This is a genomic window from Nocardioides marinquilinus (genome assembly GCF_039543705.1).
In the GTDB taxonomy this organism is placed as follows: Bacteria; Actinomycetota; Actinomycetes; order Propionibacteriales; family Nocardioidaceae; genus Nocardioides; species Nocardioides marinquilinus.
Genome location: NZ_BAABKG010000003.1, coordinates 1 through 450,468 on the forward strand (window position 1 = coordinate 1; position 450,468 = coordinate 450,468).

Consider the following 450,468-nt stretch of genomic DNA (forward strand, 5'->3'; position numbering starts at 1 on the left):
ACTAGCGTGGGACATGAAGGCCTCCTGGCGGTGAAGCGGTTTCTAGACAGCTCCACTCCACCGCGGGAGGCCTTCACCCATCTACGGACGCGCCGTACCCGATCGCACAACGTGCCTGGGCATCACAGCTAGGCGCCGTAGGAGTAGCGCAGGTCGGCCCACAGCATCACGTTGAGCCGCTTGCGCAGGTGGCCCAGCACCGCGGGGTCCTGCACGTCGTCGGGGGAGCGCAGCGTGAACGTGAGGTCGGTGCCGGTGCTGCCCGCCGCCAGCGCGAAGTCGATCTCGTCGTCGGGACGCGCCGGCCAGATCGAGGACCACACCAGCGCGTGGGGCTCCTCGCCGCGCAGCACCCGCGGCGCGACCTCGTCGTCGCGCAGGTCGAGCCAGGGCCGGGCCGCCGGGTCGTGCGGCTCGGCCAGCGACCGCCACACCACGCGGGGCGGCGCCGGCAGGTTGCGCCTGCGGTGGGCGAGCTCGTGCACGGCACCGACGCTAGGCCACCCTGGGACGCATGACGATCGAGCCCTACCTCGTCGAGCACGCCGACGGCATCGCGGCCCTGTGCGACCGGCTCGGCTGGCCGACGTACGCCGACCCCGACGTCGCCCGGCGCGGGTGCGCGGCGCCCGGGGTCGTCGTCCGGGTGGCGGTCGAGGACGGCCGCGTGGTCGGCTTCGCCCAGGCGATGGGCGACGGCGTCATGCAGTCGTTCCTCTCGCAGCTCGCGGTCGCCCCGGGCCATCGGCGTCGGGGCGTGGCCCGCCGGCTCGTCGAGGCGGTGTTCGCCGCGACCGGCACCGAGCGCATGGACCTGGTGACCGACGACGCCGAGGCGTTCTACCGGTCGTTCCCGCACCGCGCCAAGCCTGGATTCCGGATCTACCCCGGGTGAGGGCGGCGCGCCGGCGGGTCAGGGCTCGACGGTGACCTTAATCGCCTCGCCGGCCTTGACCAGCGCGAAGGCGTCGAGGACGTCGGCGAGCGGCACGTGGGCGGTGATGAGGTCCTTGACCGGCACCTGGCCCGAGGCGATGTAGGCCAGCGCCTGCTTGTTGTGGTCGGGGGAGGAGCCGTTGGCGCCGTGCACGTGCAGCTGGCGGTAGTGCACGACGTTGGAGTCGAGGGTGATGGTGGGGTCGTTCTTCGGCAGCCCGCCGAAGAACGAGATGCGGCCCTGCCGGGCGGCCATCGACACGGCCTGCTCCTGGGTCACGTTGGCCGGGGTGGCGGTGATGACGACGTCGGCGCCGCGGCCGTCGGTGAGCTGCATGACCTTCGCGACGACGTCCTCCTCGGCGGCGTTGATCACGTGGTCGGGCTGCACGGCGTCGGCCGACATCTTCAGCCGGTCGGCGTTGACGTCGACCAGCACGACCGGGCCGACCCGGTGGACGCCGCGGGCGATGCGGATGTGCATGCAGCCGATCGGGCCGGCACCGAAGACGACGGTGAAGTCGCCCTCCTCGATGCCGAGCTGCTCCTGGGCGTTGATGGCACAGGCGAACGGCTCGGCGGCCGAGGCCTCGTCGTAGCCGACGCCGTCGGGGATGCGGTTGAGGCCGTCGACCTTGAGCACCTGGCGCGGCACGATCATGTAGTCGGCGAAGCCGCCGTCGTACTGGTAGCCGACCGAGGTCTGGTTCTGGCAGACCTCCATCCAGCCCTTGCGGCACTCGTGGCACTCCCCGCACGGGACGGCGGCGATCACCTGCACGCGGTCTCCGACGACCCAGTCGCTGCCGTAGGTGGCGTTGACGTCGTCACCGACCTCCACGACCTCACCGGCGACCTCGTGGCCGAGGGTGCGCGGCGGCGTCAGGTTCTGGTGGCCGTTGTGGAAGATCTTGACGTCGGTGCCGCAAGTCGAGGTGTTGCGCACCTTGATCTTGACCTCGTCGGGCTTGCACGTGGGCTCCTCGACGTCCTCGAGCCGTACGTCCTCGGGGGCGTAGAAGCGCAGCGCCTTCATGGGGGTCCTCCTGGTGTGGTCGTGACGGCGGGCCGGACCCGTCGCACCGGCCCGGCCCGCCGACCCTAGCACCTGAGTTCCTTCGTTTGGTCTTTGAACATGTGGGTTTGGGTCTTGACTACCCCCGAAACGCGGACATATAAAGATCGCAACCACTGACGAGATGCTCGTCACACGCACGCCCGCGCGGCCCACCGCGCGAGGGAGGACCCTCATGGCCACCGCCACCACCACCGCGCCGCCGGCACCCGGTCCGGGTTCGGGCGCCCCGGGCGCCTCGGGCACCTCGGTCCGACTGCGCGTCCAGAAGCTCGGCACCTTCCTGTCCAACATGGTGCTGCCCAACATCGGCGCGTTCATCGCCTGGGGCCTCATCACCGCGCTGTTCATCCAGACCGGCTGGATCGCGCTGATCGCCAAGGACGTCTTCGGCGCCGACACCGCCAACGACCCGCTCGGCTTCGTCTCGGTGCTCGGCGCCTGGAAGCTGCCCGACGGCACGCCGATGCACGACAGCCTCGGGATCGTCGGCCCGATGCTCACCTACCTGCTGCCGCTGCTCATCGGCTACACCGGCGGCCGGATGACCTACGACGGCAACATGCGCGGCGGCGTGGTCGGCGCGATCGCCACCATGGGCGCCATCACCGGCGCCGACGTGCCGATGTTCCTCGGCGCCATGATCATGGGACCGCTCGGCGGCTACACGATGAAGCGGCTCGACGCGCTGTGGGCGCACAAGATCCGCCCCGGCTTCGAGATGCTGGTCAACAACTTCTCCGCCGGCATCTGGGGCGGCATCCTCGCCGTCCTCGGCTTCCTGGTGGCGGGGCCGTTCGTCACCGGCTTCAGCAACGGCGCCGAGAGCATCGTCAACTGGCTGGTCGAGCGCAACCTGCTGCCGTTCGCCTCGGTGCTCATCGAGCCGGCGAAGGTGCTGTTCCTCAACAACGCCATCAACCAGGGCATCTTCACCCCGCTCGGCACCACCGAGGCCGGTGACACCGGCCGCTCCATCCTGTTCCTGCTCGAGGCCAACCCCGGCCCGGGCCTCGGCCTGCTGCTGGCGTTCATGGTCTTCGGCCGCGGCGTGGCGAAGGCCTCGGCGCCCGGGGCCGCGCTCATCCAGTTCGTGGGCGGCATCCACGAGATCTACTTCCCCTACGTGCTGGCCAAGCCCGTGCTCATCCTCGCGATGATCTGCGGCGGCGCCTCGGGCGTTCTCACCAACGTGATCTTCGACTCCGGCCTGCGCTCGCCGGCCTCGCCCGGCTCGATCATCGCCGTCATCGCGGCGGCCCCGCCCAGCAGCCTGGTCGGCGTCCTGCTCTCGGTGGTGGTGGCCGCCGGCGTGACGTTCCTGGTGGCCGGGTTCCTGCTCAAGATCGACCGCAGCACCGAGGACGTCGACCTCGTCGCCGCCACCGCCGACATGGAGACCCGCAAGGGCAGGAAGTCGTCGGTCGCCTCGGCGCTCACCGGCGGTGCCACCGCCTCCGGCCCGATCCGCTCGATCGTCTTCGCCTGCGACGCCGGCATGGGCAGCTCGGCCATGGGCGCCTCGGTGCTGCGCCGCAAGGTGCACACGGCCGGCCACGGCGACGTGACGGTCACCAACCTCGCGATCTCGAACCTCACCGACGAGCCCGACGTCGTCGTCACCCACCGCGACCTCACCGAGCGCGCCCGCGGGCGGGCGCCGTCCGCGCTGCACGTCTCGGTCGACGACTTCATGTCGAGCCCGCAGTACGACGAGATCGTGGCGATGATCGACCGCCAGGGCAGCGGCGACACCGGCGACACCGGCACCGGTGCGCCCTCGCTCGCCAAGGAGCCCGAGGCCGAGGCCGGGGCGGGTCGCGACGTGCTGCGCGAGGACGCCGTCGTGCTCGGGGGCCACGCGACCACCCGTGACGAGGCCATCTCGGAGGCCGGGCGCCTGCTGGTCTCGACCGGCGCGGCCGACCAGGCCTACGCCGACGCGATGCACGAGCGCGAGACGTCGGTCTCGACCGCGATGGGCAACGGCCTGGCCATCCCGCACGGCACCAACGAGGCCAAGACGCACGTGCACCGCACTGCGATCACCTTCGTGCGCTACGACAGCCCGCTCGACTGGGGCGGCAAGGAGGTGCGGTTCGTGGTCGGCATCGCCGCTGCGGGCCAGGAGCACCTCGCCCTGCTCGGCCGCATCGCGAAGGTCTTCAGCGACCGCGAGCAGGTCGACCGCCTCGAGCGTGCGAGCTCGAGCGCCGAGGTGATGGAGGTGCTCGGGCAGGTGCAGCCCGCCTGAGCACCCGCTGACGGGTCCCGCGAGCCCGGTCGGACGTCGTCCGGCCGGGCTCGCGTGCGTCCGGAGCCCGGCCGTGGGTCCGGCACGTGACGACGCCGCTGGGCGGGGAGTGGGTCCCCCGCCCGGCGGCGTCGGTGGGTCGGTGCGTCGAGCGCCGGTGCGGGTGGGCTCAGTCGTCGAGGACGGCGAGCGCGGCGGCGCGGGCGGCGGCCGGATCGGCCCCGGCGAGCGCGGCCTCGGCGGCGTCCTCGCACCGGTCGAGCGTCGCGGTGCCGAGCCGGGCGCCGACGGCGCGCACGGCGGCGGCCGCCATCGACAGCGAGCCGATGCCGAGGCCGGCGAGCACGCAGGCGAGCAGCGGGTCGGCGGCGGCCTCGCCGCACACGCCCACCGGCTTGCCGGCGCGGCGTCCGGCCTCCGCGGTGATCGCGACCAGCTGCAGCACGGCCGGCTGCCACGGGTCGGTGAGGTGTGCGAGGTCGCTGGCCATGCGGTCGGCGGCCATCGTGTACTGGGTGAGGTCGTTGGTGCCAATGGAGAGGAAGTCGACGACCTCGAGCATCCGGTGGGCCATCAGGGCCGCGGCCGGGATCTCGATCATCACCCCGGCCTTGAGCCCACGGCGCCGGACGGCGTCGGCGAAGTCGGCCGCCTCGGCCACGGTGGCCACCATCGGCGCCATCACCCAGGTCTCGGTGCCGGTGCGCTCGGCGGCGAGCGCGATCGCGTCGAGCTGGCGGTCGAGCAGGCCGGGGTTGTCGAAGGAGAGCCGCAGGCCGCGGACGCCGAGCGCCGGGTTCTCCTCGCCCTCGTGGGTCGCGAACGCCACCGGCTTGTCGGAGCCGGCGTCGAGGGTGCGGACGACGACGTAGCGGCCGTCGGCGAAGGGCCGCAGCGCGGCGGCGTACAGCTCGGCCTGCTCCTCGACCGACGGCTCCTCGGCCCGGTCGAGGAAGCACAGCTCGGTGCGGAACAGCCCGACCCCCTCGACCGGCGCCTGCGCGGCCGAGGCGGACGACGCCCCGTCGGCCACGTTGGCGCAGACCTTGACGGCGACGTCGTCGGCGGTGCGGCCGGGGCCGGTCCACGAGGCGACGGCCTCGCGCAGGTCGGCGGCGCGCGCGACGCGCTGCTCGGCGTCGGCCGCGTCGACCTCGGTCTCGACGACGCCGGCGGTGGCGTCGACCAGCACCTCGGTGCCCGCCGGCAGGCCCAGGACCCCGGTGACCCCGACGACGCAGGGGATGCCGAGCTGGCGGGCGATGATCGCGGTGTGGCTGGTGGGGCCGCCCCGCTCGGTGACCAGCGCGAGCACCCGCTCGGGGTCGAGGCCGGCGGTGTCGGCGGGCGCGAGGTCGTCGGCGACCAGCACCGAGGGACGCTCGGGCACCGGCACCCCGGGCTCGGGCTCGCCGACCAGGCGCGCCACGACCCGGCGCTCGACGTCACGCAGGTCGGTGACCCGCTCGGCGATGAGGCCGCCGGTGGCGGTGAAGACCGAGACGAACTGCTCGACCGCGGCGTGGACGGCGTCCAGCAGCGTGGCGTCGTTGCGCAGCCCCTTGCGGACGGCGGAGCGCAGCCCGCGGTCGCGGGCCAGGCCGGCGCTCGCGGTGAGCACCTCGGCCGCCGAGCCGGACGCCGTCGCGGCGCGCGCGGCGTAGGCCTCGGCGACCGCTGCGGCGGCCGCGTCGAAGGCGGCCAGGGCGTCGTCCACCCGGGTCTCGCCGGCGAAGCCGCCGTCGCCGAACCGCTCGAGGGCGGCGGGGTCGAGCTCGTGGCTGACCCGCACGACGGGTCCGTGGGCCACGCCGGGCACCACGGGCGTGCCGCTGAGCGCGGCGGGTGTGCCCGGGGGAGCGGGGGAGACGGTCGTGGTGTCGGTGACCATGGTCACGGAGTCAACCCGCCCGCCCTTGACAAGTCAACACAATCGGGCATAAAACAACATGCACACAGACCGCGACGGGTCTGCCGTGACGAGACCGGGGAGGTCCGCCGTGTACGCCGAGGAGCGCCAGCAGGCGATGGCCCAGCTCGTCGCCGCCAGCGGACGACTGTCGGTCGTCGAGCTTGCCGAGCGCTACGACGTGACCACCGAGACCGTGCGTCGCGACCTGTCGGCGCTGGAACGGATGGGCCTGGTCCGCCGGGTGCACGGCGGCGCCGTGCCGGCCAGCTCGCTCGCCGTCATCGAGTCGGCGCTCACCGAGCGCGACCAGGCCAGCACCGCCGAGAAGGAGCGCATCGCGCAGGCCGCCCTCGAGCTGCTGCCCGCCGGCGGCACCGTGCTGCTCGACGCCGGCTCCACGACGTCCCGCCTGGCCGGACTGCTGCCGCGCGAGCTGCGGTTGACCGTCTACACCCACGCCGTCCCGGTGGCCGCGCGGCTCGCGTCGTCCGGCAACGCCGAGCTGCACCTGCTGCCCGGGCGGGTGCGCGCCACCACGCAGGCCGCGGTGGGTGCGGACGCCGTCGAGTCGCTCGGGCGGCTGCGCGCCGACGTCGCCTTCCTCGGCACCAACGGCCTCTCGGTCGCGCACGGACTCTCGACGCCCGACAGCGACGAGGCCGCCACCAAGCGCGCGATGGTGCGCGCCGCGCGCCAGGTCGTGGTGCTGGCCGACGCCTCGAAGATCGGGGCCGACGCGCCCGTGCGCTTCGCCGACCTGGCCGACGTCGACGTCCTGGTCACCGACGCCACCATCGACGAGCTCGACCGCAAGGAGATCGAGGGCGCCGGGGTCACGGTGGTCGTCGCGTGATCGTGACGCTGACGCCCAACCCCAGCCACGACCGCACGGTCAGCCTGGCCGGGCCGTTCGAGCGTGGCGCCGTGCACCGCGCCACGTCGGTCACCTCGCAGGCCGGCGGCAAGGGCGTGAACATCTCCCGCGCGGCGGTGGTCGCCGGGGTCGAGACGCTCGCCGTGCTGCCCGCGCCCGCCGACGACCCGTTCGTGCTCGAGCTGCGGGCCGCGGGCATCGCCTGCCGGCCGGTGCCGGGCTGCCGCGGCGACCTGCGCGTCAACATCACCGTCACCGAGCCCGACGGCACCACCACCAAGCTGAACTCGCCCGGACCCACCGTCACCCCGCAGGTGCTCGACGACCTGACCGCCGCCCTGGTCGCGGCGGTCACGGGGGAGTCGACCACGCCCGACTGGGTCGTGCTGGCCGGCTCGCTGCCCCCGGGCGCGCCGCAGGAGTGGTACGCCGACCTGGTGCAGACCCTCGCCGGCACCGGCGCCCGCGTCGCGGTCGACACCAGCGAGGCCCCGCTGCGGGCGGTCGTCGACCGGCTGCCGGACGCCGCGCCCGCCCTGATGAAGCCCAACGGCGACGAGCTCGCCTCGCTCACCGGAGACGACGCCGCGACGATCGAGTCCGACCCCCGGGTGGCCGCCCGCGCGGCGTCCGTGCTGCTGGAGCGCGGGGTCGGCGCCGTCCTGGCCACGCTCGGCGCGCGCGGCGCCGTCCTGGCCACGGCCGACGGCGCCTGGCACGCCGAGCCGCCGCCCACCGAGGTCGTCAGCACCGTCGGCGCGGGGGACTCCAGCCTGTTCGGCTACCTGATGGCCGACCTGCGCGGCGACGCCCCGGCCGAGCGGCTCGCCCAGGCCGTCGCCTACGGCAGTGCCGCCGCCGGACTGCCCGGCACCACCATCCCCACGCCGCAGGTCGTGCGGCCCGACCTCGTGCGGGTCAGGCAGCTCGACCCCGCCGCCCGCTGATGCCCTCGATGAACCCTCGATGAACCAGGAGAACCCATGCCCACCAAGTCCGTCGTCGTCGGCTCGTCGTCCGGCCTGCACGCCCGTCCCGCCTCCCTGATCGCCGAGGCCGCCGACGAGCTCGACAGCGACGTCACGATCGCCGTCCCCGGCGGCGAGGGCGTCGACGCCGCCTCGGCCCTGATGATCATGACCCTGGGCGCGGGCGCCGGCGACACCGTCGAGGTCAGCGGCGACGACCAGGCCGACGTCGACCGCATCGCCGAGCTGGTGACGCAGGACCTCGACGCCTGAGGCGCGCTTTTGACCCCCCGCGACCCCGCCACCGAGGATCGCGGCATGACTTTCCCGCGCTCGCTCGCCCTGATGGTCATCGGTGCCCTGGCCGCGTCCCTCGCCGCGATCGTGCCGGCGCACGCCGTGCCCGGGTGGCGCACCAACCTGGTCTGGCAGGACGCGCAGGCCCAGGTCTGCGCCGTGGTGCGCGGCGACGGCAGCGCGGTCGTGCGGGTGCGGATGGACAACCGCCGGGGCACCCGGTGGGTGGCGGCCGGGATCGCCAGCGTGAGGCCCGACGGCCGGCCCGACCGCACCCTGGCCATCAGCCCGTACGTCCGCGGCGGGAGGCTCAGCGCGTCGGCGGAGTACACGAAGCTGCGGGCCGGCAGCCGGTTCTACGTCGACATCCACCGCAGGGTCGACGAGGGCGCGGGGATCGTGCGGACCTCGGCGAAGCCGTTCGTGGTCCGCAACCAGGCGCGCTGCTGAGCCCGCGCTGATCACGCGCCGATCCGCGCCGATCCCGAGCCGATCCCGGGTCAGGGGCGCACGTAGACGCCGATCCGCCGGGCCGGCCGGAACCCGTGACGCTCGTAGAAGGTCGCGGCCCGGCCGTCGCGCAGGGTGAGCAGGTACCAGTGCGTCACGTGGTCGAGCTCGTCGGCGAGCGCCCGCAGCAGTCGCGAGCCGTGGCCGTGGCCCTGCAGGTCGGGTCGCACGCACATCTCCTGCAGCAGGAAGTGGTCCTCGGCGCCCGAGCGCTCGAGGTGTCCGAGCGCGAAGCCGACCACCTCGCCGTCCACCCGGGCCACCACGCCGTGAGCACGCGGCGTCGTGAGGAAGTCGAGGAGGCGGACGGCAGCATCGTCGAGGGTCCACGACTCGTCCCACGGCGGTGCCGTGAACGTCTCGACGTAGAGCGCGACGCACGCCGGCAGGACATCGGGCGTCAAGGCGGTGATCACGCGCGCACTGTGGCACGCCGGCCGGACGTCGTCCCGTCGCGGGCGGCTCAGCCGTAGCTGTGGCAGTCGGCGGCGTTCATCGCCTCGTCGACGTAGCTGCGCAGCGGGCTCTCGGCACCCGACTCGCCCGGGAGGTCGTCGAGGACGGCCGCGAAGCCGTCGCAGTCCCCGCTGGTCTCGAGGTCGTCGATGCGCCGCTGCAGACCGGGCTCGTAGGCGTCCCAGTCGACCTCGGTGCGCGGGCCGGCCTCGGGGGCATCCGCCGCCCCGCCGGCCTCGTCGTCGGTGCCGCAGGCGGTCAGGGCGAGCGACAGCGCCACGCAGGCGAGCAGACGACGGGCCACGCGCGCACGGTAGCGGCGCCGGACGCGCCGCGGGCCGGAATCAGGCCTCCGGCTGGCAGACCGGGCACCAGTAGACGGTGCGGGCGGCCAGCTCGGCGCTCGCGACCGGCGTCCCGCAGCGGCGGCAGGGGAGTCCGGTGCGGTGGTAGACGTAGTGGGCGTCGGTGCGCCTGACTCGGCCGTGCGGCCGCTCGCGGTCGTCGGCGTCGGTGGTGACGATGCGGCCGGTGCGCACGCCGGCCTCCATGAGCACGACCAGGTCGTCCCACAGCACGGTCCAGGTCGCCGGGTCGACCTCGCGGCCGGGCGTCCACGGGTTCAGGGCGTGCCGGAACAGGATCTCGGCGCGGTAGACGTTGCCGATGCCGGCGACCACGGCCTGGTTCATCAGCAGCGTGCCGATCGGCGCGCGGGAGCGGGCGATGCGCTCGCCCGCCGCGGACGCCGGCGTCCCCGGCCGCAGCGGGTCGGGCCCGAGCCGCGCCAGCAGCGCGTCGCGCTCGGGGTCGGCCAGCAGCTCGCACGCCGTGGGTCCGCGCAGGTCGATCCAGTGCGCGTCGGTGACCATCCGCAGCCGCAGCGCACCCTTCGGCTCCGGCGGCTCGCCGCTGCCGTCGCGGTAGCGCCCGAACAGGCCCAGGTGCACGTGCAGCCACCCGTCGTCGAAGCGGTGGAACAGGTGCTTGCCCCAGGCGTCCGTGCCGAGCACGGTGCGGCCGTCGAGCATCGCGGCGCCCTCCGCGAACCGTCCCTGCGGGCTCGAGGTGTGCACCACCTCGCCCTTCAGCAGCCGCCGGTGACGCCGCGCGAGACGGTGGATGCTGTGTCCTTCGGGCACGCGACCCATCGTCGGGCAGCCGGACGGGGTCGCGGCTCACCTGCCGGAGACGGGGGCGCAAACGGCGTGCACGGACGGCGCCCGGCTCGAGAGGATGACGGCGTGCTGACGCTGGAGCAGATCTTCCCGCCGTTCGCCCTGCGGATCGCCTGCGGGCCGGTGGCGCTCACCGTGCTGCGCGACGACGACCTGCCCGAGCTCGTCGAGCTGGTGCAGGACGGCGTCCAGGACCCCGGTCTGCCGATGCCGTTCCTGCGGGACTGGCACGAGGAGCCCTTCGCGCCCGGGGCGCCCGACGGCTTCCCGACCGCGTCGCTGGGATGGTGGTGGAAGCAGCGGGCGACGTTCGCGCCGGACGAGTGGCGGCTCGCCCTCGTGGTCCGTCGGGACGGCGTGCTCGTCGGCATGCAGGACGTGCACGCCGCGGAATTCCCGCACCGGCGCACCGTGGAGACCGGGTCCTGGCTGGGGCGACGTCACCACGGCCAGGGCACGGGCACGCTGATGCGCCGGCTCGTGGTGGGGTTCGCCTTCGACGGGCTCGGCGCCGAGCGGTGCGAGTCGGGCTACATCGTCGGCAACCACGCGTCGGCGGCCGTGAGCCGCAAGGTCGGCTACGTCGAGAACGGACGGAAGCGCATCGTCCAGCACACCCGCGCCGGCACGTTCGCGGTCGACGAGCAGCGCGTCACCGTCACGCCCGCCGGCTTCGTGCGCCCACAGGGAGAGGTCACCGTCGACGGCGCGGACGTCGTCCGCCGGTTCCTGGGGCTCGACCTATCCGGCGAGGCGGAGGCCACTGCCAAGCCCACCAGGAACATCGCCGATAAGTGACATTATGTCAGGTCGCGGCGATCGGACTGAGTGACGGGGACGGAAGGTCGGTCCAACGCTGCACGAGCCGGTCCCCCGCTACGAGGTGGCGAGGCACGACGTCAGGCCGCCCGTGGCCGTCGGCTCGCCGGCGGTGTCCGGTCGGGGCCCGCCGTAGACCTCGTAGACGGCACCCTCGTGCTCGTACGTCACGTACGTCGGACTGTCGGTTGCCTGCGCGAGCGTGTCGGCCACGGCGACCGCCAGGTCACCTTCGAGGATGCAGGAGCCGCGCAGGTCCCCGAGCGGCACCTCGGGGTGCGGCCAGTCGGTGGTCGCGTCGGTCGGCGCGTCGCGTTCGTCGGCAGTGATCACGACCTGCGGCGGCGGGACCGGCAGCTGCTGCGCGGCGTCGATCACCGCGTCCAGGTCGGCGAGCAGTGCTGTCAGTCGTTCGCCGGGCACCAGGCGGTGCGTCCAGAGGCCGCTGTCGCTCTCGATCGCGATCGCGGTGACCGGCCCACCGTCGGCTGCCTCGACCTCCGCCGCGTCCTCGGGGGACGACTCCCCCCAGAGCCCGGCGTCGTCCAGGACGTCGCGGACCTGCTCGATCTCGGCACCGCTGAGGCGGGCTGTGGCGACGTAGGGCCACTCGGCGAGCTGCCCGGGCGACACGTCCCGCGGCTCGAGAACCAGACCACTCCCGTCGATGTCGAACGCGGGCCCGTCGTCGTCGCTCGACACGTGGACCCAGAACGCATCGGCCGGCAGGCCGTCGGGACCCGTGGCGTCGTCAGAGGTGCCGCCGCATCCAGCGACGAGCACCGAGACGATGCTGACGATCAGCGCGATGCAGGCTCGGGTCCACATGGTCGTCCGACGACGGCTGCGATGGCCTGGTTCCGCGTCCGCCTCAGTCGCGGGCTCCCCTGCGCGACGCCCAGCCCGACGCGAGCAGCGTGAGGCCGGCGCCGAGCAGCCAGACGTCCTTGGCGATCGCGATCCCCTGCTCGCTGGGCCGCACCTTCGAGCCCTCCGCGGTCATGCCCGGGGTGTTGAGGTACATGTTCAGCAGCCCGCCGCTGAACGCGACCAGGCCGGCGCCGGCGACCGTCGACGGCACGACGGGTGCGAGCAACGCGGCGCCCAGCGCGATCTCACCGGTGCTCAACGCCTTGCCGAACGCCGTCGGGCTGAGCTTGGTGACCTGCGGGACGCCGTTGGCCGCCATGCCCTGCAGGCCGGCCGCGGCCTCGGCGGGCAGGTTGCGCTTGCCCAGGCCGCTGTTGAGGATGAAGGCGCCGGTCGCGAGGCGCAGGGGCACGTGGCTGAGGTTCATGGGGAGTCTCCTGTCGAGGGCGCCGCGCCGCGGGTCGGACGCGGGCTCGGACGGCCAACGAAAGCACGGGCCGACGTATGCCCGCAGTTCGACGAGCGTGGCCGGACGACCCGCGTCGACTGACGTCGACCGACCTCGACGCCACTCCTCTCGACCTTCACGCCGACGGTGGCTCGGGTGGCTCCCACGGGTTGAGGCACGAGACCCCCAGCGGCTCGAAGTGCCGCTCGTTGCGAGTCACCACGGTCAGCCCGCCGGCCTCTGCGACGGAGGCGATGAGGGCGTCGTCCAGCGGCGCGTGCTCCGGGACCCGGTAGGCCGCGAGGATGCGGGCTGTCGCGAGGTCGAACCCGAGCACGCGACCTGCGAAGGCCGGCAGGACGTGCTCCTCGAACCAGCGGCGCAGCACGATGCCCTGCTCCGCGTCGACTCGCTCCTTCGCGATCACGCCGCGCTCGATCTCGGCGATGCTGAACGCGGAGACGAACTGGTCGGCGAGCGGGACCGAGGCCGACCATGCCTCGACCACGGGGTTGCGTCCCCGGACGCGGAGCGCCGAGACCACGTTGGTGTCGAGCAGGTACCTCACAGCTCGGCCGAGCGGGCCGACAGCCCGAGGCGGTCGGGCACGAAGTCGATGTCGGAGCCGTCCTCGGTGCTCAACAGGTCGACGAGGGTGGCGGGCTCTTCGCTCAGGGCCTGGGTGAGGACGTCGCGCGCCTCGGCCTCGAGGGACCGCCGACTGCGCTGAGCGCGCTTGCGCAGCGCGGCCTTCGTCCCGTCTGGGAGATTGCGGATCAGGATTTGCTCCACGACGTCACCTCCGATATCACCCAAACGATATCGCATCGGTGCGAGCGGTCAGGTCTCGGAGAGCACCGCCCTCAGCGCGGCGACGTCCTCGGGGCCGACCCGGCAGCACCCGCCGACGAGCCGGGCGCCGGCGGCGACCCAGGCGGCGACGTCGGCGGGGTCGAAGGCCGACTCCCCCGTCCACGCGCGGGCGCCGGCGTCCCACCGCTGGCCCGAGTTGGGGTAGACGACGGCGGTCGTGTGGCGGCCGGCGAGCGGGACGGCGGCGGTGGCGTCGGGCGGGGTCGTGCAGTTGACACCGACCGCGAGCACCTCGGCGACGCCGGCCGCCATCGCGAACGCCTCCTCCAGCGGCTCGCCGGCCCGCGTGCGCGAGCCCGCGGCCGACAGCGACAGCCACGCGGGGACGCCGGTGCCGTCGAGCTCGGCGAGCACGGCCTCCACCTCGGCCAGGCACGGCACGGTCTCGACGGCGAGCACGTCGGCGGCGCCGTCCGCGACCGTCGAGGCGAGCACGTCGAGGCGCGGGCGGTGGAACGCGCGCAGCTGCGCGACGTCGAGCCCGTAGTCGCCGCGGTACTCCGACCCGTCGGCCAGCACGGCGCCGTACGGACCCACCGAGGCGGCGACCCAGCCGTCGGGTGCCGCCGCGTCGCGGGCCGCCGCGGCCAGCTCGACGCTGCGGCGCAGCAGCCGCTCGACCTCGTCGCGGTCGGCGCCGGCGGCGCCGAAGCCCTCGAAGGAGACCTGGTAGGACGCCGTCGTCGCGACCTCGGCGCCCGCGGCGAAGAACTCCTCGTGCGCGGCCCGGATCGCGTCGGGGTCGTCGCGCAGCAGCCGGGCCGACCACAGGTCGCTCGACAGGTCGTGGCCGTGCCGCTCGAGCAGGGTCGCCAGTCCCCCGTCGAGGACGATGGGCCGGTCGCCGACCACGTCACGCAGCGCCGTCCGGGTCACGACGTCAGTCTCCCACCCGCGACCTCGTGCACCGGGTCACCGACCGTCACCAGGCCGGGCCGCACCACGTCGGCGTAGACCGCGAGGCACAGGTCGCGCTCGGCCGCGAGCGGGCGCAGCCAGCGACCGCGGGCGACGGCGCCGTCCTGGTCGAGGTCGATCGTGCGGCACCGGGGCGCTCGCTCGACGACGCGCAGCCGCGCGCCACCGCACTCGACCTCGCGCCCGACCCACCGCTCCTCGGCGAACGGCTCCGTCGTCTCGACGACCAGGTTCACCCGCAGCCGCCGCGGGTCGGCGTCGAGGTCCCACGCCGCGGCGCACCAGTCGAGGGTCGCGGTGCCGACCAGCGAGACCGCGCCCATGTCCTGGTGCGGGACGCCGGCCTCGGGCGTCACGCGCACGCTCGCGCCCGTCGTCCGGCTCAGCTCGGCGTCGAGCGCGGCGTCGCCGACCCGCCACGCGTCCGTCCCGTCGGTGACCGTCACCCCGCCGTCGGACGCCGTGGCTGCCCGGTAGCCGAGGACGGCGTCGCGCCGGCGGAAGCGGCGGGTGTCCTTGGCCGAGGCGAACCGACCGTCGTCGTCCTCGACGGCGAACCAGCGGTCACCGGCGAGGCCGCGCCCGTCGAGCGGCACCGAGGCGAGGCCCTCGCCGCCCAGGCCCTTGACCGGGTAGCGGCGCAACGCCACGACGCGCATCGGGCTGCCCACCACCGCATCATCCCGCTACCCTCACGGCCATGAGCACGGTCACCCAGCGACGGGACGCCTCGGCGCTCCTGTTCGGCGACCACTCGTACCGATCGGACCTCTACCAGTAGTCGAGCCCCGCTCCTGCCGGCAGAACCCACACCCACCGATCGGAACCCGCATGTCCACGACCCTGCACCACCCTGCCCTGCCCGCCCCCGGCGTCGACTGGGCCGCCGCCCACATGCCGCTGCTGCGCGACGCCTTCGCCGAGCTCGGCCACGTCTTCGACGGCCTGCGCCTCGCGATCTGCCTGCACATCGAGCCCAAGACGGCCGTGATGTGCCGCCTGCTCGTGCAGGCGGGCGCGACCGTCGCCCTCACCGGCTCCCCCGGCTCCACGCGGCCCGACACCGTCGAGGCGCTGCGGGCCGACGGTGTCGTCGTCCACGCCGACGCCGCCGACGAGGCGCCACGGGTGGACGACGTCCTCGACGTCGACCCGCACCTGCTGCTCGACAACGGAGGCGACCTCACCACCGCGCTGCTGGCCCGCGAGCGCAGCCCCCACTTCGTCGGCGGCACCGAGGAGACCACCACCGGCGGGCTGCGGCTGCGCGCCCGGCCCGACGGCGTCGACGTCCCGGTGGTCGTCATCAACGACAGCGAGCTGAAGCTGATGGTCGAGAACCGCTTCGGCGTCGGCCAGTCGGTGGTGCAGGGCTTCATGAACGCGACCAACCTGATGCTGCCAGGCGCCCGCGCCACCGTCGTCGGCTACGGACCGTGCGGCCGCGGCGTCGCCCAGACCCTGCGCCAGCTCGGCGCCCGGGTCACCGTGGTGGACCTCGACCCCTACCGCGCGCTCGAGGCGCTCATGGAGGGCTTCGACGTCGCTCCCCTGGCCACCGCGCTGCCCGCGACCCGGCTGCTGTTCCTCGCCACCGGCGGGCGCGACGTCGTCGGCGAGGCCGAGGTCGACCTGCTCCCCGACGGCGTCGTGGTCACCGGCGTCAGCCACTTCGCCCACGAGCTGGACCTCGCCCGGCTGGGCCGGCCGGTCGGCGAGGCGGCCTACCACCGCACCTACGAGCGGCCCGACGGCCGCCGCGTCGCCGTCCTCGCCGGCACGCGGATGATCAACCTGGCCGCCGCCCTCGGCAACCCGATCGAGGCCATGGACCTCGGCCTGACGTTGCAGGTGCGGTCGCTGGCCGCGGTGGCCCGGGGCGGGCTCGCGCCCGGCGTCCAGCCGGTTCCGGACGACGTCGACCGGGCCGTCGCCGAGGCGTTCGTGGTGGCGCGGGCGTGACGGCCGACGCGCCATACGACGGCACCGACTTCTACTGCGACATCGCCGTGCCGCACCCCGAGCGGCTCGACGTCGTGCACGAGGACGAGCGGGTGCTGGCCTTCCACCACACGCGCCCGTTCTGGGCGGTGCACGTCGTGGTCGTGCCCAAGCGCCACCTCGCCTCCCTCACGACCCTCACCGACGACGACGCGGACGACGTGCGAGCACTGCTCTCCGTCGTCCAGACCGTGGCCCGGCAGGTCGAGACCGAGCACGGCGCCGCGGCGGTGCTCACCAACCTCGGCGCCTACCAGGACTCGAAGCACCTCCACGTGCACGTGCACAGCGGAGACCGGCTGGTCAGGTGAACCGGTCCCGCTCAGCGCGTCAGCGGAAGCGCTGCTTGAAGATGTTCGTGCACCGCGGGTTCGTGACCGTGCCGCCGGGCATCCGGGCGCGGCAGAGCGCCAGGCGGAACGTGCCGGGCGAGAGGTGGAAGACCCGGTGCGTGAACTTGAAGGTGCTCACCTCCGACGTGCCCTTGCCACAGGCGTATCCGTCGAGGAAGTAGTCGTAGGGGTTGTAGCCCACCTTCTTGACCCGCAGCACCGCGCACTTGCCGTCGGCGGCGAAGTCGGCCACACGCAGGTTCAGCGTGAGCATCTCGGTGTCCTTGGTCCGCTGCGAGTAGTCGAGCCACGCGTTCGGCTGGGTCACGCTGACACCGCGCCACGACCTGCCCCACCCGTAGCAGTGCCGGGTGCTGGTGCCCGAGGTGGAGGTGCCGGCGAACCGGCACTTCTGTCGACCGCGCTGGGCGAGCGGTAGGGCGCTGTACGGCTCGACGGCGGTCGTCGTGGGTGCGGCGGTCGACCCCACCGTCGTGGCCACCGCGACGGAGGAGAGGCCGAGCGGCGCCACGACAGCAGCGACCAGGCACACGATCGTGAGACGGAGTGAGAACACGAGCATCGTCCGATCAGGAGAGGCTGTGAGCCACATTCGACCCCGGCCACCACCGGTTGGCAAGGGTCGACCGGCGCGCCGCGACACGGGCGGACACGTGCGAGCCTCAGCCCGCCTCCCCCGCGATGGTCGCCGCCACGGCGCCGGCGGCGGCGTCGCCGAGCAGCACCGTGTAGTGGTTGGTGTCGGGCAGGGCGGTCACGCGCAGCGCGGACGCCGTGCGCTCGGCCTCGGCGACGGCGTCCGGGGGCAGGAAGGGCGTCGGCTCGTCGAACATGCCGCGCTCGGCGGTGAGCAGGTGGGTCGGCGTGGCGAGCCCGGCGACGGCGTCGCGGACCTGGGTCGAGCGGGTGAGCAGCTCGCGGCCCGCCGCCCGCACCGCCTCCTCCGACGCCGCGGCCCGCACGCCGTCGGCGGTCTCGACCGCGTCGTAGCGGGCGTACAACGCGAGGTCGTCGCTCCAGTAGGGCCCCATCGCCGGGTGGGCGCGGAAGAAGTCGACGTAGGCGTCGACGTCGGCGTAGGTGGTGCGCAGCCGCTCGACCATCGGGCCGACGGTGGTGTCGAGGACGGCGTCCAGCTCGGCCTCGCTCAGCCCGGCCGGCACCGGCAGCGGCACTCCCCCGTCGACCAGCACCAGCCGGGCGACCGTGCCCGGGTGCAGGTGGTCGACGGCGAGCGCCACGTAGGCGCCGAGCGAGTGGCCGGCCAGCACCTCGGCACCGGTGGCGCGGACGACGTCGCGGGCGTCGCGGGCCAGGTCGTCGACGCCGTAGGGGCCGGGCAGGTCGCGTGAGCGGCCGCGGCCGCGCTGGTCGAGCGAGACCAGTGACCACTCGGCCGGCAGCCGCGCCGCCACCGCGCCCCACGACATCGCGTTGGCCGTGATGCCGTGCAGGGCGACCGCGACGCGGGGACCGTCGCCCCAGCGCAGCGCGTGCAGTGCGCCGTTCTGGGCGGCGAGCTCGACCGGGACGGGAGCGGTGGTCACACCACCCGTTCTACCGGAGGCGTCGACGGCGCCTCCCAGGCGCTGGCTAGCCTGCGAGCCATGGACGACGCCGCGGCCACCACCCACGAAGCGGTCTTCGACGTGCACGAGGGGGGTGTCTGGCGTCGCGCGCGGGACCTGGCCGTGGGCGTCGTCGGCGCGGTGGTCGGCGACCCGCAGCTCGTCGGCGGCGACCTCGTCGTCCGCCGCCGCGACGACCACGGCGAGCTGCTGCGCCGCAAGAACCTCGACGAGGACGAGGGTGCGGCGATGCTCGCCGCGATGCGTCGCGACCTCGACACGCTGACCGTGGCCGAGTTCGAGGCGCGGTGGGCCGAGGTGGACGACGCCTGACCCGGGCTCGCGGTCCCGTCGACGAGCCCAGCGGCCGTGGGGGTGGCTCAGGCGGGCTCGGCGGCGTCGGTGGCTGAGACCAGCTGGACCAGGTTGCCGCAGGTGTCGTCGAGCACGGCCGTCCGCACCGGACCCATCTGCGTCGGCGCCTGGGTGAAGACCACGCCGGCCGCCGCCAGCCGGGCGTGCTCGCCGTCGACGTCGTCGACCGTGAGCTGCGCCAGCGGGATGCCGTCGGCCACCAGCGCGTCGCGGTAGGGGCCGACCGCCGGGTGCCCGGCCGGCTCGAGCAGCAGCTCGACGCCGTCAGGGTCGTCGGGGTCGACGACCGTGAGCCACAGGTGCTCGCCCATCGGCACCTCGTGCTTGACGGCGAAGCCGAGCACCTCGGTGTAGAAGGTGCGCGCGGCGGCCTGGTCGTCGACGAACAGGCTGGTCAGGCGGATTCTCATGGGGTGTCCTCCCTCGGGACGGGCCATCGGCGGGTGATCTCGGCGAGCGGCGACGGGTCGAAGAAGTGCACCTTCGTGCGCCCTCGCCGTTCGCTGCGCACCAGGCCGGCGTCCTCGAGCACGGCGAGGTGCTGCGAGACGGCCTGGCGCGTCATCGAGGTGCCGTGCCGCACCGCCAGCGCGCCGCACAGCTCGAAGAGGGTCTGCGCGTCCTTCGCCGCGAGCTCGTCGAGCAGCACGCGCCGGGTCTCGTCGTCGAGGGCCCGGTAGACCGTCGTCACCGGACGAGAATAGGCAAGTGAGTGCTTGCCTGTCTAGGGCAAGCATTGGCTTTCCTGTCGGGTGGGCTTCGCGTGGGGTGCCCTCCGACAGGCTCAGGGACCGTGCGGGTCGGGTCGGCGTGATCGTTGCGTGGTCTCGACGACGGCCTCGCGCAGACGCTCGGCCTGCTCGACCACCGGAGGACTTCGGTGCGTGGGGGTGCCCTTCGACGAGCTCAGGGTCCGTGGGGCTGGCGTTGACCGCGCCGGGTCTCGACGACGGCCTCGCGCAGACGCTCGGCCTGCTCGACCACCGGAGGGCTTCGGGGCGTGGGGGGTGCCCTTCGACAGGCTCAGGGCCCGTGGGGGTTGGTCTGCGTGGACGGCGCGGGGTCTCGAGGCTCGGCCGTGGCCGGCCTCGCACCTCGACCACCGTGGGCGGGGGCGGCCCAGCGGCCGCGGGTCTGGGCGATGTGGGCGGACATGAGGCGCTCGACCTCGGCCGGGTCGCGGGCCTCGACGGCGTCGAGGATGGCGTGGTGCTCGCGGGCGGAGGCCTCGAGCCCGCCGGCGTCGAGCAGGGCGGCGAGGCCGTAGAGGCGGGTGTGGGCGCGCAGGTCGGAGACCAGCGCCGAGGCGCGGCGGTTGCCGGCGTAGTCGAGCAGCCGCAGGTGGAAGGCGCGGTCGGCCTCGGTGTAGGCGACCAGGTCGCCGGCCCGGGCGCCGTCGACGATCGCCTCGGCCAGCCGGCGCAGCTCGGGCAGGTCGTCGGCGGGCACGGACGGTGTCACCCGGGCCGCGAGCGGCGGCTCGACCAGCATCCGCAGCTCGGTGATCTCGTCGAGGTCGCGCTCCTCGACCGCCGTCACCCGGAACCCCTTGTTGGGCACCGTGGTCACCAGGTTCTCGCGCACCAGGTCGAGCATTGCCTCACGCACCGGCGTGGCCGAGACGTCGAACCGGGCGGCCAGCGCGGGCGCGGAGTAGACGACCCCCGGCTCCATCTCGCCCGAGACGATCGCGGCCCGCAGCGCGCGGGCGACCTGCTCGCGCAGGCTCACCTTCTCGAACCCCACCTCAGTCGTCCTCCCCGTCGACCCCGCGCGCCAGCTCGCCGAGCGAGACCGGTGCGGCCAGGCTGCGGCGGGCGACCGAGCGCAGGTCGTCGGCGGACGGCGTCGCCCCGGCCGGCGCGGCGAGCGCGGCCGTCGCGTAGCCGCACACCCGGCCCTGGCACCAGCCCATGCCGCAGCGCGTCAGCAGCTTGACGGTGCGCGCGTCGGCGGCGCCGAGGTCGTCGCACGCCGTGCGCACCTCACCGGCGGTGACCTCCTCGCAGCGGCAGACGACGGTGTCGGGCCGCAGCCACTCCCGCCAGCCCGCCGGCACCGGGTGTGCGCGGTGCATCGCGGCGGCGAAGGCCCGATGACGACGCACCGTGCGTCGCACCGACCGCACCCGGGCCTCGTCGACGGCGCACCCCGCGTCGCGAGCCGCGGTGAGCCCGGCGAGCTCGCCCTCGGCCACCGCCAGGTCCGCTCCCCCGACGCCGGTGGCCTCGCCGGCGGCGAGCACACCCGGGACGTCGGTGCGCTGGCCGTCGTCGACCACCACGACCAGCGACCCGTCGTCGTCGACCCGGGTCGCCGCGCCGACCGCGGTCAGCAGCTCGAGGGACGACGTGAAGCCCCACCCCAGCGCGACGAGGTCGGCCTCGACCTCGACGCCGTCGCCGGGACGCAGCCGGCCCTGGCGGTCGAGCCGTCCCAGCCGCACCGACGTCACGTGGTCGTCGCCGCGGACCTCGGTGACGACGGTGCGGGTGCGCAGCCGCACCCGGTGGCGGGCCAGCGTGGCCGCGTAGGCCGCCGCCTCGGCCGCCTTGCCCGGCACGGCGGCGACGCCGCGCGGCGTCCGCGCCCAGCCGGACGGCGACCCGGCCTCGCACAGCGCGACCACCTCGGCCCCGGCGCGCAGCAGGCCGGCGGCCACCGGCAGCAGGAACGGCCCGGTGCCGGCCACGACCGCACGCGAGCCGGCGAGGGTGCCCGACGCCTTCAGCAGCGCCTGGACGCCGCCCGCCGCCATCACGCCCGGCAGGGTCCACCCGGGCACGGGCAGCTGCCGGTCGTAGCCGCCCGGGCACAGCACGAGCGCCCGCGCCTCGACGCGCGCGGGGGCACGGTCGGCGTCGGGCGCGAGGTCGACGTCGATCGCGGCGTCGACGGTCGGGCTCAGGTGCAGCGCGTGCGGCTCGCCGGCCTCGACGAACCACACCTGCTGACCCGCCACGTGCCGGACGGCGTCGCCCAGCGCGGCCAGCCGCCGGTGCAGGTCGGCGAACCGCGCGTCGGGCTCGGCGTCGTCGGTCGGGCGTCGCCAGTACTGCCCGCCGGTGCGGCGCCCGGCGTCGACGAGGACGACGCGCAGCCCGCGCTCCCCCGCGGCCACCGCGGCCGCCATCCCGGCCGGGCCGGCGCCGACGACCGCGACGTCGAACGCCTCAGTCATCGGAGCCGCCCAGCTCGCGCGGCGTCGTCTCGAGCCGCATGCCGTCGCGGGCCGGCACCAGGCACGCCCGCTGGTTGGGCACGCCGTCGACGACGAGCAGGCAGTCGAAGCAGACGCCGATGCCGCAGAACAGCCCGCGCGGCCGACCGCCGCGTCGCGTCGTGCGCCACGACCGCACGCCCGCCTCGGTCAGCGCCGCGCCGACGCTCTGGCCCGGCCTAGCCGTGAGCGGCGCGCCGTCGAGGGTCAGGTCGAGACGATCGGTCACGCGACCCCCTGCAGCGAGAACCGCTCGGGCGCGAACGGGGCGAGGTCGAGGTCGGGACGTCGTCCGGTGAGCGCCTGCACGAGCACGTGCGCGCTGCCGACCGACAGCCCGATGCCCGCACCCTCGTGGCCGGCCACGTGGGCCAGCCCGGGCGCGCGCGGGTCGAGGCCGATCACGGGCAGGTGGTCGGGGCAGTAGGGCCGGAAGCCCAGGTAGGTGCGCATGAGCGCCACCGGCGCGAGGGTCGGGTAGAGCCGCAGCGCCTGGCGGGCCAGCTCGCGCAGCACCGGCAGCGAGACGGTGCGGTCGAAGCCGACCCGCTCGCGCGAGGAGCCGACGAGCACGGTGCCGGACGCCGTCCCCTCGACGACGGTGGAGACCTGCAGGCCCTCTCCCGCGCTCTGGGTGCTGGCGACGTACTCGCCGGCGTAGACCTTGTGGTGCACCGTCGGTGGCAGCGGCTCGGTGACCAGGATGAACCCGCGCCGCGGCAGCACCGGCACCTCGACGCCGGCCAGCGTCGCCACCTCACCGGCCCACGTGCCGGCCGCGTTGACCACGTGCCCGGCGGCGACGTCGCCGCGGTCGGTGCGGACGCCGACCACCCGGTCGCCGTCGCGCAGGAACCCGGTGACGGTGGTGCCGGTGCGCACCCGCGCCCCGAGCCCGCGGGCCAGCCGCAGCAGGTGGGCGGCCATCAGCATCGGCTGCACCTGGCTGTCCTGGGGGTAGAGCGCGGCGCCGGTGAGGTCACGGGTCAGGTGCGGCTCGAGCTCGTGCGCCCGGTCGGCGGTGAGCACGTCGACCTCGACCCCGGCGTCCCGCTGCCGCCCGGCCAGCTCGCCGAGCGCGGTGGCGCCGGCGTCGTCGGTGGTGACGACGAGGCCGCCCTTGGCCTCGAACTCCCAGAGGCCGGCGTGCTCGGCCAGCTCGCCGCGCCACAGCCGGTACGACAGCAGCGCCAGGTCGAGCTCGGGGCCGGCGACCTTGTCGGAGACCAGCAGGTTGCCCTCCCCCGCGCTCGTGGTGCCGCTGACGATGGCGCCCCGCTCGACGACCTCGACGGCGAGCCCGGCCCGCGCGGCGTAGTACGCGGTGGCGGCACCCAGCGCGCCGGCACCGATGACGACGAGGTCGGGCGCGCTCACAGCTCGAAGCCCGCCGGGAAGGGGTCGTCGGGGTCGAGCAGGTACTGCGCGGTGCCGGTGACCCACGCCCGCCCGGTGATGGTCGGCACCACCGCGGGGACGCCGCCGACCTCGGTGGTCGCGACGAGGCGGCCGGTGAACGTCGTCCCGATGAAGGACTCGTTGACGAAGTCGACGTCGAGCGGCAGCTCGCCGCGGGCGTGCAGCTGCGCCATGCGGGCGCTGGTGCCGGTGCCGCACGGCGAGCGGTCGAACCAGCCCGGGTGGATGGCCATGGCGTGCCGCGAGTGACGGGCGGTCGAGCCGGGCGCGGTGAGGTGCACGTGGTGGCAGCCGGTGATGTCGGGCCGCGTGGGGTGCACCGGCGGCCGCTGCTCGTCGATGGCCGCCATGATCGCCAGGCCGGCGTCGAGCAGCTGCTGCTTGGCGGCGCGGTCGAAGGGCAGGCCGAGCTCGGCCAGCTCGACGATGGCGTAGAAGTTGCCGCCGAAGGCGAGGTCGTAGCGCACCGGCCCGAACCCGGGCACGTCGACGCTCTGGTCGAGCCCGGCGGCGAACGAGGCCACGTTGCGCAGGGTCACCGACGTCGCCCGACCGCCCTCGACGGCGACCCGCGCCTCGACCAGCCCGGCGGGGGTGTCGAGCCGCAGCACCGTCACCGGCTCGACCACCTCGACCATGCCGGTCTCGACCAGCACGGTCGCGGCGCCGATGGTGCCGTGGCCGCACATCGGCAGCAGCCCGGAGACCTCGATGAAGAGCACGCCGTAGTCGGCGTCGGGCCGCGTCGGCGGCTGCAGGATGACGCCGCTCATGGCCGAGTGGCCGCGCGGCTCGCACATCAGGAAGGTGCGCAGATCGTCGCGGTTCTCGATGAACCAGGTGCGCCGCTCGGCCATCGTGGCGCCGGGCAGCACGCCGACGCCGCCGGTGACGACGCGGGTCGGCATCCCCTCGGTGTGGGAGTCGACGGCGTGGATGACGCGGGTCGACCTCACGACCCGGCCCCCTCACGCAGCTCGGCCGGCAGCAGCGCCTGCGGGAACCCCTGCCAGGCGACCGGTCGCACGAACCGGGCGAGCGCGGCCGTGCCGACCGAGGTGGTGCCGGGCGCGGTGGTGGCCGGGTAGGGACCGCCATGCTGCTGCGCGCCGGTGACCGAGACGCCGGTGGGCCACTGGTTCCACAGCAGCCGCCCGGCCCTGCGGGTGAGCACGGTGAGCAGCTCGGCGACGTCGTCGTCGGGCTCGCCCGCGACGGTGGCGGTCAGCTGCCCCTCGAGCACCCGCGCCACCGCCACCAGCTCGGACTCGTCGTCGTAGGTCGCCACCAGCGCGGTCGGGCCGAAGCACTCCCCCAGCAGCCCGGCCGGGTCGGCGAGGACGTCGGCCGCCCGGGTCAGCAGCAGCGCCGGCCGCGGCTGGTCGTCGGGTGCGTCGTCGCCGCCCGCGAGCGGCTCGACGTCGTCGCGCCCCGCCAGCTCGTCGCGACCCCGCGCATGCCCGCGGGCGACGCGGTCGTTGAGCAGCGGACCGGTCTCGGGCAGCGTGGCCGCGCGCAGCCGGTCGAGCAGGTCGGAGCCCGCCGGCACCAGGACGACGCCGGGCTTGGTGCAGAACTGGCCGCTGCCCATCGTGAACGAGCCGACGAAGCCGTCGGCCACTTCCGCGGCGCGCGCCTCGGCGGCGCGGCGGGTGACGAACACCGGGTTGAGGCTGCCCAGCTCGCCGTAGAACGGGATCGGCTCGGGCCTCGACCGCGCGAGGTCGAACAGCGCCCGCCCGGCCGGGATCGAGCCGGTGAAGGCGCCGGCCATCACGTCGGGGTGGGTGAGCGCGGCGCGGGCGTCGGCGGGGTCGTGCACGAGGCCGAGCAGGTCGTCGGGGGCGCCGGCGCCGCGCAGTGCGTCGAGCACGACGTGCGCCGTGGCGTCCGACAGCCCGGGATGCCCCTCGTGCGCCTTGAGCACCACCGGGCAGCCGACCGCCAGCGCCGCGGCGGTGTCGCCGCCGGCGACGCTGAACGCGAACGGGAAGTTCGAGGCCGCGAAGACGACGACCGGCCCGAGCGGGACGGCGGTGCGCCGCAGGTCGGGGCGCGGCGCGCCCATCGGCCAGTCGGGGTCGGGCAGGTCGACGCGGACGTCGAGGTGCTCGCCCGCGGCGGCCGCGTCGGCGAGCAGCCGCAGCTGGAACGTGGTGCGCGTCAGCTCGCCGCGCAGCCGCGCCTCGGGCAGGTGGGTCTCGCGCTGCGCGAGCGGCACGAGGTCGTCGGCCGCGGCGTCGAGCGCGGCCGCCACCGCGTGCAGGGCGGCCGCGCGGTCGGCCGCGGACGTCGCCGCCCACCGCTCCCCCGCCACGACGGCGCGGGCGACCAGGTCGTCGACGTCCACGCTCACGGACCCAGCCTGGCTCACCGGTGTCCGGCGGCCAGCGCCGCCTCGGTCGCCCGGGTGATCCCGGCCGCGACCTCGGGCGCGAGCGGAAGCCGCGGCGGGCGGCAGCGACCACCGCGCCGGCCGACGACGTCCATGGAGAGCTTGATGGCCTGCACGAACTCGACCTGGGAGTCCCAGCGCAGCAGCGGGTGCAGGTCGCGGTAGGTCGCGAGCGCCTCGACGGCGTCGGCCGGGTCGCCGGAGGTGGCCAGGTCGTAGACGCGGCGGCAGGCGACGGGCAGGGCGTTGGTGTAGCCCGAGACCCACCCGACCGCACCGGCCAGGCCGACCTCGAGCAGCACGTCGTCCGACCCGACGAGCACGTCGAGGCCCGGCGCGAGCTCGCGGATGCGGTAGGCGCGGCGCACGTCGCCGGTGAACTCCTTGACCGCCACGATGAGGCCCTCGGCGTGCAGCTCGGCGAGCAGGTCGGGCACCAGGTCGACCTTGGTGTCGATCGGGTTGTTGTAGGCCACGACCGGCAGGCCCACCGAGGCGGCGGCGCGGTAGTGGTCGACCACCGCGGCCCGGTCGGCCCGGTAGGAGTTGGGCGGCAGCAGCATCGCGCAGTGGGCGCCGGCCTTGGCGGCCTGCTCGATCCACCGGCAGCTCTCCAGCGCGCCGTACGCCGCCACCCCCGCCATCACCGCGAACCCCTCGGGCGCGGCCTCGACGGCGGTCTCGACCACGCGAGCCCGCTCCTGCTCGGTCAGCGTCTGGTACTCCCCCAGGGAGCCGTTCGGGACGACGCCGTCCATGCCGTTCTCGGCCAGCCAGCGCACGTGGGCGGCGTAGGCGTCGTGGTCGACGGCGAGCTCGTCGTCGAAGGGCAGGGCGGTGGCGACGGTGATGCCGTGCCACGGCTGGTGGGCCATCGGTTCTCCTCGGCTCTCGGGTGCGGCACGATGTTATGTGACATTGCACTGTCGGTCCAGGGGAAGGGCCGGCCGCGGGTGCGACCGGCCCTCCGACCCTGTCAGGAGCTCTCAGCCAGGCGGCGTCAGAGCACCAGGCCCGCGCGGGAGACGTGCGACGGGCGACCCGTCGCCGCCGCGCCGACGACGGCGAGGCCGTCGACGCGCACCTCGGTGGTGCCGAGCGTGCGCACCCGGACGACGCCCGAGCGCGGCGCGCCGAAGCTGGCGATCTTGACGACCACCGGCTGCTTGCGGGTGGCGCTCGACGTCCCGAACGCCTTCAGGCGCTGGTTGCCGAGCAGCACCTCGAGGCGGCCCTGCTTCGGCCCGGTGCCGACCACCAGCGAGAGCGAGGTGGCCCCGGTGACCCGGTAGGTCAGCCAGGCGCCCTTCCGCTTGGTGGTCAGGTAGCTGCCGCGGAACGCCGTGCCCAGCGTCTTGCGCTGCCAGACGCCCTGCTGCTTGGCGAACCCGGTGTCGTCGACCGGCACGGTGAAGCGACGGGTGGCCGGCGTCGCGTCGGCGTTGCCGGCGGCGTCGGTGGCCCGCACCGAGAACACCTGGGTGCCGGCGGCCGGGTTGCGGTAGGTCACGCTGCCGCCGTTGCAGGCCTTCGAGACGCCGCGCAGGGTGCAGGTGTAGGTCGCACCCGGCTCGGAGGCGAACCGGAGGACGACGTCGCGCGCCGTCACGATCGCGTCCTGGGCCGGCCCGGCGGTGATCCGGGCGTCGGGCGGCGTGGTGTCGACCGGGGTGGTCGTGACGACGACGGTCGCCGGCTCGGAGGCACCCTCGTAGCGGGCGCCGGTGAGCGTGGCGACGACCTCGTAGGTGCGGTCGGTCGGCGCGTCGATCGTGCACGCGGCGTCGCCCTGGGTCACCGGGGCCGAGCAGAGCGCGTCGCCCGTGGTCTGGTCGGTGAAGGCGACGGTGCCGGTGGGCACGCCGGGGGTGCCGTCGTCGTCCTCGACCGTGACGCCGAGCTTCAGCGGCTCGCCGGTGCCCGTCGTGGGACCGATGTAGGTGAGCGTCGCCGCGTCCTTCACGACGGTGATCGTGAGGCTCCGCTGCACGTCGGCCGCGTTGCCGGGGCCGTCGGAGAACGTCACCTGCAGCTGGTAGGTGCCCGGGTCGACGTCCGCCACGCCGAGCACCTGGAAGGTGCGGCTGCTGGGGCTGATGTCGACGGTCTGGATGTCCAGGCCGGTGGGCAGGCCGGTCCAGGAGGCGTCGATGTCGCCACCCTCGACGGTGTTCGAGGTGACCTGCCAGGTGGGCGAGGGGATGAGCACGTCGGACGACGCCACGGTGTAGGTCGCGCCGTCGGCGTCGCCCTCGACGGTGAGCGTCGGCTGCGCCGGGACGTCGACCACGAGGGTCGCCGGGGCCGACGCACCCTGGTAGCGGGTGCTCGTCAGGGTGCCGACGACCGCGTAGGTGCGGTCGGCGGGAGCCTGGAACGTGCACGCTGCCGTGCCCGAGGCCACGGTGGCGGTGCAGAGCTGGTCGCCGGTGGTCTGGTCGGTGAAAGCCACGGACCCGGTGACGGTGCCGGGCGTCGCGTCGCCGTCGACGACCGAGGCCGAGACGTTCACGGTGCCGCCCTGGCTGGTGGTGTCGCCGGTGTAGGTCAGCGCCGCGGCGTCCTTGGTGACGACCACGGTGAACGAGACGGTCTGGTCGTCGGCGTTGCCGGCGCCGTCGGAGACCGTGACCGTCACCGGGTAGGTGCCCGGGTCGACGTCCGCGGTGCCGGTGACGGTGAAGGTGCGGCTGTCGCCGGTGCTCGACGTCGGGGCCAGGGTCAGCCCGGTCGGGAGCCCGGTCGCCGAGGCGGTCAGGGCGTTGCCCGCGACGGTGTTCGACGTGGCCGTGATGGTCGGCGTCGTGCCCAGCGGGTCGGACGACGCCGCGGTGAAGGTCTGGCCCGCGGCGTTGCCGCCGGTGGTCAGCGTCGGCGTCGGCGCGGTCACCGGGGTGATGGTGATGTTGGCGTCGTTGAGGTCGTAGAAGTAGTTGTCGATCGCCTCGACCTTGATGCGGCCCTGGCTGGTGGCGACGTTGGGCCACGTGACGGCCTGCGAGCCGTCGTTGGGCGTGCTGGCCAGCAGCACCGTCGGGTAGGTGAGGCCGCCGTCGGTCGACAGCGAGATCTTCACGTTCGAGACCGAGTAGGGCGCCAGGTCGGTGCCGACGACGTCCCACGCCACGGTGCCGGTGGCGTTGCCGCTGACGCTCGACGCCGTGCCCTGCGAGGTGATCTGGAACGGCGCGGTGCCGGCCGCGGTGATGGTGACGTCGGCGAACGACGTCCCGCCGTCGAAGCCGCCGTCGGCGCCGCCGAGGTCACGGGCGGTGAGTCGGAAGCTCATCGAGCGCGCCACCCGGGGCAGGAACTCGGAGTAGCAGCGCAGCGCGGCGCTGTCGGAGGTGGCGGTGCCGGAGAGGGTGCCGCACGTGCCGGTCTTGGCGTTGGTGGCGCCCTCGGCGACCTGGGCGAGGTCGGGGAAGGACCGGGTGGGGCTGGTGCCGGGCACGTTCTGGCCGGGCGACGGGGTCTGCTGGCTGCCGGCCGCGCTGACCGCGGCGTAGGTGCCGAAGATGCGGAACAGCGGACCGACGGTCTTGGTGTTGTTGTTCAGCGCGGTGCCGGTGGCGCCGCCGACGTCGTTCTGCTCCCAGGAGTAGGTGAGCGTGTCGCCCTCGGGGTCGGTGGCCGAGCCGGTGAGCACGAACGGGGTGCGGATCGGGATGGTCTTCGCGGCGGGCGCGGTGACCGTGGGGTTGCGGTTGCCGGTGGGGGTCGGGTTGTTCGAGCCCTGGTTGTCCTCCGCGCCGCCGTTGTCGGTGGTGCCGACGATGGGGGTGAAGGTGCCGCTGGCGACGGTGACCGCGGGCTTGGCGATGTCGGCCGTGCCCGACCAGGTGATCTGGAAGCCGTTGGTCAGCGACGTGCTGAGGCCCCACAGACCGGTCACGGTGGCGGTGGCGCTGCTGGGCTCGGCGGCCTCGACGGCGGTCTTGATGCCGGCGGCGGTGTAGTTCGTGCCGGAGGTGACGGTCTGCGCCGCACCGCCGTAGGAGATGGTGAACGACTCACCCGAGCCGAACCCGCTGAGGGCGATGTTCTGCACCTCGTTGTCGTTGCCCGGCGCGCCGCGGGTGAAGGCGGCGATCTCGGCCTGCGAGCGCTGGCTGAAGATAGGGTCGCTGTGCGACTGCAGGTTGTCGATGCCGCAGATGCCGGCGTAGGCCATCACCGAGACGCCCGAGCCGGGCTCGACCGACGTGGTGGCCTCGCGGTTGTCGTCGGCGCAGCTGCCCGACGTCCCGTTGAAGGTGTGGTTGCCGGCGAACTGGTGGCCGACCTCGTGCGCGACGTAGTCGATGGCGAAGCCGTCGCCGGTGGGCGGGGCGAGCCCGGTGCAGCCGGCCGCCTTGTCGAAGGTGCCGACCACGCCGAGGCCGGCGACACCGCCGCCGTCGCCGTCGGCGCCGAAGACCACGTGGCCGATGTCGTAGCTGTCGGCCCCGATGAGCTGGCCGGCGACGTAGCGGGCCTGGTCGAGCACGTAGAGCGACTGCTGGTCGGCGGTGAGGCTGTAGCAGCCGTCGGTGGTCAGCGTCGGGTTGAAGCACGCCAGCTGGCCGCAGCGGCCGTTCGCACCGGTGAACTGCTGGGCGGTGTCGAAGTTCAGCTGGTCGGTGCCGCTCACCAGGAGCAGCCGGATCGACAGGTCGTCGCCGTAGACCTGGTTGACGCGGTTGATGAGCGTCGTCTTCTCGGCGGTGGTGTTGCCGCTGAACGCGGCGGCGTAGCTGGGGTCGGAGATGAGCGCGAGGCGGTAGGTGCGCTGGATGGCGACCTGTCCCCCACCTTCGCCGACCGAGGGGCTCGTGGGCTTGCCGGCGCCGTCGGCGTGGAGGTCGTCGCGATCGACGACGTCGGTGCCGGTGACCTCGCGCTGCCGCTCGGGCAGGTCGGAGCCCAGGTAGGACAGGTAGAGCGCGTCGTCGCCCTGGTTCGCGCCGTTGTAGGCGGGGTCGACGTACCAGGTGGCGCCGGGGCCGCGCACCGAGGCGTGGAAGCCCATCGGCGTGACGTCGAGGCGGATGGTGGCGGGCGCGTCGCCGGTCGCGGAGCCGGCCCAGGTGGTGATCTCGGGGTGCGCGGCGGCCAGGCCGGCCTCCAAGACGGGCGACTCCGCGACGGCGAACTCGATCAGCTCGCCGTCGGGCGAGGGCACCGAGATGGTCGCCAGGTCGGCGCCGCGGGCGGCGCGCCGCTCGTTCGGGGCGGCGTCGAGCCGCTGCTCGAGGGCGCCGAGGTCGAGGTGGTAGCCGGCGTAGTCGCTGGGGTCGACCCGGCGCTGCAGGCCGTCGCGGCTGGCGCGGGGCGCCTCGTCGACCGGCGTCCAGACGCCGTCGGTCGCGGGCGCGGGGCTCGCGGCGGGCGCCGCCTGTGAGGACGGCAGCGGGGCCAGGACGGCGGCCGCCACGACGGCGGTCACGGCGGTCGCCAGGGTGGCGGGTATCAAACGGGTGCGGGGCATCGGAGTCCTTCGTCGGTGAGCAGCGGCTCAACCTAGGGCGAGGCACCCACACCTGTACGCCGATTGCGACAACCCACAGGTCGCGGCGTCCCGACGGCCTACCGTGGGTGGATGCCTGCCGGCTTCCCCGTCGTGCTCCACACCGCCCTCGACGCCCGCGACTGCCGCGGGTTGGCGGAGTTCTACCGCGAGCTGCTCGGCCTGACCTACCGGCCCGGCGACGAGCCGCCGTCCCCGGACGAACGGGACGACGCCGACTGGCTGGTGCTGCTCGACGACACCGGACGCCGGGTGCTCGCGGTGCAGCGCAAGCCCGACACCACGCCGCCGACCTGGCCCTCGGAGCAGGTGCCGATGCAGCTGCACCTCGACCTGCGGGTCGACTCGGTCGACGAGCTCGAGCGCCACCGTGCGCGCGCCGAGCGGCTCGGTGCGCGGCTGCTGCACGACCGCTCGGACGACGGCGGCGAGCCGCTCCACGTCATGGCCGACCCGGCCGGCCACCCGTTCTGCCTCCTCGTGCAGCCGCCCCCCGACGGCGACTGAATGACGATGGTCGAGGTGCGAGGCCGGCCACGGCCGAGCCTCGAGACCTCGCAGCGATCACGCGAACGTCGGTGTGGAGGGCCCTTCGACAAGCTCAGGGTCCGTGGTACCGGCCTGGCCTCGACAGGCCGGTGGTCTCGAGGCTCGTCGCCAGGGCTCCTCGCACCTCGACCATCGTCGGCAGCCGATCTCCACCCCACGGACCCTGAGCCTGTCGACGGGCATCCGCCGGGGGGCTCAGAGCGTCAGGCCCGCCCGCGACACGTGGGCCGGGCGGCCGCTGGGGCGCGCGGTGACCACGGCGAGGCCGTCGACCTGCACCTCGGCCGCGCCGAGGGTGCGCACGCGCACCAGGCCCGAGCGCGGCGTCCCGAACCGCGCGACCGGCACGACGACCCGGCTGCGGCGGGTGGGGCTCGTCGTCCCGAAGGCCTTGAGCCGCTGGTCGCCGAGGAGCACCTCGACGCGGCCGCGGCGCGGGCCGGTGTCGACCACCAGCGACAGCGCCGTCGCCCGGCTGACGCGGTAGGTCAGCCAGGCGCCCGGACGGCCGGTGGTGAGGTAGGAGCCGCGGAAGGCGTCGGCGCGCTTCACGCGCCGCCACGAGCCGGCGCGCTTGGCGAACGCGGCGTCGTCGACCGGCACCGTGAACCGGCGGGTGGCCGCGCGCGGGTCGACGTTGCCGGCGCGGTCGGAGGCGTCGACGACCAGCTCGTGGGTGCCGGCGGGCAGGTCGCGGTAGGTCACGCGGCCGTCGTCGCAGCGCTGCGCGATGCCGCGCAGGATGCAGGTGAGGTACGCCCGCGGCTCGGAGGCGATCTCGAAGACGACGTCGCGGGTCGTGACGATCGCGTCGGGCGCGGGTCCGCGGGTGATGCGCGCGGTCGGCGGCGTGGTGTCGACCTCGACGACGACGGTGGCCGTGTCGACGGTGCCGGCGTAGCGGACGCTGTCGAGGACGACGAGGAGGTCGTAGGTGCGGTTCGCCGGCGCGGGGACGGTGCACGTCGCGACACCGGAGAGCAGCGGGGCGTTGCACAGGCTCTCGTTGCCGGCCCGGTCGGTGAAGTACACGGTGCCGTAGACCCGACCCGGGTGGGCGTCGTCGTCGACGACCGACGCCTTGAGCGTGAGCGGGCCGCCGGCGCCGGTGGTGTCGCCGGTGTAGGTCACCGTGGCGAGGTCGACGACGACGGCGACGACGAACGGCACGGTGCGGTCCTCGGCGTTGCCCGGGCCGTCGGAGACGGTCATGGTGACCCGGTACTCGCCCGGGTCGGCGTCCGCGACGCCGACGAGCGTGAAGGTGCGGCTGGAGCCGGAGGTCTCGGACGCCACGACGCTCAGGCCGTCGGGCAGACCCGTGGCGGTCGCGGTGATCGCGCTGCCGGGCACCCGGTTCGACGTGGCCACGACGGTCGGCGCCTCCTGGAGGGGGTCGGACGACGCCGCGGTGAAGCGCCGGTTCTCGGCCCGGCCGCCGATGGCCAGGATGGGCTCGTCGGGGGGCTCGACCACGACGGTCACCGGCTCCGAGGCGCCCACGTGGCTGTCGTCGTCCAGCGTCGCGACCACCTCGAGGGTGCGGGCGACCGGCACCTCGACGGTGCACGACGCGTCGCCGAAGTCGTTGCCGGCGACGCACAGCTCGTCGCCGGTCACCCGGTCGGTGAAGACGACGAGCCCGATGAGGAGGTTGGACGGCGTGTCGGCGTCGACGACGGTGGCGGCCAGGGTGAGCGGGTCGCCGGTGCTGGCGGTCTCGCCGGTGTAGGTGACCGTGGCGTCGTCCGTGGTCACCTCGATGGTGAACGAGACCGTGCGGTCGTCGGCGCCGCCCTCGCCGTCGGAGACGGTCACGGTCACGGGGTAGGTGTCGGGGACGCCGTTCGCGGCGCCGGTGACGGTGAAGGTGCGGCTGTCGCTCGTGGTGGTGGTCGGCGTGAGGTCGAGCCCGTAGGGCAGGCCGCGGACGGTCGCCGTCAGCGCGCCGCCGGCGACGCTGTTCGACGTCGCGGTGATCGTCGGCGTCTCGGGCAGCGGGTCGGACGACTGCACCGTGAAGGTGGCGCCGTCCGCGTTGCCGCTGGTGGTGAGGGTCGGGGTGGGCGGGGCCGGCGGCGCGATGGTGATCGGGGCGTCGTTGACGTCGTAGAAGTAGTTGCCGACCGCCTCGACCCTGATCCGGGCCTGTGGGGTGTCGACCTCGAGCGGCCAGGCGACCTCGGCCGACCCGTCGTTGGGCGTGCCGGCCAGCAGCACGAACGGGAAGGTGCGGCCGCCGTCGGCCGAGAGCGTGACCCTCACCTGCGTCGTCGAGACGGGCGCGGCGGTGGTGCCGGCGACGTCCCAGGTGACGGTGCCGGTGGCGCCCTGCGTGACGGTGGTCGGCGTGGCCTGCGAGGTGACCCGGAACGGCTGGGTGCCGGCGACGCCGACGAGGACGTCGTCGTAGGAGGTGCCCCCGTCGGGGCCGCCGTTCGCTCCCCCGAGGTCGCGCGCGGTCAGCCGGAACGTCATGGTGCGCGCGGTGCGGGGCAGGAACTCCGAGAAGCAGTCGAGCGCGGGGCCCGGGGACGCGCCGGTGCCGGTGTAGGGCGGACAGGTGCCCGTGTCGGCGTTGGTGGCGCCGGCGACCACCTGCGCGAGGTCGGGGAAGGAGCGCGAGGGGCTCGTGCCGGGCCGGTTGGCCCCGGGTGAGCCGTACTGCGCACTGCCGGCCGGGGTCACCGGGGCGTAGGTGCCGAAGACGCGGAACAGCGGCCCGAGGTCCTTGGTGTTGCTGTTGAGCGGCGTGCCGGGGTTGCGGTCGGCGTCCTCGTCGAAGCCGGGGTCGTTCTGCTCCCACGTGTAGACGAGCGCGTCGCCGTCGGGGTCGGTGCCCGAGCCGGTGAGCTCGAACGGCGTGCGCGGCGGGATGGTGCGGTCGGCCGGCGCCGTGACGACCGGGTTGCGGTTGCCGGTGGGCGCCGGGTTGGCGTAGCCGCGGTTGGTCCAGGGCCCGCCGTTGTCGATCGTGCCGACGATCGCGTCGAGGCTGCCGCCGGCGACGGCGACGGTCGGGCGCGCGATGTCGACCCGGGTGCTCCACCGGACGGTGAAGCCCTCGGGGCCGAGGGTCTCGGCGCCACGGAGGCCGGCGACGGTCGCGGTGGCGGTGCTCGGCTCGGCCTCCTCGAGGGCCGTCTTGAGCCCGGCGAGGGTGTAGCTCGACCCGAACGTCACCGCGCGCGACGGCGTCGCGCCGTAGGAGATGCGGAACGAGTCGCCGGCGCCGAAGCCGGTGAGCGCGACGCTCTGCAGCTCGCGCACGTTCAGCGGCTGCTCGACGGTGTAGTCGGCGATGTGCTGCTGCGAGCGCTGGCCGAAGACCGGGTCGCTGTGCGGCTGCAGGTCGTCGATGCCGCAGATGCCGGCGTAGCCCATGATCGTGCTGCCCGACCCGGGCTCGACCGACGTGGTCGCCTCGCGGTTGTCGTCGGCGCAGCTCTCCGCCGTCCCGTTGAAGGTGTGCTCGGCGGCGAACTGGTGGCCGAGCTCGTGGGCCACGTAGTCGATGGCGAACCCGTCGCCGATGGGCGGGTCGAGGCCGGTGCAGCCGCCGGCCTTGTCCTCGGTGCCGACCGAGGCGAGGTAGGCCAGGCCACCGCCGTCGCCGTCGGCCCCGAAGACGATGTGGCCGACGTCGTAGGCGTCGGCGCCGACGACCTGGCCGAGGACCTCGCGGTTGGTGTCGATGACGGTGTCGAAACAGCCGACGTCGCTGGCGGTGTAGCAGGGCAGCACGCCGCAGCGGCCGTTGGCGCCGAGGAAGCCGGCGGTGGTGTTGAAGTTGAGGCGGTCGTTGCCGTCGACCAGCAGCAGCCGGATCGACAGGTCGTCGCCGTAGACCTGGGTGAGCCGGTTGACCAGCGTGACCTTCTCGGCCGTCACGTTGGCGGCGCCGAAGGCGGCGGCGTAGCTGGGGTCGGAGGCGAGCGCCAGCCGGTAGGTGCGCTGGACGGCGACCTGCCCCGGCCCCTCGCCGGCCCGCGGGGCCGGCGTCGTGCCGTCGTCCCGGCCGCCGACGTCACGGGGGTCGAGGACGTCGGGGCCGGTCAGCCCGCGCTGGCGCGGCGGCAGGTCGGAGCCGCGGTAGGACAGGTAGAGCGCGTCGTCGCCCTGGTCGGCGCCGGTGTAGGCGGGGTCGACGTACCAGGTGGCGCCGGGGCCGCGCACCGAGGCGTGGAAGCCCATCGGGGTCACGTCGAGGCGGATGCTCGCGGGGGTGCCGCCGGTGGTGGTGCCGGCCCAGGTGGTGATCTCGGGGTGCGCCGCCGCCAGGCCGCGCTGCATGACCGGCGACTCGGCGATCGCGAAGTCGACCAGCTCGCCGTCGGGCGAGGGCACCGCGACCGTGGCCGGCGCGGCCCCGCGGGCGGCACGGCGCTCGCTCGGGGCGGCCGCCAGCCGCTGCTCGAGCGCGCCGAGGTCGAGGTGGTAGGCGGCGAAGTCGGTCGGGTCGACCCGCTGCCGCAGCCCGCCGCGGCCCGCCGTGGGCTCGTCGTCGACCGGCGTCCACACGCCGGCGGCTGCCGGCGACCCGGGCGACGGCGCGGCCGTCGAGGAGGGCAGCGGCGACAGGACGGCGGCGACGACCACGGCCGCGAGGGCGGGCGCGAGCGTCGAGGGGAGCAGGCGGGAGCGCATCGGTGCCCTTCGTCGGGAGCCGCTCAACCTAGAGCCGCCCGTGAACCCGCGTACGTCGAACCGCCGACAACCACCCGGCTGGTCTCGACCGCCTACCGTGGGCGCGTGCCCGCCGCGCGTCCCGTCCGCGCCCCGCGCCGGGCCGTGGCTGCGCTGGCCAGCCTGCTGGTCGTCGTGACCCTCGCCGGCTGCGGGACGCCGGAGCCGACGGCGTCCTCCGAGCCGCGCGTGACGCCCGAGGGCGGTTGGACGACGCGCGGCGTCGCCGGCCTCGACGTGCGGGTGCACCTGCCCGGCACGGCGCCCACCCTCGGCCGCGGGCGCGCGCTGATGATCGGCCTGCACGGCTGCGGGCAGACCGGCCGCGAGCTGGCGGCCACGGGCAGCTGGGTGGCGACCGCCGACGCCCACGGCATGGTCGTCGCCCTGCCCACGGTGCCGGACGGCGGCGTCCTGGCGGGCTGCTGGGACTACTACGGCCCCGACCACAGCCGCACCGCCCCCGCGCGCCACGACGACGACCTGCTCGCCCTGACCCGCGCCCTGGTGGCCGACCCGCGCTACGACGTCGACCCCGACCAGGTCTACGTCGCCGGGGTGTCGTCGGGCGCCGGCGAGGCCATGGTGCTCGGCTGCCTGGCCCCCGACCTCTTCGCCGGCGTGGGCCTCGCCGCCGGCCCCACGATCGGGACGACGGCCACCCAGACCCGTGAGGTGGCCACCGACGCGGCGACCGCCCGGCGGCTGTGCGCCTCGCTCGCGGGCCGGCACCGCGGCGCGTTCGCCACCCAGCTGACCTCGGTGGTGCACGGCGCCGACGACCGCCTCGCGGCCCCTGGCTACGCCACCGTGAGCGCCGAGACGATGGCCGGCCTGTACGGCGCGACGTCCACCGCGGCGATCGACCCGGCCGACCTGCCCGGCGGGCGCCCGGACGACGACGGCACCGTCTACTCCGACGCCCGTGGCCCGCGGGTCTCGCTCGTCACCGTCGACGGTCTCGGGCACGCCTGGCCCGCCGGCGCGCCGCCCGGCGGCCCGTTCGTCAGCGCCACCGGCCTCGACTACCCCGCGTACCTGACCGACTTCCTGTTCGCCCACAACCGACGCGTCCGGTAGGCGGCTGTGACAGGCTCGCGCCATGGGTGACATGGGTGACGTGGTCGGTGCGCGAGCCGCGCGCCTCGCGAGCGGGGTGCGCTGAGCGGGCCGCCATGGAGCGCCCTCCCCTCGACCTCGCGCGGCAGCGCGGCCGCGCCTCGCTGAGCGTCCGCGCGAGCCGGTTCCGCGACCGCCGCTGGCAGATCGCGCAGTGCGCCATCGCCGCGGCCGTCGCCTGGTTCATCGCGCACGACCTGCTCGGCCACCCGGCACCGGTCTTCGCCCCGATCGCCGCCGTCGTCAGCCTCGGGACGTCGTACGGCCAGCGGCTGCGCCGGGTCGCCGAGGTGACCTGCGGCGTGGCGATCGGCGTCCTGCTGAGCGACCTGCTGGTCGCCTGGCTGGGCCGCGGCGCCTGGCAGATCGGGCTCGTCGTGGGCCTGGCCATGACCACCGCCGTGCTGCTGGACGCCGGCACCCTGTTCATCAACCAGGCGGCCGTGCAGGCGATCTTCGTCGCCACGCTCGTGCCGGGGCCGGGCGAGTCGCTCGTGCGCTGGACCGACGCCGTCGTCGGCGGCGCCGTGGCCCTGCTCGCCGCCACCGTGGTGCCCGCCGCGCCGCTGCGGCGTCCGCGGGAGCAGGCGGGCGTCGTCCTGACGAAGGTGGCCGAGCTGCTGCGCGGGGCCGCGGCGGTGATGCGCGACGGCGACGCCGAGCGCGGTCTCGACCTGCTCGACGAGGCCCGCGCGACCGACCCGCTGGTGCGCACCCTGCAGGCCGCCGCCGACGAGGGGATGGCGGTGGTGGCGTCGTCGCCGTTCCGGGTGCGGCACAAGCCCGGCCTCCGCAAGATGGCCGACCTCGTCGACCCGCTCGACCGCTCGCTGCGCAGCACCCGGGTGCTGGTGCGGCAGACGGCGGTCGCCGCCTACCACCGCCGGCCGGTGCCCGACTCCTACGCCCGGCTCGCGCTCGAGCTGGCCGACGCCGTCGACCTCGTCGTCGACGAGCTGGTGCACGACCGGATGGCGGTCGCCGCCCGCGACGCGCTGCTCATGGTCGGCGGCCGCTCCGGGGCCGTGGAGCGCTCGAGCGAGATGACCGCCGAGGTGGTGCTGGCCCAGCTGCGCTCGATCGTGGCCGACCTGCTCATGCTGACCGGGCTCGGCCAGCTCGAGGCCACCGACGCGCTGCCCCCTCCCCCGCCCCCGCGCTGAGCCGCAGGCCCGTCGACGAGCTCAGGGTCCGTGCGGGCGGGGTGACGTGATCGCTCAGGGGTCTCGAGGCTCGGCCGTGGCCGGCCGCGCACCTCGACCATCGTGGAAGTCCGCCGTCGACGACGGTCGAGGTGTGAGGAGCCCTGGCGACGAGCCTCGAGACCACCGGCCCCGCACGCCCACCCGCCCGTCAGGCCCAGGTGACCTCGAAGCCGCAGCCGGCGTCGAGCGTCGGGGTGTCGAAGCGGACGACGTCGCCCGCCGGCAGCTCGAACCGGTCGGTGAGGTCGTTGAGGTTCGACCCGCCGGTCTCGCCCTCGGGCGCCATCGCGTCGTCGGTGCGCAGCACGGCCCCGTCGCCGTCCACCGACTCGACGCGCACCTCGACCGGCCCGCCGACGGGGCACGGCACCGAGACCGCCGCGCCCTCCTCGGCCGCCAGCGTGCGGCTGACCGGCGTCGGCTCGTGGTCGCGGTCCCACCCGTTCCAGTCGCTGGCCACGACGGTGATCCCGCCGGCCGGCGGGGCGCCGCCGGATCCGGAGCCGGTGCCGTCGTCGTCGCCGCAGGCGGCGAGCAGGCCGAGGGCCAGGGCGGGGAGCAGCAGGAGCGTGCGGTGCATGCGGATGGGACGTGCGGCCCCGTCGATTGGCTCCCTCCTACACCTGTCGCTAGATTGCCTACTATGCGTAGGAAAGCACCGTGCCGCGCGCGGGCCTGACCGCCGAGCGGCTCACCACGGCCGCCGCCGAGCTGGCCGACGCCGAGGGCCTGGAGGCCGTGAGCGTCGCCGCCCTCGCACGGCGGTTCGGGGTGCGGCCCGCCAGCCTGTACTCCCACGTGGCGGGCACGGAGGCGCTCCGCGTCCGGGTCGCGCTGCTGGCGCTCGAGGAGATGGCCGACCTCGCCGTGGACGCCGTCGCCGGCCGGTCGGGCCGCGACGCGTTGGCCGCGCTCGCCGACGTCTACCGCGACTACGCCCGCGCCCACCCCGGCCGCTACGACGCCGCCCAGCTGCGGCTCGACCCCGACACCGCGGCCGGGAGCGCCGGCCCGCGGCACGCCGCCCTCAACCGCGCGGTGCTGCGCGGCTACCGCCTCGGCGAGCCCGACGAGACCCACGCCGTCCGCATCATCGGCGCCGCCGTGCACGGCTTCGTCCGACTCGAGGCGAGCGGCGGGTTCGACCACAGCCGGCCGAGTCCCACCAGCACCTGGACCCGCGTCGTCGACGCCCTCGACACCCTCTTCACCACCTGGAGCCGGAGCACCTCATGACCACCCCGCCCCTGACCCGCACGCCGATCACGCCCGACCTGCTGCGCGGCGTCCTGGCCCCCGAGCCGGGCGAGGTCGGCCTGCTCCCCCACCGGCTGCCCGCCTGGGCCCGGGCGCAGGCGCGCGACCCGCAGCTCGACCTGGTGCAGTCGCAGCCCTCCGGCGGCCGTCTCGTCTTCCGCACGGCGGCGAGCGTCGTCGAGCTCGAGACGCTGCCCACCAAGCGGCTCTACCCGGGGCTGCCGCCGCGGCCCGACGGCGTCCACGAGCTCGTGGTGGACGGCGAGGTGGTCGCCTCGGGCACCGTGCCCGGCGGCCGCACGCTCGTCGTCGACCTCGCCGGCGGCGCGCCCGAGCTGCGGCCCGGCGAGCCGGGCCGGGTGCGGTTCGCGGGACTGCCGGGGCGGCCGGTCGACGTCGAGGTCTGGCTGCCGCACGACGAGGCCACCGAGCTGGTGGCCCTGCACACCGACGCGCCGGTGGAGCCGGCGTCCGCGGTCGAGCGGCCGGTGTGGCTGCACCACGGCAGCTCGATCAGCCACGGCTCGAACGCCGAGCGCCCCACCGGCACCTGGCCGGCGGTCGCCGCGCGGCAGGCGGGCGTCGAGCTGGTCAACCTCGGTCTCGGCGGCAGCGCCCTGCTCGACCCGTTCGTGGCGCGCGTGATGCGCGACGTGCCGGCCGACGTCCTCAGCGTCAAGCTCGGCATCAACCTGGTCAACGCCGACCTGATGCGCCGCCGGGCGCTGGGTCCCGCCGTCCACGGCTTCCTCGACACCATCCGCGACGGCCACCCCGACACCCCGCTGGTCGTCGTCTCGGCGCTGGCCTGCCCGATCCACGAGGACACCCCCGGCCCCGCCGCGATGGACCTCGACGCCTTCGCCACCGGCCGCGTCGCCTTCAGGGCGACCGGCGACCCCGCCGAGGTCGCGGCGGGGCGCCTCACGCTGCGCGTGGTGCGCGACGAGCTCGCCCGCGTGGTCGCCGAGCGGCAGACCGCCGACCCGGCGCTGGCCTACCTCGACGGGCTCGAGCTGTTCGGCCCGGACGACGTCGTCCGACTGCCCCTGCCCGACGAGCTGCACCTCGACGCCGAGGCCCACCAGCTGGTCGGACGGCGGTTCGCCGAGCGGGTGCTCAGCCGACCGTGGCGCGGGTGACGGCCAGCCCCTCGACGACCACCTGCGAGGCGCCGTGGGTGACCACGCGCAGGGTGCCGCTGGTGGGCGTGGAGAAGTCGGCGACCTTCACCAGCTGACGGAAGCGGGTGGTCGGGGCGGCGGTGCTGTTGACGGTCCTCAGCCTGCGGTTGCCGAGGAAGACGTCGACGCCGCCGTAGCCGGGCGACTTCGTCACCACCAGCGAGACCGACGTCGCGCGGTCGAGGCGGTAGGTCAGCGAGGCGCCGCGCTTGACCACGGCGGCGTAGGTGCCGCGGTAGGCCGAGGGCGTCGTCCGCTTCTGCCAGGGTCCGGACGACGTCATCGCCCGGTCGTCGACGGGGACGACCACGCGGCGGGCGAGCACCGGCGAGACGTTGCCGGCGGAGTCGATCGCGCGCACCCGGAAGTCGTGGGTGCCGGCGGCGGGCCGGTCGTAGGTGACGCCGCCCGCCGGGCAGGCGGCCCAGGCACCGGTGAGGCGGCACTGCACGCGGGCGCCGGCCTCGGCGGAGTAGCGGAAGGTCAGCTGGTCGGCCAGCACGATCGAGCCCGCCCGGGGTCCGGCCGTGATGGTGGGACGCGCCGGCGCGGCGACGTCGCCGACGACCAGACCGGTGGGCTGCGCGGTGGCGCCCGCGAAGCGCGGGCCGGCGAGCGTGGCGGTGACCGCGTAGGTGCGGCTGCGGCCGGTGAAGGTGGCGGCGAAGGAGCACGTGGCGGCGCCGTCGACGACCGGGGCGGTGCAGAGCGTGGTGGCGCCGTCGGCGAAGGCGACCGAGCCGGTGACGGGCGCCGAACCGTCCGCGTCGACCACGGTGGCGCTCACCGTGACGGCCTGGCCGCTGCGGTCGACGTCCTGCGTGGTGGGCCCGGTGTAGGCGAGGGTGGCGTCGTCGCGCTCGACGACGACGGTGAGGGTGACGACCTCGTCGGCGGCGTTGCCCGGGCCGTCGGAGACCGTGACGGTGGCGGCGTAGGTGCCCGCGTCGGCGTCCGGCGTGCCGGTGAGGGTGAGGACGGCGTTGCCGTCGCCGTCGACGGTCTTGGTGAGGGCGAGGCCGGCGGGCAGGCCCGCGACCGTGGCGGTGATCGCCTCGCCGCCGACCACGTTGGAGCCGGCGGTGATGGTGGGTCCGTCGACGACGGGGTCGGTGGCCACGACCGTGACCGGGTCGGTGGCCGTGGTGGCGACCTCGAGCACCGGGTCGGTGCTGACGACGACCTCGGTGGTGACCTCACCGGTGTACTGCGGGCTGTCGAGCGTCGCGACGAGGTCGTAGGTGCGGCTGGCGGTGACGAGGTCGGCGCCGAAGGTGCAGGTGACGCGGCCGTCGCTGATGGCGACGCCGTCCTCGTCACCGGCCCCGCCGCAGAGGGACTCGCCGCCGACGCCGTCGGTGACCAGCACGCGGCCGGTGACCGGGAGCGGGTGGGCGTCGAGGTCGGCCGCGACGACGGCGAAGGTGACCTCGACGACGTCGTCGCCGGTGCGGGCTGCCTTGAACGTGCGGCGGCCGTCGTAGACCAGGGTGGCGGCGTCCTTCGCGACGGTGATCGTGAAGGCGGCCACGGCGTCGGCCGCTCCCCCGGCGCCGTCGGAGACGGTGACGACGACCGGGTAGCTGCCGGCCGCGGCGGTGACCCGGCCGGTGACGGTCCAGGCGGCCTCGTCGGTGTCGGGCCGCACCAGGCTCAGCCCGTCGGGCAGGCCGGTGGCGGTGGCGGTGAGGTCGGCGTCGTCGCGCACGTTCGAGTCGGCGGTGACGGTGACGCCGTCCGCGATCGGCTCGGACGCCGTGGCCGCGACCGGGCCGGTGGGGCCCGTCACCGTGAGCGTGGGCGTGAGGTCGAGCGTGAGCGGGTCGGGACCGTCGGCGCCGGTGTAGCGCTCGCTCTCGAGCGTGGTGACGACCTGGTAGGTGCGCGTGCCCGTGCCCGCGGCGAACGACGCGGGGAAGGTGCAGGACGCCGCGCCGGCCACGACGCTCTCGTCGGTGCACAGCTCGGTGCCGCCGGAGGTGAAGACCACCGCGCCGGTCGGGGTGCCCGACCCGTCGGGGTCGGCGACCGTCGCGGTCAGCGTGACCGCCTCGCCCGGGGCGACGGTGGTCGGGCTGCCGCCGGTGAAGGTGACGGTGGCGTCGTCCTTCGTCACGACGACGGTGGTCGTGACCTCGACGTCGTCGGCCCCGCCGGGGCCGTCGCTCACGGTGAGGGTCGCCGGGAAGCTGCCCGGTGCGCCGGTGGCGGTGCCACGCACGACCCACGCGGCCGCGGCCGGGTCGGGACGGACGAGCGAGAGCCCGGCGGGCAGGCCGACGGCGCTCGCGGTCAGCTCGGCGTCGGGCACGGTGTTCGACGTGGCGGTGAGCGTGGGCTCGGGGTCGATCGGGTCGGTGGTGGCGACGGTGACCGTGGCACCGGGCGCGGTGCCGCCGACGGTGAGCGAGGCGGGCTCGGGCCGGGTCACGGTGAGGGCGTCGGGGCCGTCGCTGCCGGCGTACTGGTCGCTGTCGAGGGTCGCGACGACCTGGTAGGTGCGGCTGGTGGCCTGGGCCGGGAACGCGGCGTCGACCGTGCACGACGCCGTGCCGTCGTCGACGGTGCCCCGGCAGAGCTCGTCGGCGCCGTCGGTGAGGACGACCTGCCCGGACGGCGTGCCCGTGCCGTCCTCGTCGACGACCGTGGCGGTCAGGGTGATCGGCTCGCCGGGGGCGGCGGTCGCGGTGGGCGGCGTGGTGTTGGTGACGGTGGCGGAGTCCGCGACCACCTGGGCCTCGAACGTGACCTGCTGGGTCGCGGCGACCCCGTCCGAGACGTCGACGCGGGCCGTCGTCCCGCCGACCTGGGTCGGGGTGCCCGTGACGACCCACGCGGCCGGCCCGGTCTGCTCGAGCGCCAGGCCGGGCGGCAGGTCGACGACGTCCGCGTCGATGTCCTCGGGCGGGACGCTGTCGGACTCGGCGGTGATCGTCACCGCGGGGTCGAGCGGGTCGGTGGCCTCGGCCGGGAAGGCCCGGTCGACGTCCTGCACGGTCACCACGAGCGAGGCGTCGTCGGCGTGCGCGGCACCGGCGGGCACGAGTGCGAGGGACGCGGCGGCCCCGACCGTCAGGACGAGCAGTCGGCGCAGCGCGGTCACGGGGGCACGGCCTGGCACGGCGCCACGCTAGTGCGGCCGCGGGCCCGTGTCAGAGGAATGGACTAGACCGGTGGAGGTTGTCGGTGGGTCGGGGTCTAATGACGGCCATGCGCAGACTCTCGGGATCCTCGGCCGCCGTCCTGGCCCTCGTGCTCGCCGCCACCTCGTGCGGCACCGTGCGGGCCGACGACGACGCCGGAGCCGGGCCCACGGGGCGTCTCGAGCCGGTCGCGGCGTTGCTCGCCCGACCGGCGCCGGCCGCGTCCGAGCGCTCGCCCGGGCTGCGTCCGCTGCGGCCCGGCCGGCCACCGCGCAACGACGCCGGCCCCGACGACCTCGTCGTCACCGAGCTCTACGTGACCACGGCGGTCGACAGCGACCTCGACGGCACGCGCGACGTCGTCCGCGTCGTGGTCACGCGGCCCCGCAAGGCGCTGGTCGACGGCCGCCGGCTCGCCGTGGTCGCGCAGGCCTCGCCCTACTTCTCCTGCTGCAAGGACACCCCCAACCACGACGTCGACGTGCCGCTCGGCCAGGCGCGCGGGCCGCGGCCGGAGGTCTACGACGGGTTCCTGGCCGGCATCCGGACGGTGGGGGCACAGTGGGCGCGCCGCGGCTACGCCTTCATGCGCATCGCCTCGCTCGGCAGCAACCGCTCCACCGGCTGCCCCACCGTCGGCGACGGCCTCGAGACCGCGGGGGTCAAGGCGGCCGTCGACTGGCTCAACGGCCGCGCCACCGGCCGGCTGCCCGGCGGCACGCGGGTGGCGGCGGGCTGGTCGACCGGCAACGTCGGGCTCGCCGGCGTCTCCTACGAGGGCACGCTGCCCAACATGGTGGCCGCCACCGGCGTCGAGGGGCTGCGCGCCATCGTCCCGATCTCGGCCATCTCCAGCTGGTACGACTACTACCGCCAGGACGGCCTCGTCGTCGCGCCCGGCGGCTACCAGGGCGAGGACACCGACGTCCTCGCCGAGTTCGACTACACCCGCCCCGACCAGCGCATCTGCGACCGCGTCATCGACCGGCTCGAGCGGCAGCAGGACCGCCGCACCGGCGACTACTCCCGCTTCTGGGCGCAGCGCGACGTGCGGCGCGACGCCGACCGCGTGCGCGCCGGCGTCCTGATCGCGCACGGGTTCGGCGACGACAACGTCAAGCCCGACCAGGCCGCGCGCTGGTACGCCGCGCTCAAGCGGGCCGGCGTCCCGGTGAAGATCTGGTGGGACCAGGGCGGCCACGGCACGCCGCTGCCCGAGCGGCTGCAGGTGCGCTGGTTCGACCACTTCCTCTACGGCGAGGGCAACGGGGTCGCCTCGGGCCCTCGGGCCGCGGTCACGCACGACGGCCCGTCGGCCGGCGCGCGCTGGTACGCCGACTGGCCGCGGCCGGGCTCGGCCCTGCGACGCTGGTCGCTCGGGCAGGCGAAGGGCCCGGTCGAGGTGCTGCGGCCCGGCGCGCAGCCCGGTCGCGGCCGGCTGCGGTTCACCGACGACGCCTCGCTGAGCGCGAGCAAGGCCTGCCGCGAGCCGGTGCGGGCGCACGCGCTGACCTTCCGGTCGTCGCGGCTGGCGCAGGGGCTCGACCTCAGCGGGTCCCCGGTGGCGCGGCTGCGGCTGGCGTTCGGCCGCACCGCCGCCAACGTCACGGCGGCCCTGTGCGTCACCGCCCCCGACGGCGGCTCGCGGCTGCTCACCCAGGGCTTCGCCGACCCCCAGAACATCCGGTCGCTGTGGCGCGGCGAGCCCCTCGTGCCCGGTCGGTCCTACCCGGTGCGGGTGCGGCTGCAGCCGCTCGACCAGCGCCTGCCCGACGGCAGCCGGGTCTCGCTGGTGGTGATGTCGAGCGACCACGACTTCACCCTCCGCCCGCCCGCCGGCACCCCCCTCACCCTCGACCTCTCCCGCTCCAGCGTCAGCCTCCCCGTCGTCCGCTGACCCCGCTCGACCGCGCCGGGTCTCGAGGCTCGGCCGTGGCCGGCCTCGCACCTCGACCATCGTCGGATGACGACGGTCGAGGTGCGAGGAGCCCTGGCGACGGGCCTCGAGACCCCCGGCCCACCGGCGCCGACCCGACCACACGCACCCTGAGCCCGTCGAAGGGCCCTCGCCGATGGTCGAGGGGCGCGGCGTCAGCCCCGGACCGGCCGCGTGCGGACCAGGACACCGATCTTGTCGATGCGGTGCTCGGGGTTGTCGAACTCGTCGGACCAGTAGTTGCCCTCGGCGTGGTCCTCGCGGGTGCGGCAGGTCGAGAGCGTGATCATCGCGCGGGTCGGCTCGACACCGGGGCGGCCCGGCACGGCCGCCCGCTGCTCGCGCAGCGACCGCGGCTCGCGGAACGAGGTGATCCGCGTCGTGCGCACCTCGTAGACGTAGACGGTGTCCCCGACCCGCACCTTCACCAGGTCGCCGCGACGCAGGTCGGGCAGGAACTCGAACAGCCGGGTGGACGACGTCCGGTGGGCCGTCACCTGGTAGTTGCCGATGCCGCCCGGCCCGGTGCCACCGCGGGGCCCGTGGGGGCTGGCCGCGATGCCGGTGTTCTGGATGGCGTGGCCGGGAGCGTCGTCGGTGAACCCGCGGTAGGTCCGCACGTCGACGCCGCGCAGGCCCAGCCTGGGGATCGTCAGCAGGGCGTCGCGCGGCGTCCCGTCGCTGACCGTGAACGCGGGCTCGACCACCGGCTCCGGCTGGGGCGCGGTGGGCGGCGCGGTGGACGGCGCGGTCGACGGCACGTCGGGTGTGGACGCCGGGGCCCGCGGGGTCGGCTCGGCCGACGGCACCGCGGACGGCGAGGCCGCCGGCTCACCCTCGGCCACCCCGCACCCGACGAGCCCGCACCCGACGACGGCGGCCAGCGCGGCGGCCGCGAGCGCCGTCCTAGACCTGCTCAAGGCGAGGCACCACCGTCTCGACCAGGCGCGTCGTCCACCCGACCGGGTCGTCGCCGACCGGGCCGGTCACGAGGGTCTCGACCCCGAGGCCGGCGTAGGCCTGCGCGGTGGCGAGGAAGCCGTCGGGGTCGGCGACGGCGTCGTCGGTGACGATGACGGTCTTCTCGATCGCGTCGTAGTCGGTGCCGGCGTCGTCGCAGTGCCGTCGCAGCACGTCGAGCTTGTGGGCGACGACCTCGGGTCCTTCGCCGAACAGGTTGCACGCCTGGGCGTAGCGCGCCACGAGGCGCAGCGTCTTCCGCTCCCCCGACCCGCCGACGAGGATCGGCGGGTGCGGCCGCTGGTAGGGCGCCGGCACCGAGAGCGGCTCGGCGACGCGGTAGTGGCTGCCCTCGAACGGCTCGCTGCCGCCGGCGCCGTCGTCCCACATGCGCAGGCACACCTGCAGCGCCTCCTCGAGCCGCTCGAAGCGCTCGGACGTCGACGGGAACGGCACGCCGAGGCCGACGTGCTCGCGCTCGTGCCAGGCGGCGCCGATGCCGAGCAGCGCCCGGCCGCGCGAGAGCCGGTCGAGGGTGGTGACCTGCTTGGCGAGCAGCGCCGGGTGCCGGTAGGTGACGCCGGTGACCAGCGCGCCGAGCCGTACCCGCTCGGTCACCGCGGCCAGGTGCCCGAGGGTGGTGTAGGCCTCGAGCATCGGCTGCTCGGGCCCGCCGAGCTGCTCCATCTGGAACCAGTGGTCCATGACGGTCAGCAGCGAGACGCCGCCCTGGTCGGCCACCCGCGCGGTCTCGACCAGCCGCTCCTCGAGCCGGGTGGCCCAGTCGGGGTGGGAGAAGTCCGCGTAGTGCAGCCCGAGCCTCATGCGTAGGAGCGTAGAGAGCGCACGGTCGTCCGTGCCACGTTGTGACGGTGATGCCACCCGACGACGAGCACCGCCGACCCGACGGTGTCAGCGACGCCACCGTCGAGGCGCTGGGCAAGCTCTCCGCCGCCCTCGACCACGTGGAGGACGCCCGCGGCCACCTCTACGCCTTCCACCGGCTGTGCGGCAGCGCCGAGTCGACCCTCGAGGAGGCGACCGCGCTGATCCGCGACGCCGGCCACGACGGGCTCGCCGACCGGCTCGACCGCGAGCTGCTCGGCCGCAACGTTCTGCCCGGCCGGTGGTCGTTCCAGGTGGTCGAGGAGTACGACGACGGCTACTACGCCACCGCCCGCGCCCTCGAGCAGCAGGCGCGCGACGACCTCGTCGGCGGACGACGTCACCTGTTCGAGGCCGAGATGAAGGAGCTGCGACGCAGCGCCGGCCGGCCCGGCCACGCCTCCCGCCCCCACGACGGGGAGTGAGGACCTAGGCTCGCCGTCGTGAGGAAGCTGACGGCGGCCGCTGCGGCCCTGCTCCTGTCCCTGGTGCTCGCGGGCTGCGGCGACGACGACGGGGACGGCGGTGACGCCGGCACCGACCCGGGCACGAGCGCCGCGGCCCCGACCGACGCGACCTCCGAGGCGTCAGAGCCGTCCGAGCCGGCGACGCCGGGGTCGACCGAGCCGACCGAGCCCACCGAGCCGACGACGAGCGACTCGGCGCCGACCGGGCCCGCATCGTCCGCCGCGCCGGGCGGGAGCGTGCAGTGCGACTACCAGCCCGACGGCCAGCCCGCCTCGGTGCAGCTGCCGCCGGCGCAGGCCTCCGACCAGGGCACCGTCACCGCGGAGGTCACCACCAGCATCGGCGAGCTGGTCTTCGACCTCGACGCCGCGGGCGCGCCGTGCACGGTCAACTCCTTCGTCTCGCTCGCCGACCAGGGGTTCTTCGACGGCACCACCTGCCACCGCCTGACCACCGAGAGCATCTTCGTGCTGCAGTGCGGTGACCCGACGGCCACCGGCACCGGCGGCCCGGGCTACACCATCCCCGACGAGTTCCCGCCCGCGCCCGACTACGGCCCCGGCACGCTGGCCATGGCCAACACCGGGCTGCCCCAGAGCGGCGGCTCGCAGTTCTTCATCGTCTACGACGGCCCCGACACCCAGCTGCCGCCGGGCTACACGATCTTCGGCCAGGTCAGCCAGGGCATCGACCTGGTCGCGCAGGCCGCCGCCGAGGGCACCGTCGAGGGCGGGCCCGACGGGACGCCGGCCGTCCCGGTCGACATCGAGAGCGTCACCGTCGGCTGACCGCCGGCAGCCGCCCGGTCTCGACGCACCGGTGGTCGAGCAGGCCGAGCGTCCGCGCGAGGCCGTCGTCGAGACCCCGGAAGGTCGACGTCGACGTCCCCGCACGGACCCTGAGCCTGTCGAAGGGCAACCCCACGGAGACGTTCGCACGGACGACCGGTGGTTCCCGTCCGTCCCGGTCAGTCCTGGCCGGCGACGACGTAGTCGACCTCGGTGCCGAGCGAGACGGTGCGCGAGACGGTGCAGATGCGGTCGTGGGTCTGACGCACGGTGCGCGGCAGCACCGCGCGGGCGGCGTCCCCGGCCTCGCCGTCGGGGAAGGCGACCTCGAACAGCAGGCGCAGGTCGCTCATCCGCCCGCCGGACTCGTCGCGCACCTTGTGACCCTCGGCCGTCACCTCGAAGCCGGTCGGCTCGGCGCGTCGTCCGGTGATCTCCTCGACGTTGACGGCCGCGCACCCGGCGAGCGCCGCCAGCAGCAGCTCGACGGGGCTGAAGGTCGGCTCGTCGCCACCGATGTCGATCGTGGCGCCGGCGTCGTTGGTGACGCGGAAGGCGCCGGGTCCGGTGCGGTGGAGCCGCACGGAGCGGAAGCTGTCGGGACGGGGGTCCTCGGGGTTCGCGGTCACAGGTCGAGCGTGCCACGCAGACCGGCCGAGACGGTCCTCAGCGACCGACGATGCCCCGGCCGAGACGGTTCTAAACTCATCGAACCCGAAGTCTGACCGATCGGTCGATGTTGGTGGTGAGGGCTACAGCCGCACCCTGACTAGACCGATCTGATCAGCACACGCCGCACCCCCCATGCGGCACCCCCCCACCCCATCCCCCCACCTCCACCCCCCCCACCATGAACCACACCCCCCACCCCGTTGTCGGTGCACGCACCCGCACCGCGCCCGTGAACACGATCGCCGTCGTGGCTGCCGTCGCGGCCCTGGCGACCCTCCTGTCCCTCGTCCTCACCGCCGGCGCCGTCCGCGCCGACGCCGCTCCCGGCCGGTCCGGTGACGGCAGCTCGACGGTCGACGCCGTCCGCGGCGGCTCCGAGTACAAGCAGGGCAGCCGCACCACCCGCCGTCCCCGGCTCGATGCCGACCTGCGCAGCGTCCTGACGCTCGTCAACCGGGCCCGCAGCAAGGCGCGGGTCTGCGGCACCAAGCGCTACCCGGCCGTCGCCCCGGTGAAGCTGAACGCCCGGCTCAACGTCGCCGCCGACGGCTTCGCGCACCTCATGGCGCGCCGTGACTTCTTCGCCCACGAGTCGCCCAACGGTGCCAGCCCCGGCGACCGGATCGCCCGGTCCGGCTACGACTGGAGTCGCTACGGCGAGAACATCGCCGCCGGCTACAGCGACCCCGCCTCCGTCGTCGACGCGTGGCTCAAGAGCCCCGGCCACTGCGCCAACCTGATGGGCCGCTTCAAGGAGATCGGCCTGGGCTACGCCTACGACCCCGACTCGACCTACGGCCACTACTGGGTCCAGGACTTCGCCACCCGCGGCTGAGACCACCTCGGCCCGCACCCCACGCCTCGGGGGAGGCCGCGGAGCCCCGGCCCTTCTGGGCCGGGGCTCCATGGCGTGCGGCCCGCCGGGGCCGGTCTAGGGTCGGTGAGGTGAGCGTCGCCTCCTATCCCAGCCTCCGGCAGTCCGAGGCGCGCGAGCGCGCCGAGCTGCTCACGGTCCGCTCCTACGAGGTGCGGCTCGACCTGCGCGAGGCCGAGACCGCCGAGACCTTCGGCTCGGTCACCACCGTGCGCTTCGAGAGCGCCGGGGGCCGCACCTTCGTCGACGTCAAGGCCGTCGCGGTGCACGCCGTCCGCCTCGACGGGCAGCCGCTCGACCCGGCCGCCGTCGAGCACGGCCGGCTCGCCCTCGACGTCCCCGCCGGCGAGCACGAGCTGGTCGTCGACGCCGCGATGCCCTACCGCAACGACGGCGAGGGCATGCACCGCCACCGCGACCCCGCCGACGGCCGCACCTACCTCTACGTCATGTCGTTCATGGACGCCGCGCCGTCGGTCTGGGCCTGCTTCGACCAGCCCGACCTCAAGGCGCCGTACACGATGCACGTCACCGCGCCCGACGGCTGGACCGTCGTCGGCAACGCGCCCGCGACGGCCCCGTCGTCCGACGACGGCGCGTGGAGCCTCGGCCCGACCCAGCCGCTCTCGACCTACTTCGTCACCCTCGTCGCCGGGCCGTACCACGTGCTGCGCGACGAGCACGACGGCATCGGCCTGGGGCTCAGCTCGCGCCAGGCGCTCGCACCGCACCTCGACAAGGACGCCGACGAGCTGTTCACGCTGACCCGGCAGTGCTTCGACGAGTTCCACCGGCTCTTCGGCATCCGCTACCCGTTCGGCGAGTACCACCAGGCGTTCGTGCCGGAGTTCAACGCCGGCGCGATGGAGAACCCCGGCTGCGTCACCTTCCGCGACCAGCTCGTCTTCGACACCCGCGTCACCCGCGGCGTGCGCATCTCGCGCGCCTCGACCGTCGCCCACGAGATGGCGCACCAGTGGTTCGGCAACATCGTCACGCCCGTGTGGTGGGACGACCTGTGGCTCAACGAGTCGTTCGCCGAGTACATGGGCAACCGGCTCACCGCCGACGTCACGCAGTACGACGACGCGTGGGAGCAGGTGGCGTGGGCGCGCCGCCAGTGGGGCCTCACCGCCGACGCGCGCCCCAGCACCCACCCGGTCGCCGGCAACGGGGCCGCCGACGCGCAGGCCGCGCTGCAGAACTTCGACGGCATCTCCTACGCCAAGGGCTCCAGCGTGCTCAAGCAGCTGTGCACCCGGCTCGGCGACGACGTCTTCTTCGCGGGCGTGGTCGACCACCTGACCACCCACCGGTTCGGCAACGCCACCATGCACGACCTGTTCGCGAGCTGGGAGCGGGCCGGGGCCGGTGACCTCGCCGACGTGGTCGACCAGTGGCTGCGCACCGCCGGCGCCGACGTCGTCCGCCTCGACCGGGCCGCCGGCGTCCTGCACCGCACCGCGCCCGCCGACCACCCCGCCGAGCGCACCCACCGCTTCGACCTGGCCGTCCTGCGCGGTGGTGAGGTCGCGACGTCGACCGTGACCCTCGCCGACGCCGCGACCCCGCTCGACGGCGCCGCCCCGCCCGACGACGCGGCCGTCGTCCTCGACCCGTGGGAGCAGAGCTGGGGCGTCTACGTGCCGGACGCCGTCACCCTCGGCGCCCTGCGTGACGAGCTGCCGCGCGTCACGGACCCGTTGCTGCGGGCGGCGGCGTGGAACAACGTCAAGAGCGGCTACCGGCAGCTGGCCGTCGACCCCGACCTCGTCGTCGACCTCGCCGTGGCCGCGCTGCCGGCCCACGACACCGACGGCCACACGCGTCCGTGGCTGCTGGGCGAGGTCGTGCCCGCCGCCTCCCCCGGTGCGGCGGAGCGGCTGCTCGGCGCCGCGCTCGAGCTGACCGCGTCGGCCGAGCCGGCCGGCGAGCTGCAGCTCTCCGCGTTCCGCACCGCGGTGCTCCTGTGCCGCGACCCCGACCGGCTGCGCGGCTGGCTCGCGCAGGCGCCCGACGGGGTCGAGGTCGACCTCGACGTGCGGTGGCGGCTGCTGGTGCAGCTGGCGACGCTCGGCGCCGTCGACGTCCCCGAGCTCGACGCCGAGCTGGCCCGCGAGGTCAGCTCGGTCGCACACCTGGGTCACGTCACGGCCCTCGCCTCGCTGCCCACCGAGCAGGCCAAGGAGCGCGCCTGGCGGCTGTTCACCGGCGCCGACGACGCCGCCAACCACGACGTCGACGCGGCCGGGCAGGGGTTCTGGCGCGACGGACAGGCCGAGCTGGTCAGGCCCTACGTCGAGCGCTACGTCGCCGACCTGCCGGCCACCGCCGACGTGCGGGCCGGCTGGCTGCTCGCGCTGGCCGCCCGGGCGTTCTTCCCCCGCACGATGGCCGACGACGACGCGCTGGCCCGGCTGCGCGAGCTGCGCGACGGCGACGCGCTGGTGCCGGCCGTGCGCCGGGCCGTGGCCGACCAGGTCTCCGACCTCGAGCACCGCCTCGCCGTCCGCCGGGCGTTCCCGAAGCCGCCGAGCCGGCCGCTGCCGGGGCCGGGCGCGTCGTGACCGAGCAGCTCACGCGTCGTCCCGGGCCCACGGTGCGGGTGCGGGTCACCGAGGCCGACCGCACCCGCGAGGACCGCGTCGTCACCGAGGAGCCGCTCGAGATCCGGCTCGCCTGGCCCGGCGCGCCCGCGCGGCGGGTGTGGGTCACGATGCGCACGCCCGGCCACGACTTCGAGCTCGCGGCCGGCTGGGTGCGGCACGAGGGCGTGGCCGAGTCGGTGGGGCGGGTCGCCTACTGCACCGACGCCACGCTCGCGCCCGAGCAGGAGTTCAACGTCGTCACCGTCACCCTCGACGGCCCGCCCGCCGCGCTCCCCCAGCAGGACGCCGCCCTCTCGGCCGGCTCGTCGGCGTGCGGGGTGTGCGGCTCCGACTCGGTGACCGGCGCGCTGGCGACCCCGACGCGCCGGCCGTGGTCGGGCCGGCTGCCCGCGGACGACGTCGTCCAGGTGCTGCCCGACCGGCTGCGGGAGCGGCAGAAGGTCTTCGACCGCACCGGCGGCGTCCACGCGGCCGGTCTCGCCACCGCCGACGGCGAGCTGCTCGTCGTCCGCGAGGACGTCGGCCGCCACAACGCCGTCGACAAGGTGACCGGCGCCCGCCTGCTGGCCGGCGAGCCCGTCGCCGACGCCTGCCTGGTGGTCTCGGGCCGGGTCGGGTTCGAGCTGGTGCAGAAGGCCGTCGCCGCCGGCACCGGCAGCCTCGTCGCCGTCGGCGCCCCCACCTCCCTCGCCGTCGACCTCGCCCGCCGCGCCGGCCTCGCCCTCTACGGCTTCGTCCGCGACGACCGCGCCGTCCGCTACTGCTGAGCCCGTCGACGGGCGTGCCCCGGGGCGGCGGTGACCTAGTTTCCGTTCCGCACCGGCATTCGGTCACCTACTCACCGCCACCGCGGCTCGGCCCTGGCCGGCGGTGACCTGGTGACCGTTCCGCACCCGCATTCGGTCACTCACTCACCGCCACCGCGGCTCGGCCCCGGGCGGCGGTGACCTGATTACCGTTCCGCAGCCGGATTCGGTCACTGACTCACCGCCACCCCGACCCGACCAAGACGGCGGTGACCTGTTGACCGTTCCGCACCCACATTCGGTAACCACCACACCGCTACCCCGATCCGCCCCCGGACGGCGGTGACCTGGTGACCGTTCCGCACCCGCAATCGGTCACTTACTAACCGCAACCGCGACCCGCCCCCGGACGGCGGTGACCTGGTGACCGTTCCGCACCCACATCCGGTCACCCACGCACCGCCCACCCCGGTCCACGACACCCCCTCCCCAGCCCCCACGGCGCGGGTCCACCGCGTTGTCGGCGGGTCGCCCTACCGTGCGAGGCATGCGCATCCTCCACACCTCCGACTGGCACCTGGGCCGGTCGTTCCACCGTGAGGGGATGCTCGGCCACCAGGCCGCCTACGTCGACCACTTGCTCGAGGTGGTCGAGTCCGAGCGGGTCGACCTGGTGGTGGTCGCGGGCGACGTCTACGACCGCGCGCTGCCGCCGGTGGACGCCGTCCGCCTGGCCGACGAGACGCTGGTGCGGCTGGCGCGGTCGCGGGCGAGCGTGGTGCTCACCAGCGGCAACCACGACTCCGCGCAGCGCCTGGGGTTCAGCGCCCGGCTGATCGACGAGGCCGGCGTCCACCTGCGCACCGACCTCGCCGGCGTCGGCACGCCGGTCGTGCTGCACGACGAGCACGGGCCGGTCGCCGTCCACGGGCTGCCCTACCTCGACCCGCACGCCGTGGCCGCGCCGTGGGGGCTCGACGAGCGCTCGCACGCGGCCGCGCTCGGCGAGGCGATGCGCCGCGTGCGCACCGACCTCGCCGCCCGGCGCGGTACCCGCTCGGTCGTGCTGGCCCACGCCTTCGTCGCCGGCGCGCAGCCGAGCCGCTCCGAGCGCGACATCAGCGTCGGCGGCGTCGCCCGGGTGCCCACCGACCTGTTCGACGGCGTCGACTACGTCGCGCTCGGCCACCTGCACGGCCCGCACGTGCTGCACGACCGGCTGCGCTACAGCGGCTCCCCGCTCGCCTACTCCTTCTCCGAGGCCGGGCACCGCAAGGGGGCGTGGCTGGTCGACCTCGGCGCCGGCGGCGCCGTCACCGCCTCCTTCGTCGACGCCCCGGTGCCGCGCCCGCTCGCGCGTCTCGAGGGCACCCTCGACGACCTGCTCGTCGACCCGCGGCTCGACGTCCACGAGAGCGCCTGGGTCGAGGCCACGCTCACCGACGCCGTGCGCCCGCAGCAGGCCATGGAGCGGCTGCGGCGCCGGTTCCCGCACGCGCTCTCGCTCGCCTTCGCCGCCGCGACGCCCACGTTCGGCGCCGCCCCGGCCGCCGCGGCCGGCGGCCTGAGCGACCGCGAGATCGCCCTCGACTTCGTCGTCACGCTGCGCGGCGCGCCGGCCGCCGAGCCCGAGCGGGCGCTGCTCGACCGCGCCCTCGACGCCTGCTGCGGTGGTGGCGAGCAGCACGAGCGCGGGGGCACCGGGTGAGGCTGCACCGCCTCGAGGTCACCGCGTTCGGCCCGTTCGCCGACACCGTCGAGGTCGACTTCGACGAGCTCGGCGCGGCCGGGCTGTTCCTGCTCACCGGCGCCACCGGCGCCGGCAAGACCAGCGTGCTCGACGCCGTCTGCTTCGCCCTCTACGGCGACGTGCCCGGCGACCGCGGCACCGCCCGCCGGCTGCGCTGCGACCGCGCCGACGACGGCGTCGCGCCGCGCGTCGAGCTCGAGGCAACCCTGGCCGGACGCCGGTTCCGGCTCACCCGCGCCCCGTCGTGGCAGCGTCCCAAGCGTCGTGGCACCGGCACCACGACCGAGCCCGCGAGGGCCACGGTCAGCGAGCTGGTGGGGGGCACCTGGACGCCGCTCAGCAGCCGCATCGACGAGACCGGCGACCTCGTCGGCCGGCTGCTCGGCCTCACCCTGACCCAGTTCACCCAGGTCGCGATGCTGCCGCAGGGCCGCTTCCAGGCCTTCCTTCGTGCCACCTCCGACGAGCGGCACAGGCTGCTGCAGCAGCTGTTCCGCACCGGCCGGTTCGAGGCGGTCGAGCAGTGGCTGCGCGAGCACCGCGCCGACCTGCGTCGCTCCGACGCCGCCCTGCACCGCGAGGCGGCCGACCTCGTCAGCCGCGCCAGCGAGGCCGCCGGCACCGGCCTGCCCGACGGCTGGGACCTGCACGCCCTCGGCCCCCTGGCCGACGACGGCGCGCTCGCCGCCTGGCTCGACGCGCTGGTGCAGGCGGCCCGCGACGAGCAGGCCGCGAGCGCCGAGCGGCTCGCCTCGGACGCCGTCCACGAGGCCGAGACCCGGGCGGGGCTCGAGGCGGCGCGCGAGGCGGCGGCACGTCACGAGCGGGCCGAGCGGGTGCGCCTCGAGCTCGCCGAGCTCGAGGCGGCCGCCGGGACGCACGAGGCCGACGTCCGCCGGCTCGACGCCGCCCGCCGGGCGGCCGCCGTGGTGCCCCTGGCCCGACTGGCCGCAGCACGGGCCGAGGCGGTCGGCAGCAGCGAGCGGGCAGCCACGGCCGCCCGTCGCCGGGTCGACGAGCTCGCCCACCGGCCGGACGCCGCTCTCGACCCCGACCTCGACGCCGACCTCGACGCCGACCTCGACGCCGTCCTGACCAGCGCCCACGCCGCCGCGGCCGCGGCGCGCGCCGTGCGGCCGCGCGCAGAGCGGCTGGCGGCCGACCGGGCCCGGCTGCGCCAGTCCGAGGGCACACGCAAGCGGCTGGCCGCCGAGCTCGAGCGCGCCACCGAGCGGGCCGAGCGGCTGCCCGACCAGGTGGCGGCCCTCCGCGCCGACCTCGACGCCACCCGCGAGGCCGCCGCCCGCGTCGAGCCGCTCACGGTCGCCGCGCAGGCCGCACGCGTGCGCCTCGACGCCCACGGTGAGGTCGCGCGGCTCGAGCCCCGGTTGCGCGAGGCCGAGGCGGCCTGGCTCACCGCCCGCGAGCACACCGTGACCCTGCGCGAAGAGCTGGTCGCGCTGCGGCTGGCGCGCATCGACGGCATGGCCGCCGAGCTGGCCCAGGCGCTGGTCGTCGGCCAGTCGTGCCCGGTCTGCGGGTCGGCCGAGCACCCCCACCGCGCGCGCACCCGCTCCGACGCCCCCGACGCCGCCGCCGAGCGGGCCGCGCAGGCCGCCATCGACGACGCCGCCGCGGTCGAGCACCTGCACGACCAGGCCGTGCGCGACCTCCAGCAGAACCTGGTCGCCGCGCGGGCCCGCGCCGGCGACGACCCCGCGCCGGCGCTCGCCGAGCGGCTCGCCGACCTGCAGGAGCAGCTGGGCGCCGCGCTGCGCGCCGCCGGCCGCCTGCCCGACCTCGAGCAGCGCCACGCCGAGGCCGAGACCGAGCGCGCCCGGGTCGACGACGACCTGCGCACCCTCGCCGCCGACGCCGACCGCGCCGCCCACGAGCACGCCGGGCTCGCCCGAGCCGTCGCCGAGCTGGCGGCGGAGCTCGACGCCGTCCTGCAGGGTGCGGCGTCCCTCGACGCCCTGGTCGACCACCACGACGCCGTCGCGACGGCCGCCCGGCACGCGCTCGACCGCGACCGCGAGGCCACCACCGCCCGCGCCGCCGCCGTCGAGGCCGCCGCCGCCCTCGGGGCCGCGGCCCACGAGGCCGGCTTCGACGCCCCCGAGCCCGCACTGGCCGCCGCGCTCGAGCCCACCGCGCTCGCCCACCTCGAGCAGGCCGTGGTCCGCCACGAGCGCCGGCGCGAGGCGGCCGAGGCGGTGCTGGCCGAGACCCCCGCCGGGGCCGAGGGTGCGCCGCCCGGCGTCCTCGACCTCGCCCTGGCCGACGCCGCGCACGACACCGCGCTCGAGGCGCTCACCGGCAGCCGCGCCTGGTCCGCCCGCGCCACCGACCGCGCCGCCCGGCTCACCGACCACCGCGGCGACCTCGACCGCTGCCTGACCCGGTGGCTGCCGCTGCGGCGCGACCTCGCCGTCGCCGCCGGGCTGGCGTCGTTCGTCGACGGCACCTCGGCCGACAACGAGCTGCGCATGCGGCTGTCGGCCTACGTGCTCGCCTACCGGCTCGGCCAGGTGGTCGACGCCGCCAACGAGCGGCTCGCGGGCATGACCGACCGCCGCTACTGCCTCGAGCACACCGGACACCGCGGCGCCGGCGAGACCCGGGGCGGCCTGAGCCTGCTGGTGCGCGACGACTGGTCGGGGCGCACCCGCGACCCCGCCACGCTCTCCGGCGGCGAGACCTTCGTGGTCTCCCTCGCCCTGGCGCTCGGCCTGGCCGACGTCATCGCGCACGAGGCCGGCGGCGCCGCCCTCGACACCCTGTTCGTCGACGAGGGCTTCGGCTCACTCGACGCCGACACCCTCGACGACGTCCTCGACACCCTTGACGCCCTGCGCGACGGCGGCCGCGTCGTCGGCGTGGTCAGCCACGTCGCCGAGATGCGCGACCGCATCCCCACCCAGCTGGTGGTCGCCACCACCCGCCGCGGCGGCTCCACCCTCACCCTCCGCCGCTGACCTGCTGCCGCCGACCCGGGTCCGGACGACGGCGAGGGCCGACCCGTCAGACATGTCCGACGGGTCGACCCCAGATCGACGCTGACCCGTCAGACATGTCCGACGGGTCAGCGTGGGCTAGCGCAACGATCTCCAGGCGGAGACGTCGAGGCCCCAGTCGCGCTCGAGGCGCTCGGCCTGGGGGCGGTAGAGGGTGGCGAGCGACTCGCGCAGGCCGGGGGTCCAGTCCCAGTCGGCCTTGGACGACGACCCCGAGGCCTGGTCGACGTCGCTGAGCGGCACCGGGTCGAGACCGAGCAGGCCCCACAGCCGCGCCACGGTGGCGTCGACGTCGTCGCGCACCTGCTCGAAGACCATGACGTTGAGCCGGTCGCGGCCGACGGCGGCCGCCCACATGTCGAGCTGGTCGGCGTAGCAGCCGGTCCAGGTCTGCACCGTGATCGGCACCGGGTAGGGCCACGACTTCGAGCGGGTGGCCGCGAGCCGCATGGCCGAGCGGAACCGCTCGACCGGGTCGCGCAGCACCACCAGCAGCGGCACGTCGGGCAGCAGCCGGGCCACGGCCGCCGGCGTGGAGGCGTGCCGCAGGTACTGCGGCGTCCAGTCGCCACGCGCGACGCCGTCGTCGGGGAACAGTGCGAGGTAGTCGTCGGCGGCGAGCCGGCCGTCGCCGACCTTGTGGAGCAGGTGCTGCTCCTTCTTGCCGTTGGTGCCGAGCCCCACCTGCGGGTGCTGCACCAGCAGGTCGGTGAGCCAGGTGGTGCCGCTGCGTTGCGCACCGATGCCGAGCCATGCGGGTCCTGCCACGCGCGGCACGGTACTAGCCCGTTAGGTTCGCTCCATGAGCGGTCTCGACCCGACCTTCACCGACCTGCCCTACCGCTCGCTGGGCGACGCGGCGCTCGCGCGGGCCCGCGAGCTGGGCGCCGGGCAGGCCGACTTCCGCTTCGAGCGGGTGCGCTACCAGAGCCTGCGGGTGCGCGACGGCGCGTTGCAGGGCGCGAGCGACGCGGAGGACCTCGGCTTCGCCGTCCGGGTGGTGCACGAGGGCGCCTGGGGCTTCGCGTCCGGCGTCGTGCTGACCACCGACGAGGCGGTGAGGGTGGCCGAGACCGCCGTCGCCGTCGCGAAGGTCGCCGCCCAGATGACGAGCCGTCCGGTCGAGCTGGCCGACGAGCCTACCTACGACGACGTCACCTGGGTGAGCGCCTACGACGTCAACCCGCTCGAGGTGGCCACGGGCGAGAAGGTCGCGGTGCTCGTCGACTGGACCGAGCGGCTGCGCACCGGCGCCGCGGTCGACCACGCGAGCGCCGCTCTCGCCCAGGTGCAGGAGAACAAGTACTACGCCGACCTCACCGGCACCCGCACCACCCAGCAGCGGGTGCGGCTGATGCCCACCTTCACCGCCATGGGCGCCGGCGCCGACACGTTCGACTCCATGAGCAGCATCGCGCCGCCCGTGGGCCGTGGCTGGGAGTACGTCGTGGGCCGCGCCGACGGGGCGCCCGGCGCCTGGGACTGGGACGCCGAGATCGACGAGGTGCCCGAGCTGCTCGCCGAGAAGCTCAAGGCGCCCAGCGTCGAGCCGGGCGACCACGACCTCGTCATCCACCCCAGCAACCTGTGGCTGACCATCCACGAGTCCATCGGCCACGCCACCGAGCTCGACCGCGCGCTCGGCTACGAGGCCAACTACGCCGGGACGTCGTTCGCCACGCCCGACCTGCTCGGCACCCTGCGCTACGGCAGCGACGTCATGAACGTCACCGGCGACCGCACCGTCGAGCACGGCCTCGCCACGATCGGCTACGACGACGAGGGCGTGCAGACGCAGTCGTGGGACATCGTGCGTGACGGCGTCCTGGTCGGCTACCAGCTCGACCGGCCGATGGGGGTGATGCTGCCCGAGCTCAACCAGCTCGACGGCCGGCCGCGCTCCAACGGCTGCGCCTACGCCGACTCCCCCGGCCACATCCCGATCCAGCGCATGGCGAACGTCTCGCTGCAGCCCGACCCCTCCCCCGACGCCCCCGGCACCGACGAGCTGATCGGACGGGTCGAGCGTGGCCTGTACGTCGTCGGCGACAAGTCGTGGTCGATCGACATGCAGCGGTTCAACTTCCAGTTCACCGGGCAGCGCTTCTACGCCATCCGGGACGGCGAGCTGGCCGGTCAGGTGCGCGACGTCGCCTACCAGGCCACGACCACCGACTTCTGGGGCTCGCTCGAGGCCGTCGGCGGCGCGCAGACCTGGGAGCTCGGCGGCGCCTTCAACTGCGGCAAGGCCCAGCCCGGCCAGGTCGCGGCCGTCAGCCACGGCTGCCCGACGTCGCTGTTCCGCGGCGTCCGCATCCTCAACACGCGAGAGGAGGGCGGCGCATGAGCACCGCCACCGACCCGAGCGGCGCGGCGTCCCCCGTGCCCGCCGTGCACCCGCAGAGCCTGGTGGAGCAGGCGCTGGCCGCCTCGGTCGCCGACCACTGCGTCGTCATCGTGCGCGCGCAGTCGACCGCCAACCTGCGGTGGGCCAACAACACCCTGACCACGAACGGCGTGATGAGCTCGGTGGGCGTCACGGTGGTCTCGTTCGTCGGCTCGGGCGGCGGGACGTCGTCCGGCTCGGTCAGCGGCAGCGCGACCACGCAGGCGCAGGTCACCGACCTGGTGCGCCGGGCCGACGCCGCCGCCCGTGCGGCCGGACCGGCCGAGGACGCCAACCCGCTCCTCACCCCCGACGACAGCCCGGCCGGTGTCGACTGGGACGACGCGCCGGTGCCGACCGACATCCACGTCTACGACGTCTTCGCGCCCGCCCTGGGCGAGGCGTTCGGCCGCGCCGGCAGCGCCGGCCGGGTGCTCTACGGCTTCGTCAACCACGAGGTCACCACCACCTACCTCGGCTCCAGCACCGGTCTGCGCCTGCGGCACGTGCAGCCCACCGGCCACTACGGCTGCACCGGCAAGACCGGCGCCGCGGTCGGCGGCCCGGGCCACACCGAGAGCGCCTGGGTCGGTGGCGCCACCCGCGACTTCACCGACGTCGACGCGCTGGCCATGGAGGCCGAGCTCGAGCAGCGGCTCGCCTGGGGACGACGCCGCGTCGACCTGCCGGCGGGCCGCTACGACACGATCCTGCCGCCCAGCTCGGTGGCCGACCTCGTCATCGACGCCTACTGGTCGGCCGGCGCCCGCACCGCGTGGGAGGGCCAGTCGGTCTTCAGCCGCCGCCCCACGGGAACCCGCATCGGTGAGCCGATCGCCGCGCCCGGCGTCCGCCTGTTCAGCGACCCGGCCCACCCCGGGCTGGAGTGCGCGCCGTTCGTGACCGCGGCGTCGTCCGGCAACGACGCGTCGGTCTTCGACAACGGCCTGCCGCTCGGCGCCACCGACTGGATCCGCGACGGCGAGCTCACCTCGCTGCTGCAGACCCGCCACTCGGCCGCCATGACCTCCCAGCCGGTCACCCCGGCCGTCGACAACCTGGTGCTCGCCGTCGACGGCGCCACGGGCAGCGTCGCCGACCTCGTCGCCGGCACCGAGCGCGGCCTGCTTCTGACCTGTCTCTGGTACATCCGCGAGGTCGACCCGCAGACGCTGCTGCTCACCGGCCTGACCCGCGACGGCGTCTACCTCGTCGAGCACGGCGAGGTGACCGCGTCGGTCAACAACTTCCGGTTCAACGAGAGCCCGGTCGACCTGCTGCGCCGCTTCAGCCACGCCTCGGCGACCGTGCCCAGCTTCAGCCGCGAGTGGGGCGACGACTACTTCTCCCGCACCGCCACCCCGGCCCTCCGCGTGCCCGACTTAAACATGTCGAGCGTCTCGCAGGCCATCTGAGCCGGACTATCCCGTTGTCGCCCGCTCAGCCCTTCAGCCAGCGACGGCGCGCGGGCCGGGCGAGGCGGTGGCGGGCGGCGTCGAGGTCGGCGTCCAGCTCGGCGCCTCGCTGCTCCTCCCGCGCGAACAGGACGCCGTAGCCGAACGCGTTCTCACCGGACGCCGTGGCCTCGCGGGCCAGCCGGGGCAGCTCACGACGCGTGAGCACGGTGTCGTTGCGCTCGCCGAGCACCCGCGTCACCTGCTGGGCAGTCTTGCGCAGCCGCCGGGCGTCGCGGCCCCACACCGGCTCGAGCGCCTCGCAGGCGTAGCGCAGGCGCTTGGCCGCCTTGCGGACCTCGTGCAGGGCCTCGTCGTGCTCGCGGGTGCCGGGCTCCGCGTCGCCGACCGCGTCGAACCGGCCCGGCAGCCGGTGCCAGTCGCGGCGCACCCGGCGGCGCAGCGCCTTCGAGGCCGGCTTCGCGGCGCGGTCGGTGAGCGGCGGCTCGGCGGCGAGGGCGTCGAGCCGTCGCAGCAGCCGCCGGTGGCGCGGTGAGTCGAGCAGGTCCTGCGCCCGTGCGTCGGCCTCGCGCAGCCGCGCGGTGGTGCTGCGCCTGACCCGGCGGCGGGCGGCCGCGTCGACCGCGCCCTCCGCGGCGGCGAGCGACAGCAGCCGGTCGCCCACCACCTCGGCGTCACGCCCCGACCCGAGCGCACGCGCCAGCCACCGCAGCTCGTCGCGCAGCGGGTCGGTCCGCTCGCGCTCGAGCAGCGGACGGAACGTCGCGAGCGCCCCCCGCAGCCGCCGGCACGTCACCCGCAGCTGGTGCACCCCGTCGGGCACGCCGCGTCGCACCTCGCTGTCGTGGCGGCGCAGGTCGCCGACGAGCGCCACGAGACGACGGGTCAGGACGACGCCCGCCGGGCTGTCGGCGGCCGGCGGCCCGTCGTCGTCCGGTGTGGGCAGCCGGTGCGCGAGCACGGTGCCGATCTTGCGCTGCTCGGTCCGCGGGTGGACGCCGGCCGCCGCGAGCACGTCGTCGGCGGCGTCCAGCAGCGCCGGGCCGGCCCCCACCAGCTCGACCTCCAGCTCGCGCCAGGTGCTGACCGGCCCGCCGTCACCCGGGGTGCCGACGACCTCGTCGTCCGCGACCTCGGCGAGCACCTGCCCGTCGGCGCCGAGCAGGTGCCGCAGGGTGCGACGGGTCTCGATGACCGCCACCGGCGCGACCGGGCGCCCGAGGGTCCAGGGCGTGATCGCCCGGGTCAGCGGCCGCGGCGCCCGCGCGGTCGCACCGGCCGCCCGCTGCACCTCGTCGCGGGCGGCGGCCCGCACCGGGCCGACCGGCACCTTGAGGTGCCAGCCCTCGTCGTCGCCGCCGAGCCGGCGGCGCAGCGTGACGCCGGAGCGCACCAGCCGCAGGTCGTCGGTGTCGAGGTAGGTGGCGCTCAGCTCGACCACCCGCGGCGGAGTCACGGTGGCGACGCCCTCGACGGCGGTCAGGTCGGGCAGCGGGACGCCGGGCCCGATGTCGTAGGCGCGCTCGATCTCGCGGTGCATCTCCCAGTGATAGCCGACGCCTCCGAACGGCGGCTCAGACCGGCACGTTGAGGCGCAGCGTGTAGCCGTCGTCGACCGAGCCGGTCAGCGTCGCCAGCTGCAGCGAGTGGCCGTCGCCGAAGACGCCGTCGCTGTCGAGCGAGACACCGGCGAGGTTCGAGACGCTCGCCTCGTAGCCCTCCGCGGTGTCGTAGACGGTCTGGCAGACGTCCTCGGGGAAGGCGATCTGCGAGGTGCGCAGCTTGGTGCCGCCGCTGGTGGCGTCGTCGAGCGAGCCGTAGACCTCGAAGTGCAGGTGCGGCCAGCGTCCGTCGTAGCAGGCCGGGAAGATGCTGGTGAAGGTCAGCGAGCCGTCGGTGGCCACCGTCTGCACCCCGCGCAGGTAGTTCTCGCTCTCGACGCCCTCGGAGTACAGCGAGTAGCGGCCCTCGCGGTCGCAGTGCCACAGGTAAACCGCCGCGCCCTCGTAGGGCGTCATGCCGTCGGCGCCGTTGTCGTAGACCTTCAGCGCGATCGTCAGCGGCACGCCCTCGGCCACGCCGGTGGCGTCGCCGAAGCTCGCGGTGAGGTCGGAGCGCACGATGCCCGACTCGGTGAGCACGTCGACACCGTTGCTGCCGTCGCCCGGGTAGGGGCCGGCGGTCTCCTCGGGGATGTCGCCGTCGTCGAGGTCGGCCTGCGAGACCGCCATCCCCGCCCCGCCGCCGTCGGGCGGGCCGCCGGGGCCGCCGCCCGATCCCGAGGACGACGACGTGCCCGACGAGGTGGACGACGTCCCCTCGGCCGCGCAGCCGACCACGGCCACGGCCCCCAGCCCGCCGAGCAGGCCGAGGACGCCGCGCCGGGCCAGCGGCCGGTCGGGGTGCGCGGGACGGCGCACCATCCCCTTGGCCTGCATCACCGGCAGGTCGTGGTCGAACCCCTCGCGGTGCTCGTCGTGGTCGTGGTTCACAGGCGGCGTGGTCATGGCCCGAGCCTGACCACCCCGCCTGTGAGCCTGCTGTGCCGTCGGTGTGCCGTCGGTGTGGCGCGATCTCAGCCGGTGTAGAAGCTGTCGATGAGGTCCTGGTTGTTGGCCTGGACCACGCTGCGCTTGACCTTCATCGACGGTGTGAGCTCACCGGACTCGATGGTGAGGTCGGAGCCGAGGATCTCCCACTTCTTCACCGTCTCCCAGCGGTTCAGCTTCGCGTTGAGCTCCTCGACGTAGCCCGCCACGAGGTCGTGCACCTCACGGGAGGAGACGACCTGGCGGTAGTCCTGGCCCTCCTTGCCGTTCTCCTTGGCCCAGTCGGCCATGGCGTCGGGGTCGAGGGTGATCAGCGCGACGACGAAGTTGCGGTCGTTGCCGAAGACCATGAACTGGCTGGCGTAGGGGCAGATCGCCTTGAACTTGGCCTCGATGGCCGAGGGGGCGATGTACTTGCCGCCCGAGGTCTTGAACAGGTCCTTGATGCGGCCGGTGATGGTGAGGAAGCCCTCGGCGTCGAGCGAGCCCTTGTCGCCGGTGTGCAGCCAGCCGTCGGCGTCGAGCGCCTTGGCGGTCTCGTCGGGGTTGTTGTGGTAGCCGGCCATGATGTGCGGCCCGCGCAGCAGCACCTCGTCGCCCTCGCCGATCTTGACCTCGCTGCCCGGCATCGCAGGCCCGACGGTGCCGAGCTTGTAGTGGTCGGGGTGGTTGACCGTGGCGCCGGCGGCGTTCTCGGTCATGCCGTAGCCCTCGAGGATCTTCACGCCGGCGGCGTGGAACCAGCGGGCGATGTCGGGGTTGAGCGCGGCCGAGCCGGAGATGAAGAACCGCACCCGGCCGCCGAAGCGGTCGCGCACCTTGCTGAAGACGAGCTTGTCGAAGACGCGGTGCTGCAGCTTCAGGCCGAGCGGCACCTTCTGCCCGGCCAGCGTGCGCTCGTCGACGGCCAGGCCGACGGCGAAGGCCTTCTTGAAGATCTTCTCCTTGGCGCCGCCCTCGCTCGCGGTCATGGTGACGATGCGGGCGTGGGCCTTCTCGAAGATGCGCGGGGCCGCGCCCATGAAGGTGGGCTTCACGACGCCGAGGTTGTCGACGATCTTCTCGACGCGGCCGTCGATGGCGGTGGCGAAGCCGCACGCCAGCTGCGTCGAGAGCAGCACCTTGCCGAAGGAGTGCGCCATGGGCAGCCACAGGAACTGCAGGTCGGTCTCGTCGAGGATCTGCTGCGCCTTGATGGCCGAGCCCTCGTAGACCCAGGCGCGGTGCAGCGTGCGCACGCCCTTGGGGCGCCCGGTGGTGCCGGAGGTGTAGATGAGCGTGGCGAGCTGGTCGGCCGGGATCGCGTCGGCGGTGGTGCGGATGACGTCGGGGTGCTCGGCGAGGTAGGCGTCGCCGAGCTCGGCGAGCGCGTCCATCGTGATCACCTTCGCGTCGGCCTCACCGGCCGGCGCGGAGCCGAAGGTGATGATCTTCTCGACCTCGCCCAGCTCGGCCTCCTGCTCGGTCAGCTTGGCCAGCTGCTCGTCGTCCTCGACGAAGACGAACCGGCACGAGGAGTCGCTGAGGATGAAGGCGACGTCGTCGGCGTTGGTGCTCGGGTAGACGGTGGTGGTGGCGCCGCCGGCGCACATGATGGCGAGGTCGGCGAGGATCCACTCGTAGCGCGTGCCGGAGGCGATGCCGACCCGCTGCTCGGGCTCGAGGCCCAGCGAGAGCAGCCCGGCGGCCAGGCGCGAGACGTGCTCGCCGGCCTGCTTCCAGGTCACCGACTCCCACGACTCCCCGCGCGGGAACCGGAACGCCTCGGCGTCCGGCGATACCGCGACGCGGTCGAGGAACTGCACGGCCACGTTCTGCGGCAGGTTGTCGACGAACGTGGTGTCGTGGTTGACGGGCATGGCACTCCTGGGTTGGGCGGGGTGTCGGCGGGTCGGGCACGCAGAGCCGAGGTTGCTGGCCAGTAACCTAGATCACTCGTCAAACGCTCGGGACCACGCGATGAGTTCCCGCCGTCCCCGAGGTCTGCGCCCCCATGGATGCCACCGACGCCCGCCGCCTCCACGACCTCGTCGAGCCCATCGGCATGGTGGCCTACGCGGCCGAGGAGCCGAACGCGGCCATGGCGGGGATCGGGCTGACCCGCACCTACTGGGACGGCTACTTCGCGGCCCGGGCGGCGCCGCTCGGACCCGTGCCGGCCGAGGTGGTCGACGCTCTGTTCTACAGCTTCGCCCCGGGCGAGGTGGCCCGCCACGTGCCCTCGGTGTGGGACGTCGTCACGCCCGCCGCCGCACGGGCGGCCCACGAGCGCGGGTGCGTCGCGGGGCTGCGCGCGGGGCTCGGCGACCTCGCCGACGCGCCGTCGCTCGCCCGCGCCGCCGACCTGCTGACCACGGCCGCGGTGAGCGCGCCGCTGGAGGGCCGGCCGATGCACGCCGCCCTGCGCGCGCTGCCCGTGCCGCCGTCCGCCCCGGACGGCGACCCGCTGCACCGGCTGTGGCACGCCGCCGTCCTGCTGCGCGAGCACCGCGGCGACGGCCACGTGGCGGCGCTGATGGTGTGCGGCGTCGGCCGCACCGAGAGCCATGTGCTGCACGCGCTGTCGATGGGCCTGGCCGCCCACGAGTTCGGCCGCATCCACCACCTGCCCCGCGCGCAGCTGGACGCCGTCGTCGACGGCCTGCGCACCCGCGGCCTGGTCGACGACGCCGGCGGATTCACCGAGGCCGGCCGCACTGTGAAGCAGCGCGTCGAGACCCTCACCGACGAGCTGGCCGTGGCGCCCTACCTGGCACTCGACGACGCCGACCGGGCCGAGCTCGAGGCGCTGCTCGCGCCCGTGGCCGCACGGCTGCGGGAGGTCTGGGGGCTGTAGGTCCCGCCGAGGTCTACTCCTGCACGGCCTTGGCCAGCGTCACGCACATCGTCAGGTAGTCCCGGTCGAGCGGGCGCCGCTCGGCGTCCTCGAGCTCCCACAGCGCGTTGTGCATCATGCGGACGACGACCCAGTCGCGCGCACGGTCCTCGTCGAGCCCGGCGGCGTCCACGACGGTCTCGAACCGACGCCGCACTCCCCCGCGGACGTCGTGGGCCAACTCGTCCCAGCGGTTCCACAGCAACGGTGCCACCTCGTAGTGCGGGTCGCCGTTCACGGGCTTGGGGTCGATGGCCAGCCACGGCTCGCGGTCGGCGGCGAGCACGTTCTCGTAGTGCAGGTCGCCGTGGATCATGCGGCCGGTCGAGGCGTCGTCCGCGGCGAACGAGCGGCCCAGGCCGACCGCCTGCTCGACCAGCCGGTGCGGCACCGGGGCGTCACGTGGGAGGGCGGCCAGCCCCTCGGTCCACCGCTCGACGTAGCCGGTGAGCGGGCGCAGCTGCGGCGGCGCGGCGACGTGCAGCCGCCCGTAGAGGCCGGCGACGATCTCGCAGGCCTCGAGGTCCCAGTGGTCGCGCAGGTCGGTGGGGTGCAGCCGCTCGAGGAGCAGCAGGAAGCGCCGCGGGTCGGCCCGCAGCAGCCGCACCGCCCCGTCGCCGCCCCAGCGCTGCAGCGCCAGCGCCTCGTGCTCCGACTCCTCGTCGGGCAGGTGCAGCTTGAGCGCCGCCGGCACGCCGTCGTCGGTGAGCACCGGCAGCACCAGCGAGCAGAACCCGTGCCTCGGCGTCCCGTCGTCGGCGTCGATCGTCAGGCCCCACTCGTCGAGGACGTCGGCGGCCAGCCGGGGCAGCCCGTCGAGCCAGGTCGCCCAGCGCGGCCCGAGCGCGCGCTGCGCCTCGAGCCCCGGGGGCACCACGACCGCCATCAGGCGCGGGACTCGATCCAGTGGTCGGGGGGCAGGTGCGGCCTGCCCGGCACCACCCGCGGCTCCTCGTCCCAGGCCTCGCCCTCCGCCCCGAAGGCCGTCGTGGCGACCCGCCGCCAGAACGCGGCCGCGGCGGCGTTGTCGCGCTGGAAGGCGATCGACCAGGGACCCGGGTGCCGGGCCAGCACGTCGAGCGCCAGGCCGGTGCCGAGGCCCGCGCGACGGAGCACGGGCGAGGTCCAGAACGCCAGGACGCGGCGGCGCTCGCCGCGCAGGCCGTGGACGATCGCCAGTCCCACCGGTGCCTCGCCGCCGTTCGGGTGCGGGCACCAGGCGAGGTAGCCCGCGGCGTCGTCGTTCGGCAGCGGGTCCAGCCACGCGTGCCGGTAGCGGCCGTCGGCGTAGGGCAGCCCGCCGACGACGGTCGCCAGGTCGTGGCGGAACAGCTGCCACAGCCAGGCCACGACGTCCCACTGGTCGTCGCCGACCGGGCGGACCTCGAACGTCGGGGCGCGGCCGTCGCTCACTTCTTGGGCTTGTCGCCCGCCGGGCCGGTGGTCGAGAGCGCGGCGACGAACGCCTCCTGGGGCACCTCGACGCGGCCGACCATCTTCATCCGCTTCTTGCCCTCCTTCTGCTTCTCCAGCAGCTTGCGCTTGCGGCTGATGTCGCCGCCGTAGCACTTGGCCAGCACGTCCTTGCGCATCGCGCGGATGTTCTCGCGGGCGATCACACGGGTGCCGATGGCGGCCTGGATGGGCACCTCGAACTGCTGGCGCGGGATGAGCTCCTTGAGCTTGCCGGCCATCATCACGCCGTAGGAGTAGGCGGTGTCGCGGTGCACGATCGCGCTGAAGGCGTCGACCGGCTCGCCCTGCAGCAGGATGTCGACCTTCACCAGGTCGGCGGCCTGCTCGCCGGAGCGCTCGTAGTCGAGCGAGGCGTAGCCCTTGGTGCGCGACTTCAGCTGGTCGAAGAAGTCGAAGACGATCTCGCCCATCGGCAGCGTGTAGCGCATCTCCACGCGGTCCTCGGAGAGGTAGTCCATGCCCTGCAGCGTGCCGCGCTTGGTCTGGCACAGCTCCATGATCGTGCCGATGAAGTCAGACGGGCTGAGGATCGTGGCGCGGACGACGGGCTCGCGCACCTCGGAGACCTTGCCGTCGGGGTACTCGCTCGGGTTGGTCACCTCGTGGTGCGTGCCGTCCTCCATCGTCACCTCGTAGACGACGTTCGGCGCGGTCGAGATGAGGTCGAGGCCGAACTCCCGCTCGAGGCGGTCGCGGGTGATCTCCATGTGCAGCAGGCCGAGGAAGCCGCAGCGGAAGCCGAAGCCGAGCGCGCCCGAGGTCTCGGGCTCGTAGGCGAGCGCGGCGTCGTTGAGCTGCAGCTTCTCGAGCGCCTCGCGCAGGTCGGGGTACTGGTCGCCGTCGATCGGGTAGAGCCCGGCGTAGACCATCGGGTTCGGGTGCTTGTAGCCGCCGAGCGCCTCGGTGGCGCCGTGGTGCTGGCTGGTGACGGTGTCGCCCACGCGGCTCTGGCGCACGTCCTTCACGCCGGTGATCAGATAGCCCACCTCGCCGACGCCGAGCTCGCCGGCCTTGACCTGCTCGGGGCTGATGACGCCGATCTCGAGCATCTCGTGGGTGGCGTTGGTGCTCATCATCTTGATGCGGTCGCGGTGGCTGAGCTTGCCGTCGATGACGCGCACGTAGGTGATGACGCCGCGGTAGGTGTCGTAGACGGAGTCGAAGATCAGCGCGCGGGCGGGGGCGTCGGCCACGCCGACCGGCGCCGGGGTCTGCTTGACGATCTCGTTGAGCACCGTCTCGACGCCCTCGCCGGTCTTCGCGCTGACCCGCAGCACGTCGTCCACGTCGCAGCCGACGAGGCCGGCCAGTTCGGCGGCGTACTTGTCGGGGTTGGCGCTGGGCAGGTCGATCTTGTTGAGCACCGGGATGATGTGCAGGTCGGCACCCATGGCCAGGTAGAGGTTCGCCAGCGTCTGCGCCTCGATGCCCTGGGCGGCGTCGACCAGCAGGATGGCGGCCTCGCACGCCTCGAGCGAGCGGCTCACCTCGTAGGTGAAGTCGACGTGGCCCGGCGTGTCGATCATGTTGAGCACGTAGTCGCCCGGCTCGGCGCCCTCGGCGTTGCCGGTCGGCACGGTCCACGGCAGGCGCACGGCCTGGCTCTTGATGGTGATGCCGCGCTCGCGCTCGATGTCCATGCGGTCGAGGTACTGCGCGCGCCCGCTGCGCTCGTCGAGGACGCCGGTCAGGTGCAGCATGCGGTCGGCCAGCGTCGACTTGCCGTGGTCGATGTGGGCGATGATGCAGAAGTTGCGGATGACGGCGGGGTCGGTCTGACCGGGGCGGAGTGCGGCAGGCACGGGATGCTCTCTGGTGGCGGCGGTGGCGGCGTCGCTGGCGCGGTGGGCGTCAGGCGTCGCCGGCGTCACGGGGTGGGCACGGGTACCCCGCGATTCTTCCACGGTGGCGGGCGGCGTCCCGCTTCCGCGACGAGAACCCCGTCGCGGCGCCGCGACGTCGTCCGCGAGCATGTGCGGGGTGAGCGAAGCACCGTCCTACCCGGCCCCGGTCGGCCGCACCGCGCGGCGGCTGCAGTGGGCCCACCTGCCGCCGTTCCTGCGCGCGGAGATCGAGGAGCGCATCGGCACGCCCGTCGCGCACGCGTCCTCGCGCGACGCCGGCTTCACGCCCGGCTTCGCCTCCGTGCTCGAGGGCGCCGACGGCTCGCTTCACTTCGTCAAGGCGGCCTCGACGAGGGCGCAGCGCCAGTTCGCCGAGTCGTACCGGGAGGAGGCCCGCAAGCTCGCCGCGCTCCCGGACGGCGTCCCGGCGCCGCGGCTGCTGTGGGTGCACGACGCCGACGACTGGGTGGTGCTGGGCATCGAGCACGTCGCCGCCCGGGCGCCGCACCGCCCGTGGACGCAGGACGACCTCGACGCCGCCCTCGACGCCCTCGCCGAGGTGGCCCGGCTGCTCACCCCGCCGCCGCCCGGGCTCGAGCTGGCGACCCTCGCCGACGACCTCGCCGACCTGCCGGGCCTGTGGGACGTCGTCCGCACGACCCACGACCTGCCGCACCTCGACGACGCGGCCGCCCTGGCCGCCGGGTTCGCCGGCCTCACCGCCGGCTCGACGATGGTCCACACCGACGTGCGCGACGACAACCTGCTGGTGCGCGACGACGGCCGTGTCGTGCTCTGCGACTGGAACTGGCCCGTGGTCGGGGCCGCCTGGATCGACTCCGCGATGCTGCTGGTCGGTCCGCGCGGTGACGGGCTCGACGTCGAGCGGGTGCTGGCGACCCACCCCACGTTCGCCGGCGTGCCGGCCGAGGCGGTCGACGCGCTGCTCGCGCTGATGACCGGCTACTTCCTCAAGAGCGCCGGCGACCCGGTGCCGCCCACCTCGCCCCACATGCGCGACCACCAGCGCTGGCAGGGCCAGGTGTGCTGGACGTGGCTCGCCGAGCGCCGCGGCTGGGACGAGGCGGGTACGGCGTGAGCGGCCGATGACGGAGCCCCGTGCCGTCGGCGTCCACCTGGCCTACGACGCCGTGCCCGAGCCGGTGCGGGCCTGGGTCGAGGGCGTGCTCGGGTCGCCCGTGGTGCGGGCGGTCGACCAGGAGGGCGGCATGTCGCCCGGCTGCGTGAGCCGCCTGGTCTGCGCCGACGGCACCCGGGCCTTCCTCAAGGCCGTGGGCGCCGAGCTCAACCCCGACACCCCCGCGCTCTACCGGCGCGAGCGCGAGGTGCTGGGGATGCTGGGCTCCCACCCGCTGTGGGCCGGGCTGGTCGACGCCCACGAGGCCGACGGCTGGGTGGCGCTGCTGCTCGAGGACGTCGAGGGGACCCACCCCGACCTGCGCGACGACGCCGTCATGGCCCGCCTGCTCGAGGCCACCGACGAGCTCGGCGCGGTGATGCGTGAGCGGGTGCCCGACCCGCCCGTGCCGCAGGCCGGCACCGGCCCGGGGCTGTTCCGCCCCGGCCTGGTCGACCTCTCCGTCACCTTCACGACCTGGGCGGAGGCGCTCGACCACGTCGCCGACGTCCCGCGCGACCTCCTGCCGGCCTGGGTCGTCGAGGCGGCGGACGACGTCCGCGCGGGGCTGCTCGCGCTGGCCGCGCGGCCGGGGCGGCACCTGGTGCACAACGACCTGCGCAACGACAACCTGCTGGTGCGGCCCTCGGGCGAGGTCGTGTTCGTCGACTGGGGCGCCTGCGGCGTCGGACCCGCCTGGCTCGACCCGTTGCTCGCCCGCGCCGAGCGGGTCGACGAGCCGTGGTTCGACGCCTCGCTCGCCTCCTCGCCGCCGCTGGCCGCGCTCGGCGACGCCGGGGTGACCGCCTGGCTGGCCGGCCTCGGCGCCTACCTCGCCCACCGGGCGCACACCGCCACCGACGTCGGCCTGCCGACGCTGCGGGAGTTCCGGCGGCGCGAGTCGCGGCGGCTGCTCGACGCCGCCGCCCGGCGGCTCGACCTCGATTTGGGTGGCCGAATCACGCGCCGGTAGTCTTGCGAGTCGCGTTCCTGCACCCGTCAACGAAGGCATCCAGTGGCGAACATCAAGAGCCAGATCAAGCGCAACAAGCAGAACCTGAAGCGCCATGAGCGCAACAAGTCGGTGAAGTCCGGTCTGAAGACCGCCATCCGCAAGTTCCGTGTGGCCGCCGAGTCCGGCAACAAGGACGAGGCCGTCACGCTCGGCCGTCAGGCCAACCGCATGCTCGACAAGGCTGCGTCCAAGGGCGTGATCCACAAGAACCAGGCCGCCAACCGCAAGTCGGCCATCTCGAAGCGCGCCGCTTCGCTCTGATCCATCTCCGACTGACCCGTCGCCCGTGGGCGACGGGTCAGTCGGTGTTTTTCAGCCCTCGCGCAGCGACGCGACGGTGAGCACGAGGCTCTCGAGCGTGTGGTGGGCGTCGCCGGCCGCGCCCTTCACGTCGGCGTCGGCCTGCGCCACCGCCCGGACGGCGCGCGCCAGCGCCGGCTCGGACCACGACTGCGCCTGCGAGCGCAGCGTGCGCAGCTTCCACGGCGGGACGCCGACCTCACGGGCCAGGTCGGCCTCGCGCATGCCGCGCGGCGCGCCCTTGTAGCGGGCCAGGCCGCGGGCGCTGCCGGCGAAGGCCGAGGTGACCAGCACCGCCGCGGTGCCGCGCTCGAGCGCCCACCGCAGCTCTTCGAGCGCCTGCTCGCGGCGTCCGGCGAAGGCGTGGTCGGCGACCGCGAACGACTTGGCGTCGGCGCGCCCGCCGAAGTAGCGGGCGACCCCCTCGACCGTGAGCCGCTCGCCGGCGAAGTCGTCGGTGAGCTGGTGGGCGGCGGAGGCCAGCGCCCGCAGGTCGGTGCCGACAGCGTCGACGAGGGCCCGGGCGGCGTCGTCGTCGATGGTCGACCCACGGCGGCGCACCTCGGCCGAGACGAAGCCGGGCACCTCGTGGGCGCGCAGCTCCTCGGACTTGAACTCGGTCACCGAGGCCAGCTTGCGCAGTCGGGTGAGCGTGCCGGAGCCCTTCTGGCCGCCGTTGTGCACCAGCACCAGCGACACGTCGTCGGCCGGGGTGGCGGCGTAGTCGACCAGCCCGGCCACGGACTCGTCGGGCAGGTTCTCCAGCCCGCGGACGACGACGCAGCGGGTGCTCGAGAACAGCGACGGCGCCGACAGCTCGCCGAGGGTGGCGAGCGTCAGCTCGGCCGCGCCGGTCTCGGAGATCTCGGCCTCGGCGTCGGTGGCACGCACCGCGTCGCGGACGGCGGCGACGGTACGCTCGCCGAGGTACTCCTCCTTGCCGGTGATCAGCACGACCCGGCCCAGCACGTCGCCCGGACCTGCTCCCGGACCCGCCGCCGGCCCGCCTCGTCGTCCCGCCACGGCGTCACCCTGGCACAGCCCGCCGACAACCGGACGACGGGTCCGCCGGGTCTGGCGGCTACCGCTGGGCCACCACGCGCGGGGTGTCGTCGTCCTCGGCGACGACCAGCACGTCGCCGTCCTCGTCGGTGCGAGCGACCTCGGCGCCGGCGTCGTGCAGCACGGCCAGCGTGGACGGCGCGGGGTGCCCGTAGTCGTTGTCGGCGCCGACCGAGACGACCGCGACCTCGGGACGCAGCGAGGCCAGCCAGGCGGCGTCCTGGTAGCGCGAGCCGTGGTGAGGCACCTTCAGCACGTCGACGTCGAGGCCCGGCAGCGCCCGGGCCAGGGCGGCCTGGCCCGGCGGCTCGACGTCGCCGGTGAGCAGCACGCTGACGCCGCCGACCCGGGCCACCAGCACCACGCTGGCGTCGTTGGCCGTGCTGCCGTCGCCGGGCCCGCCGTGCGGCGCCTCCGGCGGCGGCCACACCTGCTGCAGGGTCACGCCGCCGACCTGGCGGGTGCCCGAGGGCGGCAGGGTCGGCACCACCCCGGCCGCGGCCAGCTCGCTCGTCACCTGCTCGACCGACCCGGGCGGGTCGAGCACCGACGTCGTCCAGACCTGGCCCACCGCCCGGTCGTCGAGCACGCCGGGCAGGCCGTCGACGTGGTCGGCGTGGAAGTGGGTGAGCACGACCAGCGGCACCCGGTCGACGTCGAGCCGGTCGAGGCAGCGGTCGACGGCCTGCGGGTCGGGCCCGGCGTCGACCACCACGGCCGCTCCCCCGCCGGCGTTGAGCACGAGCGCGTCTCCCTGGCCGACGTCGCAGACCGCCAGCACCCAGCCGTCGGCCGGCCAGCCGGGCGTCGGCAGCGGCACCACCGTGACGGCGACCGCCACGAGCGCCACGGGGACGGCCACCACCGCCGAGCGCAGCAGCAGCGGGGCGACCAGCGCCAGGCCGACGCACAGCGCGGTGAGCGTGACCAGCGCGGCCGGACCGGTGCCCCACCCGACGGCGGCCACCGGCAGGTCGGCGCCGTGGGTGGCGACCGAGACGATCCAGCCCACGCACCACCCGGCGCCGGTGCCCAGCACCCGACCGGGGGCGTCGGCCACCAGGGCCAGCAGGCCGCCCGCCAGGCCCAGCACCGTCGCCGGACCCACCACCGGCGCGACCAGCAGGTTGGCCAGCACCGCCACCAGGCTCACCTGGCCAGAGAGCGCCGCCACCACCGGCGTGCACGCCAGCTGCGCCGCCGCCGGGACGGCGATCGCCTCGGCCAGCCACCGGGGCAGCCACCGGGCGAGGCGGTCGCGCCAGCCCGGCGCCAGGACGACGATGCCCGCCGTCGCCAGCACCGACAGCGCGAAGCCGGCCGAGGCGGCCAGGCCGGGCTGCACCAGCAGCACCGCGACCACGGCCACGCCCAGCCCACGCAGGGCGCGCTGGCGACCGTTGCTGCCGAGCGCCAGCAGTCCCACCGTGCCCATCGCCGCCGCGCGGACGACGCTCGGCTCGGTGCGCGCGAGCAGCACGAACCCGACGATGCCCAGGCCGGCGACCAGCAGCAGCCAGCGACCGCGCACCCGGCACCAGCGCGCCACCACCAGCAGGAACCCGACGACGAGCGTCAGGTTCGTGCCCGACACGGCGGTCAGGTGCGTCAGGCCGGTGGCGGCGAAGTCGGCCTCCAGGTCGGGGTCGAGACCGGCGTCGTCGCCGTCGACCAGGGCCGGCACCAGCGCCCGCTGGTCGGCCGGGCGGTGCGCGACGGCGTCGCGGATCGAGGCCCGCACCGCCGCCGCGCCCCGCCACCAGACGTCGGGGCGGGCGACGACCTCGGGCGGGCTCGCTCCGGTGAGCAGGGCGGCGACGTCGGAGCCGCGGCCCTCGTCGGTGGCGACGAGCCGCCCGGTCGTGCGCACCGTGGCGCCGAGCGGCACGTCGGCCCAGGCGGGGTAACCGAGCACCACCACCGGCGTGCGCAACCGGTGGCGCCACCCGCGTCCGACGACCTCACGCACCTGCACGCGGACGCTGACCTGCTCGCCGAACGGGCTCTCGACCCGACGCGGGTCGGAGGTGAGCACCCCGGTCGCCTCGACGACCGCACCCTCCTCGGCGAGGTCGGCGACCGGGCTGCTGCCGACCGCCTCGGCCCGCAGCAGCGCGGTGACCAGCACGGCCGAGCCGACGAGCCCGGCCGCGAGCACCGTGGCCACCGCACCCCGGCCGAGACGCCGCACCGACACCAGGGCGACCACCACCCCGGCGGCCACGACCGCGAGCCCCCGCCCGCCGGTCCCGGCGAGCAGCGCCGCGCCCCAGGCCACCGCGCCGAGCAGCGGCATCCGCAGGTCGGCCGCGGCGGCGCGCGCCGGTGCGGTGTCGTCGTCGAGGCGAGGCACCGCGTCACCCCCGCCTCACACCGTCACCAGCGGGCTCACCGTCGCGAGGGTCGCGTCGCCGATGCCGGTGACCTCGAGCAGCTCGGTGACCGCCGTGAACCCGCCGTGCTCGTCGCGCCAGGCCACGATGGCGGCGGCCGTGACCGGGCCGATCTCGGGCAGCAGCTCGAGCTCGGCCTGGGTGGCGAGGTTGAGGTCGACCAGGGCGGCCGGCGCCGTCGGCGAGGTCGCGGACGGCGCGACCCCCGGCGGCGCGACGGGCACGGCCGCGGTGCCGGGTGGCGGGTCGACGCCCACCAGCAGCTGCTCGCCGTCGACGAGCAGGCGCGCGAGGTTGAGCGTGGTGAGGTCGACCCCGGGACGGGCGCCACCGGCCTGCTCGAGCGCGTCGACCACCCGCGCGCCGGCGTCGAGGACGACGATGCCCGGACGCCGGACCTTGCCCGCGACGTCGACCGTGACGGTGCCGGAAGGTGTGCCGGGAGGTGTGCCGGGGGTGCCGCCGGGCCCGGCCGCGGGGGACGACGCGGCCGGGCCCGGCGGGGCCGAGGGATCGGTGGGCGCACCCACCGGCGAGACGGCGACGAGGTCGCCGTCGACCGGGGCCGGGGCCGAGGGCACCGACGGCTCCGGTGGCGCGGGGTCACCGCGCACGACCCACCAGCAGGTGAGCGCCAGACCGGCTGCGACCAGCACGGCCAGCACCGCCAGGCCGCTCGACCCGACCCGCACCCGTCCGCGCAGCGTCTCGGGCACCAGGTCGCGCCACGACACCGGCCGGCGGGCGGCGTGCCGCCCCGGCACCGGCACGCGCACCGGCTCACGTGCCGCGACGGCGACCGGTCGGGCCGGCGGTGCGAGGACCTCGGGCACCACCGCCAACGGCGTGCGGGCGGGGACGACCCGGGTGTGGTCGTCCCACCACGCGCCACCGGCCGCGGGTCGCTGCCAGGCCTCCAGGCCGTCGTCCAGCCCGTCGACCTCGTCGACCTCGTTGACCTCGTCGACCGCACCGTCCTCGACCCCGGGCGCCTCCACCCGCCCGGCCGCCAGCTGCTCGGAGAGCAGCGCGAGACGGCGGGAGACGGCTTCGCGGTGCTCGAGGCTGGGTCGACGGCTGCGCATGGCGGTGAACCTAGGCAGCGCCCCCGACCGCCCGCGACCGTCGCACGAACGCCTGTGGAGAACCCCGTCGCGGACCTCGCCTGTGGACGGTTCCGGGACATTCCGGGACATTCCGGGACATTCCGTGGCCCCGGACGGGCTCGGGAGGTGCCTCAGCGAGGCGCCACGCACACCGCCAGCATCCCCGGACCGACGTGGGCGCCGAGCACGGCGCCGACCTCGGTGGTCCACACCTCGCGACCGCCCAGCGGCCCGGCCAGGCGTGCGGCCAGCTGCGCGGACAGGTCGGTCGCCCGCTCCTCGCCGGCGAGGTGGGCGACGCACACGTCGACCTGCCGGTCGCCCGCGGCGGCGACGGCGAGGTCGGCCAGCCGCGCCAGCGCACGGCCCGACGTCCGCACGCGCTCGAGCGAGGAGACCGAGCCGTCGTCGATGGTCAGGATCGGCTTGACCGCCAGCGCCCCGCCGAGCAGCGCCGCCGCGGTGCCGATGCGCCCGCCGCGGCGCAGGTGCTCGAGGGTGTCGACGTAGAAGAAGGACGACGACGCCTCGGCCCGTCGTCGGGCCGCCTCGGCCACGTCGCCGGCCGGGCGCCCGGCCGAGGCGGCCTCGGCGGCGGCCAGCGCGGCGTACCCCGTGGCCACCCCGACCTGACGGGTGTCGACGCAGGTGACGGGCAGCCGGGCGTCGCGGGAGGCGATCTGCGCCGACTCGAAGGTGCCGCTCATCTCGGCCGAGAGGTGCACCGAGACGATCCGCTCGGCGCCGCCCCGCTCGAGGTCGTCGTAGACCTGCCGGATCAGGGCGGGCGACGGCCGCGACGTGCTCACCGGTCGGAAGTCGCGCAGCGCGTCGGCGATGCGCTGCGGGGTCGCCTCCGGCGTCCCCTCGTCGTGCGCGTCGGCGCCGATGACCACCTGCAGCGGCACCACGGTGATGCGGTGCGCCGCGGCGACGTCGCGAGGCAGGCTCGCGGTGGAGTCGGTGACCACCGCGACCGAGGACATGCGCCGAGGGTAGTGGCGGCCCCCCTAGGGTGCCGGTCGTGACCGGCTACTCCCGTGCCGAGCTGGCCCGCGGCGGTCTCGGTGCCCTCGTCGGCATCCTGGTCTGCGGCGGCGTGGCGCGGCTGGTGCCGGGCGGCCCCGAGCTGCTGCCCTACCTCGTCGCGCCGATGGGGGCGAGCGCGGTGCTGCTGTTCGCCGTCCCCACGAGCCCGCTCGCGCAGCCGTGGCCGGTGGTGGGCGGCAACCTGGTCTCGACGGCGATCGGCCTGGCCGCGCACGAGCTGCTCGGCGACCCGCTGGTGGCGGCCGGCGTGGGGGTCGGCATGGCGATCGTCGCGATGATGCTGCTGCGCTGCCTGCACCCGCCCGGCGGCGCCTGCGCGCTCCTCGCCGCCACCGCTACGCCCGCCATCGACGAGCAGGGCTGGGCGTTCGTCGCGCTGCCGGTGGCGGTCAACACGCTCGCGCTGCTCGCCGTCGCCCTGGCGGTGCACCGCCTGACCGGACGCCGCTACCCCCACCGCCCGGCGCCGCCCGCCCCCGTCTCCCCCACCGACGCGCTCGGCGTGCAGGCACCCGATGTCGAGGCCGCGATGGCCCGGCTGGGTCGCTTCGACGTGCTGCCCGCGGACGTCGTCGCCCTGCTGCGCGACGCCGAGACGCACGCCCTCGACCGGCGGCTCGGCTCGCTGCCGGTCGCGGCGGTCATGCTCACCGACGTCGCGGTGCTGCACCCGTTCGAGTCGCTGTTCCGCGCCCGCACGGTGATGGTCGACCGGCACGTGAAGTCGCTGCCGGTGGTCGACACCGAGCGGCACGTCGTCGGCATCGTCGGCGTCGGCGACCTGTTCCAGCGCGACCTCGCCGAGCTCGACCCGGTCGAGACCGTGATGACCACCGAGGTCGTGACGGTGCCGGCGTCCACCCCGGTCGCCGATCTCGTGCCGCTCATGACGGGCTCCGGCCACAAGCACGTGCCGGTGCTGGACGACGCCGGCCGGCTCGCCGGGATCGTCACCCGCGGCGAGCTGGTCGCCGTCCTGCACCGGGCGCTGCTGGGCGACGACCTGCGGGCGTGAGGCCCTTCAGGCTCAGGGCCCGTGGGGTGGGCCCGTCGCCAGGCTCACGAACGGTGGAGCCTCAGACGACGACGCTGACCAGCTTCGGCTCGCGCACGATCACCTTGCGCACCTCGCGGCCGTCGACGGCGGCGACGACGGCGGGGTCGGCCAGGGCCAGCGCCTCCAGCTCGGCGGCGGTGACGGCGGGCGAGACCTCCAGGCGGGCCTTGACCTTGCCCTGCACCTGCACCACGGCGGTCACCGACTCCTCGACCAGCAGCGCGGGGTCGACGGTGGGCCAGGCGGCCTGGGCGACCGACGGCGCGTGGCCCAGCCGCTCCCACATCTCCTCGGCGACGTAGGGCGCCACCATCGACAGCAGCATGGCGACGGCCTCGACGGCCTCGCGCACGGACGGATCGGCGCCGCCGGCCCCGCTGTCGATCACCTTGCGGGTGGCGTTGACCAGCTCCATGGTGCGGGCGACCATCACGTTGAACCGGTGGCCCTCGACCAGGGTCTCGGCGTCGGCGACCGTGCGGTGCGTGACGCGGCGCAGCGCGACGTCGCCGCCGGCGGGGTCGGTGCCCGGCTCGGAGGTCACGTCGCCGCTCAGCCGCCAGGCGCGCTGAAGGAAGCGCAGCGACCCGGCGGGGCTCATGTCGGCCCAGTCGATGTTGTCCTCGGGCGGGCTGGCGAAGACCAGCGTCAGGCGCACGGCGTCCACGCCGAACTCCTCCAGCTGGGCGCCCAGGTTGACCCCGTTGCCCAGCGACTTGCTCATCTTGCGGCCGTTGTTGATGACCTTGCCCTGGGACAGGTAGGCCGAGAACGGCTCGTCCCAGTCGATCAGGCCCATGTCGCGCAGCGCCTTGGTGAAGAAGCGCGCGTACAGCAGGTGCAGGACGGCGTGCTCGTCGCCGCCGATGTACAGGTCGATCGGCCCCCACGCCGTGGCCAGCGCGGGGTCGAAGGCCTGCGTGTCGTCGTGCGGCGACAGGTAGCGGAAGAAGTACCACGACGAGTCGACGAAGGTGTCCATCGTGTCGGTGTCGCGACGCGCCGGACCACCACAGGTGGGGCAGTCGACCTCGACCCACTCCGTCGCCGCGCCCAGCGGCGAGGTGCCCTTGGGCTTCAGGTCGGCGCCGCGCAGCTCGGGCAGCTCGACCGGCAGCTGGTCGTCGGGGACGGCGACCTCGCCGTCGACCGGGCAGTGGATGATCGGGATCGGCGCGCCCCAGTAGCGCTGCCGCGACAGCAGCCAGTCGCGCAGCCGGAAGTTGACCGTGCCGGTGCCGGTGCCGCGGCCCTCGGCCTCCAGCAGCTCGATGGCGCGGCGCACGCCCTCGGTCTTGTCGCGCAGCCCGTCCAGCGGGCCGGAGTCGACGTAGACGCCGTCGCCGGTGGTGGCGACGCCGCTCTCGGCGGGGTCCTCGGCGCCGGTGTCGACGACGCGCCGCACCGGCAGCCCCATGGCGCGGGCGAAGTCCAGGTCGCGCTGGTCGTGCGCGGGCACGGCCATGATCGCGCCGGTGCCGTAGTCGGCCAGCACGTAGTCCGACGCCCACACCTCGATGGCCTCGCCGGTGACCGGGTTGGTCGCGGTGACGCCCAGCGGGACGCCGGTCTTGGGCCGGTCGGTGGCCAGGCGGTCGATGTCGGAGGCCTTCGCGACCTGCGCGCGGTAGTCCTCCAGCGCCTGGCGCTGCCCGTCGGAGACCAGCTCGCCCGCCAGCCCCGCGTCGGCCGCGACCACCATGAAGGTCGCGCCCCACAGCGTGTCGGGGCGGGTGGTGAAGACGGTCAGCGGCTCGGCACCCTCGACGTCGACGTCGAAGCGCACGTGGGCACCCTCCGACCGCCCGATCCAGTTGCGCTGGGCGTTGACGACCTTGCCGATCCAGGTGGCCTGCAGGTCGTCCAGGCGGTCGTGCAGCTCCTGCGCGTAGGCCGTGGTGCGGAAGTACCACTGCGTCAGCTCGCGCTTGGTCACCTCGGCGCCGCAGCGCTCACAGGTGCCGTCGGCCAGCACCTGCTCGTTGGCCAGCACCGTCTGGTCCTGCGGGCACCAGTTGACGGGGCTGTTCTTGCGGTAGGCCAGCCCCTGCTCGCGCAGCCGCAGGAACAGCCACTGCGTCCAGCGGTAGTACTCCGGGTCGGAGGTGTGCAGCCGCCGCGACCAGTCGAAGCTCAGGCCGTAGTTCTGCATCGAGGCGATCTGGGTCTCGATGTTGGCGTAGGTGTAGGTGGCCGGGTGCTCGTCGTTGCGGATCGCGGCGTTCTCGGCCGGCAGCCCGAAGGAGTCCCAGCCCATCGGGTTCAGCACCTCGTAGCCGCGGAAGCGCCAGTAGCGCGCGATCACGTCGTGCAGCGCGAAGACCTCGGCGTGGCCCATGTGCAGGTCGCCCGAGGGGTAGGGGAACATCGTCAGCGCGTAGCGCTTCTCCCGCTCGCCGCGGCGCACGACGTCGTCGTCGGCGCGGAAGGGGTCGAGCCCGGCCCACACCTGCTGCCACTTCGGCTCCACCGCCGCGGGGTCGTAGGACTCCGTGCGGTCGGCCTGGTCGGCCTGGTCGGCCTGGCTCTGCTCGATCTGCTGACTCATGGCGTCTGCTCCTGGGCTGCGCTCTGGTGCGGGGGGCGTTCGGGTCCGGACATGAAAAAACCCCTCGCAGGGAGGGGTGGCCGCGCGATCAGTGGTCGATCAGCGCGGCTGTCCAAGAAGCAGGACCCGGGTGCTCACGGTGCTGATGCTACCGCGCCGCGTAGGTTGCCCGCATGGAGGTATCCCCCTGGATCGTGGCCGCCGACGCCGAGGGTCTGCTGGCCTTCCTCGCCGAGGTCTTCGGTGCCGAGGAGGCCGGGCGGGTGCCCGGTCCCGACGGCGGGATCGGCCACGCCGAGACCCGGCTCGGGGCGAGCACGGTGGTGGTCATGGACGCCCACGACGGGTGGACGCCGCACCCCTCGCTGCTGCGCGTCGCGGTCGACGACGTCGCGGGCGTCGTGCGGCGGGCCGAGGCCGCCGGCGCACGGGTCGTCACGCCGCGCACCTCGCTGCCGTTCGGCGACGACGTGGCGCGGGTGGCCGACCCGTGGGGCAACCTGTGGTGGGTGCACCAGCACGTCGAGGACGTCGGCTTCGACGAGCTGCTGCGGCGCATGGACGACCCGGCCAGCTCCGAGACGATGGCCGGCTTCGAGCTCTCCCTCGACGCCGAGATGCGCCGCCGGACGGGCGGCACCGAGCAGCCGTAGGCCCCCTACGATCCGACGCATGAGCACCCGCGCCGTCCCCGACCTGTTCCGACTCGACGGGAAGGTGGCGATCGTGACCGGCGCGTCGAGCGGCCTCGGCGTGGCCTTCGCCCAGGGCCTGGCCGAGGCCGGGGCGGACGTCGTCCTCGGCGCCCGTCGGGCCGAGCGGCTCGCCGACACCGCGCGCCTGGTCGAGGCGGCCGGACGACGTGCGGTCACCGTGGCCACCGACGTCGCCGACCCCGACTCGTGCACCGCGCTGGTCGCGGCGGCCGTCGACCAGCTCGGCCGCGTCGACGTCCTGGTCAACAACGCCGGCGTCGGCACCGCCGTCCCCGCCACCCGCGAGACGCCCGAGCAGTTCCGCTCGGTCATCGACGTCAACCTCAACGGCTGCTACTGGATGGCGCAGGCGTGCGGCCGGGTGATGGAGCCCGGCTCGAGCATCGTCAACATCTCCTCGGTGCTCGGCCTGACCACCGCCGGGCTCCCCCAGGCCGCCTACTCGGCGTCGAAGGCGGCGCTCATCGGCCTGACCCGCGACCTCGCCCAGCAGTGGACCGGCCGCAAGGGCATCCGGGTCAACGCCGTGGCCCCCGGGTTCTTCGCCTCCGAGATGACCGACCAGTACCCCGAGGGCTACCTCGAGGCCCAGGGCGCGCGCATCCCGGCCGGTCGCAAGGGCGACCCCACCGAGCTCGCCGCCACCGTCGTCTTCCTCGCCTCCGACGCCGGCGGCTACATCACCGGCCAGACCCTCGCCGTCGACGGCGGCATGACCATCACCTGACCACGCTGACCCGTCAGACATGTCTGACGGGTCAGCGTCGGATCAGCGTCGGATCACCGGTCGAGGTAGGCGACGCAGACCGCGGGGCGCGGGAAGTCGTCGGTGTGGGGCCAGGTCGAGGCGGGCGCCTCGAAGGTGGCGCCGGTGATCTCACCGGGGTGCTGCACGGCGACGAACAGCGAGCGGTCCTCGTCGATCACGAGCGGGCCGCAGGCCTCGGCGCCGCGGGGCACCGAGAGGAACTGCTGCACCTTGCCCCGGTCGGGGCCCTCGGTCGGCACCCGGAAGATGCCGTCGTTGCCGCCGAGCGCGTTGCCGTCGGTGCTGACCCACAGGTTGCCCGTGCTGTCGAACGACAGGTTGTCGGGGCAGCTGATCGGGCTCACCTGCTCCTTGTCGAAGCCGCCGAAGTAGGTCTCGGACGCCGCCGGGTCGCCGCAGACGAGCAGCAGGTTCCAGGTGAAGGTGCGCGCGAGGTGGCCGCTGCGGTCGGGCGCGATCTCGAGCACGTAGCCGTTGCGGTTGCCCGTGGCCGGGGTCAGCGGCGCGCTCGGCGCCGAGCGCACCATCGAGCTGGTGACCGGGTTCGCCTCGTCGGCGGCCTGGGCGGTGCCGCGGCCGTCGTTGTTGGTGAGCGCGGCGTAGACCTTGCCGGTGACCGGGTTGGGCTCGACGTCCTCGGGGCGGTCCATCTTGGTGGGCTGCACCAGGTCGGCGGCGAGCCGCGTGAAGACCAGCACCTCGGCCAGCGACATGCCCGGCACGAACGAGCGGCGCTCGTTGGCCAGCGGGATCCACTCGCCGGTGCCGTCGTAGACGCCGTCCTCGTCACCGTCACCGGTCAGCTTGGCCACGAACAGGGTGCCCGCGGTGAGCAGCTTGAGGTTGTTGGTGCGCGCGGCGCGGGTGCCACGGCCGTCGAACTTGCCGCTCGAGACGAACTTGTAGAGGTAGTCGCCCTTCTCGTCGTCGCCCATGTAGGCCACGGCGCGCCCCGACTTGTCGAGGACGACGTTCGCGCCCTCGTGCTTGAAGCGGCCGAGCATCGTGTGCTTGCGCGGCGTGGACGTCGGGTCGCTCGGGTCGACCTCGACGACCCAGCCGAAGCGGTGCGGCTCGTGCGGCTCGGCGGTGAGGTCGAAGCGGGCGTCGGTGGCCTTCCAGTTGCGGCTGCCGGCGGCGCGGATGCCGTAGCGGGCGTACTGGGCGGTGTATCGGGAGTCGAGGGCACCCGAGGCCTCGAAGTACTGGTTGAAGTTCTCCTCGCCCGAGAGCACCGTGCCCCACGGCGTCATGCCGCCGGCGCAGTTGTTCAGCGTGCCGAGCACGCGGGTGCCGCTCGGGTCGGCGGTGGTCTTCAGCAGGTCGTCGCCGGCGGCCGGGCCGACCACGCGGAACGGGGTGCCGGTGTGGATGCGGCGGTTCTGGGCGGCGGCGTTGACCGGCGTCACCTGCTTCCACGAGCCCGGGGTCGCGCCGCGGCGGACCAGCACCACCGACATGCCGTGGCTGGCCATCTCGATGCGGCGCTTCTCGTCGTCGGTGTAGACATCGGCCGGGAACATGTAGGCGGCCGTCGTGTACTCGTGGTTCACCACGAGCAGCGCCTGGTTCGGCCTGCCCTCGACCGGCACCAGGCCGACGTAGTCGCAGTTGAAGCCGAACTGCTTCATCGCCGCCTCGGCGGTCTGGCGGTAGGCGTCGAACTCCGGCGCGCCGGGCAGCACCTTGTCGCCCCAGCGCATGACGACCGAGCTGGTGAACCCCGCGGCCACCGCGACGGCGTCGCGGCGGTTGGGCGGCACCGGGCGGAAGTCGGCGAGACCGAGGTCGCCGCCGGCGAGCGCGGCGCGCTGCGCCTCGGCGCTGCCCGCGACCGCCTTCTCGGCGGACGACGGGTCCGCGGCGGCGGACTCGGTGACGCCGAGCACGAGGGCGCCGGAGCCGAGCGCGGCGCCCTGCAGCAGGCGGCGGCGTCCGACCGCGCGGGTCACGGCGGCCTGCACGTGCGGGTTGTCGGTGGGGTTGGGCTCGGGGTGGTCGCACGCGTTGCCGCAGCGGAACAGGCAGGTCTGCGGGTCGCGGGAGGAGCGGCCGTGCGCGCCGGCGGGGGTGAGCGGGGTCAGCGACAGCAGCGGTCGGGTCCGAGAGGGGGTCTGGGGTGGGACGGTCATGGCGCGGAACGTAGGCAGCCCGGGCGTGGGGCAGGTGGCGTGCAGGTGAACACCGGCCGACGGGCGCCGCACACCGGCTAGGTTCACCCGCATGAGCGCCGGGGTCCGTCGTCCGAGGGTGATCGTCATCGGGGCCGGGTTCGGCGGCCTGGGCGCGGCCCGCGCACTGCGCGAGGCCGGCGTGGACGACGTCACCGTGCTCGAGCGGGGCGACGAGATCGGCGGCGTGTGGCGCGACAACACCTACCCGAACGCCGCGTGCGACGTCCCGTCACCGCTCTACTCGTGGTCGTGGGCGCCCAACCCCGGCTGGGACCGGCGCTACTCCCAGCAGCCGCAGATCCTGCGCTACGTGCGCGAGTGCGCGCAGCGTGAGGGCCTGCTCGACCTCGTGCAGACCGGCGTGGACGTCGTCTCCTGCCGTCTCGACGAGTCCGGCCCCGGCCGGCCCACCTGGGTCGTGACCGCCGCCGACGGCACCGAGCGCACCGCCGACCTCGTCGTCACCGCCGTCGGACAGCTCTCGACCCCCGTCGTGCCGCGGCTGCCCGGCGTCGAGACCTTCGCCGGGCCCGCCTTCCACTCCGCTCGCTGGCGCCACGACGTCGACCTGCGCGGCGCGCGGGTCGCGGTCGTCGGCACCGGCGCCAGCGCCGTGCAGTTCGTGCCCGGCATCGTCGACCAGGTCGGCACCATGACGGTCTTCCAGCGCTCGGCGCCCTACGTCATCCCCAAGCCCGACCAGGCCTACAGCCCCGGCCACCAGCGGGCGTTCGCGCGCTGGCCCGCGCTGCTCGGGGCCGAGCGTCGCGGCGTGTTCTTCCTCAGCGAGCGGCTCAACGCCGCCCTCGGTGGGCGGGCGCCCTACTCCCGCGCGTTCCTCGCGGCGGTGCGCGCCGCGTGGCGGCTGCACCTGCGTCGCCAGGTGCCCGACCCGGCCCTGCGCCGGGTGCTCGAGCCCGACTACGACATCGGCTGCAAGCGCATCCTGTTCAGCAACGACTGGTACCCCGCCCTCGCCCGCACCCACGTCGAGGTCGTGCCCGACGCCGTGACCGCCGTCGAGCCCGGCGGGGTGCGCTGCGGCGAGACGCTGCACGAGGCCGACGTCCTCATCTGGGGCACCGGCTTCGCGGCCACCGAGTTCCTGGCCGGCATCGAGGTCACCGGGGCCGGCGGCCTCGACCTGCGCGAGCACTGGGCCGACGGCGCCCGCGCCCACCTCGGCGTGACGATGCCCGGCTTCCCGAACCTGTGCCTGGTCTACGGCCCCAACACCAACCTCGGCGGCAGCTCGATGATCGCGATGATGGAGGCCCAGGCCGGCTACATCGCCCAGGTGGCGCGCCGCCTCGCCGACGGGGTCGACGCCGTCGAGCCCGACCCCGGGGCGGCCGAGGCCTACGACCGCGAGATGCAGCAGCGGCTGCGCACGACGGCGTGGGCGGGCTGCGACTCCTGGTACGTCGACGGCGAGCGCATCACCACCAACTGGCCGGGCCTGGTGGGCGAGTACCAGCGGCGCACCGCCGAGGTGCCCTGGGACGACCTGCGCGTCTCCTGACCTACTCCCCCAGGCTGCGACCGGGCAGCGGCCCCAGCACCGCGAAGGCGTCGAGGTAGGGCTCGACGTCACCCTGCGTCGTCCAGGCGCGCAGCTGGTCGGCGGTGCGGCGGCTCGTGACCGCGCGGAACAGGTCGAACCCCGGGGCCTCGAGCACGACGCCGGGCTCGCCGTCCGCGCTCGACCACGACCACTCCGGCGAGGCCAGCCGCACCGGCGCGAGGCCCGCCCCGGTCACACGGGCGGCCAGCCGGGCCGCCATCCGCTCGCGGATGACGCCGACGGCCGCGACGTCGCGGGCTCCCGGCCGCCCCAGCGCACCCCTCAGGTCGTGCTCGTGGATGGTGACGTCGCCGAGCGGTCGCGCGTCGGTCTCGCGCACGTAGGCGACCACGGCGGGCGCCAGCCGACGCCACTCGGCCACGATCGTGGCCGCGTCGTCGCGCGCCCGCCGGTCGACCTGCGCCTGCGTCCACGCCTCGTTGTGGTCGTCGGGCTCGTCGCCGTCGAGGACGTCGGCCGTCAGGCCCACCATGTGCGCCAGCAGCTGCCGGCCCGACCAGTCGGGGCAGGCGGGCACCGGTCGCTCGAGGGCGCCCGGGTCGTCGTCCACCGCCTGCTCCACGAGGGTGCAGACCCGCTCGCACGCTTCTCGCCACCACTGCGCCGCCTCGGCCGATCCGCTCGCCACACCGTCATCCTGCCCGGCGGGTCCGCTCACCGGTGCCGACGACCCGCGTGGGGAGGTGTGCCGGCCGCGGGCACCGGGCACAGCACCCGCATGGTCCCGCTCCACGTCCGTCGTGCCACCGCGCTGCTCGCCCTGCTCCTCGTCGGCACCGTGCTCACCGCCTGCCAGCAGGACGACGACCCCGCACCGCAGAGCGAGCCGACCCCGAGCGAGACGCCCACCGCGACGCCGACCCCCACGCCCGAGCCGCCCGCGGAGCCCGAGCCCGCCGCCCTCGACCCGCTCACCTGGCGCAGTGAGGAGCACCGCGGCCAGCCCCTCGAGCTCCGCCGCCTCGACGGCGACTACGTCGCGGTCGAGACCCAGGCCATCGCGCGCCTGTCCCCCACCGGCGAGTTCCGGTGGCGCTGGACCCCCGACGGCAAGGACGACGTGTGGCCGTTCTTCGCCGGCGACGACGTGGCCGTGGCCGAGCAGAGCCTCAAGCCGAAGGCCGACCACGAGGTCGTCGCGGTCGACCTGCGCACCGGCGACGAGCTGTGGCGGGCGCCGTCCAACGGCTACTCCACCGGCGGCGACGGCCGGGTCTTCACCACCACCTGCACCGGCGGGCGCACCGACGACTCCGACGGCGACTGCACGATGACCGCCCGCGACGCCCGCACCGGCGACCCGCTGTGGGTCGACGACTTCGGCACCTACACCGAGAACACCTTCCTGGTGGGTGAGCGCGACCAGCGGCTGCTCGTCCAGTCGTTCCCCGACGGCAGCAACAGCCAGCAGTTCCTCGTCGACCCCGCCACCGGCGCGACCGTCGACGCCGACGTGCTCGAGGCCTCGAAGGACTACGCCATCTACCCGCCCCTGGCCTCCGAGAGGCTCGAGGTGGTCGAGAGCCGGCGCACCCCGCGGGGCTGCCGCAGCCGCATCAGCGCCTTCGACCTCGACGGCGAGCCGCTGTGGCAGGCCACCGTGGCTGGTCGCCGCACCACGAAGCGGCCGAGGGCCTGCCTCGAGCCGCTGGTCCTCGACACCCCGCGGGTCGACGTCGTCGCCGACTCGGACACCGGCCTGACCGCCCTCGACGCGCGCTCCGGCGAGGTGCTGTGGACCTCGTCCGACTACACCGAGATCGACCAGGTCGCCGACGGCGCCGTGCTGGTCAGGGACGGCTTCGAGCACTCCGCCGCCCTCGACCTGCGCACCGGCGAGCTGCGGTGGCGCATCCCCCACTCGGTCGGCGGCTGGGACGTCGACGGCCGTTACATCGCCGGCAACACCAGCGAATGCGAGGTGACCTGCAGCATCGTGGTCGACGCCCGCACCGGCGACGTCCTGCTCCACCTCGAGGGCGTCTCCGAGAGCTACCTGCCCCCGCGGCGCCCCGGCGGGCGGACGGCGCTGCTGACGCGCATCGACGACGACGAGAGCTACCGCGCCGCCTACGGCTTCACCGTGCTGCCGCGCCTCGGCGACGACGCACCTGCCGCGACCCGCTGACGCGACCGCCGCGCGGCACTAGGGTCCGCGCATGGACTCGGCGCTGAGCACCGTCGGACTGCCGATCGCGCTCGGCATCATCATGCTCGGGCTGGGTCTCGACCTCGCCCTGGCCGACTTCCGCCGGGTCGCCCGGCACCCCCGCGCGGCCGTCGTCGCGCTCGCCTGCCAGCTGGTGCTGCTGCCGCTGGTCTGCTTCGGCCTGGTCGAGCTGTTCGGCCTCGACCCGCTGCTCGCGATCGGCATGATGCTGCTGGCCGCCTCGCCCGGCGGCACCACGGCCAACCTGTTCAGCCACCTGTTCCGCGGCGACGTCGCCCTCAACATCAGCCTCACCGCGGTCAACTCCGTGCTGGCCATCGGCACGCTGCCGCTGATCACCAACCTCGCCATCGACCACTTCGGCCGCGACGACAGCGTCACGATGCCGATCGGCGAGGTCGTGCAGGTCTTCGCGCTGATCCTCGTGCCCGTGGCCATCGGGATGGCGGTGCGCGCCTCCCGGCCCGACTTCGCCGCCCGCATGGAACGGCCCGTGCGCATCGGCTCGGCGGTGATCCTCGCGATCCTGGTGCTCGGCATCCTGCTCGACCAGCGCGAGGACGTCGGCGGCTACCTCGCCGACGTCGGCGTCGTCGCGGCGCTGTTCTGCGTGATCAGCCTGGCCGTGGGCTACGTCGTCCCGCGGGCCGTCGGCGTGCGCGAGCGGCAGGCGATCGCGTCGTCGATGGAGATCGGCGTCCACAACGGCACGCTGGCGATCTACGTCGCGGTCGAGGTGCTCGACTCCACCGCGATCTCGGTGCCGGCCGCGGTCTACTCGGTGCTGATGTTCCCGCTGGCGACGATCTGGGGCTGGGCCGTCAGCCGACGGGTCACCGCCGAGGCCGCGGCACCCGAGCCCGTCTGAGACGTCCCCCACACCGGGCTCCCGACGCGGTTACCAGTCGGTATCTTCCGCGGGATGCAGGCCATCCTCGACGCCATCCAGGCCGGCGACACCGCCGGCGCCGACTTCGCCGCGCTGCCGCTGCCCGAGTCCTACCGGGCGGTGACGGTGCACAAGGACGACGTCGGGATGTTCGAGGGCCTCGAGACCCGCGACAAGGACCCCCGCAGGTCCCTCCACGTCGAGGACGTCGCGCTGCCCGAGCTCGGCCCCGGCGAGGCGCTGGTGGCCGTGATGGCCTCGGCGATCAACTACAACACCGTCTGGACCTCGATCTTCGAGCCGGTCTCGACCTTCGGGTTCCTCGAGCGCTACGGCCGCGTCTCGCCGCTGACCAAGCGCCACGACCTGCCCTACCACGTGGTCGGCTCCGACCTGGCCGGCGTCGTGCTGCGCACCGGGCCCGGCGTGACCAAGTGGCAGCCCGGCCACGAGGTCGTCGCGCACTGCCTCTCGGTCGAGCTCGAGGACCACATGGGCCACGACGACACGATGCTCGACCCGCAGCAGCGCATCTGGGGCTTCGAGACCAACTTCGGCGGCCTGGCGCACGTCGCGCTCGTCAAGGCCAACCAGCTGATGCCCAAGCCCGACCACCTGACCTGGGAGGAGGCCGCCTCCCCCGGTCTGGTCAACTGCACCGCCTACCGCCAGCTGGTCAGCCACCACGGCGGGCAGATGAAGCAGGGCGACAACGTGCTCGTCTGGGGCGCCTCCGGCGGGCTGGGGGGCTTCGCCACGCAGTACGCCCTCAACGGCGGCGCCACCCCGGTGTGCGTGGTCAGCAACGAGGAGAAGGCGGCCATCTGCCGCTCGATGGGCGCCGAGCTGATCATCAACCGCAGCGAGGCCGACCTGAGGTTCTGGAAGGACGAGCGCACCCAGGACCCCGCGGAGTGGAAGCGGTTCGGCGGCATGATCCGCGAGCTCACCGGCGGCGAGGACATCGACATCGTCTTCGAGCACCCCGGCCGCGAGACCTTCGGCGCCTCGGTCTACGTGACCCGCAAGGGCGGCACCATCACCACCTGCGCCTCCACGACCGGCTACATGCACGAGTACGACAACCGCTACCTGTGGATGAACCTCAAGCGCATCGTCTCCAGCCACTTCGCCAACTACCGCGAGTCGTGGGAGGCCAACCGTCTCGTCGCCAAGGGCAGGATCCACCCCACGCTCTCGCGCGCCTACTCGATGGACGACGTCGGCCAGGCCGCGCTCGACGTCCACCGCAACGCCCACCAGGGCAAGGTCGGCGTCCTGTGCCTCGCTCCCGAGGAGGGCCTCGGCGTGCGCGACCACGAGCTGCGCGAGCAGCACCTCGACGCCATCAACCGGTTCCGAGGGGTCTGAGCGGCCGGCAGGGTCGCCGAGCGGGGCAGTTTCACCACTTAAGTGGTGAAACTGCGGGTTGTGCGACGAACCTTCGTCGCACAACCCGTAGTTTCGTCGGCCGTCGCCGAGATAGCGGGCCCCGGCAGCCGTCGGGTGACAACTTCGTGGCGGGTCCGCGCGTCTACCGGATGGGCGCGAGCCTGTTGGGATCGGTGCGCCCGATCAGGGATCATGGGGGCCTTCCCACCCTTCCCCGACCACGACGACCACGAGGACCGCTTGATGACTGACGAGGGCCTGTCCATCTTCGACCAGGAGCCCGAGAACGCCGAGCCGAACGGGCCCAACCGGCCCCACCAGACGGGGCGGGCCGACCAGCGCACGCCCCAGGCGGCCGACGGCCAGCGCACGCAGACCTTCCCCGCCGTCACCGGAGCGCCACCGCGTCCGGTCGTGCCGCCCGCGGCCACCAGCACCACCATCGGCGCCTTCCCCGTCGTGCGCCGCGGCGGCTACGACAAGGCTGCGGTCGACGCCGGCGTCCGCCAGCTCAGCAGCGAGAAGGCGGGCCTGAGCGCCCGGCTGTCCGAGTCCGAGCGGCGCATCGCGGCGCTGGAGGAGCAGCTCTCCGCCGCCCGCCGCGAGATCGAGGAGCAGAAGTCGCCGTCCTACGCCGGTCTCGGCGGCCGGGCCAGCACGATGCTGCGCCTCGCCGAGGAGGAGGCCGACGAGATCCGCGAGGTCGCCCAGCGCGACGCCGCCGACATCCGCACCCAGGCCGAGCGCGACGCCACGGCCATCCGCGCCGACGCCACCCGCGAGGCCGAGGACATGAAGATGGTCCAGCTGCGCGAGCTCGACGAGACCCGCACCCGGCTGCAGGCCGACGCCGAGCAGGAGCGGGCCCTGGCCCGCGGCGAGGCCGACGACATCCTCGCCTCCGCCAAGCGCGAGGCCGACCAGGTCCGCCTCGCCGCCCAGCAGGAGACCAGCGAGATGCGCACCGCCGCCACCCGCGAGGTCGAGCAGCAGCGCGCCGCCGCCGACCGCGAGGTGCAGGAGGCCCGCCGCACCCTCGCGGTGGAGAAGGAGCGGCTGGCCCGCGAGGCCACCGACCACCACAACACCGCCATGGCCGAGACCCGCCGCCTGGTCGAGGAGGCCGAGCAGCGGGCGCAGGCCGCCGAGCAGCGCGCCACCGAGGCCTCCGCCCAGGCCACGGCCAACCGCGCCGCCGCCCAGCAGGAGGGCGAGGCGCTGCTGCAGCGGGCTCGCCGCGAGGCCGAGCAGGTCGTGGCGGCCGCCGAGCACCAGGCCGAGAGCACCAAGGCCAGCCGCGACGAGGCCGTCCAGCGCCAGATCGCCGCCACCCGGGCCGAGCTCGAGCGCCTGGTCAAGCGCCGTGACTCCATCACCGCCCAGCTGGCCGCGCTGCGCGACGTCGTCGCCGGGTTCGCCCCCGACGCCGACGACGAGCCGGACGCCGCTGTGTCGGCCGAGCCGGCCGAGCCGGCCGACGCCCCCGCCGACGCCACCCACGCCGTCGACGCCTCCGAGCTGTTCGCCGACGACGAGGACGAGACGGACGAGCCGGACGAGCCGGACGCGGCCGGCGACGCCCCGGCGTCCGACGCCACCGTCGTGCGTCCCGCCGCTCGCTGACCGACCGGGCCGCCTACCGCCCGACGGAGCCCGCCCGACCGACGCAGCCCCGACCCGCCCGGCGACACCGTTCGCCGGGCGGGTCGTGGCTGCCATGATGCGCGCATGACCGGCGAGCGCGAGGCCCCCACGGCCGGTGAGGGCGTGGCGTCCGTCGACGCCCCCGAGGCGGCCGACGAGACCTTCCCGCCCGATCCCGCCGCGCCCTGGCCCGAGGAGACCGAGTACGGCCACCAGGGCAAGCCGTTCAGCCGGCGCAACCCGTTCTTCATCGGCTTCGTGGGCGCCGCCGGTGCGCTGACGGCGTGGTTCATCTTCGAGGCGCTGATGGGCATCGGCTCGGTGCTGATGCTGGTCGTGGTCTCGATGTTCCTGGCCTGCGGCCTCAACCCCGCGGTCGAGTTCCTCGGACGCCGCGGGCTCTCGCGCGGCTGGGCCTGCGCCGTGGTCATCGTGGCCGCGCTGACCACGGTCGGGCTGTTCCTGGTGGCGATCGTCCCGGTCATCACCGACCAGGTCGCCTCGCTCACCGAGCAGGTGCCCGGCTGGCTCGACGACCTGCAGAACAACGCCACCGTGCGCGAGCTGGACGCCGAGTACGGCGTGATCGACAAGGTGCAGGAGTACGTCGCCAACGGCGACTTCCTCGGCAGCGTCTTCGGCGGGGCGCTCGGCCTCGGGCTGCGGGTGCTCTCGGCGCTGTTCAACGTCTTCATCGTCGTGGTGCTGACGCTGTACTTCCTCTCCTCCCTCGAGCTCACCAAAAGCGCCATCTACCGCCTCGCCCCCGCCTCGCGGCGCGACCGCGTCGCCCGGCTCGGCGACAAGGTGGTGCGCAACGTCGGCGGCTACGTCTCGGGCGCGTTCGTGGTGGCGATGTGCGCCGGCCTGTCGTCGCTGACGTTCCTGTTCATCGTGGGCCTCGGCGAGTACGCCGTGGCGCTGGCCTTCGTGGTGGCGCTGCTCGACATCATCCCGATGATCGGCGCCACGCTCGGCGCGATCGTGGTCACCGCCATCGGCTTCGCCACCGACGTGCAGATCGGCGTCGCCTGCGCGGTCTTCTTCCTGATCTACCAGCAGGTCGAGAACTACGTGATCTACCCGCGCGTGATGCGCCGCTCGGTCGACGTGCCCGGCGCCGTCGTCGTCATCGCCGCGCTCGTCGGCACCGCGCTGCTCGGCATCGTCGGCGCGCTGCTCGCCATCCCCACCGCCGCGGCGATCCTGCTGGTGGTGCGTGAGGTGGTCGTGAAGCGGCAGGACACCCGGTAGCCGGCGCTCAGCCCTGCACGCCGATGAAGCGGCCGTAGACCCACCGGCCACTCAGCGGGCCGACCAGCAGACGACGGAACACCGGCGTGGCCCATGGGACCGTCGCCTCGGTGACCTGGTGGTCCGGCCCGCCTGGGTGCTCGTAGGTCGTCGTGGTCGCGATGCCGCAGGTGAGGTCGTAGACGACGTCGCGGAACAGGGTGATCCCCGGGCCGTACGGGTCGTCGAAGATGCCGGTGACCACGACGACCTCGGACGGCGGGAGGCTGCAGCGCCGTGCCGCGGGCGCGCCGCCGACGGCGTCGACGGTCGTCTCGAACAGCTCGTCTGTGACCGGTGAGGCGTAGACGAGGTCGCCGCCGCGGTAGGCGCAGAGGTGGGCGGACCGGAAGGTGCCACCGCCCTCCATCGTCCTGTCGAACCGGGCCTCGGGCACACCGTCGAGGTCGGGGTCGCAGAGCCCGCCGGGCTCGACCGAGCCCAGCACGCGGGCCCGGAGGTCCGCGTCCTGAGCCGCGACGCTGACGCGGGTGCCGGCGACCTCGACCGTCTCGCGGGTCCAGCCGTCACCGAGGTCCTCCACACCTGGACCGGCGCCGGGGACGTCGAACCACACGTAAGGAGCGGTGGGCGTCGCGTCGGGACCCGGTGTGAAGCAGGCGTCGGTGACCCCGATCGGGCGTCCGACGTAGGGCGTGCCGGTCGGCAGGTCACCGCACAGGCCCGGGTTGCCGTAGCCCCAGTCGGCCGGCACGTCGACCTGCACGCCGCGCCAGTACTCGGTGCGCCACGCGGTCGGCTCCGGATCGCCGCCGTCGGTCGCGGCGGTGACCCTGGGAGCGGCGGAGTCGGCGGGGCCGGCGGGCGCGTCGTCGTCCCCGGTGCGGGTGGTGGTCACCACGACCACGGTCCCGACGACCAGCGCGACGGCCGCAGCGGCACCGAGGACGGCGAACCGGGCGCGCCGTCGGCGCGAGGCAGCGGCGCGGGCGCGGCCGACCACCGCGGGGTCGGGCTCGGCCTGCTCGGCCTGCCGGGTGAGTCCCTCGCGCACGGCGCGGGCCAGCTCGTCGTCGTCCATCAGGCCTGCTCCTCGCCGTCGTCGGTCAGGGCCCGGCGCATCGCCGTGAGCCCGCGGTGCACGTGGGAGCGGACCGTCGCCTCGGTGACGTCGAGCACCCGGGCGATCTCGGCGTAGTCGAGGTCCTCGTAGAACCGCAGCACCACCGCCGCCCGCTGCTGCGGCGGCAGAGCCGCGCAGACCCGCCACACGGCGTCGTCGCGCGCGACCCCCTCGGCGAGGTCGCCGCCGCTGCCCTCGAGACGCACCTCGGCCACCGACGTCTCACGCCGCGCCCCGCGCCGCCACGCCGAGACGTGGGCGTTGACCACCATCCGGCGCACGTAGACGTCGGGGTCGTCGGTGCGCGAGACCCGGCCCCACCGCGCGCACGCGCTGGCGAGCGCCGTCTGCACCGCGTCGTCGGCCGCGTGCTGCGAGCCGGTGACGAGGTAGGCGAAACGGGTCAGCGACGCCAGGCGCGAGGCGGCCCAGCTCTCGAAGTCGGCGTGCTCGACGCCGCGACGGCGCCGCGGCAGCTCGGTCACGCTCCCATCCACGCACCACTCACGCCGCGCACGGCGGATCTGTGGCAGTCGACGGCCGACTTTCTGCTCAGGCGGGGACGGCGTCGGGCTCGGCGCCCACGACGGTGCGCTCACCGAGCTTGACGCCCAGCACGCCGGCGAGGATGAGCGCGCCGCCGAGCAGCTGCACCGGCCCGGGCAGCTGGTCGAGCAGCAGCCAAGCCCACAGCACGCCGGCCACGACCTCGCTCAGCGCCACGAACGAGGCCAGGCGGGAGCCCAGTCGACGCGCGGCGGCGATGCCGGTGACGTAGGCGACGGCGGCGGTGACGACGCCGAGCAGCACCAGGGGCAGCCACACCGGCACGCTCGTGCCGAGGTAGTCGACCGGCGCGCCGTCAATTGTCATCGGCATCAGCCCCACCAGGCCGAGCAGCGCCAGGACGGCGGCGCCGGCGACGAGCCCGCCCGCGGCCAGCGCGATCGGAGGCAGGCCGGTGGATTCGTCACCGTTGACGATGAAGTAGGTGGCGCAGCCGACCATCGCGCCGAGGGCCCAGAGCACGCCCGGCACGCTCAGGTCGGCCCCGGAGAGCAGGTCGAGCACCAGCACCAGGCCGAGCGCGCAGAGGCCCGCGCCCACGAGCGTGACCGGACCGGGCCGCTGCCCGTGGCGCAGCCACAGCCACACCACCACGGCGGCGGGCGCGGTGTACTCGATGAGCAGCGCCGGGCCGACCTGCATGTGCGAGACGGCCGAGAAGTAGCAGAACTGCGCCGCCGCGACGGCGAGCGCGCCGTACATCGCGATGAGACCGGCGTTGCGGCGCAGCAGCGACCACCGACCGCGCAGCGCCCGGACGCCGAACGGCGCCACGATGAGGGCGGCCAGCCCGATGCGCACGAGGACGACGGAGCCCGCCGTCCAGCCGGAGGCCAGCAGCGGTGTGGCGAGCGCACCGCTCAGGCCGAACGAGGCGGCCGAGACCAGGGCCAGGCCCAACCCCGCCGGCGCGGTCGAACCTGCACGTCCCGTCGGTCTGTCATGCGTCAACGCGCTCATGGGTGATGACGCTACGGTCCGGTCCGGTAACCTGTCAACGTGGTATTCGCCCATGACGTCGAGATGGCCCTCCAGGCCGCGACCGTGCTGGCCAACAGCGCCCTCGAGCCCGTGACGATCCGCTCCCCCGCCGAGCTCGCCACCTGGTTCGAGGACTTCTCCTACACCGGCCGGCACGACGAGGACGACGACGAGCTGGCCGCCGTCCTCGACCTGCGCGGCGAGCTGCGCGAGCTGTTGACCGCCTCGCGCGACGAGGCCGTCGTCCTGGTCAACCGGATGCTCGCCGAGGAGGGCGCGCTGCCCCAGCTGGTGCGCCACGACGCCTTCGACTATCACCTGCACGCCATCACCTCCGACGCCCCGCTGCGCGCCCGCATCCGCGTCGAGACCGCGATGGCGATGGTCGACGTCATCCGCGCCGACGAGATGTCGCGGCTCGGGGTGTGCTCCGACGACGACTGCGAGGGCGTCGTCCTCGACCTCTCGCGCAACCGCTCGCGCCGCTTCTGCTCCACCGCGTGCGGCAACCGCAACGCCGTCGCGGCCTACCGCAGCCGCCAGCGCGGGTGAGGCAGCCCCACCCGGGCCCCGCCTAGCGTCGAGGCATGCCCACCGTGACCCGTACCTTCACCGTCGAGCCCGCCCCCGCCACCGTGATCGACTACCTCAAGGACTTCAGCCACGCCGAGGAGTGGGACCCCGGCACCGAGTCGTGCACTCGCCAGGACGCCGGCCCCGTCCAGGTCGGCAGCACCTTCCACAACGTCTCGAAGATCGCCGGGGTGACCACCGAGCTGACCTACCGGCTCGAGGAGCTGACCCCGAGCCTGGTGAAGTTCCGCGGCGAGAACGACTCCGCCGAGACCACCGACACCATCACCGTGACGCCGAGCGGCACCGGCAGCGAGATCCACTACGAGGCCGTCATCGAGGCCAAGGGCACCGCCGGCAAGCTGGCCGAGCCGGTGATGAAGCTGCTCTTCGAGCGCATCGGCACCAAGACCGAGAAGCAGATGACCGAGGTGCTGAACCGGCTCACGCCCGGCCCGGCCTCGCCGGCCTGAGCCGCGGCCGGGTCTCCCTGAGCGGAGGCCGGATCAGCCGGGTCGGGTGCCCGACACCGGTGTGGCGACCGGGCACGGGCACACGACCGCACCACCCGGGTCCACTGACCCGCCCGACCCGACGGAGCCGGGCCCGCCTCAGCAGAAGCGCGGCGTGTACGACGGCCGCAGGGCGAGGTCGCGCAGCACCACGGGGTGCGTGCGGCCGTAGCCCCGGCACGCCTCGCGGAAGTCGGCGGCTCGGTACTCGACCATGACGACGTCGCGCCCGAAGTCGGCCACGTAGGCGCCGCACTCGTCCCACTGCGCGCACGACTCCGCCACGGCGAAGTCGAAGCCGATGCGCGTGCCGTCGTAGCCGGCCAGGTTCTTCTGCGCGACGGCCAGGCCGACGTCGTGGGCCCGCTCGACGAGCAGACGCGCGAAGGCCAGGGCGTCGGCCCGGTCGAGCAGGCCGCGGCTGCGCGTGAAGGAGTCGAGGTTGTCGTACTCCACGGCGTCGAACCCGTCGCGCGCGCAACCGGCGGTCCACCGGCCGACGATGGCGGCCAGGCGCTGCCGCTTCGCGGGCGTACGCAGGTCGAGCAGCCACTCGCCCCAGTTGGCGTCGACGACCGGCTTGCCGCCGCGCTTGAGCACGAGGTCCCACCGCTCGCGCCAGAACCGCTTCTCGTTCGGCTGGGTCTGGAAGCCGTTGACGTAGCAGATGTTGTAGCGCCCGGCGGCGGGCCGGGCGGTGCGGTCACGGGCGACGATGCCGACGTGGCGCGGCGTCGCGTCGGCGCCGCCGAGCTGGTAGTCGGCGTCGGTGCCGCGGGGCAGGCCGACGACGTCGTCGACGCCGTCGGCCACGCGGGCGCCCGCGGGTGCGGCGGGCGCGGTGGTCAGGAGGGTGAGCGCGAGGACGGCGAGCAGGAGGCCGACGAGGGGCCGTCGCAGGTCAGAAGCCACCGTCGAACCCTCCCCCGTCGAAGCCCCCGCCGTCGAACCCGCCGGCGTCGAAGCCGCCGCCGTCACCTCCGTCGTAGCCCCCGCCACCCCCGTCGAAGCCCCCGTCCATGCCCCCGTCCATGCCGTCGAGGCCCGGGCTCATCGCGCTGATGAGCAGCCCGGCGAAGACCGCGTTCATCACCATCGAGCTCGCGAAGTAGCCCGCGGCGTAGGGCTCCACGGCCGGCCCGGCGTCCCAGTAGGGGCGCCGCTTGGCGCCCAGCTGCACCTGCCGGACGTCGGGGTCGGCGCCGGCGGCGACCCGCTCGGCGTCGAGCGCGCAGGCCGGCACCTCACGCTCGGCGCCGCCGCCGGGCCGGTAGGCCACGTCGGTGACCGACAGGCCGTGGCGCGGGTCGAAGAAGCACGGCGGACGACGCGTCGGCAGCGGCTCACCGGCCACCCGGGCCCGCACGCACGCGGCGGCGTAGCGGCCGTCGTCCAGCACCTTCGTGACCTCGCGCAGGTCGTCGGGGGCGGCGATGGCGTCGGCCGAGGTCTTGGCGGCCTCGTAGGCGTCGAGGGCGCGTTGGTAGTCGGCCCGCTCGCCCTCGTCGAGGCGGCGGCCGGCGAGCTCGAGGTCGAGCTGCTGCAGCTCCTCGCCGAGGGCGGTGACGTCCTCGAAGGCGAGCCTGCGCACCGGCGCCAGCGCGTGCTCGCGGCGCTCGGCCTCGCGGGCCCGGTTGCGGCGGCCGGCGAGCGTGCCGATGATCGCGAGCACCACGACCACGCCGAGGACGACGAGCAGGGCTGTCATGACGACACGGTAGCCAGGCCCGGGTCGACGCCGGCGGCTCGCGCGAGCGCGGTCCGGGCGCGGTCAGGCCGTGGTCGGCCCGCCCTCGGCGGTGAGGGGAGCCGGCCCGTCGGCGACCACGCGGGCGACGACGTCAGCTCTCGACCGTCAGCGGCTGGGCGATGCTCTCGAGCGACTGGCCCTCGGCCTTCACCCCGAGCGCCGCCTCGACGAGGCCGCCGGCGATCATCAGCGCCGCGCCGATGTAGTAGCCGATCGCGATGACGGTGATGTCGGACTCGCCCACGCCCTTGTCGATCAGCCAGCCGAACAGCAGCGGTCCGGCGATGCCGCCGGCCGCCGTCCCGATCGCGTAGAAGAACGCGATGCACAGGGCGCGGGTCTCCATCGGGAAGATCTCGCTCGCGGTCAGGTAGGCCGCGCTGGCCCCGGCGGAGGCGAAGAAGAAGATGACCGCCCCGAAGACGGTCAGGGTGGTGGCCGAGAGGCTGTCGAGGCTCATCCCGGCGACGGCCAGCAGCACCCCGGAGAGCACGTAGGTGCCGGTGATCATCTTGACCCGGCCGAGGCTGTCGAACAGCGGGCTGAGCAGCAGGGCACCGGCGAAGTTGCAGGCCGCGAAGATCGCGAGGTACCAGCCGGTCTGCTTGACGCCGAAGAACTCGCTCATGGTGTCGCCGTAGGTGAAGAAGAAGGCGTTGTAGAGGAACGCCTGGCCCACGAACAGCGAGAAGCAGAGCACGGTGCGCCGGGGGTAGAGCGTGAAGACGGTGCGCGCGATCAGGCCGATGCCGATGGAGTGGCGCTGCCGCACGGTGATGGTGTCGTGGGGCTCCGAGAGCCGCTTGCCGGTCTCGTGCTCGACCTCCTGCTCGATGCTCCGCACGATCTCCTCGGCCTCGTCCTCGCGGCCGTGGATGAACAGCCAGCGGGGGCTCTCGGGCACGTGGCGGCGCACGACGAGGATGCCGACCGCCAGGATGCCGCCGAGGCCGAACGCGAGCCGCCAGCCCCAGCTGGCGTCGATGACGTTGGGGTCGAGCAGCGGGATGGTCAGCAGCGAGCCGCCGGCGGCGCCGAGCCAGAACGAGCCGTTGATGGCGACGTCGACGCGGCCGCGATAGGCGGCGGGGATCAGCTCGTCGATCGCGGAGTTGATGGCGGCGTACTCGCCGCCGATGCCGGTGCCGGTGAAGAAGCGGGCGATGAAGTACCAGGTGGGGTTGGGCGCGAACGCGGTGGCCACCGTCGCGACGGTGTAGACCCCCAGGGTCAGCAGGAACAGCTTCTTACGGCCGAACCGGTCGGTGAGCTGGCCGAAGAACAGCGCGCCGACGCACGCGCCGGCCACGTAGGCGGCGCCCGCGAAGCCGATGTCGAAGCTGCTCATCCCCAGGCCGGTGTCGTTCGGCTTGAGGGCGTCCGACATCGAGCCGACGATCGTGACCTCGAGGCCGTCGAGGATCCACACGGTGCCGAGGCCGATCACCACCATCCAGTGCCACCGGGCCCAGGGCAACCGGTCGAGCCGCATGGGGATGTCGGTGGTGATGCGACCGGTCTCGACGGAGCTCATGGCACCGTCCTACTCCTCGCCACGACCGGCATCCCCACCCCCGGAGGGGAGGGCGGACGCCGCCCGCCCGGGGCGGCGGTGAGGTGGTTTCCGTTCGCGCCCGTCATTCGGTCACCCACTCACCGCCCGGCCGGGGTGAGGCGGGGCGGCGGTGAGCTGGTGACCGTTCCGACCCACGATTCGGTAACCCACTCACCGCCCGGCCGGGGTGAGGCGGGGCGGCGGTGAGCTGGTGACCGTTCCGACCCACGATTCGGTAACCCACTCACCGCCCGGCCGGGCCGAGGCGGGGCGGCGGTGAGCTGGTGACCGTTCCGACCCGCCATTCGGTAACTCACTCACCGCCGGGCCGGGGTGAGGCGGGGCGGCGGTGAGCTGATGACCGTTCCAACTCAGGATTCGGTAACCCACCCACCGCCCGTCCGGGCCGAGACGGCGGCCGACCCGGCCGACGCGGCGGCCGACGTCAGCGCGTCAGCGGCGCGAGTAGTCCCGGAACCCGCGCTGGGTCTTGCGGCCCAGGTAGCCCGCGGTCACCAGGTGCTCCAGCAGCGGCGCCGGGGCGAAGCCGGGCTCGCGGAACTCCTGGTAGAGCTCGCGCTGGATGGCGAGCGAGACGTCGTTGCCGACCACGTCGAGCAGCTCGAAGGGCCCCATCGGCAGGGCGCAGCCCTGCTTCATGGCGAGGTCGATGTCGTCGGCGGTGGCGTAGTGCGCCTCGAGCATCCGGACGGCGTCGTTGAGATAGGGGAACAGCAGCGCGTTGACGATGAAGCCGGCCCGGTCGGCGCAGCTGACCGCCACCTTGCCGAGCGTCTCGCACAGCGCCCGCGCGGTCTCGCTGACCGCCTCGTCGGTGACCACCGTCGAGACCACCTCGACGAGCTTCATCACCGGCGCCGGGTTGAAGAAGTGCAGGCCCACGACGTCGCGCGGACGCGAGGTGGCCTGCGCGCAGGAGATGACCGGCAGGGACGACGTCGTGGTCGCGAGGATCGCGCCGTCCTTGCAGATCTCGTCGAGGTTGGCGAACAGCGTGGTCTTGGCGCCGAGCTGCTCGGCGATCGCCTCGACCACGAGGTCGGCGTCGGCGAGGTCGTCGAGCGAGGTCGACCCGGTGAGCCGGCCGAGCACGGCGGTCCTCTCGTCCTCGGTGGCGCGGCCGCGCTGCACCTGCTTGTCGAGGCTGCGCCCGATCGCCTCGACCACCCCGTCGACCTTGTCGGCGCTGCGCCCGACGAACAGGACGTCGTAGCCGGCCTTGGCGAAGACCTCGACGATGCCGGTGGCCATCGTGCCGGTGCCGACGACGCCCACCCGGTCGACGGTGTGCCGCAGCCTCGGGGCGTCGGCGGCCGACGGCGTCCGGTCGTCGGCCACCACGACGGGGCTGTCGGCGGCCTCGTAGGTGTAGAAGCCGCGGCCGGTCTTGCGGCCGAGCATGCCCGCGGTGACCATCTGCTTGAGGATCGGCGTGGGCGCGTGCAGCCGGTCGCGGCCCTGGCGGTACATGGTCTCGAGGATCTCGTAGGCGGTGTCGAGGCCGATCAGGTCGAGCAGCGCCAGCGGACCCATGGGGTAGCCGCAGCCGAAGCGCATGGCGGCGTCGATGTCCTCGCGGGTGGCGAAGTGCGCCTCGTACATCGAGGCGGCGTGGTTGAGGTAGCCGAACAGCAGGGTGTTGGCGATGAAGCCGGCCTTGTCGCCGCAGACCACCGGGCTCTTGCCGAGGGTGTCGAGCAGGGCGCGGATGTCGTCGAGCACGTCGGGCTCGGTGACCACCGTGCGCACCACCTCGACCAGCTTCTGCACGGGCGCGGGGTTGAAGAAGTGGACGCCGACCACGCGGCCCGGTGCCGAGGTGGCCGAGCTGAGCTCGGTGACCGAGAGCGAGGAGGTGTTGGTGGCCAGCACGGTCTCGCGCGAGACGACCTCGTCGAGCTGCTGGAAGATCGCCTTCTTGACCGCCATCGACTCCACGACGGCCTCGATGACGAAGTCGGCCTCGTGCAGGTCCTTCAGCGAGGTGGTGAAGCTGACCCGGCCCAGCAGCTCGGCCTGCTCCTCCTCGGAGAGCTTCTGGCGGCGCACGGCGCGGTCGGTGGAGTGCGTCAGGTGCTGGTGGCCGCGCTCGACGGCGTCGTCGTCGACCTCGGCCCCGATGACGCTGTAGCCGTGGCGGGCGAAGACCTCGGCGATGCCGGCGCCCATCGTGCCGAGCCCCACGACGCCGATGGTGCGGAAGGTGCGCGGGGAGCGGCCGGCCTGCTCGGACGACGCGGTCATCTCGGTCGACATGGCGCGATCATCGCACGCAGGCGGGGGCTCAGCGGGGCCTGGTGAGCGCGACGTCCATCACCACGCGGGGGCCCGCCGCGTCGAGCCCGAGCGCCTGCTCCCGGGCCCGCAGCCGCTGCTGGAACGGCTCGGGCCGCGCGACCTCGCCGAAGCCCAGACCGGCGTAGAACGGGCCGTTCCACGGCACGTCGCGGTAGGTGGTGAGCGACATGCGGCCGAACCCGGCCCACCGCGCCTCCTCCATGGCCGCGCGCACCAGGGCCGTGCCGATCCCGCGGCGTCCGGCGTCGGGCAGCACCGAGACCTGCTCGAGGTGGGCCACCAGGTCGTGCGGGACGACGTGCGCGAACCCGACCAGCCGGCGCTCGTCGACGGCGACGAGCAGGAAGCCGTGCCCGGCGCGGTCGGCCCCGCTCGGGGCGGGCGCTGAGAGCGCCGGCACCCGGGCCATCGTCTCGGCACCGAGGTGCTCGGTGAACAGGGCGACGCCGGCGTCCTCGACGGCCGCGAGGCGGCGCAGGTCGGAGGGTCGCGCCAGGCGGACTCGGACGGTCACGGGGCCACGGTAGATTCGCGCCCCGTGAGACTCGTCGTCGCCCGGTGCCAGGTCGACTACGCGGGGCGGCTGACGGCTCACCTGCCGATGGCCACGCGGGTGCTGATGATCAAGGCCGACGGCTCGGTGCTGGTGCACTCCGACGGCGGCTCCTACAAGCCGCTGAACTGGATGTCGCCTCCGTGCACGCTGCGCGAGGGCACCACCGACGACGGCGCCGTCGAGTGGACCGTCACGAGCAAGACCGACGACACGCTGCGCATCCTCATCGAGCAGATCCACCACGACACCTCCCACGACCTCGGCGTCGACCCGGGCCTGCAGAAGGACGGCGTCGAGAAGCACCTGCAGGAGCTGCTGGCCGAGCACCCCGCCACGCTCGCCGACGGCCTGACGCTGGTGCGGCGCGAGTTCCCGACCGCGATCGGACCGGTCGACCTGATGTGCCGCGACGCCGACGGCCTGGCCGTGGCCGTGGAGATCAAGCGGCGCGGCGAGATCGACGGTGTCGAGCAGCTGACGCGCTACCTCGAGCTGCTCAACCGCGACCCCCTGCTCGCCCCCGTGCGCGGCATCTTCGCCGCCCAGGAGATCAAGCCCCAGGCCCGCGTGCTCGCCACCGACCGCGGCATCGCCTGCAGCGTCGTCGACTACGACGCCCTGCGCGGCATCGACGACTCCGAGCACCGGCTCTTCTGAGCCCGAGAGAGACCGCTGCCGTGCGCATCTTCCACCTCGCCACCGTCGCCGACTGGGACGCCGCCCGCCGGGCCGGGCGCTACACGACGTCCACCCGGGGGCGCACGCTGGCGCAGGAGGGCTTCATCCACGCCAGCCGGGGCGACCAGTGGCAGGGCGTGCGCGAGCGCTACTACGCCGACGTCGACGAGCCGCTGGTGCTGCTCGTGATCGACACCGAGCGCCTCACCTCCCCCGTGGTCGACGAGGAGGTGCCCGGCTCCGGCGAGACGTTCCCGCACGTCTACGGGCCGATCGACGTCGACGCGGTCGTCGGCACCATCCCGCTCGAGCGCGACGGCACCATGGCGCCGTCGGTCACCCCGACGACCCCGGCCGCCGCGACAACACCCGCCGCGACGACCCCGGCCGCCGAGACGACACCGACCACCGACGGCTCCTCCTTCAGCCGGGTCTTCCTGGGCGAGGTGTTCCGCAACCTGCTGGTCGCGAGCCTGGTGCTCGCCCTCACCGTGGCGGGCACCGTCGCCGGCCGGGGCGTGGACGAGGAGTGGGGACCGCTCGTCGGTGCGGTCGTGGGCCTGGTCGTCGGCGTGATGGTCGCCCGCTCGGTCGTTCGGCTGCGCGGGGGCGGGTCGCGCGGCTAGCGTCCGCGCATGCGCAGCGAGCCGGCCCGTCGTCCCCTGGCCCTGGGGGCGGTCTCCCTCGCCGTCGGCGTGGGCCTCGGCGGCTGCTCGTGGTCGGGCCTGAGCATCTTCGACGGGTTCCTCGACGTCTTCGAGCCGGAGAGCGCGGGCGACGTCACCTGCGGCCAGTGGCTCGACCAGAGCACCGAGCAGCGGCGCTCCAGCGTCGTCGACCTCATCGAGGACAGCGACGACGAGGCCGTCCAGGACACCCTCGACGAGTTCGAGGCCGGCGACGAGCGCGACGACTTCCTCGACAGCATCGCCGAGTTCATCACCTCCGAGTGCGAGAGCAAGGGCGAGGACGACACCCGGATCGGCGAGTACGTCTATGCCGACTTCTGACCAGGTGGGTCCACGGCCGGCCGAGCGGACCCGTCCAGACCACCGGCGGCCTGCCTCTCTCCTTCACCCCTTTCGACAGGCTAGGGTTCGCGCCGTGAGCCTCCGAACTGACATCACCCGCCCCCGCTCCTCCCGCTCCCGCATGGGTCTGCTCGTCGCGGTCCTCGCGCTCGGCGGCACCCTCACCGCGTGCTCGAACGCCGGCAACGTCACCTGTGGCGAGTTCAGCGACCAGGACGCCGGCGCGAAGCGCGACACCGTCGTCGACCTCATCGAGGACAGCGACGACGACAACGTCAAGGACACCCTCGACGGCTTCGAGGGCGAGGAGCGCGACCTGTTCCTCGACGGCATCGCCGAGTTCGTCACCTCCGAGTGCGACAGCAAGGGCGACGACGACACCGAGATCGGCGAGTACGTCTACCAGGACTTCTGAGCCGCCCGGCGGTCTCACCTCCCCTCCCACAGCGACTCCCTCGGGGCGCGGGCGCCATGCCCGCGCCCCGAGGTCATCTGAAAGGCCCCCCATGACCACCACGCGACTCCCCCGACTCCCCCGCGTCCGCCGCTCCGCCGGCGTCCTGCTCGCCGCCCTGCTGCTCGGCAGCGGCCTGACCGCCTGCGGCGGCGACCCGGGCGACACCACGTGCGGCGAGTACCTCGACAAGTCCGACGACGAGCGGGCCGACCTGCTCGAGGACGCCGTGGACCAGGACGGCGACGACGAGGCCAAGGAGGCCTTCGACAACGCCTCCGACGACGAGAAGAAGGTCATCTCCGACCTCATCGCCTCCACGTGCGAGGGCGAGGACGCCGACACCAAGCTCGACGATGTCGACGACTTCAGCTGACGACGTGAACCGACGGGCTCAGCCGACGTCGGCGACCGGCTCGGTCACGAGCCGGACCACCTCGTCGGCACACCCCCACGCCACGGTGACGCCCGCGCCGCCGTGCCCGTAGCAGTGCACCACGCGCCCCACCCGTTCCAGCCGGACGGTGGGGCGTTGTGGTCGCAGCCCCACCTTGTGCCGCAGCACCCGCGCCGTGGCCACCTCGGGCACCAGGCGGGCCGCGCGGGCGAGGATCGCCGCGGCCACCGGCGGTGAGGGCGTGCGGCTCCACTCGCCCTCGTCGTGGGTGCCGCCGACGACGAGGTCGTGGCGACGCGGGACGACGTAGGTCGGTGCCTCGTCACCGGCCCGGTCACCCGCGTCGACGCACCAGCGGTCGAGCCCCGGCAGGTCGACGTACAGCACCTGGCCGGCGGCCGGCACGACCCCCCGGTCCCCGCCGAGCAGCCGCGCGCCGAGCCCGGAGCAGTTGACCACGACGTCCAGCTCGCCGCCGGGCGCCGGCAGGGCCGACAGGTTGAGCCGGGTCACCGTGCCGCCGAGGGCCTCGATGCGCGCGACCAGCCACGGCAGGAACGTGGGCATGTCGACCAGCGGCGCCTCGCGCTCGCCCTCGCCGACCACGGTGCCGGACGCCGTCCGCACGCCGTGGGCGTCGACGTCACCGTCGGCGGCCAGGTCGGTGAAGACCTGCTCCGAGCGCGCCGTCCACGCCGAGACCCGGTCGGCCGGGCCGATGCGGTGCGGCAGCACGAGGCCGGCGGCGATCGCCGAGGTGGTCTCGAGCGGTAGGTCACGGGCGACCACGTCGACGCGGTGCCCCGCCTCGAGCAGCCGGACGGCGCAGGTCAGCCCCACCACCCCGGCGCCGACCACGAGCACGCGACCCATGGGGCGAGTCTGCCCGACGGCCGTGCCGGGGGTCAGGCCCCGGCGATGCGGGGCGCGGTGGCGTCGGCGCCCTCGCCGCCCTGCTCGCGCGCGACGTAGTCCTCGATGTCGTCGATGTCGTCGGCGTTGCGGGTGACCACGGCGAGCAGGTCGCTCATCGTGGCGACCTCCTCGACCTGCTCCTTGATGAACCACTGCATGAACTGCTCGGAGGCGAAGTCGGTCTCCTCGCGCGCGGTGCGCAGCAGCTCGTTGATCTGGCTGGTGACCTTCTTCTCCTGGTCGAGCGCCAGCTGCACCGGGGCGACGACGCCCTCGAAGCGGGCCACCGGCGCCTCGACGCCGGGGATGACGGCGTCCTCGTCGGTGTCGAGCAGGTAGCGGACCATCATCATCGCGTGGTCGCGCTCCTCGAGCGCCTGGGCGTAGAAGAAGGCCGCCATCTGCGGCATCGTCAACGCGTCGTAGTGGACCGCGATCGCGAGGTACTGGTTGTGCGCGGCCAGCTCGTGGCCGATCTGCTGGTTCAGGCACTCCACGAACCGGGGTGCGGGCATCTCAGGCCACCTTCTTGAGCTTCTTCTTGGTCACCTTCGTGCCGTCGAGGCGCACGAGCCGCCGGCGCTTGACCGTGTAGCCGGCCGGCAGCGTGCCCTCCTTCAGCATCCGGAGCGGGCAGCGGCTGCAGCGCTTGCGCGACTCGCAGCACTCCAGCTTGGGCAGCCTGACGACGGTGGCGTCACGCTTGTCCTTCTTATTGCCCACGGGTCCGACGGTAGCAGAGCGGGTTAGGACAGGCTTACTTCACCTGGTGACGAGCTCGGCGTCGGCGTCGAGGCCGTGCGCGGCCCGGATGACGTCGACGATGCCGCCCATGATCTCGGTCAGCCCGAAGTCCTTCGGCGTGTAGACGGCGGCCACGCCCGCCTCGCGCAACCGCCGGGCGTCGGAGTCGGGGATGATGCCGCCGACGATGACCGGGACGTCGTCCAGCCCGGCCTCGCGCAGGCCGTCGAGCACCGCGGGCACCAGCTCCATGTGGCTGCCGGAGAGGATCGAGAGCCCCACGCAGTGCACGTCCTCGGCGACGGCCGCCGCCACGATCTGCTCGGGCGTGAGCCGGATGCCCTGGTAGACCACCTCGAAGCCGGCGTCGCGGGCGCGCACCGCGACCTGCTCGGCGCCGTTGGAGTGCCCGTCGAGCCCGGGCTTGCCGACCAGCAGCCGCAGCCGGCCGCCGAGCTCGTCGCCGGTGGCCGCGACCCGCTCGCGCACCCGGGTCAGCTCGGTGCCGGCGTCGGCGACGCCCACCGCGCCCGAGACGCCGGTGGGGCCGCGGTACTCGCCGAAGACCTCGCGCAGGGTGGCCGCCCACTCCCCCGTGGTCGCGCCGGCCCGCACCGCGGCGAGGGTCGCGGGCATGAGGTTGACCTCGGTCCTCGCGTCGGCGGCCAGCCGGGCCAGGGCGTCGTCCACCGCGGCCTGGTCGCGGGCCTCGCGCCAGGCGACGAGCCCCTCGAGCGCGGTGCGCTCGGCCTCGGGGTCGGCGAGCATGATCGCGGTGTCGAGGTCGGCGGTCAGCGGCGACGGCTCGGTGGTGGTGAAGACGTTGACGCCGACGATCTTCTCCTCGCCCGACTCGATGCGCGCCCGGCGAGCGGCGTGGGAGGAGACCAGCTGCTGCTTCATGTACTCCACGGCCTCGATCGCGCCGCCCATCGCCTGCACGCGGTCGATCTCGGACCGCGCGCCCTCGACCAGCTCGGCCACCTTGGCCTCGACGACGTGCGAGCCGGCGAACAGGTCGTCGTGCTCGAGCAGGTCGGACTCGTAGGCCAGCACCTGCTGCAGCCGCAGGCTCCACTGCTGGTCCCACGGGCGAGGCAGGCCGAGCGCCTCGTTCCACGCCGGCAGCTGGACGGCGCGCGCCCGGGCGTCCTTGCTGAGCGTGACCCCGAGCATCTCGAGCACGATGCGCTGCACGTTGTTCTCCGGCTGCGCCTCGGTGAGCCCGAGGCTGTTGACCTGGACGCCGTAGCGGAACCGGCGCATGCGCTCGTCGTCCACGCCGTAGCGCTCGCGGGTGATCTCGTCCCACAGCCGCCCGAAGGCGCGCATCTTGCACATCTCCTCGACGAACCGCACGCCGGCGTTGACGAAGAACGAGATGCGGCCGACCACGCGCGGGAAGTCGTCGGGCTCGACCTGCCCGGAGTCGCGCACGGCGTCCAGGACGGCGATGGCCGTGGCGAGCGCGTAGGCGAGCTCCTGCGTGGGCGTCGCCCCGGCCTCCTGCAGGTGGTAGCTGCAGATGTTGATCGGGTTCCACTTCGGCACCGTGGTCACCGTGTAGGCGATCAGGTCGCTGATCAGGCGCAGCGAGTGCTGCGGCCCGAAGACGTAGGTGCCGCGGGAGAGGTACTCCTTGATGATGTCGTTCTGCGTCGTGCCGGCCAGCCGCCGCGCGACGTCGGCGGGGTCGTCGTCCGGGCTCTGCTCCTCGGCCACCACCTGGTACATCGCCAGCAGCCACATCGCGGTGGCGTTGATGGTCATCGAGGTGTTCATCTCGGCGAGCGGGATGTCGTCGAAGAGCCGGCGCATCTCGCCGAGGTGCGGCACCGGGACGCCGACCTTGCCGACCTCGCCGCGCGCCAGCGGCGAGTCGGGGTCGTAGCCGGTCTGGGTCGGCAGGTCGAAGGCGACCGACAGGCCGGTCTGCCCCTTGGCGAGGTTGGTGCGGTAGAGCGCGTTGGACGCCGCGGCCGTGGAGTGGCCGGCGTAGGTGCGCATGACCCAGGGCTTGTCCTTCTCCGCCATGGGCCGAGGGTAGGACGCCGACTACCGATCGGTAACCGGATCGTGACGTGGGATACGCGACACCCCGGTGCGTCGCGGGTCTCCGGCTCAGACGGCGGCGGCGTGACGCTCGACCTCGACCACCCGGATCAGGTGGGTGAGGTGGAGCAGACGGCGGACGGCGCCGTTGCAGCCGCGGAGGCGGACGTGCTGGCCGCGACGGCTGGCCTGCCGCGACGCGGCGGCGAGCACGCGGAGCGCCGTCACGTCGATGGAGGCCACCCCGGTCAGGTCGACGACGACCCGGTCGTGGTCGGCCAGCAGGTCGTAGAGGACGCCGCGCACCTGCCAGGTGCTGCGGACGTCGAAGTCGCCCTCGAGCACGAGCGTGGAACCGTCGACGGTGACGTCCATGCTGGTCTCCTCGGTGTGTGTGCTGCGGGCCACACCGGCCCACTACCCACTATGACGCGCTGACACTCCTGCAGGTTGCACCCGGAAGCCAGCGAATTTCGCCGCGCGTCACGCCGATACTGTGCGCGGATGGTCCACCTCACCCGCATCTACACCCGCACCGGCGACGGCGGCGAGACCCGCCTGGGCGACATGAGCCTCACCACCAAGAACGACCTGCGGCTGCACGCCTACGCCGACGTCGACGAGGCCAACGCCCACCTCGGCCTGGCGGTCGCGCAGGGCGGGCTCGACGACGACGTCGTGGCGGTGCTGACCCACGTGCAGAACGACCTCTTCGACGTCGGCGCCGACCTGTGCACGCCGGTGGTGCCCGACCCCGAGTACCCGCCGCTGCGCATCACCCAGGACTACGTCGACCGGCTCGAGGGCTGGTGCGACCACTACAACGAGCCGCTGCAGAAGCTGAGCTCGTTCATCCTCAGCGGCGGCACCCCCGCCGCCGCGGCGCTGCACGTGAGCCGCACCGTCGTCCGCCGGGCCGAGCGGGCCGGCTGGGCCGCCTTCGAGCAGCACCACGACAGCATGAACAAGCTCGCCCTGACCTACCTCAACCGGCTCAGCGACCTCGTCTTCATCCTCGCCCGCCACGCCAACCGCGAGCAGGGCGACGTCCTGTGGGTGCCCGGCGGCCAGCGGACGGCGCCCTAGCGGCCGCACCGAGCGGGAGGGTTCTGGGGTTCTCCTCCCGCTTCTCCGGCGATGCATTGCCCGAGAACGTCAGGGACACCCGGTTCACCGGGTATCCCTGACGTTCTCGGCCTCTCCCGTCAGGCCGGCCGACGCAGGGGGCGGCTGAGGCCACCGGAGCTGATCTGGTCGCCGCCGACCCAGACGTCGGCGACGTCGGCGTCGCCGGCGAGGGCGAAGATCTTGCCGAGGGCCTCCTCGGGCGAGTCGGCGTGGCGCAGGCCGATGTCGAGCGCGGTGCCGCCGGGCGGGCGCAGGCACACGGCGTCGAACTGGCGGCCGACCGACAGGTCGCCCACCTCGTCGCCGAGGCCGAGGGCGAGGGCGCCGGCGCGGGTGGCGAGGTGCAGCAGCCGGCCGGGGGTGAGGGCGACGCCGTCCGCCCCCAGCAGGCCCTGCACGAAGTAGGCGTGCAGACCCTCCTTGAACATCGAGAACCCGGTGCCGGCGCCGACGTCGGAGCCGAGCGCCACCTGCACACCGTGCTCGAGGTGGCGGCGCAGCGGGAACAGGCCCGAGCCGAGCGCGGAGTTGGACGACGGGCAGTGCGCCACGGCGGTGCCGCGCGCGGCGAGGCAGGCGAGCTCGGCGTCCATCGGGTGCACGTCGTGGGCGAGCACCGCGCGCTGCGAGAGCAGGCCGAACCGGTCGTAGCTGTCGACGTAGTGGTCGCAGTCGGGGAACAGCCGGGCGACCTCGGCGACCTCGGCCGGGTTCTCGTTGACGTGCGAGGTGAACCACGCGTCGGGGACGTCGGCCAGCACGCCGCCGCACGACTCGAGCATCGCGTCGCCGGCCGAGAGCGAGAAGCGCGGCGTCACGGCATAACGGGCCCGCCCGGTGCCGTGCCAGCGCTGCGCCAGCGCGACGGCGTCCGCGTGCGCCTGCTCGGGGGTGACCAGCAGCGGCTCGGGCAGCACCCGGTCGGAGACGACCAGGCCGCTGGTGACGCGCAGCCCGAAGCGCGCGGCCTCGGTGAACAGCGCGTCGACCGCGCCCGGGTAGTGCGAGCCGAAGACCAGCGCGGTGGTGGTGCCGGCGGCGACCAGCGAGCCGACGAACTCCGAGGCGACCTCGGCGGCGTAGGCGGGCGCGGCGAGCCGCTGCTCCTCGGGCAGCGCGCACCGGTCGAGCCACTCCAGCAGCGGCATGCCGAGGGCGCCGATGACGCGCACCTGCGGGTAGTGCACGTGGGTGTCGACCAGGCCGGGCAGCAGCCACCCGTCGCGCAGGTCGATGACGGCCTCGCCGGGGTGCGTGGCGCGGACGTCGGCGAACGGGCCACGCTCGGTGATGACGCCGTCGTCGACGACGAGGCCGACGTCGTCGCCCGCGCGCAGCCCGTCGCCGTCGTCGGGCCAGGCGTCGTCCGGGGTGTCGAGCACCCGGGCGCGGTAGAGCGTCACCGGTCCGTCACCTGACGCTGCCGTCGAGGGCGAGGACGCCGAGCAGGTCGGCCACCACGCCGAGCGCGATCACCGCCGGCGCCTTGCCACCGAGCCCGCCCGGCTGCCCGATCGGGCAGCGGATGGTCGCGACCGTCGCGGGGTCGTGGCCCTCGAGCAGCAGGCCGCGCTCGAAGCGGGTCCACTTGGCCGAGGAGCCGATGACGCCGACCGAGGCGAGGTGGCCCGGCATGCGCAGCGCGGCGTCGCACAGCGCGAAGTCCTCGGCGTGGTCGTGGGTGAGCACCAGCACGTGGCTGCCACGCGGCAGCGCGCCGAGGGCCACCTCGGGCAGCGGCGCGTGGTGTGCCTGCACCTCGGCGACCGCGTCGGCCAGCGCCGGGTGGTCGCGGACGGCGTCCACCTGGGTCGCGCGGGAGTCGACGAAGTGCAGGTCGAGGTCGTGGCGCGAGAGCAGCCGGGCCAGCTCGAGGCCGACGTGACCGAGGCCGAAGACCGCCACCGCCGGGACGACGGGCAGCGGCTCGAGCAGCAGCGTCACCTCTCCCCCGCAGCACTGACGTCCGTGGTCGGTGCGGGCCTTGTCGCTCAGCGACGAGACGACGCTCTCGGGCTCGGCCGAGGCGAGCGCGCCGGACGCGAGCATCGCCCGCGCGCGCTCGATGGCGGTCTCCTCCAGGTTGCCGCCGCCGACCGAGCCCCACGTGCGCTCGGCCGAGACGACCAGCTTGGCGCCGGCCTCGCGCGGCGCGTGACCCCGGACGGCGCTGACGGTGACCAGCACGCCCGGCGTCCGGCTCGCGCGCAGCGCCGCGACGGCGCGGACCCAGCTCACCGCGGCCCCGCCGGGGCCTGCTCGGAGCGGGGGTGCAGCTCGGGGGCGTCGGGCGGCGGCTGGTCGGGCTCGACCCCGGGCGCACCCTCGACGACGTGCGCGTCGGCCGGGTCGGCCGGGCGGGCGTCGCGGGCCGCCGAGAGCGCCCAGAAGACGGCCTCGGGCGTGGCCGGCGAGGCGAGGTCGACCGAGACCCCCTCGGGCCCGAACGACGCGGCGGCCTGCCGCAGCGCCTCGCGCACGCAGAACGCCAGCATGAGCGGCGGCTCGCCGACGGCCTTGGAGCCGTAGACGACGCCGTCCTCGTGGGCGCGCTCGAGCAGCGAGACCCGGAAGTCGACCGGCATCTCGGAGAACGACGGCAGCTTGTAGGTCGAGGCCGCCTGGGTCGACAGCCGCCCGCGGTGCGGGCCGTCGGAGGTGTCCCAGCGCAGGTCCTCCAGCGTCAGCCAGCCCGCGCCCTGCACGAAGCCGCCCTCGACCTGGCCGAGGTCGACCAGCGGCGAGAGCGAGTCGCCCACGTCGTGGACGATGTCGACGCGCCGCGTGGTGTAGGCGCCGGTGAAGCCGTCGACCTCGACCTCGGCGGCCGCGACGCCGTAGGAGAAGTACTTGAACGGGTGACCGCGCATGGCGGTGGAGTCCCAGTGCAAGCCCTCGGTGCGGTAGAACCCGGCCGCCCACAGCTGCACGCGGGCGAAGTAGGCCGCCGAGACCAGCTCGTGCCACTCCAGGCCGCGGCCGGCGTCGAACTCGACGAGCCGGCGTCGGATCTGCTCGCAGGCGTCCTTGACCGCGCCGCCGTTGAGGTCGGCGCCGGCGCTGGCCGCCGTGGCCGAGGTGTTGGGCACCTTGTCGGTGCGGGTGGGCGCGAGCCGCACCAGCTCGAGCGGGAGGCCGAGCGCGGTGGCGGCCACCTGCAGCATCTTGGTGTGCAGCCCCTGGCCCATCTCGGTGCCGCCGTGGTTGATGAGCACCGAGCCGTCCTTGTAGACGTGCACGAGCGCACCGGCTTGGTTGAAGGCGGTGAAGTTGAACGAGATGCCGAACTTGACCGGGGTGATCGCCAGGCCGCGCTTGCGGTGATCGTGGGCGTCGTTGAACGCCGCGACGTCGGCCAGCCGGCGCTCGAGGTCGGCCTCGTCGTGCAGCTGGCCCCAGGCGGCCTCGAGCCGCTCGGGGTGGCGCACCGGCTGGCCGTAGGGGGTGTCGTGGCCCTCGGCGTAGAAGCTGCGGCGGCGCACCTCGCGCGGGTCGAGGCCCATGAGCGGGGCGCAGCGGCCGATGACGTCCTCGATGACGAGCATCCCCTGCGGCCCGCCGAAGCCCCGGAACGCGGTCTGCGAGGTCTTGTGGGTGTGGGCCACGCGGCCGTGCACGCGCACGTGCGGGATCCAGTAGGCGTTGTCGACGTGGCACAGCGCCCGGGCCAGCACCGGCTCGGAGAGGTCGAGGCTCCACCCGCCGTCGGAGGTGAGGGTGGCGTCGAGCGCGAGCAGCCGGCCCTCGGCGTCGAAGCCCGCACGCCACTGGGCGTGGAAGCCGTGGCGCTTGCCGGTCATGGTGATGTCCTGGTTGCGGGTCAGCCGCACCCGCACCGGACGCCGGGTGAGCACCGCCCCCAGCGCGGCCACCGCGGCGAAGCCGTGCGGCTGCATCTCCTTGCCGCCGAACCCGCCGCCCATGCGCAGGCACTGCACGGTGACCTCGTGGCTGCGCAGGCCCAGCACGTGGGCCACGATCTCCTGGGTCTCGGTGGGGTGCTGGGTGCTCGACTGCACGAACACCTGCCCGCCCTCGTCGACCGCCGCCAGGCTGGCGTGGGTCTCGAGGTAGAAGTGCTCCTGGCCGGCGAGGTCGAGCTCGCCGCTGAAGACGTGCGTGGCCTGGGCCAGCCCGCTCTCGACGTCGCCGCGGGCCACGGTGGGCTGCCCGCCCTGGAACGCCTCGGCGTCGATGGCCTCGGCCAGCGTGAGGACGGCGGGCAGGGGCTCGTAGGCGACCTCGACGGCGAGCGCACCGCGGCGCGCCGCCTCGAGGGTCTCGCCGAGCACCCACGCCACCGCCTGGCCGTGGAACATCACGACGTCGGGGAACAGCGGCTCGTCGTGCTTGACGCCGGAGTCGTTGACGCCGGGCACGTCGGCCGCGGTCAGCACCCGCACCACGCCGGGGACGTCGAGCGCGGGCGCCGGGTCGAGCGAGGTGACGCGGGCGTGGGCGTGCGGCGCGGTGACGGGGTGGGCGTGCAGCACGTCGGTGCGGCCGGCGACGAGGTCGTCGGTGTAGAGCGCGTGGCCGGTGACGTGCAGCGCGGCGCTCTCGTGCGGCATCGACTCGCCGACGACGGCGCCGTCGGGACGGCGGGACAGGTCGGTCGTCATCGGCCCTGCTCCTCCCACACCCGGCGCAGCGCGTTGCCGAGCATCGCCGCCCGGTAGGCGGCGCTGGCGCGCTGGTCGTCGATGGGGGTGCCCTCGCTGCCGAGCACGGTCGCGGCGGCGTCGACGGTCTCGGCGCTCCACGGCCGTCCCTCGAGCACGGCCTCGGTGGCCAGGGCGCGCAGCGGGGTGGCGGCGACGCCGCCGAGCCCGACGCGGGCGCGGGTGACCACGCCGTCGTCCACCTGCAGCGCCACGGCGACCGCGACGGAGGAGATGTCGTCGAAGCGGCGCTTGGCGATCTTGTGGAACGCCGTCACCGGGGCCATCGGCAGCGGCACGCGGACGGCGCGGATGAGCTCGTCGGGGCGCCGCAGCGTCTGGCGGTAGCCGGTGAAGAAGTCGGCCAGCGCGACCTCGCGCTCGCCCTGCGCCGAGACCAGCACGAGGCGGGACTCCAGCGCCAGCAGCACCGGGGTGCTGTCGCCGATGGGCGAGGCGGTGGCGAGGTTGCCGCCCAGGGTCGCGGCGTTGCGGATGAGCCGCGAGGCGAACTGCGGCATGAGCGACGCGAGCAGCGGCACCCGGCCGGCCAGGCCGCGCTCGACCTCGCTGAGGGTGAGGGCCGCGCCGATCTCGACCTCCTCGTCGCGGACGTCGAGGCCGCGCAGCTCGGGCAGCCGGTCGATGCCGACCGCGAGCGCCGGCCGCAGCCCGCGCAGGTTCACCTCCACGCCGTGGTCGGTGGCGCCGGCGACCAGGACGGCGTCGGGCCGCTCGGCCAGCAGCGCCAGCGCCTCGTCGAGGGTGGCGGGACGCACGAACGCGGCGGTCTCGTCGCCGACCCGGGTCGCGCCGGCGGGCGGCGCCGGGCGCTCGAGACGCCGGGCGAGCGGGTCGGTCTCGTCGGGGGCGCCGAGGGCGTAGGCGGCGTCGCGGATGGGGCGGTAGCCGGTGCAGCGGCACAGGTTGCCCGACAGGGCGTGCAGGTCGAAGCCGTTGGCGCCGTGCTCGGCGTCGCCGTCGGCCGCCTCGCCCGGACGCCGGTCGGCGCGGTAGAACTCCGCGGCCATGCTGCAGACGAACCCGGGCGTGCAGTAGCCGCACTGCGAGCCGCCGCGCACCGCCATCTCGTGCTGCACCGGGTGCAGCGCGACCGGGGTGCCGAGGCCCTCGGCCGTGACGACCTCCTGGCCCTCGAGCGCCGCGGCGGGCGGCAGGCAGGCGTTGACCGCCGTCCAGCGCGAACCGTCCTCGGAGGTGTCGGACGAGTCGGGGCCGGCAGGGCGGGCGACCATGACCGAGCAGGCGCCGCACTCCCCCTCGGCGCAGCCCTCCTTGACGCCGGTGAGGCCGAGCTCACGCAGGTAGTCGAGCAGCGAGGTGTGCGGGGTGACGGCGCCGCCGACCACGAGGGGTCGGGGCTCGCCGTTGACGGTGACGCCCATCCGGCGGATCCTACGGCTCGCCCTGCGCGCTGGTGGCAGGACCGGTCACGACCAGGTCACGACCTCGTCACAGGCGGCCCGGCGACCGCTCAGGACGGCAGGAACGCCGCGTGGCGGTGCACGTCCTTGTAGAGCAGGTAGCGGAACCGGCCGGGCCCACCGGCGTAGCAGGCCTGGGGGCAGAAGGCCCGCAGCCACATGAAGTCGCCCTCCTGCACCTCGACCCAGTCGCGGTTGAGCAGGTAGACCGCCTTGCCCTCCAGCACGTAGAGCCCGTGCTCCATCACGTGCGTCTCGGGGAAGGGGATGGCGCCGCCGGGCTCGAAGCTGACGATGTTGACGTGCAGGTCGTGGCGCACGTCGTCGGGGTCGACGAAGCGCTGCGTGGCCCAGGCGCCGTCGGTGCCGGGCATGGCGACGGGCGGGACGTCGTCCTCGTGGGTCACGAAGGCCGCGGGCACCTCGAGCCCGTCGACGGCGCGGTAGGCCTTGCGGATCCAGTGGAAGGTGGCGTTCTGGCCGCCCTCGCCGCCCTCGTTGCCCTCGTTGCGCAGCGCCCAGGCGGCGCCGGGGGGCAGGAACGCGTAGGAGCCGGGTCGCAGGTCGTGCGCCTCGCCGTCGATCGTCAGGCGCGCGCGACCACCGACGACGAACAGCACGGCCTCGGCGGCCGGGTCGGTCTCGGGCCGCTCGGAGCCGCCGCCGGGGCCGACCTCGACGACGTAGTGGCTGAAGGTCTCGGCGAAGCCGGTGAGCGGGCGGGCGATCACCCACAGCCGGGTCTCGTCCCAGAACGGCAGCCGGCTGGTGACGATGTCGCGCATGGTGCCGCGCGGCAGCACCGCGTAGGCGGTGGTGAAGGCGGCGCGGCCGGCGTCGCCGGTGGTGAGGTCGGTCTGCGGCGGGTGTCCGCCGGTGGGCACGTAGTAGCTCACTGCTGGCTCCTCGGTCTGCTGATCAGCCGGCCGCGCGGGGCGGCGTCGAGGTCGACGGCCTCGCCGGCGAGATAGGTGCGGCGGACGACGCCCGCGAGGGTGCGGCCGGCGTAGGGCGTGACGGGGTTCTTGTGGTGCAGCCGGGCGGGGTCGACGACGAAGGTCTCGTCGGGCGCGAGCACGGCCAGGTCGGCGCGGGCCCCCACGGCGATGCGGCCCCGGTCGGCGAGGCCGACCAGGTCGGCCGGGCCGGTCGCCATCCAGTCGACGACCTCGGCGAGGGTGTGGCCGCGCTCGCGGGCCGCCGTCCACACCACGGCCAGGCCGAGCTGCAGCGAGGCGATGCCGCCCCACGCGACGGCGAAGTCGCCGGTGTCGAGGGCCTTGAGGTCGGCGGTGCTGGGGCTGTGGTCGGTGACCACGCAGTCGATGACGCCCTCGGCGAGCGCGGCCCACAGCCGGTCGCGGTTGGCGGCGTCGCGGATGGGCGGGCAGCACTTGTGGTCGGTGCCGCCGTCGGGCACCTCGGCGGCGTCGAGGGCGAGGTAGTGCGGGCAGGTCTCGACGCTCACGCGGACGCCGTCGGCGCGGGCGGCGCGCAGCGCGGGCACGGCCTCGGCCGCGCTGAGGTGGACGACGTGCGCCCGCCCCCCCGTCGCGCGGGCGGTGTCGATCACCAGCGCGATCGCGCGCTGCTCGGCCGCGCTGGGACGGGAGTCGAGGAACGGGCGGTAGGCGGGGCCGTGCGCGAGGTCGGCGATCAGGTCGCCGGACTCGGCGTGCACGATCATCAGCGCGTCGAGGCCGGCCAGCTCGTGCATCGCGGCGCCGAAGCGGTCGGCGTCCAGCGGCGGGAACTCCTCGACACCGGAGTCGAGCAGGAAGCACTTGAAGCCGAAGACCCCGGCCTCGTGCAGCGCGGCGAGGTCGCCGGTGCCGAGGTTCTCGGGCACCGCTCCGCCCCAGAAGCCGACGTCGACGAACGCCTGGTGGCGGGCGGCGCGTTGCTTCACGGCGAGGGCGTCGGGGGTCGTGGTGGCCGGCACCGAGTTCAGCGGCATGTCGACGATGGTGGTGACGCCGCCGGCCGCCGCCGCGCGCGTGGCGCTGGCGAAGCCCTCCCACTCGGTGCGGCCGGGCTCGTTGACGTGCACGTGGGTGTCGACGAGGCCGGGCACGAGCACCTCGTCGTCGGCGAGCACGACGAGCGCGCCGTCGGCCTCGAGCGCCCCCAGTGGCTCGACCACCACGACGCGCCCGTCGGTGACGCCGACGTCGACCGCCTGCTCGCGGCCGTCGACGACCGCCCGGGCCGCGCGGACGACGGTGTCGTACCGGCGCACCTAGCTGCCCCGGTAGGTCGAGTAGCCGAACGGGCTGAGCAGCAGCGGCACGTGGAAGTGCCCGTCGGGCTCGTCGTCGGGCACGGCGAAGGCGATGACGACCTCGGGGAAGAAGCCGTCGCGGCCGGCGAGGTCGAAGCGCACCCGGTAGGTGCCGGGCGCCACCGGGCCGCCGAGCGGACGCACCCGGCCGTCGTCGTCGGTGACGGCCTCGGCGAGCACGGTGCTCTCGGCGTCCAGCAGGGTGACCGGGACGCCGGCGGCCGGCCTCCCGAGCGCGGTGTCGAGCACGTGGGTGCTGACCGTGCTCACGAGGCGTCCTCGGCGCCGACCAGCGCGCGCAGCCGCAGCAGGGCGATCTCACGCAGCTGGACGACGGTCTCGGCGCGCTCGGCGTCGTCGTCGTTGCCCAGGCGCCGCTCGAGCTCGGCAAGGATCTCGTCGGCGTCGCGGCCCTTGGCGCGGATCAGGAAGACCCGGTCGAAGCGCTGCTCGTAGGCCCGGTTGCCGTCGGCGAGTCGGCGGGTCACGTCGGCGTCGTCGTGGTCGACGCCGGCCTGCTCGCTCGCGGAGTGCGCGGCGTCGTGGCCCGCGCCGGCGCGCTCGCCGATGCGCGGGTGCCGGGCCAGCGCGGCCTGCAGCTCGGCGTCGTCGAGGTGCTCGGCAGCGGCGGAGGCGGCGGCCAGCAGGGCGTCGGCGTCGGCGTAGGGGCGGCCGGCCGCCACCTGCTGCACCCAGCGGTCGACGTCGAGGCACTCGGCGAGCAGCCGCCGCGCCTCGGCCTCGGGGGCCTCGTTGAGGGTGGCGAGGTCGCTGCGCAGCACGGTGGCCTCGATGAGGCCGTAGGGGCGGTCGGCGGCGACGAAGACCTCGCCGGGGTTCTCGAGCCCGAACGGCGCGAGGTCGACCAGGAAGTGGTGCTTGTTGGGGGCGCTGAAACCGATCTCGGCCACCGTGGGGTGCTGCTCGATCGTCGCGCGACCCATCGCGTAGAGGGTCTCCTGCAGCGCGCGGCTGAAGGTGGCGGCGAAGGTGCTCAGCATGGTGCGGCGGACGCCGTCGTAGGAGGCGTTCCACTGCTCGTCGGTCTGCTCGGCGACGCCGTCGCCCGCGTGCCGCCACCGGGCGACCAGCGAGGTGGCGAGGATGCGGTCGTCGGTCTCGGGCAGCGTCGTGTACTCGTCGACCAGGAAGCCCTTGAAGGCCGAGCCGGTCGACTTCAGGACGACGAGGTCGCGCAGCCCGCAGGTGACGGTGGGCGGCGTCGCGTCGTCGCGGGTGAGCACCACCTCGCAGGTGCGGGTCTCGCCGCCGCGCCGCACGAAGGCGTGGTCGTGGCCGCCGTCGGTGCCGTCGTCGACGCGGTCCCAGGCGTACTGCTCGACCAGGACCCGGGCCGAGGTGGCGGCCGGCGTGGCCACGAGCAGGCGGCGTCCGAGCGCGAGGGCGTAGGTCTCGATCGAGCCAACGCCGTGCTCCTTGGCGTAGGCGAAGGCGGTGTTCTTCTGGGTGTCGGTGGGCAGCACCTGCGACTGGTCGCCGGAGATGTGCGCCGCCGCGAAGTCACCGCGCAGCGAGGTCGTCACGTTGAGGTCGACGATCTCGTGACGCGGGGTGTCGCGCACGATGCGCACCACCCGGCACTCGGCCTTGCCGTACTGGTTCTGCCCCAGGATCACGCCCATGTGCGCAGTCTGCCCGCATCGTGACCGGTGGCGTCGAGGACCTCCTGCTCCGAGATCGCCCCGCAGTCGAGGCCGCGCAGCACGTAGCCGGCCAGCGCCTTGAACGTGGCGGGCTCGTCGAGCACCGCGCCGCCCGACCCGCTGAGGCGCTCGGCCGCGCGGGCGAACCCGTCGCGGTAGAAGCCGAACGTGGCGGCGTAGCGGGTGGGCAGCTGGGCGGGGTGCAGGTCCCAGCCCTGGTAGAGACCGCGCGCGAGCGAGCGGCGCACCAGCCGGTGGTGCAGCACCCAGCCCGTGAGGACGGCGTCCGGCCCGCCGACGGGCAGCACGTTGGTGGAGCCGTCGGCGACGGGGACGCCGGTGCCGGCCGCCGCCAGCTGCATGACGGCCTTGGCGTGGTCGGCCGCGGGGTGGTCCATCGCCTGGTGCTGCGCCGCGATGCCCAGGGAGGCGGAGTAGTCGTAGGTGCCGAAGTGCAGGCCGGCGCACCGGCCCGCGGCGGCGTGCACCATGCCGGCGACGGTGGCGGTGCCGTCGGCGCCGAGCACGGCCTGCGGGGTCTCGACCTGCACCTCGAAGCGCAGCCGGCCCTCGGCGAGGCCGTGGTCGCGCTCGAGCCACGCGCACGCCTCGACCATCGCCTCGACCTGGTCGACCGAGGTGACCTTGGGCAGCGTGACGACCAGCGCGTCGAGGTCGCCGCCGGCGCCGAGGTAGCCGTCGACGAAGGCCGCGAGGGTGCGGACGCCGCGAGCCCGGGTGGGCGCCTCGAGGCACTTGAACCGGATGCCGTGGCGCAGCGTGGGGAGGGCGGCCACGAGCGGCGCGGCGCGGGCGACGTCGGCGTCCTCGGCCGCGGCGCCGCCGCCGTAGCCGTCCTCGAGGTCGACCCGCAGGTCCTCGACCGGCTCGTCGCGCAGCTTGGCCCGCACCCGGGCGACGAGGTCGTCGTCGGCGCCGGTGGCCTCGCGGAAGCGCTCCTCGTGGGCGTCGAGGACGTCGAGCGCCTGCTCGCCGTAGGAGGCCACCAGGCCGGCCTCGAACCGGTCGGCCGGCACGTAGACGGTGTGCACCGGCGCCCGCCCCGGCCGGGGGCCGGGGTAGCGGGCGGCCAGGGCGGCGTCGGCCTCGGCCAGCCGCTCGTCGAGGGCCCGGGTCAACGCGTCGACGTCGGTCACGCGGGCCAGGATGGCACGGCCGGGCCGGCGCCCGCGGGGCCTGTGCGGGGTGTGTGCGGGGTGTGTGCGGGGTGTGTGGAGAGCACCCCGGAGTGTCGGTGCCGCGTGCCACGATGGAACCGCCATGGACCTGCTGCGCGGCCTGACCTTCGAGGAGATCGTCGACCACTTCGACGACGCCACGGTCGAGCGCGCCCTCGAGCTGCTCGACGGCCGCTCGGTCACCGACCTCTCGGTCACCCGCGACACCGCCGACACCCTCAGCTTCAACGCCTTCGTCATCGGCTCCACCGGCGGCGGCTACCGCGCCTTCGTGCAGCTGCAGCGCTACGCCGGCTACGTCGCGCTCAACACCACCTGCACCTGTCCGGTGCGCTACCAGTGCAAGCACGGCCTGGCCCTGAGCCTGGCCGCCGCGGGCACCGGCTCGCCCGGCCGCAGCCTCGAGCAGCGGCTCGGCGACCTGCTGCACGACCTCGCCGCCCTGGCCCCGCCCGACGTCGAGCCGCGCCCGCTGGCGCTGCAGGTCACCTGGCACCGGCCCGGTCCGGGCTCGTCGTCCTCACCGCCGGGCGCGCCCCGCCTGCACCTGCGGCCGCTGCGGCCCGGGCGCACCCGGGGGTGGGCCAAGTCCGGCGCCGGCTGGAACGACCTGCCGGGCGCGGCGATGCGCGGCGAGTTCCTGCCCGCCCACCTCGAGGTGCTGCGGGCGCTCGCCTCCGCCCTCGAACGGCACTCGCGGCGGTGGTGGTCGGCCGAGCCGTCGGTCGCCGACTTCGGCCCCGACGTCGTCCCGCTGCTGCTCGAGGCCCGCTCGGCGGGCGTCGAGCTCGTGCTGCGCGGGCTCGCGACGCTGCACCTGGCCGACAAGCCGGTGGCGCCCAGCGTCGACGTCACCGCCGGCGCCGACGGCGGCGCGCGGCTGGTCACCGGGCTCGACCACGACGGGCGGCACTGGCACGGCGAGGCGGTGCTGCTGGCCGGCGACCCCGCCCACACCGCGGTGCTGCGCGAGGGCGACGACGTCCTCACCCTCGCGCGGCTCGAGCGCCGGCTGGCCCGCGGCCCGAGCCGGGCCCTGCAGTCGCCGCCGCTCGAGCTGGCCGCCGACGAGCTCGGCACGCTCGCCCCCACGCTCACCCGGCTGCGGCGCCTGGTGCCGGTCACCTCGCGCGACGGCTCGGTCGAGGTCCCCGCTCCCCCGCGGCCGCGGCTGGTGCTCACCGTGCGCTGGCAGGGCGCCGGGGCCGCCACCGTCGCGTGGCAGTGGCGCTACGGCCGGGCCGAGCTCGACCTCGACGCCGTCGACGACCCCGACGGCGTGCGCGACCGCGCTGCCGAGCGCGAGGTCCTGGCCCGCCTGCCCCACACCTCCACCGCCCCCGCCGCGGGCCGCCGCGAGGTCACCGGCGCCGACGCGCTGCACCTCGCCGTCCTCGAGCTGCCCACCTGGCGCGCCTGCGACGACGTCGAGGTGGTCGAGGTCGACGCCCCCGAGTTCCGCGAGACCGAGGCCACCCCCGAGATCGCCTTCGGCACCCGTGAGCCGACCGCCGACGGCGCGGCGCCGCCCGCCGACGAGGGCGAGACCGACTGGCTCGACCTGTGGGTCACCATCACCGTCGACGGCGAGCACGTGCCGCTGGCCGCCGTCGTCGCCGCGCTCACCCTCGACGACGAGTACGTCATCCTGCCGAGCGGGCTGTTCTTCCGCACCGACCGGCCCGAGTTCGCCCGGCTCGCCTCGGTGGTGCGGGCCGCGGGCGAGCTGCGCGAGCCCGACGGCGACCGGGTCACCGTCGGCAAGCACGACCTCGGGCTGTGGGCGCAGCTGGCCGAGGTCGGCGTGGTCGACGCCCAGGCCGAGGAGTGGGTGCGGCGGGCCCGCGCCCTGCGCGACCTCACCGAGCTGCCCCGGCCCGAGCCCACCGGCGTCGTCTCGACGCTGCGGCCCTACCAGCTCGACGGGTTCCACTGGCTGGCGTTCCTGTGGCAGCACCGCCTCGGCGGTGTGCTGGCCGACGACATGGGCCTCGGCAAGACGCTGCAGGTGCTCGCGCTCGTCGCGCACACCCGGGCCGAGACCGACGCGCCGTTCCTGGTCGTCGCCCCCACCAGCGTCGTCTCGGCGTGGGCGGCCGAGGCCGAGCGGCACACCCCGGGGCTGCGGGTCGCCACCGTCACCGCCACGGCCCGCCGCCGCGAGCGCTCGATCGCCGAGATCGCCGCCGGCGCCGACGTCGTGGTCACCAGCTACACCCTCCACCGTCTCGAGACCGACGCCTACGCCGGCGTCACGTGGGCCGGGCTGGTGCTCGACGAGGCGCAGCAGGTCAAGAACCACCAGAGCCGGGCCTACTCCGCGGTGCGGCGCACCGAGGCGCCGTTCCGGCTCGTGGTCACCGGCACGCCGTTCGAGAACCGGCTCATGGAGTACTGGTCGCTGCTCTCGATCGCCGCACCGGGGGTCTACCCACGCCCGCGCTCGTTCGTCGAGAACGTCGTCCGTCCCGTCGAGAAGGAGGGCGACGACGCCGCCCTGCGCCGGTTCACCGCCCGCATCCGGCCCTTCGTGCTGCGCCGCACGAAAGAGCTCGTGGCCGCCGACCTGCCGCCCAAGCAGGAGCAGGTGCTCGCCGTCGAGCTCTCGCCCCGCCACCGTCGCCTCTACGACACCCACCTCAACCGCGAGCGCCAGCGCATCCTCGGCCTGCTCGACGACTTCGACGGCAACCGCATCGCCGTCCTCGCCGCGCTGACGCGGCTGCGCCAGCTGGCCCTCGACCCCGCGCTGGTCGACGAGGAGCACGAACGGGTCGGCTCGGCCAAGCTCGACGTGCTGGTCGACCACCTCACCGCCGTCACCGCCGAGGGCCACCGGGCGCTGGTCTTCAGCACGTTCACCGGCTACCTGCGCCGCGCCCGCGCCCGGCTCGAGGCGGCCGGCGTCGCCACCGCCTACCTCGACGGCTCCACCACCGACCGCGACCAGGTCATCGCGTCCTTCCGGGCCGGTGAGGCGCCGGTGTTCCTCATCAGCCTCAAGGCCGGCGGCGTCGGGCTCACCCTCACCGAGGCCGACTACGTCTTCGTGCTCGACCCGTGGTGGAACCCCGCCGCCGAGGCGCAGGCCGTCGACCGCGCCCACCGCATCGGCCAGACCGAGACGGTGATGGTCTACCGTCTCGTCTCCAGCGACACCATCGAGGACAAGGTGATGGCGCTCAAGGCCCGCAAGGCCGAGCTGTTCCGCAAGGTCGTCGACGGCGACGGCGCCGCCGCGCAGGCCATCAGCGCGGCCGACATCCGGGCGTTGTTCGACTAGCACCGCCGGGGCCGCGGCCGCAAGACACGATCGGGTCCTGCCGCGCGCGTCCGCCTCGTCCTAGCGTGCTGGACGCCGACGTCATCGTGGCGCCGCCCGTCAGAGGAGCTCGCCATGACCCCCACCGCCCGCCGCCGACCGTCCGCGTCCCTCGTGGTCGCCTCCCTCGCGCTCGTGGTGGCCATGGGCGGCACCGGCTACGCCGCCGGCGTGGCGAACAACAGCGTCGGCACCGCGCAGCTGAAGAACGACGCCGTCACCTCGGCCAAGATCAAGAACGACACGATCGTCGGCGCCGACGTCAAGGAGTCCTCGCTCGCCCGGGTCCCCGACGCGGCGAAGGTCGGCGGCGTCGGCCTGAACGGGCTGCTGCGCACCCAGGGCTGCCAGCGGGGCAAGCTGCTCGGGTTCGTGCGGGTGAACGGCGACGGCGCCGCCCTCACCAGCGCCTACGGCACGACGGGCCTGGAGATCCCCTACAGCTGCACGGGCGGACAGGTCGAGGCCCGCCGGGCCAGCCAGGGCCGGCACCTGGTCCGGTTCGTCGGCAACCCGGCCGCCTTCGCCTTCACCCAGGTCCGCTTCGACGCCGACGGGGCCGACGAGGCGGCGTGCTCCACCGTGAAGCGGGTGCAGGGCGGTCCCGACGACGGCGCGTTCTCGGTCACCACCTTCGACTGCAGCACCGACGCCGTGGTGGACGTCGACTTCACCATCCTGCTGCCCTAGGGCGTGACTCCCCCTCCATGGCGGCGCCCCCGCCGCCCACGACGCGGGCATCCGCCAGCCATGGAGAGCCACGCCCTAGCCGGCGTCCCGCTCGACGAAGTCGAGCACCGCACGCGCGAAGCGCTCCGGCTGGTCGAGGTTGACCAGGTGCGAGGCCCCGCGGACGACGACCTCCTCCGCGTGTGGGCAGGCGCGGCGGAAGGCCCGGATGCCCAGGCGAAACTGGTCCCACCGACCGTGCAGGAACAGCACCGGGCAATCGACCCCGTGCAGCATCGCAGGCCGGCAGTGCGTCATCACCTCGCGCCACGCGTCGGGCGTGCCGTCGAAGTAGTAGCCGCCGGCGATGACCGGCTCGATGACCTCCGCGGGGTAGAGCCGGCGCAGCACGCGGTCGTTGACCCGGGTCATCCGCCGCGGCCCGACGCGCTCGGTCAGCGCCGCGACCCCGCGGTAGAGGGCCGCACCGGGGCCGGTCGGCGTGGCCGTGCACCCCGCGAGCACCACCCCGGCCAGTCCCTCGGCGTGCCGGGCGGCGTGGGCGAGCACCACGTAGCCGCCGAGCGAGTGGCCGACCACGACGGTGGGGGCGCGGGAGAGCGCCACCGCCTCCTGCACCACCTCGACGGCCCGGTCGAGGGTGAACCGCTCCCCCGCCCGGACGCCGTGGCCCGGCAGGTCGGGCGTGACCACGTCGACGTGGGGTGCGAGCAACGGCAGCTGGGGCGCCCACTGGCTCGAGGCCAACCGCGAGCCGTGCACCAGCACGACACGCGGACGCCGCGTGGCGCCGGTCGGCGTCACCTCGCCCCCGCGGTCGGGGCGGCCGTGGCCCCGCGGCGCCGGGCGGCCGGCACCACCAGCGCCGCCGGCACCATCAGCGCGGCCACCACCTGCAGCGCCAGCAGGGTGCCCACCTCGTCGCCCAACGCGCCGAGCAGTGGCGGGCCGGCCAGGAAGGCCGCGTAGCCGATCGTCGAGACGACGCTCAACCGGGCCGCGGCGCGGGCCGGGTCGTCGGCGGCCGCGCTCATGCCGACGGGGAAGCCGAGCGAGGCACCGACGCCCCAGAGCACGATGCCGGCCACCACGACGGGCCACACGCCGCCGTGCACGACGAGCAGCAGCCCCCCGGCGGCGAGGGCGGCCGTCGTCCACAGGGTCGGGGCGCGGCCGTAGCGGTCGAGCACCACCGGGCCGAGCACCCGACCCAGGGTCATGGCCGAGACGAACAGCGCGAAGCCGGCCACGCCGACCCAGTGGTCGACGTCGTAGCCGTCGACGAGCGCGAGAGCGAGCCAGTCGTTGGCCGAGCCCTCGGCGACCGCGAAGGCCATCACCATCAGCCCGACCGCGACGGTGCGCGGCTCGAGCCAGGCCCGGGCGCTGCCGCCGGACGACGTCGCCTCCGGCTCGGCGGGCAGGAACGCGCGGGTCACCGCGACCGAGGTGCCGAGGGCGAGGGCCGCCAGCACCAGCAGGTGCGGCGCCAACCCGATGCCGAGCGCGATCACCGGCACCCCGAGCAACGCGCCGAGCACGCTGCCCAGGCTGAAGCCGGCGTGGAAGCGGGGCATGATCGTGCGGCCGAGACGCCGCTCGACCTCGGCGCCCTCGACGTTCATGGCGACGTCCCAGGCGCCGATGCCGGCGCCGTAGACGGCCAGCCCGACGCCGGTCGGCACCACCTGCCCGAGCGCGTCGGCCGAGACCGAGGCCAGCCCGAGCCCGACGGCGCAGGCGGTCGCCCCGGCCCGCACCACCGTCGCGGCCCCGAAGCGCGCCACGAGGGCACCGCTGGTGGGCAGGGCGAGGAGGGAGCCGACGGCGATGGTCAGCAGCAGCGCGCCGAGACCGCCGTTCGACAGGTCGAGGTCGCCGCGCAGGTCGGGCACGCGCGAGACCAGGCTCGCGAACAGACCGCCGTTGAGCGCGAAGACGACCGCGACGCTGGTGCGCGCCTGCCGGACCGGGTCAGTCACCGATGACTCAGCGATCCCAGTCGACCCCGGGCGGGCGCGCCTCGAGCCAGGACTGGAACCCGGTGAGCGAGGCCGCGCTCATCGCCAGCTCGACCTCACCGGACGCGGTCTGGCAGTGGATGACGACGTGGTCGGGGTAGAGCGACATCTGCTCGGTGCCGAACGCCTCGCGCCGGCCGTCGTAGGCCAGGCTCTCGCGCGGCCAGCGCCGCTTGGGCCGGGGCGCGAGGGAGAAGATCCGGAACCACTCCAGCGTCTCGCCCGAGTAGCGCCCCAGGCCCAGCACCCAGCCGCGGCCGTCGTCGGACGGCGCCAGCCGGTGGCTGAGCTCGAAGGTGCCGCCGTCGCGGGCGATCAGGCGCCGCCGCACGACCAGCGCGAGGCCGTAGGCCACGAGGAGCAACAGCAGCGCGCCCGCGATGTCGAGCAGCCACTGCCACCATGCCATGCGCCTCGCTGCCCCTCTCTCCCTGGAGCCGCCAGGCTACCGACCCACCGGTCGGCGACCTGCTAGCGGGCGCTCTCGACGGCGCGGATGCGGGCCTCGGCCCGGCGCACCCGCTGCTCGGCGCCGGCGTCGTCGCCGGACGCGAGGGCCGAACGGGCGTCGTCGAGGTCGGACCGGGCCGCGTCGACGTCGATCTCGTCGACCAGCACGGCGCGCTCGGAGAGGATGGAGACCCGGTCGGCCGCGACCGACAGGAAGCCACCGTCGACCGCCGCGACGACCTTCTCGTCCTCGCCGTCGATCTCGACGACGGCGTCGGCGAGCAGCGAGAGCAGCGGCGCGTGACCGCGCAGCACGCCGACGTCACCCTCGACGGTGCGCGCGATCACCATGGACGCCCGACCGGACCACACGGTCCGGTCGGCCGCCACCAGCTCGACCTGCAGAGCATCGGACGCCATGTCAGAGGCTCTTCTGGATGTCGTCCCACTTGCGCTCGACGTCGTCGAGACCGCCGCACATGAAGAACGCCTGCTCGGCCACGTGGTCGTAGTCGCCGTCGGCGATCTTGTTGAACGCCTCGATGGTGTCCGACACCGGGACCGTGGAGCCCTCGATGCCGGTGAACTGCTTGGCCACGTAGGTGTTCTGCGACAGGAAGCGCTGGATGCGACGCGCGCGGGAGACGATGACCTTGTCCTCCTCGGAAAGCTCGTCGACACCCAGGATCGCGATGATGTCCTGCAGCTCCTTGTTGCGCTGCAGGATCTGCTTGATGCGGATCGCGCAGTCGTAGTGCTCCTGACCGATGTACTGCGGGTCGAGGATGCGCGAGGTCGAGGTCAGCGGGTCGACGGCCGGGTAGATGCCGAGCGAGGCGATCTCGCGCGAGAGCTCGGTGGTGGCGTCGAGGTGCGCGAACGTCGTCGCGGGGGCCGGGTCGGTGTAGTCGTCGGCCGGCACGTAGATCGCCTGCATCGAGGTGATCGAGTGACCGCGGGTAGAGGTGATGCGCTCCTGCAGCACGCCCATCTCGTCGGCCAGGTTCGGCTGGTAGCCCACCGCGGAGGGCATGCGACCCAGCAGGGTCGAGACCTCCGAGCCCGCCTGGGTGAAGCGGAAGATGTTGTCGATGAACAGCAGCACGTCCTGGTTCTGGACGTCGCGGAAGTACTCGGCCATCGTCAGCGCCGAGAGCGCCACGCGCAGCCGGGTGCCCGGCGGCTCGTCCATCTGGCCGAAGACGAGGGCGGTCTGCCCGAGGACGCCGGCCTCCTCCATCTCCACGATGAGGTCGTTGCCCTCGCGGGTGCGCTCACCCACGCCGGCGAAGACCGACACACCGCCGTGGTCCTTGGCGACGCGCGCGATCATCTCCTGGATGAGCACGGTCTTGCCGACGCCGGCGCCGCCGAACAGGCCGATCTTGCCGCCCTGCACGTAGGGGGTCAGCAGGTCGATGACCTTGATGCCGGTCTCGAACATCTGGGTCTTCGACTCCAGCTGGTCGAAGGCCGGGGCCTTGCGGTGGATGCCCCACCGCTCGTTGACCTCGAAGGTCTGGCCCTCCTCGAGGTTGAGCACGTCGCCGGTGGCGTTGAACACCCGGCCGAGCGTCGCGTCGCCCACGGGGACGGTGATCGGCTCACCGGTGTCGGTGACCTGACCGCCGCGCACGAGCCCGTCGGTGGGCTTCAGCGAGATGGCGCGGACCATGCCGTCACCGATGTGCTGGGCCACCTCGAGCGGCAGCGTGGTGGTCTCGCCGCCGAGGGTGACCTCGACCTCGAGCTTGTTGTACATCTCGGGCATCGCGTCGACGGGGAACTCCACGTCGACCACCGGGCCGATGACCCGGGCGATGCGACCGGTGCCGGCGGCCCCGGACTGGTTGGTCTCCTCGACCGTTGCGGTCATGGTCACTCACTCCCTGCACTCGCGTCGGCGAGCGCGTTGACGCCACCGACGATCTCACTGATTTCCTGGGTGATGCCGGCCTGGCGGGCCTGGTTGGCGATGCGCGTGTACTTCTTGATCAGCTCGTCGGCGTTGTCGGTCGCCGACTTCATGGCCTTCTGGCGGGCGGCGAGCTCGGAGGCCGCGGCCTGCAGCAGCGCGAAGAAGACCCGGCTCTGCACGTACTGCGGAAGCAGCCCGTCGAGCACGGTCTCCGGCGAGGGCTCGAACTCGTAGAGCGGCAGCATGTCGCGGCTGCTCGGAGCCTCGCTCTTCCCGTCCTCGGCCTCGACGACCTCGAGCGGCAGCAGCCGCACGGTGGTCGGCTCCTGGGTGAGCATCGAGCGGAAGCGCGTGTAGACCACGTGCACCTCGTCGACGTCGTTCTCCTCGCCCTGCTCCTTGAGGAAGGCGTCGATGAGGGTGCGACCCACGTCGGCGGCGACGTCGTAGGAGGGCTGGTCGGAGAAGCCGGTCCACGCCTGCTGGATCGGGCGCTGGCGGAACTTGTAGTACGCCTCGCCCTTGCGACCGCAGATGTAGGTGTCGATCTCCTTGCCCTCCTCGCGCAGCCGCTCGGCGAGCCGCTCGGCCTCCTTGAGGACGCTCGAGGAGTAGGCACCGGCCAGCCCGCGGTCGCTGGTGACGATGAGGACGGCGGCCCGCTTGGGGTTCTCGCTCTCGCTCGTCAGCGGGTGGTCGACGTTGGAGAACGTCGCCACCGCCGAGACCGCACGGGTCAGCTCACGGGCGTACGGGGCCGCGGCCTGGGCCCGCTGCTGCGCCTTGATGATGCGCGACGCGGCGATGAGCTCCATGGCGCGCGTGATCTTCTTCATCGACTCGGTCGACTTGATCCGCGCGCGGTACTCGCGCAGCGATACAGCCATCAGTTCACTCCCACTTCACCGGCACTCGCGCCTCGTCGTCCGCTCAGCGCTTCTGCCTGACGATCTGCTCCTGCTCGATCTCCTCGTCCTCGAGCGGCTGCTCCTCGCGGTCGGTGCCGGGACGGATGGAGCCTCCCTCGGAGGTCTCGAACTGGTCGAGGAAGGAGTCGTAGGCCGACGCGAGGCCGTCCTCGTCCTCGAACTTCGTGGTCTCGCGGATGGCCGCGAGGATCCCCTCGTGCGAGCGGCGCAGGTAGTCGAGGAACTCGCTCTCGAAGCGCAGCACGTCGGCGGTGGGGACGCGGTCGAGGCGACCGGTCGTGCCCAGCCACAGCGAGACCGTCATCTCCTCGAGCGGGTACGGCGAGTAGGCCGGCTGCTTGAGCAGGGCCATCAGCCGCTGACCGCGGTCGAGCTGCTGGCGCGAGGCGGCGTCGAGGTCGGAGGCGAACATCGCGAACGCCTCCATCGCGCGGAACTGCGCGAGGTCGACCTTGAGCGAGCCGGTGACGGCCTTCATCGCCTTCGTCATCGCCGAGCCACCCACGCGGGAGACCGAGATGCCGACGTCGATCGCCGGGCGCTGGTTGGCCGCGAACAGGTCGGACTGCAGGAAGATCTGGCCGTCGGTGATCGAGATGACGTTGGTCGGGATGAACGCCGAGACGTCGTTGGCCTTGGTCTCGATGATCGGCAGACCGGTCATCGAGCCGGCACCGAGCTCGTCGCTGAGCTTGGCGCAGCGCTCGAGCAGCCGGCTGTGCAGGTAGAACACGTCGCCGGGGTAGGCCTCGCGGCCCGGCGGACGACGCAGCAGCAGCGACACGGCGCGGTAGGCCTCGGCCTGCTTGGTCAGGTCGTCGAAGATGATCAGGACGTGCTTGCCGTCGTACATCCAGTGCTGGCCGATGGCCGAGCCGGTGTAGGGGGCGAGGTACTTGAAGCCCGCGCTGTCGGACGCCGGGGCCGCCACGATGGTGGTGTACTCCAGCGCGCCGGCCTCCTCGAGGGCGCCACGCACCGAGGCGATCGTCGAGCCCTTCTGGCCGATCGCGACGTAGATGCAGCGGACCTGCTTGTCGGGGTCGCCGGTCTCCCAGTTCTGCTTCTGGTTGATGATCGTGTCGATGCAGATCGTGGTCTTGCCGGTGGCGCGGTCGCCGATGATCAGCTGACGCTGGCCACGGCCGATCGGGGTCATCGAGTCGATGGCCTTGATGCCGGTGGCGAGCGGCTCGTGCACCGACTTGCGCTGCACGACGCTGGGAGCCTGCAGCTCGAGCGCGCGGCGCTCGCTGGACTCGATGTCGCCGAGGCCGTCGATCGGGGTGCCGAGCGGGTCGACCACGCGGCCGAGGAAGTTGTCGCCGACCGGGACCGAGAGGATCTCGCCGGTGCGGCGGACCGTCTGGCCCTCCTCGATCTTGTCGAAGTCACCGAGGACCACGACGCCGATCTCGCGGGTGTCGAGGTTCAGCGCGATGCCGAGCGTGCCGTCCTCGAACTCCAGCAGCTCGTTGGCCATGGCCGAGGGCAGGCCGGAGACCCGCGCGATGCCGTCGGCGGCCTGCGCGACCGTGCCGACCTCCTCGCGGCTGGCGGCGTCGGGCTGGTAGTCGTCGACGTACTTCTGCAGCGCGTCCCGGATCTCGTCCGGACGGATCGAGAGCTCCGTCATTGTGTGCCTTCTCTCTGACTTCTGCGTCGTGGTTCTGCGTCTGGTGGATTCGGGGTGCGGCTGCGTCGGTGTGGTCGGTGTGCCGGCGGTGCGGGTGGTGCTCAGCCGGCGAGCCGACGACGGGCGTCGTCGAGGCGGCTGGCGACCGTGCCGTCGATGACGTCGTCACCGATCTCGACCCGCACGCCGCCGAGCAGCGAGGGGTCGACGACCAGGTTCAGCTGCACCGCGCGGCCGTACTGCTGCGAGAGTACGTCGGACAGACGCCTCGTCTCGTCGTCGGTGAGCGGCCTCGCGGCCCTCACCGTGGCCACCCGGCGTCCCTGCACCTCGGCGGCCGTGCGCTGGTAGGCCTCGAGCGCCGCGCCCACCGTGCGGTAGGTGCCCGAGAGGGACTGCGTGGCCAGCGTGACCGTGGCCGGCAGCGCGCGGGAGCCGAGCAGCCGCTCGACCAGCGCCGCCTTGTCGGCCTGCGAGCGGGCCGGGTCGGACAGCGCGTCGCGCAGCGGCGGGTTGTCCTTCACGGCCTGGGCGTAGGCGAACAGCTCGTCGGCCAGGCGCCCGGCGTCGTCGCCGGCCGAGCGCACCGTGGCGACCACGCTGAGGTGCTCGAGGGCGTCGGGCAGGTCGCGGGGCGCCGTCCACCGCTTGCCGGCGGCGGAGCGGACGACGTCGAGTGCCTCGGCGCCCACCTTGCCGCCGAAGACGTCGCCCACCAGGCCCTGACGGGCCTGGGCCGGCACGGACTGGTCGGTCGCGAAGCGCCGCAGCGCACCCTCGGTGCGCAGGGTGGTCGCGACCCCGGACAGGTCCTCGGCCAGGGTCGCGGACACCGCGGCGTCACCCGTGGCGGGCAGCTCGTCGGTGAGGGCGGCCAGGGCCTCGGCGGAGGCACCGCGCAGGTCGATCATCAGCGCGCTCCCGGCGTCCCAGCCTCGAGGTCGGCGAGGAACCGCTCGACCACGCGCGCCTGACGGGCGTCGTCGTCGAGGCTCTCGCCGACGATGCGACCGGCCAGCGTCGTGGCCAGCGCACCGACCTCGCTGCGCAGCGAGGCCACGGCCTGCTGGCGCTCGGCCTCGATCTGCGTCTTGCCGTGGTCGACGATGCGCGCGGCCTCGGACTGCGCCTGCTCGCGCATCTCGGCCACGATCGCTGCGCCCTGCTCGCGCGCCTCCTCGCGGATGCGCGCGGCCTCGTGCCGGGCATCGGCGAGCTGCGCCTCGAGCTGGGCGAGCCGCTCGTCGGCCTCGTGCTGCTTGCGCTCGGCCGTCTCGATGCCGCCCTCGATCGCGGCCGTGCGGTCGGCGTAGGCCTTCTCGAAGTTCGGCACGACGAACTTCGCGATCGCGAAGACGACGATGCCGAAGAAGACCAGGCCGATGACGATCTCGACCGGGTGCGGGATGAGCGGGTTGAGCTCCTCGGCCATCACCGTCAGCTGGGGTATCAGCTGAGAAACCATGAGGTTGCCTTACTTGTCTGCCGCGGTGCGGCTTCGTTACGGCTGGAGGACGAAGGCCAGGGCGACGCCGATGATGAAGAGCTGCTCGGCGAGCACGAAGCCCAGGATCGCGATCGAGCGCAGCTTGCTCTCAGCCTCAGGCTGGCGAGCGACGCCGCTGACGAACGCGGCGAAGATCAGGCCGATGCCGATACCGGGACCGATCGCGGCGAGGCCGAGACCGACCATGTTGAGGGTTCCAAGCTCCACGGGTTTTCCTTTCGTTCCGACACCGGTTGCTCGGCGTCGAGGGTGGGATCGGGGTGGGAGGGGTGGATCAGTGCTCGTCGGCCAGCGCCAGCCCGATGTACATCGAGACCAGCAGCGTGAAGACGTAGGCCTGCAGGAACATGATCAGCAGCTCGAGGAAGCTGATCAGGATCGCCATGAGCCACGAGACCAGGCCGCCGAGGATGCCGACGACGCCGGAGTAGTCGAAGAAGAGGTACTCGCCGCCGAGGGAGAAGACCAGCAGCAGCAGGTGGCCCGCGAACATCGTCGCGAACAGACGCAGCGTCAGCGTGACGGGGCGGACCAGGATGTTGGAGAAGAACTCCAGCGGGATCAGGATGATGAGGATCGGGCCCGTGAGGCCGCCGGGGATGGTCTGCAGCTTGAGGTAGCCCAGCAGACCGTGCCGCCTGATGCCGGCGATGTTGTAGACCAGCCAGGCCACCAGCGCGATCGCGACGACGTAGCCGATGCGCGACATCGTGGGGAACTGCACGACGGGGATGACGCCGTAGTAGTTGTTGATGATGACGAACATGAAGAGCCCGAAGAGGTAGGGCACGTACTTCATGGCGTCGTCGGCGCCGATGTTCTCGCGCACGATGGTGTTGCGCACGAAGCCGTAGACCGACTCGCCGGCGAACTGCAGCCGGCCGGGGACGATCGCGGCCCGGCGCGACATCGCGTAGAGCAGGCCGATCGCGATGATGGCGGACAGGCCCACCAGCACCATCGGCTTGGTGACGCCGCCCATCTGGGCCTGTCCGAAGAAATCGAACGAGCCCCCGCCGAAGATCGCCGGCAGGTCGAAGTCACCGGGACCGGGGGGCGTGAACGGCTCCTGCGCCAGGACCGTGCTCGTCATCGCCTCTCCTGAATCTGCGTCGTGTGCGTGTGCGTCATGGGCCTCGTCGGAGCCGGGGGCCGTGATCGGCCGGCTCGGTCGTCGTCGGAGGTGGCGGCCGGCGCGCGGCCGGTCTGGTGCTGGGGTTGCTGGTGGCTGGGGTCACGCGGTGACGTGCTCCCGCAGCGGCTCGCCGCAGGCCGAGGGCCCGGCTGCCGAGGGCCACCGCGCACGGACAATAGCAGCGCCGGGCTCACGACTCGCCAGCCCGGTCGGCGGGCTGGTCGACCCGCTCGGCGACGGGCACGCCGACGGCGTCCGAGGACCCCGTCGACGAGGACCGCACGTCGGTCGGGACGTCGGTCGGGACGCCGGTCGCCGGCGTCTCGGAGCGTGCCCGGGAGGCCAGCAGCACCTGCACGGTGCTCCAGACCAGGGCGCTCACCACGACCGCCACGGCGAGCCAGCCCCGCGAGATCGTCTCGTCGAGCAGGCCGCTGGCGGACAGGCCGATGAACAGGGCGAGCATCGCGATGACCTGGCCGCCGTAGGTGACCATCGCCATCATCAGCGCGATCTCGGCGCTGCGCGAGGACATTGCGTTGACCGCGAGCGCCCCGGAGACGAAGACCAGCAGGACGACGACGGCACCGGCGAGGACGCCGAGGACCCCCGGAGTGCCGCTGACCAGGGCCGCGACCGCGGCCAGGACGACGGTGAGCCCGAGGGACCCGATCGCCGCCCGCTTCAGCAGTGTGGCGGGGTCGTCACCGGCCAGGCGGTGCAGCGCGGTCGTCATGTCGGCGGCCGTTCCTCGGTCGTGTAACACGGTCCTTCAGTGCTCGTGAAAGTTATCACAAAGTGGGTCTCGGGCCTTCATCGGCAGGCGGCTCCAGGGCCTCCACGATCAGCCTCGGACGGTTCACGATCGGGAGCAGGAAGGTGAGCACCAAGGTGACCGCGAACGCCGACCCGAGGGCGATCCAGACGGTGACGCCGGTGCGCAGGCTGGCGAAGACGGTGCCGAAGGCGATCAGCCCCGCCCAGACCCACATGATCAGCACCGCGCGGCGGTGGGAGTGGCCGATCTCGAGCAGCCGGTGGTGCAGGTGCTGCTTGTCGGGCGCGAACGGCGAGCGGCCCGCCCGGGTGCGTCTGACCACGGCGAGCATGAGGTCGGCCAGCGGCACGATGAGGATCAGGATCGGCAGCGCGAGGGGCAGCAGCATCGGCAGCAGGCTGGCGCCGGCGCCGTCCGCGCCCTGGAGGACGTCCTCGCTGGAGAACGTGGTGGTCACCGTGATGGCGCTGGCCGAGAGCACCAGCCCGATCAGCATCGAGCCGCTGTCGCCCATGAAGACCCGCGCCGGGTGCACGTTGTGCACCAGGAACCCCACGCACACCCCGGCCAGCGCCGCGGAGAGCAGCGCGCCGCTCGTGGCGCGGCTGACGCCGTTGGAGACGCTGAGCTGGAAGCAGTAGACGAAGAAGGCCACGGCGCTGATGCCGACCACGCCCGCGGCCAGGCCGTCGAGGCCGTCGACGAAGTTCACCGCGTTGACGGTGGCGACCACGATGACCGCCGTCAGCAGCGCGCCCTGGGCCGGGTCGAGCGAGAACTGCTCGCCGTTGGGGCCGTAGAAGAAGCTGAACTGCACGCCGGAGTAGACCAGCAGGCCGACCGCGAGCACCTGGCCGCCGAACTTGGTGAGGGCGTCGAGGTCGAAGATGTCGTCGAGCACGCCGACCCCGCAGATCAGCGCCCCCGCCACCAGCACCGCGCGGGCGTCGGTGAAGGTGAACGGGGTGTCGTTGCGGGCGCTCGAGGCCAGGAACGGCAGCTCCTTGGCCACGAGGTAGGCCGTCACCAGGCCGCCCAGCATCGCCAGGCCGCCGAGGTAGGGCACCGGCTCGGCGTGCACGTCACGGTCGCGGACGGCGGCGACGGCGCCGGTGCGGATCGCGATCTCGCGCGCGACGACGGTCAGCAGGTAGGTGATCGTGGCCGCGACCAGGAACACCACGAGGTACTCACGCACCGGCGGCTCCCGGCATCACCCGGCGTCCTCACGCTTCTTGAGCGACGGCGCGGCACCGGGCTCGTCACCGGGCTCGTCGTCGCCCGCCGGGGGCTTCTCGAGCGACGGCGTCGTGCCGGGCTCGGCGTCACCGGCGGCGGGCTTGTCGTCGGGCAGCTCGTCGAGGCTCGGCTCGAGGGTCGTGGCGAGCGGCTCGAGCGCCTCGTCGAGCCGGGCCCGGCTCAGCGCACCCTGGCGCAGCACCCGGCCGCGGGGACCGGTGGCGTCGACGATGGTGGAGGACTCCCCCACCGGCGACGTCCCGCCGTCGACGGTGACGGCGACGCGCTCGCCGAGCATCTCGTCGGCCTCCTCGGCGGTGGTGGCCGCGGGCGAGCCGGTGGTGTTGGCCGAGCTGACGGCCAGCGGACCGGTGCGCTCGAGGATCTCGCGGGTCAGCTCGTCGTCGGGCATGCGCACCGCGACCGTGCCGCGGGTGTCGCCGAGGTCCCACATCAGCGAGGACTGCTGGCGGAAGACAAGGGTCAACGGGCCCGGCCAGAACTCCTCGATGAGGGCTCGGGCGTAGTCGGGGACGTCGCTGGCCAGCGCGTCGACGGTGGTGGCGCTGCTGACCAGCACCGGGGGCGGCATCTCGCGGCCGCGGCCCTTGGCGTCGAGCAGGTCGGCGACGGCGTCGGGGTCGAAGGCGTCGGCGGCGATGCCGTAGACGGTGTCGGTGGGCAGGACGACGAGCTCACCCCGCTGGATCGCCATCGCGGCCGCCTCGATGGCCGCCTCGCGCTCGTCGTCCGTCGTGGTGTCGAAGCGCTCGGTGCTCACCCGCGTCATCTTGCCAAACCGCCGCCGCCGACCGACCGCGCCGTCACGTAGCGCGCACGACCGGCCAGGTCGCGGTGGTCGCGGACGTCGGTCCAGCCCCCCGCCTCGACGAAGACCGCCGGGGCCGAGTCGCCCTGCACGTCGGCGTGCTCGGCGCCGACCACTCCCCCGGGTCGCAGCAGCACCCGGGCCCGGCGGGCGATGACGCGCAGCGCGTCGAGCCCGTCGTCGCCGGAGAACAGCGCGCGGTGCGGGTCGTGGTCGCGCGCCTCGGGCGCCACCGACTCCCACGCCTCAAGCGGCACGTAGGGCGGGTTCGACACCACGACGTCGACGCGGCCGGCCAGGTCGTCGAAGGCGGTGGCGAGGTCGCCGGCGCGCAGGTCGACGCCGGCACCGGCCAGGTTGCGCTCGGCCCAGGCGAGCGCGCCCTCGTCGAGCTCGACCGCGTGCACCTCGGCGTGGGGCGCCTCGTCGGCCACGGCGCGGGCGATGGCGCCCGAGCCGGTGCCGAGGTCGACCACCACGGGGGCGGGCAGGGCGAGCGCCGCCTCGATCGCCCACCCGGCGAGCAGCTCGGTCTCGGGCCGGGGCACGAAGACGCCGGGGCCGACGGCCAGCTCGACGTGGCGGAAGCCCGCGACACCGGTGAGGTGCTGCAGCGGCTCGCGCCGCGAGCGGCGCTCGAGCAGCCGCTCGTAGGCCGCCAGCTCGGCCTCGCCCACCTCCTCGAGCAGCGCGAGCCGCCCGCGCGGGACGCCGACCACGTGCGCCAGCAGCTCGGCGGCGTCGTGGGCGGGGCTGGCCACGCCCGCGGCCTCGAGCCGGGCGGTGGCGGCCGCGAGCAGGGCCCGCGGCCTCACCGCGACTCGACCTGCTGCTGCTGCTGCTGTTGCTCCAACGCGTCCAACCGGGCCTGAAGGTCGGCCTCGACGCAGGAGTCGAGCACCGGCTGGAGGTCGCCGTCGAGCACCTGGTCGAGGTTGTGGGCCTTGTAGCCGGTGCGGTGGTCGGAGATGCGGTTCTCGGGGAAGTTGTAGGTGCGGATGCGCTCGGAGCGGTCGACGGTGCGCACCTGGCTGCGCCGGGCCTCGCTGGCCTCGGCGTCGGCCTCCTCCTCGGCGGCGGCCAGCAGCCGCGCCCGCAGGATGCGCATCGCCTGCTCGCGGTTCTGCAGCTGACTCTTCTCGTTCTGGCAGCTGACCACGATGCCCGAGGGCACGTGCGTGATGCGCACGGCCGAGTCGGTGGTGTTGACGCTCTGACCGCCGGGGCCGCTGCTGCGGAAGACGTCGATGCGCAGGTCGTTCTCGTCGATGCTGACGTCGATCGGCTCGGCCTCGGGCAGCACGAGGACGCCGGCGGCGCTGGTGTGCACCCGCCCCTGCGACTCGGTGACCGGCACCCGCTGCACCCGGTGGACGCCGCCCTCGAACCGCAGCAGGCCGTAGGGACCGGCGCCGGGCTCGACCGTGCCGCGCGCCTTGACCGCGGCGGTGACCGACTTGTAGCCGCCGAGGTCGGACTCGGTGGCGTCGAGCACCTCGACCGACCAGCCGCGCCGCTCGGCGTAGCGGCTGTACATGCGCAGCAGGTCGCCGGCGAACAGCGCCGACTCCTCGCCGCCCTCCCCCGACTTCACCTCGACCAGGGCGTCCTTGTCGTCGGCGGGGTCGCGCGGCACGAGCAGCCGCCGCAGCCGCTCCTCGGCGACCGGCAGCCGGGCCGCGAGGGCCTCGGCCTCCTCGGCGAACGAGGCGTCGTCGGCGGCGAGCTCGCGGGCGGCCCCGAGGTCGTCACCGAGCGTCGTCCACTCGCGCCAGGCCCCGATGATCGCGCTGAGCTCGGCGTAGCGGCGGTTGAGCCGCTTGGCCAGCCGGGCGTCGGCGTGGGTCTCGGGCTCGGCGAGCCGGCCCTCGAGCTCACGGTGCTCGTCGAGCAGGCTCTCGACGGCCTCGAACATGCGATCTCCCCGGGCTGGACGGACGGCTGGACGGCTGGACGAGCAGGTGCGAAAACGACCAGCGCCGATCCCCGCGCATCGGCGGGGATCGGCGCTCGGTGGTGGAGCTACTTGCTGTCGGCGGCCTTCTCGGCCTTGTCGGCGGCCTTCTGCTCCTGCAGCTTCTTGTACCGGGCCTCGAAGCGGGCGACGCGGCCGCCGGTGTCGAGGATCTTCTGCTTGCCGGTGTAGAAGGGGTGGCACTGCGAGCAGACGTCGGCACGGATGGTGCCGGAGGTCGCGGTGCTGCGCGTGGTGAACGACGCCCCGCAGGTGCAGGTCACCTGGGTGACGACGTAGTCGGGGTGGGTGTCCTTCTTCATGGGTGTCCTCTCGATGCGTCCCGGGTCGTCGCACGGCGCGCGACGTGAACCGGGACCGACGGTGCATCCTAGGTAACCGCGCGGGGCGTCGTCACATTCCTGCGGTCGTGCCCGCCCCGACCGCGGCCGTCGGGCCCGCTGCGCGGCCGGTCGAGGCGTCGGCCAGGCGCAGCCGCACCACGACGGTGGTGCCCTCGCCCTCGGCCGACTCGATGACGACGTCGCCGTGGTGGTGGTCGATGATCGTCTGCACGATGCGCAGGCCGAGCCCGGTGCCGGCGATCTCGTTGCTGCGGGCGTTGGAGGCGCGGAAGAAGCGCGTGCCGAGCCGGTCGAGCTCGTCGGCGGGGATGCCGATGCCGCGGTCGCGCACGGTGAGCTCGACGTGGCCGCGCGCCCGCACCACCCCCACCTCGACGGTGCCGCCGTCGTGGCTGAACTTCACCGCGTTCGAGAGCAGGTTGGCGAAGGCGCGGTGCAGCGGCGCGCGGGCGCCGACGACCCGGACGGCCCCGTCGGGCGCGAGCAGCTCGACGGCGATGCCGCGGCGGGCCGCCGTCATCCGCACGTCGGTGACGGCGCCGGCGATCATCTCGACGACGTCGACCGGCTCGGCCTCGGCGGGGCGGCTCTCGGCCGTGGACAGGGCGAGGAGGTCGTCGATCAGGTGCCGCAGGCGCACCACGTTGCGGCGGGTGGCCTCGAGCATGCGGTCGTGGCGGGCGTCGAGACGGCCGTCGAACTCGTCGGCGACCATCTCGAGGTAGCCGCTGATGGTGGTCAGCGGCGTGCGCAGCTCGTGCGAGACGTTGCTGACGAAGTCGTCCTTGGCACTGTCGAGCACGTGCAGCTCGTCGCGGATGCGGCTCTCGACGGCCCGGGCCCGCGACTGCGCGTCGGCGAAGTCGTTGAGGGCGCGGGCGACGGCGCGGACCTCGCTCGGCCCCCGTCCGTCGTCCGCGCGGCTCTCGGGGCCGAAGTCGGCCCCGCGGTCGTGCTCGTGGGGCAGCATCCGGTGCACGACCCGCTCGAGGTCCTGCAGCGGGACGGCGATCTCGTGCTGCAGCCGCACCCGGGACCGGGCGACCACCAGCCAGCCGAGCCCGGCCGCCGCGGCGGCGGCGAGGGCGGTGAGGTAGAGCCAGAGGACGACGCGGTCGGTGCCGGCCCGCGACCGCTCGGTCAGGGCGGACGACGTCGCCGCGCCCGCGGTGCGCAGCTCGACGTAGCGGGGGTCGTCGACGGCGAGCGGCGGGGCGCCGTCGGCCAGCCAGGCGGCGGCGAGGACCTGCTGGGTCGCGACGGCGGCGTCGAGGTCGGGGGCCGAGAGGTCGCCCTGCGGGCCCACCGCGGCCGACAGGTCGCTCAGCGCGGCCTCGAGCCGCTCGCGGACGGCGGCGCCGCGCTCGGCTGCGCCGGCCCGGCCACCGCGCACGCCGAGGCTCTCGAGGTCGCCGATGGCGACCGAGACCTGCTGCTGCGCCAGCCGGGCCTGCTCGACGCGGGCGTCGATCCGATCGACGCCGTGGACCGAGACCAGGATGCCGCCGACGCACACCAGGCCGACGGCGGCGATGATGGCGCCGAGCCGCCAGACGACCGGGGTCACCAGCCGGGCCACCGAGGGACCGGGGCCGTCGTCGACGTCCGCGACGGCGACGCCGCGTCGGGTGACCAGGGGGCCGGCGGCGCGGGCGGTGGCGGACACGTGCACCACCCTCCGCGAGACGGAGCGCCCCCGTGGCGGTCCGTGCGGGCGTCAGCGTAGCCCCCGGCAGGGCGGGGCGCTGGGCTCTTGTCGCAGGTCAGAGCGGCGATTCGGCCGGTCCGCCGACCCTCGCACCGACCCGTGGCCGACCCGTTGCCCGCGCGTGGCCCGGCCGTGGCCGAGGTGTGGCTGTGGGGACGGACGGGGCCACCGGGACCACCGGGGCTCCCGGGACCACCGGGGCGCCCGGGAGTGCCTCAGCCGGAGTCGCGGGCCAGCAGCGTCTCGACGCGGGCGGCGAGCTCGCGCGGGCTGAACGGCTTGGTGATGTAGTCGTCGGCGCCGGAGTCGATGCCGTTCTCGACGTCGGACTCCTGCGCCCGCGCCGTCAGCAGGATGACCGGCAGCCCGACGAGGTCGGCGTCCGCGCGGATCATCCGCACCGCGTCGAGCCCGGAGACGCCCGGCATCATCACGTCGAGCACCGCGAGGTCGGGGCGCTGGGCCCGGCAGGCGTCGAGCGCCGCGGCGCCGTCGCCCACCGCGATGATCTCGTGACCCATCGTGGTGAGCTTGAACTCCACCAGCTCGCGGATGTCGATGTCGTCGTCGGCGACCACGATCCGTGCCATCTCAGACCCTCCGTCGTCCTGTGCCCGCCGGCGCGCGCTGGGCGCGGCGGAGCAGCTCGGCGTTGTCGTGCGTGGAGCGCAGCTGCTCGTGCAGCTGCTCGAGTGCCTGCCCAGCGTCCAGGGTCGACAGGGACCGGCGCAACGCCCGGACGCCGGCCAGCTCGTCGGCGCCCAGCAGCAGCTCGTCGTGGCGGGTGCCGGACGCGGACACGTCGACGGCCGGGTAGAGCCGGCGCTCGGCCAGGTCGCGCCGCAGGCGCAGCTGGGAGTTGGCCGTGCCGCCGAGCTCCTCGAAGAGGATCTCGTCGGTGGCCGAGCCGCTCTCGACGACCGCGGTCGCCAAGATGGTCAGCGAGCCGCCGTTCTCGATGTTGCGGGCCGCCCCGAAGAACCGCTTGGGCGGGTAGAGCGCGGCCGCGTCGACGCCCCCGGCCAGACCGCGGCCCGACGTGGGCGTCACCAGGTTGAAGGCCCGCGCGAGGCGGGTCAGCCCGTCGAGCAGGACGACGACGTCGAGGCCGAGCTCGACGAGGCGCTTGGCGCGCTCGATGGCCAGCTCGGCGACGGCGGTGTGGTCGGCGGCCGGGCGGTCGAAGGTGGAGGCGATGACCTCACCCTTGACCGAGCGCTGGAAGTCGGTGACCTCCTCGGGCCGCTCGTCGACCAGCACGACCATCAGGTGGCACTCGGGGTGGTTGGTGCTGATCGCGGTGGCCACCGAGTGCAGCAGCGCGGTCTTGCCCGCCTGGCCCGGCGAGACGATCAGGCCGCGCTGGCCCTTGCCCACCGGCGCGGCGAGGTCGACGATCCGGCCGGCGAGGTCGGCGTCGCTGCCGGTGCCACCGGCGACCTCGAGCCGCAGCCGCTCGGAGGGGTGCAGCGGGGTCAGGTTGGCGAACTCGGCCCGGGTGCGCGCGGTCTCGGGGTCGTGCCCGTTGACCTTGTCGATGCGCACCATCGGGTTGAACTTCTCCTTGCGCTCCCCCTCGCGCGGGTGGCGCACCTGGCCCACGATCGCGTCGCCGGGGCGCAGGCCGAACCGCCGCACGAGCGAGAGCGAGAGGTAGACGTCGTCGGTGCCCGCCAGGTAGCCGCTGGTGCGCACGAACGCGTAATTGTCGAGCACGTCGAGGATGCCGGCCGCCGGCACCACGACGTCGTCCTCGAGGATCGTGGTGTCGGGCTCGTGGCGCTGGTTGCCGCCGCCCTGGTTGCCGCCGCCCTGGTTGCCCTGGTTGCCCTGGTTGCCCTGGTTGCCGCCGCCGCCCTGGTTGCCCTGGCCGCTCTGCTTGCCGCCACCCTGCTCGGGCGCACCCTGGACGCCGGCGCGGTTGCGGTCACGCCCGCGACGCCGACGGTTGCGGCCGGTGCGGCCCTCGTCGTCGCCCTGGCCCTGGTTGCCCTGGTTCTGGGGCTGGTTGCCCTGGTTGCCCTGGTTGCCCTGGTTGCCCTGGTTCTGCGCCTGGCCGGGGCGGTCGTCGTCCGACCGGTCCTCGGACCTCTGGTCGCCCTTCTCGGGCCGCTGCTCCGAGGCCTGGTCGGCGGCGCGGCCGCCCTGTCCCGACTCGGCCTTGCCCGGCTTCTCCGCCCGCGCGGCCGGCGCCTCGGTCCTCTCGCCCTTCTCCGACCTCTCGGGCCTCTCGGACTTCTCGGACTTCTCGGACTTCTCGGACTTCTCGGGCTTCCCGGACTTCTCCGCCCTCTCGGGCTTCTCGGTCCTGTCGGGCCGCTCGGCCCTCGACGCCTTGGGCCCCGCGGTCGGCTCCGACGACGGCAGCTCGAGCTGCTCGCTGGCGGCGGGGGTGCGCTCGGTCCGACGCGCCGAGCCGCCCGAGCCGCCCGAGCCCGCCGAGCCACCGGCCTGCGCGGCCTTGATCGCGTCGACCAGCTGCGCCTTCTTCATGGTCTGGGCGCCGGCGATGCCCATGCCCTGCGCCATCGTCTTGAGGTCGGCGATGAGCATCGAGCCGAGCCCGCCGCCGCGCTTGCGGGGCGCCGCGCCGTCGCCGTCGGCGGCGGGGGTGTCGGGGGTCTGGGTCACGTGAGTCCTCCCACGCCGACCGTCTCGGTCGGGGGCGCCGAGGGACGGTGGGCTCGTGGAGGGCTCACCACGACGGGAGCCCTCGCGTCGTTCGAACGGCGGTGCCGCCGTGCGCGGCGGACACTAGCAGGAGCACGGCGGGTCCCCTCACGGCCCCGACAGCACGACGGCACCGTCGTGGTCGACGTCGAGACGGACCGCCGTCCACCCGTCAGGACAGCGGTCGAGCAGCCCGGTAGCGGTGCCGTCGGTCCCGTCGGTCAGGGCGAGGACGGTCGGGCCGGCGCCCGAGACGACCGCCGCGACCCCGTCGGCGCGCAGCCCGCGCACCAGCGCGAGGCTCTCGGGCATGGCCGGCTCGCGGTAGCCCTGGTGCAGCAGGTCGTCGGTGGCGCGCAGCAGGTGCTCGGTGGCGCCGCCGAGGGCCACCACCAGCAGGGCGGCCCGGGCGGCGTTCGCGGCGGCGTCGGCGTGCGGCACCTGCACGGGCAGCAGCCCGCGCGCCGCCTCGGTCGAGACACCGGTGGGCGGCACGAACGCCACCGCCGCGACCCGGTCGTCGAGCGGCGCGCGGGTGGCCCAGAACCCGTCGGCTCCGTGCCCCGCGACCGTCAGGCCGCCGAGCAGCGCGGGCGCCACGTTGTCGGGGTGACCCTCGAGCGTGGCCGCCAGGTCGAGCGCGGCGGCGTCGTCGAGGCGCGCGGCCCCGTCGTCGACCAGCGCACGCGCCAGCACGACGCCACCGACGATCGCCGCGGACGACGAGCCCAGCCCGCGGGCGTGCGGCACCACGTTGCGGCAGCGCAGCCACAGGCCGGCCGGCCGCTCCCCCAGCCGCTCGAACGTCGCCTGCATCGCGCGGACGACGAGGTGCCGCCCGTCGCGCGGGACGTCGCCCGCCCCCTGGCCCTCGACCTCCACCTCGAGACCGTCGACGCGCACCTGCGCCGCGAGCTCGTCGTGCAGCCCGAGCGCGAGGCCGAGGGTGTCGAACCCGGGTCCGAGGTTGGCGGAGGTGGCCGGCACCCGGACGCGCACGGCGTCGCGCGTGAGACCCACCGCGGCTAGCGCAGTCCCGCGGCGGCGGCCGCGGCGTCCACGTCGGCGTCGATGACGGTGTCGACGAGCGCGCCGGCGCCCTCGAGGGCGGTGGCGGTGTCCTTGAGCCCGTGCCCGGTGACGGTGACCACGACGGTCTGCCCGGCGTAGGAGGTGCCGGACGCGACGTCGGCCAGCAGCCCGGCGACGCCGGCCGCCGAGGCGGGCTCGACGAAGACGCCGTCGCGGCGGGCGAGCTCGCGCTGGGCGCTGAGGATCTGCTCGTCGGTGACCGCCGCGAACCGACCGCCGGACTCGTTGCGCGCCGCCTCGGCGAGCTTCCACGACGCCGGGTTGCCCACACGGATGGCGGTGGCACGCGTCTCGGGATCGGGCACCGGCTCGCCGTGCACGAGCGGCGCCGCGCCGGCGGCCTGGAAGCCGACCATGCGGGGCAGCCGGGTGGACCGGCCGAGGGCGAGGTACTCGGTGTAGCCCATCCAGTAGGCCGAGATGTTGCCGGCGTTGCCCACCGGCATCAGGTGCACGTCGGGGGCGTCGCCGAGCAGGTCGACCACCTCGAACGAGGCGGTCTTCTGGCCCTGCAGCCGCACCGGGTTCACCGAGTTGACCAGCTCGACGGGGTAGTCCCACGCCAGCTGCCGGGCCAGGGCGAGGCAGTGGTCGAAGTTGCCGCGCACCATCAGCACCTGCGCGCCGTGCAGCAGCGCCTGCGCCATCTTGCCGGCGGCGATCTTGCCCTCGGGCACGAGCACGATCGGCTTGAGCCCCGCCTTGGCCGCGTAGGCGGCCATGGACGCCGAGGTGTTGCCGGTGCTGGCGCACACGACCGCCTGGGCGCCGTCGGCCTTGGCGACCGAGATGGCCGCGGTCATGCCGCGGTCCTTGAACGACGCCGTGGGGTTGCAGCCCTCGACCTTGAGCCAGACCTCGGCGTCGGTGAGGCCGCTGAGCCACTCCGAGGTCACGAGCGGGGTGCCGCCCTCGCGCAGGGTGACCGCCTCGACGCCCTCGGGCAGCTCGAGCAGGTCGCGGTACTCCTCGATGACGCCTCGCCACTGGTGCACCACGACTACTCCTCGACTCCTTCGACGCGCATGACTGAGGTGACCTCGCGGACGACGTCGAGCCCGCGCAGGTGCTCGACGGTGGCCGCCAGCTGGGCGTCGGTCGCCCCGTGCGAGACGACGACGAGCTGGGCGTCGTCGTCGCGTCCCTCCTGGCGCACGGTCTGGATCGAGACCCCGTGCTCGGAGAAGGCCGTCGCGACGGTGGCCAGGACTCCGGCGCGGTCGTCGACGTCGATGGCCACGTGGTAGCGGGTGCGGGCCTCGCCCATCGGCAGCACGGCCCGGTCGGCGTAGGCCGACTCGCCGGCCCCGCGGGTGCCGGTGACCCGGTTGCGGGCCACGCCCACGAGGTCGCCGAGCACGGCGCTGGCGGTGGGCGGCCCGCCCGCGCCGGGTCCGTAGAACATCAGCTGGCCGGCGGCCTCGGACTCGACGAAGACCGCGTTGTAGGCCTCGCGCACGCTGGCCAGCGGGTGGGTGCGCGGGATCATCGCGGGGTGCACGCGCACGGCGACCGCGGCGTCCTCGTCGTCGCCGTCCCCGTCACCGGAGCCCGGGCGCAGCTCGCAGATGGCGAGCAGCTTGACGACGCAGCCCATCTCGCGGGCCGAGGCGATGTCGGCGGCGGTGACCTCGGTGATGCCCTCGCGGTGCACGTCGGAGGCGGTGACGCGGGAGTGGAAGGCGAGCGAGGCGAGGATGGCGGCCTTGGCGGCGGCGTCGAAGCCCTCGACGTCGGCGGTGGGGTCGGCCTCGGCGTAGCCGAGGTCCTGGGCCTCCTCGAGCGCCTCGGCGAACCCGGCGCCCGAGCTGTCCATCTTGTCGAGCACGAAGTTGGTGGTGCCGTTGACGATGCCGATGACGCGGGTGACGCGGTCGCCGGCGAGCGACTCGCGCAGCGGCCGCAGGATCGGGATGGCGCCCGCCACGGCCGCCTCGTAGTAGAGGTCGCGGCCGGCCTTCTCGGCCGCCTCGAACAGCGTGGGGCCGTCCTCGGCGAGCAGGGCCTTGTTGGCGCTCACGACGCTGGCGCCGTGCTCGAGCGCGGTGAGGATCAGGGTGCGGGCCGGCTCGATGCCGCCGATCACCTCGACGACGAGGTCGACGTCGTCGCGCGAGACGAGCCCGAGCGCGTCGGTGGTGAGCAGGTCGGCCGGCAGGTCGACGTCGCGGGGGGCGTCGAGGCGGCGCACGGCGACGCCGGCCAGCTCGATCGGGCGGCCGACGCGGGCGGCGAGGTCGCCGGCCTGGTCGCGCAGCAGCCGCACCACCTGGGAGCCGACCACCCCGCACCCGAGGACGGCGACCCGCAGCGGCGCGTCGGGAGGCGTGCGGGTCACGCGGTCATCCTCCCAAGGTCTGGCATCGGCGTCCCACCGGCGTCTCACGCGCGTCGCACCGGCCCGTCACCCGGCCCGTCATCCGGCTCGTCACCCGGCGGCACCGACGTCGGTGGCCAGCAGGTCGTCGACGGTCTCGCGGCGCACGATCACCCGGGCCCGTCCGTCGCGCACGGCGACCACCGGCGGTCGCAGCGCGTGGTTGTAGTTGCTGGCCATCGACCGGCAGTAGGCACCGGTGGCGGGCACGGCGAGCAGGTCGCCGGGGCGCACGTCGCCGGGCAGGAACTCGTCGCGGACGACGACGTCGCCGGCCTCGCAGTGCTTGCCCACCACCCGCGCGAGCACCGGCGGGGCGTCGGAGGCGCGGCCGGCCAGCGTGCAGGAGTAGTCGGCGTCGTACAGGGCGGTGCGCACGTTGTCGCTCATGCCGCCGTCGACGCTGACGTAGGTGCGCACCGCTCCCCCGTCGAGCGCGACCGGCTTGACCGTGCCGACGGTGTAGACGGTGCAGGTCGAGGGGCCGACGATGGCGCGGCCCGGCTCGATCGACAGGTGCGGCCGCTCGATGCCGAGGGCGCGGCACTCGTGGTCGACGATGCGGGTCATCTCGGCCGCGAGGTCGGCGGGCTCGCTGGGGTCGTCCTGGGTGGTGTAGGCGATGCCGAAGCCGCCGCCGAGGTCCATCTCGGGCAGGGTGACCCCCAGCTCGTCGGCGATGCGGGCGTGCAGCGCGAGCACCCGGCGCGCGGCGACCTCGAAGCCGGAGGCGTCGAAGATCTGGCTGCCGATGTGGGAGTGCAGCCCCTGCAGCCGCAGGCCCGGCGCGGCCAGCACCCGGCGGACGGCGTCCATCGCGTCGCCGCTGGTGATGGAGAGGCCGAACTTCTGGTCCTCGTGCGCGGTGGCGATGTACTCGTGCGTGTGGGCCTCGACCCCGGCGGTGACGCGCACCATGACCGGCTGGACGACGTCCAGCTCGGCGGTGATCTGCGCCAGCCGCTCGATCTCGACCAGCGAGTCGACCACGATGCGGCCGACGCCCTCGGCGACCGCGCGCCGCAGCTCGGGGTGGGTCTTGTTGTTGCCGTGGTAGCCCAGGCGCGCGGGGTCGACGCCGGCGCGCAGCGCCACCGTGAGCTCGCCGTCGGAGCAGACGTCGAGGTGCAGGCCCTCCTCGGCGACCCAGCCGGCGACGGCGGTGCAGAGGAACGCCTTGGCGGCGTAGTAGACGTCGTAGCCGGCGAAGCCGTCGCGGAAGGCCCGGGCGCGGGCGCGGAAGTCGTCCTCGTCGAGCACGTAGGCGGGCGTGTTGTGCTCGGCCACCAGGTCGGCGACGGCCACGCCGCCGACGACGAGGTCGCCGTCGCGCTTGTGGGCGGTGCGGCTCCAGAGCGAGGGCACCAGGGCGTTGGGGTCGGCGGGCGGGCTCAGCCAGGCCGGGCCGCGCAGGGCTCCGGGCGCGTGGGCCCAACCGGCCTCGTGGGTCGTCGACATGCGGGCTCCGGTCACATGCGCTCGGGCGCGGAGACGCCGAGCAGGTCGAGGCCGTTGGCGAGCACCGTGCGGGCGGCCCCCACCAGCAGCAGACGGGCGAGGTTGGCCGGGCGCACCGGCTCGTCGCCCTTGGGCAGCATGCGGCACTCGTCGGTGTCGTACCACTTGTTGAACACCGACGCGGTGGCCTCGAGGTAGCGCGCCACCCGGTGCGGCTCGCGGAGGTCGGCGGCGCTCGCCACCACCGCCGGGAACTCCGCCAGCGCGCGCAGCAGCTCGCCGTCGCGCGGGTGCGAGAGCAGCGACGGGTCGAAGTCGTCGCCCTGCGGCGCCACCATGCCGAGGTCGGCCGCGTTGGCCGTCATCCGGCAGGTGCGGGCGTGCGCGTACTGCACGTAGTAGACGGGGTTGTCGTTCGAGGCCTTGGTGATCTCGGCGACGTCGAGGGTCAGCGGCGTGTCGCAGGGGTAGCGCGCCAGCGAGTAGCGCAGCGCGTCGACGCCGATCAGGTCGACGAGCTCCTGCAGGGCCACGATGTTGCCGGCCCGCTTCGACAGCCGCAGCTCCTCGCCGTCCTGCAGGATCTTGACCAGCTGCCCGATCAGGACGTCGAGGGTCTGCTCGGGGTCGTCGCCGGCGCAGGCCGCCATCGCCTTCAGGCGCCCGACGTAGCCGTGGTGGTCGGCACCGAGCAGGTAGAGGCAGCGGTCGAAGCCGCGCTCACGCTTGTTGACGTAGTAGGCGGTGTCGCTGGCGAAGTAGGTGAGCTCGCCGTTCGACCGGATCAGCACCCGGTCCTTGTCGTCGCCGAAGTCGGTGGTGCGCATCCACAGCGCACCGTCGTCGTCGAAGAGGTGGCCCTGGGCGCGCAGCTTCTCCAGCCCGGTGGCGACGTCGCCCTCGTGCAGGCTGCGCTCGGAGAACCAGACGTCGAAGTGGGTGTTGAACCCGTCGAGCTGGGCGCGCTGCTCGGCCAGCTGCAGCTCGTAGCCCCGCTCGCGGAACGCCAGCCGGCGCTCGTCGGCGGGCAGGTCGAGGATGCCCGGGTGGGCGTCGAGGACCCGGCGCGCGAGGTCGTGCACGTAGTCGCCCTGGTAGCCGCCCTCGGGCACCTCCTGGCCGAGCGCGCGCGCCTCGATCGAGGCGCCGAAGAGGTCCATCTGGTTGCCGCGGTCGTTGATGTAGAACTCGCGGACGACGTCGGCCCCGGCGGAGGCCAGCACCCGGGCGATCGCGTCGCCCATCACCGCCCACCGCGTGTGGCCCAGGTGCAGCGGGCCGGTGGGGTTGGCCGAGATGAACTCGACATCGATGCGCTGGCCGGCCAGCACGTCGGTGCGCCCGTAGGCCGCACCCGCGGCGACGACCTGCCGCGCCACCTCGCCCTGCGCGCCGGCGGCGACGGTGAGGTTGAGGAATCCGGGACCGGCCACCTCGACGGCCTCGACGCCGTCGCGGGCGCGCAACCGCTCGGCCAGCAGCTCGCCGAGGGCACGGGGGTTGGTGCCGGCCCGCTTGGCCAGCTGCATCGCGACGTTGGTGGCGTAGTCGCCGTGCCCCTGCTGGCGCGGACGCTCGATGGTGACCTCCGCCGGGACGCCGTCGGGCAGGGCCAGCGAGCCGTCGTCGACGAGGCCCTGGAGGGCCTCCACGACGGCGGCGGAGAGATCGGCGGGAGTCACCCGGCCAGGGTATCGGCGGGCGCCGGTTGAGCTGAGCCGAGTATCAGCCGGTAGGGTCTGGGCTCGGCCCGACGGGGCCGTTGCCTCCGTAGCTCAGGGGATAGAGCACTGGTTTCCGGTACCAGGTGCCGCAGGTTCGAATCCTGCCGGAGGCGCCCTCGGCGCCGGGCCTCACGGCCCGGCTCCCGCCGTCCCCCGCACGACGATCGTCGTGACCTCGCCGGCATCAGCGGGCGGGGCCCGGGTTCTCCACGACGATCACGGCGATGTCGTCCTCGTGGTGGTCGCCGGTCATGTCGGCGATGATCCGCTCGAGGCGGGCCGGGTCGCGGCGGTGCCGCCCGGCGAGGTCGACGAGACGGTCGAGGCGGTCGTCGATGCTGCTGTCGCGGGTCTCGACGAGGCCGTCGGTGTAGAGCAGCAGCTGGTCGCCGGGCTCGAGCACGGTGGTCGCGTCGTGGCGTCCCCGGCCGTCGCCGACCCCGAGGAGGGTGTCGGGCGAGGGCGAGTCGAGCAGCCGCACCTCGCCGTCACCGGGCACGAGCAGCGGGGGCGGGTGTCCCGCGTTGGCGTAGGTCACCCCCAGCTCGCCCGACCCGTCGGCGGCGTCCACGGTGGCGAGCACGGCGGTGGCCAGGACGTCGACGTCGAGGTCGGCCATCGCCTCCTCGAGCCGGGTCAGCACGCCCGCCGGGGTCGAGGGGTCCGACCAGGCGAGGGTCCGGAGCATGCTGCGCAGCTGTCCCATGGCGGCGGCGGCCTCGATGTCGTGACCGACGACGTCGCCGATCATCACCGACGTCGCGCCGGAGGCGAGCTCGAGGGCGTCGTACCAGTCGCCGCCGACCTCGTGCGCCGCCGGGCGGTAGGCCGCCCGCAGGCGCACGTCCGCGGGCTCGGGCAGGTCCGCGAGCAGCGCGTGCTGCAGCACCGAGGCGACCGAGCGGTCGCGGGCGCTGGCCTCGGCGAGCCGGGCGTTGAGCGTCTCGGTCAGCCGCGCCGCCTCCTCGCGCGCCTCGCGGGCGCGGACGAGCTCGGTGACGTCCTCGGTGTAGTGCAGCACCAGCTCGACGGCGCCGTCGTCACCGAGCACGGGCACCTCGGTCACGTTCCACAGCCGGCGGTCGAAGCCGCCGTCGGGCAGCGGGATCTCGTAGGGGTAGTCGGCGAGCACCTGGGGCTCACGACGGTCGACGGCGGCCCGCATCACCTGCCGCAGCGCCTCGGCCTGGCTGCGGCCGTGCCGGTCGGGCGGGTCGGGGAAGACGTCGAAGACGTAGCGGCCGGCGATGTCGTCGAGCCGCAGGCCGACGGCGTCGAGGTAGCGCGGGTTGGCGTGCACCATCGTCAGGTCGGCGTCGAAGACGAGCAGCGCGACCGGCGCCGCCTCGAACATTGCGCGGTAGTGCGCCGGCGTGAGGTCCGAGCCCACGTGTCCCCCTCGTTCTCTGCTGCCCGACTGCTCGCAACCTAGCCCCGAGGCGGGCGCGGTGACTCGGGTTCGGAGCGGACCGGCCGCCGGATCGGTGCGGCGGGGGTGAGCCCCGGCTCGTCAGCAGCGCGAGATGACGGCGTCCTTGCGGGCGTCGCGGCCGTAGCGGCGGGCGTCGGCGACGTTCGGCGTCACGACGCTCGCTCCGCCGATGGTGGCGATGCCGCCGGTGACGACGCAGCCGGTGATCTTCCTCGGGTCGACGTTCGCGACGACGTGCGCCAGCGCGAACAGCTCACCCGGGCCGAGGTCGGTGTGCAGGTGCTTCATCACCGAGAGCACCCCCTTCTCGACGAAGCCGCGGGTGCCGAGGTTGTCGGCGATCTTCGCCTGGATGCCGGCCAGCACGATCTGCTGGTTGGCCGAGCGGTCGAAGTCGCCGCCGGGCAGCGTCTTGCGCACGCGCGCGAACGCCATCGCCCCGTAGCCGTTGAGCCTGATCCTCCCCTGCTCGAAGCCGAGCGGCTTGAGGTTCTCGTCGGAGAAGGCGCGCGGGTTGCGCACGGTGATGCCGCCGATGTCGTCGACCATGTCCTCGAAGAACGGGAAGCGGGTGACGAAGACGTAGTCGGGCTCGATGCCGACCAGCTCGCCGACCGTGCGGCCGAGCAGCTGGGGGCCGCCGTAGTAGAGGGCGGCGTTGATGCGGTTCGACCCGACGCCGGGGATCGAGACGTAGGAGTCGCGCGGGATGCCGATCGAGGTCGCCGCGCCGGTGCGGGTGTTCATGCCGACCAGCTGCAGGGCGTCGCCGCGCACGCGCAGCATGTCCTCGCCGGGCCGGGCGTCGGAGCCCACGGCCAGGATCCACACGACGTCCGGGCCGACCGAGACGCCGCCGGCGTGCTGCACCTTGACCAGCGCGGCCTGCGTGGAGGCCACCCCGGCGTCGGGCACCACCAGGCCGACCGTGGCGAGGACGACGGCCAGCACCGTCGTCCGCGCCCACCGCCGCAGGCGCGCCACCGTCGTCCTGGTCCGGTCGGTCCCACCCGTCGAGGTGGTCGAGGTCGTCTCGCCGCTCACACCTGCCCCCGCTCCACGTCGTAGCCGAAGACCCGCCAGGCGCCGCGCTGGTAGGTCAGGTAGAGGTCGCCCGTCACGCGCTCGCGGCGCTCGACCTCGCCGGTGAGCTGCAGCCCCAGCTTGAACCGGGCGGTCACGCCGGCGGCGCGGTCGCCGTCCGCGAGCACGTCGATGACCAGCCGACGGCGGGTGGCGCGGACGGCGTCCACGCGCTCGCCGACGGTGGCGTTGGTCAGCAGCCGCCGGTCGCCGCGGGCCTGGTCGCGCACGTTCGCGGTGAAGACGGCGAAGGCGTCGTCGAAGTCGGCACGCGGGTAGTCGCCGAGGTAGGCGGCGTCGATCCAGCGGTCGACGACCCCGGTCACCTGGGACTTGAGGCGTTCGCGGGTGCTCTCGTCGAGCCGGCCGCCGACCACGCTGCGCACGGTGGCGCGGGTGGGCAGCGCCGGGGGCTGCGCGTCGGGCGTCGCGCTGGCCGCGGCGGGCTCGGACTGCGGTCCGTCGAGGTCGGCCAGGTCGTGGCCGCCCGAGCAGCCGGACGTCGCGAGCACCGCGCCGGCGAGCGCGGCCGCGAGCGCGGGACGGACGCCGCGCGGACGGTGCGGGCGGCCGGGGTGCTGTGGTCGGTGGGGCTGCATGGGCGTTCAGCACTCCGATTCGGGGACGTCGGACCCGGCTCGTCGCCGGGCTGTCGTCAGGTATTTCGAGCGTTTTGGTCGGGATTTCCTCGGGCACGCGCCGCCGCGGGCCGGTCGGCCGGCGGGGGCACCGGGAACAGGGTGCATGACGCGGGCCACGGGGCCGCGCATTTGCTGGCGTGTGGGACTAGCCTGGACAGGTCGCCCGGTCCGTGAGCCGCGCGCCGGGCGATGGTGCCCGGCCGCGTTGCCGGGTGCCACCGCCGCCACATCGTCCACGTCGCACCCGAAAGAGGCGAAACCAGCCGTGCCGCAGTCGCCAGGCCCCTCCACCAGCACCTCCACCTCCACGGGCCCGGCAGGGGTGCAGCCGCCCGGTGACGAGTTCGGGGCCAACGAGTGGCTGGTCGAGATGATGCGCGAGCAGTACGACGCCGACCCCGGCAGCGTCGACGAGTCCTGGGCGGCCTTCTTCCGCGACGGCGCCCACGGCGCCTCGAGCAACGGCCACGGCGCGGCCAACGGGGCCGCCCCGGCGCAGGCCGGGACGAAGCAGGAGCCGAAGGCCGAGACGAAGACTGAGGCGAAGGCCGAGCCGAAGACCGAGGCCAAGACCGCCCCGAAGACCGAGGCGAAGACCGAGCCGAAGGCCGACGCGAAACCGAAGGCCGAGCCGCGGCCGACCGGCAAGGCCGCCGAGCCCGCCAAGGCCACCAGCACCCCGACGCCGAAGGAGCCCGACACCACGGGCGGCGGCGCGGCTTCCGACGAGCCCACCGTCACCGTGCTGCGCGGCGCCCCGGCCCGCACGGCGCAGAACATGGACGCCTCGCTCAGCGTGCCGACGGCGACCTCGGTGCGCTCGGTGCCGGTCAAGCTGCTGTGGGACAACCGCACCGTCATCAACAACCACCTCGCCCGCGCCCGCGGCGGCAAGGTGTCCTTCACCCACCTCATCGGCTACGCGCTGGTGCGCGCGCTGCGCACGATGCCCGAGATGAACGTCGGCTACGACGTGGTCGACGGCAAGCCGAACCTGATCCGGCCGGCCCACGTGAACCTGGGCCTGGCGATCGACGTCCAGAAGTCCGACGGCACGCGCCAGCTGCTCGTGCCCTCGATCAAGGCCGCCGAGTCGATGGACTTCGCCGGCTTCTGGACCGCCTACGAGGAGGTCGTGCGCAAGGCGCGCGACAACAAGCTCACCATCGCCGACTTCCAGGGCACCACGATCAGCCTCACCAACCCCGGCGGCATCGGCACGGTGCACTCGGTGCCGCGCCTGATGAAGGGCCAGGGCGCCATCATCGGCGTCGGCGCCATGGAGTACCCCGCCGAGTGGCAGGGCGCCTCGGCCGAGGCCATCGCGCGCAACGCCATCAGCAAGACCATGACGCTCACCTCGACCTACGACCACCGCGTCATCCAGGGTGCGCAGTCGGGTGAGTTCCTCAAGCGCGTGCACCAGCTGCTGCTGGGCGAGGACGGCTTCTACGACGACATCTTCCGCTCCCTGCGCATCCCCTACGAGCCGATTCGCTGGGCCGCCGACATCGCGACGTCCCACGACGACGAGATCAGCAAGCAGGCGCGCATCCTCGAGCTGATCCACGCCTACCGGGTGCGCGGGCACCTGATGGCCGACACCGACCCGCTGGAGTACCGCCAGCGCAGCCACCCCGACCTCGAGGTCGAGTCGCACGGGCTGACGCTGTGGGACCTCGACCGCGAGTTCGCCACCGGCTCCTTCGGTGGCGAGGGACGCCGCTTCATGAAGCTGCGCGCGATCCTCGGCATCCTGCGCGACTCCTACTGCCGCACCACCGGCATCGAGTACATGCACATCATGGATCCCGAGCAGCGCCGGTGGATTCAGCAGCGCGTCGAGCAGCCGCACACCAAGCCGCCGCGCGAGGAGCAGCTGCGCATCCTGCTCAAGCTCAACCAGGCCGAGGCGTTCGAGACCTTCCTGCAGACCAAGTTCGTCGGCCAGAAGCGCTTCAGCCTCGAGGGCGGCGAGACCACCGTCCCCGTCATCGACGAGATCTGCGAGGCCGCGGCCGAGGCCGACCTCGACGAGGTCACCATCGGCATGGCCCACCGCGGCCGGCTCAACGTGCTCGCCAACATCGTGCAGAAGAAGTACAGCCAGATCTTCCGCGAGTTCGAGGGCAACATCGACCCGCGCACCATCCAGGGCTCCGGCGACGTGAAGTACCACCTCGGCGCCGAGGGCGAGTTCACCTCCGAGAAGGGCGACACCGTCAAGGTGTCGGTGGCCGCCAACCCCTCGCACCTCGAGGCGGTCGACCCGGTGCTCGAGGGCATCGCGCGCGCCAAGCAGGACGTGCTCGACCGCGGCGTCGACTACCCGGTGCTGCCACTGCTGGTGCACGGCGACGCCGCCTTCGCCGGCCAGGGCGTCGTGGCCGAGACCCTCAACCTCTCCCAGCTGCGCGGCTACCGCACCGGCGGCACCATCCACGTCGTCGTCAACAACCAGGTCGGGTTCACCACCTCGCCGGGCAGCTCGCGCTCCTCGCTCTACTGCACCGACGTCGCCCGCATGGTGCAGGCGCCGATCTTCCACGTCAACGGCGACGACCCCGAGGCGTGCATCCGCGTCGCGCGGCTGGCCTTCGACTACCGGCAGACCTTCCACAAGGACGTCGTCATCGACCTGGTCTGCTACCGCCGGCGCGGCCACAACGAGGGCGACGACCCGTCCTACACCCAGCCGCTGATGTACGACCTGATCGAGCAGAAGCGCTCGGTGCGCAAGCTCTACACCGAGTCGCTCATCGGTCGTGGCGACATCACGATCGAGGAGGCCGAGCAGGTGCTGGCCGACTACCAGCAGCAGCTCGAGCGGGTCTTCACCGAGGTCAAGGAGGCGACGTCCCAGCCCTCCGACTGGACGACGGTGCCCGACTACCCCGACAAGCCGTCCATCGACGCCGAGACCGCGATCGGCCGCGAGTGCCTCAAGCGCATCGCCGACGCCTACGTCACCCCGCCCGAGGGCTTCACCGTGCACCCGAAGGTGATGCCGCAGCTGCAGCGTCGCGCCAACGCCATCACCAGCGGCCCCATCGACTGGGGCACCGGCGAGATCCTCGCCTTCGGCTCGCTGCTGATGGACGGCCGCCCGGTGCGCCTGGCCGGCCAGGACAGCCGCCGCGGCACGTTCGTCTCGCGCTTCGCCACCATCATCGACCGCGTCAACGCCGACGAGTGGACGCCGCTGGCCAACCTCACCGAGGACCAGGCCAAGTTCTTCGTCTACGACTCGCTGCTCTCCGAGTACGCCGCCCTCGGCTTCGAGTACGGCTACTCGGTGGCCCGGCCCGAGGCGCTGACGCTGTGGGAGGCGCAGTTCGGCGACTTCGTCAACGGCGCCCAGACCGTCATCGACGAGTTCATCTCCTCCGGCGAGACCAAGTGGCGCCAGCAGTCGGGCGTGGTCATGCTGCTGCCGCACGGCTACGAGGGGCAGGGTCCCGACCACTCCTCCGCGCGCATCGAGCGGTTCCTGCAGATGGCGGCCGACGACGCGTTCGTGGTCGCCCAGCCCTCGACGCCGGCGTCCTACTTCCACCTGCTGCGCCGCCACTCGCTGGGCTCGAGGCACCGGCCGCTGATCGTCTTCACGCCGAAGTCGATGCTCAAGCGCAAGGAGGCGGCCTCGCAGCCCGACGACTTCACCTCGGGCACGTTCCGCCCGCTCATCGGTGACGGCGCGGCCGACCCCGACAAGGTCGACACGCTGCTGCTGTGCTCGGGCCGGGTCACGTGGGACCTCTCGGTCGAGCGCGGCAAGCGCGAGGACGGCGACCGCTTCGCGATCGCCCGCGTCGAGCAGCTCTACCCGCGGCCCGAGGCCGAGATCAAGGCCGAGATCGCCCGCTACCCGCACCTGAAGGCGGTCCGCTGGGTGCAGGACGAGCCGGCCAACATGGGCGCCTGGTCGCACTACGCCATGAACGTGTGGCCGGGCGTCGACGCCACGGTCGAGCCGGTCACGCGGCCGGAGTCGTCCTCGCCGTCCGTCGGCACGGTCAAGCGTCACCTGGCCGAGCAGAAGGAGCTGCTGGAGCGCGCGTTCGCCTGACCGGCCGCGCCGGGGCGACCCGGCCGGGTGAGGTGCCGCAGGTAGCATCGCGCAGCGTGACCGGCCGGGGTGGACGACGTGCGCGCCGCCTCGGCGTCACGCTCGCCGCCGTGGCGCTGACGACGGTGCTGAGCGCCGTCCTGGCCGGGTGCGGGGCCTCCGAGCCCGAGCCCGACGCGCCGCCGCCGGACTCCGACCCGGCGCAGGTCGACGCCGTCGAGTCGCCCGAGCTCGGCGCGTGCCGGCTGCTCGACAAGGACGACATCGCGGCCGCCGCCGACGCGACGCCGACGGTGCCCTGCGGCAAGCGGCACACCGCGCAGACCTACGCGGTCGGCGAGCTGCCCGACCAGCTGCAGGACACCGACTACGACTCCCAGGAGATGGCCTCGTTCGCCTACCGCACCTGCGGCACGATGCTGCGGGAGTTCCTCGGCGCCGACGAGAGCCTCAGCATGCGCACCGTGCTGAGCTGGGCGTGGTTCCGGCCCTCGCCGGAGGCGTGGGACCAGGGCGCGCGCTGGTACCGCTGCGACGTCGTCGGGGGTGGCGAGCAGATCACCGAGCTGGTGAGCCTGCCCGAGACCGCGAAGGGGCTGCTGCAGGGCCGCCCCGACGACCGCTGGATGGTCTGCGCCCGCGGCAACACGGTCGCCGGGTCGGTCAAGCTGCCCTGCACCGAGGCACACGACTGGCGCGCGGTGACCACCATCAAGCTCGGCGAGGCCGACGACCCCTACCCCGGCGACCGGCTCTCGGAGGTGCAGAGCCGCGACTTCTGCCGCAAGTCGGTGCAGGCGTGGCTGAACTACCCCGTGGCCTTCGACTTCGGCTACACGTGGTTCGGGGAGGTCGACTGGGCCAGCGGCAACCGGCGCGCCGTCTGCTGGGCGAGGACCGGCGAGTGACCCGCCGTCCCCTGGTCGGTCTGCTGCCGCTGCTCGTCGCCGTCGGAGTGGCGCTCGCGGGCTGCTCGGGCGACGACCCGCCGCCCGACGACCCGACCCCGTCGGCCACGCCCTCGCCCAGCGCGACCCCCACCCCGACGCCGCCGCCCACCGCCGAGCCGGTGCCCGAGCCGGCCGTCGACGCCTGCTACGACCTCGACTTCGACGAGGCCGTCTCCCCCACGACCGACGCCGAGCCGGTGCGTTGCCGGCGTCCGCACACCTCGCAGACCTACCAGGTCGGCCGGGTCGACAACCTCGTCGACGGCCACCTGCTCGCCATCGACTCCCAGCAGGTGCAGGACGACGTCGCCGGGACCTGCCCCGACGCGCTCGGCGACGCCGTCGGCGGCTCCCCCGACGACCTGCGGCTGAGCGTGCTGCGCCCGGTCTGGTTCACCCCCACCCTCGAGCAGGCCGCGGCCGGCGCGGCGTGGTACCGCTGCGACGTCGTCGTGCTCGCCGACTCCGAGTCGCTGCTGCCCGTGCGCGGCCCCCTCGACGGCGTCCTCGACACCGACGAGGGTCGCGAGCGCTTCGGCATGTGCGGCACCGCCGCCCCCGACGCCCCCGACTTCGAGCGCGTCCCCTGCGGCGAGGACCACACCTGGCGCGCCTTCTCGGTCATCGACCTCCCCGGCCAGCGCTTCCCCGGCCCCCAGGCCGTCGCCGAGGCCGGCGACGGACCCTGCGAGGACGCCGCCGCCGCCGTCGCCGACGACCCCCTCGACTACGAGTACGCCTACGAGGGCCCCGACGCCGACCAGTGGGAGCTGGGGCAGCGGTTCGTCCGGTGCTGGGCGCCTGACTGACCTGACTGAATGGTCGCTGCGGGCGCCGGTGTCCCGCCCCCTCGCGCCAGCCTCGAGGGCTGCCGCGATCCTTCCTGGCGAGGGGTCCGGGACAAGCCGGCGCTCCTCCGCTCCGTGCGCCGTGTGGTTCCGACCTGCTTCGGTCAGGGCGCCTGTGCCCCCGTGCGTGGCGTCGCCGCGGACCTGGATCGCCGGGGGCGGTTCGAGTCGGGGCGGGTCGGGTCGGGTCGTCCTGAACCGAGCGATCGCACGGATCGTGCACCCAGACCGACCCATCGGCGTCCTGAACCGAGCGATCGCTCGGTTCGTGAGCGGGCTACAGACCGAGCTTGCGGAGCTGGCGGGGGTCGCGCTGCCAGTCCTTCGCGATCTTGACGTGGAGGTCGAGGTAGACCGGGACGCCGAGGAGGGCCTCGATCTGCAGGCGGGCGCGGCGGCCGACGTCCTTGAGGCGGGAGCCGCCGCGGCCGATGACGATGCCCTTCTGCGAGGAGCGCTCCACGTAGAGGTTGGCGTGGATGTCGAGCAGGGGCCGGTCGTCGGGGCGGTCCTCGCGCAGGCCCATCTCCTCGACGACGACGGCGATGGAGTGCGGCAGCTCGTCACGGACGCCGTCAAGGGCGGCCTCGCGGATCAGCTCGGCGGCGAGGATCTCCTCGGGGGCGTCGGTCAGGTCGCCGTCGGGGTAGAGCTGCGGGCCCTCGGGCAGCAGCCCCACCATCAGGTCGGCCAGCAGCGAGACCTGGTCGCCCGAGACCGCCGAGACGGGCACGATCTCGGCCCACTCGACGCCGGTCTCGGCGCCCAGGGCCGCGATCTCGCCGAGGTGCTCGGCGATGCGTCCCGGGTCGGCGAGGTCGGTCTTGGTGGCGATGGCCAGCTTCGTGGTGCGCGGCACCTTGGCCAGCTCGGTGGTGATGAACCGGTCGCCGGGGCCGATGCGCTCGTTGGCCGGGAAGCACACCGCGACGGCGTCCACCTCGGCCCACGTGGCGTGCACGAGGTCGTTGAGCCGCTCGCCCAGCAGCGTGCGCGGCCGGTGCAGCCCGGGGGTGTCGACCATGATCAGCTGCGCGTCGGGACGGTGCACGATGCCGCGCACCACCGAGCGGGTCGTCTGCGGCTTGTCGCTGGTGATGACGACCTTCTGGCCCACCAGCGCGTTGGTCAGCGTCGACTTGCCGGCGTTGGGCCGACCCACCAGCGAGACGAAGCCGCTGCGGTGCTCGGGCCCGGTCATGCGTTCTGCGCCCGGTCGTAGTCGGCCCAGATCTGCTCGTCGCTGTGACCGGCGGCCTTGCCGGCACGCCAGATCGGGCCGGGATCGACGGCCCTCGGCTGCCGCTGCGCCCCGCCGCGCCAGTAGCCCATGACGTCGTAGGCCTCGCTGGCGAGCCGGCGCTCGCGCATCAGGTGCTTGCGGATGGCGCGCATCTGGGCCGACTCCCCCGCCATCCAGAAGTAACCCTCGCCCTCGGGCCACGCGATGGTCTCGACCACCTCGGCGAGCGAGCTGCGGCTCTCGCCGGGCTGCTCGAGCCAGGTGAGCCCGTCGAGGCCGTCGCCGGCCAGGTAGTCGGGCATCGGCCCGTCGGGCACCTCGGCCCAGACCCGGGTCGGCACCGTGCTGGTCTCGGCGATGCGGGCCATGGCCGGCAGCGCGGTCAGGTCGCCGACCAGCAGCAGCCAGCCGGCGCCGTCCGGCATCGCGAAGGAGCCCTTCGGCTCGGTGACGACGCAGGTCTGGCCGACGCAGTCGCCGCGGGTGACCCACTCGGTGACCAGGCCGACGTCGTGGACGACGATGTCGAGCACGAGACGGCGGGCGGCGTCGTCCCACGTGCGCACGGTGTAGTAGCGGCTCTGGAACTGCCCCGGCACGACCAGGCCGACCCACTCGTCGGGCACGCCGGTGGAGGCGAAGCCGGCCAGCCCTTCGCCGCCGAGCTCGAGGCGCGTCAGGTGCGGGGTGAGCCGGGTGCACGCCGTCACCTCGGCCTCGTAGGTCGCCGCGCGGGTGCTCACCCGCCCAGCCTAGGGCGCCTAGGTTGAGCGGGTGTCATCGCAGCCGGACGGCGCCCCGCAGCGCTCGCAGCCACGGCGGGTCGACCCGGGCGTGCTGCTGGCCGACCTCGGCCAGGGGCTCCGCACCACGCTGGCCGGCGCGGTCGAGTCGGGCGGACGGGTCACCCTCGCCCCCGCCACCGTGCGCCCCGGACCGGACGGCGTCCTGCGGGCGCCGCTGTCGGGGCAGCCGTGCGTGTGGTTCCGGGCGATGACCGTCCCCTCGGCCCGCTGGCTGCCGCTGTCGTTCTCCCACGACCGGCGCACGCTGCCGTCCGTCGCGCCGTCGGACCTGCCCTACGTCGGGGTGCTCTCCGACGCCAGCTCGACGACCCCCTTCGTCGTCGCCGACGAAGGGGGTCGTGTCGGTGCAGGTCTGGCCGGTGCAGGCCGACGTCGACACCCACGTGCAGACGGTGAACGCGCAGACGCCCGGCGGCGAGGTGCACGTCGAGTGGATCCTGCCGGTCGGCGCCCCCGTGCTGGTCGTCGGCGCGGTCGACCGCCCCGACGGCGAGACCGCCTGTCCTGCAGCACCCCGCCGGCCCGCCGCTGGTGACCACCAAGGACGAGAAGTGGCTCGGCGACCGCGCCCGCGCCGAGACCGGCCAGGACCCCCGCCTGCGCTCCTACCGACTGGTCGGCGCCCTCGTCGGACTCACCGTCGCCCTCGCCGTCCTGCTGCTCGCCCTGCTCCCCCTCCTCCGCTGACCCGTCAGACATGTCTGACGGGTCACCGCGATCTCGACGCTGACCCGTCGGACATGTCTGACGGGTCGACGCGTACGCCGGCTGCGGAGCGACCGGGTGGGCTAGAGCAGGCCGGCGGCGTCGAGGGCGAGGTAGGACTGCTCGGTGGTGCCGAGGGTGCCGGTGGGCAGCAGCCGGCGCAGCTCGGCGACGGGCAGCAGGACGACCTCGATGTCCTCGAGCTCGTCGAGGCTCTGGTCGCCCACCGGGCGGCAGCCGGTGGCGAGCACGGTGTGGCGGGGCCGGGTGTGGGCCGGCGGCGAGACGGTCGCGACCAGCCGTGCGTCGCCCGCGGCGTAGCCGGTCTCCTCCCGCAGCTCGCGCACGCCGGCGGCCACGGCGTCCTCGCCGTCGTCGACCAGCCCACCGGGCAGCGAGAGGACGGCGCGGTCGGGGCCGGGCCGGAACTGGCGCACCATCACGACGTGGTCGTCGTCGGTCAGCGCGAGCACCGAGACGGTGGGCGGGTTGTCCATGAGCTCCCAGACGGCGCGGCGTCCGTCGGGCAGCCGGAGCGGACGGCGCAGCACCCGCTGGAACCCGTCGTGCAGGACCTCGTCGTCGCCGTCGCGCGACCAGTCGCGCAGGCCGCTCTCGCCCACGCCTCCGGTCACGGGGGCGGTGCGATCGGCGGCTCGCCGGTGGTGGGGTCCTCGAGCGGGGGGACGCCGCCGCTGACCTGGTCGGTGGGGTCGGCGGGGTCGTCGACCGCGGGCGCGGTGCTGGCCCGACCGGGCTCGACCGACTCCTCGACCGACCCCTCGGCGGGGGCCGACTGGGCGGACCCGCGCTCGCCGAGCAGCGTGTCGAGCCGTGCCGGGGAGAGCCGCACGAACTTGCGCGGCCGCGGCCGGGTGCGGTCGAGGACGGCGACCTCGAGGTCGGCGGTCGGGATCACCCGGTCGCCCCCCTCGGTGTGGCCGAGCGCCCGGACGGCGGCCGCGAGCGCCTGGTCGAGCGGCGCACCGGCGACGTCGGCCGAGGCGAGCGCCCCGGCGACCACCTCGACCTGGCCGCCCATCACGGCGAAGCCGTGCTCGTCGGCGACCTGGCCGTCGTAGGTGAGCCGGAACAGCTGGTCGTCGGCAGCGGTCTCGCCGACCTCGCCGACGAACAGCTCGACCTCGTAGGGCTTCTCGCCCCCGCTGGAGAAGATGGTGCCGAGGGTCTGCGCGTAGGCGTTGGCCAGGCCGCGGCCGGTGACGTCGCGACGGTCGTAGGAGTAGCCCCGCATGTCGGCCAGCCGCACGCCGGCGATGCGCAGGTTCTCGAACTCGTTGTAGCGCCCGACCGCGGCGAAGGCGATGCGGTCGTAGATCTCGGAGACCTTGTGCAGCGCCTGCGAGGGGTTCTCGGAGGCGAACAGGATGCCGTCGGCGTACTGCACCGCGACCACCGAGCGGCCCCGGGCGATGCCCTTGCGCGCGAAGTCGGCCCGGTCCTTCATCAGCTGCTCGGGCGAGACGTAGAACGGCATGCTCATGCGCTCACCTCCGGCAGCTCGGCGACCGGTCCCCCGGGCGCGGACATCCGCGCGGCGAGCATGCGGTCGACGACCGCGGCCACCTCGGCCTCGTCGAGCCGGCGTCCGCCCTCCGCGGTGATGACGTGGACGATCGGGTAGATGCGCCGGGCGACGTCGGGGCCGCCGGTGGCGGAGTCCTCGTCGGCGGCGTCGTAGAGCGCCTGCACGACCGACATCACGCAGTCGGCCTCGGCGTAGTCCTCGCGGAACAGCTTCTTCAGCGACCCACGGGCGAAGATCGCGCCGGAGCCGACGGCGTGGAAGCCGCGCTCCTCGCTGCGGCCGCCGACGACGTCGTAGCTGAAGACCCGGCCCCGGCCCTCCCGCAGGTCGTAGCCGGCCATCATCGGGACGACGGCCAGGCCCTGCATCGCCATCGCGAGGTTGCCGCGCACCAGGGTCGAGAGACGGTTGGCCTTGCCCTCGACCGAGAGCGTGGTGCCCTCGATCTTCTCGTAGTGCTCGAGCTCGGTCTGGAACAGCCGGGTCAGCTCGAAGATGAACCCGGCGGTGCCGGCCATGCCCACGGCGGTGAACTCGTCGACCGGGAAGACCTTCTCGACGTCGCGCTGGGCGATCATGTGGCCCATCGTGGCCCGGCGGTCACCGGCCAGGACGACGCCGCCGGCGAACGTGGCGGCGACGATCGTCGTGCCGTGCGGCACGAGGTCGCTGTGGTCGCCGGTCGGGAGCGCGCGGCGTCCGGGCAGCAGGTCGGGCGCCTGGTCGGCCAGGAAGTCGGCGAAGGAGGAGGTGCCGGGCCGCAGGAACGCGGCCGGCAGGCGCGGGTCGGTCACTGGCCGCCCTTCTGGATGAACGACTTCACGAAGTCCTCCGCGTTGGACTCGAGCACCTCGTCGATCTCGTCGAGGATGTCGTCGACGTCGCTGTCGAGCGCCTCCTTGCGCTCGCTGACGTCGGTCTCGGGGGCGACCTCGGTCGCCTCCTCGGTCTCCTGCGACCTGCGCGGCTGCTTCTGCTCCTGGGCCATACGGCGAGCCTACTGACTGCCTCGGACACCCGGACGGTGCGCTCGCGGGCAGTCGCTCTCCGACAGGCTCAGGGTCCATGAGGTGGCGTGGGCGGGATCCCTGCGAGGTCTCGAGGCTCGGCCGTGGCCGGCCTCGCACCTCGACCACCGTGGGGCGGTTCCGACGACCGCTCAGCGGGTGAGGGCGGCGAAGAGCTGCTCGGCGGTCTCGCAGCGGTCGAGGAGGTCGCCGACGTGGGCGCGGCTGCCACGCAGGGGGTCGATCGTGGGCACGCGCTGCAGCGACTCACGGCCGGGCAGGTCGAGGATGACGGAGTCCCACGACGCGGCGGCGACGTGCTCGGCGTACTTCTCCAGGCAGCGGCCGCGGAAGTAGGCGCGGGTGTCGGTGGGCGGGTCGTGCATGGCGTCGTCGACCTCGCCCGGCTCGAGCAGCCGCTCGATGCGGCCGGCGGCGACGAGCTTCTGGTACAGCCCCTTCTCGGGCCGGATGTCGGAGTACTGCAGGTCGATCAGCTGCAGCTTGGCGTCGTCCCACTGCAGGTCGTCGCGCGAGCGGTACTGCTCGAGCAGCTTGAGCTTGGCCACCCAGTCGAGCTCGCCGGCGCACAGCATCGGGTCGCGCTCGAGCCGGTCGAGCACCGACTCCCAGCGGGCCAGGACGTCGAGCGTCTGCGGGTCGGCGTCGGAGCCGTAGCGGTCCTCGACGTACTTGCGCGCGAGGTCGAGGTACTCCATCTGCAGCTGGACGCCGGTGAGCGTGCGACCGTCGTGCAGCGTGACGGTGTGGCGCAGGGTCGGGTCGTGCGAGACCGCGCGCAGCGCCGCGACCGGGCTCTCGACCGACAGGTCGGCGGCGATGAACCGGTCCTCGATCATCGCCAGCACCAGCGAGGTGGTGCCGACCTTGAGGTAGGTGGAGACCTCGGCGAGGTTGGCGTCGCCGATGATCACGTGCAGCCGGCGGTACTTCTCGGGGTCGGCGTGCGGCTCGTCGCGGGTGTTGATGATCGGCCGCTTCAGCGTGGTCTCGAGGCCGACCTCCACCTCGAAGAAGTCGGCGCGCTGGCTGACCTGGAAGCCGTGCTCGCGGCCGTCCTGGCCCTTGCCGACGCGGCCGGCGCCGGCGAAGACCTGCCGGCTGACGAAGAACGGCGTCAGGTGCCGCACGATGTCGCCGAACGGGGTGGAGCGGCGCATCAGGTAGTTCTCATGGGCGCCGTAGGAGGCGCCCTTGTTGTCGGTGTTGTTCTTGTAGAGCACGATCGGCGCCGGCGCGCCCGGGGCCTGCGCGGCCCGGCGGGCGGCGTCCAGCATGACCTGCTCGCCGGCCTTGTCCCACCGCACGATGTCGAGCGGGGTGGTGACCTCGGGCGTGGAGTACTCCGGGTGCGCGTGGTCGACGTAGAGCCGCGCGCCGTTGGTGAGGATGACGTTCGCGAGCCCCATGTCCTCGTCGGTGAGCTGGCTGGGGTCGGCCGTGCCGCGCGACATGTCGAAGCCGCGGGCGTCGCGCAGCGGCGACTCCTCCTCGAAGTCCCACCGGGCCCGGCGGGCGCGCACGGTGGCCGAGGCGTAGGCGTTGACCACCTGCGAGGAGGCGACCATCGGGTTGGCCAGCGGCTGCCCGACGACCGAGATGCCGTACTCGACCTCGGTGCCCATGACCCGACGGACGCTCATGCCCCGAGCCTACGTGGCGGCACCGTCGGTGCCGTCGGTCCCGGTGGGCGCCGGCCCCTCCTCGCGCAGCCGCGGCACGGTGGCCTGGTCGGCCCTGATGCCCCGCTTGTCGGCGTAGAAGGCGCGGATGCGGTCCATGTCGGCACCCACGTCGCCGGTGAGGTCGAAGGTCGGGCCCCAGCCGACGGTGCGGCTCGGCGCGTCGAGGTAGGCGAGCGTCACCGGGATGCCGGTCTGTCGCGAGATCCGGTAGAACCCCGACTTCCAGTACTCCCCGCGCGAGCGGGTGCCCTCGGCGGCGATGCCGAGCAGGAAGGTCTCGTCGCGGCCGGCGTCGTCGAGCAGCGCGCGCACGGTGGCGCCGGGGTTGGCGCGGTCGAGGGCGACGGCGCCGGTGGCCCGCATGATCGGCGCCAGCGGCCCGCGGAAGAACGACTCCTTGACCAGCAGCCGGATCTGCACCGAGCTGCGCCACGTGAGCAGCATCGTGATGACCCAGTCCCAGTTCGACGTGTGCGGCGCGCCGACCAGGATGCCGCGCTGCGGCACCTCGCCCTCGGTGCGCCAGCGGGTGAGCCTCAGCAGCCCACGGGCGAGCGTGCGGCGGACCAGGAAGTGACGGCGGGACACGCCGTGAACCTAGCCCGACGCCGTACGGTGCCGGGCATGGGCTGGTGGCGCGAGCGCGTGGTGCCGGGCCTCGCCGACCGCTCGCTGCGCGGCCACGAGATCGGCGGCCTGCGGGCCGAGGTGTGCGCGGGGCTCGACGGCGTCGTCCTCGAGCTGGGCTTCGGCGGCGGGCTCAACCTGCGGTTCCTGCCGGACGCCGTCACGCGCGTCGACGCGGTGGAGCCGGCCGACCGGGGCTGGGCGCTCTCGGAGCGCCGCCGCGAGCGCGAGGCCGCTCGCGTCACCGTCGAGCGTGTCGGGCTCGACGGCCAGCGGCTCGAGGCGGACGACGCCTCCTACGACCACGTGCTGTGCACGTTCACGCTGTGCACGATCCCCGACCCCGCGCTCGCGCTGGCCGAGGTGCGCCGCGTGCTGCGGCCGGGCGGGTCGTTCCGCTTCCTCGAGCACGGCCTCGCGCCGGAGCCCCGCACGGCCCGGTGGCAGCGCCGGCTCGACCCGCTCCAGCGCCGGGTGGCGGGCGGGTGCCACCTGACCCGCGACGTCCCGGCCCTGCTGGCCGCGACCGGGCTGCCGCCGTCGGAGGTGACGGCGGGCTACCTGACGCGCGCCCGGTCGCCGTGGACCTACGGGTACCGGGGCCGGTCGGTGCGGGGCTGAGTGCCCTTCGACAGGCTCAGGGTCCGTGGTCGGCGAAGGGCCTATCGGTAAGACCGGTGAGGGCCCGTCGACGGGCTCAGGGCTCGTGATGGCCTAGAGGTACTGGCCGGTGTTGGAGACGGTGTCGATCGACCGGCCCGGCTCGGTGCCCTGCTTGCCGGTGATGAGCGTGCGGATGAAGACGATCCGCTCGCCCTTCTTGCCGGAGATGCGGGCCCAGTCGTCGGGGTTGGTGGTGTTCGGGAGGTCCTCGTTCTCCTTGAACTCGTCGACGCACGCCTGCATCATGTGCGAGACCCGCAGGCCCCGCTGGTCGTGGTCGAGCAGGTCCTTGATCGCCATCTTCTTGGCGCGGTCGACGATGTTCTGGATCATCGCGCCGGAGTTGAAGTCCTTGAAGTACAGGACCTCCTTGTCGCCGTTGGCGTAGGTCACCTCGAGGAAGCGGTTCTCCTCGGTCTCGGTGTACATCCGCTCGACGGTCGCCTGGATCATCCCGGCCACGGTGGCCTCGGCCGACCCGCCGAACTCGGCGAGGTCGTCGGCGTGCAGCGGCAGCGAGGGCAGCAGGTACTTGCTGAAGATGTCGCGCGCCGACTCGGCGTCCGGTCGCTCGATCTTGATCTTCACGTCGAGGCGGCCCGGCCGGAGGATGGCGGGGTCGATCATGTCCTCGCGGTTCGAGGCGCCGATGACCAGCACGTTCTCGAGCGTCTCGACGCCGTCGATCTCGCTGAGCAGCTGCGGGACGATCGTGTTCTCGACGTCCGAGCTCACGCCGCTGCCGCGGGTGCGGAACAGCGAGTCCATCTCGTCGAAGAACACGATGACCGGCGTGCCCTGCGAGGCCTTCTCACGCGCCCGCTGGAAGACCAGGCGGATGTGCCGCTCGGTCTCGCCGACGTACTTGTTGAGCAGCTCGGGGCCCTTGATGTTGAGGAAGTAGGACTTGCCCTCGGCGCCGGTCTTGGCCGCGACCTTCTTGGCCAGGCTGTTGGCGACGGCCTTCGCGATCAGCGTCTTGCCGCAGCCCGGGGGGCCGTAGAGCAGCACGCCCTTGGGCGGCTTGAGCTGGTGCTCCTTGAACAGCTCGGGGTAGAGGTAGGGCAGCTCGACGGCGTCCTGGATCTGCTCGATCTGCCCGCCGAGGCCACCGATCGACTCGTAGGCGATGTCGGGCACCTCCTCGAGCACGAGCTCCTCCACCTCGGACTTCGGCACCCGCTCGTAGACGTAGCCGGCGCGCGAGTCGAGCAGCAGCGAGTCGCCGGCGCGCAGCGTGGTCTCGCGCAGCGGCTCGGCGAGGCGGACGACGCGCTCCTCGTCGGCGTTGGCGATGACGAGGGCGCGGTCGCCGTCGGCGAGCAGCTCCTTGAACATCACGACCTCGCCGACCTGCTCGAACTCGAGCGCGGCGACGACGTTGAGGGCCTCGTTGAGCATGACCTCCTGGCCACGGCGGAGCCCGTCGAGCTCGACGGCGGGGCTCACGTTGACCCGCAGCTTGCGGCCGCCGGTGAAGACGTCGACCGAGTCGTCGTCGTGGCGGGCCAGGAACGTGCCGAAGCCGGCGGGCGGCTGGGCCAGCCGGTCGACCTCGTCCTTGAGCTTGGTGATCTGGTCGCGGGCCTCGCGCAGCGTCTGCGCCAGCCGCTCGTTCTGCGAGGTGACGGCGGCCAGCGAGCGCTGGGCGTCGGTCAGCCGCAGCTCGAGGCCGCGCGACCCGCCGGGGGCGTCGGAGAGCCGGCGCCGCAGGTCGGCGACCTCGGCCTCGAGGAACCGCACCTGCGAGGCGAGCTCGTCGGCGTCGCGTCCGCGACCCGCTCGAGCACCGCTCGACTCGTCATTGGGGTTCACCATGGAGCACCTCCCTGATCCTGTTTCGACCCTACCCGCGTGCGCCGCCGACGGAAGGCGGTGACCGCACGGTGTCGGTCACCATTTCGTCACGCCCGGGTGAACGGGTCGGCCGGCGGGCCGCTGCGGCGTCAGCGACGGTGCAGGGCGGCGAAGTTGCGCAGCAACGTCATCGGGTGCCGGACGTCGACGGCGGAGCCGGCGTCGCGCAGGGTGGCGGCCTCGGCGGGGTCGAAGTAGCCGAAGGTGGCGTAGGTGTCGATGCGGGTGTGGAGGCCGACGAGGTCGAGCTCGGGGTGGAACTGCGTGGCGTAGACGTTGCGGCCGACCCGGAAGGCCTGCACCGGGCAGGCGGCGGAGGTGGCCAGCCGGACCGCGTGCCCCGGCAGCCGGGTCATCGCCTCCTTGTGCCCGCCGTAGGCCGCGAAGTCGCGGGGCACGCCCTCGAACAACGGGTCGGCGAGGCCGGCGTCGGTGAGGGTGACGGCGAGCGGGCCGACCGGCTCGGGGTGGCTGCGGTCGACCAGCCCGCCCTGGTGCCGCCCGAGGGTGCCGATGCCGTAGCAGGCCCCGAGGAAGGGGAAGTCGGCCTCGACGACGGCGTCGAGCACCGGCCCGAGGTCGCGCTCGGCCCGCAGCTGGGCGCGCGACTTGGTGGCCTCGTCGTCGGAGACGGTGAAGGCGCCGCCGCCCAGGACGACCCCCGACCACCGGTCGAGCCAGCCCGGGCCGACCTCGACGTCGTCCACGCCGAGGCGCAGCCGCACCAGGCCACCCGAGCCGTCAGGACCGGCAGGTCCGTGGGGGTCGTCGTGACCGTCGTGGCCGACCCCGAGGAAGCGGGAGAACGCGGCGAGCTCGTCGTCGGCGGCCGCCTGCTCGGCCCGGATCGAGAGCAGCAGGAACGGCCTCACGAGCCGGTGTCCCCGCCGTCCACGACGACGCCCTCGGGGCGGGGGCCGGTGTAGTCGGGACCGTAGGCGCCGGGCGCGGGACGCCGCTTGGTGCGCGGTGCGCGCTCGCCCGGGGCCATGCGGCGGGCGGTGACGAGGAAGGCGGTGTGGCCGATCATCGAGTGACCGGGGCGGACGGCGAGGCCCTCGACGTGCCAGTCGCGCACCAGCGACTCCCAGGCGTGCGGCTCGGTGAAGCCGCCGTGCACGCGCACCGTCTCGGTGAAGCGAGAGAGCTGGGTGGTGGTGGCGACGTAGGCGCACACGATGCCGCCGGGGCGCAGCGCGTCGGCGGCGGCGTCGAGGCACTCCCAGGGCGCGAGCATGTCGAGGATCAGCCGGTCGCAGCGCAGGCCGGACGCCGGCAGCGCCTCCGCGAGGTCGCCGAGGCTGAGGGTCCAGGCCGGGTGCTCGCCGCCGAAGAACTGCTCGACGTTGCGACGGGCGACGTCGGCGAACTCCTCGCGGCGCTCGAAGGAGCGCACCGAGCCGTGCGGCCCGACGGCGCGCAGCAGCGAGCAGGTCAGGGCGCCCGAGCCGACGCCGGCCTCGACGACGTCGGCGCCGGGGAAGACGTCGCACTGCGCGACGATCTGGGCGGCGTCCTTGGGGTAGACGACGGCGGCGCCGCGGGGCATCGAGACCACGAACTCCGAGAGCAGCGGCCGGAAGACGAGGTACTCGCCGCCGCTGGAGGCCGTGACGGTGAAGCCCTCCTCGCGGCCGATCATCTCGTCGTGCTCGAGGTGGCCGCGGTTGCTGAAGAACCGCTTGCCGGGCTCGAGGGCGAAGTTGTGGCGGCGTCCCTTGGCGTCGACCAGGCGCACCCACTCCCCCGCGCGCAGCGGGCCGCGGTGGACGCCCGACCACGCCTCGGTCGGGACGTCCGGGTCGGTCGCGGGCTCGGTCGGGTCGGGCACCGCGGCACCGTACCGGGAGGTCGGCCGCAGCCGGGCTTCGGCGGCTCAGGCCTCGGGGGGGTCGATGTCGTCGATGCGGACGACGCCGGCGACGACGCCGTCGGGACGGGCGAGCAGGTAGCTGGCGGCCGGCCGCATGAAGATCGCGGTCATCAGGTCGTCACCGGTGGCGGCGAGCGGCAGCACCAGGTTCTCGGTGCCGGTGGCCACCGACGAGGTCGGCACCCACGGACGACGGTCGGTCGGCACCTGCTCGACCGCGGCCTCGTCGACCAGGCGCAGGGTGCCGTCGGACCCGAGCGTCGCGACCCCGCCCGCGCCGTCGGCCCCCTGGCGACGCAGGGCCTCGGCGAGCGGGACGTCGGGGTCGACGGTGAGCAGCGGACGCAGGAAGTCGCTGAGGGCGACCTCGCCCATCTCGAGCAGCATCCGGGCGGTGCCCAGCTGCGCGGACGAGGCGAGCCAGACCAGCGCGGCCACGGCGGCGCACACGACGAAGTCGACCGTGCCCGGGCGGGTGCCGAGCACGGGCTCGCGCACGAGCGGCGCCAGCAGCACCAGCACCGCGAGGCCCCGGCCCACCCACGCCGCGGCGATGGCGCCGCGTCGGCGGGAGTCGAGGAGGGCCCACGCGATCGCCCTGACCACCCGGCCGCCGTCGAGGGGCGGGGCCGGCACGAGGTCGACCAGGCCGACGACGAGGTTGACGAGCACGAGGGTCTCGAAGGCCAGGGCGATCGAGCCGCCGTCGTCGACCGTGGCGTGCAGGCCGAGGAAGACCAGGCCGAGCAGCAGCGAGACCGCCGGGCCGGCGGCCGCGGTGAGCGCCTCCTCGCGCGGCGTGTGGGCCTCGCCCTTGATGGCGGTGCGCCCACCGAGGGCGCCGAGGGTGATCGAGATGACGCGCTGGCCGTAGCGTCGGGCGACGACGAGGTGGGCCGCCTCGTGCAGCAGGACGGCGACGTAGACGGCGACGCCGACCAGCGCCCCCAGCGCGTACGCCGCCCCGCCCGACCCGGGCGCGACCGCCTCGGCCCGCGGCGCGATGGCCACCGCGAGCAGCCCGATGATGAGCAGGCACGACGGCGACAGCCGCACCTCGGCCCCCATCAGCCGCCCCACCCTCACCCCGCCACCCTAGGTCGACAGCGTTGTCGGGGGGCGCACCTAGGGTGAGCGGCATGAGCCAGCCGGACGTCGTCGAGGCCGAGTCGCCGGCGCAGCGGCGGGGCAGGCCGGTCGACGGGGTCGACGTCCTGGCGGCGCTGTCGCCGAGCCGGGCGGCCGACTTCCTGGCGTGCCCGCTGCTCTACCGCTTCCGCAGCATCGACCGGCTGCCCGAGCCGCCGTCGCCCGACGCCACGCGCGGCACGCTCGTGCACCGCGTCCTCGAGCAGATCTTCGACCTGCCGGCGTCCGAGCGCACCCCCGAGCAGGCGACGGCGATGCTCGAGCCGGCGTGGGTCGAGCTGGTCGAGGCCGAGCCCGACGCCGAGGCGCTCTTCGCCGACGACGCCGAGCGCGAGGCATGGCTCGCCACCTGCCGCGAGGCGCTCGCGGGCTACTTCACCCTCGAGGACCCCCGCCGTCTCGAGCCCGCCGACCGCGAGCTCTACGTCGAGGCGCTGCTCGAGTCCAGGCTGCTGCTGCGCGGCTTCGTCGACCGCGTCGACGTCGCCCCCGACGGCGCCGTCAGGATCACGGACTACAAGTCGGGCAGGAGCCCGGGCGTCGGGTTCGAGGCCAAGGCGCTGTTCCAGCTGAAGTTCTACGCCCTCGCCCTCTGGCGCACCCGCGGCGTCGTCCCACGGCTGCTGCAGCTGGTCTACCTCGGCGACCGTCAGCTGGTCACCTACGAGCCCGACGAGCTCGACCTGCTGGCCACCGAGCGCAAGGTCGAGGCGGTGTGGCGCGCCATCCGCTACGCCGAGCAGTCCGGCGACTGGCGGCCGCAGCGCAGCCGGCTCTGCGGCTGGTGCGCCCACCAGGCCCTCTGCCCGGCGTGGGGCGGCACGCCGCCGCCGCTGCCGAGGCCTCCCGGCTAGACCGTCGCCTCGGCCTCGGCGTCGGCGACGTCCTGGGCGGTGACCTCGTGCGGCGTCACGGTGCCGGCCTGGATCTCCTCGGCCCAGTGGCACGCCACCTTGTGCGCACCGCCCGGCCCGGTCTCGACGACGCGCAGCTGCGGCCGCTCGTCGTCGCACCGCGTGGGCTGCCGGAACGGGCACCGGGTGTGGAAGCGGCAGCCGGACGGCGGGTTCGCCGGCGACGGCAGGTCGCCGGCGAGCACGATGCGACGCCGGTTCTCCTCGACCTTCGGGTCGGGCACGGGCACCGCCGACATCAGCGCCTTCGTGTAGGGGTGGCGCGGCGTCGCGTAGAGGTCGTCGGCCGAGGCCTGCTCGACCACGCCGCCGAGGTACATCACCGCCACCTCGTCGGACACGTGCCGCACGACCGCGAGGTCGTGGGCGATCACCAGGTAGGTCAGCCCGAGCCGCTCCTGCAGCTCCTCGAGCAGGTTGAGCACCTGCGCCTGGATCGAGACGTCGAGGGCCGAGACCGGCTCGTCGGCGATCACCAGCCGCGGCTCGAGCGCGATGGCGCGGGCGATGCCGATGCGCTGGCGCTGGCCGCCGGAGAACTCGTGCGGGTACTTCGCCGAGGCGGACGCCGGCAGCCCGACCGCGTCGAGCAGCTCGCGCACCCGGGTGCGCTTGTCGTAGGAGATGCCGTGCGCGCGCAGCGGCTCGGTGAGGATCGTCTCGACGCTCTGCCGCGGGTTGAGCGAGGCCATGGGGTCCTGGAAGACCATCTGCAGGTGACGCCGCATGCGTCGCAGCGGCTCGCCGCGCAGCGAGGCGACGTCGGTGCCGTCGTACTCCACGCGCCCCTCGGTGACCGGCACCAGCTTCAGGATCGCCTTGCCGAGCGTCGACTTGCCGCAGCCCGACTCCCCCACCAGGCCGAGCGTGCGGCCGGCCGGGATCTCGAGGTCGACGCCGTCGACGGCCCTGACCGCGCCGACCTGACGGCCGAGCAGCAGCCCGCTGCGGATCGGGAAGTGCACCTTGAGTCCCTCGACCCGCAGCAGGACGTCGTCGCGGGGGCCGGCGGCGTCGGGCTGCTCGGCCTTGTCGAGGTCGGTCATCGCGACCCCTCCTCGTCGGGGGTCTCGGGTGCGGCGGGCCGCTCGAAGGACGCCGTGTCGGTGGGTCCGGCCGGCTCGCGCGGGCCGGACGTCGCCGCGGTCGGCTCGGCCGTCGCCCGCGCCTGGGCGGTGCGGTCGTCGAGCGGGTGGTGGCAGCGCAGCTGGCGCGGGCCGTCGGCGACCAGGTCGGGCGGGTCGGTGCGGCAGTCGTCCTGCGCGTTGTGGCAGCGCGGCGCGAACGCGCACCCCTGGGTCCAGGGCAGCGTGCTGGTGGGCGAGCCGGGGATGGCGACCAGCGGCTCGCCGCGCGGCGCGTCGAGCCGCGGGATGCTGCCGAGCAGGCCGCCGGTGTAGGGGTGGCGCGGCCCGCCGAACAGCACGTCGCGGCCGCTGGCCTCGACGATGCGGCCGGAGTACATGACGTTGACCCGGTCGCACAGGCCGGCCACGACCCCGAGGTCGTGGGTGATCATCAGCAGCGCGGCCTGGGTGTCGGCCACGAGGTCCTTGAGCACCTCGAGCACCTGCGCCTGGATGGTGACGTCGAGGGCCGTGGTGGGCTCGTCGGCGATCAGCAACCGCGGCTCGCAGGCCAGCGCGATCGCGATGAGCACACGCTGCCGCATGCCCCCAGAGAGCTGGTGGGGGTACTCCGAGAGCCGGCGGCCGGGGTCGGGGATGCCGACCTTCTCGAGCAGCGCCTCGGCGCGCCCGCGGGCCTCGCCGCGCGTCACGTCGCGGTGCTGGCGGATGACCTCGGTGAGCTGGACGCCGACGCGGACCACCGGGTTGAGCGAGGTCATCGGGTCCTGGAAGACCATCGCGATGTCGCGTCCGCGCATCGCGGCCAGGTCCTTGCGGCCCATGCCGAGCAGCTCGCGGCCCTCGAAGCGGACGCTGCCCGCCACGTGCACGCCGCGCTTGGGCAGCAGCCCCATGACGGCCAGCGAGGTGACCGACTTGCCGCTGCCCGACTCGCCGACCAGCCCGACGTGCTCGCCCGGCCGGATGTCGAAGCTGACCGAGTCGACGGCGGTGACCCGGCGGCGTCCGCGCAGGCCGAAGGCGACCGAGAGGTCGCGCACGGCGAGCAGGGGCTCGTTCGGGTCGGGGCGCGCAGGCTGCCGCGAGCCCTTCTGTAGGATGTCGCTGCCGGACGACGTCATCGGGTCACCTCCGCGACCGGGGGTCGAGGGCCTCGCGCAGGGCCTCGCCGAACAGCGTGAACCCCAGCGCACTGATCACGATGCAGACGCCGGGCAGGATCGCCAGCCGCGGGTCGGCGGAGAAGCGCTCCTGCGCGTTGACCAGCATGCGGCCCCACTCGGCGACGCGCGGGTTGTCGGCGCCGAGGCCGAGGTAGGACAGCGCCGCGACCTCGATGATCGCCGTGGCCAGGTTCAGCGTGGCCTGGACGATGGTCGGGCCGACCGAGTTGGGCAGGATGTGGCTCATCACGATGCGCCGCTTGCGGAAGCCGAGCGCGTTGCCGGCCAGCACGTAGTCGGCGCCGCCCTGGGCCAGCATCGAGCTGCGCAGCAGCCGGGCGAAGATCGGCACCTGCGCGGCACCGATGGCGATGATGATCGCCAGGGAGTCCTGGGTGATCACGGCGGCGATGCTGACCGCGAGCAGCAGGCTCGGGATCGAGAGCAGGATGTCGACGATGCGCATGATGACGGTGTCGACCCAGCGGCCGACCCGCCCGCCGACCGAGCCGAAGCCGCCCGCGAGCACGCCGAGCAGCGAGCCGGCCAGCAGCCCGACGACCGTCGAGGCCACGCCGTAGATGAGCGACTGCCGCGCGCCGTAGACCAGCTGGGTCCACATGTCGGAGCCGCCGGAGTCGAGGCCGAGCCAGTGCTGCTCGCTCGGTCCCGGCACCTTGGACGGCGTCACCTCGCGGAAGAACTCGCCGGTGCCGGGCTCGAAACTGGTCAGCAGCGGCGCGAAGACCGCCACCAGCACGAACAGCAGCATGATCAGGGTGCCGATGATGGCCGACGGGTTGCGGCGCATGCGCTGGAAGGCGCCACGCCACAGGCTGACGCCGCGCTCGGCGTCCGGTCCGGCGACCGGCTCGAGCGCCGGCGTGCCGCTCGAGGGGCCGGCCGGGGTCATGGGGATGCTCATCAGCTCACCCGCACTCTCGGGTCGATGACGCCGTAGAGCACGTCGACGAGCAGGTTGATCAGCGAGTAGATGATCGCGATGAAGATGATGTAGCCCTGCAGCACCGGGTAGTCGCGTTGGCTGATCGAGGTGAACAGGTACTTGCCGACGCCCTCGAAGCCGAACACCGTCTCGGTGAGCACCGCCCCCGAGAACAGCAGTCCGGTCTGCAGGCCGATCGTCGTGGCGACCGGCAGCATCGCGTTGCGCAGCACGTGGCGTCGCGAGACCAGCAGCCGCGGGAGGCCCTTGCTCTCGGCCGTGCGCACGTAGTCCTCCTGCATCACCTCGGCCACCGAGGCGCGGGTGATGCGCACGATGATCGCGAGCGGGATGGTGCCCAGCGCGACGGCGGGCAGGATCAGGTGCAGGACGGCGTCCCAGGTGGCGTCGAACTCGCGCGTGAGGAGGCCGTCGAGCGTGGCGAAGCCGGTGACCTCGGTGGCGTCGATCTGGGGGTCCTGGCGGAAGGTGGCGGGCAGCCAGCCGAGCCAGTTGGCGAAGACCAGCTTGAGCAGCAGGGCCAGGAAGAACACCGGGGTCGCCACGCCGAGCAGCGAGCCCGAGACGACGAGGGTGTCGAGCAGGCGGCCCTGGTTGCGGGCGGCGAGGTAGCCGAGCGGGATGCCGACCACCACGGCGAACAGCAGCGCGGCCGCGCCGAGCTCGACGGTGACCGGCAGCCGGTCGAAGAAGCTCTGCGTCACCGGCTCGCCGGTGCGGATGGAGTCGAGGAAGTCGCCCCGAAGCAGCGAGCCGACGTAGCGGAAGTACTGCTCGAGGATGGGGTCGTTGAAGCCGTAGGTCTGGTTGATCGCCTCGATGCGCTCGGGGGTCGCGCGGTTGCCGAGCAGCGAGCGGGCGGGCCCGTCACCGGGCAGGTTGCGCACCCAGACGAACAGCAGGATCGACAGACCCAGGAGCACCGGCACCATCAGCGCCAGGCGGCGCAGCACGAAGCGGACCACGGCTCAGCACCCTCCCGGGGGCCGGACCCCGGCCCACCGCGAGGCGGTGGGCCGGAGCCGGGCAGGTCGTGCGGCCGGCACCCGGACGGGAGCCGGAGGGATCACTCGGAGACCGTGACCTGGTTCCAGACCTCGTCCTGCACCGGGCTGGGCTCGTAGCCCTCGACGCCGGGCGCGAAGGCGAGGGACGGCACCGGGTGGGCCAGCGGGACGCCGGGGAGGAAGTCCATGACGTCGCCGTTGATCTCCTCGTAGAGCGGGACCTGCTCCTCCACGGTGGGGATCTGCCGGGCCTGGCGCAGCTTGTCGAACAGCTCGGGGTTGTCGAAGCCCCACTCGGGCTGCTTGGTGCCGAAGAAGACGCCGAGGAAGTTGTCGGTGTCGTTGTAGTCGCCGGTCCAGCCGAGCAGGTGGATGCCGTGGTCGGTGGTTCCCTGGATCCGCTCGAGGTAGTCGGGGTCCCACTGGTCGGCAGCCGGCTCGATGGTCAGGCCGACGGCCTCGAGCTGGGTGCTGATGATGTTGAACGTCGCCTCCGGGTCGGGCATGTAGGGCCGCGAGACACCGGTCGGGTAGTTGAACTGGATGGTCGCGCCCTCGGCACCCGCCTCGGAGAGCAGCTCGCGGGCCTTGTCGGGGTCGTACTCGTAGGTGGTGACGTCCTCGGTGTAGCCCGCGACGGTCGGCGGGATGAACTCGATGGCCTTCTCGGTGCCCTCGGGCAACGAGGTGCTAACGACCTCGTCGAGGTTGATCGCGTGGGCGATGGCCTGGCGGACGCGGATGTCGTCGAGCGGCTTCTGCGCCTGGTTCATGCCGAGGTAGAGCACGTTGAAGGCGGGGCGGTTCTCGATGGTGAAGCCCTCGTCGCCGAGCGTGGTCAGGTCGGCCGGGCCGACGAGGTCGTAGCCGTCGATGTCGCCGGCACGCAGCGCGTCGGCGCGGGCGGTCGGGTCGTCGATGGCGACCACGATGACGCGGTCGAGCTGGGCGACCTCGCCCCAGTAGTCGTCGTTGCGGACCAGGGTGACGTTCTCGCCCCGGTTCCAGGCCTCGAACTTGAACGGGCCGGTGCCGACGGGGCCGCCGCCCTCACCGGTGGAGTAGGGCGTCTGCCGCGGGTTCTCGGCGGCGTCGTCCTGGGTGTCCTGCAGGGCGGTGGGGCTCTGCATGCTGAAGGCCGGCAGCGAGAGCGCCGAGATGAAGCCCGCGAACGGGGACTTCAGCGTGATGACCGCGGAGTCGGTGCCGTCGGCCTCGCAGGACTCGTAGATCGCGTCGCCGGAGGTCTCGCCGGTCTTGAAGCCGCGGAACAGCGCGCCGTAGTAGTAGGTCAGGTCGGGCGACTGGGCCGAGGCCGGCATGTTGTACCAGCGGTCGAAGTTGAAGCAGACGGCGTCGGCGTCGAAGTCGCTGCCGTCGTGGAACTTCACGCCGGTCTGCAGGTTGAAGGTGTAGGTGAGGCCGTCGTCGCTGACCTCCCAGTCGGTGGCCAGCAGCGGGGCGGGGTCGGCGGTGCCGGGCACCGTGCCGACCAGGCCCTCGAAGATCTGGCGCGAGACGCGGAAGCTCTCGCCGTCGGAGACGAAGAACGGGTCGAGCGCGGTGGGCTCGGCGGAGCCGGCGAAGGTGAAGTCACCACCGGCGGGCGCGCCGCTGTCGCCCTCGCTGCCCTCGGTGCCCTGGCTCGCGCCGTCGCCACCGCCGTCGCCTTCGCCTTCACGGTCGCTGTCGGCACAGCCGGCCAGCACGAGGGTGGCGGCCGTCAGCGCGGCCACCCCCAAGGTCAGTGGACGCTTGATCAGTCGCACGGTTCACCTCGTGGTCGGGGTCCCTGGACGGGGACCGGTCTGTCCGCCGGACCACCCGTGGCCAGCAGTACCCGCGGCACCCTACTGCCGGGGGACGGGCGGGGCTACGGCTGCGTGCGGCCGTTTGGTAGCAAACGTGTAACGAAGCCGGACGCCGTCCGGTCGGGCCGCCGGATCCGGGCAGAACCTGCGGTGGGTCAGGCGGCCGCGGCGGCGAGGGAGGCCAGGTCGGCGGCGGTGAGCGCCGCGAGGCTGTCGCGGAAGACCCGGGCCGGGGCCGGGGCCGGGGTGACGTGGTGCGGCACGACGAGCACCGTGCACCCCGCCGCCTCGGCCGAGCGGGCGCCGGTCTCGGAGTCCTCGATGGCCACGCAGTCGGCGGGCTCGACGCCGAGCCGGCGGCAGGCGACCAGGTAGGCCTCGGGGTCGGGCTTGCCCCGCTCGACGGCGTCGCCGGTGACCACGGCCTGGAACGACCCGGCCGGCAGGGCGGCCAGCACCGGCGCGACGAAGCGCTCGTAGGACATCGTCACCAGCGCGCACGGCACGCCCGCCGCGCCGAGGTCGGCCAGCAGCTCACGCGCGCCCGGCCGCCAGGGCACCGCCCGCTCGACCTGGGCCACGACGCCGTCCAGCAGGCGCTCGACGATCTCCTCGGGCGTCAGGGGCAGCGGCATGTGCTGCTGGATGAAGCGCCCGGAGTCGAGCAGGTCGCTGCCCACCAGCTGCAGCGCGCGCTCCTCGTCCCAGGTGCCGCCGAACTCCGCGGCCAGGGCGTGCTCGGTCGCCATCCAGTAGGGCTCGGTGTCGACGAGCGTGCCGTCCATGTCCCACAGGACGGCGGCCGGCCGGCGTGCGCGCGGCTCGGTCATCGGCTCGGTCATCGGCTCGGTCATCGGCTCAGTCATCGGGCTCGTAGCCGAGGTTGGGTGAGAGCCACCGCTCGGCCTCGGCGAGGGTCCAGCCCTTGCGCTCGGCGTAGTCGGCGACCTGGTCGCGCCCGAGCCGGCCCACCACGAAGTACTGCGACTGCGGGTGGCTGAAGTACCAGCCCGAGACCGAGGCGCCCGGCCACATGGCCATCGACTCCGTCAGCGTGATGCCGGTCGCCGCCTCCACGTCGAGGAGGTCCCACAGGGTGAGCTTCTCGGTGTGGTCGGGGCAGGCGGGGTAGCCCGGGGCGGGCCGGATGCCGTCGTACTTCTCGGCGATCAGGTCGGCGTTGGACAGCTGCTCGTCGGGCACGTGGCCCCAGAGCTCGGTGCGCACCCGCTGGTGCAGCCGCTCGGCGAAGGCCTCGGCGAGCCGGTCGGCCAGCGACTCCAGCAGGATCGCGTTGTAGTCGTCGTGGTCGTCCTTGAACGCCTGCACCCGCTCGGGCAGCCCGATGCCGGCGGTGACCGCGAACCCGCCGACGTGGTCGGCCAGGCCGCTCTCGCGCGGGGCCACGAAGTCGGCCAGCGACTTGTGGGCCACGCCCTGCCGGTGCTCGCCCTGCTGGCGCAGGTGGTGCAGGGTCGCGCGGACCTCGGTGCGGCTCTCGTCGGTGAAGACGAGGGTGTCGTCGCCCTTGCCCTCGGCGGGCAGGAAGCCGAACACGCCGGTGGCGGTCAGCCACTTCTCGGCGATGACGGTGTCGAGCATGGCCTGCGCGTCGTCGTAGAGCTTGCGGGCGGTCTCGCCGTGCGTGGGGCTGTTGAGGATGTCGGGGAACTTGCCCTTCATCTCCCAGGCGTTGAAGAACGGCTGCCAGTCGATGTAGTCGCGCAGCTCGGCGAGGTCGTAGGCCTCCAGCACGTGCACGCCGGGCCGGCGGGGCGCCGGGGGCGTGTACGTCGACCAGTCGATCGGCGTGGCGTCGGCCTTGGCCGTCTCGTAGCTCACCAGCTTGCGGTCGCCCTTGCCGGCGTGGCGGGCGCGCAGGGCGTCGTAGTCGGTCCTCACCTCGGCCAGGAGCGTCTCGCGCCGGGTCTCGTGCAGCAGCGCGGCGGCGGTCGGCACCGAGCGGGAGGCGTCCTTGACCCACACCACCGGGCCCTCGTAGCGCGGGTCGACCTTGACGGCGGTGTGGGCGCGCGAGGTGGTGGCGCCACCGATGAGCAGCGGGATGGTGAGGCCCTGGCGCTGCATCTCGGTGGCGAGGTTGACCATCTCGTCGAGCGAGGGCGTGATCAGGCCCGAGAGGCCGATGATGTCGGCGTCCACCTCGGCCGCGGTGTCGAGGATCTTCTGCGCCGGCACCATCACGCCGAGGTCGATGACCTCGTAGTTGTTGCACTGCAGCACCACGCCGACGATGTTCTTGCCGATGTCGTGGACGTCGCCCTTGACCGTGGCCATGACGATCGTGCCGTTGGTCTCCTTGCCGCTGGAGGCCACGCCCCCGGCCGCGACGAGGTCGGCCTTCTCCTGCTCGATGAACGGGATGAGGTAGGCGACGGCCTTCTTCATCACGCGCGCCGACTTCACGACCTGCGGCAGGAACATCTTGCCGGCGCCGAAGAGGTCGCCGACGACGTTCATGCCGTCCATCAGGGGACCCTCGATCACCTCGATCGGGCGGCCGCCGCGCTCGGCGATCAGCCGGCGCAGCTCTTCGGTGTCCTCCTGCACGTGGGCGTCGATGCCCTTGACCAGCGCGTGGGTGATCCGCTCCCCCACCGGCAGGTCGCGCCACTCCTCGGTCGCGGCCTCGACGGCCTCGCCCGCCTTGTTGTGCGCCTCGGCGATCTCGAGCAGCCGCTCGGCGGCGTCGGGACGACGGTTGAGGACGACGTCCTCGATGCGCTCGCGCAGCTCGGGCTCGACGGCGTCGTAGGGCACGAGGGCGCCGGCGTTGACGATGCCCATGTCGAGGCCCGCGCGGATGGCGTGGAAGAGGAAGACGGCGTGGATCGCCTCACGGACCGGGTTGTTGCCGCGGAAGCTGAAGCTGACGTTGCTGATGCCGCCGGAGACCCGGGCGCCGGGCAGGTTCTGCTTGATCCAGCGGGTGGCCTCGATGAAGTCGAGGCCGTAGGAGGCGTGCTCCTCGATGCCGGTGGCCACGGCGAAGACGTTGGGGTCGAAGATGATGTCCTCGGCCGGGAAGCCGACCTCGTCGACCAGGATCCGGTAGGCACGCTCGCAGATCGCCTTGCGGCGCTCGAGGTTGTCGGCCTGGCCGTCCTCGTCGAAGGCCATGACGACCGCCGCGGCGCCGTACCGCCTGACCAGCGACGCCTGCTCACGGAACCGCTCCTCGCCCTCCTTCATGGAGATCGAGTTGACGACGGCCTTGCCCTGCACGTTCTTCAGGCCGGCCTCGATGACCTCCCACTTGGAGGAGTCGACCATCACCGGCACGCGGCTGATGTCGGGCTCGCTGGCGATGAGCTTGGTGAAGCGGTCCATGGCCGCGACGCCGTCGATCATGCCCTCGTCCATGTTGACGTCGATGACCTGCGCGCCGTTCTCGACCTGCTGCAGGGCGACCGCGAGGGCGGTGTCGTAGTCGCCGTCCTTGATCAGGTTGCGGAAGCGGGCCGAGCCGGTGATGTTGGTGCGCTCGCCGACGTTCACGAACAGGCTGTCGTCGTCGATCGTGAACGGCTCGAGGCCCGACAGGCGCATGGCCGGCGCGGGCTCGGGCACCTCGCGCGGCGCCCTGCCGGCGACCGCCTCGGCGATGCGGCCGACGTGCGCGGGCGTCGTCCCGCAGCACCCGCCGGCGAAGTTGAGCAGGCCGGCCTCGGCGAACTCGGCCAGGAACGCGGCGGTCTCGTCGGGCGCCTCGTCGTACTCGCCGAAGGCGTTGGGCAGCCCGGCGTTGGGGTAGCAGGACACGAAGGTGTCGGCGACCCGGCTCAGCTCGGCCAGGTAGGGCCGCATCTCCTTGGCGCCGAGGGCGCAGTTGAGACCGACCGCGAGCGGGCGCGCGTGGCGCACGGAGTTCCAGAAGGCCTCGGTGACCTGGCCCGACAGCGTGCGGCCCGAGGCGTCGGTGATCGTGCCGGAGATGATCAGCGGCCAGCGGCGGCCGTGCTCCTCGAACAGCGTCTCGACGGCGAAGATCGCCGCCTTGGCGTTGAGGGTGTCGAAGATGGTCTCGACGACGAGCAGGTCGGCACCGCCGTCGACCAGGCCCCGCGCGGAGTCGAGGTAGGCCGCGACGAGCTGGTCGTAGGTGACGTTGCGCGCGCCGGGGTCGTTGACGTCGGGGCTGATGGACGCCGTCCGCGTCGTCGGGCCGAGGGCGCCGCCGACGTAGCGGGGCGTGCCGGTGGCCGCCGCGTGCTCGTCGGCGACCCGGCGGGCCAGGCGGGCGGCCTCGAGGTTGAGCTCGTAGGCGAGCTCGGACATGCCGTAGTCGGACAGGGAGATCGCGGTGGCGTTGAAGGTGTTGGTCTCGATGACGTCGGCGCCGGCCTCGAGGTACTCGCGGTGGATGCCGGCGATGATCTCGGGCTGGGTGAGGGTCAGCAGGTCGTTGTTGCCCGCGAGGTCGGAGGGCCAGTCGGCGAACCGCTCGCCGCGGTAGCCGGCCTCGGAGGGCCGGTCACGCTGGATGGCGGTGCCCATGGCGCCGTCGAGCACGACGACCCGCTCGCGCAGCAGCGCGGTGAGCTCGTCGGTGGCGTCGGGACGCAGGTCGGGCAACGGGTCTCCAGGCGGTCGGGCGGGGGTCACTCTCGAGCCTACGAACCGGCGTCCAGACTCCGGACAGGCTTTCCAGATCGTGACACCGGGCGGTGCCCGCCGGAAATCGGCGACCCCTCGATAGGCTCGATCGGGTGATCGAGATCGACGCGGTGCCCGAGCTGGTCGACCCGCTCGTCATCGCCGCCTTCGAGGGCTGGAACGACGCGGCCGACGCGGCCTCGTCGGTGATCGACCACCTCATGCAGGTGTGGGGCGCACGCGTGGTCGGTGCCGTCGACCCGGAGGACTTCTACGACTTCCAGGTCAACCGGCCCACGGTCAGCACCGACGACAACGGCCACCGGCGCATCACCTGGCCGACGACGCAGATCGCCGTCGCCTCGCCGCCCGACCTCGACCGCGACGTCATCCTGCTGCGCGGCATCGAGCCCAGCATGCGCTGGCGCCAGTTCTGCGCCGAGCTGCTCGCGGCCTGCGACGAGCTCGGCGGCGAGCTGGTGGTCACCCTCGGCGCGCTGCTCGCCGACACGCCGCACACCCGGCCGATCCCGGTCTCCGGCACCGCCACCGAGCCCGAGCTGGTCGACCGGCTCAAGCTCGAGCCGTCGACCTACGAGGGCCCCACCGGCATCGTCGGCGTCTTCCAGGACGCCTGCACCCGCCTCGACATCCCCGCCGTCTCCTACTGGGCCGCGGTGCCGCACTACGTCGCGCAGCCGCCGTGCCCCAAGGCCACGCTGGCGCTGCTCGGCCAGCTGGAGGACCTGCTCGAGGTCTCGATCCCGCTCGGCGACCTCCCCGAGGACGCCCGGGCGTGGGAGCGCGGCGTCGAGGAGCTCACCGAGGACGACGAGGACATCGCCGAGTACGTCCGCTCGCTCGAGGAGTCGCGTGACACCGCCGACCTCCCCGAGGCCTCCGGCGAGGCGATCGCCCGCGAGTTCGAGCGCTACCTCAAGCGCCGCGGCGACGACTCTCCCCCGGCCCCCGGCGCGGGCCCCGGTCCCGCCTGACCGCTCGTATCGCTCACCGGCGGTAGTCCCGGACGTTTGGGGGGTCCGGACGGCGTGTCGACCCCGCAAACGTCCGGGACTATCGCCCGGCGGCGCTCACAGCAGGACGCCGAGCGCGGCGTCGACGACGCGGGCGACGGCGCTCGCGGCGTCGGCGTCGGTGGTGTCGGCGAGGCCGTCGGTGCCGAGCGTCGCGGCAGCCCAGGCGTCGACGGCGGCGACGGCGCGGGGCGCGTCGAGGTCGTCGGCGAGCGCGGCGAGCACCTCGGTCACCACCGGCCCGGCGGGGGCCCCGGCGCCGAGGGCGACCGCCTTGCGCCAGCGGGCCAGCACGTCGGCCGACTCCCACAGCTGGTCGTCGGTCCACTCCCAGTCACTGCGCACGTGGTGGCGCAGCAGCGTCAGACGGATCGCCATCGGGTCGACGTCGCTGTTGCGCAGCGCGCTGACGAAGACCAGGTTGCCGCGCGACTTCGACATCTTCTCGCCGTCGTAGGCGACCATCCCGGAGTGCGTGTAGAAGCGCGCGAACGGCGTCCCGGGGTGGAGGGCCTGCGCGTGGCCGGCGCTCATCTCGTGGTGCGGGAAGACCAGGTCGCTGCCGCCGGCCTGCACGTCGAAGGCCGCGCCGAGGTGCTGCTCGGCGATGGCCGCGCACTCGATGTGCCAGCCCGGGCGACCGGGGCCGAACGGGCTGGGCCACGACGGCTCGCCCTCGCGCTCGGCGCGCCAGACCAGGGCGTCGAGCGGGTCCTGCTTGCCGTCGCGCTCGGGGTCGCCGCCGCGCTCGCCGAACAGCCGCAGCATGGTGTCGCGGTCGTAGCCGGACTCCTCACCGAAGGCGGGGTCGGCCGAGACGGCGTAGTAGAGGTCGTCGTCCACCCGGTAGACGGCACCGGTGCCCTCGAGCCGCTCGATCATCTCGACCACGAGCGGGATCGACTCGACCGCGCCGACCAGGTGCGCGGGCGGCAGCACCCGCAGGGCGTGCATGTCGTGGCGGTAGAGCTCGGTCTCGCGCTCGGCCAGCTGCACCCAGTCGGTGCCGACCTTCGTCGCCCGCTCGAGCAGCGGGTCGTCGACGTCGGTGACGTTCTGCACGTAGGTCACCTCGTGCCCGGCGTGCCGCCACGCCCGCACCAGCAGGTCCCACCCGACGTAGGTGGCGGCGTGCCCCATGTGTGTGGCGTCGTACGGCGTGATGCCGCACGCGTACAGCCGCGCCGGCCGCCCGGCCTGCGGCACCACCTCGACCTTCTCGCCACTGGCCGTGTCGTGCAGCACCACCTGCGGCCCGGTGACCTCGAGATCGGGGACGTCGGGGGCGGGCCAGGCGCGCATGGGCCGAGCCTAGGCGGTCGCTCGCGCCGGGTGCCCCGGCGGGGCGGCGGGCGGGGACGTGGCGTGGGTCCCGGCGTCCGGCGCGGGCCCCGGTCCCGGGCCCGACGACAAGCTCAGGGTCCGTGGAGAGACCTGGGCACGAAGGACCGGAGGTCTCGAGGCTCGTCGCCAGGGCTCCTCGCACCTCGACCATCGTCCGGTCGGCCCGACCACAGACCCCGTTCGCGGCGCGCGACCTGGTGAGTGACGAGCACGAAGGGCGCAGCGAGGAACGAGCGAGCCCTCCGCGCGCAGGAGCGAACCGGGTCGCACGAAGGCGCCGCGAACACGCGCCGAAGCGAGGAACGAGCGGAGGCGCCAAACAACACCGTGGGCTGGTCAGCCCGCTCGCCGCGGCCGTTGACCGACCGTGTCCTTCGACAAGCTCAGGGTCCGTGTGGGGACCTGGGCGCGGAGGGCCGGTCGGGCCGACCGCAGACCCGTTCGCGGCGCGCGACCTGGTGAGTGACGAGCACGGAGGGCGCAGCGAGGGACGAGCGAGCCCTCCGCGCGCAGGAGCGAACCGGGTCGCGTGAAGGCGCCGCGAACACGCGCCGAAGCGAGGAACGAGCGGAGGCGCCAGACAACACCGGCGGCCGGTCTGACCATCACGCCGCAGCCGTTGACCGACCGTGCCCTTCGACAAGCTCAGGGTCCGTGTGGGGACCTGGGCGCGGAGGGCCAGAGGTCTCGAGGCTCGTCGCCAGGGCTCCTCACACCTCGACCACCGCGAAGGGCCCTTCGACAAGCTCAGGGTCCGTGTGGGGACCTGGGCGCGGAGGGCCGGTCGGGTCGACCACGGACCCCGTTCGCATGAAGGCGCCGCGAACACGCGCCGAAGCGAGGGACGAGCGGAGGCGCAATCCAACTCAGAACGGCGGCCAGGGGATGCTCGGCCACTGGCCGCGGGGGGTGGGGAGGACGCCGCGGTCGAGGAGACGGCGGGTGCGGCGGGCGGTGGCGTCGATCTCGAGGTCGGTGAGGTGGGTGGCGAGGGTCTCGCCGAGGTCGCCGCCGAGGGCGGCGAGCACGCGCTCGAGGCCGGCGACCTCGTCGTCCTCGAGGGGGTCGCCGCGCCAGCCCCACAGCACGGTGCGCAGCTTGGGCTCGTGGTGGAAGGTCAGGCCGTGGTCGACGCCGTGGCGGTGGCCGGAGGTCATCTCGAGCACGTGGCCGCCCTTGCGGTCGGCGTTGTTGGTGACGACGTCGAAGACGGCCATGCGGCGCAGGGGGGCGGAGTCCTCGTGCACGAGGGTGACGTCGTTGTCCTGGTCGTCGAGGCCCTCGAAGACCGGTAGGTAGCCCTCGGGCGAGCGGCCGCTGCGCACGAGGGTGACGGCCTCCTGGTCGGGGTCGGGCTCGCGCCACTCCTGCAGCATGCCGAGGCCGTGCGGGCCCTCGCCCAGCCAGGTCGGCGGGACGACGTCCCAGCCCATGGCCTGGGAGAGCGCGTAGGCGGCGACCTCGCGGTCGGCGAGGGTGCCGTCGGGGAAGTCCCACAGCGGTCGCTCGCCGGCGACCGGCTTGTAGACGACCTTCACCCCGTCGAGCTCACCGAGGAAGGTGGCGTTGGAGGCGGGCATGATGCGCCCGCGCAGCTCGAGGTCGGCCAAGGTGACGGGGCGCCTAGGCCTGTGGCTCGCGGCGGCGGAAGCCGTTGGCGCGCACGCAGAGGTGGCCGTCGGGGTCGATGGGGCTGCCGCAGAACGGGCAGCTGGGACGCCCGGCCTCGAGCACCTGCTCGGCGCGCTGCACGAAGGAGCGCGCGGCGGCGGCGCCGAGGCGCACCAGCAGCACCTCCTCGGGCTCGGGCTCGACGAGGTCGTCGTCGTCGACCTGCTCGGGTGAGACCACGGCCGCCTCGGTGAAGGGGAAGACCTCGATGACGACGCGCTCGTCGTCGGGGTCCCACGACAGCGTCATGGTGCCGGCGCGGAACTCCTCCTCGATGGGCTGTTCGAGCGGGTCGGAGTCCTCGAGCCCGAGCGGCGCGACGGCGGGGACGACGGTGCCCGTGGTCTGCGACGACATGACCTGGTCGAGCATCTCGTCGATGCGCTCGGCCAGCAGGGCGACCTGCTCCTTCTCGAGGGCCACCGAGGTGATGCGGGAGCCGGTGCGCGCCTGCAGGAAGAAGGTGCGTGCCCCGGGCTCGCCCACGGTGCCGGTGACGAAGCGCTCCGGCGGGTCGAAGGCGTGGACGATCGGCATGTCAGCCACCCTAGGACGTCGTTCCAGGCCCGGCGCCACCCCCGACCGGCGCATCGGCCGAGGCACGCGTGCGTCGTCCGCGCGTCTTCCTCGGCGGCACCAGCCAGGAGAGGTCGCCGGCGTGGGTGTTGGAGGCCAGCACGTAGGGGCGCGCGGCGGTGTAGCGCACGATCGAGATCGAGGCGGGGTCGACGTTGACGCGCTGGAACAGGTCGAGGTGCATGCCGAGCGCGTCGGCCAGCACCGACTTGATGATGTCGCCGTGGCTGACCGCCACCCACACCGCGCCGGCGCCGTGCTCGGCCTCGAACGCGGCGTCGTGGCGGCGTACGGCGGCGACCGCGCGCGCCTGCATCGCCGGCAGCGACTCGCCGCCGGGGAACGCGGCGGCCGACGGCTGGCCCTGCACGACCTTCCAGAGCGGCTCCTTGGCGAGGTCCTTGAGCAGCCGGCCCTGCCACTCGCCGTAGTCGCACTCGATGAGGCCCTTGTCGGTGCCGACCTTCAGCGCGGCCGCCTGCGCGGCGACCACCGCCTTCGCGGTCTGGCGGCACCGCTCGAGCGGGCTCGAGACGAGGCCCGCCAACGGGACGACGGCCAGCCGCTCCCCCGCCCGGCGCGCCTGCTCGGCGCCGACGTCGTCCAGCCGGACGCCGGGCAGCCGGCCGGCCAGCGTGCCCGACGCGTTCGCGGTGGTGCGGCCGTGTCGCAGGAGTACCACCGTCGCCATGTCGGCCAGCCTAGGCTGGCGCCCGTGAGGAGCCGGTGATCGTCGACGCGGCCGTCTACCGCGACGGCCGGCGGATGCCCGCCGCGTGCGCCGTCCACGACTACCCGGCGCTGCGCGAGCTCGCCTCCGTCGACGGGGGCTTCGTGTGGCTCGGCCTGCACGAGCCGACCGAGGGCGAGGTGGCCGAGGCGCTGACGGCGTTCGGCCTCGACGCCACCGTGGTGCGCGACGTCTTCGACGAGCACCCGCGGCCGAAGCTGACCCGTCGCGGCGGCGCCAAGCTGCTGGTGATGCGCTCGCTCTGGTACGTCGACCAGGGTGACCAGGTCGAGACCGGCACCATCGCGCTGGTCATCGGCGAGGACGTCGTGGTCTCGGTGCGCCTCGGCGAGGGCAACCAGCTGCGCGAGGCCCGCCACGAGCTCGAGGAGCACGAGGAGCGGCTCGAGCACGGGCCGCTGGCCGTCATCCACGCCGCGGTCGAGGCCGTCGTCGACTCCTACTTCGAGGTCATGGCCGAGCTCGACGAGGACGTCGGCGAGATCGAGCAGTCAGTCTTCTCCCCCGAGCGCACCCGCGACTCCGAGCGCATCTACTTCCTCAAGCGCGAGGTCGCCGAGGCCCGGCGCGCAGTGGCGCCGCTGCACGACGCGCTGCAGCGCTTCGTCGACGGCACCGTGTCCACCACCGCCCCGGCGGCCGAGGGCTACTTCCGCGAGCTGGTGGCGCGGGTGCGGCAGGTGGCCGACCGGGTCGACACCCTCGACGCGCTGCTCTCGACCGCCTTCGACGCCCACATCGCGGCGATCTCGGTGCAGCAGAACGACGACATGCGCAAGATCTCGGCGGGTGCCGCGCTGGTCGTCGTCCCGACGTTCGTGGCCGGGGTCTACGGCATGAACTTCGACCACATGCCCGAGCTGCACTGGCAGCTCGGCTACCCGTTCGCGCTGGCGCTGATGGCGGGCGTGTCGGCGCTGCTGTTCTGGTTCTTCAAGCGGTCGGGCTGGCTGTAGGCGCCGCGCCGGGCCTCAGGGCACGAGCACGCCGGCGGCCAGCAGCGCCATCGTGCCGAGGCCGAGCAGCACCCGGTAGACCACGAACGGGGTGTAGGAGTTGCTGGCGACGTAGCGCAGCAGCCAGGCGATCGCGGCGTACCCGACCACGAACGCCACCACCGTGGCGACGATGGTCGGCGTCCAGCCGTAGGGGTTGTCGGAGCCCGAGACGTCCTTGAGCTTGTAGACGCCGGCGCCGACGACGGCCGGGATGGCGAGCAGGAAGGCGTAGCGGGTGGCGGTCTCACGGTCGTAGCCGAGCGCGCGTCCCATCGAGAGCGTCGCCCCCGAGCGTGAGACGCCCGGCACCAGCGCGGCGGCCTGGGCCAGGCCCATGAGCACCGCGTCGCGCAGCGAGAGCTGCTTGAGCGTCTTCTCGGTCGAGCCGAGCCGGTCGGCCAGCCCCAGCACCAGGCCCATCACGACCAGCATCGTGGCGATCAGCCACAGGTTGCGGAACACGTCGTCGATGGCGTCCTCGAAGAACAGCCCGAGGACGACGATCGGCAGCGACCCGACGATGACGTACCAGCCCATGCGGGCGTCGAGGTGGCCGCGCAGCTCGGGCTTGACCAGCGAGCGGGTCCACGTGGAGCCGATGCGCCAGATGTCGTGGCGGAAGTAGATGAGCACCGCCAGCTCGGTGCCGATCTGGCACACGGCGGTGAACGAGGCGCCGGGGTCGTCCCAGCCGAACAGCTGGGGGTAGATGGCGAGGTGGGCGCTGCTGCTGATCGGCAGGAACTCCGTCAGCCCCTGGATGACGCCGAGCACGATCGCCTGGAGCACCTCGACCACGCGCCGACTCTAGGGCGTGGCTCTCGATGGCTGGCGGATGCCCACGTCGTTCACGGCGTGTGATGGCGAGGCGCCGGCGCGCACGCCGACCGGGCGTCCTCGAAGCGGCGGCAACGAAGCCAGCGCGCGTCGTGGGCGGCGGAGGCGCCGCCATGGATCGGGAGCCACGCTCTGGGGCCGACCCGCGAGCCGTCGTCCGCGGGCTGGCCGTGCTCGTCTAGGTTGACCGGCATGCAGCAGCGCTCCGTCGGCACGACCGGGCTGCGGGTCTCGCGGCTGGGGCTGGGCACCATGACATGGGGCCGTGACACCGACGAGCACGAGGCGCGCGACCAGCTGATCGCGTTCGCCGAGGCCGGCGGCACGCTCGTCGACACCGCCGCGGGCTACACCGACGGCGACTCCGAGCGGCTCGTCGGCTCGCTGATCGGCGATGTCGTGGCCCGCGACGAGGTCGTGCTGGCCACCAAGGCCGGGGTCTCCCGCCGCACCGGCGAGCGGGTCACCGACACCTCCCGCGGCCACCTGCTCAGCACCCTCGACGCCTCCCTCGCCCGCCTCGGCGTCGACCACGTCGACCTGTGGCAGGTGCACGTGTGGAGCGACGTCGCGCCGGTCGAGGAGACGCTGACCGCCCTCGACCTCGCGCTCTCCTCGGGCCGCGCGGCCTACGTGGGCGTCTCGAACTACGCCGGCTGGCAGACCGCGCAGGCCGCCACCTGGCAGCGCGCCGTGCCCGGCCGGGCCACCCTCGCCTCGACCCAGGTCGAGTACTCGCTGCTCAACCGCGCCGTCGAGCGCGAGGTGCTGCCGGCGTGCCGGGCGCTCGGGCTCGGCGTCCTGCCGTGGTCGCCGCTCGGCCGCGGCGTGCTCACCGGCAAGTACCGCGGCGGCACGCCGGCCGACTCCCGCGGCGCCTCGTCGGTCTTCGCCGGGTTCGTCGGCGCCTACCTCGACGACACCTCGTCGCGGGTGGTCGAGGCCGTCGTCCGCGCGGCCGACGGGCTCGGCTGGACGCCGCTGCAGGTGGCCCTCGCGTGGGTGCGCGACCGGCCCGGCGTCACCGCGCCGATCGTCGGCGCCCGCACGGCCGAGCAGCTGCGGGGGGCGCTGGAGGGCGAGGAGCACGAGCTGCCGGCCGAGATCGCCGCGGCGCTCGACGACGTCTCGGAGCACACCCGGTGAGCCGCATCGACCGCCGTCCGCCGCGCCCCGGCGTGGTCTGGGAGTTCGACAACGTGGTCTTCGAGCGCGACTTCTCCCGCTCGGTGGTCACCAAGCTGCTCGTCGAGCGGGCCGAGCACGGCGGCTGGGAGCTCGACCGGGTGCGCATCGGCCCCGACGGCCGGCGCCGCGTCGTCCTGCGCCGCAAGATCATCCGCGCCGTCCGCACCGCCTGAGGCTCAAGACCAGCGCGACCCACGGACCCTGAGCCTGTCGAAGGGCCTCAGACCTGATCGAGAAAGCGGTCGAAGACGCGCGCGCCGAACTCGAGGGCGTCGACCGGGACGCGCTCGTCGACACCGTGGAACAGCGCGGTGAAGTCGAGGTCGGCGGGCAGCCGCAACGGGGCGAAGCCGTAGGAGCGCATGCCGAGCTTGCGGAAGTGCTTGGCGTCGGTGCCGCCGCTCATCGTGTAGGGCGCCACGATGCCCTCGGGGTCCTCGGCCTGGATGGCGCGCGTCATCGCACCGACGAGGTCGCCGTCGTACGGCGTCTCCCACGGCTGCTGGTGCGACATGAAGTCCCACTCGACGCCGTCGCCGCACAGCTCGCGCAGCGTGGCGAAGAACTCGTCCTCGTAGCCGGGCAGGAACCGACCGTCGACGTGCGCGGTGGCCTCGGTCGGGATGACGTTGACCTTGTAGCCCGCCTCGAGCTGGGTCGGGTTCACGGTGTTGCGGATGACGGCGCCGAGCATGCGTGCGGCGCCGCCGAACTCCTCGATGAGGGACTCGGCGTTCTCGGGCGTCGCCTCGGTGCCGGCGAGGTCGGCGACGGTGGCGAGCAGCACCTCCATCGTCGGGGTCAGCCGCACCGGCCACTGGTGGGCTCCGATGCGCGCGACGGCGCCGGCGATGCGCGTGACGGCGTTGTCGGTGTTGACCATCGACCCGTGCCCGGCGCGACCGCGCGCGGTCAGCTTCATCCAGGCCATGCCCTTCTCGGCCGCCTCGACCAGGTAGAGCCGTCGCCCGCGCACGGTGGTGCTGAACCCGCCGACCTCGCCGACGGCCTCGGTGCAGCCCTCCAGCTCGTCACGGTGCTGCTCGACGAGCTGCTCGGCGCCGTGGTGGCCGCCGGCCTCCTCGTCGGCGGTGAAGCAGAGGACGACGGGCCGCTCGGGCGCGCGCCCGGCGCGCTGCCGCGCCCGCACCACCGAGAGCAGCATGGCGTCGAAGTCCTTCATGTCGACCGCGCCGCGGCCCCACACGTAGCCGTCGACCACCTCGCCCGAGAACGGGTCGACCTGCCAGTCGTGGGCCGCCGCCGGGACGACGTCCAGGTGGCCGTGCAGCAGCAGGCCGCCGCGGTCGGACGCCGCTCCCCCGCCTCCGGTGCCGCCCCAGTGCGCCACCACCGAGGTGCGCCCGGGCGTCGTTTCGTACAGCCGCGCCTCGATGCCGACCTCGTCGAGCAGCGTCGCGACGTGCTCGGCGGCCTTGCGCTCCCCCGGGCCTCCGGTGCCGTCGGGCTCGCCGTAGTTGCTGGTGTCGAACCGGATCAGCTCGCGGCAGAGGTCGACGACCTCGCCGGCCGGGTCGTGCTCGGTCGCGTCCTGGTCAGCCATGCCGCCATGGTGTCACCCGGCGAAGTCGAGTCCGACCCCCGCAAGGGCGTCGCCGAGCACCCGGACGGCGTGCGGCCCGACCCCGTGCAGGGCCTGCAGGTCGCCGCGGCGCCAGGCGGCGACGTCCTCGAGGGTGGCGACGCCGGCCGCGGCGAGCGCCCGGCTCGCGGGCGCCCCGACGCGCGGCAACGGCGTCCCGGTCGGTAGCGCGGGCGGTGCGACGCCCAGCAGGGCCGCGCCGCGCGGGGAGAGCCGGTAGCCGACGTCGAGCGAGACGGTGAGGCCGAGCTCCTTCAGCTTGCGCACGTCGCGCTTGAACTCGGCCGTCTCGCGACCGAGGGACGCCGCGAGGTCGGGCGCCCGCACCCCCGGACGCCGCTCGATCAGCCGCAGCGTCTCGCGGGTCCAGGGCCCGTCGGCGGCCGCGGCGTCCAGACGGTCGAGCCGGGCCGCGAGCGCGGCGCGCTCGGCGTCGTCCGGCAGCTGCTCGCGCAGCGCCTCGCGGGGGTCGGCGCCGGCGTGCCGCAGCCCGACCCGCCACACCGGGCGGTCGGCCGGCTCGGCGAGCCGCTCGCGCAGCGCGGCCAGGGTCGGGGCGCCCGCCCGACGGGCCTCGGCGGCCGTGATGCGGCTCGGGGCCACGCGCTCGACCTCGGTCACCTCGACCAGCCCGACGGCCGTGCGCAGCCGCGTGCCCACCTTGACCCGGGGCCGGTCCCAGCGGCGGAACGCGAGGTCGACGGCGCCGTCGCGGATGGCCCGCAGCTCGACCGGACGGATCATCACGGGCCTCACCCTAGGAGCCGATCCGGCGCCCTCGCGCCCGAGGCGCATCCCGATGCGACGAACCGGAGCGTTCTTGCTACCGTTCCGTTCGCACTCGTCCGGGTGGCGGAATTGGCAGACGCGCTAGCTTGAGGTGCTAGTGCCCGTATTAGGGCGTGGGGGTTCAAGTCCCCCCTCGGACACCCCAGTCTCACCCCGACGTCGCTCGTCGACGTCGGCTCTCGCGGCCCGACCGCATCGACAGCCGCTCCGACGGTCGCACCGGGCACGCGCGTGGCCTCGTCCGTGCGCGGCCCCGGCAGGTTCACCCCGCCGAACCACGCCGCAGTCTTGAACCGTTCAAGATTGACCGGCAGACTGCCGAGGGTGCCGACCACCGACCACGAGCGCTCCCTGCGCGAGGCCTCGCTGCGGGTCACCCGCCCGCGGGTGGCGGTGCTCGAGGCCGTCGAGGCCCACCCCCACGCCGACACCGACACCCTGATCGGCGAGGTGCGCACCCGCCTCGGCGAGGTCTCGCACCAGGCCGTCTACGACGTGCTCCGCGCCCTCACCACCGCCGGGCTGCTGCGCCGCATCCAGCCCTCGGGCTCGGTCGCGCGCTACGAGACGCGCGTCGGCGACAACCACCACCACGTCGTGTGCCGCGTCTGCGGCACCGTCGCCGACGTCGACTGCGCCGTCGGCACCACGCCCTGCCTCACCGCCTCGGACGCCGGCGGCTTCGTCGTCGACGAGGCCGAGGTCATCTACTGGGGCACCTGCCCCGCCTGCACCACCCGCACGACCAGCCGCACGACCAGCACCACCCGCTGAACGACCGACCAGCCGATCCCAACCGGAAGGGACCACCCGTGTCACAGCACGACCACGAGACCGTCGAAGCCGACATGAACACCGAGGAGGCCGGCGGCTGCCCGGTCCACGCCGGACGGATGGGACACCCCACCGAGAGCGCCGACAACACCGACTGGTGGCCCAACCAGCTCAACCTGCGCATCCTGCGCAAGCACGGCCCCGCCGGTGACCCGATGGACGCCGACTTCGACTACCGCACCGCCTTCGAGAGCGTCGACCTCGACGAGCTCGCGCGCGACGTCGACGCCGTGATGACCGACTCGCAGGACTGGTGGCCGGCCGACTTCGGTCACTACGGCGGCTTCATGGTCCGCATGGCCTGGCACAGCGCCGGCACCTACCGCACCGACGACGGTCGCGGTGGAGCCGGTGCCGGCATGCAGCGCTTCGCCCCGCTGAACAGCTGGCCCGACAACGGCAACCTCGACAAGGCGCGCCGCCTGCTGTGGCCGGTGAAGAAGAAGTGGGGCAAGAAGGTCAGCTGGGCCGACCTCATGGTCTTCGCCGGCAACCGCGCCCTCGACACGATGGGCTTCGAGACCTTCGGCTTCGCCGGCGGCCGCGCCGACGTGTGGGAGCCCGACGAGGACGTGTACTGGGGTCCCGAGCGCACCTGGCTCGGCGACGAGCGCTACACCGGCGACCGCGAGCTCGAGAAGCCGCTGGGCGCCGTCCAGATGGGCCTGATCTACGTCAACCCCGAGGGCCCCAACGCCAACCCCGACCCGCTGGCCTCCGCGCGCGACATCCGCGAGACCTTCGGCCGGATGGCGATGAACGACGTCGAGACCGCCGCGCTCATCGCCGGTGGCCACACCTTCGGCAAGACCCACGGCGCGGCCGACCCCGAGCAGTACGTCGGCGCCGAGCCGGAGGGCGCCTCGATCGAGGAGCAGGGCCTGGGCTGGAAGCAGAAGTTCGGCTCCGGCAAGGGTCGCGACACCATCACCAGCGGACTCGAGGTCACCTGGACCTCCACCCCCGTGCAGTGGAGCATGGGCTACCTGGAGAACCTGTTCGGCCACGAGTGGGAGCTCACCAAGAGCCCCGCCGGCGCCTGGCAGTTCCAGGCCGTCGGCGACGAGGCCGCCAACACGATCCCCGACCCCGAGACCGGCGAGATGAACCGCCGGCCCACCATGCTGGTCAGCGACATCGCGCTGCGCGAGGACCCCGTCTACCGCGAGATCTGCCTGCGGTTCAAGGACGACGAGGCCTACTTCAAGGACCAGTTCGCCCGCGCCTGGTACAAGCTCACCCACCGCGACATGGGCCCCAAGCAGCGCTACCTCGGGGCCTGGGTGCCCGACGAGGAGCTGCTCTGGCAGGACCCCGTGCCCGAGGCCAGCGGCGACCCGCTCACCGCCGAGGAGGTCGCCACCCTCAAGCAGCAGATCCTCGCCAGCGACCTCACCGTCCCGCAGCTGGTCAAGGCGGCCTGGGCGGCGGCGTCCTCGCACCGCGTCAGCGACAAGCGCGGCGGCGCCAACGGCGGTCGCGTCCGGCTCGACCCGCAGCGCGGCTGGGCCGTCAACGACCCCGACGAGCTCGCCCAGGTGCTGCGGGTGCTGGACGGCGTCCAGGCCGGCTTCTCGCGCGACGTCTCGATCGCCGACCTCGTCGTCCTCGGCGGCAGCGCCGCGGTCGAGAAGGCCGCGGCCGACGCCGGCCACCCGGTCGAGGTGCCCTTCACCCCGGGCCGCACCGACGCCTCGCAGGAGCAGACCGACGTCGAGTCGTTCAGCCACCTCGAGCCGACCTCCGACGGGTTCCGCAACGTGCTCGGCAAGGAGGGCCGCCTGCCCGGTGAGTACCGCCTCGTCGACCGCGCCAACCTGCTCGGCCTCTCTGCCCCGCAGATGACCGTGCTCGTCGGCGGCCTGCGGGTGCTCGGCGCCAACACCGGCGACAACCGCAAGGGTGTGTTCACCGACCGCGTCGGCGTGCTGTCGAACGACTTCTTCACCCACCTGCTCGGCACGGACCTCGAGTGGCACGCCGTCGACGGCGACGACGACGCCTTCGAGGCGCACGACCGCAGCACCGGTGAGGTCCGCTGGACCGGCAGCCGGGTCGACCTCGTCTTCGGGTCGAACTCCGAGCTGCGCGCGGTGGCCGAGGTCTACGCCAGCGACGACGCCGAGGAGAAGTTCGTCCGCGACTTCGTCGCCGCGTGGTCCCACGTCATGGACCTCGACCGCTACGACGTGCGCTGACCACGTAGCGCCCGCGGGGCGCTAGCGCGTCCGGTCGCCCTGAGGCGGCCGGACGCCGACCGGATCGACGGCCGCGTCGCGATGGCTCACCGCCACCGCGGCGCGGCCGCCACCGTCTCCAGCTGATCGACGCCCAGCGCCGGGCGCCCGCCCACGTCGCGGCGCGGGTCACGTCCGGCGAAGCTCTGGACCCTCACCCGCACGCCGTCCGGACGGGTCACCACGACCGCCGTCCACGCGGCCCCACGCGCCGGCGTGCCCTGCTCGACGAGCACCGTCCCACCCGCCGCCGTCGTGCGGCAGCGACGCTCCGCTGCGGAGTTCTCGCAGGTCAGCGGGCCGGCCAGGCCCCGGCGCAGCGTCACGCGCACCAGCCCGGGGCCGCCCGCACCACGCACCACCACCTCGGCGCTCTGACCGTCGGCGGTGCGTAACGACCCCTCGCGCTGGACGCGCAGGCCGCCCGTGGCGCGCGCCACCAGGCCCGCCAGGACGTCGTCCGTGCGCTCGACCGGGAGGGTCTGCTGACCCACCACCGACGGGAGCGGCGCGACGCCGACGACGGTCGAGGTCGGCGTGCCGAGGATCTGGGAGAGCCACAGCAGCGAGCCGCTCGCGACCGTGCCGACGAGCAGGCAGCCGACCAGGGACGGGCGGCGACGGGCAGCCGTGGCGCCGGCGTCGTGGGGGCGCACGGCGATCTCGCCGGTCCCGCCGGTCCCGCCCTCCGTCGCGGCGTCCGGGGACGTGACGGGGGCGTCGTCACGGCCGCTGGCCGCGACTGACCCTCGCGCTCCGGCCCCTGCGTCTGCGACGCTCGCGCGCGGGACCGGATCGGCGCTGTCTCGACGCTCTGGCGCGCGCTGCGGCACGCCGGGTTGCGGTCTCACCGCACCTCCCGGAGAAATTTGCTTTCGATCGTGAGGCTCTTTACTCCGAACTTTGACAGAATGTAACTGTTCGTTGGACACACGGCTCCCCAGGCCGTGACTCAGAAGGAGAGAACCCCATGTCGAAGTTCCGCGCCCTGCTGGTCTCCGCCCTGCTCGCCACCTCGCTCGTCGGCGGTGCCGTGGCCGGCACCCACGCCGAGGCGAAGGCCCCGACCAAGACCAAGTCCCCGATCGTGATGAAGAACGGCGGCGACAGCTGGTGCTGCTGAGCCGTTAACGGCTCACTGCGCTCCTCCTGATCGGCCGGTACGACCGGCTCGGTCCACGCCGGCGACGTCCCGAGACGCCGCCGGAGCTACCCCAGGCTCAGCTGGTGCTCACCGCCTTCGGCGTGAAGGACGGCTGGGTGAGGCCCGTCGAGGCTGCCGCGCGCCTGAACGCGTCCAGCGCCTCGGAGACCGCACCGTGCTCCTGCAGCAGACCGCCGAGCTCGAACCACAGCTGGGCGGCACCACGGTCGGCACCCACCGCGCTCAGCTCGAGGATCGCGTGACGGAACTGCTCGACGGCCTCCTCGACCCGACCGGCGGCGATCAGGGCGCGACCGCTCAGCGTGCGCGCCTCCGCTGCGGCCAGCGGGCTGATGCCGGCGGTGGCGGTCAGGCAGTCCTCGGCCAGGCGCTGGGCCTCCTCGGTCTCACCGATGAGCAGGCGGGCGCGGGCGAGACCGAGCTGCACCCGGCTGCGGTCGAGAGCGCTGGCGTCGTTCCAGTCCATCTCGTCGCGGGCCCGGTTGAAGTTGAGGACGGCACCGTCGAGCTCGGGCGGGTCGAGCTGCAGCTGCAGCACGCCCAGCTGCAGGCGCAACCGGGCCATGTTGCGGGCGTCGTTGCCCTGCTCGAGCAGGGCGATGGCCTTCTGGGCCAGCGGCAGGGCGGCGTCGACGTCGCCGGCCCGCGAGTGCACGATGCTGCTGTTCCAGTAGGCGGAGGCCCGCGCGGTGGGCGAGTCGAGCTGCTCGGCGCTCTCGACGGCGCGGCGGCACAGCCGCAGCGCGTGGTGGACGTCGCCGCGCTCGTGGAAGGCCGCGGCCACCGTGACGGCCAGCTGGACCCCCTCGGCGGTGCCGCGCAGCGCGGCGTCGTCGAGCAGCGCCTCGGCGCGCTCGCCGACCTCGCACGCCCGGGCGAGGTCGCCCTCCTCGCGGTAGCAGCGGCTCAGCGCGATGAGGGCCTGGATGAGCGAGACGCCCGGCGGGAAGCTGCCGACGGCGTCCTCGAGGACGACGACCGCGTCGTCGAGCCGCCCGCCGGCCTCGAGCGCGAGCGCCTTGAGGTAGTAGCCGCGGCGCTCGACGTCGGGCGGGACGTCGGGCTCCTCGAGCACCCGCATGACACGGGTGAGCGCCTGCTCGGCCGCCCCCGTGCGCAGGTCGAGCTCGACGTAGTCGAGCTCGAGGCTGAGCCGCGCCACCAGCTGGGCGGCGGCGTCGGGCTCCTCGGGTCGCAGCAGGTCGTCGAGGTCGACGCCCAGGCGACCGGCGAGCCGGGCGAGCAGGTCGGGGTTGCCGCGGCGGTGACCGGCCTCGATGCGCGAGATGTAGGCCGTCGACATGTCGTCGCCGGCCGCCTCGCCCTGCGTGAGGCCGGCACGCTGCCGAGCCTCCCTGAGCCGTGCCCCCAGCACGTCGGGATCGATGTTCTTGGCCCGGAACCGCTGCTCCGGACTCACGACGCGAGTGTCCATAGGGCCATGATGCCGCAATGTGACAACAAACGGGACAAGTTGACGAGATCCTTAACCAACGGTGCCGTTCCTTAACTTTCTTCCCCGGTACGAGGCGTTTGACACCGGCTGCCTGGGTTGACCTGCCGACGTCGTGGTCAACGTCGGTTGGGTGCGGTCGTCACGCGACGACCGAGGTCGTCGCCGGGTGGGCACGCGTCCCCGTGGCCCGGGGCGGGCGCGGTCAGCCGAGCGTCGTGCCGACCCAGTCGGGGTCGCCCGGCGCCTGGCCCTGCACGTCGCCGTCGGGCGCCGACGCGTCGGAGCGCGCGACGAGCGAGCGGGTGATCGCCTCGTCGAGGCCGAGGTAGGTGTGGCCGGGGTCGAGGTCGCGGCGCACGTCGTCGTCGCGGCACACCATGTCGTGGGTCAGGCTGGCCACCAGCGCGCGGACCGTCGAGCGCGGTGCCCCCGAGAGCAGTGCGACCGCCTCGCCGACCATCCCGGCCGGCGCGACCGGCACCGTGACGCGGGGCCGCTCCAGCCCGGCGAGGGCGGCGAAGCGGTCGATGAGCTCGGCGTAGGTGAGCACCTCGTCGCCGCCGACGTCGTAGGCGCGGTTGCGGGGCTCGCCCTCGAGCGCGGCGACCAGCAGCCGGACGACGTCCTCGACGGCGATGGGCTGGATGCGGCTCGACATCCAGCGCGGCATCACGGTGACCGGCAGCCGCTCGGTGACGCGGCGCAGCACCTCGAACGACATCGAGCCGGCGCCCACGACCATCGAGGCGCGCAGCACGGTGGCGGGCACCGGGCCGGCCAGCAGGATCTGCTCGACCTCCTGGCGCGAGGAGAGGTGGTCCGAGAGCCGCCCCTCGGGAGTCAGGCCGGAGAGGTAGACGACGCGGCCGACGCCGGCGCGGGTGCAGGCGGCGGCGACGTACTCGGCCGCCTCGCGGTCGCGCTTGACGAAGGCGCCGGCGCCCATGGAGTGCACCAGGTAGACCACGGCGTCCATGTCGCGGGCGGCCAGGTGCACCGAGACGGTGTCCTCGACGTCCATGCGGCGGCGCTCGACCCGGTCGGCCCACCCGAACCGGTCGAGGGCGTCGGTGTCGCGCGCCGTCGCGGTGACCTCGTGGCCGGCCGCGAGCAGGGCGGGCACCAGCCGGGACCCGACGTAGCCGGTCGCCCCGGTCACCAGCACGCGCACACCCCGAACCTACGGGGGCGTCGTCCCACCCCTTGGCGTGGGCGTCGCCGCGGCCGGGGGGCCGCGCCCGCGGCGGGGGGGGGGGGGCTACCAGCTGGTCGAGAGCGGGCGCCCCTCGTGGAACCCGGCCGCCGACTGGACGCCGACCACGGCGTGCTCGTGCAGCTCGGCGAGGGTGGCCGCGCCGGCGTAGGTGCAGGCCGAGCGGACGCCGGAGCAGATCTGGTCGAGCAGGTCCTCCACGCCGGGGCGCGCGGGGTCGAGGTACATGCGGGAGGAGGAGATGCCCTCCTCGTAGAGGCCCTTGCGGGCGCGGTCGTAGGCCGAGTCGCCCGCCGTGCGTCCGGCCACGGCGCGGGCGGAGGCCATGCCGAAGGAGACCTTGTAGGCGCGCCCGCCGGCGTCCTCGACGAGGTCGCCCGGCGACTCGTGCGTGCCGGCGAACCAGCTGCCGACCATCACCGACGACGCGCCGGCGGCCAGCGCGAGGGCGACGTCGCGGGGGTGCCGCACTCCCCCGTCGGCCCACACGTGGGCTCCGAGGTCGCGGGCCGCCGCGGCGCACTCGAGCACCGAGGAGAACTGCGGCCGGCCGACGCCGGTCATCATGCGCGTCGTGCACATGGCGCCCGGCCCGACGCCGACCTTGACGATGTCGGCGCCGGCCTCGACGAGCGCGCGGGTGCCCTCCGCCGAGACCACGTTGCCGGCGGCGACCGGCACCGGCGGGTCGAGGGCACGGACGGCGCGCAGGGCCTCGAGCATCCGCTCCTGGTGACCGTGGGCGGTGTCGACGACCAGGCAGTCGACGCCGGCGGCGAGCAGCTCGGCGGCCTTGAGGGCGACGTCGCCGCCCACCCCGACGGCCGCCGCGACGCGCAGCCGGCCGCCGTCGTCGAGCGCGGCCCGGTAGAGCGTGGCACGCAGCGCCCCGGCACGGGTGAGGACGCCGACCAGCCGGCCCCGCGGGTCGACGGCGGCCACCAACGGGTCGCGCGAGCCGTCGAGCCGGTCGAAGACGGCGCGGGGCTCGGCCTCCGGCGCACCCTCGACGACGGTGACCACCTGCCGCATCACCTGCCCGGCCTGCGCGAAGCGGTCGACGTCAAGGCAGTCGGCGCGGGCGACCACGCCGACCGGCCGCTCGCCGTCATCCACGACTACGGCCGCTCCGTGCGCCCGCTTGGGCATCAGCGACAGCGCCTCGGCGACGGTCTGGTCGGGACGCAGCGCGATCGGGGTGTCGAAGACCAGGTGGCGCGACTTCACGACCCGCACGACGTCGGCCACCACGTCGGCCGGGATGTCCTGCGGGACGACGGTGAGGCCGCCCCGGCGGGCGACCGTCTCGGCCATGCGGCGTCCGGCCACCGCGGTCATGTTGGCCACGACCACCGGCACGGTGGCGCCGGTGCCGTCGGTCGTGGCGAGGTCGACGTCGTAGCGGCTCGCGACCGCGCTGTGCCGCGGCACCATGAACACGTCGTCGTAGGTCAGGTCGTGGGCCGGAGGCGCGCCGCCGAGGAATCGCACCGCCCTAGGGTGTCAGCCGTGACAGGAGCGGTCGAGCCGGGCGACGGGGGCACGACGGTGGAGGCTCGGGCGCCGGGGCGGGTCAACCTCATCGGCGAGCACACCGACTACAACGCCGGCCTGTGCCTGCCGATCGCCATCCCGGCCGAGACCCGGGCCACGGCCAGGGTGCTGGCCGACGGCCCCACACGGCTGTCCAGCGCGCAGCAGGACGACGTGTGGTCGGGCCGGCCCGCCGAGGCCGGACCGGGCGCCGTCGGGGGGTGGGCGGCCTACGCCGCCGGCACGCTGTGGGCGCTCGAGCAGGCGGGTGTCGCGCTGCCGGCCCTCGACCTGCACCTCGACAGCAGCGTGCCGCTCGGGGCCGGGCTGTCGAGCTCGGCGTCCCTGGAGGCCGCCGTCGCCGTGGCCGCGTGCGCCGCCGCCGGTCTCGAGGTCGACGACGCGCTGCGGCGCGACGTCCTGCTGCCGGCCTGCCGCCGCGCCGAGTCGGAGGTGGTGGGCGCGCCGACCGGTGGCCTCGACCAGTCGGCGGTGCTGCTGGCGGGCGAGGGGCGTGCCCTGCTGCTCGACTTCGCCACCGACGAGACCCCGCTGGCCGATCCGGTCGACTTCGACGTCGCCGCCGCCGGCCTCGCGCTGCTGGTGATCGACACCCGCGTCTCGCACTCGCACGCCGACGGCGGCTACGGCTCGCGGCGCGACGAGTGCGCCGCCGCCGCCCGCGCCCTCGGGGTGGCGACGCTGCGCGAGACCGACGCCGTCGCGGTCGCCGGCCTGGACGACGCGCTGCTGCGCCGGCGCGCGGGCCACGTGGTCACGGAGAACGCCCGCGTGGTCGCCGCGGTCACCGCGCTCGCGTCGGGCGACTGGGCCGGGCTCGGGCGGCTGCTCGACGCCTCCCACGAGTCGCTGCGCCACGACTTCGAGGTCTCGTGCGTCGAGCTCGACGTCGCCGTCGAGACCGCGCGCGAGGCCGGCGCGCTCGGCGCGCGGATGACGGGCGGTGGCTTCGGCGGGTCGGCGATCGCGCTGGTGCCCGCGGAGCGGGTCGACGCCGTCCGCCGGGCCGTGGACGCCGCCTTCGTCCGGGCCGGCTTCGCCGCCCCCGGCCACCTCGACGGGACGCCGTCCGCCCCGGCCGGCCTGCTCAGGTCGAGCTGACCCCGATCGCGCCGCGGCGGAAGGCGGCCACGAACTCGGCGTGGTCCTCGCGCACCTGGGTCGCGTAGCGCTCGCCGAAGTCGACCACCCAGTCGATCAGGTCGTCCTCACGGCCCTCGACGGCCTTCGTGATGGCCTCCTCGACCTGGAAGTCGACGAGGTCCTGGTCGCTGTCCTCGTCGGAGGCGCAGTGGATCTTGGCGGTCGCCCGCCCGAGCAGCGCCACCACCCGCTCGATGTCGTCGGGCTCGGTCAGGTCGTCCCAGTCGAGGTCGATCTCGTAGGGCGAGACCTCCGCGACGACGTAGCCGGTGCCGTCGACGTCGGTGTAGCCGAGCATCGGGTCGGTGTGCACCTGCAGCGCCCGCTGGCTGACCACCGTGCGGTGGCCCTCGTGGTCGAAGTAGCGCTCCACCGCCTCGGCGTCGACGAAGCGGCTGATGGCCGGCACGTTGGCCTGCTTCATCGACAGCAGGACGTCGTTGTCGAGCGCCTGGCTGTAGCCCTCGACCAGCAGGTTGTAGGCCGGCAGCCCCGCGCTGCCGATGCCGAAGCCCGACTTGCCGACGACGTCGCGCAGGTCGTAGAAGAGCTCGCGCTCGGAGCGGCGGTGCTCGGGGATGGAGTCGAGGTAGCGCTCGAACGCCTCGGTCACGCGCGCGCGCTCGTCGTCCTCGAGCCGGCGCACGGTGGGGTGGTCCTTGAAGACGCGCACGCCGTCGCTGACGCGGGTGTTGAGGTCGAGCAGGTCGGCGCGGCGGGCCTCGCGGGCCACCACCAGCGCGTCGTGGATCGGGCCCTCGGTGTTGTCGAGGTGCAGCGCGAAGTCGTCGGTCTCGCTCGCCACGTAGTCCTTCACCTGGTCGAGGTAGCAGCGCAGGTAGTGACGGATGAGCCGGTCGACGTCGTCCTCGGGCAGCGCCTTCTGCCATCCCACCAGGGCTAGCGAGGCCGCGAACCGCCGCAGGTCCCAGGTGAAGCGCCCCAGGAACGCCTCGTCGAAGTCGTTGACGTCGAAGACCAGCCGGCCGTCGGCGTTGAGGTAGGTGCCGAAGTTCTCGACGTGCAGGTCGCCGTGCACCCAGATGTTCGCGGCGTCGCCCTCAGCGAACGGGTCGTCGGTCCAGTCGCCGCGGATGACGTCGTGGTAGTACAGGCAGGCCGTGCCCCGGTAGAAGGAGTGCGCGTCGGAGGCCATCTTGCGGTACTTGGCGCGGAACGCGGCCGGGTCGGCCTCCATCAGGGGGGCGAAGGCGTCGGAGAGCACCGCGACGATGGTCTCTCCGCGCTCGCTGGTGGGCTCGGCCTTGTGCTTCACGGACTCGGGGTTCTCGGCGGTGCTGCGGGAGCGGTCGAGGGACATGCGCTCACCGTCCCACCCAGGGGTGAGTGCCGGTACCCACCTTGGTCGAGCACCTCGCCGGACGCCGCGCACCACCGCCCGCCGCCACCCTCGGGCCATGACCACCGACACGCCCAGCAAGAACACCACCGCCTTCTTCGCCATGGCCGGCGTCTCGTTCGGCACCGCGCTGCTGACCATGCTCGTCGCGATCCTCTACCTGCCGGCCGAGCCCTGGGTGCGCGCGTTCCTGGCCCTCGGCACGCTGTTCCTGACCACCTCGACCTTCACGCTCGCCAAGTGCGTGCGCGACGCCCAGGAGAGCCAGTCGGTCGTGCACCGGCTCGACCAGGCCCGCGTCGACCGGCTGCTCGCCGAGCACGACCCGTTCCGCGCCGTCTCCTGACCCCCCGCCCCGCCCGTCCAGCCACCCCGGCCCCTCCGCACCGTCCCGGTGCGGAGGGGCCGTTTGCTTGAATCGCCCGATGGACCCCAAGGCGCTGCTCGGCACGATCCGTCGCACGGCGGGGGGCGCGGCCTCCCGCGTCGTCCCGGTCGGGGCCCGCGTGGTCGGCGAGGCCCGACGACGACTGGGCGGCGCCCGCGGCGCCGAGACGCGCCCGAGCCCGGAGTCGACGCCGTCCTGCGACGAGACGCCCGCACCCGCCGCCACCCCGCCCGCCGAGGCCGACCCCGGCACGACGTCGCTGCCCGAGGGCGAGCCCACGCCCAGCCCGGCGTCGATCGCCAAGAACGTCGCTCCCCCGCGGCCGACCGTCACGCCCCGGCCGGCCGAGGCGCGCCCCTCGCCCGACGACGTCCCCGGCGGCAGGCTGCCGCCCCGCCGCTGACCGGACGGTCACCCGCGCGGGCGTCGTGGCGCCCCGCGCGGCGTGGTTGCCTGGCCGCATGACCAGCGTCCTCGGCACCGTCTCCGGCCTCGTCCGGCTGCCCCTCCGCCTCGTCGGCGTCGCCCTCGGCGTCGCGAGGTCGGTGGTGCCCGGCGCCCGCCGCGAGGAGCGGCCGGCCTCGACCTCGCGGGCCTCCCGCCCGTCGCCGTCCTCGTCGACTTCCTCACCGTTCTCGGCCGGCCCCGTGGCCGAGCCGGACGCCGGACCGCGCACCCCCCAGGGAGACCCGTTGCGCGGTCCGACGACCACCCCGTCCACGGCTGCCGACGACACCGAAGACACCGGCGACACCGACGTCGCGACCGACGGCGCCGACCCCGGCGAGCGGCTGGCGTCGGTCACCGACATCGACGCCGACGCCGGCCCGGACGACGTCGACGTGACGCCGTCCGACGTGGCCGACGCCATGGGCAGTCAGCTCGACGACCGGCCGCCCAGCCCGAGCTGAGCGGCCCCGCCGTCGTCCTCGGCCCTACTTCAGCTGCGCGCTCGACAGGCCGAGCACGCGGCGGGCCACGATGAGCTGCTGGATCTGCTGCGTGCCCTCGAAGATGTCGAGGATCTTGGAGTCGCGCGCCCACTTCTCGAGCAGCTCGGCCTCGCTGTAGCCGATCGTGCCGGCCAGCTCGACGCAACCGAGCGTGATGGCCGAGCCGACGCGGCCGAACTTCGCCTTGGCCATCGAGGCCTCGAGCGAGTTGGGCTTGCGGTTGTCGGCCAGCCAGGCGGCCTGCAGCGTGAGCAGCCAGGCGCCCTCCCACTCGGCCTCCAGCTGCAGGAACCGCGCGGCGGCGGCCGACTGCACCTGGGCGGGCCGGTCGTAGTCGACGACGACCCCGGCGTCCTCGAGCAGCTCGCGGGTCAGGTCGAGCGCGGCGCGCGAGCAGCCGGCCGCCATCGCCGCCACCAGCGGGCGGGTGTTGTCGAAGGTCGCCATCGCACCGGCGAAGCCCTGCTTGGTGTCGACCTCGGGCGAGCCGAGCAGGTTCTCCTTCGGGACGCGGCAGTCCTCGAAGATGATGGTGGCGGTGTCGGAGGCGCGGATGCCGAGCTTGTGCTCGAGCCGGTCGACGCGCATGCCGGGCGTGCCCTTCGGCACCACGAACGACTTGATGGCGGCGCGGCCGAGCTCGCGGTCGAGGGTGGCCCAGACGACGACGTGGTCGGCGCGGTCGCCGGAGGTGACGTAGATCTTCTCGCCGTTGAGCACGTACTCGTCGCCGTCGAGCACCGCGGTGGTGCGGATGCCGGCGGAGTCGGAGCCGACGCTCGGCTCGGTGATGGCCATCGCAGCCCACACGCCGGCGAACCGCTCGAGCTGCTCGTCGTCGGCGACGGAGGCGATGGCGGAGTTGCCGAGGCCCTGGCGCGGCAGCGAGAGCAGCAGGGCGACGTCGCCCCAGCACATCTCGGCGATCGACATGACCGAGGCGAGGTTGGTGCCGTTCCTCGTGCCGCCGTCGTCCTGGGTGTCGGGCTTCTCGTCGCGGCGGACGCCGGCCGCACCGGCACCGCCCGCGGCGCCCGACTCGCTGACGCCGTCGATCATCGCGGCGAGCATGTCGAGCTCTTTGGGGTAGGTGTGCTCGGCGCGGTCGTACTTGCGCGAGATCGGGCGCAGCGCGTTCATCGCGAGCTGGTGCGCCTGGGCCACCAGGGGCTTGAACTTCTTCGGGTCGTCGAGCGAGATGGCCATCAGACCAGCACCGTGCCTTCCATGATCGAGACGGCGCGCAGGTCGCGGTACCAGCGCTCCACCGGGTGGTCCTTGACGAAGCCGTGGCCGCCGAGCAGCTGGACGCCGTCGAGGCCGATGCGCATGGCCTTCTCGGCACACAGCGCACGGGCGAGGGCGACCTCGCGGGCGACGTCCTTGCCGGCGGCGGCGCGGGCGGCGGCCTTGTAGGTGGCCAGGCGCATGGCCTGCACCTCGATGGCCATGTCGGCGACCATGAAGGCCACCGACTGGCGGTGGGCGATCGGCTCGCCGAACGCCTCGCGCTCCTTGACGTAGGGCGTGACGTAGTCGAGCACGGCCTGCGCGGTGCCGACGGCCAGGGCGCACCAGGCCAGGCGCGACAGGCGCACGCACTCGCGGTAGGTGCTGCCGTCGGTGGCGCCGAGGACGGCGTCGGCGGGCACGCGGACCTCGCTCAGCGACAGCCGGGTGAGCGAGGCGGCACGCACGCCCATGGCGGGGTCGCCCTCGACGGCGAGGCCCGGCGTCGACGACTCGACGAGGAACAGCACCGGCTGGCCCTCGAGCTCGGCGCCGACCACGAACAGCTCGGCGTCGGCGCCGCGCGCGACCAGCGACTTGGTGCCGTCGAGCACGTAGCCCTCGCCGGCCCGGGTGGCGGTGGTGCTCGGCGCCAGCACGTCGAACAGCACGGCGGGCTCGAGCAGCGCGAGCGAGGCCGCGGGCACGTCGTCCCCGGTGAAGGCGGGCAGGTAGGTCTGCTGCTGGGCCTCGGTGCCCCACAGGCCGAGCGCGGTGGCGACCGAGCCGGCGCCGAGGGTGGCGACGGCCAGGCCCATGTCGCCCTTCGCGAGGGCCTCGGCGACCAGGACGCCGGCGACGGCCGAGCGCTCCTCGGCGATGCCGCCGAGCGACTCGGGCACGCCGAGGATCGGCAGGCCGATCTCGAGGCTGGCCTTGAGCACGGCCTCGGGGGCCTCGCAGGTCTCGTCGGCCTCGGCCGCGGCGGGGCGCACGACCTCGTCGGCGTACTCGGTGACCACGTCGACCAGCATCTGCTCGTCGTCGGTGGGCGTGAGGTCGAAGACGCCCGTGCGGGTGGCGGGCTTCGGGTGGTCGCCGCGTCGGCCGGCGCGACCGGCCTTCTGGAAGGTGCGGCCGGCCGCCGTCATGGTGCTGAAGCCACCGCGGGTGACGGTGAAGACGGCCTGCTCGGTGGGCTTGCGCAGCCCGACACGGTCGAGGACGTCGCTCTGCGCGAGGCGGTTGAGACCGGCCACGAGCAGGCCGATCGGGTCGCGCGACTCGCGGCGCGGCACGCCGTGGCGGCCGCCGGGCCGCAGGCTCTGAAGTAGGGGCATGCTCCTAATGTAACTCTGAGTTACACATTCGGCTACAGCTGGTCGGGTGCCGTCGGCCACACCTCCTTCGGGCGCCCGCGGACGGCGTCCCTATGCTGCGGCGCATGTCCGACGAGGCCCCGCACGCACCCCACGGACCGCTGCCCGAGGGAGGCACGGCGCGTCCGATCACCCGGTGGGGCACACCGGTGATGCACCGGCCGCAGCAGAAGGTGACCGCCTACGACGACGAGCTGCGCGCGCTGGCGGCCGACATGGTGGCCACGATGTACGCCGCCGACGGCGTCGGGCTCGCGGCCTGCCAGATCGGCGTCGACCTCGCCCTGTTCGTCTTCGACTGCCACGACAAGGACGGCGAGCGCACCGTCGGCGTGGTGTGCAACCCCGTGCTGACGCTGCCCGAGGGCAAGGACCGCCACCTCGAGGAGGCCGACGAGGGCTGCCTGTCGCTCCCGGGTGCCTTCACCGGCTGCGCCCGGCCCGACGTCGCCAGCGTCACCGGCACCGGCCTCGACGGCGAGCCGGTCGCCTTCAGCGGCAACGGCCTGCTCGCCCGCTGCCTGCAGCACGAGACCGACCACACCAACGGCACCGTCTTCGGCGACCGCATCCCCACCAAGGCCCGCAAGAAGCTGAACAAGGCCCACGAGGAGCGCGCCGACGAGTACCCCCTCGACTGGCCCGCCGGCTGACCCGTCGCTTATGAGCGACGGGTCGACGAACCTGGCGCTGACCCGTCAGACATGTCTGACGGGTCAGCGGGCGGAGGTGACGTAGCAGGCGACGGCGGCGGCCGCGGCGACGTTGAGGGAGTCGACGCCGACCTCGGGGCCGCGGGCCATCGGGATGACGGCGCGGACGTCGGCCGCCCGCTGCCAGCGCTCGGAGAGTCCGTGGCCCTCCGAGCCGAGCACGAGCGCGACCTTGTCGCGCCCGGCGACGGCGTCGGCGAGCGGGACGGCGTCGTCGGCGAGGGTGAGCGCGACGGTGGTGAACCCGGCGCGCGAGAGGGCGGGGAGGGCGTCGTCCCAGTCGGGCAGGCGGGTCCAGGGCAGCGAGAACACCGCGCCCATCGCGACCTTCACGGCGCGGCGGTAGAGCGGGTCGGCGCAGCGCGGGGCGAGCAGGGCGGCGTCCATGCCGAGCGCGGCGCCGCTGCGCAGGACGGCGCCGACGTTGGTGTGGTCGACGACGTCCTCGAGCACGAGCACCGAGCGCGCGCCGGCCAGCACGTCGTCCACGCTCGGCAGCGGGCGCCGCTCGAGCGAGGCGAGCGCGCCACGGTGCACGTGGAAGCCGGTGACCTCCTCGGCCATGGCCTCGCTGACGACGTAGCAGGGGGCGTCGGTGGTGGCGAGGACATCGGCGAGGCCGTCGAGCCAGCGCGGCGCCATGAGGAACGAGCGCGGCGGGTAGCCCGCCTCGACCGCGCGCCGCACCACCTTCTCGCCCTCGGCGAGGAACAGGCCGTGCTCGGCCTCGAGGTGGCGGCGCAGCGCGACGTCGCGCAGGTCGCGGTAGTCGGCCAGCCGCGGGTCGTCGGGGTCGGTGACCTCGACCAGCTCACTCATCGGGCAGGTCGCGGTCGGGGTAGCGCTCGGGATGGGCGACGGCCACGACGTCGCCGACCACGATGACGGCGGGCGGTCGCACGCCCTGCGCCTCGACGTCGTGCGCCATCTCGGCCAGGCGGCTCAGCACGACCCGCTCCCCCGGCATCGTGCCGTCGCTGACGAACGCGACGGGCGTGGCCGGGTCGCGGCCGCCGGCGAGCAGGGCCGCGGCGATCTGCGGCGCGTGCTCGACGGCCATCATCAGCAGCAGCGTGCCGCCGAGCCGGGCGACGGCGTCCCAGTCGGTGAGCGAGCGCTCGTGCCCAGGCGGCAGGTGGCCCGAGACGACGACCAGCTCGTGGGCCACGCCGCGGTGGGTCACCGGGATGCCGGCGATGGCGGGCACCGCGATCGGGCTGGTCAGGCCCGGGACGACGGTGACGGGGACGCCGGCGGCGCGGCAGGCGAGCACCTCCTCGTAGCCGCGGCCGAAGACGAAGCTGTCGCCGCCCTTGAACCGGACGACGCGTTGCCCGGCCAGCGCCCGCTCGACGATGATCCGGTTGATCTCGACCTGCTGCGCCGAGCGGCCGCGGGGCAGCTTGGCGACGTCGACCAGCTCGACGTCGCTCGGCAGCTCGCCGAGCAGCTCGCGGGGGGCGAGCCGGTCGGCCACCACGACGTCGGCCTCCATGAGGGCGCGGCGGCCGGCGAGCGAGATCAGCTGCGGGTCGCCGGGGCCACCGCCGACGAGCGTCACGCCCGGCGTGCGGTGGCGGCGCCGTCCGGCCGGGAGGGTGCCCTCGCGCAGCCCGTCGAGCACCTCGTCGCGCACCGCGACCGAGCGGCGCGGGTCTCCCCCGCCGAGCACGGCGACGGTGACCCCGCCGGCGCGGCCGACTGCCGGCGTCCAGGAGGTGGCCGCGGTGGCGTCGTCGGCGCGGTTGCAGAAGACCCGGCGGGCCTCGGCGGCGGCCGAGACGGCGGCGTTGGCGTCGGGGTCGTCGGTGGCGGCGACGGCGTACCAGGCGCCGTCGAGGTCGGCCTCGACGAAGGTGCGTCGCTCCCAGGTCACCTCGCCGCCGGTGGCCAGGCCCTCGAGCGCCGGGGTGACCTCGGGCGAGACCACGACGACGTCGGCGCCGGCGGCGATCAGCTGCGGCACGCGGCGCTGGGCGACGTGCCCGCCGCCCGCGACCACGACGCGGCGGCCCTCGAGCCGTAGCCCGGCGACGTAGCTGCGGTCGTCGTCCACCCCGGCATCCTCTCGCACCTCCCGATGGGTCTACCCGCCCGCACTAGGTTCGAGGACATGGACCTCGACCGCCCCGTGAGCCCCGACCCGTACACCCTGCTGCCGTCCGTGCCGTCGTTCGGCGTGACCAGCACCGACGTGACCGACGGCCAGCCGCTCGGCGACGCCCAGGTGGCCGACGGCGGCAACACCTCGCCGCAGCTGTCGTGGGACGCCGTCGACGGGGCGCAGAGCTACACCGTCACCTGCTTCGACCCCGACGCGCCGACCCCGTCGGGGTTCTGGCACTGGGTGCTGGTCGACCTGCCGGCCGACGTCACCTCGCTCGAGACCGGCGCGGGCGCCGAGGACGCCGACCTGCCGGGCAACGCCTTCCACTGCCGCAACGACGGCGGCACGCAGGGCTTCATGGGCGCCGCGCCGCCGGAGGGCGACCAGGTGCACCGCTACTACTTCGTCGTCCACGCCGTCACCGAGCCGCAGCTGGGCGTCGACGCCGACGCCTCGCCGGCCGTGGTCTCGTTCAACCTGGTCTTCAAGACCGCGGCCCGCGCGGTCCTGCACGGCACCTACCAGCACTGAGCCGCCAGAACACCAGGACGCCAGAACACCAGGACGCCGGCCCCGGGAGCTCCCGGGGCCGGCGTCCCTGTCCTCTGTCGGTGGGTCGGTCAGCCGCGGCGCACCTGGAAGACACCGACCCGCGCGTTGTGGCTGTCGACGGCCATGTCGATGACGCGGGCGTCACGCAGGCGGATGCTGGTGCCGTCGGTGCCCGGGACCCACCCGATCTGGTCGATGCCGCGGCCGAAGACGCGTCGCTCCTTGCGGTGCACCTTGGGCATCGCGTCGCGGTTGACGTCGCCGGTCCACACCACCGGGATGCCGCGGGCGTGGTAGGCCGCGACGCGCTTGCGGTGCCGGTCGTAGTGCTCGTTCCACCGGTCGCGGCGCCACTTCTCCGAGCCCTGGGAGGTGTCGGCGTTCCACGCCCCGGCGACGTAGTGGGTGTTGAGGACGGCGACCCGCAGCGACGGGTCGCTCTTGTGCGCGATGAGCACCTCGTTGATGAACCGGGGCGGCGTGACGTTCTTGCGACCCTCGTGCACGAAGGAGTCGCGGCGTCCGACGATCGTGAAGGGGTGCGGGACGACGACCGGCACCCGCCGCGAGCGGGCCTGCGGGTTGTTGAAGGCCATCTCGAACCGGCCGCCGAAGAGGCCCCGGATCCAGTCGATCTCCTCCAGGCCGGGGTCGCCCTCGCCGATCTCCTGGAACCCGACGAGCGGCCGGGCGGTCTCGCCGTGGCGGGTGACGCCGTAGCGCACCGCACGGATGCCGGGCTCGCGCTGGGAGAGGTTCTTGCGGCCGATGTTGGCGGTGACGACGACGAGGTCGGTCCAGTCGGCGGCCTGGGCCGCGGGGGCCAGCGCGGTGCCGGCGACGGCGGCGCCGGCGAGTCCGGCCGCGCCGGCGAGGGCGGAGCGTCGGGTCACGAGGGGCAGGTGCTGGGTCATGGGTGCTGCTTCCTGTCGGGGGGGCGGGTGAATCGAGGTGAGTCGCGGTGGGCGGAGGTGGGCGGGACGGCGGTCAGTCGACGCGGAAGCCGCCGCGGCCGTGGGTGAGGGTGCCGGTCGTCGGGTGGCGCAGGCGGCCGTCGTACCAGTGCCAGGTGACGCGCAGTCCGCCGCCGGCGGCGGTGTAGACGTCGAGGCCACCGGGGCCGCGGCGGTTGCCGGGCAGGCGTCGGTAGGGGCCGATGCCCCCGGGGCCGACAAAGCCGAAGTAGGGCCGGTTCGCGCCGTCGCGCAGCAGCCGGCACGGGCCGGGGCGCGCCGACGCCGGGCCGCACTCGGCCAGGCCGGTGGCGTAGCGCGGGCTGGCCCACTGGTTGCCGGCGAACGCCAGGTGCCAGCGGCCCTTGTGCGCGAACAGGGAGGGGTTCTCGACCACGTGGCTGCCGCTGTCGGTGCCGCGGGTGTCCCAGGCGATGTCGGTGCTGCGCAGCAGGGTGCGCCGCGAGCCGGGCACCGCGCGGCCCCTGCGGTCGGCACGCACGACCGAGATCGCGGTCTCGGGCCCGCTCGTGACGCCGTCGTCGCGGTAGGCGACCCACAGCGTGCCGTCGCGCACGACGGGGTTGGCGTCGATCGCCCACCGGTCGGCGGGGCAGACGAAGGAGCCGGCGTCGCGGAACGGGCCGTAGGCGCTGCCGCTGACGGCGAGCCCGAGGCACTTGCGGCCGGTGCCGCGCTTGGACGCCGTGTAGTACATCAGCCAGCGACCCTTGTAGCGCGCGACGCCGGGCGCCCAGATGCCCGAGTCGAGCACCGCCCAGGCACCGGGGCCGCCGGGCAGCGCGTCGCCCGACGCGCAGTCGGTCAGCCCGACCTCGGCTCCCCCGCCGTGCACCAGCATCGGCACGTAGAGCTTGCCGCGGGCTGCGGGGCTGCACCGGTCGCCGCGCTTGGGCGGCACGGTGGTGCCGTAGGTGACGTAGCGACCGTCCTCGGCGAGCACCGTGTCGGGGTCGCCCATCGCGAACGACGAGCCGGCGGCGCGGGCGGACGGCGTCCCCGCCTGGTCGGCCGGCGCGGCCTGGCCGGGCCGGGCCGGCACGACGAGCAGCCCGGTGAGCAGGAGCAACGGGACGACGCGGCCGACCGAGAAGCGCACGGCACGCCCCTGCCCCCGCGGGACGCCGGGCAAACCGTCGTCCGGCCCGTCGGGGTGCCGCTCAGCCCTCGCGCAACCGGGCGGCCGCCGCGGTGAGGTCGGCGACGAGGCCGCGGTACAGCTCGTCGCGGTCGGCGTCGTCGGCGCGCAGCACCGCGGAGGGGTGCAGGGTGGCGAGCACCCACGGGGTGCCGCCGCGGGTGGGGAACCGGTCGACCGGCCAGTCCTCGAACCGGCCGCGGGCCTCGCCGACGCGGAACCCGGTGCCGTGGACGGCCTTGCCGGCGCTGCCGCCGAGCAGCACGATGCCGCGCGGCTCGACGCCGGCCAGCTCGGCGACCAGCCAGGGGCTGCAGGCCCGGATGTGGGCCTGGGTGGGCGACTGGTGGATGCGCTGCTTGCCGCGGCCGGCCTTCCAGCGGAAGTGCTTGACGACGTTGGTGCGGTAGACCTCGCGCGCCTCGATGCCGGCCTCGCCGAGCGCCGAGACCAGCACGCGGCCGGCCGGCCCGACGAACGGCTTGCCCTCGCGGTCCTCGGTGTCGCCCGGCTGCTCGCCGAGCAGCAGCAGCGGGGCCGACGGGTCGCCCTGCCCCATCACGGTCTGCGTGGCGTCGCGGTACAGCTCGCAGCCCTGGCAGCCCTGGGCCGCCTCGCGCAGCGCGTCCGGGTCGGTGGTGTCGGGGACCCACGCCGCCGCGCCGGGTCGTTCGTCGGTGCCGGTGGCCATGCCCGCAACCTAGGCAGCGGCGCACCGGACGCCGTCCACCCGAGCAGACGAGCGGCGTCCCCGAGCGGGTGGCCCGGTCGGCACGGTCGGCGCGGTCGGCACGGTCGGCGCGGTCGGCGTCAGTTCTTCGGCAAGGGGGTCGTGGCGACCCAGGTGATGCGCTCGCCGGCGAGGTCGTCGACGGCGGCCCTCGCCGAGGCCGGCACCCGTGTGTACGCCGGGCTCTTCGCCCCGCCGGGCAGCAGCCAGGGCTCGATCTCCTCCACCAGCACCCGGTGGCCCCGTGCGGGGGCCCCGCCGCGGCTGACCAACACGGGCGGGTAGCCGTCGTCCGTGGCGGTGACGACGGCCGACCTGACGGTCTCCCAGCCGAGGTCGTCACCGGCCTCGGGGCGGGCGTGGCGTTGCAGCGAGAGACGCACCTGCGGGTGGTGGGTCTTGTCCTCGCCGAGGTGCACGGTGCCGCTCACCCGGGCCTCGAGGAGTCCGTCGCGGTTGCGGACGCGGACGGTGCGGGCGGGCAGCAGCTGCACCGGGTCGAGGGTGACGACCGGCGAGAGCTGCGGGACGCCGTCGGCCACGTGCGGCTGGTAGCGGGCCACGGCGAGCCGCACGAAGGTGCCGGGCGGCTTGCCGGGGAAGGCGACCTCGGCGACGTAGAGGTCACGGCCGGGGTGGTAGGCCACGTCGTGCGCGGCGATGGTCGCGAGCACCTGGCCGTCGACGCCGAGGCTCTCCGACAGGACGACGTCCTTCACCACGGTGCCGGTGAGCACCCCGGCGGTCCGCGCGAGCGGGGTGGCCCCCACGCGCAGCGTCGGGTCGAGCCCGTAGAGGCTGACGACCTGGCTGAGCCGGCCGGTGTCCTGGGTGAAGTCGACACCGGACTCGCGGCTGTGCCCGGTGACCACGGCGAGCCGCTCGCCGACCCCGCTGGTCCACCACGGCCGCTCGAGCCAGAGCCGTAGCCTGCCCGGGCCGCGCGAGGCGGCGGCGATGCCGTGGGCGTCGAGGGCGCCCTCGTCCGACGCCCAGGCCGGCAGGGCGTGCACCAGCTCGGGCGGGGCGGGCCGCACCGCCGAGGGCACGATGACGGTCGCGGTGGGCCCGGTGGCGACCACGCGGCCGCGCACCCCCGCCACGTCGGGCAGCGACGTGACACCGTGGGCGAGCCGGACGGTGCGTCGCTTGGTGGTGGGGTGGACGGCGACGTCGTAGTCGACGCCGGGGGCCAGCCGGCGCGGGATCGGCGCCGGCGCCGGGGCCGGTCCGGGCGGCGGCGCCGGGGCAGGTGTGGTGAGCACGATGCTCTCGAGGTCGACGTCGGCGGGGCGGTCGAGGTAGCGCGGCCCGGTGCCGGCCGGCACGCGGGTGAAGGTGAGGTCGAGCGCCTCGCGGAACTCCTCGACGAACCGGCTGGTGGTGCTCACGCTCAGCGTGACGTCGCGGCGGCGGAGGTCGGGCAGCACGAGCGGCTGCTCGTAGTCGTGGGGCCGCAACGGCACCGAGGGGGCCTGGGCCGGGGTCGCGACCGGGGCGACGTCGGTGTCGAGCAGGGCCGTGCGGTCGACCGCGACGCGGGTCGGCAGGCTCCACCCCGGTCCGCGCAGGTGCTTGCCCTCGTCGACCAGCTCGTCCCAGGCGGCCGTCAGGGTGACCCGCCCGGCCGTCTCGTCGTGCAGCCGCACGGTGGCGGCGATGACCGGGTTCTGCTCGCCTGCTGCGCGACGGGCGACCACCGCGCTGATCGCCGGCGGCAGCAGGGGTTGCTTGACGGCGTGCACCAGCTCGACGACCCGGGCGGGCGCCACCGTGGGCACGTCGCCGCGCGCCATCGCCGCACGCTTGGCGGAGGCGTTGCCGGGCCGCAGGGCGAGGACGCCGTGCTGCAGGATGCGGGCCTCCCGCGGCAGCGAGCGCACCTCGACCCGGGCGCGTGCCCCCGGGCGCAGGCCGATGCGGATGCGACGGCGGTCGGGACTGCTGCCCGCGAGGCCCGACGTCGAGGTCGAGCCCGGCGGCAGGGCGGCGAGCTCGAGCCCGACGCCGCTCCAGTGACCGACGAGGGCGGTGCCGAGCGGGTCGGGGCCCGGCACGAAGCTGGCCTCCCGCTCCGGGAGCCCCTCGATCCCGAGGTGGACGTCGGTGGTCATCGGGTCGGGCAGCCAGCCGACGGTGAGCGGCGCCGGAGTGCCGTCGGCCTCGGGCTCACCGGTCCGTTCGGGTGGCTCGGCCGCGTCGAGGGTGGTGAGCAGGGTGTACCGGGACGGGTCGGGCGTGCCGTCGGCCCGGTCGAAGACGCCGTGCAGCAGGCCGAGCGCCACCGAGACCCGCGGCGGCACCAGCACCCGTGAGCTCGACGGCCCGGGCGCGAGCTGGCTGTTCGGGTCGCTGCGGACGACGAGGCGCCCGGCGTCCTCGGTGCGGGTCAGCGTGGGCGGCGGCAGCACCAGCGGGCTGGCGGCGGCCTCCCAGCGCAGGTAGGGCACCGGCGCGGTCGCCGGGGCGTCGTCCCAGGCGGGCGCTCCCCCGGTGACGTCGACCGCGCGGCCGCGGAAGCAGTAGCGGCGTCCGAAACGCAGCGCCGGCAGGCGGGGGTCGGTGCCGTCGGCCGCACTCTCGGGCAGGCTCGTCGCGAAGTCGAGCGAGCCGTAGTCGGGCCCCGGCGAGCCCGGCTCGTGCTCGACGCCCGGGTCGGCGGGGTCCGCCTGCAGCAGCTGCTGCGCGGGGTGCGGCACGGCGAGGCTCCAGCCGTCCCAGCGCGCCACGACGTCGCTGACCAGCAGCGTGGTGGCCTGGGCGGGGTCGCGGCGGCGCGCGACCATCGCCACCGGCGCCTCGTCGACCACGGCCAGCGAGGCCGAGGTGGTGGTGTAGGTCGTCGCGCGGTGACCCAGCCCGAACCAGCGCACCGGCTGGCCGCCCGCGGCCTCGTCGACCACGCCGACCTGCAGGTGGTGGCCCACGACGAGGTCCTCGGCGAACAGCGTCGGCGGCGAGCCGGGCGTGCTGCGGGCGGTGAGCGCGCCGGCCCGCCCGTCGTCGAGGCGACGCTGCAGCGACTGCACCCGGCCCCGCCAGGCGAGGGTGAGGCCGCCGCTGCGTGCGCTCGGGATCGTGGCACCACCCTGGCCCTGCGCCACCGAGACGACCTGGGCCGTCGTGGCGTCGACGTCGACGCTGTGCACGCTGAAGCGTTCGGCGTCGTCGAGGGCCAGGCGCAGCCGGGCGTCGTGGGCGCCGTCGTCGGTGCGCAGCGCGGGCGCGAACAAGCCGGGCGCCGAGGTGACCCGGGTGGGCGGGTTGACCTGCACCGTCGTCACGCCGGACGACGGAGCCCAGACCAGCCTGACCCGCACGGTGCTGACGGCGGAGGCCGCGGGCGGAGCGACCTGCAGGCGGACGACGAGACCGAGCGCCTCGAGCAGCCGCGGGTGGTCGGAGAGCAGCGTGAGCCGCTCGTGCAGGTCGGGGGCGAGCTCGCCGCGCGTGGGGCTGGGGTCGCCCACCGGCTCCCAGAAGCCGAGGAACTGCCGCACCGCCTGGGCCACGTCGTTCGTGGGCGCCGGCTGCGCCTGCGGCACCAACGGCCCCCGGCACGCCTGCACGAGGGCGGACGAGGCGGGGTCGGCCGCGGCGTAGGCCTGCGTGATCCCGTCGGCCAGCGTGGCGTAGGTGTAGCCGAGCGCCGTGCGGGCCGGGCCGGGGTCGCCGTCGAAGGAGTCGACGCGGGTGGCGGACCCGAAGATCTCGTGCCAGAGCCGCCCGGGGTCGCGCTCGGAGACCGGCGTGGCGGGGCCGTAGGCCCCCCCGTCGAACGAGACCTCCCAGGAGACCTGCTGCTCGGGCCAGCCGTCCAGGTCGGCGAAGTCGCCGAGCACGGCGCCGGTCTGCGCGGTGTAGGACAGTCGTGGTGAGACGAGGGCGCCGACCTCGACGGTGCCGGGGGCGACGTACCCCCGTGGCACCGCGGTGACCACCATCGTCTGCCGGGCTCCGGCCGGGGCGCTCACGACAGGCTCCCCGCGCTCCCCGCGCTCACCGGGGCGTAGGCCGCGCAGAGGTCGGACCAGTCCGTCGCCAGCGGGTAGGCCGTGCTGAACGTGGGTTGCGTGGCCTCGTCGGGCGGCTCGATCCCGGTGATGCCCGTGGACGGCGACCGACCGAGGGCACGCCGTCCCGCCGTCCCGGTGGCCTTCCCGGCGGGCGGCACGCCCGCCTCGCGCCTGCCGCCCTCGATCGACCTGGTCACCGAGGTCGAGACCGTCTTGGACACGAACAGCACCTCGACCCGGAGCTCCAGGGTCGCCTTGCCCACCAGCAGCGTCGGGCCCGTCTCGGGCTCGTGGAAGTCGAGGGTCAGCTCGAAGGTGGCGCTGATCGAGACCAGCTGCAGCACCGAGAGCCGGCCGCAGGCCCGGAAGAACGCGGTGAGCCTGAGACCGTCCGGCGTGATCGCCATCGTGGCCCCGACCGCGACCGACAGCGAGCCACTGGCCACTCCGAGGTTCATCCCGAGCTCGCCGGCCACGTGGAGGCTGACCTCGACCAGGCTGACGGTGCCGCCGGTGAGCTGGATGGCGGCGTACCCACCCCCGCCGAAGCCGAGGTAGGTCACCTGGAACGGGCTCTGCTTCCCGGCGAAGCTGGCGTCGAGCACGAGCGCGCCGGAGTACGGCAGCGTCAGCCCGAAGCCGAAGGAGAGGCCGCTCAGGGTGAACGCGCCGAGCGGGAGGTCGGGCACTGCGACGTCCTGGCGCAGCCGCAGGCCGGTCCCGTCGACGTCGACCGACGGCGGGGCGATGCCCGGACCCGAGGCGAGGGACGTGCCGCGGCCGGTGCCGCGGGCAGTGCCGTCACCGACGGCCCCGGCGGCCGCCCCGAGCACCGCCATGACGTCGCTGAGCACCTGCAGGAACGCCAGTGCCTTCAGGTAGCGGACGTCGCCCGCGACGAAGTCGACGTCGAGCGGGGCGCCGGTGCGGGCCACGACACGGAGCTCGCGGACGGGCAGCACCACCAGCCCCGCCAGCTCGATCGAGACGTGCTGCAGCCGCGCGTCGAGGCTGGTCTCGGCGGGGGCGGTGCCCCCGGTGGCCGCGGTGGTCGTGATGGTGAGCGAGCCCGCCGCCTGCTCGTCGGAGGCGCGGAACCTGACCGGCAGGGACCCGGAGTCGGCGTCCTGGAGCGGCGGGGTGATGCTCATGGTGACCGTCGTGCGGCCGTCGACGGTCACCGAGTCGATGGTGGGCGCGAGACCGGCGGGGCCGGCCGCCCGGGCCGCTCGCGACGGCTTCGCGACGGCGGCGCCGGCGGCGCCGGCCGCGCCGGCCACGTCGACCGCATCGACGATGTCGGCCAGCGAGATCCCGCCCAGCAGCGTGATGCCCTCGAAGACAGCGGCCGGGCTGGGCGGGCCCGAGGTCGCCTGGTCGAGCGCGGCCGGTGTGGCGGCCATGACGGCGCCCGCGGTGCGGGAGAGCCCCTGGTAGGTCGGCACCTGCACCAGCCCGCCGGTGCGCTCGCCGCCCACGGCCGGCGGCGGCTCAGACCCCGTCTGCCGCGCCAGGACGACGCCCCCGACGTTGCCGGGGCTCGCCCGGAAGGTCGGGTGGTAGACGTGGCGCACCACGCCGGGGCCGGCCAGCGCGCTGACCTGCGGCACCTCGGTGTCGAGCCACTCCACCACCGGCCGGAAGGGTGCGCGACGGCGGCCGGCGAGCACCGTGCTGCTGATGGGCTCCACGACGGTCGACAGCGCGGTCAGCGGCAGCGTGGTCCCGTGGGGGCGGGCGGCGTCCGGGGTGGCGACGGCGACCGGCCGGCCGCCGATGTCGGCCACCCGCCGGCTGCCGGGTACGCCCTCGTAGAGCATCCGGGCGGCGTCGCCGTCCTTGCTGGTGGGCACGAAGCAGGCGACCTGGGTGAACGGCACCTCGCGGCCGGTCCAGTCGGTGCCGACGAACGAGAACCGCACCGGCTCCGCCCCCACGAGGGGCACGCCGCCGGTGGGCTTGATGCCCTGGTTGGTGATCGGTGGCGTGCGCAGCGTGGTGCACCGCACCCGCTTGAACGGCACCGGCGCACCGAGGTCGTGGTCGGTGCGGGCGAACCCGACGTCGGTGTCGACGTCGGGGCTGACGAGCAGCGTCGAGGTGGTGCGGAGGTAGGCGAACGGCCGACCGCTCGCCGTCGTCACCAGGCGCCGCCAGGTCTCCTCGACCACCACGGCGTCGTGGCCCCAGGGGGCCAGCCAGCCGCGGGTGACGGTCTTCACGTACTGGTCGCGCCCGATCGTGGCGCGGTGGTCCCAGGCGACGAGGGACGGCGCCGCCGGCCAGCTCGCGGTCAGGTCGAGGGTGGCGCCCAGCGGGGTCAGCGAGAGGTGCTCGACGGTGACCGGGGCGCGCGCCACCTCGCCGTCGACCAGCTGGAAGGCGCCCGACTGCGCGGCGATGGACATCCGGTCGGCGTCGTCGAGCGCGCCGAGCGTCGACTGCCCGGCCCGGGTGAAGGAGGCGACCGACGTCAGCCGGTCGTCGACCCCGGTGCTGCGGCCACGACCTCGCCCCCGCAGGTGCCAGACCTCGGTCGTGGTGCTCTGGCCGCGGGTCAGCCGCACGGGCGCACCGGGTCGGCTCCAGGCGTGGCTGGCGGGCGAGGGCTTCATCCGCAGCCGGAACGGCGCCTCGAGGAGGCTCGCGGGCCGCTCGGGGTTGCTGCTGCTCCACAGGGGGTCGAGCTGCTCGAGGTCGAGCAGTCCGTTGAGGTCGTAGGCGAGCTTCGTGCCCGACGGCACCGTGAAGGCGAGCACCGTCGGTGGGGCCAGCTGCGCCCCGGCCGCCGGGGCGGCACCGGTCGCGCCACCGGGCGCCTTGGCGAGCACCTGCTCGCCGATCACCTGGCCGGGCAGCACGAGGGCCAGGTAGCCCGTGCCGGCACCGGACGACGGCCGCAGGTAGCGACGGCCGCCGACGGTGACGACGTCCAGGTCGCGCAGCACGAGGTTGACCGCCAGCAGGTCCTCCTGGCGGCGCACCCGCTCGACGACGGTGCGCGGGCGGGCGCCGGCGGCGCGCAGCAGCTGCTGCAGCACCTCGGGCCCGCCGGCGGTGACGGTGACGGCGGTGCCGCCGACCAGCACGGTGCCGGTGGTGACGACCTGGCGGCGGGCCAGGCTGCGCAGCAGCGCTGCTGAGAGGTCGACCATGCGGCGCACGCTAGGTCGGGGTCCGGGGCCCCACCCTGGCCCGTTCGGGCCATTTCGCGAGGTCCGCGGGCGCGGGGGCGGGCGGGCTCAGACCCGGCTGAGGATGAGCAGCGCGCGGTCGTCGTCGCCGCGGGGCACGCGGGCGATGACGCGCCGGGCGGCGCCGTCCACCCCCTGCTCGAACGCCTCGGCGGCGGTGCGCCGCAGCCAGTCGATGCCGACCTCGATGTCCTCGCTGCGGGACTCCACGACGCCGTCGGTGTAGAACATCAGCGCCTCGCCCGGCTGCAGCACCCCCTCGCCGGCGTGCAGGTCGGGGTCGGCGAGGACGCCGAGCGCGAGGCCGCGCGAGAGGTCGGTCCGCCACGCCTGCTCCTCGACCGACCAGTGGAGGGCGGGCGGGTGCCCGGCGTTGTGGACGACGTAGCGGCCGGTGGGGAGGTCGACGGAGACGTGGACGGCGGTCGCGAACGTCTCGACGGCGTCCTGGCGCAGCAGGAAGGCGTTGGCGGCCCCGAGCACGTCGGGACCACGCAGGGCGCCGATCATGCCGCCGAGGGCGCCGGCGAGCAGCAGGGCCGAGGGGGCCGCCTTGACGCCCTTGCCGACCACGTCGACCAGCACCATGTCGAGCCGCTGCGCCTCGGCGTCGAGGTCGACGACCATGAAGTCGCCCGCGTAGCCCACGCCGTGGGCGGCGATCATCGCGGTCTCGCAGCGCCAGCCGTCGGGCAGCGGCGGCACCGTGCCCTGGGCGTTGAGGCGGTCGCGCAGGTCGGCGAGCAGGGCCTCGCTCAAGGGGCCGGGCAGGCCCGCGCGCTGGCGGCTGGCGGTGTAGAGCACCAGCAGGACGAAGACGAGCAGGATGACGAGCCCCGAGACGCGCCCGACCTCGACCTCGGCCACGAAGCGGGCCATGACGCAGGCGGCGACGACCACGAAGGTGAGCACGACCAGCGGGCCGAAGCGCAGCAGGATCGAGCCCAGCAACAGCCACAGCAGGAAGCCGGCGAGCGGGAAGACCGTGTAGTCGACCAGCGAGACCACGAGGGAGACGGCGACACCGCCGATGAGGGCGAGCAGCACCGCCGTCTGGCTGCGGTGCGACCCCGAGCGCCAGGCGTCGGCGACGTCGCGGAGGCCCTGCATGGCCCGCACGCTACTGCCGCGCGTGGCCGGGCCGGAGGCGACAGGCGGGTCCCCGCTGCGGGTGTGCTCCGGCCAGGGGTCGCATGCGCACGATGGCACCATGACCCATGACGACTCGGCCAACGGATCGACCAACGGATCGGCCAGCGGATCGACCACCGGATCGGGCGCCCCGGCGCCCAGCGACCGCCACAGCCTCACGATGGGCCCGGACGGCCCGATCCTGCTGCACGACCACCACTTCGTGGAGCAGATGGCGCACTTCAACCGCGAGCGCATCCCCGAGCGCAACGTGCACGCCAAGGGATCGGGGGCGTTCGGCGTCCTCGAGATCACCGGCGACGTCGAGCGGTACACCAAGGCGGCGGTCTTCAAGCAGGGCACCACCACCGAGATGCTGGCGCGGTTCTCGACCGTGGCCGGCGAGATGGGCTCCCCCGACACCTGGCGCGACCCCCGCGGCTTCGCGCTGAAGTTCTACACCTCCGAGGGCAACTGGGACCTCGTCGGCAACAACACCCCGGTCTTCTTCATCCGCGACACCATGAAGTTCCCCCACTTCATCCGCTCGCAGAAGCGTCGCGGCGGCTCGGGCCTGCGCGACAACGACATGCAGTGGGACTTCTGGACCCTCAACCCGGAGTCGGCGCACCAGGTGGCCTGGCTGATGGGCGACCGCGGCATCCCGCGCACGTGGCGCCACATGCAGGGCTACGGCAGCCACACCTACCTGTGGGTCAACGACGCCGGCGAGAAGCACTGGGTGAAGTTCCACTTCCACAGCGACCAGGGCGTGGAGTGCCTGACCCAGGAGGAGGCCAACCGGATCGCCGGCGAGGACTCCGACCACCACCGTCGCGACCTCTACGAGGCGATCGAGCGCGGCGACTTCCCGAGCTGGACGCTCAAGGTGCAGGTGATGGGCTACGAGGAGGCCAAGACCTACCGCTACAACCCGTTCGACCTCACCAAGGTCTGGCCCCACGCCGACTTCCCGCTCATCGACGTCGGCACGATGACGCTGAACCGCAACCCCGAGAACCACTTCGCGCAGATCGAGCAGGCGGCCTTCGAGCCGTCGGCGATCGTGCCGGGCATCGGGTTCAGCCCCGACAAGATGCTGCTCGGGCGGGTCTTCGCCTACGCCGACACCCACCGTCACCGCATCGGCGCCAACTACCAGCAGCTGCCGGTGAACCGGCACCGCGTCGAGGGCGCCTACACCTACCAGTTCGACGGGCCGATGGCCTACGACCACACCGGCGACCGGCCGAAGTACGCGCCCAACAGCTACGACGCGCCGTACTCCGACCTCACCGGCCCGGCCGAGGACTCCTGGGAGGCCGACGGCGAGTTCGTGCGCCAGGCCTACACGCTGCGCGAGGACGACGACGACTTCGGCCAGGCCCGCACGCTGGTCACCGAGGTGTGGGACGACGACGCCCGCGACCGGTTCGTGGCCACCGTCTCGGGGCACCTGTCCGGCGGTGTCAGCGAGCCGGTCCTCGAGCGCGCCTTCGCCTACTGGCGCAGCGTCGACGAGGAGATCGGCAAGCGCATCGAGGCCACGGTCCGCGCCGACGCCGGCACCGACGTCGCCCCCGGCCCCACCGAGGTCGAGGACCCCGTCCACGCCTGACCCCCGCGCTGACCCGTCAGACATGTCCGACGGGTCGACGGCCCCACGACGCTGACCCGTCAGACATGTCTGACGGGTTAGCGTCTAGGTTGGCGCGGTGGTCGAGACCGACGTGCTCGGGGAGCCGTGGCGAGCGGAGACGATCGGGCTGGCGCCGGACGACGAGGGGCCGGTGGTCACGACGCTGGTCAGCCGGCGCGCCGAGCGGCCGACGGGGCGCGCGGTGCTGCACGTGCACGGCTTCGCCGACTACTTCTTCCACACCGAGTACGCCGCGTGGTGGTTGGCGCGCGGCTACGACTTCTACGCCCTCGACCTGCGCAAGTACGGCCGGTCGCTGCGGCCCCACCAGACGCCCACCTACGTCGCCGACCTCGACGACTACCGCGAGGAGCTCGACCTCGCCTGGTGGCGCGTCACCGAGCGCGACCGCCACGACCACGTCGTCGTCTCGGCGCACTCCACCGGCGGGCTGACGACGCCGCTGTGGGCCGACGCGCGTCGTCCGGCCGCGCTGGCGGGGATGGTGCTCAACTCCCCCTGGTTCGACCTCCAGGGCGCGCCGTGGATGCGGACGGCGGCCGCCACCCGGCTGCTCGACCGGGTGGCCGACCGGACGCCGCTGCGCGAGATCCCGCGCGAGGTGTCCGGCCTCTACGGCCGCAGCCTGCACCGCGACCACGACGGCGAGTGGGACTTCGACCTCGCCTGGAAGCCGATCGAGTCGTACCCGGTGCGTGCGGGCTGGCTGCGCGCGGTGCGCCGCGGGCACGCGCGGCTGCACGCCGGCCTCGCGGTGCCCGCCCCGGTGCTGGTGCTCTCCTCGGGCGGCACGGTGCGACCAACCGAGATGGTCGACGACGTGCACACCCACGACATCGTGCTCGACGTGCCGCAGATCCGGCGCTGGGCGACCGCGGTCGGGCCGCGGGTCACCTACGTGGCCGTCGAGGGGGCGCGGCACGACGTCGTCCTGTCGCGGCAGCCGGCCCGCGACGAGGTCTACGCCGAGCTCGGGCGCTGGGCGGGCGCCTACCTCGGCTGACGGCGATCGCGGCCGGGAAAGATCAGATCTTCTCCAGGACGGCGACCAGGCGGAGCTCGAGCCGATCCCGCTCGGCGGCGTCGGTGATCATCGCCGGGCGGCCGGGCGGCGGCAGCATGCCGACGACGTCCATCACGTCGACGTGCGGCTGTGGGGCGCGCCCGGTGAGGCGCGTGTAGGCCTTGCCGAGGGCGTCGGCCCGCTCCGTGCCGTGGCGCAGCGCGAGGTTGGTGGCGCAGTGGGCGACGTCGAGCCACGCCGGCCCGGTCGACGTCTCGACCCAGTCGACCAGTCCGGTCACCTCGTCGTCGCGCCACAGCACGTTGCGCGGTGAGAGGTCGCGGTGCAGGAACGTCGGCTCGTGCGGCGGCGGCGCGGTGCGCAGCAGGGCGAACGCGGTCTCCCACGCCTCCGCGTCCCGCGCCCACGCCGGCACGACAAGCTTCGCCTCCCACGCCCACGACTGGTAGTCCCGCGGCCACGCCCCCGCCGGCGGCCGGACGGCGTGCACCCGCGCCAGCAGCCGGGCCAGCCCGTCGACGACCTCGTCGGGCGCGTCGTCGCGCACCCGGCCCGGCAGCAGGGTCATCAGGTGGCGCCCGGACGGCGCGTCGAGCGCGAGGCTGCGCGGCGCCGGGAGGTCGGTGCCCTCGAGCAGGCGCTGCGTCACCGCCTCACGCGCCGTCAGCGCCGCCGCGTGGGCCCGCCACGGCTCGCGGTCGATCTCGCGCAGCACCGTGCGGCGTCCGTCGGCGTGGGTGAGGGCGAGCATCGTCGAGGTCATGCCGCCGGTGAGCGACTCGTGCGCCACCACCGGCGAGCCCACGGCCGTGCCCGCCCAGGCGAGCGCGTCGCTCACGGCGTGAACGGCTCGCCGTCGAACCGCTCCCGCGTCGCGAGCTCGGCGACCGGGCGCCGCCGCAGCCGGGTCACCTGCTTCACCGGCCGCCCGAGCGGGACGACGGCCGCCACCGCGAACCCGTCGGGCACGCCGAGCAGCGCGCGGACGGCGTCCTCCTCGGCGACCGCCATGGTGGTGATGGTGCCGCCGAAGCCCTCGGCGCGGGCGGCGAGCAGCACGTTCCACACGAGCGGGTAGACCGACGCGCCGCCGACGATGCCGATGCGGTCGAGGTCCTGGTCCATGGCGGCGACGACGCCGAGGTCGACGACGAAGACCAGAACGACGGCGGCGGTGAGCACCGGGCGGGTGAACGCCTCGGGCACCTCGGTCGCGGCGATCTCGTCGGGGCTCGGGCCGGGCGGGTGCAGCGGGTTCCAGGGGCTCTCCCCCGCCGCCGACTGCGCGACGTAGCGCCGCACCGCCGGTTCGTTCAGCTCGGCCAGACGCTGCCGGGTGGCCCGGTCGCGGACGACGACGACCCGCGTGCCCTGCCGGTTGCCGCCGCTGGGGGCGAACCGGGCGTGGTCGAGGATGCGGTGCAGCACGTCGTCCGGCAGCGGGTCGTCGGTGAACTCGCGGACCGCCGGTGTCGTGCGCATCGCCTCGTGGAGCTGCATGCCGGTCACGGTGCCACGTCGGGTTCGGCGATCCGCTGACGGATCGGCGGTTTCGACCCACACTGTGCCGGTGCTGCGTCGCCTCCTCCCCCTCCTGCTCTCGGTCCCGCTGGCCCTGACCCTCGCGTCGCCCGCCACCGCCGCGTCGTGGTCGTCCCCCGATGCCGCGGCCAACGTCGACGGCAGCGAGTACGGCCCGATCGAGCCCGGCGAGTGCTGGACCTCGACCGACGTCGACGCCACCCACCGCCGCGACCTCGACATCCGGCGCCTGAGCGTGCGCCACGGGCGCCGCGACGTGGTGGTGACGGTGCGGTTCGCCGACCTGGTCGACGGCCGGCGCTCCTCCCTCGAGCTGCCGATGCTCACGCCCCGCGGCGACTACACGCTCGACCTCGACGTCACGCCCCGCGGCCGCGTCCGCACGTCGTGGGTGCCCGGCTACCAGAGCGCGATCCTCGAGGCGGCCGCCGAGGCCGCCGAGGAGGACCCGGAGGGCTGCCAGGGCTTCTTCTTCGCCACCGAGCCCGGCCGCTGCCGCGGGCTCGAGGTCGAGCGGTCGCCCGCCGCCGACACCGTGCGCGTCGTCGTCCCGCGCTCGTGCCTCGGCGACCCGCGCGCCGTGCGGGTCGGCGCCTCCACCCACGGCTTCGAGGACGACCGGGACGGCGAGACGTTCCGCACCTTCTCCGACCGGTGGGCACCGCCCGGACGCGACCGCGGCTGGTTCGTCTACGGCCCGTGGGTGAGGGCCGCCGCATGAGGCGCCTGCTCGCGACCGCAGCCGCAGTGCTCACCGTCACCGTCGCCGCCCCGGCTCACGCCGGCTCATGGTCGGCGCCCGACCCCGCCGGCGACGCCACCAGCTACGCGTGGGACCCCGAGCCGGAGCCCTGCGGCACCTACACCGCCACGCGGCACGACGTCGGAGACCTGCGCCGGCTCAGTGTGCGACACGGCCGGGACGACGTCGTGCTCACCACCGTCATGGCCGGCTACGACGAGGTGCGCTACGCCTCGGTGACCTTCTCGATCCGCACCGAGCGCCGCGCGTGGACGCTCGACGTGGACCGCTTCCGGGGCCGCCTCGAGGCGGTGCTGTTCCACGACGACCGCCCCGAGACCGACGAGGTCGACGAGTGCGGCGCGGCGGGCTGGGTCTCCTTCGGCCTGCGGTGCGACCGGCTCTCGCCGAGCGCCGACCGCGCCTCCGGCCGGATCCGCGTCGTCCTGCCGCGCTCGTGCCTGCGCGACCCGCGGTGGGTCCGTGCCGGGGTCGAGTCGTTCGCCGGCCTCGGCGGCGGCGTCCAGGTGCTCGACGCGTGGGAGCCGCGGTCCCGGCGGGACGACGACCCGCTCACCCCCACCTACGGCCCCCGGGTCCGCCGAGCGGGCGCGGCGCGCTGAGGCGGACCGCTCCCGACCGGGTCCCGGGTGCGCCCCGGAGGGTGACCTACCGGCCAGTAGGGTCCCGGGCATGAACCCGGTCACCGCCCTCGCCCTCGGCCGCATCGGCGTCGGCGTCGCCTCGCTCGTCAACCCGCAGGCGGTCGCCGCCACGCTCGGCTCGTCGTCCGCCGACGGCTCGGCCGCGCTCGTCACGCAGTGGTTCGGCTCGCGCGAGATCGCGCTCGGCGCCGCCACGCTGCTCGCCTCCGGCGGCGCCCGGACGACGCTCGTGCTGGCCGGCATGGCCGTCGACGGCTCCGACGCCGCCACCGCCTACGCGGCACTGGGCCGGGGCACCCTCCCCCGCGAGGTCGGGATGGCCATGGTCGGCATCGCGGCCGGCGCCGTGGCCGCCGGGGCGCTCGGCCTGCGGCTGGTCAAGCGGCCGCCGCTCGTCGTCGCCGAGTGAGCCGGGCCGGCCGCGGCCGGCGCCCCGAGGCTGGGGCACGGGCGACACGGTGCCGACATGACCCGTATTCGTCATGCGGGCGCACTCCGGATCCTCCACACTGTGCGCCATGAACCAGCCGCCACCGCCGCCCCCCTCCTCCGATCCCTACGGCACACCGCCGCCCCCGCCGCAGTCGAACAACCCCTACGGAACGCCGCCGCCGGCCCCCGCGCCCGGTCAGACGCCGGTCGGCGCCCGACCCGGAGAGCTGGTCGAGCGGTTCCTGGCCCGCCTCATCGACGGCATCGGCCTCGGCATCGTCTTCGGCATCCTGTGGGCGATCTTCGCCGCCATCTTCATCACCGGCTACCGCAGCGTCGGCGAGGCGCTGCTGTTCGGCATCTTCTTCTACGTCATCACCACGGCGCTCTACATCGGCTACTACGCCTTCCTGGAGTCGAACCAGGGCGCCACGTTCGGCAAGCAGCTGCTGAAGATGAAGGTCGTCGGCCCCGACGGCGTCAGCAACCCGACCATGGAGCAGGCGCTGCGCCGCAACGCCTTCTACGCCGTCGGCCTGATCTCGATCGTCCCGGTCGTCGGCTTCTTCCTCGGCCCCCTGGCCACCATCGGTGCCTACGTCTTCATCGCGGTCACCATCAACAACGACACCGTCGCCCGCCAGGGCTGGCACGACACGTTCGCCGGCGGCACCCGGGTCCTCAAGGTCGGCTGACCCCACCCGCACCCGTCACGGCCGCCGTCCCCGCTGCGGGGACGGCGGCCGTCGCACGTCGGGGGTCGGCTCAGCGCAGCAGGATGACGGCGATCGCGACCAGGCCGACGACGACGATGACCGTGCGCAGGGCCAACGGCGGCAGCCGCCGTCCGACCTTCGCGCCGAGCACGCCGCCGATCACCGACCCGCCGCCGATGAGGGCGACCACCGTCCAGTCGACGTCGGCGACGACGACGAAGATCAGGCCTGCGACGCCGTTGACCGCCGCGGCCAGCACGTTCTTCACGCCGTTGCTCTGCTGCAGCGACTGCGCCACCCCGATGCCGAGCACGCCCATGAGCAGCACGCCCTGGGCGGCGCCGAAGTAGCCGCCGTAGACACCGGTGGCCAGCACCGCCGGCCACACCCAGCGAGCGTCGCGCGGCTCGGTCTCGCCGCGCGCCTCGGCCCGCGCCCGCACCCACGCCGAGAGCCGCGGCTGCACGACCACCAGCACGACGCCCAGCAGGATCAGCACCGGGACGACGGCCTCGAACGCCCCCGGCGGCAGCACGAGCAGCAGCACCGCGCCGGCCGCGCCGCCGATGAGCGAGGCGCTCAGCAGCCGCAGCACCCGGCCGCGCTGGCCGCGCAGCTCGGCGCGGTAGCCGATCGCGCCCGCGACCGAGCCGGGCACCAGGCCCACGTTGTTCGACACGTTGGCCACCACCGGCGGCACGCCGAAGCCGAGCAGCGTCGGGAAGGTGATCAGGGTGCCGGACCCCACGACGGTGTTGATCAGGCCGGCCACGAGGCCGGCCAGGGCGATCAGCGCCGCCTCGAGCGGCGTCACTCCCGGGTGGGGTCGTCGACGCCCGGCTCAGCGGGGGCGGGCACGTTGGTGGGGTCGACGGCCGGGTCGGTCTGCTGCGGCGCGGTCTGCGGCGTCACGTCGGCGGCCACGTCGGCGGCGTCGTCCGAGCGGCCGGGGTGAGCGGCGCTCTCGGCCGCCGCGATGGCCTCCTTGACGGCCTCGTCGGTGGCGCGGGTGCTGCCGAGCTCGCCGGTCGAGCTCTTCGGCAGCTGCGGCTCGGTGCTGCCCATGCTCACGCGCGTGCGCGGGCCGTCGACCTCCTGAGGGATGCCCTGCAGGTCGGTGAGGGTGGAGCCGAGGCCCTCGAGCGCCTTGCCGATCTCGCTGGGCACGATCCACACCTTGTTGGCGTCGCCCTCGGCGATCTTCGGCATCATCTGCAGGTACTGGTAGGCCAGCAGCGACTGGTCGGGGCGGCCGTCGTGGATGGCCTGGAAGACCGTCTGGATGGCCTGGCCCTCACCCTGGGCGCGCAGGATCTGCGCCTCGCGGTCGGCCTGGGCGCGCAGGATCTGCGACTCGCGGTCACCCTCGGCGTTGAGGATCGCCGACTGCTTGTTGCCCTCCGCGGTGAGGATCGCCGACTGCCGCTCGCCCTCGGCGGTGAGGATGGCGGCCCGCTTGTTGCGGTCGGCGCGCATCTGCTGCTCCATCGAGTCCTTGATCGACGGCGGCGGGTCGATGCCCTTCAGCTCGACGCGGTTCACGCGGATGCCCCACTTGCCGGTGGCCTCGTCGAGGACGCCGCGCAGCTCGGAGTTGATGGAGTCGCGGCTGGTCAGCGTCTCCTCGAGGTCCATGCCGCCGACGATGTTGCGCAGCGTGGTGGTGGTCAGCTGCTCGACGGCCTGGATGTAGTCGGCGATCTCGTAGGTGGCCGCCACCGGGTCGGTGACCTGGAAGTAGATGACGGTGTCGATCGAGACGACCAGGTTGTCCTCGGTGATCACCGGCTGCGGCGGGAAGCTGACGACCTGCTCGCGCAGGTCGATGGTGTAGCGCACCTTGTCGACGAAGGGCACCACGTAGTTCAGGCCTGCGGGCAGCGACTCCTTGTACTTGCCGAAGCGCTCCACGATGCCGGCCCGCGCCTGCGGCACGATGCGCACCGTCTTGACCAGGAGCACCACCACCAGCAGGGCGATGACCCCCATGACGATGTAGATGGCTTCCATGCGCTCTCTCCCTCGCTCGGTCGGTCAGTCGTCCAGCTGCGGCACCGGGTGGACGACGGCCGTCGCCCCGCGGATCTCGAAGACCTCGACGGTCTCGCCCTCGGCGATGACCAGGCTCTCGTCGTAGGGCGTGGCCGACCACACGTCGCCGTCCAGGCGGACCCGACCGGTCTCGGAGGCGCTGATGGCTGCCGTCACGATGCCGGTGCGGCCGACGAGCTTGCCGTGGCCCAGCTTCAGCTCGGGGCCGCGGTGCAGCCGGCGGGCGACGGGGGGTCGCACCAGCGCCAGCATGCCGATCGAGCCGGCGGCGGCGACGAGCACCTGCAGCAGCACCGGCGCGCCCGCGAGGGCGGCGACCATGCCGCCCAGGGCCCCGACGGCCAGCATGATGAGCACCAGGTCGAGGCTCATCATCTCGGCGACGGCGAGCAGCGCGGCGGCCCCGAGCCAGAGGCTCCAGAGGTGGTCGCCGAGCCAGTCCATGGGCCAACCCTAGTCAGCGGGGCCTGACCGCCGGCGGCCGGACTCGACCGCGGCGCGGCGCGGATTCAGCGGTGACGGGGCCGGCGCCGGGCCGCCCAGCGGCCGTCGTCGTGCTGCAGCAGCAGCGGCATCCCGAAGGTCGCCGACAGCGACGACTCGCTCAGGACGTCGTCGATCGGGCCCTCCGCCACGACCGCGCCCTGGCGCAGGAGCAGCGCGTGGGTGAAGCCCGGCGGGATCTCCTCGACGTGGTGCGAGACCAGCACCGTGGCGGGCGCGTCGGGGTCGTGCGCGAGCGTGGAGAGGGTGGAGACGAGGTCCTCGCGGCCACCGAGGTCGAGGCCGGCGGCGGGCTCGTCGAGCAGCAGCAGCTCGGGGTCGCTCATCAGCGCCCGGGCCACCTGCACCCGCTTGCGCTCGCCCTCGCTGAGGGTGCCGAAGGTGCGGTCGAGCAGGTGGGCGACGCCGACCTCGCGCAGCAGCTCGCGGGCGCGCTCGTGGTCGAGGTCGTCGTACTCCTCGCGCCAGCGGCCCACCACGCCGTAGGCCGCCGAGACGACGACGTCGCGCACCAGCTCGTGGCGCGGCACGCGGTCGGCCAGCGCGGCGCTGGTCAGCCCGATGCGCGGACGCAGCTCGAAGACGTCGACGGTGCCGATCAGCTCGCCCAGCACGCCGACGGCGCCGTCGGTGGGGTGCAGCTGCGCCGAGGCGACCTGCAGCAGCGTGGTCTTGCCGGCGCCGTTGGGCCCCAGCACCACCCAGCGCTCGCCCTCCTTGACCACCCACGTCACGCGGTCGAGCAGCACCGACTGACCCCGACGCACCGTGACGTCGGCGAACTCGAGGACGGCGGCCATGGCGGCAACCCTAGTGTGAGGGGCGTGTCGGACCCGCTCCCCCTCTCGGCCCGGTTGGCGTGGTGGGGCACCGCGTGGCTGCGGGGCGGCGTCGGGCCCGACGACCTGCTCGACGCGGTGATCGGCGACGACGTCTCGCACCTGGTGGTGGGCACGAGCGGCGGTCTGGTGACGCTGCTCGCCGAGATGCGGGCGGACGGCGCCACCGGCCTGGGCGCGGCGTTCGTCGCCGAGGGCGACCTCGTCGGGCTCGGCGGCCCGCCGGCGTTCAACGACGCCGCGCTGGCCGCGGGCGAGGCAGTGGTGGCGGTGGGCGCCGAGCACGGGCTCGTGCCGGCACGGGTGGGCCCGGTGGTCGAGTGGACGACGCACCACGCGCGCCGACGCCAGGTGCCCGACGTCGGCGAGGCCGACCGCCAGCTGCGCGCCGTCCTGCTCGAGAGCGCCGACCTGATGGCGTCGCTGGACGTCGCCCGCTGGCGTCCGGAGGTCGCCGACCGGCTGCTCGACCTGCGGCACCGACCGGCGGTGACCGCTCCCCCGGGGACGCCGCCGCGGTGCGTCGAGCTGGCCTCGCGCGGCCTGCAGGCGCTCGGCATCGCCGACCTGGCCCTCCAGGACGACGGCGGCGCGCTGTCGTCGTGGGAGGTCGAGCAGCGCCGCGGCGCCCTCACCCCGCTCGCCCGCGCGGGCCGCCGTGCGCTGGTGGCCGCCTGCTCGCCGGAGGCCTGGCCGCCGGGTTGAGGGCCCTTCAACAGGCTCAGGGTCCGTGGGGTCGGGTCGGCCTCGGAGGGCCGGAGCCAGCCCCGCGGTGGTCGAGGTGCGAGGCCGGCCACGGCCGAGCCTCGAGACCCCGCAACGATCACGCGGACGTTCGCGTGGAGGGCCGGTGGTCTCGAGGCTCGTCGCCAGGGCTCCTCGCACCTCGACCATCGTCGGGGCCGCCTGACGGTGGTCGAGGTGCGAGGCCGGCCACGGCCGAGCCTCGAGACCCGCAACGATCACGTGAACGTTCCCGAGGACGGCCGGTGGTTTCGACGACGCTCGTTCCTCGCTGCTCGACCACCGGTGAGCAGCCTCGGGCTCAGGCGTCGCGGGGCTTCTCGGCCTCGGTCCAGACCTCGACGGCCTCGGTGAGGACGTCGTCGCCCGCCGTGGCGAAGACGGCCACGTGGAAGGTCTCGGAGCCGTCGGTGACCCGCGCCCGCAGCACGCCGCGCGACCCGTCGGCCACGAGGTCGTCGACCACGAACCGCCAAGCGCCCGGGTAGTCGCGGTTGAAGGCGACGTAGGCGTCGGCGTCGTGGGTCTCGCCGGTGTGCACGAACCTGGCCTCGAAGTCGTCGGCCAGCACCGCGCGCAGCGCCGTCCAGTCGCGGGCGTCGATGGCAGAGGCGTAGCGGCGGAGCAGGACGTCGGCGTCGGTCACGCCCCCAGCATGGACGCCGCCACCGACAGCCGGGCCGCGACGCACTAGGTTCGCGGGCGATGGCCGCCCACCCCGAGACCCTGCTCGTCACGCTCACCGGCAACGACCGGCCGGGCGTGACGTCGTCGGTGTTCACCGCGCTGACCGCCGCCGGGATCGAGGTGGTCGACGTCGAGCAGATCATCCTGCGGGGCCGGCTCATCCTCGGCGTGCTGGTCACCGCCCCGCGCGACCCGCGCCGGCTCACCACCGCCGTCCACCAGACCGCCCGCGACCTCGGCATGCAGGTCGAGATCGAGCGCGGCTCGGGCGACAGCCCGTCACGGCGCACCGGCCGCGCCCACGTCACCGTCATCGGCAGCCCGCTGCGTCCGGGCCACCTCGCCGCGATCGCCGGTCGCATCGCCGACCTCGGCGGCAACATCGACCGCATCGAGCGCATGGCGCGCTACCCCGTGACCGCCATCGACCTGCACGTCTCGGGCACCGAGCCCGACCGGCTGCGGGCGCTGCTGGCCACCGAGGCGGCGCAGCAGGGCGTCGACGTCGCCGTGCAGCCGGCCAACCTGCTGCGGCACGGCATGCGCCTGATCGTGATGGACGTCGACAGCACGCTCATCCAGGGCGAGGTCATCGAGATGCTGGCCGCCCACGCCGGCCCGGACGCGCAGGCCGAGGTCGCCGAGGTCACCGAGGCCGCGATGCGCGGCGAGCTGGACTTCGAGGAGTCGCTGCGGGCGCGGGTGCGCCACCTCGCCGGGCTCGACGCCGCCGTCCTCGACCAGGTCTACGACGAGGTCGTCATCACCCCCGGCGCCCGCACGATGGTGCGCACGCTGCGGCGTCTCGGCTACCGGTTCGCGATCGTCTCGGGCGGCTTCTCGCACGTCACCGACCGGCTGGCCGCCGACCTCGGCATCCACTTCAGCCGCGCCAACGAGCTCGAGGTGGTCGACGGGCGGCTCACCGGCGGCATCGTCGGCGACGTCGTCGACCGCGCCGGCAAGGCCCGCGCGCTGCGCGAGTTCGCCGAGCAGGCCGGGGTCGACGTCGCCGCGACGGTGGCGATCGGCGACGGCGCGAACGACCTCGACATGCTCGCCGCCGCGGGCCTCGGCGTCGCCTACAACGCCCGGCCCGTGGTGCAGCAGGCCGCCGACACGGCGGTCAACGTGCCCTACCTCGACCCGATCCTCTACCTGCTGGGCATCTCGCGCGAGGAGATCGAGGCCGCGGACGCCGAGGCCGGGATCGTCACGCCGTCTCCCCCGGTGTGACGCCGCGGCCGTCGGCGCCCGCGGCGCCCGCGTCGCCCGCGTCACGCCGCCGCCGCGACAGCAGCGGCAGCACCAGGCTCACGACGAGGACGAACGCCACGACCACCACCAACGCCAGGGTCGGGTCGGGGATCAGCGCGTCGCCGACGATGCCCACCGTCGCGTAGACGGCCGCCCACAGCAGCGCGGCGGCGACGTCGGCGCTGACGAACCGCGCCACCGGGTAGCCGCCGAGCGCCGCCGCGAGCAGCACCGGCACGCGACCGCCGGGCACCAGCCGCGAGAGCAGCAACGAGCGCACCTCGTCGCGCTCCAGCCGCGCCCGCAGGTGCTGCAGGGCGCCGTCGGGGTCGTCGGCGTGCAGCCAGCCGACCCGTTGCGCGAGGGGCCGGCCGGCCTTGCGCAGCACGACGTAGGTGACCACGTCGCCGACGTAGGCGCCGGCCGCGCCGACCAGGACGACGACCACCACCTCCCACGGACGCTCGCCGCGCGCGAGCACCGCGGCCGCGCTCACCGCCGCACCGGTCGGCACGACCGGGACGACGGCCCCGAACGCGACCGCGCCGAAGAGGGCGAGCAGCCCGGCCAGGCCCAGCTCGCCGCTCACGCGGCCGGCCCGGTGAGGGGCACCCGCTCGCCGAAGGCGGGCGTCAGCGGCGTCGCGGCGAGCCCGGCGGCGTCCGCGGCCTCGTGGAAGCGCTGCGGCGGCGTGACGAACAGCCGGTGGTGGTTGGCCGGGCTGAGACGGCGCAGGGCCAGCGGCCAGTAGGTGCCGTAGTGCACCGCGATCGCCCAGCGCGCGCCGACGGCGGCAGCCGCGGCCACGGCCTGCTCGGGGTCGAGGTGGTCGTCGCCGAGGGTCGGACCCCAGCCGCCGATCGGCACCACGGCGAGGTCGACGGGGTCGACGTCGGCGAAGTCGGGGCGCACGCCGGTGTCGCCGGGGTACCAGACGGCCGCGTCGCCCACCGCGAACCGGAACCCCAGCGCCGGCGGCATCTCGCGACGGCGGGCGAGCCGGTGGGTGACCTTGTCGCGGGTGCCGTCGTGGCTGGCGGCCAGCACCTCGACGTCGACGCCGGCCACCGTGAGCCGGTCGCCCGGCGCGACCTCGACGACGTCGAGCGCCGCGAGGCCGGGCACGAGGGCGCTGGCCCCGCGCGGCACCAGCAGAGGCACGCGGCCGCACTGGCGCAGCGAGGGCAGGTGCAGGTGGTCGTGGTGCAGGTGCGAGACGAGGACGACGTCGCCCGCCACCGCCTCCCGCGGCGGCTCGGGCAGCGCGCGGCGCAGGTGGTAGAGCCGTCGCGGCAGCAGCGGGTCGGTGACGACGCGGACGCCGCCGAGCTCGATCGTGGTGGTGGCGTGGCCCCACCACGTGACCGCCTCGACGCTCACCGCCCGACCTCGGCGGGCTCCGTGGCCACGGGCTCGTCGTCGCGCAGCCCGAGCGTCACCAGCCGCTCGACCAGCACGCGGTGGACGTCGGTGCCGCCGAGGCGGCCCTCGGGCACGTCCCAGTGCTCGGGGTGGGCGAACAGCGCGAGCGTCTGCGGCCCGCCGATCCCGCCGTGCGAGCCCACGAGCTCCTCGAAGGCCGCCACCTCGTCGAGGCGCGGGTCGTAGCGGGCGAGCAGGACGACGTCGCCGACGTGCTGCTTGCGCTCGAGCGCGGCGAGGTCGGCCGCGGCGCCGGGACCGTAGACGGCCAGCGGGTCGTCGCCGTCGGCGGCGGACGCGGGCGCGACGGAGCCGTCGGGGGCGACCGCGCGTCGTCCGCGCCCGTTCTCGACCACCAGCGCGCCGTCGTCGCGGCGGGTGACGACCACGCCGACGTGCTCGAGCGCGCACAGGCCGGGCAGCAGCGCGGGCAGGGCCGCCTCGACCTCGGCCCGCGTCAGCCGGCCGGGGCGGTCGCACACATAGAGGTGGGCCAGGCCGCCCGAGGCGAGCACCTGCACCTGTGGGACGTCGGCGGGCCGGGCCGGCTCGCGGGTGGCGGCCGAGCGCTCGACGAGCCCGTGGCCGCGCGCGCCGCCGGCCCGCAGCAGGTTGGCGGGCGCCAGGGTCTCGGCCGGGGCGCGGTGCTCGTCGTCGTCCGCGACGCTGCCGGTGCCGCCCTCCCCCGGCTCGACCAGCTCGCGCACCGCCTGCGCCAGCGACCGCCCGGTGAGCTGGCGGAACGTGGCGCCCTGGGTCTGCCCGTGGTCGGAGACGACCGCGATCTCGTAGTCGCGGCCGACCTCCTCGGCCAGCTCGGCGAGGAACCGCAGCGCCCGGTCGAGGCTCTCGAGGGTGTGCATCGACTCCGCGCGGGTGGGTCCGGCGTGGTGGGCGACCTCGTCGTAGTCGAGGAAGTCGACCCACACCACCGGCACGCCGCGGGCCAGCTGGTCGGCCACGATCGCGACGCTGAGGTCCTTCAGGACGACGGTGGTCAGCCCGCGCAGCAGCCGGAAGGTGCCGCCCCGGTCGACCCGCGGGACGACGTCGCGGTGCCGCTGGCGGCGCGCCTGGTACCACTCGGTGAGGATCTCGCCGACGAACAGCACGATCGAGCGCACGAACCCGCTGCGCGAGGCGGCGTACTCGGCGGCGCCGCGCTCGCTGCCGGGCAGCCGGGCGTGGCTCATGGTGAGCGCGCGCAGCCCGGCGTCGCCGGAGAAGATGGTGGCCACGCTGGTGCCGCCGCCGGCGAGCAGGCCGCGGCCGTCGGTGAAGGCGGCCTCGACCTCGGCGGCGTCGTCGGGCCGGCTGGCCCGCACCACGCGGCCGGCGGCCTTGTCGTACCAGCGGAACCCCGGCACGGCCGCCTCCTCGCCGTGCAGCAGCACCGCCTGCCCGGCCGGCGTGGTCGAGGGGATGCCGGTGTGCCAGGTGCGCAGCCGGTAGTCGCCCGAGCGCAGCAGGCCGGTCAGGTAGGGCATCGACCCGGCGGCCGCGGCCTGCCGCAGCAGGGGCTCCGAGACGCCGTCGAGCTGGACGACGAGCAGCCCCGGCCCGCTCACCTCGGTGCGCCGCGCGGTGCGCACCGAGCGGCCCAGCACCTGGGCGAGGAAGACCTCCTCGCTGGAGGCGTCGACGACCCAGTTCAGCACCGCGGCGACGATCGCGACCAGCCAGGCCGCCAGCACGATCTCGGGAAAGTCGATCGGCTCGATGGAGGGCACCAGCGCCAGCGCCACGCCCAGGACCACGCTCTGCGCGAGGAAGCCGGTGAGCAGCAGCCCGAAGACGCCGGTGATGACGGTGATGCGGGTCAGCAGCGGCCGCAGCAGCGCGCCGACGAGCAGCACGGCGAGCACGAGCAGGACCACCGAGGTGACGTCGCCCTCGGGCACCTGCCGGCCCGGCACCAGCGCGAGGGTGACGGTGAGCGCCACGAACGAGACGACGAGCGAGCGGACGACCGCTCGCAGCCACGTCCAGGTCAGGCGCGTGCGGGCGAGGTCGCGCCGGGCCAGCGTCAGCCGCCGGCGGAGCGAGCCCTGCCCACCCTTCCCGCCCTGCCCGGTCACGGCGCGAGTCTAGGAAGCCGACGCGCGCCCGACGTGGAAGCCCGTCAGGCGGGCACCGCCGAGCGCGAGGTCGGCCCAGGCGCCGTCCACCTCGAAGACCGCGGCGGCGCCGGTCGGGAAGCCGCGCGCGGCGAGCTCACCGGACGGCGCCGGGTCGCCGTCGCCGTCGTCGAGCAGCTGCGCGAGGTAGCCCATCGTCGGGTTGTGGCCCACCACCACGGCGGTGGCCACGTCGTCGCCGAGCCCGCGCACCAGGTCGAGGGCGGTGTCGGCGTCGGCGGCGTACAGGCCGCGGTCGAGCTCGGCGTCGAGGGTCCAGCCGGCGCCGCGGCACAGGTGCTGCCAGGTCTGGTCCGTGCGCACGGCCGCCGAGACCAGCGCGTGGTCGGGGACGACGCCCCGCCCGGCCAGCCAGGACCCCGCCTCGGCCGCGTCGTCGCGCCCGCCCGGCGTCAGCTCGCGGGCGGCGTCGTCGCCCCCGCCGGCCTCGGCCTTGGCGTGCCGCACCACCACCAGCGTGCGGGCGGATGTCTGCGACATGGCGCACACCCTAGGGTGTCGGCCATGCCTTCCGGTCCGCTCATGGTCATCGGCGGCGCGGAGGACAAGCTGCGCCGACGCACGATCCTCCGGGAGTTCGTCGCCGCCAGCGGCGGCGACCGGGCCCGCATCGCCGTCGTCCCCACGGCCTCGTCCCTCGGCCCCGAGGTCGTCGAGGTCTACGACGCGCTGTTCCGCCGCGAGGGCGCGGCCGACGTGGTCGCCGTCCGCCCGCAGAGCCGCGACGACGCGCACGACCCGGCGACGGTCGCGCTGCTCGACGACGTCACCGGCATCTTCATGACCGGCGGCAACCAGCTGAAGCTGTCGGCCATCGTGTGCGGCACGCCGCTGGGCGACGCGATCGTCGGGGCCCGCGAGCGCGGCGTCGTCATCGCCGGCACCTCGGCCGGCGCCAGCATCCAGTCGAGCCACATGGTCGCCTTCGGCGGGCCCGGCTCGACCCCCAAGCAGCGGATGACGCAGGTGGCGGCGGGTCTCGGACTGCTCGAGTCGTCGGTGATCGACCAGCACTTCGACCAGCGCAACCGCTACGGGCGGCTGCTGATGATCGTGGCGCAGAGCCCGCAGCTGCTGGGCCTCGGCGTCGACGAGGACACCGCCGCCGTCGTCGAGCGCGACGAGCGCGGCCACGAGATGATGCGGGTCGTCGGCCGCGGCGCGGTCACCGTCATGGACCCCGCCCGCATCACCACCGACGCCTTCGAGGCCAAGCGGTCCCAGCCCATCCTGGCCAGCGGCGTCGTGCTGCACGTGCTTCCCGCCGGCCAGGTCTTCGACCTCACCGAGCGGGTGCTGGTGCCGCCCGTGCCGCAGGTCGACCCCGGCGAGGCCGCCGAGATCGCCGAGGCCGAGCAGGACCTGCGCCAGCTCGCCCGCGACATCGCCGCCGCGGACGCCGACCCCATCGTCCTGCGCCGCCGCCTCGCGCGGCGACGCGGCCGGCCCAGCCACGACCCGGACGGAGCCCCCGCATGACCGAGCGCCCCACCCCCGACCTCACCATCGCCGAGACCCGGGTCTACCGGGGCGCGAACGTGTGGTCCTACGACAAGGCCATCCACCTCGTCGTCGACCTCGGCACGCTGGAGGACTTCCCCACCAACACCATCCCCGGCTTCACCGACCACCTGCTCGCGATGCTGCCCGGCCTGCGCGAGCACTCCTGCTCGCGCGGCAAGCGCGGCGGGTTCGTCGAGCGGCTGGTCGAGGGCACCTGGCTCGGGCACGTCGCCGAGCACGTGGCGCTGGCGCTGCAGCAGGTCGTCGGCCACGACATCCGGCGCGGCAAGACCCGGGGCGTGAAGGGCCGCAAGGGCGTCTACAACGTGATCTTCGGCTACGCCGACGAGCAGGTGGGGCTGGCGGCGTCCCGCCTGGCGGTGCGGCTGGTCAACCACCTCGTCGAGGCCGACCCCGAGTTCGACTGGGACGCCGCGCTGGAGGAGTTCATCAAGCGCGCGCAGCGCACCGCGTTCGGCCCGTCGACGCAGGCGATCCTCGATGAGGCGGTCTCGCGCGACATCCCCTGGATCCGGCTCAACCAGTACTCGCTGGTGCAGCTCGGCCAGGGCGTGCACGCCAAGCGCATCCGCGCCACGATGACCTCGGCCACCTCGGCCATCGCCGTCGACATCGCCTCCGACAAGGACCTCACCACCTCGCTGCTCGGCGCGGCCGGCCTGCCGGTGCCCAAGCAGGAGATGATGCGCACCGTCGACGCCGCGGTGCGTGCGGCCGAGCGCATCGGCTACCCCGTCGTCCTCAAGCCGCTCGACGGCAACCACGGCCGCGGCGTCATCCTCGACAACGAGAGCGAGGACGACGTCCGCGCGGCCTTCGAGGTCGCCCAGGCCGAGTCGCGTCGCGGCTGGGTGCTGGTGGAGTCGCAGATCGTCGGCAAGGACTACCGCTGCCTGATCATCGACGGCCGGGTCGCCGCCATCGCCGAGCGCGTGCCCGCCTCGGTGACCGGTGACGGCACCTCGACCGTCGAGCAGCTCGTCGACACCGCCAACGCCGACCCGCGGCGCGGTGTCGGCCACGAGAAGGTGCTGACCCGCATCAAGGTCGACGACGCCGCCGTCACGCTGGTGCGCGAGCAGGGCTACGAGATGACCGACGTCCCGCCCGAGGGCGCGCACGTGAAGCTGGCGCTCACCGGCAACATGTCGACCGGCGGCATCTCGATCGACCGCACCTTCGAGGCGCACCCCGAGAACGTCGAGATCGCCGAGGAGGCCGCCCGCATGGTGGGCCTCGACATCGCCGGCATCGACTTCATCTGCCCCGACATCACCGAGCCGGTGCGCGAGACCGGCGGCGCGATCTGCGAGGTGAACGCGGCGCCGGGGTTCCGGATGCACACCCACCCGACGATCGGCGAGCCGCAGTTCATCGCCAAGCCGGTGGTCGACATGCTGTTCCCGCCGGGGGCGACCTCGCGGATCCCGATCGTGGCCGTCACCGGCACCAACGGCAAGACGACCACCTCGCGGATGATCAGCCACATCTTCAAGGGCATGGGCCGCAAGGTCGGCATGACCTCGACCGACGGCGTCGTCATCGACGAGCGGCTGCTGATCCGCGCCGACGCCTCCGGCCCGCGGTCGGCCCGGATGGTGCTGCAGAACCCGCGCGTCGACTTCGCGGTCTTCGAGGTCGCGCGCGGCGGCATCCTGCGCGAGGGCCTGGGCTACGAGCGCAACGACGTCGCCGTCGTCCTCAACGTGCAGCCCGACCACCTCGGCCTGCGCGGCATCGACACCGTCGAGCAGCTGGCCGACGTCAAGGCGGTGCTGGTCGAGGCGGTGCCCCGCGACGGGCACGCCGTCCTCAACGCCGACGACCCGCTGGTGCGCGAGATGCGGCGTCGCTGCTCGGGCCAGGTCGTGTGGTTCTCGATGGAGGAGCCGGGCCACGAGACCCGCGAGATGATCGACGCCCACTGCCGCCGCGGCGGCAAGGCGCTGGTGCTCAACCAGACCGAGCGCGGCGAGATGATCGTGGTCAAGCACGGCCCGCGCGAGATGCAGATGGCCTTCACGCACCTGCTGCCGGCGACGTTCAGCGGCCGGGCGCGCATGAACGTGCAGAACGCGCTGGCCGCCGCGGCCGCCGCCTTCGCCGCGGGCGCGCCGCTGCACGACATCCGGCAGGGCCTGCGCACGTTCTCGACGAACTACTACCTCTCCCCCGGCCGGCTCAACGAGGTCGACGTCGACGGCGTCAACGTCATCGTCGACTACTGCCACAACGCCCCCGGCATGCGCATGCTCGGCGACTTCGTCGACCGCGTCGGCGACTCGATGGAGTCCTCGCACGAGCTGGCGCGCCCCTCGCGCATCGGCATCATCGCCACCGCCGGCGACCGTCGCGACCAGGACATGCGCGAGCTCGGCGAGATCGCCGCCCACCACTTCGACGTCGTCATCGTGCGCGAGGACAACGCCCTGCGCGGCCGCGCCCGCGGTGAGGTCGCCGGCCTGGTCACCGAGGGCGTCCGCGCCGCGATGGCCGAGCCCGGTGGCGTGCGCTGCAAGCAGGTCGAGGAGGTGCTCGACGAGATCGAGGCCGTGCGCCACGCCATGGCGCGCGCCAACAAGGGCGACCTGCTGGTCATCTGCGTCGACCAGCACGCCTCGGTGATGAGCGAGCTCGAGACGTGGTCGTCGGTCGCCCAGGCCGGCGCCGGCGCCACCGACGACGCCCCCGCCGCCGACCCCGACTTCTCCCCCTCCCCCGCCGACGCCTGAGCGGCCCTCCAATGCCAGCGCCCGCACACGGACCCTGAGCTCGTCGAAGGGCCCACGGGAACGTTCGCGTCGACCGCCCGAGGCCTCGACGCCTCGCGCAGCCGCTCGGCTGCTCGACCACCGGCGGGACCGACCCCGGTGGTCGAACAGCGAGGAACGAGCGTCGTCGAGACCACCGGCCCTGCACGCGAAGCCTCCCGTGGGTTGCCCTTCGACAGGCTCAGGGTCCGTGGGGTCGGGCTGGCGTTGACGGCGGGAGGTCTCGAGGCTCGGCCGTGGCCGGCCTCGCGCCTCGACCTCCGGTGGTCGAGCAGCGAGGAACGAGCGTCGTCGAGAGTGCCCTTCGACAGGCTCAGGGTCCGTCGGGTCGGGCCGGCGTCGACGGCGGGAGGTCTCGCCCCGACGACGGTCGAGGTGCGAGGAGCCCCGGCGACGAGCCTCGAGACCACCGGCCGCGCACGGTGACGGGCTCGGGGCCCGTGAGGCACGGCGGCGTCTGTCGGTTTCTGTCGGCGGGGGTGGCTAGCGTGCGGGGCGTCCCACCACCGACGACGGAGGCCGTGATGCACGAGCTGGAGGGTCTGGGCGACCTGCTGGCGCAGGCGTGCGCCGATCCGGAGGCCGGCGCGCCGGGGGCGGTGCTGGGGGTCTGGCACGACGGCCGGCTGCAGGTGGCGGCCCACGGGGTGCTCAGCAGGCGCACGCAGGTGCCGGTGACGGCCGACAGCGTCTTCCAGATCGGGTCGATCACCAAGCCGTGGACGGCGACGGTGGTGGCCGGACTGGCGGCCGAGGGCCGGCTGCACCTCGACAGCACCGTCGCCGAGCTGCTCCCCGGGGTGCGGCTCGGGCGCGACGACCTCGGCGACCGGGTCACCGTCCGCCACCTGCTCACCCACACCAGCGGCATCGACGGCGACGTCTTCACCGACACCGGACGCGGCGACGACAGCGTCGCCCGCTACGTCGACCTGCTCGCCGACGCCGTGACGGTGCACGAGCCCGGCGCGGCCTACTCCTACTGCAACAGCGGCTACGTCGTCCTCGGGCGCATCGCCGAGGTGATCGACGGCGCGGTGTGGGACGACGTCCTGCAGCGCCGCCTCGCCGCCCCGCTCGGGCTCGCCGACGTGTGCACCCTGCCCGAGCAGGCCGTGCTGCGACGCGCGGCCGTGGGCCACGAGTCCGGCGGGCCGGTGACCACGTGGGCGCTCCCCCGCTCGGTCGGGCCGGCGGGCACGGTTGCCACCACCGCGGCCGACCTGCTCGGCTTCGCCCGGCAGTGGCTCGCGGACGACGTCCCCGACCACCTCGCCGCCATGACCGAGCCGCTGGTCGACGTCCCCGACGGCTCCGACCTGCAGGCGGTCGGCTGGGGCTGGCGGGTCGGGCGGTGGGACGGGCACCTCGTCCTCGGCCACTCCGGCCTCACCCTCGGCCAGAGCGCGACGCTGCGCATCCTGCCCTCGCTCGGCCTCGCCGCCTGCGTGCTCACCAACGGCGAGCGGGCCGACGCCGTCCACCTCCGTGTCGTGCCGTCGCTGGTGCGCGACCTCACCGGGGTCGAGATGCCGCCGCTGCCGGGGCCCGACCCCGAAGCCAGTCCCGACCGCGACGGGCTGGCGGCCTTCACCGGGCGCTACCTGCGGCGCGCCGCCCACTACGACGTCGAGCTCGACGACGCCGGGCTGTGGGCCACCGCCACCCCCGCCGGCGAGCTGGCCGGGCACGGGCCGGCGCCCGAGCGGCTGCTGCTGCGGCCCCGGGCGAGCGGTGGTGCCGGGGGCTTCGTCCGCCGCTCGCACGACACCGAGCCGTGGGCCCCGCTCACCTTCGGCCGCCTGCCCGACGGCACGCCGATGCTCTTCACCGCCGGCCGGGTCGCGGTGCGTGCGCCGTGAGGATCGTCGAGCTGGCCGACGTGCCGCACCGACCCGTCGACGCCCACCACAGCAGGGGCTTCACCCTCGGCGCGCTCGGCGTCACCGCCGACGCCCACGTCGTCGTGGTCTCGCTGCGCCCGGGCGGGGTCGTCGGCCGTCATCCCGCCGCGGGCCGCCAGCTGCTCGTCGTCCTCGACGGCGACGCTGCGGTCGCCGGGGCCGAGGGCCCCGCGGTCACCATCGGCCCGGGCCAGGCGGCCGTGTGGGAGGCCTACGAGAGCCACGAGACCCGCACCGTCGGCGGTCTCCTGGCGCTGGTCGTCGAGGGCGAGATCGACCTGCGCTGACCCGCCGTACGGCATCCTGTGCGTCGTGGAGGCCTACAGCACCCCGCACCTCGTGGCGCTGCTCGTCTTCGTCGCGGGCATCCCGGTGGCGGCCTGGTTGGGCGCGCGCGAGCGCCGCACGGGCGTGCCCGTGGCCAGCCGCACGATGGCGGTGCTCATCCCGCTCGTGCACGTGCCCACCCAGCTCGTCGACGTCGTCACCAGCTTTGAGCTCGGGGTCTCGCTGCCCCTGCACCTGTGCGACCTCGCCTGGATCGCGGCGACCGTCGCGCTCTGGACGCAGAACCGGTACGCCGTCGCGCTCACCTACTTCTGGAGCCTGCTGACCCTGCAGGGCATCGTCACGCCGTCGCTGGGCGAGGACTTCCCCGAGCTGCGCTTCTTCGCCTACTGGGCGCTGCACCTGCTGATCATGTGGGCGGCGGTGCTGCTGGTCTGGGGCCTGCGCCGCACGCCGACGTGGCGCGACTACGCCTTCACCGTCGGCGCCACGCTGCTGTGGGCGGTGGGCACCTACTGCTTCAACGCCGCCGCCGGCACCAACTACGGCTACCTGCAGGAGAAGCCGTCGTCCGGCTCGATCCTCGACCTGCTCGGACCGTGGCCGGTCTACGTCGTGGCCGAGATCGTCATCGTCGCGGCCGTGTGGGCGCTGATGACGTGGCCGTGGGTGCGCGCCGCCGAGCGTGAGCCGGCGCCGTCCGCCACCCGCTCCGACCAGACGGCCTAGCCGGCGGCCCGCACCTTCGCCGCGAGCGTCGCGCCCGTGTCGGGGGTCGCGCCGTGGTCGGCCAGCCAGTCGTAGCACTCCTGGCGCTCGGCGTGGCACATCAGCCCGACGACGTCGCCCGGCAGCGCCTGCCCGACCAGCGCCGAGAGCGCGGCGACCTCGGTGGGGTAGGCCGGGATGCCGGTGACCCCGACCCGCTCGGCGCCGGCCCGCATCAGCACCTCGAGCTCGACGGTGGTGCGGCCGCGCAGGTAGCGCTCCTTGTGGCCGATGGCGACGACGTCGCTGTCGCGGGCCGCGATCTCGCCCAGCTTCTCGATCAGGTCGTCGGTGCGGTCGCCGACCACGCCGAGGCCGAGCAGCAGCCGTCCGCCGGGCGGCCGCACCCCGTTCATGATCTCGAACAGCGCCTCGAGACCGGCCTCGTTGTGGGCGAGGTCCATCACGACGCTGACGCCGCTGGGGGTGGTGAAGAAGTTCATGCGGCCCGGGTTGTGCTCGGCGTCGGGGGCGAAGGTGCGCAGCCCCTCGACGACGACGTCGCGCTCGATGCCCACCGCGAGCGCCGCCGAGGCCGCCGCCAGCGTGTTCTCGACGTTGAACCGCGACAGCCCGGCCAGCGTCATCGGGACGTCGACCAGCTCGACCAGCGGGTCGGGGTCGGCGCCCGGCCGCAGCACCGCCACCCAGCCGTCGATCACGACGGTGGCGCGGCCCTTGTCGCTGAGCGTCTCGCGGACGCCGGGCGAGTCGACGTCCCGCGAGAAGACCCACGGCTGCGCCTTGATGACGCCGCGCATCGCGTAGACCCGCGGGTCGTCGGCGTTGAGCACCGCCCAGCCCCTGCGGCGGGTGATGCGGGGCACGACAGCCTTGACCTCGGCGAGCTGGTCGAGGGTGTCGATGCCCTGCAGGCCCAGGTGATCGGCCGAGACGTTGGTGACGACCGAGACGTCGTTGTGGGTCAGCCCGATGCCCTTGAGCAGGATGCCGCCCCGCGCGGTCTCGGTGACGGCGAGCTGCACCTCGGGATGGGCCAGCACGCGCCCCGCGCCGCTCGGACCCGAGTAGTCGCCGCCGTCGACCATGCGGCCGTCGACGTAGATGCCGTCGGTGTTCGACCAGCCGACGAGCCGGCCGTCGGTGCGCGCGATGTGGGCGACCATCCGCGAGGTCGTGGTCTTGCCGTTGGTGCCGGTGACGGCCACGACCGGCACGTGGGGGGTGATCGTGGTCGGCGCGGGGCCCGGGTCGGCGGCGGCGACCCGCTCGGCGGCGGCGCTGACGGCCGCGTCGACGTCGCCGGGGACGGCGTCCAGCACCGAGGCCACCGCCCGGCCCATCTCCTCGGCCCGGGTGCGGTGCTGCCACGGGAACGCCACCACCACGGTGTGGCGGTCGGCCGTGGGCCGCACCCGCACGCCCAGCCGCGACGTGCCGGACTCCTTCGCCACCGCACGCACGAGCCGCTCGACCGCCCGCAGGGCGAACCGCTGCCGGAAGCCGGAGCCCGGCGCGCCCGGACGCGCGTTGCGCAGCCCGATGCGGGCCGCGAGGCGGGTGGCGGTCTGCTCACCGGCGTCGGAGAGGTGCTCGATGTCGAGGGTGAGCTTGACCGCCGCCCGCGGGAAGTACAGGTTCGGCCCCTCCAGCACCCGCAGCTCGACGAGGGACTCCGGCTCAGCGCTCACGCGGCCGACGCTATCGACCCCGTGCCCCGGCTGGACAGCGGCCGAGCCCCTGCGGTCGGGTGGACGCCGTGACGACGCCCCCCGCACCGGACCACCAGCCCGACCGCGAGCTGCTGCTCAGCCGGCTCACCGGCCGCCGCCGGCACGTGCTCGACCAGCTCGAGGGCCTGGACGACGGGCAGCTGCGCCGTCCAGTGCTGCCGTCGGGCTGGAGCTGCCTGGGTCTCCTGCGCCACCTGACCCTCTCGGACGAGCGCTACTGGTTCGAGGTGGTCGTGGCCGGCGGGCCGCTCGACTTCTTCCCCGACGGCGAGAACGCGGACTGGTCCGTCGCCCCCGACGAGCCGGCCGAGCAGGTGCTGGCGGCCTACCGGGCGGCCGTCGAGCGCAGCGACGCGATCATCGCCGCGCGCCGCCTCGACACCCCGCCCGCCGTCACCGAGCCGTGGTGGGCCGAGGCCGGCCTCGCCTTCCCCGACCTGCGCTCGGTCGTGATGCACGTGCTGGTCGAGACCGCCACCCACGCGGGCCACCTGGACGCCGTCCGCGAGCTGATCGACGGGCGGCAGCACATCGTGCTGTGACGTCGGGTCGGTCAGGTCGCCATCCGGCGCAGCTCGACGTGGTCGCCGCCCTCGGCGAAGGCGCGGACCACCTCAAGCAGGTCGGCCTCGTCGGCGGACTCGACCAGGTAGAAGCCGGCGACCTGCTCGGCCGACTCGGTGAACGGGCCGTCGGTGACCACCGCCGAGCCCCGCGCCGTGTTGCGCATCGAGACCGCCTGCGCCGACGGCTCCAGCGGTCCGCCCGTGACGATCGTGTGGCCGCGCGCGACCAGCGCCTCGTGGAAGCGCTGGTGGTTGCGGTGGCCTTCCTCGTGCTCGGACTCAGGCAGCGCGGCCCACTCCGCCTCGGGGGCGGGCAGGAGCAGCAGGTAGCGGCGGGTCGGGGTCTGGGTGGGGTGCTCGGTCACGGGGTCTCCGTTCGGGGAGGACAGGTCGTCACCATGACGCGCGGGCGGGGTCGGGATCGACGATCTCGGTGGCTGGCTTGAGTGCCTTCCTCACCAGGTCTCGTCACGCCGGTTCGGCCCTCGCGGTTCCTGAGCCTGTCGGAGGGCGGGCCGACGGCTTGCTCGACCCTCATCGGCGCCTGCACGCGCTTCGCACGCTCGCGCGTCAGGCGCCCATGGCGTGGAAGCCGCCGTCGACGTGCACGATCTCGCCGGTGGTGGCGGGGAAGAAGTCGCTCAGCAGCGCGCAGACGGCCTTGGCGGTGGGCACGTGGTCGGCGTTGTCCCAGCCGAGCGGCGCCTTGGTCTCCCACAGCGCCTCGAGGTCCTCGAAGCCGGGGATCGCCTTGGCGGCGAGGGTCTTCAGCGGGCCGGCGCTGACCAGGTTGACCCGGATGCCCTCGGGGCCGAGGTCGCGGGCCAGGTAGCGCGCGCACGACTCGAGGCCGGCCTTCGCCACGCCCATCCAGTCGTAGACCGGCCAGGCGACGGTGGCGTCGAAGGTGAGGCCGACGACCGACGAGCCGGGGCTCAGCAGCGGCCGGGTGGCGACGGCCAGCGCCTTGAGCGAGTAGGCCGAGACGTGCAGGGCCTGGGCGACGTCGTCCCACGGGCCGTCGAGGAACTTGCCGCCGAGCAGCGTCTCGGGGTTGCCGTAGGCGATGGAGTGGACGACGCCGTCGAGGCCGTCGACGTGCTCGCGCACCGCGTCGGGCAGCGCGGCGAGGTGGTCGGGGTCGGTGACGTCGAGCTCGAGCACCGGCGGTTCGACCGGCAGCCGCTTCGCGATCCGGCGGGTGATGCCGAGCGCGCGGCCGAAGTTGCTGATGAGCACGGTCGCGCCCTGCTCCTGGGCGACCTTGGCGGTGGCGAAGCCGATGGAGGAGTCCATCGTCACGCCCGCCACGAGGATGCGCTTGCCGTCGAGAAGACCGGTCGATGTCATGTCAGTGCCCCATTCCCAGTCCGCCGTCGACGGGGATGACGGCCCCCGTGACGTATGCGCCCGCGTCGCTCGCGAGCCAGGTCACCGCGCCGGCCACCTCGGCCGGGTCGGCGTAGCGCTGCAGCGGCACCTGCTGCTTGATGGCCGCCTTCTGCTCGTCGGTGAGCACCGCGGTCATGTCGGTGTCGACGTAACCGGGCGCCACCACGTTGGCCGTGATCGAGCGCGAGCCCAGCTCGCGCGCCAGCGAGCGCGCCATGCCGACCAGTCCGGCCTTGGACGCCGCGTAGTTGACCTGCCCGGGCGAGCCGAGCAGCCCCACGACCGAGGAGATGAAGATGATCCGGCCGCGACGCCGGCGCAGCATGCCCTTGGCGGCGCGCTTGGCCAGGCGGAACGAGCCGGTGAGGTTGGTCTCGACGACGCGGCTCCAGTCGTCCTCCGACATCCGCAGCACCAGGGTGTCGGCGGTGATGCCGGCGTTGGCCACCAGCACCTCGACCGGGCCGAGCTCGGCCTCGACGGTCGTGAACGCCGCCTCGACGGCGTCGGGGTCGGTGATGTCGCAGGTGACGTCGAGCGCGCCCTCGGGCGCCCCGCCGCTGCGGGTGGTCACCGCGACGCGGTCGCCCTGGGCGATGAACGCCTCGGCGATGGCGCGGCCGATGCCGCGGTTTCCGCCGGTGACGAGGACGACGCGGGGCTCGGTCTCACTCACGGGGCCCGACGCTAGCGACTACCGCCGGGTAGCCACGAGTCCGGCGTCCGACCCGACCGTCCCGCGCGCGCCCTGCACGTCGTCCGGGACGTCGTCCTACTCGTCGTCCTCGAGGCGGAAGCCGAGCTTGAGGCCGACCTGGTAGTGCTCGACCGAACCGTCCTTGATCTGGCCGCGCACCTGCGTCACCTCGAACCAGTCGAGGTGGCGCAGGGTCTTGCTGGCCCGCTCGATGCCGTTGCTGATGGCCTGCTCGATGCTCTCCGGCGAGGTGCCGACGATCTCGGTGAGGCGGTAGGTGCGGTTCGTCATGGCCGCACTCTAGGATCACCCGCCCGGCCCGTGTCCGGGCCGTCTCCGCGACGTAGGCTGAGGACATGTCACGGAGCGCACGAACCGACCGTCGGACGGACGACGCGATCCGCATCACGACCGCTGCCGAGGGCCGTGAGAAGGACATCCGGGCCCGCCAGAAGCGCTACCTGCTCTCGATGAGCCTGCGCACGCTGTGCTTCGTCGGCGCCATCATCGCCTCGCTCGCCGGCGTCGGCTGGCTGTGGCCGATCCTCATCGCCGGCGCGATCATCCTCCCCTACATCGCGGTCGTGATGGCCAACGTCGCGGCCAACCACTCCGACGGCTTCCGGCTGCGTGAGGGCAACTTCGGCGCCCCCGAGCTGACCTCGGGCTCCACCGGTCACCGCGAGCTCTGAGCCGGTGACCCTCGACGGGTCGGCCGGGGCTGACGCCGGGCCCGACGTCGACGTCTGCTCGGCCCGTGGGTGCCGGGCGCCGGCGGTCTGGCAGCTGGGCTGGAACAACCCCAGGCTGCACGCGCCCGACCGCCGCAAGGTGTGGCTGGCCTGCGAGGAGCACCGGGAGTCGCTCTCGGCCTTCCTCGAGGCGCGCGGGTTCCTGCGCGACGTCGCGGCGCACGCGGGCTGAGGACCGCCGAGCCCGGCGCCCGACCGTAGGGTCGCGCCATGGACGACGTCGCGGCCGAGGCGGTTGCGCTGACCGCCGCGCTCGTCGGCATCGACAGCGTCAACCCGACACTGGTCCCGGGAGCCGCCGGCGAGCGCGCGGTGGTCGAGCACCTGCGCCGCCGGCTCGAGGGCCGCGGGTTCGAGACCCACGTGGTGCTCGGGGCGGGCGGGCCCACGCGACCCAGCCTGGTCGCCGTCCCGCGGACGCCGGTGGCCGGACCCACCGTCGTCCTGAACGGCCACCTCGACACGGTCGGGGTCGGCGGCATGGCCGAGCCGTTCACGCCGCGGGTGGACGGCGACCGGCTCAGCGGGCGCGGCGCGGCCGACATGAAGGGCGGGGTGGCCGCCCTGGTGGCGGCGGCCGAGCGGCTCGTGGCCGACCGCGCCCCGGTGCGGCCGGTGCTGGCCCTCGTGGCCGACGAGGAGGACGCGAGCCTCGGCACCGAGGCGGTCGTCGAGGCGCTGCCCGGCCTCGGCGTCGAGCCCACCGCGTGCCTGGTGGGCGAGCCCACCGACCTCGCGCTCGCCCGGTCGCTGCGCGGGTTCGCGGTGGTGCGGGTGCGGTTCGCCGGACGCGCGGCGCACAGCTCGCAGCCCGAGCACGGCGTCAACGCCGTCACCCACCTCGGCCGGCTGCTGGCGGCCGTCGACGAGCGGGCGCCCGCCGTCCGGGCCCGGGGCGGCGACCTGATGGTCACGGCGGCGCACGGCGGCTCCACGCCGTTCGTCGTCCCCGACGCGGCGGAGTGCCTGGTCGAGCGGCGCACCGTGCCCGGCGAGTCGGCCACGGGCGCGCTGGCCGAGGTGCAGGCGCTGCTCGACCCCGGGTGGCGGGCCGAGGCCGTCCTCGAGGCGCACCGCGACGCCTGGCGGCTCGACGCCGACGGCGCCGCGGCCGACCTCGCCGCCCGGCTCGGGGCGCGGCTCGGCACGACGTCCGACTTCGACGCGCCCTACTGGATGGAGGCCCCGCTGTGGCAGCGGCTGTGCCCCACGCTGGTCTGCGGCCCATCGGGCGGCGGGCTGCACGCCGTCGACGAGTGGGTCGACCTGCGACAGGTGCGGGCGCTGGCCGAGGCGCTGGTCGACGTGCTCGGCGCGTGGCCCGGGACGGCGCGCTGATGCCCACCGACCCGCGCGGCCTGCGCACCGACGCGCCGCTGCTCGACGCCTGGCTGCGCTTCCACGAGCGGGCTCCGACGCCGTTCACCATCCCCGGCCACAAGCAGCGCCACGACCTGGTCGGCGACGTCGTGGCCGGCGACGTGCCGCTCTACGGCGGGCTCGACGAGGTCGGGCTCACCGTCGGTGTGCTGGCCGAGGCGGAGGCGCGGGCCGCCCGGCTGTGGGGCGCCGACCTGTGCCGGTTCTCGACCGGTGGCGCCACCCACGCCAACCAGGCGCTGGCGCTCGCGCTCGGCGCCCCCGGTGACCGGGTCGTGGTCAGCCGCACGCTGCACCGCTCCCTGCTGCTCGGCCTCGTGCTCGCCGGCCTCGACCCCGTGTGGGTGCGCCCCGACCTGGACGCCGCCACCGGGCTGCCGCTGGGCGTGCCGCCGTCCGCGGTCGCACGCGCCCTGGCCACGCACCCCGAGGCCCGGGCGGTGCTCGTGGGCGACCCGTCCTACGTCGGCACGGTGGGCGACGTCGCCGGGCTGGCCGAGGTGGCACACCGGCACGGCGTCCCGCTGATCGTCGACGCGGCGTGGGCGGCGCACTTCGGCTTCCACCCCGCGCTCCCCCGGCACGCGCTGCAGCTGGGGGCGGACGCCGTCGTGGTCAGCGCGCACAAGACGCTGCCGGCGTGCAGCCAGGCGGCACTCGTGCTCGCCCGCACCGAGCGTCTGGACGCCGCCCGCCTCGACGCCGGTGTCGAGGCCACCGCCACCACCAGCCCGGCCGGGGCGGTGCTGGCCAGCACGGACGCCGCCCGCGCGCTGCTCGAGCGCGACGGCGAGGCGCTGCTCGGGGCGGCGCTGGACGTCGTCCGGCGGGCGCGGGCGCGGTTGGCCGAGGTGCCGGGCCTCGTCGTCCTCGACGGCCCGCACGTCGACCCGTTGAAGCTGACCCTGCTGCTGCTCGGCACCGGCGCCGACGGCAGGGCCGTGGAGCGGGACCTGGTCGCGGCGGGGCTACCGGTCGAGGCGGCCGAGCGTGACCTGGTGGTCGCCGTGGTGACGCTCGCCGACACCGCCGCGACGGTCGGCGCGCTGGTCGACGCGGTGGTGGCCGCCGTCCAGCGGCACCGCGGGCCCGCCCGGCCGGTTGTGACGGCGGCCGCCTTCGGGGTCGAGCCCGAGCCGGCGACGACGCCGCGCGAGGCGTTCTTCGCGCCCGCCGAGCCGGTGGCGGTGGACCGCGCGGTGGGCCGGGTGTGCGCCGAGCTGGTCGCGCCCTACCCGCCCGGCGTCCCGGTGCTCGCGCCCGGCGAGCGGGTGACCGAGGCGGCGCTCGCCGCGCTCACGGCCGCGCGCGACGCCGGCGTCCGGATCGCCTACGCGGCCGACCCGTCGCTCGCGACGCTCCGGGTCGTCGCCGGGCGCTGACCGGCCGACGCGGGAGCACGAACCGAGCGATCGCACGGTTCAGGCGCGGTGAGTGGCCGATCCGGTGCACGAACCGAGCGATCGCACGGTTCAGGCGCGGTGAGCGGCCGATCCGGTGCACGAACCGAGCGATCGCACGGTTCAGGCGACGGACGGGCCCGGGGAACGTGGCGCCCGGGTCAGCCGCCGATGGCGCTCATCGGGCGCTGCGGCTGCAGGAAGGTGGGGTCGTCGATGCCGTGGCCCGCGGCCTTGCCGCGCATCGCGGTGACCCAGAGCGCCGCCAGCTCGGCGTCGGAGGCGCCATCGCGCAGCGCGGCCCGCAGGTCGGACTCACGCCGCGCGAACAGGCAGGTGCGCACCTGGCCGTCGGCGGTCAGGCGCACCCGGTCGCAGTCGCCGCAGAACGGGCGGGTGACCGAGGCGATGACACCGACGGTGGCGGGGCCGCCGTCGACCAGGAACAGCTCGGCCGGGGCGCTGCCCCGGGGCTCGGCGGCCGGCGTCAGCTCGTGGTGCTGCGCCAGGGCGGCGTGGATCTCGTCGGCGGTGACCATGCCGTCGCGCGACCAGCCGTGCTGGGCGTCGAGCGGCATCTGCTCGATGAAGCGCAGGTCGTAGCCGCGCTCGAGGCACCAGCCGAGCAGCTCGGCGGCCTGGTCGTCGTTGACGCCGCGCATCAGCACCGCGTTCACCTTGACCGGACCGAGGCCGGCGTCGGCGGCGGCCGCCAGACCCGCGACGACGTCGTCCAGGCGGTCGCGGCGGGTCATGGCCGTGAAGGTCTCGCGGCGCACGGTGTCGAGGCTGACGTTCACCCGGTCGAGCCCCGCCTCGGCCAGCGCCTGGGCGGTGCGGGCCAGTCCGAGTCCGTTGGTGGTCATGGACTGCTCGAGGCCGGGGTGGGCGGCCTTGACGCGCGCCACGATGCCGACCAGGCCCCGGCGGACCAGGGGCTCGCCGCCGGTGAACCGCACCTCGCGCACGCCGAGCCGCTCGGCGGCGATGCCGATGAGCCGCACGACCTCGTCGTCGCTGAGGACGTCGTCGGTGGGCAGCCAGTCGAGGCCCTCGGCCGGCATGCAGTAGGTGCAGCGCAGGTTGCAGCGATCGGTCAGCGAGACCCGGAGGTCGGTCGCGACCCGACCGTGGTCGTCGGCGAGCGGAGTCGCCATGGGGAGCACCTGCACGACCTCAGCCTACGGTCGCGCCGGTAGATTCGGGGCGTGGGCTCGTACCGCTTCCTGTTGAGCCGGCGGTGGATCCTCTTCGCGGTCGCCGTCGCGCTCTCGGCCTACGCGGCGTGGTGGCTCGGCGAGTGGCAGTTCGGGCGGCTCCACGATCGGCGCGCCGACAACGCGATCGTGCGCACCAACCTCGACCGCGAGCCCGCCCCCGTCGAGGACGTTCTCGCGCCCGGCCGACCCGTCGACGACCGCCAGGAGTGGCGCCGCGTCGTCGCCACCGGCACCTACGACACCGACGACACCGTGCTCGTGCGCTACCGCAGCGGCGAGGACGGCGAGCCCGGCGTCGGCGTCGTCGTCCCCCTCGTCACCGCCGGTGGGACGGCGCTCGTGGTCGACCGCGGCTTCTTCGCCACCGACGACCCGCGCCCGGCCCCCGAGGAGGTGCCCGCGGCGCCGTCCGGCCAGGTGACCGTCACCGGGTGGGTGCGCGTCGACGGCACCGGCTCGAGCACCGCCGTCGACGCCACCGACGGGGGCCTGTCGACCCGCGCCATCTCCTCCGACGAGATCGGCTCGGCCATCGGCCGCCCGGTCTTCGGCGGGTTCGTCGACGCCCTCACCGAGGACCCCACCGCCCCGACCGCCCTGCAGCTGCGCGAGCCGCCCGACCTCGGCAGCGGCCCCCACTTCTTCTACGGCCTGCAGTGGTGGTTCTTCGGCGTGCTCGCGATCTTCGGGTTCGGCTACCTCGCCTACGACGAGCGCAAGCGCGGCCCCCGCGGCGAGCGCCCCCACCGCCAGCGCCCCGCCCGCGAGCGCCGCACCAACGTGCCTGCGGCGTACCGGCGGGACGGGTAGGGGTAGCGGCGTCCGCAGCGGCTCGGCCCGGGGCGGCGGTGAGCTGGTTACCGTTCCGGACGCCGATTCGGTCACCCACGCACCGCCCACGCGACTTCGGCCCGGGGCGCCGGTGAGCTGGTTACCGATCCGGACGCCGATTCGGTCACCCACGCACCGCCCACGCGACTTCGGCCCGGGCGCCGGTGAGCTGGTTACCGATCCGGGCGCCGATTCGGTGACCCACGCACCGCCCACGCGGCTCGGCCCGGGGCGGCGGTGCACCAACCACCGTCCCCAACTCCGGAACCGTGGCCCACGCACCGCTCCCCCGGCCCGGCCCGCCCGGCGGTGCACCAGCCACCGTCCCCGACCCCAGAACCGTGGCCCACGCACCGCCCACCCGGCCCAGCCCCACTAGCGGTGCACCAACCACCGTCCCCGACCCCAGAACCGTGGCCCACGCACCGCCCGGGCAGCCCTGGACCGGACGGTCGAGCAGGGATCAGAGGGCGCGGAGCATGCCGCCGTCGACGGGGAGCATGACGCCGCTGACGAAGGAAGCGGCGGGCGAGAGCAGGAAGGCGGCGGCGCGGCCGAACTCGGCGGGCTCGCCGTAGCGGCCGAGCGGGATGCGGGCACGGGCGGCGGCGCGGGCGGCGTCGGGGTCGCCGGTGGCGGCGTCCAGCTCGTCGACCCGCTCGGTGGCGACCCGGCCGGGCAGCAGCCCGTTGACGCGGACGCCGGCGGGGCCGAGCTCGTCGGCCAGCGTCTTGGCGACCATCGCGAGCCCCGGGCGCAGGCCGTTCGAGATGGCCAGGCCGCCGATCGGGGCGCGCACGCTGCTCGAGAGCACCAGCGCGATCGAGCCGCCGGAGCCGCCAGCGCCGCCGTCGGAGCCGCCGTCAGTGCCAGCGGCGAGCCGCTCCCCCACCGCCCGGGCGAGCCGCACCGCGCCGAGGAAGACCGAGCCGAAGGCCGCCGTCCACTGCTCGTCGCTGACCGCGCCGTCGCCCGAGACCGGGCCGGGCGGCGGTCCGCCGACCGAGACCAGCGCGCCGTCGAGGCGGCCCCACGCGTCGTGGGCCGCCCCGATCAGCCGCGCCGGCGTGTCGTGGTCGGCGTTGTCGGCCACCACGGTCGTGCACGCCGGTCCGAGCGCCGCGGCGGCCTCGGCCAGCGACGCCGCCGAGCGCCCCGAGAGGACGACGCGCGCCCCCTCGGCCACCAGCACGTCGGCCGTCGCCCGGCCCAGGCCGCGCGCCCCGCCGCTGACGACGAAGACGCGGTCGGCGAGCCCGAGGTCCATCAGCCGACCTCGGCCGGCTCGGCGACCTGGTCGGTCCCGCCGGACCGCTCCGCCGGCATGACCGGCTCCGGCACGTCGTCGACGAAGAACTGCGTGCGGTAGAGGTCGGCGTAGAGCCCACCGCGGGCCAGCAGCTCGCCGTGGGTGCCGAACTCGGCGATGCGGCCGTCGTCGAGCACCAGGATCTGGTCGGCGTTGCGCACGGTGCTGAGCCGGTGGGCGATGACGACCGACGTGCGCCCCTCGAGCGCGGCGTCGAGCGCCTTCTGCACCGCGGCCTCGGACTCGGAGTCGAGGTGGGCGGTGGCTTCGTCGAGCACGACGATCGAGGGCGCCTTCAGCAGCAGCCGCGCGATGGCCAGCCGTTGCCGCTCGCCACCCGAGAGCCGGTAGCCACGGTCGCCGACCACGGTGTCGAGCCCGTCGGGCAGCGAGCGCACCAGCGGCGCCACCTGGGCCGCCTCGAGCGCGCTCCACACCTCGTCCTCCGACGCCCCGGGTCGCGCGTAGCGCAGGTTGGCGCCGATGGTGTCGTGGAACATGTGGGCGTCCTGCGTGACGTAGCCGACGGCGTCCTCGAGCGACTGCAGCGTCACGTCGCGCACGTCGAGCCCGCCGACCCGCACCGCGCCGTCGTCGGCGTCGTAGAGCCGCGCGATGAGGTGGGTGATGGTGGTCTTGCCGGCACCCGAGGGCCCCACGAGCGCGACCATCTCGCCGGGCTGGGCCACGAAGCCGACGTCGGTGAGCACCTGGCGCCGCTCCCGCGACTCCGAGCGGACGACGGTCTCGAGCGACCCGAGGGAGACGTCGTCGGCGGCGGGGTAGGTGAAGGAGACGTGGTCGAGCTCGAGGCTCGCGGCGCCCGACGGCAGGGCGACGGCGCCGTGCTTCTCGCGCACCAGCGACGGTAGGTCGAGCACCTCGAAGACCCGCTCGAAGCTGACCAGCGCCGTCATGACGTCGATGCGCACGTTGGACAGGCCCTGCAGCGGGCCGAGCAGCCGCAGCAGCAGGGTGGCGAGGGCGAGCAGGGTGCCGACGGTGAGGGTGCCGTCGACGGCGAGGTGGCCGCCGACGCCGTAGACCAGCGCGGTGGCGAGCGCCGGCACGGTCATCATCGCGGCGCCGAAGACGCGGGTGATGAGCGTGATGCGGATGCCGAGGTCGCGCACCACGGCGGCCTTGGAGGCGAACAGCTCGTCCTCCTCGCCGCGGCGGCCGAACAGCTTGAGCAGCATGGCGCCGCCGACGTTGAACCGCTCGGTCATGACGTTGCCGAGGTCGGCGTTGCCGTCCATCTGCATGCGGGTCAGGCCGGCGAGGCGGCGACCGACCCACCGCGAGACCAGGAACAGCACCGGGAACATCAGCAGGCACAGCAGGGTGACCTGCCAGCTCAGCGCCAGCATGGCGACGCCGACCACCACCACGGCGACGGTGTTGCTGACCGTGCTGCCGAGGGTGGAGGTGAAGGCCCGCTGCGCCCCGATGACGTCGTTGTTGAGCCGGGAGACGAGCGCGCCGGTCTGGGTGCGGGTGAAGAACGCCAGCGACTGCCGCTGCACGTGCCCGAAGACCCGCGTGCGCAGGTCGAAGATCAGGCCCTCGCCGATGCGCGAGGAGAACCAGCCGCCGAGCACCGACAGCACGGCGCTGAACAGTGCAGCGCCGGCCATGGCGAGCGCGAGCAGGGTGACCAGGCGGGTGTCGCCGGCAATGATGCCGTCGTCGACGATGCGCTGCACCAGCAGCGGCGTCACGACGACCATGCCGGCGTCGACGACGGTGATGGCGAGGAAGATCGCGATCAGCCGGCGGTGGGGACGGGCGAACCCGACGACGCGCTTGACCGTGCCGGGCGCGACCTTGGTCTCGACCGTGCTGCGGTCGGTGCGCAGGTGGCGCCACGCGGCGCCGCTGGAGTACATCGACATCGGCTTCTCCTCTCGTGCCCGCCTCGCGGGTGGGCGGCGGGGCGGCGGGTCAGCCGCCCATCAGGCCGGCCAGCTCGCGGAACCTGCGGGTCTGGGCCTCCCGCTCGAGCCGCCGCTGCGTCTCGAGGTCGCGCTCGGCGGCCCCCAGCAGCAGCGCCGTGGTCTCGCGGACGGCGTCGGGCAGCGCGGCGGTAAGGGCGGTAACGAGCTCGGCGACGGCGCCGTCGAGCTCTGCGGCGGGCACCGGGCCCAGCGCGAGGCCGATGCGGGCCGCCTCCTCGGCGCCGACCGTGCGCGCGGTGGCGCAGATCTCCAGCGCCCTCGGGTAGCCAACCCGCTCGACCAGCGGTTTTGTTCCCGTGAGGTCGGGGACGAGGCCGAGCGCGGTCTCCTTCATGCAGAACCGCGCGTCGTCGGCAGCGAGCACCAGGTCGCACGACAGCGCCAGCTGGAACCCGGCGCCGATCGCGTGCCCCTCGACGACGGCGACCGAGACGAACCGCGGGTCGCGCAGCCAGGTGAAGCCGCGCTGGTAGGCGTCGATGGCGGCCGACATCTCCTCGTCGGACGCCGTGAGCAGGTCGGCCACGCTCTCCTGACCACCTGAGGCCCCGCTGCCGCCGGGCGTCAGCAGCGTGCGGTCGAGGCCCGCCGAGAACGTGCCGCCGGCCCCGCGGACGACGACCACCCGCACGTCGGCGGGCAGCGCGGCCCCGATCTCGGCCAGGACGCGCCACGTGGTCGGCGTCTGCGCGTTGCGCGCCTCGGGCTTGTCGAGGGTGATGGTCGCGAGGACGCCGTCGACGGCCAGGCGGAGCCGTCCGGCGGCCAGCCGGTCGGCGTCGGGGAGGTCGGTGCTCATGGCGGCGAGTGTAGGGAGCCGCACCGACAGTCCGGACCGGCCCTTGACCTCAAGTTCACTCGAGGTTCAAGACTGACGGCGACACCGATGAACCCGACGAACCACAGGAGGACGGCATGCCCGTCGCACTCGTCACCGGAGGCTCGGCCGGCCTGGGCCGCGCCCTCGTCCACTCGCTCGCCGACGACGGCTGGACCGTCGTCACCGACGCCCGTGACCCCGAGGCGCTCGCCGCCGCCGTCCGCGGCCTCGACGCCGTCGTGCCCGTCGCGGGCGACGTGGCCGACCCGGCCCACCGCCAGGCGCTGACCCGCGAGGTGGAGTGGCTCGGCCGCCTCGACCTGCTGGTGCACAACGCCAGCACGCTCGGCCCGCTGCCGCTGCGCCCCCTGCGCGACGTCACGGAGCGGCAGCTGCTCGACACCTGGCGCACCAACGCCGCCGCGCCGGCCGCGCTCACCGCCCAGCTGCTCCCCCGCCTCACCGCCTCGGCCGGCACGCTGGTCGCCATCACCTCCGACGCCGCCGTCGAGCACTACGAGACCTGGGGCGCCTACGCCGCGGGCAAGGCCGCGCTCGAGCACCTCACCCTCACCACCGCCGCCGAGGAGGGCGTGCGTGCCTACGTCGTCGACCCCGGCGACCTGCGCACCCGCATGCACCAGGACGCCTTCCCCGGTGAGGACATCAGCGACCGGCCCGAGCCGGAGTCCGTCGTCCCCGCGCTGCGCGCGCTGCTGGCGGCCGCCCCGCCGTCGGGGCGCTACCGGGCGGCCGACTACGCCGACCGTGCCGGAGACCTCGCGGGGGCCTCGCGATGAGGACCCTCGACGAGCAGCCCGCCACCCGCTTCACCGCCCCCGCCTTCGCCCCCGCGCCCGTCGAGGAGCGGGGCGGACGACGCGACCGCACCCGCCTGCTCGTGGCCCGGCCGGCGGACGTCGAGCACACCACCTTCGACGCGCTCGCCGACCACCTGCGGGCCGGCGACCTCGTGGTCGTCAACAACTCCGCCACCGTCGCCGCCCAGGCCGACGCGCGGTCGACCCGGCACGGGGCGGTCGTCGTCCACACCGCGGCGCCGCTGGACGACGGCACCTGGGTCGTCGAGGTGCGCACCGCGCCCGACGCCGCGCGCGCCGTCCTCGACGCGCAGCCGGGCGACCGGCTGACGCTGGCGGCGGCGACCGTCGACCTGCTCGAGCCCTACCCGCGGGAGGGCTCGTCGCCCACCGGCCAGGGCACCCGGCTCTGGCGGGCCCGGGCCACCGGCGACCTGGCGGCCGCGATGGCCCGCCACGGCCGGCCGATCGCCTACGGCTACCTCGACCGCCGCTACCCGCTCGCGGCCTACCAGACCGTCTTCGGCACCCGTCCCGGCAGCGCCGAGATGCCGTCGGCGGCCCGGCCGTTCACCACCGGGCTCGTCACGAGGCTGGTCTCGCGCGGCGTCGGCGTCGTGCCGATCACGCTGCACTGCGGCGTCTCCTCGCAGGAGGCCGGCGAGGCGCCGCAGCCCGAGCGGTTCGAGGTGAGCGACGCGACGGCCCGCGCGGTCAACGCCGCCCGCGCCGGCGGCGGCCGCATCGTCGCCGTCGGCACCACCGTCACCCGCGCGCTGGAGTCGGCCGTCGACGACGCCGGCCGCCTCACCGCCCGCGCCGGCTGGACCGAGCGCGTCGTCACCCCCGCCGACCCGCCGCGGGTCGTGTCCGGTCTGGTCACCGGCTGGCACGACCCCGCGGCGTCCCACCTGCTGCTCGTCGAGGCCGTCGCCGGGACGGCGCTCACCCAGGCCGCCTACGACGCCGCCGTCGCCGAGGGCTACCTCTGGCACGAGTTCGGGGACGCCGCGCTGCTGCTGCCCTGATGCGAGGGCCCTTCGACAGGCTCAGGGTCCGTGGGTGGGTCCGCCTGGGGGGGCCGGCGGTCTCGAGCGGCCCACGTCCGGCTCAGCCGAGGTGGTGGACCTCCTGCAGGCCGTAGACCGGGGTGTCGAGGCCGGCGTGGCGGGCCTTGAGCTGGAGGGCCAGGTAGAGGGAGTAGTGGCGCGACTGGTGCAGGTTGCCGCCGTGCATCCACAGGTTCGGCACCTGGGTCGGCTTCCACATGTTGCGCTGCTCCCCCTCCCACGGGCCGGGGTCCTTGGTGGTCTCGGAGCCGAGGCCCCACACCTTGCCGACCCGGTCGGCGGTCTCCTGGTCGACCAGGTCGGCCACCCACCCGTTCATCGAGTCGTACCCGGTGGCGAGGACGACGACGTCGGCCGGCAGCTCGGTGCCGTCCTCCAGCACGGCGGCGTCCTCGGTGAGGTGGGTGATCTGGCCGTGGGCCAGCTTCACGTCGCCGTTCGCCACCAGCTCGGCGGCGCCGACGTCGATGTAGTAGCCGGAGCCGCGGCGCAGGTACTTCATGAACAGGCCCGAGCCGTCGTCCCCCCAGTCGTGGCGGAAGCCCGCCGCCTCGAGCCGCCGGTAGAAGTCGGCGTCCCGCTCGGCCATCGCCTCGTATGCCGGGATCTGGAACTCGTGGAGGATCCGGTAGGGCAGCGAGGCGAAGATGAGGTCGGCCTTCTCGGTGGTGACGCCGGCGGCGAGCGCGCGCTCGGAGTAGAGGTCGCCGAGGCCGATGTCCATGAGCGAGTCCGACTTCACGATGTGGGTCGAGGAGCGCTGCACCATCGTGACGTCGGCGCCATGCTCCCACAGGGCGCCGCAGATGTCGAAGCTGGAGTTGTTCGAGCCGATCACGACCGCCCGCTTGCCGGCGTAGGCGTCGGGACCGGGGTGGCGCGAGGAGTGGTGGACGTCGCCGCGGAAGACGTCGGTGCCGGGGATCTCCGGGATCCGCGGCTTGCCGGACATGCCGGTGGCGAAGACGAGGTGCTGCGGCGTGAGCACCAGCGGCCGGCCCTCGCGCTCGACCTCGACGGTCCACTCCCCCGCCTCGTCGGACCAGGTGGCGCTCTTCGCCTCGGTGCTCGACCAGTAGGGCACCTCCATGGTCCGCACGTACGACTCGAGCCAGTCGCCGATCTTGTCCTTGGGTGCGAAGACCGGCCAGTTGTCGGGGAACTTCAGGTAGGGCAGGTGGTCGTACCAGACCGGGTCGTGCAGGCAGAGCGACTTGTAGCGGTTGCGCCACTGGTCGCCCGGCCGCGGGTGCTTGTCGATGACCAGCGCGGGGACGCCGAGCTGCCGCAGCCGCGCGCCGAGCGCGATGCCGCCCTGGCCGCCGCCGACGACGAGCACGTAGGGCTGCTCGGTCGAGCCGAGCGACTCGGCCTCCGCCTGGCGTCGCTCCTTCCACGTCTGCCGGTCCCGGTCGACGCCGTGCTCGGCGCCCATCGGACGCCGGGTGCCGCGCGGCTCCTCGTGGCCCTTCAGCTCGAACAGCGTCGTCAGCAGCGTCCAGGCCCGCAGCTCGCCGTCCTCGTCCTTCAACCGCACCAGGCCGGTGCCGCGGCCGACCGCGGTCTCGAAGCCGAACCAGGCGGTGAGGACGCCGTCCGCCTCGTCGGCCGGCTCGGTGAGCGTGAGGGCGCTCGGGGCGACGCGCTCGAGGGTGTGCTCGAGCAGGTCGGTGACGCCGGCGCGGTCCTCGACGGTCTTGAGGTTCCAGGTGAACGCGATCAGGTCGCGCCAGAAGCTGGTGGTGCAGAACATCTCGGCGGCGCGCGCGACGTCGCGGTCGGTCAGCGCGCCCTCGAAGGCGGAGAGCCACGCCTGCGCGCGGGCGCTGGCGTCGTCACCCGGGGTTCCCTGGCTGTCGGCGGGTCGTTCGAGCGTCTCGGTCATGGCCCCACCGCACACCCGGCGGGCGCGCCGGACCAGCGTTGCAGCACGTTGCATGTGGCGCCCCTCACACGACGCGCCTAGATTCGGTGGGGTGAGCTTCGCCGCGGTCGGTCCCGGCACCGACCTCGCCACCCACGCCCGCGAGCTGCAGCGGGTGCACGACGCCGTCCTGGCGGGCTCCCGGCCGGCGCACCGGCCGCGGCCGCTGGTGGCACGGTCGTGGGCCCGCGTGGTCGGCATGGGGCTCGAGCCCGACGGGCCGAACGCCCGCGACTCCCTGCCCTGGGCCGACCTCGCCGCGCTGCGGGCGCGCTCGCCGCTCTCGTGGGTCGTCGACGAGCTGCGCTCGGTGCTCACCAGCGTCGCCGACGCCTCGCTGTTCCTCATGGTGGTCTGCGACGCCGACGGCACGATCCTGTGGCGGGAGGGCTCGCCCAAGGTGCGCTCGACCGCCGACCGGCTCGGCTTCTGCGAGGGCGCGCGCTGGACCGAGCGGCAGGTCGGCACCAACGCCATCGGCACCGCGCTCGCCGAGGCCGCCCCCGTGCAGCTGTTCTCGGCCGAGCACTTCGAGCAGCAGCAGCACCCCTGGTACTGCACCGCTGCCCCCATCCACGACCCGCGCACCGGCGAGCTGCTCGGCGTGGTCGACGTCAGCGGCCCGGCGCTCACGCTGCACCCGGCGCTCGTCTCGCTGGTCGCGAGCGCGGTGCGGCTCGCCGAGGCCGAGCTGGGACGCCGTCACCGGGACGAGCTCGAGCGGCTGCGGCGTCGCGCCGAGCCGCTCGTCGGCGGGCTCGCCGGTCCGCTGCTGGTCGTCGACGACCTCGGCTGGGTGGCCCACCACGCCGGCGTCGCGCACCGCGACCGGGTCGAGGTGCCCCGTGCGGGCCGCGCGCTCGCCGTCCCCGGTGTCGGGCTGTGCGTGCCCGAGCCGCTGGCCGGCGGGTGGGTGGTGCGCCCGCAAGGTGAGCAGGACGTCGTCCGCGCCCGGCTCGACCTCACCGGCCCGGCGCCGGTGCTGGTGGTCAGCGCCGGCGCGGCGCCGTGGCGCGTCGAGCTGACCCGTCGGCAGGGACAGGTGCTCGCGGTCCTCGCCCGAGCCGGTGCCGCCGGCGTGACCGCCGCCGACCTCAGCCGCGCCCTCTACGGCGACCCCGACCACGCCGTCTCGGCCCGCGCCGAGGTCAGCCGCCTGCGCCGCGTCGTCGGCGCCCTCGTCACCACCAACCCCTACCGGGTGGCCGACGGGGTCGCCCTCGAGGTCGCGGCGCCCGGGGCTGGTTACTGACCGTTGTGACCACTGGCATGCGCGTAGAACCGCTGCCCAGTAGTCCCAACGGTCGGTAACAACCTCCGGGCCGGGCCGACCGGCTATGCCAGCGCGACGAGGTCGGCGTAGTCGGCGTTCCAGAGGTCCTCGACGCCGTCGGGGAGGATCAGCACGCGGTCGGGCTCGAGCGCGGCGACCGCGCCCTCGTCGTGGGTGACGAGCACGATGGCGCCCTCGTAGGTGCGGATGGCGGCCAGCACCTCCTCGCGGGAGGCGGGGTCGAGGTTGTTGGTGGGCTCGTCGAGCAGCAGCACGTTGGCGCTCGAGACGACGAGCGAGGCGAGCGCGAGACGGGTCTTCTCGCCGCCCGACAGCACCGCGGCGGGCTTGTCGGCGTCGTCCCCGGAGAACAGGAACGAGCCCAGCACCGAGCGGGCCTCGGTGTCGGTGAGCTGCGGCGCGGCGCTCTGCATGTTCTCGAGCACGGTGCGGCCGGTGTCGAGCGTCTCGTGCTCCTGGGCGTAGTAGCCCAGCTTCAGCCCGTGCCCCGGCTGCACCGTGCCGGTGTCGGGCTCGTCGACCCCGCCGAGGATGCGCAGCAGCGTGGTCTTGCCGGCGCCGTTCAGGCCGAGGATGACGACCCGCGAGCCGCGGTCGATGGCCAGCGCGACGTCGGTGAAGACCTCCGCCGAGCCGTAGGACTTCGACAGCTCGGACGCCGTGAGCGGCGTCTTGCCGCACGGCGCGGGCGCCGGGAACGCGATGCGGGCGACCTTGTCGGCCCGGCGCTCGCCCTCGACCCCGGCCATCAGCCGCTCGGCCCGCTTGAGCATCGACTGCGCCGCCTGGGCCTTGGTGGCCTTGGCGCGCATCTTGTTGGCCTGGTCGGTGAGCGTCCTGGCCTTGTTCTCGGCGTTCATCCGCTCGCGCTTGCGCCGCTTCTCGTCGGTCTCGCGCTGCTCGAGGTAGCGCTTCCAGCCCATGTTGTAGACGTCGATCGTGGCGCGGTTGGCGTCGAGGTGCAGCACCCGGTTCACCGTCTGCTCCAGCAGCGCGTTGTCGTGGCTGATGACCACGAACCCGGCCCGGTGGTTCTTGAGGAAGTCGCGCAGCCACACGATCGAGTCGGCGTCGAGGTGGTTGGTGGGCTCGTCGAGCAGCAGCACGTCGGCGTCGGAGAACAGGATGCGCGCCAGCTCGACACGACGCCGCTGGCCGCCCGAGAGCGTGTGCAGCGGCTGGTGCAGGATGCGCTCCTCGATGCCGAGGCTGGCCGCGATCGTGGCCGCCTCGGACTCCGCGGCGTACCCGCCGCCGGCGTGCATCTCGTCGTCGGCGCGCGTGTAGCGGCGCATCGCCTTCTCGCGCACGTTCGGGTCGTCGCTGGCCATCTGCAGCTCGGCCTCGCGCATCCGCCGGACGACGGCGTCCAGGCCGCGCGCGGACAGGATGCGCTCGCGGGCGAGCACGTCGGGGTCGCCGGTGCGGGGGTCCTGCGGCAGGTAGCCGACCTCGCCGCTGCGCGTGACCTGCCCCGAGGCGGGCAGCCCCTCGCCGGAGAGCACCTTGGTCAGCGTGGTCTTGCCGGCGCCGTTGCGGCCCACCAGGCCGACCTTGTCGCCGGGCCCGACGCGGAACGAGACGTCGCTCATGAGGAGTCGCGCGCCGACGCGGATCTCGATCTGGTGCGCGGTGATCATCTCGTCGTCGATCGTACGAGAGCAGCGGGGCGCCCCACGATTCGACGCGGGTCGTTCACCGCCCGCTCACGCCGTGCTCCCCGGCGCGGCGACCGCGCCCCCTTGCCTGGACGTCGTGACCCTGCGCACCTCGGTCGGCGCCCTGATCGGCGCCGTCGGACTCTCCCTCCTGGCCGGCCCGCCGGCCCCCGCCTCCTCCGTCCCGCCCACCCCGTCAACCCCGTCCACCCCGTCCATCCCGTCCACCGCCGTGCCGTCCGCGGCCGCCCCCGTCGCCGTCGCCGTCGTCCCGCCCCCGCTCGGGGAGGCGCCGTCGTCCCCGCGGCCGGCCCCGACCGCGGCCCGGGCCCCGCGTCCGCCCGCCGTCCTGCGGCTCGCGCTCACGACCGCCAACGTGCGCGGCGCGCCGTCGCACGAGATGGCGCAGCCGCGCGTGCAGGCCGACCTCGACCTGGCCGCCCGCCGCGGCGGTGCGCTGCTGCTGCAGGAGATCTGGCCGGTGCGCTACAAGCGGGCGGTGCGGCGCACCTTCGCCGACCGTCACGTCGGTCTGGTGCGGCGGAGCTCCAACCCGGTCGTGGTCGACCGCCGGTGGCGGGTGCTCGAGCGCGGCCGGGTGACCACCACCCGCACCGTGCCCGGCACGACGCCGCCGCGCAGCCTCACCTGGCTCGTGCTCGCGGGCGACACGGCGTCCGGCCCGGTGCGGTTCGTGCTGATGAACACCCACTTCGTGGCCGGGGCCTGGAACGGACGGCGCGACGCCGACGTCCCGCTGCGGCAGCGCCTGTGGGACCGGCACTACCGGCTGATGCGGCGCTACGTGACCGACTTCAACGCCCGCGGCCTGACGGTGGTCGGCGGGGGCGACTTCAACCGCCGTCGCAGCGACGGGCTGCTGCCCTTCACCGACCGGCAGCGCTGGCTGTTCGACGACGTCGGCGTCGACAAGCTCTTCGTGGCCCCCGCCCCGCGCGGGGCCCGGGTGCGCGTGGTGGCGCGGGCGACGACGCAGGCCAACTCCGACCACGACTTCCGCACCGCCTGGCTGCGGATCGCCCCTGCGGAGCGGTCCCGCTGACGGTGGGAAGCCCTAGGCTCACCGGGTGCGCTTCAACCCCAAGGCCCGTCTCGACCGCAGCCGCGTCCGCGACGCCGGGCGCGGCAGCAGCCGCGGCGGCGGCACCCGGTCGATGTCCCTGCCCGGCGGCGTCGCCGGCGGCGGTGGGGTCGTCGGCCTGATCGTCGTCATCGTGTTCGTGGCCATCCAGGTCTTCGGGGGCAGCGACACCGGGGGTGGCAGCACCACCTCGCCGGCGTCGTCGACGTACGACTCGTCCCGCCTCGCCGACTCCGAGCGCTACGCCGGCTGCGAGACCGGCGCCGACGCCAACGAGAGCAGCGACTGCGCACGCGTGGCGGTCGAGAACTCCCTCTACGACTTCTGGTCCGACACCCTCGGCGACGAGTTCGAGCCCGAGGAGGCGATCGTGACGTTCACCGGCTCGGTCGACACCGGCTGCGGCGGCGCCACCTCGGCCGTGGGCCCGTTCTACTGCCCCACCGACCGCACCATCTACCTCGACACCGGCTTCTTCGACGAGGTGCTCGAGAAGCAGCTCGGCGGCCCCGACGGCGGCTTCGTCGAGCCCTACGTGCTGGCGCACGAGTTCGGCCACCACATCTCCAACCTGCAGGGCAACCTCGGCCAGGTGCGCGGCGACACCGGCCCGCAGAGCAGCGGCGTCCGGCTCGAGCTGCAGGCCGACTGCTACGCCGGTCTCTGGGCCCGCGGCGCCACCACCACCGAGGACGCCGACGGCAACGTGCTCATCGACGAGCTGACCGACGACGACATCCGCCTCGCCCTCGAGGCCGCCGCCGCCGTCGGCGACGACCGCATCCAGGAGCAGACCGGCGGCCAGGTCACGCCGGAGACCTGGACCCACGGCTCGGCCGAGCAGCGCCAGACGTGGTTCCGCACCGGCTACGAGGGCGGCAGCGTCGAGGACTGCGACACCTTCGGCGCCGACCGCGTCTGACCGACCACGGACCCTGAGCCCGTCGAAAGAGCCTGTCGAAGAGAGCCTGTCGACGGGCTACCAGCCGAGCAGCGCCTCGACCGAGGCCGACTGGCGCTGCAGCGCGCGCAGGTAGGGCGCCACGGACGGATGGCGGAACTTGCCCGCCAGCGCGCCCTCGCCGCCCGCCACCCGGGCCAGCGCCCACTCGGCCCGGCCGAAGCCGGTGTAGACGGCGGTGATGCGCGCGCCGAGGACGACGTCGTCGACGTCGACCGGCTCGCCGCTGCCGCGCGGGTCGTCGAGGCCGAGGCGGTAGGCGTCGAGCAGCGGGTCGAGCTCTTCGCGGGCCATGAGGGAGAAGTAGCCGAGATCGGCGCCGACCGGGCCGACGCCGAAGGTCGACCAGTCGATGGCCACGGCGTCGTCGCCGTCGCGGCCCGGGATGTTCGCGTGCGAGGGGTCGCCGTGCTGCGAGACCTGCGGCAGCGAGTCGAGGATGTCGAGGAAGGTCTCGCGCCGCGACCAGAGGTGGTCGGCGACGTCGGCGGCGGTCGTGCGGCCGAGCGTCGGCCAGCCGCCGCGGCGCTCGGTGCGCTCGAGCCGGGTGCGCAGCTGCTGCCGGGCGCAGAACGCCGGCCGGGGCACGCCGGCCCGGGCGAACCGGCCGAGCGAGACGGCGACGAACAGCCCGCTGAGGGCGGCGTCCTCGACCCACGGCCGGGTGATGGTGATGCCGTCGGCGTCCTCCTCGACCGTCGCGGCCACGACGCCGCGCAGGCCGCGGGTGCCGGCGACGACGCCGGTGGCGAGCACGTCGGCCTCGCGCCGCCAGTAGGCGTGGTGGGTCGGGTCGGACAGCTCGGGCGGGTCGCCGGCCACCGGCGCCGCCACCCGCTTGACCACCAACGGGTCGTCACCCCGCGCGGTGCGCCACACACCCACGGTCGAGGCGCCCAGCCCGCCGGGCAGGGGGTGCCACCCCGGCTCGGGCTCCCACATGGCCCGGACGGTACTGGAACCACGCGCCGCGGGGTGGGACGTCGTCGCCGCGGCCCCGCCGGTGGTCGAGCAGCGAGGAACGAGCGCCGTCGAGACCACCGGCCCTGCACGTGAACGTTCACGCGCGGCTGCCCTTCGACAAGCTCAGGGTCCGTGGAGTCGGGTTGACGTTGACGCCGCGGGGTCTCGACGACGGCCTCGCGCAGACGCTCGGCCTGCTCGACCACCGGAGGACGGCGGCCCTCCACGCGAACGTCCGCATCGGCCGTGCGAGGTCTCGAGGCTCGGCCGTGGCCGGCCTCGCACCTCGACCCGCGTCAGACCGGCCCCCACGATGGTCGAGGTGCGAGGAGCCCTGGCGACGAGCCTCGAGACCACCGGCCGTCGACGCCGCCGCAGCTCAGCGGGGCGTTAGGCGGTGCAGCTCGACGTCCCGCAGGAGGCCACCCCCGGCGACGAGCGTCAGGTACGTGCAGAACGGCTGGCGGCGACGGTCGGTGGGCGAGCCGGGGTTGAGCAGGCGCAGGCCGCGCGGGGTGGTGGTGTCCCAGGGGACGTGGCTGTGCCCGAAGACCAGCACGTCGTCGTCGGGGTAGGCGGCGTCGCAGCGCGCCTCGCGTCCCTGCGTGCTCCCCGTCTCGTGGACGACGGCGAACCGGACGCCGCCCAGCTCGGCCCGCGCCACCTCGGGCAGCCGGGCCCACAGCTCCGGTCCGTCGTTGTTGCCTGCCACCCCGACCAGCCGCCGCGCGCGCTCCTCCAGCCGGTCGAGCGTGGCCTCCTCGACCCAGTCGCCGGCGTGGACGACGACGTCGGCCACCTCGACCTGCTCCCACACCTCGGCGGGCAGGTCGCGCGCCCGCTTGGGCAGGTGCGTGTCGGCGAGCAGCAGCACCCGCACGTCACCGCTCACGCGTTGGTCACCGACACCCGCAGCGACCCGGCGTCGGCCACGGCCGCCTCGAGGACGGCGCGCCGCGGGTCGGGCACCGGCAGCCACGGCTCGACGGTGCGCGCCTCGCGCAGCCGGGGGTCGGCCAGCACCTCCTCGATCGCGGTGTGGTCGCCGCCGACCACCAGCGGCCCGCGCAGCCCGTCGAGGATGCGGGCCGCGTGGCCCGCGGCCGCCTCGTAGGCCTGCCGGGCCTGGTTGTCGCGCCGCCGGGCGAACCGCTGCTGCGACTGCCCGCCGGCCTTGGTGCGCCCCTGCACGTGCCGCTGGCCGACCTTCGAGTCGACGACCCGCTCCCCCGCCAGCCGCGCCACCGCGAAGCCCCCCTTGCGCGCCAGCAGCACGCCCCAGTCGTCCGGCCGGGCGAGCGCCGCACCGAGCGCCGCCGGGTCGGCCGGACCGTCGTAGGCCGCGCCGAACGGCAGCGACGCCTCGACGTCGGAGCCGTCGTCCGCGCGGCCCCGCAGCGCGCCGTCGGCCACCTCGTAGGTCGTCGCGCCGTGGCTGCGCTCGAAGTTCTCGACCCACCGCTCCCAGCGGGCGAGCGGCACCAGCACGAGCGGCATCCGGCGAAACTACCGCTCAGCCCGCGGGCGGGAACCGCACGTCGTCCAGCGGCCGGTCGGTCCAGGCGTGCCGCACGACCCGGTCGGCGGCCCCGAGCCGGGCGCCGTGGTCGCGCAGGCCGGCTCGGGCCGCCACCCGCGCCGAGGCCGGGTTGGTGGCGTCGATCCAGGCGATGCGGGCGAGGTCGTCGTCCCGCTCGGCCGCCGCCGCGAGGGCCGCGCGCAGCAGCGCGGTGGCGTGACCGTGCCCCTGGTGGGCGGTCGCGATGCGGTAGTTGAGGTTCCAGCAGGACCCGCCCGACCCACCAGGCGTCGTGTGCCGCTGGGCGCCGCCCGACCCGATCACCTCGCCGGACGACGCCAGCCGCGCCGTCCAGTACGACAGCCCGTCGACGTCCCACCGCGCCGCGGCCCGCTCGCAGTAGGAGCGGGTCGTGGCGGGGTCGGCGTGCCGCCGGGCGGGGTCGTAGGCCCACATCGCCGTGTCGCGGTAGATCACGAACAGCTCGTCGGCGTCGGCGACGGACATCGGGCGCAGGTCGAGCACCCCGCCATCATCACCGCCCCAGCGGCAGGACGAGCGGCACCTCCTGGCCGGGCTCGATCGTGAGCGTGGTCGGGCGCGGGTGGCGCGTGGTGCGGCCGTCGGCGTAGGTGACGCCGGCGGGCACCTCGATCACGAGCGGGTCGCGGCCCGCCCGCAGCGTGGCCAACGGCGCGTCGGTGCGGTCGAGCCAGTCGACGAGCCGTCGTCCGAGGTCGGCGGTGAGCCGCGGCTGGGTCTCGGACAGGTCGGTCGTCTCGCCGAGGTCGGCGACCACGTCGTAGACCTCGATCGACTGGTCCTCGTAGCCGTAGACCAGCTTGTGACGGCCCGCGCGGATCGTCGACTCCGGACGCTGCTCACGCCCGCCCTCGAGCAGGTAGCCGGGCAGGTGCGCGAACCGGGGCCGGTCGACCTTCTTGCCACCGGAGAACGCCCGACTGAGGTCGACGCCGTCGAACGGGACGCCGCGCGGCAGGCGGGTGCGCGCCAGCGAGGTCAGCGTCGGGTAGAGGTCGGTGCTGTTGATCGGCGAGTGGTTGACCGTGCCGCCGCGCACGAGCGCGGGGTTGCCGCTCCACACGACCCACGGCACACGGACGCCGCCCTCGCGCAGCTCGCCCTTCTGGCCGCGCAGCGGCCCGTTCCAGGCGCCGAGGTCGACCCGGCCGCCGTTGTCGGAGGTGAAGACGACCAGCGTGTTGTCGGCCAGCGGGTGCCCCGGGTTGCGCGGGTCGGGCGTGGTCTCGAGGTGCTCGACCACGCGGGCCACCGACTGGTCGAGACCCTCCACCAGCGCGGCGTACGACGGCCGCGACGGGGAGCCCTGCCCCGGCGTCCGCGCCTGGTACTTGGCCAGCAGGTCGTCGCGGGCCTGCGCGTCGCCGACGGGGCTGTGCACCGCGTAGGTGCTGAGGAAGGTGAAGAACGGCTCGTCGTCGTTGCGGTCGATGAAGTCGATCGTCGCGTCGGCGAGCGCGTCGCTGACGTGCTTGTCGGTGCCCACGAGCGCGTCGAGCTGCGCCTGGCTCACGCCGGAGGAGTACGGCGCGATGTTCGCGTCGACGTACTCCTGCGTGTAGTCGGCGGCGAACCGGTCGAGCTCGGGCCCGACGGAGTTGACGAACTCACCGTCGACCGCGTGGTAGTTCGACGCCGCCCCCGCGTGGGTGCCGCCGAAGTTCTCCTGCCAGCCGTGCTCGGCCACGATCTCGGCGCCGTCGCGCGCGACGTGGAACTTGCCGACGTAGCCGGTGCGGTAGCCCGAGTCGCGCAGCGTCTCGGCCACGGTGGTGCTGGCCGGGTCGAGCACGACCTCCTCGTCCTCGCGCCCTTGGGGCGGGCCGTCGAGCAGCGTGTCGTCGCCGCCGCGGTCGAGCTCGTCGACGATGTAGACGTTGTTCTGCGGACGCGTGGCGTAGAGACCGGTCTGCAGCGCCATCCGGGTCGGAGCGCAGTTCAGGCAGGCGTAGGCGTTGTCGAAGCTCATGCCCTGCTCGGCCAGGCGGTCGATGGCCGGGGTGTCGTCGAAGTCGCTGCCGTTGCCGCCGTTGACGCGGCCGGTGCGCAGGTCACTCCAGCCGAGGTCGTCGGCCATGACGAAGACGATGTTGGGCCGCGGGGCGCGGCCGGGCGCCGGGGCGGGCGCGGCCGGGGCGGGAACCGGCGCGCTGCGCGCGAGGTCGGACGACGGCGCCGGGCCGGCCGCGCCGGCGTCGGCGGCCACCACCGGGACGGCGGCGGCGAGGCTGAGCACGGCGCCGGCGGCCAGGGTCCGGTGGCGGGCGCGGTGCAGCGTCGGTCGGGCGTGCGGTGGCAGGCTGGGCATGGGGAGCTCCTCCGAGAGAGCGCGGGTGCCCCCCGCGCCGGGTGCACAGAGTCAAACCGGATAAACTCGACCAAGTCAAACGACTACGAGCAGGAGGCCACCGGATGTCGTCGTGCTGCGCGCCGAGCACCACCGGCGCGACCGCCACCACCGACCGCGCCGCGGGCGTGCCCGCCGGCGCGCGCAGCACGCGCGGGCAGGTCGCGGTCCCCGGCGGGCTGCTGCGCATGGGCGACGCCCACCACGAGGGCTACGAGGCCGACGGCGAGGGCCCCGTGCACGACGTCCGCCTCTCGTCGTTCCTGATGGACGCCACCACCGTCACCAACGCGCAGTTCGCCACCTTCGCCAAGCAGACCGGCTACGTCACCGAGGCCGAGGAGATCGGGTTCTCCGCCGTCTTCCACGCCCTGCTCGACGCCGCGCCGGGCGACGTGATGGGCCAGGCCACCGGCACGCCGTGGTGGCTGACGGTCAAGGGCGCGAGCTGGCGGCGTCCGGCCGGGCCGCGCTCGAGCATCACCGACCTGCGCCAGCACCCCGTCGTCCACGTCTCGTGGCGCGACGCGCAGGCCTACTGCCGGTGGGCCGGCAAGCGCCTGCCCACCGAGGCGGAGTGGGAGCACGCCGCCCGCGGCGGCCTCGAGGGCGCCCGGTTCCCGTGGGGCGACGAGCTGCTGCCCAAGGGCCGGTGGCGCTGCAACATCTGGCAGGGCACCTTCCCCACCCACAACACGCTGGACGACGGCCACCTCGGCACCGCGCCGGTCACCGCGTTCGTGCCCAACGCGCACGGCCTGCACCAGACCGTCGGCAACGTCTGGGAGTGGTGCGCCGACGCCTTCTCCCCCACCACCTACGCCGACCGCGCCGGCACCGAGGTCGTCGACCCGCTCGTCGGTCCCGACGGCTCGGTGGACGACGACGGCCAGGTCGAGCGCGTCATGCGCGGCGGCTCCTACCTGTGCCACGACTCCTACTGCTACCGCTACCGGGTGGCCGCCCGCTCGCGCAACACCGCCGAGTCGGCCAGCGGCAACATCGGCTTCCGCTGCGCCAACGACGCCTGAGTGCAACAAAGCGCCGGGGTCGAGGCGTCGAACGAGTGCCGGGCGCGAGAGCCGCGCCCGACCACTCGGGAGAAGCCATGACGATCCTCACGACCTCCGCCCGCACCCTTGGCGCCGCGTTCGCGGTCGCCCTGCTCGCCGGCTGCGGCGCCTCCGACGACGGGGACGGCGGCGACCCCGGCCGTGGGACGACGGCCGACCCGACGGCCGCGAGCACCTCGACGGCCCCGGTGGGGGTGCCGCAGGACAGCGACGTCGCCGTCGCCCCGGCCCTCGACCCGGGCCTCGCCGACGTCGGCCGGGCCGTGCTCGCCTTCGCCCGCGGCCAGGAGGCCGACGTGCCCGCCGCCGACGAGATCGAGCTGTTCGTGCGCGGCAACCCGGTCTCGACGATCGCGGCCGCCGACGCCGACGACCCCACCGCGTGGGAGATCTGCACCAACGAGGACGGCAGCTGCTCCTCGCCGCTCGACCAGGTGGGACTGCAGGACGGTCCGTTCGACGTCACCGGCGAGTCCGAGGTCACCTGCGTCGACCACGACGCACCGGCCGGGTTCACCGACGTCCCGCGGGTGCTGCTCGAGGCCAGCCCGTCCGACTGCCGCAGCTACGCCGCGCTCGCGGTCTACGTCACCGACGGCGACGTGGTCGCGGTCGACCTGCTGCAGTAGGGCCGGCACCGACGGTCGGGCGATGGTCGAGCGGACGTCGACCCCGGTGGTTGAGCAGCGAGCGTCTGCGCAAGCGTCGTCGAAACCACCGGCCCTCCCACGCGAACGTCCGCGACCGGCGTCCCTTCGACAGGCTCAGGGTCCGTGTGGTCAGGTCACCGTGCTCCTCACCGGGTCTCGAGGCTCGGCCGTGGCCGGCCTCGCACCTCGACCACCGTGGGCGGACGTCGACCCCCGGTGGTTGGGCAGCGAGCGTCCGCGCACAGTGTCCCTTCGACGAGCTCAGGGTCCATGTGGCCGGGCCTGACGATGGTCGAGGTGCGAGGAGCCCCGGCGACGAGCCTCGAGACCACCGGCCGGGCATGCGGACGTTTGCGCCCGGCGTCCCTTCGACAGGCTCAGGGCCCGTGTGGTTTGGTCGCCGTTCTCCTCACCGGGTCTCGAGGCTCGGCCGTGGCCGGCCTCGCACCTCGACCACCGTGGGTGGACGTCGACCCCCGGTGGTTGAGCAGCGAGCGTCGTCGAAACCACCGGCCCTCCCACGCGGACGTTCGCGCGCGGCGTCCCTTCGACAGGCTCAGGGCCCGTGCGGCCGGGCCTGACGATGGTCGAGGTGCGAGGAGCCCCGGCGACGAGCCTCGAGACCACCGGCCCGCCATGCGGACGTCCGCGCACGGCGTCCCTTCGACAGGCTCAGGGTCCGTCTAGGCGACTCACCACGGTCGAGGGAGCCTCGGGCGGGTCGGGTGGATCGGCTGCGGTGGTCTCGACACGCCCGTCGCGGCTTCGCAAGCTCAGCCGCGGGGCTTGCTCAACCTTCTCGCCACCGAGTCGTCCTTCGTTCCTCAGAACGACTCGGGCTCAAACGTTGAAACCGAGGGCGCGGAGCTGCTCGCGGCCGTCCTCGGTGATCTTGTCCGGACCCCACGGCGGCATCCAGACCCAGTTGATGGCGACGTCGTTGACCAGGCCCTCGAGGGCGGCGTTGGTCTGGTCCTGGATGACGTCGGTCAGCGGGCAGGCCGCGGAGGTCAGCGTCATGTCGAGGACGCAGTTGTGGCCCTCGTCGAGGTGCACGTCGTAGACCAGGCCGAGGTCGACGACGTTGATGCCGAGCTCGGGGTCGACGACGTCCTTCATCGCCTCGGTGACGTCGTCGACGCTCACCGTGGTGGTGCCGCCGCCGGGAGCCGCCTCGGGCACCTCGGGCAGGTCGCTGTTGTCGATGGTCATCGGGTCTCCTCGGGATCGGCGGCGCGGGTGACGGCGTCCTGGTAGGCCATCCACGACAGCAGGGCGCACTTGACGCGCGCCGAGAGCCGGGCGGTGCCCTGGAAGGCGACGGCGTCCTCGAGCACGTCCTCGTCGGGCTCGTAGGCGCCCTTGCCGCGCATCATGGCCAGGAACTCCTCGAGCACCGTCTCGGCCTCCGCCACGGGGCGGCCGACGAGCACCTCGGTCATCACCGACGCCGAGGCGGTCGAGATCGAGCAGCCGAGGGCGTCGTAGGAGATGTCGGCGACCGTGCCGCCGTCCAGGTGGACGCGCAGGGTCACCTCGTCGCCGCAGGTGGGGTTGACGTGGTGCACCTCGGCCTCGAAGGGCTCGCGCAGCCCGGCGCCCAGGCGGCGCTTGGCGTGGTCGAGGATCACGTCCTGGTACAGGGAGTCGAGCTCAGCAGACATCGTTCAGCCCAACTTGAAGTACGAGCGGGTGTATTCCAGGCCCTCGACCAGCGCGTCGATCTCGGACGGCGTCGTGTAGAGGTACGACGACATGCGGGTCGAGCTCTGCACGCCGTAGCGGGCGTGGGCCGGCTTGGCGCAGTGATGGCCGGCGCGGACGGCGACGCCGCGCGAATCGAGCACCTGCGCGATGTCGTGGGGGTGGACGCCGTCCAGCTCGAAGGCGATCGCTCCGCCGCGGCCCTCGGGGGCGTCGATGCCCGGGCCGAGCACCCGCAGCCCCGGCACGGTGGCCAGGCCCTCGAGCGCGTAGCGGGTGATGGCCTCCTCGTGCCGGCGCACGTTCTCGAGGCCGAGGTCGCCGAGGTAGCGCACCGCGGCGCCGAGGCCGACGGCCTCGACGATCGGCGGCGTGCCGGCCTCGAAGCGCTGCGGCGGCGCCGCGAAGGTCGAGCGCTCCATGCGGACCGTCTCGATCATCTCGCCACCACCGAGGAACGGCGGCAGCGCGGCGAGCAGGTCGTAGCGGCCCCACAGGACGCCGATGCCGGTGGGCCCGCAGACCTTGTGGCCGGTGAAGGCCAGCAGGTCGACGCCGGCCTCCTGCACGTCGACCGGCAGCTGCGGCGCGGCCTGCGAGGCGTCGACGACGCTGATCGCGCCGACGGCGCGGGCCCGGTCGGCCAGCTCGCGCACCGGGTTGACGGTGCCCAGCATGTTCGAGACCCAGGTGAAGGCGACGACCTTCGTGTTCTCGTCGATCACGCCACGGGCGTCACCGCCGGCCAGGTCGAGGCGGCCGGCGTCCTCGCCCTCGGTCTGCAGGTCGAACCAGCGCAGCTCGGCGCCCGAGCGCTCGCAGGCCAGCTGCCACGGCACGATGTTGGAGTGGTGCTCCATCTCGGTGATCACGACGTTGTCGCCGGGCTGCAGGTGCACCGTGTTGGCCACCAGGTTCAGCGCCTCGGTGGCGTTCTTGGTGAACACCACCTCCTCCACGCGCGGGGCGTTGAGGAACGCCGCGACGTCGGCGCGGGCCTGCTCGAACGCCTCGGTCGACTCCGCGCCCAGCTGGTGCATGGCGCGGGCGATGTTGGCGTTGTGGCGCTCGAGGTGGTCGACCATCGCGTCGATCACGCACTGCGGCTTCTGCGAGGTGTTGGCGCTGTCGAGGTAGACCAGCGACCGGTCGCCGGGCAGCGTGCGCTCGAGGATCGGGAAGTCCTTGCGGACGACCTCGAGCTCGGGCAGCAGCCCCGGCAGGGTGAACGCGGTCGGCGTCGACACGTCGGTCCCTTCGTCAGGCGGGCGGGTGGGTGGCGCGGGGTGGTGCGGGAGCCTCAGACGGAGGCGTTGGTGAAGCGGTCGTAGCCCTCGGCCTCGAGCCGCTCGGCGAGCTCGGGGCCGCCCTGCTCGGCGACCCGGCCGTCGACGAAGACGTGGACGAAGTCGGGCTCGATGTAGCGCAGGATGCGGGTGTAGTGCGTGATGAGCAGCAGGCCCTTGCCCTCCTTGGCGCGGAAGCGGTTCACGCCGTCGGAGACGACCTTGAGCGCGTCGATGTCGAGGCCGGAGTCGGTCTCGTCGAGGATCGCGACCTTGGGGTCGAGCAGCTCCATCTGGGCGATCTCGTGGCGCTTCTTCTCACCGCCGGAGAAGCCCTCGTTGACGCTGCGCTGGCTGAAGGTGGAGTCGAGCTTGAGCTGCTCCATCGCGGCGTTGACGTCCTTGACCCAGGTGCGCAGCTTCGGGGCCTCGCCGTCGATGGCGGTCTTGGCGGTGCGCAGGAAGTTCGCGACCGAGACGCCGGGCACCTCGACGGGATACTGCATGGCCAGGAACAGGCCGGCGCGGGCGCGCTCGTCGACGCTCATCGACAGCACGTCGACGCCGTCGAGCAGCACCTCGCCGCCGGTGACGTCGTACTTGGGGTGGCCGGCGATCGAGTAGGCCAGGGTCGACTTGCCCGATCCGTTGGGGCCCATGATCGCGTGGGTCTCGCCGTCGCCGATGGTCAGCGTGACGCCCTTGAGGATGGCCTTGGGGCCGTCCTCGGTGGCGACCTCGACGTGCAGGTCCTTGATCTCGAGCGTGCTCATGCTGGGGTGACTCCGTTCAGGGTGGTCTGGACATCGACGTAGACGTCGCCGTCGCGGACGTCGACGGGGAAGGTGGCCACCGGCTCGGTGGCGGGCAGCCCGGTGGGCTTGCCGGTGCGCAGGTCGAACTTCGACCCGTGCAGCCAGCACTCGATTGTGCAGTTCTCGACCTCGCCCTCGCTGAGGGCGACGTGGGCGTGACTGCAGAGGTCGTGGACGGCGAACAGCTCGTCGCCGTCACGGCCGATGGCCACGTCGAGGCCGCCGACGCTGACGCCGAGCGCCTCGCCGGCCGGCACCTCGTCGACGGCGCACGCGCGCTCGAAGCTCACGCGGTGACCTCCGCGGTGTCGACGCGCTCGGCCACCTCGTCGACGGCCACGTCGGCGACGTCGTCGCGCAGCACGTTCTTCGACAGCTCGGCCTCGACGGTGGTGGTCAGCCGCTCCTCGATCGAGGGCACGCCGACCTTGCGGATGAGGTCGTTGAAGAAGCCGTGCAGCACCAGGCGGCGGGCCTGGCGCTCCGAGACGCCGCGCGAGCGCAGGTAGAACAGCTGCTCGTCGTCGAAGCGGGCGGTGGTGGAGGCGTGGCCGGCGCCCTCGATCTCGCCGGTCTCGATCTCGAGGTTCGGCACCGAGTCGGCCTGGCAGCCGTCGGTGAGCACGAGGTTGCGGTTCTCCTCGTAGGTCTCGATGCCCTCGGCGACCTTGCGGATCAGCACGTTGCCGACCCACACGGTGTGCGCGCCCTGGCCCTGCAGCGCGCCCTTGTAGACCACGTTGCTCTTGGTGTGTGGGGCGTCGTGGTCGGCGAAGAGGCGGTGCTCGATGTGCTGGCCGGCGTCGGCGAAGTACAGGCCGAGCAGCTCGGCCGAGCCACCGGGGCCGGCGTAGCTGACGTTGGCGTCCATGCGCACCAGGTCGCCGCCGAAGGTGATGGCGGCGTGGCGGTAGCGGGCGTCGCGGCCCACGAGCGCCTGGTGGTGGGTGAGGTGGACGGCGTCGTCGGCCCAGTCCTGCAGCGAGACCACGGTGACGTCGGCGCCGTCGCCGACCTGCACCTCGACGACCTGCGCCATGGTCGAGGACCCCAGGTGCTCCAGGACGACGACCGCGCGGCTGTGGCGTCCGAAGCGCAGCACGATGTGCCCGGCCTCGGTGACCGAGACGTCGTCGCCGTGCAGGCGCACCGCGATCGGCTCGGCGACCTCGGCCTCGGCCGGGACGTCGACGAGCAGCGTCGACTCGACCTCGGCCAGCACCCGGGCTCCCCAGCGGGTGTTGGGCACCCAGCCGCTGACGCCGCGCAGCGCGCGGGCCTCGTCGCCGTCGACGCCCTCGATGCGCACGCCCTCGGGCGTGTTCCACTCACAGCTCGTGGCCGAGGGCAGGAACGGGGCGTCGTCGTGCAGGCCGCGCAGGCGGCGCAGCGGGGTGAAGCGCCAGATCTCCTCGCGCCCGGTGGGCGCGGGGTGGTCGGCGACCTCGAAGGAGCCCTTGGGGTGCAGGTGGGACTCCACCGGGGTCACCTCGAGGGCGGAGGACACGCTCTCGCGAGCAGCGTCGGTGACGGTCACGTGTGTACTACTTCCTAACTCTGTGCGGGCGGACGGCTGAGCGGGTCAGCCGACGGCCCCCTCCATCTGCAGCTCGATGAGACGGTTGAGCTCGAGGGCGTACTCCATCGGCAGCTCCTTGGCGATGGGCTCGACGAAGCCGCGCACGATCATCGCCATGGCCTCGTCCTGCTCCATGCCGCGTGACATGAGGTAGAAGAGCTGGTCGTCGGAGACCTTCGAGACGCTCGCCTCGTGGCCCATCGACACGTCGTCCTCCCGGATGTCGACGTAGGGGTAGGTGTCGGAGCGGCTGATCTGGTCGACCAGCAGCGCGTCGCACAGCACGTTCGACTTCGAGCCGTGCGCGCCCTCGTTGACCTGGATCAGGCCGCGGTACGACGTCCGGCCGCCGCCGCGGGCCACCGACTTGCTCAGGATCGAGCTCGAGGTGTTCGGCGCGGCGTGCACCATCTTGGCGCCGGCGTCCTGGTGCTGGCCCTCGCCGGCGAACGCGATCGAGAGCGTCTCGCCCTTGGCGTGCTCGCCCATGAGGTAGATGGCGGGGTACTTCATCGTCACCTTCGAGCCGATGTTGCCGTCGACCCACTCCATGGTGGCGCCTGCCTCGCACGTGGCGCGCTTGGTGACGAGGTTGTAGACGTTGTTCGACCAGTTCTGGATGGTCGTGTAGCGGACGCGGGCGCCCTTCTTGACGATGATCTCGACGACCGCGGAGTGCAGCGAGTCGGAGGAGTAGATCGGCGCCGTGCAGCCCTCGACGTAGTGCACGTAGGAGTCCTCGTCGGCGATGATCAGCGTCCGCTCGAACTGGCCCATGTTCTCGGTGTTGATGCGGAAGTAGGCCTGCAGCGGGATGTCGACGTGCACGCCCTTCGGCACGTAGATGAACGAGCCGCCCGACCACACCGAGGTGTTGAGCGCGGCGAACTTGTTGTCGCCGACCGGGATCACCGTGCCGAAGTACTCCTGGAACAGCTCGGGCTGCTCCTTGAGCGCGGTGTCGGTGTCGAGGAACAGCACGCCCTGGGCCTCGAGGTCCTCGCGGATCGAGTGGTAGACGACCTCGGACTCGTACTGCGCGGCGACGCCGGAGACCAGGCGCTGCTTCTCGGCCTCGGGGATGCCGAGCTTGTCGTAGGTGTTCTTGATGTCCTCGGGCAGGTCGTCCCAGGTGGCGGCCTGCTTCTCGCTGGACCGCACGAAGTACTTGATGTTGTCGAAGTCGATGCCGCCGAGGTCGGAGCCCCAGGTGGGCATCGGCTTGCGACCGAAGAGCTTGAGGCCCTTCAGGCGCAGGTCGAGCATCCACTGCGGCTCGGACTTCTTGGCCGAGATGTCTCGCACGACCTCCTCGCTCAGGCCGCGCTTGGCGACGGAGCCGGCGGCGTCGGAGTCGGACCAGCCGAACTCGTAGCGACCGATGTCCTTGAGCTCGGGGTTGAGGTCCTCGATCGAGGTCATGAGGTGACCGTCTCCTTCTGGTTCGGGGTCGGGGCGACGTCGGGGACGTCGGGGATGCAGGTGGTGCACACGCCGTCGCCGTGGGCGATCGTCGCGAGCCGCTGCACGTGGCGGCCGAGCACGCGCGAGATGGCCGCGGTCTCCTCCTCGCACAGCTGCGGGAACTCGTGGGCGACGTGGCTCACGGGGCAGTGCTGCTGGCACAGCTGGGCGCCGACCGGCGAGGTGCGCACGCTGGCCGCGTAGCCCTCCTCCGACAGCGCGGCGGCGAGCGCCTGCGCGGGGCCGAGGTCGGGGTGGTCGCGGCGCACCTCGGTGAACCGCTCCTCCACCACCGTGGCCCGCTGCCGGGCGAAGGCGCGGACGGCGTCCTCGCCCCCGGTCTCGGCGAGGAACCGCAGCGCGGCGACCGCGAGGTCGTCGTAGGCCTTCTCGAAGCTGTCGCGGCCGGCCTGGGTGAGGGCGAAGACCTTGGCCGGACGACCGCGGCCACGGCTGGCGGCCGGGCGCGGGTCGCGCGCCTCGACGGCGCCGTCGTCGACCAGCTGGTCGAGGTGGCGACGCACCGCGGCGGGCGTCAGGTCGAGCCGCTCGGCGAGCGCGGCGGCCGTGGAGGGACCGTGGTCGAGGATGGATCGCGCGACGCGCTGACGCGTCGACGAGTCCCCCTGACCGAATTCCACAACACCAGTGTGCCGATATTGGCTCGGCCCGTTCAAGCAAGGTCAACCTAAGTGACCCCGGGCACGTCCGCCGCGGCGGCAGGAGTCACCGGTTCACCGGCGACTCCTGACGTTCTCGGCCGGTGCAACGGCTGAGAACGTCCGGAGTCACCGGATATCCGGTGACTCCTGCGCGCCCCTACCCCGGGCCCGAGCCGGCCGAGGAGAGGTGGGCGAGGACGGCGTCCGCGACGGCCTCCGGGGCGTCCTCGGCCTGGTGGTGGCCGGAGTCGATCGTGCGCACGGTCAGCGGCCCGGCGACCCAGGGGCGCCAGATCTCGCCGGGGTCGCCGTGGATGTCGATGTCGTCGTGCTCGGCGGCCAGCAGCAGCGTCGGGCAGGCGATGCGGCGCCCGGCGGCGCGGTCGGCCTCGTCGTGGCCGCGGTCGACGTCGAGACCGGCGCGGTAGTCCTCGCACATGCCGTGGACGACGGCCGGGTCGCGCAGGGCCGCCCAGAGGTCGGCGTGCTCGGCCGCGCCGAGCGTGTCGGCGTCCGGGGTGGCGTACCAGGCGTCGGGGTCGGCGCAGATGACCCGCTCGGCCGGCTTCTCCGCCTGCGCCAGGAACCACCAGTGCCACCACGCCCGCACGAAGTCGAGGTTGAGTCGCTCGAGGTGCTCCACGACCGGCAGTCCGTCCATCACCACCAGTGCGGTGACGGCGTCCGGGTGGTCGAGCGCGGTGCGGTAGGCGGCGATGCTGCCGCGGTCGTGCCCGACGACGGCGAACCGCTCGTGCCCGAGGTGGCGCATCAGCGCTACGACGTCGGCCGCCATGGCCCGCTTCGACGACTGCGCGTGGTCGGGACGCGTCGGCGGCAGCGTCGAGCGGCCGTAGCCGCGCAGGTCGGGGCACACCACCGTGTGGTGCTCGGCGAGCCGCGGCGCGACCCGGCTCCACGTGGTGTGCGTGCGGGGGTGCCCGTGCAGCAGGACGACGGGCGGCCCGCTGCCGCCGTGACGGACCCGCAGCACCACCTCGCCGACGTCGACGTGCTCGAGCGCGAACCCCTCGAACACCGCTCAGCCCGCCGTCGGCCGGGTGGCGCGCAGCCACGCCAGCCCGAGGAACGGCAGCACCAGCGGCAGGAACGCGTAGCCCTGGCCGAAGTGCGACCACACCGTGCGGTCGGGGAACAGGGCGGTGTCGACGTAGGAGAGCGTGCCGACCGCCAGGACGCCGACCAGCTCGACCGTGCACGCCACCACCGCGACCCGCCAGGCCCGGACGCCGCCGCGCAGCAGGCAGGTGGTGGCGACCAGGTAGATGACCGCCGCCACCAGCGAGAGCGTGTAGGCGACCGGCGCGCGGTCGGCCTCGGTGCCCAGCTGCACCAGCGAGCGGCCGGTGGCGGCGACGGCGAAGACGCCGTAGACGAAGACGAGCACCCGCCCGGGGCCGCTCGACAGCGAGGCGTCACGCACGGCCGCTCCAGATGACCTCGAGCCGCAGCTGCAGCGCCACGACGGTGAGCACGGCGACCAGCAGGACGGCGGTGCCGGCCCGGGTGCGCTCGGCCAGCGACCAGAACACCCCCACCGGCAGCGCCAGCGTCACCCCGACCAGGTAGCTGACGAACAGGACGCCGTCCACGTCGCGCTCGGTGCCGGCCAGCAGCACGCAGCCGACGACCAGCTGCACGACCAGCACCACCTCGGTGACGGCGAGCAGCGCGAAGGTGCGGTCCTGGGCCGGCTCGTCGCGCACCAGCGCCACCACCAGCACCACCGCCGCGACGAGCGTGAGCACGACCACGGCACCTGTCAGCCACACGCTCACACCGAAAACCTAGACTGTGGAGGTGTCCGCTCCTCCCGCCGTCCTCGTCGAGGGGCTGACGATGACCTACGGCGAGAAGGTCGCGGTCGACGACCTCAGCCTGCGGGTCGACCAGGGCACGATCACGGCCGTCCTCGGCCCCAACGGCGCCGGCAAGACCACCACCCTCGAGACGTGCGAGGGCTACCGCCGTCCGCAGCGCGGGTCGGTGCGCGTGCTCGGCCTCGACCCCGTGCGCGACCGTCGCGCGCTGCTCCCCCGCATCGGCGTGATGCTGCAGAGCGGCGGCGCCTGGAGCGGGGTGCGGGCGGTCGAGATGCTCCGCCACGTCGCCCGGCTGCACGCGCACCCGCTCGAGGTCGACCTGCTGGTCGAGCGGCTCGGCCTCGCCGACTGCGGCCGCACCGCCTACCGCCGGCTCTCCGGCGGCCAGCAGCAGCGACTCGGCCTGGCGATGGCGCTGGTCGGCCGCCCCGAGCTGGTCTTCGTCGACGAGCCCACGGCCGGGCTCGACCCCGCCGTCCGCCGCACCGTCTGGGAGCTGCTCGACGAGCTGCGCCGCGACGGCGTCACCGTCGTCCTCACCACGCACTACATGGACGAGGCCGAGCGGCTCGCCGACCTCGTCCACATCGTCGACCACGGCTCGCTCGTCGCCTCCGGCACGCCCACCGAGCTCACCCGCAGCAGCACCGTGGCCACCATCCGGCTCGTGGTCACCGAGCCGTTCCCGCCCAGCGCGCCCGTCTCGCTCGCCGCCGAGCTCGGCCCCCACACCGAGGTGCGTCAGCTGGACGCCGTCAGCCTGGTCATCACCGGACCCGCCGACCACACGACCCTCGGCACCGTCTCGCGGTGGTGCGAGGCCAACGGCGTGCTGCCGGTCTCGCTCACCCTCGGCCAGCGCAACCTCGAGGACGTCTTCCTCGAGCTCACCGCGCCCGCCCACCCCGTCGCCACCGGCCAGGACGTCGTCCCGGAAGCCACCGCGTGAGCACCGCCGCCACCTTCGCCCCCGCGCCCGGCGCCGCGCCGTTCGGCCGTCAGGTGCTCGCCCAGGCCTCGATGGAGGCCCGGCTCATGCTGCGCAACGGCGAGCAGCTGCTCCTCGCGGTCGTCATCCCGGTCATCGTGCTGGTCGGCGGCGTGCGGGGGGCCGAGCGGGTCGGCCTGTCCTACGGCGTCGACACCCTCGCCCCCGGCGTCCTGGCCCTGGCGGTGATGTCGACGGCGTTCACCTCGCTGGCCATCGCCACCGGGTTCGAGCGGCGCTACGGGGTCATCAAGCGCCTGGGCAGCTCGCCGCTCTCGCGCACCGGGCTGCTGGTGGGCAAGGTGCTGGCGATCCTCGCGGTCGAGGTGATGCAGGTCGTGGTGATCGGCGCCGTGGCCCTCGCGCTCGGCTGGTCGCCGTCCCCCGGGCTGGTCGGCGTGCTCGGCTTCGTGCTGGCGCTCGTGGTGGGCACCGCCGCCTTCGCCGCGCTCGGCCTGCTGGTCGCAGGCTCGCTGCGCGCCGAGGCGACGCTCGCCGCCGCCAACCTCGTCTACCTGCTGCTGCTGGCCGGCGGCGCCGTCGTGCTGCCCGCCTCGGCCTACGGCGGCTTCGGAGAGGTCGTCACCTGGCTGCCCTCCGGCGCGCTCGGCGAGGCCGTGCGCACCGCCCTCGACGCCGGCTCGGTCGCCGTCAAGGACCTGCTGGTGCTGGCCGTCTGGGCCGTCGTCGGCGCCGTCGCGACGGCGCGGACCTTCTCATGGGAGTGACCCTGAACCGCATCGACCTCGCCCCGCACGTGCGACGGCTGGGCTGGGCCTCGTTGGTCGCCAACATCGGCATCGTCGTCACCGGCGGGGCCGTGCGCCTCACCGGGTCCGGCCTCGGCTGCCCCACCTGGCCGCGCTGCACCGACGCCTCGTTCCGCCCGCACGGCGAGCTCGGCGCGCACGGCGTCATCGAGTTCGGCAACCGCATGCTGACCTTCGTGCTGGTCGCGGTCGCGATCGCCACGTTCGTCGCCGCCTGGCAGACCGGACGCCGCCAGCTGCGCGCCCACGCCCTCGTGCTCGCCCTCGGGGTGCCCGCACAGGCGGTGATCGGCGGCATCACGGTGCTCACCGACCTCAACCCGTGGATCGTCGCCCTGCACCTGCTGGTCTCGATGGCGATGGTGGGCGTGGCGGTGCTGTTCCTGCGCCGCACCCGCGACCCCGACGCCACCTGGACGCCGCACGGCCGGTTGCCGCTGCTGGCCTGGCTGCTGCTCGCCACGACGTGGGTGGTGCTCTACCTCGGCACGGTCGTCACCGGGGCGGGCCCGCACGCCGGCGACGCCGAGACCCCGCGCAACGGCCTGGACCCCCAGCAGCTGAGCCAGCTGCACGCCGACGCCGTCTTCCTGCTGGTCGGGCTCACCGTCGGCCTGCTGCTCGCCGTCGACCGCGGCTCGCGCGCGCGCCGCGCCGTGGCCGTGCTGCTGGTCGTCGAGCTGGCCCAGGGCACGGTCGGGTTCGTGCAGTACTTCACCGACCTGCCCGAGGTGCTGGTCGGCGTCCACATGCTCGGCGCCGCGCTCATCTCGGTCGCCGCCACCTGGGCCGTGCTCGAGGTGGTCCTCCCCCACGCGCCCTCGCGCCGCCCGCCCGACCCGCACGTCGGCCGGCCGGTCGCCGCCGGGGCACGCTGAGCCCTCCCGGCTCTGCCGGCCGCTCCCGTCCCGTCCCGTCCCGTCCCGTCGGAGATCGGGTCGTGTGCCCCACGACGGTCCAGGCACCGCTCCCAGGCACACGACCCCGCCACCGACCCTGAGCGCCGACCCCGAGCGCCGCGGGCCAGCCCCCGCCGGGCCGGTGTCGGCTCAGAACAGCAGCGGGTCGAGCGCGACGGCGACGAACAGCAGCGAGAGGTAGAGGTTGCTGTGGTGGAACAGCCGCATCGGGGCGATGACGGAGAGGTCCTCGGTGCCGCGCGAGCGCGACCACATGCGGTGTGCCTCGCGCAGGAAGACCGCGCCGAGGACGGCGGCGACGACGGGGTAGACCGGGCCGGTGCCGGCGACCGGCCACAGCAGCAGCGAGGTCGCGACCATCACCCAGCTGTAGAGCACGATCTGGCGGGCCACCTCGGCGGCGGGCCGGACGACGGGCAGCATCGGCACGTCGACGTTGGCGTAGTCCTCGCGGTAGCGCAGGGCGAGCGCCCAGGTGTGCGGCGGCGTCCAGAAGAAGACGACGGCGAACAGCACGACCGGCACCCACGACAGCTCGCCGGTGACCGCGGTCCAGCCGATGAGGGCCGGGAAGCAGCCGGCGATGCCGCCCCAGACGATGTTCTGGGTGGTGCGCCGCTTGAGCAGCATCGTGTAGCCGAAGACGTAGAACGCGTTGGCGCCCAGCGACAGGGCCGCCGACAGCGGGTTGACCCACACCGCCAGCACCACGGTCGAGACGATCGCGAGCACGGTGGCGAAGACCAGCGCCGCCCGGGGCGTGACCACGTGGCGCGGCAGGGCGCGGCGACGGGTGCGCCGCATCTGCTCGTCGATGTCGCGGTCGTAGACGCAGTTGTAGGTGGACGCCGAGCCCGCCGACAGCGCGCCGCCGACGACGGTGGCGAGCACGAGACCGAGCGCCGGGACGCCGCGCTCGGCGAAGAACATGACCGGCACCGTGGTCAGCAGCAGCAGCTCGATGACGCGCGGCTTGGTGAGCCCGACGTAGGCCGAGACGACGTCCTTCAACGAGGCCGTGGACGAGGCGGTGGGCGTCGTGGACGCGCCGTCGTCGGGGTCGGGCTGCTGCACTGCAGGTCGCGACTCGCCGACGTAGGTCACAGGTCCTCGGATGACGTCAATGGAGCGGTGGGCAGGGCCCGAGCGCGGTGCGCGCCCTTGACCCTCTCAGGCGGTAGGAGTCTAGCGCCGCGCGTGAGTAGGCTCGGAATCACCCGAGCCGCACCCGGCCCGGCGACCCCCGCACGAAGGAGCCTCGTGACCGACACCCCCGCCCTCGACTGGACCGAGCTCGACGACCGGGCGGTCGACACCGCCCGGGTGCTCGCGATGGACGCCGTGCAGAAGGTCGGCAACGGCCACCCCGGCACGGCGATGAGCCTGGCCCCGGTGGCCTACCTGTTGTTCCAGAAGGTGATGCGGCACAACCCGGCCGACCCGCAGTGGGTCGGCCGCGACCGCTTCGTGCTCTCGTGCGGGCACTCCAGCATCACGCTCTACACGCAGCTCTTCCTCGGCGGCTTCGGCCTCGAGATCGAGGACCTCAAGTCGCTGCGCACGTGGGGCAGCAAGACGCCCGGCCACCCCGAGCTCGGCCACACCGCCGGCGTCGAGGTCACCACGGGCCCGCTCGGCCAGGGCGTGGCGAACGGTGTCGGCATGGCCATGTCGGCCCGGCGGGTGCACGGCATGCTCGACCCCGACGCGGCCGAGGGCGTGAGCCCGTTCGACCACCACGTCTACGTGCTGTGCTCCGACGGCGACCTGCAGGAAGGCGTGAGCGGCGAGGCCAGCTCGATCGCCGGCACGCAGCGCCTGGGCAACCTCACCGTCGTCTACGACCGCAACCGCATCTCGATCGAGGGCGACACCGACATCGCCTTCACCGAGGACGTCGCCAAGCGCTACGAGGCCTACGGCTGGCACGTGCAGACCGTCGACTGGACCGGTGGCGGCAAGAAGTACGCCGAGGACGTCCCCGCCCTGCACGACGCGATCAGCGCCGCGGCCGAGGTCACCGACCAGCCCAGCCTGATCGTGCTCGACACCGTCATCGCCTGGCCGGCCCCGAACGCCCAGGGCACCGAGAAGGCCCACGGCAACGCGCTCGGCGAGGAGGAGGTCGCGGCCACCAAGACGGTGCTCGGCTGGGACCCCGAGCAGACCTTCCAGGTCTCCGACGAGGTCCTCGCCCACACCCGCGGCCTGATCGAGCGCGGTGGCGCCTGGGCCCGCGAGTGGGACGCCGACTTCCAGGCGTGGCGGTCGGCCAACCCCGATCGCGACGAGCTGCTGAACCGGCTGCAGCAGCGGCAGCTGCCCGAGAGCTTCGCCGACGCGCTGCCGGTCTTCGAGGCCGACGCCAAGGGCATGGCCACGCGGGCGGCGTCCGGCAAGGTCATCAACGCACTGGCCCCGGTGCTGCCCGAGCTGTGGGGCGGCTCGGCCGACCTCGCCGGCTCGAACAACACCACCATCACCGACGCCCCGTCGTTCGTGCCGAAGGACCGCAGCACCCACGACTGGGACGGCGACCCCTTCCAGGGCCGCGTGCTGCACTTCGGCATCCGCGAGCACGGCATGGGCGCGATCATGAACGGCATCGCGGCCGACCGCCTGACCCGCGTCTTCGGCGGCACCTTCCTGACCTTCAGCGACTACATGCGCGGCGCCGTCCGCGTCGCCGCGTTGAGCCGGCTGCCCGTGACCTACGTGTGGACGCACGACTCCATCGGCCTGGGCGAGGACGGCCCCACCCACCAGCCGATCGAGCACCTGGCCGCGCTGCGCGCCATGCCGGGCCTCGACGTCATCCGCCCGGCCGACGCCAACGAGACCGCGGCCTGCTGGGCGCAGGTGCTGCGCCACACCGACCGGCCCTCGGCCCTCGCACTGACCCGCCAGAACGTGCCGGTCTTCCCGCGCGGCGAGCAGGGCTACGCCGGGCTCGACGACGTCGCCAAGGGCGGCTACGTGCTCATCGACGCCGAGGACGGAACCCCGGACGTCGTCCTGGTCGGCACCGGCTCGGAGGTCCAGATCGCCGTCGCCGCCCGCGACCTGCTCGCCGAGGACGGCGTCAAGGCCCGCGTGGTCTCGATGCCCTGCCGTGAGTGGTTCGACGCCCAGGACGAGGCCTACCGCGACACCGTCATCCCGCCGACCCTCAAGGCCCGCGTCTCGGTCGAGGCCGGCGTCTCCCAGGGCTGGCGCGAGGTCGTGGGCGACCACGGCCGCATCGTCGGCATCGACCAGTACGGCGCCAGCGCCGACTACCAGCGCATCTACACCGAGTACGGCCTCACCGCCACCGCCGTGGCCGACGCCGCTCGCGACAGCATCCGGGTCACGACGGGCTGACGCCCGCGACCGCCCCCAGCCCCGAACCCCCTCAGAGGAGAACACCCATGTCCGACCGTCTCAAGGCGCTGGCCGACGCCGGCGTGTCCATCTGGCTCGACGACCTCTCGCGCGAGCGCATCGAGACCGGCAACCTCGCCGACCTGGTCAAGGAGAGGTCGGTCGTCGGCGTCACCACCAACCCGACGATCTTCGCCGGCGCCATCGCCGACGGCGAGCGCTACGACGAGCAGGTCCGCCGCCTGGTGGCCGACGGCGCCGACGTCGACAAGGTCATCTTCGAGCTCACCACCGAGGACGTGCGCAACGCGTGCGACGTCCTCGCGCCCGTGGCCGAGCGCACCGCCGACGACGGCCGCGTCTCGATCGAGGTCGAGCCCACCCTCGCCAACGACACCGAGGCCACCATCGCCTCGGCGCAGGCGCTGTGGGAGGCCGTCGACCGGTCGAACGCGCTGATCAAGATCCCCGCCACCAAGGAGGGCCTGCCCGCCATCACCGCGGTGATCGCCCAGGGCATCAGCGTCAACGTGACGCTGATCTTCGGCGACGTGCGCTACCGCGAGGTCATGGACGCCTACCTCGCCGGCCTCGAGCAGGCCCGCGACAACGGCCTCGACCTCGGCCGCATCCGCTCGGTCGCCTCGTTCTTCGTCTCCCGCGTCGACACCGAGGTCGACAAGCGCCTCGAGGCGATCGGCTCGGAGGAGGCCCTCGCCCTGCGCGGCAAGGCCGCCGTGGCCAACGCCCGCGTCGCCTACGCCGCCTTCGAGGAGGTCATGGCCTCCGACCGCTGGAAGCAGCTCGCCGAGGCCGGCGCCAACCCGCAGCGCCCGCTGTGGGCCTCCACCGGCGTGAAGAACCCCGACTACTCCGACACCCTCTACGTCACCGACCTCGTCGTCGCCGACACGGTCAACACGATGCCGGAGAAGACGATGGAGGCCTTCGCCGACCACGGTGAGGTCGAGGGCGACCAGGTCACCGGCCGGGCCGACGAGGCCCAGCAGGTCTTCGCGCAGCTCGCGAAGGTCGGCATCGACTTCGAGGACGTGCTCGTCGCGCTCGAGCACGAGGGCGTCGACAAGTTCAAGAAGTCGTGGATCGAGCTCACCGAGACCGTCGAGGGCCAGATGGAGAAGGCGCGGTCGTGACGACGGAGTCGCACCGGGGGGCTCCCCCCGTCGACCCCACGACCACCGACGCCTGGGCGCGGCTGCAGACGCTGGCCGACGGCTTCGAGCCCGACCTGCGCGCCGCGCTCGCCGACGACGACTGGGTGCGCCGCTCGACCCTCGACGCCGCCGACCTGCACGTCGACCTGTCGAAGAACCTCGTCACGCCGGAGGTCTGGACGGCGCTGCGCGACCTCGCCGACGAGGTCGGCGTGGCCGCGCGGCGCGACGCCATGTTCGACGGCGAGCACATCAACGTCACCGAGGACCGCGCCGTCCTGCACACCGCCCTGCGGCTGCCGCGCGACGCGACGCTCGAGGTCGACGGGCAGGACGTCGTCGCCGACGTCCACGAGGTGCTCGACCGGGTCTACGCGTTCGCCGAGAAGGTGCGCTCGGGCGAGTGGACCGGTGTCACCGGGCAGCCGATCCGCACCGTGGTCAACATCGGCATCGGCGGCTCCGACCTGGGGCCCGTGATGGCCTACGAGGCGCTGCGGCCCTACCACCACGAGCGGCTCGAGTGCCGCTTCATCTCCAACATCGACCCCACCGACGCGGCCACCACGCTGCAGGGGCTCGACCCCGCCACGACGCTGTTCATCGTCTCGAGCAAGACCTTCGGCACCCTCGAGACGCTGACCAACGCCCGGCTGTGCAAGGCGTGGCTGCTCGACGGTCTGGGCGACGTCGAGGCCGAGGAGGCCGTGGCGAAGCACTTCGTCGCCGTCTCCACCGCGCTGGAGAAGGTGGCCGACTTCGGCATCGACCCCGAGAACGCCTTCGGGTTCTGGGACTGGGTCGGCGGGCGCTACTCGCTCGACTCCGCCATCGGCACCTCGCTCGTCGTGGCCGTCGGCCCCGAGCGTTTCGCCGAGCTGCTGGCCGGCTTCCACGCCATGGACGAGCACTTCCGCACCGCACCGGCCGAGCAGAACGTGCCGCTGCAGATGGGGCTGCTCAACGTCTGGTACGCCGACTTCCTCGGCGCGCAGACCCACGCCGTCCTGCCCTACGCCCAGCTGCTGCACCGGTTCCCGGCCTACCTGCAGCAGCTGACGATGGAGTCGAACGGCAAGGGCGTGCGCTGGGACGGCACGCCGGCCACCGCCGGCACCGGCGAGGTGTTCTGGGGCGAGCCCGGCACCAACGGCCAGCACGCCTTCTACCAGCTCATCCACCAGGGCACCCGGCTCATCCCGGCCGACTTCATCGCCTTCGCCCGGCCCGCCTACCCGCTGGTCGACGAGCACGAGGGCGAGCGGGTCGACGTCCACGAGCTGTTCCTGGCCAACTTCCTGGCCCAGACCAAGGCGCTCGCGCTCGGCAAGACCGCCGAGGAGGTGCGCGCCGACGGCGTGGACGACGACGCCCTGGTCGCCGCCCGCTGCTTCACCGGCAACCGGCCGACCACCTCGGTCATGGCGCCCGAGCTGACGCCGTCCGTGCTGGGACAGCTGGTGGCGCTCTACGAGCACATCACCTTCACCCAGGGCGTGGTGTGGGGCGTCGACAGCTTCGACCAGTGGGGCGTCGAGCTCGGCAAGAAGCTGGCGCAAGAGCTCAGCCCGGCCGTGGCCGGCGACGACGACGTCGCCGCGCAGCAGGACGCCTCCACCCGCGGCCTGCTCGCCTACTACCGCGAGAACCGCGGCTGATGGCGGCCGAGCGCGCGCCGCGCACCAACCCGCTGCGCGACCCTCAGGACCGCCGCATGCCGCGCATCGCGGGGCCGTGCGGCATGGTGCTGTTCGGCGTCACCGGCGACCTGTCGCGCAAGAAGGTCATGCCGGCGATCTACGACCTGGCCAACCGCGGCCTGCTGCCGCCGGGCTTCAGCCTCGTCGGGTTCGCCCGCCGCGACTGGGCCGACCAGGACTTCGCCCAGATCGTGCACGACGCGGTGAAGGCCCACGCCCGCACCGAGTTCCGCGAGGAGGTCTGGAACCAGCTCGCCGAGGGGTTCCGGTTCGTGCCGGGCGCCTTCGACGACGACGAGGCCTTCGAACGGCTGCGGGCCACCATCGACGAGCTCGACCGGGTGCGCGGCACCGGCGGCAACCACGCCTTCTACCTCGCCATCCCGCCCGGCGCGTTCGGCACGGTCGCGCGTCAGCTCAAGGAGCACGGCCTGGCCGACGCGCCGGCCCAGGGCGGGGACGACGCCCCGTGGCGCCGCGTGGTCATCGAGAAGCCGTTCGGTCACGACCTCGCCTCCGCGCGCGAGCTCAACGCGCAGCTCGACGCGGTCTTCCCGCCGTCCACGATCTTCCGGATCGACCACTACCTCGGCAAGGAGACGGTGCAGAACGTGCTGGCGACCCGGTTCGCCAACACCATGTTCGAGCCGATCTGGAACAACAACTACGTCGACCACGTGCAGATCACGATGGCCGAGGACGTCGGCATCGGCGGCCGCGCCGGCTACTACGACGGCATCGGCGCCGCGCGCGACGTCATCCAGAACCACCTGCTGCAGCTGATGGCGCTGGTGGCGATGGAGGAGCCGACGTCGTTCGACGCCGAGGCGATGCGCATCGAGAAGCAGAAGCTGCTCGCCAGCATCACGCTGCCGCGCCGGCTCGACCTCTCCACCGCCCGCGGCCAGTACGGCGCCGGGTGGGCGGGCGGTCAGAAGGTCGGCGGCTTCCTCGACGAGGACGGCATCGCGCCCGACTCGCGCACCGAGACCTTCGCCGCGGTCACGCTGAACGTCGACACCCGCCGCTGGGCCGGCGTCCCGTTCTACCTGCGCACCGGCAAGCGGCTCGGACGCCGCGTCACCGAGGTCGCGGTGGTCTTCAAGCGGGCGCCGCACCAACCGTTCAACGCCACCTCGGTCGAGGACCTCACCCAGAACGCGCTGGTGATCCGGGTGCAGCCCGACGAGGGCATGACCCTGCGGTTCGGGGCCAAGGTGCCGGGCACGCAGATGGAGATCCGTGACGTGAACATGGACTTCGCCTACGGCGGCACGTTCACCGAGGCCTCCCCGGAGGCCTACGAGCGGCTGATCCTCGACGTCCTGCTCGGCGACCCGCCGCTGTTCCCGCGCCACGAGGAGGTCGAGCTGTCGTGGCAGATCCTCGACCCGGTGCTCGAGCGCTGGGAGGCGTCGGGCTCGCCCGAGACCTACCCGCCGGGCACGTGGGGCCCCTCGTCCGCCGACACCATGCTGGCGCGCGACGGCCGCACCTGGCGACGACCCTGAGAGGCATGCCGTGATCGAGCTGACCGACACCAACTCCTCGGCCATCGCCGCCGAGTTCGTACGCGCCCGCACCCGTGCGGGCTCACCCGCCATGGGCATGGTGATGACCCTGATCGTGGTGGTCGACGAGGCGTCGTCCGAGGCTGCGATGTCCAACGCCCGCAAGGCCACCCACGAGCACCCGGCCCGCGTGCTGGGCGTCGTGCTCGGCTCGGCCCGCGGCAAGCCGGTGGTCAACGCCCAGGTGGGCACCGGCGCCGGCTGGGGCGGCGAGGCGGCCGTCATCCGGCTCTCGGGCGAGGTGGTCAAGCACGCCGAGTCGGTGGTGCTGCCGCTGCTGCTGCCCGACTCCCCCGTCGCCATCTGGTGGCCGCACGACCCGCCGGCCGACCCGGCGTCCGACCCGCTCGGGGCGCTGGCCAAGCGGCGCATCACCGACGCCGCCGAGGTGGCGCGCGGTCGCTCGAAGGCGCTCGAGGTGCAGTGCGCCTCCTACGTGGCCGGCAACACCGACCTCGCCTGGACCCGCATCACGGCGTGGCGGGCGCTGCTGGCGGCCTCGCTCGACCAGCACCCGCTCAAGGTCACCCGGGCGAGCGTGACGTCGGAGCGGGTCAGCCCCAGCGCCGACCTGCTCGCGGCCTGGCTGCGCAGCCGGCTCGGCGTCGAGGTGAAGCGGCACAGCTCGCAGGGCCCCGGCATCACCGAGGTCGTGATGGAGACCAAGCAGGGCCCCATCCGCATCTCGCGCAGCGACGGCCGGCTGGCCACCTTCACCTCGCCGAACCGTCCCGACCGGCCGATCGCCCTCAAGCGACGCGGCCTGCCCGAGCTGCTCGCCGAAGAGCTGCGCCGTCTCGACGAGGACGACGTCTACGCCGCGACCATCCGGTCGCTGGCCCCCCGCACGAAGGCGAGCAGCCGATGAGCTTCGAGCCCCGCATCGAGGTCCAGCCGGACGCCGACGCGCTCGCCACCGCGGTGGCCGGTGAGCTGCTCTCGCGGCTGGCCGACCTCCAGGCCTCCGGCGGCACCCCGCAGATCGGGCTGACCGGCGGCACCATCGCCGAGGCCGTGCACCGCGAGCTGGCCCGGCTGTCCCCCGACGCCGACGTCGACTGGGGCCGGGTGGTGGTCTGGTTCGGCGACGAGCGCTTCGTGCCGGCCGGCTCGCCCGACCGCAACGCCGGGCAGGCCCGCGCCGCCTTCCTCGACGCCGTCGGCGCCACCCAGGTGCACGAGGTGCCCGCCGCCGACCAGGTGGCCACCGCCGCCGAGGCCGCCGAGGCCTACGGCAACGCGATGCGTGAGCACGGTGCCGGCAGCTTCGACGTGCTCATGCTGGGCATCGGCCCCGACGGGCACGTCGCCTCGCTGTTCCCGGGCCGCCCCGAGCTGGACGCCGACGACTCCGTCGCCGTCGCCGTCGCCGACTCCCCCAAGCCGCCGCCCGAGCGCGTCTCGCTCACCTTCGCCGCGCTCAACCGCGCCGACGTCGTGTGGTTCCTCGCCTCCGGCGAGGGCAAGGCCGAGGCCGTCGGCCGCGCCCTCGCCCCCGAGGGCTCGATCGCCGAGACGCCGGCCCGTGGTGTGAACGGCTCCGTCGAGACCACGTGGTGGCTCGACCGCGACTCCGCGTCTGCTGTGTAGGTCGCTCCGGGCCTCGTCGGGGGTCCTGAACCGAGCGATCGCTCGGTTGGTGCAGTGGTCCGGGCAGTTCGGGGTGCTGAACCGTGCGATCGCTCGGTTCGTGCACTGGTCCGGGCGGTTCGGGGTGCTGAACCGTGCGATCGCGCGGTTCGGGGTGCTGAACCGCGCGATCGCTCGGTTCGTGCACTGATCCGGGCGGCTCGGGGTGCTGAACCGTGCGATCGCTCGGTTCGTGAGCCGGCCCCCGAGCCCGTGCCCCGATGTTCTCCGCCGAGCCGGACCAGCGAGGTCCTCGCCCCGACGTGCCGCAGGCCCCGGCGGGATGCCGGGGCCTGGCTGGTTGGTGCGGGCGGGTCTCGCCTACAGGGCGGCGAGCACCGCGAGCACGAAGAAGAAGATCGCGAGGGTGCCGCTGACGAACGCCGTGACGACGTCGAGCGGACGGAACGAGCGAATGGTGTCCACGAGAGTCTCCCTACAATATGTACTGACTAAGTCAGATTAAAGCACTGTGACCGGGTCGCTGTCCATCGAATCGCCCCGACCCTCCAACGTGTGGGAGACACACCGGTCACGCGACGGGGTGAGCCGAGTCGAGAAGGACCGAGTAATGACGCCCCGGGACCCAGCGCACGAAACCCGATCTCACGCCACGACCCCCCGAAGGCGCCCCGACCCGACGAAAGCGTCACCACAGGGCGCACGGAGCGCAGCGGCGCAGCCGTGTGCCGGACCCCGCGCACGCAGCATCGCGGCAGCCCTCGTGGATGGTGCGCGGGGGCGGCACAGCGAGCCGCGGAGCGACCCTAGAAAATGACCTCGCCGGACTTGCGCCGGCTGCGCAGCAGCTGGATCGCCTCGTCGAGGATGACCTCGGCCTCCTTGTCGGAGCGGCGCTCCTTCACGTAGGCGAGATGGGTCTTGTAGGGCTCGATCTTGGGCGCCGGGGGCGGGTTGTCGGAGTCGAGCGAGGCGGGCAGGCCGCACTTGGGGCAGTCCCACGAGTCGGGCACGGAGGCCTCGGCGGCGAAGGTGATCACCGAGCGGTGCTCGTGGGAGCAGAAGTAGGTGACGGCCTTGCGCGGGGCGGTCTCGCCCCGCTCGGCCTCGCCCATCGGACCGGCGCCGACGCGGCTGCCGCGGATGGCGTTCCCTCCACCAGCCATGGGGGTGACTCCTTCTGGTTCGTGTCTCGGGGTCGCTCGTCGAGCGGGTTTCGGAGGGGGGGTGGCTCGGAGCCTAGTACGCCTTGAGCAGCCCGAGCGCGATGACACAGGCGAACCAGATCATGCCGGTGCCGATGGTGAAGCGGTCGAGGTTGCGCTCGGCGACCGAGGAGCCGCCGAGCGAGCTCGAGACGCCGCCACCGAACATGTCGGACATGCCGCCGCCGCGACCCTTGTGCAGCAGCACCAGGAGGATCATCAAGGCACTGGCGATGATGAGCAGGACGGTCAGCAGGAGTTCGACGCTCACGGGGGGGAAGCCTACGTCAGCCGGTGCGCGATCAGATGATCGGCATGTCGTAGAACCGGCAGATGCCGCCGAACTCGTCGTGCTGCAGGCTGGCCCCGCCGACGAGGGCGCCGTCGACGTCGGGCTTCGCCATGATGCCGCCGACGTTCGCCGCCTTGACCGACCCGCCGTAGAGCACGCGGACGCCGTCGGCCGCGGCGTCGCCGTGGGTCTCACGGATCTGCGCGCGGATGGCCTGGCAGACCTCCTGGGCGTCGTCGGGGGTGGCGACCTCGCCGGTGCCGATGGCCCACACGGGCTCGTAGGCGACGACGAGGCCGGCGACCTGGCCGGCGTCCAGGCCCGCGAGCGAGCCCTCGACCTGCGCCATCGTGTAGGGCACCTGCTCGCCGGCCTGGCGGACGTCGAGGCCCTCCCCCACGCAGACGATGGGCGTCATCGACGCGGCGAGGGTGGCGCGCGCCTTGGCGTTGACGACCTCGTCGGTCTCGCCGTGTTGCTCGCGTCGCTCGGAGTGGCCGACGACGACGTAGGAGCAGCCGAGCTTGGCCAGCATCGAGGCGGAGATCTCACCGGTGTAGGCGCCGGACTCGTGGGTCGAGACGTCCTGGGCGCCGTAGCGCAGCGGCAGCCGGTCGCCGTCCACGACGGTCTGCACGGAGCGCAGGTCGGTGAACGGCGGCAGCACCACGACCTCGGCCTTGGCCGGGTCGTGGCGCTTGTCGACCAGGGTGGCCGCCAGCTTCTGCACCAGGACGATGGCCTCCTGGTGGTTGAGGTTCATCTTCCAGTTGCCCGCCATGAGCGGGGTGCGGGTGCTGGTCGTGGTCATGCGTCCTCCAGGACGGTCAGGCCGGGCAGCTGCTTGCCCTCGAGGTACTCCAGGCTCGCGCCGCCGCCGGTCGAGATGTGGCCGAAGGCGTCGTCGTCGAAGCCGAGGCTGCGGACGGCGGCCGCGGAGTCACCGCCGCCGACGACGGTGAGGCCGCCGCCGGAGGTCACGTCGGTCAGCGCCTGCGCGACGGCGCGGGTGCCCTCGGCGAACGCCTCCACCTCGAAGACGCCCATGGGGCCGTTCCAGAACACGGTGCGGGCGCCGCGGACGGCGTCGGCGAACGCTCGCGCCGCCTCGGGCCCGATGTCGAGACCGAGGCTGTCGCCGGGGATCTCGGACGCCGCGACGACCGAGGGCTGCGGCTCGCGGTCACCCGACGGGAAGGCGGTGTCGACGACCACGTCGGCGGGCAGCAGCAGCTGGACGCCGGACTCCTCGGCGCGCCGCAGGTACTCGCGGCAGGTCTCGACCTGGTCGTCCTCGAGCAGGCTCTTGCCGACCTCGTGGCCCTGGGCCTTGAGGAAGGTGAACAGCATGCCGCCGCCGATGACGAGGGTGTCGGCCTTGCCGAGCAGGTTGTCGATGACGCCGAGCTTGTCGGAGACCTTCGAGCCGCCGAGCACGACCACGAACGGCCGCTCGGGGCTCTCGGTGAGCCTCTTGAGCACGTCGACCTCGGCCGCGACCAGGCCGCCCATGGCGTGCGGCAGCCGTTGCGCGAGGTCGTAGACGCTGGCCTGCTTGCGGTGCACGACGCCGAAGCCGTCGGAGACGAAGGCGCCGTCGGTGCCGGCGAGCGCGGCGAGGTCGTCCGCGAACGCGCCGCGCTCGGCGTCGTCCTTGCTGGTCTCGCCGGCGTTGAACCGCACGTTCTCGAGCACCACGACCTGGCCGTCGGCCAGGCCGGCCACCGTCGCGCGCGCGGAGTCGCCGACGGTGTCGGTGGCGAAGGCCACCTCGGCGCCGAGCAGCTCACCGAGCCGCTCGGCGACGGGCCGCAGCGAGTAGCGCTCGTCGGGCTCGCCCTTGGGGCGGCCGAGGTGCGCGAGGACGGCGACGCGGGCGCCGGCGTCCGTCAGCGCCGTGATGGTCGGCACGCTGGCGCGCACGCGACCGTCGTCGGTGATGCGGCTGCCGTCGAGCGGCACGTTGAGGTCGGACCGGACGAGGACGACCTTGCCGCCGACCTCGCCCAGCCCGTCGTAGGACCCCATCGTCAGAGGGTCTCGCCGATGTAGGTGATCAGGTCGGCGAGGCGGTTGGAGTAGCCCCACTCGTTGTCGTACCAGCCGACGACCTTGACCTGGTTGCCGATGACCTTGGTCAGCGGCGCGTCGAAGATGCAGGACGCCGGGTCGGTGACGATGTCGCTGGAGACGATCGGGTCGGTGCTGTAACGCAGGTAGCGGCCGTCGGCGGCCTTCTGCACGGCGGCGTTGACCTCCTCGACCGAGGTCTCGCGGCCGGCCTCGAAGGTGAGGTCGGTGGCCGAGCCGGTGGGCACGGGCACGCGCAGGGCGTAGCCGTCGAGCTTGCCCTTGAGCTCGGGCAGCACCAGGCCGATCGCCTTGGCGGCGCCGGTGGAGGTGGGGACGACGTTCAGGGCGGCGGCGCGGGCGCGGCGCGGGTCCTTGTGGATGTTGTCCTGCAGGTTCTGGTCGGCGGTGTAGGCGTGCACCGTCGTCATCAGGCCCTTGACGATCGTGAACTCGTCGTGGAGCGCCTTGGCCATGGGGGCCAGGCAGTTCGTGGTGCACGACGCGTTGGAGATCACGGTGTGGGCGGCCGGGTCGTAGAGCTCGTGGTTGACGCCCATGACGACGGTGACGTCCTCGTTCTTCGCGGGCGCGGAGATGATGACCTTCTTGGCGCCGCCGCCGTCGACGTGCGCGCGGGCCTTGGTGGCGTCGGTGAAGAAGCCGGTGGACTCGACGACGACGTCGACGCCGAGGTCGCCCCACTTCAGGGCGGCGGGGTCGCGCTCGGCGAAGGCCTTGATCTCGGCGCCGCCCACGACGATCGCGTCGTCGGTGGAGGTGACGTCGGCGTCGAGGCGGCCGAGGATCGAGTCGAACTTGAGCAGGTGGGCCAGGGAGGCGTTGTCGGTCAGGTCGTTGACGCCGACGATCTCGATGTCGGCGCCCGACGCACGGACGGCGCGGAAGAAGTTGCGGCCGATGCGGCCGAAGCCGTTGATGCCTACGCGGACGGTCATGTGTGTACTCACTCCTCGTGGGGTGGGGCCTTCGGTGACCCCGTTGCGGAACGGGCCTTTGGTGACCCGACTTCGACCCTAGCGACGTCGTGGCGAGCCCCCCGACCCACGTCCGACGTACGTGCGAGTAACACCGGGGAAACCTCGCGTGACCGGGGTGGACGACGTCCCCCTGGGGAGCCCTGGCAGCGGCCGGCCGGTGGTCTCGGGCTCGTCGCCGGGCCTGTCAACCGGCGCTGGTGACGGTGGTCGAGGTGCGAGGCCGGCCACGGCCGAGCCTCGAGACCTCGCGCGGTCCACGCGAACGCCACCGGACGACGTCCGAGCCCTTCGACAGGCTCAGGGTCCGTGTGCCGGACCCCTCGCCAGCCCAGACCGGCGGCAGCCCTCGAAGAGTGGGGTGAGGGGGCGGCACAGGCCGTCCCGCAGCGACCTGACACGACCCGACCGAACGTGGGCGCGCCGACCCGAGCAGCACCTGACCACAGGGCGCACGGAGCGAAGGGGCGGCCCGTGTGCCGGACCCCTCGCCAGCCCAGGCCGGCGGCAGCCCTCGAAGAGTGGGGCGAGGGGGGCGGCACAGGCCGTCCCGCAGCGACCAGACGGCTCAGTCGTCGAGCATCTCGGGCGTCAGCGACGCCTCGGTGTCGGGGATGCCGAGCTCTTCGGCGCGGCGGTCGGCCATGGCGAGCAGGCGGCGGATGCGGCCGGCGATGGCGTCCTTGGTGAGCACGGGGTCGTGCAGCTGGCCGAGCTCTTCGAGCGAGGCCTGCTTGTGCTCCAGGCGCAGGGTGCCGGCCATCTTGAGGTGGTCGGGCACCTCGTCGCCGAGGATCTCCATGGCGCGCTCGACCCGGGCGCCGGCGGCGACGGCGGCGCGCGCGGAGCGGCGCAGGTTGGCGTCGTCGAAGTTGGCGAGGCGGTTGGCGGTGGCGCGCACCTCGCGCCGCATCCGCCGCTCCTCCCAGGCCATGAGCGTCTCGTGGGCGCCGACGCGGGTGAGCACCTGGCCGATGACGTCGCCGTCGCGGATGACGACGCGGTCGACGCCGCGCACCTCGCGGGCCTTGGCCGAGATGCCGAGCCGGCGGGCCACGCCGACGAGCGCGAGCGCCGCCTCGGGACCGGGGCAGGTGACCTCGAGGGACGACGAGCGGCCCGGCTCGGTGAGGGAGCCGTGGGCCAGGAACGCGCCCCGCCAGGCGGCGACGGCGTCGCACGAGCCGCCGGACACCACGGCCGGCGGCAGGCCGCGCACCGGCCGGCCGCGCTGGTCGAGCAGCCCGGTCTGACGGGCGAGCGACTCGCCGTCCTTGACCACGCGCACGATGTAGCGGCTGCCCTTGCGGATGCCGTTGCCCTGCACCATCACCACGTCGGAGTGGTGGCCGTAGATCTCGTTGATGTCGCGGCGCAGCCGGCGGGCGGCGGCACCGGTGTCGAGCTCGGCCTCCACGACGATCTTGCCGCTGACGATGTGCAGGCCTCCGGCGAAGCGCAGCATCGTGGCGACCTCCGCCTTGCGGCAGCAGGTCTTGGTGGTGGGGGTGCTGGCGAGCTCTGCCTTGACCTGAGCCGTCATCGCCATGGCTGCGATCCTGCCACGCGAGTCAACGACCCTCGACGGCCCCGTCGGCCCGCTCGACCACCTCGGCTCCGTCCGCGCGCTCGATGATCCGAGCGTAGGCGGCGGCCAGCTTCACGGGGTCGTGGCGGGGGGTGCCGTCGTCGCGGGCGACGTCGTCGACGACGAGCCGGGCGCCGGCGGCGTCCACGACCTGCCGCAGCTCGGCGAGCTGGTCGGGTCCGTGGTCGCGGGCGTCGGCCAGCACGGTGTGGATGCGCAGACCGGGCGCGTGCTCGCAGAGGACGGCGAGGTGGTCGGCCGGGCCGAAGCCACCGGTCTCGCCCGCCTGCTCGTCGAGGTTGAGGACGACGACCAGCCGGGCGTCGGTGCTCACGATGGCCTCGCGCAGCGCCGGCACGCGCACGTGCGGGATGACCGAGGAGAACCACGACCCGGGCCCCATGAAGGCCCAGTCGGCCTCGGCGATCCGGCGCAGCGCCTCGGGGCTGACCGGCGGGTCGGGCGGCTCGAGGTCGAGGGCGGTGATGACGCCCTCGGCGGTGGCGACCTCGATCTGGCCGTGCACGGTGGTCAGGGTCTCGGGGTCTCCCCCGTCGGCGCCGGCGAGCCCGCGCACCTCGGCGCGGATGTCCATCGGCGTCAGGGCCATGGGCAGCACCCGCCCCTTGGCGCCCAGCAGCCGGCCCACCCAGTCGAGGGCCAGCACGGGGTCGCCCAGCAGCTCCCACAGGCCGACGATCAGCAGGTTGCCGACCACGTGGCCGCGCATCTCGCCGTTGCCCTCGAACCGGTGCTGCAGCACCCGCGCCCAGGTGTCGCCCCACTCGTCGTCGCCGCACAGCGCGGCGAGCGCCATCCGCAGGTCTCCCGGCGGCAGGACGCCGAACTCGCCGCGCAGCCGGCCCGAGGAGCCGCCGTTGTCGGCGACGGTGACGATGGCGGTGAGCTCGTCGACGGTCAGGTCGTCGACCAGCGTGCGCAGGGCCGAGAGCGAGGCGTGCAGCCCGTGTCCGCCCCCGAAGGCGACGACGGCCTGCGCCCTCACGCGCTCACCTACTCACGCCCCAGGTCGCGGTGCACGGCCCGCACCTCGTAGCCCGCCTCGCGCAGCCGGCCGGCGATCTCCTCGGTCATGGCGACGCTGCGGTGCCGCCCGCCGGTGCAGCCGATGGCCACGCGCATGAACCGCTTGCCCTGGTCGAGGTAGCCGGTCGCGACGGAGGTGAGCACCGGCAGGTAGGCGTCGAGGAACGGCCGGGCGCCGGGCTGCGAGAGCACGTAGTCGGCGACGTCGGGGTCCTGGCCGGTGTGCGGGCGCAGCTCGGGCACCCAGTGCGGGTTGGGCAGGAAGCGCATGTCGGCGACGTAGTCGGCGTCGGCCGGGATGCCGTACTTGAAGCCGAAGCTGATGACGGTGACCTTGAGGCGGGTCGTCTCGGGAGTGCCGAACGACTGGGCGACCCGGTCGGTGAGCTGGTGCACGTTGAGCACGCTGGTGTCGATGAGCAGGTCGGCCTCGGCCCGCAGGTCGGCCAGCACCCGCCGCTCGCGGGTGAGCCCGTCGAGCAGCCGGCCCGAGCCCTGCAGCGGGTGGGGACGCCGGGCGGCCTCCTGCCGGCGCACCAGCACCTCGTCGGAGGCGTCGAGGAACAGCAGGGTGGTGCGGCGTCCGTCGATGCCCTGGGCCAGGTGGGTGCGCAGCGTGGCGAAGAACGAGCCCGAGCGGACGTCGACGACCACCGCCACGGGCTGGTCGGTGCCGTGGCTCTGGTCGACCAGTCGCACCACCTCGGGCAGCAGGCTCGGCGGCAGGTTGTCGACGACGAAGAAGCCGAGGTCCTCCAGCTCCTTCGCGGCGGTGCTGCGGCCGGCGCCGGTCATGCCGGTGACGACGACCAGCTCGCCCTGCGGCTCGGACGGCCGCTCGCGCCCGCCGATCGGCAGGTCGCTGACCGTCACTCGAGGACCTCGCCCGTCGCGGTGTTCACGGCGACAGTCTGGCGGGTCGCCGCCGCGCGCTCCACGGCGTCCTTGATCGAGGCCGCCGTGCGGGGGCCGATGCCGGGCACCTGGGCGATCTCGCCGACGTCGGCCTCGCGCAGCTTCTTCAACGAGCCGAAGTGCTTGAGCAGCGTCTTGCGGCGCACCTCGCCGAGGCCGGGCACCTCGTCGAGCATGCTCTCGACCATGCTCTTCGAGCGCCGCGAGCGGTGGTGGGTGATGGCGAAGCGGTGCGCCTCGTCGCGCACCCGCTGCAGCAGGTAGAGCCCCTCGGAGGAGCGGGCCAGGATGACGGGGTCGTCGTCGCCTGGCAGCCACACCTCCTCGAGCCGCTTGGCCAGGCCGCACACCGGGACGTCGTCGATGCCGAGCTCGTCGAGCGCCCGCTGCGCCGCGGCGACCTGCGGCGGGCCGCCGTCGACGACGACCAGGCCGGGGGCGTAGGCGAACTTGCGCGGCCGCCCGGTCTCGGGGTCGACCAGCATCGGGCCGCCGTCGGTGACCCGCGTCTCGGACGACGCCTGCTCGTCGAGCAGCCGCCGGAAGCGCCGGGTGATGACCTCGTGCATCGCGGCCACGTCGTCGGAGCGCTGGTCCTTGATGACGAAGCGGCGGTACTCGCCCTTGCGGGCCAGGCCGTCCTCGAAGACGACCATCGAGGCGACGACCTCGGTGCCCTGCTGGTGCGAGACGTCGTAGCACTCGATGCGCAGCGGCGCCTCGTCGAGGTCGAGCGCCTCGCGGATCTCGTCGAGGGCGCGGTTGCGGGTCGTGAGGTCACTGGCCCGCTTGGTCTTGTGCAGCGCCAGCGCCTGCTTGGCGTTGCTGGCCACCGTCTCCTGCAGCGTCTTCTTGTCGCCGCGCTGCGGCACCCGGATGCGCACCTTGCGGCCGCGGACGTCGCCCAGCAGCTCTTCGAAGGTGGTGGCCTCGGGCGGCAGCTCGGGCACCAGGATCTCGCGCGGCACCGAGTCGGGGTCGCCGGCGTACAGCTGCAGGATGAAGTCGCTGACCAGCTCGGCGGTGCCGGCCTCGGTGACCCGGTCGGCCACCCAGCCCCGCTGGCCGCGGATGCGCCCGCCGCGCACGTAGAAGATCTGGACGGCGACCTCGAGCGGGTCCTCCGCCAGCGCGATGACGTCGGCGTCCGCGCCGTCGCCGAGGACGACGGCCTGCTTCTCCAGCGCCCGCTGCATCGCGCCCAGGTCGTCGCGCAGCCGGGCCGCGCGCTCGAACTCCATCGCCTCGGAGGCGGCGTACATCTCCTTCTCGATGCGCTTGACGAACGGGCGGGTCTGCCCGGCCATGAAGTCGCAGAAGTCGTCGACGATCTCGCGGTGCTCCTCGGCGCTGACCTTGCCCACGCACGGCGCCGAGCACTTGCCGATGTAGCCGAGCAGGCACGGCCGGCCGATCTGCGCCGACCGCTTGAAGACCCCGGTGCTGCACGAGCGCATCGGGAAGACCCGCAGCAGGATGTCGACGGTCTCGCGGATCGCCCACGCGTGGCTGTAGGGCCCGAAGTAGCGGGTGCCGCGCTTCTTCGCGCCGCGGCCCACCATCACCCGCGGGAACTCCTCGCCGACGGTGACCGCCAGCCACGGGTAGGACTTGTCGTCGCGGTACTTGACGTTGAACCGCGGGTCGAACTCCTTGATCCAGGAGTACTCCAGCTGCAGCGCCTCGACCTCGGTGTTGACCACCGTCCAGTCGACCGACGCCGCGCTCGTGACCATCGTGGCCGTGCGCTGGTGCAGGTTCGAGATGTCCTGGAAGTACGACGACAGCCGCGCCCGCAGGTTCTTCGCCTTGCCGACGTAGATGACGCGACCCTTGCCGTCGCGGAACCGGTAGACCCCCGGCTCGGTCGGGATCGAGCCCGGCTCGGGACGGTAGGACAGCGGCCCCCGCGTGTTGCGGAGACGTCGTTCGGAGCGGGCCGGTGGCACGTCGTCCACCCTACGGAGACGCTCTGACACTCGGGTCGCTCCGGGTCGGCCTGACCCGCCCCCGCGCGCCAGCCTTCCTCGCTGCCGCGGTCGGCATCGGCGCGGGGTCCGGGTCACGGGCCTCTCCTCCGCTCCGTGCGCCCCTGTGGCCCGGTCTCGCTCGGGTCGGGGCGCCTCAGGGTGGACGGGTGCTTGGGGTCGGCCTGACCCGCCCCCGCGCGCCAGCCTCCCTCGCGCTGGGCGTGGCGGCTCGCGCGGGTCAAGTCTATTGATCTAGTCTGCTTTGGTGACCTTGCGTGACCGGTACGGACTGCGGCTGACGACCACCGCCGAGGCGGCGGCGGTCTACACGCGTGGGCTGGACGACGTCCTCGCCCTGCGCACGGGCGGGGTGGAGGCGCTGGCCACGTCCGTCGTGCTCGACCCGACGTTCGCACTCGGGCACGCCGCGCTCGCGCTCGCCGGCCACGACCTGTGCATCGACGTCGACGTCGCCGCGCGGCTCGCCGACGCCGAGCGGCTCGCCGCGGCGCCGGGCCTCACCGACCGCGAGCGCAGCCACGTGCACGCCGTGGCCGCACACGTGCGGGGCGACCACCGCCCGCTCGTCGACCACCTCGCCGCGCACCCCCTCGACGCGCTGCTGCTCACCGCCGCCGTGCCGACCATCGCCTTCGCCGGTGTCACCGAGGTCCCCGAGGAGGCGTGGGCGATCGTCGAGACCGCGCGCCCCGCCTACGGCGACGACTGGTGGTTCAGCGGCCTGCTCGCCTTCGTGCGGCAGGAGCAGGGCCGCTTCGAGGAGGCCTTCGACCTCTCCTGTCGCTCGCTCGCCGAGCACCCGGGCGCCGGGCACTCCGCGCACGCCCGCGCCCACGTGCACTACGAGACCGGCGACCACCACGCCGGCCTCGACTGGATGGACGCCTGGGTCGTCGGCGACGGCGCCCGCACCCAGAGCCTGAGCCACTTCTCGTGGCACGCGGCCCTGCACGAGCTCTCGCTCGGCGACCTCGACGCCGTGCGCCGACGCTACGAGACCCAGCTGCGCCCCGAGGACGCCGCCGGCTGCCGCGCCCTCGTCGACACCGGATCGCTGCTGGTGCGCTGGGCGCTGACCCCGCACGCCGAGCGCGTCCCCGGGCTGGACGACGTCGTCGCCGTCGCCGGCCGACCGACCCTGACCCGTCCCGCGACGCCCTTCCTCGGCATGCACGCCGCCGTCGTCCTGCTCGCGCTCGGCGACCGCGCCGGCCTGGTCTCGCTGGCAGGCTGGGCCGGCGACCACGACCACCCGGTGCACCGCGACGTCGTCGCCCCGCTCGCTCGCGCGCTCGGGATGATCGCGGCCGGCCGCCCCTCGGCCGGCGCCGCCGCCCTCGCGACGCTCGAGTCGTCGCTGTGGCGGGTCGGCGGCTCCGACGCCCAGCGCGAGCTGGTCGAGGAGGTGCGGATCGCCGCCCTGCTGCGCGCCGACCGCTGGGACGAGGCCCGTCTGCTCATCGACCGCCGCCTCGACCGGCGTCCGAGCCCCCGCGACGCCGCCTGGCGGCTCAGCACCACCGGCTGAGCATCGACGCACCGATCGCCCGAACCGTTCGATCGAACGGTTCAGGCGACCACAGCGCGCCACCAGCCGGCCGAACCGTTCAATTGAACGGAACCGTTGTCCGGCTGGGCTCAGGCCGCGACGACCTGGCCGTCCTTGACCTCGACGGCGACCTCGGGGAGGGGCTGGGTGGCGGGGCCCTGGACGACGGAGCCGTCCTCGATGCTGAAGATGCTGCCGTGGTTGGGGCAGATGATGCCCTGCTCGGTGGGCGCGTTGACCGTGGTGCCCTGGTGGGTGCAGGCGGCGGAGTAGGCCTTGAACTCGCCCTCGGTGGGCTGCACGAGCACGATGTTCTGGTCGCCGATGACGATGCCGCCGCCGACGGGCACCTCGGAGACCGCGGCCAGGCCGGCCCCCGACTCGGGCGCCGCGCCGTCGCCGCCGGAGCCGCCGTCGTCGCCACCGCCGCACGCCGCCAGCGCGAAGGCCGCGCCGAGGGCGCCGAAACCCTGGAAGGCGACCCGGCGGGTGACCAGCGCGTCGACCTGACGGCGGCTCACGAGAGCACCACCTGGTCGCCGTCGACCTCGAAGTCGATCGTCGGCAGCGGCGAGGGGGCCGGTCCGCCGAGGACGTCGCCGGTGGTGATGTCGAAGACGCTGCCGTGGCAGGGGCACACGATGCCGTCGGCGCTGATCTGGGTCACCGCGCACCCGCTGTGCGTGCACGTGGTGGTGAAGACGTGGACGTCGCCCTCGGTGGGCTGGGTGACCACGACCCGGTCGGAGGCGATGATGACGCCGCTGCCGACCGGGACGTCGGCGGTGGAGACCACCCCCGCGGCGGCCGGCTCGCTCGTGGCCTCGGTGGCCTCGTCGCTCGGCTCGGCCGACGTCGACGGCTCGGCCGGGGTCGACCCCGCCGTGGCCGACGAGCTGGACGAGGAGCTGGCCGAGGGGCTGGCCGGGTCGGAGGCGCTCGAGGACGGGCTGCCGTCGTCGCCGCACGCGGCGAGCACCGGCAGCGCGAGGCCGGTGCCGGCCGCGCCGGCGAGTGCGCGGCGTCGGGTCACGGGGGGTGTGGTCACGACAGGCTCCTGGGGGACGGCGTCGAGGAAGTAGTTGAAGAACACACTAGTCGCGCAGATGAGAGGAGCATGAGAACCGGCTGGGAGGGGCCCAGGGATCCCCCATCCGACCCGGTCCGGCCCGGTTCGGACGGTCGAGTCCGGCCTACCCGCGCGACGCGGTGCGCTTCGCGGTCGTCTTCCTCGCGGGCGCCGAGGCGGCCGCCGCCTTCTTCGCCGCCGCCCGCTTGATCCCCGCCTTCGTGGTCGGCTCCGGGGGCTTCGGCGCGGCCCGCTTGCGCGTGGGCTGCTTGGCCTCGCGGCCCTCGAGCAGCGGGCGCAGGAACCGGCCGGTGTGGCTGGCGTCGTTGCGGGCGACGTCCTCGGGAGTGCCCTCGGCGACGAGCGTGCCGCCGCGCGAGCCGCCCTCGGGACCCATGTCGATCAGCCAGTCGGCGGTCTTGATGACGTCGAGGTTGTGCTCGATGACGAAGACCGAGTTGCCGGCGTCGACGAGCCGTCCGAGCACCAGCAGCAGCTTGCGGATGTCCTCGAAGTGCAGGCCGGTCGTGGGCTCGTCGAGCACGTAGACCGTGCGGCCGGTGGAGCGCTTCTGCAGCTCGGCCGACAGCTTGACCCGCTGGGCCTCGCCGCCCGACAGCGTGGTGGCCGGCTGCCCGAGCCGCACGTAGCCCAGGCCCACCTCGACCAGCGTCTTCATGTGCCGCGCGATCGCGGGGACGGCGGCGAAGAAGTCGACCGCCTCCTCGATCGGCATGTCGAGCACCTCGGCGATGGTCTTGCCCTTGTAGTGCACCTCGAGCGTCTCGCGGTTGTAGCGCGCGCCGTGGCAGACCTCGCACGGCACGTAGACGTCGGGCAGGAAGTTCATCTCGATCTTGATCGTGCCGTCGCCGGAGCACGCCTCGCAGCGACCGCCCTTGACGTTGAAGGAGAACCGGCCCTGCTGGTAGCCGCGCATCTTGGCCTCGGGCGTGGCTGCGAACAGCTTGCGGACGTGGTCGAAGACGCCGGTGTAGGTGGCCGGGTTGGAGCGCGGCGTGCGCCCGATCGGCGACTGGTCGACGTGGATGACCTTGTCGACGTGCTCGAGGCCGGTGATCGTGCGGTGGCGGCCCGGCACGGCGCGGGCGTGGTAGATCTGCTTGGCCAGCGAGGTGTAGAGGATGTCGTTGACCAGGGTCGACTTGCCCGAGCCCGAGACGCCGGTGACGGCGACGAACATGCCGAGCGGGAACGAGACGTCGAGGTTGCGCAGGTTGTGCTCGCGAGCACCGAGCACCTTGAGCTCGCGGCCCACCGTGCGCGGACGGCGCACCTCGGGCACCGGGATCTCGCGGCGCCCCGAGAGGTACTCCCCCGTCATCGAGTCGGGGTGCTCGTAGAGGTCCTTCACGGTGCCGCTGTGCACGACCTGGCCGCCGTGCTCGCCGGCGCCCGGACCGATGTCGACCACCCAGTCGGCGGTGCGGATCGTGTCCTCGTCGTGCTCGACGACGATGAGGGTGTTGCCGAGGTCCTTCAGCCGCACGAGGGTCTCGATGAGCCGCTGGTTGTCGCGCTGGTGCAGGCCGATCGACGGCTCGTCGAGCACGTAGAGGACGCCGACCAGCCCGGCGCCGATCTGGGTGGCGAGCCGGATGCGCTGGGCCTCGCCGCCCGAGAGCGAGCCCGAGGGCCGGTCGAGGGAGAGGTAGTCGAGGCCGACGTCGAGCAGGAACCGCAGCCGCTCCTGGATCTCCTTGAGCACCCGCTCGCCGATCTGGCGCTCGCGGGCGGTGAGCTCGAGGTCGCGGAGGTACTCGGCGGTCTCGTTGATGGGCAGCGCGCAGATCTCGGCGATGTTCTTGCCGCCCGCCTCGCGCGCGCCGAGGGTGACCGCCATCGAGACCGGCTTGAGGCGGCTGCCCGAGCACGCGGGGCACGGCACCTCGCGCATGTAGCCCTCGAACCGCTCGCGCCCGGCGTCGGACTCGGAGTCGCGGTGCTTGCGCTCGATCCAGGTGCGGGCGCCCTCGAAACGGGTGTCGTAGGCCCGCTGGCGGCCGTAGCGGTTGCGGGTGACGACGTGGATCTTGGTGGGGTGGCCGTCGAGCAGCGAGCGCTGCGCCCGCGGCGGCAGGTTCTCCCACGGGGTGTTGAGGTCGAAGCCGAGCTCTTCCCCGAGCGCGTGCATGAGCTTGAGGAAGTAGTCGGCCACCGTGGCGTGGCTCCACGGCTGGATGGCGCCCTCGCCGAGCGTGGCGGTGACGTCGGGGACGACGAGCTCGGGGTCGACCTCCATGCGGGTGCCGAGGCCGCTGCACACCGGGCAGGCGCCGAACGGGGAGTTGAAGGAGAACGAGCGCGGCTCGAGCTCGTCGGTGTCGATGGGGTGGTCGTTGGGGCACGCCATGCGCTCGCTGAACCGCGCCTCGCGCTCGGGGTCCTTCGCGTCGCGGTCGACGAAGTCGAGGACGACGAGCCCGCCGGCGAGGTTGAGCGCGGTCTCGACCGAGTCGGTGAGCCGTCGCTTGGCCGACCCCTTGACCGCGATGCGGTCGACGACGACCTCGATGGTGTGCTTGAGCTTCTTGTCGAGCGCGGGCGGCTCGTCGAGGGTGTGGATGGCGCCGTCGACCCGCACCCGGCCGAAGCCCTGGGTCTGCAGCTGGCGGAACAGCTCGACGTACTCGCCCTTGCGGCCCCGGATGACGGGCGCCAGCACCTGGAACCGCAGCCCCTCCTCCATCGCCATGACGCGGTCGACGATCTGCTGCGGCGTCTGCCGCTCGATGGGCGCGCCGCAGGTGGGGCAGTGCGGCCGCCCGGCGCGCGCGAAGAGCAGGCGCAGGTAGTCGTAGACCTCGGTGATGGTGCCGACGGTCGAGCGCGGGTTGCGCGAGGTGGACTTCTGGTCGATCGAGACCGCGGGCGAGAGGCCCTCGATGAAGTCGACGTCGGGCTTGTCCATCTGCCCGAGGAACTGGCGGGCGTAGGCCGACAGCGACTCGACGTAGCGGCGCTGCCCCTCGGCGAAGATCGTGTCGAAGGCCAGGGACGACTTGCCGGAGCCCGACAGGCCCGTGAACACGATCAGGGAGTCGCGCGGCAGGTCGAGCGAGATGTCCTTGAGGTTGTGCTCGCGGGCACCGCGGATGATGAGCTGATCGGCCACGGTTCCACCCTAGGTGCCGCCTCCGACAACCGACCTCCCCCGGCCGACGGGCGGGCCCGCACCACCGGGTGACCTGACCCCGTCCGTCGGTGGCGTGCGTCACGATGGGCGCGTGCACCCCCAGGACGACGCCGCGCCGCCCACCACCCCGCCCGTCCTCGACGTGCCGCCCGGGCTGGGCGTCGACCTCCAGGAGGCGACGCAGCGGCTGGTGCGCACGGTCGACGGACTGACCGACGACGACCACCGCGGGCCCTCCCTGCTGCCCGGCTGGACCCGCGCGCACGTGGTGGCCCACCTCGCGCTCAACGCCGAGGCGCTCGTCGAGGCGCTGGACGGCGTCCTGGCCGGTGAGCCGGTGCCGATGTACGTCTCGCAGGAGGCGCGCGACGCCGACATCGAGGCGCTGGCCGCGGCCGACCCGGCGACCCTGCGCGGGCGTCTGTTCGCCGGCGGCACCCGGCTGGGCGACGCCCTCGCCGGCCTCGACGGCGCGCCGCTCGAGACGGCCGCCACCGTCGTCCGCCGCACCGCCGACGGCGAGCGCACCTTCCTGGCCGGCGAGGTCGTGCTGATGCGGCTGCGCGAGGTCGAGATCCACCACGTCGACCTCGACGCCGGCCACGGCCGCGACGCCTGGCCGCCCACCTTCTCCTCGCTGCTGGTCGACGACCTGCGCGGGCGCACCGCGGCGACCCTCGTCCTCACCGACCTCGACCGGCGCTACGAGGCGGACGCCGGCGAGCCCACCGTCAGCGGCACCGCCGCCGACCTCGGCTGGTGGCTCTCCGGACGTGGTGACGGCGCCGGCCTGACCTGCGACCTCGGCCCCGTGCCGCCCGTCGCGGCCTGGTGAGCCGCGCCGGGGCCGGTGTCACCGGCGCGGGCTAGCGTGCCGGGCATGAGCGACTACACCGGAGCCGTGACGGTCGGCGGCGGCGCCGACGTCCGCGAGCTGACCCACCTGACCATCACCAAGGTCGCCGTCGACCCCGAGATGAGCAACAACGCCTACCTGCTGCGCTGCCGTCACACCGGCGACCAGCTGCTCGTCGACGCCGCCGCCGAGCCCGACACCCTGCGCGAGGTGGTCGGCGACGGCGGGCTGGCCACCATCGTGACCACCCACCAGCACTGGGACCACCACCGCGCGCTGGCCGACCTCGCCGGCGAGACCGGGGCCGAGGTCGCCGCAGGCGAGCCCGACGCCGACGCCGTCAGCGAGCAGACCGGCGTCCAGGTCACGCGGCGGCTGAACCACGGCGACACCGTGGCCGTCGGCGACTGCACCCTCGAGGTCATCGCCCTGGCAGGGCACACCCCCGGCTCGGTCGCGCTGCTCTACGACGACACCGCCTCGGGCGGGCACCCGCACCTGTTCACCGGCGACTCGCTGTTCCCCGGTGGCGTGGGGGGCACGTTCGGCGACGCGGCGGCCTTCGCCCAGCTCATCGACGAGGTCGAGCACAAGGTCTTCGACCGGCTGCCCGACGACACGTGGTTCTACCCGGGTCACGGCGCCGACTCCACGCTCGGTGCCGAGCGCGGCGACCTGCCCGCCTGGCGCGAGCGCGGCTACTGACCTCCCGACCCCGTGACCCGCACGGCCCCATGACCGGGTCACCGGACAGGGCCGGCCCGATCGGACGGTGAGCGGGCCGGCCCTGCCGGTGGGGGGAGAGGGAGAGGAGCCTCAGGCGGCGCGGTCGGTCGTGCCGGGCTCGGCCGGCCGTGCGTCGTCGGAGTCGGGGACCGCGACGCCGGAGTCGACGAGCACGCGGCGTCCCATCGTCGGCCGGCCCACCTCGGGGTCGAGCCGCAGGCCGTTGTAGCGGGCGAAGAGACCGAGGGCCTCGAGGTCGGGGCGGGTGTCGGAGCCGAGGTGGTCGAGCAGGTCGCGCTGCGTCAGGTCGGCGGCCACCGCGATCGCCAGGGCGGTGGCGCCGTGCCGCTGCATCCAGAGCCACTGCGTGAAGGGACCGATGCCGTGCCGGGCCGCCCGCTCCACGACCAGGCGTGCCTGGTCGCGTGGGACGCCGTCGGCCACGAGCGCGTCGAGCACATCGGCCGGGGTCGCCGCGGCCGGGTTCTGGTTGACCACGCGGCGCCGCCGTCCGGCCGCGCGGTCGCGGCCCTGACGGGTGCCGGTGCCACCGGCGACGAGCGAGGACAGGGTCACGGCGCTGACCAGGCCGATCACGATCAAGACGATCACGGGGGCCGTCCTTCCTGCCGCCGCGCCGGGGGACGCGGTCGGGAGCGAGCGAGGGGGGTGGGGGGAGGGTGGGTCGTCGTCGGCCCGCGTCCCTGCCACACGGACCGACGACGATCACCCGACACCAGGAACCTCGGCCACCCATGAGGGTGACTTGAGCCTCGGCGCGCGGCGCCGCGTCACCGGCCGCGTCACCGGCCGCGTCTCCGGCCGCGTCGCCAGGGGCTCAGCCCTCGTAGGCCACCTCGGTGCGCCAGTCGTCGCCCACGGCGCCGTCCTGGTCGACGGCGGCGAGGATGGCGGCCGCGACCCGGGCCGGGGTGAACGGGCCGTCGTCGGACAGGGTGCCGCGCACGGTGACCGACACCGCGCGGATGCCGTCGTCGCGCAGCGTCGCGTCGATGCTGTGCACGAGGTTGCGCACGCCGGCCTTCTGCACGCCGAGCGACGCCGCCCGGTGCCACGGCCGGTCGGCGGCCATGCTGCCGGTCACGGTGACGCGGCTGCCCTCGCGCAGGAACGGCCGCGCGGCCTGGACGACGGTGAGCAGCGAGCCGACGCCGAGCAGCACGTCCTCGAGCAGCTCGTGCGGCTCGAGCTCGAGCGGGTCCTTCTCGCGGAAGGCGCTGGGGTTGAAGTGCAGGACGTCGACGGGCCCGACCCGCTCGCCGAGCCCGGCCACCGCGGCCCGCGCGGCGACGGCGTCGGTGAGGTCGGCGAGCGCGACGTGGGCGGTGCCCCCGGCGGCGCGGATCTCGTCGGCGACCGCCTCGACGGTGCCGCGGTCGACGCCCAGCAGCCCCACCGCGTGACCCTGCTGGGCCAGCAGCCGGGCGACGGACCCGCTGACCCCGGGGCCGGCCCCGGTGATGATGGCGCCACCGCGCTCCGCATCGCTCATCCGGGCAGCCTAGGGTGGGCCGCCGTGACGGCGTCCGAGCACACGAGCGAGCACCCGTCGCTGCACACGACGGAGGTCGGGGCGGCCGACGGCTCCGGCGAGCGCGTCGTCTTCCTGCACGGCCTGTTCGGCCAGGGCCGCAACTTCACCCAGATCGCCCGGGCGCTCGAGCCCGGCCTGCGCTCGCTGCTGGTCGACCTGCCGAACCACGGTCGCTCGGCCTGGACCGGCACGGTCGCCTACCCCGCGGCCGCCGACGCCGTGGCCGCGACGCTGCGCGCCGGGTTCGCCGCCGACGGTCCGGTGCACCTCGTCGGCCACTCGATGGGCGGCAAGGTGGCGATGACGCTGGCGCTGCGCCACCCCGACCTCGTGCGGCGGCTCGTGGTCGTCGACATCTCACCGGCCGTGAGCGAGGGCGAGAGCGAGTTCGGCCACCTGCTCGACAGCCTCGCCGCCCTCGACCTCCGCGCCGTCGAGCGCCGCGCCGACGCCGACCGGCTGCTCACCGAGCCGATCCCCGACGCCCGGGTGCGCGGCTTCCTGCTGCAGAACCTGCGCTCGGCCTCCCCCGAGACGGACTCGGACGACGTCCGCTGGCGTTGGCAGGCCGACCTGGCCCTGCTGCGGCGCGAGCTGCCCGCCATCGCCGGCTTCCCGGACGCCGCCGAGCTCGGCGAGCCGTTCGACCACCCGGTGCTGTGGGTCGCCGGCGAGCGCTCCCCCTACGTGCGCCCCGAGCACGCCGCGACGATGCGTCGGCTCTTCCCGCGCACCACCCAGGTGACCATCAAGGACGCCGGCCACTGGGTGCACTCCGAGCAGCCCGACGCCTTCGTCTCGGCCCTCCGCGTCTTCCTCCGCGCCGGCTGAGCCGAGCCAAGCCGCGCCGTGCCGAGCCGCGCCGCGCCGCGCCGCGCCGCGCCGCGCCGTGCCGAGCCGTGCCGTGCCGTGCCGTGCCGTGCCGTGCCGACGAAACTGCGGGTTCTTCGACGAAGGTTCGTCGCAGAACCCGTAGTTTCACCACTCAAGTGGTGAAACTGCCGCCGACGCGGCGACAGATCCGAGCGGCGCGGGGGAACCGGCGCGTCGGCGGTTTCGTCGCAGCGGGCATGGACAACGATCAGCGCATGAGCAAGCGCAACCTGGTCATCGGCGCCGTCACCTCGGTCGTCATCGTGGCGGTCGCCCTGGTGCTGGCGCTGGTCGTCATCCCGCGGCTCGGGGGCGGTGAGGTCGAGCTGCCCGAGGAGGTGGGGGGCCTGACGGCGCTCGACGAACTGGTCCCGCCGGGCGCGGACGACGACCCCGAGGCGCAGGACCGCGCGGCCGAGAACCGCGCCCGCCAGGAGGACTCGCGCGAGTACTCGGCCGAGAAGATCTCCGAGATCTTCGACGGGGCCGACGCGGACCAGCGGTCCTACGCCGACCCCGACACGATCGACCCGATCTACACCGTGATTGCGGTGGCCGCCGACGCCGGCCCGCTGCTGGTCTCCAACGGCTTCCCCGACCCGGAGTACCTCGGTCTGGCCCTGCCGCGCGAGGAGTGGTTCGAGCAGGGTGACGCCGAGTGCGTGGGCACCCGCCTCGAGACGGTGCCGGCCGGCGAGGAGCCGACCGAGGAGCAGCGGGCCTTCGGCTTCCTGGTCTGCCAGCGCTCGTCGGGCTCGCTCTCGGTGCGCGTCTCGGTGAACGACGGCGACGTCGACGCCGCCGTCGACCTCCTCGACGCGGTCTATACCGACCTCGACTGATCCGGCCGATCGCGCCGCACGGCGCGCGCCGCGGTGCTGTGATCGGCGCATGGGGAACCTGCCCGACTGGGTCTACGGACTGATCGTGTGGATCGGCGGCTGCGTCGTCGTCGGCGGGGGCCTCGCCCTGTGGCGCCGGCTGCGCCTGCGCCGACTCGAGCGGACGACGTCCGCCCGGGGCTGGCGCTACCGGGCCGAGGCGCCCGAGCTGGTCGGCGTCTCGCAGGGCCCGCCCTTCGGCCCGCTCGGCGCGAGGGTCACCGGCGTGGTCGAGGGACGCGAGCACGGCCGGGAGTTCGTGGCGTTCCGCTACCAGCGCGACGACCCGAGCAGCGGTGAGGGGACGTCGACGTCGCGCTTCGGCGTTGTCGCGTTCCCGCTGCCCTTCAGTGGTGTGCCCGTCGTCCACGTCTCCACCCGCGCGGACGCGGCCGCCTGGTCGCTGCCCGCCTGGCAGCCCGCGCCGACCGGCCTCGAGGCGTTCGACCGCGAGCGCACCGTGCTCACCACCCGGCCCGAGACCGCCCGGGCGCTGCTGACCCCCGCGCTCGCCGAGCTGGTCCTCGCCCACCCGGCCTGGGTCTGGCGCGTCGACGACCACGCGCTGCTGGTGCTGCGCCGCAGGCGGGAGTTCGACGCCGCCGAGCTGGAGCGGGTGGTGGCGTTCGGCGCCGCGGTGCTCGACCACCTCGAGCCCGCGCTGCGCGCCTCGCACTAGCCCCCAGCCACCAGCCCCCAGCCACCCGGCCGGGCGGAACATCGCGCCCGTCCGGCCGCGTTGGGGTCGTCATGAGCGAGACCAGCCAGTCCAGCCAGTCCAGCCAGTCCAGCCAGTCCAGCCAGAGGCCCGGGACGACGTCCAACCGCTACGCCTTCGACGGCCGCACGGTGCTGGTCACCGGCGGCGGCAGCGGCATCGGCCGCGCCATCGCCGAGGCCTTCCTGGCCAACGGCGCGAACGTGGCCGTGGCCGGACGACGCCGCGACAAGCTCGAGGAGACCCTGGCCGGGCACTCGGAGGCCGCGACGCTGGCGGTCGAGGCCGACGTCTCGGACGACGCCTCGGCCGCGGCCATGGTCGCCGCGGTCGTGGAGCGGTTCGGCTCGCTCGACGTCGTGGTCAACAACGCCGCGGCCTACACGCACGGCGAGTTCCTCGACCTCGACCTCGACGGCTGGGAGGCGATCCGCTCGGCCAACATCGACGGGTTCGTGCACGTCGCCCGGCACGCGCTGCCCGAGCTCGAGCGTTCCGGCGGCAACCTGGTCGTCGTCGGGTCGGTCTCGGGCATGCGCGGCGACTGGGGCCAGGCGGCCTACAACGCCACCAAGGCCGCGATCATGAACTTCGTGCAGTCGCTGGCGCTCGACTACGGCCCGCGCGGCGTGCGCCTCAACGCGGTCGCTCCGGCCATGACCTACACCCCCGTCACCGCCGGCGCGGCCGACGACCCCGAGACCCTCGCCAAGGCCGAGAACCGGGTCGCCCTCGGTCGCATCGGGCAGCCCGAGGACGTCGCCCCCGCCGTCCTGTTCCTCGCCAGCGACGACGCCCGCTACGTCACCGGCGCCTGGCTCGCCGTCGACGGCGGCACCTCGGCGTCCACCGGCCAGGCGCACTGAGCCCCCGAGACCCGCCACCGCCCGCGTCGATGTCATACGTCGGCCGGCCGCCGTCCCCGGGCGACTAACTCACCGTCCGAGCCACTTCCCCGCCCGGACACGGGCGGGTAGGTGGACGTCGAGGTGAGGTAGTGCTGGCGCGGCGGCCGGACGGGGTCGCCGCGCGTCAGGCCAGCAGCGCGGCGACCCGGTCGATCTCCTCGACCGAGCCGAGGCTGAGCATCAGCGTGGTGACGCCGGTGGCCTCCCACGCGGCGACCTTCTCGAGCACCTCGCCCCGCTCGCCGACGATGTGCATGTCGTCGACCAGCTCGTCGGGGACGAGCGCGGTGGCCCGGTCCTTCTCGCCGCCCAGGTAGAGCTCCTGCACCTCGCGGGCGAGGCTCTCGTAGCCCATCCGCACGAAGACCTGGTTGTGGAAGTTGGCCTCCTTCGCGCCCATGCCGCCCATGTAGAGCGACACCACGGGCCGGAGGGCGTCGAGCACGCGGGCCTTCTCGTCGGCGTCCGCCACCACCTGCAGGTGGCAGGTGGCGGCGATCTCGAAGTCGTCACGGGTGCGCCGCGCGCCGGGCCGGGCGAAGCCCTCGTCGAGCCACGGCCGGTACATCTCCGCCGAGCGCGGCGTGTAGAAGATCGGGATCCAGCCGTCGGCGATCTCGGCGGTCTGGGCCACGTTGCGCGGCCCCTCGGCACCGAGCCAGATCGGGACGTCGGCGCGCAGCGGGTGCACGATCGGCTTGAGCGGCTTGCCCAGCCCGGTCGCGCCCGGGCCGCGGTAGGGCAGCGGGTGGTGGGGGCCGTCGTTGGTCACCGGCCCCTCGCGCCGCAGCACCTGCCGCACGATGTCGACGACCTCGCGGGTGCGGGCGAGCGGCTTCTCGAAGGGCTGGCCGTACCAGCCCTCCACCACCTGCGGCCCGCTCACGCCCATGCCCAGCACGACCCGTCCGCCGCTGAGGTGGTCGAGGGTCAGGGCGTGCATGGCGATCGAGGTCGGCGTCCGGCCCGACATCTGCACGATCGAGGTGCCGAGGCGGATGCGCGTGGTCTCACGGCCCCACCAGGCCAGCGGCGTGAACGCGTCGGAGCCCCAGGCCTCCGCCGCGAAGACGGCGTCGAAGCCCGCCGCCTCGGCCGCCCGCACCCGCTCCCCCACGCCCTCGGGGGGCTGCGCGCCCCAGTAGCCCAGCTGCAGACCCAGTCTCATGGCGTCACTCTGGCAGCCGTCGAGCCGTCGTCGCGCTCAGGCGCGCACCAGCTCGTCGCCGGTGAGGTGGCGTCGCGCGAGGGCGGCGAACGCGGCCACGAGCGGGCCGGTCTCGCCCGCCCGCACCGCCAGCACGGTCGGCACCGGGTCGAGGCCGTCGACCGGCACCGTGGTCAGGTCGCGCCGCAGCAGGCCGTCGGGCCCCGGGTCGGGCATCAGGGTCAGCGCCTCGCCCGCGGCGACCAGCTCGAACTTGTCCTCCCGCTCGCCGGCCGGCGGGCCGTCGGGGGCGCGGCTGCCGTCGGGGCGCGGGTCGACGCGCCAGAAGGCGTCGCGCACGGGATCGGCCGAGCGCACCAGCGGCTCGTCGGCGAAGTCGGCCAGCACCACCCGCTCCCGCGCGGCCAGCGGGTGGTCGAGCGGGACGACGAGCACCCGGCCACGCTCGTGCAGCACCTCGACCTCGAGACCGTCGTCGACGAACGGTCCGCGACCCAGCACCACGTCGGCGCGACGCTCGAGCAGGGCGGGGCGGACGTCGTCCCAGGCCACGTGCGCGGTGACGACGTCGGCGTCGGGGTGCTGCTCGCGCAGGTGGCGCACGAGACCGGTCACGACGAGGTCGCCCGCCCAGCCGACGACGAGGCGGCGCGGCGAGGCGGCGGCGCGCGCCTCGGAGACCGCCGCCTCGGCCGCGCGCAGCAGGCCGAGCGCGTGGGGCAGGAAGGCGCGGCCGGCCTCGGTGAGCGTGCTGCCCTGTGCCGTGCGGTCGAGCAGCCGGGCGCCGACCAGCTGCTCGAGGCGTCGCACCTGCCGGCTGAGGGAGGGCTGCGCCACGAGCAGCGCCTGGGCCGCCCGCCCGAAGTGCCCGTGCTCGGCGACGGCCGCGAAGTAGCGCACGAGGCGCAGGTCGAGGTCGGGCACCTGACCACGGTAGCCCCGCTGACCTGGCCTCATGCCCGAGGTGCATCGCGCGGTGCCGAACGGGACCTGTAACCGGAACATCTCTCCACCTAGCGTCGGCGGCATGAAGATCTACGTCACCGGAGCCTCCGGGTTCATCGGCTCGAGCCTCGTCCGCGACCTCGTCGCGGCCGGCCATCACGTCACCGGCCTCGCCCGCTCCGACCGCGGCGCCGCGGTCGTCGAGGCCGCGGGCGGCGCCGTCCACCGCGGCGACCTCGCCGACCTCGACAGCGTCGTCGCCGGCGTCGGCGACGCCGACGGCGTCGTCCACCTCGCCTTCAGCCACGACGACATGAGCCAGATCCACGCCAACGGGCAGCGCGACCTCGCCGTCGTCGAGGCGCTCGGCACCGAGCTCGAGGGCAGCGGTCGCGCGCTCGTCGTCACCTCCGGCAGCGCGCTGGTGGCCGGCTCCGGCTCCCCCGCCGACGAGGACACCGCCGTCGACGCCTCCGGCGGCGTCGGCGCCGCCCGCGGACCCTCGGAGGAGCTGACGCTCGCCCTGGCCGACCGCGGCGTGCGCTCGAGCCTGGTGCGGCTCGCGCCGTCGGTGCACGGCGACGGCGACACGCACGGCTTCGTCCCCACGCTGGTGCGCCTCGCCCGCGAGCGCGGCGTCTCGGGCTACGTCGGCGAGGGGGCCAACGTGTGGCCCGCCGTCCACCGGCTCGACGCCGCGCGGCTCTACCGGCTCGCCATCGAGTCCGGCCCCGCCGGCATGCGGTGGCACGCGATCGCCGAGGCGGGCGTACCGGTGCGCGAGATCGCACAGGCGGTCGGGGACGCCGTCGGCGTGCCGACGACCTCGATCGACCCCGCCGACGCGGCCGACCACTTCGGCTGGATCGCCGGCTTCGCGACGGTCGACAACCCGGTCTCGTCGACCCGCACCCAGCAGCTGCTGGGCTGGCAGCCGACCGGCCCGACCCTGCTCGAGGACATCCGGGCCGGGGTCTACGACGGGGTGTGAGCCGGCGGGCCGAGCGGACCTGACGTCAGGCGGCCAGCGCCAGCGGGCCGGTCGGACGTGCGGCGAGGGTGCGGGTCACCCGCAGCGTCAGGTCGACCAGCCGCAGCCCGAGCGCACCGGAGACCGCGCCGAGCATCTCCGAGCTGGGCTCCTTGAGGCCGCGCTCGACCTCGGAGAGGTACTGCACCGACATGCCGGCCCGGCCGGCGACGTCGGCGAGGGTGCGCTCCTGGGCCTGTCGCTCCTCGCGCAGCTCGCGACCCACCGCCTGGCGCCACAGCGGCTCGGGCGCGGCGGGCTCGGGCCGGTGCTCGGGGTGCGGGAACGCGATCAGCTCGCCCATGACCCGAGGGTAGTCCTGGATCGGTGGCAGGGTGGGGCGATGCGTGGACGTCGACGCGGTGACGCGTCCGAGGACCGGTGGCAGCGGCGCGACTGGTGGAACGTCGTCCTCGACAGCCCCGACCCGCACGCGCTGGCCGCGTTCTACTCCGCGCTGCTCGGCTGGCCGCTGTGGCTGCCCGAGGGGCAGACCGAGCCCGACCCCGGCGGAGCCGCGATCGATCCCGGCGAGGGCGTCGGCGGCATCGCGTTCCAGCTCGACGAGGACTACGTGCGCCCGGCCTGGCCCGCTCCCCCGGGGTCGCAGCGGATGATGATGCACCTCGACCTGCAGGTCGACGACCTCGCCGAGGCCGTCGCCCACGCGGTCGAGCTCGGCGCCGAGGTCGCCGACCACCAGCCGCAGGACGACGTCCGGGTCATGCTCGACCCCGACGGTCATCCGTTCTGCCTGTACACGTGAACGGTGGCGGGTCTCGAGGCTCGGCCGTGGCCGGCCTCGCACCTCGACCACCGTCAGGCGGTCCGGCCCCGACGATGGTCGAGGTGCGAGGAGCCCTGGCGACGAGCCTCGAGACCACCGGCCGTCCACGCGAACCCGACCACGGACCCTGAGCCTGTCGAAGGGCCCCGACGTCAGAATCCCGGGAAGACCCGGCGCAGGTCGTCGAGGGTGACGTTGCCGGTGACCTGGACGTCGTCCGGGGTGTGCTCCGGGCCGAGGCGGCCGGCGAGCAGCCGCGCGGCGGCCTCGTCGGACGCCGTGAGGGTGGCGGTGGGCGCGAGCGGCGCCTCGTCATCGAGCACGACCGACTCGCCGATGCTCAGGCCGCGGCCGGCGAAGGCGATGACGGCGGTGTCGGCGAGCTGGTCGGGCTGGCCGGCCCAGCCGAGCACCGACTGCAGCGGGCCGGCGTACAGGTCGAGGGCGAGCGCGGCGGGCTCGGGGTCGATGGTGGCCTGCGGCGACTGGCCGGCGACGACGTCCCAGGCATGCAGCGTGACCTCGTTGAACCGCAGTCCGGTGGCGACCACGAGCGGCACCGGGGCGGGCAGGAAGCCGAGGTCGACGGTGACGGTGTCGCGCTCGGCGTCGCCGAGGGCCTCGAGGGTGGTGACAAGCCGCTCGTCGTGCTCGACGAACCCGGCGACCTGCTCGGCCGGCGTCATCGCGTTCCAGCGGTCCCAGACGGCCTGGTTGTCGGCCTGCGGGGGCGTCGTCCCGCCCGCGGCCGCGGCGATCGGGCGCAGCGAGATCTCGGCGCCGCTGCCGAGGTGCGAGACGACGTCGCAGACCCGCCACTCCGAGGCCGCGCTGGGGCCGATGAGCACCTCCTCGTCGAGGGCGGTGACGACCTCGACGAGCCGGTCGTGCTGGTCGCGGAGCGAGAGGATGACACGGTCGACGAGGCGCATCCCTCGATCGTAGGGCGGCCCCCTGCGGCCGACACCCCCGTCGGGTGGAACGCCCGCCGGGCCGGAGATCGAGACTGGAGCGGTGAAGACTCTCAGCGACGTCAACCGCATGGGCTACGGCGCCATGCAGCTCAGCGGCCCGCACATCTTCGGGCCGCCCGCCGACCGTGACGAGGCCGTGCGCGTGCTCCGTCGGGCCGTCGAGTGGGGCGTCGACCACATCGACACCAGCGACTACTACGGCCCCTACGTCACCAACGAGATCGTGCGCGAGGCGCTGGCGCCCTACGACGACCTCGTGCTGGTCACCAAGGTCGGCGCCCGGCGCGACGAGAAGGGCGACTGGCTGCCGTGGTTCGAGCCCGAGGCGATCCGCCAGGCCGTCCACGACAACCTCGAGCGGCTCGGCACCGACCGTCTCGGTGCGGTCAACCTGCGGATCATGGACGGCCACGAGGGCCCGATCGCGCCGCAGTGGGAGGTGCTGGCCGAGCTGCGGTCGGAGGGGCTGATCGGCGAGCTCGGCCTCTCGACCGTCACCGCCGAGCACCTCGCCGAGGTGCGCGACATCGCCCCGGTGGCGTGCGTGCAGAACCTCTACAACATCGCCCAGCGCGACGACGAGGCGCTCATCGCCCAGCTGGCCGACGAGGGCATCGCCTACGTGCCCTACTTCCCGCTCGGCGGCTTCACCCCGTTCGACCTCACCGAGCTGGACGCCGTCGCGCAGAAGTACGACGCCACCGGCCGCCAGGTCGCGCTGGCGTGGTTGCTGCAGCACGCCCCCAACATCCTGCTGATCCCGGGCACCAGCTCGGTCGCGCACCTGGAGGAGAACCTGGCCGCCGCCGACCTCACCCTCGACGCGGACGACGTCGCCCGGCTCGACGCGCTGCACCCGCCGGCCGCGGGCTGACGTCGTCCGGCCCTCGGCTGGCCGCCGCCGCTCAGCGGTCTCGAGGCTCCTGCGCTCGCGGTTCCCGAGCCGGTCGAAGGGCGCTCCGGAGCACCTCAACCACCGGTGAGCTTGCGGCTCTCGAGCACCGCGTCGGCGACGCCGTACTCCACGGCCGCCGGCGCGGTGAGCACGAGGTCGCGGTCGGTGTCGGCGCGCAGCCGCTCGACCGGGACGCCGGTGTGGTGGCTGAGCAGCTGCTCCATCTCGGCGCGCAGCCGCACGATCTCCTTGGCCTGCACGGCGAGGTCAGGCAGCGTGCCCTGGCCGCCGCCGGCCGGCTGGTCGAGGACGACGCGCGCGTGGGGCAGCAGCGTGCGGCGTCCGGTCTCGCCGGCGGCCAGCAGCAGCGCGGACGCCGAGCCGACCTGGCCCACGCACGTCGTGGCGACCGGGCTGCGCACGAACTGCAGGGTGTCGTAGATCGCCAGCACCGCGGTCACGCTGCCGCCCGGGGAGTTGAGGTAGAGGCTGATCGGCCGGTCGGGGTCGTCGGACTCCAGGTGCAGCAGCTGGGCGATGACGACGTTGGCGACGCCGTCGTCGACCTCGGTGCCGAGGTAGACGATGCGGTCGGTCAGCAGCCGGCTGTAGACGTCGACCGCGCGCTCCCCGCGCACGGTGCGCTCGACGACGCTGGGGATCGTGTACTGGCTCATGCCGGCACCCCGAACGCGATGCCCTGCCGCGACGGCACGACCGAGGCGACCTCGGTGAGGACGTGGTCGACGAAGCCGTACTCGCGGGCCTCCTCGGCGGTGAACCACCGGTCGCGCAGCGCGTCGCGCTCGACCTGCTCGACGGGCCGGCCGGTGTGCTCGGCGGTGATGCGCATCATCACGTTCTTCATGTGCTCGAGGTTCTCGGCCTGGATCTCGATGTCGACCGCGGTGCCGCCGATGCCGGCCGAGCCCTGGTGCAGCAGGATCCGGCTGTTCGGCAGCGCGTAGCGCTTGCCCGGCGTGCCGGCGGTGAGCAGGAACTGCCCCATGCTGGCGGCCAGGCCCATCGCCAGCGTGGCGACGTCGTTGGGGATCAGCCGCATCGTGTCGTAGACGGCGAGCCCGGCCGAGACCGAGCCGCCGGGGCTGTTGACGTAGAGGCTGATGTCGCGGTGCGGGTCCTCGGCCGAGAGCAGCAGCAGCTCGGCGCAGATGCGGTTGGCGATCTCGTCGTCCACCTGCTGGCCCAGCACGATGATCCGCTGGTGCAGCAGCCGGTCGGCGGCGCTCGAGGGTGTCGTGGTCATGTCGTCCAGCGTGGACGGCGGCCGCCCGGCGTCCCAGCGTTTCCGCCTCAGGCGGATCCGCCGTCGGCGGAGGCCACGGGCACGCCCTAGCCTGGGAGGCGTGATCGAGCTCAGGACCCCCCGCCAGATCGAGGAGATGCGGCCCGCCGGCCGCTTCGTCGCGTCGGTGCTGACCGCGCTGCAGGACAAGGCCGACGTCGGGGTCAACCTGCTCGAGCTCGACGCCCTGGCCCACTCGATGATCCGCGAGGCCGGCGCCGAGTCGTGCTACATCGACTACCACCCCTCGTTCGGCGCGTCGCCGTTCGGCAAGGTGCTGTGCACCTCGGTCAACGACGCGGTGCTGCACGGCCTGCCCTTCGACTACGACCTGCAGGACGGCGACCTGGTCTCGGTCGACTTCGCGGCCTCCGTCGACGGCTGGGTGGCCGACTCGGCCGTCTCGTTCGTGGTCGGCACCCCCCGCGAAGGCGACCTCGAGCTGATCGCCACCACCGCGAAGGCCCTCGACGCCGCCATCTCGTGGGCCCGCCCGGGCAACCGGCTCGGTGACATCTCCAACGCCATCGGCGAGGTGGCGCGCGAGGCCGGGCTGAGCGTCAACCTGCAGTTCGGCGGCCACGGCGTCGGCCGCACGATGCACGGCGACCCCCACGTGCCCAACGACGGCCGCCCCGGCCGCGGCCTGCGCCTCAAGCCCGGCCTCGTCATCGCGATCGAGCCCTGGTTCCTGCAGACCACCAACCAGATCTACACCGACCCCGACGGCTGGACCCTCCGCAGCGAGGACGGCTCCCGCGGCGCCCACAGCGAGCACACCGTCGCGATCACCGACGAGGGCCCGCTCGTCCTGACCGCGCGGGACTGAGGCGGGTCGGCCGGCTGGGTTGGTTGCCGGGTTGGCTGGGTTGGCTGGGCCTGGGCGGCGGTGCGTGAGTTACCGGATCGGCGTCCGGAACGGTAACCAGCTCACCGCTCCCCCGCGTCGAGCCTGGGCGGCGGTGCGTCAGCTACCGAACCGGCGTCCGGAACGGTAACCAGCTCACCGCTCCCCCGCTTCGAGCCAGGACGGCGGTGCGTCAGCTACCGAACCGGCGTCCGGAACGGTAACCAGCTCACCGCTCCCCCGCTTCGAGCCAGGACGGCGGTGCGCGAGTTACCGAACCGGCGTCCGGAACGGTAACTGGCTCACCGCTCCACCGGGTCTGGCCGAGGCGGCGGTGCGTGAGTTACCGGATCGGCGCCCGGAACGGTAGATGGCTCACCGCTGCCTGGGGTCTAGCCGGGGCGGCGGTGCGTGAGTTACCGAATCGGCGTCCGGAACGGTAACCAGCTCACCGCTCCCCCGCGTCGAGCCTGGGCGGTGCCGAGCCGGCTAGCGGGCGCGGCGGACGGCGCCGCCGACGGCGTCCGGGCGGCCGCTAACGCGCTGGCGCGCGCGGGCGCGGGTGGCGCGGACCCGGTCACGGATGCCAGCGACGCGGGCGCGCGCGCGGGTGCGCACGCCCCGGGCGCGGTCGCGGACGCGGGCGACGGCCCGGCGGGCGGGCGCGAGGGCCCCGGCGGCGGCACGGCGCAGCGATCGGACGGCGGCGCGCACCAGGCGCGTGAGGGCGCGGCCCCACCGCCGCACCAGGTCGGTGGCCAGGCGGTCGATGCGGGCCAGCCAGCGGCCGAGCCCGCGGAGCGCCGTCCCCAGCGCCCGGAGCGGCCAGAGCAGGGCGCGGCCGACCGAGCGGAGGACGACGCCGAGCCCGCTCCAGGCGGCGCCGAGCAGCCGGGCGACCTGCTTCAGCGGCCACACGAGCACCCGGCCCGCCGCGCCGAGCGCGGCGGACAGCCCGGTCCACACGGCCGCGAGGGCCCGACCGAGCAGGCGCAGCGGTGCGGTGAGCGCCGTGCCGGACCAGCGGAGCACGACCCCGAGCCCGGTCACCGCCGCGGAGAGCAGCGCCCCGAGCCGGCGCACCGGCCACGCCAGCGCGCGTCCGGCGGCCCGCAGGACGGCGACGAGCCCCGCCCACACCGCGGCCGCACCGCTCGCGAGCAGCCTCAGCGGCGCCGTCAGCACCCGACCCAGCCCCCGCAGCAGCGCACCGAGCCCCGCCCAGACGGCAGCGAGACCGCGCCCGAGCAGCCGCACCGGCGCGGTGAGCGCCCGACCGACCCAGCGCAGGACGGCGCCCGCGCCGGTGAGGACCGCCTCGAGCAGCCGGCCGACCTGACGCACCGGCCAGACCAGCGCCCGGCCGAGGCCGCGCAGGCCCGCCACGAGACCGGCCCACCCCGCCGACAGCGCCCGTCCGAGCAACCGCACCGGCGCCGAGAGGACGGCGCCCACGCCACGCACCACCGCGCTCGCGCCCCGGCGGATCATCGCGCCGGCCCCGGCGACGACCCGGCCGACCCACCGCACGGGCGCGGACGCCGCTCGCGCGAGCCACGCGCCGAGGCCCTGCAGGCCGCGTCCGGCCCAGCGGAAGGGCGCCGTCGTCCCGCGCACGGCTGTGGTGACGAGGGCCTTGAGGGCGTCGGTGACGGCGACCCAGGCGGCCACCGTCCACACGATCGGCAGCTCCCACAGGGCCGGCGGGCGCTCGTCGACCGCGACGTCGTCGTCCCGGGCGGGCGGCTCGTACGGCTCGTACGCCTCGACCGCCGCCTGTGCCTCGGGCCCTGCCTCGGGCCCTGCCTCGGGCCCTGCCTCGGACGCCGCCTCGGACGCCGCCTCGGGCGGGTCGGCCATCACGGCCACGTCGGTCCGGTCACGTCGCAGCCAGCGCATGCGTCACCCTCCCTGTCGGCCGAGACGGGCGTCAAACCGGACCGGCCCGACCGCGCCCGGAGGTCAGAGCGTGCGCTGCACCTGCAGCTCGCGGCCCATCACCCGGTAGCCGAGCCGCTCGTTCACGCCGATCATCGGGGCGTTGCTCTCGGCGTTCCAGGTGTCGATCTCGGCGAGCTGCGGCTGCTCCTCGCGCAGCCACCGCAGGATGCCGCTCTTGAGCAGCGCGCCGAGCCGGTGGCCACGGTGGGCGCCGAGCACCGAGGTGTCGTGCTGGCCGGCGTGAGCGGGGTTCTCGCCGTCGACCACCACGACCGTCTGGCCCGCCAGCTCGCCGCTCGCGCGGTGCCGGGCCAGCAGCCGGTACAGCTCGCCGCCGCGGGCGACCTGGGCGCGCTCGTAGGCCGCGACCCGCTCGGCGTCGAAGACCTCGTCCTCGAAGTCGAGGTCGTCGGTCGGGGCGTCGTTGATGGCGGCGGTGAGAAGCGCGAGCGCCTCCAGCTCGGACTCCGGCGTGGGTCCGTGCCGGCGCACCAGCTCGTAGTCCGACGACGCGGCGGCCGACTCCTCGAAGATCGCGTCGAGCGTCGCCGGGTCGACGTCGGCGAGCACCTGGCGGCGGTTGATGTTGACGGCCCGCTGCTCGTAGCCGTGCCGGGTGGCGAAGGCGAGCAGGCCGGCGTCGTCCCAGCACGAGGCGCCGACGGTCGTCCGGCCCATGCCGGCCGCCTCGGCCTCCAGCCGCTCGAGCAGCCGCGAGCCCAGCCCGCGGCGCCGGTGAGCCGGGTCGACCTCGAGGCTGAGCCAGGCCAGGTGCAGGTTGTCGCGGTCGCTGTAGTTCAGCGCGCCGATGGCGACCACCTCCCCCTCGTGCTCGCCGACGAAGCCGAGGCTGGGCTCGCCGTCCCAGCCCTGGCTGAACCGCACGCGCGCGCCGCGCTCGGTGTCGGGCGGCGTCCAGGGGCTGTCGACGTCGCGGCAGCGGTTGCTGACCGTCACCCATGCGCGCAGCGCGGCGTCGTCGTCGGGGCCGAACGGTCGGATCTCCACGATCGGACAGGATGGCGCAGCCCACACGTCCCGCGCGAGGGGTTTGCGGGCCCCCGGCTCCTAGACTGGAGCCATGGCGCAGGCTCCCCCACGGCGCGATCGACACCTCATCGACCCGTCCCGGCCGCGCCCCCGCCCCACGCAGGCCGACATCGCCCGGCTCGAGCGGGTGCAGCGCTGGGTGCTCTCGGTGCTCGCCGCCACCACGATCGTCCACCTGTCGGTCGGGCTGGTGATCGGCGCGATGTTCATCGACGAGGACGAGGTCGTCGCGCGGGTGGGTCTCTGCGTGCTGGGCGGCGCGTTCGGCGTCATCGCGCTCGCCGCGGCGTTCGCCATCCACCGCCGCCGTCTCACCGACCCGTGGCTGCTGCTGGGACTACTGCCCGGCGTCGTCGGGCTGGTGCTCGTCCTGCGCTGAGCCCGCTCAGTCGTCGTCGGTGGCCAGGCCGGACGGCGTCCACCCGTGCGGCGGCTGCCACGAGCCGGTCACGGCCAGGTGGTCGAGGATCTCGCGCTCGGGCTCGAACCACGCCTCGAGCCGGGCCCGCAGGTCGGCGTCCAGCTCGGGGGGACGGCGTGCACTGGCCTGGTTGCGGCGGGTCACCTCGACCGGCGCGCCGACCTGCTCGGAGAACCACGCCGTCCAGACGTCGGGACGGTCGAGGGCGAAGATGCGGTCGATGCGCCAGCCCTGCTCGGGGTCGCCGGCCACGAACTGCGCCGGGCGGCCGGAGATGCCGGTGCGCTCCTTGTCGGTGAGGAACAGCTCGGCGAAGTCGTCGAAGGCGATGTCGCCGGTGAAGCGCTCGGAGCGGTTCTCGCGGGTGTGGTCGCGCTGGCGGTAGCGCCACCACGACTCCAGCCACGCCACCGGCTCGCGGAACAGGCAGACCAGCTCGTAGGCGTCGCGACCGAAGCCGAGCCGCTCGACCTTGCGCACGGTCGTCTGGTGGAACGCCCGCACGTTCTGGTGCTTCGGCGGCTGGCGGCGCGCGGGCGGCGTCTCGTGGTAGCGCTCCAGCGCCGCGTCGAGCGAGGTGGAGGCGACCTTCGGCAGCGACAGCAGCACGAAGCCGTGCGACGGCGCGATGATCACGGCCCCACCGTAGGGCGCGGGGTGCCCGGCACCGAGGCGGGGTGGACGTCGTCCGCTCCGGTGCCGCGCAGCACGTCGAGCTCGGCGCCCCAGCCGTCGACCACGGCGGCGAGCTCGGGGTCGCGGCGCAGGCGCGGCTCGAGGGCGGCGAAGGTCTCGCGGACGGCACCGGCGTCGCCGTCGAGGGTGCGCTCGACCAGGTCGAGCAGGTCGAGTGGTCGGTCGCCGGGCGAGGCGGGCAGCGGGTGCTCGGCCAGCTCCCAGGCGAGGTACTTGTTGTAGGGGCGGACCCGCCCGGACAGCGTGAAGACCACGTCGAGCAGCCACGGCACCGACTCGGCGGCGTCGAGCCTGCACTCCCGGCGGCGACCGTCGCGGCACGACTTCAGCGCGCGGTAGGCGAAGTTAAGCCAGCCGTCGAGCCGGTCGTGCTGCAGCAGGACGGCGCGGGCCTCGGCGGCGTCGACGCTCGCCTGCCGCCGGACGGCGTCGGTGAGCCGGCCGTCGGTGCGGTCGAGGAGCACCGGCGCCCACGCGAACGCCCACCGGCCCCACCAGTCCTCGGTGCCGAACGGCCACGGCCGCTCGAGCTCGGACAGGGGCACGGGGATCTCGTCCAGCTCGGGCGAGCGGGAGGTCGAGCGGTGGCGGGCGGCGTCGTCGCTCAGCACGACGAAGACGTCGAGGTCGGAGCGCGCGGTCGCCATCTGCCGTCCCGCCGAACCGGTGAGCACCAGGCCGAGCAGGCCGTCGCCGTGCTGCGCGAGGTTGTCGGCCAGGAGCGACCGCAGCGTCTCGACCTGGGCCGGGGCGAGGTGGTCGGGGAGGTCGAGCGACGGGGCCACCGGCCCACCGTAGAGCCGGCTCGCCCCGCGCGGCATGATCGAACGGTGCTGCACGAGGGGGACCGCGTCGCGCTCCTGGTGGCGCCGTCGCAGGCCTACCTGGACGCCGTGTGGTCGCTGCTGGCCCGGGGCGTCGTCCCGATCCCGCTCGACCCGCGCCTGACCACGACCGAGCGCGAGCGCATCCTCACCCCGCTCGACCCGACGGTCGTGGTGACCACCGACGACGGGCTCGCCGCGGTGACCACGCCCGACCGGGGACTGCCGCGCGCCCGTCCGATGCACTGCACGAGCGGCACCACCGGCGTGCCGAAGGGCGTGTGGAGCGGTGTGCTGGACGACGCCGACGCGGCCGCGCTGGTGGCCGAGGAGCGCGACCTGTGGGGCTTCGGGCCCGACGACGTCAACCTCGTGCTCAGCCCGCTGTACCACTCCGCCCCGCTGCGGTTCGCGCTCGGCACTGCGCTCGCCGGCGGCCGCGTGGTGCTGCCGGGGCGCTTCGACCCGGCGCTGGTGACGGCCGCGATCGAGACCGAGCGGCCCACCTCGATGTTCTGCGTACCGACGCACCTGCAGCGGCTCTTCGCGCACTGGGACGACGTCGGCGTGCCCGACCTCGGTTGCTTCCGGCTGGTCGCCCACGCCGGCGCGCCGTGCCCCGAGCCGGTCAAGCGGCGGCTAGTCGAGCTGTTCCCCGACGGGGCGACGTGGGAGTTCTACGGCTCGACGGAGGGCCAGTTCACCGCGTGCCGCAGCGAGGAGTGGCTCGGGCGCCCGGGCACCGTCGGGCGGGCGCGACCCGGTCGGGTCATCACCACCGCCGCCGACGGCACGGTGTGGTGCGCGGTGCCGCCGCACGCCCGGTTCGTCTACTACGGCGACCCGGAGCGGACGGCGTCCGCCTGGCGCGAGACGCCCGACGGCCCGGCCTTCACCGTCGGCGACCTCGGCCGCCTCGACGACGACGGCTACCTCTACCTCGACGGCCGGCGCGAGGACCTGGTGATCAGCGGCGGTGTCAACGTCTACCCGGTCGAGGTCGAGCAGGTGCTCGGCACGCACCCCGGCGTCGTCGACGTCGCCGTCTTCGGCGTGGACGACGCCACCTGGGGCCAGCGGGTCTGTGCCGCCGTCGTCGGGACGGCGTCCGCCGCCGAGCTCGACGCCTTCGCCCGCGAGCACCTCGCCCCGCCCAAGCGCCCCAAGACCTGGACCCACCTCGACGAGCTGCCCCGCACGCTCACGGGCAAGGTGCGGCGCGACGTGCTCGCCGGGCGGGTCGGGGGCCCTTCGACGAGCTCAGGGTCCGTGGACTGACGACCGCCGTGTCGGCCGGCGGTCTCGAGGCTCGGCCGTGGCCGGCCTCGCACCTCGACCATCGTGACGACCGCGTCCGACGACGGCTGAGGTCAGGGTTCGTGCACCTGGACTTTCGTGACGACCGCGTTTGACGCTGGTCGAGGTGCGAGGAGCCCTGGCGACGAGCCTCGAGACCGCGCAGGGGGTCAGCCGCCGACGAGGTGGTGGAGCAGGTGCTCGAGCTGGCGGGCGGGGTCGGCGGTGGTGCCGCCGTGCACGGGGCCGGGCTGCAGGACGGTGCTGCGGGGGGCCTTGAGCAGCCCGAACCGCTGGCTCACCGGGGCGCGGCCCGCGCTGCCGGCGCGCTCGTCGCCGCTGCAGACGGCGTCCACGTAGGCCAGCGCCTCGCGCAGCCGCGCCGGGTCGAGGCGGGCGTCGAGGACGGCGAGGCGGTCGGCGTCCAGGTGCCAGGCGGCGCGCAGGAAGTCGGTGGCGTGGCAGTAGAGCACGACGCCGACGTTCACGAACTCCTCGCGGTCGACGCGGGGCACGCACCGCAGCACGACGTACTGGTAGGCCTGCCGCACGCCTGCGCTCACGGCAGCCACTGCCGGGTCGCGAGACGGGCGGTGAGGAAGGCGAGGTAGGCCTGACGGAGGGCCTCGGGGGTCTCGGCGCCCGGGACCGGGTCGAGCCAGGCGTCGGGCACCAGCGACACGACCTCGGCCAGCAGGTCGGTGGTGACGACCTCGGTCAGCCGCCGGTCGACCTGCGCGAGGTCGCCGGCCCGCTCGACGAGCAGGTGGTCGGACGGGTCCCACGGCTGCCCCGCGAAGCGGACGGCACCGCGCTCGACGTCGAGCCCGCCGGTCCAGGCGTGGTGGAAGTACAGGCAGGCGCCGTGGTCGATGACCCACAGGTCGTCGCCCCACAGCAGCAGGTTGGGGTTGCGCCACGACCGGTCGACGTTGGCGCAGAACGCGTCGAGCCACACGACGGTGCCGGCCAGCTCGGCCGTCACCGCCGTCTGCCCGTCGTAGCCGAACGAGCCGGGCAGGAAGTCGCTGCCGAGGTTGTCGCCGACGCTGGCGCGCAGCAGGTCCTGCACCTCCTCGTCGGCCTCGTAGCGGGCGATCTCGGGGTCGAGGTCGAGCACCACCTGACGGGGCGTGAGCAGGCCGAGACGGCGGGCCAGCTCGCCCACCAGCACCTCGGCCACCAGCACCCGGGGACCCTGGCCGGCGCCGCGGAACTTGCACACGTAGGTGCCGAGGTCGTCGCCCTCGACGACGCCGGGCAGGCTGCCGCCCTCGCGCAGCGGCGTGACGTAGCGCGTCACCGCCACCCGCTCGAGCGTGGGGACGCCCGCGCCGCTCACGCCGGCGGCTCGGCGTCGAGCAGCCGCCGCCGCTCGACCTCGGGGTCGAAGTCGGGCGCGGGCCACTGCGGGTCGAGGTCGCGCAGGGCGTCGCGCAGCAGCAGCCCGACGGCGAGGTTGCGGTACCACTTCTTGTCCGACGGGACGACGTGCCACGGCGCCAGCTCGGTGTTCGTGCGCTCGATCGCGAGCTCGTAGGCCTCGCGGTAGGCGCCCCAGTAGCCGCGCTCGTCGACGTCGCCGGGGTTGTACTTCCAGTACTTCGTGGGGTCGTCGAGCCGCGCCAGCAGCCGCTCGCGCTGCTCGTCGGCGCTGACGTGCAGCATGCACTTGACCACCGTGGTGCCGCTCTCGACGAGACGCTGCTCGAAGTCGTTGATGGCCTCGTAGCGGCGCTCGATCTCGTCGTCGGGCGCGAGGTGGCGCACGCGGGCGATCAGCACGTCCTCGTAGTGGGAGCGGTCGAAGACCCCGAGGTAGCCGGGCCCGGGCAGCGCCCGCTCGATGCGCCACAGGAAGTCGTGGCTGCGCTCCTCCTCGCTGGGCGCCTTGAACGAGGTGATGCGCACGCCCTGCGGGTCGACCAGGCCGACGGTGTGGCGCAGCACGCCGCCCTTGCCCGAGGTGTCCATGCCCTGCAGCACCAGCAGCACGCTGCGCCGTCCACCGGAGCGGCCCTCGGCGAACAGCCGCTCCTGGAGGTCGGCGAGCTCGTCGCCCATCTCGGCGAGGGCCGCCTTGCCCTCGCTCTTGCCGCCGTCGAACCCGGGCGCCGCGTCGGTCTCGATCGCGGTCAGGTCGACGGGTCCGGTCGGCACTCTCAACGCATCCACCCGCCCAACCTATGACTGCGGACCGCCGTGCGCGTGCAGCCGCGGCCCACGTGGCATCGTCGGGACGTGCCCGTCGAGATCGTCGCCACCGAGCGCCCCGAGGCGTTCGTCGTGCGCCTCGACGGACGCGATCAGTCGCACGTCGACCTCGCCGACCCCACCCGCCTCGACTTCCCCTACGTGCGGCGCATCGGCGACGTGCTCGACGCGTGCGCGCCCCCCTCGGCCCCGCTGCGTGTGCTGCACGTCGGCGGCGCCGGGCTGACCGTGCCGCGCTACGTGGCCACCACCCGTCCCGGGTCGGCGCAGGTGGTGCTCGAGCCGGACGCCGAGGTCACCGAGCGGGTGCGCGCCGACCTGCCGCTGCCGCGCCGGTCGGGCATCAAGGTGCGGCCGGTGGCCGGACGACCCGGCCTCGCCGCGGTGCGGGACGGCTCGCAGGACGTCGTGGTGGTCGACGCCTTCGCCGGCGGACGCGTGCCCGGCGACCTCGTGACCACCGAGGCGGCCCTCGACCACGCCCGGGTGCTCGCTGCCGAGGGACTGCTGGTTCTCAACCTCGTGGACGTCGCCCCCTTCGCCTGGGCGCGACGCGCGCTGGCCGCCGTGCGCACCGCCCTGCCGGAGGTGCTGGTGACCGCCGAGCCGGCGACGCTGCGGGCGCGGCGCGCGGGCAACCTTCTGGTGGTCGCCTCGCGCGGCACGGTGCCGACGGCCGCGCTGACCGCCCACGTCGCGACCAGCCCGGCGCCGTACCGGGTGCTCGGCCCCGCCGCGGTGAGCGACACCCTCGGCGGCGGCACGCCGTTCACCGACGCCGACGCCGAGGACTCCCCCGCGACCCAGGTCTAGGCACGGTCGGGGCGGGGTGGGGGCGCGGTGCGGGCGCGAGCTAGACCGAGTGCGGCTCCTGCGGCGCCTCGCGGCCCGAGGTGGCCAGCTCGTCGCGGACGACGGCGTAGGCCGTGCCGGGCGGGTAGCCCTTGCGGGCGAGCATGCCGACCAGCCGGCGGGTGGCCGTGGCGTCGTCGACCCGGCTCAGGGTGCGCAGCTTGCGGCGTACCAGCTGCCGGGCCGCCTGCTCCTCCTGCTCGGGGTCGACCTCGTCGAGCACCTCGCGCACCAGCTCGTCGTCGACGCCTTTGCGCCGCAGCTCGTGGCTCAGCGCCCGCCGCGCCAGGCCCTTGGCCTGCTGGCGGCCACTGACCCACGACCGGGCGAACGCCTCGTCGTCGACCAGCCCGACCTCCTCGAAGCGGTCGAGGAGCCGGGTGGCGACGTCGTCGGGCACGCCCTTGGTGGCCAGCTTGTCGGCCAGCTCGCGGCGCGAGCGGGCCCGGCCGGTGAGCTGGTCGAGCAGGATCGTGCGCGCCACCGACTCGGGGTCGGCGTCGGGACCGTCGGCCACCGGGTCGGGCGGCGTCCCGGACGGCCCGGACGCCGGGGCCGCAGCCCCGCGCGTCCAGGCGGCGACGCCGTCGTGGACGTCGCCGCGCCAGCCACCGGCCGAGCCAGCCGAGCCAGCCGAGCCAGCCGGCTCAGAAGTCATCGACGCCGATCGGCTCGTCGGACAGGTCGTTGCGCGGGTCGTCCTCGACCGTGGGCGTCACGCCGAGCTTCTCGAGGATCTTCTTCTCGATCTCGTTGGCGAGGTCGGGGTTGTCGCGCAGGAACGTGCGCGCGTTCTCCTTGCCCTGGCCGAGCTGGTCGCCCTCGTAGGTGTACCAGGCGCCGGCCTTGCGGACGAGGCCCGCCTCGACGCCGACGTCGATCAGGCCGCCCTCGCGGCTGATGCCCTTGCCGTACATGATGTCGAACTCGGCCTGCTTGAACGGCGGGGCGACCTTGTTCTTCACGACCTTGACCCGGGTGCGGTTGCCGACCATGTCGGTGCCGTCCTTCAGGGTCTCGATGCGGCGCACGTCGAGGCGCACCGAGGAGTAGAACTTCAGCGCCCGGCCACCGGTGGTGGTCTCGGGCGAGCCGAACATGACGCCGATCTTCTCGCGCAGCTGGTTGATGAAGATGGCCGTGGTGCCCGAGCTGTTGAGGGCACCGGTCATCTTGCGCAGCGCCTGGCTCATCAGTCGCGCCTGGAGGCCGACGTGGCTGTCGCCCATCTCGCCCTCGATCTCGGCGCGCGGCACGAGCGCGGCCACCGAGTCGATGACGACGAGGTCGAGCGCGCCGGAGCGGACGAGCATGTCGGCGATCTCGAGCGCCTGCTCACCGGAGTCGGGCTGGGAGACCAGCAGCGCGTCGGTGTCGACGCCGAGCGCCTTGGCGTAGTCGGGGTCGAGGGCGTGCTCGGCGTCGATGAAGGCCACGATGCCGCCGGCGGCCTGGGCGTTGGCCACGGCGTGCAGCGCGACCGTGGTCTTGCCGCTGGACTCGGGGCCGTAGATCTCGACCACGCGGCCACGCGGCAGCCCGCCGAGGCCGAGGGCGACGTCGAGGGCGATGGCCCCGGTGGGGATGACCTCGAGGGGGGCGCGGGTCTCTTCGCCGAGCCGCATCACCGACCCCTTGCCGAACTGCTTCTCGATGTTGAGGAGCGCCGCGTCGAGCGCCTTGTCGCGGTCTGCACCAGCCATGGTTCTGCCTGCCTTCGTGTCTGTCGGGTTCACGTGCTGCGGGACGCTAGACGCGACCACCGACATCGCGCTCGGCTTGTCGCCGAGCCTGTGGATGACCGTGGTGGGGAAGCGTGCGCCGGAACAGCACCCAACCTAGGCCGAACACGTGTTCGAAGCATCCCGACACGCCGCCGGACGTCGCGGACCGGCCGCGAGGACCCCCATGACGACCCCCGTGACGACCGCGTGGCGACCCCGTGACGACCCCGTGACGACCCCGTGACGACCTCAGTCGGACGCCGGCAGCCGCACCGAGAACCGGCACCCACCGGGCACGTTGGCGACCGCCACGCGGCCGTGGTGGGCCTCGACGATGCCCTTGACGATGGCCAGGCCCAGACCGGCCCGCGCCCCGCCGGGCTCGGGCGGACGACCCGCCGCGCCCGCGGCCACCGGCTCCGGCGTCCGGGCCTGCGAGCCGGTCCACGCCACGTCGAAGACGCGCGCGAGGTCGGCGTCGTCGATGCCGCCGCAGCCGTCGGCCACGCTCAGCTCGACGGTGCCCGAGGCCGCCTGGCCGCGGATCTCGACCGCCTCGCCGGGCCGCGTGTGCCGCACCGCGTTGGCCACCAGGTTCGACAGCACCCGCGTCAGCCCGGCGGGGTCGGCGCGGACGACGAGCCCCGGCTCGACCGAGCCGCGCACCGCCACCCCGCGCGCCCGCGCGACCGGCTCGGCCGCGGCGATCGCCTCGCTGACGAGGTCGTCGAGCGGCAGCGGCTCCGGCTCGTGCGGCAGGACGCCGGCGTGGATGCGGGAGAGCTCGAAGAGGTCGTCGACCATGCGCGAGAGCCGGTCGACGTCGGTGCGGATCTGGGCGTGGTAGCGCGCCGGGTCGGCGGCCACGCCGTCCTCGAGCGCCTCGGCCATCGCGCGGAGGCCGGCGAGCGGCGTCCGCAGGTCGTGGGAGACCCACGAGACCAGCTCGCGGCGGGCGGTCTCGACGCGCAGCTCGCGGGCGCGCGACTCCTCCAGCCGCACCTGCATGTCGTGCAGCTCGGCGGCGAGGGCGCGCAGCTCGGCCGGGCCACCGGGGGGTGCCTCGAACCGCTCCCCCTGCCCGACGCGCCGCACGCCGGCGCGCAGCGACGCCGAGAACCGCGTCAGCGCCGCCGACAGCGCCAGGGCGACGACGATCGCGATGACCGCGGCCACCACGGTGACGAGCGTGACGACGTCGAGGTCGTGGTCGGAGAGCAGCATCCGCTGGGCGACGGCCAGCACGCCGCCGAGCACGCACAGCACGGCGACGACGGCGACGAGGCCCAGCTGCCAGCGCAGCGAGCGGCTGCGCAGCGCGACCCCGGCGCCGAGCCCGAGGGCGCCGACGACGACGGCGGCGATGGCAGCGACGACGACGATCTCGACGGTGTCACTCATCGGGCGGCCCGTGCGGAGGGGCAGGGTCGGCAGGGTCGGCAGGGTTGCCGGCCTCGGCGGGGCCGGCGGCTGCCGGCTCCCAGCGGTAGCCCACGCCCCACACCGTCACCAGCCGCGTCGGCGTGGCCGGCTCGGCCTCGATCTTCTCGCGCAGCCGCCGCACGTGCACCGTGACGGTCGACTGGTCGCCGTGGGTCCAGCCCCACACCTGCTCGAGCAGCTCGTCGCGGCGGTAGGCGACGCCGGGGTGGGCCATGAGGTGGCGCAGCAGGTCGAACTCGCGGCCGGTCAGCGCCAGCGGCTCGCCGCCGCGCAGCGCCTCGCGCCGCACCCCGTCGACCACCAGGTCGCCGTCGCGGACGACGTCCGGCAGCGCCCCGGCACCGGACGACGACGGCGCCCGCCGCAGCAGCGACTCGACCCGCAGCACCAGCTCGCGCGGGCTGAACGGCTTGGTGAGGTAGTCGTCGGCGCCGAGCTCGAGCCCACCGACGCGGGCCTCGACCCCGGCGAGCGCGCTGAGCATGATGATCGGCACGTTCTTGACCTCGCCCGCCGCGGCGCGCAGCCGGGTGCAGGTCTCGCGGCCGTCGATGCCCGGCATCATCACGTCGAGCACGACGAGGTCGGCGGGGCGGGTGCGCATGGCGGCGAGCGCGGCGCCGCCGTCCCTGGCCTCCTCGACCTCGTGGCCGGCGGCCCGTAGGTAGGACACGACGACCTCGCGCACCGTCGGGTCGTCGTCCACCACCAGCACACGCGCCATGGCGCTCATCCTGCCGCTCCGTCCGTCGACTCCGCGAGCACGAGACAGAACCGTGACCCGTGTCGACCGGCGTGGACGACGCGCAGCCCGGCCGCACGGGCCGGGCCGGCGAGGTCGTCGGGGTCGGTGCCCGGCCCCACCTCGACCACGCAGCGCCCCCGCGGGTCGAGCAGCCGCCGCACCCGCCGCAGCAGCGCCTCGGGGTCGTCGCCGATGGCGAGGCTGCCGTCGGTGAGCAGCGCGGTGTGCCAGCGGCCCTGGCCCGGCACGTCGGCGAAGACGTCGCGCCGCAGCGCCGAGCCGCCGCGGTCGACCGTCGAGACCACCGCGGCCGGGCTGACGTCGATGCCGAGGGCCACGTGGCCGCGGCGGGTCAGCTCCGCGACGAGGCCGCCCGGGCCGCACCCCACGTGGAGCGTCGGCCCGCAGCACAGGTCGAGGATGGCGTCGTCGTCCATAGGTGCTCCCGACGGTAGGTCGGGCCCGCGGGTCGGCGGGCCGGGACGCCCTTACGGAACGGTGACGCCGCTCAGCCCGGGATCTCGTAGGTCGGCCCGACCTCGTCGGCCCACGTCGAGCACGAGCAGCCGTCCGGGTCGGGCAGCGCCTCGATCGCCCGCGTGAGCACGCCGGCGAGCCGGTCGAGGTTGCGTCGGAAGGTCGCGAAGACCTCCTCCTGGCCGACGCCGTGACCGGTCTCGGCGCCGGCGTCCATGTCGGTGACGAGCGCGAGGGGGGCGTAGCACTGCCGCATCTCGCGGGCGAGCGCCGCCTCGGGGGCGCCGGTCATGTTGATCAGCGACCAGCCCTGGTCGGCGTAGTGGCGCGACTCGGCGCGCGTCGAGAACCGCGGCCCCTCGACGACGACCATCGTGCCGCCGGCGCGGACGTCGGGGTCGGCGCTGGCGAGCGCGGCCGAGACCCCCGGGCAGTAGGGGTCGGCGAACGGCAGGTGGCACGCGCCGGACTCGACGAAGGAGCCCACGCGGCGGTGGGTGCGGTCGACGAGCTGGTCGGGCACGACGAGGTCGCCGGGCGCGACGCCGCCGCCGAGCCCGCCCACCGCGCACGGCGCCAGCACCTGCCGCACCCCGAGCGAGCGCAGCGCCCAGGCGTTGGCGCGGTAGGGGATGCCGTGCGGCGGGTGCCGGTGGTCGGCGCCGTGGCGCGGCAGGAAGGCGACGCGTCGTCCGGCCACCTCGCCGACCGCGACCGGCGCCGACGGTTCGCCGTACGGCGTGCTCACCTCGTGGTGGGCGGGCGCGTCGAGGAAGGAGTAGAACCCGGTGCCGCCGACGACGGCGACCTCGGCCGTGACGCGCGTGGTCATCGCTCGGACGCCGGAAGCTCGAGCGCGCCCCACACCGCGGCCCACACCCGCTTCGGCGGGACGCCGGCGTCGAGCGCCTCCTGGGCGGTGCGGCCGAGCTCGGGGACGACGTACTGCGCGGCCCACGAGCGGTAGTAGCCGGGGCCGAGCGCGTGCTCGAGCCGCTGCCAGAACTCGGTGTGCCTCATCGACCTCCACCGTAGGCGACCACCGCCAGCCATCGCTCACCGCGCATGCCGTCAGTCTCGGTCACCTCGCCGACCTGCCACCCCGCGCCGGCCACGACGTCCTCGAGCGGCCCCCGCCGCCAGTAGGTGAACGAGCGCGGCGCGCCGATGGAGCCGTGGGTCGACCACCCGTCACCGTCGCCCTCCTTCACCGTCAGCCGCAGGACCCCGCCGGGCCGGGTGGCGGCGGCGAGCCGCGTCAGCACGGTCGGCAGGTCGCGCCGCGCCACGTGCAGCAGGGAGGCGTTGGCCCACACGCCGTCGTAGCCGGCCGGCGGCGGGTCGAGGTCGTCGACGAGCGGGTCGAGCACGTCGGCCTCGTGCCCGGCCGCCCTCAACAGCTCGACGAAGCCGGGCGTGACGTCGGTGCGGCGCACGACGAGCCCGCGGGCCTCGAGCTCGGCGGCGTCGCGGCCGCCCCCGCTGCCGATCTCGAGCACCCGAGCGCCGGGTGCGAGCGCGGAGGCGTAGGCGTCGAGGGCGGCCCGCACCGGCTCGGACAGCGTCGCCGAGGCCTGCCGGTAGGCCGCGGCCTGCTGGTCGTAGGCGGCGCGGGTGACGTGCTGGCGCACGTCCCAGGCGTGGTGCACCACGTCGTGCAGGTGGTAGCGGGCGAGGGTCTCGACGGTGAACCGCGAGCCGTTGTCGCGGCGGCCGCGGCGGTGGCGGGCGGCGTCCGGCACGGCGTCGTAGCGGGCGGCGGCGGCCTCGGCGCCGTCGTCCAGCTCGCCGGCGACCGTCGCGGGGTCGGCGAGGTCGTAGCGGCCGGCGCGGGCGGCGGCGTCCTGGTCCCAGTTCGCGAAGGTGGGCTCGTCCTCGGCGAGCACCAGGTCGACCCGCTCGGCGAAGACGCGGTGCACGTCGCGCACGTGGCAGGCGTACTCGGCCGGCGACCACGTGCCGGGCCGCGGACGACGGGTCGCCCCGTCGCCGTCCAGCGCGACCCGCCAGACCGCGGCGTTCGCCCGGAGCGCTGGTCCGACGTCGGCCAGGTCGACAGTGGCGGCGTCGTAGCCGCAGTCGGGGCAGGGGCGGTCGAGCACCCAGGTCCAGTCCTTGGTGTCGGGCTCGACGTCGGGCCCGGCGTCGTCTGCGGTCATGCCGCTCAGCGTGGCAGTCCGCGGCCGGGTGCGCCGTCGGGTCACTGCCAGCCCGCGTCAGGATGCCGCCATGTCAGACGTGAGGGTGCGCGCCGCCGTCGAGGCCGACCTGCCGGCGGTGAAGGCGATCTACGACGTGCAGGTGGCCGGTCGCATCGCGACCTTCGACCTCGAGCCGCCGCCGCTGTCGTACTGGTCGGCGCGGCTGGCGAGCGAGGCGCGCGGCGACCACCTGCTGGTGGCCGTCGACGGCACCCTCAGCGGCTCGGACGACGTGCTCGGCTACGCCTACTCCTCCTCCTACCGGCCGCGCCCGGCCTACGACCGCACCCGCGAGGTGTCGGTCTACCTCGCCGACGGCGCGCGGGGCCGCGGCCTCGGGCGGGCGCTGTACGACGACCTGCTCGCCCGGCTGGCCGACGACGACGTCCACACGGTGCTCGCGGTGGTGGCGCTGCCCAACCCGGCCTCGGAGGCGCTGCACCGCGCGTGCGGGTTCGAGCGGGTCGGGGTGCTGCCCGAGGTGGGGCACAAGCTCGGCCGCCGCATCGACACCGCCCTCTACGCCCGCGTGCTCGCCGGGTGATCGCCGGGTGATCGCGACTGTCGGTGGCGCGTAGTTGGATGACGGGATGCTGCTCTCCGACGTCGTGCAGACCTCCGCGGACGTCGCCGCCACCCGCTCGCGCAAGGCGAAGGTCGTCGCGCTGGCCGCGCTGCTCGAGCGGGCGCGGGGGCTCGACGAGCTCGAGGTCGTCACCTCCTACGTCGCGGGCTCGCTGCGGCAGCGGCGCACCGGGGTCGGCTGGCGCGGACTGAGCTCGTTGCCCGAGCCGGCCGCCGAGTCCACGCTCACGGTGGCCGCGGTCGACGCGGCGTTCGACGACATCGCGGCCCACGCGGGGCCTGGCTCGCAGGCGGCGCGGGCCGACGCCGTCCGCGCGCTGTTCGGGGCGGCGACGGCCGACGAGCAGCGCTGGCTGCGGGCGCTGGCCACCGGCGAGGTGCGGCAGGGCGCCTCCGACGCGCTGGTGCAGGAGGCGGTGGCGGCGGCGTCCGGCGCACCGCTCGAGCAGGTGCGGCGCGCGGCGATGCTGGCCGGGTCGACCACGGCCGTGGTGCGGGCGGCGTTCACCGGCGGCGCCGAGGCGCTCGCCGAGGTGGGGCTCGAGGTGATGCGGCCGGTGCTGCCGATGCTCGCCTCCACCGCGCCCGACGTCGAGGCCGCGCTGGTCAAGGCCGGCGGCGGGGAGGGCGTCGAGGTCGCGGTCGACACCAAGCTCGACGGCATCCGCATCCAGGTGCACCGCGACGGCGACGACGTCGTCATCGCCACCCGCACGCTGGAGGACATCACCGCCCGGCTGCCCGAGGTCGTTGAGGTGGCGCGCTCGCTGCCGGCCACCTCGTTCGTGCTCGACGGCGAGGCCATCGCGCTGGGCGACGACGGCCGGCCGCGGCCGTTCCAGGAGACCGCCTCCCGCACCGCCCAGGCGGCGGCCGACGACGGCATCGTCGTCACTCCCTACTTCTTCGACGTGCTGCACCTCGACGGCGTCGACCTGCTCGACTCCCCCGGGCGCGAGCGCGGCGCCGCGCTGCTCGGCCTGGTGCCCGAGCCCTACCGGGTGCCCACGGTCTCCACCGCCGATCCCGACGTCGCCCGCCGCTTCGTCGACGACGTGCTGGCCGCCGGGCACGAGGGCGTGGTGGTCAAGGGGCTCGACGCGCCCTACGCCGCCGGACGCCGCGGCGCCGCCTGGGTGAAGGTCAAGCCGGTGCACACCGTCGACCTGGTGGTGCTCGCCGTCGAGTGGGGCTCCGGGCGCCGCCAGGGCTGGCTGTCCAACATCCACCTCGGCGCGCGGGCCGACGACGGGTCGGGCGGACTGGTGATGCTCGGCAAGACGTTCAAGGGCATGACCGACGAGATGCTCGCCTGGCAGACCGAGCGGTTCCTGGCCCTCGAGACCGGCCGCGACGGGCACGTCGTCCACGTGCGGCCCGAGCAGGTCGTCGAGATCGCCTTCGACGGCGTCCAGCGCTCCACCCGCTACCCCGGCGGCATCGCGCTGCGGTTCGCGCGGGTCGTGCGCTACCGCGACGACAAGACGACGGCCGAGGCCGACACGCTCGCGACGGTGAAGGCGCTGGGGCGGTGAGCGTCTCGCGGTGGTCGTGGCGCTCGCGCGGCTCGGTGCTCTCGATCGCGTCGGAGGGCTCGGTGCTCTCGATCGGGTCGGTCGGGTCGTTCGCCTCGATCGGCTCGATCGGGTCGGCGCTGAGCATCGCGTCGGTGGGCTCGGTGATGAGCGCGGGCTCGGCGTGGTCGTGCCAGGCCGGCGGGTCGGTGCTGTCGTGCCAGGCCACCCGCTCGGTCGGGTCGTTCCGCGCCGACGACGCCTGGTTCGCCGCCTACGCCGACGGCGCGCTGCCCCGCTGGGCGGCGCCGGCGGTGGTGGCGGGGGTGGCGTCCGTGGCGCTGGCGACCTGGCGCGGGTTGCGTCACAGCCGTGCAACTGCGAGTTGCACTCGTCGTACGATCGGCGGGTGAGCACGGCTCCCGAGACCGACGGACGCCGCCGGGCCGCGGCTGTGCGGCGGCGGGCGCGCGAGGCCGAGATCATTGCCGCGACCCGCGCCCGCTTCGACGCCATCGGCGTCGGCGAGGCGCTGATCGACGAGATCGCCGCCGACGTCGGCATCAACCGCGCGATCGTCTACCGCATCTTCACCGGCAAGGAGGAGCTGTTCGCCCTCACGCTGGTCAGCTACCTCGACGAGCTGCGCGACGCCCTCGACGACGCCGCGGCGTCGTCGACCGTGCCGACCGAGCGGCTGGCCGCGCTGGTCGGGGCGTTCGTCGACTACGGCGTCGCCCACCCGGCCTTCGTCGACTGCGCACAGACGCTGATGCGCCGGCGCGGCGAGGACCTGCTGGCCGAGATCTCCGAGAGCGCGCTGTTCCGCCTCGGCCGGGCGATCTCGTCGTGCCTGACGATCCTGTCGCGGGTGCTCGAGGACGGCGTCACCGACGGCGCCTTCACCGTCGAGGACCCGGTGCTGCTCGCCAACACCCTCTACGCCTCCGGCCTCGGCGCCCTGCAGCTCGCGCGGGTCGGCATCCTGGTCAAGGAGGCCGCCCCCGGCCTGCCCACCCTCGGCCGGGTCTCGGCCGACCAGGTGCGCAGCCACCTCGTCGCCTCCGCCCTCGCGCTCGCCGGCGGCTGACCGTCCGGGCGGTGCACCAGCCACCGTCCGACCTACCGGTTCGGTGGCTCACGCACCGCCCACCCGGCCCAGCCCTGCCGGCGGTGCAACAGCCACCCTCTGACATCCGGAAACCGTGGCTGACGCACCGCTCCCCCAACCCAGCCCGGACGGCGGTGCCTCAGCCACCGTCCGACGTCCGAATCGGGTGGCTCACGCACCGCCCACCCGGCCCGGCCCGGACGGCGGTGCCTCAGCCACCGTCCGACGTCCGGAAACCGTGGCTCACGCACCGCCCACCCGACCCAGCCCGGACGGCGGTGCACCAGCCACCGTCCGACGTACCGATCCGGTGCCTCACGCACCGCCCACCCGGCCCAGCCCGGCCCAGACCGGCCCAGACCGGCCAGGCACGACGGGGAGGACGGTGGGCGGCGGTGGCGGGCGGCCGGGCCGGACGGTGGCCCGGGCGCCCGCGCACCGCCGCACCACAGCAGACCCGGACGGCGCGCGGGGGTGACCGGTCCGGTGACGGTGGTCCGGTCAGCCCGCCGCGCCGCGCGGGACGCGTGAGGGCGGCGCAGGCGACGTCAGGGGAGTCAGGGGCGCTCGAGGATGGCGACGACGCCCTGGCCGCCGGCGGCGCAGACGGAGATGACGCCGCGGCCGGTGCCGCCGGAGGACTCCGAGAGCAGCTTGGCCAGCACCGGCACGATGCGGCCACCGGTAGCGGCGAACGGGTGGCCGGCCGCCAGCGACGAGCCGTGCACGTTCAGCCTGGTGCGGTCGACGGCGCCGAGCGGCGCGTCGAGGCCGAGGCGCTCCTTGCAGAAGACCGGGTCCTCCCACGCCTTGAGCGTCGCGAGCACCTGGGAGGCGAAGGCCTCGTGGATCTCGTAGTAGTCGAAGTCCTGCAGCGAGAGGCCCTCGCGCTCCAGCATCCGCGCCATGGCGTACGCCGGCGCCATCAGCAGGCCCTCGCCACCGTGCACGTAGTCGACCGCCGCGGTCTCGTAGGCGGTCAGGTAGGCCAGCACCGGCAGGCCGCGCTCGGCCGCCCACTCCTCCGAGGCCAGCAGCACCGCGGAGGCGCCGTCGGTCAGCGGCGTGGAGTTGCCGGCCGTCATCGTCGCGGCCCCGCCCTTGCCGAAGACCGGCTTCAGCTTCCCGAGCTTCTCGGCGGTCGAGTCGGCGCGCAGGTTGGTGTCGCGGTCGACGCCGCGGAAGGGCGTCACGAGGTCGGCCAGCCAGCCGGCGTCGTAGGCCGCGGCCAGCTTCTGGTGCGAGGACGCCGCCAGCTCGTCCTGCTCGGCGCGGCCGACCTGCCATTCCAGCGCGGTCAGCGCGGCGTGCTCGCCCATCGAGAGCCGCGTGCGCGGCTCGGAGTTCTGCGGGATCTCGAGCCCGACGTCGCCGGGCCGGATCGCGGCGAGCGCGGCCAGGCGGGCCTTGGTGCTGCGGGCGGCGTTGACCTTCATCAGCTTGCGGCGCAGCCTGTCGCTGATGGCGACCGGCGCGTCGGAGGTGGTGTCGGTGCCGCCGGCGATGCCGACCTCGATCTGCCCGAGCGCGATCTTGTTGGCGACCTGGATCGTCGCCTGCAGGCCGGTGCCGCAGGCCTGCTGGACGTCGGTCGCGGGCGTCTCGGGCGACAGGCGCGACCCGAGCACGGACTCACGGGTCAGGTTGAAGTCGCGCGAGTGCTTGAGCACCGCGCCGGCGACGACCTCGCCGAGCCGCTCGCCCTCGAGCCCGAAGCGCGTCGCCAGCCCGTCGAGGGCGGCGGTGAGCATCTCCTGGTTCGACGCGGTGGCGTAGGCGCCGTTGGAGCGGGCGAAGGGGAGCCGGTTGCCGCCGACGACGGCGACGCGACGGGTGCGTTCGATCATGGGTCCATACTGGCCGGTAACAGCCCTGGCGCCCAACCCTCTGAGGGCCAGGTCACGAAATGTGGACGCTGTGTGACACCTGCAGTTACATGTTCTGGACCAGCGTCCGTCCACCCCGACAGCACCACGACAGCGAGGCGACCAGCACCCCATGACCGACCGCTACCGCGGCTTCACCGCCACCCCGATCGGCTCGTTCCTCGTCAAGAACCTCGGGCTCCCCCAGCCCACCAAGCTCGAGCGCTACGCCGCCGGCGCCCCGCTCGTCGACGGCACCGTGCTCGTCGGCGGCCGCGGCCGGCTGGCCGAGTCGCTGCCCGGCCTGCTCGACGGCCTCGGCATCACCGCGGTGAACATCGCCCCGGCCGAGACCCGGCTCAAGGGCCTCGTGCTCGACGCCACCGGGCTGACGTCGTCGTCCGAGCTCGGCGCGCTTCGCGACTTCTTCACCCCCCTCATGCGCTCGCTGCACAGCTGCGCACGCGTCGTCGTCCTCGGGACGCCGCCCGAGCAGGTCGCGGGCGCCGAGCGCATCGCCCAGCGCGCGCTCGAGGGCTTCACCCGCAGCCTCGGCAAGGAGATCGGCCGCGGCAGCACCGTGCAGCTGGTCTACGTCGCCGACGGCGCGGAGGCCGCGGTCGCCAGCACCCTCGGGTTCCTGCTGTCGCCGAAGTCGGCCTACGTCTCGGGCCAGGTCGTGCGCGTCGGGGCCCACGGCGGCGGCGTCGGCGACGTCGGCGAGGTCGCCGACCCGCTGCGCCCGCTCGAGGGCAAGACCGCCCTCGTCACCGGCGCGAGCCGCGGCATCGGCGAGCAGATCGCCCGCGTGCTGCACCGCGACGGCGCCACGGTCGTCGGGGTCGACGTCCCGCAGGCGGCCAGCGAGCTGCAGCAGCTCACCAGCGAGCTGGACGGCGACTGGCTGACCCTCGACATCACCAACCGCGACGCGCCGCAGCGCATCGCGCAGCACCTCGCCACCAAGCACAGCGGGGTCGACGTCGTCGTCCACAACGCCGGCATCACCCGCGACAAGAAGCTCGCCAACATGGACGACAGCCGCTGGGACTCGGTCATCGCGGTCAACCTCACCGCCCCCGAGCTGATCACCCGCGAGCTGCTCGACCAGGGGCTGGTCCACCGCCACGGCTCGATCGTCGGCGTGGCCAGCATCGCGGGCATCGCCGGCAACGTGGGCCAGACCAACTACGCGGCGTCCAAGGCCGGCGTCATCGGCCTGGTCGACTCGCTGGCCGACGAGCTGGACGACGGCATCACCATCAACGCCGTCGCGCCCGGCTTCATCATCACCCAGATGACCGCCGCCGTGCCGTTCGCGACCCGTGAGGTCGGGCAGCGTCTCAACGCCATGTCCCAGGGCGGCCTGCCGGTCGACGTCGCCGAGACCGTCGCCTGGTACGCCCACCCCGGCTCGAGCCTGGTCAACGGCAACGTGGTGCGGGTCTGCGGCCAGATGATGCTGGGGGCCTGACGTGGCGCTCGTTCCCCCGCTGCTGCGCGCCGCCCTGCCCTCGGTGCCGCTGGTCAACCAGCTGCCGGGCGTGAAGAAGGCGCCCGCCGCCGGGTTCAGCGGCCTCACCCGCACCCGGCCGCCGGTCACCGTCGAGCGCGAGCACGTCGAGGCGTTCGCCCGGGTGTGCGGCTTCCCGCGCAAGGACGACGTCCCGCTGCCCTACCCGCACCTGCTCGCCTTCGACCAGCAGATGGCGATCATGAGCGACCCGGCGTTCCCGGCGCCGGCCATCGGCACCGTGCACCTCGAGAACTCGATCACCCGGCACCGGCGCATCGCGGTCGGCGAGACGCTGTCGGTGCTGGCCCACGTGGGCGCGCCCGTGCCGCACCCGAAGGGCACCGTCTACGACTTCGTCACCGAGGTGCGGGCCGTCGACGGGCCGGACGCCGGCGAGCTGGTGTGGCAGGAGACGTCGTCCTACCTGCGTCGTGGCACGCCCGACCCGGCCGCCTCCTTCGGCACCGTGCTGCCCGAGGCCGAGCCCAGCGGCGTGGTGTGGCGGCTGCCGGCCGACCTCGGACGCCGCTACGCGGCCGTCTCGGGCGACCGCAACCCGATCCACCTCTACCCGCTCACCGCCAAGGCGCTCGGCTTCAGGCGGCAGATCGCCCACGGTATGTGGACGATGGCGCGCTGCGTCGCCGCGCTCGAGAACCGGCTGCCGGACGCCGTCCGCGTCGACGTCGCGTTCAAGAAGCCGGTCTTCCTGCCCGGGTCGGTGGCGTTCGGGTCGGCGCCGGTCGACGGCGGCTACGCGTTCTCGCTGAGCAGCCCGTCGTCGGGCACCTCGCACCTGGCGGGACGCACCACCGCCGTCTGAAGGCCCGCCCCGACCTCCTAGGTGGTCTCGCCGGGTCCGCCCCCGACGCCGATCTCGTTGCCGTCGGGATCGTGGAAGATGACCTTGGTGACCCCGTTGCCGTAGGTCTCGCGCGAGGTCTCGTGGACGTCGCGGTCGGCGGCCGCCGCGACGAAGGCGTCGAGCTCGTCGGGGCCGCCGACGAACAGGGTCACGACCGCGTGACCGGCGCGCGATGGGTCGAGGTCGACGGCGAGCGAGCCGTGCTCGACCACGGTCCAGACGTGCTCGGTGTCGTGGGCGACGAAGGTGGCCGGCGCGCCGAGCAACCGCTCGTACCAGGCCACGGCCCGGTCGAAGTCGCGCACGGCGACGCCGGCGAAGAGGTCGATGGTCACCTCGGTCGGACCCGGGCGGCGGCTGCGACTCATCGGTGCCGGGGCCCGACCTCGCTCAGCGGCTCCTCGGCCGGATGAGCCCCTCCTGGGCCGCGGTGGCGACCAGCGCGCCGTCGGAGGTGAAGACCCGGCCGATCGAGAGGCCGCGGGCGCCGGACGCCGAGGGCGACCACTGGTCGTAGAGCCACCAGTCGTCGACGCGGAAGGGCCGGTGGAACCACAGCGTGTGGTCGAGGCTGGCCATCTGCACCTGCGGCGGCGTCACCTCGTGCGCGGCGAGCGAGGCGCCGAGCAGCGAGACGTCGCTGGCGTAGGTGAACGCGGCCAGGTGGGTCAGCGGGTCGTCGGGCATCGCGCCGCGCACCCGGATCCACATCCGGGTCTGCGACGGGTGGGCGGGGTCGACCTCGATGCCGTGGCCCGAGCTGCCCAGCCACCGCACCTCGAGCGCGGCCCACTCCCGACCCAGCGCGTCGGCCTCGGCGTTGCCGCCCTGGCGCATCAGGTCGAGCAGGTCGATGCCGGCGTCCGGGGGCGGCGTGGCGGGCATCGAGTCCTGGTGGTCGAAGCCCTCCTCGGTGCGCTGGAAGCTGAGGGTCTGGTAGTAGATCGGCCGGCCGTGCTGGCGGGCCATGACGCGGCGGGTGGCGAACGAGCGGCCGTCGCGGATGCGCTCGACGTCGTAGATGATCGGCACCTGGTAGTCGCCGGGCAGCAGGAAGTAGGAGTGCAGCGAGTGCACGTGGAAGGCGACGCCGTCGCGGCCCGGCACGGTGCGCGCTCCCGCGATGAGCGCCTGCGCCGCGACCTGGCCGCCGTAGACCCGCTGACGGGTCGAGGCCGGCTGGCGGCCGCGGAACAGGTCGACGTCGAGGTACTCGAGGTCGAGCAGCGAGACCAGCTCGGCCGCCGCCTCGTCGGCGGGGACGTCGCTCACTGGTCGTCGTCCGGGCGCTCGCGGCCCTCGGCGCCGTCAGGGCCGTCGAGGCCGGCCAGGAACTGCTCGAACTGACGGCCGAGGTCCTCCCCGGTGGGCAGCGGCTGGTCCTCGGCGAGGAGGCTGGAGCCCTCGGCCTCGGCCTGCGCGAAGGAGTCGTACTGCCGCTCGAGGGCCGCGACGACGTCGCCGACCTCCTCGTTGGCGGCCAGGTAGCGGCCGATCTCGGTCTCGCGCTCCTCGGCGGCCGCGCGGAGCGCGGTGAGGTCGACGGTGAGCCGGCCGGCCCGCTCGACGGCCTCGAGCAGCGCCACCGAGGCACGCGGGTAGTCGAGCTGGGCCAGGTAGTGCGGGATGTGGGCCACGAAGCCCTGCGCGTCGAGACCCCACTCGCCCAGCCGCACCTCGAGCAGCCCCTGCGCGCTGCTCGGCACCCGCAGCTCGCCCTGCCACGGGCTCTCCTCGCGGATCAGCTCGGGGTTGTTGGCGTGCTGGGTCAGCGCGATGGGGCGGGTGTGCGGCACCGCCATCGGCACCGAGCCGACGCTTACCACGAGCGCGACGTCGAGCCGCTCGACGACCTGGCGCACCGCGCGGGCGAAGGCCTCCCAGCGGTTGTCGGGCTCGGGGCCGTGCAGCAGCAGGTAGGGCGTGCCGCCGGCGTCGCGCAGCAGGCGGACGACGAGCCGGGGCGCGTCGTAGGACTCGTAGTGGTCGCGCACGAACGAGATCGCCGGACGCCGGGCGCGGTAGTCGTGGAACTGGTCGACGTCGAAGGTGGCCACGACCGACCCGCCGCCGGAGAGGTCGGCGAGGTGCTGCGCGGCGAGGGCGCCGGCGCGGCCGGCGTCGAGGAACCCGTCGAGGGCCACGACCATCGTCAGCGGCGTGTCGCCGTCGAGGCCGACGACCTCGTCGACGATGTGCACCAGTCGCTCGCTGCTCACCTACCAAGGGTAGGGGGCCGGTCGTCAGCCGCCGGGGGTGGGTGACGGCGCGTCCGCGCCGCGGCTGGGGCCGCCGTCGGACGGCGTGCCCGACGGGCTGGGCGACCCGCTCGGGCCCTCGGACGGCGCCGGCTCGCGGTCGTAGGTCTCGAGCAGCAGCGCGGCGCCGCGGCGGGCCAGCTCGTCGGTGCTCAGGCCGAGCACCTGCTCGACCACACGGTCCTCCTCGGCACGACCGCCGCCACCACCGCCGTCGTCACCCCGCCCGCCCGACAGGCTCGCGAAGGCGTCGAGGAAGGCCCACGGGACGTCGTCGCCGTAGGTGAGCGCCAGCCACTCGCACACCCACCACGCCAGCGCGTAGTGCATCTGCGCCTGGCCGTCGTTGAAGGAGGCCTCGTCGGGCATCTCGCGCACGCCGTCGCGCACCTCGCGGACGACGCTGTCGGGCACCCGGCGCCGCTCGACCGGCAGCGCCTGCACCGAGACCCACTCGGCCAGGCCCTCGACCAGCCAGACGGGCGCGACGTCGTCGTTGCCGCCGATGGCCAGGTGCGCCAGCTCGTGGCGCACCAGCCGCCCGAGGACGTCGGGACTGCGGCGCGGCCCGCTCATCAGGGCCGGGCTGAGCACGAACCGGGTGGCGGCCGCGGTGGCGTCGCCCGGGCCGGCGGGCACGGTGAACGCGACGCCGTCGAGGGCGTCGGGGTCGCCGCCGGGCAGGTTCTCGAAGCCGTCGAGGAACCGCGGGTCGCTCAGGGCGTAGAAGACCGCGCTGCGCGACCAGTCGTAGGGCACGCGGGCCGCGACGTCGCTGAGACCGGACGTGACGGCGTCCATCAGCTCGGGGGCGCGGGCGAGCGTGCCCCGGTCGAAGACGCCGAGCACGCTGCCCTGACGCCGCACCACGACCGGCTCGAGGTCCCACGGCTGGCGCGCGGTGGCGTTCGAGCGCTCCCACCGGGGGTCGGTGGTGGAGGCGAGCCGCCAGCCGCGCCCGGCGGGCACCAGGCGGTAGCGGTCGAGGGTGGTGACCGGCAGGTCGTCGAAGCCGTCGAGCTGCATCGTGACCTCGACGACGGCCCAGTAGCCGCGGTCGGCGCGCACCAGGCTCTCGGGGAGCAGCTCGTAGTCGAAGGTGGCGAGCGGCAGCTGCACGAGGTTGTCGAAGTAGCCGCCCTCGCGCTCGCGCAGGCCGGGGTCGGCGGTGAGCACGTCGAGGAACGCGCCACGGTCGCCGGTGACGACGGCGTCCGCGCGGCGGCGCAGCACCCCCGTCAGCACGGTGGCGAGGTCGGCGGTGACGGTCGGGACGTCGGGCGGTCTCGGACCCGGGTGTCGCTTGCCGGGCGTCGGCTCGGACGAGGGCGTGGCCGGCGGCGGCAGGCTGGGCTCGGCGTACGGCGTCGCGTCGGCGCCCTGCGACCCGTCGGTCGGGGCCTCGTCGGCGCCGGAGCAGGCCGCGGGGACCAGCAGCGCGAGGGCGAGCGCCACTGCGGCGCCGGCACGGCGCCCGCGAGGGCGGCTAGCCGCGGGGCTGCTGCTCGACGTCGGCATCGGCGACGGCTCCCCCAGTGGCCGACCCGCTGAGGCCGTCGACGCCGGTGCTCATCTCCTCGACGATGCCGCGGGCCAGGTCCTGCGCGCCCAGGCCGATGCGCTCGAGGATGACGGCGCGGTTGGCGTGGTCGTGGAACTGCTGCGGGATGCCGTGGATGCGCACCGGGGTGGTGACCCCGGCGGCGACGAGCGTCTGCAGCAGGACGGCGCCGCAGCCGCCGATGACGCCGTTGTCCTCGAGGCTGACCACGAGGCGGTGGTCGCGGGCCAGCTCGACGATCGCGGGGTCGACCGGCTTGACCCAGCGGGGGTCGACGACGGTGACGCCGATGCCCTGGTCGCGCAGCCGGCCGGCCACCTGCACCGCGGTGGTGGCCATCGCGCCGACCGCGACGACCAGCACGTCGCGGGCGCCGTCGCGCACCAGGACGTCGGCCCCGCCGGCCCGGTCGACGGCGGGCAGGTCGTCGGGCGGCGAGCCCTTGGGGATGCGCAGCACGGTGGGTGCGTCGTCGACGTCGACGGCCTCGCGCAGCAGCTCGCGCACGCGGGTGCCGTCGCGGGGCGCGGCCAGGCGGAGGCCCGGCACGACCTGCAGCATCGACATGTCCCACATGCCGTTGTGGCTGGCGCCGTCGTCGCCGGTGACGCCGGCGCGGTCGAGGACGAACGTGACGCCGCAGCGGTGGAGGGCGACGTCCATCAGCACCTGGTCGAAGGCGCGGTTGAGGAAGGTGGCGTAGATGGCGACGACGGGGTGGAGCCCGCCCATCGCGAGGCCGGCGGCGGAGGTGACGGCGTGCTGCTCGGCGATGCCGACGTCGAAGGTGCGCTCGGGGAAGCGGGCGTTGAAGCCGTCGAGGCCGACCGGGTGCATCATCGCGGCGGTCATGGCCACGACGTCCGGGCGCTCGGCGCCGATGGCGACGACCTCCTCGGAGAAGAAGTCGGTCCAGATGCGGCCCTTGGGCGTGGCCTCGCCGGTCTCGGCGTCGAACGGCCCGATCTGGTGGAACTGGTCCTTCTCGTGCCGCTCGGCGGCCTCGTAGCCGAAGCCCTTGTGGGTGAGCGCGTGCACGATGACGGGGCCGTTGAAGCGCTTGGCCTGGGCGAGCGCCTGCTCGACCGCGACCCGGTCGTGGCCGTCGATGGGGCCGACGTACTTCAGGCCGAGGTCCTCGAACAGGCCCTGGGGCGCGAGCGCGTCCTTGAGGCCCTTCTTCATGGCGTGGAGCGCGTCGTAGGCGGCCGGGCCGACGCCCTTGACCGAGGTGAGCCGCTTCTTGACCAGGTCGAGGAAGTGCTCGTAGCGCGGGTTGGTGCGCAGGCTGGTGAGCGCGGTGGTGAGGCCGCCGACGGTGGGCGTGTAGGAGCGGCCGTTGTCGTTGACCACGATGACCAGGCGGCTGTCCTGGGCGATGGCGATGTTGTTCAGCGCCTCCCAGGCCATGCCGCCGGTGAGCGCGCCGTCGCCGATGACCGCGACGACGTGCCGGTCCTCGCCGCGCACCCGGTAGGCCTTGGCCAGCCCGTCGGCGTAGCTGAGCGAGGTGGAGGCGTGGGAGTTCTCGACGATGTCGTGCACCGACTCGGCCTGGCTGGGGTAGCCCGACAGCCCGCCCTCGGTGCGCAACCGGTCGAACTGGCCCGCGCGGCCGGTGACCATCTTGTGCACGTAGGCCTGGTGGCCGGTGTCGAAGACGATGCGGTCGTGCGGGGAGTCGAAGACCCGGTGCAGCGCCAGCGTCAGCTCGACGACGCCGAGGTTGGGCCCGAGGTGCCCGCCGACCTTCGCGCACGAGCGCACCAGCAGGTCGCGGATCTCGGTGGCCAGCGCCGCCAGCTGGTCGTCGTCGAGCCCACGCAGGTCACGCGGCTCGGTGATCGACTCCAGGAGGGGCATGTCGGCGAGTTTACGGGGGAAGTCGGCGGCGGGTGCCACGTCCGGGTGAGACGCGCGTCGCCCCGGTCGCAGGAGTCACCGGTTCACCGGCGACTCCTGACGTTCTCGGCCGAAGTTCCGGCTGAGAACGTCAGGAGCTACCGGGTATCCGGTGACTCCTGCCGCCGGTCCGGACCGGGGGCCGCGCCGGTGCGGTCAGAGGGTCAGGACGGCGACGGCGGGCTCCTCGAGGCTGCCGAGCCAGACGCGGCCGTCGTGCTCGCGGACGCCGGTGACCATGTGGTAGCCGCGGCGCTGGGTGTCGGGGTCGACCTGCACGTCGTGCACCAGCCGGCCGGTGTCGTCGTAGGCCTGCACACGCACGGTGCGCTGCGGCTGGGGCTGCAGCCGGGCGGGCACCTTCGTCGCGAGCCGCCGCAGGGCGACGGGGCCCGACTGCAGCCGCTCGACGACCGGGTCGGTGGGGCTGGCGATGGTGACCCAGACCAACCCGTCGCTGCCGCGGGCGATGTTGTCGGGGTAGCCGGGCAGGTCGTCGCACAGCAGGTCGCGCTGGCCGGCGCGCGGCCCGGTGAGCCAGTGCCGGACGACGGTGCGGGCGGCGGTCTCGGCCACGCACACAAAGTCCTCGGCCCGAGAGAGCGCGACGCCGTTGGCGAAGGCCAGGCCGTCGAGGACGACGTCCACCCGGCCGTCGGGGGCGAGGCGCAGAAGCCGCCCGGTGCGGGTGTCCTGCACGAAGTCGTCCTTCCACCGCTCGATGCCGTAGCGGGTGGAGGAGTCGGAGAACCAGACCGTGCCGTCGGCGGCGATCGCGGCGTTGTTGCAGAACCGCATGGGGACGTCGTCGACCTCGCCGGTCACCGCCTCGACCGCGCGCGCGCCATCGCGCAGGTCGACGCGCAGCAGGCCGCGGTGGGCGTCGCAAACCAGGAGCCGCCCGTCGGGGTCGAGCTCGAGACCGAGCGGGCGGCCGCCGGTGCGGGCGACGAGGTCGATGCGGGCGCCGTCGTGGCTGACCCGCCACACCGAGCCGTCGTCGGTGCCGGTGATCACCGCGCCCTCGTGCCGGCCCGACGGCACCACCACGACGTCCTCGGCGCCGTGCCCAGGCACGGGGTGCACGTTCAGCCGGACGCCGGTGGTGTGGTCGGTCATGCCGTCGCCCCCACAGCCCGGCGGTAGACGTCGGAGGCGACGAGGTCGGGCAGGATCACCCGCGCCGGTCGGCCGAGCAGGAGCCCGGCGGCGTCGTCGGGGTGCACGAAGACCATCTGCCGTCCCTCGTGGCACTCGACGCCGTCGTCGTCGAGGTCGGTGGCCGCGGCGTAGACCTCGAACTCGGCCGCCGGACCCTCGGCGCTCACCGGCAACCGCCAGCGCCCTACCAGCTCGAGCGCCTCGGCGGGCAGGTCGACGCCGGTCTCCTCGGCGAGCTCGCGCCGGGCGGCGGTGCGGTAGTCCTCGCCGGGCTCGAGCCCGCCGCCGGGCAGGCTCCACATCTCGGGCGCGACGACGGCGTGCTCGTCGCGCTCCTGCATCAGCAGCCGGCCGCGGGGGTCGACGAGCGTGGCGCAGGCGTAGCGGGTCTCGCCGACGGCGGTGAACCACAGCTCGCGGTGGAGGTCGCCGTCCACGACGTCGGGCAGCACGAGCGAGGCGGAGTGGGTCAGCGGCAGGTCGCCGAGCGTGGCGGGCTCGACGAAGACGATGCGTCGTCCCTCGTGGCACTCGACGTCGTCGTCGGTGAGGTCGAGCCCGGCGGCGTAGACGTGCACCGGGTCGGTGGTGCCGTACGCGGCGTGGAAGACCTCGCGCGTCGTCACGTGGCGCAGCGCAGCGGCGGGGACTTCGAGCCCGGTCTCCTCCCGCAGCTCACGGCGGGCGGCGGTCTCGACGTCCTCGCCCTCCTCGACGTGGCCGCCGCAGATGCCCCACCGCTCGGGGTCGATGGGCGCGTGCTCGTCGCGCTCCTGCAGCAGCAGCCAGCCGCGTCGGTCGACGATCAGCACGCAGGCGAAGGAGGGCACCGTGCCACGCTAGGCCCATGCGTCGAACCGCTCTCGCGCTGGTCGCGACCCTCCTCGTCGTCCCCGCGCTGCCGGCACCGGCCGGCGCCGCCGTCCGTCAGCCTGCGAGCCGCGCGGACGACGGCCTCGCCGTCACCGGCTACGCGCTCGGCAGCACGCCGGCCGAGGTGGTGCGGCGCGACGCCGACGCGCTGACCACGGTCACGATCGCCGCGGTGCCGCTGAGCGCCGACGGCCGGTCGGTGGGCGCCCCCACGCGCGACATGACGCGGCTGCGCGGCGTGGCGGCGCGGCAGGGGCTGCGCACCGAGCTGCTGCTCAGCAACTACAGCAACGGCCTCGGCGGCTTCGACGAGCGCCGCGCCCACCGGCTGCTGTCGAGCCCGGCGGCGATCCGACGCGTCGCCGAGCGGCTGGCCACCCTGGTCCGGAGCGGCGGGTGGGACGGCGTCAACGTCGACCTCGAGCTGGTGCGGGAGGGCGACGCCGGCGGACTGGTGCGGCTGGTGACGGCGCTGCAGCAGGCGATGCCGCCGGCCCGCACCGTGAGCATCGACATCAGCGCCAGCACCTCGCTGCGGTCCTACCGCGAGCGCGGCTACGCCCTCGGCGCCCTCGGCCGGGCGGTCGACGTCGTCCAGCTGATGGCCTACGACCAGCACGGCCCCGGCTGGTCGGGCCCCGGCGCGGTGGGCGCCCTGGCCTGGCAGCGCGCGTCGGTGCGGACGGCGCTGACCCGGGTGCCGGCGTCCAGGCTCGACCTCGGCGTCGCCGGCTACGGCTACCTGTGGCCGGGCGAGGGGACGTCGCGCCGCGGCCGCACCGTCAAGCCGGGTGGAGCCCGCGCCATGGCGGCCGCGGCCGGCGTCCGGCCGGTGTGGCACGCGACGGAGGGCGAGTGGTCGGCGCGGCTGCCCGACGGCAGCACGCTGTGGTGGGCTGACGCCCGCTCCTACCGCCAGCGCGTCACCCTCGCCCGCGAGCTCGGCCTGCACGGCCTCGCGGTGTGGCGCCTCGGGTCGGCCGACCCGCTGCCCTGACGCCTCGGCGAGATCAGTCGTCGGTGAGCGCGTCGACCCGCCGGTCGAGGTAGAACCGCACCGGCGCGGTGGCGAGGCGGGCCAGTCGCAGCTGCAGCCGGTCGCCGATGCCCGCGCCGGGCGGCACGTCGTCGCCGTCGACGTCGCGCGCCAGCACCCACTCCAGGAACGGTCCGGCGCCCGCCACCGTGCCGAGCACCTCGGGCACGGTGTCGATCAGCAGGTCGAGCGCGTCGCCGGGGCGGTCGGGGTCCTGGCCGAGGAGGGCGTCGAGCAGGTCGCCGGGCCCGGTGCGGTACGCGGTCTCCGCCCCCCGCGCGACGGCGGCGAGCACGGTCTCCCCCTCCGCCGGGGTCACCTCGGCCGCGGCGATCGCCCGCGCCAGTTCCTGGCAGGCGGGGTCGGCGGCGAACCCGGGGCCGACGAGGTACTCGCACAGCGCGCTCGCGCCGTCCAGCCGTCCCCACAGCCAGTCGTGCTCGCGGCCGGTGCGTGAGGCGAAGGCGCCGAAGTGGTTCCAGCGCTCGCCGTAGAGCTTGCGCGCCGGCCAGTCGCCGTAGCCGGTGGCCTCGACGGGCAGCAACGGCGCAGCCGCGGGCGTGACCTGGCGGTAGCGGAAGCCCGGCCGGTCGCCGGTGTCGAGGGAGAGGGCGCACGCCAGCACCTCGAGGTCGAGCGAGAGCTGCGCGAGCGTCGAGCCGTCGAGGCCGCCGTCCCACGCCGCGGCGACCGCGTCGGTGACGTCGGCGAGCAGCGCCGCAACGGTCGCGGCGGCGTCCAGCCCGGCGTGCACCTCGACCAGGGCCGCGAGCCGGACGGCGGGCGTGGCGTCGCCGTCGAGCAGGGCCCGCAGGCGCGACTCCTCCTCGCGGCGCAGCGTGCGCACGGTGCGCTGCGCCCGGTCGAGCGTGGCGAAGGCCGCGGTCAGCCGCGGCGTCGCGCGGCTGGCGAGCACCAGCGCCCGGCCCCACCAGCGCAGCACCCGCGCGGCGGCCGGCAGCCCCCAGTGCCAGGCGGCGGGGTCGAGGGTCGCGGCGCCCGGCACCACGGGCCAGGCGCGGCCACCCAGCTCGAGCGGGGGCGGCGGCTGGAGCCGGGGCGGGCGCCCGAGGTCGAGCAGCCACCGCTCGGCCTCCTCGAGCCGCCGCGCGCGGTAGGCGGGGAAGACCGCGAGGGCGGCCGTGCGGGCCGCGGCCGGCGTGAGCAGCGGTGCCGCCGTCGGCGACAGCAGGTCGGCCAGCAGGTGGTGGGCGCCGGCCCGGGTGAACGCGGCGCGGGCGAACGACTCCCCCAGCGTCTCGAGGTCGTCGCGCTGGTCGGGCTCGCGGACGGCGCCCACCACCGCGCCGAGCACCCGCGCGGCGTCCGGGGCCATGCCCGAGGTCCACGGCGCGCCCGCGCCCGCCACGCTCGGGGTGACGTAGAGGACGACGCGCTCGAACGGCGCCGCGACCGAGCGGTCGCGCAGCTCGTCGAGCAGCGGCTCGAACGGGGCGTTGTCGAGCACGCCGCCGTCGATCAGCCAGGTGGGCGGGTCGTCGTCGCGGCGGTCGCGGCGCCGGCCCCGCAGGGCGGCGCTCTCCCACACCGGCTCGAAGGCCACCGGGAACCCGGCCGACGCCCGCGCGGCCTGGGAGACGACGGGCGGGACGTCGTCCGGCTCGCCGCCGGGCGCCGCGGCGACGAAGTCGTCGGCCTCGACGGCACCGGTGGCGTCGAGGCGGCGCTGGAACCGGTAGACGCGGCGGCTGTCGACCGCCCACGCCTCGAGCCCGCCCTCGAGCCGGTAGCGGCGCGGAGCCGGCCGCAGCGCGGTGGCCGTGACCAGCAGGGTGCACTCGACGGGATCGACGCCGGGCTCGGGCACGATCGCGTCGACCACGCCCGCCACCGAGCGGGCGAAGTAGTCGCCGTCGAGCACCGACGGGGCGCCCTCGGGATCGGCCCGCAGCAGGGCGTCGCGCTGCAGCGAGGCGAGGTCGCCCCACACCGGCTCGAGGTGGGGCAGGGCCGCGCCGCGGGCGAGCGCGGTGGCCAGCAGCGTGCCGTTGAGGCCACCCGCGCTGGTGCCGGCGACGGCGTCCACCACGACCGAGCGGCCGGTCTGCTCGAGCACCACGCGCCACGCGTCGTGCACGGCCTGCTCCGCGGCGTCACGGGGTGGTGAGCCCGCGGAGGCGAGGCGCAGCCGGTCGAGCTCGTGGACGACGCCGCTCATCCACACCGCCAGGCTGACCCCGCCGTTGAGGACCAGCGCGAAGCGGGTCTCGGTCGTGCTGCCGTCGCTCACCCGGCCAACCTGGCAGCGATCACCGCCGCTGCCCATGGCCCGACCGGGTCACCCCGCCGGCCGACCGGTCAGAGCCGCGCCCGGAACCGGGTGCCGCGCAGCGCCTCCTCGACCAGCCCGACCTCACGGCGCACGCGCGAGAGCCGGGCGTCCTCGCTGAGCCACACCTCGATCGCGGCGTCGACCACGTCGTGCGGCGCCACGCCGCGCAGCGCACCACGGGTCTCGCTCAGCCCGCGCCGGCAGGCCGCCTGCATCGCCTCCACGTGCAGCAGCGCGAACCGCGCCAGGACGACGACGTGCTTGCGCAGCGCCGGGTAGCCGCGGTACTCCGGCGGGCACTGGTCGAGCAGCCACGCCTCCGCCGTCTGCTCCCACCGCTCGACGTCGGGCGCCCGGACGCCGGCGGGCCAGCCGGGCGGGGCGACGGACGAGGGCATGGTTCGGACTGTAGTCGAACACGTGTTCGCAGGCGACCGCTGGACCCGTCCCGCCGTTCGGGGACCTGACCACGGGGGGCCGGGGGTCTCGAGGCTCGTCGCCAGGGCTCCTCGCACCTCGACCACCGTGAGGGCCACCCCGACGACCTCGACCACCGTGGGGGCCATCCCGACGACCTCGACCACCGTGAGGGCCACCCCGACGATGGTCGAGGTGCGAGGCCGGCCACGGCCGAGCCTCGAGACCCCGCACCGGTCACGCCGACGTCCGCACCGACGGCGGTCACCGCCCGTCAGGACAGCAGGCTGAAGCGCACCTCGCGCACCACGTTGTCGACGTTGAGGTCGACGAGGCAGACGCTCTGCCAGGTGCCGAGCGCGAGGCGGCCGCCGAGCACGGGGACGGTGGCGTGCGGGGGCACGATGGCCGGCATCACGTGGGAGCGGCCGTGCCCGGGGCTGCCGTGGCGGTGGCGCCAGCGGTCGTCGGCGGGCAGCAGGTCGCCCAGCGCGGCGAGCAGGTCGTCGTCCGAGCCGGCGCCGGTCTCGATGATCGCGATGCCCGCGGTGGCGTGCGGCACGAACAGGCTGAGCAGGCCCTCCCGCTCACCGGTGCCGCCGAGGAAGTCGCGGCAGGCGTCGGTGATGTCGAGGACGACCTCCTCGCCGCCGGTGCGGAACGCGCGGGTCTCGCTGATCACGCCTGACCCTGGCCGGCCGCGAGCGCCGCCTCGAGCCGCTGCACCTTGCCGGTCAGCTCGCCGGTGCGGCCGGGCCGGATGTCGGCCTTGAGCACCAGGCTCACCCGCGGCGCGACGGCCGCGACGACGTCGACGGCGCGGCGGACGACGTCCATGACCTCGTCCCACTCCCCCTCGACGTTGGTGAACATGGCGTTGGTCTCGCACGGCAGGCCCGACTCGCGGACCACCCGCACCGCGGCGGCGACCGCCTCGGAGACCCCGCCCTCGTCGTCCCCGCCGGACGGGCTGATGCTGAACGCGACGATCATGAGACCCACGCTAGTCACGCGGGCCTGAGCCCCCGGGCCGGGCGGTCAGGCGCTGAAGACGTGGTACTCGTCCGGGCCGAGGAAGAAGCCCTGGGTGCGGCCGGGGTCGATGCAGGTGACGCCGACCCGCTGGGCCAGGCAGGTGATGCCGCTGGTCGAGGAGCGGGCCACGGAGTCGAGCGGCAGCCTCTTCGCGCCCGGCTCGCGGATGGTGTCGCTGTTGCAGACCGGCTCGGGGTCGCCGCCGCCGAACTCGATGCGGCCGACGTTCTGGCTGGGTCCGTCGTTGCCGCACACGGCGGGGTCGGGCACGCCGCCGCCGGCGAGCTCGCAGCCGGTGAGGAAGTCGGAGGAGAGCAGGCAGTAGATGCCCGTGGGGGTCTCGAAGCGGTCGAGGTCGACCGGCTCCTGGCCGAGGTCGTCGAGGCGCTGCTCGGCCTCGGCGTAGGTCGTCGCCGGCGCGTCGGGGTCGGCGGGCGGGGCCGGCGGGTCGGACGGCGGCGCGGTGGGCGGGTCGGACGGCGGCACGGCGGTGGTCGGCTCCGGGGTCTCGTCGGTCGCCTCCGTGGGCTCGGTCGACTCCGACTCCGACACCGACTCGGTGGGCTCGCTCGGGGCGGTGGGCTCGGTCGCGTCGGTGGCCTCGGTCGACTCGGTCGTCGGCGCGGTCGAGGTCTCGCCGGTCGGCGTCCCGGAGGCGTCGGTGGGCTCGTCGTCGTCGCCGCAGGCGCTCAGGGAGAGCGCCAGCACGCAGATCGGGACGGCGAGGGCGGCCAGGCGTCGACGCATCACCGGACCATCGTGGCACCGGCCCACCCCGCCGCCACGCACCCGGCGCGCGCGTCGCCGGGTCCTCCCCACGAACGAGGCCGCACGACCGGACGCCGCCCGATACTGGGCCCTGTGAAGCTGCTGCTGACCTCCGGAGGGGTCACGAACCCGAGCATCGAGCTCGCGCTGGTCGACCTGCTCGGCAATCCCGTCGCGGAGTGCCGGGCGCTGGCGATCCCGACCGCGACCTACGCCCACCCGTGGTGCACGCCCGAGCACGCCTTCCGGTTCGTGACCGGCGAGGGGCCCGGCGCGATGACGAACCTGGGCTGGGCGAGCGTCGGCGTCCTCGAGCTGACCGCGCTGCCCAGCCTCGACCGCGAGCGGTGGGAGGGGTGGGTGCGTGAGGCCGACGTGCTGCTGGTCGGGGGCGGCGACGTCCTCTACCTCGCGCACTGGCTGCGGGAGTCGGGGCTGGCCGACCTGCTGCCCGACCTCGACGACGTCGTCTGGGTCGGGCTGAGCGCCGGCAGCATGGTGCTGGCGCCGCGCGTCGGCCACGAGTTCACGCAGTGGCATGCACCGGGCGCCGACCCCGACGACGACACCACGCTCGGCCTGGTCGACGTCGCGATCTTCCCGCACCTCGCGCCCGACGGGCAGCCGGGCAACTCGATGGCCGAGGCCGAGCAGTGGGCGGCCAGCATCGGCCACGACGCCTACGCCCTCGACGACGCCGGCGCGCTGGTCGTCGTCGAGGGCGAGGTCACCGTCGTCTCAGACGGCGCGTGGCGCTTCTTCGCTCACTCCGCGTCGGACTGACCGTCGCGCAGGCTGCGCAGCACGTACTGCATGATCCCGCCGTGGCGGTAGTAGCTCGCCTCGCCCGGGGTGTCGATGCGCACGGTGGCCTCGAACTCGCTGGTCTCGCCGTGCTCCATGTCGGTGCCCGGCGCCGGCTCGACCCGCACCGTCACGGTGCGCGGCGTCTCTCCGTCGTTGAGCGCGGTCAGGCCGCTGATCGAGATCACCTCGGCGCCGGTCAGGCCGAGGTCGTCGGCCGTCTTGCCGTCGGGGAACTGCAGCGGGACGACGCCCATGCCGATCAGGTTCGAGCGGTGGATGCGCTCGTAGCTCTGCGCGATCACGGCGCGGACGCCGAGCAGCGCGGTGCCCTTGGCCGCCCAGTCGCGTGAGGAGCCGGAGCCGTACTCCTTGCCGGCGAGCACGACGAGCGGCGTCCCCGCCTCGGCGTAGGACTGCGCGGCGTCGTAGATCGTGGCGACCGGGCCGTCGTCGGCGGTGAAGTCGCGGGTGAAGCCGCCCTCGGTGCCCGGCGCCAGCTGGTTGCGCAGCCGGATGTTGGCGAACGTGCCGCGGATCATGACCTCGTGGTTGCCGCGGCGCGATCCGTAGGAGTTGAAGTCGCGCTGCCCGACGCCGTGCTCGGCGAGGTAGGTGCCCGCCGGGCTGTCCTTCTTGATGGCGCCGGCCGGGCTGATGTGGTCGGTGGTGACCGAGTCGCCCAGCTTGAGCAGCACCCGCGCGCCGGTGATGTCGGCGACCGGCTCCGGGTCGGCGGGCATGCCGTCGAAGTAGGGAGGGCGGCGCACGTAGGTGGAGTCGGGGTCCCACTCGAAGGTGTCGCCCTCCGGCGTGGGCAGCGAGCGCCACCGCTCGTCGCCGGCGAAGACGTCGGCGTAGCGGTCGCCGAACATCTCCGAGCTGATGGCCTCGCCGACGACGCGGTCGACCTCGGCCGGCGAGGGCCAGATGTCCTTGAGGTAGACGTCGTTGCCGTCGGTGTCCTGGCCGAGCGGGTCCTCGAACAGGTCGACGTCCATCGACCCGGCGAGGGCGTAGGCCACCACCAGCGGCGGGCTGGCCAGGTAGTTCATCTTCACGTCGGGGTTGATGCGGCCCTCGAAGTTGCGGTTGCCCGAGAGCACCGAGGTGACGGCGAGGTCGGCCTCGTTGACCGCGGCCGAGACCTCGGGGATCAGCGGGCCGGAGTTGCCGATGCAGGTGGTGCAGCCGTACCCGACGAGGTTGAAGCCCAGCTTGTCGAGGTAGGGCGTCAGGCCCGCGCGGTCGTAGTAGTCGGAGACGACCTGCGAGCCCGGCGCGAGGGTGGTCTTGACCCACGGCTTGCGCTGCAGGCCGCGGTCGACGGCGTTCTTGGCCAGCAGCGCGGCGCCGATCATCACCGACGGGTTCGAGGTGTTCGTGCACGAGGTGATCGCGGCGATGGTGACCGCGCCGTGGTCGATCTCGAACTCGCTGCCGTCCTCCAGGCGCACCCGGGTGGGGCGGCTCGGACGACCCTCGGCGTTGCCGGCCGAGGTGAGGTGGTTGCTCGGCGGGGCGGCGTCGCCGCCGCCGTTGCTGGTGGCGGGGTCGGAGGCCGGGAAGGTCTCCGCGACGGACTCGTCGTAGCCCGACTGGTCGCCGTCCTCCTCGACGTAGTCGGCCAGCGAGGAGCGGAACGACTGCTTGGCGTCGGTGACGGCCACGCGATCCTGTGGGCGCTTGGGACCGGCGAGGCTGGGGACGACGGTCGCCAGGTCGAGCTCGAGGCGCTCGGAGAAGCGCGGCTCGGCCTCGGGGTCGTGCCACAGGCCCTGCTCCTTGGCGTAGGCCTCCACGAGCGCGAGCTGCTCGTCGGGCCGGCCGGTCAGGCGCAGGTAGTCGATGGTCTGGTCGTCGATCGGGAAGACCGCGATGGTAGAGCCGAACTCGGGGCTCATGTTGCCGATCGTGGCGCGGTTGGCCAGCGGCAGCGCCGAGACGCCGGGGCCGTAGAACTCGACGAACTTGCCGACCACGCCGTGCTCGCGCAGCATCTCGGTGATCGTGAGCACCAGGTCGGTGGCGGTGGAGCCGGGCGGCAGGTCGCCGTTCAGCTTGAAGCCGACCACGCGCGGGATGAGCATCGAGACCGGCTGGCCGAGCATGGCCGCCTCGGCCTCGATGCCGCCGACGCCCCAGCCGACCACGCCGATGCCGTTGACCATCGTGGTGTGGGAGTCGGTGCCGACGCAGGTGTCGGGGTAGGCCACCTGCTCGCCGTCCACCTCGCGCACCATCACGGTGCGGGCGAGGTGCTCGATGTTGACCTGGTGCACGATGCCGGTGCCCGGCGGGACGACCTTGAAGTCGTCGAAGGCGCCCTGGCCCCAGCGCAGGAACTGGTAGCGCTCGCGGTTGCGCTCGTACTCGATCTCGACGTTGCGCTCGAAGGCGTCGGCCGAGCCGAAGACGTCGGCGATGACGGAGTGGTCGATGACCATCTCGGCCGGGGCGAGCGGGTTGATGCGGGACGGGTCGCCGCCCAGCTCGGCCATGGCCTCGCGCATCGTGGCGAGGTCGACCACGCACGGCACACCGGTGAAGTCCTGCATGATCACCCGCGCCGGGGTGAACTGGATCTCGGTGCTGGGCTCGGCGTCGGCGTCCCAGCCCGCGATCGCGAGGATGTCGTCGGCGGTGATGTTGGCGCCGTCCTCGGTGCGCAGCAGGTTCTCGAGCAGCACCTTGAGACTGAAGGGCAGGTTGGCGACGGAGCCGTCGCGCAGGTCGTCGCCCTTCACCGCGTCGAGGCGGTAGATCTCGTACGACGTGCCGCCGACGTCGAGGGTGCTCTTCGCGCCGAAGCTGTCCTTGCTGGCCATCTGCCGTCTCCTCGTGTGGTCCCGTGCTGGCGGACGTCGTCCATCCTGCCGCCGCGACGGTTGCCGCGGGTAGTGAGGCAGCCCTAACCCGGGCCTCCCCAAAGTGTCTCGATATCAAGATACATGACGTCGAGCGAGAGCAGAAGCCGTTGGCGCGCGCGTCGGGTCGCGGGTAGGTTCTCGCGCTTGTGCGCGCAGCGGGGAGGGTCTACCGGCGGCTCCTCGTCGCCGGCTTCCGGCGCCAGTCGACCTACCGGCTCGCGGCGCTCGGCGGCCTGGTCGCCAACACCACGTTCGGCTTCTTGAAGGTGGCGATCCTGTTCGCCGCGGTGCGCGCCGCCGGCGGTGAGCTGCAGGGCTACGACCTGGGCGCCGTCGCGGCCTACGTGTGGATCAGCCAGGGCATGCTCGGCTCGGTCAACCTCAACGGGCGCAGCGACCTGGCCGACCGCATCAAGGACGGCGACGTCGCGGTCGACCTGATGCGGCCGGTCGACGTGCAGGGAGCGTTCGTGGCCACCGAGGTCGGCCGCTCGCTCTTCGCGTTCCTGCCCCGCGGCCTGCCGACGTTCACGATCGGCGCGGTGGTGGTCGGCGTCCCGCTGCCCGACGACCCGCTCGTCTACCCGCTCGGGGTGCTCAGCATCCTGCTGGCCGTGACGGTCTCGGCGACCACCGTCTACCTGCTGGCCACCACCGGGTTCTGGCTCGTCGAGACCCGGGGCCTGCAGCTGCTCTACATGATCGTCTCGGGCTTCCTCGCCGGCCTGTACCTGCCGATCTGGTTCTTCCCCGACTGGCTCGTCGTGGTGGCGAGCGCGACGCCGTTCCCGGCGATGCTGATGTACCCGACCGACGTCCTCTCCGGGCGCGTCGACCTCGCCGGCGGCGTCGTCCACGTGCTCGTGCAGCTGGCCTGGCTCGCGGCGACCGTGGCGGCCGGGCAGGGCCTGACCCGGGCCGGGCGGCGCCGTCTGGAGGTGCAGGGCGGATGAGCGCCACCGGCCTCGCGTGGCGCGAGCGGACGGCGCCCTACCGCGCCGTCCTCGCCTCGCGCGTGCGCTCGCAGCGCAGCCACCGGGCGAGCTTCCGCACCGACGTCGCCAGCAGCCTCCTGGTCGGGCTGGTCGAGCTGGCCGAGGTGGCGGTGCTCTACGTGCAGGTCGAGAGCCTCGGCGGGCTCGACCTCAAGGCGGTGCTGCTCGTCTTCGCGATCGCCGACCTCGGCTTCTCGCTGGCCGACCTGGTGGTCGGTCACTGCGACAACATCCCGACCTACCTGCGCGCCGGCACGCTCGACGTGTTCTACCTGCGCCCGCAGCCGCTGCTGATGCAGCTGATCACCAGCGACCTGCAGCTGCGGCGCCTCGCCCGGGCCGCCGTCGCGCTGGTCGCGCTCGTCGTCGCGCTGGTGGTCAACGACGTCGACTGGGGCGTGGGGGCCGTCGGCCTGCTGGCGCTCGCGCTGGTGTGCGCGCCGCTGACCTTCGCGGCCATGTTCGTGTGGGCGGGCGGCGTGCAGTTCTTCCTCGTCGACGGCGCCGAGGCCACCAACGCCTTCGTCTACGGCGGCCGCTACGCCGCCTCCCAGCCCGCGACGGTGTGGGGCCGACCGCTCGTCGTCCTGTTCGGCTTCTTCTTCCCGATGGCGTTCACCGCGTTCCTGCCCGTGGTGACGCTGCTCGACCTGGACGGCGCCCAGCAGCTCGGCCTGCCGGGCTGGATCGGCTGGACGACGCCGCTCGCCGTCGTGTGGGCGTGGCTGCTGGCCGCGCTCAGCTGGCGCGTCGGGGTGCGGCACTACCAAGGAGGTGGCGGATGAGATCCGCTCCGGAGGCGATCGGCGCCGGCAATGATCCGATCATTCACAGCCGCGGTCTCGGCCGGGACTTCACCGTGCGCGAGGGCCTGCGGCGCCGCACCGTCGTCGCCGTCGACGACCTGTCGATCTCGGTGGCGGCCGGGGAGGCGGTCGGCTACATCGGCGCGAACGGCGCCGGCAAGTCGACGACGATCAAGATGCTCACCGGCATCCTCGTGCCCACCCGCGGCGAGGTGACCACCTGCGGCCTGCGGCCGGTGCCCGACCGGCGTCGGCTGGCGCGCGAGGTCGGCGTCGTCTTCGGCCAACGCACCCAGCTGTGGTGGGACCTACCGGTGCGGGAGTCGCTGCGCATCCTGGCCGCCATCCACTCCCTGTCCCCCGCCGCCGAGCGCGACCGCACCGACGAGCTGGTCGAGCGGCTCGAGCTGGAGGAGTTCCTGGGCACGCCGGTGCGGCAGCTCTCGCTCGGTCAGCGGATGCGCGCCGAGGTGGCTGCCGCGCTGCTGCACTCGCCGCGGCTGGTGATCCTCGACGAGCCGACCATCGGGCTCGACGTGCTGTCGAAGCAGCGGCTACGGGAGTTCCTCGTGGCCGAGCGGCGCAGCCACGGCACCACCCTGCTGCTCACCACCCACGACATGGGCGACGTCGAGCGGCTGTGCGACCGCATCCTGCTCGTCGACCGCGGCTCGCTCGTCTTCGACGGCACCCTCGCCGGCCTCTCGGCCACCGTCGGCGCCGAGCGGGTGATGGTGGTCGACCTCGCCGAGCCGGTGCCCGACCTCACCGTGCCCGGCACCCGGCACGTCGACAGCGAGGGCGGCGGCCTGCGCCACCGCCTCGCCTTCGACCCCGGCGCCACCACCGCCGCCCGTGTCCTCACCGAGGTCTCCCGCCACGCCGAGGTCCTCGACCTCGCCATCGAGGAGCCCGACGTCGAGGACGTCGTCCGTCGGGTCTACGCCTCGCGGCGGTGACATCTGCGCCTCCGCTCGTACCTCGCTTCGGCGCGTGCCCGCGGCGCCTTCATGCGCCGCGAACAGGCTGACCGTTCTCCGCTGCGGTCGGTCTCGCTGGCGCTCGGTCCGGATCCTGCGGGGCGGCGGGTGGGTGGCCGGGTCCCTCGGTGGTTACGCCAGCATGCCGAGGCGCTTGGCCTCGGTGACGTACTCGCCGTACTCGTCGAGCAGGGCGTCGATGAGCTGCTCGTCGGAGAGCGCGTCGATGGAGCCGATGGGCTTGTAGTCGGCGTTGTCGATGACGCGCTGCTCGAGGTCGTCGAGCTGCTGGAGGAAGTCGAACGACTCGCGGCCGATGGAGAGGAACTTCCAGAAGATCGGGGCGGTGGAGACCTCGATGAGGGCCTGCACGGCCTGCGGCTTGGAGTTGGGGGCGCCGTCGGTGAGGAAGATCGCGAAGACCGGCTCGGAGGCGGGGCGCAGGTTGTCGGGCAGGGCGACGTCCACGGCGCCCTCGACCTTCTTCTTGCGACCGAACAGGCCCTTCTTCTCGCCACCGGCGAGCTTCGGCGGCGCGAAGCCGAAGTGGTCGCGCACGACGCGGAAGGCGCCGGCGTAGTCGGTGGTGCCCATGCGGCGTCCCTGCGTGAGCCGGTCGACGGCGCCGGCGTAGTTGTCGAGCGGCACCTCGCCGAGGTGGGCGGCGGTGGAGTCGAAGACGAAGAAGTCGATGGCGCCGTCGTCGTCCAGCTGGGTGGCCAGCGCCAGGATGCGCTCGGTCAGCCTCTGCACCCGTCCCTCGCGGTACTCCCGCGTCATCGAGCCGCTGTAGTCCATGACCACCGCGACCTTCGCGCGGGTGCCGAACAGGTTGCGCTTCTCCAGGCTGACCTTCGCGGTCTTGGCGAGGTCGACCAGTCCGGGAGCGGTGGACTGGACCTTGTCGAGGGAGATGGGCACGGGGAGTCCTCTCGAGAAATCTGTGACGGGGGTGTCGTGTCCGCGGGTGGCGGTTCGTGGAGAGGATGCCAGCAGGCACCACACCTCAACCCCCTTGCAGGAGATCGACATGCGCACGCTGATCGTCACCACCTTCGTCTCCCTGGACGGCGTCGTCGAGGCCCCCGGCGGCGAGCCCGGTTACCGCAACGCGGGCTGGACGTTCCACGACCTCGTCTTCGACCCCGCCGCCTACGAGCTCAAGGACCGCGAGCAGAAGGAGGCCGGCGCCCTGCTCATGGGCCGCGTCAGCTACGAGGCGTTCGCGCCGGTGTGGCCGACGATGACCGAGGAGTTCGCCGGCTACAACACGATGCCGCGCTACGTCGTCTCGACCACCCTCGAGTCCGACGACGAGCGCTGGCCCGCCACGATCCTGCGCTCGCTGGACGACGTCGCCGCGCTCAAGGAGACCGACGGCGGCCCGATCAGCGTGCACGGCAGCGCCACCCTCGGCCGCGCCCTCGCGGACGCCGGCCTGGTCGACCGCTACCACCTGCTGCAGTTCCCGGTGCTGCTCGGCGCCGGCAAGCGGATGTGGAGCGAGACCGACAAGGACAAGCAGATGCTGCGCCTGGTCGAGAACGAGACCTACTCCAACGGCATCCAGAAGCTGGTCTACGACGTCATCCGCTGACGACGGCGAACGCCCGCACCGGGAAGGTGCACAGGCCGACGACGGCCGGCGGGACGGCGGTGAACCGCGCCCCGCGCGCCGGCAGGGCGGCCAGCCCGGTCAGGTGCTCGACGACCGGCACGTCGGCCCCGAGCAGCACCGTGTGCGCCGGCCGCTCGCCGCCGCGGGTGTCGTCGATGTTGACGGCGTCGATGCCCACCAGCGCGGCCCCGGCCCCGGCCAGGTGCCGGGCGCCGTCCTCGGTGAGGAACGGGTGGTCGGCGTCGCCGTAGTGAGCGGTGCGCCAGTGCCGGCTCCAGCCGGTGCGCAGCAGCACCGCGGCGCCGGCCAGCGGCAGGTCCGCCCCGAAGGTCGCGGCGTCGAAGGCCCGGACGCGGTCGGGGAGGTCGACCACGACGGCCGGCAGGTCGGCGCACCGCTCCAGCGGCAGGCCCGCGAGGTCGTGGCCGCCACGGTGGCGGTGACCGGGCGTGTCGAGGTAGGTGCCGGTGTTCGAGACCATCGCGATGCGCCCGATGGTGAACTCGGTGCCCGGCGCGTAGTGGTCGGCCGACTCCTCGAACCCGAGGTGGACGCCGATCTCGGGCGCCGGCAGCCCGGGGTAGGTCGTCATCCCGTGCTCGACGACGTGGCTGAGGTCGACCAGGCGGGTCGTGCTCACGACCGGCCGCCCGGGACGAGTCGGGCCACGCACTCCACGTGGTGCGTCATCGGGAACAGGTCGAGGGCGCGCAGCCCGTCGAGCCGGTAGCCGTGCTCGGCGAACAGCGCGACGTCGCGGGCGAGCGCGGCCGGGTCGCAGGCCACGTGGGCCACGGCGCGCGGGCGTCGGGCGACGACCGCCTCGACGACCTCGCGGCGGGCGCCGACCCGCGGCGGGTCGAGGACGACGAGGTCGACCTCCGGCGCGACGTCCGCGCCGGCCAGCGTCGCGGCGACGTCGCCGGTGAGCGCCTCGGCTCCCGGGGCGTTGACGCCGATCAGCCGGGCCGCGGCGGGCTCGCCCTCGACGGCGACGACGCGGCCGGCGTCCCCGACGCGCTCGAGCAGGAACCGCGAGAACAGCCCGACGCCGGCGAAGAGGTCGAGCGCGGACTCGCCCGGCTGCGGGTCGAGGGCCTCCAGGACGGCGTCCACGAGCGCCGTCGGGGCGCCGGGGTGCACCTGCCAGAACCCGCCCTCGGCGACCTCGAAGCCGACGTCGTGCACGGTGGTCGCGGGCGGCCGGTGGGCGTCGATGAGGCAGTCCTCGACCGGCACCAGGTCGTGGGAGCGGTGCTTGCGCATCGCGGTGCGACCGTCGGGCAGGCGGGCGTAGCGCTGCCGGGTGCGCCAGCGGAGCCCGTCGACGTCGCCGGGCACGGCCTCGACCGTCACCTCGACGTCGAGGCCGGCGACGCGCCGCAGCTGCTCGGCCACGACCGCCGCCTTGAGCTCGCGCTGGTGGGCGACCTCGACGTGCTGGAGGTCGCAACCGCCGCAGCCCCCGGGACCCGCCACGGGGCACGGCGCCGGCACCCGGTGCGCCGAGGCGGCGAGCACCTCGACGGCGTCCGCACGCCAGAACCGGTCGCCCTCGGTGCCCTCGGTGACCTCGACGACGACCCGCTCCCCCGGCAGCGCGTGGCGCACGAAGACCGCCCGGCCGTCGACGCGGGCCACGCAGTGCCCGCCGTGGGCCACCGGACCCACCTCGACCTCGAAGCGCTGCCCGACGACCGACGGGCCGCGGGGTGCGCGACGCCGTTTGGGCGACCTTCGGTGGTTCTGTGCCGGACCACGACTCACCCGCCCAGCGTGACAGGCGGCCACGCCTCGTCGGGCGGTGCACCAGCCACTGTCTGACCGCCGCGAACCGTGGCCCACGCACCGCCACCCCGGACCGGCCCCGTCGGGCGGTGCACCAGCCACCGTCCGCGCGTCCCGAACCGTGGCCCACGCACCGCTACACCGGCCCGGCCCCGTCGGGCGGTGCACCAGCCACCGTCCGACGGACACAGACCGTGGCCCACTCACCGCCCGCTGGGCCCGGTCTGCTGGGCGGTGACCTACTCACCGTTCCGCAACCTGATTCCGTAACTGGCGCACCGCTACCCCGATCCAGCCCCGTCGAGCGGTGAGCTGGTTACCGTTCCGCGACCCGATTCGGTAACTCACACACCGCCACCCCGAGCCAGCCCGACCCAGCGGTGAGCTGGTGACCGTTCCGCGACCCGATTCGGTAACTCACACACCGCCACCCCGAGCCAGCCCGACCCAGCGGTGAGCTGGTGACTGGTCCGCGACCGGACTCGGTAACTGACACACGGCCACCCCGGGCCCGGCAGCCGAACAACTAGCGGTTGACCTGGCCCCGGCGCGACTTCCGCTCATCGACCTGGCCGCGGCGGAGGTCGCCGGGGCGGACGCGCTGGGCGCCGCGCTGGCTGCGGTCGACGGCGAGCTGGGAGGAGCGCAGCTGGTAGGGCACCGAGATGACCATGACGCCGGGGGTGAACAGCAGCCGGCCCTTGAGGCGCAGGGCGGTCTGGTTGTGCAGGAACTGCTCCCACCAGCGGCCGACGACGTACTCGGGGATGTAGACCGCGACGACGCCGCGCGGGTTGGCCCGGCGGATCTCGCTGGCGTAGGCGACGATCGGGTTGACGAGCTCGCGGTAGGGCGAGTGCAGCAGCTTGAGCGGGACGCCGAGGTTGCGCCGCTCCCAGGCCTCCACCAGGGCCGTGGTGTCGTCCGGGTCGACCGCGACGTAGACCGCCTCGAGCACGTTGGGGCGCGAGGCCTTGGCGAAGGCCACCGCCCGCAGCGTGGGCTTGTGGATCTTGCCGACCAGCACGATCGCGTGCACCCGCGTGGGCAGCACCTTGTCGCCCTCGTCGGCGGCGAGCTCGTCGCTGACGTCGTCGTAGTGGCCCTTGATGCGGCGCATGACGGCGAAGAAGAACGCCATGGCCAGCAGCGTGATCCACGCCCCGGCGAGGAACTTGGTGATCAGGACGACGACCAGCACCACGGCGGTGAACGACAGGCCGATGGCGTTGATGACGCGCGAGCGCTGCATCCGGCGGCGGGTGGCCGGGTCGCGCTCGGTGGTCAGCTTGCGGGTCCAGTGCCGGATCATCCCGGCCTGGCTGAGGTTGAAGGAGACGAAGACGCCGACGATGTAGAGCTGGATCAGCCGGGTGGTCTCGGCGTTGAACGCCACGATCAGCACGATCGCCATCACGGCCAGGAAGACGATGCCGTTGGAGTAGGCCAGCCGGTCGCCGCGCGAGCCGAGGGCCCGCGGCGCGAAGCCGTCCTTGGCCAGGATCGAGCCGAGCACCGGGAAGCCGTTGAAGGCCGTGTTCGCGGCCAGCACCAGGATCAGCCCGGTGACGATGACGACGGCGTAGAAACCGGGCGAGAAGTCGGAGAAGACGGCCTTGGCGATCTGGGCGATGACGGCGTTCTGCTCGTAGCCGTCGCCCACGGGCGTCCCGTCCGGGTAGAGCAGCCGGTCCTGTTCGCTCGGGTCGACGTACTTCAGGCCCATCTGCTTGGCGAGCACGATGACGCTCACCATCATCGTGATCGCGATCGAGCCGAGCAGCAGCAGCGTGGTCGCGGCGTTGCGGCTCTTGGGTCGGCGGAACGCCGGGACGCCGTTGCTGATCGCCTCGACGCCGGTCAGCGCCGCGCAGCCGGACGAGAAGGCCCGCGCCAGCAGGAACAGCAGCGCGAAGGTCGTCAGCGACCCCTCGTAGTTCTCGTCGGGCACGATCGTCAGGTTGGCGCTCTCGACGTCGGGCAGCGTGCCCCCGGCGAGCTGCAGGAACCCGTAGAGGCAGGTGCCGATCACCGCCGCCATGAAGGCGTAGGTGGGGACGGCGAAGAAGGTGCCCGACTCGCGGATGCCGCGCAGGTTCATCGCCATCAGCACCACCACCATCACCGCGCCGACGGTGGCCTCGTGGTTGTGCAGGACAGGGATGGCGGCCCCGGCGTACTGCGCGGCCGCGGAGATCGACACCGCGACGGTGAGCACGTAGTCGACCAGCAGGGCGCTGGCGACGGTGGTGCCGGCGGTCCGGCCCAGGTTGACGGTGGCGACCTCGTAGTCGCCGCCGCCGCTGGGGTAGGCGTGCACGGTCTGGCGGTAGGAGGCGATGACCGCCGCCATCACCAGCGCCACGGCGATCGCGATCTTCCACGACCACACGTAGGCCGAGAACCCCGCGAGCGAGAGCATGATGAAGACCTCGTCTGGCGCGTAGGCGACCGACGAGAGCGCGTCGCTGGCGAAGACCGGGAGCGCGATCTTCTTGGGCAGCAACGTCTCGCCCAGCTGGGCGCTGCGCAGCTTGCGTCCCAGCAGGATCCGCTTAGAGACGTCGCCGACACCCACGAGCGGCAAGGGTACGACCTCGGACACCACCCGCGAGGACCGATACCGTGAGTGCGTGCACGTGGTGATCATGGGATGTGGCCGGGTCGGCTCGACGCTGGCTCGCAGCCTCGAGGAGCGCAACCACACGGTCGCGGTCATCGACAGCGACCCCGACTCGTTCCGCCGCCTCGGCCCCGCCTTCAACGGCGACAAGGTCACCGGCTACGGCTTCGACCAGCAGGTGCTGCAGAAGGCAGGCATCGGTCGCGCCGACGCCTTCGCGGCGGTCTCGAGCGGCGACAACTCCAACATCATCGCCGCGCGTGTCGCGCGCGAGTCGTTCGGCATCACGCAGGTCGTCGCCCGCATCTACGACCCGGGCCGCGCCGAGGTCTACCAGCGCCTCGGCATCACCACGGTCGCCACGGTGAAGTGGACCGCCGACCAGGTCCTGCGGCGGCTGCTGCCCGCCGGCACCGAACCCGACTTCCGCGACCCCAGCGGCACCATCCGCGTCGACCACGTGCCGGTGCCGGAGGTGTGGGTCGGCCAGCGCACGGTCGCCTTCCAGGAGCAGACCGGCAGCCGCATCGCCTGGATCGACCGCCTGGGCGAGGGCATGCTGCCCACGCGCGAGTCGGTCATCCAGGAGGGCGACCTCATCCACCTCGTGATGCGCGAGGCCGACGCGTCGCGCGCGTTCGCGATCATCAAGCAGGGCCCGGAGGAGTCGTCGTGAGGGTGGCCATCACCGGAGCCGGGGCCGTCGGGCGCTCGATCGCCCGCGAGCTGATCGGCAACGGGCACGCGGTGCTGCTCATCGACAAGGACGCCCGGGCGGTCAAGCCCGAGCGCGTGCCGGACGCCGAGTGGCTGCTGGCCGACTCGTGCGAGCTGTCCTCGCTCGAGGAGGCGCGTCTCGACCGGTGCGACGTCGTCATCGCCGCCACCGGCGACGACAAGGTCAACCTGGTCACCTCGCTGCTGGCCAAGACCGAGTTCGGCGTCCCCCGCACGGTGGCCCGGGTGAACCACCCCAACAACGAGTGGCTGTTCACCGAGGCCTGGGGCGTCGACGTCAACGTCTCGACGCCGCGCATCATGTCGGCGCTGGTCGAGGAGGCCGTCACCGTCGGCGACCTGGTGCGGCTGTTCACCTTCCGCCAGGGCAACGCCAACCTGGTCGAGATGACGCTGCCGGCCGAGTCGCCCTACGTGGGCAAGCCCACCGGCCTGATCCCGTTCCCCGAGAACTGCGCGCTGGTGACGATCCTGCGCGACGGCCAGGTCTACGTGCCCGACCCCGAGCAGCCGGTCGAGGCCGGCGACGAGCTGCTGTTCGTCGTCCCGGCCGAGGGCGAGGACGCCCTCGAGCACCTGCTCGCCCCCGACGCCCACCCGGGGTAGCCGGCGGGTCGCCCTTCGACAGGCTCAGGGTCCGTGGGCCCGGTCCTCGTCAGAGCTCGGCCGGCCCTGCACGATGGTCGAGGTGCGAGGCCGGCCACGGCCGAGCCTCGAGACCCCGGAGGCGTCAGGCCAGCCCGCGCTGCTCCCCCGGCTCCTCCAACGGTGTTGCGTTGCGGGCGAGGAGCCAGATCATGGCCGACCACGACGCGATGCGCAGCGGCCAGCCCAGGCCGTAGCGCAGGGCCGCGATGACGGCGACGGCGGTGTCGGGATCCATGGCGTCGCGCCACCCGAGCAGCCACACCGGCCCCTGCAGCAGGACGCCGATCGCCCCGGGCGCGCCGAGCAGCAGGGTCAGCCGCGAGCACAGCCGCACCACCTGCTTGTCGGCATGCCAGGCGGTGGGGTCGCCGGTGACGCTGCCGAGCATGAACCCGATCAGCGGCCAGCCCGCGACGACCGAGCCGGCCAGCAGCACCGTGTAGGCCAGGCTGTAGAGGATGCCGGGCAGGAAGAACGCGAGGGCCTGGTCGGACTCCGAGCCGCCCGAGGACTGCGCGATGCGCACGAAGACCCAGCCGATGCCGATCGAGAACACGGCGTTGACGACGTACTGCACCGTGCTGCGCTGCAGCAGCCGCAGCACGAGCGCCAGGCCGGCCGCCGCCAGGCTCAGCACCAGCGCGAGCCGCAGGTCCTTGGTCGGCAGCCAGACCGCGGTGAACAGGATGCCGGGGATGCCGGCCTCGACCATGCCGCGCTTGCCGCCGAGGGCCTTCGCCATCTGCTGGCGCACCATCGCCTCGACGGTGGCCACGGTGGGTGGCGGGCGCTCCTCGCCGGGCACGCGCTCGCCCTCCCGGTCGCCGTGGGTGGCGCTCATCCGAGCAGCTCGTACTTCGGGTTGTACATGACCCGCTCGTTGTCATGGATGCCGATGCGGCCCTGCACCTGCAGCGACCGGCCGGGGTCGATGCCGGCGATGCGGCGCCGTCCGAGCCAGAGGATGGTCAGCGAGCCGGAGCCGTCGTACAGCTCGGCCTCGAGCGCCGGGACGCCGCCGCGGGGCCGCACCGTCACGGTGCGCACCGAGCCGCGCAGGGTCACCATCTGCCGGTCGGGGCACTCGGCGATGGAGGCGTTGTGGTCGTCGACGAACTCGGCGCGCATGTCGCGCGCGTAGCCGTCGTCGGCGTTGGCCCACCGGCTGATCGTGCGACGCAGCCTGCTCTTGCCCGCCACCTCGTGACTCCCGTGACCCTCGCGACCGGCCGGGCGGCCGGTCAGGCCTCGCGCTTGCCGCGCTGGCGGGCCGGACCGACGCGTCGGGCGTTCTCGGGCAGCACGAGCGGGAGCGGCTCGCCGACCGGCAGCGGGTGGTCGCCACGGCGGACGGCGATCTGGGTCAGCGCGTCCTCCCACGCCGCGGCCTCGTCGGGCTCGCGGGCGGGACGTCCGAGCAGAGTGGCGCGCAGCAGCCACCGCGAGCCGTTGATGCCGAGGATGCGCGAGTGCTGGACCCCCTTGCCCTCGGGCCGGTCGACCTGGATCTCGCAGGAGAGCTCGGTGCCGAAGCGGCCCTCCCGCTCCTGCGCGGTGCCGCCGCGGCGCGTCATGTCGTCGGCGATCTGCGGGCGCACCTCGCTCCAGAGGTCGCCGTGGCGCGGTGCCGCGAAGGCCCGCAGCTCGACCGCGCCGTCGGGGCCCGCGAGCATCACCGACTGCACCTGGCCCGAGGACTCGTCGACCTGCATGCGCAGCTCGAGGCCGCCCTGCGGGGCGACGAGCAGCGAGCCGAGGTCGACGCGCTCGACGCCGTCGTCCTCGACCTCCTCGGCGTCGAACGGGCCGACCGGCCCGTCGCCGGCGTCGCCGCCGTCGGCCTGGCCGTCCGTCGTCTCGTCGACCTCGGGGTCGGCAACGGACTTGCGGCGGAACCTCACGAACTACTCCTTCACGACTGCTGGGTGGCGTCCGGGTCTGCCCCGAAGCCGCCGGTAGAACCGTATCCCCCGTCGCCACGGACGCTCTCGGGCAGGCGGTCGACCTCGACGAAGCGCGCGTGCTCGACCCTCTGCACCACCAGCTGCGCGACCCGGTCGCCACGACGCAGGACGACGCTCTCGCGCGGGTCGAGGTTGACCAGCAGCACCGAGACCTCGCCGCGGTAGCCGGCGTCGATCGTGCCGGGCGCGTTGACGATCGTCAGGCCGTGCCGCGCGGCCAGGCCCGAGCGCGGGTGCACCAGACCGACGTGGCCCTCGGGCAGCACGATGGCGATGCCGGTGGGCACCAGCGCGCGCTCGCCGGGAGCGAGCGTGACGTCGACCGTGGTGCGCAGGTCGGCGCCGGCGTCACCGGGATGGGCGTAGGAGGGCAGCGGCAGGCCCGGGTCGAGCCGCACCACCGAGATCTCGAGGTCGGGCACGCCCGGGACCCTAGCGGGACGCCCTGGCGCGGGCCGGTGCCCGCCCGGATGGGAAACTCGGTCCCGTGGAGCTGCCCCCCGCGACCCGCTACGCCGAGCGGCTCCACGTCCCGCTGCGCTGGTGGGTGCAGGGCACGATGCTCATCGCCACGCTGTGGCTGGCGCTCGTGGTCGCCGTCCCGCCCGCGCTGGCGTGGGTCGTCACCGGTCTCGCCCTCGCGCTGCTCGCGGCCGGGCTCCGCGCCATCGGCTCGCCCCGCATCGTGGTGGCCGGCGACGTGCTGCAGGTCGGCCGGGCCCGCATCGAGGCCCGCCACCTCGGGACGGCGGTCGCCCTCGACGCCGAGCAGACCCGCCGCGTGGCCGGCCGCGAGGCCGACGCCCGCGCCCACCTGGTGCTGCGGCCCTACCTGCCCCGGGCGGTGCGGGTCGAGATCACCGACCCCGCCGACCCGGCGCCGTACTGGCTGGTCGGCTCGCGGCATCCCGACCGGCTCGCGGGCGCCGTCGGCGCGATGACCGGACGCCACGGCGCCGGGCACTGAGGTCGCCGGCCGGGGCCGGGCACTAGGGTCGGCCCATGGCGAAGAAGGACGGCGGGCCCAAGCAGAGCTCGAAGGTGTGGTCGGTGTTCGCGCTGGCCTCCGCGCTCGGCGCGGCGAGCCTGACCAAGAAGGCGCTCGACACCGGCTGGAAGGCCGCGACGCGGCGCCAGCCGCCCGAGAACCCCGCCGACCCCGACGTCGACCTGCGCGAGGCCGTGGCCTGGGCCGTGGTCAGCGGCGCGTTCGTCGGCCTCGCCCGCATGCTCGCCCAGCGCCGGGCCGCCGGCTACTACTTCAAGAGCACCGGCAACCTGCCGCCCGGGCTGCGCAAGGACGACCAGCGGCTCGACCTCGGCGCCAAGAAGTAGCCACTGCTCGGCTCCCGGACCACGCTCGTCGCCGGAGCACCACCTCGACCATCGTCGAGGTGGTGCCGTCACGGTGGTCGAGGTGCGAGGCCGGCCACGGCCGATCCTCGAGACCCCCGCGAGACCCCCGGACGCAGAACGGGTCCCGAGCCGGTGGCTCGGGACCCGTGCGATCGAGGTGCGCTCAGACGCAGTCGACGCAGATCAGCTTCTTCTCGTCGGCCAGCTGGCTGCGGTGGTGCACCAGGAAGCAGCTCATGCAGGTGAACTCGTCCTCCTGCTTGGGCTTGACCTCGACGGCCAGCTCCTCGTGCGAGAGGTCGGCGCCGGGCAGCTCGAAGGACTCGGCGGCCTCGGTCTCGTCCTCGTCGACCTTGCCCGAGTTCTTGTCGTGCCGGCGGGCCTTGAGCTCCTCGATGCTCTCCTCGGACTGGTCTTCCTCGTTCTTTCGCGGTGCGTCGTAGTCGGTCGCCATCGCGTCGCTCACTCCCTCCCGGTCGATGGGCCCACGGGACCTCGTTGATCCCCTGGTGGGCCGGTCCCCCACATCCGGCGCGGCAGATCATGCACCATGGGACCAAAGGCCGGAACACTGGTCCGGACCGGTCGTGCCAACAGCGCGCAGGCGCGCTCTATTCCGGCGTGTCGGCGGCCCAGAAACCGGCCTCGATCGTGGCCCGCCGCAGCTCGTCGAAGCCGTGTGCCGGGGCACACAGCAAGAGGGTCAGTCCGCCGCGTCCGACGCCCAGCTCGGTGCGCGCCCCGGCCGCCCGCGCGATGAGCCCGCCGGCCGCGTGGTCCCACAGGTTGACGCCCTCCTCGACGTAGCCGTCGACGCGTCCCTCGGCCACCGCGCAGAGGTCGAGGGCGGCCGAGCCGAAGCGGCGCACGTCGCGCACCCGCGGCACCAGGTGCGCGATCGCCGCGGCCTGCACGACCTTCACCTCGGTGACGTAGGAGAACCCGGTGGCGACCAGGCTCCGGTCGAGCGGGGCGGGGTCGCGCACCGCGATCGGCCGGCCGTCGCGCTCGGCGACGGTGGCGCCGTCGACGCCGGGGCGGGCGACGTACTCGACCCGCTTGGCGACGTCGAGGACGACGCCGGCCACCGCCTCGCCGTCGACCTCGGCGGCGATCGAGACGGCGTACTGCGGGATGCCGTAGAGGAAGTTGACGGTGCCGTCGATCGGGTCGACGACCCAGCGCACGCCGCTGGTGCCGGCGACGTCGTCGCCCTCCTCACCGAGGATCGCGTCGTCGGGACGCCGCTCGGCCAGCCGGCCGCGGATCAGCGCCTCGGCCGCGCGGTCGACCTCGGTGACGACGTCGATCGCGCTGGTCTTGGTGTCGGCGACCGTGACGCCCTCGCTGTGCTCGCGGATGAGCTCGGCTGCCTCGCGTGCGATCTCGAGGGCGGTGGTCGCGAGGGCGGCGGCGTCGGCGGCGTCGGCGGCGTCGGCGGTGCTCACGCGGTGTCCTGGCACAGCGCGGGCCGCTCGGCGCGCGGGTTGGGGCAGCAGCCGACCGGGCAGCGGTCCCACATCGGGCCGGTCGCACCGAGCGCCGGCTGCTCGGGGTCGCCGCCGCGCTCGCGCTCGGCCCGCTCGAGCAGCAGCTGCCGGACGACGGCCACGAACCGCTCGTCGTCGCCCGGGGTGCCCGCGCGACGCACCGGCAGGCCCAGCTTCTCGGCGGTCTCCATGGCCTCGGTGTCGAGGTCGTAGATGACCTCCATGTGGTCGCTGACGAAGCCGACCGGCACCAGGACGGCGCCGGGCACGCCCTGCGCCGCCAGCGCCTCGAGGTGGTCGTTGACGTCGGGCTCGAGCCACGGCGTCCGCGGCGAGCCGGAGCGCGAGCAGTAGACGAGGTCGTGCTCGCGCTCGACACCCGTGACCTCGGCGACCCGGCCGGACACGACCGCGGCGACGTCGCGGTGCTGCCGCTCGTAGGCGCCGCCGCCCTGGGCGGGCGGACCGCTCGAGTCGTTCATCGCGGTCGGGATCGAGTGGGTGACGAAGACGATGCGGGCGCCGTCCCGCGCCTCGTCGGGCAGGTCGGCGAGCGCGGCCACGGTGGCGTCGACGACAGGTGCCACGAAGCCCGGGTGGTTGAAGTAGTGGCGCAGCTTGTCGAGCGCCGGCCGGGCCGCGCCGTCGGGGAGCGCGTCGACGGCGTCCCAGAGGTTCTCGCGGTACTGCCGGCACGACGACCACGACGAGTAGGCGCTGGTGACGAAGCAGGCGGCGCGGGTGACGCCGTCCTCGCTCATCTGCCGCAGCGTGTCCTTCAGGTAGGGGTCCCAGTTGCGGTTGCCCCAGTAGACCGGCAGGTCGATGCCGTGGGCGGCGAGGTCGGCGCGCATCGCGGCGAGGAACGAGCGGTTCTGGTCGTTGATCGGGCTGCGGCCACCGAAGAGGTAGTAGTGCTCGCCGACCTCCTCGAGCCGCTCGCGCGGGATGCCGCGGCCGCGGGTCACGTTCTCGAGGAACGGGACGACGTCGTCGGGGCCCTCGGGGCCCCCGAAGGAGACCAGCAGCAGGGCGTCGTAGGGCGAGACGTCGGGATTCGGCACTTCCTCATCGTAGGGAGCACCATCGAGCCGCCATGCTCGAGACCTACCGCCGCATCCTGAGCCGCCCGGGCACCGCGCTGTTCAGCGCCACCGGCCTGGTCGCGCGGCTGCCCATCTCGATGGTCGGTCTCGGCACCGTGCTGCTCGTCGAGAACGAGACCGGCTCCTACGGCCTCGCGGGGTCGGTCTCCGGCGTCGGGCTCGTCGCCAACGCCGCGTTCGCCGTCCCGCAGGGGCGGTGGGCCGACCGGCTCGGGCAGGCCCGGGTGCTGCCGATCGCCATCACGATCTGGGGCGTCGCGCTGGCGGTGCTGATGTGGGCGGTCGAGTCGGGCCAGCCGCTGCTCGTGGCCTACGTGGCGGCCGCCGTCGGCGGCGCCGCGCTGCCCGGCGTCGGGTCGTGCGTGCGCGCCCGCTGGGCCCACGCCCTGCCCGACGCCCGCGAGCGGCAGACCGCGTTCGCGCTCGAGGCGGTGGCCGACGAGGCGGTCTTCGTCACCGGCCCGATCGTGGTCACGATGCTGGCGACGGCCGTCGACCCGGTCGCCGGGCTGACCACCGCCGTGGTCGCGGGCCTGGCCGGCACCTACGTGTTCTCCGCGCAGCGCGCCACCGCCCCGCCGCCGCACCCGCCCGAGCACGACCGCACCCAGCGACCCCGGATGCCGTGGTCGACCGTGCTGCCGCTGGCCGTGGTCTGCCTGGCGCTCGGCACCCTGTTCGGGGCCGCCGAGGTCACCACCGTCGCCTTTGCCGAGGAGCGCGACGTCGAGGCGCTCGCCGGCGTCCTGCTCGCGCTGTGGGCGGCCGGCAGCCTGATCGCCGGCGTGCTCACCGGCGCGGTGGTGTGGCGCGCCGAGCTGGTGGTGCGGCTGCGGGTCGGCGCCGCCGCGATGACGGTGACGATGGTCCCGCTCGCCCTCATCGACTCGGTGCTGCTCATGGCCGGCGTCCTGTTCGTGGCCGGCTTCGCCATCGCCCCCACCCTCATCGCCAGCATGTCGCTGGCCGAGTCGACGGTGCCGCCGTCGCGGCTCACCGAGGGGATGGCGTTCCTGCACACCGGGCTGGTGGCCGGCGTCGCGCCGGGCGCCACGCTGTCCGGTCTCGTGGTCGACGCCTCCGGCGCCTCGCCGGCCTACCTGGTCTCGGCGGTGGCCGGCGCGGTGGCGCTCGGAGCCGCCTGCCTGACGCGCCCGAGGCAGGTCGTGCCGGCCGCGGCGACGGTTGTGCCGACCGACCGCGTTGCCTAGCCTCCGCACATGGATTCTCGGGAACCCTCTGTCCTGCCCACCCCTCATCACGCCGACGACGCCCCCGTCGCGGGCCTGAGCCGTCGCTCGGTCGTCGCCGGCCTCGCCGGCAGCGTGGCCGTCGTGGCCGCCGGTCAGCCCGCCTGGGCCGCCGACGCCCGGCGTCCCGGCTCGGCGAGGGCCGCGTCGTTGCGCCCTGCCGACCGCAAGGTCGTCGGCGGCATCCGCCCGGCCCAGGCGCTGCGTCACCTGCGCGGCCTCTCGGAGGACATCGGTCCCCGCATCGGCGGCACCGGGTCGGAGTACGCCGCCGCGCAGTACATCGCCGGCGAGCTCGACCGGCACCGGCTCGCCGTCCGCCTCGAGCCGTTCCCCGTCGCCGACAAGTTCCTCGCCCAGGTCGACGACCCGGCCGGACAGCTCGCCGACGACATCTGCTGGCAGGCCGGGGCGTCGCCGGACGCCGGCCTCGACGTCCGGGTGAGCGGCCCGGCGGTCGACGTCGGCTCGGCCGCGGCCCCGGTGTGGCCGGCGGCCGGCGTCACCGGCGCGGTCGTGCTCGCCGACGACGCCCAGAACGCCACCGACCCCGTCGCCCGCGTGAACCAGCGCGCGGCGTTCGTCGCCGACGCGCAGGGCCGCGGCGCGGTCGCCGTCGTCCTGCTGCCGGCCGACCAGGCCTTCCCGCGGCGGGCGCAGGCGGCGTCCCTGCGGCTCGTCCCGACCACCGGCACCACCCCTCCGCCGCCCACGCCGGTCGCGACCGTCCCGGTGATCGGCGTCGCGCAGGTGCAGAAGCGGCTGCTGCGAGAAGAGCTCGCCGTGCGGGCGCTGCCGCTGCAGGTCTCCACCACCGCGCACCGCAACCTGACCAGCCACAACGTCATCGCCGAGCGCCCGTCCGGACGTCGTGGGCTCTCGCCGCTGGTCTACATCGGCGCCCACTACGACTCCGTCATCGGCGCACCCGGCGCCAACGACGACGGGTCGGGCACGGCGCTGACGCTCGAGCTGGCGCGGGTCTTCAAGAGCCTCGGCAGCACGACGGCCGGCGTCCGGTTCGCGCTGTGGGGCTCGGAGGAGCAGGGCCTGATCGGCTCGCGGTACCACGTGGCGCAGCTGCCGCAGGTCGAGCGCGACCGCATCCGCGGCGCCTTCAACAACGACATGGTCGGCACCAGCTGGGCGCCTGCCACCCGCTACTGGCTGCTCAGCTTCGACGGGCAGGCGAACGCGACGACGCAGACGGTGGCCGCGGCGGCGACCCGGCTCGGCTACGCCCCGCAGACCTCGCCGGTCACCGAGCGCGGCGCCAGCGACCACCAGTCGTTCCAGGAGGTCGGCATCGCCTCGGCCAACTTCTCCTGGCGCGGCGAGGCCAGCCCGGCGCTGCTCGAGCCGCCGTACCACTCGCCCGAGGACACGATCGCGAAGAACATCAGCATCGACCGGCTGACGGTGAGCATGGAGCTCATCGGCTGCGCCGCCTACGACCTGGCCTCGCGCCGCTGACGCACGCCTACCCCGCCGGGCCGCGTGGTCCGGCGGGGTGAGGGGCGGCGCAAGCCGGGGCGGCCAGGATGACGGGCGTGCCCGAGCTGCCCGAGGTCGAGAGGGCGCGCGCCACGATCGAGCGGGCCGCGCTGCACCGCACGATCGCCGACGTCGACGACACCGACTCCTACGTCTGCCGCCCGCACACGCCCGGCCAGCTGAAGGACGCGCTGGTCGGCCGGCAGCTGAGCGAGGCGTGCCGGCGCGGCAAGGCGATGTGGTGCACGACGTCCCGGTCGGGGCCGCTGCTCGGCCTCCACCTCGGCATGGCCGGGCGGATCGTGGTGACCGAGCCCGACGGCTCGGTCGTCGAGGGCGGTGACCCCCGCGGCGGCGGCTACGGCCCGAGCCCCGACGGCAAGCCGGAGTGGTACCGCTTCACGCTGACCTTCGAGTCCGGCGCGACGATGCGGCTGTTCGACAAGCGGCGGCTCGGCCGGGTGCGGCTCGACCCCGACCTGGACGCGCTCGGGCCGGACGCCGAGATGGTGCGGGTCGCGGAGTTCCGCGACCGCGTCGGCCGCGGCACGGCCCCGGTCAAGGCGCGGCTGCTCGACCAGTCCGTCATCGCCGGCGTCGGCAACCTGCTCGCCGACGAGACGCTCTGGCAGGCCCGCATCGACCCGCGCCGCCGCGTCAGCGACCTCGACCACGACGACCTCACCCGGCTGCACCGCGCGCTCGGCACGGCCACCCGCGCCGCGATCCGCAAGGGCGGCGTCCACACCGGCGAGGTCATCCCCCACCGCCGCGCCGGCGCCGAGTGCCCCCGCTGCGGCGCCGAGATGCAGCGCGCCACCGTCGGCAGCCGCACCACCTGGTGGTGCCCGGAGGAGCAGGTCTGAGGGGCGCTTGCCCGGGTCGGGCCCGGCGCGGTCGCGCAGCGACTAGCGTCGCTGTCGTGCCGCATCGAACCCTCCGGTCGCTCGTCGCCCTGCTCGTGGTGGTCGCGACGCTCGGCGTCACCACGACCGTCGCGCGCGCCGCACCCGGGGCGCGCGGCTGCGACGTCGAGGTGACGCCCGCCGACGACGTCGTCCGCGCCGTCGACCGCGCCGGCCCAGGCGCCACGGTGTGCCTGCGTCAGGGCACCTACCGCCTCACCCGGCCGCTGCGCCCGCACCGCGGGCAGACGCTGGTCGGCCCGCGGGCGGTGCTCGACGGCTCCCGCGTGCTGCGCGGGTGGCGCCGCGAGGGGCGGGTCTGGGTGGTCGGCGGCCAGCACCAGGAGGGGCAGCGCACCGGCACCTGCCTGCGCGGGCGCGCCTGCACCTACCCCGACGACGTCCTGCGCGACGGCCGGCCGCTGCGCCGCGTGCTGAGCCGGGCGGACGTCGGGCCGGGCCGCTACTGGTTCGACTACCGGCGCGACCGCATCCTGCTCGGCGGCGACCCGCGCGGCCACGCGCTGAGCGTGCTCGTCTCGCGCGGCGGCATCGCCTCTCGCGCCGGCGCACGCGGGGCCGACGTCACGGTGCGCGGACTCACCGTGCAGCACATGGCCAGTCCCGCCCAGCACGGGGCGATCGAGGTGACGGCCCCGGGCTGGCTGGTCACCGGGACCGTCGTGCGCGACAACCACGGCGCCGGCATCACCGCCGGCGGCCGGGTGCGACTGCTCGACAACCGCGTCGTGCGCAACGGCCAGCTGGGCATCGGGGGCGTCGGGGTCGACACCGTGGTGGCCGGCAACACGATCGGTGACAACGGCGGTGGCGGCTTCGACCCCGCCTGGGAGGCCGGCGGCGCCAAGTGGGCCGTGACCGACCGCCTCGTCGTGCGCCGCAACCTGGTCGTCGGCAACCACGGCCCGGGCCTGTGGACCGACATCGACGCCCAGCACACCACCTACGCCCGCAACGTGGTGCGCGGCAACAGCGGACCGGGGATCTTCCACGAGATCAGCGCCGATGCCGTCATCCGCGACAACCTCGTGACCGGCAACGGCCACGGGTCGGCGACCTGGCTGTGGGGCTCGGGGGTGCTGGTGGCCGGCTCGCACGACGTCGACGTGGTGGGCAACCGGCTGGCGGGCAACGCAGCGGGCATCGGGCTGGTGCAGCAGGACCGTGGCGTCAGCGACGTCGACGGCACGCCCCGCCGCCTGCACGACGTGCGGGTGCGTGACAACGGCGTCCGCCTGGCCCGCTCGGAGACCGGCATGGTGCAGGACGACGGCGACCGCTCCGTCTTCGACGACGACACCATCACCTGGACCGGCAACACCTGGCTCCAGCGCGGCCCCACCCCCTTCCTGTGGGACGACGCGGCCCTCACCCTCGCCCAGTGGCGCGCCCTCGGCCACGACGTCCCAGCTAGCACCCCCCGCGATAGTCCCTGACGAAGTGGTCGCGACTTCCGCCCGCGATCTCACGACCATTTCGTCAGGGACTACCGCTCTGACGCTTGCGACAGCTAGCGAAGTGCTAGCTCAGACGCTGGGGGTGGCGGAGGCGGGGAGGGGGGCCTGCCAGCCGCGCCAGAGGGCGAGCAGGCGCCACACCAGGCAGGTGAGGGCGCCGGCGGTGGCGACGACGGCGATCGGGACGTCGGTGCGCTCGCCCGCGACCGCGACGGCGGCGCCGGCGAGGGCCGGGATCGCGTAGAGCTCGCCGCGGAAGACCACCGGCACGCGGCCGGCCAGCAGGTCGCGCACCATGCCGCCCCCGATGCCGGTGACCATGCCCATCAGCGCCGCCGGCACCGGCCCCAGTCCGTACTCGGCCGCCTTGAGCGACCCGGCCACGCAGAACAGCGCCAGCCCGAAGGCGTCGAAGACGGCGACGCGACGCTCCTGCCGTCCGAGCGCCGAGGGGTAGGCGAAGGTGATCAGGCCCGCCACGACGGGCACCACCAGGTAGCGCCAGTCCGCCAGCGCGGCCGGCGGCGTCGCGTCGATGAGGACGTCGCGCAGGAAGCCGCCGCCGAGGCCCGTCGTCCCGGCGAGCACCAGCACGCCGAAGACGTCGAGGCCCTTGCGCACCGCCACCAGCCCGCCGGAGATGGCGAAGACGAAGATGCCGGCGAGGTCGAGGATCACCAGGGTCGTACCCACGGCCGCAGCGTAGGGACCGGACCGGGCGCGCCGCCCGTCCGCGGGCCACCTGCTGACGTAGGGTCGGCGGGAAAGTCGACCGGGCACCACGAGGGCGGGACAGCGAGAAGCACGAGATGGCGGAGCAAGCGCGGGACGCGGTGACCTCGCACCTGAGTCTCGCCGGGGTGAGCGACGACCGCCGGCGCCTGCTGCTCGTCGACGACCGCGGCACGCAGTACACCCTCGACATCACCCCCGGCCTGCGCGCCGCCCTGCGCGGCGACGCCACCCGGCTCGGCCAGTTGGAGATCACCATGGACAGTGCCCTGCGGCCCCGCGACATCCAGGCCCGCATCCGCTCCGGCGAGAGCCCGGACGACGTGGCCCGCGCCGCGCAGACCACGGTCGAGGCGATCATGCCGTTCGTCGGTCCGGTGCTGGCCGAGCGGCAGCACATCGCCGACCGCGCCCAGCGCTCGACGCTGCGGCGTCCGGCCGGCGAGTCAGGCGGCTCGGGCGCGGCCGGCCGCACGCTCGGCGACGCCGTCTCGGCCCACCTGCGCGCCCTCGACGTCGACCCCGACACGGTCGAGTGGGACGCCTGGCGGCGTGAGGACGGCCGCTGGGTGCTGGCCGCCGACTTCACCGCACCCGGCCGCAGCGGCTCCGGCCGGTTCACCTTCGACCCGCCGGGCAACTACGTGGTGCTCGACGACGACGACGCCCGCTGGCTGGTCGGCGAGGCCGTCGCCTCCCCCGGGCCCTCGCGCGACGACCTGCGGTCGGTGCGCGAGCGGCGGCTGGCCGCCGTCCCGCCCGACGAGCTGCCGCTCGGCGACGACGCGATCGAGATGGTGAGCGCCGAGCCCGACGGTGCCGACGGTGCCGAGGAGGCCGACGGTCATGAGGAGGCCGTCGAGGCCTTCCTCGACGACTCCCCCGCCTCCGACGACGTCGCCCTGCGCGACGAGGCCGCCGACGCCGCGGCCGCGGAGCCGGAGCCGCAGCTCGACCTGCAGACCGCGTCGGAGGCCGACGCCGAGCCGCCCGCGCCCGAGCCGGAGGAGCCCCCGCGGCGCAAGAAGAAGGGCCGCTCGTCGGTGCCGAGCTGGGACGAGATCATGTTCGGCCCCGGCGACCGCTGATCCTCTCGCGACCGTGGTCGCGGGGGTGACCGCACGGATACCCTCCGGCCATGTCGTACTTCGTCACCGGCGCCACCGGCTTCATCGGCCGTCACCTCGTGCAGGAGCTCGTCGACCGGCGTGAGGGCGAGATCTTCGTGCTGTGCCGGGCGTCGTCCCTGCCCCGGCTCGAGGCGCTGCGGGCACGCTGGGGCTCCTCGCGGGTGACCCCGGTGATCGGCGACCTCGGCGAGCCCGGCCTCGGCGTCGACCCCGCCTGGGTGGCTGCGCACGCCGGCGAGATCGACCACGTCGTGCACCTCGCCGCGATCTACGACATGACCGCCGACGACGAGACCAACGAGGTGCTCAACGTCGGCGGCACCCGCGGTGCGGTCGAGCTCGCCGCGGCGCTGCGTGCCGGCTGCTTCCACCAGGTCTCCTCGGTGGCCGCGGCCGGCGAGCACCGCGGCACCTTCGACGAGACGATGTTCGACGTCGGCCAGAAGCTGCCCTCGCCCTACCACCGCACCAAGTTCGAGTCCGAGCGCATCGTGCGCGAGGAGGCGACGGCCGCCGGCGTCCCGTGGCGGGTCTACCGTCCCGCGATCGTGGTCGGGCACTCCGAGACCGGCGCGATGGACAAGGTCGACGGCCCCTACTACTTCTTCCCGGTGCTCAAGCTGCTGCGCGACCGGCTGCCGGCGTGGCTGCCGCTGGTCGGCGTCGACCTCGGTGAGACGAACGTCGTCCCGGTCGACTACGTCGCCTCGGCCATCGACCACCTCGCGCACCTGCCCGGCCGCGACGGCGAGACCTTCCACCTCGTCAACCCCGAGCCGCAGCCGACGGTCGAGACGATCAACCTGTTCTGCCGCGCCGCCGGTGCGCCGCAGCTCGCGACGCCGTCCGCGCCCCTGCCCGTGCCCGGCCCGCTGCGGCCCGGGCGGCTGCTGAACGCGCTGGTGCGCCAGCGCCCGGCGCAGGCCGTGCTCGACCAGACGCTCGGACGGCTCGGCATCCCGGCCGAGGTGCTCGCCCACACCTCCTTCAACGCCGTCTTCGACTCCCGCCGCACCGAGCAGGCGCTGGCCGGGTCGGGCATCGCCGTGCCCGACCTCGAGGGCTACGCCCGCACGCTGTGGGGCTACTGGGAGGAGAACCTCGACCCCGCCACCGGCCGCGACCCGCGCGTCCGGGCGGCGCTGGCGGGCAAGCACGTCGTCATCACCGGTGCCTCCTCGGGCATCGGCCAGGTCACGGCGCTCAAGGTGGCCCAGGCGGGCGGCGTCCCGGTGCTCGTGGCGCGCGGCAAGGACAAGCTCGAGGAGACCAAGGCCACCATCGAGCTGCGCGGCGGCACCGCGCACGTCTACCCGTGCGACCTCTCCGACCTCGACGCCATCGACACCCTCTGCGAGCAGATCGTCACCGAGCTGCCCGGCGTCGACTTCGTGGTCAACAACGCCGGCCGCTCGATCCGCCGGTCGCTGCGGCTGAGCCAGGACCGCTTCCACGACTTCGAGCGCACCATGCAGCTCAACTACTTCGGCGCCATCCGGCTGGTGATGGGCCTGATGCCCGCGATGCAGCGCCAGAAGTCGGGCCACGTCGTCAACATCTCCTCCATCGGCGTGCAGACCAACCCGCCGCGGTTCTCGGCCTACGTGGCCTCGAAGTCGGCCCTCGACGCGTGGAGCAACGTGGTGGCCTCCGAGGTGGTCGGCAACGGCATCACCTTCACCAACATCCACATGCCCCTGGTGCGGACGCCCATGATCGCGCCCACCAAGCTCTACGACCGGTTCCCGACCATCTCACCGGCGCAGGCCGCCGACACCGTGATCACCGCGATGGTCGACCGGCCCCATGAGATCAACACCCTGCTCGGCAACGTGGGCGCCGTCGCGCACACCCTGGCGCCCAAGCTGGCCTTCCGGGTGCTGAACCTGGCCTACCACGTCTTCCCCGACTCGGCGGCGGCCAAGGGCCAGACCGTCGAGGCCGGCACCCGCGAGAGCGAGCAGATCATGCTGGCGCGGGTGTTCAAGGGCGTGCACTGGTGACGGCGGTTCCTCATCCTGTCTCGACCGGACGCTCGGGGTCGGTGACCCACCCGCTCCAGCTGCCGGGGTAGAGCGCCGCGCCCTCGACGCCGGCCACCTCGAGCGCGAGCAGGTCGAGGCACGCGGTGACGCCGGAGCCGCAGTAGACGGCGACGTCGGCACCGGTCACCGCGCCCACCGAGGCGTAGAGCTCGCGCAGCGCGGCGGCGTCGCGCAGGCGGCCGTCGTCGGTGAGGTTGCGCGCGGTCGGCACGTTGACGGCGCCGGGCACGTGACCGGCCACCGGGTCGACCGGCTCGGTCTCGCCGCGGTAGCGCTCGGGGGCGCGGGCGTCGACGAGCACGCCGACGTCGAGGACGCCGTCCACCCCGACGACGGGGAGGACGCCGGGACCGGCGGTGAAGTCGCCGGGGCTGGGCTCGGCGGGGCCGGTCTCGACCTCGCCGCCGGCGGCGGTCCAGGCCGACCAGCCGCCGTCGAGGACGCGCACGTCGTGGTGCCCGTGGTGGCGCAGCAGCCACCAGGCGCGGGCGGCGGCGTGGCCCGACCAGTCGTCGAGGACCACGACCGGCCGGTCGTCACGCACGCCGGCCGCGCTCATGGCCGCCTCGAACGCCGCCCGGTCGGGCAGCGGGTGCCGGCCGCCGTCCCCCGGTGGCGCGGCGAGGTCGTGGTCGAGGTCGACGTAGGCGGCGCCGGGCACGTGACCGGCCTCGAACGCGGCGCGACCGGGCGGGCCGCCGAGGCGGTAGCGCACGTCGAGCACGGCGACGCGGTCGAGGGTCTCCCGCAGCTCGGCGGCGGTGATGAGGGGGTGCACGACGCCATCCTCGCGCACCCGCACAGCAGGAATTGACAACCATTCTCAACAACTTGAGAATCGTTCTCATGAGGTTCACCGCCGGCCTGGCCGCCGCCGTCCTGCTCGCCACCTCGGGCTGCGCCGCCTTCAGCGACGACACCGCGGACGGCGCCGACGACGGCGAGGTCACCGTGAGCGCCGCGTTCTACCCGCTGCAGTACGCCGCCCAGCGGGTCGCCGGCGACCACGCCTCCGTCGGCATCCTCACCCGCCCCGGCGGCGAGCCGCACGACCTCGAGCTCTCGATCGAGCAGACCGCCGACCTCTCCCAGGCCGACCTCGTCGTCTACGAGGAGGGCTTCCAGCCCTCGGTCGACGAGGCGGTCGAGCAGAACGCGACCGGCGAGACCGTCGAGGCGGCGTCCGTCGTCGGCCTGCAGCCTTTCGACGAGGAGCACGCCGAGGACGAGCACGCCGACGAGCACGAGGGCGAGCACGAAAGCGAGCACGAGGGCGAGGAGCACGCCGCGGAGGAGGTGCACTCCGAGGACGACGGCCACGACCACGAGGGCGGTCTCGACCCGCACTTCTGGCTCGACCCCCTCCGCATGGCCGACCTCGGCGACGCCGTCGCCGACCAGCTGAGCGACATCGACCCCGACCACGCCGACGACTACGCCGCCAACGCCGCGTCGCTGCGCGACGACCTCACCGCGCTCGACGAGAGCTACACCGAGACGCTCGGGTCGTGCGAGCGCGACACGATCGTGGTCTCGCACGACGCGTTCGGCTACCTCGACAAGTACGGCCTCGAGGTCGCCGGCGTCGCGGGCCTGTCCCCCGACGCCGAGCCCACCCCCGCCGGCCTCGCCGACCTGCAGCGGCTCATCGCGGACGAGGGCATCACCACCGTCTTCAGCGAGCGGTTGGCCAGCCCGGCGTTCACCGAGTCGCTGGCCTCCGACGCCGGCGTCGGCACCGCCGTCCTCGACCCGATCGAGGGCCTGACCGACGAGACCGCCGACGACGACTACCTTTCCCTCATGCAGCAGAACCTGGACGCCCTGGCCACCGCCAACGGGTGCCGGTGACGACCGCAGCCCCCACCACTCCCCCCGTCGAGCTCGTCGGGGGCGCCGTGGCCATCGGCGGCCGGCCGGTGCTGCGCGGCATCGACCTCGTCGTCGAGCCCGGCGCCTTCGTGGCGCTGCTCGGCCCCAACGGCTCGGGCAAGTCGACGCTGGTGCGCGCCCTCACCGGGCTGCGACCGCTGGCCAGCGGCACCCTGCGGCTGTTCGGGACGCCGTTCGCGCAGTTCCACGACTGGCGACGCATCGGGTTCGTGCCCCAGCGCAGCAGCGCCGAGTCGGGCGTGCCCGCCTCGGTGTGGGAGACGGTCGCGGCCGGCCGGCTCACCCGACGCCGGCTGCTGCGGCCGATGTCGTCCTCCGACAAGACCGCCATCGCCGACGCCCTCGAGCTCGTCGGTCTCGCCGACCGCGCCAAGGACGGCGTCGCGACCCTCTCGGGCGGCCAGCAGCAGCGGGTGCTGATCGCCCGGGCGCTGGCCGGCGACCCCGACCTGTTCTTCCTCGACGAGCCGACCGCCGGCGTCGACGCCCGCAACCAGCGGGCGCTCGCCGAGGCGCTCGGCCGGCTGCGCGACCGCGGCGCCACGATCGTGCTGGTGGCCCACGAGCTCGGCCCGCTCGCGCCGCTGGTCGAGCGGGCGGTGGTGATGCGCGAGGGGCGCATCGCCTACGACGGCCCCCCGCGGCACGACGACGGCCACTCCCCGCACGACGTCCACCACCACGAGACGCTGCGGCCGCGCCACGGACTGCCGCTCGAGGGGCGGTGGCCGTGAGCCCCGCCGAGCTGTTCAGCCTGCCCTTCATGCAGCGCGCGCTCCTCGCCGCGCTGTTCACCGGCCTCGCCGCGCCCGCCATCGGCACCTACCTCGTGCAGCGCCGGCTCGCGCTCATGGGCGACGGCATCGGCCACGTCGCCGTCACCGGCGTCGCCATCGGCCTGCTCACCGGCTGGTCGCCCACCTGGACGGCGGTCGTCGTCGCCGCGGTCGGCGCGGTCGCGATCGAGCTGATCCGAGAACGCGGCCACACCAACGGCGACGTGGCGCTGGCGCTGCTGTTCTACGGCGGGCTCGCGGGCGGCGTCCTGCTCACGGGCATCGGCGGGCAGTCGGCCGCCCGGCTGCAGCAGTACCTGTTCGGCTCGCTGCTGACGATCTCGATCAGCGACGTCATCGTCACGATGGTGCTCGCGACCGTGGTGGTGCTGATCGCGGTCGGGCTGGCGCCGCAGCTGTTCGCCGTCTCGCACGACCGCGAGTTCGCCCGCGTCGCCGGCCTCGACGTGCGGCTCTACAACATCCTCGTCGCGGTGCTCGCCGCCGTCAGCGTCACGGTGGCCATGCGCACCGTCGGGCTGCTGCTCGTCTCGGCGCTCATGGTGGTGCCCGTCGCCACCGCCCAGCAGCTGACCCGCTCGTTCCGGACGACGCTCGCGGCCGCCATGGTGATCGGCGTCCTGGCCTCCGTCGGCGGGCTCGTGATCTCGGCCTTCGCCTCCTACCGCGCCTCGGTCGCCCCCGGCCCCAGCATCGTGCTGCTCGCCCTCGCCGGCTTCGCCGTCACCTGGCCCATCGGCGTCTGGCTGCGCCACCGCAGCCGGCTGCGACAACCCTTCGCCGACGACCCCGTCGGCCACGAGGTCAGCGACGACCACGACGACCGCCACCCCCACCGCCACGGCGACGACTGCGGCCACCTCGCCGTCCCCCACGACGACCACGTCGACTACGTGCACGACGGCCACCGCCACGCCCCCCACGGCGAGCACTACGACGAGCACTGAGTTCGTCTGGTCGCTGCGGGCTGCGCGGTGCCGCCCCCTCGCGTCATCCTTCTTCGCTGCCGCGGTCTGGCCTGGCGAGGGGTCCGGCACCCCGCTCCGCTCCTTCGCTCCGTGCGCCCTTCGGGTGCCTTTCCGTTCGGTCGGGGCGCCTCACGGATGCTCACTTGCGCTACTGACTCACGGACCCTGAGCCTGTCGAAGGGCACCCCCACGATGGTCGAGGTGCGAGGCCGGCCACGGCCGAGCCTCGAGACCCCGCAGCGCCCACGCGACCGTCTCCTGGAGAGCCGGTGGTCGAGCAGGCCGAGCGTCTGCGCGAGGCCGTCGTCGAGACCACGCACGGACAACGCGGACGTTCCCGTGCAGGGCCCTTCGACAAGCTCAGGGTCCGTGCGGGGGCGTCGGCCTCGGTGGGCCGGCCTGACGATGGTCGAGGTGCGAGGCCGGCCACGGCCGAGCCTCGAGACCCCGCACCGTCCACGCGAACGTCCCCGTGGAGGGCCCTTCGACAAGCTCAGGGTCCGTGCGGGGGCGTCGGCCTCGGTGGGCCGGCCTGACGATGGTCGAGGTGCGAGGCCGGCCACGGCCGAGCCTCGAGACCCCGCACCGTCCACGCGAACGTCCCCGTGGAGGGCCCTTCGACAAGCTCAGGGTCCGTGTGCCCGCCCTGGCCTTCGAGAGCCGGTGCTCGAGCGGGCGGGGCTGAGGGCTCAGGCCTTGCCGTAGCGGCGGTCGCGCTCGGCGTAGATCTCGATGGCGCGCCACAGGGCGAGGCGGTCGACGTCCGGCCAGAGCACGTCGGTGAAGACCAGCTCGGCGTAGGCGGCCTGCCAGAGCATGAAGTTCGACAGCCGGTTCTCCCCCGACGTGCGCCACACCAGGTCGGCGTCGCCGACCTCGGGCACGTAGAGGTGCTTGGCGAACGTGCGTTCGTCGACGCGGTCGGGGTCGAGCCGCCCGGCGGCGACCTCGCGGGCGATCGATCGCGCGGTGTCGGCCAGCTCGGCGCGGCCGCCGTAATTGACGCACATCGTCAGCGTCAGGACGTCGTTGCCGCGGGTCAGCTGCTCGGCGACCTGCAGCTCCTTGATCACCGAGCGCCACAGCCGCGGCGCCCGCCCGGCCCACCGCACCCGCACGCCGAGCTCGTGCATCTCGTCGCGACGCCGACGGATGACGTCGCGGTTGAACCCCATGAGGAACCTGACCTCCTCCGGGGAGCGGGTCCAGTTCTCGGTGGAGAACGCGTAGGCCGAGACCGCCTTCACGCCGATCTCGATGGCCCCCTCGACAACGTCGAACAGCGCCGCCTCGCCGGCCTCGTGCCCGCGGGTGCGGGGCAGTCCCTGCTGCTTGGCCCACCGCCCGTTGCCGTCCATCACGATCGCCACGTGCTTGGGCACCAGCGACGCCGGGACGTCGGGCGGCCGCGCCCCCGACGGGTGGGGCGTGGGCCGGCGCGGCTGACGTCTCACGCGGCCAGCCTGCCACTGCCGGCGCCTCCGCCCCGACGTCGGCGGTCGGTGACGGGCGTGTCGTGGCGGCGTCCCGTCCCCGCTTGCGGGCCCTTCGACGAGCTCAGGGTCCGTGTGGCGGCACGTCACACCCGGCTCGACCCGCCGACCAGACGGCGCACGGAGCGCAGGGGTGGCGCGGGTGCCGGACACCTCGCCGGACCGAGCCGCGGCAGCCCTCCGAGGCTGGTGCGAGGTGGCGGCACCCGACGCCCCGGAGCGACCAGAAGGCCTAGCGCTCGACGTGCTCCCACGAGCGCAGCGACCGCTCGAGGTGCCAGGAGAGGAAGGCGGCGACCAGGCCGCTGGCCTCCTTGAGGTGGCGGGGGTCGGCGACGTCCACGAGCGCCCAGTCGCCCGCGAGCAGGCCGCCCAGGACGCCGATCGTCTCGGCCGACGGGGACGCCGAGCCGGGCAGTCGGCAGGTGGTGCAGAGCACGCCGCCCATGGAGGGGTTGAACCAGCGGTGCGGGCCCTCGCGGCCGCAGTGCGCGCAGTGCTCGAAGGACGGCGCGTAGCCGGCCACGGCGAGCGAGCGCAGCAGGTAGGAGTCGAGCACCTGGGCGGGCCGGTGCTCGCCGGCCGCGAGCGCGCGCAGTCCGCCGACCAGCAGCAGGAACTGCTGCAGCGAGGGCTGGCCCTCCTCGGTGGCGAGGCGCTCGGCGGTCTCGAGCATCGCGGTGCCGCAGGTGTAGCGCTCGTAGTCGGTGCCGAGCCCGGCGTGCACGAGCGAGCGGGTCTCGGCCTGCGTGACGACGTCGAAGGTGCGGCCCTCCGCGAGCTGCAGGTCGACGTGGGTGAAGGGCTCGAGCCGTGCCCCGAAGCGTGACGTCGTGCGCCGCACCCCCTTGGCGACCGCGCGGACCCGCCCGTGGTGGCGGGTCAGGAGGGTCACGATGCGGTCGGCCTCCCCCAGCTTCTGGGTGCGCAGCACGACGGCCTCGTCGCGATAGACGGGCACCACAGCATTGTGCCGCCCGGGTGGGGACCACCCGGGCGGCACGTCATGCGTGTCGTGCGTTCAGCGGCTCAGCCGTGGTCCTCCGACGTGCGGACGGCCCCGTTAACGCCGCGCGGGAAGAACCCGCCCTTGCTGACGCTGTTGGGGTTGAGGTAGACGACGTTGAGCACCTGGCCGGGGCGCCGCGAGAACGCGATGCCGTTCTTGTCGGTCGGCACGATGTTGGCCGGGCTCTTGCGCGACCCGATGCCCTGGTCGATGTTCTTGGGCCCGTCGAGCGAGTCGCGCGCCGCGGAGATCTTGCGGACGGCGGACATCAGGCCCTTGTCGTACAGCGCGCTGCGCACGATGCCGGCGTGGTAGGCCTCGACGGCGAGGATGCCGGCGGCGGCCTCGAGGAACGTCTTGTTCTGCACCAGCGGCGCAGCGCCCTTGTAGGCCGTGACGCCGACGTCCTCGAAGATGAACGCGGCGAGCAGGAAGTTGTTCTCGTTGGCGTAGGGGTCGAACCGCTGGTTCGGGCCGATCAGCCCAGCCGCGCGGGCGGCCGCGGTGAAGCTGCTGGTGATGTCGATCGCCGGGCGGGCGACGGCGGTGCCGCCGAGCGCGGTGCGCAGGAACTTCACGTGGGCGAGCTCGTCGTTGGCGATCTCGACGGCGTACTTGCGGATGGCGGGGGTGGAGAAGTTGACCTTGCGGCCACCCTTGACGCCACCGCGCTGCCCGCGGCCGCGGGTCAGCCTGTCGGGAAGGCTCCGGCCGAAGGCGGCCTGCTGGTAGAACTCCGCCTCCAGGTACTCCAGGTTCAGCGCGAAGTTGAGCACCGCGCCGTCGCTGGCGGACGCCGCCTGGGCGCTGCCGGCGGTCAGGCCGGTGAGGGCCGCCCCGGCGCCGACGACACCGAGGCCGCCGATGCTGGCCGACTTCATGAAGGCGCGGCGGTCGGCCTCGTTCTCCGCGCTCCGGTCGATGAATTCCTTGACGACGTTCTTGCCGAACATGCGATCTCCTCGTCGTTGCGGGCAGGCGCGCGTGACCGGCCGCGCGACGGTGCGTCGCGCGAGCCGGGTGGCGACGTCCGCCCCAATGCGGTGTCGGTCCTCGGAACCCTCCTGTGCGCCGGTTGACGGCACGCGACATCGGGTCGCGGAGGGAGCACCTGTAACTGACCAAAGCACCCCGACGACGCCGTGTCACCACCTGTGACCGAGGAACTTCCGGACCCACCCCCCGGGGTGGATTCGGGTACGAGACCATCCGATTCCGTCGTGGCGTCGAAGCACGGATGCCGCTTTCCGGGCACCGTCTGCGTGACGATCAGACGTCCGCCGAGTCGAGGAGCACGACGTGTACCAGCAGTCGCCGCCGGTCAAGGCGCGCGCCCGGGTACGGGGTCCGCTGCCCCTGCTCGGCCCCGCGTTCGTGACGGCGATCGCCTACGTCGACCCCGGCAACTTCGCCACCAACATCACCGCCGGCTCGACGTTCGGCTACCTGCTGGTGTGGGTGGTCATCGTCAGCAATCTGATGGCGATGCTTATCCAGTACCTCTCGGCCAAGGCCGGCATCGCCACCGGCAAGAGCCTCCCGGCGCTGTGCCGCGAGCACTTCCCGCGGCGGGTCACCCGCGGCCTGTGGCTGCAGGGCGAGCTGGTCGCCATCGCCACCGACATCGCCGAGGTGATCGGCGGCGCGATCGCGCTCAAGCTGCTCTTCGACATCCCGCTGCTGGCCGGCGGCCTGATCACCGCGGCGGTCGCCTTCTCGCTGCTGGTGCTGCAGAGCCGCGGGCACCGACCGTTCGAGGTGGCGATCACCGGGCTGCTGCTCGTCATCCTGGTCGGGTTCCTCTACGACGTCGCCCGCAGCGGTCTCGAGCCGCTCGCCATCCTCGACGGCACCGTGCCGCGGTTCGAGGGCAGCGAGAGCGTGCTGCTCGCCGCGGGCATGCTCGGTGCCACGGTCATGCCGCACGCGATCTACCTGCACGGCGCGCTGACGAGCCGGCGCTACGTGCGCACCACCGAGGACGAGCGACGCGCGCTGCTGCGCAGCCAGCGCACCGACGTGATCACCGCGATGACCATCGCGGGGCTGATGAACCTCTCGCTGCTGGTGGTGGCCGCCGGCGTGCTGCGCGGTGGCGAGCCGGTCGACACGATCGAGGGCGCGCACGCGGGGCTCGGCGACGCGCTCGGACCCGCCGCCGCGCTGCTGTTCGCGCTGGCGCTGCTGGCGTCGGGCTTCGCGTCGTCCAGCGTCGGCACCCTGTCGGGACAGATCGTGATGGAGGGCTTCCTGCGCACGCGGATCCCGCTCGTGCTGCGCCGCCTCGTCGCGCTCGCGCCGGCCGTGGTCGTCATCGCGATCGGGGTCGACCCCACGCGGGCGCTGGTGCTCTCACAGGTCGTGCTGAGCTTCGGCATCCCGTTCGCGCTGGTGCCGCTGATCCTGTTCACCCGGCGGCGCGACGTCATGGGCTCGCTGGTCAACCGCGCGGCGACCACCCGGGTCGCGTGGGCGGTCGCGGCGGTGATCATCGCGCTCAACCTCGCGCTGATCTGGCTGACCTTCGCCTGAGCGACCGGACGCCGTCCGCCCGGGTGGCGCACGCCACACACTGCTCGCGGTTCTCACCCATCCGGGCGACGGGTCCGGCACGAACTCCTCCCGGCCCCACGTGAGACCCAGGAGGACCCGTGACACTGTCGTCAGGCCCCACCCCCGACGCCGGCTCGTTGACCGCCCGTGAGAAGGAGGTGCTCGACCTCGTCGCCCGAGGGTTGAGCAACGCCGAGATCGTGCAGGAGACCGGGCTGAGCATCAACTCGGTCAAGTCCTTCATCCGCGGCGCCTACCGCAAGATCGGCGCCGAGAACCGCGGTGACGCCACCATGTGGGCGCGCGCCCACGGCTTCGGGGACGACGAGGCCGCCAGCTGAGCCGGCGGCCCCGCGCCCTGCCTGCGCCGGGTCAGCGGCGGGCGCGGTTGACCGTCCCGACGACCGCCCGCAGCGAGGCGGTGACGATGTTCGGGTCGAGCCCGACGCCCCACAGCACCTGGTCGCCCACGGCGCACTCGACGTAGGCCGCGGCGATGGCGTCGCCGCCGGCGCTGAGCGCGTGCTCGTGGTAGTCGAGCACGCGGACGTCGTAGTCCTGCGGCAGCGCGTTGATCGCGGTCACGAACGCCGCGATCGGGCCGTTGCCGACCCCCTCGAGGGTCATCGCCTCGCCGTCGACGATCACGTCGACGGTGAGCGCGTCCTTCTCGCCGGCCGCCGAGCTGGTGTGCACCGAGTCGAGCCGCAGCGGCGCCTCGCGGTCGAGGTACTCGCGACGGAACTCGCGCCAGATCTCGTCGGGCGTCACCTCGCCGCCCTCGGCGTCGGTGCGCTGCTGGATGACACGGCTGAACTCGATCTGCGCGCGGCGCGGCAGGTCGAGCTTGTGCTCGGTCTTGAGGATGTAGGCCACGCCGCCCTTGCCCGACTGGCTGTTGACCCGGATCACGGCCTCGTAGGAGCGGCCGACGTCCTTGGGGTCGATGGGCAGGTAGGGCACGGCCCACGGGTGCTGGTCGACGGGGACACCGGCCGCGGCGGCGTCCCGCTCGAGGGCCTCGAAGCCCTTCTTGATGGCGTCCTGGTGGCTGCCGGAGAAGGCGGTGTAGACGAGGTCGCCGCCGTAGGGGTGGCGCTCGGCGACGGGCAGCTGGTTGCAGTACTCGACCGTGCGGCGGACCTCGTCGATGTCGCTGAAGTCGATCTCGGGGTCGATGCCCTGCGTGAGCAGGTTGAGGCCCAGGGTGACCAGGCAGACGTTGCCGGTGCGCTCGCCGTTGCCGAACAGGCAGCCCTCGATGCGATCGGCGCCGGCCTGGTAGCCGAGCTCGGCCGCCGCGACCGCCGTCCCCCGGTCGTTGTGGGGGTGCAGCGAGAGGACGACGTCCTCGCGGTGGTTCAGGTGCCGGTGCATCCACTCGATGGAGTCGGCGTAGACGTTGGGCGTGGCCATCTCGACCGTGGCCGGCAGGTTGATGATGACCGGCTTGTCGGCGGTGGGCTCGAAGACGTCGAGCACCTCGTTGCACACGCGGACGGCGAACTCGAGCTCGGTGCCGGTGTAGGACTCGGGGCTGTACTCGTAGTAGACGGTCGTCTCGGGCACCGTCTCCTCGTACTTGCGGCACAGCCGCGCCCCCTGCACGGCGATGTCGCGGATGCCGTCCTCGTCGAGGCCGAAGACGACCCGGCGCTGCAGCGTCGAGGTGGAGTTGTAGAGGTGGACGATCGCCTGCTTGGCGCCCTTGATCGACTCGAAGGTGCGCTCGATGAGCTCTTCACGGGCCTGGGTGAGCACCTGGATGACGACGTCGTCGGGGATCAGGCCGTCCTCGACGAGCTCGCGCACGAAGTCGAAGTCGGTCTGGCTGGCCGCCGGGAAGCCGACCTCGATCTCCTTGTAGCCCATCTTCACGAGCAGCTCGAACATGCGGCGCTTGCGGGCCGGCGACATCGGGTCGATGAGGGCCTGGTTGCCGTCGCGCAGGTCGACCGCGCACCAGCGCGGCGCCTTCTCGATGGGCCGGTCGGGCCACGTGCGGTCGGTGAGGACGACGGGGCGGAACGGCTCGTAGCGGGCGAACGGCATCCCGCTCGGCTGCTGCGGGTTGGACTGGCTCGGCTGGCTGGACTGGCTGGTCATGAGGTCTCCTGCGATGGGTGCGGGCTGTGCCGGCGCACGATCAGCCCCGCAGCGAGGAGGCCGGCCCTAGATCGGGAGAACCTCGCTGCGGCAGCGAAGGAGGAGGCTGCGCGTCATGGTGACCTCAGACTAACCCGTCGGCGCCGGGGGCGGCGTCCGGGTCTCAGCCCTGGAGCAGGTGGTAGGCGGGCGGGGCGGCGTCTTTGCCCATACCGGTGATGGCTTGCATGTAGAGGCTCGGAGGCATGCCCTTGAGGCAGTTGCGGGGCACCGAGACGTCGATGTAGTTCGCGCCGGCGTCCCAGACGGCCTTGAAGACGCAGGACTGCGGCCGCTCACTTACCTGTGTGGCGTACGTCAATCGCTTCCTCAGCGTGCCATTCGGGGCCACCCGCACGTAGGCGATGTAGAAGACGTCGGAGTCGGGCGGGGCAATGACCAGCTGTGCCGATCCCCCGCGCACCAGCTCGGGGACGACGATGTGCGCCGCCGCCTTCTGCGGCATGTTGCGGTAGGTGACGCGCGCGATGTCCATGCGGGCCGGGGCGTCGCCGCGGGGGTCGGTCTTCTCGACCGCCTCCGCGCTGCTGGGGGCGATGCTGCCCACGAGGGCGACCAGCACGGCGCTGACGACGACCAGGATCTTCTTCATCCGCGCACCGTAGGCGCGACGTCCGACACTGCGCAGTGGAACGGCGACGTCCGTGCTGACGGTGGCGGTCAGCCCTGGGGCAGCCGGCGGGCCGGCGGGGCGTAGTCCTGCCGCAGCCCGGTGGCGGCCTGCAGGTACAGCGTGGAGCGCAGGCCCTTCAGGCAGCGGCGCGGCACGGAGATGTCGACGTGGTTCGCCCGGGCGTCCCACGCCGCGGTGAACCGGCACGACCGGCGCTGGACGTCCCCGCCGCTGCTGCGCACGAACCGCGTGCGCAGGGTGCCGTCGTCCGCAACCCGCACGAGGGCGACGTAGGCCCAGTCGCTGCCCGGGTTGGCCAGCACGAGGTGCGTCGTCCCGTCGCGCACGAGCCTGGGGACGACGACGCGCGCCGACGCCCGACCCGGCAGGTTGCGGTAGACGACCCGCGAGATGTCGAGGCGGGCCGACGCGTCGCCGCGGGCGTCGACCTTCTCGACCCCCTGTGCGCTGCTCGGCGCGACGCCGCCGGTCAGCGCGACGAGCACGGCGACCACGACCACGACGGCTCTGCTCATCCGGGCACCGTAGGCCGGGCCCTCCCGCCTCACGCCACCCCGAGGTGAGGGGCCGGCGTCCGGGCCGAGCTTCTCGGGTTCTCCTCCCGCTTCTCGGGCGTTGCACTGCCCGGGAACGTCAGGGATACCCGGTGAACCGGGTATCCCCGACGACCGGACCGAGCCACACCAGCCACGTGAGTCCCACCCGCCTCAGACGAACGGGGCGAGGGTCCAGCCGGCGTCGGTGAGGGTCGTGCGTACGGCGTGGGCGTGGCCGACGGCGCCGGGGGTGTCGCCGTGCAGGCAGAGCGAGGCGACCCGGCCGGCCAGGTCGAGGGCGTGGGCGGCGACGGCGTCGGCGTCGTCCAGGACGGCGCCGGCCGCGTCGCGCGGCAGCAGCCGGCCGTCGTCGCCGTAGCCGCGGTCGGGGAAGCCCTCCAGGACCACGCGCCGTCCGGCGTCGGAAGCCTGGGTGAGCAACGCCCCCGGCATCCCCAGCACCGGCAGCGATCCCGAGCCGGCGAGCACCGCGGCCGCCTGCTCCTCGTCGTCGATGACGCGGTGGTAGAGCGCGCCGTGGGGCTTGAGGTAGCGCACCGTCGTCCCGCCGGCGCGGGCGGCGTCGCCGAGCCGGCCGACCTGGTCGGCCACCTGCTCGCGCAGCACGTCGGACGCGACGTCGAGCGGACGCCGTCCGAAGCCCGGCCGGTCGTCGTAGGACACCTGGGCGCCGACCGCCACGCCCAGCTCGGCCGCGCGGGCGCAGACCTCGCGCATGATCGCCGGCGTGCCCGCGTGGTAGCCGCAGGCGACGTTGGCGCTGGTGACCACCGCGAGCAGCCCGGCGTCGTCGGTGACCTCCTCGCCGAGGTCGGCGTTGAGGTCGACCGAGCGGGCGGCGGAGGTCACGGCGTGCGGGCCACGAAGTTCTCGGTGACCTGGTAGCCCAGCCGGTCGTAGAGCCGGCGGGCGACGTCGTTGTAGCCGAAGACGTTGAGGCCGATCGCGTGCGCACCGTGGTCGAGGGCCCACCGCGCGCCCGCCCGCATGATCCCCGCGCCGTGGCCGCGGCCGCGGTGGGCCTCCTCGACCACGACGTCGTAGACGAAGACCATCGGGCGCTCGGTGCTGAGCCACAGCAGCCCGACGACCTCCTCGCCCGCGACCCCCTCGAAGATGTGGTGCCCGGCCGAGCGCAGGCCGTCGGGCAGCAGCTCGGCGTGCTGCTGCTCGGAGACCTCCCGGGCACGCTCGGCGCTCTCCCCCGACCGCTGCCGCGCCTCGGCGTACTCGGCGACCTGCCCCTGGATCCACTCGTTGTAGCGCTCCTGGCCCATCGGGCGCAGGACGACGACGTCCTCGGCCGGCGGCTCGACGTCGAGGTCGAGGCGCATCTGGGTCGCGAAGGTCTCGAAACCGCCGTCGGCGACGAGCGCCTCCGAGCCGGGGTCGCCGGGCGAGACGGTGACGGTGAGGCGGCTGCGCCGCTCGGCGCGCGCGAGGTCGAGCAGCGCGTCACGCAGCGCGGGGGCCAGCGCGACGTCGTCCAGCGCGACGTCGATGACCGCGAGGTCGTCGCCCTGCTGCACCACCCACGCCTCGCCGCGCCGGACGCCGTCCTCGCGCACCTCGAGGAGCCGCGAGCGGTCGCGCAGCCGCTCGACCTGCGCGGCGGCCGCGGCCCGCGCGGCGTCGCGGTCGCCGTGCTCGCCGAGGTAGCGGCGCACGGTCAGCCGCTCGACGAGCCCCTCCTCGGACGGCGACGGGCTGGGCGACAGCGAGAGGTCGGGCACGGGCCGACTCTGCCACGTGGCTAGGTTCGACGGCATGGCACAAACCGACCCCGTCGTCGCTCCGACCGCCGCCCGTCGTCCGGTCACCACCGAGCACCACGGGCGCACCCGCGTCGACGACTACGACTGGCTGCGCGCCAAGGACTCCCCCGAGGTCGTGGCCCACCTCGAGGCCGAGAACGCCTTCACCGAGCAGCGCACCGCCCACCTCGCCGACCTGCGCGAGCAGATCTTCGCCGAGATCAAGGCCCGCACCCGCGAGACCGACCTGTCGGTGCCCACCCGGGTGCGCGAGCACTGGTACTACGGCCGCTCGTTCGAGGGCCGCGAGTACGGCGCCTCGTGCCGCGTGCCGGTGTCCGGTCCCGACGACTGGACGCCGCCGCGTCCCGCCGCCGACGCCGCCCCCGACAAGCCCGCCCTGCCCGGCGAGCAGGTGCTGCTCGACCTCGACGAGCTCGCCACGGGCCACGACTTCTTCTCCCTCGGCGGCTCCAGCGTCAGCCCCAGCGAGCAGCTGCTGGCCTACGCCACCGACGTCGTCGGCGACGAGCGCTACACGATCCGCGTCAAGGACCTCGGCACCGGCGAGCTGCTGCCCGACGTCATCGAGGGCACCCTCGGCGGCGGCACCTGGGACCGCGCCGGCGAGCACCTCTACTACACGACCGTCGACGACGCCTGGCGCGCCGACAAGGTCTGGCGCCACCGCCTCGGCACCGCGCAGGACGACGACGAGCTGGTCTTCCACGAGACCGACGCCCGGTTCTCGGTGGGCGTGGGCCGCACCCGCACCGACCGCTTCCTCATGGTCGTCGCCGGCTCGAAGACCACCACCGAGATGCACGTGCTCGACGCCGACGACCCCGACGCCGGGTTCCGGTGCTGGGCGCCGCGCGAGGAGGGCCTGGAGTACTCGCTCGAGCACGCCGTCCTGGCCGGCGAGCACCGGTTCCTGGTGCACCACAACGGCACCGGCCCCGACTTCGAGCTCGCCGTCGCACCGATCGAGCCGACCCCGCGCGAGCAGTGGCGTCCGCTGCTGCCGCACGACGCCGCCGTCCGGCTCGAGGACGTCGACGCCTTCGCCGGGCACCTCGTCGTCCACCAGCGCAGCAACGGGCTGACCCAGCTGCGCATCCTCGAGCTCGACGACGCGGCCGAGGACGGCGTCGGCGACGACTACCTCGTCGAGTTCGACCACGAGATCTACACCGTCGGCTCCGGCGGCAACCCGCGCTTCGACCAGCCGACGGTGCGGCTGGGCTACGTGACGCTGGCGGTGCCGTCGTCGGTCTACGACTACGACGTGCGCACCCGCGAGCTCACCCTGCTCAAGCAGGCGCCGGTGCTCGGCGGCTACGACCCGGCCGACTACGAGGAGCACCGCCTCTGGGCCACCTCGGCCGACGGCGAGCAGGTGCCGATCTCGCTGGTGTGCCGCCGCGACGCCCGCGCCGACGGCGGCCCGGTGCCGCTGCACCTGTACGGCTACGGCGCCTACGAGGCCTCGATGGACCCCGGGTTCTCGGTCGCGCGTCTCTCGCTGCTCGACCGCGGCGCCGCCTTCGCCATCGCCCACGTGCGCGGCGGCGGCGAGATGGGTCGACGCTGGTACGACGAGGGCAAGATGCAGCACAAGCAGCACACCTTCGACGACTTCGCCGCCGCCGCCCGCCACCTCGTCGCCGAGGGCTGGACGACGCCCGACCGGCTCGTCGGCGAGGGCGCGAGCGCCGGCGGCCTGCTGATCGGCGCCGTGGCCAACCAGGCGCCCGACGCCTTCGCGGGCCTGGTGGCCGGCGTCCCGTTCGTCGACAACCTCACCACGATGCTCGACGCGAGCCTGCCGCTCACGGTCACCGAGTACGACGAGTGGGGCAACCCCGAGGGCGACGCCGAGGCCTACGACACCATCGCTGCCTACGCGCCCTACGACAACGTGAGCGAGCAGCGCTACCCGCGCATCCTCGCCGAGACCTCCTTCAACGACACCCGGGTGCTCTACGTCGAGCCGGCCAAGTGGGTGGCGCGGCTGCGCGAGCGGGCCGTCGAGCCCGACGTCCTGCTGCGGGTCGAGATGGCGGCCGGCCACGGCGGCGTCTCGGGTCGTTACCAGGCGTGGAAGGACCGTGCCTTCACCCTCGCGTGGATGCTCGACGTGATGGGCCTCACCCAGGTGGCGGGGTCGACGTCCCGAGCCTGAGAAGTCGCTGATATGTGGCCGCCACGGCAACTCTCGGGAACGCCCGGACGTCCTTGCTCCTGAAGGCGCTCGTCGCTGGTAACCAGGTGGTGCGACCACAGTCACCTGGGCGGTGGGGCCGCGCGACCTTCTGGGGTGATGTGGGAATCCACGGCTCCCGACGAACGTTTGATCCACGTGGCCGCAAGGTCGGTCACAGAGCGAAGGAGGTCCTCATGGCTACCAGGACCGCGTCCCAGGGTTCCCGAGAGATCGAGGGTCGCGACAGCGTCGGGCTCTACCTCGACGAGATCGCACGCAACCCCCTGCTCGACGCCGCGATGGAGGTCGAGCTGTCCAAGACGATCGAGGCCGGACTCATGGCCGAGGCACTGCTCAAGGAGGGCCGTGTCGGACGCCGCAAGGGCGGCGCCCCGATGCGTGCCAGCCAGGAAGAGCTCGAGTGGCTCGCCGAGGAGGGTCGCAAGGCGGTCGACACGTTCATCACCGCCAACCTGCGGCTCGTCGTCTCGATCGCGCGCAAGTACGGCCGCGCGCAGATGCCGATGCTCGACCTGATCCAGGAGGGCAACACCGGCCTCATCCGGGCGGTCGAGAAGTTCGACTACACCAAGGGCTACAAGTTCTCGACCTACGCCACCTGGTGGGTGCGCCAGGCGATCACACGTGGCATCGCCCAGCAGGCCCGCGTGGTGCGGCTGCCGGTGCACGTCGTCGAAGAGCTCAACCAGGTCGGCGGCGCCCGTCGCACCCTTGAGCGTCAGCTCGGCCGCGACCCCGAGCCGGCCGAGATCGCCACCGAGCTCGGCATGGACGTCGACCGCGTGCTCGACCTGCTGTCGTGGGGCCGTGAGCACGTCAGCCTCGACACCCCGGTCGACGAGGACGGCGACACCTCGTTGGGCGACCTGATGGCCCAGGAGACCGCGCCGTCCCCCGACCTGACGGTGCTCGACACCGAGTCCCGCGACCGGCTGAACAGCCTCGTCGGCCAGCTCGACGACCGCGCGGCCGACATCGTGCGCTCGCGCTACGGCCTGGTCGACGGACGCCAGCACAAGCTGGCCGACATCGGCGCCAAGCACGGCATCAGCGCCGAGCGGGTGCGCCAGCTCGAGCGCGAGGCGCTGCAGAAGCTGCGCCGCCTCGGCGACCCCGACCTGGCCGCCTGACCCGTTCCACCCCGCTGACCCGTCGCTCGTGAGCGACGGGTCAGCGTCATGATGGGGCCCGTGCGGGTGGTCGAGAGCGGGCTGGACGACGTCCGCGTCGTCGCGCTGCTCGAGGCGCACGTCGCCGAGCTGCGGGCCACCTCTCCCCCGGAGTCGACCCACGTGCTCGACCTCGACGGGCTGCGGGCCGCCGGCGTGCGGTTCTTCACCGCCCGCGACGGCGACGAGCCGGTCGGGTGCGCCGCGGTCGCCCCGCTGGAGCCCGGGCACGTCGAGCTCAAGTCGATGCGCACGGCGTCCGGCCACACCGGCCGCGGTGTCGGCGCGCTGCTGGTGACCCACGTGCTGGACGCCGTCCGCGCGGCCGGCGTCGCGCGGGTGAGCCTCGAGACCGGCAGCGACGACTTCTTCGCCCCCGCCCGCCGTCTCTACGCCCGCCACGGGTTCGTCGAGTGTCCGCCGTTCGGTCGCTACCGCCCCGACCCGAACAGCACCTTCATGACCCGAACCCTCTGACCTGGCCGGCTCCGACGTTGGTCGAGGTGCGAGGAGCCCTGGCGACGAGCCTCGAGACCCCCGCAGCCGCTTCGACGAACGCAGGTCCCGCGGACCCCCGCGTCGACCCGTGCGAGGTCTCGAGGTTCGGCCGTGGCCGGCCTCGCACCTCGACCACCGTCATCCCACGACGACGTCCGCGGGCGCCCCGAGAACGCTGGAGCGGTCTCGGACCTCGACCGTCGACAGGGGCGACTACTGGCCGGACGGGGTGGGGTCGGACGTGGGGCCGGGGTCGGGGACGACGCCGTCGTCACCGGTGAGGGCGGCGACCTCCTCGGCGGTGAGCCGGACGACGAGGTCGTCGAGGGCGAGTTCCTCGTAGTCGGCCGAGTCGATGTCGCTGCTCTTGCCCGTCGCCGCACCGCCGGCGCCGTAGGAGAGGAAGACGAACCGCGCGCCGGTGGCCTGGGCCAGCTGCCGGAAGACGGCCTCGGCGGCGTCGTCGCTCTCCGAGGAGGCGACCGGGAAGATCTTGATGCCGCGCGCCACGGCGTCGCGGACGGCGTCGGGGTAGGTCACCTGCAGGTCGCGGCGGGTCTGCGGCGGGGCGTCGGCGACGAGGAAGACCAGCTGCACCGCCTCGCCGGGCCCGCGCCACGACGGCTCGCCGAGCGCCTCGGCGAGTCCCTCCTCGAGCGCCTCGGGGTAGTCGCCGCCGCCGCCGGCCTCCACGTCGGCCAGGGCCGCGCGGAAGGCGTCGACGTCACCGGTGAAGTCGTAGGTGGAGGTGACGAACGCGTCGCCGCGGTCGCGGTAGAGCGTCATGGCGAAGCGGACGTCGGGCGCCCCCTCGAGCGCCGCCACCCGCTCGGCCACCGAGTCGATCGAGGTCTTGAGCTGGTCGATCTCGTCGCCCATCGATCCGGTGGCGTCGAGCAGGAACAGGACGTCGAGCGGCACCGACCCCTCGACGCCGCCGGCGCGCTCCACGCCGAGCTCGGCCGAGCCGCCGGCGTCCACCTCGGCGGACGCCTCGCCGGCCCGCACGGTGAACCGTCCCTCGGGCGCGGCGCCGAAGACGGCCGGCAGGAAGCGGGCGGTGCCGTCGGCCGTCGTCCGCAGGGTCGCGACCTCCTCGCCGCCGTCGAGCACGGTGACCGGCTCGCCGGCGGCGGGCCGCCCGTCGGAGCCGGTGACGGTCACCAGCACCCGGCCGCGGGGGTCGAAGGGCCGCAGCCGCAGCCCGAGGTCGTCGATGCGGGCAACGTAGCGCAGGTAGGCCTCGTAGTCGGCGTTGTCGTCGACGCTGCCGGCGGCCAGCCCGCCGGTGCGCCGGTCGCGGCCGGCGTCGGTCGTCGTGGGCGCCGGCGCGGCCAACGGCGCCTCGCCGTCGCCGGCCGACAGGGCGTCGCCCCCGCTGTCGCCGCCGTCCCAGTCGGGCTCGCCGCCGATCCAGCCACCCTCGGACGAGGTGACCTCCGGCCCGGGGTCGTCGGACTCCGGCTCGCCGGGGGCGCCGCACCCGGTGAGCAGCAGGCCGCCGAGGGCCAGGACGCAGACGGTGGAGCTCAGGGACCGGGTTCGCATGGCCCTACGACGGCGGGGACTACGGCGTCGGTTCCCGCTGGTCGCCGGTGAGGTCGCCGAAGACCTCGACCACCCGCGCGCGCAGCGCCTCGCGGCCGCCCTCGTTGACGACGACGTGGGTGGCCACCGCCAGGCGCTCCTCGCGGGTGGCCTGGGCGGCGATGCGGGCGGCGGCGTCCTCGCGGGTCCACCCGCGGTCGCGCACCATGCGCTCGACGCGGACGTCGTCGGCCGCGTCCACCACGACCACCGCGTCGAACTCCCCGGCCCGCCCGGTCTCGGTCAGCAGCGGGATGTCGTGGACGACGACCCGGTCGGTCTCGCCGTCGGCTTCGGCGGCGGCCTCGATCTCGGCGTAGCGCTCGAAGACGAGCGGGTGCACGATCGCCTCGAGCCGCCGGCGGGCGGCCTCGTCGTTGAAGACGATGGAGCCGACGTGGGCGCGGTCGAGGTCGCCCTCGGGCGTCAGCACCGCGGGTCCGAAATCCTCGACCACCCGTGCCAGGCCCGGCGTGCCGCGGGCGACGACCTCGCGGGCCAGCTGGTCGGCGTCCACGACGACGGCGCCCAGCTCGGCCAGGATCGCGGCCACCGTGCTCTTGCCCGAGGCGACGCCGCCGGTGAGTCCTACGCGCACGGAGCGAGGCTAGTCGCCGCCACCCCCGCCGCCGCCGTCCCCGCCGCCGCCGCTGTCACCGCCGCCGCTGTCACCGCCGCCCCAGCCGCCGTCGCCGCCGGTCCAGCCGCCGTGGTCGCCGTGGTGCCGGTCGTCGCTGCCGACGTCCGAGCCGTAGTAGCCGCCCACGAAGCCGGCGCCGCTGTCGCTGGTGCTCGAGCGCCGCCGCGAGCGCGGGGAGTTGTTGCCCATCGAGCCCGCTGCCACGAGCAGCACCATCACGATCGCGATGCCCACCACGAGGGCGACCCACCCCTCGGGGCCCATCAGAGACCCGTCCCGCCGACGCCCATGCCCGACCCGGCCCGGCCGGTGCGGCGCATGCCGCGCAGGCGGCCCGGGCGACCCGGGCCGACCGGCGAGCGACCGGTGACGTGCTGGACGACGAGGCCGACCGCGATGAGCAGCCAGCAGAGTCCGATGAACGCGGCGACGACGGCGATGAACGTCATGGTCGGTCCCTTCCCCGTTCGTGGCGGCTCACACGACCCCGGCCGGGTCGATCAGCAGCCGTGGTTGGCCTGGCGGCAGGTGTCGAGCGCCCAGTCGAGCGTGTAGGTCTGCGTCGAGCGGTCGGTGGTCACCTCGACGGTGATCGGGTCGAGCTCGAGCTGGTTGGTCTCGTTGATCGGTCCGCCGGTGACGGTGTAGTCCATCGACCACCAGGTGCGCCCCTCCTCGTCGGAGACCTGCGTCAGCGGCGTGCGGTGCCCGTCGGGGAAGGTGTAGCCGACGGCGAAGCGCGAGGCGCCCTCGGGCACGAGGCCGGCCGACACGAAGGTCGACGTGCGGGCCTTCGGGTAGACCGAGCTGATCGCGTAGGCGTCCTTGTCGTCGGGGGCGTCGAGGGCGCGGGCGCCGAAGACCGTCGCGCGGCCACCGTGGGTGCTGCACGCCGTCCACTTGCCGCCCTTGACGAAGAAGACGGTGCTGCCGGTCTCGGACGTCGTCGACGCGACGACGTCGGCGCCCTTCAGGATGAACTCGAGCTCGGGACGGCACGCGGCCTCCGCGTCGCTGACGGCGTCGTCCGGGTCGGCGGGGGCGCTGCTCGGGTCGCTCGACGGCTCGCTCGACGGCTCGTCGCTCGGCGGGTCCGACGGCGTCGGCTCGTCGCTCGGACCGTCGGGGGCCTCGCTCGCCTCGTCGGACGGCGGCACGTCGGCCGTGCCCGAGCCGGCCGGACCGCTGGGGGCCGAGGGGCCGTCGTCCCCGCCCAGTGCGACGCCTGCGGTCACGCCGGCGACGACGACCACGGCGGCCGCTGCCGCGGCGGGGACGAGCCAGCGGCGTGGACGACGGTGGCCGCTCTCGTCGAGGCCCGCGACGACGCGGGCGCGCAGCCGGGCGCGGGTGGCGTCGTCCATGGGCTCTCCGGGGGGCGGGGTGGGCAGGTCGGGGTTCTGGGGCTGGTCGGTCATGCGGCGGGTCCTTCCGGGGCGAGGGTGGCGAGGCGGCGCCGGGCGCGCGAGAGGCGCGACCGCACGGTGCCGACCGGGACGTCGAGGGCGGTGGCGGCCTGCTCGTAGGACAGGCCGGTCCAGGCGACGAGGGCGATGACGTCGCGCTCGCGCTCGGGCAGGCGCGCGATGGCCTCGAGGACGTCGTGCACCCGCTGCTCGGTGCTCAGCTGGTCGGTGACGGCGTCGGCGTGGTCGGGCTGGGCCGGCTCGGGGCCGATGCGGCCGACCGCGCGCAGGTGGCGCCGACGTCCGCGGGTGAGGTTGCGGCACACGTTGGTGGCGACGCCGTAGAGCCACGGCAGCGCCGACCCGTCGTGCTCGCGCACCCGGTCGCGGTGCCGCCAGACCTCGAGGAAGGTCTGCGCGGTCGCGTCCTCGGCGTCGGCCCGGTCGGCGGTCAGCCGGTGGCAGTGCTGGTGGATGCGGTCGGCGTGCCGGTCGAACAGCGCCGCGACCGCGTCGGGGTCACCGGCGCGCAGCCGTTCGACGAGCGCGGACTCCGACTCGATCGCCATGGTCTCCTCCGGGGGGCTCATACCCTGACATGTCCGCTCGGGGGCGTGGGTTCCCGGCTTTCGTGGGTGGGCCCCGGCGGGCGGTGCGCTGGCCACGCTTCTCGGACGCCGTTCGGTGGCTCAGGCACCGCCACCCCGGCCCGACCCGGTGGGCGGTGCGCTGGCCACGCTCGTCGGACGCGATCTGGTGGCTCACGCACCGCCACCCCGGCCCCCGGCCCGACACGGTCGAGCGGTGACCTGGTGACCGTTCGCGAATGCAAACCGGGAACTCACCCACCGCCGCCCCGGCCGGGCCCCTACGTCAGATGTCGATGGGCCCCGACACGTCGTACCCGCCTGCGAGCAGAGCGGGCAGCAAGGCGGGCAGGTGGCGCGGGCGGAGGAGGCCGTCGTCGTCCACCGCGGCCACCTCGTCCGCCGTCCACCACCGGAAGTCCGTGATGCCCTCGTCGGCGAGCAGCGCCTCGGTGGTGCCGAGCGGGACGGCGTCGGCGTCCCACCGCACGACGAAGAAGTCGAGCACGGCGCCGTCCCAGCCGGCGGCGTAGGTCGGTGAGACCACCTCCTGGTGCCACACGTGCACCGGGACGTCGGGCGCGACGTGGACGCCGACCTCCTCGGCGAGCTCGCGGACGACGGCGTCGAGCGGCGTCTCGCCGGGCTCGATCCCGCCGCCGGGCGGGGCCCAGACGACACGGCCGAGGTGGCGCTCGGTGAGGTCGTGACGGGCCAGGAGCAGCCGGTCGTCGGCGTCGAGGAGGAGGGCGCGGGCCGAGGGCCGCAGCCGAGGAGCCTGCACGCGCAGGGAGCGTAGCCTCGCCCCATGCCCGAGCTGGTGCAGCCGTCGGTCGGCCTGCACGCCGCGTTCCTCGACTGCGTGGCCGACTGGGGTCCGGGCCGGCACGAGGACGGCTTCGGCCTCGACGACGGCGACGACGTCGCCTCGCCGCGGTGGTTCGCCGACTACGTCCACGCCATCACCCGGCGCAGCCACCCGCGCGGCACGCCGTGCCCGCACCCTCCGCAGCGGCACGCCACCTGGGGGTGGATCGTCGAGGACGGCCGGCTGCAGGGCTCGATCGTGCTGCGCCACCTCCTCGACGACGAGCTCGGCCACATCGCCTACGGCGTCCGCCCCTCCGCGCGCCGCCGCGGCCTCGCGACGTGGGCAGTACGGCGGATGCTCGACGAGGCCCGCCTCGCGCTCGGCCTCGACCGCGTCCTGATCCCCTGCCTGGCCGACAACCTCGCCTCGGCCGCCACCATCGAGCGCGCGGGCGGCGTGCTCGAGACGATCCGGCCGAACGCGCACGGCGTCCCGTCCCGCCGCTACTGGGTGCCCACGACCCCGGGGCCGGTCAGCTGATCGACAGGACGACGGCGCACCCGGCCGCGGCCGCCCGACGGTAGAAGTCGCGCAGGTCGTCGTAGGCGGGGCCGAGGTACTCCTCGAAGACGTCGGGCTCTTCCCAGATCTGGGGGTACAGGTCGGCGGCGGCCATCGCGTCGAGGTCGACGCGGTGGGCGAGGGCGGCGCGGTCGAGGGGCTCGAGAGCCGCGGCCACCTCGGCGACCTGGGCGGCGGTGAGCACGCGCCAGTCGTCGTCGGCCCCGACCGGCTCGCCACCCAGGACCGCGAGCGACTCGGCCCCGGCCGCGGGTGCCGGCGCGACGTCCCGCCGGCGTCCGAACAGCCGCCGCCTCGGGGCGGCCTCGGCCGGCGCGAGGTCCCCCGACCCGGTCAGCAGGAAGTGGATGCCGTGCCACGCCTTGTCGAGGTCGACCGAGCGCCCGTCGTCCTCGGACGCCGCGTCCCGCAGGTCGTGCAGCAGGTCCGGCGACGAGCGGACGGCGTCCAGCTCGGCGTCCTCGATCATGGCGGCGACGAAGGTCATGCCCATGGCCGGCTCCTTCCCCGGGCTCGCGCCGTCCACGCGCCACGCGCGCCGCTGTCGGTGGAGGCTGCTGGGATGGGCTCCGTGGACCACGTCGTGCTCGGTGCGCTCGTGCGCGACGGACAGGTGCTGCTGGCCCACCGCCGCGCCGACAAGCGCGCGTTCCCCGGCGTGTGGGACCTGCCCGGAGGCGTCGTCGAGGCCGGCGAGTCCGAGCCCGCCGCGCTCGCCCGCGAGCTGCGCGAAGAGCTCGGCGTCGACGTCGTACCCGACGCGGTCTCGCCGCTGTGCCGGCTGCGCGTCGAGGTGACGCACGGATCGGCGCTGCTCAGCGCCTGGCGGGTGAACGCGTGGCGCGGGACGCCGACCAACGGCGCACCCGACGAGCACGACGACGTCCGCTGGTTCGGCGTCCACGAGCTGCCGCCGCCGGTGCACCCGCCGGTGCGCGCGGCCCTGCTGCGCGCGATGACGCGGGGCGACGGGTGACGATGGGGCGGTGGGGGCGACGGGGCGCGGTGAGGGCGGCGAGGTCGGTGACGGCGGCGGTCACGTGAGCGGCGCCGTCACCCGCACGCACGACGTCACCTTCACCGCGAGCGAGGCGCGCAAGCGCTACGTCAGCTGGTGCCGCGGCGAGCCCGACCGCGAGTGGGCGTGCCTGACCCTGCTGGCCCGTCACGCACCCGGCGTCGCGCCGCGTCCGCTGCGCCGCGAGACCGACCCCGACGGCACGCCGGTCGTGGTCATGGAGCGGCTGGACGGCGAGCCGCTCGGCGACCGGCCGCTGACCGCGGCCCAGACGGCGGCGCTCGGTGCCGTCGTCCGGCAGACGTACGACGTCCCGCTCGCCGCGGTGCTCGACGCCGGGCTCCCCGAGCGGCTGGCCGGCCCGACGACGCTCCCCCGCGACCTGGCCGCCTGGCTCGCCGAGCCGCACGACCTGACGCCGCTCCGCGACGCCGGGCTCGTGGCTCGCGCCGTCGGTCGCGCGCGCGAGTGGCTGGCCACTCCGGGCGCACTGCCGAGGCCGCGCCTCACCGCGCTCGGCGTCTCGGACCGCAAGCCCGCCAACGCGTTGTGGGACGGCGTGCACTGCCGGCTGCTGGACTTCGAGGACTCCGGGCGGAGCGACCCGGCCTTCGAGCTCGCCGACCAGGTCGAGCACCTCGCCGGGCGCCTGGACGACGTCGTCGACCCCCGCGCCCTGGCCGACGCGGTCGGGCTGGCGCCGCCCGACCGCGAGCGCGCCGAGCGCTACCGGCCGCTGTGGGCGACGTTCTGGCTCGCGCTGCTGCTGCCCGGCCACGGCGGGTTCGCCCGCAACCCGCTCGGCACCACCGAGTGGCAGGCCGAGCACGTGCTGGCCCTCATCGGATGACGGGCCGCGGCGTCCCGTGGGTCAGGAGCGCTCGATCCTCTGGGCATCGACGTCGATCGCGACGGGATCGGTCGACCCCCTGAACGAGGCCTCGAGAGTCGTCCAGACGTACATCGGGTCGGGGAGCAGCGGCTGGCGGGGCGACGGATCGGACTTCGACGTGCACCGGGTCGGGAAGACGAAGGTGAGCGTGCGGGCCGTCACCGTCGCGCGCTGCCCGCAGAGGAGCGGGTTGGCCTCGCCGTCGATGACCGTCGGCTTCGACCGGCTGCCGGACAGGTCGATCGTGTAGTCCGCTCCGTCGTCCGTGTCGCCCACGGTGACGAAGGCGTTCAGCTCCCGTGCCGTGCGCAGGTCGACGCCGTCCCCGACGTCGATCACGACCGTCAGGCCGGTGCGGTCGTAGCGCAGCTCGACCGTCGACGAGCCGTCGTCCTCGTCGTCCCCGCCGCTACAGGCGGCGGCGAGCGGCGCCAACACGGCCAGGCACAGGACGGCAGCGGTGGGGCGCACGGGGGCACCGTACGTCGCAAGCTCGCCGTCAGCTCGGCGCGCCGGCGTGTCACTCCGAACGGATCCACCACTCCCGGAGCCGGACGGTGCCGACCACCGCGCGGTCCTCCACCCCGGCCAGCAGGCGGCGGGCGGCGAGCTCGTCGTCCGGGTCGTCGAGGCGCAGCGCGAGCGGGCCGCGGTCGGAGACGTGGGCCTCGGCGAGCCCGAGCTCGTCGTCGAGGCGGATCACGAGCTCGGTGCGCGCCTCGAGGCGGGCGAGCCGCTCGGCGTCGAGCCCGTCGTTCCAGGTGAGGGAGAAGCCGCCGGAGCCGACGCGGACCCACCCGGCCGGCCCGACGCCGCGATGGGCGTCGAGGCGAGCCACGACGTCCGCGAAGGCCAGCGGCTCGAGCTCGACCTCGACGTCGCTTCCCTCCGGGCGGACCACGCGGCTGTACGACCGCACGACCGGGTCGTGGGCGGCGGCGAGGAAGTCCGTGACGGCCGCATCGTCGGGCCAGCCGTCGCAGCACGCGACGAGCGTCGCGTCCCGGTCCCGCAGGCTGACGGAGACGGCGTCGACGTCCCCGTCGTCGACGTCGTCGGCGTAGGCGTCGAGCACCTCGGCCACCGCACGGGCGTCCGAATCGGTACGCAGGACGACGTCGACGCCGTTGCCGATCCGCATGAGGGGGAACGGCAGCCCGTCGTCACCCGAGCTCTCGGTCGCGACGACGTCGAGCACGGCGGGGAGGTCGTCGACGCGCCCCTCGAGGTCGTCCTCCGAGGCGGGCAGGAAGTCGCGGAGCCAGAGACCGACCACGACGAGGGCGACACCGGCGAAGGCGGCCCGTGCTACGCGCACTCGGGGCCGGCGGGCGGGGCTGCTCACGCGCCTGACGCTAGGGCGCCGGCGCCTCGCTCGTCCTGAGCACACATGCTCACCTCCCGACGTCCGGGCGCGGCGCCCGGCCACCACCGCCGCGGCAGGATGGCCGCATGGCGGCCGACGACTTCCCGACCGGCTTCTTCGACCGTCAGGACGAACGCGACGACGCCGACTTCTACGGCCCGCCCCGCCTCGTCACCCACATCGACGACGGCGCGATCGCGGCCGTCACCGCCCTGTACGACGAGCTCGGCGTGCCGGAGGGACGGGTGCTCGACCTGATGTCGTCGTGGGTCTCGCACCTCTCGCGCCGCCCGGACGGCGGGCTGGTCGCGCTGGGCATGAACGCCGCCGAGCTGGCCGCGAACCCGATGGCGGAGGCGACGGTCGTCCAGGACCTGAACCGCGACCCGCGGCTGCCCTTCGAGGACGCCGCGTTCGACGCCGTCACCTGCTGCGTCTCGATCGACTACCTGGTGCGGCCGGTCGAGGTGCTGCGCGAGGTCGAGCGGGTGCTGCGGCCCGGCGGCGTCGTCGTGCTGACCTTCAGCAACCGCTGCTTCCCGACCAAGGCGATCCGGGCGTGGCTGTTCACCGACGAGGAGGGGCGGGTCACGATCGTCCGGGCCTACCTCGAGCGCGCCGGCTTCGCCGACGTCAGCACCGCGCTGCGCACCGACCCCGGCGCGGCCGGCGACCCGCTGTACGCCGCGTGGGGCCGGGTCGGCCGAGCCGACCGGTCGCGCTAGTCCAACGGGGGCTCGGGCGGCTTGAGCCTGACCCGTCCACCCGTGTCACCGTCGACGAGCGCGCGGTCCCCGACCGGCTCGTCGAGCGTCACGGTCAGGGCGTCGGCGCACTCGTCGCCGTTGCCGCCCCTCTGGGGCTTGATGGAGATCCGGATCTCGGTGCCGGTCTCCTCGACCTCGGCCACCGGGTCCTGGTGGCAGCTGGCCACGACCAGCCTCACCGTCGCCGAGCCGGCCTCGCCCCGCGCCTCGATGATCGAGACGGTCGAGGAGCAGCCGGAGGCCACGAACGCGAGCGCACCGACCAGCACGCTCACCGTGCGGGTGGTGGTCACGGGCGACAGCCTCCCCCACGCCGTGCGCGACCGGAAGACCTCGCCCGGCACGACGCGGCGCATCAGGCGCGGTCGATCGTGCCGACGTCCGTCCTGATCCTCACCGGCCTCGTGCCCTTCCGGAAGGTCGCCTCCAGCTCGACGTTGCCGATGCGGACGCGCGAGCCGAGGACCGCGGACCGCCCCCCACCACCGCCGGCGACGCCGCAGCGGTTCGGGAGCACGAGGGTCACCGTGCGTCCCTCCACCGTGGCGCTCTCGCCGCACGCGAGCCGGGTGCCCTCGGCGTCCAGCACCTGGGTGTCGAGCTCGGGGTCGAGCGCCTCGAACGAGTACCCGCCCTCCTCGGCCGAGGGCCTTGAGACGTTCACCAACGCGTAGAGCGTCCTCGCCTCGGTCAGGTCGACGTCGCGACCGGCCGTGATGACGACGGTCAGCCCGGAGGCGTCGTAGGTCGCCTCGACGGAGCGTCCTCGGTCGTCCGTGCTGCCCATGGAGTGCGGGCCGTCGGTCTCGGCGGGGTCCTCGTCGCCGCCGCAGCCCGCGAGCCCGGCGAGGACGAGACACAGACCGGCGAGCGCAGGACGCATGCGCGCAACCTACGTCGTCCGGGCGCTCCGGTACTCAGAACCGAGCGCCTGCCCGCACCAGGACGTCGGCGACTCACGACCCGCCGGTGACCGGTGCACCACCGGTCAGGGCCGGGCCGGGGCGGCGGTGCGTGGGTGACCGGATCGCGGCCCGGAACGGTAAGCAGTCCACCGCCGACCGGGAACGGACTACGACGGCGGTGCGTGGGTTACCGAATCGCGGCCCGAAACGGTCACCAACTCACCGCCGCCCAGGAGGGGGCCGCCGCTGGACCTCGGGCAGAGCACGCACCCGCTAGTGAACGTCGTGACACCTGACGACCCACCGCCGAGCGGGGCGTCAGGCGGACGACGGCCGGCGGTCGGGCAGGTCCGCGTAGTCGGGCAGCTCGGGGCCGCGGACGGCGCGCTCGACCAGCCTCATTAGCTCGTCCATGTCGGGCGCGGCGGACCCGTCGGGCCCGGAGGGCTCGGCGCCGGTGATCATCTGCACGTGCAGCCGGCCCATCAGCTGGTTGTCCTCGACGTAGCCGCGCATCCGTCGCTCGTACCCGGCGAACCCCGCCTCCGGGTCCCAGCCGGCGCCGGCCAGCTCGCCCGCGAGCAGGTAGGCGCCGACGAGCGCGAGCCCGGTGCCCGCCCCCGACATCGGCGAGGCGCAGAAGGCGGCGTCACCGATCAGCCCGACGCGGCCGCGGCGCCAGCGGTCCATCACCACCTGGGCGACCTGGTCGACGTAGAGGTCGGGAGCGTCGTCCAGGTGGGCCAGGATGCGGTCGGTCTGCCAGCCGAAGCCCGCCATGCGCTCGCGCACCAGCCGCTTCTGGGCCTCGACGTCGCGGTCGAGGTCGTAGGCGTCGGTCGGGAACGACAGCATGGCGATGGCCCGGGAGGCGTCCGGAACGGGTCGCAGCCCGGCCCAGCGGCCGCCGTCCCGGTGGTCGAGGGCGAAGCGGTCGACGCCGAACTCGTTGGGCACGGTGAAGAAGGCGAGGACGAGCCCGAGGTGGCGCACGAACTCCTCACGCGGGCCGAAGACCATGGCACGCAGCGCCGAGTGCAGCCCGTCGGCGCCGACGACGAGGTCGAAGCGGCGTCGCGTGCCGCCGGCCAGGACGACGTCGACTCCCTCGGCGTCCTGCACGATCTCGGCGACCCGGTCGTCGAAGAGGTGCTCGACGTGGGCCCGGACGTCGTCGTGCAGGACCCGGGCGAGGTCGCCGCGCAGCACCTCGACCTCCGCGATGTGGCCGTCGCCGCCGTCGTCCTCGGCGAGCTGGGTCTCGAGCACGACGCCGTCCGCGTCGACCTCGTGGGACCCGGCGGTCTCGGTGCGCACGGCGCGCACGGCCTCCTCGAGCCCCATCCGGCGGATGACGTCCTTCGCGACGCCGCGCGCGTCGACGGCTTGGCCGCCCGGACGCAGCCCGGGAGCCCGCTCGAGGACCGTCACCTCGGCGCCGCGACGATGGAGCCAATGCGCGAGCGCGGGCCCCGCGATGCTCGCCCCGGTGACCAGGACCCTGGTCTCACCCATGTGCTCACTCCTCCGTGTCGGTTGCTGCAGCGCTCCGACCGCCCGCACGTCAGGTTCTCATCGCTCGCCCGGGCCCCGGTCCCGTCAGGCCTGCACGAGCGTGATCGCGTTGCCGTCGGGGTCGAGCAGCTGCGTGAGGGCCGTGACCACCTCCCCCGTCGCGACGTCGACCTCGAGCCCGCGGGCGCGCAACGCCGCCGCGGCCGACCCGACGTCCTCGACCACGAGGGTGAGCAGGCCACCGCCGGCGCGGTCGGCGTCGACGACGACCTGCAGGACGCCGCCGGCGACGTCCCACTGCGTCAGCCCGGGCATGGGCGCCTCGCTCGGCGGCGTCCCGAGGAGCCGCTCGTAGAACTCACGCGCCGCGTCGGCGTCACGGACCGGGACGGCCGCCAGGAGGGCCGAGACGGGCAGGGGCGTGTCGTCGCTCATGGTGGTGCCGACCCCGCGGGCCGTCCCGACTCATCGGTGGCCGCGCCGCGCCGCGATGAGTCGCGGCCGGTCGGCAGGTCTGCACCACCATGACGACGTCCCCGCACGACCCTGCCGATGGCGCCGGCGAGCTGCGCGGCACCTCGCGGATCCGGATCCACGACGGCGGGCTCGAGCGGTTCAGGCGCCTGGCGCAGGAGTGCGTCGAGATCGTCCGTGAGCACGACACCGGCACGCTCGAGTACCGCATCTACCTCGACCCGAGCGGCACCGAGGCGTTCGTGCATGAGCGCTACCGCGACTCCGCCGCGGGCCTGGAGCACATGCGCAACATCGGCCGCATGATGGAGCCGCTCGCGGAGGTCTGCACCATGACCGGCGAGGTGTGCGGCAACCCCAGCCCCGAGCTGCGCGAGGCCCTGACAGCGGCCGGAGTGACCGTCTACGGCCCGCTGGCCCACGCCGAGTGAACGGCCCGTCGACGCCGCCGCCGGGCGGGGCGAGGAACCCCGCGGGCGGCCGGGACGTCCCTCCTCCGTGATCCGCTCCCTGACCTGCGTGGCCGCGTTCGCGGTCCCGCTGACCCTGCCCGCGTGCGGCGGGACGAGCCGCACGGACGTCGGAGGGGCGTCGGGGGTGTCGGCACGGTTGCCCTTCGACCTCTACGCCCAGGGTCGCACGGTCGACGCCGAGCTCGGCCAGGGCGAGGAGTGCAGGTCCAGCCGGACCCCCATGCGGCCCCGCCAGCGGATCGACGGCGAGCTGTACGCCTACGTCGACCCGCCGGGGTTCGCCCGCGTCTTCGAGGAGGGCCCGGCCCGACTGACGGTCACCGTGAGGGACGGCCGGCGCACGATCAGGGTGTTCGAGTCCGACGTCGACCTGGCCTACAACTACCCGAACGGTCGCGACTGCGACGGCGACACGTGGCTCGCCGGCCGGGTCGAGCTGGCCTGACCCGCGACCACCGGGACACCCGCTCCGGTTCCGGACCGGTCGGGAGCTCACCTCTGGTCAGGGGCCTGGTCGGGGCGGCGGTGTGTCAGTGACCGAGTTGCCGCCCGGAACGGTCACCAGCCCACCGCCGCCCGGGGCCGGGTCGGGGCGGCGGTGCCTCAGCTACCGAATCGCCGCCCGGAACGGTCACCAGCTCACCGCCGCCCGGGCCGGGGCGGGGCGGCGGTGCCTCAGCTACCGAATCGCCACCCGGAACGGTCACCAGCCCACCGCCGCCCGGGGCCGGCTCGCGTCACACGGGCTCGGTGCGCACGGCGCGGACGGCGTCGAGCCACGTCGAACGGATGCGCCCGAAGCCGTCACGGCAGCTCACGCGCCACCCGGAAGACCGGCCACCCGATCTCGGTGCGCCACGCCGCGGGGTCGGCGGTGTCGCGTGGTCCGACGAGGTAGCGCTCCCGCACCGCCCCGGCCACCGTCAGCGCGTTGCGGGTCACCCAGAGGCCGAGCTCGCCGTAGGTGACGTCGATGCCGTCGTGCTCGCCCTCGTGCGTGGTCACCACGAGCTCGACGTCCGGCAGCGTCACCGGGTGCACCCGGCCGCGCGTGGGCGGCTCGGCGGCGGGCCGGTAGAGCAGCAGGTGGCCCCGACCGCGCTCGAACAGCGCGTTGTCGTAGAGGCCGCCGGGCGGCCCCGCGCCCGCCGCCGGGCCCAGCACGGCGTCCAGCTCGGCCATCGCCCCGGCGTACCAGGCGACGACGTCGTCCTCCCCCACCTCGTCCTCGACCGCCGCGACCGTCGTCGCGGGCTCGGCGCGCAGCTCGACCTGCAGCGGTGCCGGCTCGGGCGCCAGCAGCCGACGCAGCGAGCCCACCGCGACGCGCGTGCGGGCCAGCTCGGCCTCCAGCCGCCCGAGGTGCTCGGCGACCAGGGCCGAGCGCTGCTTGGGGTCGGGCGAGCGCAGGATCCTGCGGACGTCGGCGAGCGGGACGTCGAGCTCGCGCAGCCGGTGGATGACCTGGGCGGTCGGGATCTGCTCGCCCGAGTAGTAGCGGTAGCCGCTCGAGGGGTCGACCAGCTCGGGCTCGAGCAGCCCCGCCTCGTGGTAGCGCCGCAGCGTGCGGATGCTCAGGTGCGTCACGCGGGAGAACTCGCCGATCGCCAACATGGCGGCATTCTCGACTCTCTCCCCGGGGGAGACACCAGTGCTTGACCCTCGCCGAGCCCGAGTGCCCAGGCTCGACGGCATGGACACCAACACCATCACCCAGCAGCTGCCCACCACGATCCGCGACTTCAACGCCGCGCACGAGGCGCGCGACGCCGACGCGGCTCTCGCCCTGGTCACCGAGGACGCCGTCGTCGCCGACGTCGGCGAGGCGTTCGTCGGCGAGGCGGCCCTGCGCCGCTTCGTCGCCGAGGCCGGCGCGGAGTTCACCTACACCGACGAGGTCACCGGCGTCCGCCGTGACGGCGAGGTGTGGGTGGTCGGCCACCACCTCGAGGGCGACTTCCCCGGTGGCGTCGCCGACCTCGACTACCGGTTCGCCCTCGAGGGCGACCGGATCGCCCGGCTCGACATCGTCCTCGGCTGACGACTCGACCAGGGACCGACGGAGACCCCGGCATGACCACCCACGCCCCGACCGCACCCCCACCGCCCTTCGACCCCGAGCTGGCACCCGTCGTCGAGGTGCTGATGAGCCTGCGGGCGGCCGACGCCTACCGCGCCGACAACATCGCCGAGATGCGCGAGCCGGTGCCGGGCCTCGAGGCCGCGAGCAACGCCGTCCTCTCCCGTGACGGCGCCTACCGCGTCGAGGAGCGGACCGTTCCCGGGCCGGCCGGGGCCCCCGACGTCCCGCTGCTGATCTGCCTACCCACCGACGCCCCCACGCCGGCGCCGGTGATGTACCACACGCACGGCGGCGGGATGATCGTCGGCGACCACCGGTTCGGCCTGCCCGAGATGCTCGACCTGGCCCAGCCGTTGGGGATGGCGGTGGTCTCGGTCGAGTACCGCCTCGCCCCCGAGACGGCGCACCCCGGCCCGGTCGAGGACTGCTACGCCGGGCTGGTGTGGCTCTCGGCCCACGCCGACGAGCTCGGGCTCGACCCCGACCGGGTGGTCGTCGGCGGCGCGAGCGCCGGGGGCGGGCTCGCCGCCGCCCTCGCGCTGCTGGCGCGCGACCGCAACGGCCCCGCCATCGCGGCCCAGCTGCTGCTGTGCCCGATGCTCGACGACCGCAACGACTCGCCGTCCACGCACCAGATGCGCGGCCTCGGCATCTGGGACCGCTCGTCGAACGAGACCGGCTGGAACGCCCTGCTCGGCGCTGGCGTGCGGGGCGGGACCGACGTCTCGCCGTACGCCTCGCCGGCGCGCGCCCTCAGCCTGGCCGGGCTGCCGCCGGCGTTCGTCGACGTCGGCTCGGCCGAGACGTTCCGCGACGAGGACGTCGCCTACGCCAGCCGCATCTGGCAGGCCGGCGGGCAGGCCGAGCTGCACGTGTGGCCCGGCGGGTTCCACGGCTTCGACGTCGTGGTGCCGCAGGCCGCGATCTCCCGGGACGCCGTCGCCGCGCGTGCGGCGTGGCTGCGGCGCCAGCTCAGCCGATGACGATCGACGCGCCGCTGCCGTTCGGTGGCGCGGACGACGACGCGGCGGCGCCCACGCTCGACGACACCTTCGCGACCGCGCGCCGGGTCGACCTCGACGCGCACTCGTGGGTCGAGCACGTGCCCGGCTGGCTCACCGGCGCCGACGCCGTCTTCGACGAGCTGTGGCGCAGCGCCCGGTGGGAGCAGCGGCGCCGCACGATGTACGGCCGCCGCGTGCTCGAGCCGCGCCTCACGGCGGAGTACCGCGATCTGACGCAGGCGCCGCCGGTGCTCGCGCTGGTGGCGCGGTCGCTGACCGTCCACTACGGCGTGACCTACGACCGGCTGTGGCTCAACCTCTACCGCCACCACCGCGACAGCACCGGCTGGCACGGCGACGGCGCCTCGACCCGCCGGCGCGAGTCGATCGTGCCGGGGCTCAGCCTCGGCGCCGGCCGCCGCTTCCTGCTCCGGCCGGTCGACGGCGGCCCCAGCACCACGATCCACCCTGCGGCAGGCGACCTGGTCGTCATGGGCGGACGGTGCCAGCGCGACTGGCGGCACAGCGTGCCGAAGCAGTCCACGCCGTCCGGGCCGCGGATCAGCGTCAACGTCGCGGCCACCAGCCAGTTCCGCCCCGACTGACCCCACCCACGAACCCGAACCCCCAGCAGGAGGAGAGAAGACATGACGCACGAGGACCGCGACCGTCTCGACGGCCGCAGAGCGCTGGTCACCGGCGGCTCGAAGGGCGCCGGCCGCGCCGTCGTCGACCGGCTGCGCGCGATGGGCGCCGACGTCTGGACGACGGCGCGCACCATGCCCGAGGGCTACGACCGGCCCGACCGCTTCGTCGCGGCCGACACCGCCGCCATCGAGGGCGTGGCCGCGGTGGCCGCCCGGGTCGGCGAGCACGGCCCGCTCGACGTGCTGGTGCACGTGGTCGGTGGCTCGACGACGCCGCCCGGCGGCTTCGCGGCCGCCACCGAGGACGACTGGCTGCGCGAGCTGAACCTGAACCTGCTCGGCGCGGTGCGGCTCGACCGGGCGCTCCTGCCGGCGATGGTCGAGGCCGGGTCGGGGGTCGTCGTCCACGTCGGGTCGATCCAGCGCGAGCTGCCGCTGCACGACGCGACGCTCCCCTACGCCGCGGCCAAGGCCGCCCTGCGCACCTACAGCAAGGGGCTCGCCAACGAGCTGGCTCCCCGCGGCGTGCGGGTCAACACGGTCAGCCCCGGCGGCATCCGGACCGAGGCCTACGCCACCTTCGTCGAGTCCCTCGCGAGCGGCAACGCGATCTCACGCGCGGAGGCCGAGCAGAGCATCCTCGACGGCCTCGGCGGCGTCCCGCTCGGCCGGTTCGCCGACCCCGAGGAGATCGCCGACCTGGTCGGCTTCCTGGTCTCCGACCGGGCGTCGGCGATCGTCGGCGCGGAGTACGTCATCGACGGCGGCACCGTGCCCACCGTCTGAGAGCACGACCGTCCTCGTGCCCGCGATGGGCGCGAGGACGGCGTGCGTCGACCGGCCGGCGGCCGGTCAGCGATCGGTGGTCAGGCGTCGAGGAACGGGTAGTCGGTGTAGCCCTCGGCACCGCCGCCGTAGAAGGTGTCGGGGTTCGGCTCGTTGAGCTCGGCACCGGTGCGCCAGCGGGCGGGCAGGTCGGGGTTGGCCAGGAACAGCCGGCCGACGGCGACCGCGTCGGCGAGGTCCTTGTCGAGGATCTCCTGTGCCGACTCGCGGGTGGTGATGCCGCTGAAGCCGTCGTTGGCGATGAACACGCCGCCGAAGGCGCTCCGCAGGTCCTGGATCAGCTCGAGCTTCGGGTCGGCGAGCACGCTGAGGTAGGCCAGTCCGAGCGGGGCGAGGCCCTCGACCAGCAGCCGGTAGGTCGCGGCGACGTCGGCCGGGTCCTCCTCGGTGGCGCCCTGGATGTTGTGGGCCGGCGAGAGGCGGATGCCGACCCGGTCGGCGCCGATCGCCTCGGCCACCGCGCGGGTGACCTCGAGCGCGAAGCGCACGCGGTTCTCGGGCGAGCCGCCGTACTCGTCGGTGCGGTGGTTCGAGCCGGGCGCCAGGAACTGGTGGATGAGGTAGCCGTTGGCGCCGTGCACCTCGACGCCGTCGAGACCGGCCTCGACCGCGTTGCGGGCGGCCTGCACGTAGCCCTCGACGATCGCGGGGATCTCCTCGACGGTGATCTCGCGGGGGGTCGGGTAGGGCTTCGAGCCGTCGGCGGTGACGATCTCGCCCGGCGCGGCCAGCGGGCTCGGCGCGATGACCTCCTCGCCGCCGGTGTTGCCGGGGTGGGCGATCCGGCCGACGTGCATCAGCTGCGCCACGATGCGACCGCCGTGCGCGTGCACGCCGTCGGCCACGCGGCGCCATCCGGCGAGCTGCTCCTCGGAGTGGAAGCCGGGGGTGTCGAGGTAGCCCTGGCCCTCGGCGGTGGGCTGGCTGCCCTCGGTGACGATGAGGCCGGCCGAGGCGCGCTGGGAGTAGTACTCGACCGCGAGGTCGCCCGGCACCGTGCCCTTCGCGCGGTTGCGGGTCAGCGGCGCCATCACGAGCCGGTTGGGCAGCGTCCAGGCGCCGACGGTCAGGGAGTCGAAGAGATCAGCCATGCCTCCTACAGCGCCCCCGTCCGCTGCTCTGTTCCGGCCGACGGCGGTGAGGAGTCTCACTCGCGCCGACGTCCGCCCGGGTGTGCCCGGGTGCGCGCGGACGGCGTCGGCGCTGCAAACCGGTCGCTCCCGACGTCCCTGGCTGGTGCACTGACGCCTTCAGAAGGTCAGACGGTCAGACGGTCGGGCCGACAGAGGAAGGACGAGATGGAGCAGGTCACCAAGCGCTTCATGAACTGGGCCTCGGTGCTCGAGGACGCGACGCGCGAGCAGGTCAGGATGACCAGCGAGATGCCGTTCATCCATCCGCACATCGCCCTCATGCCCGACGCGCACCTGGGCAAGGGATGCGCGGTCGGAGCGGTGCTGCCGACCCGCGGCGCGATCATGCCGGCGGCGGTCGGGGTCGACATCGGCTGCGGGATGATGGCCGTCGAGACCGGGTTCTCGGCCGGCGACCTCCCCGACGACAAGGGTGCGCTGCACCGCGCGATCAGCGACGCCGTCCCGCTCTCGGCCGGTGGCTACAACGCCGAGGTCTACTCCGAGCAGACCAGCGCGCGCATCGCCGAGCTCGAGGCGCTCACCGGCGTCGACCAGGCCGAGGCCGTCGCCCCGAGCTGGCGGCTGCAGCTCGGCTCGCTCGGTTCGGGCAACCACTTCATCGAGGTCAGCCTCGACGAGCGGGACGGCGTGTGGCTGTTCCTCCACTCCGGCTCGCGCGGGGTGGGCAACAAGCTGGCGATGAAGCACATCAAGGTCGCCCAGCAGCAGTGCGGGCGGCGCTTCATCGCGCTCCCCGACCCCGACCTCGCCTACCTCGTCGAGGGCGAGAAGGAGTTCTGGGACTACATGGAGGCGCTGCGGTGGGCGCAGCGGTTCGCCTACCTGAACCGCGCCGAGATGATGCACCGCGTCGTCGACTGCTTCCTGGGCTGGACCGGGCGCGACGCCCTCGCCGAGCACACCGAGGTCATCAACTGCCACCACAACTACACGGTGAGGGAGAAGCACTTCGGGCATGACGTGTGGCTCTCGCGCAAGGGCGCGATCGACGCGCACGAGGGCGTCCGTGGGCTGATCCCCGGCTCGATGGGCACGCGGTCGTACGTCGTGACGGGCCGGGGCAACCCGCTCGCGCTCCACTCCTCGCCGCACGGCGCGGGCCGCAACCACTCCCGCAACGCCGCGCGGAAGCTGTTCACCCGCGCCGACCTCGACGCCCGCATGGACGGCATCGCGTGGGGCCGGTCGGACGCGTTCCTCGACGAGCACCCCGACGCCTACAAGGACATCGACGTCGTCATGCAGGACGCCGCCGACCTGGTCTCGGTCGACCACACCCTGCGCCAGATCGTCAACGTCAAGGGCGACTGACCGGGGCCGGTCGGTGCGCGACGATCCGGACGGTCCGGTGCGTCGCCGTCACCTCGTCGGTGCAGGGGACGGCGGCGTCCGTGGCGCAGGCCGGCAGGTCGACGGTGATCGTGTAGACACCCGGCGGCATCCGCAGCTGGCCGTGCGTCGGCAGGGTGGGGCCGGTGGTGCTGCCGGCGCCCTCGCGGATGGTGACGTGCACCAGGCTCGAGCACCCTCCCTCGATCACCAGCGGCGCGCGCGGCTTGTCGACCAGCCGCAGCACGGTGGGGCCCTCGGCCGCCGGGAAGAGCTCGCTGACCACCCCGGCCTGACGCACGGCGACCCGGGTGTCGCGGCACGCCGACGGCTCGTCGCTCGGCGCGAGGTCGCCGCCGGTCGACAGGCGCCTCAGCACCGGCGGCAGCTGCCCGGAGTCGTAGGTGAGGTGGTCGACCTGGTAGCCGAGGCAGGGCTCGTCGGCGACGTCGACGTAGCCGGCCCGCGTGGCGTCGTCCGTCTGGAACAGCAGGACGTAGTGCAGCGGGACCGGGCTGTCGATCATCGTGCAGGTGGCGTTGAACTGGGCCGGACGGGTCTGGCTGAGCAGCCGCAGCACGGTGCGGGTCGTGCCGGCGTCGAGCGGCACCGTCCGCACCAGGCTGTCGGGTCCGGCACAGCAGCCACCACCCCCGGTCCCGTTCTCGTAGCGGCACAGCACGGCGCCGCCGGTGTGCTCGTCGGTCAGGTCGTCGAGCTGGTCGGAGTCGAGCTGCTCGACGCCGTCGGCGACGGCCTCGGTCCCGCACACGGACGGGTCGCCCGTGGCCGAGCTCGAGGACGGACGGTCCGCGCCGGGGTCGGACGGCGCCTGACCCCCGCACGCCACGAGGAGCAACGTCAGGAGAGCAGCGCCGGCACCCGTGCGCAGAACGGTCACGGCGGAAGGACGTGCACCGGACGCCGTCGGTTCCGGTCGGGAGCCCCGGTCACGACGCGCGGGGTCGGCCCCGGTGCGGCCACGCGCGTCGCGGACGCCGGTCAGCGGGCGCGCGCCTGCGCCTCGGCCACCAGCGCGAGCGCCGTCCGCAGGGCCGCCACGCGGTTGACCATGAGCGTCTGGCGGGACGGGCTCAGCGGGGTGTCCCGGTCCAGCACGGACTCGCACTTGCCGAGCAGGGACCGCAGCTCGCGCTCGGCCAGGTCCAGGTCGTGGGGCACGGCGTCATCGTGCCACCGCAGCACCTGCCGTCGTCCCCGCGTTCCCGAGGACGCCGAGGGCGAGGACGACGACTGTCGAGGCGAGGGCGACGAGCCGGGTGAGCACGCGGCGAGCCTAGGTTGCCCGCGACCTCGGCGTCGGCGGACCGGCCGACAGCCCTACGCCTCGCAGCGGACCCTGGTCTCGCCGAGGCAGGTGTCGGTGCCGGCTCGGCCGTCGACCGTGTCGTCGCCGTCGCCGCCGTCCAGGCGGTCGCCGAAGCCGCTGCCGACCAGGACGTCGTCACCGGGGCCGCCGTCCATGGTGGCGGGTCCCTCGATGAGGGTCGGGGCATCGCTGCACGGGTAGTCGCCGAGCTGGTCGTAGGTCCGCACCGACGTCAGCCGGTCGTCCCCACCCCGCCCCTCGATGGTGATCTCGCACCCCGACGCGGAGAGGACGTCGTCCGCCCCGCTGCCGCGCAGCGTGACGCTGGTGAGGGTCAGGTCGCTGACGAAGACGTCGTCGAAGCGGGTGAAGGTGAGCCCCGCGCGCGAGGGGACCACGGTGCCGTCCGCCACGTCGACGACGACAGGCTCCGCTCCCCCGGACCCGCGGACCGACAGCTCGAGGCGGTCGTCACCGGCGCCGCCGTCGAGCGTGCTGGGTCCGCGCCCCTCGTCGAGAGTCACGACGTCGAGGCCGGCGCCCATGGCGATGGTGCTCGCGGCCGCCGCCTCGCTGGTGACGAGGTGCTCGCCGAGGGGCCCCCCGCGGAAGTCGAGCGTGCCGCTCGTGTCGACCCGGAAGTCCTGGACGCCGGTCCACGTGATCCAGGCGGCGCCGTCGCGGGTCGCCGAGCCGTCACGGTTGTCGAGGGTCAGGTCGTCGGAGAACGCCGTCGACCCCCGACCCACGACGAGGGCGTCGCGTCCCTCGCCGCCGGCGACCACGACCCGGCCACCGTCGGGGTCCCTGACCTCGACGCGGTCGTCGCCGTGCCCGAGGTCGATGCGGTCCGGCCTGCCGGCGGACCCCTTCGTCTGCACCACGTCGTCCCCGCGGGCGGTCGAGACGACGTCCTGCTCGCGGTCGCCGTCAGGACCCCACCCGCCGACCTCTCCGGGCCCCGTGAGCACTTCGTCGTCACCTGGCCCGCCGGTGAACCGGTCCGCCCCGGCGCCGAGGGCGGCCCAGACCGCGCGACGGCTCGACCCGGTCACCACGACCCGGTCGTCACCGCCCGCCGCCTCGAGGTGGACGACCCCGGCCCGCGGGAAGTCGGTCAGGTTCGTCACGCAGATCAGGTCGTCGCCCCCGAAGGCCCGGACGTACTTGGCGCCGTTGGTCACGATGACGTCGCGCCCCGGCGTCCCGATCGCGCGCCCGTCGGGTCGGTGCTCACCGACCACCGTCGCCCGCTCCCCGCGACACGTCCGCTGGGCGGTGTCCGCCGACGCGACGAGCGGCGCCGGCACGGCTGCCACGGCAGACGCGATCAGCAGGAGCGCGAGCGACCGGGCCGGCGATCGGGGCATGGCGCATGGTCGCACTGCCCCGCCCCCGAGCGCTGCCCGATCGGCCGGACTGGTCAGGCCGCGACGCGGCGTCGTCGGTCGTAGACGGACGTGCATAGATGGCGAGAGCTCGGATCGCCGGGGCCGCGCTCAGGGCGTGTGCTGTCAGCGGCAGTCCGTTAAGCACGTCCTTGTACGAGTCCTGCGCAGACGTCCAACTCGCGGCACGGGCGGGCGCCAGCCCGTGCTCTACCTCAGCTTCGCCAGACCTCCTGCGATCGGGCGGCAGCGGCGACGACCGGATCGGCGTCGATGACAGTGGTCGTGGTCTCGATGCCGACCTGTCGCCATTCGCACACGATCGTCAGCTTCCCTCCGGGCGGCAGCGGCCACAGCCAGTAGTAGCGGTCCGTGGACCGGTCTCCGCCACCGCCTCCGCCGCCGATCAGCACCGGACGGTCGGGCGTCTGATCGTCGCCGTCGAGGTCCGGCCAGGGGCCGATGTTGGTCGCGCGGCGACCGTCGGCGTACTCGAAGCCCCACTTGAGGCGGTCACGGCGCCACGTCTGGTCCTGATCGTGTCGGTAGGGCCCGTCGAAGACCTCTTCCTGCAGGTTCACGCTGCGCGGAAGGGCGCGGGTCCGCACGCTGAGCGTCATGGCCAGGCCCTGCGCGAAGGCCCGCCAACCAGTCAGCATCACGACGGCCTTCTCGGATCGACCGAGGATGAGCTCGACCGGCACGACTCCGGGCAGCGCGTCCGACGGCGGACCCAACCATTCCGGTTGCGGCCGCTCCACCTCAACCTCTTCGGGAACGTCGGGCGGGTCGGGAAAGAAGTCGCTCACACGCTGATCCTCGCTCACGCCGAGCCAGCGCTGCTCCGAGACGCAGCAAGCCGCGCGGACGCAACCGATCGCACGACGTCCGTCGAGCGGCGCGACCGGACGGAAGCTGTGGCGGATGGTCGTGCGTCAGCCCGTGACGCGTCATGATCAGGCGGACGGCTCTAGAGCAACGCCGCGCGTAGTTGATCCGAAGTGCCCTCGCGGCGGCAATTGGCGTAGTCATGCTGCGGGCACTTCAGGCGATGCTAGGGCGCCTACAGGCGCGTGTAGATCAGGTCGAAGTCCTTGGCCCAGGTGCGGTGATCCTCGGCCATGAACCAGGCGCCGTCGATCAGGTCCTTCGTCACGGTTCCCACGTAGCGCTGCGAGAAGTGCAGTGGCGAGAAGTCGGCCTGCGTCCGCTCGATCGTGAGCTCGGCGCCGTCGAGCCGCACCTCATAGACCCGTACCACCGTCCGGTCGTCGAAGTAGTGCTGCAACAGGGTCCCGCGCTCCTCGTCCCAGGCGATGACAGCCAGTCCGTCAGGCGTCCCTCCGAACGGGATCGACCACTTCTGGAGCAGCAGGTCGCTGTCGCCAATCCATTCCCAGACCGTCCGCGCGCCGACGTCGGGCAACGGGTCCGGTCGCTCGTCGCCTGGCATCACCATGGCCAAGCTCCACTCGCCAACCAGCGGCGCCAGCATCTGTCTTGTATCGGTCATGAAGGTGAGGACCGAGTCGACGGCACACACTCATCGCACGACCGGCAACCTCGCCTCCAGCACCTCCTCCGTCCTGCGGTTCGTGCAGCAAGGCGGCCGTATCGGGGACCCTTCGCCACCAGCCAGACGCTACGTCCATCGTCGGGACGGGACTCTGGAGGCAGCATGAGCCGCGTGACCAACGTGCCCCCGCCGCCCAGCCGCCCGCCGTTGCCCGGCCAGTGACACTCGCGCGACTTCGTTCGTGCTCCTCGAGGTTGCTCGCGCGCTCGCCGCGCTGCAGGCGCCTGACGAGCAGCAGATCCTGACGGATGTCGGGATCAGCGTCGACGAGCTCAACGCCGCGTGGCACGCACTGCGCGAGGGGGACCATCTGCGCTGGCTGGGCGAGAAAGTCGTGGCGGCTCGGTGACGGGGTCGCCACGCACATCGTGCTCACCGAGCGAGGTCGCCGGGCGGTCGGGCTGTGGCCGTCCGAGCGCAGCGCCGATCAGCTGGTCGACCTGCTGCGTCGGGCCGAAGACCTGACCGACGACCCGGACGAGAGGAGCCGGATCCGACAGGCCGCCGCAGCGCTCCACGGGGTCTCGAGCGACATCATCACCGACGTAGGCGCCGCATGGGTGCGCTCGCAGACGGGACTCTGACGCGCCTAGCAGCAGAACGCTCCGTCCATCCGTGGTGGAGGGGCGTCAGCCCGCAGCGCGGCATGGTCGGACGGAGCCCGCAGCGCGGCATGATCGTTCCCCGCGGCACCGTGTTTTGCGTTCGTCGTTGCGCGATGGTGACGGTATGGATTCTGAGCAGCCCTGGAACCACCGGCTCAGTGACGTGGCTGAGACCGCTGGGGGCCTTGCGCAGATGGCGCGTCGAGTCGAACGCGGCGAGATAGACCCGTCCTTCTTCGTACATCTCAAGACCGCCAGCCTCCTAGACGCCTTCGCAGACGCGCTCGAAGTCCCCGGGGCACCGGGTCGGGGCACCGGGTCGAAGTCCTCTTGAGGCCGTAAGCGTTGCGCTTCATGCTGGCCCGCACGGCACGGACGACGGCTGAGGCCTGCCAGCGGCGGGGCCCGCCGCGCGGCTTGCGCAGGCGATTACGACTCGCGGCTGCAATTCGCGCGGTCTAGGTTGAACGCCGACGTTCGGCATTGTCGGACTGCACCCCGCACGCCACCAATCGGTCGGGTGTCATTGATAGGTGGCGACGACCTCGATAAGTCCGACGATGTGCGCGTTGAAGTCGTCGAGGTCCTCGGCGGGTATCCAGTACTCCAGGATGGTCTGACCGCCCGCCTGCTGCACCTCATAGGAATCGAGGAATGCTTTCTTGATCTCGAAGCGCGTTACGTACCCGATGCCGCTCGCCCTTACGTTCCAGTCACGTGCGATGCGAGTGGCGTAGTCCTCATTTAGGACGGGGTAGAAGATCGGTTGGTCGGGCAGTCGCGGCGGCCAACCCCTCCACCCGGACGCTTCGACGAGAGCGAGTTCTTCGGGCCCGGTGGGCCGCCACAGGGTGACGGTCTCCATACCCCGAAGCATCGCAGAGCGGCGCGATCGGCTCACCAAGTTCCGCCCGACTCTCGGCACGTGCGGGCGCATCCTGCCGCGGCGGACGGCGGGCGGTCAGGTCGTCAGGGTCACCTTCGACAGCCCACCGGGGCGGTCGACCTCGACGCCGCGGGCCTGGGCGACGCGCCAGGCGAGCAGCTGGCCGGGGACGACGGCGACGACGGGGGTGAGCCAGTCGGCGACGTCCGCCTCGGGCGGGGGGACCACGTGGGCGGCGGCGCCGTCGACGGGCACCCGGCCGAGGACGACGACGGGGGCGCCGCGGCGGAGCAGGTCGGGGGCGACCTCGAGCACCGAGGCGGTGCCGGGCTCGGGCGGGGCGATCAGCAGGGCCGGGGTGTTCGGGCCGACGGCGCCGACGGGGCCGTGCATGAGGTCGGCCGGCGAGAACGGCACGACGAGCGAGCCGGTGAGCTCGGTGAGCTTGAGCGCGGTCTCGTGCGCCGTGGCCAGGTTGTAGCCGCGGCCGACGGCGACGCCGCGGTCGTGCGGCGCGACGACGTCGACGGCGGCGTCCACACCGGTGGCGAGCACCGCGGCGGCGAGGGCGTCAGGCAGCCGGTCGAGGTCGGCGCCGCGGGGGTCGCCCAGGGCGGTGGCCAGCGCGGCGAGCGCGACCAGCGAGGCGGTGAAGGTCTTGGTGGCGGCGACCGAGCGCTCGGGCCCGCAGCCGAGGTCGAGGACGGCGTCCGCCGCCTCGGCCAGGGGCGAGCCGGGGTCGTTGGTGACGGCGAGGGTCGGCCGCCCGGCGGCGCGCGCCTGCTCGACCACGCCGACCACGTCGGGCGAGCGACCCGACTGCGAGACCGCCACGACGGCGGCGCGGCGCAGGCCGGGCGAGTCGCCCGCGCCGCCGTAGACCGTGGTGAGGCTGGGGGCGGCGAGGGTCGCGGGGAGCCACGGCTCCCACAGGTAGCGGGCGTAGGTGGCGGCGTTGTCGCTGCTGCCGCGTGCCACGAGCAGCGCCCGCTCCGATCCGTGCGAGCGCAGCAGGTCGGCGTAGCCGGCCAGCTCGGGCCGCAACCGGTCGAGGAGCCGCGCGACGACGGCGGGCTGCTCGGCGATCTCGCTCTCGAGAGCGGTTCTCTCGGTCATCGCGCACCCGCCGTCTCGATCGAGCGACCACCGAGGAGCACCTCGCGGACGACGAGGTCGTCGTCGAGGACGGCGACGTCGGCGCGGGAACCCGGCCGCAGCGAGCCGACGTCGTCACGCCGCAGCATGCGGGCGGGCGCGGCGGTGGCGGCGTCGAGCACGGCGACCGGGTCGAGGCCGAGCGAGGCCGCGTTGCGCACCGCGGCGTCGAGGGTGAGCGCGCTGCCGGCGAGGTCGCCGGCGTCGTTGCGGACGGCGCCGTCGCGCACCTCGAGCGCGACGCCGGCCAGCACGTAGGCGCCGTCGTCGCGTGCCGAGGCGGCGGTGGCGTCGGTGACGAGGACGACGCGGCCCGCGGCCGCGGCGAAGACGACCCGCACGGCGTCGTCGGCGAGGTGGTGGCCGTCGACCACGACCTGCACCGTCACCCCGGGCCGGGCCAGCGCCGCGCCGGCCAGCCCGGGCTCGCGGTGGTGCAGCCCCGACATCGCGTTGAAGCAGTGGGTGACGGCGACGGCGCCGGCGTCGAAGCCGGCGTGCGCCTGGGCGGCGGTGGCGTCGGAGTGGCCGAGCGAGACGACGACGCCCTCGGCCACGAGGGTGCGCACGAGGTCGAGCGCGCCGGGCAGCTCGGGCGCCAGCGTGACCGCGACGACCCCCAGCCGGTCGGAGTGGCCCCGCAGCCGCGCCAGCAGCTCGGGGTCGGGATCGCGCCGGTGCTCGCGCGGGTGCGTGCCCAGCCGGCGCGGGCTGAGGAACGGCCCCTCGAGGTGGACGCCGAGCAGCCGGGCCCCGCCCTCCGCGGCGGACGCGTGGGCGGCGTCCAGCACCCGCAGGGCGTGGCTGACGTCGCGCTCGGGCCCGGTGATGAGGGTGGGCAGCCACGACGTGACGCCGCGCGAGGCCAGTGCCCGCGAGACGTGCACGACCTCCTCGGCCGTGGCGCTCATCAGGTCGACGCCGTCGAAGCCGTTGACCTGGGCGTCGACCAGTCCGGGCACCGCTCTCAGCCCGCCGGAAGCGGGCGGCAGGCCGATGCGGGTGACGACGCCGTCGTCGACCTCGACGTCGCCGTCGACCACGCGGCCGTCGACCAGGGCGCTGGACACTCCGAGCCGCGTCATCGCGCGACCACCTCCGTGAGCTGGGGGGAGCCGACGACGAGGCGGCGTGGAGCCTCCCCGGCCGGCGGCAGGACGACGGGCGCGTGCCCGGGCGTGATGCGGCCCAGCACGCGCGCGGGATGGGGGCCGGTGCTGACCGGCACCTGGTGCCAGGCGAGCCAGCCGAGCAGCGCCCAGAGCACCGACTCCTTGCCGTCGGCGGGCAGGCCGTGCGCGTCGCTGGTGACGAGCGGGACGTCGCCGAGCCGTCGGGCCAGCGCGGCCACGAGCACCGGGTTCGCGGTGCCGCCGCCGGAGGCGACGACCTCGCGGGGCCGGTGGGGCGCGACCGCGTCGGCCACGGTGACGGCGGTGAGCTCGACGAGCGTGGCGGCGACGTCGGGCCAGGGCTCGCCGTCCACGACGTCGTCGAGCCACGCGGCGGAGAACAGCTCGCGGCCGGTGCTCTTGGGCGCGGGGAGCGCGAAGTAGGGGTGGGCGAGCAGCCGCGCCAGCAGCCGCTCGTCGACCCGCCCGGACGCGGCCAGCGCGCCGTCGGCGTCGTAGGGGCGGCCCAGGGCGCGGGTGGCGACGACGTCGAGCAGGCAGTTGGCGGGGCCGGTGTCATGGGCGGGCGCCTGTACCCCGGGGCCGACGACGGTGACGTTGGCGATGCCGCCGAGGTTGAGCGCGACCCGGACGTCGTCCCCGCCGAGCCACAGCCGGTCGAGGACGCCGGCGAGCGGCGCGCCGTGCCCGCCGGCGGCGACGTCGCGCGCCCGCAGGTCGCTGACGACCGGCAGCCCGGTGGCCTCGGCCGCCCAGGCGGGCTGGCCGACCTGCATCGTGCCGAGGCACACGCCGTCCCGGACGTCGTGGAAGACGGTCTGGCCCGGTGAGACCACGAGGTCGACGCCGGGCACCCGCTCGAGCGCGGCACGGGCGGCGCCGGCCACGGCCTGCCCGACGGCCTGGTCGGCGGCGCACAGCGCGGCCGCGGTGGTGGTGGCCGGTGGCAGCAGCGCGAGGACGTCGTCGCGCACGCCCGGCGGCCACGGGTCGGTCCAGGTGTCGAGCACGTCGGCGACCAGCGTGGCCGGGTCGAGCTCGTCGCGCGCGAAGCGGACGGCGCCGACGTCGAGACCGTCGGCGGAGGTGCCGGAGGCGACCGCGAGCACGATCACGACGCGGCCTCCTGCCGTTGCGAGGCGGACGCCGCGGCCAGGGCGGCCCGGGCGCGACCGCCGTGGGCGGCCAGCAGCGCGTCGGCGCCCGCGGCGTCGAGGCCGGTGAGCAGGGTGACGAGGGCGGTCTTGGTGCGCCACCCGGACGCCTCGAGTGCGGCGAGCGCCGCCTCGTCGGTGGCGCCGGTGGCCTCGCGCAGGATGCGGCGGGCGCGGCGGCGCAACTTCTCGTTCGACGGCGAGACGTCGACCATCCACGCGCCGTAGACGTGACCGACGGTGATCATCGCCGCGGTGGAGAGCACGTTGAGCGCCACCTTCTGCGCGGTGCCGGCCTTGAGCCGGGTCGAGCCGCCGAGCGTCTCGGGGCCGGTGAGCGCCTCGACGGCGACGTCGGCGCGGGCGGCGGCCGGGCTGGCGGCGTTGTTGACGATCGCGACGGTGGCGGCGCCGGCCGCCCGGGCGTGGTCGAGGGCGGCGAGCACGTAGGGCGTGCGGCCCGAGGCGGCGATGCCCACCACGAGGTCGGACGCCGTGACGCCGAGCGCGGCGAGGTCACGCGCGCCGGCGTCGGCGTCGTCCTCGGCGCCCTCCACGGCGGTGCGCGCGGCACCCTCGCCGCCGGCGGTGACGGCCACGACCCGCGAGGGGTCGACGCCGAAGGTGGGCGGGCACTCGGCGGCGTCGAGGGCGGCCAGGCGGCCCGGGGTGCCGGCGCCGACGTAGACCAGGCGGCCACCGGCGTCGAGCGCCTCGGCGGCGAGCACCACGGCGCGGGCGAGGGCCGGACGGGTGGCGGCGAGCGCGGCGGGCACCGTGGCCTCGGCCTCGAGCAGCAGGCCGACCAGCTCGTCGGGGGTGCGGGCGTCGAGGTCGGTGAGGTCGGCGCGCACCTGCTCGGTGGCGAGCAGGTCGACGTCGTCGCGCGGGCCGGACGCCGCCGGCTCCAGCCGCAGCACCGCGGCCTCGTGCGGCAGGTCGGTGCGCGTGGCGAGCAGCAGCGCGCCCTCGACCGGCGTCCCCCGGCCGGGGCGGACGGCGTACCCCTCGGGCAGCGCGGCCGTGCAGGCCGCCACCAGGGCGGGGGCCTCGGCCAGCCCGCCGACGAGCACCGGCTGCGGGTCGCCCCCGGCCACCGCGAGCCCGGCCCAGACGGCGCCGGCCCGGGTGACGACGTCGCGGGCGAGGTCGTCGCCGCCCTCGGCCGCGGCGAGCACGTCGGGCACGAAGGCGGCCGCCGTGCGCGCGGTCGTGCCGCCGGCCGACAGCGCGTGGGGCAGGTGGGCGAGGTCGCCGAAGCGGGCCTCGGCCGCCGCGGTGAGGGCGGTGGCGCGACCGCGGCCCTCGCGGGCGAGCAGCACGCCGCGCAGCGCCTCGCGGGCGATCCACGCGCCGCCGCCGTCGTCGCCGAGCCACGGGCCCCAGCCGTCGAGCCGGCGGATGGCGCCGTCGGGCGTGACCACGAGCGCGGCGACGCCGGTGCCGACGGCGACCACGCTGCCGGGCTCGCCGGCCAGCGCCCCGGCGTGGGCGGCGATCGAGTCGGAGGTGACGGCCACATGGACGGCGGCGCCGCGGCGTCCGAGCGCCTCACCGAGCCGGCGGGCGCCGTCGGGCGAGGCCTCCGAACCGGCGGCGGCGACGCAGAGCGTCTCGACGGGACCGTCGAGCTGCGCGAGGACGACGCCCACCGCGGCGACGGCGGCGTCCACTCCCCCGGCGTCGGCGAGCCCGGCCGAGCCGGCGCCCTCGGCGTGCCGGCCGTCGTCGGCGAGCGCGCGGCAGCCGGTCTTGCCGAGGTCGACGCCGACGGTGAGCCCGCTCACCGGGCCACCCCCAGCGCGTCGGCCGCGGCCCACGCCGCGGCCAGACCGCCGGCGTGCGTGACGACCGAGCGGGCGGCGGTGGGTCCGTCGTGGTCGGCCGGGCCGACGTGGACGACGACCGCGTCGGACCGCGCGGCGAGCACCGCCTCGACGACCTTGCGGGTGGCGGGGCCGCTGCGGCCCTCGACCACCACGGCGACGTCGCGACCGGCGGCGCGGTCGAGCAGCGCGGGGACGGCGTTGGCGTCCGGCACCTCGACGGCACCGAGCAGCGGGGCGAGCCGTGACGGCCGGCGGCCGGCGGCGATGCCGACCTCGGTGGGCGCCAGCAGGGCCACCGCGCCGGGCGCGAGGGCGACGTCGCCGGTGACGGTGAGGGCGCGGTGGGCGACGTCGGCCCCGAGCGCGGCGCCGGGGACGGCGAGAGAGGCGACCCGGGCGGCGGCCTGCTCGAGCCGCTCCCCCGCGACGTCGCCCGACCGCACCGCGGCGACGAGCGCGTCGACCACCGACCGGGCCGCCGCCTCGTCGTCGTAGCCGTCGGGGAAGACCGGGTTGCCGATGCAGAGCAGGTCGACGCCGGCGGCGAGGGCCGCGACGGCGGCGTCCTCGCGGCGCGGCATGGCGCCCATGTCGAGCGCGTCGCTGACGATCACCCCGTCGAAGCCGAGATCGTCGCGCAGCAGCCCGAGCACCCGCGGGCTGGTGGTGGCGGGCCGGTCGTCGAGGGCGCTCACCACCACGTGGGCGGTCATCACGCAGCGCGTGCCGGCGGCCACGGCGTCGGCGAACGGGGCGAGGTCGCGGGCGCGGTAGGTGGCCTCGTCGGCGTCGACGCGCGGCAGGGAGAGGTGGGAGTCGACGCGGGTGGCGCCGTGGCCCGGGAAGTGCTTGGCGCAGGCGGCGACGCCGGCGGACTGCAGGCCGCGCACGGACGACGCGACGTGCCGGCCGACGAGCGCGGGGTCGGCGCCGAACGACCGCTCGCCGATGACCGGGTTGTCGGGCTCGCTGTTCACGTCGGCCACCGGACCGAGGACGACGTCGATCCCGGCGGCACGCGCCTGCGCGCCGAGCCCGCGGGCCACCTGCTCGGTGGCGACGACGTCGTCCAGGGCGCCGAGCGCGGCGGCGCCCGGCCACCGCGAGCCGGCGTCGGACTCCAGCCGCGTCACCGAGCCGCCCTCCTCGTCGGCGGTGACGAGCACGCCGTCGCGGACGTCGTGCAGCGCGCCGGTCAGGGCGCGCACCTGGACGTCGTCCACGACGTTCTGGCCGAACAGGCACACGCCGGCCAGGCCGGCGTCCAGCTCGCGGCGCAGCCACTCGGGCACCGTCGTGCCGACGAAGCCGGGCAGCACCACCGAGGCGGCGAGGCGGCGCAGGGCGGGGTCGGTCATCCCTTCACCGCTCCCGCGACCAGGCCCTCGCTCAGCCGGCGCTGCACGAGGACGAAGAAGATCATCACCGGCACCGTGATCAGCGTGGAGCCGGCCATGACCGAGCCCCAGTCGGTGCCGTACTGGGTGAAGAACTGGCGCAGACCCGCCGCCACGGTGAACTTCGACTCGTCGTCGAGGAAGGTGATCGCGAAGACGAACTCGTTCCAGGCGGTGATGAAGGAGAACACGCTGGTGGCGACCAGGCCGGGCGCGACGAGCGGGAAGAGCACCGACCAGAACATCCGCGGCCACGAGGCGCCGTCGAGGTAGGCGGCCTCCTCGAGCTCTTTCGGCACCGCGGCCACGAAGCCGCGCAGCATCCAGATCGCGAACGGCAGCGAGAAGGCCACGTAGACCACGGTGAGCGCGATGAGGCTGTTGATCACCTGCAGCGAGCTGGCCTGGATGAACAGCGGGATGACGAGCGCCTCGAGCGGCACCATCTGCACGACCAGCACGAGCACGAGCACGGTGGTGCGCAGCCGGAACCGGAACCGCGCCACCGCCACCGCGGCCAGCAGCGCCAGCAGGCCGCTCGCCACGACAGTGCCGAGGCCGACGAGCAGGGAGTTGAGCAGGAAGCGGCCGAAGCCGGCCTCGCCGAGCACGAAGGAGAAGTTGTCGAACGAGGGATCGCTCGGCAACAACGCGCGCGAGCCGTCGTTGGCGCGGGCGTCGAAGGCGGTCGAGAGCATCACCAGCGCCGGGAAGATGCTGAAGACCAGCACCACCACGAACCCGACGGCGTTGAGCACCCTCGTGCGCCGCCGGCGGTAGGGCTTGGGGGCCTTGCCCCAGCCGCGCTCGGTGGGGCCGGCGCCGTCCAGCGAGACCGCCGGGACGTCGGCGGTGCCGGTCAGGGTCGGGGTCTGCGTCATGACGACCTCTCCGACGCCACCCGCAGGGACACGGGGACGCAAGCACTCGGAACGGGGCCCCCGCGGCGTTGCTCACCGGAGGAGCGAAGCGGGGGAAGCGAAGAACGTCGTGGGGTGTTCATGTGAGCTCGTCCTGCTTGAAGAGGGTGCGGAGGTAGACGGCGGTGATGGCGAGCAGCAGCAGCGTCAGCACCACCGCGACGGCGGCGCCGTAGCCGTAGCGGTTCTGTGAGATGCCCTCGAGGTAGGACCACGTGCCGAGGTTGAGCACGTCGCGGTTGGTGCCCGACCCGCCCGGCATCAGGTAGATCTGGGTGAAGACCTTGAAGTCCCAGATGGTCGAGAGCACCACGACCACCGCGAAGATCGGCTTCATCAGCGGGTAGGTGACGTTCCAGAACCGCCGCCAGGCGTTGGCGCCGTCCATCTCGGCCGACTCCAGCACCTCGCGCGGCACGGTGAGCAGGCCCGCGAGCACGGTGACGGCCACGAACGGGAAGCCGTGGTGGACGACGTTCAGCGTGGCGATGCCGTAGAAGAACAGCCGGTCGGTGAACCAGTTGGTGGTGTCGGGGTCGGCCAGGCCGATCGACGACAGGACGTTCATGACCATGCCGTCGCTGGTGTCGAAGATGTAGACCCAGATGTAGGTGC

The 450,468-nt window shown here is 74.2% G+C and carries 430 protein-coding genes, 2 tRNA genes and 1 pseudogene (1 of these 433 only partly in view); 160 read left to right on the top strand and 273 right to left on the bottom strand.

All coding sequences use genetic code 11. The annotated features are described in order from the left end of the window. Positions 1-128: 128 nt before the first annotated feature. Positions 129-485, bottom strand: coding sequence for a hypothetical protein (locus tag ABEA04_RS11095; protein WP_345458305.1), 357 nt, complete (start codon positions 483-485; stop codon positions 129-131). A 29-nt stretch (positions 486-514) separates the two neighbouring features. Here ABEA04_RS11095 and ABEA04_RS11100 point away from each other — a divergent pair, with 29 nt between their 5' ends. Further along, positions 515-895 (top strand): GNAT family N-acetyltransferase, encoded by a 381-nt coding sequence (locus ABEA04_RS11100; RefSeq protein ID WP_345458307.1) that lies wholly within the window; start codon positions 515-517, stop codon positions 893-895. An 18-nt stretch (positions 896-913) separates the two neighbouring features. Here ABEA04_RS11100 and ABEA04_RS11105 read toward each other — a convergent pair whose 3' ends face one another. Continuing rightward, on the bottom strand, positions 914-1,972 hold the full coding sequence (locus tag ABEA04_RS11105) for a zinc-dependent dehydrogenase (RefSeq protein WP_345458309.1): 1,059 nt from the start codon (positions 1,970-1,972) through the stop codon (positions 914-916). 214 nt (positions 1,973-2,186) lie between these two features. Here ABEA04_RS11105 and ABEA04_RS11110 point away from each other — a divergent pair, with 214 nt between their 5' ends. Beyond that, positions 2,187-4,265: a PTS mannitol transporter subunit IICBA gene (locus ABEA04_RS11110; RefSeq protein ID WP_345458311.1), complete on the top strand. Its 2,079-nt coding sequence runs from the start codon at positions 2,187-2,189 to the stop codon at positions 4,263-4,265. A 169-nt stretch (positions 4,266-4,434) separates the two neighbouring features. Here the strand turns inward: ABEA04_RS11110 and ABEA04_RS11115 are convergent, their stop codons facing one another. Next, positions 4,435-6,156 (bottom strand): phosphoenolpyruvate--protein phosphotransferase, encoded by a 1,722-nt coding sequence (locus tag ABEA04_RS11115; RefSeq protein WP_345458313.1) that lies wholly within the window; start codon positions 6,154-6,156, stop codon positions 4,435-4,437. Positions 6,157-6,265: 109 nt separating this feature from the next. On the opposite strand from ABEA04_RS11115, the gene ABEA04_RS11120 reads away from it, so the two are divergent. The 4 genes from ABEA04_RS11120 to ABEA04_RS11135 are packed head-to-tail and all read left to right on the top strand — an operon-like array spanning position 6,266 to position 8,766. Next, positions 6,266-7,030, top strand: a complete 765-nt coding sequence (locus tag ABEA04_RS11120; protein WP_345458315.1) for a DeoR/GlpR family DNA-binding transcription regulator — start codon at positions 6,266-6,268, stop codon at positions 7,028-7,030. After that, the gene (locus ABEA04_RS11125; protein WP_345458317.1) at positions 7,027-7,998 is read left to right on the top strand and encodes a 1-phosphofructokinase family hexose kinase; all 972 of its coding nucleotides are present in this window, start codon (positions 7,027-7,029) and stop codon (positions 7,996-7,998) included. Before ABEA04_RS11120 ends, ABEA04_RS11125 begins: the two co-directional genes overlap by 4 nt. 36 nt (positions 7,999-8,034) lie before the next feature. Beyond that, complete coding sequence (locus tag ABEA04_RS11130) at positions 8,035-8,292, top strand: HPr family phosphocarrier protein (RefSeq protein WP_345458319.1); 258 nt, start codon at positions 8,035-8,037, stop codon at positions 8,290-8,292. Positions 8,293-8,337: 45 nt separating this feature from the next. Beyond that, on the top strand, positions 8,338-8,766 hold the full coding sequence (locus ABEA04_RS11135; protein ID WP_345458321.1) for a hypothetical protein: 429 nt from the start codon (positions 8,338-8,340) through the stop codon (positions 8,764-8,766). 50 nt (positions 8,767-8,816) lie between these two features. Here ABEA04_RS11135 and ABEA04_RS11140 read toward each other — a convergent pair whose 3' ends face one another. From ABEA04_RS11140 to ABEA04_RS11150, 3 genes are read right to left on the bottom strand one after another with little or no spacing between them, the layout of a single operon-like run. Then, positions 8,817-9,242: a GNAT family N-acetyltransferase gene (locus ABEA04_RS11140; protein WP_345458322.1), complete on the bottom strand. Its 426-nt coding sequence runs from the start codon at positions 9,240-9,242 to the stop codon at positions 8,817-8,819. 47 nt (positions 9,243-9,289) lie between these two features. Then, positions 9,290-9,586 (bottom strand): hypothetical protein, encoded by a 297-nt coding sequence (locus ABEA04_RS11145; protein WP_345458324.1) that lies wholly within the window; start codon positions 9,584-9,586, stop codon positions 9,290-9,292. A gap of 40 nt (positions 9,587-9,626) precedes the next feature. Next, positions 9,627-10,424: an Fpg/Nei family DNA glycosylase gene (locus tag ABEA04_RS11150; protein ID WP_345458326.1), complete on the bottom strand. Its 798-nt coding sequence runs from the start codon at positions 10,422-10,424 to the stop codon at positions 9,627-9,629. Positions 10,425-10,526: 102 nt separating this feature from the next. On the opposite strand from ABEA04_RS11150, the gene ABEA04_RS11155 reads away from it, so the two are divergent. Beyond that, positions 10,527-11,258, top strand: coding sequence for a GNAT family N-acetyltransferase (locus tag ABEA04_RS11155; protein WP_345458328.1), 732 nt, complete (start codon positions 10,527-10,529; stop codon positions 11,256-11,258). A 78-nt stretch (positions 11,259-11,336) separates the two neighbouring features. Here ABEA04_RS11155 and ABEA04_RS11160 read toward each other — a convergent pair whose 3' ends face one another. The 6 genes from ABEA04_RS11160 to ABEA04_RS11185 form a co-directional block, all read right to left on the bottom strand. Further along, the gene (locus tag ABEA04_RS11160; RefSeq protein ID WP_345458329.1) at positions 11,337-12,107 is read right to left on the bottom strand and encodes a hypothetical protein; all 771 of its coding nucleotides are present in this window, start codon (positions 12,105-12,107) and stop codon (positions 11,337-11,339) included. 43 nt (positions 12,108-12,150) lie between these two features. After that, a complete protein-coding gene (locus ABEA04_RS11165; RefSeq protein WP_345458331.1) occupies positions 12,151-12,576 on the bottom strand; it encodes a hypothetical protein in 426 nt (141 codons plus the stop codon). 157 nt (positions 12,577-12,733) lie between these two features. Next, the gene (locus ABEA04_RS11170; RefSeq protein ID WP_345458333.1) at positions 12,734-13,165 is read right to left on the bottom strand and encodes a type II toxin-antitoxin system VapC family toxin; all 432 of its coding nucleotides are present in this window, start codon (positions 13,163-13,165) and stop codon (positions 12,734-12,736) included. Next, positions 13,162-13,389, bottom strand: coding sequence for a FitA-like ribbon-helix-helix domain-containing protein (locus tag ABEA04_RS11175; RefSeq protein WP_345458335.1), 228 nt, complete (start codon positions 13,387-13,389; stop codon positions 13,162-13,164). The genes ABEA04_RS11170 and ABEA04_RS11175 overlap by 4 nt, the downstream gene beginning before the upstream one ends. Before the next feature lie 48 nt (positions 13,390-13,437). Next, positions 13,438-14,346 (bottom strand): homocysteine S-methyltransferase, encoded by a 909-nt coding sequence (gene mmuM / locus ABEA04_RS11180; RefSeq protein ID WP_345458337.1) that lies wholly within the window; start codon positions 14,344-14,346, stop codon positions 13,438-13,440. Next, positions 14,343-15,059, bottom strand: coding sequence for an MOSC domain-containing protein (locus tag ABEA04_RS11185; RefSeq protein WP_345458339.1), 717 nt, complete (start codon positions 15,057-15,059; stop codon positions 14,343-14,345). Before ABEA04_RS11185 ends, mmuM begins: the two co-directional genes overlap by 4 nt. 160 nt (positions 15,060-15,219) lie before the next feature. Between ABEA04_RS11185 and ABEA04_RS11190 the strand changes: the two genes are divergently transcribed. Further along, positions 15,220-16,350, top strand: coding sequence for an adenosylhomocysteinase (locus ABEA04_RS11190; protein WP_345458341.1), 1,131 nt, complete (start codon positions 15,220-15,222; stop codon positions 16,348-16,350). Then, positions 16,347-16,700, top strand: coding sequence for an HIT domain-containing protein (locus tag ABEA04_RS11195; RefSeq protein ID WP_345458343.1), 354 nt, complete (start codon positions 16,347-16,349; stop codon positions 16,698-16,700). Before ABEA04_RS11190 ends, ABEA04_RS11195 begins: the two co-directional genes overlap by 4 nt. A 19-nt stretch (positions 16,701-16,719) precedes the next feature. On the opposite strand, the gene ABEA04_RS11200 is transcribed toward ABEA04_RS11195, so the two are convergent. After that, positions 16,720-17,298: a hypothetical protein gene (locus ABEA04_RS11200; protein WP_345458345.1), complete on the bottom strand. Its 579-nt coding sequence runs from the start codon at positions 17,296-17,298 to the stop codon at positions 16,720-16,722. Between the two features lie 106 nt (positions 17,299-17,404). Beyond that, entirely contained in the window at positions 17,405-18,289 is an 885-nt protein-coding gene (locus ABEA04_RS11205) for an alpha/beta hydrolase (RefSeq protein ID WP_345458347.1), read from the bottom strand. Between the two features lie 60 nt (positions 18,290-18,349). On the opposite strand from ABEA04_RS11205, the gene ABEA04_RS11210 reads away from it, so the two are divergent. After that, on the top strand, positions 18,350-18,643 hold the full coding sequence (locus ABEA04_RS11210) for a hypothetical protein (RefSeq protein WP_345458348.1): 294 nt from the start codon (positions 18,350-18,352) through the stop codon (positions 18,641-18,643). 47 nt (positions 18,644-18,690) lie between these two features. Here ABEA04_RS11210 and ABEA04_RS11215 read toward each other — a convergent pair whose 3' ends face one another. From ABEA04_RS11215 to ABEA04_RS11260, 10 genes are all read right to left on the bottom strand, one after another. Beyond that, positions 18,691-19,095, bottom strand: coding sequence for a VOC family protein (locus ABEA04_RS11215; protein WP_345458350.1), 405 nt, complete (start codon positions 19,093-19,095; stop codon positions 18,691-18,693). Beyond that, positions 19,092-19,376 carry an ArsR/SmtB family transcription factor gene (locus tag ABEA04_RS11220; RefSeq protein WP_345458352.1) on the bottom strand — a complete coding sequence of 95 codons (285 nt, stop codon included), beginning with the start codon at positions 19,374-19,376 and terminating at the stop codon, positions 19,092-19,094. The genes ABEA04_RS11215 and ABEA04_RS11220 overlap by 4 nt, the downstream gene beginning before the upstream one ends. A gap of 332 nt (positions 19,377-19,708) precedes the next feature. Further along, on the bottom strand, positions 19,709-20,431 hold the full coding sequence (locus ABEA04_RS11225) for a GntR family transcriptional regulator (RefSeq protein ID WP_345458354.1): 723 nt from the start codon (positions 20,429-20,431) through the stop codon (positions 19,709-19,711). Position 20,432: 1 nt separating this feature from the next. Continuing rightward, positions 20,433-21,866 (bottom strand): FAD/NAD(P)-dependent oxidoreductase, encoded by a 1,434-nt coding sequence (locus ABEA04_RS11230; RefSeq protein ID WP_345458356.1) that lies wholly within the window; start codon positions 21,864-21,866, stop codon positions 20,433-20,435. After that, positions 21,859-22,134 carry a (2Fe-2S)-binding protein gene (locus ABEA04_RS11235; RefSeq protein WP_345458358.1) on the bottom strand — a complete coding sequence of 92 codons (276 nt, stop codon included), beginning with the start codon at positions 22,132-22,134 and terminating at the stop codon, positions 21,859-21,861. Before ABEA04_RS11235 ends, ABEA04_RS11230 begins: the two co-directional genes overlap by 8 nt. Beyond that, entirely contained in the window at positions 22,131-23,282 is a 1,152-nt protein-coding gene (locus ABEA04_RS11240) for an NAD(P)/FAD-dependent oxidoreductase (RefSeq protein ID WP_345458360.1), read from the bottom strand. The genes ABEA04_RS11235 and ABEA04_RS11240 overlap by 4 nt, the downstream gene beginning before the upstream one ends. Further along, positions 23,279-24,280: a proline racemase family protein gene (locus ABEA04_RS11245; protein WP_345458362.1), complete on the bottom strand. Its 1,002-nt coding sequence runs from the start codon at positions 24,278-24,280 to the stop codon at positions 23,279-23,281. Before ABEA04_RS11245 ends, ABEA04_RS11240 begins: the two co-directional genes overlap by 4 nt. Further along, positions 24,277-25,680 (bottom strand): aldehyde dehydrogenase family protein, encoded by a 1,404-nt coding sequence (locus tag ABEA04_RS11250; RefSeq protein ID WP_345458364.1) that lies wholly within the window; start codon positions 25,678-25,680, stop codon positions 24,277-24,279. The genes ABEA04_RS11245 and ABEA04_RS11250 overlap by 4 nt, the downstream gene beginning before the upstream one ends. Positions 25,681-25,694: 14 nt before the next feature. Further along, positions 25,695-26,594 carry a dihydrodipicolinate synthase family protein gene (locus ABEA04_RS11255; protein WP_345458366.1) on the bottom strand — a complete coding sequence of 300 codons (900 nt, stop codon included), beginning with the start codon at positions 26,592-26,594 and terminating at the stop codon, positions 25,695-25,697. A gap of 125 nt (positions 26,595-26,719) precedes the next feature. After that, a complete protein-coding gene (locus tag ABEA04_RS11260; protein WP_345458368.1) occupies positions 26,720-31,189 on the bottom strand; it encodes a reprolysin-like metallopeptidase in 4,470 nt (1,489 codons plus the stop codon). A gap of 111 nt (positions 31,190-31,300) precedes the next feature. Between ABEA04_RS11260 and ABEA04_RS11265 the strand changes: the two genes are divergently transcribed. Continuing rightward, complete coding sequence (locus ABEA04_RS11265; RefSeq protein ID WP_345458370.1) at positions 31,301-31,735, top strand: VOC family protein; 435 nt, start codon at positions 31,301-31,303, stop codon at positions 31,733-31,735. 237 nt (positions 31,736-31,972) lie between these two features. Here the strand turns inward: ABEA04_RS11265 and ABEA04_RS11270 are convergent, their stop codons facing one another. Further along, positions 31,973-36,424, bottom strand: coding sequence for a reprolysin-like metallopeptidase (locus ABEA04_RS11270; protein WP_345458372.1), 4,452 nt, complete (start codon positions 36,422-36,424; stop codon positions 31,973-31,975). Positions 36,425-36,529: 105 nt separating this feature from the next. On the opposite strand from ABEA04_RS11270, the gene ABEA04_RS11275 reads away from it, so the two are divergent. Both ABEA04_RS11275 and ABEA04_RS11280 read left to right on the top strand, forming a co-directional pair. Then, positions 36,530-37,543: an extracellular catalytic domain type 1 short-chain-length polyhydroxyalkanoate depolymerase gene (locus ABEA04_RS11275; RefSeq protein ID WP_345458374.1), complete on the top strand. Its 1,014-nt coding sequence runs from the start codon at positions 36,530-36,532 to the stop codon at positions 37,541-37,543. A gap of 95 nt (positions 37,544-37,638) precedes the next feature. Next, complete coding sequence (locus tag ABEA04_RS11280) at positions 37,639-38,745, top strand: FUSC family protein (protein WP_345458376.1); 1,107 nt, start codon at positions 37,639-37,641, stop codon at positions 38,743-38,745. Positions 38,746-38,935: 190 nt separating this feature from the next. Here the strand turns inward: ABEA04_RS11280 and ABEA04_RS11285 are convergent, their stop codons facing one another. Further along, positions 38,936-39,367: a hypothetical protein gene (locus ABEA04_RS11285; RefSeq protein WP_345458378.1), complete on the bottom strand. Its 432-nt coding sequence runs from the start codon at positions 39,365-39,367 to the stop codon at positions 38,936-38,938. Between the two features lie 80 nt (positions 39,368-39,447). Here ABEA04_RS11285 and ABEA04_RS11290 point away from each other — a divergent pair, with 80 nt between their 5' ends. Together ABEA04_RS11290 and ABEA04_RS11295 are read left to right on the top strand one after the other, a co-directional pair. Next, complete coding sequence (locus ABEA04_RS11290) at positions 39,448-40,023, top strand: TetR/AcrR family transcriptional regulator (RefSeq protein WP_345458380.1); 576 nt, start codon at positions 39,448-39,450, stop codon at positions 40,021-40,023. Beyond that, positions 40,020-41,186 (top strand): SGNH/GDSL hydrolase family protein, encoded by a 1,167-nt coding sequence (locus ABEA04_RS11295; protein WP_345458382.1) that lies wholly within the window; start codon positions 40,020-40,022, stop codon positions 41,184-41,186. Before ABEA04_RS11290 ends, ABEA04_RS11295 begins: the two co-directional genes overlap by 4 nt. Here ABEA04_RS11295 and ABEA04_RS11300 read toward each other — a convergent pair. Continuing rightward, a complete protein-coding gene (locus ABEA04_RS11300) occupies positions 41,164-44,349 on the bottom strand; it encodes a putative Ig domain-containing protein (protein ID WP_345458384.1) in 3,186 nt (1,061 codons plus the stop codon). The genes ABEA04_RS11295 and ABEA04_RS11300 overlap by 23 nt on opposite strands. Before the next feature lie 89 nt (positions 44,350-44,438). On the opposite strand from ABEA04_RS11300, the gene ABEA04_RS11305 reads away from it, so the two are divergent. Beyond that, entirely contained in the window at positions 44,439-46,268 is a 1,830-nt protein-coding gene (locus ABEA04_RS11305; protein WP_345458386.1) for a CocE/NonD family hydrolase, read from the top strand. 194 nt (positions 46,269-46,462) lie between these two features. Here ABEA04_RS11305 and ABEA04_RS11310 read toward each other — a convergent pair whose 3' ends face one another. Both ABEA04_RS11310 and ABEA04_RS11315 read right to left on the bottom strand, forming a co-directional pair. Beyond that, a complete protein-coding gene (locus ABEA04_RS11310; protein WP_345458388.1) occupies positions 46,463-47,227 on the bottom strand; it encodes a sortase domain-containing protein in 765 nt (254 codons plus the stop codon). Then, the gene (locus tag ABEA04_RS11315; RefSeq protein ID WP_345458391.1) at positions 47,214-48,092 is read right to left on the bottom strand and encodes an LLM class F420-dependent oxidoreductase; all 879 of its coding nucleotides are present in this window, start codon (positions 48,090-48,092) and stop codon (positions 47,214-47,216) included. The genes ABEA04_RS11310 and ABEA04_RS11315 overlap by 14 nt, the downstream gene beginning before the upstream one ends. Positions 48,093-48,142: 50 nt before the next feature. On the opposite strand from ABEA04_RS11315, the gene ABEA04_RS11320 reads away from it, so the two are divergent. Continuing rightward, positions 48,143-48,577, top strand: a complete 435-nt coding sequence (locus ABEA04_RS11320; RefSeq protein ID WP_345460310.1) for a hypothetical protein — start codon at positions 48,143-48,145, stop codon at positions 48,575-48,577. Between the two features lie 18 nt (positions 48,578-48,595). After that, positions 48,596-49,408 (top strand): peptidylprolyl isomerase, encoded by an 813-nt coding sequence (locus ABEA04_RS11325; RefSeq protein ID WP_345458393.1) that lies wholly within the window; start codon positions 48,596-48,598, stop codon positions 49,406-49,408. 179 nt (positions 49,409-49,587) lie between these two features. Here the strand turns inward: ABEA04_RS11325 and ABEA04_RS11330 are convergent, their stop codons facing one another. Then, a complete protein-coding gene (locus tag ABEA04_RS11330) occupies positions 49,588-50,037 on the bottom strand; it encodes an OsmC family protein (protein WP_345458395.1) in 450 nt (149 codons plus the stop codon). A gap of 290 nt (positions 50,038-50,327) precedes the next feature. Between ABEA04_RS11330 and ABEA04_RS11335 the strand changes: the two genes are divergently transcribed. The 5 genes from ABEA04_RS11335 (at position 50,328) to ABEA04_RS11355 (ending at position 59,037) form a co-directional block, all read left to right on the top strand. Continuing rightward, positions 50,328-50,915, top strand: a complete 588-nt coding sequence (locus ABEA04_RS11335; RefSeq protein ID WP_345458397.1) for a CAP domain-containing protein — start codon at positions 50,328-50,330, stop codon at positions 50,913-50,915. 110 nt (positions 50,916-51,025) lie between these two features. Next, positions 51,026-53,521: an aminopeptidase N gene (gene pepN, locus ABEA04_RS11340; RefSeq protein ID WP_345458399.1), complete on the top strand. Its 2,496-nt coding sequence runs from the start codon at positions 51,026-51,028 to the stop codon at positions 53,519-53,521. Next, complete coding sequence (locus ABEA04_RS11345) at positions 53,518-54,330, top strand: formate dehydrogenase accessory sulfurtransferase FdhD (protein WP_345458401.1); 813 nt, start codon at positions 53,518-53,520, stop codon at positions 54,328-54,330. Before pepN ends, ABEA04_RS11345 begins: the two co-directional genes overlap by 4 nt. A 526-nt stretch (positions 54,331-54,856) precedes the next feature. After that, on the top strand, positions 54,857-56,017 hold the full coding sequence (locus ABEA04_RS11350; RefSeq protein WP_345458402.1) for an exonuclease SbcCD subunit D: 1,161 nt from the start codon (positions 54,857-54,859) through the stop codon (positions 56,015-56,017). Next, positions 56,014-59,037, top strand: a complete 3,024-nt coding sequence (locus ABEA04_RS11355; RefSeq protein WP_345458403.1) for an AAA family ATPase — start codon at positions 56,014-56,016, stop codon at positions 59,035-59,037. The genes ABEA04_RS11350 and ABEA04_RS11355 overlap by 4 nt, the downstream gene beginning before the upstream one ends. Before the next feature lie 117 nt (positions 59,038-59,154). Here the strand turns inward: ABEA04_RS11355 and ABEA04_RS11360 are convergent, their stop codons facing one another. After that, the gene (locus tag ABEA04_RS11360) at positions 59,155-59,844 is read right to left on the bottom strand and encodes a sulfotransferase family protein (RefSeq protein WP_345458405.1); all 690 of its coding nucleotides are present in this window, start codon (positions 59,842-59,844) and stop codon (positions 59,155-59,157) included. A gap of 34 nt (positions 59,845-59,878) precedes the next feature. Between ABEA04_RS11360 and ABEA04_RS11365 the strand changes: the two genes are divergently transcribed. After that, complete coding sequence (locus ABEA04_RS11365; RefSeq protein WP_345458407.1) at positions 59,879-61,423, top strand: TldD/PmbA family protein; 1,545 nt, start codon at positions 59,879-59,881, stop codon at positions 61,421-61,423. Next, positions 61,420-62,877 (top strand): metallopeptidase TldD-related protein, encoded by a 1,458-nt coding sequence (locus ABEA04_RS11370; RefSeq protein ID WP_345458409.1) that lies wholly within the window; start codon positions 61,420-61,422, stop codon positions 62,875-62,877. Before ABEA04_RS11365 ends, ABEA04_RS11370 begins: the two co-directional genes overlap by 4 nt. A gap of 25 nt (positions 62,878-62,902) precedes the next feature. On the opposite strand, the gene ABEA04_RS11375 is transcribed toward ABEA04_RS11370, so the two are convergent. The 3 genes from ABEA04_RS11375 to ABEA04_RS11385 all read right to left on the bottom strand — a co-directional run bounded on the left by ABEA04_RS11375 (position 62,903) and on the right by ABEA04_RS11385 (position 67,285). Next, positions 62,903-64,417, bottom strand: coding sequence for a CYTH and CHAD domain-containing protein (locus tag ABEA04_RS11375; protein WP_345458411.1), 1,515 nt, complete (start codon positions 64,415-64,417; stop codon positions 62,903-62,905). 34 nt (positions 64,418-64,451) lie between these two features. After that, positions 64,452-65,384 (bottom strand): dioxygenase family protein, encoded by a 933-nt coding sequence (locus tag ABEA04_RS11380; protein WP_345458413.1) that lies wholly within the window; start codon positions 65,382-65,384, stop codon positions 64,452-64,454. A 68-nt stretch (positions 65,385-65,452) separates the two neighbouring features. Beyond that, on the bottom strand, positions 65,453-67,285 hold the full coding sequence (locus ABEA04_RS11385; protein ID WP_345458415.1) for an AMP-dependent synthetase/ligase: 1,833 nt from the start codon (positions 67,283-67,285) through the stop codon (positions 65,453-65,455). Between the two features lie 134 nt (positions 67,286-67,419). On the opposite strand from ABEA04_RS11385, the gene ABEA04_RS11390 reads away from it, so the two are divergent. Next, positions 67,420-68,262 (top strand): SCO6745 family protein, encoded by an 843-nt coding sequence (locus tag ABEA04_RS11390; RefSeq protein WP_345458417.1) that lies wholly within the window; start codon positions 67,420-67,422, stop codon positions 68,260-68,262. 13 nt (positions 68,263-68,275) lie between these two features. Here the strand turns inward: ABEA04_RS11390 and ABEA04_RS11395 are convergent, their stop codons facing one another. From ABEA04_RS11395 to lepA, 3 genes are read right to left on the bottom strand one after another with little or no spacing between them, the layout of a single operon-like run. Next, positions 68,276-69,187: an aminoglycoside phosphotransferase family protein gene (locus ABEA04_RS11395; RefSeq protein WP_345458419.1), complete on the bottom strand. Its 912-nt coding sequence runs from the start codon at positions 69,185-69,187 to the stop codon at positions 68,276-68,278. Further along, positions 69,187-69,714, bottom strand: coding sequence for a GNAT family N-acetyltransferase (locus ABEA04_RS11400; RefSeq protein ID WP_345458421.1), 528 nt, complete (start codon positions 69,712-69,714; stop codon positions 69,187-69,189). The genes ABEA04_RS11395 and ABEA04_RS11400 overlap by 1 nt, the downstream gene beginning before the upstream one ends. Next, positions 69,711-71,579: a translation elongation factor 4 gene (gene lepA / locus ABEA04_RS11405; RefSeq protein ID WP_345458423.1), complete on the bottom strand. Its 1,869-nt coding sequence runs from the start codon at positions 71,577-71,579 to the stop codon at positions 69,711-69,713. The genes ABEA04_RS11400 and lepA overlap by 4 nt, the downstream gene beginning before the upstream one ends. 178 nt (positions 71,580-71,757) lie before the next feature. Between lepA and ABEA04_RS11410 the strand changes: the two genes are divergently transcribed. From ABEA04_RS11410 to rpsT, 3 genes are read left to right on the top strand one after another with little or no spacing between them, the layout of a single operon-like run. After that, entirely contained in the window at positions 71,758-72,720 is a 963-nt protein-coding gene (locus tag ABEA04_RS11410) for a phosphotransferase (RefSeq protein WP_345458425.1), read from the top strand. A 7-nt stretch (positions 72,721-72,727) separates the two neighbouring features. Beyond that, the gene (locus ABEA04_RS11415) at positions 72,728-73,732 is read left to right on the top strand and encodes a phosphotransferase (RefSeq protein WP_345458427.1); all 1,005 of its coding nucleotides are present in this window, start codon (positions 72,728-72,730) and stop codon (positions 73,730-73,732) included. A gap of 42 nt (positions 73,733-73,774) precedes the next feature. Then, positions 73,775-74,035, top strand: coding sequence for a 30S ribosomal protein S20 (gene rpsT, locus ABEA04_RS11420; protein ID WP_345458429.1), 261 nt, complete (start codon positions 73,775-73,777; stop codon positions 74,033-74,035). Positions 74,036-74,086: 51 nt separating this feature from the next. Here rpsT and holA read toward each other — a convergent pair whose 3' ends face one another. The 4 genes from holA to ABEA04_RS11440 all read right to left on the bottom strand — a co-directional run bounded on the left by holA (position 74,087) and on the right by ABEA04_RS11440 (position 79,621). Continuing rightward, complete coding sequence (holA, locus tag ABEA04_RS11425) at positions 74,087-75,097, bottom strand: DNA polymerase III subunit delta (RefSeq protein ID WP_345458431.1); 1,011 nt, start codon at positions 75,095-75,097, stop codon at positions 74,087-74,089. Between the two features lie 58 nt (positions 75,098-75,155). Then, the gene (locus ABEA04_RS11430; protein ID WP_345458433.1) at positions 75,156-77,489 is read right to left on the bottom strand and encodes a ComEC/Rec2 family competence protein; all 2,334 of its coding nucleotides are present in this window, start codon (positions 77,487-77,489) and stop codon (positions 75,156-75,158) included. Between the two features lie 15 nt (positions 77,490-77,504). Then, positions 77,505-78,614, bottom strand: a complete 1,110-nt coding sequence (locus tag ABEA04_RS11435) for a ComEA family DNA-binding protein (RefSeq protein WP_345458435.1) — start codon at positions 78,612-78,614, stop codon at positions 77,505-77,507. A gap of 152 nt (positions 78,615-78,766) precedes the next feature. Then, complete coding sequence (locus tag ABEA04_RS11440; protein ID WP_345458437.1) at positions 78,767-79,621, bottom strand: DegV family protein; 855 nt, start codon at positions 79,619-79,621, stop codon at positions 78,767-78,769. A gap of 38 nt (positions 79,622-79,659) precedes the next feature. On the opposite strand from ABEA04_RS11440, the gene ABEA04_RS11445 reads away from it, so the two are divergent. Beyond that, positions 79,660-80,700, top strand: a complete 1,041-nt coding sequence (locus ABEA04_RS11445) for an HPP family protein (RefSeq protein ID WP_345458439.1) — start codon at positions 79,660-79,662, stop codon at positions 80,698-80,700. A 61-nt stretch (positions 80,701-80,761) separates the two neighbouring features. Here ABEA04_RS11445 and leuS read toward each other — a convergent pair whose 3' ends face one another. Further along, positions 80,762-83,290, bottom strand: coding sequence for a leucine--tRNA ligase (leuS, locus tag ABEA04_RS11450; RefSeq protein ID WP_345458440.1), 2,529 nt, complete (start codon positions 83,288-83,290; stop codon positions 80,762-80,764). 173 nt (positions 83,291-83,463) lie between these two features. Here leuS and ABEA04_RS11455 point away from each other — a divergent pair, with 173 nt between their 5' ends. Together ABEA04_RS11455 and ABEA04_RS11460 are read left to right on the top strand one after the other, a co-directional pair. Next, complete coding sequence (locus ABEA04_RS11455; RefSeq protein WP_345458442.1) at positions 83,464-83,943, top strand: VOC family protein; 480 nt, start codon at positions 83,464-83,466, stop codon at positions 83,941-83,943. A 19-nt stretch (positions 83,944-83,962) separates the two neighbouring features. Further along, entirely contained in the window at positions 83,963-84,733 is a 771-nt protein-coding gene (locus ABEA04_RS11460) for an SDR family NAD(P)-dependent oxidoreductase (RefSeq protein WP_345458444.1), read from the top strand. A gap of 53 nt (positions 84,734-84,786) precedes the next feature. Here ABEA04_RS11460 and ABEA04_RS11465 read toward each other — a convergent pair whose 3' ends face one another. Next, complete coding sequence (locus ABEA04_RS11465) at positions 84,787-86,907, bottom strand: PhoX family protein (protein ID WP_345458446.1); 2,121 nt, start codon at positions 86,905-86,907, stop codon at positions 84,787-84,789. A 91-nt stretch (positions 86,908-86,998) separates the two neighbouring features. Between ABEA04_RS11465 and ABEA04_RS11470 the strand changes: the two genes are divergently transcribed. Then, a complete protein-coding gene (locus ABEA04_RS11470; RefSeq protein ID WP_345458448.1) occupies positions 86,999-88,471 on the top strand; it encodes a flavin-containing monooxygenase in 1,473 nt (490 codons plus the stop codon). Position 88,472: 1 nt separating this feature from the next. Here ABEA04_RS11470 and ABEA04_RS11475 read toward each other — a convergent pair whose 3' ends face one another. Then, on the bottom strand, positions 88,473-89,162 hold the full coding sequence (locus ABEA04_RS11475; RefSeq protein WP_345458450.1) for a maleylpyruvate isomerase N-terminal domain-containing protein: 690 nt from the start codon (positions 89,160-89,162) through the stop codon (positions 88,473-88,475). Positions 89,163-89,252: 90 nt separating this feature from the next. Here ABEA04_RS11475 and ABEA04_RS11480 point away from each other — a divergent pair, with 90 nt between their 5' ends. The 5 genes from ABEA04_RS11480 (at position 89,253) to ABEA04_RS11500 (ending at position 95,883) form a co-directional block, all read left to right on the top strand. Then, on the top strand, positions 89,253-90,662 hold the full coding sequence (locus tag ABEA04_RS11480; protein ID WP_345458453.1) for an outer membrane protein assembly factor BamB family protein: 1,410 nt from the start codon (positions 89,253-89,255) through the stop codon (positions 90,660-90,662). A 31-nt stretch (positions 90,663-90,693) separates the two neighbouring features. Next, complete coding sequence (locus ABEA04_RS11485) at positions 90,694-91,572, top strand: bile acid:sodium symporter family protein (RefSeq protein WP_345458455.1); 879 nt, start codon at positions 90,694-90,696, stop codon at positions 91,570-91,572. A 54-nt stretch (positions 91,573-91,626) separates the two neighbouring features. Then, positions 91,627-92,964 (top strand): crotonyl-CoA carboxylase/reductase, encoded by a 1,338-nt coding sequence (ccrA, locus tag ABEA04_RS11490; RefSeq protein WP_345458457.1) that lies wholly within the window; start codon positions 91,627-91,629, stop codon positions 92,962-92,964. A 264-nt stretch (positions 92,965-93,228) separates the two neighbouring features. After that, positions 93,229-94,608, top strand: a complete 1,380-nt coding sequence (locus ABEA04_RS11495) for a coiled-coil domain-containing protein (RefSeq protein ID WP_345458459.1) — start codon at positions 93,229-93,231, stop codon at positions 94,606-94,608. A gap of 105 nt (positions 94,609-94,713) precedes the next feature. After that, positions 94,714-95,883 (top strand): AI-2E family transporter, encoded by a 1,170-nt coding sequence (locus ABEA04_RS11500; protein WP_345458461.1) that lies wholly within the window; start codon positions 94,714-94,716, stop codon positions 95,881-95,883. 7 nt (positions 95,884-95,890) lie between these two features. Here ABEA04_RS11500 and ABEA04_RS11505 read toward each other — a convergent pair whose 3' ends face one another. The 3 genes from ABEA04_RS11505 to ABEA04_RS11515 all read right to left on the bottom strand — a co-directional run bounded on the left by ABEA04_RS11505 (position 95,891) and on the right by ABEA04_RS11515 (position 98,473). Next, positions 95,891-96,964, bottom strand: a complete 1,074-nt coding sequence (locus ABEA04_RS11505; protein WP_345458462.1) for a hypothetical protein — start codon at positions 96,962-96,964, stop codon at positions 95,891-95,893. Further along, positions 96,964-97,491, bottom strand: coding sequence for a SigE family RNA polymerase sigma factor (locus ABEA04_RS11510; protein WP_345458463.1), 528 nt, complete (start codon positions 97,489-97,491; stop codon positions 96,964-96,966). The genes ABEA04_RS11505 and ABEA04_RS11510 overlap by 1 nt, the downstream gene beginning before the upstream one ends. A gap of 67 nt (positions 97,492-97,558) precedes the next feature. Continuing rightward, positions 97,559-98,473 carry an EamA family transporter gene (locus tag ABEA04_RS11515; RefSeq protein WP_345458465.1) on the bottom strand — a complete coding sequence of 305 codons (915 nt, stop codon included), beginning with the start codon at positions 98,471-98,473 and terminating at the stop codon, positions 97,559-97,561. Between the two features lie 99 nt (positions 98,474-98,572). Between ABEA04_RS11515 and ABEA04_RS11520 the strand changes: the two genes are divergently transcribed. Both ABEA04_RS11520 and ABEA04_RS11525 read left to right on the top strand, forming a co-directional pair. Continuing rightward, positions 98,573-99,106 carry a CGNR zinc finger domain-containing protein gene (locus ABEA04_RS11520; protein WP_345458466.1) on the top strand — a complete coding sequence of 178 codons (534 nt, stop codon included), beginning with the start codon at positions 98,573-98,575 and terminating at the stop codon, positions 99,104-99,106. Between the two features lie 35 nt (positions 99,107-99,141). After that, positions 99,142-99,600 carry an SRPBCC family protein gene (locus ABEA04_RS11525; protein WP_345458468.1) on the top strand — a complete coding sequence of 153 codons (459 nt, stop codon included), beginning with the start codon at positions 99,142-99,144 and terminating at the stop codon, positions 99,598-99,600. Positions 99,601-99,738: 138 nt separating this feature from the next. Here the strand turns inward: ABEA04_RS11525 and ABEA04_RS11530 are convergent, their stop codons facing one another. The 5 genes from ABEA04_RS11530 to ABEA04_RS11550 form a co-directional block, all read right to left on the bottom strand. Continuing rightward, positions 99,739-100,551 (bottom strand): endo alpha-1,4 polygalactosaminidase, encoded by an 813-nt coding sequence (locus ABEA04_RS11530; protein WP_345458470.1) that lies wholly within the window; start codon positions 100,549-100,551, stop codon positions 99,739-99,741. Then, complete coding sequence (locus ABEA04_RS11535; protein WP_345458472.1) at positions 100,541-101,347, bottom strand: hypothetical protein; 807 nt, start codon at positions 101,345-101,347, stop codon at positions 100,541-100,543. The genes ABEA04_RS11530 and ABEA04_RS11535 overlap by 11 nt, the downstream gene beginning before the upstream one ends. A gap of 133 nt (positions 101,348-101,480) precedes the next feature. Continuing rightward, positions 101,481-102,923 (bottom strand): MFS transporter, encoded by a 1,443-nt coding sequence (locus tag ABEA04_RS11540; RefSeq protein ID WP_345458474.1) that lies wholly within the window; start codon positions 102,921-102,923, stop codon positions 101,481-101,483. Between the two features lie 474 nt (positions 102,924-103,397). Beyond that, a complete protein-coding gene (locus tag ABEA04_RS11545) occupies positions 103,398-105,221 on the bottom strand; it encodes a 3-hydroxyacyl-CoA dehydrogenase family protein (protein ID WP_345458476.1) in 1,824 nt (607 codons plus the stop codon). Positions 105,222-105,249: 28 nt separating this feature from the next. After that, positions 105,250-105,777 (bottom strand): GNAT family N-acetyltransferase, encoded by a 528-nt coding sequence (locus ABEA04_RS11550; protein ID WP_345458478.1) that lies wholly within the window; start codon positions 105,775-105,777, stop codon positions 105,250-105,252. A 24-nt stretch (positions 105,778-105,801) separates the two neighbouring features. Between ABEA04_RS11550 and nucS the strand changes: the two genes are divergently transcribed. The 5 genes from nucS (at position 105,802) to ABEA04_RS11575 (ending at position 108,358) form a co-directional block, all read left to right on the top strand. Further along, positions 105,802-106,476, top strand: coding sequence for an endonuclease NucS (gene nucS / locus ABEA04_RS11555; RefSeq protein ID WP_345458480.1), 675 nt, complete (start codon positions 105,802-105,804; stop codon positions 106,474-106,476). A gap of 20 nt (positions 106,477-106,496) precedes the next feature. Next, positions 106,497-107,123 (top strand): DUF952 domain-containing protein, encoded by a 627-nt coding sequence (locus tag ABEA04_RS11560; RefSeq protein ID WP_345458482.1) that lies wholly within the window; start codon positions 106,497-106,499, stop codon positions 107,121-107,123. A gap of 9 nt (positions 107,124-107,132) precedes the next feature. Next, on the top strand, positions 107,133-107,507 hold the full coding sequence (locus ABEA04_RS11565) for a hypothetical protein (RefSeq protein ID WP_345458484.1): 375 nt from the start codon (positions 107,133-107,135) through the stop codon (positions 107,505-107,507). 94 nt (positions 107,508-107,601) lie between these two features. Beyond that, the gene (locus ABEA04_RS11570) at positions 107,602-107,943 is read left to right on the top strand and encodes a hypothetical protein (protein ID WP_345458486.1); all 342 of its coding nucleotides are present in this window, start codon (positions 107,602-107,604) and stop codon (positions 107,941-107,943) included. Positions 107,944-108,034: 91 nt separating this feature from the next. After that, on the top strand, positions 108,035-108,358 hold the full coding sequence (locus ABEA04_RS11575) for a hypothetical protein (RefSeq protein WP_345458488.1): 324 nt from the start codon (positions 108,035-108,037) through the stop codon (positions 108,356-108,358). Positions 108,359-108,376: 18 nt separating this feature from the next. Here the strand turns inward: ABEA04_RS11575 and ABEA04_RS11580 are convergent, their stop codons facing one another. From ABEA04_RS11580 to ABEA04_RS11600, 5 genes are all read right to left on the bottom strand, one after another. Then, entirely contained in the window at positions 108,377-109,252 is an 876-nt protein-coding gene (locus ABEA04_RS11580; protein ID WP_345458490.1) for an FAD-dependent oxidoreductase, read from the bottom strand. Positions 109,253-109,284: 32 nt separating this feature from the next. Further along, complete coding sequence (locus ABEA04_RS11585) at positions 109,285-109,809, bottom strand: ferritin (protein ID WP_345458492.1); 525 nt, start codon at positions 109,807-109,809, stop codon at positions 109,285-109,287. A 1-nt stretch (position 109,810) separates the two neighbouring features. Next, positions 109,811-110,017, bottom strand: a complete 207-nt coding sequence (locus ABEA04_RS11590; RefSeq protein WP_345458494.1) for a hypothetical protein — start codon at positions 110,015-110,017, stop codon at positions 109,811-109,813. 39 nt (positions 110,018-110,056) lie between these two features. After that, entirely contained in the window at positions 110,057-112,072 is a 2,016-nt protein-coding gene (locus tag ABEA04_RS11595) for a protein meaA (protein ID WP_345458496.1), read from the bottom strand. Between the two features lie 87 nt (positions 112,073-112,159). Further along, positions 112,160-112,465, bottom strand: a complete 306-nt coding sequence (locus ABEA04_RS11600) for an STAS domain-containing protein (protein ID WP_345458498.1) — start codon at positions 112,463-112,465, stop codon at positions 112,160-112,162. Between the two features lie 129 nt (positions 112,466-112,594). Between ABEA04_RS11600 and ABEA04_RS11605 the strand changes: the two genes are divergently transcribed. Then, positions 112,595-113,176: a cob(I)yrinic acid a,c-diamide adenosyltransferase gene (locus ABEA04_RS11605; RefSeq protein ID WP_345458499.1), complete on the top strand. Its 582-nt coding sequence runs from the start codon at positions 112,595-112,597 to the stop codon at positions 113,174-113,176. Between the two features lie 119 nt (positions 113,177-113,295). On the opposite strand, the gene guaD is transcribed toward ABEA04_RS11605, so the two are convergent. The 9 genes from guaD to ABEA04_RS11650 all read right to left on the bottom strand — a co-directional run bounded on the left by guaD (position 113,296) and on the right by ABEA04_RS11650 (position 124,426). Then, positions 113,296-114,621, bottom strand: coding sequence for a guanine deaminase (gene guaD / locus ABEA04_RS11610; RefSeq protein ID WP_345458501.1), 1,326 nt, complete (start codon positions 114,619-114,621; stop codon positions 113,296-113,298). Between the two features lie 7 nt (positions 114,622-114,628). Then, a complete protein-coding gene (gene xdhC, locus ABEA04_RS11615; RefSeq protein ID WP_345458503.1) occupies positions 114,629-115,456 on the bottom strand; it encodes a xanthine dehydrogenase accessory protein XdhC in 828 nt (275 codons plus the stop codon). Further along, positions 115,453-117,840 (bottom strand): xanthine dehydrogenase molybdopterin binding subunit, encoded by a 2,388-nt coding sequence (locus ABEA04_RS11620; RefSeq protein ID WP_345458505.1) that lies wholly within the window; start codon positions 117,838-117,840, stop codon positions 115,453-115,455. The genes xdhC and ABEA04_RS11620 overlap by 4 nt, the downstream gene beginning before the upstream one ends. Then, positions 117,837-119,285, bottom strand: coding sequence for a xanthine dehydrogenase small subunit (locus ABEA04_RS11625; RefSeq protein WP_345458507.1), 1,449 nt, complete (start codon positions 119,283-119,285; stop codon positions 117,837-117,839). Before ABEA04_RS11625 ends, ABEA04_RS11620 begins: the two co-directional genes overlap by 4 nt. Positions 119,286-119,374: 89 nt before the next feature. Further along, positions 119,375-120,220: a bifunctional allantoicase/(S)-ureidoglycine aminohydrolase gene (locus ABEA04_RS11630; RefSeq protein ID WP_345458509.1), complete on the bottom strand. Its 846-nt coding sequence runs from the start codon at positions 120,218-120,220 to the stop codon at positions 119,375-119,377. Next, positions 120,217-121,563, bottom strand: a complete 1,347-nt coding sequence (allB, locus tag ABEA04_RS11635; protein WP_345458511.1) for an allantoinase AllB — start codon at positions 121,561-121,563, stop codon at positions 120,217-120,219. The genes ABEA04_RS11630 and allB overlap by 4 nt, the downstream gene beginning before the upstream one ends. Continuing rightward, positions 121,564-121,875 (bottom strand): hydroxyisourate hydrolase, encoded by a 312-nt coding sequence (gene uraH / locus ABEA04_RS11640; RefSeq protein ID WP_345458513.1) that lies wholly within the window; start codon positions 121,873-121,875, stop codon positions 121,564-121,566. Continuing rightward, the gene (gene pucL / locus ABEA04_RS11645; protein WP_345458515.1) at positions 121,872-123,248 is read right to left on the bottom strand and encodes a factor-independent urate hydroxylase; all 1,377 of its coding nucleotides are present in this window, start codon (positions 123,246-123,248) and stop codon (positions 121,872-121,874) included. The genes uraH and pucL overlap by 4 nt, the downstream gene beginning before the upstream one ends. After that, positions 123,239-124,426: a DUF6986 family protein gene (locus ABEA04_RS11650; protein ID WP_345458516.1), complete on the bottom strand. Its 1,188-nt coding sequence runs from the start codon at positions 124,424-124,426 to the stop codon at positions 123,239-123,241. Before ABEA04_RS11650 ends, pucL begins: the two co-directional genes overlap by 10 nt. 124 nt (positions 124,427-124,550) lie before the next feature. Here ABEA04_RS11650 and ABEA04_RS11655 point away from each other — a divergent pair, with 124 nt between their 5' ends. Beyond that, the gene (locus ABEA04_RS11655) at positions 124,551-127,751 is read left to right on the top strand and encodes a DEAD/DEAH box helicase (protein ID WP_345458517.1); all 3,201 of its coding nucleotides are present in this window, start codon (positions 124,551-124,553) and stop codon (positions 127,749-127,751) included. Between the two features lie 114 nt (positions 127,752-127,865). Next, positions 127,866-128,480 carry a hypothetical protein gene (locus tag ABEA04_RS11660; RefSeq protein ID WP_345458519.1) on the top strand — a complete coding sequence of 205 codons (615 nt, stop codon included), beginning with the start codon at positions 127,866-127,868 and terminating at the stop codon, positions 128,478-128,480. 75 nt (positions 128,481-128,555) lie between these two features. Here the strand turns inward: ABEA04_RS11660 and ABEA04_RS11665 are convergent, their stop codons facing one another. From ABEA04_RS11665 to argS, 25 genes are all read right to left on the bottom strand, one after another. Further along, a complete protein-coding gene (locus tag ABEA04_RS11665; protein WP_345458520.1) occupies positions 128,556-129,284 on the bottom strand; it encodes an alpha/beta fold hydrolase in 729 nt (242 codons plus the stop codon). Further along, the gene (locus ABEA04_RS11670) at positions 129,281-130,462 is read right to left on the bottom strand and encodes an MFS transporter (RefSeq protein WP_345458521.1); all 1,182 of its coding nucleotides are present in this window, start codon (positions 130,460-130,462) and stop codon (positions 129,281-129,283) included. The genes ABEA04_RS11665 and ABEA04_RS11670 overlap by 4 nt, the downstream gene beginning before the upstream one ends. Positions 130,463-130,469: 7 nt before the next feature. Continuing rightward, positions 130,470-130,910, bottom strand: a complete 441-nt coding sequence (locus tag ABEA04_RS11675; protein WP_345458522.1) for a DUF2550 domain-containing protein — start codon at positions 130,908-130,910, stop codon at positions 130,470-130,472. Positions 130,911-130,972: 62 nt separating this feature from the next. Continuing rightward, positions 130,973-131,371, bottom strand: a complete 399-nt coding sequence (locus ABEA04_RS11680) for a F0F1 ATP synthase subunit epsilon (RefSeq protein WP_345458524.1) — start codon at positions 131,369-131,371, stop codon at positions 130,973-130,975. Between the two features lies 1 nt (position 131,372). Continuing rightward, positions 131,373-132,833, bottom strand: coding sequence for a F0F1 ATP synthase subunit beta (gene atpD / locus ABEA04_RS11685; RefSeq protein WP_425577019.1), 1,461 nt, complete (start codon positions 132,831-132,833; stop codon positions 131,373-131,375). After that, complete coding sequence (locus ABEA04_RS11690) at positions 132,830-133,756, bottom strand: F0F1 ATP synthase subunit gamma (protein WP_345458527.1); 927 nt, start codon at positions 133,754-133,756, stop codon at positions 132,830-132,832. The genes atpD and ABEA04_RS11690 overlap by 4 nt, the downstream gene beginning before the upstream one ends. Positions 133,757-133,799: 43 nt before the next feature. Continuing rightward, a complete protein-coding gene (gene atpA / locus ABEA04_RS11695; protein ID WP_345458529.1) occupies positions 133,800-135,434 on the bottom strand; it encodes a F0F1 ATP synthase subunit alpha in 1,635 nt (544 codons plus the stop codon). A 101-nt stretch (positions 135,435-135,535) separates the two neighbouring features. Next, positions 135,536-136,345 (bottom strand): F0F1 ATP synthase subunit delta, encoded by an 810-nt coding sequence (locus tag ABEA04_RS11700; protein WP_345458531.1) that lies wholly within the window; start codon positions 136,343-136,345, stop codon positions 135,536-135,538. After that, positions 136,345-136,875, bottom strand: coding sequence for a F0F1 ATP synthase subunit B (locus ABEA04_RS11705; protein ID WP_345460312.1), 531 nt, complete (start codon positions 136,873-136,875; stop codon positions 136,345-136,347). Before ABEA04_RS11705 ends, ABEA04_RS11700 begins: the two co-directional genes overlap by 1 nt. A gap of 60 nt (positions 136,876-136,935) precedes the next feature. Next, positions 136,936-137,127 (bottom strand): ATP synthase F0 subunit C, encoded by a 192-nt coding sequence (atpE, locus tag ABEA04_RS11710; RefSeq protein WP_345460315.1) that lies wholly within the window; start codon positions 137,125-137,127, stop codon positions 136,936-136,938. A gap of 88 nt (positions 137,128-137,215) precedes the next feature. Then, the gene (gene atpB / locus ABEA04_RS11715) at positions 137,216-138,034 is read right to left on the bottom strand and encodes a F0F1 ATP synthase subunit A (RefSeq protein WP_345458533.1); all 819 of its coding nucleotides are present in this window, start codon (positions 138,032-138,034) and stop codon (positions 137,216-137,218) included. Between the two features lie 232 nt (positions 138,035-138,266). Further along, complete coding sequence (locus ABEA04_RS11720; RefSeq protein ID WP_345458534.1) at positions 138,267-138,812, bottom strand: hypothetical protein; 546 nt, start codon at positions 138,810-138,812, stop codon at positions 138,267-138,269. A gap of 55 nt (positions 138,813-138,867) precedes the next feature. After that, on the bottom strand, positions 138,868-140,052 hold the full coding sequence (locus ABEA04_RS11725) for a glycosyltransferase family 4 protein (protein WP_345458535.1): 1,185 nt from the start codon (positions 140,050-140,052) through the stop codon (positions 138,868-138,870). Between the two features lie 15 nt (positions 140,053-140,067). Beyond that, a complete protein-coding gene (locus ABEA04_RS11730; protein WP_425577020.1) occupies positions 140,068-140,874 on the bottom strand; it encodes an L-threonylcarbamoyladenylate synthase in 807 nt (268 codons plus the stop codon). Positions 140,875-140,879: 5 nt separating this feature from the next. Next, positions 140,880-141,737: a peptide chain release factor N(5)-glutamine methyltransferase gene (prmC, locus tag ABEA04_RS11735; protein ID WP_345458539.1), complete on the bottom strand. Its 858-nt coding sequence runs from the start codon at positions 141,735-141,737 to the stop codon at positions 140,880-140,882. Continuing rightward, positions 141,734-142,837: a peptide chain release factor 1 gene (prfA, locus tag ABEA04_RS11740; RefSeq protein ID WP_345458541.1), complete on the bottom strand. Its 1,104-nt coding sequence runs from the start codon at positions 142,835-142,837 to the stop codon at positions 141,734-141,736. The genes prmC and prfA overlap by 4 nt, the downstream gene beginning before the upstream one ends. A gap of 107 nt (positions 142,838-142,944) precedes the next feature. Next, complete coding sequence (rpmE, locus tag ABEA04_RS11745; RefSeq protein ID WP_345458543.1) at positions 142,945-143,199, bottom strand: 50S ribosomal protein L31; 255 nt, start codon at positions 143,197-143,199, stop codon at positions 142,945-142,947. Between the two features lie 91 nt (positions 143,200-143,290). Next, on the bottom strand, positions 143,291-144,907 hold the full coding sequence (locus tag ABEA04_RS11750) for a sensor histidine kinase (RefSeq protein ID WP_345458545.1): 1,617 nt from the start codon (positions 144,905-144,907) through the stop codon (positions 143,291-143,293). A gap of 257 nt (positions 144,908-145,164) precedes the next feature. Continuing rightward, positions 145,165-145,539, bottom strand: coding sequence for a response regulator transcription factor (locus ABEA04_RS11755; protein WP_345458547.1), 375 nt, complete (start codon positions 145,537-145,539; stop codon positions 145,165-145,167). A gap of 1 nt (position 145,540) precedes the next feature. Continuing rightward, positions 145,541-147,580: a transcription termination factor Rho gene (gene rho / locus ABEA04_RS11760; RefSeq protein WP_345458549.1), complete on the bottom strand. Its 2,040-nt coding sequence runs from the start codon at positions 147,578-147,580 to the stop codon at positions 145,541-145,543. 147 nt (positions 147,581-147,727) lie between these two features. After that, positions 147,728-148,639, bottom strand: a complete 912-nt coding sequence (thrB, locus tag ABEA04_RS11765; RefSeq protein WP_345458551.1) for a homoserine kinase — start codon at positions 148,637-148,639, stop codon at positions 147,728-147,730. Positions 148,640-148,644: 5 nt separating this feature from the next. Then, a complete protein-coding gene (gene thrC / locus ABEA04_RS11770) occupies positions 148,645-149,709 on the bottom strand; it encodes a threonine synthase (RefSeq protein WP_345458553.1) in 1,065 nt (354 codons plus the stop codon). 2 nt (positions 149,710-149,711) lie between these two features. Further along, a complete protein-coding gene (locus ABEA04_RS11775) occupies positions 149,712-151,049 on the bottom strand; it encodes a homoserine dehydrogenase (RefSeq protein ID WP_345458555.1) in 1,338 nt (445 codons plus the stop codon). A 90-nt stretch (positions 151,050-151,139) separates the two neighbouring features. Then, on the bottom strand, positions 151,140-152,546 hold the full coding sequence (gene lysA / locus ABEA04_RS11780) for a diaminopimelate decarboxylase (protein WP_345458557.1): 1,407 nt from the start codon (positions 152,544-152,546) through the stop codon (positions 151,140-151,142). Positions 152,547-152,557: 11 nt separating this feature from the next. Beyond that, positions 152,558-154,228 carry an arginine--tRNA ligase gene (argS, locus tag ABEA04_RS11785; protein ID WP_345458559.1) on the bottom strand — a complete coding sequence of 557 codons (1,671 nt, stop codon included), beginning with the start codon at positions 154,226-154,228 and terminating at the stop codon, positions 152,558-152,560. A gap of 82 nt (positions 154,229-154,310) precedes the next feature. Here argS and ABEA04_RS11790 point away from each other — a divergent pair. Beyond that, a tRNA-Arg gene (locus ABEA04_RS11790) sits at positions 154,311-154,383 on the top strand. Between the two features lie 71 nt (positions 154,384-154,454). On the opposite strand, the gene ABEA04_RS11795 is transcribed toward ABEA04_RS11790, so the two are convergent. The 3 genes from ABEA04_RS11795 to ABEA04_RS11805 all read right to left on the bottom strand — a co-directional run bounded on the left by ABEA04_RS11795 (position 154,455) and on the right by ABEA04_RS11805 (position 157,384). After that, positions 154,455-155,660, bottom strand: coding sequence for a PP2C family protein-serine/threonine phosphatase (locus tag ABEA04_RS11795; protein ID WP_345458561.1), 1,206 nt, complete (start codon positions 155,658-155,660; stop codon positions 154,455-154,457). Positions 155,661-155,780: 120 nt separating this feature from the next. Then, a complete protein-coding gene (locus ABEA04_RS11800) occupies positions 155,781-156,686 on the bottom strand; it encodes an LCP family protein (protein ID WP_345458563.1) in 906 nt (301 codons plus the stop codon). A 56-nt stretch (positions 156,687-156,742) separates the two neighbouring features. Next, positions 156,743-157,384: a hypothetical protein gene (locus ABEA04_RS11805; protein ID WP_345458565.1), complete on the bottom strand. Its 642-nt coding sequence runs from the start codon at positions 157,382-157,384 to the stop codon at positions 156,743-156,745. A 364-nt stretch (positions 157,385-157,748) separates the two neighbouring features. On the opposite strand from ABEA04_RS11805, the gene ABEA04_RS11810 reads away from it, so the two are divergent. Genes ABEA04_RS11810 through ABEA04_RS11820 form a run of 3 tightly spaced genes read left to right on the top strand, consistent with a single transcriptional unit; the run spans position 157,749 to position 163,254 of the window. After that, positions 157,749-161,495 carry a multifunctional oxoglutarate decarboxylase/oxoglutarate dehydrogenase thiamine pyrophosphate-binding subunit/dihydrolipoyllysine-residue succinyltransferase subunit gene (locus ABEA04_RS11810; RefSeq protein WP_345460318.1) on the top strand — a complete coding sequence of 1,249 codons (3,747 nt, stop codon included), beginning with the start codon at positions 157,749-157,751 and terminating at the stop codon, positions 161,493-161,495. Between the two features lie 56 nt (positions 161,496-161,551). Continuing rightward, positions 161,552-162,403 (top strand): septum formation family protein, encoded by an 852-nt coding sequence (locus ABEA04_RS11815; RefSeq protein WP_345458567.1) that lies wholly within the window; start codon positions 161,552-161,554, stop codon positions 162,401-162,403. Then, positions 162,400-163,254 (top strand): septum formation family protein, encoded by an 855-nt coding sequence (locus ABEA04_RS11820; protein ID WP_345458569.1) that lies wholly within the window; start codon positions 162,400-162,402, stop codon positions 163,252-163,254. Before ABEA04_RS11815 ends, ABEA04_RS11820 begins: the two co-directional genes overlap by 4 nt. A 316-nt stretch (positions 163,255-163,570) precedes the next feature. Here the strand turns inward: ABEA04_RS11820 and era are convergent, their stop codons facing one another. Next, positions 163,571-164,494, bottom strand: coding sequence for a GTPase Era (era, locus tag ABEA04_RS11825; RefSeq protein WP_345458571.1), 924 nt, complete (start codon positions 164,492-164,494; stop codon positions 163,571-163,573). Next, complete coding sequence (locus tag ABEA04_RS11830; protein ID WP_345458573.1) at positions 164,491-165,279, bottom strand: siderophore-interacting protein; 789 nt, start codon at positions 165,277-165,279, stop codon at positions 164,491-164,493. The genes era and ABEA04_RS11830 overlap by 4 nt, the downstream gene beginning before the upstream one ends. Positions 165,280-165,873: 594 nt before the next feature. On the opposite strand from ABEA04_RS11830, the gene ABEA04_RS11835 reads away from it, so the two are divergent. Then, on the top strand, positions 165,874-166,029 hold the full coding sequence (locus ABEA04_RS11835) for a hypothetical protein (protein ID WP_345458575.1): 156 nt from the start codon (positions 165,874-165,876) through the stop codon (positions 166,027-166,029). A 101-nt stretch (positions 166,030-166,130) separates the two neighbouring features. On the opposite strand, the gene ABEA04_RS11840 is transcribed toward ABEA04_RS11835, so the two are convergent. The 6 genes from ABEA04_RS11840 to ABEA04_RS11865 form a co-directional block, all read right to left on the bottom strand. Further along, positions 166,131-166,682 carry an NUDIX hydrolase gene (locus tag ABEA04_RS11840; RefSeq protein WP_345458577.1) on the bottom strand — a complete coding sequence of 184 codons (552 nt, stop codon included), beginning with the start codon at positions 166,680-166,682 and terminating at the stop codon, positions 166,131-166,133. Beyond that, positions 166,679-167,551 carry a proteasome subunit alpha gene (prcA, locus tag ABEA04_RS11845; RefSeq protein WP_345458579.1) on the bottom strand — a complete coding sequence of 291 codons (873 nt, stop codon included), beginning with the start codon at positions 167,549-167,551 and terminating at the stop codon, positions 166,679-166,681. The genes ABEA04_RS11840 and prcA overlap by 4 nt, the downstream gene beginning before the upstream one ends. Next, the gene (prcB, locus tag ABEA04_RS11850; RefSeq protein ID WP_345458581.1) at positions 167,548-168,390 is read right to left on the bottom strand and encodes a proteasome subunit beta; all 843 of its coding nucleotides are present in this window, start codon (positions 168,388-168,390) and stop codon (positions 167,548-167,550) included. Before prcB ends, prcA begins: the two co-directional genes overlap by 4 nt. Continuing rightward, positions 168,387-168,584 (bottom strand): ubiquitin-like protein Pup, encoded by a 198-nt coding sequence (locus tag ABEA04_RS11855; protein ID WP_345458583.1) that lies wholly within the window; start codon positions 168,582-168,584, stop codon positions 168,387-168,389. The genes prcB and ABEA04_RS11855 overlap by 4 nt, the downstream gene beginning before the upstream one ends. Positions 168,585-168,755: 171 nt before the next feature. Next, on the bottom strand, positions 168,756-170,267 hold the full coding sequence (dop, locus tag ABEA04_RS11860; protein ID WP_345458585.1) for a depupylase/deamidase Dop: 1,512 nt from the start codon (positions 170,265-170,267) through the stop codon (positions 168,756-168,758). A 9-nt stretch (positions 170,268-170,276) separates the two neighbouring features. Next, positions 170,277-170,897 carry a lysophospholipid acyltransferase family protein gene (locus ABEA04_RS11865; RefSeq protein WP_345458587.1) on the bottom strand — a complete coding sequence of 207 codons (621 nt, stop codon included), beginning with the start codon at positions 170,895-170,897 and terminating at the stop codon, positions 170,277-170,279. A gap of 36 nt (positions 170,898-170,933) precedes the next feature. Here ABEA04_RS11865 and ABEA04_RS11870 point away from each other — a divergent pair, with 36 nt between their 5' ends. Continuing rightward, on the top strand, positions 170,934-171,557 hold the full coding sequence (locus ABEA04_RS11870; RefSeq protein WP_345458589.1) for a class I SAM-dependent methyltransferase: 624 nt from the start codon (positions 170,934-170,936) through the stop codon (positions 171,555-171,557). 93 nt (positions 171,558-171,650) lie between these two features. Here the strand turns inward: ABEA04_RS11870 and arc are convergent, their stop codons facing one another. The 4 genes from arc to ABEA04_RS11890 form a co-directional block, all read right to left on the bottom strand. After that, positions 171,651-173,414: a proteasome ATPase gene (arc, locus tag ABEA04_RS11875; protein WP_345458591.1), complete on the bottom strand. Its 1,764-nt coding sequence runs from the start codon at positions 173,412-173,414 to the stop codon at positions 171,651-171,653. Between the two features lie 131 nt (positions 173,415-173,545). Continuing rightward, a complete protein-coding gene (locus ABEA04_RS11880; RefSeq protein WP_345458593.1) occupies positions 173,546-174,328 on the bottom strand; it encodes a glutamine amidotransferase in 783 nt (260 codons plus the stop codon). Next, a complete protein-coding gene (locus tag ABEA04_RS11885; protein WP_345458595.1) occupies positions 174,325-175,287 on the bottom strand; it encodes a tRNA (adenine-N1)-methyltransferase in 963 nt (320 codons plus the stop codon). The genes ABEA04_RS11880 and ABEA04_RS11885 overlap by 4 nt, the downstream gene beginning before the upstream one ends. Before the next feature lie 45 nt (positions 175,288-175,332). Then, a complete protein-coding gene (locus ABEA04_RS11890) occupies positions 175,333-176,415 on the bottom strand; it encodes a M50 family metallopeptidase (protein ID WP_345458597.1) in 1,083 nt (360 codons plus the stop codon). 53 nt (positions 176,416-176,468) lie between these two features. Between ABEA04_RS11890 and ABEA04_RS11895 the strand changes: the two genes are divergently transcribed. Next, the gene (locus ABEA04_RS11895) at positions 176,469-177,332 is read left to right on the top strand and encodes a RecB family exonuclease (RefSeq protein WP_345458599.1); all 864 of its coding nucleotides are present in this window, start codon (positions 176,469-176,471) and stop codon (positions 177,330-177,332) included. On the opposite strand, the gene ABEA04_RS11900 is transcribed toward ABEA04_RS11895, so the two are convergent. From ABEA04_RS11900 to metH, 7 genes are all read right to left on the bottom strand, one after another. Next, a complete protein-coding gene (locus ABEA04_RS11900; protein ID WP_345458601.1) occupies positions 177,329-178,438 on the bottom strand; it encodes an ABC transporter ATP-binding protein in 1,110 nt (369 codons plus the stop codon). The two genes, ABEA04_RS11895 and ABEA04_RS11900, sit on opposite strands and share 4 nt — an antisense overlap. After that, positions 178,435-179,604: an ABC transporter ATP-binding protein gene (locus tag ABEA04_RS11905; RefSeq protein ID WP_345458603.1), complete on the bottom strand. Its 1,170-nt coding sequence runs from the start codon at positions 179,602-179,604 to the stop codon at positions 178,435-178,437. The genes ABEA04_RS11900 and ABEA04_RS11905 overlap by 4 nt, the downstream gene beginning before the upstream one ends. A gap of 4 nt (positions 179,605-179,608) precedes the next feature. Then, complete coding sequence (locus ABEA04_RS11910) at positions 179,609-180,571, bottom strand: ABC transporter permease (RefSeq protein ID WP_345458605.1); 963 nt, start codon at positions 180,569-180,571, stop codon at positions 179,609-179,611. Continuing rightward, on the bottom strand, positions 180,571-181,578 hold the full coding sequence (locus ABEA04_RS11915; protein ID WP_345458607.1) for an ABC transporter permease: 1,008 nt from the start codon (positions 181,576-181,578) through the stop codon (positions 180,571-180,573). The genes ABEA04_RS11910 and ABEA04_RS11915 overlap by 1 nt, the downstream gene beginning before the upstream one ends. Positions 181,579-181,679: 101 nt before the next feature. Further along, positions 181,680-183,389, bottom strand: a complete 1,710-nt coding sequence (locus tag ABEA04_RS11920) for an ABC transporter substrate-binding protein (protein ID WP_345458609.1) — start codon at positions 183,387-183,389, stop codon at positions 181,680-181,682. A 197-nt stretch (positions 183,390-183,586) separates the two neighbouring features. After that, the gene (locus ABEA04_RS11925) at positions 183,587-184,297 is read right to left on the bottom strand and encodes an HAD family hydrolase (protein ID WP_345458611.1); all 711 of its coding nucleotides are present in this window, start codon (positions 184,295-184,297) and stop codon (positions 183,587-183,589) included. Further along, a complete protein-coding gene (metH, locus tag ABEA04_RS11930) occupies positions 184,290-188,057 on the bottom strand; it encodes a methionine synthase (RefSeq protein ID WP_425577021.1) in 3,768 nt (1,255 codons plus the stop codon). Before metH ends, ABEA04_RS11925 begins: the two co-directional genes overlap by 8 nt. A gap of 104 nt (positions 188,058-188,161) precedes the next feature. Between metH and ABEA04_RS11935 the strand changes: the two genes are divergently transcribed. Continuing rightward, positions 188,162-189,043: a PAC2 family protein gene (locus tag ABEA04_RS11935; protein ID WP_345458613.1), complete on the top strand. Its 882-nt coding sequence runs from the start codon at positions 188,162-188,164 to the stop codon at positions 189,041-189,043. Between the two features lie 96 nt (positions 189,044-189,139). On the opposite strand, the gene mshC is transcribed toward ABEA04_RS11935, so the two are convergent. From mshC to ABEA04_RS11955, 4 genes are all read right to left on the bottom strand, one after another. Continuing rightward, a complete protein-coding gene (mshC, locus tag ABEA04_RS11940; RefSeq protein ID WP_345458615.1) occupies positions 189,140-190,384 on the bottom strand; it encodes a cysteine--1-D-myo-inosityl 2-amino-2-deoxy-alpha-D-glucopyranoside ligase in 1,245 nt (414 codons plus the stop codon). A gap of 908 nt (positions 190,385-191,292) precedes the next feature. Next, complete coding sequence (locus tag ABEA04_RS11945) at positions 191,293-192,036, bottom strand: SCO1664 family protein (protein WP_345458617.1); 744 nt, start codon at positions 192,034-192,036, stop codon at positions 191,293-191,295. Between the two features lie 13 nt (positions 192,037-192,049). Continuing rightward, positions 192,050-192,634, bottom strand: coding sequence for a DUF3090 domain-containing protein (locus ABEA04_RS11950; RefSeq protein WP_345458619.1), 585 nt, complete (start codon positions 192,632-192,634; stop codon positions 192,050-192,052). A gap of 10 nt (positions 192,635-192,644) precedes the next feature. Beyond that, entirely contained in the window at positions 192,645-193,364 is a 720-nt protein-coding gene (locus tag ABEA04_RS11955) for a histidine phosphatase family protein (RefSeq protein ID WP_345458621.1), read from the bottom strand. 35 nt (positions 193,365-193,399) lie between these two features. Here ABEA04_RS11955 and ABEA04_RS11960 point away from each other — a divergent pair, with 35 nt between their 5' ends. After that, positions 193,400-194,380, top strand: coding sequence for a magnesium and cobalt transport protein CorA (locus tag ABEA04_RS11960; RefSeq protein WP_345458623.1), 981 nt, complete (start codon positions 193,400-193,402; stop codon positions 194,378-194,380). A 15-nt stretch (positions 194,381-194,395) separates the two neighbouring features. On the opposite strand, the gene ABEA04_RS11965 is transcribed toward ABEA04_RS11960, so the two are convergent. Beyond that, on the bottom strand, positions 194,396-195,220 hold the full coding sequence (locus ABEA04_RS11965; protein WP_345458625.1) for an undecaprenyl-diphosphate phosphatase: 825 nt from the start codon (positions 195,218-195,220) through the stop codon (positions 194,396-194,398). A gap of 231 nt (positions 195,221-195,451) precedes the next feature. On the opposite strand from ABEA04_RS11965, the gene ABEA04_RS11970 reads away from it, so the two are divergent. Beyond that, positions 195,452-196,405, top strand: coding sequence for an aldo/keto reductase (locus tag ABEA04_RS11970; RefSeq protein WP_345458627.1), 954 nt, complete (start codon positions 195,452-195,454; stop codon positions 196,403-196,405). Further along, positions 196,402-196,620 carry a DUF5703 family protein gene (locus ABEA04_RS11975; protein WP_425577022.1) on the top strand — a complete coding sequence of 73 codons (219 nt, stop codon included), beginning with the start codon at positions 196,402-196,404 and terminating at the stop codon, positions 196,618-196,620. The genes ABEA04_RS11970 and ABEA04_RS11975 overlap by 4 nt, the downstream gene beginning before the upstream one ends. 47 nt (positions 196,621-196,667) lie before the next feature. Here ABEA04_RS11975 and ABEA04_RS11980 read toward each other — a convergent pair whose 3' ends face one another. Together ABEA04_RS11980 and ABEA04_RS11985 are read right to left on the bottom strand one after the other, a co-directional pair. Further along, positions 196,668-198,011 (bottom strand): M20/M25/M40 family metallo-hydrolase, encoded by a 1,344-nt coding sequence (locus ABEA04_RS11980; protein WP_345458629.1) that lies wholly within the window; start codon positions 198,009-198,011, stop codon positions 196,668-196,670. Between the two features lie 12 nt (positions 198,012-198,023). Further along, positions 198,024-198,797 carry an ASCH domain-containing protein gene (locus ABEA04_RS11985; protein WP_345458631.1) on the bottom strand — a complete coding sequence of 258 codons (774 nt, stop codon included), beginning with the start codon at positions 198,795-198,797 and terminating at the stop codon, positions 198,024-198,026. 96 nt (positions 198,798-198,893) lie between these two features. Between ABEA04_RS11985 and ABEA04_RS11990 the strand changes: the two genes are divergently transcribed. The 3 genes from ABEA04_RS11990 to katG all read left to right on the top strand — a co-directional run bounded on the left by ABEA04_RS11990 (position 198,894) and on the right by katG (position 201,871). Further along, a tRNA-Leu gene (locus ABEA04_RS11990) sits at positions 198,894-198,979 on the top strand. Between the two features lie 184 nt (positions 198,980-199,163). Continuing rightward, positions 199,164-199,613, top strand: a complete 450-nt coding sequence (locus tag ABEA04_RS11995; RefSeq protein ID WP_345458633.1) for a Fur family transcriptional regulator — start codon at positions 199,164-199,166, stop codon at positions 199,611-199,613. A gap of 74 nt (positions 199,614-199,687) precedes the next feature. Next, positions 199,688-201,871 carry a catalase/peroxidase HPI gene (gene katG / locus ABEA04_RS12000; protein ID WP_345460327.1) on the top strand — a complete coding sequence of 728 codons (2,184 nt, stop codon included), beginning with the start codon at positions 199,688-199,690 and terminating at the stop codon, positions 201,869-201,871. An 86-nt stretch (positions 201,872-201,957) separates the two neighbouring features. Here katG and ABEA04_RS12005 read toward each other — a convergent pair whose 3' ends face one another. Further along, a complete protein-coding gene (locus ABEA04_RS12005) occupies positions 201,958-202,566 on the bottom strand; it encodes a hypothetical protein (RefSeq protein WP_345458635.1) in 609 nt (202 codons plus the stop codon). Positions 202,567-202,880: 314 nt separating this feature from the next. Here ABEA04_RS12005 and ABEA04_RS12010 point away from each other — a divergent pair, with 314 nt between their 5' ends. Beyond that, complete coding sequence (locus tag ABEA04_RS12010; protein ID WP_345458637.1) at positions 202,881-203,033, top strand: hypothetical protein; 153 nt, start codon at positions 202,881-202,883, stop codon at positions 203,031-203,033. Positions 203,034-203,130: 97 nt separating this feature from the next. Here ABEA04_RS12010 and ABEA04_RS12015 read toward each other — a convergent pair whose 3' ends face one another. The 3 genes from ABEA04_RS12015 to ABEA04_RS12025 form a co-directional block, all read right to left on the bottom strand. Beyond that, positions 203,131-204,495 carry a helix-turn-helix domain-containing protein gene (locus tag ABEA04_RS12015; RefSeq protein ID WP_345458639.1) on the bottom strand — a complete coding sequence of 455 codons (1,365 nt, stop codon included), beginning with the start codon at positions 204,493-204,495 and terminating at the stop codon, positions 203,131-203,133. A gap of 238 nt (positions 204,496-204,733) precedes the next feature. Next, complete coding sequence (locus ABEA04_RS12020; protein ID WP_345458641.1) at positions 204,734-205,702, bottom strand: NAD(P)H-binding protein; 969 nt, start codon at positions 205,700-205,702, stop codon at positions 204,734-204,736. A gap of 87 nt (positions 205,703-205,789) precedes the next feature. After that, the gene (locus ABEA04_RS12025; RefSeq protein ID WP_345458643.1) at positions 205,790-207,235 is read right to left on the bottom strand and encodes a GuaB1 family IMP dehydrogenase-related protein; all 1,446 of its coding nucleotides are present in this window, start codon (positions 207,233-207,235) and stop codon (positions 205,790-205,792) included. Positions 207,236-207,253: 18 nt separating this feature from the next. On the opposite strand from ABEA04_RS12025, the gene galK reads away from it, so the two are divergent. Beyond that, positions 207,254-208,399, top strand: a complete 1,146-nt coding sequence (gene galK, locus ABEA04_RS12030; protein WP_345458645.1) for a galactokinase — start codon at positions 207,254-207,256, stop codon at positions 208,397-208,399. On the opposite strand, the gene ABEA04_RS12035 is transcribed toward galK, so the two are convergent. Then, on the bottom strand, positions 208,386-209,762 hold the full coding sequence (locus tag ABEA04_RS12035) for a DUF2252 domain-containing protein (RefSeq protein ID WP_345458647.1): 1,377 nt from the start codon (positions 209,760-209,762) through the stop codon (positions 208,386-208,388). The two genes, galK and ABEA04_RS12035, sit on opposite strands and share 14 nt — an antisense overlap. Positions 209,763-209,859: 97 nt before the next feature. Here ABEA04_RS12035 and ABEA04_RS12040 point away from each other — a divergent pair, with 97 nt between their 5' ends. The 3 genes from ABEA04_RS12040 to ABEA04_RS12050 all read left to right on the top strand — a co-directional run bounded on the left by ABEA04_RS12040 (position 209,860) and on the right by ABEA04_RS12050 (position 211,100). Further along, the gene (locus ABEA04_RS12040; RefSeq protein WP_345458649.1) at positions 209,860-210,147 is read left to right on the top strand and encodes a YiaA/YiaB family inner membrane protein; all 288 of its coding nucleotides are present in this window, start codon (positions 209,860-209,862) and stop codon (positions 210,145-210,147) included. A 79-nt stretch (positions 210,148-210,226) separates the two neighbouring features. Continuing rightward, positions 210,227-210,592, top strand: coding sequence for a hypothetical protein (locus ABEA04_RS12045; protein WP_345458651.1), 366 nt, complete (start codon positions 210,227-210,229; stop codon positions 210,590-210,592). Between the two features lie 58 nt (positions 210,593-210,650). Continuing rightward, positions 210,651-211,100: a hypothetical protein gene (locus ABEA04_RS12050; RefSeq protein WP_345458653.1), complete on the top strand. Its 450-nt coding sequence runs from the start codon at positions 210,651-210,653 to the stop codon at positions 211,098-211,100. A 24-nt stretch (positions 211,101-211,124) separates the two neighbouring features. On the opposite strand, the gene ABEA04_RS12055 is transcribed toward ABEA04_RS12050, so the two are convergent. Then, positions 211,125-212,348 carry an acyl-CoA dehydrogenase family protein gene (locus tag ABEA04_RS12055; protein WP_345458655.1) on the bottom strand — a complete coding sequence of 408 codons (1,224 nt, stop codon included), beginning with the start codon at positions 212,346-212,348 and terminating at the stop codon, positions 211,125-211,127. Beyond that, positions 212,348-213,712 (bottom strand): acyl-CoA dehydrogenase family protein, encoded by a 1,365-nt coding sequence (locus ABEA04_RS12060; protein ID WP_345458657.1) that lies wholly within the window; start codon positions 213,710-213,712, stop codon positions 212,348-212,350. Before ABEA04_RS12060 ends, ABEA04_RS12055 begins: the two co-directional genes overlap by 1 nt. A gap of 104 nt (positions 213,713-213,816) precedes the next feature. On the opposite strand from ABEA04_RS12060, the gene def reads away from it, so the two are divergent. After that, positions 213,817-214,404 carry a peptide deformylase gene (gene def / locus ABEA04_RS12065; RefSeq protein WP_345458659.1) on the top strand — a complete coding sequence of 196 codons (588 nt, stop codon included), beginning with the start codon at positions 213,817-213,819 and terminating at the stop codon, positions 214,402-214,404. 63 nt (positions 214,405-214,467) lie between these two features. Here def and ABEA04_RS12070 read toward each other — a convergent pair whose 3' ends face one another. Both ABEA04_RS12070 and cobA read right to left on the bottom strand, forming a co-directional pair. Continuing rightward, entirely contained in the window at positions 214,468-215,283 is an 816-nt protein-coding gene (locus ABEA04_RS12070) for a TrmH family RNA methyltransferase (RefSeq protein WP_345458661.1), read from the bottom strand. Then, a complete protein-coding gene (gene cobA, locus ABEA04_RS12075) occupies positions 215,276-216,520 on the bottom strand; it encodes a uroporphyrinogen-III C-methyltransferase (RefSeq protein ID WP_345458663.1) in 1,245 nt (414 codons plus the stop codon). Before cobA ends, ABEA04_RS12070 begins: the two co-directional genes overlap by 8 nt. Positions 216,521-216,577: 57 nt before the next feature. On the opposite strand from cobA, the gene ABEA04_RS12080 reads away from it, so the two are divergent. Further along, on the top strand, positions 216,578-217,102 hold the full coding sequence (locus tag ABEA04_RS12080) for a YbhB/YbcL family Raf kinase inhibitor-like protein (RefSeq protein ID WP_345458665.1): 525 nt from the start codon (positions 216,578-216,580) through the stop codon (positions 217,100-217,102). An 89-nt stretch (positions 217,103-217,191) separates the two neighbouring features. Here ABEA04_RS12080 and ABEA04_RS12085 read toward each other — a convergent pair whose 3' ends face one another. The 6 genes from ABEA04_RS12085 to ABEA04_RS12110 all read right to left on the bottom strand — a co-directional run bounded on the left by ABEA04_RS12085 (position 217,192) and on the right by ABEA04_RS12110 (position 228,285). Then, the gene (locus ABEA04_RS12085; protein WP_345458668.1) at positions 217,192-218,037 is read right to left on the bottom strand and encodes a hypothetical protein; all 846 of its coding nucleotides are present in this window, start codon (positions 218,035-218,037) and stop codon (positions 217,192-217,194) included. A gap of 73 nt (positions 218,038-218,110) precedes the next feature. Further along, positions 218,111-219,196: a family 43 glycosylhydrolase gene (locus ABEA04_RS12090; protein WP_345458669.1), complete on the bottom strand. Its 1,086-nt coding sequence runs from the start codon at positions 219,194-219,196 to the stop codon at positions 218,111-218,113. 61 nt (positions 219,197-219,257) lie between these two features. Continuing rightward, positions 219,258-219,926 carry a UdgX family uracil-DNA binding protein gene (locus tag ABEA04_RS12095; protein ID WP_345458670.1) on the bottom strand — a complete coding sequence of 223 codons (669 nt, stop codon included), beginning with the start codon at positions 219,924-219,926 and terminating at the stop codon, positions 219,258-219,260. A 119-nt stretch (positions 219,927-220,045) separates the two neighbouring features. After that, positions 220,046-223,939 carry a hypothetical protein gene (locus tag ABEA04_RS12100; protein ID WP_345458671.1) on the bottom strand — a complete coding sequence of 1,298 codons (3,894 nt, stop codon included), beginning with the start codon at positions 223,937-223,939 and terminating at the stop codon, positions 220,046-220,048. After that, a complete protein-coding gene (locus ABEA04_RS12105; RefSeq protein WP_345458672.1) occupies positions 223,936-227,136 on the bottom strand; it encodes a hypothetical protein in 3,201 nt (1,066 codons plus the stop codon). Before ABEA04_RS12105 ends, ABEA04_RS12100 begins: the two co-directional genes overlap by 4 nt. An 87-nt stretch (positions 227,137-227,223) precedes the next feature. After that, positions 227,224-228,285, bottom strand: coding sequence for a PP2C family protein-serine/threonine phosphatase (locus ABEA04_RS12110; protein ID WP_345458673.1), 1,062 nt, complete (start codon positions 228,283-228,285; stop codon positions 227,224-227,226). A gap of 100 nt (positions 228,286-228,385) precedes the next feature. Here ABEA04_RS12110 and ABEA04_RS12115 point away from each other — a divergent pair. Beyond that, positions 228,386-229,858: pseudogene (locus ABEA04_RS12115) on the top strand (catalase); the annotation flags it as partial. A gap of 163 nt (positions 229,859-230,021) precedes the next feature. Then, on the top strand, positions 230,022-230,969 hold the full coding sequence (locus tag ABEA04_RS12120) for an alpha/beta hydrolase (protein WP_345458677.1): 948 nt from the start codon (positions 230,022-230,024) through the stop codon (positions 230,967-230,969). A 22-nt stretch (positions 230,970-230,991) separates the two neighbouring features. Here ABEA04_RS12120 and ABEA04_RS12125 read toward each other — a convergent pair whose 3' ends face one another. Together ABEA04_RS12125 and ABEA04_RS12130 are read right to left on the bottom strand one after the other, a co-directional pair. Beyond that, entirely contained in the window at positions 230,992-231,828 is an 837-nt protein-coding gene (locus tag ABEA04_RS12125) for a phosphotransferase family protein (RefSeq protein ID WP_345458679.1), read from the bottom strand. Next, positions 231,825-232,490: a nitroreductase family protein gene (locus ABEA04_RS12130; RefSeq protein WP_345458681.1), complete on the bottom strand. Its 666-nt coding sequence runs from the start codon at positions 232,488-232,490 to the stop codon at positions 231,825-231,827. Before ABEA04_RS12130 ends, ABEA04_RS12125 begins: the two co-directional genes overlap by 4 nt. 70 nt (positions 232,491-232,560) lie before the next feature. Between ABEA04_RS12130 and ABEA04_RS12135 the strand changes: the two genes are divergently transcribed. From ABEA04_RS12135 to ABEA04_RS12150, 4 genes are all read left to right on the top strand, one after another. Continuing rightward, the gene (locus ABEA04_RS12135; RefSeq protein WP_345458683.1) at positions 232,561-233,253 is read left to right on the top strand and encodes a hypothetical protein; all 693 of its coding nucleotides are present in this window, start codon (positions 232,561-232,563) and stop codon (positions 233,251-233,253) included. Next, positions 233,250-233,897 carry a hypothetical protein gene (locus ABEA04_RS12140; RefSeq protein ID WP_345458685.1) on the top strand — a complete coding sequence of 216 codons (648 nt, stop codon included), beginning with the start codon at positions 233,250-233,252 and terminating at the stop codon, positions 233,895-233,897. Before ABEA04_RS12135 ends, ABEA04_RS12140 begins: the two co-directional genes overlap by 4 nt. Before the next feature lie 70 nt (positions 233,898-233,967). Continuing rightward, positions 233,968-234,348, top strand: coding sequence for a hypothetical protein (locus tag ABEA04_RS12145; protein ID WP_345458687.1), 381 nt, complete (start codon positions 233,968-233,970; stop codon positions 234,346-234,348). Positions 234,349-234,457: 109 nt separating this feature from the next. Beyond that, a complete protein-coding gene (locus tag ABEA04_RS12150; RefSeq protein WP_345458689.1) occupies positions 234,458-235,066 on the top strand; it encodes an RDD family protein in 609 nt (202 codons plus the stop codon). A 70-nt stretch (positions 235,067-235,136) separates the two neighbouring features. On the opposite strand, the gene ABEA04_RS12155 is transcribed toward ABEA04_RS12150, so the two are convergent. From ABEA04_RS12155 to ABEA04_RS12170, 4 genes are all read right to left on the bottom strand, one after another. Then, entirely contained in the window at positions 235,137-235,901 is a 765-nt protein-coding gene (locus ABEA04_RS12155; RefSeq protein ID WP_345458691.1) for a sulfite exporter TauE/SafE family protein, read from the bottom strand. Then, a complete protein-coding gene (locus ABEA04_RS12160; RefSeq protein WP_345458693.1) occupies positions 235,898-237,097 on the bottom strand; it encodes an SPFH domain-containing protein in 1,200 nt (399 codons plus the stop codon). The genes ABEA04_RS12155 and ABEA04_RS12160 overlap by 4 nt, the downstream gene beginning before the upstream one ends. Positions 237,098-237,121: 24 nt before the next feature. Beyond that, entirely contained in the window at positions 237,122-237,583 is a 462-nt protein-coding gene (locus ABEA04_RS12165) for an NfeD family protein (protein ID WP_345458695.1), read from the bottom strand. A gap of 65 nt (positions 237,584-237,648) precedes the next feature. Next, positions 237,649-238,443, bottom strand: a complete 795-nt coding sequence (locus ABEA04_RS12170) for an ABC transporter ATP-binding protein (protein WP_345458697.1) — start codon at positions 238,441-238,443, stop codon at positions 237,649-237,651. 24 nt (positions 238,444-238,467) lie between these two features. Between ABEA04_RS12170 and ABEA04_RS12175 the strand changes: the two genes are divergently transcribed. After that, on the top strand, positions 238,468-239,187 hold the full coding sequence (locus tag ABEA04_RS12175) for a hypothetical protein (protein ID WP_345458699.1): 720 nt from the start codon (positions 238,468-238,470) through the stop codon (positions 239,185-239,187). A gap of 340 nt (positions 239,188-239,527) precedes the next feature. On the opposite strand, the gene ABEA04_RS12180 is transcribed toward ABEA04_RS12175, so the two are convergent. Beyond that, positions 239,528-239,872 (bottom strand): nuclear transport factor 2 family protein, encoded by a 345-nt coding sequence (locus ABEA04_RS12180; RefSeq protein WP_345458701.1) that lies wholly within the window; start codon positions 239,870-239,872, stop codon positions 239,528-239,530. 59 nt (positions 239,873-239,931) lie between these two features. On the opposite strand from ABEA04_RS12180, the gene serB reads away from it, so the two are divergent. Next, positions 239,932-241,149, top strand: coding sequence for a phosphoserine phosphatase SerB (gene serB, locus ABEA04_RS12185; RefSeq protein ID WP_345458703.1), 1,218 nt, complete (start codon positions 239,932-239,934; stop codon positions 241,147-241,149). Here serB and ABEA04_RS12190 read toward each other — a convergent pair. From ABEA04_RS12190 to ABEA04_RS12205, 4 genes are read right to left on the bottom strand one after another with little or no spacing between them, the layout of a single operon-like run. Next, a complete protein-coding gene (locus ABEA04_RS12190) occupies positions 241,127-241,759 on the bottom strand; it encodes a VTT domain-containing protein (protein WP_345458705.1) in 633 nt (210 codons plus the stop codon). The two genes, serB and ABEA04_RS12190, sit on opposite strands and share 23 nt — an antisense overlap. Then, entirely contained in the window at positions 241,756-242,550 is a 795-nt protein-coding gene (locus ABEA04_RS12195) for an MBL fold metallo-hydrolase (RefSeq protein WP_345458707.1), read from the bottom strand. Before ABEA04_RS12195 ends, ABEA04_RS12190 begins: the two co-directional genes overlap by 4 nt. Beyond that, entirely contained in the window at positions 242,547-244,670 is a 2,124-nt protein-coding gene (locus ABEA04_RS12200; RefSeq protein ID WP_345458709.1) for an alkaline phosphatase family protein, read from the bottom strand. Before ABEA04_RS12200 ends, ABEA04_RS12195 begins: the two co-directional genes overlap by 4 nt. Before the next feature lie 9 nt (positions 244,671-244,679). Then, on the bottom strand, positions 244,680-245,210 hold the full coding sequence (locus ABEA04_RS12205; protein WP_345458711.1) for a SixA phosphatase family protein: 531 nt from the start codon (positions 245,208-245,210) through the stop codon (positions 244,680-244,682). A gap of 24 nt (positions 245,211-245,234) precedes the next feature. On the opposite strand from ABEA04_RS12205, the gene ABEA04_RS12210 reads away from it, so the two are divergent. From ABEA04_RS12210 to ABEA04_RS12230, 5 genes are all read left to right on the top strand, one after another. Next, complete coding sequence (locus ABEA04_RS12210; protein WP_345458712.1) at positions 245,235-246,209, top strand: cyanophycinase; 975 nt, start codon at positions 245,235-245,237, stop codon at positions 246,207-246,209. Continuing rightward, on the top strand, positions 246,206-248,986 hold the full coding sequence (gene cphA / locus ABEA04_RS12215) for a cyanophycin synthetase (protein ID WP_345458714.1): 2,781 nt from the start codon (positions 246,206-246,208) through the stop codon (positions 248,984-248,986). The genes ABEA04_RS12210 and cphA overlap by 4 nt, the downstream gene beginning before the upstream one ends. A gap of 563 nt (positions 248,987-249,549) precedes the next feature. After that, positions 249,550-250,887, top strand: a complete 1,338-nt coding sequence (locus ABEA04_RS12220) for a serine hydrolase domain-containing protein (RefSeq protein ID WP_345460330.1) — start codon at positions 249,550-249,552, stop codon at positions 250,885-250,887. Then, positions 250,884-251,216, top strand: a complete 333-nt coding sequence (locus ABEA04_RS12225; RefSeq protein ID WP_345458716.1) for a cupin domain-containing protein — start codon at positions 250,884-250,886, stop codon at positions 251,214-251,216. The genes ABEA04_RS12220 and ABEA04_RS12225 overlap by 4 nt, the downstream gene beginning before the upstream one ends. Positions 251,217-251,241: 25 nt before the next feature. Beyond that, entirely contained in the window at positions 251,242-251,946 is a 705-nt protein-coding gene (locus ABEA04_RS12230) for a YwaF family protein (protein ID WP_345458718.1), read from the top strand. Here the strand turns inward: ABEA04_RS12230 and ABEA04_RS12235 are convergent. Beyond that, positions 251,943-253,637: a Mur ligase family protein gene (locus ABEA04_RS12235; RefSeq protein ID WP_345458720.1), complete on the bottom strand. Its 1,695-nt coding sequence runs from the start codon at positions 253,635-253,637 to the stop codon at positions 251,943-251,945. The two genes, ABEA04_RS12230 and ABEA04_RS12235, sit on opposite strands and share 4 nt — an antisense overlap. Positions 253,638-253,705: 68 nt before the next feature. On the opposite strand from ABEA04_RS12235, the gene ABEA04_RS12240 reads away from it, so the two are divergent. Further along, a complete protein-coding gene (locus tag ABEA04_RS12240) occupies positions 253,706-254,221 on the top strand; it encodes a DinB family protein (RefSeq protein WP_345458722.1) in 516 nt (171 codons plus the stop codon). Positions 254,222-254,232: 11 nt separating this feature from the next. Here ABEA04_RS12240 and ABEA04_RS12245 read toward each other — a convergent pair whose 3' ends face one another. From ABEA04_RS12245 to ABEA04_RS12260, 4 genes are all read right to left on the bottom strand, one after another. Continuing rightward, complete coding sequence (locus ABEA04_RS12245; RefSeq protein ID WP_345458724.1) at positions 254,233-254,610, bottom strand: YciI family protein; 378 nt, start codon at positions 254,608-254,610, stop codon at positions 254,233-254,235. A 205-nt stretch (positions 254,611-254,815) separates the two neighbouring features. Next, a complete protein-coding gene (fabI, locus tag ABEA04_RS12250; protein ID WP_345458726.1) occupies positions 254,816-255,595 on the bottom strand; it encodes an enoyl-ACP reductase FabI in 780 nt (259 codons plus the stop codon). Between the two features lies 1 nt (position 255,596). Then, positions 255,597-256,313 (bottom strand): 3-oxoacyl-ACP reductase FabG, encoded by a 717-nt coding sequence (gene fabG, locus ABEA04_RS12255; RefSeq protein ID WP_345458728.1) that lies wholly within the window; start codon positions 256,311-256,313, stop codon positions 255,597-255,599. A gap of 96 nt (positions 256,314-256,409) precedes the next feature. Then, positions 256,410-256,625 carry a dodecin gene (locus ABEA04_RS12260; RefSeq protein WP_345458730.1) on the bottom strand — a complete coding sequence of 72 codons (216 nt, stop codon included), beginning with the start codon at positions 256,623-256,625 and terminating at the stop codon, positions 256,410-256,412. Positions 256,626-256,690: 65 nt separating this feature from the next. Between ABEA04_RS12260 and ABEA04_RS12265 the strand changes: the two genes are divergently transcribed. From ABEA04_RS12265 to ABEA04_RS12280, 4 genes are read left to right on the top strand one after another with little or no spacing between them, the layout of a single operon-like run. Continuing rightward, entirely contained in the window at positions 256,691-257,026 is a 336-nt protein-coding gene (locus tag ABEA04_RS12265; RefSeq protein ID WP_345458732.1) for a DUF3099 domain-containing protein, read from the top strand. A gap of 4 nt (positions 257,027-257,030) precedes the next feature. After that, positions 257,031-257,258: an acetone carboxylase gene (locus tag ABEA04_RS12270; protein WP_345458734.1), complete on the top strand. Its 228-nt coding sequence runs from the start codon at positions 257,031-257,033 to the stop codon at positions 257,256-257,258. 38 nt (positions 257,259-257,296) lie between these two features. Beyond that, complete coding sequence (locus ABEA04_RS12275; RefSeq protein WP_345458736.1) at positions 257,297-258,424, top strand: M20/M25/M40 family metallo-hydrolase; 1,128 nt, start codon at positions 257,297-257,299, stop codon at positions 258,422-258,424. Next, a complete protein-coding gene (locus tag ABEA04_RS12280; protein ID WP_345458738.1) occupies positions 258,403-259,848 on the top strand; it encodes an aminotransferase class I/II-fold pyridoxal phosphate-dependent enzyme in 1,446 nt (481 codons plus the stop codon). The genes ABEA04_RS12275 and ABEA04_RS12280 overlap by 22 nt, the downstream gene beginning before the upstream one ends. A 179-nt stretch (positions 259,849-260,027) precedes the next feature. Here the strand turns inward: ABEA04_RS12280 and moaA are convergent, their stop codons facing one another. Beyond that, positions 260,028-261,023 (bottom strand): GTP 3',8-cyclase MoaA, encoded by a 996-nt coding sequence (moaA, locus tag ABEA04_RS12285; protein ID WP_345458740.1) that lies wholly within the window; start codon positions 261,021-261,023, stop codon positions 260,028-260,030. A gap of 51 nt (positions 261,024-261,074) precedes the next feature. On the opposite strand from moaA, the gene ABEA04_RS12290 reads away from it, so the two are divergent. Further along, the gene (locus ABEA04_RS12290) at positions 261,075-261,896 is read left to right on the top strand and encodes an SURF1 family cytochrome oxidase biogenesis protein (protein ID WP_345458742.1); all 822 of its coding nucleotides are present in this window, start codon (positions 261,075-261,077) and stop codon (positions 261,894-261,896) included. Positions 261,897-262,380: 484 nt separating this feature from the next. On the opposite strand, the gene ABEA04_RS12295 is transcribed toward ABEA04_RS12290, so the two are convergent. Genes ABEA04_RS12295 through ABEA04_RS12305 form a run of 3 tightly spaced genes read right to left on the bottom strand, consistent with a single transcriptional unit; the run spans position 262,381 to position 265,983 of the window. After that, entirely contained in the window at positions 262,381-263,184 is an 804-nt protein-coding gene (locus tag ABEA04_RS12295; protein WP_345458744.1) for an SDR family oxidoreductase, read from the bottom strand. Then, a complete protein-coding gene (locus tag ABEA04_RS12300; RefSeq protein ID WP_425577038.1) occupies positions 263,184-265,115 on the bottom strand; it encodes an ABC transporter ATP-binding protein in 1,932 nt (643 codons plus the stop codon). Before ABEA04_RS12300 ends, ABEA04_RS12295 begins: the two co-directional genes overlap by 1 nt. A 55-nt stretch (positions 265,116-265,170) precedes the next feature. After that, positions 265,171-265,983 (bottom strand): enoyl-CoA hydratase/isomerase family protein, encoded by an 813-nt coding sequence (locus ABEA04_RS12305; protein WP_345458748.1) that lies wholly within the window; start codon positions 265,981-265,983, stop codon positions 265,171-265,173. Between the two features lie 116 nt (positions 265,984-266,099). On the opposite strand from ABEA04_RS12305, the gene ABEA04_RS12310 reads away from it, so the two are divergent. After that, positions 266,100-266,804, top strand: coding sequence for an SDR family NAD(P)-dependent oxidoreductase (locus tag ABEA04_RS12310; protein ID WP_345458749.1), 705 nt, complete (start codon positions 266,100-266,102; stop codon positions 266,802-266,804). Further along, positions 266,801-267,853 carry an S-adenosylmethionine:tRNA ribosyltransferase-isomerase gene (locus tag ABEA04_RS12315; protein ID WP_345458751.1) on the top strand — a complete coding sequence of 351 codons (1,053 nt, stop codon included), beginning with the start codon at positions 266,801-266,803 and terminating at the stop codon, positions 267,851-267,853. Before ABEA04_RS12310 ends, ABEA04_RS12315 begins: the two co-directional genes overlap by 4 nt. Before the next feature lie 82 nt (positions 267,854-267,935). On the opposite strand, the gene ABEA04_RS12320 is transcribed toward ABEA04_RS12315, so the two are convergent. Beyond that, entirely contained in the window at positions 267,936-269,780 is a 1,845-nt protein-coding gene (locus ABEA04_RS12320; protein WP_345458752.1) for a flavin-containing monooxygenase, read from the bottom strand. A gap of 91 nt (positions 269,781-269,871) precedes the next feature. Between ABEA04_RS12320 and ABEA04_RS12325 the strand changes: the two genes are divergently transcribed. Further along, positions 269,872-271,071 carry a helix-turn-helix domain-containing protein gene (locus tag ABEA04_RS12325; RefSeq protein ID WP_345458753.1) on the top strand — a complete coding sequence of 400 codons (1,200 nt, stop codon included), beginning with the start codon at positions 269,872-269,874 and terminating at the stop codon, positions 271,069-271,071. Positions 271,072-271,154: 83 nt separating this feature from the next. Here ABEA04_RS12325 and ABEA04_RS12330 read toward each other — a convergent pair whose 3' ends face one another. Next, on the bottom strand, positions 271,155-272,753 hold the full coding sequence (locus ABEA04_RS12330; protein ID WP_345458755.1) for an ABC-F family ATP-binding cassette domain-containing protein: 1,599 nt from the start codon (positions 272,751-272,753) through the stop codon (positions 271,155-271,157). Between the two features lie 115 nt (positions 272,754-272,868). On the opposite strand from ABEA04_RS12330, the gene ABEA04_RS12335 reads away from it, so the two are divergent. After that, on the top strand, positions 272,869-273,834 hold the full coding sequence (locus ABEA04_RS12335; protein WP_345458757.1) for a hypothetical protein: 966 nt from the start codon (positions 272,869-272,871) through the stop codon (positions 273,832-273,834). Positions 273,835-273,859: 25 nt separating this feature from the next. Further along, on the top strand, positions 273,860-274,795 hold the full coding sequence (gene ypfJ, locus ABEA04_RS12340; RefSeq protein WP_345458759.1) for a KPN_02809 family neutral zinc metallopeptidase: 936 nt from the start codon (positions 273,860-273,862) through the stop codon (positions 274,793-274,795). 57 nt (positions 274,796-274,852) lie between these two features. On the opposite strand, the gene ABEA04_RS12345 is transcribed toward ypfJ, so the two are convergent. The 5 genes from ABEA04_RS12345 to ABEA04_RS12365 form a co-directional block, all read right to left on the bottom strand. Continuing rightward, positions 274,853-275,776 carry a phosphotransferase gene (locus ABEA04_RS12345; protein ID WP_345458761.1) on the bottom strand — a complete coding sequence of 308 codons (924 nt, stop codon included), beginning with the start codon at positions 275,774-275,776 and terminating at the stop codon, positions 274,853-274,855. 400 nt (positions 275,777-276,176) lie between these two features. After that, on the bottom strand, positions 276,177-276,689 hold the full coding sequence (locus ABEA04_RS12350) for a metallophosphoesterase family protein (protein ID WP_345458763.1): 513 nt from the start codon (positions 276,687-276,689) through the stop codon (positions 276,177-276,179). Then, entirely contained in the window at positions 276,686-277,294 is a 609-nt protein-coding gene (locus tag ABEA04_RS12355; protein WP_345458765.1) for an acVLRF1 family peptidyl-tRNA hydrolase, read from the bottom strand. The genes ABEA04_RS12350 and ABEA04_RS12355 overlap by 4 nt, the downstream gene beginning before the upstream one ends. Before the next feature lie 16 nt (positions 277,295-277,310). Then, positions 277,311-277,841, bottom strand: a complete 531-nt coding sequence (locus ABEA04_RS12360) for a GNAT family N-acetyltransferase (RefSeq protein ID WP_345458767.1) — start codon at positions 277,839-277,841, stop codon at positions 277,311-277,313. A gap of 10 nt (positions 277,842-277,851) precedes the next feature. Further along, positions 277,852-279,666, bottom strand: coding sequence for a sulfatase (locus ABEA04_RS12365; protein WP_345458769.1), 1,815 nt, complete (start codon positions 279,664-279,666; stop codon positions 277,852-277,854). Between the two features lie 104 nt (positions 279,667-279,770). Between ABEA04_RS12365 and ABEA04_RS12370 the strand changes: the two genes are divergently transcribed. Both ABEA04_RS12370 and ABEA04_RS12375 read left to right on the top strand, forming a co-directional pair. Next, complete coding sequence (locus ABEA04_RS12370) at positions 279,771-280,736, top strand: formylglycine-generating enzyme family protein (protein ID WP_345458771.1); 966 nt, start codon at positions 279,771-279,773, stop codon at positions 280,734-280,736. A gap of 77 nt (positions 280,737-280,813) precedes the next feature. Then, positions 280,814-281,407 (top strand): hypothetical protein, encoded by a 594-nt coding sequence (locus ABEA04_RS12375; RefSeq protein ID WP_345458772.1) that lies wholly within the window; start codon positions 280,814-280,816, stop codon positions 281,405-281,407. 861 nt (positions 281,408-282,268) lie between these two features. On the opposite strand, the gene ABEA04_RS12380 is transcribed toward ABEA04_RS12375, so the two are convergent. From ABEA04_RS12380 to ABEA04_RS12430, 11 genes are all read right to left on the bottom strand, one after another. Beyond that, entirely contained in the window at positions 282,269-282,640 is a 372-nt protein-coding gene (locus tag ABEA04_RS12380; protein ID WP_345458774.1) for a metal-sulfur cluster assembly factor, read from the bottom strand. Then, entirely contained in the window at positions 282,637-283,092 is a 456-nt protein-coding gene (gene sufU / locus ABEA04_RS12385; RefSeq protein WP_345458776.1) for a Fe-S cluster assembly sulfur transfer protein SufU, read from the bottom strand. Before sufU ends, ABEA04_RS12380 begins: the two co-directional genes overlap by 4 nt. 3 nt (positions 283,093-283,095) lie before the next feature. Next, entirely contained in the window at positions 283,096-284,379 is a 1,284-nt protein-coding gene (locus tag ABEA04_RS12390; RefSeq protein ID WP_425577024.1) for a SufS family cysteine desulfurase, read from the bottom strand. Positions 284,380-284,432: 53 nt separating this feature from the next. Next, positions 284,433-285,191 (bottom strand): Fe-S cluster assembly ATPase SufC, encoded by a 759-nt coding sequence (sufC, locus tag ABEA04_RS12395; RefSeq protein ID WP_345458778.1) that lies wholly within the window; start codon positions 285,189-285,191, stop codon positions 284,433-284,435. After that, positions 285,188-285,523, bottom strand: coding sequence for a bifunctional 3-phenylpropionate/cinnamic acid dioxygenase ferredoxin subunit (locus tag ABEA04_RS12400; RefSeq protein ID WP_345458780.1), 336 nt, complete (start codon positions 285,521-285,523; stop codon positions 285,188-285,190). Before ABEA04_RS12400 ends, sufC begins: the two co-directional genes overlap by 4 nt. After that, positions 285,520-286,770 (bottom strand): Fe-S cluster assembly protein SufD, encoded by a 1,251-nt coding sequence (gene sufD / locus ABEA04_RS12405; RefSeq protein ID WP_345458782.1) that lies wholly within the window; start codon positions 286,768-286,770, stop codon positions 285,520-285,522. Before sufD ends, ABEA04_RS12400 begins: the two co-directional genes overlap by 4 nt. A gap of 45 nt (positions 286,771-286,815) precedes the next feature. Further along, complete coding sequence (sufB, locus tag ABEA04_RS12410; protein WP_345458783.1) at positions 286,816-288,234, bottom strand: Fe-S cluster assembly protein SufB; 1,419 nt, start codon at positions 288,232-288,234, stop codon at positions 286,816-286,818. After that, positions 288,231-288,917 carry a helix-turn-helix transcriptional regulator gene (locus ABEA04_RS12415; RefSeq protein WP_345458784.1) on the bottom strand — a complete coding sequence of 229 codons (687 nt, stop codon included), beginning with the start codon at positions 288,915-288,917 and terminating at the stop codon, positions 288,231-288,233. Before ABEA04_RS12415 ends, sufB begins: the two co-directional genes overlap by 4 nt. Before the next feature lie 178 nt (positions 288,918-289,095). Next, complete coding sequence (locus tag ABEA04_RS12420; RefSeq protein ID WP_345458785.1) at positions 289,096-289,977, bottom strand: alpha/beta fold hydrolase; 882 nt, start codon at positions 289,975-289,977, stop codon at positions 289,096-289,098. A gap of 3 nt (positions 289,978-289,980) precedes the next feature. Continuing rightward, complete coding sequence (locus tag ABEA04_RS12425) at positions 289,981-290,382, bottom strand: hypothetical protein (protein WP_345458786.1); 402 nt, start codon at positions 290,380-290,382, stop codon at positions 289,981-289,983. Then, complete coding sequence (locus tag ABEA04_RS12430; protein ID WP_345458788.1) at positions 290,375-290,737, bottom strand: hypothetical protein; 363 nt, start codon at positions 290,735-290,737, stop codon at positions 290,375-290,377. Before ABEA04_RS12430 ends, ABEA04_RS12425 begins: the two co-directional genes overlap by 8 nt. Before the next feature lie 22 nt (positions 290,738-290,759). Here ABEA04_RS12430 and ABEA04_RS12435 point away from each other — a divergent pair, with 22 nt between their 5' ends. Genes ABEA04_RS12435 through ABEA04_RS12445 form a run of 3 tightly spaced genes read left to right on the top strand, consistent with a single transcriptional unit; the run spans position 290,760 to position 293,418 of the window. Continuing rightward, positions 290,760-291,731 carry an ABC transporter ATP-binding protein gene (locus tag ABEA04_RS12435; RefSeq protein WP_345458789.1) on the top strand — a complete coding sequence of 324 codons (972 nt, stop codon included), beginning with the start codon at positions 290,760-290,762 and terminating at the stop codon, positions 291,729-291,731. After that, positions 291,728-292,498, top strand: a complete 771-nt coding sequence (locus ABEA04_RS12440) for an ABC transporter permease (RefSeq protein WP_345458791.1) — start codon at positions 291,728-291,730, stop codon at positions 292,496-292,498. The genes ABEA04_RS12435 and ABEA04_RS12440 overlap by 4 nt, the downstream gene beginning before the upstream one ends. Then, entirely contained in the window at positions 292,489-293,418 is a 930-nt protein-coding gene (locus tag ABEA04_RS12445) for a COX15/CtaA family protein (RefSeq protein ID WP_345458793.1), read from the top strand. Before ABEA04_RS12440 ends, ABEA04_RS12445 begins: the two co-directional genes overlap by 10 nt. Positions 293,419-293,589: 171 nt before the next feature. On the opposite strand, the gene ABEA04_RS12450 is transcribed toward ABEA04_RS12445, so the two are convergent. Then, positions 293,590-294,564 carry a heme o synthase gene (locus ABEA04_RS12450; RefSeq protein ID WP_425577025.1) on the bottom strand — a complete coding sequence of 325 codons (975 nt, stop codon included), beginning with the start codon at positions 294,562-294,564 and terminating at the stop codon, positions 293,590-293,592. A gap of 156 nt (positions 294,565-294,720) precedes the next feature. On the opposite strand from ABEA04_RS12450, the gene tkt reads away from it, so the two are divergent. The 6 genes from tkt to pgl are packed head-to-tail and all read left to right on the top strand — an operon-like array spanning position 294,721 to position 302,859. Next, positions 294,721-296,823 carry a transketolase gene (gene tkt / locus ABEA04_RS12455; RefSeq protein WP_345458797.1) on the top strand — a complete coding sequence of 701 codons (2,103 nt, stop codon included), beginning with the start codon at positions 294,721-294,723 and terminating at the stop codon, positions 296,821-296,823. Positions 296,824-296,870: 47 nt separating this feature from the next. Further along, a complete protein-coding gene (gene tal, locus ABEA04_RS12460) occupies positions 296,871-297,977 on the top strand; it encodes a transaldolase (protein WP_345458799.1) in 1,107 nt (368 codons plus the stop codon). Further along, on the top strand, positions 297,974-299,656 hold the full coding sequence (pgi, locus tag ABEA04_RS12465; RefSeq protein WP_425577026.1) for a glucose-6-phosphate isomerase: 1,683 nt from the start codon (positions 297,974-297,976) through the stop codon (positions 299,654-299,656). The genes tal and pgi overlap by 4 nt, the downstream gene beginning before the upstream one ends. Next, complete coding sequence (gene zwf, locus ABEA04_RS12470) at positions 299,656-301,209, top strand: glucose-6-phosphate dehydrogenase (RefSeq protein ID WP_345458801.1); 1,554 nt, start codon at positions 299,656-299,658, stop codon at positions 301,207-301,209. Before pgi ends, zwf begins: the two co-directional genes overlap by 1 nt. Before the next feature lie 10 nt (positions 301,210-301,219). Next, on the top strand, positions 301,220-302,137 hold the full coding sequence (locus tag ABEA04_RS12475; RefSeq protein WP_345458802.1) for a glucose-6-phosphate dehydrogenase assembly protein OpcA: 918 nt from the start codon (positions 301,220-301,222) through the stop codon (positions 302,135-302,137). Further along, complete coding sequence (gene pgl, locus ABEA04_RS12480; protein WP_345458804.1) at positions 302,134-302,859, top strand: 6-phosphogluconolactonase; 726 nt, start codon at positions 302,134-302,136, stop codon at positions 302,857-302,859. The genes ABEA04_RS12475 and pgl overlap by 4 nt, the downstream gene beginning before the upstream one ends. 806 nt (positions 302,860-303,665) lie before the next feature. Here the strand turns inward: pgl and ABEA04_RS12485 are convergent. The 9 genes from ABEA04_RS12485 to uvrC form a co-directional block, all read right to left on the bottom strand. Further along, complete coding sequence (locus tag ABEA04_RS12485) at positions 303,666-304,025, bottom strand: RNA polymerase-binding protein RbpA (protein WP_345458806.1); 360 nt, start codon at positions 304,023-304,025, stop codon at positions 303,666-303,668. A gap of 73 nt (positions 304,026-304,098) precedes the next feature. Next, positions 304,099-304,335, bottom strand: a complete 237-nt coding sequence (gene secG / locus ABEA04_RS12490; protein ID WP_345458808.1) for a preprotein translocase subunit SecG — start codon at positions 304,333-304,335, stop codon at positions 304,099-304,101. Positions 304,336-304,366: 31 nt separating this feature from the next. Next, entirely contained in the window at positions 304,367-305,167 is an 801-nt protein-coding gene (tpiA, locus tag ABEA04_RS12495) for a triose-phosphate isomerase (RefSeq protein ID WP_345458810.1), read from the bottom strand. After that, positions 305,164-306,384, bottom strand: coding sequence for a phosphoglycerate kinase (locus ABEA04_RS12500; protein ID WP_345458811.1), 1,221 nt, complete (start codon positions 306,382-306,384; stop codon positions 305,164-305,166). Before ABEA04_RS12500 ends, tpiA begins: the two co-directional genes overlap by 4 nt. Before the next feature lie 2 nt (positions 306,385-306,386). Next, positions 306,387-307,385 (bottom strand): type I glyceraldehyde-3-phosphate dehydrogenase, encoded by a 999-nt coding sequence (gene gap, locus ABEA04_RS12505; RefSeq protein WP_345458813.1) that lies wholly within the window; start codon positions 307,383-307,385, stop codon positions 306,387-306,389. Between the two features lie 607 nt (positions 307,386-307,992). Next, on the bottom strand, positions 307,993-308,973 hold the full coding sequence (whiA, locus tag ABEA04_RS12510) for a DNA-binding protein WhiA (RefSeq protein ID WP_345458815.1): 981 nt from the start codon (positions 308,971-308,973) through the stop codon (positions 307,993-307,995). 22 nt (positions 308,974-308,995) lie between these two features. Then, positions 308,996-310,018, bottom strand: a complete 1,023-nt coding sequence (locus tag ABEA04_RS12515) for a gluconeogenesis factor YvcK family protein (protein WP_345458816.1) — start codon at positions 310,016-310,018, stop codon at positions 308,996-308,998. Between the two features lie 8 nt (positions 310,019-310,026). Continuing rightward, positions 310,027-310,932 (bottom strand): RNase adapter RapZ, encoded by a 906-nt coding sequence (rapZ, locus tag ABEA04_RS12520; RefSeq protein WP_345458818.1) that lies wholly within the window; start codon positions 310,930-310,932, stop codon positions 310,027-310,029. Then, positions 310,929-312,923 carry an excinuclease ABC subunit UvrC gene (gene uvrC / locus ABEA04_RS12525; protein WP_345458820.1) on the bottom strand — a complete coding sequence of 665 codons (1,995 nt, stop codon included), beginning with the start codon at positions 312,921-312,923 and terminating at the stop codon, positions 310,929-310,931. Before uvrC ends, rapZ begins: the two co-directional genes overlap by 4 nt. Before the next feature lie 286 nt (positions 312,924-313,209). On the opposite strand from uvrC, the gene ABEA04_RS12530 reads away from it, so the two are divergent. After that, positions 313,210-314,493, top strand: coding sequence for a tetratricopeptide repeat protein (locus tag ABEA04_RS12530; protein ID WP_345458822.1), 1,284 nt, complete (start codon positions 313,210-313,212; stop codon positions 314,491-314,493). A 110-nt stretch (positions 314,494-314,603) separates the two neighbouring features. On the opposite strand, the gene ABEA04_RS12535 is transcribed toward ABEA04_RS12530, so the two are convergent. From ABEA04_RS12535 to uvrA, 3 genes are all read right to left on the bottom strand, one after another. Then, on the bottom strand, positions 314,604-315,035 hold the full coding sequence (locus ABEA04_RS12535; protein ID WP_345458824.1) for a Rieske (2Fe-2S) protein: 432 nt from the start codon (positions 315,033-315,035) through the stop codon (positions 314,604-314,606). Next, entirely contained in the window at positions 315,032-315,562 is a 531-nt protein-coding gene (locus ABEA04_RS12540; RefSeq protein WP_345458827.1) for a Rieske (2Fe-2S) protein, read from the bottom strand. Before ABEA04_RS12540 ends, ABEA04_RS12535 begins: the two co-directional genes overlap by 4 nt. 145 nt (positions 315,563-315,707) lie before the next feature. Then, a complete protein-coding gene (gene uvrA, locus ABEA04_RS12545; protein ID WP_345458829.1) occupies positions 315,708-318,719 on the bottom strand; it encodes an excinuclease ABC subunit UvrA in 3,012 nt (1,003 codons plus the stop codon). 112 nt (positions 318,720-318,831) lie between these two features. On the opposite strand from uvrA, the gene ABEA04_RS12550 reads away from it, so the two are divergent. Next, positions 318,832-319,575, top strand: a complete 744-nt coding sequence (locus ABEA04_RS12550) for a maleylpyruvate isomerase family mycothiol-dependent enzyme (protein WP_345458831.1) — start codon at positions 318,832-318,834, stop codon at positions 319,573-319,575. Between the two features lie 45 nt (positions 319,576-319,620). After that, complete coding sequence (locus ABEA04_RS12555) at positions 319,621-320,301, top strand: MBL fold metallo-hydrolase (protein WP_345458833.1); 681 nt, start codon at positions 319,621-319,623, stop codon at positions 320,299-320,301. A 111-nt stretch (positions 320,302-320,412) separates the two neighbouring features. Here ABEA04_RS12555 and ABEA04_RS12560 read toward each other — a convergent pair whose 3' ends face one another. Together ABEA04_RS12560 and ABEA04_RS12565 are read right to left on the bottom strand one after the other, a co-directional pair. Next, positions 320,413-320,934, bottom strand: a complete 522-nt coding sequence (locus tag ABEA04_RS12560) for a hypothetical protein (RefSeq protein WP_345458835.1) — start codon at positions 320,932-320,934, stop codon at positions 320,413-320,415. A 226-nt stretch (positions 320,935-321,160) separates the two neighbouring features. After that, positions 321,161-321,835, bottom strand: coding sequence for an SDR family oxidoreductase (locus ABEA04_RS12565; RefSeq protein ID WP_345458837.1), 675 nt, complete (start codon positions 321,833-321,835; stop codon positions 321,161-321,163). 24 nt (positions 321,836-321,859) lie between these two features. Between ABEA04_RS12565 and ABEA04_RS12570 the strand changes: the two genes are divergently transcribed. The 4 genes from ABEA04_RS12570 (at position 321,860) to budC (ending at position 325,215) form a co-directional block, all read left to right on the top strand. Beyond that, the gene (locus ABEA04_RS12570; RefSeq protein ID WP_345458839.1) at positions 321,860-322,708 is read left to right on the top strand and encodes an alpha/beta fold hydrolase; all 849 of its coding nucleotides are present in this window, start codon (positions 321,860-321,862) and stop codon (positions 322,706-322,708) included. Between the two features lie 257 nt (positions 322,709-322,965). After that, positions 322,966-323,592: a hypothetical protein gene (locus ABEA04_RS12575; protein WP_345458840.1), complete on the top strand. Its 627-nt coding sequence runs from the start codon at positions 322,966-322,968 to the stop codon at positions 323,590-323,592. A gap of 49 nt (positions 323,593-323,641) precedes the next feature. After that, the gene (locus tag ABEA04_RS12580) at positions 323,642-324,310 is read left to right on the top strand and encodes a hypothetical protein (protein WP_345458843.1); all 669 of its coding nucleotides are present in this window, start codon (positions 323,642-323,644) and stop codon (positions 324,308-324,310) included. A gap of 71 nt (positions 324,311-324,381) precedes the next feature. Next, complete coding sequence (gene budC / locus ABEA04_RS12585; RefSeq protein ID WP_345458845.1) at positions 324,382-325,215, top strand: meso-2,3-butanediol dehydrogenase; 834 nt, start codon at positions 324,382-324,384, stop codon at positions 325,213-325,215. A 166-nt stretch (positions 325,216-325,381) separates the two neighbouring features. On the opposite strand, the gene ABEA04_RS12590 is transcribed toward budC, so the two are convergent. Together ABEA04_RS12590 and ABEA04_RS12595 are read right to left on the bottom strand one after the other, a co-directional pair. Beyond that, positions 325,382-326,425 carry an LLM class F420-dependent oxidoreductase gene (locus tag ABEA04_RS12590; RefSeq protein ID WP_345458847.1) on the bottom strand — a complete coding sequence of 348 codons (1,044 nt, stop codon included), beginning with the start codon at positions 326,423-326,425 and terminating at the stop codon, positions 325,382-325,384. A 36-nt stretch (positions 326,426-326,461) separates the two neighbouring features. Further along, on the bottom strand, positions 326,462-327,349 hold the full coding sequence (locus ABEA04_RS12595; protein WP_345458849.1) for a LysR family transcriptional regulator: 888 nt from the start codon (positions 327,347-327,349) through the stop codon (positions 326,462-326,464). Between the two features lie 103 nt (positions 327,350-327,452). On the opposite strand from ABEA04_RS12595, the gene ABEA04_RS12600 reads away from it, so the two are divergent. Then, positions 327,453-328,361: an SDR family oxidoreductase gene (locus ABEA04_RS12600; protein WP_345458851.1), complete on the top strand. Its 909-nt coding sequence runs from the start codon at positions 327,453-327,455 to the stop codon at positions 328,359-328,361. A 25-nt stretch (positions 328,362-328,386) separates the two neighbouring features. Here ABEA04_RS12600 and ABEA04_RS12605 read toward each other — a convergent pair whose 3' ends face one another. Beyond that, a complete protein-coding gene (locus ABEA04_RS12605; RefSeq protein ID WP_345458853.1) occupies positions 328,387-328,704 on the bottom strand; it encodes a helix-turn-helix domain-containing protein in 318 nt (105 codons plus the stop codon). Positions 328,705-328,743: 39 nt separating this feature from the next. Between ABEA04_RS12605 and ABEA04_RS12610 the strand changes: the two genes are divergently transcribed. Beyond that, positions 328,744-329,166 carry a VOC family protein gene (locus ABEA04_RS12610; protein WP_345458855.1) on the top strand — a complete coding sequence of 141 codons (423 nt, stop codon included), beginning with the start codon at positions 328,744-328,746 and terminating at the stop codon, positions 329,164-329,166. 173 nt (positions 329,167-329,339) lie between these two features. Here ABEA04_RS12610 and ABEA04_RS12615 read toward each other — a convergent pair whose 3' ends face one another. Further along, positions 329,340-330,119: a maleylpyruvate isomerase family mycothiol-dependent enzyme gene (locus ABEA04_RS12615; RefSeq protein ID WP_345458857.1), complete on the bottom strand. Its 780-nt coding sequence runs from the start codon at positions 330,117-330,119 to the stop codon at positions 329,340-329,342. Between the two features lie 82 nt (positions 330,120-330,201). On the opposite strand from ABEA04_RS12615, the gene ABEA04_RS12620 reads away from it, so the two are divergent. Beyond that, the gene (locus ABEA04_RS12620; RefSeq protein WP_345458859.1) at positions 330,202-331,035 is read left to right on the top strand and encodes an oxidoreductase; all 834 of its coding nucleotides are present in this window, start codon (positions 330,202-330,204) and stop codon (positions 331,033-331,035) included. 95 nt (positions 331,036-331,130) lie between these two features. Here ABEA04_RS12620 and ABEA04_RS12625 read toward each other — a convergent pair whose 3' ends face one another. Both ABEA04_RS12625 and ABEA04_RS12630 read right to left on the bottom strand, forming a co-directional pair. Then, positions 331,131-331,733, bottom strand: a complete 603-nt coding sequence (locus tag ABEA04_RS12625) for a ClpP family protease (protein WP_345458861.1) — start codon at positions 331,731-331,733, stop codon at positions 331,131-331,133. Further along, on the bottom strand, positions 331,730-332,323 hold the full coding sequence (locus ABEA04_RS12630) for an ATP-dependent Clp protease proteolytic subunit (protein WP_345458863.1): 594 nt from the start codon (positions 332,321-332,323) through the stop codon (positions 331,730-331,732). Before ABEA04_RS12630 ends, ABEA04_RS12625 begins: the two co-directional genes overlap by 4 nt. Before the next feature lie 100 nt (positions 332,324-332,423). Here ABEA04_RS12630 and map point away from each other — a divergent pair, with 100 nt between their 5' ends. Then, entirely contained in the window at positions 332,424-333,191 is a 768-nt protein-coding gene (map, locus tag ABEA04_RS12635; RefSeq protein WP_345458864.1) for a type I methionyl aminopeptidase, read from the top strand. Between the two features lie 507 nt (positions 333,192-333,698). Here the strand turns inward: map and ABEA04_RS12640 are convergent. Then, positions 333,699-335,108 carry a hypothetical protein gene (locus tag ABEA04_RS12640; RefSeq protein ID WP_345458865.1) on the bottom strand — a complete coding sequence of 470 codons (1,410 nt, stop codon included), beginning with the start codon at positions 335,106-335,108 and terminating at the stop codon, positions 333,699-333,701. 63 nt (positions 335,109-335,171) lie between these two features. Beyond that, entirely contained in the window at positions 335,172-336,158 is a 987-nt protein-coding gene (locus ABEA04_RS12645) for a GNAT family N-acetyltransferase (protein WP_345458867.1), read from the bottom strand. A gap of 73 nt (positions 336,159-336,231) precedes the next feature. Between ABEA04_RS12645 and ABEA04_RS12650 the strand changes: the two genes are divergently transcribed. After that, a complete protein-coding gene (locus tag ABEA04_RS12650; RefSeq protein ID WP_345458869.1) occupies positions 336,232-336,579 on the top strand; it encodes a hypothetical protein in 348 nt (115 codons plus the stop codon). A 6-nt stretch (positions 336,580-336,585) separates the two neighbouring features. Here the strand turns inward: ABEA04_RS12650 and ABEA04_RS12655 are convergent, their stop codons facing one another. Together ABEA04_RS12655 and ABEA04_RS12660 are read right to left on the bottom strand one after the other, a co-directional pair. Continuing rightward, positions 336,586-337,257 carry a hypothetical protein gene (locus tag ABEA04_RS12655; RefSeq protein ID WP_345458871.1) on the bottom strand — a complete coding sequence of 224 codons (672 nt, stop codon included), beginning with the start codon at positions 337,255-337,257 and terminating at the stop codon, positions 336,586-336,588. Next, complete coding sequence (locus tag ABEA04_RS12660; RefSeq protein WP_345458873.1) at positions 337,254-338,138, bottom strand: nucleotidyltransferase family protein; 885 nt, start codon at positions 338,136-338,138, stop codon at positions 337,254-337,256. Before ABEA04_RS12660 ends, ABEA04_RS12655 begins: the two co-directional genes overlap by 4 nt. Positions 338,139-338,147: 9 nt before the next feature. Between ABEA04_RS12660 and ABEA04_RS12665 the strand changes: the two genes are divergently transcribed. After that, positions 338,148-339,419, top strand: coding sequence for a class I adenylate-forming enzyme family protein (locus ABEA04_RS12665; protein WP_345458875.1), 1,272 nt, complete (start codon positions 338,148-338,150; stop codon positions 339,417-339,419). 188 nt (positions 339,420-339,607) lie between these two features. On the opposite strand, the gene ABEA04_RS12670 is transcribed toward ABEA04_RS12665, so the two are convergent. Genes ABEA04_RS12670 through ABEA04_RS12680 form a run of 3 tightly spaced genes read right to left on the bottom strand, consistent with a single transcriptional unit; the run spans position 339,608 to position 341,612 of the window. Then, complete coding sequence (locus ABEA04_RS12670; protein WP_345458877.1) at positions 339,608-340,000, bottom strand: DUF3037 domain-containing protein; 393 nt, start codon at positions 339,998-340,000, stop codon at positions 339,608-339,610. Further along, entirely contained in the window at positions 339,997-340,779 is a 783-nt protein-coding gene (locus ABEA04_RS12675; protein ID WP_345458878.1) for a HipA family kinase, read from the bottom strand. The genes ABEA04_RS12670 and ABEA04_RS12675 overlap by 4 nt, the downstream gene beginning before the upstream one ends. Then, the gene (locus tag ABEA04_RS12680; protein WP_345458879.1) at positions 340,776-341,612 is read right to left on the bottom strand and encodes a PPK2 family polyphosphate kinase; all 837 of its coding nucleotides are present in this window, start codon (positions 341,610-341,612) and stop codon (positions 340,776-340,778) included. The genes ABEA04_RS12675 and ABEA04_RS12680 overlap by 4 nt, the downstream gene beginning before the upstream one ends. A 66-nt stretch (positions 341,613-341,678) precedes the next feature. Between ABEA04_RS12680 and ABEA04_RS12685 the strand changes: the two genes are divergently transcribed. Then, complete coding sequence (locus tag ABEA04_RS12685; protein ID WP_345458881.1) at positions 341,679-342,464, top strand: spermidine synthase; 786 nt, start codon at positions 341,679-341,681, stop codon at positions 342,462-342,464. A 40-nt stretch (positions 342,465-342,504) separates the two neighbouring features. Here the strand turns inward: ABEA04_RS12685 and ABEA04_RS12690 are convergent, their stop codons facing one another. From ABEA04_RS12690 to ABEA04_RS12725, 8 genes are all read right to left on the bottom strand, one after another. Continuing rightward, complete coding sequence (locus ABEA04_RS12690; RefSeq protein WP_345458883.1) at positions 342,505-343,161, bottom strand: regulatory protein RecX; 657 nt, start codon at positions 343,159-343,161, stop codon at positions 342,505-342,507. Continuing rightward, complete coding sequence (gene recA, locus ABEA04_RS12695; RefSeq protein ID WP_345458885.1) at positions 343,151-344,206, bottom strand: recombinase RecA; 1,056 nt, start codon at positions 344,204-344,206, stop codon at positions 343,151-343,153. Before recA ends, ABEA04_RS12690 begins: the two co-directional genes overlap by 11 nt. A 270-nt stretch (positions 344,207-344,476) precedes the next feature. Next, positions 344,477-345,628, bottom strand: a complete 1,152-nt coding sequence (locus ABEA04_RS12700; RefSeq protein ID WP_345458887.1) for a sensor histidine kinase — start codon at positions 345,626-345,628, stop codon at positions 344,477-344,479. Beyond that, positions 345,621-346,394, bottom strand: a complete 774-nt coding sequence (locus tag ABEA04_RS12705; protein ID WP_345458889.1) for a response regulator transcription factor — start codon at positions 346,392-346,394, stop codon at positions 345,621-345,623. Before ABEA04_RS12705 ends, ABEA04_RS12700 begins: the two co-directional genes overlap by 8 nt. A 5-nt stretch (positions 346,395-346,399) precedes the next feature. Beyond that, entirely contained in the window at positions 346,400-346,852 is a 453-nt protein-coding gene (locus ABEA04_RS12710; RefSeq protein ID WP_345458890.1) for a methyltransferase domain-containing protein, read from the bottom strand. A gap of 71 nt (positions 346,853-346,923) precedes the next feature. Continuing rightward, positions 346,924-347,724: an S-methyl-5'-thioadenosine phosphorylase gene (locus ABEA04_RS12715; RefSeq protein ID WP_345458892.1), complete on the bottom strand. Its 801-nt coding sequence runs from the start codon at positions 347,722-347,724 to the stop codon at positions 346,924-346,926. Beyond that, complete coding sequence (locus ABEA04_RS12720; protein ID WP_345458894.1) at positions 347,721-347,912, bottom strand: DUF3046 domain-containing protein; 192 nt, start codon at positions 347,910-347,912, stop codon at positions 347,721-347,723. Before ABEA04_RS12720 ends, ABEA04_RS12715 begins: the two co-directional genes overlap by 4 nt. Continuing rightward, positions 347,909-349,051, bottom strand: coding sequence for a DinB family protein (locus tag ABEA04_RS12725; protein ID WP_345458896.1), 1,143 nt, complete (start codon positions 349,049-349,051; stop codon positions 347,909-347,911). The genes ABEA04_RS12720 and ABEA04_RS12725 overlap by 4 nt, the downstream gene beginning before the upstream one ends. A 70-nt stretch (positions 349,052-349,121) precedes the next feature. Here ABEA04_RS12725 and ABEA04_RS12730 point away from each other — a divergent pair, with 70 nt between their 5' ends. The 4 genes from ABEA04_RS12730 to ABEA04_RS12745 are packed head-to-tail and all read left to right on the top strand — an operon-like array spanning position 349,122 to position 352,282. After that, a complete protein-coding gene (locus ABEA04_RS12730; protein ID WP_345458898.1) occupies positions 349,122-349,637 on the top strand; it encodes a GNAT family N-acetyltransferase in 516 nt (171 codons plus the stop codon). 46 nt (positions 349,638-349,683) lie between these two features. Beyond that, complete coding sequence (locus ABEA04_RS12735; protein ID WP_345458900.1) at positions 349,684-351,213, top strand: ATP-dependent DNA ligase; 1,530 nt, start codon at positions 349,684-349,686, stop codon at positions 351,211-351,213. Beyond that, entirely contained in the window at positions 351,210-351,605 is a 396-nt protein-coding gene (locus ABEA04_RS12740; RefSeq protein ID WP_345458901.1) for a hypothetical protein, read from the top strand. The genes ABEA04_RS12735 and ABEA04_RS12740 overlap by 4 nt, the downstream gene beginning before the upstream one ends. Next, positions 351,602-352,282, top strand: a complete 681-nt coding sequence (locus ABEA04_RS12745) for a TetR/AcrR family transcriptional regulator (RefSeq protein WP_345458903.1) — start codon at positions 351,602-351,604, stop codon at positions 352,280-352,282. Before ABEA04_RS12740 ends, ABEA04_RS12745 begins: the two co-directional genes overlap by 4 nt. Positions 352,283-352,860: 578 nt before the next feature. Here ABEA04_RS12745 and ABEA04_RS12750 read toward each other — a convergent pair. Further along, on the bottom strand, positions 352,861-354,150 hold the full coding sequence (locus tag ABEA04_RS12750) for an acetyl-CoA C-acetyltransferase (RefSeq protein WP_345458905.1): 1,290 nt from the start codon (positions 354,148-354,150) through the stop codon (positions 352,861-352,863). 151 nt (positions 354,151-354,301) lie between these two features. Between ABEA04_RS12750 and ABEA04_RS12755 the strand changes: the two genes are divergently transcribed. Both ABEA04_RS12755 and ABEA04_RS12760 read left to right on the top strand, forming a co-directional pair. Further along, complete coding sequence (locus ABEA04_RS12755; RefSeq protein WP_345458907.1) at positions 354,302-355,642, top strand: 3-oxoacyl-ACP reductase; 1,341 nt, start codon at positions 354,302-354,304, stop codon at positions 355,640-355,642. Position 355,643: 1 nt separating this feature from the next. Then, the gene (locus ABEA04_RS12760; protein WP_345458909.1) at positions 355,644-356,507 is read left to right on the top strand and encodes a MaoC family dehydratase; all 864 of its coding nucleotides are present in this window, start codon (positions 355,644-355,646) and stop codon (positions 356,505-356,507) included. Positions 356,508-356,524: 17 nt separating this feature from the next. Here ABEA04_RS12760 and ABEA04_RS12765 read toward each other — a convergent pair whose 3' ends face one another. The 7 genes from ABEA04_RS12765 to ABEA04_RS12795 all read right to left on the bottom strand — a co-directional run bounded on the left by ABEA04_RS12765 (position 356,525) and on the right by ABEA04_RS12795 (position 364,261). Beyond that, positions 356,525-356,884, bottom strand: coding sequence for a VOC family protein (locus tag ABEA04_RS12765; protein ID WP_345458910.1), 360 nt, complete (start codon positions 356,882-356,884; stop codon positions 356,525-356,527). A 55-nt stretch (positions 356,885-356,939) separates the two neighbouring features. Then, complete coding sequence (locus tag ABEA04_RS12770) at positions 356,940-357,821, bottom strand: acyl-CoA thioesterase (protein WP_345458912.1); 882 nt, start codon at positions 357,819-357,821, stop codon at positions 356,940-356,942. Next, entirely contained in the window at positions 357,818-358,768 is a 951-nt protein-coding gene (locus ABEA04_RS12775) for a proteasome assembly chaperone family protein (protein ID WP_345458913.1), read from the bottom strand. The genes ABEA04_RS12770 and ABEA04_RS12775 overlap by 4 nt, the downstream gene beginning before the upstream one ends. 24 nt (positions 358,769-358,792) lie before the next feature. Next, positions 358,793-360,262: a hypothetical protein gene (locus tag ABEA04_RS12780; protein ID WP_345458915.1), complete on the bottom strand. Its 1,470-nt coding sequence runs from the start codon at positions 360,260-360,262 to the stop codon at positions 358,793-358,795. A 31-nt stretch (positions 360,263-360,293) separates the two neighbouring features. After that, positions 360,294-362,231, bottom strand: a complete 1,938-nt coding sequence (gene dxs / locus ABEA04_RS12785) for a 1-deoxy-D-xylulose-5-phosphate synthase (protein WP_345458917.1) — start codon at positions 362,229-362,231, stop codon at positions 360,294-360,296. A 195-nt stretch (positions 362,232-362,426) separates the two neighbouring features. Continuing rightward, on the bottom strand, positions 362,427-363,389 hold the full coding sequence (locus ABEA04_RS12790) for an SMP-30/gluconolactonase/LRE family protein (protein WP_345458919.1): 963 nt from the start codon (positions 363,387-363,389) through the stop codon (positions 362,427-362,429). Then, the gene (locus ABEA04_RS12795; RefSeq protein WP_345458921.1) at positions 363,386-364,261 is read right to left on the bottom strand and encodes an NUDIX domain-containing protein; all 876 of its coding nucleotides are present in this window, start codon (positions 364,259-364,261) and stop codon (positions 363,386-363,388) included. Before ABEA04_RS12795 ends, ABEA04_RS12790 begins: the two co-directional genes overlap by 4 nt. A 17-nt stretch (positions 364,262-364,278) precedes the next feature. Here ABEA04_RS12795 and ABEA04_RS12800 point away from each other — a divergent pair, with 17 nt between their 5' ends. Beyond that, positions 364,279-365,301, top strand: a complete 1,023-nt coding sequence (locus tag ABEA04_RS12800) for a glycosyl hydrolase family 18 protein (protein ID WP_345458923.1) — start codon at positions 364,279-364,281, stop codon at positions 365,299-365,301. Positions 365,302-365,314: 13 nt separating this feature from the next. Here ABEA04_RS12800 and ABEA04_RS12805 read toward each other — a convergent pair whose 3' ends face one another. From ABEA04_RS12805 to ABEA04_RS12825, 5 genes are all read right to left on the bottom strand, one after another. Continuing rightward, entirely contained in the window at positions 365,315-367,591 is a 2,277-nt protein-coding gene (locus tag ABEA04_RS12805; RefSeq protein WP_345458925.1) for a DUF3376 domain-containing protein, read from the bottom strand. A gap of 68 nt (positions 367,592-367,659) precedes the next feature. Beyond that, positions 367,660-368,031, bottom strand: coding sequence for a hypothetical protein (locus ABEA04_RS12810; protein WP_345458927.1), 372 nt, complete (start codon positions 368,029-368,031; stop codon positions 367,660-367,662). A gap of 293 nt (positions 368,032-368,324) precedes the next feature. Beyond that, on the bottom strand, positions 368,325-368,732 hold the full coding sequence (locus tag ABEA04_RS12815) for a YjbQ family protein (RefSeq protein WP_345458928.1): 408 nt from the start codon (positions 368,730-368,732) through the stop codon (positions 368,325-368,327). Further along, positions 368,729-369,043: a thiamine-binding protein gene (locus ABEA04_RS12820; protein ID WP_345458930.1), complete on the bottom strand. Its 315-nt coding sequence runs from the start codon at positions 369,041-369,043 to the stop codon at positions 368,729-368,731. The genes ABEA04_RS12815 and ABEA04_RS12820 overlap by 4 nt, the downstream gene beginning before the upstream one ends. Before the next feature lie 45 nt (positions 369,044-369,088). Then, entirely contained in the window at positions 369,089-369,835 is a 747-nt protein-coding gene (locus ABEA04_RS12825; protein ID WP_345458932.1) for a hypothetical protein, read from the bottom strand. A 111-nt stretch (positions 369,836-369,946) separates the two neighbouring features. Here ABEA04_RS12825 and ABEA04_RS12830 point away from each other — a divergent pair, with 111 nt between their 5' ends. Then, the gene (locus ABEA04_RS12830) at positions 369,947-370,636 is read left to right on the top strand and encodes a Type 1 glutamine amidotransferase-like domain-containing protein (protein ID WP_345458933.1); all 690 of its coding nucleotides are present in this window, start codon (positions 369,947-369,949) and stop codon (positions 370,634-370,636) included. Here ABEA04_RS12830 and ABEA04_RS12835 read toward each other — a convergent pair. Next, the gene (locus tag ABEA04_RS12835; RefSeq protein WP_345458934.1) at positions 370,618-373,485 is read right to left on the bottom strand and encodes an aconitate hydratase; all 2,868 of its coding nucleotides are present in this window, start codon (positions 373,483-373,485) and stop codon (positions 370,618-370,620) included. The genes ABEA04_RS12830 and ABEA04_RS12835 overlap by 19 nt on opposite strands. Before the next feature lie 188 nt (positions 373,486-373,673). Between ABEA04_RS12835 and ABEA04_RS12840 the strand changes: the two genes are divergently transcribed. From ABEA04_RS12840 to ABEA04_RS12850, 3 genes are read left to right on the top strand one after another with little or no spacing between them, the layout of a single operon-like run. Then, entirely contained in the window at positions 373,674-374,480 is an 807-nt protein-coding gene (locus ABEA04_RS12840; RefSeq protein ID WP_345458936.1) for an ABC transporter permease, read from the top strand. Continuing rightward, on the top strand, positions 374,477-375,307 hold the full coding sequence (locus ABEA04_RS12845) for an ABC transporter permease (protein WP_345458938.1): 831 nt from the start codon (positions 374,477-374,479) through the stop codon (positions 375,305-375,307). Before ABEA04_RS12840 ends, ABEA04_RS12845 begins: the two co-directional genes overlap by 4 nt. Next, positions 375,304-376,287: an ABC transporter ATP-binding protein gene (locus ABEA04_RS12850; RefSeq protein ID WP_345458940.1), complete on the top strand. Its 984-nt coding sequence runs from the start codon at positions 375,304-375,306 to the stop codon at positions 376,285-376,287. The genes ABEA04_RS12845 and ABEA04_RS12850 overlap by 4 nt, the downstream gene beginning before the upstream one ends. Positions 376,288-376,440: 153 nt before the next feature. On the opposite strand, the gene ABEA04_RS12855 is transcribed toward ABEA04_RS12850, so the two are convergent. After that, a complete protein-coding gene (locus ABEA04_RS12855; RefSeq protein ID WP_345458941.1) occupies positions 376,441-377,229 on the bottom strand; it encodes a VWA domain-containing protein in 789 nt (262 codons plus the stop codon). A gap of 109 nt (positions 377,230-377,338) precedes the next feature. Here ABEA04_RS12855 and ABEA04_RS12860 point away from each other — a divergent pair, with 109 nt between their 5' ends. Continuing rightward, positions 377,339-377,905, top strand: coding sequence for a dihydrofolate reductase family protein (locus ABEA04_RS12860; RefSeq protein WP_345458943.1), 567 nt, complete (start codon positions 377,339-377,341; stop codon positions 377,903-377,905). Here the strand turns inward: ABEA04_RS12860 and ABEA04_RS12865 are convergent. From ABEA04_RS12865 to ABEA04_RS12875, 3 genes are all read right to left on the bottom strand, one after another. Next, complete coding sequence (locus ABEA04_RS12865) at positions 377,895-378,566, bottom strand: cyclase family protein (RefSeq protein WP_345458945.1); 672 nt, start codon at positions 378,564-378,566, stop codon at positions 377,895-377,897. The genes ABEA04_RS12860 and ABEA04_RS12865 overlap by 11 nt on opposite strands. Next, complete coding sequence (locus tag ABEA04_RS12870) at positions 378,563-379,717, bottom strand: class I SAM-dependent RNA methyltransferase (RefSeq protein ID WP_425577027.1); 1,155 nt, start codon at positions 379,715-379,717, stop codon at positions 378,563-378,565. Before ABEA04_RS12870 ends, ABEA04_RS12865 begins: the two co-directional genes overlap by 4 nt. Positions 379,718-380,240: 523 nt before the next feature. Then, complete coding sequence (locus ABEA04_RS12875; protein WP_345458949.1) at positions 380,241-382,292, bottom strand: APC family permease; 2,052 nt, start codon at positions 382,290-382,292, stop codon at positions 380,241-380,243. A gap of 70 nt (positions 382,293-382,362) precedes the next feature. Between ABEA04_RS12875 and ABEA04_RS12880 the strand changes: the two genes are divergently transcribed. Further along, positions 382,363-383,013, top strand: coding sequence for a potassium channel family protein (locus ABEA04_RS12880; RefSeq protein WP_425577039.1), 651 nt, complete (start codon positions 382,363-382,365; stop codon positions 383,011-383,013). Beyond that, positions 383,010-383,681 carry a potassium channel family protein gene (locus ABEA04_RS12885; RefSeq protein ID WP_345458952.1) on the top strand — a complete coding sequence of 224 codons (672 nt, stop codon included), beginning with the start codon at positions 383,010-383,012 and terminating at the stop codon, positions 383,679-383,681. The genes ABEA04_RS12880 and ABEA04_RS12885 overlap by 4 nt, the downstream gene beginning before the upstream one ends. A 124-nt stretch (positions 383,682-383,805) precedes the next feature. Here the strand turns inward: ABEA04_RS12885 and ABEA04_RS12890 are convergent, their stop codons facing one another. From ABEA04_RS12890 to dut, 4 genes are read right to left on the bottom strand one after another with little or no spacing between them, the layout of a single operon-like run. Continuing rightward, entirely contained in the window at positions 383,806-384,564 is a 759-nt protein-coding gene (locus ABEA04_RS12890) for a DUF3159 domain-containing protein (protein WP_345458954.1), read from the bottom strand. After that, positions 384,561-384,923, bottom strand: coding sequence for an OB-fold nucleic acid binding domain-containing protein (locus ABEA04_RS12895; RefSeq protein ID WP_425577028.1), 363 nt, complete (start codon positions 384,921-384,923; stop codon positions 384,561-384,563). Before ABEA04_RS12895 ends, ABEA04_RS12890 begins: the two co-directional genes overlap by 4 nt. Before the next feature lie 41 nt (positions 384,924-384,964). Further along, a complete protein-coding gene (locus ABEA04_RS12900; RefSeq protein ID WP_345458956.1) occupies positions 384,965-385,624 on the bottom strand; it encodes a DUF3710 domain-containing protein in 660 nt (219 codons plus the stop codon). Positions 385,625-385,635: 11 nt separating this feature from the next. Further along, the gene (dut, locus tag ABEA04_RS12905) at positions 385,636-386,109 is read right to left on the bottom strand and encodes a dUTP diphosphatase (protein WP_345458958.1); all 474 of its coding nucleotides are present in this window, start codon (positions 386,107-386,109) and stop codon (positions 385,636-385,638) included. A gap of 65 nt (positions 386,110-386,174) precedes the next feature. Between dut and ABEA04_RS12910 the strand changes: the two genes are divergently transcribed. Both ABEA04_RS12910 and ABEA04_RS12915 read left to right on the top strand, forming a co-directional pair. Continuing rightward, on the top strand, positions 386,175-386,654 hold the full coding sequence (locus tag ABEA04_RS12910; RefSeq protein WP_345458960.1) for a DUF3093 domain-containing protein: 480 nt from the start codon (positions 386,175-386,177) through the stop codon (positions 386,652-386,654). Positions 386,655-386,689: 35 nt separating this feature from the next. Then, a complete protein-coding gene (locus ABEA04_RS12915; protein WP_345458962.1) occupies positions 386,690-387,022 on the top strand; it encodes a DUF4235 domain-containing protein in 333 nt (110 codons plus the stop codon). A 184-nt stretch (positions 387,023-387,206) separates the two neighbouring features. Here the strand turns inward: ABEA04_RS12915 and ABEA04_RS12920 are convergent, their stop codons facing one another. The 3 genes from ABEA04_RS12920 to ABEA04_RS12930 form a co-directional block, all read right to left on the bottom strand. Then, on the bottom strand, positions 387,207-387,497 hold the full coding sequence (locus ABEA04_RS12920; RefSeq protein WP_345460342.1) for a DUF4193 domain-containing protein: 291 nt from the start codon (positions 387,495-387,497) through the stop codon (positions 387,207-387,209). A 157-nt stretch (positions 387,498-387,654) separates the two neighbouring features. Beyond that, positions 387,655-388,491 carry an inositol monophosphatase family protein gene (locus tag ABEA04_RS12925; protein WP_345458964.1) on the bottom strand — a complete coding sequence of 279 codons (837 nt, stop codon included), beginning with the start codon at positions 388,489-388,491 and terminating at the stop codon, positions 387,655-387,657. After that, complete coding sequence (locus ABEA04_RS12930) at positions 388,488-389,597, bottom strand: ferrochelatase (RefSeq protein WP_345458966.1); 1,110 nt, start codon at positions 389,595-389,597, stop codon at positions 388,488-388,490. Before ABEA04_RS12930 ends, ABEA04_RS12925 begins: the two co-directional genes overlap by 4 nt. 32 nt (positions 389,598-389,629) lie before the next feature. Between ABEA04_RS12930 and ABEA04_RS12935 the strand changes: the two genes are divergently transcribed. From ABEA04_RS12935 to ABEA04_RS12950, 4 genes are all read left to right on the top strand, one after another. After that, positions 389,630-390,850 (top strand): MFS transporter, encoded by a 1,221-nt coding sequence (locus ABEA04_RS12935; protein WP_345458968.1) that lies wholly within the window; start codon positions 389,630-389,632, stop codon positions 390,848-390,850. Between the two features lie 9 nt (positions 390,851-390,859). After that, the gene (locus tag ABEA04_RS12940) at positions 390,860-392,362 is read left to right on the top strand and encodes a M28 family peptidase (protein ID WP_345458970.1); all 1,503 of its coding nucleotides are present in this window, start codon (positions 390,860-390,862) and stop codon (positions 392,360-392,362) included. A 77-nt stretch (positions 392,363-392,439) separates the two neighbouring features. Then, on the top strand, positions 392,440-393,249 hold the full coding sequence (locus tag ABEA04_RS12945) for an Fpg/Nei family DNA glycosylase (RefSeq protein ID WP_345458972.1): 810 nt from the start codon (positions 392,440-392,442) through the stop codon (positions 393,247-393,249). Positions 393,250-393,305: 56 nt separating this feature from the next. Further along, positions 393,306-394,745, top strand: coding sequence for a right-handed parallel beta-helix repeat-containing protein (locus ABEA04_RS12950; RefSeq protein ID WP_345458974.1), 1,440 nt, complete (start codon positions 393,306-393,308; stop codon positions 394,743-394,745). Between the two features lie 90 nt (positions 394,746-394,835). Here the strand turns inward: ABEA04_RS12950 and ABEA04_RS12955 are convergent, their stop codons facing one another. Continuing rightward, on the bottom strand, positions 394,836-395,459 hold the full coding sequence (locus ABEA04_RS12955; protein WP_345458976.1) for a trimeric intracellular cation channel family protein: 624 nt from the start codon (positions 395,457-395,459) through the stop codon (positions 394,836-394,838). A 116-nt stretch (positions 395,460-395,575) separates the two neighbouring features. Between ABEA04_RS12955 and sepH the strand changes: the two genes are divergently transcribed. Together sepH and ABEA04_RS12965 are read left to right on the top strand one after the other, a co-directional pair. Then, entirely contained in the window at positions 395,576-396,586 is a 1,011-nt protein-coding gene (gene sepH, locus ABEA04_RS12960) for a septation protein SepH (protein WP_345458978.1), read from the top strand. A gap of 50 nt (positions 396,587-396,636) precedes the next feature. Continuing rightward, complete coding sequence (locus ABEA04_RS12965) at positions 396,637-398,631, top strand: SDR family oxidoreductase (protein WP_345458980.1); 1,995 nt, start codon at positions 396,637-396,639, stop codon at positions 398,629-398,631. 10 nt (positions 398,632-398,641) lie between these two features. Here ABEA04_RS12965 and ABEA04_RS12970 read toward each other — a convergent pair whose 3' ends face one another. Continuing rightward, positions 398,642-399,451 (bottom strand): sulfurtransferase, encoded by an 810-nt coding sequence (locus ABEA04_RS12970; RefSeq protein ID WP_345458982.1) that lies wholly within the window; start codon positions 399,449-399,451, stop codon positions 398,642-398,644. A gap of 68 nt (positions 399,452-399,519) precedes the next feature. On the opposite strand from ABEA04_RS12970, the gene ABEA04_RS12975 reads away from it, so the two are divergent. The 3 genes from ABEA04_RS12975 to ABEA04_RS12985 are packed head-to-tail and all read left to right on the top strand — an operon-like array spanning position 399,520 to position 402,310. Next, entirely contained in the window at positions 399,520-400,524 is a 1,005-nt protein-coding gene (locus ABEA04_RS12975; protein ID WP_345458983.1) for a metal ABC transporter substrate-binding protein, read from the top strand. Then, a complete protein-coding gene (locus ABEA04_RS12980) occupies positions 400,521-401,300 on the top strand; it encodes a metal ABC transporter ATP-binding protein (protein WP_345458984.1) in 780 nt (259 codons plus the stop codon). Before ABEA04_RS12975 ends, ABEA04_RS12980 begins: the two co-directional genes overlap by 4 nt. Beyond that, complete coding sequence (locus tag ABEA04_RS12985; protein WP_345458987.1) at positions 401,297-402,310, top strand: metal ABC transporter permease; 1,014 nt, start codon at positions 401,297-401,299, stop codon at positions 402,308-402,310. Before ABEA04_RS12980 ends, ABEA04_RS12985 begins: the two co-directional genes overlap by 4 nt. Positions 402,311-403,020: 710 nt before the next feature. Here the strand turns inward: ABEA04_RS12985 and ABEA04_RS12990 are convergent. From ABEA04_RS12990 to ABEA04_RS13000, 3 genes are all read right to left on the bottom strand, one after another. Beyond that, positions 403,021-403,785 carry an isoprenyl transferase gene (locus ABEA04_RS12990; RefSeq protein WP_345458989.1) on the bottom strand — a complete coding sequence of 255 codons (765 nt, stop codon included), beginning with the start codon at positions 403,783-403,785 and terminating at the stop codon, positions 403,021-403,023. A 271-nt stretch (positions 403,786-404,056) separates the two neighbouring features. Continuing rightward, positions 404,057-404,785: a DNA repair protein RecO gene (gene recO, locus ABEA04_RS12995; RefSeq protein WP_345458992.1), complete on the bottom strand. Its 729-nt coding sequence runs from the start codon at positions 404,783-404,785 to the stop codon at positions 404,057-404,059. A gap of 68 nt (positions 404,786-404,853) precedes the next feature. After that, on the bottom strand, positions 404,854-405,786 hold the full coding sequence (locus ABEA04_RS13000; protein ID WP_345458995.1) for a ferritin-like domain-containing protein: 933 nt from the start codon (positions 405,784-405,786) through the stop codon (positions 404,854-404,856). Between the two features lie 346 nt (positions 405,787-406,132). On the opposite strand from ABEA04_RS13000, the gene ABEA04_RS13005 reads away from it, so the two are divergent. Continuing rightward, the gene (locus tag ABEA04_RS13005; RefSeq protein ID WP_345458996.1) at positions 406,133-407,365 is read left to right on the top strand and encodes an Nramp family divalent metal transporter; all 1,233 of its coding nucleotides are present in this window, start codon (positions 406,133-406,135) and stop codon (positions 407,363-407,365) included. Between the two features lie 119 nt (positions 407,366-407,484). After that, positions 407,485-407,727, top strand: coding sequence for a response regulator transcription factor (locus ABEA04_RS13010; protein WP_345458998.1), 243 nt, complete (start codon positions 407,485-407,487; stop codon positions 407,725-407,727). 31 nt (positions 407,728-407,758) lie between these two features. Here the strand turns inward: ABEA04_RS13010 and leuA are convergent, their stop codons facing one another. From leuA to ABEA04_RS13035, 5 genes are all read right to left on the bottom strand, one after another. Further along, positions 407,759-409,492, bottom strand: coding sequence for a 2-isopropylmalate synthase (gene leuA / locus ABEA04_RS13015; RefSeq protein WP_345459001.1), 1,734 nt, complete (start codon positions 409,490-409,492; stop codon positions 407,759-407,761). 163 nt (positions 409,493-409,655) lie between these two features. Further along, entirely contained in the window at positions 409,656-410,144 is a 489-nt protein-coding gene (locus ABEA04_RS13020) for a hypothetical protein (RefSeq protein ID WP_345459003.1), read from the bottom strand. A 68-nt stretch (positions 410,145-410,212) separates the two neighbouring features. Continuing rightward, positions 410,213-410,701 carry a hypothetical protein gene (locus tag ABEA04_RS13025; RefSeq protein WP_345459005.1) on the bottom strand — a complete coding sequence of 163 codons (489 nt, stop codon included), beginning with the start codon at positions 410,699-410,701 and terminating at the stop codon, positions 410,213-410,215. 192 nt (positions 410,702-410,893) lie between these two features. Beyond that, positions 410,894-411,592 (bottom strand): LamB/YcsF family protein, encoded by a 699-nt coding sequence (locus tag ABEA04_RS13030; RefSeq protein ID WP_345459008.1) that lies wholly within the window; start codon positions 411,590-411,592, stop codon positions 410,894-410,896. Next, positions 411,589-412,476, bottom strand: a complete 888-nt coding sequence (locus ABEA04_RS13035) for a GNAT family N-acetyltransferase (protein WP_345459010.1) — start codon at positions 412,474-412,476, stop codon at positions 411,589-411,591. Before ABEA04_RS13035 ends, ABEA04_RS13030 begins: the two co-directional genes overlap by 4 nt. Before the next feature lie 34 nt (positions 412,477-412,510). Here ABEA04_RS13035 and ABEA04_RS13040 point away from each other — a divergent pair, with 34 nt between their 5' ends. The 3 genes from ABEA04_RS13040 to ABEA04_RS13050 all read left to right on the top strand — a co-directional run bounded on the left by ABEA04_RS13040 (position 412,511) and on the right by ABEA04_RS13050 (position 416,370). Continuing rightward, positions 412,511-414,682, top strand: a complete 2,172-nt coding sequence (locus ABEA04_RS13040; RefSeq protein WP_345459012.1) for a S9 family peptidase — start codon at positions 412,511-412,513, stop codon at positions 414,680-414,682. A 215-nt stretch (positions 414,683-414,897) separates the two neighbouring features. Continuing rightward, positions 414,898-415,854 carry a sigma-70 family RNA polymerase sigma factor gene (locus ABEA04_RS13045; protein ID WP_345459015.1) on the top strand — a complete coding sequence of 319 codons (957 nt, stop codon included), beginning with the start codon at positions 414,898-414,900 and terminating at the stop codon, positions 415,852-415,854. 48 nt (positions 415,855-415,902) lie between these two features. Beyond that, positions 415,903-416,370, top strand: a complete 468-nt coding sequence (locus ABEA04_RS13050) for a GNAT family N-acetyltransferase (protein WP_486348277.1) — start codon at positions 415,903-415,905, stop codon at positions 416,368-416,370. 234 nt (positions 416,371-416,604) lie between these two features. Here ABEA04_RS13050 and ABEA04_RS13055 read toward each other — a convergent pair whose 3' ends face one another. The 7 genes from ABEA04_RS13055 to ABEA04_RS13085 form a co-directional block, all read right to left on the bottom strand. After that, complete coding sequence (locus ABEA04_RS13055; RefSeq protein WP_345459018.1) at positions 416,605-417,939, bottom strand: VWA domain-containing protein; 1,335 nt, start codon at positions 417,937-417,939, stop codon at positions 416,605-416,607. A gap of 19 nt (positions 417,940-417,958) precedes the next feature. Continuing rightward, positions 417,959-418,576 (bottom strand): dephospho-CoA kinase, encoded by a 618-nt coding sequence (gene coaE / locus ABEA04_RS13060; RefSeq protein WP_345459020.1) that lies wholly within the window; start codon positions 418,574-418,576, stop codon positions 417,959-417,961. Positions 418,577-418,585: 9 nt separating this feature from the next. Continuing rightward, the gene (locus tag ABEA04_RS13065; protein WP_345459022.1) at positions 418,586-418,882 is read right to left on the bottom strand and encodes a hypothetical protein; all 297 of its coding nucleotides are present in this window, start codon (positions 418,880-418,882) and stop codon (positions 418,586-418,588) included. Further along, on the bottom strand, positions 418,882-419,067 hold the full coding sequence (locus tag ABEA04_RS13070; RefSeq protein WP_345459024.1) for a hypothetical protein: 186 nt from the start codon (positions 419,065-419,067) through the stop codon (positions 418,882-418,884). The genes ABEA04_RS13065 and ABEA04_RS13070 overlap by 1 nt, the downstream gene beginning before the upstream one ends. A gap of 51 nt (positions 419,068-419,118) precedes the next feature. Further along, positions 419,119-420,036: a hypothetical protein gene (locus ABEA04_RS13075; RefSeq protein ID WP_345459026.1), complete on the bottom strand. Its 918-nt coding sequence runs from the start codon at positions 420,034-420,036 to the stop codon at positions 419,119-419,121. Next, entirely contained in the window at positions 420,033-420,614 is a 582-nt protein-coding gene (locus tag ABEA04_RS13080; protein ID WP_345459028.1) for an RNA polymerase sigma factor, read from the bottom strand. Before ABEA04_RS13080 ends, ABEA04_RS13075 begins: the two co-directional genes overlap by 4 nt. A 283-nt stretch (positions 420,615-420,897) precedes the next feature. Next, positions 420,898-421,395: an NUDIX domain-containing protein gene (locus ABEA04_RS13085; RefSeq protein ID WP_345459030.1), complete on the bottom strand. Its 498-nt coding sequence runs from the start codon at positions 421,393-421,395 to the stop codon at positions 420,898-420,900. Between the two features lie 24 nt (positions 421,396-421,419). Between ABEA04_RS13085 and ABEA04_RS13090 the strand changes: the two genes are divergently transcribed. After that, the gene (locus tag ABEA04_RS13090; protein ID WP_345459032.1) at positions 421,420-421,962 is read left to right on the top strand and encodes a GNAT family N-acetyltransferase; all 543 of its coding nucleotides are present in this window, start codon (positions 421,420-421,422) and stop codon (positions 421,960-421,962) included. On the opposite strand, the gene ABEA04_RS13095 is transcribed toward ABEA04_RS13090, so the two are convergent. After that, positions 421,955-422,497 carry a YfbM family protein gene (locus ABEA04_RS13095; RefSeq protein ID WP_345459034.1) on the bottom strand — a complete coding sequence of 181 codons (543 nt, stop codon included), beginning with the start codon at positions 422,495-422,497 and terminating at the stop codon, positions 421,955-421,957. The two genes, ABEA04_RS13090 and ABEA04_RS13095, sit on opposite strands and share 8 nt — an antisense overlap. A gap of 69 nt (positions 422,498-422,566) precedes the next feature. Between ABEA04_RS13095 and ABEA04_RS13100 the strand changes: the two genes are divergently transcribed. Next, positions 422,567-422,980: an NUDIX domain-containing protein gene (locus tag ABEA04_RS13100; protein ID WP_345459037.1), complete on the top strand. Its 414-nt coding sequence runs from the start codon at positions 422,567-422,569 to the stop codon at positions 422,978-422,980. A gap of 10 nt (positions 422,981-422,990) precedes the next feature. Further along, positions 422,991-423,872: a phosphotransferase family protein gene (locus ABEA04_RS13105; RefSeq protein WP_345459040.1), complete on the top strand. Its 882-nt coding sequence runs from the start codon at positions 422,991-422,993 to the stop codon at positions 423,870-423,872. A gap of 21 nt (positions 423,873-423,893) precedes the next feature. Here ABEA04_RS13105 and ABEA04_RS13110 read toward each other — a convergent pair whose 3' ends face one another. Both ABEA04_RS13110 and ABEA04_RS13115 read right to left on the bottom strand, forming a co-directional pair. Beyond that, on the bottom strand, positions 423,894-424,385 hold the full coding sequence (locus ABEA04_RS13110; protein ID WP_345459042.1) for a hypothetical protein: 492 nt from the start codon (positions 424,383-424,385) through the stop codon (positions 423,894-423,896). A gap of 49 nt (positions 424,386-424,434) precedes the next feature. Beyond that, positions 424,435-425,259, bottom strand: a complete 825-nt coding sequence (locus ABEA04_RS13115; RefSeq protein ID WP_345459044.1) for a hypothetical protein — start codon at positions 425,257-425,259, stop codon at positions 424,435-424,437. A 107-nt stretch (positions 425,260-425,366) separates the two neighbouring features. Between ABEA04_RS13115 and ABEA04_RS13120 the strand changes: the two genes are divergently transcribed. After that, positions 425,367-426,005, top strand: a complete 639-nt coding sequence (locus tag ABEA04_RS13120; RefSeq protein ID WP_345459047.1) for a class I SAM-dependent methyltransferase — start codon at positions 425,367-425,369, stop codon at positions 426,003-426,005. On the opposite strand, the gene ABEA04_RS13125 is transcribed toward ABEA04_RS13120, so the two are convergent. From ABEA04_RS13125 to ABEA04_RS13140, 4 genes are all read right to left on the bottom strand, one after another. Further along, positions 426,002-426,340: a hypothetical protein gene (locus ABEA04_RS13125; RefSeq protein WP_345459049.1), complete on the bottom strand. Its 339-nt coding sequence runs from the start codon at positions 426,338-426,340 to the stop codon at positions 426,002-426,004. The genes ABEA04_RS13120 and ABEA04_RS13125 overlap by 4 nt on opposite strands. A gap of 62 nt (positions 426,341-426,402) precedes the next feature. Next, positions 426,403-426,930 carry a hypothetical protein gene (locus ABEA04_RS13130; RefSeq protein ID WP_345459051.1) on the bottom strand — a complete coding sequence of 176 codons (528 nt, stop codon included), beginning with the start codon at positions 426,928-426,930 and terminating at the stop codon, positions 426,403-426,405. Between the two features lie 340 nt (positions 426,931-427,270). Continuing rightward, positions 427,271-428,467, bottom strand: coding sequence for an FAD-dependent monooxygenase (locus tag ABEA04_RS13135; RefSeq protein WP_345459054.1), 1,197 nt, complete (start codon positions 428,465-428,467; stop codon positions 427,271-427,273). Positions 428,468-428,551: 84 nt separating this feature from the next. Next, on the bottom strand, positions 428,552-428,902 hold the full coding sequence (locus ABEA04_RS13140) for a VOC family protein (protein ID WP_345459057.1): 351 nt from the start codon (positions 428,900-428,902) through the stop codon (positions 428,552-428,554). 89 nt (positions 428,903-428,991) lie between these two features. Here ABEA04_RS13140 and ABEA04_RS13145 point away from each other — a divergent pair, with 89 nt between their 5' ends. After that, a complete protein-coding gene (locus ABEA04_RS13145; protein ID WP_345459060.1) occupies positions 428,992-429,372 on the top strand; it encodes an antibiotic biosynthesis monooxygenase family protein in 381 nt (126 codons plus the stop codon). 166 nt (positions 429,373-429,538) lie between these two features. Further along, on the top strand, positions 429,539-429,859 hold the full coding sequence (locus tag ABEA04_RS13150) for a hypothetical protein (RefSeq protein WP_345459063.1): 321 nt from the start codon (positions 429,539-429,541) through the stop codon (positions 429,857-429,859). Positions 429,860-430,218: 359 nt separating this feature from the next. Here the strand turns inward: ABEA04_RS13150 and ABEA04_RS13155 are convergent, their stop codons facing one another. Beyond that, positions 430,219-431,028, bottom strand: coding sequence for a MerR family transcriptional regulator (locus ABEA04_RS13155; RefSeq protein ID WP_345459066.1), 810 nt, complete (start codon positions 431,026-431,028; stop codon positions 430,219-430,221). A 79-nt stretch (positions 431,029-431,107) separates the two neighbouring features. Between ABEA04_RS13155 and ABEA04_RS13160 the strand changes: the two genes are divergently transcribed. From ABEA04_RS13160 to ABEA04_RS13175, 4 genes are read left to right on the top strand one after another with little or no spacing between them, the layout of a single operon-like run. Next, positions 431,108-431,455: a nuclear transport factor 2 family protein gene (locus ABEA04_RS13160; protein WP_345459069.1), complete on the top strand. Its 348-nt coding sequence runs from the start codon at positions 431,108-431,110 to the stop codon at positions 431,453-431,455. Between the two features lie 32 nt (positions 431,456-431,487). Beyond that, positions 431,488-432,480, top strand: a complete 993-nt coding sequence (locus tag ABEA04_RS13165) for an alpha/beta hydrolase (RefSeq protein WP_345459072.1) — start codon at positions 431,488-431,490, stop codon at positions 432,478-432,480. Next, complete coding sequence (locus ABEA04_RS13170) at positions 432,477-433,106, top strand: alpha-ketoglutarate-dependent dioxygenase AlkB (protein ID WP_345459075.1); 630 nt, start codon at positions 432,477-432,479, stop codon at positions 433,104-433,106. The genes ABEA04_RS13165 and ABEA04_RS13170 overlap by 4 nt, the downstream gene beginning before the upstream one ends. Positions 433,107-433,148: 42 nt before the next feature. After that, a complete protein-coding gene (locus tag ABEA04_RS13175) occupies positions 433,149-433,934 on the top strand; it encodes an SDR family oxidoreductase (protein WP_345459078.1) in 786 nt (261 codons plus the stop codon). Positions 433,935-434,014: 80 nt separating this feature from the next. Here the strand turns inward: ABEA04_RS13175 and ABEA04_RS13180 are convergent, their stop codons facing one another. Beyond that, positions 434,015-435,085: an alkene reductase gene (locus ABEA04_RS13180; protein ID WP_345459080.1), complete on the bottom strand. Its 1,071-nt coding sequence runs from the start codon at positions 435,083-435,085 to the stop codon at positions 434,015-434,017. Positions 435,086-435,292: 207 nt separating this feature from the next. On the opposite strand from ABEA04_RS13180, the gene ABEA04_RS13185 reads away from it, so the two are divergent. Further along, the gene (locus ABEA04_RS13185; protein ID WP_345459083.1) at positions 435,293-436,462 is read left to right on the top strand and encodes an RtcB family protein; all 1,170 of its coding nucleotides are present in this window, start codon (positions 435,293-435,295) and stop codon (positions 436,460-436,462) included. Here the strand turns inward: ABEA04_RS13185 and ABEA04_RS13190 are convergent. From ABEA04_RS13190 to ABEA04_RS13210, 5 genes are all read right to left on the bottom strand, one after another. Then, the gene (locus tag ABEA04_RS13190; protein ID WP_345459086.1) at positions 436,449-437,252 is read right to left on the bottom strand and encodes a hypothetical protein; all 804 of its coding nucleotides are present in this window, start codon (positions 437,250-437,252) and stop codon (positions 436,449-436,451) included. The genes ABEA04_RS13185 and ABEA04_RS13190 overlap by 14 nt on opposite strands. Before the next feature lie 230 nt (positions 437,253-437,482). Further along, positions 437,483-437,662, bottom strand: a complete 180-nt coding sequence (locus tag ABEA04_RS13195) for a hypothetical protein (RefSeq protein ID WP_345459088.1) — start codon at positions 437,660-437,662, stop codon at positions 437,483-437,485. A gap of 159 nt (positions 437,663-437,821) precedes the next feature. Then, entirely contained in the window at positions 437,822-439,054 is a 1,233-nt protein-coding gene (locus tag ABEA04_RS13200; protein ID WP_345459091.1) for a hypothetical protein, read from the bottom strand. A gap of 359 nt (positions 439,055-439,413) precedes the next feature. Next, a complete protein-coding gene (locus tag ABEA04_RS13205) occupies positions 439,414-440,007 on the bottom strand; it encodes a hypothetical protein (RefSeq protein ID WP_345459094.1) in 594 nt (197 codons plus the stop codon). A gap of 254 nt (positions 440,008-440,261) precedes the next feature. Further along, the gene (locus ABEA04_RS13210) at positions 440,262-440,693 is read right to left on the bottom strand and encodes a hypothetical protein (RefSeq protein WP_345459097.1); all 432 of its coding nucleotides are present in this window, start codon (positions 440,691-440,693) and stop codon (positions 440,262-440,264) included. Positions 440,694-440,955: 262 nt separating this feature from the next. Here ABEA04_RS13210 and ABEA04_RS13215 point away from each other — a divergent pair, with 262 nt between their 5' ends. Beyond that, positions 440,956-441,123: a hypothetical protein gene (locus tag ABEA04_RS13215; protein WP_345459099.1), complete on the top strand. Its 168-nt coding sequence runs from the start codon at positions 440,956-440,958 to the stop codon at positions 441,121-441,123. A gap of 779 nt (positions 441,124-441,902) precedes the next feature. Here ABEA04_RS13215 and ABEA04_RS13220 read toward each other — a convergent pair. From ABEA04_RS13220 to ABEA04_RS13255, 8 genes are all read right to left on the bottom strand, one after another. Then, positions 441,903-442,244 carry a hypothetical protein gene (locus tag ABEA04_RS13220; RefSeq protein WP_345459102.1) on the bottom strand — a complete coding sequence of 114 codons (342 nt, stop codon included), beginning with the start codon at positions 442,242-442,244 and terminating at the stop codon, positions 441,903-441,905. Positions 442,245-442,340: 96 nt separating this feature from the next. Further along, positions 442,341-443,381, bottom strand: coding sequence for an SIS domain-containing protein (locus tag ABEA04_RS13225; RefSeq protein WP_345459105.1), 1,041 nt, complete (start codon positions 443,379-443,381; stop codon positions 442,341-442,343). Then, positions 443,378-444,505, bottom strand: coding sequence for an N-acetylglucosamine-6-phosphate deacetylase (gene nagA, locus ABEA04_RS13230; protein ID WP_345459108.1), 1,128 nt, complete (start codon positions 444,503-444,505; stop codon positions 443,378-443,380). The genes ABEA04_RS13225 and nagA overlap by 4 nt, the downstream gene beginning before the upstream one ends. Continuing rightward, positions 444,502-445,668: an anhydro-N-acetylmuramic acid kinase gene (locus ABEA04_RS13235; RefSeq protein ID WP_345459111.1), complete on the bottom strand. Its 1,167-nt coding sequence runs from the start codon at positions 445,666-445,668 to the stop codon at positions 444,502-444,504. Before ABEA04_RS13235 ends, nagA begins: the two co-directional genes overlap by 4 nt. After that, positions 445,665-447,494 carry an N-acetylmuramic acid 6-phosphate etherase gene (gene murQ, locus ABEA04_RS13240; RefSeq protein ID WP_345459114.1) on the bottom strand — a complete coding sequence of 610 codons (1,830 nt, stop codon included), beginning with the start codon at positions 447,492-447,494 and terminating at the stop codon, positions 445,665-445,667. Before murQ ends, ABEA04_RS13235 begins: the two co-directional genes overlap by 4 nt. Beyond that, positions 447,491-448,894, bottom strand: a complete 1,404-nt coding sequence (locus ABEA04_RS13245) for a glycoside hydrolase family 3 N-terminal domain-containing protein (protein WP_345459117.1) — start codon at positions 448,892-448,894, stop codon at positions 447,491-447,493. Before ABEA04_RS13245 ends, murQ begins: the two co-directional genes overlap by 4 nt. Next, complete coding sequence (locus ABEA04_RS13250) at positions 448,891-449,814, bottom strand: carbohydrate ABC transporter permease (protein WP_345459120.1); 924 nt, start codon at positions 449,812-449,814, stop codon at positions 448,891-448,893. Before ABEA04_RS13250 ends, ABEA04_RS13245 begins: the two co-directional genes overlap by 4 nt. A gap of 118 nt (positions 449,815-449,932) precedes the next feature. Beyond that, positions 449,933-450,468: the 3' portion of a carbohydrate ABC transporter permease gene (locus ABEA04_RS13255; RefSeq protein ID WP_345459123.1), read on the bottom strand. It continues 454 nt past the right edge of the window; the window shows 536 of its 990 coding nt (coding positions 455-990); its start codon lies beyond the right edge, outside the window — the gene reads right to left on this strand; its stop codon occupies positions 449,933-449,935.

Excerpts from the sequence above, each read along its gene's own strand:
- ABEA04_RS11100 (WP_345458307.1), top strand. The coding sequence starts at position 515 with ATGACGATCGAGCCCTACCTCGTCGAGCACGCCGACGGCATCGCGGCC.
- ABEA04_RS11105 (WP_345458309.1), bottom strand. The coding sequence starts at position 1,972 with ATGAAGGCGCTGCGCTTCTACGCCCCCGAGGACGTACGGCTCGAGGAC.
- ABEA04_RS11110 (WP_345458311.1), top strand. The coding sequence starts at position 2,187 with ATGGCCACCGCCACCACCACCGCGCCGCCGGCACCCGGTCCGGGTTCG.
- ABEA04_RS11115 (WP_345458313.1), bottom strand. The coding sequence starts at position 6,156 with ATGGTCACCGACACCACGACCGTCTCCCCCGCTCCCCCGGGCACACCC.
- ABEA04_RS11130 (WP_345458319.1), top strand. The coding sequence starts at position 8,035 with ATGCCCACCAAGTCCGTCGTCGTCGGCTCGTCGTCCGGCCTGCACGCC.
- ABEA04_RS11135 (WP_345458321.1), top strand. The coding sequence starts at position 8,338 with ATGACTTTCCCGCGCTCGCTCGCCCTGATGGTCATCGGTGCCCTGGCC.
- ABEA04_RS11160 (WP_345458329.1), bottom strand. The coding sequence starts at position 12,107 with ATGTGGACCCGAGCCTGCATCGCGCTGATCGTCAGCATCGTCTCGGTG.
- ABEA04_RS11165 (WP_345458331.1), bottom strand. The coding sequence starts at position 12,576 with ATGAACCTCAGCCACGTGCCCCTGCGCCTCGCGACCGGCGCCTTCATC.
- ABEA04_RS11190 (WP_345458341.1), top strand. The coding sequence starts at position 15,220 with ATGTCCACGACCCTGCACCACCCTGCCCTGCCCGCCCCCGGCGTCGAC.
- ABEA04_RS11210 (WP_345458348.1), top strand. The coding sequence starts at position 18,350 with ATGGACGACGCCGCGGCCACCACCCACGAAGCGGTCTTCGACGTGCAC.
- ABEA04_RS11215 (WP_345458350.1), bottom strand. The coding sequence starts at position 19,095 with ATGAGAATCCGCCTGACCAGCCTGTTCGTCGACGACCAGGCCGCCGCG.
- ABEA04_RS11230 (WP_345458356.1), bottom strand. The coding sequence starts at position 21,866 with ATGACTGAGGCGTTCGACGTCGCGGTCGTCGGCGCCGGCCCGGCCGGG.
- ABEA04_RS11255 (WP_345458366.1), bottom strand. The coding sequence starts at position 26,594 with ATGGCCCACCAGCCGTGGCACGGCATCACCGTCGCCACCGCCCTGCCC.
- ABEA04_RS11260 (WP_345458368.1), bottom strand. The coding sequence starts at position 31,189 with ATGCCCCGCACCCGTTTGATACCCGCCACCCTGGCGACCGCCGTGACC.
- ABEA04_RS11265 (WP_345458370.1), top strand. The coding sequence starts at position 31,301 with ATGCCTGCCGGCTTCCCCGTCGTGCTCCACACCGCCCTCGACGCCCGC.
- ABEA04_RS11270 (WP_345458372.1), bottom strand. The coding sequence starts at position 36,424 with ATGCGCTCCCGCCTGCTCCCCTCGACGCTCGCGCCCGCCCTCGCGGCC.
- ABEA04_RS11280 (WP_345458376.1), top strand. The coding sequence starts at position 37,639 with ATGGAGCGCCCTCCCCTCGACCTCGCGCGGCAGCGCGGCCGCGCCTCG.
- ABEA04_RS11285 (WP_345458378.1), bottom strand. The coding sequence starts at position 39,367 with ATGCACCGCACGCTCCTGCTGCTCCCCGCCCTGGCCCTCGGCCTGCTC.
- ABEA04_RS11295 (WP_345458382.1), top strand. The coding sequence starts at position 40,020 with ATGACCACCCCGCCCCTGACCCGCACGCCGATCACGCCCGACCTGCTG.
- ABEA04_RS11305 (WP_345458386.1), top strand. The coding sequence starts at position 44,439 with ATGCGCAGACTCTCGGGATCCTCGGCCGCCGTCCTGGCCCTCGTGCTC.
- ABEA04_RS11315 (WP_345458391.1), bottom strand. The coding sequence starts at position 48,092 with ATGAGGCTCGGGCTGCACTACGCGGACTTCTCCCACCCCGACTGGGCC.
- ABEA04_RS11320 (WP_345460310.1), top strand. The coding sequence starts at position 48,143 with ATGCCACCCGACGACGAGCACCGCCGACCCGACGGTGTCAGCGACGCC.
- ABEA04_RS11350 (WP_345458402.1), top strand. The coding sequence starts at position 54,857 with ATGCGCATCCTCCACACCTCCGACTGGCACCTGGGCCGGTCGTTCCAC.
- ABEA04_RS11365 (WP_345458407.1), top strand. The coding sequence starts at position 59,879 with ATGAGCGGTCTCGACCCGACCTTCACCGACCTGCCCTACCGCTCGCTG.
- ABEA04_RS11370 (WP_345458409.1), top strand. The coding sequence starts at position 61,420 with ATGAGCACCGCCACCGACCCGAGCGGCGCGGCGTCCCCCGTGCCCGCC.
- ABEA04_RS11375 (WP_345458411.1), bottom strand. The coding sequence starts at position 64,417 with ATGCACCGCGAGATCGAGCGCGCCTACGACATCGGGCCCGGCGTCCCG.
- ABEA04_RS11380 (WP_345458413.1), bottom strand. The coding sequence starts at position 65,384 with ATGACCACGCCGCCTGTGAACCACGACCACGACGAGCACCGCGAGGGG.
- ABEA04_RS11385 (WP_345458415.1), bottom strand. The coding sequence starts at position 67,285 with ATGCCCGTCAACCACGACACCACGTTCGTCGACAACCTGCCGCAGAAC.
- ABEA04_RS11390 (WP_345458417.1), top strand. The coding sequence starts at position 67,420 with ATGGATGCCACCGACGCCCGCCGCCTCCACGACCTCGTCGAGCCCATC.
- ABEA04_RS11395 (WP_345458419.1), bottom strand. The coding sequence starts at position 69,187 with ATGGCGGTCGTGGTGCCCCCGGGGCTCGAGGCGCAGCGCGCGCTCGGG.
- ABEA04_RS11415 (WP_345458427.1), top strand. The coding sequence starts at position 72,728 with ATGACGGAGCCCCGTGCCGTCGGCGTCCACCTGGCCTACGACGCCGTG.
- ABEA04_RS11435 (WP_345458435.1), bottom strand. The coding sequence starts at position 78,614 with ATGCGCAGCCGTCGACCCAGCCTCGAGCACCGCGAAGCCGTCTCCCGC.
- ABEA04_RS11440 (WP_345458437.1), bottom strand. The coding sequence starts at position 79,621 with ATGTCCTCGGTCGCGGTGGTCACCGACTCCACCGCGAGCCTGCCTCGC.
- leuS (WP_345458440.1), bottom strand. The coding sequence starts at position 83,290 with ATGAGTCAGCAGATCGAGCAGAGCCAGGCCGACCAGGCCGACCAGGCC.
- ABEA04_RS11455 (WP_345458442.1), top strand. The coding sequence starts at position 83,464 with ATGGAGGTATCCCCCTGGATCGTGGCCGCCGACGCCGAGGGTCTGCTG.
- ABEA04_RS11460 (WP_345458444.1), top strand. The coding sequence starts at position 83,963 with ATGAGCACCCGCGCCGTCCCCGACCTGTTCCGACTCGACGGGAAGGTG.
- ABEA04_RS11465 (WP_345458446.1), bottom strand. The coding sequence starts at position 86,907 with ATGACCGTCCCACCCCAGACCCCCTCTCGGACCCGACCGCTGCTGTCG.
- ABEA04_RS11470 (WP_345458448.1), top strand. The coding sequence starts at position 86,999 with ATGAGCGCCGGGGTCCGTCGTCCGAGGGTGATCGTCATCGGGGCCGGG.
- ABEA04_RS11480 (WP_345458453.1), top strand. The coding sequence starts at position 89,253 with ATGGTCCCGCTCCACGTCCGTCGTGCCACCGCGCTGCTCGCCCTGCTC.
- ABEA04_RS11485 (WP_345458455.1), top strand. The coding sequence starts at position 90,694 with ATGGACTCGGCGCTGAGCACCGTCGGACTGCCGATCGCGCTCGGCATC.
- ccrA (WP_345458457.1), top strand. The coding sequence starts at position 91,627 with ATGCAGGCCATCCTCGACGCCATCCAGGCCGGCGACACCGCCGGCGCC.
- ABEA04_RS11495 (WP_345458459.1), top strand. The coding sequence starts at position 93,229 with ATGACTGACGAGGGCCTGTCCATCTTCGACCAGGAGCCCGAGAACGCC.
- ABEA04_RS11500 (WP_345458461.1), top strand. The coding sequence starts at position 94,714 with ATGACCGGCGAGCGCGAGGCCCCCACGGCCGGTGAGGGCGTGGCGTCC.
- ABEA04_RS11505 (WP_345458462.1), bottom strand. The coding sequence starts at position 96,964 with ATGGACGACGACGAGCTGGCCCGCGCCGTGCGCGAGGGACTCACCCGG.
- ABEA04_RS11525 (WP_345458468.1), top strand. The coding sequence starts at position 99,142 with ATGCCCACCGTGACCCGTACCTTCACCGTCGAGCCCGCCCCCGCCACC.
- ABEA04_RS11535 (WP_345458472.1), bottom strand. The coding sequence starts at position 101,347 with ATGACAGCCCTGCTCGTCGTCCTCGGCGTGGTCGTGGTGCTCGCGATC.
- ABEA04_RS11540 (WP_345458474.1), bottom strand. The coding sequence starts at position 102,923 with ATGAGCTCCGTCGAGACCGGTCGCATCACCACCGACATCCCCATGCGG.
- ABEA04_RS11545 (WP_345458476.1), bottom strand. The coding sequence starts at position 105,221 with ATGTCGACCGAGATGACCGCGTCGTCCGAGCAGGCCGGCCGCTCCCCG.
- ABEA04_RS11565 (WP_345458484.1), top strand. The coding sequence starts at position 107,133 with ATGCGCAGCGAGCCGGCCCGTCGTCCCCTGGCCCTGGGGGCGGTCTCC.
- ABEA04_RS11575 (WP_345458488.1), top strand. The coding sequence starts at position 108,035 with ATGACCACCACGCGACTCCCCCGACTCCCCCGCGTCCGCCGCTCCGCC.
- ABEA04_RS11580 (WP_345458490.1), bottom strand. The coding sequence starts at position 109,252 with ATGGGTCGCGTGCTCGTGGTCGGCGCCGGGGTGGTGGGGCTGACCTGC.
- ABEA04_RS11585 (WP_345458492.1), bottom strand. The coding sequence starts at position 109,809 with ATGCCCGCACCCCGGTTCGTGGAGTGCCTGAACCAGCAGATCGGCCAC.
- ABEA04_RS11595 (WP_345458496.1), bottom strand. The coding sequence starts at position 112,072 with ATGGCGGAGAAGGACAAGCCCTGGGTCATGCGCACCTACGCCGGCCAC.
- ABEA04_RS11600 (WP_345458498.1), bottom strand. The coding sequence starts at position 112,465 with ATGGACGTCACCGTCGACGGTTCCACGCTCGTGCTCGAGGGCGACTTC.
- ABEA04_RS11605 (WP_345458499.1), top strand. The coding sequence starts at position 112,595 with ATGGTCCACCTCACCCGCATCTACACCCGCACCGGCGACGGCGGCGAG.
- ABEA04_RS11620 (WP_345458505.1), bottom strand. The coding sequence starts at position 117,840 with ATGACGACCGACCTGTCCCGCCGTCCCGACGGCGCCGTCGTCGGCGAG.
- ABEA04_RS11625 (WP_345458507.1), bottom strand. The coding sequence starts at position 119,285 with ATGGGCGTCACCGTCAACGGCGAGCCCCGACCCCTCGTGGTCGGCGGC.
- pucL (WP_345458515.1), bottom strand. The coding sequence starts at position 123,248 with ATGGGCGTGATCCTGGGGCAGAACCAGTACGGCAAGGCCGAGTGCCGG.
- ABEA04_RS11655 (WP_345458517.1), top strand. The coding sequence starts at position 124,551 with ATGGACCTGCTGCGCGGCCTGACCTTCGAGGAGATCGTCGACCACTTC.
- ABEA04_RS11660 (WP_345458519.1), top strand. The coding sequence starts at position 127,866 with ATGACCCCCACCGCCCGCCGCCGACCGTCCGCGTCCCTCGTGGTCGCC.
- ABEA04_RS11675 (WP_345458522.1), bottom strand. The coding sequence starts at position 130,910 with ATGGCATGGTGGCAGTGGCTGCTCGACATCGCGGGCGCGCTGCTGTTG.
- ABEA04_RS11680 (WP_345458524.1), bottom strand. The coding sequence starts at position 131,371 with ATGGCGTCCGATGCTCTGCAGGTCGAGCTGGTGGCGGCCGACCGGACC.
- ABEA04_RS11690 (WP_345458527.1), bottom strand. The coding sequence starts at position 133,756 with ATGGCTGTATCGCTGCGCGAGTACCGCGCGCGGATCAAGTCGACCGAG.
- atpA (WP_345458529.1), bottom strand. The coding sequence starts at position 135,434 with ATGACGGAGCTCTCGATCCGTCCGGACGAGATCCGGGACGCGCTGCAG.
- ABEA04_RS11700 (WP_345458531.1), bottom strand. The coding sequence starts at position 136,345 with ATGATCGACCTGCGCGGTGCCTCCGCCGAGGCCCTGGCCGCCCTCACC.
- atpE (WP_345460315.1), bottom strand. The coding sequence starts at position 137,127 with ATGGTCGGTCTCGGCCTCGCCGCGATCGGTCCCGGTATCGGCATCGGC.
- atpB (WP_345458533.1), bottom strand. The coding sequence starts at position 138,034 with ATGACGAGCACGGTCCTGGCGCAGGAGCCGTTCACGCCCCCCGGTCCC.
- ABEA04_RS11720 (WP_345458534.1), bottom strand. The coding sequence starts at position 138,812 with ATGACGACCGCGCTGCACCGCCTGGCCGGTGACGACCCCGCCACACTG.
- prfA (WP_345458541.1), bottom strand. The coding sequence starts at position 142,837 with ATGTTCGAGGCCGTCGAGAGCCTGCTCGACGAGCACCGTGAGCTCGAG.
- rpmE (WP_345458543.1), bottom strand. The coding sequence starts at position 143,199 with ATGAAGAAGGACACCCACCCCGACTACGTCGTCACCCAGGTGACCTGC.
- ABEA04_RS11755 (WP_345458547.1), bottom strand. The coding sequence starts at position 145,539 with ATGGCACGGATCGTGGTCGCCGACGACGACATCGACATCCGCGAGCTG.
- lysA (WP_345458557.1), bottom strand. The coding sequence starts at position 152,546 with ATGTCGACGACCCACGAGGCCGGTTGGGCCCACGCGCCCGGAGCCCTG.
- ABEA04_RS11805 (WP_345458565.1), bottom strand. The coding sequence starts at position 157,384 with ATGCAGCCCCACCGACCACAGCACCCCGGCCGCCCGCACCGTCCGCGC.
- era (WP_345458571.1), bottom strand. The coding sequence starts at position 164,494 with ATGACCGGGCCCGAGCACCGCAGCGGCTTCGTCTCGCTGGTGGGTCGG.
- prcA (WP_345458579.1), bottom strand. The coding sequence starts at position 167,551 with ATGAGCATGCCGTTCTACGTCTCGCCCGAGCAGCTGATGAAGGACCGG.
- ABEA04_RS11855 (WP_345458583.1), bottom strand. The coding sequence starts at position 168,584 with ATGGCCCAGGAGCAGAAGCAGCCGCGCAGGTCGCAGGAGACCGAGGAG.
- dop (WP_345458585.1), bottom strand. The coding sequence starts at position 170,267 with ATGAGCGTCCGTCGGGTCATGGGCACCGAGGTCGAGTACGGCATCTCG.
- ABEA04_RS11870 (WP_345458589.1), top strand. The coding sequence starts at position 170,934 with ATGGGCTGGTGGCGCGAGCGCGTGGTGCCGGGCCTCGCCGACCGCTCG.
- ABEA04_RS11895 (WP_345458599.1), top strand. The coding sequence starts at position 176,469 with ATGAGCCAGCCGGACGTCGTCGAGGCCGAGTCGCCGGCGCAGCGGCGG.
- ABEA04_RS11900 (WP_345458601.1), bottom strand. The coding sequence starts at position 178,438 with ATGACCGACCTCGACAAGGCCGAGCAGCCCGACGCCGCCGGCCCCCGC.
- ABEA04_RS11905 (WP_345458603.1), bottom strand. The coding sequence starts at position 179,604 with ATGACGTCGTCCGGCAGCGACATCCTACAGAAGGGCTCGCGGCAGCCT.
- ABEA04_RS11910 (WP_345458605.1), bottom strand. The coding sequence starts at position 180,571 with ATGAGCATCCCCATGACCCCGGCCGGCCCCTCGAGCGGCACGCCGGCG.
- ABEA04_RS11925 (WP_345458611.1), bottom strand. The coding sequence starts at position 184,297 with ATGACTGAGCCGATGACCGAGCCGATGACCGAGCCGATGACCGAGCCG.
- mshC (WP_345458615.1), bottom strand. The coding sequence starts at position 190,384 with ATGCGCGCCTGGCCCGCCCCCGACGTCCCCGATCTCGAGGTCACCGGG.
- ABEA04_RS11950 (WP_345458619.1), bottom strand. The coding sequence starts at position 192,634 with ATGCCGATCGTCCACGCCTTCGACCCGCCGGAGCGCTTCGTCACCGGC.
- ABEA04_RS11955 (WP_345458621.1), bottom strand. The coding sequence starts at position 193,364 with ATGGCGACGGTGGTACTCCTGCGACACGGCCGCACCACCGCGAACGCG.
- ABEA04_RS11970 (WP_345458627.1), top strand. The coding sequence starts at position 195,452 with ATGCAGCAGCGCTCCGTCGGCACGACCGGGCTGCGGGTCTCGCGGCTG.
- ABEA04_RS11980 (WP_345458629.1), bottom strand. The coding sequence starts at position 198,011 with ATGGCTGACCAGGACGCGACCGAGCACGACCCGGCCGGCGAGGTCGTC.
- katG (WP_345460327.1), top strand. The coding sequence starts at position 199,688 with ATGAACACCGAGGAGGCCGGCGGCTGCCCGGTCCACGCCGGACGGATG.
- ABEA04_RS12010 (WP_345458637.1), top strand. The coding sequence starts at position 202,881 with ATGTCGAAGTTCCGCGCCCTGCTGGTCTCCGCCCTGCTCGCCACCTCG.
- ABEA04_RS12035 (WP_345458647.1), bottom strand. The coding sequence starts at position 209,762 with ATGTCCCTCGACCGCTCCCGCAGCACCGCCGAGAACCCCGAGTCCGTG.
- ABEA04_RS12040 (WP_345458649.1), top strand. The coding sequence starts at position 209,860 with ATGACCACCGACACGCCCAGCAAGAACACCACCGCCTTCTTCGCCATG.
- ABEA04_RS12045 (WP_345458651.1), top strand. The coding sequence starts at position 210,227 with ATGGACCCCAAGGCGCTGCTCGGCACGATCCGTCGCACGGCGGGGGGC.
- ABEA04_RS12050 (WP_345458653.1), top strand. The coding sequence starts at position 210,651 with ATGACCAGCGTCCTCGGCACCGTCTCCGGCCTCGTCCGGCTGCCCCTC.
- ABEA04_RS12055 (WP_345458655.1), bottom strand. The coding sequence starts at position 212,348 with ATGGCCATCTCGCTCGACGACCCGAAGAAGTTCAAGCCCCTGGTGGCC.
- ABEA04_RS12060 (WP_345458657.1), bottom strand. The coding sequence starts at position 213,712 with ATGCCCCTACTTCAGAGCCTGCGGCCCGGCGGCCGCCACGGCGTGCCG.
- def (WP_345458659.1), top strand. The coding sequence starts at position 213,817 with ATGTCCGACGAGGCCCCGCACGCACCCCACGGACCGCTGCCCGAGGGA.
- ABEA04_RS12070 (WP_345458661.1), bottom strand. The coding sequence starts at position 215,283 with ATGAGTGAGCTGGTCGAGGTCACCGACCCCGACGACCCGCGGCTGGCC.
- ABEA04_RS12080 (WP_345458665.1), top strand. The coding sequence starts at position 216,578 with ATGGACCTCGACCGCCCCGTGAGCCCCGACCCGTACACCCTGCTGCCG.
- ABEA04_RS12085 (WP_345458668.1), bottom strand. The coding sequence starts at position 218,037 with ATGACCCAGCACCTGCCCCTCGTGACCCGACGCTCCGCCCTCGCCGGC.
- ABEA04_RS12095 (WP_345458670.1), bottom strand. The coding sequence starts at position 219,926 with ATGGCCACCGGCACCGACGAACGACCCGGCGCGGCGGCGTGGGTCCCC.
- ABEA04_RS12105 (WP_345458672.1), bottom strand. The coding sequence starts at position 227,136 with ATGGTCGACCTCTCAGCAGCGCTGCTGCGCAGCCTGGCCCGCCGCCAG.
- ABEA04_RS12110 (WP_345458673.1), bottom strand. The coding sequence starts at position 228,285 with ATGCAGGGCCTCCGCGACGTCGCCGACGCCTGGCGCTCGGGGTCGCAC.
- ABEA04_RS12130 (WP_345458681.1), bottom strand. The coding sequence starts at position 232,490 with ATGCAGCTCCACGAGGCGATGCGCACGACACCGGCGGTCCGCGAGTTC.
- ABEA04_RS12140 (WP_345458685.1), top strand. The coding sequence starts at position 233,250 with ATGAGGCGCCTGCTCGCGACCGCAGCCGCAGTGCTCACCGTCACCGTC.
- ABEA04_RS12145 (WP_345458687.1), top strand. The coding sequence starts at position 233,968 with ATGAACCCGGTCACCGCCCTCGCCCTCGGCCGCATCGGCGTCGGCGTC.
- ABEA04_RS12150 (WP_345458689.1), top strand. The coding sequence starts at position 234,458 with ATGAACCAGCCGCCACCGCCGCCCCCCTCCTCCGATCCCTACGGCACA.
- ABEA04_RS12160 (WP_345458693.1), bottom strand. The coding sequence starts at position 237,097 with ATGGAAGCCATCTACATCGTCATGGGGGTCATCGCCCTGCTGGTGGTG.
- ABEA04_RS12165 (WP_345458695.1), bottom strand. The coding sequence starts at position 237,583 with ATGGACTGGCTCGGCGACCACCTCTGGAGCCTCTGGCTCGGGGCCGCC.
- ABEA04_RS12170 (WP_345458697.1), bottom strand. The coding sequence starts at position 238,443 with ATGGCCGCCGTCCTCGAGTTCGCCGACGTCACGGTGCGTCGGGGTCAG.
- serB (WP_345458703.1), top strand. The coding sequence starts at position 239,932 with ATGGCCGCCCACCCCGAGACCCTGCTCGTCACGCTCACCGGCAACGAC.
- ABEA04_RS12205 (WP_345458711.1), bottom strand. The coding sequence starts at position 245,210 with ATGTCGCAGACATCCGCCCGCACGCTGGTGGTGGTGCGGCACGCCAAG.
- ABEA04_RS12210 (WP_345458712.1), top strand. The coding sequence starts at position 245,235 with ATGCCTTCCGGTCCGCTCATGGTCATCGGCGGCGCGGAGGACAAGCTG.
- cphA (WP_345458714.1), top strand. The coding sequence starts at position 246,206 with ATGACCGAGCGCCCCACCCCCGACCTCACCATCGCCGAGACCCGGGTC.
- ABEA04_RS12220 (WP_345460330.1), top strand. The coding sequence starts at position 249,550 with ATGCACGAGCTGGAGGGTCTGGGCGACCTGCTGGCGCAGGCGTGCGCC.
- fabI (WP_345458726.1), bottom strand. The coding sequence starts at position 255,595 with ATGACATCGACCGGTCTTCTCGACGGCAAGCGCATCCTCGTGGCGGGC.
- ABEA04_RS12260 (WP_345458730.1), bottom strand. The coding sequence starts at position 256,625 with ATGACGAACCGCACCTACCGCCTCACCGAGATCGTCGGCACCTCGCCG.
- ABEA04_RS12265 (WP_345458732.1), top strand. The coding sequence starts at position 256,691 with ATGTCACGGAGCGCACGAACCGACCGTCGGACGGACGACGCGATCCGC.
- ABEA04_RS12275 (WP_345458736.1), top strand. The coding sequence starts at position 257,297 with ATGGACGACGTCGCGGCCGAGGCGGTTGCGCTGACCGCCGCGCTCGTC.
- moaA (WP_345458740.1), bottom strand. The coding sequence starts at position 261,023 with ATGGCGACTCCGCTCGCCGACGACCACGGTCGGGTCGCGACCGACCTC.
- ABEA04_RS12295 (WP_345458744.1), bottom strand. The coding sequence starts at position 263,184 with ATGGACCTCGGGCTCGCCGACCGCGTCTTCGTCGTCAGCGGCGGGGCG.
- ABEA04_RS12300 (WP_425577038.1), bottom strand. The coding sequence starts at position 265,115 with ATGTACTCCAGCGGCGCCGCGTGGCGCCACCTGCGCACCGACCGCAGC.
- ABEA04_RS12305 (WP_345458748.1), bottom strand. The coding sequence starts at position 265,983 with ATGAGCACCGACCTCCCCGACGCCGACCGGCTGGCCGCCGGACGGCTC.
- ABEA04_RS12310 (WP_345458749.1), top strand. The coding sequence starts at position 266,100 with ATGCCCGTCGCACTCGTCACCGGAGGCTCGGCCGGCCTGGGCCGCGCC.
- ABEA04_RS12315 (WP_345458751.1), top strand. The coding sequence starts at position 266,801 with ATGAGGACCCTCGACGAGCAGCCCGCCACCCGCTTCACCGCCCCCGCC.
- ABEA04_RS12320 (WP_345458752.1), bottom strand. The coding sequence starts at position 269,780 with ATGACCGAGACGCTCGAACGACCCGCCGACAGCCAGGGAACCCCGGGT.
- ABEA04_RS12330 (WP_345458755.1), bottom strand. The coding sequence starts at position 272,753 with ATGATCACCGCGCACCAGATCGAGATCCGCGTCGGCGCGCGACTCCTC.
- ABEA04_RS12345 (WP_345458761.1), bottom strand. The coding sequence starts at position 275,776 with ATGTGGGAGCCCGAGCCGGGGTGGCACCCCCTGCCCGGCGGGCTGGGC.
- ABEA04_RS12355 (WP_345458765.1), bottom strand. The coding sequence starts at position 277,294 with ATGCCGCTCGTGCTGGTGCCGCTCGCCCGCTGGGAGCGGTGGGTCGAG.
- ABEA04_RS12365 (WP_345458769.1), bottom strand. The coding sequence starts at position 279,666 with ATGCCCAGCCTGCCACCGCACGCCCGACCGACGCTGCACCGCGCCCGC.
- ABEA04_RS12370 (WP_345458771.1), top strand. The coding sequence starts at position 279,771 with ATGTCGTCGTGCTGCGCGCCGAGCACCACCGGCGCGACCGCCACCACC.
- ABEA04_RS12375 (WP_345458772.1), top strand. The coding sequence starts at position 280,814 with ATGACGATCCTCACGACCTCCGCCCGCACCCTTGGCGCCGCGTTCGCG.
- ABEA04_RS12380 (WP_345458774.1), bottom strand. The coding sequence starts at position 282,640 with ATGACCATCGACAACAGCGACCTGCCCGAGGTGCCCGAGGCGGCTCCC.
- sufU (WP_345458776.1), bottom strand. The coding sequence starts at position 283,092 with ATGTCTGCTGAGCTCGACTCCCTGTACCAGGACGTGATCCTCGACCAC.
- sufC (WP_345458778.1), bottom strand. The coding sequence starts at position 285,191 with ATGAGCACGCTCGAGATCAAGGACCTGCACGTCGAGGTCGCCACCGAG.
- sufB (WP_345458783.1), bottom strand. The coding sequence starts at position 288,234 with ATGACCTCGATCGAGGACCTCAACCCCGAGCTCAAGGACATCGGTCGC.
- ABEA04_RS12445 (WP_345458793.1), top strand. The coding sequence starts at position 292,489 with ATGGGAGTGACCCTGAACCGCATCGACCTCGCCCCGCACGTGCGACGG.
- tal (WP_345458799.1), top strand. The coding sequence starts at position 296,871 with ATGTCCGACCGTCTCAAGGCGCTGGCCGACGCCGGCGTGTCCATCTGG.
- zwf (WP_345458801.1), top strand. The coding sequence starts at position 299,656 with ATGGCGGCCGAGCGCGCGCCGCGCACCAACCCGCTGCGCGACCCTCAG.
- pgl (WP_345458804.1), top strand. The coding sequence starts at position 302,134 with ATGAGCTTCGAGCCCCGCATCGAGGTCCAGCCGGACGCCGACGCGCTC.
- ABEA04_RS12485 (WP_345458806.1), bottom strand. The coding sequence starts at position 304,025 with ATGGCTGGTGGAGGGAACGCCATCCGCGGCAGCCGCGTCGGCGCCGGT.
- tpiA (WP_345458810.1), bottom strand. The coding sequence starts at position 305,167 with ATGACCACGACCAGCACCCGCACCCCGCTCATGGCGGGCAACTGGAAG.
- ABEA04_RS12500 (WP_345458811.1), bottom strand. The coding sequence starts at position 306,384 with ATGGGGTCCTACGACGGGCTGGGCGAGGTCGGCGGCAAGGTCGTCCTC.
- gap (WP_345458813.1), bottom strand. The coding sequence starts at position 307,385 with ATGACCGTCCGCGTAGGCATCAACGGCTTCGGCCGCATCGGCCGCAAC.
- whiA (WP_345458815.1), bottom strand. The coding sequence starts at position 308,973 with ATGGCGATGACGGCTCAGGTCAAGGCAGAGCTCGCCAGCACCCCCACC.
- ABEA04_RS12555 (WP_345458833.1), top strand. The coding sequence starts at position 319,621 with ATGAGCGACTACACCGGAGCCGTGACGGTCGGCGGCGGCGCCGACGTC.
- ABEA04_RS12565 (WP_345458837.1), bottom strand. The coding sequence starts at position 321,835 with ATGAGCGATGCGGAGCGCGGTGGCGCCATCATCACCGGGGCCGGCCCC.
- ABEA04_RS12575 (WP_345458840.1), top strand. The coding sequence starts at position 322,966 with ATGAGCAAGCGCAACCTGGTCATCGGCGCCGTCACCTCGGTCGTCATC.
- ABEA04_RS12580 (WP_345458843.1), top strand. The coding sequence starts at position 323,642 with ATGGGGAACCTGCCCGACTGGGTCTACGGACTGATCGTGTGGATCGGC.
- budC (WP_345458845.1), top strand. The coding sequence starts at position 324,382 with ATGAGCGAGACCAGCCAGTCCAGCCAGTCCAGCCAGTCCAGCCAGTCC.
- ABEA04_RS12590 (WP_345458847.1), bottom strand. The coding sequence starts at position 326,425 with ATGAGACTGGGTCTGCAGCTGGGCTACTGGGGCGCGCAGCCCCCCGAG.
- ABEA04_RS12600 (WP_345458851.1), top strand. The coding sequence starts at position 327,453 with ATGAAGATCTACGTCACCGGAGCCTCCGGGTTCATCGGCTCGAGCCTC.
- ABEA04_RS12605 (WP_345458853.1), bottom strand. The coding sequence starts at position 328,704 with ATGGGCGAGCTGATCGCGTTCCCGCACCCCGAGCACCGGCCCGAGCCC.
- ABEA04_RS12610 (WP_345458855.1), top strand. The coding sequence starts at position 328,744 with ATGCGTGGACGTCGACGCGGTGACGCGTCCGAGGACCGGTGGCAGCGG.
- ABEA04_RS12615 (WP_345458857.1), bottom strand. The coding sequence starts at position 330,119 with ATGCGCCTCGTCGACCGTGTCATCCTCTCGCTCCGCGACCAGCACGAC.
- ABEA04_RS12625 (WP_345458861.1), bottom strand. The coding sequence starts at position 331,733 with ATGAGCCAGTACACGATCCCCAGCGTCGTCGAGCGCACCGTGCGCGGG.
- ABEA04_RS12630 (WP_345458863.1), bottom strand. The coding sequence starts at position 332,323 with ATGACCACGACACCCTCGAGCGCCGCCGACCGGCTGCTGCACCAGCGG.
- ABEA04_RS12640 (WP_345458865.1), bottom strand. The coding sequence starts at position 335,108 with ATGCGCTGGCTGCGACGTGACCGGACCGACGTGGCCGTGATGGCCGAC.
- ABEA04_RS12650 (WP_345458869.1), top strand. The coding sequence starts at position 336,232 with ATGGCGCAGGCTCCCCCACGGCGCGATCGACACCTCATCGACCCGTCC.
- ABEA04_RS12660 (WP_345458873.1), bottom strand. The coding sequence starts at position 338,138 with ATGCCGCGCGGGGCGAGCCGGCTCTACGGTGGGCCGGTGGCCCCGTCG.
- ABEA04_RS12690 (WP_345458883.1), bottom strand. The coding sequence starts at position 343,161 with ATGACTTCTGAGCCGGCTGGCTCGGCTGGCTCGGCTGGCTCGGCCGGT.
- recA (WP_345458885.1), bottom strand. The coding sequence starts at position 344,206 with ATGGCTGGTGCAGACCGCGACAAGGCGCTCGACGCGGCGCTCCTCAAC.
- ABEA04_RS12700 (WP_345458887.1), bottom strand. The coding sequence starts at position 345,628 with ATGAGTGACACCGTCGAGATCGTCGTCGTCGCTGCCATCGCCGCCGTC.
- ABEA04_RS12705 (WP_345458889.1), bottom strand. The coding sequence starts at position 346,394 with ATGGCGCGTGTGCTGGTGGTGGACGACGACCCGACGGTGCGCGAGGTC.
- ABEA04_RS12710 (WP_345458890.1), bottom strand. The coding sequence starts at position 346,852 with ATGGACGACGACGCCATCCTCGACCTGTGCTGCGGGCCGACGCTCCAC.
- ABEA04_RS12715 (WP_345458892.1), bottom strand. The coding sequence starts at position 347,724 with ATGACCACGCGCGTCACGGCCGAGGTCGCCGTCGTCGGCGGCACCGGG.
- ABEA04_RS12720 (WP_345458894.1), bottom strand. The coding sequence starts at position 347,912 with ATGAGGCACACCGAGTTCTGGCAGCGGCTCGAGCACGCGCTCGGCCCC.
- ABEA04_RS12725 (WP_345458896.1), bottom strand. The coding sequence starts at position 349,051 with ATGACCGCAGACGACGCCGGGCCCGACGTCGAGCCCGACACCAAGGAC.
- ABEA04_RS12730 (WP_345458898.1), top strand. The coding sequence starts at position 349,122 with ATGTCAGACGTGAGGGTGCGCGCCGCCGTCGAGGCCGACCTGCCGGCG.
- ABEA04_RS12735 (WP_345458900.1), top strand. The coding sequence starts at position 349,684 with ATGCTGCTCTCCGACGTCGTGCAGACCTCCGCGGACGTCGCCGCCACC.
- ABEA04_RS12750 (WP_345458905.1), bottom strand. The coding sequence starts at position 354,150 with ATGATCGAACGCACCCGTCGCGTCGCCGTCGTCGGCGGCAACCGGCTC.
- ABEA04_RS12755 (WP_345458907.1), top strand. The coding sequence starts at position 354,302 with ATGACCGACCGCTACCGCGGCTTCACCGCCACCCCGATCGGCTCGTTC.
- dxs (WP_345458917.1), bottom strand. The coding sequence starts at position 362,231 with ATGCCCCTCCTGGAGTCGATCACCGAGCCGCGTGACCTGCGTGGGCTC.
- ABEA04_RS12790 (WP_345458919.1), bottom strand. The coding sequence starts at position 363,389 with ATGACCGACCACACCACCGGCGTCCGGCTGAACGTGCACCCCGTGCCT.
- ABEA04_RS12800 (WP_345458923.1), top strand. The coding sequence starts at position 364,279 with ATGCGTCGAACCGCTCTCGCGCTGGTCGCGACCCTCCTCGTCGTCCCC.
- ABEA04_RS12810 (WP_345458927.1), bottom strand. The coding sequence starts at position 368,031 with ATGCCCTCGTCCGTCGCCCCGCCCGGCTGGCCCGCCGGCGTCCGGGCG.
- ABEA04_RS12820 (WP_345458930.1), bottom strand. The coding sequence starts at position 369,043 with ATGATCGTCGCGTTCAGCATCAGCCCGTCCGGCGGGGACGACGAGGGC.
- ABEA04_RS12835 (WP_345458934.1), bottom strand. The coding sequence starts at position 373,485 with ATGGCCAGCAAGGACAGCTTCGGCGCGAAGAGCACCCTCGACGTCGGC.
- ABEA04_RS12845 (WP_345458938.1), top strand. The coding sequence starts at position 374,477 with ATGAGCGCCACCGGCCTCGCGTGGCGCGAGCGGACGGCGCCCTACCGC.
- ABEA04_RS12850 (WP_345458940.1), top strand. The coding sequence starts at position 375,304 with ATGAGATCCGCTCCGGAGGCGATCGGCGCCGGCAATGATCCGATCATT.
- ABEA04_RS12860 (WP_345458943.1), top strand. The coding sequence starts at position 377,339 with ATGCGCACGCTGATCGTCACCACCTTCGTCTCCCTGGACGGCGTCGTC.
- ABEA04_RS12880 (WP_425577039.1), top strand. The coding sequence starts at position 382,363 with ATGGGATGTGGCCGGGTCGGCTCGACGCTGGCTCGCAGCCTCGAGGAG.
- ABEA04_RS12890 (WP_345458954.1), bottom strand. The coding sequence starts at position 384,564 with ATGAGCGCCACCCACGGCGACCGGGAGGGCGAGCGCGTGCCCGGCGAG.
- ABEA04_RS12915 (WP_345458962.1), top strand. The coding sequence starts at position 386,690 with ATGGCGAAGAAGGACGGCGGGCCCAAGCAGAGCTCGAAGGTGTGGTCG.
- ABEA04_RS12920 (WP_345460342.1), bottom strand. The coding sequence starts at position 387,497 with ATGGCGACCGACTACGACGCACCGCGAAAGAACGAGGAAGACCAGTCC.
- ABEA04_RS12935 (WP_345458968.1), top strand. The coding sequence starts at position 389,630 with ATGCTCGAGACCTACCGCCGCATCCTGAGCCGCCCGGGCACCGCGCTG.
- ABEA04_RS12940 (WP_345458970.1), top strand. The coding sequence starts at position 390,860 with ATGGATTCTCGGGAACCCTCTGTCCTGCCCACCCCTCATCACGCCGAC.
- sepH (WP_345458978.1), top strand. The coding sequence starts at position 395,576 with ATGGCGGAGCAAGCGCGGGACGCGGTGACCTCGCACCTGAGTCTCGCC.
- ABEA04_RS12965 (WP_345458980.1), top strand. The coding sequence starts at position 396,637 with ATGTCGTACTTCGTCACCGGCGCCACCGGCTTCATCGGCCGTCACCTC.
- ABEA04_RS12975 (WP_345458983.1), top strand. The coding sequence starts at position 399,520 with ATGAGGTTCACCGCCGGCCTGGCCGCCGCCGTCCTGCTCGCCACCTCG.
- ABEA04_RS13000 (WP_345458995.1), bottom strand. The coding sequence starts at position 405,786 with ATGTTCGGCAAGAACGTCGTCAAGGAATTCATCGACCGGAGCGCGGAG.
- leuA (WP_345459001.1), bottom strand. The coding sequence starts at position 409,492 with ATGACCAGCCAGTCCAGCCAGCCGAGCCAGTCCAACCCGCAGCAGCCG.
- ABEA04_RS13020 (WP_345459003.1), bottom strand. The coding sequence starts at position 410,144 with ATGAAGAAGATCCTGGTCGTCGTCAGCGCCGTGCTGGTCGCCCTCGTG.
- ABEA04_RS13025 (WP_345459005.1), bottom strand. The coding sequence starts at position 410,701 with ATGAGCAGAGCCGTCGTGGTCGTGGTCGCCGTGCTCGTCGCGCTGACC.
- ABEA04_RS13040 (WP_345459012.1), top strand. The coding sequence starts at position 412,511 with ATGGCACAAACCGACCCCGTCGTCGCTCCGACCGCCGCCCGTCGTCCG.
- ABEA04_RS13045 (WP_345459015.1), top strand. The coding sequence starts at position 414,898 with ATGGCTACCAGGACCGCGTCCCAGGGTTCCCGAGAGATCGAGGGTCGC.
- ABEA04_RS13050 (WP_486348277.1), top strand. The coding sequence starts at position 415,903 with ATGATGGGGCCCGTGCGGGTGGTCGAGAGCGGGCTGGACGACGTCCGC.
- ABEA04_RS13055 (WP_345459018.1), bottom strand. The coding sequence starts at position 417,939 with ATGCGAACCCGGTCCCTGAGCTCCACCGTCTGCGTCCTGGCCCTCGGC.
- ABEA04_RS13065 (WP_345459022.1), bottom strand. The coding sequence starts at position 418,882 with ATGGGCCCCGAGGGGTGGGTCGCCCTCGTGGTGGGCATCGCGATCGTG.
- ABEA04_RS13070 (WP_345459024.1), bottom strand. The coding sequence starts at position 419,067 with ATGACGTTCATCGCCGTCGTCGCCGCGTTCATCGGACTCTGCTGGCTG.
- ABEA04_RS13075 (WP_345459026.1), bottom strand. The coding sequence starts at position 420,036 with ATGACCGACCAGCCCCAGAACCCCGACCTGCCCACCCCGCCCCCCGGA.
- ABEA04_RS13080 (WP_345459028.1), bottom strand. The coding sequence starts at position 420,614 with ATGAGCCCCCCGGAGGAGACCATGGCGATCGAGTCGGAGTCCGCGCTC.
- ABEA04_RS13090 (WP_345459032.1), top strand. The coding sequence starts at position 421,420 with ATGCCCGAGCTGGTGCAGCCGTCGGTCGGCCTGCACGCCGCGTTCCTC.
- ABEA04_RS13095 (WP_345459034.1), bottom strand. The coding sequence starts at position 422,497 with ATGGGCATGACCTTCGTCGCCGCCATGATCGAGGACGCCGAGCTGGAC.
- ABEA04_RS13100 (WP_345459037.1), top strand. The coding sequence starts at position 422,567 with ATGGGCTCCGTGGACCACGTCGTGCTCGGTGCGCTCGTGCGCGACGGA.
- ABEA04_RS13120 (WP_345459047.1), top strand. The coding sequence starts at position 425,367 with ATGGCGGCCGACGACTTCCCGACCGGCTTCTTCGACCGTCAGGACGAA.
- ABEA04_RS13130 (WP_345459051.1), bottom strand. The coding sequence starts at position 426,930 with ATGCGTCCTGCGCTCGCCGGTCTGTGTCTCGTCCTCGCCGGGCTCGCG.
- ABEA04_RS13135 (WP_345459054.1), bottom strand. The coding sequence starts at position 428,467 with ATGGGTGAGACCAGGGTCCTGGTCACCGGGGCGAGCATCGCGGGGCCC.
- ABEA04_RS13140 (WP_345459057.1), bottom strand. The coding sequence starts at position 428,902 with ATGAGCGACGACACGCCCCTGCCCGTCTCGGCCCTCCTGGCGGCCGTC.
- ABEA04_RS13145 (WP_345459060.1), top strand. The coding sequence starts at position 428,992 with ATGACGACGTCCCCGCACGACCCTGCCGATGGCGCCGGCGAGCTGCGC.
- ABEA04_RS13155 (WP_345459066.1), bottom strand. The coding sequence starts at position 431,028 with ATGTTGGCGATCGGCGAGTTCTCCCGCGTGACGCACCTGAGCATCCGC.
- ABEA04_RS13160 (WP_345459069.1), top strand. The coding sequence starts at position 431,108 with ATGGACACCAACACCATCACCCAGCAGCTGCCCACCACGATCCGCGAC.
- ABEA04_RS13165 (WP_345459072.1), top strand. The coding sequence starts at position 431,488 with ATGACCACCCACGCCCCGACCGCACCCCCACCGCCCTTCGACCCCGAG.
- ABEA04_RS13170 (WP_345459075.1), top strand. The coding sequence starts at position 432,477 with ATGACGATCGACGCGCCGCTGCCGTTCGGTGGCGCGGACGACGACGCG.
- ABEA04_RS13175 (WP_345459078.1), top strand. The coding sequence starts at position 433,149 with ATGACGCACGAGGACCGCGACCGTCTCGACGGCCGCAGAGCGCTGGTC.
- ABEA04_RS13180 (WP_345459080.1), bottom strand. The coding sequence starts at position 435,085 with ATGGCTGATCTCTTCGACTCCCTGACCGTCGGCGCCTGGACGCTGCCC.
- ABEA04_RS13185 (WP_345459083.1), top strand. The coding sequence starts at position 435,293 with ATGGAGCAGGTCACCAAGCGCTTCATGAACTGGGCCTCGGTGCTCGAG.
- ABEA04_RS13210 (WP_345459097.1), bottom strand. The coding sequence starts at position 440,693 with ATGCTGGCGCCGCTGGTTGGCGAGTGGAGCTTGGCCATGGTGATGCCA.
- ABEA04_RS13220 (WP_345459102.1), bottom strand. The coding sequence starts at position 442,244 with ATGGAGACCGTCACCCTGTGGCGGCCCACCGGGCCCGAAGAACTCGCT.
- ABEA04_RS13225 (WP_345459105.1), bottom strand. The coding sequence starts at position 443,381 with ATGACCGAGAGAACCGCTCTCGAGAGCGAGATCGCCGAGCAGCCCGCC.
- nagA (WP_345459108.1), bottom strand. The coding sequence starts at position 444,505 with ATGACGCGGCTCGGAGTGTCCAGCGCCCTGGTCGACGGCCGCGTGGTC.
- ABEA04_RS13245 (WP_345459117.1), bottom strand. The coding sequence starts at position 448,894 with ATGACCGACCCCGCCCTGCGCCGCCTCGCCGCCTCGGTGGTGCTGCCC.
- ABEA04_RS13250 (WP_345459120.1), bottom strand. The coding sequence starts at position 449,814 with ATGACGCAGACCCCGACCCTGACCGGCACCGCCGACGTCCCGGCGGTC.